General features: G+C 57.5%; 416 protein-coding genes, 7 tRNA genes, 9 rRNA genes, 2 other RNA genes, 2 pseudogenes and 1 riboswitch (1 of these 437 running past the window's edge). Of the genes and pseudogenes, 245 read left to right on the forward strand and 191 right to left on the reverse strand.

Going from position 1 to position 459,692, the window contains the following annotated elements; translation table 11 throughout:
- From dnaA to gyrB, 4 genes are all read left to right on the forward strand, one after another.
- A complete protein-coding gene (gene dnaA / locus GYM47_RS00005; RefSeq protein WP_153843622.1) occupies positions 1-1,470 on the forward strand; it encodes a chromosomal replication initiator protein DnaA in 1,470 nt (489 codons plus the stop codon).
- Positions 1,471-1,530: 60 nt separating this feature from the next.
- The gene (gene dnaN / locus GYM47_RS00010; RefSeq protein WP_153843621.1) at positions 1,531-2,634 is read left to right on the forward strand and encodes a DNA polymerase III subunit beta; all 1,104 of its coding nucleotides are present in this window, start codon (positions 1,531-1,533) and stop codon (positions 2,632-2,634) included.
- 102 nt (positions 2,635-2,736) lie between these two features.
- Positions 2,737-3,840 (forward strand): DNA replication/repair protein RecF, encoded by a 1,104-nt coding sequence (recF, locus tag GYM47_RS00015; protein ID WP_153843620.1) that lies wholly within the window; start codon positions 2,737-2,739, stop codon positions 3,838-3,840.
- 39 nt (positions 3,841-3,879) lie between these two features.
- Positions 3,880-6,300 carry a DNA topoisomerase (ATP-hydrolyzing) subunit B gene (gene gyrB / locus GYM47_RS00020; RefSeq protein ID WP_139526174.1) on the forward strand — a complete coding sequence of 807 codons (2,421 nt, stop codon included), beginning with the start codon at positions 3,880-3,882 and terminating at the stop codon, positions 6,298-6,300.
- Positions 6,301-6,414: 114 nt separating this feature from the next.
- Here the strand turns inward: gyrB and gmhB are convergent, their stop codons facing one another.
- From gmhB to glyQ, 3 genes are all read right to left on the reverse strand, one after another.
- Positions 6,415-6,975 (reverse strand): D-glycero-beta-D-manno-heptose 1,7-bisphosphate 7-phosphatase, encoded by a 561-nt coding sequence (gene gmhB, locus GYM47_RS00025; RefSeq protein ID WP_139526175.1) that lies wholly within the window; start codon positions 6,973-6,975, stop codon positions 6,415-6,417.
- Between the two features lie 166 nt (positions 6,976-7,141).
- Positions 7,142-9,208: a glycine--tRNA ligase subunit beta gene (gene glyS, locus GYM47_RS00030; RefSeq protein ID WP_153843619.1), complete on the reverse strand. Its 2,067-nt coding sequence runs from the start codon at positions 9,206-9,208 to the stop codon at positions 7,142-7,144.
- On the reverse strand, positions 9,208-10,179 hold the full coding sequence (glyQ, locus tag GYM47_RS00035; protein WP_153843618.1) for a glycine--tRNA ligase subunit alpha: 972 nt from the start codon (positions 10,177-10,179) through the stop codon (positions 9,208-9,210). Before glyQ ends, glyS begins: the two co-directional genes overlap by 1 nt.
- Positions 10,180-10,288: 109 nt before the next feature.
- On the opposite strand from glyQ, the gene rfaD reads away from it, so the two are divergent.
- Both rfaD and waaF read left to right on the forward strand, forming a co-directional pair.
- Complete coding sequence (gene rfaD, locus GYM47_RS00040; protein WP_139526178.1) at positions 10,289-11,245, forward strand: ADP-glyceromanno-heptose 6-epimerase; 957 nt, start codon at positions 10,289-10,291, stop codon at positions 11,243-11,245.
- The gene (gene waaF / locus GYM47_RS00045) at positions 11,238-12,248 is read left to right on the forward strand and encodes a lipopolysaccharide heptosyltransferase II (RefSeq protein WP_139526179.1); all 1,011 of its coding nucleotides are present in this window, start codon (positions 11,238-11,240) and stop codon (positions 12,246-12,248) included. The genes rfaD and waaF overlap by 8 nt, the downstream gene beginning before the upstream one ends.
- Here waaF and GYM47_RS00050 read toward each other — a convergent pair.
- Positions 12,245-13,897, reverse strand: coding sequence for a sulfatase-like hydrolase/transferase (locus GYM47_RS00050; RefSeq protein ID WP_139526180.1), 1,653 nt, complete (start codon positions 13,895-13,897; stop codon positions 12,245-12,247). The genes waaF and GYM47_RS00050 overlap by 4 nt on opposite strands.
- Positions 13,898-14,039: 142 nt before the next feature.
- Between GYM47_RS00050 and GYM47_RS00055 the strand changes: the two genes are divergently transcribed.
- A complete protein-coding gene (locus GYM47_RS00055) occupies positions 14,040-14,801 on the forward strand; it encodes a glycosyltransferase family 2 protein (protein ID WP_139526181.1) in 762 nt (253 codons plus the stop codon).
- Here the strand turns inward: GYM47_RS00055 and GYM47_RS00060 are convergent.
- Positions 14,712-15,806 (reverse strand): glycosyltransferase family 9 protein, encoded by a 1,095-nt coding sequence (locus GYM47_RS00060; RefSeq protein WP_153843617.1) that lies wholly within the window; start codon positions 15,804-15,806, stop codon positions 14,712-14,714. The two genes, GYM47_RS00055 and GYM47_RS00060, sit on opposite strands and share 90 nt — an antisense overlap.
- Positions 15,807-15,890: 84 nt before the next feature.
- On the opposite strand from GYM47_RS00060, the gene GYM47_RS00065 reads away from it, so the two are divergent.
- Complete coding sequence (locus GYM47_RS00065; protein ID WP_153843616.1) at positions 15,891-17,009, forward strand: glycosyltransferase family 4 protein; 1,119 nt, start codon at positions 15,891-15,893, stop codon at positions 17,007-17,009.
- On the opposite strand, the gene GYM47_RS00070 is transcribed toward GYM47_RS00065, so the two are convergent.
- Positions 16,991-17,734, reverse strand: a complete 744-nt coding sequence (locus GYM47_RS00070) for a 3-deoxy-D-manno-octulosonic acid kinase (protein ID WP_153843615.1) — start codon at positions 17,732-17,734, stop codon at positions 16,991-16,993. The two genes, GYM47_RS00065 and GYM47_RS00070, sit on opposite strands and share 19 nt — an antisense overlap.
- On the opposite strand from GYM47_RS00070, the gene GYM47_RS00075 reads away from it, so the two are divergent.
- The 3 genes from GYM47_RS00075 to waaA are packed head-to-tail and all read left to right on the forward strand — an operon-like array spanning position 17,733 to position 21,542.
- On the forward strand, positions 17,733-18,830 hold the full coding sequence (locus tag GYM47_RS00075) for a glycosyltransferase family 9 protein (RefSeq protein ID WP_153843614.1): 1,098 nt from the start codon (positions 17,733-17,735) through the stop codon (positions 18,828-18,830). The two genes, GYM47_RS00070 and GYM47_RS00075, sit on opposite strands and share 2 nt — an antisense overlap.
- On the forward strand, positions 18,820-20,250 hold the full coding sequence (hldE, locus tag GYM47_RS00080) for a bifunctional D-glycero-beta-D-manno-heptose-7-phosphate kinase/D-glycero-beta-D-manno-heptose 1-phosphate adenylyltransferase HldE (protein ID WP_153843613.1): 1,431 nt from the start codon (positions 18,820-18,822) through the stop codon (positions 20,248-20,250). The genes GYM47_RS00075 and hldE overlap by 11 nt, the downstream gene beginning before the upstream one ends.
- Positions 20,250-21,542 carry a lipid IV(A) 3-deoxy-D-manno-octulosonic acid transferase gene (gene waaA / locus GYM47_RS00085; protein WP_153843612.1) on the forward strand — a complete coding sequence of 431 codons (1,293 nt, stop codon included), beginning with the start codon at positions 20,250-20,252 and terminating at the stop codon, positions 21,540-21,542. Before hldE ends, waaA begins: the two co-directional genes overlap by 1 nt.
- 34 nt (positions 21,543-21,576) lie before the next feature.
- Here waaA and pelG read toward each other — a convergent pair whose 3' ends face one another.
- From pelG to rpiA, 9 genes are all read right to left on the reverse strand, one after another.
- Positions 21,577-22,959 carry an exopolysaccharide Pel transporter PelG gene (gene pelG, locus GYM47_RS00090; protein ID WP_153843611.1) on the reverse strand — a complete coding sequence of 461 codons (1,383 nt, stop codon included), beginning with the start codon at positions 22,957-22,959 and terminating at the stop codon, positions 21,577-21,579.
- 21 nt (positions 22,960-22,980) lie between these two features.
- Positions 22,981-24,555: a GT4 family glycosyltransferase PelF gene (gene pelF / locus GYM47_RS00095; RefSeq protein ID WP_153843610.1), complete on the reverse strand. Its 1,575-nt coding sequence runs from the start codon at positions 24,553-24,555 to the stop codon at positions 22,981-22,983.
- Positions 24,552-25,607, reverse strand: coding sequence for a HEAT repeat domain-containing protein (locus GYM47_RS00100; protein WP_139526190.1), 1,056 nt, complete (start codon positions 25,605-25,607; stop codon positions 24,552-24,554). The genes pelF and GYM47_RS00100 overlap by 4 nt, the downstream gene beginning before the upstream one ends.
- Positions 25,594-26,955: a PelD GGDEF domain-containing protein gene (locus tag GYM47_RS00105; protein WP_153843609.1), complete on the reverse strand. Its 1,362-nt coding sequence runs from the start codon at positions 26,953-26,955 to the stop codon at positions 25,594-25,596. Before GYM47_RS00105 ends, GYM47_RS00100 begins: the two co-directional genes overlap by 14 nt.
- An 11-nt stretch (positions 26,956-26,966) precedes the next feature.
- Positions 26,967-27,578: a hypothetical protein gene (locus GYM47_RS00110; RefSeq protein ID WP_231125629.1), complete on the reverse strand. Its 612-nt coding sequence runs from the start codon at positions 27,576-27,578 to the stop codon at positions 26,967-26,969.
- A 2-nt stretch (positions 27,579-27,580) separates the two neighbouring features.
- Positions 27,581-31,270 carry a tetratricopeptide repeat protein gene (locus GYM47_RS00115; RefSeq protein ID WP_168444416.1) on the reverse strand — a complete coding sequence of 1,230 codons (3,690 nt, stop codon included), beginning with the start codon at positions 31,268-31,270 and terminating at the stop codon, positions 27,581-27,583.
- Positions 31,257-34,067: a bifunctional glycoside hydrolase/polysaccharide deacetylase family protein gene (locus GYM47_RS00120; protein WP_231125628.1), complete on the reverse strand. Its 2,811-nt coding sequence runs from the start codon at positions 34,065-34,067 to the stop codon at positions 31,257-31,259. Before GYM47_RS00120 ends, GYM47_RS00115 begins: the two co-directional genes overlap by 14 nt.
- A gap of 39 nt (positions 34,068-34,106) precedes the next feature.
- Complete coding sequence (locus tag GYM47_RS00125; protein WP_153843607.1) at positions 34,107-35,078, reverse strand: NAD-dependent epimerase/dehydratase family protein; 972 nt, start codon at positions 35,076-35,078, stop codon at positions 34,107-34,109.
- 239 nt (positions 35,079-35,317) lie between these two features.
- Positions 35,318-35,992: a ribose-5-phosphate isomerase RpiA gene (gene rpiA / locus GYM47_RS00130; RefSeq protein WP_153843606.1), complete on the reverse strand. Its 675-nt coding sequence runs from the start codon at positions 35,990-35,992 to the stop codon at positions 35,318-35,320.
- Positions 35,993-36,150: 158 nt separating this feature from the next.
- On the opposite strand from rpiA, the gene ilvA reads away from it, so the two are divergent.
- Positions 36,151-37,665 (forward strand): threonine ammonia-lyase, biosynthetic, encoded by a 1,515-nt coding sequence (ilvA, locus tag GYM47_RS00135; protein WP_139526195.1) that lies wholly within the window; start codon positions 36,151-36,153, stop codon positions 37,663-37,665.
- 410 nt (positions 37,666-38,075) lie between these two features.
- Here ilvA and GYM47_RS00140 read toward each other — a convergent pair whose 3' ends face one another.
- The 3 genes from GYM47_RS00140 to GYM47_RS00150 form a co-directional block, all read right to left on the reverse strand.
- Positions 38,076-38,711: a 5-formyltetrahydrofolate cyclo-ligase gene (locus tag GYM47_RS00140; RefSeq protein WP_231125627.1), complete on the reverse strand. Its 636-nt coding sequence runs from the start codon at positions 38,709-38,711 to the stop codon at positions 38,076-38,078.
- 6 nt (positions 38,712-38,717) lie between these two features.
- Positions 38,718-38,900: non-coding RNA, 6S RNA (gene ssrS, locus GYM47_RS00145), on the reverse strand.
- A 58-nt stretch (positions 38,901-38,958) separates the two neighbouring features.
- Positions 38,959-39,264 carry a cell division protein ZapA gene (locus tag GYM47_RS00150; protein WP_139526197.1) on the reverse strand — a complete coding sequence of 102 codons (306 nt, stop codon included), beginning with the start codon at positions 39,262-39,264 and terminating at the stop codon, positions 38,959-38,961.
- A 167-nt stretch (positions 39,265-39,431) separates the two neighbouring features.
- Here GYM47_RS00150 and GYM47_RS00155 point away from each other — a divergent pair, with 167 nt between their 5' ends.
- The 4 genes from GYM47_RS00155 (at position 39,432) to GYM47_RS00170 (ending at position 44,020) form a co-directional block, all read left to right on the forward strand.
- Positions 39,432-40,010 (forward strand): UPF0149 family protein, encoded by a 579-nt coding sequence (locus tag GYM47_RS00155; protein ID WP_139526198.1) that lies wholly within the window; start codon positions 39,432-39,434, stop codon positions 40,008-40,010.
- Between the two features lie 23 nt (positions 40,011-40,033).
- The gene (gene pepP / locus GYM47_RS00160; protein WP_153843605.1) at positions 40,034-41,371 is read left to right on the forward strand and encodes a Xaa-Pro aminopeptidase; all 1,338 of its coding nucleotides are present in this window, start codon (positions 40,034-40,036) and stop codon (positions 41,369-41,371) included.
- A 90-nt stretch (positions 41,372-41,461) separates the two neighbouring features.
- Positions 41,462-42,700, forward strand: coding sequence for a 2-octaprenyl-6-methoxyphenyl hydroxylase (gene ubiH, locus GYM47_RS00165; RefSeq protein ID WP_153843604.1), 1,239 nt, complete (start codon positions 41,462-41,464; stop codon positions 42,698-42,700).
- A gap of 63 nt (positions 42,701-42,763) precedes the next feature.
- Positions 42,764-44,020 (forward strand): UbiH/UbiF/VisC/COQ6 family ubiquinone biosynthesis hydroxylase, encoded by a 1,257-nt coding sequence (locus GYM47_RS00170; protein WP_153843603.1) that lies wholly within the window; start codon positions 42,764-42,766, stop codon positions 44,018-44,020.
- Here GYM47_RS00170 and GYM47_RS00175 read toward each other — a convergent pair.
- From GYM47_RS00175 to gpmI, 3 genes are all read right to left on the reverse strand, one after another.
- On the reverse strand, positions 44,017-45,318 hold the full coding sequence (locus GYM47_RS00175) for a S41 family peptidase (protein WP_139526202.1): 1,302 nt from the start codon (positions 45,316-45,318) through the stop codon (positions 44,017-44,019). The genes GYM47_RS00170 and GYM47_RS00175 overlap by 4 nt on opposite strands.
- Positions 45,319-45,435: 117 nt before the next feature.
- Positions 45,436-46,578 (reverse strand): murein hydrolase activator EnvC family protein, encoded by a 1,143-nt coding sequence (locus GYM47_RS00180; protein WP_139526203.1) that lies wholly within the window; start codon positions 46,576-46,578, stop codon positions 45,436-45,438.
- Entirely contained in the window at positions 46,578-48,140 is a 1,563-nt protein-coding gene (gene gpmI / locus GYM47_RS00185; RefSeq protein ID WP_153843602.1) for a 2,3-bisphosphoglycerate-independent phosphoglycerate mutase, read from the reverse strand. The genes GYM47_RS00180 and gpmI overlap by 1 nt, the downstream gene beginning before the upstream one ends.
- Positions 48,141-48,394: 254 nt before the next feature.
- Between gpmI and GYM47_RS00190 the strand changes: the two genes are divergently transcribed.
- The 7 genes from GYM47_RS00190 to ruvX all read left to right on the forward strand — a co-directional run bounded on the left by GYM47_RS00190 (position 48,395) and on the right by ruvX (position 53,138).
- The gene (locus GYM47_RS00190; RefSeq protein WP_139526205.1) at positions 48,395-48,817 is read left to right on the forward strand and encodes a rhodanese-like domain-containing protein; all 423 of its coding nucleotides are present in this window, start codon (positions 48,395-48,397) and stop codon (positions 48,815-48,817) included.
- A gap of 63 nt (positions 48,818-48,880) precedes the next feature.
- Positions 48,881-49,390, forward strand: a complete 510-nt coding sequence (gene secB / locus GYM47_RS00195) for a protein-export chaperone SecB (protein ID WP_139526206.1) — start codon at positions 48,881-48,883, stop codon at positions 49,388-49,390.
- 3 nt (positions 49,391-49,393) lie between these two features.
- Entirely contained in the window at positions 49,394-50,161 is a 768-nt protein-coding gene (locus GYM47_RS00200) for a 16S rRNA (uracil(1498)-N(3))-methyltransferase (RefSeq protein WP_139526207.1), read from the forward strand.
- 137 nt (positions 50,162-50,298) lie between these two features.
- Positions 50,299-51,003, forward strand: a complete 705-nt coding sequence (locus tag GYM47_RS00205; RefSeq protein ID WP_139526208.1) for a CvfB family protein — start codon at positions 50,299-50,301, stop codon at positions 51,001-51,003.
- A 69-nt stretch (positions 51,004-51,072) separates the two neighbouring features.
- Positions 51,073-52,029 (forward strand): glutathione synthase, encoded by a 957-nt coding sequence (gene gshB / locus GYM47_RS00210; RefSeq protein ID WP_139526209.1) that lies wholly within the window; start codon positions 51,073-51,075, stop codon positions 52,027-52,029.
- Positions 52,030-52,096: 67 nt separating this feature from the next.
- Positions 52,097-52,654 carry a YqgE/AlgH family protein gene (locus GYM47_RS00215; RefSeq protein WP_139526210.1) on the forward strand — a complete coding sequence of 186 codons (558 nt, stop codon included), beginning with the start codon at positions 52,097-52,099 and terminating at the stop codon, positions 52,652-52,654.
- Positions 52,655-52,682: 28 nt separating this feature from the next.
- Positions 52,683-53,138: a Holliday junction resolvase RuvX gene (gene ruvX, locus GYM47_RS00220; protein WP_139526211.1), complete on the forward strand. Its 456-nt coding sequence runs from the start codon at positions 52,683-52,685 to the stop codon at positions 53,136-53,138.
- A gap of 5 nt (positions 53,139-53,143) precedes the next feature.
- Here ruvX and pyrB read toward each other — a convergent pair whose 3' ends face one another.
- A complete protein-coding gene (gene pyrB / locus GYM47_RS00225) occupies positions 53,144-54,169 on the reverse strand; it encodes an aspartate carbamoyltransferase (protein ID WP_139526262.1) in 1,026 nt (341 codons plus the stop codon).
- Between the two features lie 595 nt (positions 54,170-54,764).
- On the opposite strand from pyrB, the gene GYM47_RS00230 reads away from it, so the two are divergent.
- The 4 genes from GYM47_RS00230 to GYM47_RS00245 all read left to right on the forward strand — a co-directional run bounded on the left by GYM47_RS00230 (position 54,765) and on the right by GYM47_RS00245 (position 61,197).
- Positions 54,765-56,297 (forward strand): 16S ribosomal RNA (locus GYM47_RS00230).
- Between the two features lie 294 nt (positions 56,298-56,591).
- Positions 56,592-59,482: ribosomal RNA gene (locus GYM47_RS00235) — 23S ribosomal RNA — on the forward strand.
- 155 nt (positions 59,483-59,637) lie between these two features.
- Positions 59,638-59,753: ribosomal RNA gene (gene rrf / locus GYM47_RS00240) — 5S ribosomal RNA — on the forward strand.
- The 16S, 23S and 5S rRNA genes sit together here, the layout of an rRNA operon.
- A gap of 112 nt (positions 59,754-59,865) precedes the next feature.
- A complete protein-coding gene (locus GYM47_RS00245; protein WP_139528578.1) occupies positions 59,866-61,197 on the forward strand; it encodes a deoxyguanosinetriphosphate triphosphohydrolase in 1,332 nt (443 codons plus the stop codon).
- A gap of 9 nt (positions 61,198-61,206) precedes the next feature.
- On the opposite strand, the gene GYM47_RS00250 is transcribed toward GYM47_RS00245, so the two are convergent.
- From GYM47_RS00250 to GYM47_RS00260, 3 genes are read right to left on the reverse strand one after another with little or no spacing between them, the layout of a single operon-like run.
- The gene (locus GYM47_RS00250; protein ID WP_139528577.1) at positions 61,207-62,115 is read right to left on the reverse strand and encodes a nuclease-related domain-containing protein; all 909 of its coding nucleotides are present in this window, start codon (positions 62,113-62,115) and stop codon (positions 61,207-61,209) included.
- 49 nt (positions 62,116-62,164) lie between these two features.
- Positions 62,165-62,539 carry a translation initiation factor Sui1 gene (locus tag GYM47_RS00255; RefSeq protein WP_139528576.1) on the reverse strand — a complete coding sequence of 125 codons (375 nt, stop codon included), beginning with the start codon at positions 62,537-62,539 and terminating at the stop codon, positions 62,165-62,167.
- Position 62,540: 1 nt separating this feature from the next.
- Positions 62,541-63,239, reverse strand: a complete 699-nt coding sequence (locus GYM47_RS00260; protein WP_139528575.1) for an HAD family hydrolase — start codon at positions 63,237-63,239, stop codon at positions 62,541-62,543.
- Positions 63,240-63,487: 248 nt separating this feature from the next.
- Between GYM47_RS00260 and GYM47_RS00265 the strand changes: the two genes are divergently transcribed.
- Positions 63,488-63,820, forward strand: a complete 333-nt coding sequence (locus tag GYM47_RS00265; protein WP_139528574.1) for a hypothetical protein — start codon at positions 63,488-63,490, stop codon at positions 63,818-63,820.
- 6 nt (positions 63,821-63,826) lie between these two features.
- On the opposite strand, the gene GYM47_RS00270 is transcribed toward GYM47_RS00265, so the two are convergent.
- The 7 genes from GYM47_RS00270 to tkt all read right to left on the reverse strand — a co-directional run bounded on the left by GYM47_RS00270 (position 63,827) and on the right by tkt (position 70,822).
- Positions 63,827-64,168 carry a hypothetical protein gene (locus GYM47_RS00270; protein WP_139528573.1) on the reverse strand — a complete coding sequence of 114 codons (342 nt, stop codon included), beginning with the start codon at positions 64,166-64,168 and terminating at the stop codon, positions 63,827-63,829.
- A 116-nt stretch (positions 64,169-64,284) separates the two neighbouring features.
- Positions 64,285-65,349: a class II fructose-bisphosphate aldolase gene (fba, locus tag GYM47_RS00275; protein WP_139528572.1), complete on the reverse strand. Its 1,065-nt coding sequence runs from the start codon at positions 65,347-65,349 to the stop codon at positions 64,285-64,287.
- Positions 65,350-65,413: 64 nt separating this feature from the next.
- Complete coding sequence (locus GYM47_RS00280; RefSeq protein WP_153844104.1) at positions 65,414-66,583, reverse strand: phosphoglycerate kinase; 1,170 nt, start codon at positions 66,581-66,583, stop codon at positions 65,414-65,416.
- A gap of 57 nt (positions 66,584-66,640) precedes the next feature.
- Positions 66,641-67,669, reverse strand: a complete 1,029-nt coding sequence (locus tag GYM47_RS00285) for a type I glyceraldehyde-3-phosphate dehydrogenase (protein WP_153844103.1) — start codon at positions 67,667-67,669, stop codon at positions 66,641-66,643.
- A gap of 59 nt (positions 67,670-67,728) precedes the next feature.
- Positions 67,729-68,451: an LrgB family protein gene (locus GYM47_RS00290; RefSeq protein ID WP_139528569.1), complete on the reverse strand. Its 723-nt coding sequence runs from the start codon at positions 68,449-68,451 to the stop codon at positions 67,729-67,731.
- Entirely contained in the window at positions 68,441-68,794 is a 354-nt protein-coding gene (locus tag GYM47_RS00295) for a CidA/LrgA family protein (RefSeq protein ID WP_139528568.1), read from the reverse strand. The genes GYM47_RS00290 and GYM47_RS00295 overlap by 11 nt, the downstream gene beginning before the upstream one ends.
- A 36-nt stretch (positions 68,795-68,830) precedes the next feature.
- The gene (tkt, locus tag GYM47_RS00300) at positions 68,831-70,822 is read right to left on the reverse strand and encodes a transketolase (protein WP_153844102.1); all 1,992 of its coding nucleotides are present in this window, start codon (positions 70,820-70,822) and stop codon (positions 68,831-68,833) included.
- 246 nt (positions 70,823-71,068) lie between these two features.
- Between tkt and metK the strand changes: the two genes are divergently transcribed.
- Complete coding sequence (gene metK / locus GYM47_RS00305; protein WP_139528566.1) at positions 71,069-72,289, forward strand: methionine adenosyltransferase; 1,221 nt, start codon at positions 71,069-71,071, stop codon at positions 72,287-72,289.
- 211 nt (positions 72,290-72,500) lie between these two features.
- A complete protein-coding gene (ligB, locus tag GYM47_RS00310) occupies positions 72,501-74,162 on the forward strand; it encodes an NAD-dependent DNA ligase LigB (protein ID WP_231125672.1) in 1,662 nt (553 codons plus the stop codon).
- Here the strand turns inward: ligB and GYM47_RS00315 are convergent.
- A complete protein-coding gene (locus tag GYM47_RS00315; protein ID WP_153844101.1) occupies positions 74,159-75,094 on the reverse strand; it encodes an AEC family transporter in 936 nt (311 codons plus the stop codon). The genes ligB and GYM47_RS00315 overlap by 4 nt on opposite strands.
- A 140-nt stretch (positions 75,095-75,234) precedes the next feature.
- Between GYM47_RS00315 and metF the strand changes: the two genes are divergently transcribed.
- Both metF and GYM47_RS00325 read left to right on the forward strand, forming a co-directional pair.
- Complete coding sequence (gene metF, locus GYM47_RS00320) at positions 75,235-76,074, forward strand: methylenetetrahydrofolate reductase [NAD(P)H] (protein ID WP_153844100.1); 840 nt, start codon at positions 75,235-75,237, stop codon at positions 76,072-76,074.
- A 148-nt stretch (positions 76,075-76,222) separates the two neighbouring features.
- Positions 76,223-77,434: an SLC13 family permease gene (locus GYM47_RS00325; RefSeq protein WP_153844099.1), complete on the forward strand. Its 1,212-nt coding sequence runs from the start codon at positions 76,223-76,225 to the stop codon at positions 77,432-77,434.
- Positions 77,435-77,525: 91 nt separating this feature from the next.
- On the opposite strand, the gene GYM47_RS00330 is transcribed toward GYM47_RS00325, so the two are convergent.
- The 4 genes from GYM47_RS00330 to prlC all read right to left on the reverse strand — a co-directional run bounded on the left by GYM47_RS00330 (position 77,526) and on the right by prlC (position 83,451).
- Positions 77,526-79,727, reverse strand: a complete 2,202-nt coding sequence (locus GYM47_RS00330; protein ID WP_139528561.1) for a TRAP transporter permease — start codon at positions 79,725-79,727, stop codon at positions 77,526-77,528.
- 99 nt (positions 79,728-79,826) lie between these two features.
- Entirely contained in the window at positions 79,827-80,807 is a 981-nt protein-coding gene (locus GYM47_RS00335; protein ID WP_139528560.1) for a TAXI family TRAP transporter solute-binding subunit, read from the reverse strand.
- Positions 80,808-81,096: 289 nt separating this feature from the next.
- Entirely contained in the window at positions 81,097-81,345 is a 249-nt protein-coding gene (locus GYM47_RS00340) for a YheV family putative zinc ribbon protein (protein WP_139528559.1), read from the reverse strand.
- 57 nt (positions 81,346-81,402) lie between these two features.
- Positions 81,403-83,451: an oligopeptidase A gene (gene prlC / locus GYM47_RS00345; protein WP_153844098.1), complete on the reverse strand. Its 2,049-nt coding sequence runs from the start codon at positions 83,449-83,451 to the stop codon at positions 81,403-81,405.
- 202 nt (positions 83,452-83,653) lie between these two features.
- Here prlC and GYM47_RS00350 point away from each other — a divergent pair, with 202 nt between their 5' ends.
- From GYM47_RS00350 to GYM47_RS00360, 3 genes are all read left to right on the forward strand, one after another.
- Entirely contained in the window at positions 83,654-84,994 is a 1,341-nt protein-coding gene (locus tag GYM47_RS00350) for a sodium-dependent transporter (protein WP_153844097.1), read from the forward strand.
- A gap of 52 nt (positions 84,995-85,046) precedes the next feature.
- On the forward strand, positions 85,047-85,598 hold the full coding sequence (locus tag GYM47_RS00355) for a gamma carbonic anhydrase family protein (protein WP_139528556.1): 552 nt from the start codon (positions 85,047-85,049) through the stop codon (positions 85,596-85,598).
- Positions 85,599-85,688: 90 nt separating this feature from the next.
- Positions 85,689-86,360: a metal-dependent hydrolase gene (locus tag GYM47_RS00360; RefSeq protein ID WP_153844096.1), complete on the forward strand. Its 672-nt coding sequence runs from the start codon at positions 85,689-85,691 to the stop codon at positions 86,358-86,360.
- Here GYM47_RS00360 and GYM47_RS00365 read toward each other — a convergent pair.
- The 3 genes from GYM47_RS00365 to GYM47_RS00375 are packed head-to-tail and all read right to left on the reverse strand — an operon-like array spanning position 86,336 to position 90,391.
- Positions 86,336-87,718, reverse strand: coding sequence for a sigma-54-dependent transcriptional regulator (locus GYM47_RS00365; RefSeq protein WP_139528554.1), 1,383 nt, complete (start codon positions 87,716-87,718; stop codon positions 86,336-86,338). The genes GYM47_RS00360 and GYM47_RS00365 overlap by 25 nt on opposite strands.
- On the reverse strand, positions 87,711-89,624 hold the full coding sequence (locus GYM47_RS00370; RefSeq protein WP_153844095.1) for a sensor histidine kinase: 1,914 nt from the start codon (positions 89,622-89,624) through the stop codon (positions 87,711-87,713). Before GYM47_RS00370 ends, GYM47_RS00365 begins: the two co-directional genes overlap by 8 nt.
- Positions 89,621-90,391 carry a GntR family transcriptional regulator gene (locus GYM47_RS00375; RefSeq protein WP_139528552.1) on the reverse strand — a complete coding sequence of 257 codons (771 nt, stop codon included), beginning with the start codon at positions 90,389-90,391 and terminating at the stop codon, positions 89,621-89,623. The genes GYM47_RS00370 and GYM47_RS00375 overlap by 4 nt, the downstream gene beginning before the upstream one ends.
- A gap of 322 nt (positions 90,392-90,713) precedes the next feature.
- Between GYM47_RS00375 and lldD the strand changes: the two genes are divergently transcribed.
- The 4 genes from lldD (at position 90,714) to rrf (GYM47_RS00395) (ending at position 97,370) form a co-directional block, all read left to right on the forward strand.
- Complete coding sequence (gene lldD, locus GYM47_RS00380) at positions 90,714-91,877, forward strand: FMN-dependent L-lactate dehydrogenase LldD (protein WP_153844094.1); 1,164 nt, start codon at positions 90,714-90,716, stop codon at positions 91,875-91,877.
- A 504-nt stretch (positions 91,878-92,381) separates the two neighbouring features.
- Positions 92,382-93,914: ribosomal RNA gene (locus GYM47_RS00385) — 16S ribosomal RNA — on the forward strand.
- 294 nt (positions 93,915-94,208) lie between these two features.
- Positions 94,209-97,099 (forward strand): 23S ribosomal RNA (locus GYM47_RS00390).
- A 155-nt stretch (positions 97,100-97,254) separates the two neighbouring features.
- A 5S ribosomal RNA gene (gene rrf / locus GYM47_RS00395) occupies positions 97,255-97,370 on the forward strand.
- 239 nt (positions 97,371-97,609) lie between these two features.
- Here the strand turns inward: rrf (GYM47_RS00395) and GYM47_RS00400 are convergent.
- The 4 genes from GYM47_RS00400 to flgA all read right to left on the reverse strand — a co-directional run bounded on the left by GYM47_RS00400 (position 97,610) and on the right by flgA (position 99,846).
- Positions 97,610-98,350 carry an SDR family NAD(P)-dependent oxidoreductase gene (locus tag GYM47_RS00400; protein WP_153843278.1) on the reverse strand — a complete coding sequence of 247 codons (741 nt, stop codon included), beginning with the start codon at positions 98,348-98,350 and terminating at the stop codon, positions 97,610-97,612.
- A gap of 71 nt (positions 98,351-98,421) precedes the next feature.
- Complete coding sequence (locus GYM47_RS00405; protein ID WP_139527767.1) at positions 98,422-98,871, reverse strand: flagella synthesis protein FlgN; 450 nt, start codon at positions 98,869-98,871, stop codon at positions 98,422-98,424.
- Positions 98,868-99,134: a flagellar biosynthesis anti-sigma factor FlgM gene (flgM, locus tag GYM47_RS00410; protein ID WP_139527769.1), complete on the reverse strand. Its 267-nt coding sequence runs from the start codon at positions 99,132-99,134 to the stop codon at positions 98,868-98,870. The genes GYM47_RS00405 and flgM overlap by 4 nt, the downstream gene beginning before the upstream one ends.
- 85 nt (positions 99,135-99,219) lie before the next feature.
- The gene (gene flgA / locus GYM47_RS00415) at positions 99,220-99,846 is read right to left on the reverse strand and encodes a flagellar basal body P-ring formation chaperone FlgA (protein ID WP_231125606.1); all 627 of its coding nucleotides are present in this window, start codon (positions 99,844-99,846) and stop codon (positions 99,220-99,222) included.
- A 285-nt stretch (positions 99,847-100,131) separates the two neighbouring features.
- Here flgA and flgB point away from each other — a divergent pair, with 285 nt between their 5' ends.
- From flgB to flgL, 11 genes are all read left to right on the forward strand, one after another.
- The gene (gene flgB, locus GYM47_RS00420; RefSeq protein WP_139527772.1) at positions 100,132-100,560 is read left to right on the forward strand and encodes a flagellar basal body rod protein FlgB; all 429 of its coding nucleotides are present in this window, start codon (positions 100,132-100,134) and stop codon (positions 100,558-100,560) included.
- A gap of 25 nt (positions 100,561-100,585) precedes the next feature.
- Entirely contained in the window at positions 100,586-100,996 is a 411-nt protein-coding gene (gene flgC, locus GYM47_RS00425; protein WP_139527777.1) for a flagellar basal body rod protein FlgC, read from the forward strand.
- A gap of 2 nt (positions 100,997-100,998) precedes the next feature.
- Positions 100,999-101,691, forward strand: a complete 693-nt coding sequence (locus GYM47_RS00430; protein WP_196781571.1) for a flagellar hook assembly protein FlgD — start codon at positions 100,999-101,001, stop codon at positions 101,689-101,691.
- Between the two features lie 36 nt (positions 101,692-101,727).
- On the forward strand, positions 101,728-102,945 hold the full coding sequence (gene flgE, locus GYM47_RS00435; protein ID WP_139527779.1) for a flagellar hook protein FlgE: 1,218 nt from the start codon (positions 101,728-101,730) through the stop codon (positions 102,943-102,945).
- Positions 102,946-102,976: 31 nt separating this feature from the next.
- The gene (locus GYM47_RS00440) at positions 102,977-103,735 is read left to right on the forward strand and encodes a flagellar basal body rod protein FlgF (protein ID WP_139527780.1); all 759 of its coding nucleotides are present in this window, start codon (positions 102,977-102,979) and stop codon (positions 103,733-103,735) included.
- Positions 103,736-103,765: 30 nt separating this feature from the next.
- Positions 103,766-104,548, forward strand: coding sequence for a flagellar basal-body rod protein FlgG (flgG, locus tag GYM47_RS00445; RefSeq protein ID WP_139527781.1), 783 nt, complete (start codon positions 103,766-103,768; stop codon positions 104,546-104,548).
- 37 nt (positions 104,549-104,585) lie between these two features.
- Complete coding sequence (locus GYM47_RS00450; protein ID WP_139527782.1) at positions 104,586-105,275, forward strand: flagellar basal body L-ring protein FlgH; 690 nt, start codon at positions 104,586-104,588, stop codon at positions 105,273-105,275.
- A gap of 114 nt (positions 105,276-105,389) precedes the next feature.
- A complete protein-coding gene (locus tag GYM47_RS00455) occupies positions 105,390-106,445 on the forward strand; it encodes a flagellar basal body P-ring protein FlgI (protein WP_399466109.1) in 1,056 nt (351 codons plus the stop codon).
- Positions 106,445-107,467, forward strand: coding sequence for a flagellar assembly peptidoglycan hydrolase FlgJ (gene flgJ, locus GYM47_RS00460; RefSeq protein ID WP_139527784.1), 1,023 nt, complete (start codon positions 106,445-106,447; stop codon positions 107,465-107,467). The genes GYM47_RS00455 and flgJ overlap by 1 nt, the downstream gene beginning before the upstream one ends.
- 61 nt (positions 107,468-107,528) lie before the next feature.
- Complete coding sequence (gene flgK / locus GYM47_RS00465) at positions 107,529-109,187, forward strand: flagellar hook-associated protein FlgK (protein ID WP_153843277.1); 1,659 nt, start codon at positions 107,529-107,531, stop codon at positions 109,185-109,187.
- A gap of 14 nt (positions 109,188-109,201) precedes the next feature.
- Positions 109,202-110,443, forward strand: a complete 1,242-nt coding sequence (gene flgL, locus GYM47_RS00470; RefSeq protein ID WP_153843276.1) for a flagellar hook-associated protein FlgL — start codon at positions 109,202-109,204, stop codon at positions 110,441-110,443.
- Between the two features lie 52 nt (positions 110,444-110,495).
- Here flgL and fliR read toward each other — a convergent pair whose 3' ends face one another.
- From fliR to fliF, 13 genes are all read right to left on the reverse strand, one after another.
- The gene (gene fliR, locus GYM47_RS00475; RefSeq protein ID WP_139527787.1) at positions 110,496-111,287 is read right to left on the reverse strand and encodes a flagellar biosynthetic protein FliR; all 792 of its coding nucleotides are present in this window, start codon (positions 111,285-111,287) and stop codon (positions 110,496-110,498) included.
- Between the two features lie 2 nt (positions 111,288-111,289).
- Positions 111,290-111,559 carry a flagellar biosynthesis protein FliQ gene (fliQ, locus tag GYM47_RS00480; protein WP_044629584.1) on the reverse strand — a complete coding sequence of 90 codons (270 nt, stop codon included), beginning with the start codon at positions 111,557-111,559 and terminating at the stop codon, positions 111,290-111,292.
- Between the two features lie 30 nt (positions 111,560-111,589).
- On the reverse strand, positions 111,590-112,369 hold the full coding sequence (gene fliP, locus GYM47_RS00485; RefSeq protein ID WP_139527788.1) for a flagellar type III secretion system pore protein FliP: 780 nt from the start codon (positions 112,367-112,369) through the stop codon (positions 111,590-111,592).
- Positions 112,366-112,800, reverse strand: coding sequence for a flagellar biosynthetic protein FliO (gene fliO, locus GYM47_RS00490; RefSeq protein ID WP_139527789.1), 435 nt, complete (start codon positions 112,798-112,800; stop codon positions 112,366-112,368). The genes fliP and fliO overlap by 4 nt, the downstream gene beginning before the upstream one ends.
- Positions 112,797-113,315 (reverse strand): flagellar motor switch protein FliN, encoded by a 519-nt coding sequence (gene fliN / locus GYM47_RS00495; protein ID WP_139527790.1) that lies wholly within the window; start codon positions 113,313-113,315, stop codon positions 112,797-112,799. The genes fliO and fliN overlap by 4 nt, the downstream gene beginning before the upstream one ends.
- Complete coding sequence (gene fliM / locus GYM47_RS00500) at positions 113,312-114,367, reverse strand: flagellar motor switch protein FliM (protein ID WP_139527791.1); 1,056 nt, start codon at positions 114,365-114,367, stop codon at positions 113,312-113,314. The genes fliN and fliM overlap by 4 nt, the downstream gene beginning before the upstream one ends.
- A gap of 20 nt (positions 114,368-114,387) precedes the next feature.
- Complete coding sequence (gene fliL / locus GYM47_RS00505) at positions 114,388-114,864, reverse strand: flagellar basal body-associated protein FliL (RefSeq protein ID WP_139527792.1); 477 nt, start codon at positions 114,862-114,864, stop codon at positions 114,388-114,390.
- Positions 114,865-115,022: 158 nt separating this feature from the next.
- A complete protein-coding gene (locus GYM47_RS00510) occupies positions 115,023-116,306 on the reverse strand; it encodes a flagellar hook-length control protein FliK (protein WP_153843275.1) in 1,284 nt (427 codons plus the stop codon).
- Positions 116,307-116,328: 22 nt separating this feature from the next.
- The gene (fliJ, locus tag GYM47_RS00515; RefSeq protein ID WP_139527794.1) at positions 116,329-116,781 is read right to left on the reverse strand and encodes a flagellar export protein FliJ; all 453 of its coding nucleotides are present in this window, start codon (positions 116,779-116,781) and stop codon (positions 116,329-116,331) included.
- Positions 116,782-118,170: a flagellar protein export ATPase FliI gene (gene fliI / locus GYM47_RS00520; RefSeq protein WP_139527795.1), complete on the reverse strand. Its 1,389-nt coding sequence runs from the start codon at positions 118,168-118,170 to the stop codon at positions 116,782-116,784.
- Positions 118,171-118,174: 4 nt separating this feature from the next.
- Positions 118,175-118,936, reverse strand: a complete 762-nt coding sequence (gene fliH, locus GYM47_RS00525; RefSeq protein WP_153843274.1) for a flagellar assembly protein FliH — start codon at positions 118,934-118,936, stop codon at positions 118,175-118,177.
- On the reverse strand, positions 118,929-119,933 hold the full coding sequence (gene fliG / locus GYM47_RS00530; protein WP_139527797.1) for a flagellar motor switch protein FliG: 1,005 nt from the start codon (positions 119,931-119,933) through the stop codon (positions 118,929-118,931). Before fliG ends, fliH begins: the two co-directional genes overlap by 8 nt.
- The gene (fliF, locus tag GYM47_RS00535; RefSeq protein WP_153843273.1) at positions 119,926-121,683 is read right to left on the reverse strand and encodes a flagellar basal-body MS-ring/collar protein FliF; all 1,758 of its coding nucleotides are present in this window, start codon (positions 121,681-121,683) and stop codon (positions 119,926-119,928) included. Before fliF ends, fliG begins: the two co-directional genes overlap by 8 nt.
- A 256-nt stretch (positions 121,684-121,939) precedes the next feature.
- On the opposite strand from fliF, the gene fliE reads away from it, so the two are divergent.
- Positions 121,940-122,266, forward strand: a complete 327-nt coding sequence (gene fliE, locus GYM47_RS00540) for a flagellar hook-basal body complex protein FliE (protein WP_139527799.1) — start codon at positions 121,940-121,942, stop codon at positions 122,264-122,266.
- Between the two features lie 71 nt (positions 122,267-122,337).
- Here fliE and GYM47_RS00545 read toward each other — a convergent pair whose 3' ends face one another.
- Entirely contained in the window at positions 122,338-122,694 is a 357-nt protein-coding gene (locus GYM47_RS00545; protein WP_153843272.1) for a flagellar protein FlaG, read from the reverse strand.
- Between the two features lie 262 nt (positions 122,695-122,956).
- Here GYM47_RS00545 and GYM47_RS00550 point away from each other — a divergent pair, with 262 nt between their 5' ends.
- The 27 genes from GYM47_RS00550 to GYM47_RS00680 all read left to right on the forward strand — a co-directional run bounded on the left by GYM47_RS00550 (position 122,957) and on the right by GYM47_RS00680 (position 152,407).
- Positions 122,957-124,648, forward strand: coding sequence for an HD domain-containing phosphohydrolase (locus tag GYM47_RS00550; RefSeq protein WP_153843271.1), 1,692 nt, complete (start codon positions 122,957-122,959; stop codon positions 124,646-124,648).
- A gap of 166 nt (positions 124,649-124,814) precedes the next feature.
- Positions 124,815-125,231, forward strand: a complete 417-nt coding sequence (gene fliS / locus GYM47_RS00555) for a flagellar export chaperone FliS (protein WP_139527802.1) — start codon at positions 124,815-124,817, stop codon at positions 125,229-125,231.
- Positions 125,232-125,238: 7 nt separating this feature from the next.
- On the forward strand, positions 125,239-125,646 hold the full coding sequence (gene fliT, locus GYM47_RS00560; RefSeq protein WP_139527803.1) for a flagellar protein FliT: 408 nt from the start codon (positions 125,239-125,241) through the stop codon (positions 125,644-125,646).
- Positions 125,643-126,863, forward strand: a complete 1,221-nt coding sequence (gene fliK / locus GYM47_RS00565; RefSeq protein WP_153843270.1) for a flagellar hook-length control protein FliK — start codon at positions 125,643-125,645, stop codon at positions 126,861-126,863. Before fliT ends, fliK begins: the two co-directional genes overlap by 4 nt.
- Complete coding sequence (locus GYM47_RS00570; protein ID WP_139527805.1) at positions 126,847-127,140, forward strand: EscU/YscU/HrcU family type III secretion system export apparatus switch protein; 294 nt, start codon at positions 126,847-126,849, stop codon at positions 127,138-127,140. The genes fliK and GYM47_RS00570 overlap by 17 nt, the downstream gene beginning before the upstream one ends.
- 103 nt (positions 127,141-127,243) lie before the next feature.
- A complete protein-coding gene (flhD, locus tag GYM47_RS00575) occupies positions 127,244-127,576 on the forward strand; it encodes a flagellar transcriptional regulator FlhD (protein ID WP_139527806.1) in 333 nt (110 codons plus the stop codon).
- On the forward strand, positions 127,573-128,097 hold the full coding sequence (gene flhC / locus GYM47_RS00580) for a flagellar transcriptional regulator FlhC (RefSeq protein WP_153843269.1): 525 nt from the start codon (positions 127,573-127,575) through the stop codon (positions 128,095-128,097). The genes flhD and flhC overlap by 4 nt, the downstream gene beginning before the upstream one ends.
- Positions 128,098-128,319: 222 nt before the next feature.
- Entirely contained in the window at positions 128,320-129,189 is an 870-nt protein-coding gene (motA, locus tag GYM47_RS00585) for a flagellar motor stator protein MotA (protein WP_153843268.1), read from the forward strand.
- Complete coding sequence (gene motB / locus GYM47_RS00590) at positions 129,186-130,166, forward strand: flagellar motor protein MotB (protein ID WP_153843267.1); 981 nt, start codon at positions 129,186-129,188, stop codon at positions 130,164-130,166. Before motA ends, motB begins: the two co-directional genes overlap by 4 nt.
- Before the next feature lie 45 nt (positions 130,167-130,211).
- Positions 130,212-132,299, forward strand: a complete 2,088-nt coding sequence (gene cheA / locus GYM47_RS00595) for a chemotaxis protein CheA (RefSeq protein ID WP_153843266.1) — start codon at positions 130,212-130,214, stop codon at positions 132,297-132,299.
- Positions 132,296-132,796 (forward strand): chemotaxis protein CheW, encoded by a 501-nt coding sequence (cheW, locus tag GYM47_RS00600; RefSeq protein WP_139527811.1) that lies wholly within the window; start codon positions 132,296-132,298, stop codon positions 132,794-132,796. Before cheA ends, cheW begins: the two co-directional genes overlap by 4 nt.
- A gap of 130 nt (positions 132,797-132,926) precedes the next feature.
- Complete coding sequence (locus GYM47_RS00605; RefSeq protein ID WP_168444483.1) at positions 132,927-134,210, forward strand: methyl-accepting chemotaxis protein; 1,284 nt, start codon at positions 132,927-132,929, stop codon at positions 134,208-134,210.
- A 66-nt stretch (positions 134,211-134,276) separates the two neighbouring features.
- Positions 134,277-136,457, forward strand: coding sequence for a methyl-accepting chemotaxis protein (locus GYM47_RS00610; protein WP_153843265.1), 2,181 nt, complete (start codon positions 134,277-134,279; stop codon positions 136,455-136,457).
- The gene (locus GYM47_RS00615; protein WP_139527813.1) at positions 136,454-137,323 is read left to right on the forward strand and encodes a CheR family methyltransferase; all 870 of its coding nucleotides are present in this window, start codon (positions 136,454-136,456) and stop codon (positions 137,321-137,323) included. The genes GYM47_RS00610 and GYM47_RS00615 overlap by 4 nt, the downstream gene beginning before the upstream one ends.
- A gap of 87 nt (positions 137,324-137,410) precedes the next feature.
- Positions 137,411-138,472: a protein-glutamate methylesterase/protein-glutamine glutaminase gene (locus GYM47_RS00620; protein ID WP_139527814.1), complete on the forward strand. Its 1,062-nt coding sequence runs from the start codon at positions 137,411-137,413 to the stop codon at positions 138,470-138,472.
- Between the two features lie 53 nt (positions 138,473-138,525).
- Positions 138,526-140,238 (forward strand): methyl-accepting chemotaxis protein, encoded by a 1,713-nt coding sequence (locus tag GYM47_RS00625; RefSeq protein WP_153843264.1) that lies wholly within the window; start codon positions 138,526-138,528, stop codon positions 140,236-140,238.
- A gap of 53 nt (positions 140,239-140,291) precedes the next feature.
- Positions 140,292-140,681, forward strand: a complete 390-nt coding sequence (gene cheY / locus GYM47_RS00630) for a chemotaxis response regulator CheY (RefSeq protein ID WP_139527816.1) — start codon at positions 140,292-140,294, stop codon at positions 140,679-140,681.
- A gap of 42 nt (positions 140,682-140,723) precedes the next feature.
- Positions 140,724-141,419 (forward strand): protein phosphatase CheZ, encoded by a 696-nt coding sequence (gene cheZ / locus GYM47_RS00635; protein ID WP_139527817.1) that lies wholly within the window; start codon positions 140,724-140,726, stop codon positions 141,417-141,419.
- Positions 141,420-141,552: 133 nt separating this feature from the next.
- On the forward strand, positions 141,553-142,719 hold the full coding sequence (gene flhB / locus GYM47_RS00640) for a flagellar biosynthesis protein FlhB (RefSeq protein ID WP_139527818.1): 1,167 nt from the start codon (positions 141,553-141,555) through the stop codon (positions 142,717-142,719).
- The gene (gene flhA, locus GYM47_RS00645; protein ID WP_139527819.1) at positions 142,716-144,797 is read left to right on the forward strand and encodes a flagellar biosynthesis protein FlhA; all 2,082 of its coding nucleotides are present in this window, start codon (positions 142,716-142,718) and stop codon (positions 144,795-144,797) included. The genes flhB and flhA overlap by 4 nt, the downstream gene beginning before the upstream one ends.
- 18 nt (positions 144,798-144,815) lie before the next feature.
- The gene (gene flhF / locus GYM47_RS00650) at positions 144,816-147,011 is read left to right on the forward strand and encodes a flagellar biosynthesis GTPase FlhF (protein WP_153843263.1); all 2,196 of its coding nucleotides are present in this window, start codon (positions 144,816-144,818) and stop codon (positions 147,009-147,011) included.
- The gene (locus GYM47_RS00655; RefSeq protein WP_139527821.1) at positions 147,008-147,604 is read left to right on the forward strand and encodes a hypothetical protein; all 597 of its coding nucleotides are present in this window, start codon (positions 147,008-147,010) and stop codon (positions 147,602-147,604) included. Before flhF ends, GYM47_RS00655 begins: the two co-directional genes overlap by 4 nt.
- Before the next feature lie 115 nt (positions 147,605-147,719).
- Positions 147,720-148,112, forward strand: coding sequence for a flagellar protein FlhE (locus tag GYM47_RS00660; RefSeq protein ID WP_231125605.1), 393 nt, complete (start codon positions 147,720-147,722; stop codon positions 148,110-148,112).
- 26 nt (positions 148,113-148,138) lie between these two features.
- Positions 148,139-148,846, forward strand: coding sequence for an RNA polymerase sigma factor FliA (locus GYM47_RS00665; protein ID WP_139527823.1), 708 nt, complete (start codon positions 148,139-148,141; stop codon positions 148,844-148,846).
- A 33-nt stretch (positions 148,847-148,879) separates the two neighbouring features.
- Positions 148,880-149,695 (forward strand): motility protein A, encoded by an 816-nt coding sequence (locus GYM47_RS00670; protein WP_139527824.1) that lies wholly within the window; start codon positions 148,880-148,882, stop codon positions 149,693-149,695.
- Positions 149,696-149,699: 4 nt separating this feature from the next.
- Positions 149,700-150,371 carry an OmpA/MotB family protein gene (locus GYM47_RS00675; RefSeq protein WP_153843262.1) on the forward strand — a complete coding sequence of 224 codons (672 nt, stop codon included), beginning with the start codon at positions 149,700-149,702 and terminating at the stop codon, positions 150,369-150,371.
- 23 nt (positions 150,372-150,394) lie between these two features.
- A complete protein-coding gene (locus GYM47_RS00680; protein WP_153843261.1) occupies positions 150,395-152,407 on the forward strand; it encodes a sensor domain-containing diguanylate cyclase in 2,013 nt (670 codons plus the stop codon).
- Here the strand turns inward: GYM47_RS00680 and GYM47_RS00685 are convergent.
- The gene (locus GYM47_RS00685) at positions 152,404-152,967 is read right to left on the reverse strand and encodes a hypothetical protein (RefSeq protein WP_168444417.1); all 564 of its coding nucleotides are present in this window, start codon (positions 152,965-152,967) and stop codon (positions 152,404-152,406) included. The genes GYM47_RS00680 and GYM47_RS00685 overlap by 4 nt on opposite strands.
- 204 nt (positions 152,968-153,171) lie before the next feature.
- On the opposite strand from GYM47_RS00685, the gene GYM47_RS00690 reads away from it, so the two are divergent.
- Together GYM47_RS00690 and GYM47_RS00695 are read left to right on the forward strand one after the other, a co-directional pair.
- A complete protein-coding gene (locus tag GYM47_RS00690) occupies positions 153,172-155,283 on the forward strand; it encodes an adenosylcobalamin-dependent ribonucleoside-diphosphate reductase (protein ID WP_153843260.1) in 2,112 nt (703 codons plus the stop codon).
- Positions 155,284-155,333: 50 nt separating this feature from the next.
- On the forward strand, positions 155,334-156,083 hold the full coding sequence (locus tag GYM47_RS00695) for a ribonucleoside-diphosphate reductase (RefSeq protein WP_139527829.1): 750 nt from the start codon (positions 155,334-155,336) through the stop codon (positions 156,081-156,083).
- Between the two features lie 71 nt (positions 156,084-156,154).
- On the opposite strand, the gene GYM47_RS00700 is transcribed toward GYM47_RS00695, so the two are convergent.
- A complete protein-coding gene (locus GYM47_RS00700) occupies positions 156,155-156,892 on the reverse strand; it encodes a Crp/Fnr family transcriptional regulator (protein WP_153843259.1) in 738 nt (245 codons plus the stop codon).
- Positions 156,893-157,012: 120 nt separating this feature from the next.
- The gene (gene uvrA, locus GYM47_RS00705) at positions 157,013-159,862 is read right to left on the reverse strand and encodes an excinuclease ABC subunit UvrA (RefSeq protein ID WP_153843258.1); all 2,850 of its coding nucleotides are present in this window, start codon (positions 159,860-159,862) and stop codon (positions 157,013-157,015) included.
- A 170-nt stretch (positions 159,863-160,032) separates the two neighbouring features.
- On the opposite strand from uvrA, the gene GYM47_RS00710 reads away from it, so the two are divergent.
- The 4 genes from GYM47_RS00710 (at position 160,033) to GYM47_RS00725 (ending at position 163,775) form a co-directional block, all read left to right on the forward strand.
- Complete coding sequence (locus GYM47_RS00710) at positions 160,033-161,412, forward strand: MFS transporter (protein WP_153843257.1); 1,380 nt, start codon at positions 160,033-160,035, stop codon at positions 161,410-161,412.
- Between the two features lie 76 nt (positions 161,413-161,488).
- Entirely contained in the window at positions 161,489-162,082 is a 594-nt protein-coding gene (gene ssb / locus GYM47_RS00715; RefSeq protein WP_139527833.1) for a single-stranded DNA-binding protein, read from the forward strand.
- Positions 162,083-162,150: 68 nt separating this feature from the next.
- Complete coding sequence (locus tag GYM47_RS00720) at positions 162,151-163,044, forward strand: sugar nucleotide-binding protein (RefSeq protein ID WP_139527834.1); 894 nt, start codon at positions 162,151-162,153, stop codon at positions 163,042-163,044.
- Entirely contained in the window at positions 163,041-163,775 is a 735-nt protein-coding gene (locus GYM47_RS00725; protein WP_153843256.1) for a lysophospholipid acyltransferase family protein, read from the forward strand. The genes GYM47_RS00720 and GYM47_RS00725 overlap by 4 nt, the downstream gene beginning before the upstream one ends.
- Positions 163,776-163,854: 79 nt before the next feature.
- On the opposite strand, the gene fabB is transcribed toward GYM47_RS00725, so the two are convergent.
- Complete coding sequence (gene fabB, locus GYM47_RS00730) at positions 163,855-165,072, reverse strand: beta-ketoacyl-ACP synthase I (protein WP_139527836.1); 1,218 nt, start codon at positions 165,070-165,072, stop codon at positions 163,855-163,857.
- Positions 165,073-165,084: 12 nt separating this feature from the next.
- Positions 165,085-165,600, reverse strand: coding sequence for a 3-hydroxyacyl-[acyl-carrier-protein] dehydratase FabA (gene fabA / locus GYM47_RS00735; protein WP_139527837.1), 516 nt, complete (start codon positions 165,598-165,600; stop codon positions 165,085-165,087).
- Positions 165,601-165,873: 273 nt separating this feature from the next.
- Between fabA and GYM47_RS00740 the strand changes: the two genes are divergently transcribed.
- Entirely contained in the window at positions 165,874-167,712 is a 1,839-nt protein-coding gene (locus GYM47_RS00740) for a putative bifunctional diguanylate cyclase/phosphodiesterase (protein WP_139527838.1), read from the forward strand.
- On the opposite strand, the gene GYM47_RS00745 is transcribed toward GYM47_RS00740, so the two are convergent.
- The 9 genes from GYM47_RS00745 to GYM47_RS00785 all read right to left on the reverse strand — a co-directional run bounded on the left by GYM47_RS00745 (position 167,706) and on the right by GYM47_RS00785 (position 176,658).
- Complete coding sequence (locus GYM47_RS00745; RefSeq protein ID WP_153843255.1) at positions 167,706-168,227, reverse strand: DUF2878 domain-containing protein; 522 nt, start codon at positions 168,225-168,227, stop codon at positions 167,706-167,708. The genes GYM47_RS00740 and GYM47_RS00745 overlap by 7 nt on opposite strands.
- On the reverse strand, positions 168,228-169,496 hold the full coding sequence (locus GYM47_RS00750; protein WP_153843254.1) for an SAM-dependent methyltransferase: 1,269 nt from the start codon (positions 169,494-169,496) through the stop codon (positions 168,228-168,230).
- Positions 169,493-170,257: a DUF1365 domain-containing protein gene (locus tag GYM47_RS00755; RefSeq protein ID WP_153843253.1), complete on the reverse strand. Its 765-nt coding sequence runs from the start codon at positions 170,255-170,257 to the stop codon at positions 169,493-169,495. The genes GYM47_RS00750 and GYM47_RS00755 overlap by 4 nt, the downstream gene beginning before the upstream one ends.
- Positions 170,254-171,603: an NAD(P)/FAD-dependent oxidoreductase gene (locus GYM47_RS00760; RefSeq protein ID WP_153843252.1), complete on the reverse strand. Its 1,350-nt coding sequence runs from the start codon at positions 171,601-171,603 to the stop codon at positions 170,254-170,256. The genes GYM47_RS00755 and GYM47_RS00760 overlap by 4 nt, the downstream gene beginning before the upstream one ends.
- Entirely contained in the window at positions 171,600-172,385 is a 786-nt protein-coding gene (locus GYM47_RS00765) for an SDR family NAD(P)-dependent oxidoreductase (RefSeq protein ID WP_139527843.1), read from the reverse strand. Before GYM47_RS00765 ends, GYM47_RS00760 begins: the two co-directional genes overlap by 4 nt.
- Before the next feature lie 63 nt (positions 172,386-172,448).
- Complete coding sequence (locus tag GYM47_RS00770) at positions 172,449-172,880, reverse strand: nuclear transport factor 2 family protein (protein ID WP_153843251.1); 432 nt, start codon at positions 172,878-172,880, stop codon at positions 172,449-172,451.
- 100 nt (positions 172,881-172,980) lie between these two features.
- Positions 172,981-174,393 carry a deoxyribodipyrimidine photo-lyase gene (gene phrB / locus GYM47_RS00775; RefSeq protein ID WP_153843250.1) on the reverse strand — a complete coding sequence of 471 codons (1,413 nt, stop codon included), beginning with the start codon at positions 174,391-174,393 and terminating at the stop codon, positions 172,981-172,983.
- Positions 174,394-174,426: 33 nt separating this feature from the next.
- Positions 174,427-175,347, reverse strand: coding sequence for a MerR family transcriptional regulator (locus tag GYM47_RS00780; RefSeq protein WP_176558247.1), 921 nt, complete (start codon positions 175,345-175,347; stop codon positions 174,427-174,429).
- Between the two features lie 249 nt (positions 175,348-175,596).
- Positions 175,597-176,658, reverse strand: coding sequence for an NAD(P)/FAD-dependent oxidoreductase (locus GYM47_RS00785; protein WP_153843249.1), 1,062 nt, complete (start codon positions 176,656-176,658; stop codon positions 175,597-175,599).
- A gap of 181 nt (positions 176,659-176,839) precedes the next feature.
- On the opposite strand from GYM47_RS00785, the gene GYM47_RS00790 reads away from it, so the two are divergent.
- Positions 176,840-177,742: a TIGR01777 family oxidoreductase gene (locus tag GYM47_RS00790; RefSeq protein WP_153843248.1), complete on the forward strand. Its 903-nt coding sequence runs from the start codon at positions 176,840-176,842 to the stop codon at positions 177,740-177,742.
- 16 nt (positions 177,743-177,758) lie between these two features.
- On the opposite strand, the gene rapA is transcribed toward GYM47_RS00790, so the two are convergent.
- Both rapA and GYM47_RS00800 read right to left on the reverse strand, forming a co-directional pair.
- A complete protein-coding gene (rapA, locus tag GYM47_RS00795; protein ID WP_153843247.1) occupies positions 177,759-180,707 on the reverse strand; it encodes an RNA polymerase-associated protein RapA in 2,949 nt (982 codons plus the stop codon).
- 115 nt (positions 180,708-180,822) lie between these two features.
- Positions 180,823-181,626 (reverse strand): TlpA family protein disulfide reductase, encoded by an 804-nt coding sequence (locus tag GYM47_RS00800; RefSeq protein WP_153843246.1) that lies wholly within the window; start codon positions 181,624-181,626, stop codon positions 180,823-180,825.
- A gap of 66 nt (positions 181,627-181,692) precedes the next feature.
- Here GYM47_RS00800 and GYM47_RS00805 point away from each other — a divergent pair, with 66 nt between their 5' ends.
- Complete coding sequence (locus GYM47_RS00805) at positions 181,693-181,941, forward strand: hypothetical protein (protein WP_153843245.1); 249 nt, start codon at positions 181,693-181,695, stop codon at positions 181,939-181,941.
- A gap of 97 nt (positions 181,942-182,038) precedes the next feature.
- Positions 182,039-183,247, forward strand: a complete 1,209-nt coding sequence (locus tag GYM47_RS00810) for an ABC transporter substrate-binding protein (RefSeq protein ID WP_139527852.1) — start codon at positions 182,039-182,041, stop codon at positions 183,245-183,247.
- A gap of 75 nt (positions 183,248-183,322) precedes the next feature.
- Here the strand turns inward: GYM47_RS00810 and GYM47_RS00815 are convergent, their stop codons facing one another.
- From GYM47_RS00815 to typA, 6 genes are all read right to left on the reverse strand, one after another.
- Positions 183,323-184,648 carry a branched-chain amino acid ABC transporter permease gene (locus GYM47_RS00815; protein ID WP_153843244.1) on the reverse strand — a complete coding sequence of 442 codons (1,326 nt, stop codon included), beginning with the start codon at positions 184,646-184,648 and terminating at the stop codon, positions 183,323-183,325.
- Entirely contained in the window at positions 184,648-185,652 is a 1,005-nt protein-coding gene (locus tag GYM47_RS00820) for a branched-chain amino acid ABC transporter permease (protein WP_139527854.1), read from the reverse strand. The genes GYM47_RS00815 and GYM47_RS00820 overlap by 1 nt, the downstream gene beginning before the upstream one ends.
- 16 nt (positions 185,653-185,668) lie before the next feature.
- On the reverse strand, positions 185,669-186,397 hold the full coding sequence (locus tag GYM47_RS00825) for an ABC transporter ATP-binding protein (protein ID WP_153843243.1): 729 nt from the start codon (positions 186,395-186,397) through the stop codon (positions 185,669-185,671).
- Positions 186,398-186,501: 104 nt separating this feature from the next.
- Positions 186,502-187,272: an ABC transporter ATP-binding protein gene (locus tag GYM47_RS00830; protein ID WP_153843242.1), complete on the reverse strand. Its 771-nt coding sequence runs from the start codon at positions 187,270-187,272 to the stop codon at positions 186,502-186,504.
- Positions 187,273-187,326: 54 nt separating this feature from the next.
- The gene (locus GYM47_RS00835) at positions 187,327-188,763 is read right to left on the reverse strand and encodes a sodium-dependent transporter (protein ID WP_153843241.1); all 1,437 of its coding nucleotides are present in this window, start codon (positions 188,761-188,763) and stop codon (positions 187,327-187,329) included.
- Between the two features lie 285 nt (positions 188,764-189,048).
- A complete protein-coding gene (typA, locus tag GYM47_RS00840; RefSeq protein ID WP_139527858.1) occupies positions 189,049-190,875 on the reverse strand; it encodes a translational GTPase TypA in 1,827 nt (608 codons plus the stop codon).
- A 163-nt stretch (positions 190,876-191,038) separates the two neighbouring features.
- Between typA and GYM47_RS00845 the strand changes: the two genes are divergently transcribed.
- The 48 genes from GYM47_RS00845 to GYM47_RS01080 all read left to right on the forward strand — a co-directional run bounded on the left by GYM47_RS00845 (position 191,039) and on the right by GYM47_RS01080 (position 226,960).
- Positions 191,039-192,022, forward strand: a complete 984-nt coding sequence (locus GYM47_RS00845) for a biotin--[acetyl-CoA-carboxylase] ligase (protein WP_153843240.1) — start codon at positions 191,039-191,041, stop codon at positions 192,020-192,022.
- Positions 192,019-192,858 carry a type III pantothenate kinase gene (locus GYM47_RS00850; protein WP_139527860.1) on the forward strand — a complete coding sequence of 280 codons (840 nt, stop codon included), beginning with the start codon at positions 192,019-192,021 and terminating at the stop codon, positions 192,856-192,858. Before GYM47_RS00845 ends, GYM47_RS00850 begins: the two co-directional genes overlap by 4 nt.
- Before the next feature lie 125 nt (positions 192,859-192,983).
- Positions 192,984-193,067: transfer RNA gene (locus tag GYM47_RS00855), tRNA-Tyr, on the forward strand.
- A 106-nt stretch (positions 193,068-193,173) separates the two neighbouring features.
- A tRNA-Gly gene (locus tag GYM47_RS00860) sits at positions 193,174-193,247 on the forward strand.
- Positions 193,248-193,261: 14 nt separating this feature from the next.
- Positions 193,262-193,336, forward strand: a tRNA-Thr gene (locus GYM47_RS00865).
- A 148-nt stretch (positions 193,337-193,484) separates the two neighbouring features.
- Positions 193,485-193,560 (forward strand) — tRNA-Trp (locus GYM47_RS00870).
- A 72-nt stretch (positions 193,561-193,632) separates the two neighbouring features.
- On the forward strand, positions 193,633-194,016 hold the full coding sequence (gene secE / locus GYM47_RS00875; protein WP_139527861.1) for a preprotein translocase subunit SecE: 384 nt from the start codon (positions 193,633-193,635) through the stop codon (positions 194,014-194,016).
- Between the two features lie 8 nt (positions 194,017-194,024).
- Positions 194,025-194,558, forward strand: a complete 534-nt coding sequence (nusG, locus tag GYM47_RS00880; protein ID WP_139527862.1) for a transcription termination/antitermination protein NusG — start codon at positions 194,025-194,027, stop codon at positions 194,556-194,558.
- A 122-nt stretch (positions 194,559-194,680) separates the two neighbouring features.
- Positions 194,681-195,112, forward strand: coding sequence for a 50S ribosomal protein L11 (gene rplK, locus GYM47_RS00885; protein WP_139527863.1), 432 nt, complete (start codon positions 194,681-194,683; stop codon positions 195,110-195,112).
- A 2-nt stretch (positions 195,113-195,114) separates the two neighbouring features.
- Positions 195,115-195,807 carry a 50S ribosomal protein L1 gene (rplA, locus tag GYM47_RS00890; protein ID WP_139527864.1) on the forward strand — a complete coding sequence of 231 codons (693 nt, stop codon included), beginning with the start codon at positions 195,115-195,117 and terminating at the stop codon, positions 195,805-195,807.
- 298 nt (positions 195,808-196,105) lie between these two features.
- The gene (gene rplJ, locus GYM47_RS00895; protein WP_139527865.1) at positions 196,106-196,612 is read left to right on the forward strand and encodes a 50S ribosomal protein L10; all 507 of its coding nucleotides are present in this window, start codon (positions 196,106-196,108) and stop codon (positions 196,610-196,612) included.
- Positions 196,613-196,724: 112 nt separating this feature from the next.
- Positions 196,725-197,096: a 50S ribosomal protein L7/L12 gene (gene rplL, locus GYM47_RS00900; protein WP_139527866.1), complete on the forward strand. Its 372-nt coding sequence runs from the start codon at positions 196,725-196,727 to the stop codon at positions 197,094-197,096.
- A 361-nt stretch (positions 197,097-197,457) separates the two neighbouring features.
- Positions 197,458-201,534: a DNA-directed RNA polymerase subunit beta gene (gene rpoB / locus GYM47_RS00905; protein ID WP_153843239.1), complete on the forward strand. Its 4,077-nt coding sequence runs from the start codon at positions 197,458-197,460 to the stop codon at positions 201,532-201,534.
- Between the two features lie 10 nt (positions 201,535-201,544).
- Complete coding sequence (rpoC, locus tag GYM47_RS00910) at positions 201,545-205,759, forward strand: DNA-directed RNA polymerase subunit beta' (protein ID WP_153843238.1); 4,215 nt, start codon at positions 201,545-201,547, stop codon at positions 205,757-205,759.
- Positions 205,760-205,954: 195 nt separating this feature from the next.
- The gene (rpsL, locus tag GYM47_RS00915; protein ID WP_009098973.1) at positions 205,955-206,329 is read left to right on the forward strand and encodes a 30S ribosomal protein S12; all 375 of its coding nucleotides are present in this window, start codon (positions 205,955-205,957) and stop codon (positions 206,327-206,329) included.
- 138 nt (positions 206,330-206,467) lie between these two features.
- Positions 206,468-206,938 (forward strand): 30S ribosomal protein S7, encoded by a 471-nt coding sequence (gene rpsG / locus GYM47_RS00920; protein WP_016915771.1) that lies wholly within the window; start codon positions 206,468-206,470, stop codon positions 206,936-206,938.
- A gap of 167 nt (positions 206,939-207,105) precedes the next feature.
- Complete coding sequence (gene fusA / locus GYM47_RS00925; protein WP_139527869.1) at positions 207,106-209,229, forward strand: elongation factor G; 2,124 nt, start codon at positions 207,106-207,108, stop codon at positions 209,227-209,229.
- A 29-nt stretch (positions 209,230-209,258) separates the two neighbouring features.
- Complete coding sequence (gene tuf / locus GYM47_RS00930; protein ID WP_139527870.1) at positions 209,259-210,452, forward strand: elongation factor Tu; 1,194 nt, start codon at positions 209,259-209,261, stop codon at positions 210,450-210,452.
- Positions 210,453-210,611: 159 nt separating this feature from the next.
- Entirely contained in the window at positions 210,612-210,923 is a 312-nt protein-coding gene (rpsJ, locus tag GYM47_RS00935; protein WP_009098983.1) for a 30S ribosomal protein S10, read from the forward strand.
- 148 nt (positions 210,924-211,071) lie between these two features.
- Positions 211,072-211,710 (forward strand): 50S ribosomal protein L3, encoded by a 639-nt coding sequence (gene rplC / locus GYM47_RS00940; protein ID WP_044628835.1) that lies wholly within the window; start codon positions 211,072-211,074, stop codon positions 211,708-211,710.
- A 15-nt stretch (positions 211,711-211,725) separates the two neighbouring features.
- Positions 211,726-212,331, forward strand: coding sequence for a 50S ribosomal protein L4 (gene rplD / locus GYM47_RS00945; protein WP_139527871.1), 606 nt, complete (start codon positions 211,726-211,728; stop codon positions 212,329-212,331).
- Entirely contained in the window at positions 212,328-212,624 is a 297-nt protein-coding gene (gene rplW / locus GYM47_RS00950; RefSeq protein WP_009723902.1) for a 50S ribosomal protein L23, read from the forward strand. The genes rplD and rplW overlap by 4 nt, the downstream gene beginning before the upstream one ends.
- Positions 212,625-212,641: 17 nt before the next feature.
- The gene (rplB, locus tag GYM47_RS00955) at positions 212,642-213,472 is read left to right on the forward strand and encodes a 50S ribosomal protein L2 (protein WP_044628832.1); all 831 of its coding nucleotides are present in this window, start codon (positions 212,642-212,644) and stop codon (positions 213,470-213,472) included.
- A gap of 33 nt (positions 213,473-213,505) precedes the next feature.
- Entirely contained in the window at positions 213,506-213,781 is a 276-nt protein-coding gene (gene rpsS, locus GYM47_RS00960) for a 30S ribosomal protein S19 (protein ID WP_009098993.1), read from the forward strand.
- An 18-nt stretch (positions 213,782-213,799) separates the two neighbouring features.
- Positions 213,800-214,132 (forward strand): 50S ribosomal protein L22, encoded by a 333-nt coding sequence (gene rplV, locus GYM47_RS00965; protein ID WP_044628831.1) that lies wholly within the window; start codon positions 213,800-213,802, stop codon positions 214,130-214,132.
- An 11-nt stretch (positions 214,133-214,143) separates the two neighbouring features.
- Positions 214,144-214,848 carry a 30S ribosomal protein S3 gene (gene rpsC, locus GYM47_RS00970; protein ID WP_018917731.1) on the forward strand — a complete coding sequence of 235 codons (705 nt, stop codon included), beginning with the start codon at positions 214,144-214,146 and terminating at the stop codon, positions 214,846-214,848.
- Positions 214,849-214,863: 15 nt separating this feature from the next.
- Positions 214,864-215,277, forward strand: coding sequence for a 50S ribosomal protein L16 (rplP, locus tag GYM47_RS00975; RefSeq protein ID WP_007112000.1), 414 nt, complete (start codon positions 214,864-214,866; stop codon positions 215,275-215,277).
- Complete coding sequence (gene rpmC, locus GYM47_RS00980; RefSeq protein ID WP_027337514.1) at positions 215,277-215,468, forward strand: 50S ribosomal protein L29; 192 nt, start codon at positions 215,277-215,279, stop codon at positions 215,466-215,468. Before rplP ends, rpmC begins: the two co-directional genes overlap by 1 nt.
- A 1-nt stretch (position 215,469) precedes the next feature.
- Positions 215,470-215,730, forward strand: coding sequence for a 30S ribosomal protein S17 (gene rpsQ / locus GYM47_RS00985; RefSeq protein WP_009723897.1), 261 nt, complete (start codon positions 215,470-215,472; stop codon positions 215,728-215,730).
- Between the two features lie 50 nt (positions 215,731-215,780).
- Positions 215,781-216,152, forward strand: coding sequence for a 50S ribosomal protein L14 (gene rplN, locus GYM47_RS00990; RefSeq protein WP_009723896.1), 372 nt, complete (start codon positions 215,781-215,783; stop codon positions 216,150-216,152).
- 14 nt (positions 216,153-216,166) lie between these two features.
- Entirely contained in the window at positions 216,167-216,481 is a 315-nt protein-coding gene (gene rplX, locus GYM47_RS00995; RefSeq protein WP_009723895.1) for a 50S ribosomal protein L24, read from the forward strand.
- Between the two features lie 18 nt (positions 216,482-216,499).
- Positions 216,500-217,039: a 50S ribosomal protein L5 gene (gene rplE / locus GYM47_RS01000; protein ID WP_139527872.1), complete on the forward strand. Its 540-nt coding sequence runs from the start codon at positions 216,500-216,502 to the stop codon at positions 217,037-217,039.
- 10 nt (positions 217,040-217,049) lie between these two features.
- Complete coding sequence (rpsN, locus tag GYM47_RS01005; RefSeq protein ID WP_044628827.1) at positions 217,050-217,355, forward strand: 30S ribosomal protein S14; 306 nt, start codon at positions 217,050-217,052, stop codon at positions 217,353-217,355.
- Positions 217,356-217,387: 32 nt separating this feature from the next.
- Complete coding sequence (rpsH, locus tag GYM47_RS01010) at positions 217,388-217,780, forward strand: 30S ribosomal protein S8 (protein ID WP_009723892.1); 393 nt, start codon at positions 217,388-217,390, stop codon at positions 217,778-217,780.
- 9 nt (positions 217,781-217,789) lie between these two features.
- Entirely contained in the window at positions 217,790-218,320 is a 531-nt protein-coding gene (gene rplF / locus GYM47_RS01015) for a 50S ribosomal protein L6 (protein WP_139527873.1), read from the forward strand.
- A 9-nt stretch (positions 218,321-218,329) separates the two neighbouring features.
- A complete protein-coding gene (gene rplR, locus GYM47_RS01020; RefSeq protein ID WP_139527874.1) occupies positions 218,330-218,680 on the forward strand; it encodes a 50S ribosomal protein L18 in 351 nt (116 codons plus the stop codon).
- 11 nt (positions 218,681-218,691) lie between these two features.
- The gene (rpsE, locus tag GYM47_RS01025) at positions 218,692-219,192 is read left to right on the forward strand and encodes a 30S ribosomal protein S5 (protein ID WP_044628824.1); all 501 of its coding nucleotides are present in this window, start codon (positions 218,692-218,694) and stop codon (positions 219,190-219,192) included.
- A 6-nt stretch (positions 219,193-219,198) separates the two neighbouring features.
- The gene (gene rpmD, locus GYM47_RS01030) at positions 219,199-219,381 is read left to right on the forward strand and encodes a 50S ribosomal protein L30 (RefSeq protein ID WP_139527875.1); all 183 of its coding nucleotides are present in this window, start codon (positions 219,199-219,201) and stop codon (positions 219,379-219,381) included.
- A 3-nt stretch (positions 219,382-219,384) separates the two neighbouring features.
- The gene (gene rplO / locus GYM47_RS01035) at positions 219,385-219,819 is read left to right on the forward strand and encodes a 50S ribosomal protein L15 (protein WP_089674586.1); all 435 of its coding nucleotides are present in this window, start codon (positions 219,385-219,387) and stop codon (positions 219,817-219,819) included.
- Complete coding sequence (secY, locus tag GYM47_RS01040) at positions 219,820-221,151, forward strand: preprotein translocase subunit SecY (protein WP_054640906.1); 1,332 nt, start codon at positions 219,820-219,822, stop codon at positions 221,149-221,151. It abuts the gene before it with no gap.
- A gap of 28 nt (positions 221,152-221,179) precedes the next feature.
- Positions 221,180-221,293: a 50S ribosomal protein L36 gene (rpmJ, locus tag GYM47_RS01045; RefSeq protein WP_009099023.1), complete on the forward strand. Its 114-nt coding sequence runs from the start codon at positions 221,180-221,182 to the stop codon at positions 221,291-221,293.
- 121 nt (positions 221,294-221,414) lie between these two features.
- Positions 221,415-221,771 (forward strand): 30S ribosomal protein S13, encoded by a 357-nt coding sequence (gene rpsM / locus GYM47_RS01050; protein ID WP_062363022.1) that lies wholly within the window; start codon positions 221,415-221,417, stop codon positions 221,769-221,771.
- 52 nt (positions 221,772-221,823) lie between these two features.
- On the forward strand, positions 221,824-222,210 hold the full coding sequence (rpsK, locus tag GYM47_RS01055; RefSeq protein WP_009099028.1) for a 30S ribosomal protein S11: 387 nt from the start codon (positions 221,824-221,826) through the stop codon (positions 222,208-222,210).
- 12 nt (positions 222,211-222,222) lie between these two features.
- Positions 222,223-222,843 (forward strand): 30S ribosomal protein S4, encoded by a 621-nt coding sequence (gene rpsD / locus GYM47_RS01060; RefSeq protein ID WP_044628820.1) that lies wholly within the window; start codon positions 222,223-222,225, stop codon positions 222,841-222,843.
- A gap of 125 nt (positions 222,844-222,968) precedes the next feature.
- Positions 222,969-223,964, forward strand: a complete 996-nt coding sequence (locus GYM47_RS01065; protein WP_016915790.1) for a DNA-directed RNA polymerase subunit alpha — start codon at positions 222,969-222,971, stop codon at positions 223,962-223,964.
- Between the two features lie 39 nt (positions 223,965-224,003).
- Positions 224,004-224,390, forward strand: coding sequence for a 50S ribosomal protein L17 (gene rplQ, locus GYM47_RS01070; RefSeq protein WP_044628819.1), 387 nt, complete (start codon positions 224,004-224,006; stop codon positions 224,388-224,390).
- Positions 224,391-224,587: 197 nt separating this feature from the next.
- Positions 224,588-225,979 (forward strand): serine hydrolase, encoded by a 1,392-nt coding sequence (locus tag GYM47_RS01075; protein ID WP_231125604.1) that lies wholly within the window; start codon positions 224,588-224,590, stop codon positions 225,977-225,979.
- 105 nt (positions 225,980-226,084) lie between these two features.
- A complete protein-coding gene (locus GYM47_RS01080; protein ID WP_153843237.1) occupies positions 226,085-226,960 on the forward strand; it encodes a DMT family transporter in 876 nt (291 codons plus the stop codon).
- 3 nt (positions 226,961-226,963) lie between these two features.
- Here GYM47_RS01080 and GYM47_RS01085 read toward each other — a convergent pair whose 3' ends face one another.
- From GYM47_RS01085 to GYM47_RS01115, 7 genes are all read right to left on the reverse strand, one after another.
- The gene (locus GYM47_RS01085; RefSeq protein ID WP_153843236.1) at positions 226,964-227,701 is read right to left on the reverse strand and encodes a dioxygenase family protein; all 738 of its coding nucleotides are present in this window, start codon (positions 227,699-227,701) and stop codon (positions 226,964-226,966) included.
- A gap of 56 nt (positions 227,702-227,757) precedes the next feature.
- Entirely contained in the window at positions 227,758-228,165 is a 408-nt protein-coding gene (locus tag GYM47_RS01090) for a DoxX family protein (protein WP_153843235.1), read from the reverse strand.
- Between the two features lie 90 nt (positions 228,166-228,255).
- Positions 228,256-229,176 (reverse strand): LysR family transcriptional regulator, encoded by a 921-nt coding sequence (locus GYM47_RS01095; protein WP_153843234.1) that lies wholly within the window; start codon positions 229,174-229,176, stop codon positions 228,256-228,258.
- Complete coding sequence (gene thiE, locus GYM47_RS01100; RefSeq protein ID WP_153843233.1) at positions 229,173-229,787, reverse strand: thiamine phosphate synthase; 615 nt, start codon at positions 229,785-229,787, stop codon at positions 229,173-229,175. Before thiE ends, GYM47_RS01095 begins: the two co-directional genes overlap by 4 nt.
- Positions 229,777-230,586 carry a hydroxyethylthiazole kinase gene (gene thiM, locus GYM47_RS01105; protein ID WP_153843232.1) on the reverse strand — a complete coding sequence of 270 codons (810 nt, stop codon included), beginning with the start codon at positions 230,584-230,586 and terminating at the stop codon, positions 229,777-229,779. Before thiM ends, thiE begins: the two co-directional genes overlap by 11 nt.
- Before the next feature lie 24 nt (positions 230,587-230,610).
- Positions 230,611-230,702, reverse strand: a riboswitch (TPP riboswitch).
- 49 nt (positions 230,703-230,751) lie between these two features.
- Positions 230,752-231,096 (reverse strand): hypothetical protein, encoded by a 345-nt coding sequence (locus GYM47_RS01110; protein WP_139527882.1) that lies wholly within the window; start codon positions 231,094-231,096, stop codon positions 230,752-230,754.
- Between the two features lie 124 nt (positions 231,097-231,220).
- The gene (locus tag GYM47_RS01115; protein WP_153843231.1) at positions 231,221-231,595 is read right to left on the reverse strand and encodes a DUF2237 family protein; all 375 of its coding nucleotides are present in this window, start codon (positions 231,593-231,595) and stop codon (positions 231,221-231,223) included.
- 189 nt (positions 231,596-231,784) lie between these two features.
- Between GYM47_RS01115 and gloA the strand changes: the two genes are divergently transcribed.
- Both gloA and GYM47_RS01125 read left to right on the forward strand, forming a co-directional pair.
- Complete coding sequence (gene gloA, locus GYM47_RS01120) at positions 231,785-232,318, forward strand: lactoylglutathione lyase (protein ID WP_153843230.1); 534 nt, start codon at positions 231,785-231,787, stop codon at positions 232,316-232,318.
- 2 nt (positions 232,319-232,320) lie between these two features.
- Positions 232,321-232,686: a DUF6164 family protein gene (locus GYM47_RS01125; protein WP_153843229.1), complete on the forward strand. Its 366-nt coding sequence runs from the start codon at positions 232,321-232,323 to the stop codon at positions 232,684-232,686.
- Here the strand turns inward: GYM47_RS01125 and GYM47_RS01130 are convergent.
- The 6 genes from GYM47_RS01130 to GYM47_RS01155 form a co-directional block, all read right to left on the reverse strand.
- Positions 232,683-233,360, reverse strand: a complete 678-nt coding sequence (locus GYM47_RS01130) for a cupin domain-containing protein (RefSeq protein WP_153843228.1) — start codon at positions 233,358-233,360, stop codon at positions 232,683-232,685. The genes GYM47_RS01125 and GYM47_RS01130 overlap by 4 nt on opposite strands.
- Positions 233,361-233,492: 132 nt before the next feature.
- On the reverse strand, positions 233,493-234,602 hold the full coding sequence (locus tag GYM47_RS01135) for a metal ABC transporter solute-binding protein, Zn/Mn family (RefSeq protein ID WP_153843227.1): 1,110 nt from the start codon (positions 234,600-234,602) through the stop codon (positions 233,493-233,495).
- 43 nt (positions 234,603-234,645) lie between these two features.
- Entirely contained in the window at positions 234,646-235,536 is an 891-nt protein-coding gene (locus tag GYM47_RS01140) for a metal ABC transporter permease (protein WP_139527888.1), read from the reverse strand.
- The gene (locus GYM47_RS01145) at positions 235,520-236,254 is read right to left on the reverse strand and encodes a metal ABC transporter ATP-binding protein (protein ID WP_139527889.1); all 735 of its coding nucleotides are present in this window, start codon (positions 236,252-236,254) and stop codon (positions 235,520-235,522) included. Before GYM47_RS01145 ends, GYM47_RS01140 begins: the two co-directional genes overlap by 17 nt.
- Before the next feature lie 283 nt (positions 236,255-236,537).
- Positions 236,538-237,155 carry a hypothetical protein gene (locus GYM47_RS01150; RefSeq protein WP_153843291.1) on the reverse strand — a complete coding sequence of 206 codons (618 nt, stop codon included), beginning with the start codon at positions 237,153-237,155 and terminating at the stop codon, positions 236,538-236,540.
- Positions 237,156-237,492: 337 nt separating this feature from the next.
- Complete coding sequence (locus GYM47_RS01155) at positions 237,493-237,804, reverse strand: hypothetical protein (RefSeq protein WP_153843226.1); 312 nt, start codon at positions 237,802-237,804, stop codon at positions 237,493-237,495.
- 146 nt (positions 237,805-237,950) lie between these two features.
- On the opposite strand from GYM47_RS01155, the gene GYM47_RS01160 reads away from it, so the two are divergent.
- Positions 237,951-239,585, forward strand: coding sequence for a sensor domain-containing diguanylate cyclase (locus tag GYM47_RS01160; protein WP_153843225.1), 1,635 nt, complete (start codon positions 237,951-237,953; stop codon positions 239,583-239,585).
- Here the strand turns inward: GYM47_RS01160 and GYM47_RS01165 are convergent.
- Positions 239,534-240,433 (reverse strand): alpha/beta hydrolase, encoded by a 900-nt coding sequence (locus tag GYM47_RS01165; RefSeq protein WP_231125603.1) that lies wholly within the window; start codon positions 240,431-240,433, stop codon positions 239,534-239,536. The genes GYM47_RS01160 and GYM47_RS01165 overlap by 52 nt on opposite strands.
- A gap of 199 nt (positions 240,434-240,632) precedes the next feature.
- On the opposite strand from GYM47_RS01165, the gene GYM47_RS01170 reads away from it, so the two are divergent.
- Positions 240,633-241,658, forward strand: a complete 1,026-nt coding sequence (locus GYM47_RS01170) for an acyltransferase family protein (RefSeq protein ID WP_153843224.1) — start codon at positions 240,633-240,635, stop codon at positions 241,656-241,658.
- 59 nt (positions 241,659-241,717) lie between these two features.
- On the opposite strand, the gene GYM47_RS01175 is transcribed toward GYM47_RS01170, so the two are convergent.
- Together GYM47_RS01175 and GYM47_RS01180 are read right to left on the reverse strand one after the other, a co-directional pair.
- Positions 241,718-242,311 (reverse strand): glycosyltransferase family protein, encoded by a 594-nt coding sequence (locus GYM47_RS01175; RefSeq protein WP_153843223.1) that lies wholly within the window; start codon positions 242,309-242,311, stop codon positions 241,718-241,720.
- A 234-nt stretch (positions 242,312-242,545) separates the two neighbouring features.
- The gene (locus GYM47_RS01180) at positions 242,546-242,731 is read right to left on the reverse strand and encodes a hypothetical protein (protein ID WP_153843222.1); all 186 of its coding nucleotides are present in this window, start codon (positions 242,729-242,731) and stop codon (positions 242,546-242,548) included.
- 135 nt (positions 242,732-242,866) lie between these two features.
- On the opposite strand from GYM47_RS01180, the gene glnA reads away from it, so the two are divergent.
- The 4 genes from glnA (at position 242,867) to ntrC (ending at position 247,597) form a co-directional block, all read left to right on the forward strand.
- Positions 242,867-244,273: a glutamate--ammonia ligase gene (gene glnA / locus GYM47_RS01185; protein WP_139527893.1), complete on the forward strand. Its 1,407-nt coding sequence runs from the start codon at positions 242,867-242,869 to the stop codon at positions 244,271-244,273.
- 89 nt (positions 244,274-244,362) lie between these two features.
- Positions 244,363-244,905 (forward strand): DUF4124 domain-containing protein, encoded by a 543-nt coding sequence (locus GYM47_RS01190; RefSeq protein ID WP_153843221.1) that lies wholly within the window; start codon positions 244,363-244,365, stop codon positions 244,903-244,905.
- A 206-nt stretch (positions 244,906-245,111) separates the two neighbouring features.
- Complete coding sequence (gene glnL, locus GYM47_RS01195; RefSeq protein WP_153843289.1) at positions 245,112-246,170, forward strand: nitrogen regulation protein NR(II); 1,059 nt, start codon at positions 245,112-245,114, stop codon at positions 246,168-246,170.
- Positions 246,167-247,597 (forward strand): nitrogen regulation protein NR(I), encoded by a 1,431-nt coding sequence (gene ntrC, locus GYM47_RS01200; RefSeq protein ID WP_139527895.1) that lies wholly within the window; start codon positions 246,167-246,169, stop codon positions 247,595-247,597. The genes glnL and ntrC overlap by 4 nt, the downstream gene beginning before the upstream one ends.
- Here ntrC and GYM47_RS01205 read toward each other — a convergent pair.
- The 4 genes from GYM47_RS01205 to GYM47_RS01220 all read right to left on the reverse strand — a co-directional run bounded on the left by GYM47_RS01205 (position 247,594) and on the right by GYM47_RS01220 (position 249,386).
- A complete protein-coding gene (locus GYM47_RS01205) occupies positions 247,594-248,463 on the reverse strand; it encodes a ChaN family lipoprotein (RefSeq protein WP_168444418.1) in 870 nt (289 codons plus the stop codon). The genes ntrC and GYM47_RS01205 overlap by 4 nt on opposite strands.
- Before the next feature lie 4 nt (positions 248,464-248,467).
- Positions 248,468-248,644 carry a DUF6435 family protein gene (locus tag GYM47_RS01210; RefSeq protein WP_139527896.1) on the reverse strand — a complete coding sequence of 59 codons (177 nt, stop codon included), beginning with the start codon at positions 248,642-248,644 and terminating at the stop codon, positions 248,468-248,470.
- 74 nt (positions 248,645-248,718) lie between these two features.
- Complete coding sequence (locus tag GYM47_RS01215; RefSeq protein ID WP_139528004.1) at positions 248,719-249,249, reverse strand: YqiA/YcfP family alpha/beta fold hydrolase; 531 nt, start codon at positions 249,247-249,249, stop codon at positions 248,719-248,721.
- A gap of 5 nt (positions 249,250-249,254) precedes the next feature.
- Complete coding sequence (locus GYM47_RS01220) at positions 249,255-249,386, reverse strand: entericidin A/B family lipoprotein (RefSeq protein WP_139527897.1); 132 nt, start codon at positions 249,384-249,386, stop codon at positions 249,255-249,257.
- Between the two features lie 692 nt (positions 249,387-250,078).
- On the opposite strand from GYM47_RS01220, the gene GYM47_RS18440 reads away from it, so the two are divergent.
- A complete protein-coding gene (locus GYM47_RS18440) occupies positions 250,079-250,210 on the forward strand; it encodes a hypothetical protein (RefSeq protein ID WP_255303963.1) in 132 nt (43 codons plus the stop codon).
- 131 nt (positions 250,211-250,341) lie between these two features.
- On the opposite strand, the gene GYM47_RS01225 is transcribed toward GYM47_RS18440, so the two are convergent.
- Both GYM47_RS01225 and GYM47_RS01230 read right to left on the reverse strand, forming a co-directional pair.
- Positions 250,342-250,881 carry a phosphatase PAP2 family protein gene (locus tag GYM47_RS01225; RefSeq protein ID WP_153843220.1) on the reverse strand — a complete coding sequence of 180 codons (540 nt, stop codon included), beginning with the start codon at positions 250,879-250,881 and terminating at the stop codon, positions 250,342-250,344.
- Positions 250,844-252,007 carry a glycosyltransferase family 4 protein gene (locus GYM47_RS01230; protein ID WP_153843219.1) on the reverse strand — a complete coding sequence of 388 codons (1,164 nt, stop codon included), beginning with the start codon at positions 252,005-252,007 and terminating at the stop codon, positions 250,844-250,846. Before GYM47_RS01230 ends, GYM47_RS01225 begins: the two co-directional genes overlap by 38 nt.
- A 405-nt stretch (positions 252,008-252,412) precedes the next feature.
- On the opposite strand from GYM47_RS01230, the gene GYM47_RS01235 reads away from it, so the two are divergent.
- Positions 252,413-253,420, forward strand: a complete 1,008-nt coding sequence (locus GYM47_RS01235; protein WP_153843218.1) for a porin — start codon at positions 252,413-252,415, stop codon at positions 253,418-253,420.
- Positions 253,421-253,561: 141 nt separating this feature from the next.
- Entirely contained in the window at positions 253,562-254,227 is a 666-nt protein-coding gene (locus tag GYM47_RS01240; RefSeq protein WP_153843217.1) for an SDR family oxidoreductase, read from the forward strand.
- Positions 254,228-254,344: 117 nt separating this feature from the next.
- On the opposite strand, the gene GYM47_RS01245 is transcribed toward GYM47_RS01240, so the two are convergent.
- The 4 genes from GYM47_RS01245 to ugpB form a co-directional block, all read right to left on the reverse strand.
- The gene (locus GYM47_RS01245; protein WP_139527906.1) at positions 254,345-255,400 is read right to left on the reverse strand and encodes a sn-glycerol-3-phosphate import ATP-binding protein UgpC; all 1,056 of its coding nucleotides are present in this window, start codon (positions 255,398-255,400) and stop codon (positions 254,345-254,347) included.
- 2 nt (positions 255,401-255,402) lie between these two features.
- Complete coding sequence (gene ugpE / locus GYM47_RS01250; RefSeq protein ID WP_153843216.1) at positions 255,403-256,245, reverse strand: sn-glycerol-3-phosphate ABC transporter permease UgpE; 843 nt, start codon at positions 256,243-256,245, stop codon at positions 255,403-255,405.
- Between the two features lie 27 nt (positions 256,246-256,272).
- The gene (gene ugpA / locus GYM47_RS01255; protein WP_139527908.1) at positions 256,273-257,157 is read right to left on the reverse strand and encodes a sn-glycerol-3-phosphate ABC transporter permease UgpA; all 885 of its coding nucleotides are present in this window, start codon (positions 257,155-257,157) and stop codon (positions 256,273-256,275) included.
- An 84-nt stretch (positions 257,158-257,241) separates the two neighbouring features.
- Positions 257,242-258,567, reverse strand: coding sequence for a sn-glycerol-3-phosphate ABC transporter substrate-binding protein UgpB (gene ugpB, locus GYM47_RS01260; protein WP_153843215.1), 1,326 nt, complete (start codon positions 258,565-258,567; stop codon positions 257,242-257,244).
- A gap of 201 nt (positions 258,568-258,768) precedes the next feature.
- Here ugpB and argE point away from each other — a divergent pair, with 201 nt between their 5' ends.
- A complete protein-coding gene (gene argE / locus GYM47_RS01265; protein ID WP_153843214.1) occupies positions 258,769-259,938 on the forward strand; it encodes an acetylornithine deacetylase in 1,170 nt (389 codons plus the stop codon).
- An 82-nt stretch (positions 259,939-260,020) separates the two neighbouring features.
- Here the strand turns inward: argE and GYM47_RS01270 are convergent, their stop codons facing one another.
- Entirely contained in the window at positions 260,021-260,332 is a 312-nt protein-coding gene (locus tag GYM47_RS01270) for a hypothetical protein (RefSeq protein ID WP_139527911.1), read from the reverse strand.
- Between the two features lie 156 nt (positions 260,333-260,488).
- On the opposite strand from GYM47_RS01270, the gene GYM47_RS01275 reads away from it, so the two are divergent.
- From GYM47_RS01275 to GYM47_RS18445, 9 genes are all read left to right on the forward strand, one after another.
- Positions 260,489-260,950, forward strand: coding sequence for a YchJ family protein (locus GYM47_RS01275; protein ID WP_153843213.1), 462 nt, complete (start codon positions 260,489-260,491; stop codon positions 260,948-260,950).
- A 37-nt stretch (positions 260,951-260,987) separates the two neighbouring features.
- Positions 260,988-262,019 carry a Bug family tripartite tricarboxylate transporter substrate binding protein gene (locus GYM47_RS01280; RefSeq protein WP_231128597.1) on the forward strand — a complete coding sequence of 344 codons (1,032 nt, stop codon included), beginning with the start codon at positions 260,988-260,990 and terminating at the stop codon, positions 262,017-262,019.
- A gap of 33 nt (positions 262,020-262,052) precedes the next feature.
- On the forward strand, positions 262,053-265,544 hold the full coding sequence (locus GYM47_RS01285; RefSeq protein ID WP_153843212.1) for a putative bifunctional diguanylate cyclase/phosphodiesterase: 3,492 nt from the start codon (positions 262,053-262,055) through the stop codon (positions 265,542-265,544).
- A gap of 6 nt (positions 265,545-265,550) precedes the next feature.
- The gene (locus tag GYM47_RS01290) at positions 265,551-265,829 is read left to right on the forward strand and encodes a GIY-YIG nuclease family protein (protein WP_139527915.1); all 279 of its coding nucleotides are present in this window, start codon (positions 265,551-265,553) and stop codon (positions 265,827-265,829) included.
- Between the two features lie 9 nt (positions 265,830-265,838).
- Positions 265,839-266,882, forward strand: coding sequence for a histone deacetylase family protein (locus GYM47_RS01295; protein ID WP_153843211.1), 1,044 nt, complete (start codon positions 265,839-265,841; stop codon positions 266,880-266,882).
- Positions 266,883-266,992: 110 nt separating this feature from the next.
- A complete protein-coding gene (locus GYM47_RS01300; RefSeq protein ID WP_153843210.1) occupies positions 266,993-267,349 on the forward strand; it encodes a hypothetical protein in 357 nt (118 codons plus the stop codon).
- Positions 267,350-267,381: 32 nt separating this feature from the next.
- Entirely contained in the window at positions 267,382-269,061 is a 1,680-nt protein-coding gene (locus GYM47_RS01305) for a VRR-NUC domain-containing protein (RefSeq protein ID WP_153843209.1), read from the forward strand.
- Entirely contained in the window at positions 269,058-271,319 is a 2,262-nt protein-coding gene (locus GYM47_RS01310) for an ATP-dependent DNA helicase (protein ID WP_153843208.1), read from the forward strand. The genes GYM47_RS01305 and GYM47_RS01310 overlap by 4 nt, the downstream gene beginning before the upstream one ends.
- A 298-nt stretch (positions 271,320-271,617) precedes the next feature.
- Complete coding sequence (locus GYM47_RS18445) at positions 271,618-273,291, forward strand: methyl-accepting chemotaxis protein (RefSeq protein WP_269202174.1); 1,674 nt, start codon at positions 271,618-271,620, stop codon at positions 273,289-273,291.
- 99 nt (positions 273,292-273,390) lie between these two features.
- Here GYM47_RS18445 and GYM47_RS01320 read toward each other — a convergent pair.
- Together GYM47_RS01320 and ispB are read right to left on the reverse strand one after the other, a co-directional pair.
- A tRNA-Pro gene (locus GYM47_RS01320) sits at positions 273,391-273,467 on the reverse strand.
- 104 nt (positions 273,468-273,571) lie between these two features.
- Positions 273,572-274,576: an octaprenyl diphosphate synthase gene (ispB, locus tag GYM47_RS01325; RefSeq protein WP_153843207.1), complete on the reverse strand. Its 1,005-nt coding sequence runs from the start codon at positions 274,574-274,576 to the stop codon at positions 273,572-273,574.
- A gap of 284 nt (positions 274,577-274,860) precedes the next feature.
- Between ispB and rplU the strand changes: the two genes are divergently transcribed.
- From rplU to proB, 4 genes are all read left to right on the forward strand, one after another.
- Entirely contained in the window at positions 274,861-275,172 is a 312-nt protein-coding gene (gene rplU, locus GYM47_RS01330) for a 50S ribosomal protein L21 (protein WP_139527921.1), read from the forward strand.
- A gap of 30 nt (positions 275,173-275,202) precedes the next feature.
- Complete coding sequence (rpmA, locus tag GYM47_RS01335; RefSeq protein ID WP_139527922.1) at positions 275,203-275,460, forward strand: 50S ribosomal protein L27; 258 nt, start codon at positions 275,203-275,205, stop codon at positions 275,458-275,460.
- A 174-nt stretch (positions 275,461-275,634) separates the two neighbouring features.
- Positions 275,635-276,825, forward strand: coding sequence for an Obg family GTPase CgtA (gene cgtA / locus GYM47_RS01340; protein ID WP_139527923.1), 1,191 nt, complete (start codon positions 275,635-275,637; stop codon positions 276,823-276,825).
- Positions 276,826-276,864: 39 nt separating this feature from the next.
- Entirely contained in the window at positions 276,865-278,025 is a 1,161-nt protein-coding gene (proB, locus tag GYM47_RS01345; RefSeq protein ID WP_231125607.1) for a glutamate 5-kinase, read from the forward strand.
- 8 nt (positions 278,026-278,033) lie between these two features.
- Here proB and GYM47_RS01350 read toward each other — a convergent pair whose 3' ends face one another.
- Positions 278,034-279,029: a DUF1853 family protein gene (locus GYM47_RS01350; protein ID WP_331250797.1), complete on the reverse strand. Its 996-nt coding sequence runs from the start codon at positions 279,027-279,029 to the stop codon at positions 278,034-278,036.
- A 113-nt stretch (positions 279,030-279,142) separates the two neighbouring features.
- Here GYM47_RS01350 and GYM47_RS01355 point away from each other — a divergent pair, with 113 nt between their 5' ends.
- Positions 279,143-280,492 carry a Glu/Leu/Phe/Val family dehydrogenase gene (locus GYM47_RS01355; RefSeq protein WP_153843206.1) on the forward strand — a complete coding sequence of 450 codons (1,350 nt, stop codon included), beginning with the start codon at positions 279,143-279,145 and terminating at the stop codon, positions 280,490-280,492.
- A gap of 103 nt (positions 280,493-280,595) precedes the next feature.
- On the opposite strand, the gene GYM47_RS01360 is transcribed toward GYM47_RS01355, so the two are convergent.
- The 3 genes from GYM47_RS01360 to GYM47_RS01370 form a co-directional block, all read right to left on the reverse strand.
- Entirely contained in the window at positions 280,596-280,853 is a 258-nt protein-coding gene (locus GYM47_RS01360; protein ID WP_153843205.1) for a PepSY domain-containing protein, read from the reverse strand.
- A 576-nt stretch (positions 280,854-281,429) separates the two neighbouring features.
- Entirely contained in the window at positions 281,430-282,809 is a 1,380-nt protein-coding gene (locus GYM47_RS01365; protein WP_153843204.1) for a DEAD/DEAH box helicase, read from the reverse strand.
- On the reverse strand, positions 282,806-283,417 hold the full coding sequence (locus tag GYM47_RS01370) for a hypothetical protein (protein ID WP_153843203.1): 612 nt from the start codon (positions 283,415-283,417) through the stop codon (positions 282,806-282,808). Before GYM47_RS01370 ends, GYM47_RS01365 begins: the two co-directional genes overlap by 4 nt.
- Positions 283,418-283,515: 98 nt before the next feature.
- On the opposite strand from GYM47_RS01370, the gene GYM47_RS01375 reads away from it, so the two are divergent.
- Positions 283,516-283,788 carry a helix-turn-helix domain-containing protein gene (locus GYM47_RS01375; protein ID WP_153843202.1) on the forward strand — a complete coding sequence of 91 codons (273 nt, stop codon included), beginning with the start codon at positions 283,516-283,518 and terminating at the stop codon, positions 283,786-283,788.
- 1,013 nt (positions 283,789-284,801) lie between these two features.
- The gene (locus GYM47_RS18545) at positions 284,802-284,954 is read left to right on the forward strand and encodes an antitoxin Xre/MbcA/ParS toxin-binding domain-containing protein (RefSeq protein ID WP_422822689.1); all 153 of its coding nucleotides are present in this window, start codon (positions 284,802-284,804) and stop codon (positions 284,952-284,954) included.
- A gap of 182 nt (positions 284,955-285,136) precedes the next feature.
- Here the strand turns inward: GYM47_RS18545 and GYM47_RS01385 are convergent, their stop codons facing one another.
- The 6 genes from GYM47_RS01385 to GYM47_RS01410 form a co-directional block, all read right to left on the reverse strand.
- The gene (locus tag GYM47_RS01385) at positions 285,137-286,093 is read right to left on the reverse strand and encodes a hypothetical protein (protein WP_153843201.1); all 957 of its coding nucleotides are present in this window, start codon (positions 286,091-286,093) and stop codon (positions 285,137-285,139) included.
- Positions 286,094-286,336: 243 nt separating this feature from the next.
- Positions 286,337-291,949 carry an ATP-binding protein gene (locus tag GYM47_RS01390; protein ID WP_168444419.1) on the reverse strand — a complete coding sequence of 1,871 codons (5,613 nt, stop codon included), beginning with the start codon at positions 291,947-291,949 and terminating at the stop codon, positions 286,337-286,339.
- A 239-nt stretch (positions 291,950-292,188) separates the two neighbouring features.
- Positions 292,189-292,827: a hypothetical protein gene (locus GYM47_RS18265; RefSeq protein WP_194928579.1), complete on the reverse strand. Its 639-nt coding sequence runs from the start codon at positions 292,825-292,827 to the stop codon at positions 292,189-292,191.
- Positions 292,828-292,932: 105 nt separating this feature from the next.
- Positions 292,933-294,213: a Y-family DNA polymerase gene (locus GYM47_RS01400; RefSeq protein ID WP_153843199.1), complete on the reverse strand. Its 1,281-nt coding sequence runs from the start codon at positions 294,211-294,213 to the stop codon at positions 292,933-292,935.
- The gene (locus tag GYM47_RS01405) at positions 294,210-294,659 is read right to left on the reverse strand and encodes a LexA family protein (protein ID WP_136938100.1); all 450 of its coding nucleotides are present in this window, start codon (positions 294,657-294,659) and stop codon (positions 294,210-294,212) included. Before GYM47_RS01405 ends, GYM47_RS01400 begins: the two co-directional genes overlap by 4 nt.
- Before the next feature lie 77 nt (positions 294,660-294,736).
- Entirely contained in the window at positions 294,737-294,958 is a 222-nt protein-coding gene (locus tag GYM47_RS01410) for a hypothetical protein (protein WP_153843198.1), read from the reverse strand.
- A gap of 106 nt (positions 294,959-295,064) precedes the next feature.
- Here GYM47_RS01410 and GYM47_RS01415 point away from each other — a divergent pair, with 106 nt between their 5' ends.
- From GYM47_RS01415 to GYM47_RS01435, 5 genes are all read left to right on the forward strand, one after another.
- On the forward strand, positions 295,065-295,688 hold the full coding sequence (locus tag GYM47_RS01415) for a restriction endonuclease subunit S (RefSeq protein ID WP_153843197.1): 624 nt from the start codon (positions 295,065-295,067) through the stop codon (positions 295,686-295,688).
- A gap of 1 nt (position 295,689) precedes the next feature.
- Positions 295,690-297,207: a type I restriction-modification system subunit M gene (locus GYM47_RS01420; protein ID WP_153843196.1), complete on the forward strand. Its 1,518-nt coding sequence runs from the start codon at positions 295,690-295,692 to the stop codon at positions 297,205-297,207.
- A gap of 82 nt (positions 297,208-297,289) precedes the next feature.
- On the forward strand, positions 297,290-298,423 hold the full coding sequence (locus tag GYM47_RS01425; RefSeq protein ID WP_168444420.1) for a restriction endonuclease subunit S: 1,134 nt from the start codon (positions 297,290-297,292) through the stop codon (positions 298,421-298,423).
- Positions 298,420-301,698 carry a type I restriction endonuclease subunit R gene (locus GYM47_RS01430; protein WP_153843194.1) on the forward strand — a complete coding sequence of 1,093 codons (3,279 nt, stop codon included), beginning with the start codon at positions 298,420-298,422 and terminating at the stop codon, positions 301,696-301,698. Before GYM47_RS01425 ends, GYM47_RS01430 begins: the two co-directional genes overlap by 4 nt.
- Entirely contained in the window at positions 301,698-302,468 is a 771-nt protein-coding gene (locus tag GYM47_RS01435) for a M48 family metallopeptidase (RefSeq protein WP_153843193.1), read from the forward strand. The genes GYM47_RS01430 and GYM47_RS01435 overlap by 1 nt, the downstream gene beginning before the upstream one ends.
- 84 nt (positions 302,469-302,552) lie before the next feature.
- Here GYM47_RS01435 and GYM47_RS01440 read toward each other — a convergent pair whose 3' ends face one another.
- From GYM47_RS01440 to GYM47_RS01470, 7 genes are all read right to left on the reverse strand, one after another.
- A complete protein-coding gene (locus GYM47_RS01440; protein ID WP_153843192.1) occupies positions 302,553-303,029 on the reverse strand; it encodes a PepSY domain-containing protein in 477 nt (158 codons plus the stop codon).
- Positions 303,030-303,220: 191 nt separating this feature from the next.
- Complete coding sequence (locus tag GYM47_RS01445) at positions 303,221-305,452, reverse strand: AAA family ATPase (protein ID WP_153843191.1); 2,232 nt, start codon at positions 305,450-305,452, stop codon at positions 303,221-303,223.
- Positions 305,453-305,893: 441 nt separating this feature from the next.
- Positions 305,894-306,310: a hypothetical protein gene (locus GYM47_RS01450; RefSeq protein ID WP_153843190.1), complete on the reverse strand. Its 417-nt coding sequence runs from the start codon at positions 306,308-306,310 to the stop codon at positions 305,894-305,896.
- Positions 306,303-308,276 (reverse strand): hypothetical protein, encoded by a 1,974-nt coding sequence (locus tag GYM47_RS01455; protein ID WP_153843189.1) that lies wholly within the window; start codon positions 308,274-308,276, stop codon positions 306,303-306,305. Before GYM47_RS01455 ends, GYM47_RS01450 begins: the two co-directional genes overlap by 8 nt.
- Positions 308,277-308,458: 182 nt before the next feature.
- Positions 308,459-310,021, reverse strand: coding sequence for a site-specific integrase (locus tag GYM47_RS01460; RefSeq protein ID WP_153843188.1), 1,563 nt, complete (start codon positions 310,019-310,021; stop codon positions 308,459-308,461).
- Positions 309,987-311,273 carry a tyrosine-type recombinase/integrase gene (locus GYM47_RS01465; protein ID WP_153843187.1) on the reverse strand — a complete coding sequence of 429 codons (1,287 nt, stop codon included), beginning with the start codon at positions 311,271-311,273 and terminating at the stop codon, positions 309,987-309,989. The genes GYM47_RS01460 and GYM47_RS01465 overlap by 35 nt, the downstream gene beginning before the upstream one ends.
- 149 nt (positions 311,274-311,422) lie before the next feature.
- Complete coding sequence (locus tag GYM47_RS01470; protein WP_231125602.1) at positions 311,423-311,644, reverse strand: hypothetical protein; 222 nt, start codon at positions 311,642-311,644, stop codon at positions 311,423-311,425.
- A gap of 195 nt (positions 311,645-311,839) precedes the next feature.
- Between GYM47_RS01470 and GYM47_RS01475 the strand changes: the two genes are divergently transcribed.
- The 13 genes from GYM47_RS01475 (at position 311,840) to GYM47_RS01535 (ending at position 325,614) form a co-directional block, all read left to right on the forward strand.
- Positions 311,840-312,166, forward strand: a complete 327-nt coding sequence (locus GYM47_RS01475) for a PepSY domain-containing protein (protein ID WP_231125601.1) — start codon at positions 311,840-311,842, stop codon at positions 312,164-312,166.
- Between the two features lie 26 nt (positions 312,167-312,192).
- Positions 312,193-312,867, forward strand: a complete 675-nt coding sequence (locus GYM47_RS01480; protein ID WP_139527927.1) for a winged helix-turn-helix domain-containing protein — start codon at positions 312,193-312,195, stop codon at positions 312,865-312,867.
- The gene (locus GYM47_RS01485) at positions 312,864-314,228 is read left to right on the forward strand and encodes a sensor histidine kinase (protein WP_153843185.1); all 1,365 of its coding nucleotides are present in this window, start codon (positions 312,864-312,866) and stop codon (positions 314,226-314,228) included. The genes GYM47_RS01480 and GYM47_RS01485 overlap by 4 nt, the downstream gene beginning before the upstream one ends.
- A 47-nt stretch (positions 314,229-314,275) precedes the next feature.
- Complete coding sequence (locus tag GYM47_RS01490) at positions 314,276-316,198, forward strand: alkaline phosphatase D family protein (RefSeq protein WP_153843184.1); 1,923 nt, start codon at positions 314,276-314,278, stop codon at positions 316,196-316,198.
- A gap of 119 nt (positions 316,199-316,317) precedes the next feature.
- Positions 316,318-318,072: a bifunctional diguanylate cyclase/phosphodiesterase gene (locus GYM47_RS01495; protein WP_153843183.1), complete on the forward strand. Its 1,755-nt coding sequence runs from the start codon at positions 316,318-316,320 to the stop codon at positions 318,070-318,072.
- 109 nt (positions 318,073-318,181) lie between these two features.
- On the forward strand, positions 318,182-319,147 hold the full coding sequence (gene phnD / locus GYM47_RS01500) for a phosphate/phosphite/phosphonate ABC transporter substrate-binding protein (protein ID WP_153843283.1): 966 nt from the start codon (positions 318,182-318,184) through the stop codon (positions 319,145-319,147).
- A gap of 125 nt (positions 319,148-319,272) precedes the next feature.
- The gene (phnC, locus tag GYM47_RS01505; RefSeq protein ID WP_231125600.1) at positions 319,273-320,148 is read left to right on the forward strand and encodes a phosphonate ABC transporter ATP-binding protein; all 876 of its coding nucleotides are present in this window, start codon (positions 319,273-319,275) and stop codon (positions 320,146-320,148) included.
- Complete coding sequence (gene phnE / locus GYM47_RS01510) at positions 320,145-320,972, forward strand: phosphonate ABC transporter, permease protein PhnE (RefSeq protein ID WP_153843182.1); 828 nt, start codon at positions 320,145-320,147, stop codon at positions 320,970-320,972. The genes phnC and phnE (GYM47_RS01510) overlap by 4 nt, the downstream gene beginning before the upstream one ends.
- Positions 320,973-321,032: 60 nt before the next feature.
- The gene (gene phnE / locus GYM47_RS01515) at positions 321,033-321,848 is read left to right on the forward strand and encodes a phosphonate ABC transporter, permease protein PhnE (protein WP_153843181.1); all 816 of its coding nucleotides are present in this window, start codon (positions 321,033-321,035) and stop codon (positions 321,846-321,848) included.
- 24 nt (positions 321,849-321,872) lie between these two features.
- Positions 321,873-322,502, forward strand: coding sequence for a histidine phosphatase family protein (locus GYM47_RS01520; protein ID WP_153843180.1), 630 nt, complete (start codon positions 321,873-321,875; stop codon positions 322,500-322,502).
- Between the two features lie 74 nt (positions 322,503-322,576).
- Complete coding sequence (locus GYM47_RS01525; protein ID WP_153843179.1) at positions 322,577-323,056, forward strand: C40 family peptidase; 480 nt, start codon at positions 322,577-322,579, stop codon at positions 323,054-323,056.
- A 111-nt stretch (positions 323,057-323,167) separates the two neighbouring features.
- Positions 323,168-323,620, forward strand: coding sequence for a methyl-accepting chemotaxis protein (locus GYM47_RS01530; protein WP_231125599.1), 453 nt, complete (start codon positions 323,168-323,170; stop codon positions 323,618-323,620).
- 191 nt (positions 323,621-323,811) lie between these two features.
- Entirely contained in the window at positions 323,812-325,614 is a 1,803-nt protein-coding gene (locus GYM47_RS01535) for a putative bifunctional diguanylate cyclase/phosphodiesterase (RefSeq protein ID WP_153843178.1), read from the forward strand.
- A 12-nt stretch (positions 325,615-325,626) separates the two neighbouring features.
- Here the strand turns inward: GYM47_RS01535 and GYM47_RS01540 are convergent, their stop codons facing one another.
- Positions 325,627-326,262, reverse strand: a complete 636-nt coding sequence (locus GYM47_RS01540) for a putative metalloprotease CJM1_0395 family protein (RefSeq protein WP_153843177.1) — start codon at positions 326,260-326,262, stop codon at positions 325,627-325,629.
- 73 nt (positions 326,263-326,335) lie between these two features.
- On the opposite strand from GYM47_RS01540, the gene GYM47_RS01545 reads away from it, so the two are divergent.
- The 5 genes from GYM47_RS01545 (at position 326,336) to GYM47_RS01565 (ending at position 331,173) form a co-directional block, all read left to right on the forward strand.
- On the forward strand, positions 326,336-326,563 hold the full coding sequence (locus tag GYM47_RS01545) for a DUF2835 family protein (protein WP_139527937.1): 228 nt from the start codon (positions 326,336-326,338) through the stop codon (positions 326,561-326,563).
- A gap of 9 nt (positions 326,564-326,572) precedes the next feature.
- Positions 326,573-326,956, forward strand: a complete 384-nt coding sequence (locus GYM47_RS01550; protein ID WP_153843176.1) for a hypothetical protein — start codon at positions 326,573-326,575, stop codon at positions 326,954-326,956.
- Positions 326,957-327,070: 114 nt separating this feature from the next.
- Complete coding sequence (locus GYM47_RS01555) at positions 327,071-327,649, forward strand: antibiotic biosynthesis monooxygenase (protein ID WP_153843175.1); 579 nt, start codon at positions 327,071-327,073, stop codon at positions 327,647-327,649.
- A gap of 240 nt (positions 327,650-327,889) precedes the next feature.
- Entirely contained in the window at positions 327,890-328,561 is a 672-nt protein-coding gene (locus GYM47_RS01560; RefSeq protein WP_153843174.1) for a glutathione S-transferase, read from the forward strand.
- Between the two features lie 41 nt (positions 328,562-328,602).
- On the forward strand, positions 328,603-331,173 hold the full coding sequence (locus GYM47_RS01565; RefSeq protein WP_422822488.1) for an EAL domain-containing protein: 2,571 nt from the start codon (positions 328,603-328,605) through the stop codon (positions 331,171-331,173).
- Positions 331,174-331,263: 90 nt separating this feature from the next.
- Here the strand turns inward: GYM47_RS01565 and nhaD are convergent, their stop codons facing one another.
- From nhaD to GYM47_RS01595, 6 genes are all read right to left on the reverse strand, one after another.
- Complete coding sequence (gene nhaD, locus GYM47_RS01570) at positions 331,264-332,742, reverse strand: sodium:proton antiporter NhaD (RefSeq protein WP_139527941.1); 1,479 nt, start codon at positions 332,740-332,742, stop codon at positions 331,264-331,266.
- 284 nt (positions 332,743-333,026) lie between these two features.
- Entirely contained in the window at positions 333,027-334,646 is a 1,620-nt protein-coding gene (locus GYM47_RS01575) for an ABC transporter ATP-binding protein (RefSeq protein WP_153843173.1), read from the reverse strand.
- The gene (locus GYM47_RS01580) at positions 334,639-335,478 is read right to left on the reverse strand and encodes an ABC transporter permease (protein WP_153843172.1); all 840 of its coding nucleotides are present in this window, start codon (positions 335,476-335,478) and stop codon (positions 334,639-334,641) included. The genes GYM47_RS01575 and GYM47_RS01580 overlap by 8 nt, the downstream gene beginning before the upstream one ends.
- Before the next feature lie 37 nt (positions 335,479-335,515).
- Positions 335,516-336,475 carry an ABC transporter permease gene (locus GYM47_RS01585; RefSeq protein WP_139527944.1) on the reverse strand — a complete coding sequence of 320 codons (960 nt, stop codon included), beginning with the start codon at positions 336,473-336,475 and terminating at the stop codon, positions 335,516-335,518.
- A 13-nt stretch (positions 336,476-336,488) separates the two neighbouring features.
- A complete protein-coding gene (locus GYM47_RS01590) occupies positions 336,489-338,117 on the reverse strand; it encodes an ABC transporter substrate-binding protein (protein ID WP_231125598.1) in 1,629 nt (542 codons plus the stop codon).
- 21 nt (positions 338,118-338,138) lie between these two features.
- A complete protein-coding gene (locus GYM47_RS01595; protein WP_168444421.1) occupies positions 338,139-338,918 on the reverse strand; it encodes an HAD family hydrolase in 780 nt (259 codons plus the stop codon).
- A gap of 303 nt (positions 338,919-339,221) precedes the next feature.
- Between GYM47_RS01595 and GYM47_RS01600 the strand changes: the two genes are divergently transcribed.
- Complete coding sequence (locus tag GYM47_RS01600; RefSeq protein WP_153843170.1) at positions 339,222-340,199, forward strand: TAXI family TRAP transporter solute-binding subunit; 978 nt, start codon at positions 339,222-339,224, stop codon at positions 340,197-340,199.
- Here GYM47_RS01600 and GYM47_RS01605 read toward each other — a convergent pair.
- Entirely contained in the window at positions 340,196-341,152 is a 957-nt protein-coding gene (locus GYM47_RS01605) for a calcium/sodium antiporter (RefSeq protein ID WP_153843169.1), read from the reverse strand. The two genes, GYM47_RS01600 and GYM47_RS01605, sit on opposite strands and share 4 nt — an antisense overlap.
- A 316-nt stretch (positions 341,153-341,468) precedes the next feature.
- On the opposite strand from GYM47_RS01605, the gene GYM47_RS01610 reads away from it, so the two are divergent.
- A complete protein-coding gene (locus GYM47_RS01610; protein WP_153843168.1) occupies positions 341,469-342,410 on the forward strand; it encodes a sodium-dependent bicarbonate transport family permease in 942 nt (313 codons plus the stop codon).
- A gap of 82 nt (positions 342,411-342,492) precedes the next feature.
- Here GYM47_RS01610 and ssrA read toward each other — a convergent pair.
- Positions 342,493-342,872: a transfer-messenger RNA gene (gene ssrA / locus GYM47_RS01615) on the reverse strand.
- Positions 342,873-342,916: 44 nt separating this feature from the next.
- Positions 342,917-343,408: an SsrA-binding protein SmpB gene (smpB, locus tag GYM47_RS01620; RefSeq protein WP_062360527.1), complete on the reverse strand. Its 492-nt coding sequence runs from the start codon at positions 343,406-343,408 to the stop codon at positions 342,917-342,919.
- Positions 343,409-343,533: 125 nt separating this feature from the next.
- On the opposite strand from smpB, the gene GYM47_RS01625 reads away from it, so the two are divergent.
- On the forward strand, positions 343,534-343,968 hold the full coding sequence (locus GYM47_RS01625; protein ID WP_139527950.1) for a type II toxin-antitoxin system RatA family toxin: 435 nt from the start codon (positions 343,534-343,536) through the stop codon (positions 343,966-343,968).
- The gene (locus GYM47_RS01630; protein WP_139527951.1) at positions 343,958-344,269 is read left to right on the forward strand and encodes an RnfH family protein; all 312 of its coding nucleotides are present in this window, start codon (positions 343,958-343,960) and stop codon (positions 344,267-344,269) included. Before GYM47_RS01625 ends, GYM47_RS01630 begins: the two co-directional genes overlap by 11 nt.
- A gap of 7 nt (positions 344,270-344,276) precedes the next feature.
- Here GYM47_RS01630 and bamE read toward each other — a convergent pair whose 3' ends face one another.
- The gene (gene bamE / locus GYM47_RS01635) at positions 344,277-344,741 is read right to left on the reverse strand and encodes an outer membrane protein assembly factor BamE (protein WP_153843167.1); all 465 of its coding nucleotides are present in this window, start codon (positions 344,739-344,741) and stop codon (positions 344,277-344,279) included.
- A gap of 72 nt (positions 344,742-344,813) precedes the next feature.
- Here bamE and fur point away from each other — a divergent pair, with 72 nt between their 5' ends.
- Positions 344,814-345,266, forward strand: coding sequence for a ferric iron uptake transcriptional regulator (gene fur, locus GYM47_RS01640; protein WP_016915905.1), 453 nt, complete (start codon positions 344,814-344,816; stop codon positions 345,264-345,266).
- A gap of 130 nt (positions 345,267-345,396) precedes the next feature.
- Here fur and recN read toward each other — a convergent pair whose 3' ends face one another.
- Positions 345,397-347,070 carry a DNA repair protein RecN gene (recN, locus tag GYM47_RS01645; RefSeq protein WP_153843166.1) on the reverse strand — a complete coding sequence of 558 codons (1,674 nt, stop codon included), beginning with the start codon at positions 347,068-347,070 and terminating at the stop codon, positions 345,397-345,399.
- A 199-nt stretch (positions 347,071-347,269) separates the two neighbouring features.
- On the opposite strand from recN, the gene grpE reads away from it, so the two are divergent.
- The 4 genes from grpE (at position 347,270) to GYM47_RS01665 (ending at position 352,367) form a co-directional block, all read left to right on the forward strand.
- On the forward strand, positions 347,270-347,899 hold the full coding sequence (grpE, locus tag GYM47_RS01650; RefSeq protein ID WP_139527954.1) for a nucleotide exchange factor GrpE: 630 nt from the start codon (positions 347,270-347,272) through the stop codon (positions 347,897-347,899).
- A gap of 152 nt (positions 347,900-348,051) precedes the next feature.
- Positions 348,052-349,983 carry a molecular chaperone DnaK gene (dnaK, locus tag GYM47_RS01655; RefSeq protein WP_139527955.1) on the forward strand — a complete coding sequence of 644 codons (1,932 nt, stop codon included), beginning with the start codon at positions 348,052-348,054 and terminating at the stop codon, positions 349,981-349,983.
- 109 nt (positions 349,984-350,092) lie between these two features.
- Positions 350,093-351,247, forward strand: a complete 1,155-nt coding sequence (gene dnaJ, locus GYM47_RS01660) for a molecular chaperone DnaJ (protein ID WP_139527956.1) — start codon at positions 350,093-350,095, stop codon at positions 351,245-351,247.
- 217 nt (positions 351,248-351,464) lie between these two features.
- Positions 351,465-352,367 (forward strand): DMT family transporter, encoded by a 903-nt coding sequence (locus GYM47_RS01665; protein ID WP_139527957.1) that lies wholly within the window; start codon positions 351,465-351,467, stop codon positions 352,365-352,367.
- Here the strand turns inward: GYM47_RS01665 and GYM47_RS01670 are convergent.
- From GYM47_RS01670 to GYM47_RS01680, 3 genes are read right to left on the reverse strand one after another with little or no spacing between them, the layout of a single operon-like run.
- Positions 352,345-353,094, reverse strand: coding sequence for an ABC transporter ATP-binding protein (locus GYM47_RS01670; RefSeq protein ID WP_153843165.1), 750 nt, complete (start codon positions 353,092-353,094; stop codon positions 352,345-352,347). The genes GYM47_RS01665 and GYM47_RS01670 overlap by 23 nt on opposite strands.
- On the reverse strand, positions 353,088-354,155 hold the full coding sequence (locus tag GYM47_RS01675) for a FecCD family ABC transporter permease (RefSeq protein ID WP_153843164.1): 1,068 nt from the start codon (positions 354,153-354,155) through the stop codon (positions 353,088-353,090). Before GYM47_RS01675 ends, GYM47_RS01670 begins: the two co-directional genes overlap by 7 nt.
- Positions 354,145-355,272 carry an ABC transporter substrate-binding protein gene (locus GYM47_RS01680; protein WP_153843163.1) on the reverse strand — a complete coding sequence of 376 codons (1,128 nt, stop codon included), beginning with the start codon at positions 355,270-355,272 and terminating at the stop codon, positions 354,145-354,147. The genes GYM47_RS01675 and GYM47_RS01680 overlap by 11 nt, the downstream gene beginning before the upstream one ends.
- Positions 355,273-355,524: 252 nt before the next feature.
- Here GYM47_RS01680 and GYM47_RS01685 point away from each other — a divergent pair, with 252 nt between their 5' ends.
- The 5 genes from GYM47_RS01685 to greA all read left to right on the forward strand — a co-directional run bounded on the left by GYM47_RS01685 (position 355,525) and on the right by greA (position 362,067).
- Positions 355,525-355,806: a DUF2218 domain-containing protein gene (locus GYM47_RS01685; RefSeq protein WP_153843162.1), complete on the forward strand. Its 282-nt coding sequence runs from the start codon at positions 355,525-355,527 to the stop codon at positions 355,804-355,806.
- 114 nt (positions 355,807-355,920) lie between these two features.
- A complete protein-coding gene (gene dapB, locus GYM47_RS01690) occupies positions 355,921-356,727 on the forward strand; it encodes a 4-hydroxy-tetrahydrodipicolinate reductase (RefSeq protein ID WP_153843161.1) in 807 nt (268 codons plus the stop codon).
- Positions 356,728-357,142: 415 nt separating this feature from the next.
- On the forward strand, positions 357,143-358,288 hold the full coding sequence (gene carA / locus GYM47_RS01695) for a glutamine-hydrolyzing carbamoyl-phosphate synthase small subunit (RefSeq protein ID WP_194928580.1): 1,146 nt from the start codon (positions 357,143-357,145) through the stop codon (positions 358,286-358,288).
- 75 nt (positions 358,289-358,363) lie between these two features.
- On the forward strand, positions 358,364-361,594 hold the full coding sequence (gene carB / locus GYM47_RS01700) for a carbamoyl-phosphate synthase large subunit (protein ID WP_153843159.1): 3,231 nt from the start codon (positions 358,364-358,366) through the stop codon (positions 361,592-361,594).
- Positions 361,591-362,067 (forward strand): transcription elongation factor GreA, encoded by a 477-nt coding sequence (gene greA, locus GYM47_RS01705; RefSeq protein WP_139527965.1) that lies wholly within the window; start codon positions 361,591-361,593, stop codon positions 362,065-362,067. The genes carB and greA overlap by 4 nt, the downstream gene beginning before the upstream one ends.
- Before the next feature lie 99 nt (positions 362,068-362,166).
- Here the strand turns inward: greA and yhbY are convergent, their stop codons facing one another.
- On the reverse strand, positions 362,167-362,493 hold the full coding sequence (gene yhbY, locus GYM47_RS01710; RefSeq protein WP_153843158.1) for a ribosome assembly RNA-binding protein YhbY: 327 nt from the start codon (positions 362,491-362,493) through the stop codon (positions 362,167-362,169).
- Positions 362,494-362,607: 114 nt separating this feature from the next.
- Here yhbY and rlmE point away from each other — a divergent pair, with 114 nt between their 5' ends.
- The 16 genes from rlmE (at position 362,608) to GYM47_RS01790 (ending at position 379,647) form a co-directional block, all read left to right on the forward strand.
- Complete coding sequence (rlmE, locus tag GYM47_RS01715) at positions 362,608-363,255, forward strand: 23S rRNA (uridine(2552)-2'-O)-methyltransferase RlmE (protein WP_153843157.1); 648 nt, start codon at positions 362,608-362,610, stop codon at positions 363,253-363,255.
- Positions 363,256-363,469: 214 nt separating this feature from the next.
- Positions 363,470-365,467: an ATP-dependent zinc metalloprotease FtsH gene (ftsH, locus tag GYM47_RS01720; RefSeq protein ID WP_139527968.1), complete on the forward strand. Its 1,998-nt coding sequence runs from the start codon at positions 363,470-363,472 to the stop codon at positions 365,465-365,467.
- A 103-nt stretch (positions 365,468-365,570) separates the two neighbouring features.
- Positions 365,571-366,482 (forward strand): dihydropteroate synthase, encoded by a 912-nt coding sequence (gene folP, locus GYM47_RS01725; RefSeq protein ID WP_196781573.1) that lies wholly within the window; start codon positions 365,571-365,573, stop codon positions 366,480-366,482.
- A 2-nt stretch (positions 366,483-366,484) separates the two neighbouring features.
- Positions 366,485-367,834, forward strand: a complete 1,350-nt coding sequence (gene glmM, locus GYM47_RS01730; protein ID WP_139527969.1) for a phosphoglucosamine mutase — start codon at positions 366,485-366,487, stop codon at positions 367,832-367,834.
- A gap of 128 nt (positions 367,835-367,962) precedes the next feature.
- Positions 367,963-368,712: a triose-phosphate isomerase gene (tpiA, locus tag GYM47_RS01735; RefSeq protein ID WP_153843156.1), complete on the forward strand. Its 750-nt coding sequence runs from the start codon at positions 367,963-367,965 to the stop codon at positions 368,710-368,712.
- A gap of 4 nt (positions 368,713-368,716) precedes the next feature.
- Positions 368,717-369,076: a preprotein translocase subunit SecG gene (secG, locus tag GYM47_RS01740; protein WP_153843155.1), complete on the forward strand. Its 360-nt coding sequence runs from the start codon at positions 368,717-368,719 to the stop codon at positions 369,074-369,076.
- 34 nt (positions 369,077-369,110) lie between these two features.
- Positions 369,111-369,197, forward strand: a tRNA-Leu gene (locus tag GYM47_RS01745).
- A 134-nt stretch (positions 369,198-369,331) separates the two neighbouring features.
- Positions 369,332-369,408, forward strand: a tRNA-Met gene (locus tag GYM47_RS01750).
- A gap of 325 nt (positions 369,409-369,733) precedes the next feature.
- Positions 369,734-370,195, forward strand: coding sequence for a ribosome maturation factor RimP (gene rimP, locus GYM47_RS01755; RefSeq protein WP_139527972.1), 462 nt, complete (start codon positions 369,734-369,736; stop codon positions 370,193-370,195).
- A gap of 70 nt (positions 370,196-370,265) precedes the next feature.
- Positions 370,266-371,780: a transcription termination factor NusA gene (gene nusA / locus GYM47_RS01760; RefSeq protein ID WP_153843154.1), complete on the forward strand. Its 1,515-nt coding sequence runs from the start codon at positions 370,266-370,268 to the stop codon at positions 371,778-371,780.
- 27 nt (positions 371,781-371,807) lie between these two features.
- Positions 371,808-374,348: a translation initiation factor IF-2 gene (infB, locus tag GYM47_RS01765; protein WP_153843153.1), complete on the forward strand. Its 2,541-nt coding sequence runs from the start codon at positions 371,808-371,810 to the stop codon at positions 374,346-374,348.
- A gap of 19 nt (positions 374,349-374,367) precedes the next feature.
- Positions 374,368-374,778: a 30S ribosome-binding factor RbfA gene (gene rbfA / locus GYM47_RS01770; RefSeq protein ID WP_139527975.1), complete on the forward strand. Its 411-nt coding sequence runs from the start codon at positions 374,368-374,370 to the stop codon at positions 374,776-374,778.
- Positions 374,778-375,698 (forward strand): tRNA pseudouridine(55) synthase TruB, encoded by a 921-nt coding sequence (gene truB, locus GYM47_RS01775; protein WP_139527976.1) that lies wholly within the window; start codon positions 374,778-374,780, stop codon positions 375,696-375,698. Before rbfA ends, truB begins: the two co-directional genes overlap by 1 nt.
- Positions 375,699-375,815: 117 nt before the next feature.
- On the forward strand, positions 375,816-376,085 hold the full coding sequence (rpsO, locus tag GYM47_RS01780; RefSeq protein ID WP_009723734.1) for a 30S ribosomal protein S15: 270 nt from the start codon (positions 375,816-375,818) through the stop codon (positions 376,083-376,085).
- A 137-nt stretch (positions 376,086-376,222) separates the two neighbouring features.
- On the forward strand, positions 376,223-378,388 hold the full coding sequence (gene pnp / locus GYM47_RS01785; RefSeq protein WP_139527977.1) for a polyribonucleotide nucleotidyltransferase: 2,166 nt from the start codon (positions 376,223-376,225) through the stop codon (positions 378,386-378,388).
- Between the two features lie 89 nt (positions 378,389-378,477).
- Entirely contained in the window at positions 378,478-379,647 is a 1,170-nt protein-coding gene (locus GYM47_RS01790) for an MFS transporter (RefSeq protein ID WP_139527978.1), read from the forward strand.
- Positions 379,648-379,708: 61 nt separating this feature from the next.
- Here the strand turns inward: GYM47_RS01790 and GYM47_RS01795 are convergent, their stop codons facing one another.
- The 11 genes from GYM47_RS01795 to dksA form a co-directional block, all read right to left on the reverse strand.
- Positions 379,709-380,887, reverse strand: coding sequence for an acetyl-CoA C-acetyltransferase (locus GYM47_RS01795; RefSeq protein WP_139527979.1), 1,179 nt, complete (start codon positions 380,885-380,887; stop codon positions 379,709-379,711).
- 201 nt (positions 380,888-381,088) lie between these two features.
- The gene (gene panD / locus GYM47_RS01800; RefSeq protein WP_027337660.1) at positions 381,089-381,469 is read right to left on the reverse strand and encodes an aspartate 1-decarboxylase; all 381 of its coding nucleotides are present in this window, start codon (positions 381,467-381,469) and stop codon (positions 381,089-381,091) included.
- A 33-nt stretch (positions 381,470-381,502) separates the two neighbouring features.
- Positions 381,503-382,363, reverse strand: coding sequence for a pantoate--beta-alanine ligase (gene panC, locus GYM47_RS01805; RefSeq protein WP_153843152.1), 861 nt, complete (start codon positions 382,361-382,363; stop codon positions 381,503-381,505).
- Positions 382,364-382,398: 35 nt separating this feature from the next.
- Positions 382,399-383,190, reverse strand: coding sequence for a 3-methyl-2-oxobutanoate hydroxymethyltransferase (gene panB / locus GYM47_RS01810; protein WP_139527981.1), 792 nt, complete (start codon positions 383,188-383,190; stop codon positions 382,399-382,401).
- A gap of 156 nt (positions 383,191-383,346) precedes the next feature.
- Positions 383,347-383,874: a 2-amino-4-hydroxy-6-hydroxymethyldihydropteridine diphosphokinase gene (gene folK, locus GYM47_RS01815; protein WP_153843151.1), complete on the reverse strand. Its 528-nt coding sequence runs from the start codon at positions 383,872-383,874 to the stop codon at positions 383,347-383,349.
- Complete coding sequence (gene pcnB, locus GYM47_RS01820; protein WP_153843150.1) at positions 383,867-385,255, reverse strand: polynucleotide adenylyltransferase PcnB; 1,389 nt, start codon at positions 385,253-385,255, stop codon at positions 383,867-383,869. Before pcnB ends, folK begins: the two co-directional genes overlap by 8 nt.
- An 865-nt stretch (positions 385,256-386,120) precedes the next feature.
- Positions 386,121-387,491, reverse strand: a complete 1,371-nt coding sequence (locus tag GYM47_RS01825) for a sigma-54-dependent transcriptional regulator (RefSeq protein WP_153843149.1) — start codon at positions 387,489-387,491, stop codon at positions 386,121-386,123.
- The gene (locus GYM47_RS01830) at positions 387,469-390,414 is read right to left on the reverse strand and encodes an ATP-binding protein (protein WP_153843148.1); all 2,946 of its coding nucleotides are present in this window, start codon (positions 390,412-390,414) and stop codon (positions 387,469-387,471) included. Before GYM47_RS01830 ends, GYM47_RS01825 begins: the two co-directional genes overlap by 23 nt.
- Positions 390,404-390,580 carry a hypothetical protein gene (locus GYM47_RS01835; protein WP_167520868.1) on the reverse strand — a complete coding sequence of 59 codons (177 nt, stop codon included), beginning with the start codon at positions 390,578-390,580 and terminating at the stop codon, positions 390,404-390,406. Before GYM47_RS01835 ends, GYM47_RS01830 begins: the two co-directional genes overlap by 11 nt.
- 1 nt (position 390,581) lies before the next feature.
- Positions 390,582-391,481, reverse strand: a complete 900-nt coding sequence (gene gluQRS, locus GYM47_RS01840; protein ID WP_153843147.1) for a tRNA glutamyl-Q(34) synthetase GluQRS — start codon at positions 391,479-391,481, stop codon at positions 390,582-390,584.
- 112 nt (positions 391,482-391,593) lie between these two features.
- The gene (gene dksA / locus GYM47_RS01845) at positions 391,594-392,031 is read right to left on the reverse strand and encodes an RNA polymerase-binding protein DksA (protein WP_139527987.1); all 438 of its coding nucleotides are present in this window, start codon (positions 392,029-392,031) and stop codon (positions 391,594-391,596) included.
- Between the two features lie 186 nt (positions 392,032-392,217).
- Here dksA and GYM47_RS01850 point away from each other — a divergent pair, with 186 nt between their 5' ends.
- A complete protein-coding gene (locus GYM47_RS01850) occupies positions 392,218-393,378 on the forward strand; it encodes an aminotransferase class I/II-fold pyridoxal phosphate-dependent enzyme (RefSeq protein ID WP_153843146.1) in 1,161 nt (386 codons plus the stop codon).
- Entirely contained in the window at positions 393,375-394,103 is a 729-nt protein-coding gene (sfsA, locus tag GYM47_RS01855; RefSeq protein ID WP_153843145.1) for a DNA/RNA nuclease SfsA, read from the forward strand. Before GYM47_RS01850 ends, sfsA begins: the two co-directional genes overlap by 4 nt.
- Here the strand turns inward: sfsA and GYM47_RS01860 are convergent.
- The 6 genes from GYM47_RS01860 to GYM47_RS01885 all read right to left on the reverse strand — a co-directional run bounded on the left by GYM47_RS01860 (position 394,100) and on the right by GYM47_RS01885 (position 398,717).
- Positions 394,100-394,561, reverse strand: a complete 462-nt coding sequence (locus GYM47_RS01860; protein WP_153843144.1) for a DUF4426 domain-containing protein — start codon at positions 394,559-394,561, stop codon at positions 394,100-394,102. The genes sfsA and GYM47_RS01860 overlap by 4 nt on opposite strands.
- Before the next feature lie 36 nt (positions 394,562-394,597).
- The gene (gene metW / locus GYM47_RS01865; RefSeq protein ID WP_139527991.1) at positions 394,598-395,194 is read right to left on the reverse strand and encodes a methionine biosynthesis protein MetW; all 597 of its coding nucleotides are present in this window, start codon (positions 395,192-395,194) and stop codon (positions 394,598-394,600) included.
- Positions 395,194-396,390 carry a homoserine O-succinyltransferase MetX gene (gene metX, locus GYM47_RS01870; protein WP_139527992.1) on the reverse strand — a complete coding sequence of 399 codons (1,197 nt, stop codon included), beginning with the start codon at positions 396,388-396,390 and terminating at the stop codon, positions 395,194-395,196. The genes metW and metX overlap by 1 nt, the downstream gene beginning before the upstream one ends.
- Before the next feature lie 74 nt (positions 396,391-396,464).
- Complete coding sequence (locus GYM47_RS01875; protein ID WP_153843143.1) at positions 396,465-397,058, reverse strand: YggT family protein; 594 nt, start codon at positions 397,056-397,058, stop codon at positions 396,465-396,467.
- Between the two features lie 60 nt (positions 397,059-397,118).
- Positions 397,119-397,946: a pyrroline-5-carboxylate reductase gene (gene proC / locus GYM47_RS01880; protein ID WP_153843142.1), complete on the reverse strand. Its 828-nt coding sequence runs from the start codon at positions 397,944-397,946 to the stop codon at positions 397,119-397,121.
- Positions 397,947-398,018: 72 nt separating this feature from the next.
- Positions 398,019-398,717: a YggS family pyridoxal phosphate-dependent enzyme gene (locus GYM47_RS01885; protein ID WP_153843141.1), complete on the reverse strand. Its 699-nt coding sequence runs from the start codon at positions 398,715-398,717 to the stop codon at positions 398,019-398,021.
- Positions 398,718-398,750: 33 nt separating this feature from the next.
- Between GYM47_RS01885 and GYM47_RS01890 the strand changes: the two genes are divergently transcribed.
- On the forward strand, positions 398,751-399,794 hold the full coding sequence (locus tag GYM47_RS01890; RefSeq protein ID WP_153843140.1) for a type IV pilus twitching motility protein PilT: 1,044 nt from the start codon (positions 398,751-398,753) through the stop codon (positions 399,792-399,794).
- A 66-nt stretch (positions 399,795-399,860) separates the two neighbouring features.
- Here GYM47_RS01890 and GYM47_RS01895 read toward each other — a convergent pair whose 3' ends face one another.
- Positions 399,861-401,003: an anhydro-N-acetylmuramic acid kinase gene (locus GYM47_RS01895; protein WP_153843279.1), complete on the reverse strand. Its 1,143-nt coding sequence runs from the start codon at positions 401,001-401,003 to the stop codon at positions 399,861-399,863.
- A gap of 116 nt (positions 401,004-401,119) precedes the next feature.
- On the opposite strand from GYM47_RS01895, the gene tyrS reads away from it, so the two are divergent.
- From tyrS to GYM47_RS01920, 5 genes are all read left to right on the forward strand, one after another.
- Positions 401,120-402,319, forward strand: a complete 1,200-nt coding sequence (tyrS, locus tag GYM47_RS01900) for a tyrosine--tRNA ligase (RefSeq protein WP_153843139.1) — start codon at positions 401,120-401,122, stop codon at positions 402,317-402,319.
- Positions 402,320-402,785: 466 nt separating this feature from the next.
- Positions 402,786-404,318: ribosomal RNA gene (locus GYM47_RS01905) — 16S ribosomal RNA — on the forward strand.
- Positions 404,319-404,612: 294 nt separating this feature from the next.
- Positions 404,613-407,503, forward strand: a 23S ribosomal RNA gene (locus GYM47_RS01910).
- A gap of 155 nt (positions 407,504-407,658) precedes the next feature.
- Positions 407,659-407,774: ribosomal RNA gene (gene rrf, locus GYM47_RS01915) — 5S ribosomal RNA — on the forward strand.
- A 469-nt stretch (positions 407,775-408,243) separates the two neighbouring features.
- The gene (locus GYM47_RS01920) at positions 408,244-408,432 is read left to right on the forward strand and encodes a YybS family protein (protein ID WP_139528229.1); all 189 of its coding nucleotides are present in this window, start codon (positions 408,244-408,246) and stop codon (positions 408,430-408,432) included.
- A gap of 121 nt (positions 408,433-408,553) precedes the next feature.
- Here the strand turns inward: GYM47_RS01920 and GYM47_RS01925 are convergent, their stop codons facing one another.
- Positions 408,554-409,402, reverse strand: a complete 849-nt coding sequence (locus GYM47_RS01925; protein WP_139528230.1) for a Tim44 domain-containing protein — start codon at positions 409,400-409,402, stop codon at positions 408,554-408,556.
- A 142-nt stretch (positions 409,403-409,544) separates the two neighbouring features.
- Here GYM47_RS01925 and GYM47_RS01930 point away from each other — a divergent pair, with 142 nt between their 5' ends.
- The gene (locus GYM47_RS01930) at positions 409,545-410,120 is read left to right on the forward strand and encodes an isochorismatase family protein (protein ID WP_153844033.1); all 576 of its coding nucleotides are present in this window, start codon (positions 409,545-409,547) and stop codon (positions 410,118-410,120) included.
- Between the two features lie 2 nt (positions 410,121-410,122).
- On the opposite strand, the gene yaaA is transcribed toward GYM47_RS01930, so the two are convergent.
- Positions 410,123-410,902, reverse strand: coding sequence for a peroxide stress protein YaaA (gene yaaA, locus GYM47_RS01935; protein WP_153844034.1), 780 nt, complete (start codon positions 410,900-410,902; stop codon positions 410,123-410,125).
- Positions 410,903-411,015: 113 nt separating this feature from the next.
- Positions 411,016-412,047: an NADP(H)-dependent aldo-keto reductase gene (locus GYM47_RS01940; protein ID WP_139528233.1), complete on the reverse strand. Its 1,032-nt coding sequence runs from the start codon at positions 412,045-412,047 to the stop codon at positions 411,016-411,018.
- A gap of 249 nt (positions 412,048-412,296) precedes the next feature.
- Here GYM47_RS01940 and GYM47_RS01945 point away from each other — a divergent pair, with 249 nt between their 5' ends.
- Both GYM47_RS01945 and GYM47_RS01950 read left to right on the forward strand, forming a co-directional pair.
- A complete protein-coding gene (locus GYM47_RS01945) occupies positions 412,297-412,791 on the forward strand; it encodes a tetratricopeptide repeat protein (RefSeq protein ID WP_139528234.1) in 495 nt (164 codons plus the stop codon).
- A 38-nt stretch (positions 412,792-412,829) separates the two neighbouring features.
- Positions 412,830-413,336, forward strand: coding sequence for a hypothetical protein (locus GYM47_RS01950; RefSeq protein WP_139528235.1), 507 nt, complete (start codon positions 412,830-412,832; stop codon positions 413,334-413,336).
- Positions 413,337-413,349: 13 nt separating this feature from the next.
- On the opposite strand, the gene GYM47_RS01955 is transcribed toward GYM47_RS01950, so the two are convergent.
- The 5 genes from GYM47_RS01955 to GYM47_RS01975 all read right to left on the reverse strand — a co-directional run bounded on the left by GYM47_RS01955 (position 413,350) and on the right by GYM47_RS01975 (position 416,112).
- Positions 413,350-413,895, reverse strand: coding sequence for an LOG family protein (locus GYM47_RS01955; protein ID WP_153844035.1), 546 nt, complete (start codon positions 413,893-413,895; stop codon positions 413,350-413,352).
- Positions 413,896-413,954: 59 nt separating this feature from the next.
- A complete protein-coding gene (locus tag GYM47_RS01960; protein ID WP_139528237.1) occupies positions 413,955-414,476 on the reverse strand; it encodes a DUF501 domain-containing protein in 522 nt (173 codons plus the stop codon).
- Between the two features lie 12 nt (positions 414,477-414,488).
- Positions 414,489-414,791: a hypothetical protein gene (locus tag GYM47_RS01965; protein WP_139528238.1), complete on the reverse strand. Its 303-nt coding sequence runs from the start codon at positions 414,789-414,791 to the stop codon at positions 414,489-414,491.
- 40 nt (positions 414,792-414,831) lie between these two features.
- A complete protein-coding gene (locus GYM47_RS01970; RefSeq protein WP_139528239.1) occupies positions 414,832-415,239 on the reverse strand; it encodes an acyl-CoA thioesterase in 408 nt (135 codons plus the stop codon).
- A gap of 66 nt (positions 415,240-415,305) precedes the next feature.
- Positions 415,306-416,112, reverse strand: coding sequence for a hypothetical protein (locus GYM47_RS01975; protein ID WP_153844036.1), 807 nt, complete (start codon positions 416,110-416,112; stop codon positions 415,306-415,308).
- A gap of 106 nt (positions 416,113-416,218) precedes the next feature.
- Between GYM47_RS01975 and GYM47_RS01980 the strand changes: the two genes are divergently transcribed.
- Positions 416,219-416,578 (forward strand): hypothetical protein, encoded by a 360-nt coding sequence (locus GYM47_RS01980; RefSeq protein WP_139528241.1) that lies wholly within the window; start codon positions 416,219-416,221, stop codon positions 416,576-416,578.
- A gap of 1 nt (position 416,579) precedes the next feature.
- On the opposite strand, the gene GYM47_RS01985 is transcribed toward GYM47_RS01980, so the two are convergent.
- Entirely contained in the window at positions 416,580-417,011 is a 432-nt protein-coding gene (locus GYM47_RS01985; RefSeq protein ID WP_153844037.1) for a hypothetical protein, read from the reverse strand.
- A gap of 39 nt (positions 417,012-417,050) precedes the next feature.
- On the opposite strand from GYM47_RS01985, the gene GYM47_RS01990 reads away from it, so the two are divergent.
- Positions 417,051-418,214 carry a MalY/PatB family protein gene (locus tag GYM47_RS01990; protein WP_153844038.1) on the forward strand — a complete coding sequence of 388 codons (1,164 nt, stop codon included), beginning with the start codon at positions 417,051-417,053 and terminating at the stop codon, positions 418,212-418,214.
- Positions 418,215-418,235: 21 nt separating this feature from the next.
- Here GYM47_RS01990 and GYM47_RS01995 read toward each other — a convergent pair whose 3' ends face one another.
- Positions 418,236-419,180, reverse strand: coding sequence for a thioredoxin family protein (locus GYM47_RS01995; protein WP_153844039.1), 945 nt, complete (start codon positions 419,178-419,180; stop codon positions 418,236-418,238).
- Positions 419,181-419,774: 594 nt separating this feature from the next.
- On the opposite strand from GYM47_RS01995, the gene GYM47_RS02000 reads away from it, so the two are divergent.
- On the forward strand, positions 419,775-425,174 hold the full coding sequence (locus tag GYM47_RS02000; protein ID WP_153844040.1) for a hypothetical protein: 5,400 nt from the start codon (positions 419,775-419,777) through the stop codon (positions 425,172-425,174).
- 499 nt (positions 425,175-425,673) lie between these two features.
- Positions 425,674-426,806, forward strand: a protein-coding gene (locus tag GYM47_RS02005) for an IS3 family transposase (protein WP_153844041.1) whose coding sequence is annotated in 2 segments (ribosomal slippage) — positions 425,674-425,944 and positions 425,944-426,806 — 1,134 coding nt in all. Because the reading frame shifts where the segments join, the coding sequence is not laid out codon by codon here.
- Positions 426,807-426,978: 172 nt separating this feature from the next.
- On the opposite strand, the gene GYM47_RS02010 is transcribed toward GYM47_RS02005, so the two are convergent.
- Positions 426,979-427,356: a YegP family protein gene (locus GYM47_RS02010; RefSeq protein WP_479694270.1), complete on the reverse strand. Its 378-nt coding sequence runs from the start codon at positions 427,354-427,356 to the stop codon at positions 426,979-426,981.
- A 425-nt stretch (positions 427,357-427,781) separates the two neighbouring features.
- Between GYM47_RS02010 and GYM47_RS02015 the strand changes: the two genes are divergently transcribed.
- Positions 427,782-428,666, forward strand: a complete 885-nt coding sequence (locus GYM47_RS02015) for a helix-turn-helix transcriptional regulator (protein ID WP_153844043.1) — start codon at positions 427,782-427,784, stop codon at positions 428,664-428,666.
- A gap of 497 nt (positions 428,667-429,163) precedes the next feature.
- Here GYM47_RS02015 and GYM47_RS02020 read toward each other — a convergent pair whose 3' ends face one another.
- The 3 genes from GYM47_RS02020 to GYM47_RS18275 form a co-directional block, all read right to left on the reverse strand.
- Positions 429,164-430,003 (reverse strand): hypothetical protein, encoded by an 840-nt coding sequence (locus GYM47_RS02020; RefSeq protein WP_153844044.1) that lies wholly within the window; start codon positions 430,001-430,003, stop codon positions 429,164-429,166.
- 471 nt (positions 430,004-430,474) lie between these two features.
- Positions 430,475-430,798, reverse strand: coding sequence for a hypothetical protein (locus tag GYM47_RS18270; protein ID WP_196781574.1), 324 nt, complete (start codon positions 430,796-430,798; stop codon positions 430,475-430,477).
- A 415-nt stretch (positions 430,799-431,213) separates the two neighbouring features.
- The gene (locus GYM47_RS18275) at positions 431,214-431,708 is read right to left on the reverse strand and encodes a hypothetical protein (protein WP_194928591.1); all 495 of its coding nucleotides are present in this window, start codon (positions 431,706-431,708) and stop codon (positions 431,214-431,216) included.
- 643 nt (positions 431,709-432,351) lie between these two features.
- Between GYM47_RS18275 and GYM47_RS02035 the strand changes: the two genes are divergently transcribed.
- Positions 432,352-432,732: a histone-like nucleoid-structuring protein, MvaT/MvaU family gene (locus tag GYM47_RS02035; RefSeq protein WP_153844045.1), complete on the forward strand. Its 381-nt coding sequence runs from the start codon at positions 432,352-432,354 to the stop codon at positions 432,730-432,732.
- Positions 432,733-433,446: 714 nt separating this feature from the next.
- A complete protein-coding gene (locus GYM47_RS02045) occupies positions 433,447-433,677 on the forward strand; it encodes a hypothetical protein (protein ID WP_153844046.1) in 231 nt (76 codons plus the stop codon).
- Positions 433,678-433,685: 8 nt separating this feature from the next.
- On the opposite strand, the pseudogene GYM47_RS02050 reads toward GYM47_RS02045, so the two are convergent.
- The 4 genes and pseudogenes from GYM47_RS02050 to GYM47_RS02065 form a co-directional block, all read right to left on the reverse strand.
- A pseudogene (locus GYM47_RS02050) lies at positions 433,686-434,026 on the reverse strand (IS30 family transposase); the annotation flags it as partial.
- A gap of 796 nt (positions 434,027-434,822) precedes the next feature.
- Positions 434,823-434,966 (reverse strand): hypothetical protein, encoded by a 144-nt coding sequence (locus GYM47_RS02055; protein WP_153844047.1) that lies wholly within the window; start codon positions 434,964-434,966, stop codon positions 434,823-434,825.
- A gap of 610 nt (positions 434,967-435,576) precedes the next feature.
- Positions 435,577-436,038, reverse strand: a complete 462-nt coding sequence (locus GYM47_RS02060; protein ID WP_153844048.1) for a hypothetical protein — start codon at positions 436,036-436,038, stop codon at positions 435,577-435,579.
- Between the two features lie 219 nt (positions 436,039-436,257).
- Positions 436,258-437,220, reverse strand: a complete 963-nt coding sequence (locus GYM47_RS02065; RefSeq protein WP_153844049.1) for a L,D-transpeptidase family protein — start codon at positions 437,218-437,220, stop codon at positions 436,258-436,260.
- A gap of 225 nt (positions 437,221-437,445) precedes the next feature.
- On the opposite strand from GYM47_RS02065, the gene GYM47_RS02070 reads away from it, so the two are divergent.
- Both GYM47_RS02070 and GYM47_RS02075 read left to right on the forward strand, forming a co-directional pair.
- Entirely contained in the window at positions 437,446-438,123 is a 678-nt protein-coding gene (locus tag GYM47_RS02070; RefSeq protein ID WP_153844050.1) for a response regulator, read from the forward strand.
- Positions 438,120-439,427 carry an ATP-binding protein gene (locus GYM47_RS02075; RefSeq protein WP_153844051.1) on the forward strand — a complete coding sequence of 436 codons (1,308 nt, stop codon included), beginning with the start codon at positions 438,120-438,122 and terminating at the stop codon, positions 439,425-439,427. Before GYM47_RS02070 ends, GYM47_RS02075 begins: the two co-directional genes overlap by 4 nt.
- 10 nt (positions 439,428-439,437) lie before the next feature.
- Here the strand turns inward: GYM47_RS02075 and dsbG are convergent, their stop codons facing one another.
- The 9 genes from dsbG to GYM47_RS02120 form a co-directional block, all read right to left on the reverse strand.
- Positions 439,438-440,220 (reverse strand): thiol:disulfide interchange protein DsbG, encoded by a 783-nt coding sequence (dsbG, locus tag GYM47_RS02080; RefSeq protein ID WP_231125669.1) that lies wholly within the window; start codon positions 440,218-440,220, stop codon positions 439,438-439,440.
- A 25-nt stretch (positions 440,221-440,245) separates the two neighbouring features.
- Positions 440,246-441,070, reverse strand: coding sequence for a TlpA disulfide reductase family protein (locus tag GYM47_RS02085; protein WP_153844052.1), 825 nt, complete (start codon positions 441,068-441,070; stop codon positions 440,246-440,248).
- Positions 441,067-442,908 carry a protein-disulfide reductase DsbD gene (dsbD, locus tag GYM47_RS02090; protein WP_231125670.1) on the reverse strand — a complete coding sequence of 614 codons (1,842 nt, stop codon included), beginning with the start codon at positions 442,906-442,908 and terminating at the stop codon, positions 441,067-441,069. The genes GYM47_RS02085 and dsbD overlap by 4 nt, the downstream gene beginning before the upstream one ends.
- 193 nt (positions 442,909-443,101) lie before the next feature.
- Positions 443,102-443,518 (reverse strand): DUF6691 family protein, encoded by a 417-nt coding sequence (locus tag GYM47_RS02095; RefSeq protein WP_153844053.1) that lies wholly within the window; start codon positions 443,516-443,518, stop codon positions 443,102-443,104.
- Positions 443,515-443,973 (reverse strand): YeeE/YedE family protein, encoded by a 459-nt coding sequence (locus GYM47_RS02100; RefSeq protein ID WP_153844054.1) that lies wholly within the window; start codon positions 443,971-443,973, stop codon positions 443,515-443,517. Before GYM47_RS02100 ends, GYM47_RS02095 begins: the two co-directional genes overlap by 4 nt.
- Before the next feature lie 134 nt (positions 443,974-444,107).
- Entirely contained in the window at positions 444,108-445,880 is a 1,773-nt protein-coding gene (locus tag GYM47_RS02105; protein ID WP_153844055.1) for a SulP family inorganic anion transporter, read from the reverse strand.
- A gap of 2 nt (positions 445,881-445,882) precedes the next feature.
- Positions 445,883-447,163: an NAD(P)/FAD-dependent oxidoreductase gene (locus GYM47_RS02110; protein ID WP_231125671.1), complete on the reverse strand. Its 1,281-nt coding sequence runs from the start codon at positions 447,161-447,163 to the stop codon at positions 445,883-445,885.
- A gap of 38 nt (positions 447,164-447,201) precedes the next feature.
- The gene (locus GYM47_RS02115; protein ID WP_153844056.1) at positions 447,202-447,630 is read right to left on the reverse strand and encodes a protein tyrosine phosphatase family protein; all 429 of its coding nucleotides are present in this window, start codon (positions 447,628-447,630) and stop codon (positions 447,202-447,204) included.
- A 33-nt stretch (positions 447,631-447,663) separates the two neighbouring features.
- On the reverse strand, positions 447,664-448,572 hold the full coding sequence (locus GYM47_RS02120; protein ID WP_153844057.1) for an MBL fold metallo-hydrolase: 909 nt from the start codon (positions 448,570-448,572) through the stop codon (positions 447,664-447,666).
- A 506-nt stretch (positions 448,573-449,078) separates the two neighbouring features.
- On the opposite strand from GYM47_RS02120, the gene GYM47_RS02125 reads away from it, so the two are divergent.
- On the forward strand, positions 449,079-449,423 hold the full coding sequence (locus GYM47_RS02125) for a phosphatase PAP2 family protein (RefSeq protein WP_153844058.1): 345 nt from the start codon (positions 449,079-449,081) through the stop codon (positions 449,421-449,423).
- On the opposite strand, the gene GYM47_RS02130 is transcribed toward GYM47_RS02125, so the two are convergent.
- Positions 449,418-451,595 carry a heavy metal translocating P-type ATPase gene (locus tag GYM47_RS02130; RefSeq protein ID WP_153844059.1) on the reverse strand — a complete coding sequence of 726 codons (2,178 nt, stop codon included), beginning with the start codon at positions 451,593-451,595 and terminating at the stop codon, positions 449,418-449,420. The two genes, GYM47_RS02125 and GYM47_RS02130, sit on opposite strands and share 6 nt — an antisense overlap.
- 87 nt (positions 451,596-451,682) lie before the next feature.
- Here GYM47_RS02130 and GYM47_RS02135 point away from each other — a divergent pair, with 87 nt between their 5' ends.
- Positions 451,683-452,141: a MerR family transcriptional regulator gene (locus tag GYM47_RS02135; protein ID WP_153844060.1), complete on the forward strand. Its 459-nt coding sequence runs from the start codon at positions 451,683-451,685 to the stop codon at positions 452,139-452,141.
- A gap of 37 nt (positions 452,142-452,178) precedes the next feature.
- Here GYM47_RS02135 and GYM47_RS02140 read toward each other — a convergent pair whose 3' ends face one another.
- Both GYM47_RS02140 and GYM47_RS02145 read right to left on the reverse strand, forming a co-directional pair.
- The gene (locus GYM47_RS02140; protein WP_153844061.1) at positions 452,179-453,402 is read right to left on the reverse strand and encodes an MFS transporter; all 1,224 of its coding nucleotides are present in this window, start codon (positions 453,400-453,402) and stop codon (positions 452,179-452,181) included.
- A 53-nt stretch (positions 453,403-453,455) separates the two neighbouring features.
- Positions 453,456-453,731 carry a metal-sensing transcriptional repressor gene (locus tag GYM47_RS02145; protein WP_153844062.1) on the reverse strand — a complete coding sequence of 92 codons (276 nt, stop codon included), beginning with the start codon at positions 453,729-453,731 and terminating at the stop codon, positions 453,456-453,458.
- 87 nt (positions 453,732-453,818) lie between these two features.
- Between GYM47_RS02145 and GYM47_RS02150 the strand changes: the two genes are divergently transcribed.
- From GYM47_RS02150 to GYM47_RS02160, 3 genes are read left to right on the forward strand one after another with little or no spacing between them, the layout of a single operon-like run.
- A complete protein-coding gene (locus GYM47_RS02150; RefSeq protein WP_153844063.1) occupies positions 453,819-454,196 on the forward strand; it encodes a hypothetical protein in 378 nt (125 codons plus the stop codon).
- 60 nt (positions 454,197-454,256) lie between these two features.
- Positions 454,257-454,991 carry a HupE/UreJ family protein gene (locus GYM47_RS02155; protein ID WP_153844064.1) on the forward strand — a complete coding sequence of 245 codons (735 nt, stop codon included), beginning with the start codon at positions 454,257-454,259 and terminating at the stop codon, positions 454,989-454,991.
- Between the two features lie 15 nt (positions 454,992-455,006).
- Complete coding sequence (locus tag GYM47_RS02160; RefSeq protein ID WP_153844065.1) at positions 455,007-455,705, forward strand: hypothetical protein; 699 nt, start codon at positions 455,007-455,009, stop codon at positions 455,703-455,705.
- A 94-nt stretch (positions 455,706-455,799) separates the two neighbouring features.
- Here the strand turns inward: GYM47_RS02160 and GYM47_RS02165 are convergent.
- Positions 455,800-456,359, reverse strand: a pseudogene (locus tag GYM47_RS02165) (manganese efflux pump MntP).
- Positions 456,360-456,509: 150 nt separating this feature from the next.
- Between GYM47_RS02165 and GYM47_RS02170 the strand changes: the two are divergent.
- The 3 genes from GYM47_RS02170 to GYM47_RS02180 form a co-directional block, all read left to right on the forward strand.
- The gene (locus GYM47_RS02170; RefSeq protein WP_168444423.1) at positions 456,510-457,766 is read left to right on the forward strand and encodes an ISL3 family transposase; all 1,257 of its coding nucleotides are present in this window, start codon (positions 456,510-456,512) and stop codon (positions 457,764-457,766) included.
- A gap of 270 nt (positions 457,767-458,036) precedes the next feature.
- Positions 458,037-459,202, forward strand: a protein-coding gene (locus tag GYM47_RS02175; protein WP_101146503.1) for an IS3 family transposase whose coding sequence is annotated in 2 segments (ribosomal slippage) — positions 458,037-458,298 and positions 458,298-459,202 — 1,167 coding nt in all. Because the reading frame shifts where the segments join, the coding sequence is not laid out codon by codon here.
- A gap of 195 nt (positions 459,203-459,397) precedes the next feature.
- Positions 459,398-459,692 carry the 5' portion of a type II toxin-antitoxin system RelE/ParE family toxin gene (locus GYM47_RS02180; RefSeq protein WP_044629647.1) on the forward strand. It continues 29 nt past the right edge of the window, so the window shows 295 of its 324 coding nt (coding positions 1-295); the start codon lies at positions 459,398-459,400; its stop codon lies beyond the right edge, outside the window.

Consider the following 459,692-nt stretch of genomic DNA (forward strand, 5'->3'; position numbering starts at 1 on the left):
GTGTCACTCGCGCTTTGGCAACAGTGCCTGGACTACCTGCAGGACGAACTGAATTCACAGCAGTTCAATACCTGGATACGTCCGCTGCAGGCAGAAGAAGGAGACACCAATGAGCTGCGCTTGTTGGCGCCGAATCGCTTTGTGCGCGACTGGGTGAGTGATAAGTACGCCAAGCGTATTAGTGAATTAATGCGCGAGCTTGCACCCTCCAAGCCCCCTAAGGTCAGTTTGACGGTAGGTAGCCGCCGGACCGCTGCTCCAGCTCCCCAGCCTCGCGATCTGGGTAATCCGGTGTCAGCCGCCCCGGCTCAGCCGACGTCGCCCGCCGTACATACCCCGCCCCGGGGTGATATTGCCGACGAGCGTGAAATCGATCAGCTGCGTGAAGAGAGTGCCTCTCATCGTCGTGGCAACGAGCGTCAGGTGCAGGTAGAAGGCAGCTTGAAACACAATAGCGGCCTAAACCCTAATTTCACGTTCGATACCTTTGTGGAAGGTAAATCTAACCAGTTGGCACGTGCGGCGTCTCGCCAAGTGTCTGAAAATCCTGGCGGTGCTTATAATCCACTGTTCTTATACGGTGGCGTGGGCTTGGGTAAAACCCACTTGATGCATGCCGTAGGCAATGCGTTGGCAGGTCGTCGGGAAAATGCCCGCGTGGTTTATCTTCACTCTGAGCGCTTCGTGGCTGACATGGTGAAGGCGCTGCAGCTCAATGCGATCAACGATTTCAAACGTTTCTACCGCAGTGTCGATGCCCTCCTGATCGATGACATTCAGTTCTTTGCCGGTAAAGAGCGCTCCCAAGAAGAGTTCTTCCATACGTTCAATGCCTTGCTAGAGGGCGGTCAGCAGATGATCTTGACCTCTGATCGCTATCCAAAAGAGATCAGTGGTGTCGAAGAGCGGCTGAAGTCGCGCTTTGGCTGGGGTCTCACCGTCGCCATCGAACCGCCAGAGCTCGAGACGCGCGTGGCGATTCTGATGAAGAAAGCCGATCAGGCCAAGGTGGACCTGCCCCACGATGCGGCTTTCTTTATCGCCCAAAAGATTCGTTCTAATGTGCGTGAATTGGAAGGTGCGCTTAAGAAAGTCATTGCTGATTCACATTTCATGGGCAAGACCATCACCCAAGAGTTCATCCGTGAATCGTTGAAAGATCTTTTGGCGCTGCAGGACAAGCAGGTCGGGGTGGATAATATTCAGCGCACGGTGGCTGAATATTACAAAATCAAAGTGGCGGATCTGCTTTCCAAGCGACGCTCGCGCTCGGTGGCGCGCCCCCGGCAGGTGGCGATGGCACTGGCAAAAGAGCTCACCAATCATAGCTTGCCGGAAATTGGCGATGCGTTTGGTGGCCGTGATCACACCACCGTGCTGCATGCCTGCCGAAAAGTAAAAGCGCTGCAAGAAGAGAATGCGGATATTCGCGAGGATTACAAAAATCTTCTTCGCCTGCTAACAAGTTAACCTTTTTTCGTTTACGCCTGCCAAGCGGCAGGCCTTTCAGGATAGAAAACCGGAGTTTCGATGAAATTTACCATTTCCCGAGAGGCGCTGCTTCGCCCGCTGACTCTGGTGGCGGGCGTAGTGGAACGGCGCCAAACGCTGCCTGTGCTCTCTAACGTCTTGATTCAAGTGGAAGGTGACCAGGTCGCGCTGACCGGCACCGACTTGGAAGTCGAGCTGGTAGGCCGCACGGTGGCCAGCCAAGTGGACCAAGCAGGGGCGGCAACCGTACCGGCTAGAAAGCTGATGGATATTTGTAAGTCGCTGCCCGAACAGTCCGACATTCAATTAGCCGTCGAAGAGGGACGCGCCGTATTACGTAGTGGTCGTTCGCGCTTTACACTTTCTACACTACCTGTGGCAGAGTTTCCTAATATCGAAGATGCCGATGGAAGTCAGGAGCTTAGCGTTCCCCGTGGCACGCTCAAGCATCTGATCGAATCCACTTCCTTCGCCATGGCTCAGCAGGACGTACGCTATTACCTCAACGGTATGCTGTTAGAGATTCAGAGCAATCTGCTACGCACGGTCGCTACTGACGGACACCGATTGGCGATGTGCTCGCGTCCTATCGAGGTCGCGGTGAGCCAAGCCCAAAAACTCATCGTGCCTCGCAAAGGTATCTTGGAGCTGTCCCGTCTTCTGGATGACAGCGACGAGCCGGTTAGCCTGACGCTTGGTTCGACCCATGTGCGTGCCCACACGGGTGACTTCACGTTTACGTCGAAGCTGATCGACGGCAAGTTTCCGGACTACGAACGCGTGGTGCCGCGTAACGGCGATAAAGTGCTCATCGCCGAGCGTGCCGAGCTTCGTCAAGTGCTGTCACGTACCGCCATTCTCTCCAACGAAAAGTATCGCGGGGTGCGCCTCTATTTGGAGGAGGGCAACCTCAAAGTCATGGCGAACAACCCTGAACAGGAAGAGGCCGAGGAGAATGTCGCCGTCGAATACAATGGCAGCGCCATGGAGGTCGGTTTCAACGTGGGTTATCTGGTAGACGTGCTTTCCGTATTGGATGAAGACCGCGTACAGATGACGTTAGCCGACCCCAATAGCAGCGCACTGCTGGAAGAGCCGGGCGGCGGCGATGCGCTTTACGTCGTGATGCCGATGCGCTTATAACGCAAGGAATGGGATGAAGAACGGCGCTTCTGGTTGCAGAAGCGCCGTTTTCGCATAGGGCACGTCTGGCGATTGGAACGGTCTTACAAGGTGCATTGACGGATGAGCGTGACACAACTCACTTTTCAGGGACTGCGCAATTTAGCGCCAGTCACGCTTCATCCCTCATCGCGCATCAACGTGATCCATGGCGTGAACGGTAGCGGAAAGACTAGCTTGCTAGAGGGGATTCACATCCTCGGCATGGGACGCTCTTTTCGCACGCGTCAGCTCAAGAATGCTATTCAAATGGACGCCCCTTATATGACGCTATATGGACGTTTAGCGGGGGATCCTGAGGTGACGCTTGGTGTCAGGCGTATGCGTGCTCAGCGTGAGCTGGAGCTACGTCTGAGGGGAGAGAAAGGCGTAAGGTTAGCCGAGCTCGTCGAAGCCATGCCGCTACAGCTCATCAACCCGGATGCGTTTCGTTTGCTGGAAGGTTCACCCGCCGGCCGTCGCGAGTTTTTGGATTGGGGAGTGTTTCACGTGAAACACCACTTTCTGGATGCTTGGCGTCGGACCCGGCGTGCGGTGAAACATCGGAATGCGCTTCTCAGGCGTGGTAGAATAGTGCCCAATGAAATAGCGGTTTGGGAGCAAGAGTTAGCACTCTGGGGCGAACAAATGGATGCGCTTCGCCAAGCATGGTTTAACGAATTTCTTCCCGTATTCAATGAGACCCTGAAGACACTATTGCCGCTACCGGGTTTAACGTTGCGCTATGCGCGCGGTTGGGATAGACAGCGCTCGTTGGCAGAAGTGCTGCACGATAGCCGTAACACGGACCAGCAGATGGGCTTTACCCAGCAAGGCCCTCAGCGTGCGGATTTGCGCATCCGGCTGAATAAACAGCCTGCCATTGAGGTGCTTTCCAGAGGCCAGCAGAAGCTCGTGGTGAGTGCATTGAAGCTTGCTCAAGGTAGGCTTCTGGAAAGTACCGCACAGCGGCACTGTATCTATTTGATTGACGATTTACCGGCAGAGCTAGATGAGCATAACCGCCGCCAGTTCTGCACGTTACTCGAAGAGATGCAGTGCCAAGCATTTATTACCAGCGTCGAACCCACCGCGCTGAGCGACGTCTGGCAGCCTTCTACAGCCGTGGAGTTGTTTCACGTGAAACACTCCACGCAAGGGCTTAGCCAATGTCAGCCAGATGGGTAGACGACACGGAACGAGACAGACTTCACGACGGAGTGGTCAATGAGCGAGCAGGCTTACGATTCATCAAGCATCAAGGTGCTCAAAGGGCTAGACGCAGTACGTAAGCGTCCAGGCATGTATATCGGTGACACCGACGACGGCACCGGGCTGCACCACATGGTTTTCGAGCTGGTGGATAACTCCATCGATGAAGCCCTGGCCGGCCACTGTAGCGAAATTCGTGTGGTGATCCACCCGGATGAATCGGTAACCGTAAGCGATAATGGTCGAGGGATTCCGACCGAGCTACACGAGGGCGAGGGTGTCTCTGCGGCGGAAGTCATCATGACGGTGCTCCACGCGGGTGGCAAGTTCGACGATAACTCTTATAAAGTATCGGGCGGCTTGCACGGTGTGGGTGTATCGGTGGTGAACGCACTCTCCGAAGAGCTGCGCCTGACGATTTGGCGCCAAGGGGAGGTGTTTGAGCAAATTTATCATCACGGCGTGCCGCAAGCGCCGCTAGGCGTCGTAGGCAAAACGGAAAAAAGCGGTACCCGCGTGCATTTTCGCCCGTCTCCGGCGACGTTTGCCAACATCGAATTCCACTACGATATTCTGGCGAAACGCCTGCGTGAGCTCTCCTTCCTCAACTCGGGTGTAGCCATTCGCCTGATGGATGAGCGTAGCGGCAAAGAGGAGCTGTTCCATTACGAAGGTGGTTTGAAAGCCTTCGTTGACCACTTGAACAAAAACAAAACCGTTCTGAACCCGGTATTCCACTTCAACGCTGGGCGTGATGATGGCGTGGAAGTCGAAGTGGCCATGCAGTGGAGCGATGCCTTCACAGAGAACATCTTCTGTTACACCAACAACATTCCTCAGCGGGATGGCGGTACCCACTTGGCAGGGTTCCGCGCTGCGCTAACGCGTACGCTAAACCACTATATCGAAGCGGAAGGCCTGCTGAAAAAAGCCAAAGTGAACACGTCGGGCGACGACGCCCGTGAAGGCCTGACGGCGATCATCTCCGTCAAAGTGCCCGATCCGAAGTTCTCATCGCAAACCAAGGACAAGCTCGTCTCGTCCGAGGTGAAGACGGCGGTGGAGCAGGAGATGGGTCGCTTGTTTGCCGACTACCTGATCGAAAAACCTAACGAAGCCAAAGCCATCGTCAACAAGATGCTGGACGCGGCACGTGCCCGCGAGGCGGCGCGAAAAGCTAGAGACATGACCCGCCGCAAAGGCGCTCTGGATATCGCGGGTTTGCCGGGCAAACTAGCCGATTGCCAGGAGAAAGACCCCAGCCAGTCGGAGCTTTACCTGGTGGAGGGTGACTCGGCGGGGGGGAGTGCCAAACAGGGGCGTGATCGTCGTACCCAGGCCATTCTGCCGTTGAAAGGTAAAATCCTGAACGTCGAAAAAGCGCGGTTCGATAAGATGCTCTCTTCCGCTGAAGTAGGGACGCTGATTACGGCGCTGGGGTGCGGCATTGGACGCGAAGAGTTCAACCCTGACAAGCTGCGCTACCACTCGGTCATCATCATGACCGACGCCGATGTCGATGGTTCCCACATTCGCACGCTGCTGCTGACGTTCTTCTTCCGTCAGATGCCCGAGCTTATCGAACGTGGCCACATTTTTATCGCGCAGCCGCCGCTTTACAAAATCAAGCGCGGTAAGCAAGAGCTCTATCTGAAAGATGAGCAGGCGATGATCGATTACCTGACCACCACCGCACTGGATGGAGCAGGGCTGCACGTCAATGCAGACGCGCCTGGCATTACCGGGTCGCAGTTGGAAGCACTGGTCAATCAGTACCGCAACGTGATGAAACGTATCGATCGCTTGGCACGGGTGTACCCCATCGAAGTGCTCAAGCAAGCCGTCAATGCGACAGCGTTGCAGGGTGAGACCAGCTTGAAAGATCGCGTCACCATGGAGAACTGGATCGCCGAGCTGCAAAAAGCCATGGACGACAGGGTGGCTTATGAGGGCGGCCCGCGCTATCAGTTCTACCTGCAAGAAGACACCGAGCGTGGCCTGCATCTACCGGCGGTATCGCTGATTGCCCACGGCGTCACCACGGAATACGTGTGGGGCCTGGACTTCTTCGAAAGCGCCGATTACCGCGCCATGGCAGGGTTAGGGGACACCCTCAACGGCTTGCTGGACGAAGGCGCCTACATCGCCCGTGGTGAGCGCCAGAAGCCCGTTGGACACTTCTCTGAAGTGCTGACGTGGCTGATGCAGGAAGGCCAGCGTGGTCTCTCTGTGCAGCGCTATAAAGGGCTAGGTGAGATGAACCCGGACCAGCTATGGGAAACCACCATGGACCCGGATAGCCGTCGTATGTTGCGGGTTACCATCGAAGATGCGGTAGCAGCAGATATGATGTTCAACACCCTTATGGGTGACGAAGTGGAGCCGCGTCGCGACTTTATCGAGACCAACGCGCTCGTTGCTAACCTCGACATCTAAGTGGCTTCTTCACTGTGTTTCACGTGAAACATTGAAAAGCAAAAACCGCAGGCAAAGTGCCTGCGGTTTTTTTATGGGTAGTATCAAGGCCAGCGTGAAAACCGTATCGAAAGATTAATCCAAGGCCTCTGCTAATAAGTCGTCAACAAATGCAGCCAAGTCAGCGTAGACCAAGGCGTGCTCCAGCCCGTTCCCATTTGCGAGGGTCTTTTCGCCTTTACCTGTCTTCACGAGAACGCTACGGCAGCCCATCACTTCACCCGCTTGCAGGTCGCGAAGGCTGTCACCCACCATCCAACTGCCTGTCAGGCTGGGAAGCGTCAGCTTGTCACGTATGTCGGTCAACAGCCCGGGCAGTGGTTTACGGCAGCCGCACTGATCATCTGGCCCATGAGGGCAGTAAGCGATATGCGCTATATGACCACCTTCCGCCTGCACCAGAGTATGCAAACGCTCGTGCATGGCACTGAGCGTGGCGTCATCGTAGTAACCACGAGCGATGCCGGATTGATTGGTGGCCACTGCCACGGTAAAGCCTGCCTGGGTTAACCGCGCAATCGCGCGAATGGCAGACGGGTAGGGGATCCACTCGTCCAAAGATTTGATATAGGCATCCGAGTCGTGATTAATCACGCCATCGCGGTCCAGTATCACGAGTTGCTGAGCGGTGATCATAAGGCTCCCTTCAAGAAAACGTCTCTGCTTAGCGTAAGCGCTGACGAGGCAATGAACGAGTGTTTCACGTGAAACACTCCATTACTCAATAGAAAGCCCGGCTTGTCAAAAGCCGGGCTGTCGGTTGTGCCTCTAGAGCAGTCGATGCGCTCAATCCTTCACCGTCTTACTGGGGTAGCTGAGAGATATCGGCTACTTCCAGGAACAGCGCTTGCAGGCTGGCCAGCAAGGCAAGGCGGTTACGGCGAATGGCATCGTCGTCCGCCATGACCATGACTTGATCGAAGAATGCATCGACCGGCTCGCGGAGGGTGGCGAGCGCGTCCAGTGCCTGCTGGTAATTGCCTGCGGCAAACAGCGGCGACACCTGCTGTTGGCTGGCCGTGACCGCTTCGAAAAGCGATTTTTCCGCCGCTTCTTGAAGTAGCGAGGCGTCGACCTGGGTGCTGCCGTCGTGCTCCTGCTTGCTCAAGATATTGGAAACACGCTTGTTGGCAGCGGCCAATGCCGCGGCTTCTTCACGCTGGGCGAAGGCTTTCACGGCACGTAAGCGGCGCGCAAAATCCAGCGGTTTGGTCACCGGGCGAGCACGAACGGCGAGATACATCTCAGCAGAGATACCCTCCTCCTGGCCCCAGGCGCGGAAGCGGTCGAGCATATAGGTCAACACGTCTTCTACGAGGCCCTCGGCTTTCGGGAGATTCTGGTGCTGGTCAGCAGTGATCTGCAGCAGCTCGCGCAGGTCGAGGTTCAACTCGCCTTTGACCAGGATGTTCAATACGCCAATGGACGCGCGGCGCAGGGCGAAGGGGTCCTTGGCGCCGGTGGGGCGTTGACCAATACCGAAAATGCCTACCAGCGTATCCAGGCGGTCGGCCAGAGCCAGCGCTTGGCCGGTCAAACTGTGCGGAATCGCGTCGCTGGCAAAGCGAGGTAGATACTGCTCCTCCAGCGCCTGGGCAACCTCCGCCGGTTCGCCATCCTGCTCGGCGTAGTAGCGGCCCATAATGCCCTGCAGCTCGGGGAATTCGAGCACCATTTCGGTAACGAGATCACATTTGGCCAGGGCCACAGCGCGTTGCGCATGAGCCACGTCACCCTGGATGCGCTCAGCGATGAAAGTGGCGATGGCCGTGCTGCGGCGGGCCTTGTCCGCCAACGTGCCCAACTGCTGCTGGAAGACTACGCTTTCCAGTTGCGGTATGCGTGAGCCCAGCGTTTGCTTCCGGTCGGTATCGTAGAAGAAGGCGGCATCCGCCAAGCGCGGACGAATGACCTTTTCATTACCGGAGATCACCTGGTCGGGATCCTGGCTCTCGATGTTCGAGATGGTGATGAACAGCGGCTTCAACTTGCCCTGATCATCCAGCAGGTGGAAGTATTTTTGATTGGCCTTCATCGAGGAAATCAGGCACTCGGCAGGTACTTCCAGGAAGCGCTCGTCGAAGCTGCCGGTGAGCGCCACGGGCCACTCCACCAAACCGCTCACCTCGACCAGCAGGTCTTCATCGATGACGGCGTTGGCTTCCTGAACCTCGGCCTCGGCGAGCACCTGCTCACGAATACGCTCGCGGCGCTGCTGGCGGTCGGCCAGAACGTAGGCATTCTCGAGTGCCGCTAGATAGTCATCGGCGTGCTCGAGCTGGATGGCATCCGGCGCGTGGAAACGGTGGCCGTAGGTGGTACGGCTGGCTTCCAGCCCCAGCGCTTCTGCTGCAATGACGTCTTTGCCATACAGGGCCACGAGCCAGTGCACGGGGCGCGAGAACTCGACGCGGGACGCGCCCCAGCGCATATTCTTGGGCACTGGAAGCGAGTGTAGCGTCTTGCGCACCATCTCCGGTAGCAGCGCTTGAACGCTGTCACCTTGCTGCTGCTCGCGGTAGCCAAGCCAGGTGCCTTTATCGGTGTCCAGATGGATCAGATCCTCCACGCTGACACCGCAGGAGCGAGCAAAGCCTTCCGCCGCCTTTGTGGGGACGCCGTCTTTGAAAGCGGCGGCCAGCGCGGGTCCGCGACGCTCTACTTCGCGATCCGGCTGTTTGTCGGCGAGTCCGGTAACCTTCACGGCTAGGCGCCGCGGGGTGGCGTAGGCGGTCACCGCCTCGAAGGGAATCTCGGCGTCCTGTAAGCCTTTTTCGATACCCGAGGCAAAGGCGTCTGAGAGCGTGTCTAGCGCGGTCGGCGGAAGCTCTTCTGCGCCAAGTTCTAATAAAAGCGTATCAACGGCCATTATGCGTCTCCCTGCTCGGCGAGCTCATCTTGTAACAGTTCACGGCGCAATTCCTCCGAGGCCATGGGGAATCCTGCTGCTTTACGAGACTCGAAGTAGGCAGTGGCAACATCACGCGCCATGGTGCGCACGCGTAAAATGAAGCGCTGACGCTCGGTCACGGAAATGGCGTGGCGCGCATCCAGCAGGTTGAAGGTATGCGACGCTTTGAGCACCTGCTCGTAGGCGGGCAGCGGGAGGCTCGCGGCCAGCAGCTTGCTGCACTCTTTTTCCTGATGGTCGAAGGCAGCAAAGAGCTGGTCGACGTCGGCGTGCTCGAAGTTATACGCCGACTGCTCGCGCTCGTTTTGCAGGTAGACATCGCCGTAGCTGACTTTGCTGCCGTCCGGCGCGATGGCCCATACCAGGTCGTAAACGCTCTCCACGTTTTGCAGGTACATGGCGATACGCTCGAGTCCGTAGGTCAACTCGCCGGTGACGGGGTAGCACTCGATACCGCCCGCCTGCTGGAAGTAGGTGAACTGGGTTACTTCCATGCCGTTGAGCCATACTTCCCAGCCCAATCCCCAAGCGCCGAGCGTCGGGGATTCCCAGTTATCTTCTACGAAGCGCACGTCGTGAATCAGCGGATCAAGTCCTAAACGCTTCAGCGAACCCAGATACAGATCCTGCAAGTTGCTGGGCGAAGGCTTCATTACCACCTGAAACTGGTAGTAGTGCTGCAGGCGATTGGGGTTCTCGCCATAGCGGCCGTCGGTTGGGCGGCGGGAAGGCTGAACGTAGGCAGCATTCCAGGTTTCTGGACCAATCGCCCGCAGGAACGTGGCGGGGTGGAAGGTGCCCGCGCCGACTTCCATATCGAGGGGCTGAAGGATGACGCAGCCCTGTTCTGCCCAATACTGTTGCAGAGCAAGGATCAAGCCTTGAAAGGTCGACACATCGGGTGTCGATTGGTTTGTCGAAACACTCATCGCGGAAAGCACCGTTGGCCATGAATTCATAAGCCGTCAAGTATACAATCACAGGCAGATGGGTTATAGGCACGTTAGCCAAAGAGCCGCTTTTGGTAAGGAGAACGAGATGATCGTGGTAACAGGCGGGGCCGGGTTCATCGGCGCCAATATTGTCAAAGCGCTAAATGCTCGCGGCCGTGACGATGTGATGGTGGTCGACGACCTGCGCGATGGCACCAAATTCGTCAATTTGGCGGACTGCACGCTGGCTGACTACTTGGATAAAGACGATTTCATCGCCCGCGTGAAAGCCGCGCTACGTGGTGAAACGGTGGACTTGCCCACCATCGATGCGATTTTCCATGAAGGGGCCTGTTCGGACACCACCGAGTGGGACGGGCACTATATGATGGAGAATAACTTCGAGTACTCCAAAGTGCTGCTCAACTACTGTGAAAAACTGGGCATCCCTTTTCTGTACGCATCGTCGGCGGCGACCTACGGTGGCAGCGAGGTGTTCAAGGAAGCGCCGGAGCATGAGAAGCCGCTCAACGTCTACGGCTACTCCAAGCTACTGTTCGATCAGCACGTTCGCTCGCGCTGGAACGAGTTGACGACTCAAGTGGTAGGTTTCCGCTACTTCAACGTTTACGGGCCGCGAGAGCAGCACAAAGGCAAGATGGCCAGCGTTGCCTATCACAACCATCTGCAGATCCGTAACGGCGAAACGCTGAAGCTGTTCGGTGCTTACGGTGGCTATGAGGCGGGCATGCAGAGCCGCGACTTCGTCTACGTGGGCGATGTGGTCGATGTGAATCTCTGGTTTTTGGATAACCCTCACGCATCAGGCATCTTCAATTTGGGCACCGGGCGTGCCGAGCCGTTCAAGGCGATTGGCGAAGCGGTCATCGATTTTTACGGTCAGGGCGAGATCGATTACATTCCCTTCCCCCAAGAGTTGAAAGGGCGCTACCAAAGCTACACGCGTGCTGATATTAGCCAACTGCGTGCGGCAGGTTGTGACGTGGAATTCAAAACCGTCGCCCAGGGCGTCAAGGCGTACTTGGAGTGGTTGAATGGCTAACTCGGCCAAGCGGCTGCTGGTCGTCGGTCCTTCCTGGGTCGGCGATATGGTCATGGCGCAGAGTCTGTTCATGACGTTGAAGGCGCGCTATCCAGGCGCCACGCTAGGTGTGGTCGCCCCGGGATGGTCCCAGCCGATCTTAGAGCGCATGCCTCAAGTGGACGAAGTGCTACCGCTGGCGGTAGGCCACGGAGAGTTTGGCCTTGCCAGCCGTCGCGAGCTGGCGGCACGGCTACGCGGTCGCTTCGATCGCGCCATCGTTCTGCCGCGCTCTTGGAAGGCCGCCTTGGTGCCCTTCATGGCCCGCATTCCTGAGCGCGTGGGTTTTTTGGGAGAGCACCGCTACGGCTTGCTAAAAGAGCGTCGCAAGCTCGACAAGCAGGTGCTGGATCAAACCGTCAAACGGTTCGTCTCGCTGGGGCTGCCATTGGAAGAGGCACAAAGCGGGCAGTTCTCGATTCCCAAGCCACGGCTCACCATTGACCGTGATAACTTGGTGAATTTGCGCCTGAGCCATACGCTGTCCTCTCGTCCCGCCATCGGCATGATGCCCGGCGCGGAGTATGGTCCTGCCAAGCAGTGGCCGTTGGCGTATTTTCATCAATTGGCTGCGAGACTGATCGACGACGGTTTCGAGATTCGCGTGCTAGGCGGAGCGAAAGATCACCCTGCAGGGCAGAGCATCGTGAATGGCTTGCCGCATGCGCATAATTTATGCGGAAAAACACAGCTGGCCGATGCCGTGGACCTTTTGGCCGACTGTCGCCAGGTCGTTACCAACGATTCAGGGCTCATGCATGTCGCGGCGGCGGTAGGGGTACGCATCCAAGCGCTATATGGCTCGTCATCGCCCGCCTATACGCCACCGCTAACGGATAACGCGGACATCCACTACCTTGGGCTCTCCTGTTCGCCGTGCTTTCAGCGTACCTGCCCGTTAGGCCATACGAACTGCTTGAACGAGCTAGGCGTAGAACGGGTGTATCAGGCCATGCGCACCTAGCGCATGATCTCCATTTCGTCAGCTTGATCGGCGGGTGTTTCGATGATCTGATCGGTGGCGCTCTCTTCAGGCGCACGCCGCTGAGGGGTTAGCCCGTCCCAAAGGCGATGCTGCAGCGCGGTCTCCTCCCGTAGACGTTCATTCAGCGCCTCCAGCCCATGAATCTCGACCAGCGTGGGTTGGCTGCCAAGTAGTGAAGCGCCAAGGCCCGCGCGGTGATCGTTCAATGTGAGGCCCATAGCGTCGAGGATCGTGGGGAAAACGTCTAGCATGGTGGCGCCTCGCCTTACTCGCTGCGGACGGATATCCTCGCCCAGCATGATGAGCGTATTGTCGCGATCCAAGGTGGTGAGCTGATCCCACACCGACACGCGCATGGTGAGATGATCACTGAGTACCACCACTAGCGTGTTTTCCAGCAGTCCTTCTTGCTCTAACCGTTCAACGAGGTCTCGGGCTTGGCGCGCAGAGCACTCTACCGAGTAGAGAATATCCTGACCATCGAATTCGCCCTGGCGGTCCAGACAGGTTTGCGAGGGAAAACCGCTGGGCGCATGGCCCGCAATGCTCAGGTTCACCACGGCCCAAGGACCGTCGTCCTCCTCGCTCAGTCGACGTATTTCGTCGACGGTCACATCGTATAGTGTATCGTCATAAAGACCCCAACTGTTCACATACTCAGGATCCTCGAGATCCGGTAGCAGTTCTTCTTTACCTTTGACGGTATCGAACTGGTGACCACGATAGAAAAGCCCTTTACCAGCAAACTGCGTGCTGGCGCCTCCCAAAAAACTGAGCCGGTAGCCCTGACCGGCCAGCACGTCTCCCAGACACTCAACGCCGGGTACGACTTGGCTGAGCGGTTCGAACTGACTATCGTGCAGCAGGCCGGCGGGCATGAGGGGGACGCCGCACTGGCTGGCGATCATCCCAGCCATGGTCCAGCCCGTATTCTCCATCTGCTGAATGCCCTCGAACACCAACCCGCGCTCGCCCAGTGCCGCTAAATCTGCGTAGGCGTCGCCAAATAGCTCGTTGCTATAGGTGCGCTCCATGCTCTCCAGGTACATCAGCAGTAGGTTGGGTGCATTGGGTTGGTCGCCGGTGGGTGGCGCAACATAGCGTCGATCTAGCCAAGCGCCATCGTCCGTCACTATCGCGGCGCTGCGTTGACCAATGCCGTAGAGCAGTGGGTTGGCCGCCAATAGCGCGATGGCAAAGAAGCGCTCGGTCAAACGCCAGCGCTGATCGTGGCGCGACAACCACGTCACCGATACCAGCACCGCCAACACGGTGAGCGTGTAGGTCAGTGCCAGCAGCATTTTACCTGCCCCGCCATGCTCCGCCATGCCCGCCTGTAAATGAAAAAACACCGCCCCGAGGTCGACGTTTCCGAAGCTGTCGGCCAAATAAACATAGACGCTGAATAGGCTAAGTGGCAGCAGCGACCATGGCCACATTGGACGGTAGCGTGCGTTGATCGGCGCGCCCCAGCGCAGCTTGAGCCCCACCCCAATCCATGCCGCTGCTATCAAAAAGAGCGTCCACCAGGGCAGACGCGTGAGTACGGTGACGGCATAGCCAAGGCTAAGACCCATGACGACGAGCGGTAGCCAAGGGGTGAGTTTGAGTGACCGTGAAGCGAACATCCTGTATCCCTTTTCAGAACGTGCTAAATGAAGCGTCAGCTTATCAAAAGTCGCGCCCCGTGGCCGTGTTAGCATGTCACTAAAATGGGCAGGATCACGGACGAGCCGTGTATGCCTCAAACTGAGTGGGTAAAGGTGAGACGTGTCTATTTCCGCTGTGTTGATTGTCAAAAACGAAGCGCACCACTTACGTGAGTGTCTGGAAACGCTGACGTGGGCTGATGAAATCGTCGTGCTGGATGCGGGCAGCCAGGATGCCACGTGCGAGATTGCGCGAGAGTTCACCCAGAATGTGAACGTCAACGCCGACTGGCAGGGGTTTGGCATTCAGCGCCAGCGGGCAGAAGCCCTGGCAAACGGTGAGTGGATTTTGATGGTCGATGCCGACGAGCGCGTGACGCCTGAATTGCGTGACAGCATTGAGGCGGCCATTCAGCAGCCTCCCGCTGCCTATAGCGTGAGCCGCCTATCGTGGTGCTTCGGCCGCTTCATCCGCCACTCGGGCTGGTACCCAGACCGCGTGCTGCGTCTCTACCCAAGAGGTCAGGCGGGCTATAACGCCGCGCTGGTGCATGAAAAGCTAGTACTCAACGAAGGCTTGGCCGAAAAGCCGCTATCCGGTGACCTGCTGCACTACACCTATCGCGACCTGCGCCACTATCTGGAGAAATCCGCCCACTATGCCCAGGCTTGGGCAGAGCAGCGCGCCGCCCAGGGGAAAACGGCCACGCTAGGGCAGGGCATGGGTCACGGGTTGGCTTGCTTCCTCAAGATGTACGTGCTGAAAGCAGGCTTTAAAGATGGCAAGCAGGGGCTATTGCTGGCGCTGCTCTCCGCACATTCCACTTTCGCCAAGTACGCCGATCTCTGGGTGCGTACCCGCACTGCCGACAAGCAGCGCTGAAATCCGTTCGGCGGCGTTGCCGAGGTCGATCGTGGTCATATCCTGTTGGTCGGCATCAGCAGGGGGGCTAAACGCCAGACGCTTTTCCGCTCGGTTGCAGGTTTGCCAGCGCAGCGGCGTAGCGGAGCGTTTGGCGGGATAAAAACCCGCCGTGGCGATATCGAGACAGCCTGCAATATGCAGCGGCCCGGTCGAGCCGGCAATCAGCATATCCGCTCCGCCAAGCTGCAGTGCAAAGGCATCCACGCTGGGAGTTGCTGGAAAGTGGTCTGCCTCGACGCCTTTTTCGGCTAGTTGTTTCCTCAAGTCTTGTGCCTGTGGCTGTTCACTGGGGCCAGCGCTGATGAGCCAGCGTAGTGGCAGAGGCTGGCACTGTCGGTGAACGTGAGCGATCAGCTCGGCGTACTGCGCAACCGATAGATTGACCGCCGAGCCGCCGCTGCCAGGATGAACCACCACCACGCGTTCTGAGGTGTCGTTGGCCAACGTTTGGCGTTGGACAAGACGCTGCGCGCCATCCATCGGCCAGAACGGGGGCGAAGGCAGGGTGGTCAGCGTTAACGACAGTCGAGCCAACAGTTCACAGGCCAAGTCGACGTTGTACTGGTACTCGGGTTTGGCGGAATGGGAGCGGCGTTGGCGTATTCGCACGTTATAAAACACCTGTGCCCACTTGGTTGCAGGGGCAACGCGCAGCGGAATGCCTGCTTTCATGCCTAGCCAACCGATACGCGGTGTCGAAAACAGCGTTAGCAGTGCATCGAATTTCGATTGTTTCACGTGAAACAATAGCGCCTGCTGCGTCGCTTTATCAGCCTGGCTACCGGGGTCGATGATGACGTCATCGACCCATGGGCACGCCTTGGCTAAGGGGGCTGTATAGGCAGGCACCAGCACGGTCACGTGGGGCATAGGCGAGGCCTGTTTCAAGCACGCTAGCGCTGGCCACGCCAGCATAAAATCGCCGATTTTGTCGTTACGGACGACAAGCAGTTTCTGCGCCATGATTTAGGCCCCGTTAAAAGCAGCCTGTATACTACAAGAGATTGTAAGGATTGTTTAACGGTGCGCGGCTAGGTAGGGCATGCGATGGCGAAGAAGGTACTGCAACTGTGTCTTTCTGATGGCAAAGGCGGAATGGAGCTGTATGTCGATCGGGTGATTGAAGACCTAGTGTCTGAAGGCTGGGAGGTCAGGGGCATCTGCCTGAAAGATACCAAGGTAGAGAGCTATATGCAGCGTAACGAAGTGCCCTATAAAGCCTTTTCGAGCAACGGCCAGGCGCTGTCCCAGCTATTCTCGATCCGCCGCTGGCTCATCAAGGAGGGCATTTCCGTCATTCACTGCCATAAATCGAGTGATCTGCGCCTCACCACCTTGTTGAAAGCACTGCTGCCGACACTAAGGATCATCTACACGGACCACGTGGGCGGGCAGCGGCCGAAAAAAAGCCCCTATCATCGCATGGCTTATGGCTGCGTGGACCGCGTGCTGTCTATCAGCCAGGCAACATACCAGCGCAATATCCGTAATTTGCCGCTTCCCCAGGAGCGGGTGGTGTGTTTGCCCCACGGCGTCGATATCGATAAGTACCAGCCCAATCGTGACCCCGCAGCCATCACGGCTAAGCGCGAAGCACTGAATGTTCCGGCCGATGCTGTATTGATCGGTCTGCCTGGCCGCGTGACGCCGGGTAAAGGCCAAGACATATGGGTAAAAGCGCTGCTGGAATTAGACCCCTCGCTCCATTTCTATGCGCTCTCGATCGGAGGCACGGACTATGCCTCGGGGGGTGTGGAGACATTTTATGCCGAGTTGCAGCGCACCATCGCGGGCACGCCGCTGGCGGATAAGATCGCCTTTCTAGGGCATCGCAGTGACCTGACGGAGATTCTACCCGTGCTGGACGTGGTGTGTATTCCTTCGGAAAACGAAGCGTTCGGTCTGACGATCATCGAGTCCATGGCCTGCGGTATGCCGATCATAGGCTCGAATACCGGGTCGTTGCCGGAGCTAGTAGATGCTGATTCCGGGGTGTTGGTAGGCCCGTTTGACGTGCCCGCCTGGCGCGATGCCATGACCACGTTGATTCGCGATGCCGACACACGCAAGGCCATGGGACTGGCCGCTCGGCGACGAGTCGAAGAGCGCTTCAGCAACAAGCAGCACGTAAAGCGCTTGATCGAGATCTACTCGGCGTCGGCATAGCCTGAGTAAAGCGGCGCCATCAGACGCTTCTCTTGGCCAGGGGCAAACTTCGCCACCGAGCGCTCCAGCCGCTGTAGGTTACGTGCCTGCCACTTGCCAGGCGGGCGCAGTCGGCAGCGGTCGAGATCGATCAGCCAGGGCTTGCCAGCCTCATCCATCAGAATGTTGCGGGCGTTGAGGTCGACATGGTCCAAGCCCGCTTGATGAAATCGCTTGATCATTGCGCCAACGCGCTTTAATAGCGCCTCGTCAGCCTCTTCATTGGTGAGGAGTGAGGCGAGCGCCCGAGCGCCGGGGATGCGCACGGTCAGCAGTGCCGCCTCATAAGTCAGCCCAAACCGGGTGACACAGCAGGCCACCGGACGCGGGACGGGCAGGCCTTGCTCATACAGTGCGGCGGTCAAACGCATTTCACGAAACGCCCGGGTTCGCTCGGCCCCCAGCCACACATAGCGCTGCTGGCTGAGCTTGGCGATGAGCCCGCCGCGCTGGTAAGGGCGCAGCACCCACTGCTCGTCGTCGCGCGCCTTCAGGAACAGGCTGCTACCTCGGCCCGGCGCTTCGCCGACCACCAGACCCCGCGTTCGCCAGTACGCTGCCTCGAACAGCGCCGCGCTTAGGGGGTGAACCGGGGAGGAGAGTTGGTGTGTTGCGCAGGCGTCACTTAAACTGTCTGCATCGTGTAGAATCAGCCCATTTTTCTGCCGGAGTGCCGCTAAGCGCATGAAGCCCTCTCTGCCTGTTCAACCAAACCATATTGCCATTTTGCGCCTCTCCGCGTTGGGAGACGTGTGCAATCTCGTGCCAACGGTGCGAGCGTTGCAGCGCCAGTGGCCGCATGCGCGCATTACCTGGATTATCGGCAAGGGGGAGCACAGTTTACTGGCCGGGCTTTCCGGGGTCGAGTTCGTCGTGTACGACAAAGCGACCGGGCTTACCGGCATGCGGGCCATCTGGCGTGAGCTGGCCGATACCCGCTTCGACGTACTGCTGCATATGCAACAGGCCATTCGCGCCAGCGTGCTCTCGCTTGGTCTCAAAGCCAACGTCCGGGTAGGGTATGACAAGGCCCGTGCCAAGGACGCTCAGCACTGGTTCACCCAGCACCAGTTGGCTCCCCATGCGAATGCCCATGTGCTGGAGTCGTTCATGGATTTTGCCCGTCTGCTGGGCGTCGAAGACGACCGCTTGGAGTGGAATCTTGCGGTGCCTGCCATCGCCTACGAAGAAGCCAGAGGGATCAGTGGTGACACGCCTTACTTGGTGATCAACCCCTGTAGTAATGCGCGGCTACGTAATTTTCGCAACTGGTCGGTGGAAGGGTATGCGAGCGTGATTGAACACGCCTGGGTACAGCACGGTCTGAAGAGCGTACTCACGGGGGGCGGCAGCCCCTTGGAGCGCGAAATGGGCGACCAGATCGAAGCGCTCTGCCAGTCGGGTAGCGTCATCAACGCCATCGGCGGCACCTCATTGAAAGGTGTCCTGGCGCTGATCGATAACGCCCGCGCAGTGATTGCTCCGGATACCGGCCCTGCCCATATGGGTAATGCCATGGGCACGCCGACGCTTGGCCTCTATGCCACCACTAACCCTCAACGGGCTGCGCCCTATCTGTGGCGCGATTTTGCCGTCGATGCCTACCCCGATGCGGTACGCACTTATCTGCATAAATCGGTGGACGAAGTGAGCTGGGGGCAGCGGGTGCGCCATGCCGATGCGATGGACTTGATCAAAGCGGACGACGTCATTGCCAAGTTAGACGCGCTGCTGGCGCACAGCGCAGCACACACCACAACAGGACTCTCGGATGAAAGTTGATCTAACCGCCCTGGAACATGCCCGCGTACTGGTGGTCGGGGATGTCATGCTCGACCGCTACTGGCACGGCGGCACCTCGCGGATCTCCCCGGAAGCGCCGGTGCCCGTGGTACGCGTGGAAGATGCCGATGACCGGCCCGGCGGCGCCGCCAACGTGGCGCTCAACGTGGCGTCCTTGGGCGGGCACGCCGCGCTGGCGGGTCTGGTGGGCGAGGATGACAATGCCGAGCTGCTCTCAAAGCGCTTGGCGGCAGCCAATGTAAGCACTTACTTCCAACGCAGCCCTGATATACCCACGATTACCAAGCTACGCGTGATGAGCCGTAACCAGCAGCTGCTGCGCCTGGATTTCGAGCAGCGTCTCGACAGCGTGGATACCAGCGCCCTGCTGGCACAAGTGGAACAGGCACTGCCCGAATGCGACGTGGTGATCCTGTCCGATTACGGTAAGGGCACGCTCAATCAAGTGGAGCATTTAATCGACATGGCGCGTCAGCACGGCAAGCGGGTGCTGATCGATCCCAAGGGGCAGGATTTCACCAAGTACCGAGGGGCTAGCCTGATTACCCCCAACCTCACCGAATTCGAGGCCGTGGTGGGGCCTTGCGCCACGGACGCCATTCTTGCCGAGCGTGGCGAAGCGCTGCGTGCCGAACTCGAACTCGAAGCGCTGTTGATTACCCGCAGCGAAAAAGGGATGACGCTGATCCGTGAAGGCCATGCGCCGCTGCATCTGCCCACCCGTGCTCAAGAGGTCTTCGATGTGACCGGCGCAGGCGATACCGTGATTGGTCTGATGGGCCTGGCCTTGGCCGCTCACCATGCGCTGCCGGAAGCGATGATGTTGGCGAACCTGGGGGCGGGCCTAGTGGTGGCGAAGCCGGGTACCGCCACGCTCTCGATTGCCGAGCTTTACACGGCGCTGCATGGTGACAAACTGGCCGAGTTCGGCGTGATCGAACCAGCGCCGCTGGTCGATGCCGTTCGCGCTGCGCAGCTGCGTGGCGAGCGGGTGGTGATGACCAACGGGTGCTTCGACATTCTCCACGCTGGCCATGTGGCCTACTTGGAACAGGCCAAACGCCTGGGCGACCGGCTGATCGTCGCGGTGAACGACGATGCCTCCATCGGCCGGTTGAAAGGGCCGAAGCGCCCTATCAACCCGTTGAACCGGCGAATGCAGGTGCTGGCCGGGCTTGGCGCGGTGGATTGGGTGGTGCCGTTCAGTGACGACACGCCTGCCGCCCTGATCGAGCAGGTACTGCCGGATATCCTGGTCAAAGGCGGTGACTACCGCCCCGAGGACATTGCTGGCGGCAGCGCCGTGATCGCCAACGGTGGCGAGGTCAAGGTGCTGGGCTTCGAAGATGGCGTGTCCACCACGGCAATGATCAGCTCGATCCTGGATCGCGAAAGCTAATGGCCCGCTGGCCACGGCTGGCCTACTCAGCGGCGCTGTATGGCTTAGCGCCGCTGATTGGCTGGCGCATCTGGCGTGAGCAAGTGCCCACTTACTCACGGCTCCAGCGGTTGGGGCTGCGCCTTGAACCACTGCCACCCGAACCGCGCCTTTGGCTGCACTGTGCCTCGGTAGGCGAGGTACGCGCTGCCCGCCCGCTGATCGAAGGGCTACTGGCGCGCTTTACTCACCACAGCCTGCTACTGACCACCATGACGGCTACCGGCGCCAGACAGGCACAGGCGTTGATAGCAGAGCAGGGTACTGCCGACCAGACGCGTCTTGCCCACCGTTTTCTGCCGTTGGATTTTCCCGGCGCGGCCAGGCGTTTTGTGGCTTGCGTACAGCCGGACCTTGCCATCCTGTTTGAAACCGAGCTGTGGCCGAACCTGCTTCACGCTTGCCATCGGCAGGCGGTGCCCGTTGTCGTAGTGAACGGCCGACTATCACCCCGCGCGTTTGGCCGCTACCAGCGTTTGCGCCCGCTGATGCAGGGGGCCTTGGCCAACGTGACGTGGCTGGCCGCTAAATCACCAGAAGACGCCGAGCGTTTTCAAGCGCTGGGCTGTGCCGCTGAATCGATCTCCGTGGTGGGATCGCTGAAATTCGAGCAAGCCTTACCTGAAAGGGCGCTGGAAGAGAGTGAGCGCTTACTTCATGCGTGGGGTCAGCGTCCCGTCTGGGTCGCGGGCTCAACACGCGATGGTGAAGAAGCGCTGCTGCTCACGGCCCACCGCCAACTGCTTGAACGCTTTCCAGACGCACTGCTGGTGCTGGTGCCTCGCCATCCTCAGCGCTTTGACGAGGTGGCGGCCCTGTGTGAGCGTGAAGAGTTCAAGGTGAGTCGTCGAAGCCAGCAACAGCCCGTCACGCCCACCACCCAGGTCTACCTGGGAGATACGCTGGGCGAGCTGGCGATGCTGTACGGCGCGGGGAGCGTGGCTTACGTAGGCGGAAGCTTGGTGCCACTGGGCGGGCATAACGTATTGGAGCCTGCCGCACTGGGTAAGCCCGTACTGTGCGGGCCGTCGCTGGAGAACTTCAGTGATGTTGCCGAGCCGCTCTTGGCGGCCAAGGCACTGACGGTGGTAGCTTCCCACGATGCGCTCGCCAGTGCGCTGGTAGATGCCTTTGCCCACCCGGCCCGCGCCCTGCAGGCGGGCCAAGCGGGTAAGGCGGTCATTAAAGCCCAGCGCGGGGCGCTCGCGCGTACCTTAACGGGTATTGAGCAGATGATCTCGATGCCGTCTTGATAGTAAGCATTCACTCCCTTCTTGCCCTGGCGGCCTACTTATGGGGCTGCAGCATGAACGTTTGGAACGTGAGCTGCTCAAACTCATGATTGAGTACCGCAAGCCCCACCAGCGACGTAAACAGCAGTGACAGCGCATAGCCATAGCCGTAAAACACTGGCCCTAGCATCTGGCTGAGCAGGGTGAGAAGCACATTGGCGATGAAAAATAGCAGGCATAGCCACAGCGCGGGTTTTAGGCGGTCGAGATAAAATAGCACGTTGAGGATTGCCATAAACAGTACTTGTATGGCGACTGCCACGATGTCGATATTAAATAGCGGCAGATACCAGTGGGAAAAACCGAGCCAGGAAAAAAGCATCGGTCCGCTGAGCAGTAAGGCCACGACCGTTATGCCCTGCACTTTAAAGATGTCATAAATGCCGTGCCGCACGCTGGCCATCATCTCACCGCGCAGGTCCTCAATATGCAGCAGCGTATCGCCTTGGCGTATGGCGTCGTAATACGCTTGGCAGCGCTCTGCGAAATCCGTCTCCATACGCATGATGAATACGGCCATGCCCGGTACGATGGAGAGGTACGCCAAGAAGATCGGCAGGTCGTAAATGGGTGAGGCGCGCAGCGGGCCAATAATGGTCTCCGAGGTGCCAGGGTGAAACCAAAAGACGAGCTTGTCTGCCCAGATACCGAGCTGATAAAACAAGCCAATGGCCATCAGCGCCCGCTGACACTGCCCTGCGCGGTGCAGGTCAAAGGCCCATAGCCGATCGCTTGGGTAGTGGCGAATCACCATCGCCAGCAGCGTAAAGAGCAGCAGGCTCTGGCCCAGCACAAAGCCCCCCAGTAACCCTATCAATCCGTAGCTGCTCAGCAGCATGCCACCCACGAAGGTGGCGCCATAGCCAAACGCAAAGGCCCACAGGACTTGGCGATAGGCCTTAACACCGGCAACGAACACCGTGACGCACCAGATCATGCTCAGCACGATAAAGCTCATCAGCATTTCAAGCTGATAAAGCCATGACGTGCCTTGAAAGGTAAACCATAGAAGGCTCACGCCGACGCTGGCCGCGACGAGCACCACCAGCGTGAGCAGACCAAACAGGTTCGGCAGAATCGCACTGTCGCGCTTTTCAAACAGGCGGTCGGCCACAAATCGGGTAAACAGCAGCTGCACCAGTGACGTTAGCAGCAGTGAACTAGCCACCAGCCAAGTCACCGAGACCAAAAACTCCGTTACATGGGCACTGCCACTGGGGCTTGCCGCTGCCGACAACACCCCAAGCGCCATGACTGCCAGTATCGACAGCACCCAGGGCCCGGAACTGATCAAGCCTGCGTAGCCATAGGCACGCAGCAGGCTGACGTAGCTGTCCTGGCGCAGTAATCGCCGAAGCTCAAAACCAATGCCTGCCATAACCCCCTCCTCAACTAGGTATTAGCGCCTGCCAAGCGCGGTGAACAGGCGAGCTGCTGCCGTCATCGGGAGGGCGTCGGGGTACATGACCTCGTCATACAGCTGCAGATAGCGCGCCATCATTAAGGCCTCGGTATAGTCGGCCTCTACGCGGGCGATGCCTGCTGCGCGAGCGTCCAGCCATCTAGCGGGCTGCGTTAGCAGCTGCTCCATGGCATGGGCAGTGGCCATGGGGTTGGCGATGGGCACGATCTGACCCGCGGCCTGTTGGCGTGTCGCGTCGCCGGTCACTAGCTCGCGGCAGGCACCGACATCGCTGCACACCACCGGTATACCCGCCGCCATGGCTTCCAGTACCACCAGCGGCTGAGCCTCGCTAATAGAGGTCAGCACCACTAAGCGCACCTGGGCCAGTATCTCCTCGGTACGTTGGAAGCCGAGAAACCGCACCTGCTTTTCAACGCCTAGCTGCTGGACTAAATCGCGGCACTCTTGGGCGTAGGCAGGATCTTCACTGTCGGGTCCGACAATCCAGCCCTGAGCGTCAGGGACTTGGCTGATAAGCTGGCGCATCGCGCGAATGAAGGTCTTGATATCTTTGATGGGGGTCACGCGGCCCAGCAGCGCCACGATCGGTTGCTGGTTGTGGGCGGTCGCGCTGCGCAACGGGGCAAAGCGCTCGATCTGAATCCCGTTGGGAATAATCCGCGTGCGCGCCTTCTCGGCACCGTCTTGTATCTGCCGTAGGCGGTTGCCTTCGTGTAGCGTGGTAATGTGCGAAGCGCTGGCATAGGTCATGCGGCCAAGGCCCTGGAAAAAGCGAATCCACATCTGGCGCAGGTAGCCCGTATGGATCTGAAAACCGTGGGATAGCGCATCGGTGGAGGTTTTGATCCACTTTGCCTCTAACAGGTCAATCTGCCGCTCCTTGGTATAAATGCCATGTTCGGTAATCGCGAAGGGGAGGTGGTGAATATGGTGCGCCAGCGCACCGAGAAATCCCGCGTAACCGGTGGAAATGGCATGTAGGCAGCGCCCTTTAGGCAGTTTTTGCGCAATGCTGGCCAGCAAAAAGAGCGGCGCATGAATATTGCGCACCGACCAAAAGTAGTCGATGAACGAGGGCTCGGTGACGTGGGTGAGGTAGTGGTCAACGATTTGCTTCCAAGCCGCCTGGCTATGTAGAAAATCCTCGCGGCTCAAGCCGCCCCGTTGGCCAATCATTCGCGCCACATCACACAGGGCGCGTAGCGGGTCCTGCTGCTCAGGGTTGCGCAGGTTTTCGTGCAGCTCCTGCACGGTGTCGAACGTACTGAGATTGCCTCGACGCGCTTTGATGGCCGATAACGAGGGCAGGTCGTCCATTAGATAGTGGCACTCCAGATGCACCACGTTCGCGGGCCGCTCGAACAAAATACCCTGGTAGTGATCCGGTCGACCGCCCAAGAAAACCAATGCAAAGCGCAGTTGGGGCAGCCCTCGAATGAGCTGATCCACCCAAGCGCTCACGCCGCCTCGTACCATGGGGTAGGTGCCCTCGAGCAGTAAAATGACATCTGCCGGTGTATCGCGTTTACCCAGGGTGGGCCATGTCATCGCCAATACTCCATCAAGGGGTGTAGTACAGGGTGCTGCGCGGCGCTGGGGCTCAGCCGGGCAAGCTGCTCTTGCATGGCGTGGTAACGCCGGGTTTGGAAGGCCAGCTCCGCGCGGTAAGCGGCTAGGTCATCGTCCTCCATGCCTAGCAATGCGCACTGTGTAAACGCGGCGTCTGCGTCATCGAACGCTTTCAGTGCCAAGCACAAGCGACCGCGTAACAGCTGGCGATGGGCGGAGTTGGCAAGCCGAATGGCGGTATCGATCTCACTCAGTGCTTGGGTCAAATAAAAGTGTGCGGTGCTGCCTTGGGCGAGATGCAGATAGTCGTACTCCCAGTTCAGCATGGCGAGCGCTTCGGCATGATGGCCGTGAGGGTCACCATGTTGGTCACGGGTGGCCGTCAGCCGCTGAATACGCTCGTCTAAATCGCGCTCAATGTTGCTTAGCATGGAGTAAGCCAGCAAACGCACATCATCGGTTGGGTCTGCCAGCCCTAAGCGCAGTAGGCCAATGGCCTGCCTGGGTGGTAAATGGCGGCAAGCTAGAATTGCTTCTTGGCGTGCCACCGGGCTATCGGAGACGTTCAGGACGCTAGTGAGCCCTTCGCGCATAGCCATCGAATCAGCATTCGGGGGTGTCAGCGGCCGATAGGGAAGGGAGGGTAAATCTAGCGGTTGCCAAGCGCTAGGGCGTGCCGGGGCGGATAAATAGAGCGCGGGCACGACGGCTAGCAGTAAGCCGATAAAGGCAATGCCAGGCAGCAGAAACAGCAGCAAGAACAGCACCACTAGAGCGCCCAGTACGGGTTGCTGATAGTTGAGGGGGAGCGCCCGCCGAAGGCCTTCGGCCAGTAACACGCTTCCCGCCGCGTGCCCGGCCAGATGCGTTAGCGAGGGTGCCCCAACGCTTGCGCCCCAGCTATCCACTATCCCGTTATCCATTACCCAGCGATTGACTACCCACCCTTCTACCCCCAAGCCCGCTAACAGCCAGCACAGGCTTGTCAGCACGCGCCAACCGATATGGGGGCGCGCATTAGGACGGTACATGGGACACCTCGGCGTGATCGTGACGCGAGAGAAGCTTTTTGGCCGATAGTCGTCCGTCAATCACTTGGTAGCTGAGGCGAATGGCCTGACAGGCTTCGCCAAGACCAGGTTCAGAGGCCAAGCGTTCCTGCAGGCGCTCTGCGTATATGGTAAATGCGCGTGGCTGGGTTAAGGGGAGCAGCACATACAGGCGCCTTGGGAGACCTGCCTGACACACCATCCAGCTGCGATCCAGACCGCGCTGCTGCTGAGCGACGTTATCAACGGCCTGGTGCAGCTGGGCGTCGCTTAATGACTCCGCAAAATCGATGGCTACGAGCAGTGAGGTGAGCTGATGCTCTCGGGCATGCCGCACCCACTGCGCCACCAGCGAGCGCTGATGGCCCCCGCTGCCTTGGCTAGAGCGCTGGGTGTGTCGAAGCATGTCACCTAGCTGGGCACCTAATACCGCCAGGAGGTGTAAATGACCGCGATGAAAATCAATGAACGGCATCGCCGTCACCGCCACCACGGCGTGAATTTGCTCTTCAACGTCCATGAGCGGTACGACGGCAAGCAGGGGAGCGTTATCAATATTGATGCCCTGGGCCATGGCGCTTTTCAGGCAGATCATACGGCGCTGTTCAAGGCAGGCCATTAGCATGGGGTCATGCCAATCCAGGGCTGTTTCCCCTCCGAACCACATTGCGGCCTGAGGCATAAGCCGTTGCTGCTGATCCACGGGCAACAGCACGGCTTGCTGAATGCGCGCGTGAAGCGCTAAAAAACCCAGCAGTTCATCACCATGCTGAGCCAGTGGATCCTGGTGTGAGGCAAGTGATAGGAACTTCTCTTCCAGTGCTCGCAGCGCATCACGCAAGGTAAACGGGTTGGCAGCCAGTCGCTCTGCCAGCTGATCGTGGGAGACACGCAGCAGCTGATAGTGGCGCACGAACTCCTCCAGGCGTGTTGATTGCGCACGGTGCAGAATGGCCATTTGCTGAAGACGCCGCCGCCACACATCCGCCATTTCACCTGCCACCATGCCCACCAAAATGAGCGCGATGGCAATCGGCAGCCGCTGGGCACGCTCGACGAACAAGTCGCCGTGATACCAAACACCTTCCAACCCCATGATGGTGACGCTGAGCAAGGCACTGACAAAGCCCAGGGCGAAACCGTAGCGCATCCCGACGAGCAGGGGGGCAATGGCCAGCAGCCACGTCAGGCCACTACCCAAAAGCAGCGGATCGTTTGGATTAATGATCCAGCCAATCACTGGCAGCGCTAGGGTGATGATGAGGGTTTCCAGATAGCGCAGCCAGCGGGGAGCAAGCGCGGGTTGCAGTTCGTCTATATGGGTGGCCATGGCAGACCCCTCTATTGCAAAGGCAGCGTGTCTAGGAGATCCGCCATGAGTTTCTGCGCGACGCCGCTAGTGGTACTAAACCCCCAGCCAGTGCGCGCGCCGCTGGCGCTCCACACGATGTCGCCGCTATTCACATCCACCACTCGCAGGCTCATACCAATCGCCGGTTCGCCATCTAATCCTGCTTTGTATTGCCACTCATCCACCGAGCCGGTGACGCCGTAGCGCACGCCTTGCTGCTGCGCCCAGGCAAGCGCTGCCTGGTAATCCTGGTCGCTGGGCAGGCTGAGTAAGTCCATGGCGTCTGGCCGTGGCGCTTGGCGGAGCGAGTGAATGCCGCGTTGCTGTAACAGGGTCATCAGGCTAGCTTCCGCTTTGTGTCCCGCAAGCGGTGTTTCAGAGTGATTGGCGAGGGGCAGCAGGGCCCAGCTGGCTTGTCGGCTGACGGGGTCAGAGCGATGCACATCGGTAACAGCGCAGCCGCTCAACCAAAGGCTCAGCAGCACAAGCCACAAAAGAGGCTTTGATAGGTAGGTATGCATAGCGGTATCTCCGAGGGCGCTCGAGCGGCGCTGCAAGCAGTGGGTGGAGTAACGGCATGGCCGCTGGTTTACCTGTGACATGGTTAGTGCCCCAGAAAGTAGTGATAGGTCAGTGACACGCCCAGGCTAGTGTCACCCTCGCTGCCAGACCCTTGATCCGCTTCTAACTGCAGGCTGAGCGCGTCGTTGCCAAATAGGCGACTACCGACAGCCAGGCGAGCGTTTAGCCCAATATCGTTATCGGGCAGCCGGTAGCCGGCCTCTAACCCGACTTCCAGCATGGGGGAGGCCAGCGTTGGCGATGTGGCGTACGGGTTGCCGCGGCGCAGTGTGACGCCCACCCCCATAAAGCTGCTGGTGTCGGTGAGTAAATCGGTGGCTTGGGTGTCTGCTGCGAGCCGCCGCTGAATATCGTCAGGCAGAGCGTCGTTGACACGGTAGTCGGCGTGGTTAGCGAGCAGGCTTATCTCTAGCTGCCGCGTTGCCCCTTTGATCAGCGCATGTCGCCAGGCGGCATCGACGCGGTAACCCTCTCCCAGGCTTGCGCGGGTTTCCCGGCTACGCAGGTCGATATGACTGGCGTTGAGGGTCAGGGTATCGCGGGCGGTGGGTGTCCACTCCAGCTGGGCTCCCACGCGATCCTCAATGGCCAGCAACCGTAGGCGCTCATTGATCTCTGAGGTTTGGCTAATCTCGCCATAGAGCGTACCGGCAAGGCGTGACGTAGCTTGCCAGCGCTGCGTCGCGCTGCCATAGGTGCGATTGACCCGGTCCGTTTGTAGTTGGCCAACGTTGAGCTGGGTATCGAGCCTGGGGCCATTCCAGCCCAGGGTTAATTCGCCTCCGCGCTCATCGGTGATACCGCTGCTATCAACGTCATTAGAAGGAGCATCCAACTGGCGTTGTACCAGCGTTAGCTGGCCCCAGAAGCGTTCGCCGCTGAGTTGGTAAACGGCTTCTTGTTCGGCAATCTCCAGCTCTCCCAGGCGTTGATAGGAAGCGCTGCTGGATAGCCGATGGGGCATGTCCTGGGCGAGCTCCACAAGGTCTTGGCGATGGTCTTCCCCTGCCTGGGTCAGCGTTTCTGCCAGTGCACGGGCATCCTGGCGGCGGTCAAGCTGGCGCATGATGGCCAGCCGGTCGGTGGCAGAAAGCGTGCGGCCTAGATCACTCTCCAGCAGCTGTTTTAGCGTATCGCGATCATTTTTTTCCATCGCCACGGCGAGCACTTGCCATGGCGGGCTGGGGAAGCCCAGAGCCTGGGAGCGCAGCAGCACATAGCGGGCATGGAGTGGACGCTGCAGGGCGATGTTGGCGTCGAATAACCACTCGCTCTCACGGGCTTGGGCGGGGGTGGTCGCAAACGCGTCGGCCACGATATGACGATACCAGCCGTGTACGCTGTCTGGCCCCTGGCGCTGGGCGACCAGTGCCATCACTTGTATCTGTTCACGGCGTTGCTCACTGCTCAGCGGTGCGTCGAGATCTTTCATCAGCCCAGGGGAGAGTTGGTTAAGGGCGGCGATACGGCGGGTAAAGGCAACGTTATGCTGGCCGCTTTGGTCTAGCGCGTCGGCGTAATAAAGCTGCTGCCAGTCATCCAGCACGCGGGCATCGCTGGCCATGGCGTACCACGTCAATGCGTGGTCCAAATTGCCTAAATAGCGATGGCCCTCCGCCATGGCGCTCATCATGGCGGGCGTATTGGCAGCGGTGGGCTGCCACTCTACGAGGCGTTGGCGCAGCACGTCCGACTCGCCTGCTGCGGCCAGGGCGTAAAGCATGCCCGCTTGTAGGCTTGGGTTATCGGTTGAGAGCTCCAAGGCGCGTTGATAAGCCGCCATGGCCTCGCCTGGAGCTCGCTGCAACAAGGCTTGCTGCGCGACGGCTCCCCAGTAATCGGGCGACTGCGCAAACTGTTCTGGGGCTTGATCGGCCATGGCCAATAGCGTTTGTGTCAGCGCAGGCTGGCGCTCACGCTGGGCGAGGTACAGCATTTGGATTAAGGCATCGCCATCTTTCGCTTGTGTCCAGCGCTTTTCCGATACGCGCATGGCGAGGTCTAACTGTTGCTGATCGGCGGCGGTCTGGATAAGGCGTGAGGTGCCGTCTGCATCAAGGGCACCTTGCTCAAACAGGGCGGTATAGGCTTCTAAGCTGGCCGCACTGTCACCTAACTGCCACGCCAAGGCGGCCCGCTGTTGCCAGTAGCCGGTGGCGGCGTCTTGGGGAGTGGATGGCGCGTTGGCAAGCACGTCGAATGCGCTATCCAGCTGCCAGTTTTGTGCCAATACGTTGCTTTGTGCTTGAACAAACGCAGGCTGAGCGCCGTATTGCGCAGTGATGGCGGTCCAGGCCTCGTCTGCTTCGTCCAAGCGTCCAGTTTGCTCTAGCCAGGTAGCGGCGCGGATGGCCAGCGCCTGGTCGCGAATGCCGGCGGCTTGCCAGGATTGAATGCGGGCGATAGCGGTATCTGGATCGCCCAGCTGTTCCAGCAGGTCTGCCCAGAGACGGCGATCCTTTAGCGTGATGGTGCCATTGCTCTCCAGGCGGGTGAGCGCCTGCAGGGCGGCGTTGCGATCACGCACGCTGAGAGCCAGCGCCACGACCCATCGATCATGCCGCTCTTCACCTGTCAGTCTCGCTAATGTTTGTGCACTCTGCATGGCCCCCGCCGCATCGCCCGCCCACTGCTGCGTTTGCGCAAACTGCTCTAAATAGCGCGGCTGCTCTGGGTGGCGTTGGCGGAGAAAAGTCAGCGCTTCAAGCGCAACGGCGAGCTCGTTAAGCCCCAGCGCGATGGTGACATGACGCTCCAGCGTTGCAGTGCCGGGCCGTACGTCGATGAGCCGCTGCGACCACGCTAGCGCCTGTTGAGGCTGGCCGTGGGCAAGGGCCAAACGAATGCCCAGGTCCAGCAGCTCAGGATCGTTGGGAAACACACTAAGGTATTCGCGGGCGTAACCAACGCCGTCGTCGTCCTGGCTTTGCTGTGCTGAGCGCAGCGCTTCAAGCGCAGCGGCCCGTCTCGGTGACTCGGGCGATGCTTCGCCAGCTTGAGCGTAGGCAGGGCTCACCAGCCAGCCTAGCCAGCCGAGTGTCATCACGGATGTTTCCGCCACTTGGTAAGCGCGGTGCCAAGCCGCAGCGGAACGATCAGGGTGTCCCGCACGCAGCCACCAGTGGCCTGCCAGTGAAAGCCAGTGGTATTGACGTTCCCGGTCCTGTTCTCCTAGCCGCTCATACAGGGCCGCTGCATGGGCTGGATGCTCCGTGGCCAACCAGTACGTAGCCATGGTTTCCAAATAATCCGAGGACAGAGCCGCATGACGTTGAAAGGCCAGCAGCAAGTGCTGAAAGTGCTGAACGGCGTTCAACCGGTCTGGATGGTCGGGAGCAATAGCCGCCAACAACTGCCACTCGATGCTGAGTCGCAACCACTGCACTGCTGTATCAGGGCTCTCATGCAGCGGTTCTAGGGTTGCGTTTGCGAGCGCAAACTCGCCCACCTGAAACAGTTTGTTGGCGAGGCTGATACGCAGCTCGCTATTGCCAGGGTTAGCGTTGAGCAGCGCCTGGGCGTAAAGGATTGATATCCGGCTTGGCATACTGTCGTTATTTTCCAGCGTGAGCAGATGATGCGCCGGAAAAAGCAGTACCAGTATCAAGGCCACGACGGCAGCAATGAGCCGTAGCGTGAGCGGTCGAATGAGCCGCCGCGAGGGTAGCGCCACCCCCTTACGCGCGGTGGTAGCAGGCTTATCGGTCAGCACAGCGCACCTCGATACGCTCACCCCGAGCGCTGCCATAGTGTAAGACGGTACTGGTACCACGCTGTTCTAGGCGCGCATTCGGTGCTGAGACCTGGCAGCCCTGGGTGGCCGCAAGCTCCACCTGCAGAGGCACTTGCTCAGCTGCCAAGGAGAGGGTGATGTTGCCTGGAGAGAAGCGCTGCCATGTATCAATACGGCCGTTGGCATAGCGCAAGTGCGGTGTTTGCGGGGCATGAGGGGTGAGATATAGCTGGGCGTCGTTTGTACCTGAGAGTGCCACATAGCGACCTGACTCAATCTCGCGAACACCCGCCACATTCGTTGAGCGCTGCAGATCGGGCCAGCCAAGCGATGTCGGCAGGCGCAGGGTACGCATGTGTTGGGTACCCTGAATCACCCAGCCGCCGTCCAGGTGGCGTGCAACACCCGTGTGGTACCACTGGGAGGCCACATCGCTCCAGGTGCTGGTGTAGACCGGCAGTGTCTCTTGGGTGAGCACGTACTCGTACACTTGGTGCAGTGCCCGTAGCGCGCCGGGACTGGCGGCCGAATAAAAGTGGTAATAGATATCGATGGGCTTTAAGCGGCGAGGCTGATCGGTGATCTGGTAGGTTTCAATGGCGCGCCGATAGCCCCAGAGCGGGCCAAGCATATTGTTGGTGTAGACGTTTTCATTGATTTGCGGCGCGTAGACCTGCAGGTAGTGGCCCACGGGGCGCAGCATCGGAGACACCCGGGTCATAGTGGGGTTGCTATGGGTAACACTGGTGTTGCCGCCATTGATATTGCGAAGCCCCAGCTCATCGGCAATGGCCAAGGCTTCTTCCGGCGGCAGCGCGTTGCCTGTCCAGAGCACGACGCTGACCGGCTTGTCAGTGGGTGCGAGCGCGCGGTTGATGTAGCGGGCAGAACCTTCAATTTCTCGACGTAATGAAAACCGGTAGTTGGGTATCGGCAGGTTGTAGTTGAAGCCTGCGGTGGTGGTTCCCTGACCCGCTAAATCATTTTCGTTGAGGCTTTCCCATTCGAAGGGGTGGCTGAAGGTATGGGTCGCCACCTCTACCCAAGGCAGCGCGAAGATACGACGTGCCAAGGGCTCGAGTACCGAGCGGTACTGCGGGTACAGGCCGTCTGGGCCTATTTCACCCTCAATGATCGATACCGTCGTAGGGACTTGGTAGCGCATCAGAATATCGGACAGCATCAATTCGCCGGTAAAGGGCGTGCCCGGCAGATCGGCTCGGCTGACAAAGGCGTCGCCATCGATCTGGGTCATCCAATAACGTGCGCCGTTCTCTGTGGTGGCGTCGGGCACTGGCATATCGGGAAGTGCCAGGGCGCGCTGCAAAAATTTGAATGGGTTGATGTTCCAGCGTTTTTGGTACTCGTTCGCCTCTTCGACCACCCATGGGTGGCTGGCCAAGCCTCCCCAGGCGCCGGTCACAATGGGCGAAAATTGGCGGCCCGTGCTGTCGCGAATGGTGAGGTGGGCGGTGAGCCCACTGCCCACAATTTCGTAGCTGGTTTGTGGCACGGGCGGCGGCAATGGCATGCCCTCGAAATTGGCGACGTCATCATGACTGGCCAGGGTGAGGCCTTGAGGGTTGATGCCGTACACCTCACGCAGCCCCATCAAGCGGCCTAGCGTACCGGAAATCGGGATCCCCGGTATACCCACTATCGCGGCTCGCAAGCCGTGCTCCATCTGGTGCTGTAACCAGGCGCTGTAGCGGGGAGCGTTCGCAATAGGTTCGTTGAACCAAGTCACGACACCGGCGTAACGGCCATGTAGCAGATCGCTGGGTAGTGGCCCATTGACGTCCAGATACTCTGCTCCATAACCCAGGTATTCCAGTGGCATCGCCAAGTAGCGATGCGCGTTGGTGTAGGCCAGCTCCCCAGCTTCCGTTTTAGCCTTATCGAAAAAGATCAGCACTCTGCGTGGGATGGGCTCAATGAGTCCCACACCCATTTGATTGAGCTGCGGCACGCTGACCCAGGGAATAAACCCTTCAACATGAATCCGTTGGGCGGTTTCTCGGGCAAGCGTACGGTTATTGGCGGGAACATAATCAATGGCAATGGCCGGTAGGCCATAGTGGTCGCGCACGCGGGCGAGCTGCGTGTACAGCCAGGCTTGATCGTTGTCGGGGACGGCACCATACACTTGGGTGGCCGGGTTCCAGCCGCGATAAAGCGATTCCGCCGCGACGCCAACGATCTGCCCTTGCACCTGGTTCAGCACTTCAAACCCACGGTTGAGGAGCAGCTGCATGTCGGGAAACTGCTGCTTGATGGAATGAATGATGTCCACCAGTGCGGCCTGCTGACGCTCGGCGGCCGGACCATCAGGTGCAAATAAGCGATAGCTGTCTAAGGTATCTAGAAACAGGCCGCGATAGCCTGACTCCCAGAGCGGACGAATGTGCTCCTCAATTAGGTAAGTACGCCACGCCGAGTGGGTGAGATCGGCCACTTGGCTATTCCAGGCGGTGTTAGAGGTGACGAGTGCATCAGCGGGCAGCGAGGTGGCAGCCCCCCGCCAGGCGTCGAGCTCACCGATGCTGACATAGGCAAACGGCTGGCCTCCATGCTGGGCCAGCAGGCGCTGCTCGGCGCTGTCGACATTGGCGGCCTCCACCACGATCCAGTCAAACTGAGAGAGCAGTTCAACCGGGGGCTCGTTACCGTAGTAAAACGCAACGCTAGGCTGTTGGACGGGGGAGTTTGCGTAAACAGCAGAGCCGACAAGCCCGAGAAGCAGCCATGTCAGCGTGCGCATAAAAAGCTTCGCCATCGGTGCCACCTGTCGTGTCAAAAGTCGGTGAAGAAGGGGCTAAGCGTTTATGCGCGAGGGCTCATCAAGATAGCCGTGCGCAGGGCTTACATAACTAATCAGCTCGCTTAAGCCTTCTGTCAAGGTCCACGTTGGCTCGATCATTAACCACTCGGATAAACGTCGGTTGTTGCCGCACGAGTCCCGAATATCCTCGGCTTTGGCGGGCAGGTGCTGCGGGGTCAAATGGCAGTGGGTCAGTTGTCCCAACAGATCAATTAACGTAAGCAAATCAATCTGCTGACCAGTGGCTACGTTGCAGATGCCGCACTGGGGGCTAAATAAGGCGGCCACGTTTGCCCGGGCAATATCGCCCACATAAATAAAATCTCGCGACTGCAAGCCATCCCCGAACACTAGGGGGGGCTGATGGCTGAGAAGACGGTCGAGGAAGCGTGCAATGACGCCCGCATACGGGGAGTTAGGGTCTTGGCGGGGACCATACACATTGAAATAGCGAAGCCCTAGGCTGGGTAGGCCATGCAGACTACCTAATAGGGCCGCATAGCGCTCATCGACCCACTTCTCTAGTCCATACGGTGATAAGGGCTGCAGTTCGGCCTCTTCTGGCAATGGCAGTTGTGCAGGAATACCGTACACCGCAGCCGAGGAGGCGTAGACGAGTTTACTCACATGGGCCATAGACGCCGCATGCATGACGTTGAGGGCACCTAAAATATTATGGGTGGCAGAGCCCACGGGATCGGCAACGGAGCTTGCCACGGAGACTTGGGCAGCTAGATGCAAACAATGTGTCACCCCCTTCATGGCGGTTTGAACATCCTCTACGCTGCGAATATCGCCGACGACGACGTCTAGTAAAGGGTGTGTAGGGAGGTTGCTTAAACGCCCTGTGGAGAAGTTATCTAATACCCTGACGCGATGGTTGTCTTGCAACAGTCGCTCGACGGTATGGGAGCCGATGAATCCTGCGCCGCCAGTCACCAATACATGATGTGGGTACGTTAGCATGGTCTTTCTCCCGTGAGGCCCAAAACACCCGATAGTGTGACACTAAGGATTCGTGCTTTGAAACAGAATGTATCTTAATGTTTAATTGATTTACATTGAGATACAAGGAGAGAAAGGCTGATATTTCTCCTCAATAAAAGAGGCTTCTTCTAAGTCTCATTGAATGAGTGGCAAGCCCCTTTGAATAAAAGAAAGGGCCAGCACTGGGCTGGCCCCTTAATGAGATGGGTGACTCAAGGTTAGCGTAACGCCTTGCGCTCTACGCCATACGTCTTACCCAGTAGCAGCACATCGGCGCCACGCGCGGCAAATAGACCGTTGGTCACGACACCGACGATAGCGTTGATACGCGCTTCCATTGCCACCGGGTCCTCAATCATAAAGTTGAAGCAGTCAATAATATGGTTACCGTTATCCGTCACCACGCCTTGGCGATACACCGGCTCTGCCCCTAGCTTGACCAGCTCACGGGCGACGTAGGAGCGCGCCATGGGAATGACTTCCACCGGCAGCGGAAACTGGCCTAGCTGTGCCACGTATTTCGAACCATCGGCAATACAGATGAAACGCTTGGCGCAGGCAGCGACGATTTTTTCTCTCGTGAGCGCTGCACCACCGCCTTTGATCATATGTAAGTGTGCATTTACTTCGTCTGCGCCATCGATATAAAAAGGCACGTCGCCCACATGATTGAGCTCGAACACCTCGATGCCGAGACCTTTTAGTCGTTCGGCGCTGGCTTCTGAGCTGGCCACGGCGCCTTTGAAACGGTCGCGTAAGGGGCCTAGGCGGTCGATAAACAGGTTGGCCGTCGAGCCGGTACCAATACCCAGTACGGTCTCTTTTTCCAAGTGAGGCGTAATCTCGTCGATAGCAGCGTCGGCTACCGCCGCTTTCAATTCATCTTGTGTCATGATGGGTCCAATAGTCGGAGAGGCAGTCGCCCTTAGTATAACGGGCCAAGCGTCCAGTGCCGATGGAAACGCCGCTGGACGTTGCCCATTGTCATCTGCTACCAATAAAGGCTTTTCTCGCGCCCGCCAGGGGCACGTCATTTTTCTGGGATGTCAGCATGCTCGAAGCCACCGTCAAAAAGATCCTCCAAGCCCGCGTTTATGAAGCCGCTTGTGAGACGCCCATTTCGCCCGCTCCCTTTTTGTCGCGTCGCTTCAATAACCAGATTTTGATCAAACGCGAGGATTTACAGCCGGTCTTTTCGTTCAAAATTCGTGGAGCCTACAACAAAATGGCCCAGTTGACCGATGAGCAGAAGGCCAAAGGGGTCATCGCGGCGTCGGCGGGCAACCACGCTCAGGGGTTGGCTATGGCCGCCAAGCTGATGGGCGTGAAAGCAGTCATCGTCATGCCGCGTATCACGCCGGATATCAAGGTTCAAGCGGTGCGTGCTCGTGGCGCCAAGGTAGTCCTCAAAGGCGATGCCTTCGCGGCGGCTGCCGAGCATGCTCAGGAACTGATCAACGAGCACGGTTACACCTATATTCCACCGTTTGACGACATCGACGTGGTGGCCGGGCAAGGCACCATTGGTGTCGAAATTCTGCGCCAGCACGGGGGGCGTTTGGACGCGATTTTCATCCCCGTCGGCGGCGGTGGCCTGATTGCTGGCGTGGCAGCCTACGTAAAGTACCTGCGTCCAGACATCAAAATCATCGGCGTGGAAGCCGAGGATAGCGCCTGTCTCAAAGCCGCTATGGAGGCCGGCGAGCGCGTGGTGTTGGATCAGGTCGGTGTCTTTGCCGAAGGCGTTGCGGTAGCGCAAATTGGTGAAGTGCCGTTCTCGCTGGTGCGCGACCTCGTCGACGACGTGATTACCGTGAATACCGATGAGATGTGTGCCGCGGTAAAGGATATTTTCGAAGATACTCGCGCCGTTGCTGAAACCTCTGGCGCACTCTCGTTGGCAGGTCTCAAAAAGTACGTTCAGCAGACGGGGGCTGAAGGCGAGACGCTGCTGTGTATCAATTCGGGGGCCAATACCAACTTCGACCGCCTGCAGCACATTGCCGAACGTACCGAGCTAGGCGAGCAGCGCGAAGCCATCTTGGCCGTCACCATCGCCGAAAAACCCGGCAGCTTCAAGAAGTTCTGCCGCACGCTGGGGAAACGGATGGTGACCGAATTCAGCTACCGCTACGCCGATGATAGCGACGCGCATATCTTCGTGGGCGTTCAAATCAAGCCGGGCGGGGAGGATCGACAGGCGGTGATCGATAAATTGCGCGAAGGTGGTTATCAGGTGGAAGATTTAACCGATAATGAATTAGCAAAGCTGCATATTCGCCATTTAAGTGGCGGACGCCCCAGCGAGCGTTTTGAAGAGGAACTTTATCGCTTTGAGTTTCCAGAGCGTCCTGGTGCACTGATGAATTTTTTAACTCAACTGCCACACGATTGGAATATCTCTCTATTTCACTATCGTAATCACGGTGCTGCTTATGGGCGTGTATTAGTGGGTATGCAAGTGCCGAGCGAGGATCGCACGCACGTCACCGAGTACTTGGATGCCATTGGCTACCGCTATTGGCAAGAGAGCGATAACCCCGCCTATCGACTCTTTATGGCGTAACCTAATGTAAGTAAGCGCTAACAGTATGGGCTAGAGCTGCTAGGCAGGTGAGAGTGACTGAAACGTTTAATTGAGGGCTTAAAATAGTGCTTTTAGCAGTTGTCATCGAGCCCCTTATGGCCCTATAGTCGTGAACGAAATTAATGAGGTGTGTCATCTTCTCGACATGAAAAGTTTGGTGGCGCACTTAAGGGTATTTGGCAACTGCGAAAGACGTTGGAGAAGAGGCATGCGGCGTAGAAAGCCTGATATGGTGATGGCGTTAACAGTGGTGTTTTTACTCGGCGTATTAGCCACTGGATATGCACAGGCGCTATCAGGAAGTTAACCAACGGTTAATGTGAGCGTCCTTGGCAACCATGCTGCACCTACTGGGTGAATAGACAATAAAAACGGGCTGATCCTTGTGATCAGCCCGTTTTTATTGGGCGTACCACGCCGGTATCGCTGGCGACCGCAGTGAGAGGAATATCCCAAGGTTCAACGGGCAGCGATGCTACTTGCTGACAGGCATGAGCCACGCCAATCAGCGCAGGGGCTGGCCCGGGATGACGCATGAACGACAAGCTGCGGTCGTAAAATCCACCGCCCATGCCCATTCGATTCGCCTGACGATCGAAACCCACTAGCGGCACGATGAGCGTGTCCAGTGCCCAGGCGGGCAGTCGATGGCGGCGCTGAACGGCAAATCGCGGACAAGGTTCGGCAATACCGAAGCGATTGTGGATCATGGGGGTGTTGGCGTCGTACGCCACGAACCAAAGGCTGTTGGCGCTAAACGGGCGAAGCACGGGCAAGTAGATGGCCACACGCCGTTTGCGTAGCCAAGGAATGAGTGGCGTAGGGTCAATCTCGCTATTGACCGGCAGGTAGAGGCTGATGCGCTTGGCGCGACGGATTTCAGGGAGCTGCTTCAAGCGCTGGCATAGCGCCAAGGCGGCTTGCCGCTGCTGTTCGGCGGAGAGCGCGCGACGACGACGTTTCAGCTCGCGCCGGAGGGCTGGCTTGTCATTAGGTGAGGTAAGGCTCATCTCATAAGACGTCATGGCAAAGTGTTCCCCAGAATGCCGCTGTCGTTCTGGCCCTGAACCTACTGGTTCAGGTGGGTGGCCGCAGCCAAACCGTCAGGCTTTCCGACGCACGGACATGCACACGGGTCTGGCTAGCATTTGGCCCCCTGGGTACTGCGCATAGGCTCGAGGGACTATAACGACTGGCGTACATCCCAGAGAACACCGCTATCCTAACAGAGCCGCAGCTAATGCCAAAGTCTCGGTTGCAAGAAGGCGTGGTTCAAGGCGCATTGCGCCGAGTGCCCGCTAGAGCACGCTCGAGCCGCTCGCTCAAACGATTCAGATTGGCTTCACCGGCCCGGTGCTCATCCAGCGCTTCTAGCAATTCATGGGTAATATTGAGCGCGGCCATGATGGCGATGCGCTCACTTCCCAGGACGCTGCTTTGGGCGTGTATGCCGTGCATCGCGCGGTCCAAATAGCGAGCAGCACGTTCGAGCTGGGCTTCTTCGCCGGTGTCGCAAGCAATCATATAGCTGCGACCCAGTAGGGTAATCTCTTTCGTTGGCCGCTTTGCGTGACTCATCAAAGACTCCAGCACGGGCCAGCAAGGGTCCCGATGCGTTAACATCACTACATAGGAAGGATAGACGGCGTTCACTATAAGAGAGCCGCTTGTGCGGGGTCAACGCGAAGGCTTCCCGCCCTATCCCTTTGGTCATACCCTTATCTTTGGTAAAGCGAGCAAGAATCATGTCATTGATTGACGAACGGCAGGATTTTTCTGACGTAGCGGATGTATTTTTACTCCACGGCAGTATGCAGTCTCCTGCCTTTCTGGACGGACGGCTGTGCGGCTTGTTGGCACTGCGGGATGTCACTGCCGACGCATGGCTGGAAGAAGTGTGTCTAAGCCTGGGGGTCGAGCAACCCCGTGATCAGGCTAGCGCCGAGCGCCTGTTGGGCTGGCGCCGCCAGACGTTGGAAGCGCTGAGCGCGAGCGACATGAATTACGCACCGCTGCTGCCCGACGAGCTGTTCTCTCTTGCCGAGCAGGCGCAAGGGCTGAAAGAGTGGACGTTGGGCTTCATGGAAGTCATCGAGGACGTCGTCGACGACGCGCTTCGGGAGCGCTGGTCGCAGACCTTGAAAGAAGCGATCGATGATCTGGAAGGCCTCGGCCAGATCGAGACCGACATCGACGATAGCCCGGAGAACGAGAACGACCTGTTTGCGCTGACGGAACACGCGCGAATGGCGGCCATGTTGCTCTACACCGAACAGCATCCCGGTCAGCCCCAAGTAGAGCAAACCGACGCCCCCGTTCATTGAGCCACCACGCGATAGGAGCCGTTATGCCCACGCCATTGCCTCGCCCTGCTGCCATTTCGCCTGAAGAGTACCGTCAGCGCCGAGCGTCGCTGCTGGCCAAGCTGCCAAGCCATGCGGCGCTGCTGGTGCCTGGGGCGTCCTTGGTGACTCGCTCCCACGACAGCGAGTACCCGTTCCGCCAGCAGAGCGACTTTTACTATTTGACCGGCTTTCAGGAGCCGGACGCGCTACTGGTGCTGTTGCCGGGCCGTGGCGAAGGGCAAAGCGTGGTGTTCTGCCAAGATCGCGACCCCCATCTGGAAGCTTGGACCGGCCGTCGGCTAGGGGCTCAGGGCGTTGTCAGCCAGCATGGTCTCGACCAGGCATTCGAAAATGCCGAGCGCGACGCACGGCTACCCTCGCTGCTCGAAGGTCGTGAGCTGCTCTATGCGCCGCTGGATAACCCCGACGCGCTGGGCATTGCCAAAGAAGCGCTGGCTCAGGCTCAGTCGGGTATGCGTCGGGGCAAACCGCCGTTGAAGGGTTGGTTGGATAGCCGCCCGCTGATTCACGAAATGCGCCTGATCAAAAGCCCCGCCGAAATTGCGCTTTTGCGCCATGCGGCGGCGATTTCCGCTCAGGCCCATGTTCGCGCCATGCGCACCTGTCAGGCAGGAGTGTATGAGTATCAGCTCCAGGCCGAGCTGGAACACACCTTTGTTTGGCACGGGGCTAGCGGGCCAGCCTACAGCACTATCGTGGGCGGCGGGGCCAATGCCTGCGTGCTGCACTATATTGAAAACAGCGATGTGCTGGAAGAGAACACGCTCGTACTGATCGATGCTGGGGCGGAATTCGATCTCTACGCAGGCGACATCACACGCACCTTTCCGGTCGGTGGGCGCTTCAACGACGCCCAGCGGGAACTCTACCAAGTGGTGTTAGGCGCACAGGAGCGGGCGGTGAAAGCCATTGCTCCAGGCGCTACGCTAGCAGATATCCACCAAGGCGTTGTGGAGGATCTGACCGCTGGCCTCATCGAGGTAGGCCTGCTGACGGGGGAGGTGCAAGCTCGCATCGATGACGAGAGCTATCGGCGCTTCTACCTTCACTCCACGTCTCACTGGTTAGGACTGGATGTGCACGACGTAGGTACCTATCGCCTCGACGAAACCACGCCACGCCCGCTGGCACCGGGCATGGTGCTGACCGTCGAACCCGGTCTTTACATTCCCTGCGACGACGATATTCCAGAAGCTTATCGCGGTATCGGCATTCGTATCGAGGATAACGTAGTGGTCACCGAACGGGGCCATGACATTTTGACCGCCGACGTACCGAAGCAGGTGGAAGATATCGAGAAACTAATGGCTAATAAATAACCAGCTTCGTTAGACGCCTGGACGTTTATGTAATCTACATTACGGAATTACGAATCGCTGTGGTCGCGCTGTATGAAGGAGGAGAGGCCAATGTATGGGGCTGAGCAGGAATCACGTCCACAAGCGCCGTCGCCCACCCATGACGTCGTGATCGTGGGCGGTGGGTTGGTGGGGGCCAGTTTGGGCTGTGCATTGGCACCGCTCATCGAGCGCTATGGCTGGCGGGTCGCCATCATCGAAGCCAATGCGCTATCGCAAAGTACGGAAGGCGCGACGTGGCAACCGAGCTTCGATGCCCGGGCGAGTGCCATCGCCGAAGGCTCGGCCCAGCGCTTTCGTCAGCTAGGGGTGTGGGAAGCGATGCAGGCCGAGGCCACGCCGATTCAGCGTATCCATATCAGCGAGCGGGGCCGGTTGGGTGCGACGCGCCTCAATGCACAAGAGCTAGGCGTTGCTGCCTTGGGGCACGTGATTCCCAATGCCTGGATGGGGCGAGTGCTGCATCAGAAGCTGCAGCAACTGCCTATCGAGTGGCACTGTCCGGCCACGGTGGCACGGTTAACGCCCACGGCCAGCGGCCACCATTTACGGCTTTCCGATGGCAGTGAGCTGACGGCGGCGTTGACCATTTTGGCCGATGGCGGCCGTTCTGGGTTGAAAGAGCAGCTCGGTATCGCCAGTCGCCGCCACTCTTATGAACAAACCGCCGTGATTGCCCATGTGGGCATTAGTCAGCCCCACCAGGGCATTGCCTACGAGCGCTTTACCTCGGAAGGACCCATTGCACTACTGCCGTTGCCAGGTCAAGCCATGGAGCTGGTCTGGACGCACGCCAGCGGTAGCGAAACCGCTCGAATGGCGCTGGCTGACGCGGCGTTCTTGAGAGCGCTTCAGCGGGCGTTCGGCGACCGGGTCGGCCGATTTACCAAGGTGGGTCAGCGGTTTAGCTATCCGCTCTCGCTAGTGACCGCGGAGGAGCCCGTGCGGCCCGGCTTGGCTGTGTTAGGCAATGCCGCCCATGCGCTGCATCCTGTGGCTGGCCAAGGCTTCAACCTGGCGCTGCGCTCGGTGATGGATTTGGTCGAAGCCCTTGCCCAAGGTGCCGAGCAGCAGCGCGCCCTGGGAGATATGGCGACGCTGCAGGCGTTCGAGCGACGCCGAGCTCAAGACCGCGTCAACGTGATTCGTTTTAGCGATGGCTTGGTGCGCCTGTTTGGCTACTCGCTGCCGCTGCTCCCGCACGCGCGGGGAGCAGGGCTGATAGGCCTCAATTTGATCGGCCCGCTGCGCCGCCGTTTGGCACGCCGAGCTATGGGGCTAGAACGCTGATGCGCGGCGACAGCGCACGAATCCCTCAACGATGGCTCTCATCTACCCAAGCCAAGGAGTGTTATGACTACGTCAGCAGACGCGGCTAAGCCTTCCATCATCCCTTTCGATGCCGTGATCGTAGGAGCGGGCATGGTGGGCACGGCGCTGGCCGGGCTATTGGCCGAGGCGGGTATGCAGGTGGCGCTAGTAGAAGCCAAGCCGTCACCGCTGCGCTTGCAGGATGTGGCCGACGGAGTTCCCGCCCCACGCGTTAGCGCACTGACGCCGGTGTCACAGCGGCTGCTCACCCATTTGGGGGCTTGGCCCGCCATGGAGGCGGCGCGCGTCACGCCTTACCGGTACATGGAGGTGTGGGATGCCGAGGGCAGCGGTCGTATTCGTTTTTCGGCCGACGAGGCAGGCACCGCCACGCTGGGGCACATCGTCGAGAACGAGGTGACGCTGGCGGCGCTTAACGAGCAAGTGGCCAAGCAGCCGACGTTGACGCGGTTGGATGGTGTGCGGGTGGAGGCGCTGCAAACCACGGCGCGTGGCCGCTGGCTGGTGCTCGACGATGGCAGGCAGCTACAGACGCCGCTGCTTGTCGCCGCCGATGGCGCGCGCTCTGCGCTACGAGCGCTAGCGGGCATCCCGGTGGCCGAGGAGTCGATGGCGCAAGAGGCGGTGGTCACCACGGTGCGCTGTACTCATCCCCACGGCGGCACCGCACGACAATCTTTCCTGGGCGGTCGTCCGCTGGCGTTCTTACCGCTCACCGTGCGCGGAGACGACCGCTACTGTTCCATTGTCTGGTCCACCACGCTCGAGCATGCCCAAGGGCTGACCGAGCACTCGCCAGAAGGGCTGGGGAAGGCGCTCGGCGAGGCGTTCGAGCATCGTTTGGGGGAGGTCGTGCCTGTGGATCGTGCCTACCGTTTCCCGCTGGTCCAGCGCCACGCCCAGCATTATGTGCAGCCCAACTTCGCGTTGGTAGGTGATGCCGCCCACAGTCTGCATCCGCTGGCCGGGCAGGGCGTTAATTTGGGCTTGATGGACGCTGCGGTATTGGCGGAAGAAGTGGTCGGAGCGTGGCGGCGCGGCGCGCCCTGGGGCAGCGTGACGACACTCAGCCGTTTCGAGCGTCGAAGGCGTTTGGATAACGCCACCATGCTGGGGCTGATGAAAGGCTTCAAGCAGCTGTTTGGTAGCCAGCAGCCGGTGCTGACGCTGGCGCGCAATGTCGGGATGAGCGGCATGAACAAGTTCGTACCGCTTAAGCGCTTGGTGATGCGGCAGGCGACCGGAGAGCGGGGTCGCCTGCCGATCTCCTGCCGTTAGCCGCGGCGGCGATCCACGACGTTCAGCGCTTTCAGCAAATTAAGCGCCTCGCTAAGCTGGTAGTCGTCGCGTAACCGCTGAGACATGGCGGCACGCTCGGGAGGCATGTCGCTTTGGCTACCGAGGTGTCCGTCCAAGTCCGCCTCACGAATGGCGCGTCGCGCCTCCGCCACTTCCAGGCGGCCACGCACCACTTCTACGTCGGGTTCGATACCTTGCGCCTGGATCGAGCGGCCATTGGGGGTGTAGTACAGCGCGGTCGTCAGCTTTAAGCCTTCGCCATTGCCCAGCGGCATGATCTGCTGCACGGAGCCTTTACCGAAGCTTTCTGTTCCCATGATGACACCCCGGCGCTGGTCTTGCAGGGCGCCCGCGACGATTTCCGCAGCCGATGCGCTACCGCTGTTGATGAGGACCACGAGCGGCACATCACCGGCGGGGGTGTCGGGAGACGCCGAAAACGACATCTCGGTGTCCGAAAGACGTCCTTCGGTATAGACGATGAGCCCGTCATCGAGGAACAGATCGGCCACGCCGACCGCGGCCTGCAAGACGCCGCCAGGATTATTGCGCAAATCGAGAATCAACCCTTCCAGAGGCTGCTCTCGCGCCATGCGCTCCAAGGCTCGGCGAGCCTGCTCGGGCGTGCGGGACTGGAATTGGCTAATGCGTAAATAGCCGTAGCCGGGTTCCAGCGTCTCCTGTTTGACGCTCTCACTGCGGATCACTTCACGGGTGAGGGTAAACTCCCGTGGTGCCTCTTCGCCAGAACGCAAAATCGTCAGGCGCAGCGTGGTGCCTGGCTCACCGCGCATCAGGTTGACGGCTTCCTGAAGTGAGAGGCTGTCGGTGGGGGTGCCATCGATGGCCACGATGATGTCCTGAGACAGCAGGCCTGCCCGGGAGGCGGGCGTGTCATCGATGGGCGTGACGACCATCAGTTGGCCATTTTGGGTGCCGACTTCGATACCGATGCCGCCAAACTCGCCTTGGGTAGACTCCCGCAGGCTTTGGTACTCCTCTTCATCCAAGTAGGCCGAATGAGGGTCGAGCTCGCTGAGCATGCCCCGCATGGCGTTACGCAGCAGCGTACGGTCGTCGACCTCTTCGACGTAGCCGCGCTTGATACGCTCGAAGACCTCGGCGAACGTTTGAATCTCTTCCAACGGCAGATCATCAGCGGCGCTGTTCGACGGCTGGGCTGCCAGAGGGAGCGGGGCCGCCAGCAGCGCGAGCGGTAGCAGGGTGGCCAATAAGCGCTTGGCAGGGGCCGATACCTCGGTAACAGATAGCGTCATGCGGACTCCGCTAGGCGAAAGGCAGTGCCAGTGGCACTGCACGGGTTGTGAGGTTCATGGTAAAGAGAGCGACAATAAAGAACGTGACTATAAAGAGAGTAGCACCAGCTTATCCCGTCAACGGCGCGCAATCCAACGTTGCGGATTAATAGGTTCTCCGCCTCGTCGCACTTCGAAATAGAGGGCGGGTCGGGATTGTCCTCCACTATTGCCCACTCGGCCTATGGCATCGCCACGACTCACCTGTTGACCGGGACGGGCGCTGAACTGTTGCAGGTGCGCATACAGCGTCATGATCTGATCGCCGTGGTCGATGATCAATAAGTTACCGAACCCTCGCATCCAGTCGGCAAACACCACACGGCCCGAATGAACCGCCGTGACCGCCGTGCCTTCGCTGGCCTGAATCACGATGCCGTTGTAGTGAACCCCGTTCCGCCGCTGAAAGCTGGCGGTGATGCTGCCTTGCACGGGCCAAGGCAAATCCCCTTGCGTGCGGGTGATGTGCGTGGTGGGCGTGGGCTCTGCCATGCGGGCCAGTTCGGCCTGAATCGCGCGGAGCTGTTGCTCGGCCTGTTCGCGACTCTGGTTCAGGTCGGCCAGTCGGTCCGCCTCGCTCCCGTAGCGGTCATCCAGCGTCTCCACCACGCCACGGCGCGCTTCGGTGCGCTCGGCGAGCAGAGCGCTTTGGGTTTCCAGCTCGTTCGCCAACGTATCCAAACGCGCTTGGCGCTCCGCCAGTGCCCGTTCGGTATCGGCAAGCGCCGTGTCCAGCCGCGCAATATCGGTGAGACGCTGCTGGCGCGCCTGCGTCAGCCGATTCAAGTAGGCCTGCATGCGGTCCAGTTCGGCAGGGTCGCTTTGATTGAGCAGCAGCTTGAGTTGGGGCGTCGGCCCTAACCGGTAGAGCGCGGCGAGCTGCTGACCGAGCGCCTGATACTGAGACTCCCGTTCGCTCTGCAAGCGTTCGCGATGTTGGCGTAATTGAGTAGTTTCATCGTTGAGTTGACGCCGCTCGGCCTGAAGTTGATCCAGCCGCTGGTGCGTCTCGGCGAGCTCGGTTTCCACGGCCTGCAGCTCGCGTTGAGCGCTATCGCGGGCTTGACCGGTCGCGCTGAGCCGCTCGGCCATGGCGTCGATCTCCTGCCCGAGCGCGTCGAGTTGCTCCCGGGCGGCGCGTTCGTTCTGCTGCGCCAAGGCGGGCTGCTGGCTCAAGGCCAGCAGCAGAGCGGCGAGGGCGAGTGGTCGCCACATGGGCATTAGGTAAAACGCAGCAGCGGCTTGCCCGTCATCGCCTCAGGCTGCGGCTGGTCCATCATGGTCAGCAGCGTGGGGGCCAGGTCGCACAGGCGGCCGTCGTCGAGCTCTGCCGCCCGCTCACCCACGTATACCAGAGGCACCACGAAGGTGGTGTGTGCGGTTTGTGGGGCGCCGGTGTCCGGGTGGACCATCTGTTCGGCATTGCCGTGATCGGCGGTAATCAGGCAGGCACCGCCTGCGCGCTCGATGGCCTCCACCACGCGACCAACGCAAATGTCGACGGTCTCGATCGCTTTCACGGCGGCATCGAAATCCCCGGTGTGGCCGACCATGTCGCCGTTGGCGTAGTTACACACCATGAGATCGAAACGGCCGCTATCGATCGCTTCAACGAGCTTGTCGGTGATCTCGAACGCACTCATTTCGGGCTTTTCGTCGTAGGTTTTGACGTCGCGAGGGGAGGGCACCAAAATGCGCTCTTCCCCTTCGTACTCGGCCTCGTTACCGCCAGAGAAGAAGAACGTTACGTGGGGGTACTTCTCCGTTTCCGCAATGCGTAACTGAGTGAGGCCGCGCTTGGCCACTACCTCACCCAGCGTATCGGTGAGATCGGTGGGCGGAAACGCGGCAGGCGCATCGATGTCGGCGGCATACTGGGTCATCATCACCAAACCATCGCCTGCCAGCGTTGGGCGTGCCTGACGTTCGAAGCCGGTAAACCCCGATTCGGTAAAGGCGCGCGTGAGTTCGCGGGCGCGGTCGGAGCGAAAATTCATAAAGATCGCCGCGTCGCCATCGTGTAACGTCACGGCATGACCGTTGACCGGCACGCTGGTTGCGGCCACGAATTCGTCGGTTTCACCGCGCTCGTAAGCATCACGCAAGCCGCTTTCCGCGCTGGTGGCCGTGTACTCCGCGTGGCCGTCGGTGAGCAACCGGTAGGCTTGCTCGACGCGCTCCCAGCGGTTGTCGCGGTCCATGGCGAAGAAGCGTCCAATGATGGAGGCGACAAAACCGTTATCGGCGCCGACGAGTTCGGATAACCGTGCGTTGGCGCGCTCGATGGACGCCAACGCGCTCTGTGGGGGCATGTCGCGACCGTCTAGAAAGGCGTGCACGTAGATGCGCTGGGCACCGCGCCGCGCTGCCAGCTCGGCCAGGGCGATGAAGTGATCTTCGTGGCTGTGCACGCCGCCTGGTGAGAGCAAGCCGAGCAGATGCACGGCGCGGCCATTGGCAACGGCGTCGTCGATCGGCTTGGTGAGCACCTCGTTGGTGTCCAGGTCGCCCTCTTCGATGGCTTTGGTGATGCGGGTGAAGTCCTGGTAAACGATGCGTCCGGCCCCCAAGTTCATATGGCCGACTTCGGAATTACCCATCTGCCCGTCGGGGAGCCCGACATGGCGGCCATCGGTATGCACGAAGGCGTGGGGACGGTTGGCCCACAGTGCGTCCATCACCGGTGTGTTGGCCGCTGCCACGGCGTTATGAGCGCTATCGGGGTTGTGGCCGTAGCCGTCTAGGATGATCAGCGCCACGGGGCGCGGTGCAGATGATGCCATGAAAGAATCCCTCTTTTGTGGGTCAGCCAAGCGACGTGAGGTACGGTTTGAAAGCCTGGCGAGGGCGGCTCTACCAGTTTTCAGACAGCACCTGATAATCGGGGTCGCGACAGGCGCGCGCTTGGGGCATCATAACGCAGGCAGCCGTCGGGCGTCATGGCCTGCGCGGTATGCCCTGTGACGTGTATACTCGTCGTGTTTCTGAGGGCGGCTAGGCCGCTTTTTTCTGCATAGACCAAGAGATTGTGTTCGCGATGATCGATCAGCTGTTCGAATTCGTAATGAACCACCCCCTCCTCGTGGGGGCATTTTTGCTGGTGCTCATAGCGTGGATCGTTTATGAAACGCGCAGCGCCGCTTCGAATGCGGTGTCCTCCACGCAGGCCACTCAGCTCATCAACCGTGAAGATGCGGTAGTGCTGGACATTCGTGAGAGCAAAGACTTCAAAGCCGGGCATATCGCTGGCGCTCGCAATATTCCCCAAAGCAGCCTCGACAGCCGCATGAGCGAGCTGGATAAAGTGAAAAGCCAGCCAATCATCGTGGTGTGCAAGCATGGCCAAAGCTCTGGCGCTGCCCAAGCGAAGCTCGCCAAAGCCGGATTCGAGCGGGCGATGAAGCTGCGTGGTGGCATGGCGCAGTGGCAGGCGGATGGCCTCCCGGTGGTCAAGAAGTAAACGAGAGCATACGTCGCGGTAACGCCGCACCTTTTTTAATGGAAGAACGATTAGGAGTATCCCATGGCGGAAGATAACAACACCCCGCAGGCAGGCGCCGCAGAAGGCGAAAAACCTCAGCTGAAATTCTCGTTACAGCGTATCTATGTGAAAGACATCTCTTTCGAAGCGCCGAACTCTCCCTCCGTGTTCAAGCAAGCGTTCAAGCCCAAGGTCAACCTGGACCTCAACACCACCAGCCAGAAAGTGGCCGACGACCAGTACGAAGTCGTGGTGAAAGTGACCGCGCAGGTCAACGACAGCGAAACCGGCACGACCTCGTTCTTGGCGGAAGTCGAGCAGGCGGGCCTGTTCCGTATTGCGGGTATCGAAGGCGCGCAGCTCGATCAGACATTGGGTGCGTTCTGCCCCAATCTGCTGTTCCCGTATGCCCGTGAGTGCGTCGATAACCTGGTCAACCGTGGCGGTTTCCCGCCGCTGATGCTGGCACCGGTCAACTTCGAAGCCATGTATGCCCAGCGCAAGCAGCGCGAAGCGCAGCAGGCTAGCCAAGCGGCTGAGAACACGCACTAAGCCATGTCGGACACGCTGACCGCCGCCGACTGGCAGGCCCGACACGGTAAAATGCCCCGTCTCTATGTGCCTGCCGAGCTGTTGGCGGGCACGACGCTAGCGCTGCCCGACGGCCCGGCCAAGCACGTGACTCGCGTGCTGCGTATGGGCGAAGGCGCGCCGCTGATCGTATTCGACGGCCGTGGCCAAGAAGCAGGCGTGCGGTTAGCCGAGGTGAGCCGCAAGCAGACGACCGTGACCGTGGAAGCGGTATGGGCGGGTAGCGGCGAGTCACCGCTGGCGGTGCATCTTGGGCAAGCGATTTCCAAGGGCGATCGCATGGATTACGCCATTCAAAAAGCCGTCGAACTCGGCGTGGCGGCGATTACCCCGCTCTATACCGAGCGGGGCGATGTACGTTTGAAAGGCGACCGTGAAGAAAAGAAGCTGGCGCATTGGCAGGCCGTGGCGGCCAGCGCCTGCGAGCAGAGCGGCCGGGCGGTAGTGCCACCCGTGCACCCCCCGCAGACGTTAGGCGAGTGGCTGGCCGAGCGCCAGGAGCCCCTGCGCTTGATGCTGCACCTAGCGACGGGTAATGGCTTTGCTCAGTCAGAGTGCCCGGCGTCTGCCGCGCTGCTGATCGGCCCGGAGGGCGGCTTGAGCGAGGCAGATATTCAGGCCGCGACCGCCAGCCACTTTATGCCTCTGACGCTGGGCCCGCGTGTGCTGCGTACGGAAACGGCCCCTGTCGTTGCGCTAACGCTTCTACAGCATCACTTCGGCGATATGTAAGCGCTTACTATCAAGCCGCTGCCGTGTTTGCTTCGGCAGCGGTTTTTTGTACCTGGCGCTCTCTTCATCCGACGCCGCTTTGCCTAGCTTTGGCAAGGTACCATAATGACGTTCTACTTCCTGTAAGGACAGCACCCATGGTCCGTGAATCACACGCCACCCCTCGATCTGTCAGCGATGCGTCGGCCCAGCTGGGCGATGTGGCCTATTTAACCGTGACGGCGGTGAATAGTACCGGAGCCTTTTTGCGCTGGGGGCAGCCCAAAGACGTGCTGCTGCCTTACAGCGAACAGCGTTTTCGCCCCGACCCTGGCAAGCGGGTGTTGGTGATGCTGTACAGTGACGATCAGGGGCGCCCGGTCGCTACCATGCGCCTCGATCGTTTTCTGACGGATGACGCCTGGGCGTTAGAGAAGGGCGACGAAGTCGATTTGGTAGTGGCCGACCGCACGGACCTAGGCATGAAAGTGGTGGTCAATCACCGCTATTGGGGTTTGATCTATCAGGACGACATTACCCAGCCGCTGCGTCGTGGGCAGTCGCTAAAAGGCTTTGTGAAACAGCGCCGCGAGGATGGTCGCGTGGATATCTCGCTGCTACCGCCCGGCGCGGCACGCCTGGACGTCGTGGGGGATAAAGTGCTGAAGGCGCTGCGCGAAAGCGGCGGCTATTTACCGTTAGGTGATAAAAGTTCGGCGCACGATATCAAAACGCGACTGGGCGTGAGCAAAAGCGCGTATAAACAGGCGATTGGCCGACTCTATAAACAGCAGTTGATCACCCTGGCGCCGGATGCGATCCGCCTGGTACCCGGTGCGCTCTCCGATACGTCGGATCAATAGCCGCGGTTGGAGCCGTGCCTGCAGTGCGGCATACTGATGACTTATTGATCCTGCATGGACTGTATTTCGATGAGCCAATCAACGTTGCACCTCGGTGTGGTGATGGATCCCATCAGCGACATCGCGTACAAGAAAGACACTACCTTGGCCATGCTGTGGGCTGCCCAAGAGCGTGGCTACACGCTTCACTATATGGAGCAGGAGGATCTTTTCTTGCAAGCGGGCCAGGCCTATGCGCGGATGCGCCCTCTCACAGTGCACCGAAACCCCGAACACTGGTACGACCTAGGCGAGGCGACTCAACGCCCGCTGGCCGAACTGGACGTAGTGCTGATGCGGAAAGACCCGCCGGTGGATGCCGAATTCATCAACGCGGTGCATCTGCTGGGCTTTGCCGAGCGTGAGGGCGTGTTGATCGTCAATCCCACGGCAGCCCTGCTACAGTGTAACGAGAAGCTCTTTGCCCAGCAGTTTCCCCAGTGCTGCGCGCCGACGGTCGTCGCCAGCCGCGATGACGTGCTGCGCGCTTTCCATGCCGAGCATGGCGATGTGATCTTCAAGCCGCTCGATGGCATGGGGGGTACAGGAATTTTTCATATCGGCCCCGAGGGCCGCAACATTGGCGCGGTGATCGAGCAGCTGACGCTGCGCGGTCAGCGTCAAATCATGGCCCAGCGCTATCTGCCGGCCATAAAGGATGGCGATACGCGGATTCTCTTGGTCGATGGGGAACCGGTGCCGTTTGGCCTTGCGCGCATTCCCTCGGCGGGCGAAACCCGCGGCAACCTGGCTGCCGGCGGGCGCGGCGTGAGTCGCGAACTGACCGAACGCGACCACTGGTTGATTCAGCAGGTGCAGCCGATGATTCGCGAGAAAGGACTGATGTTCGTCGGTTTGGACGTGATTGGCGACTATATCACCGAAATCAACGTGACGAGCCCTACCTGTGTTCGTGAAATCGACGACCAGCGCGGCACCGACATTGCCGGAATGCTGCTGGACGCGATCGAGCGTCGCTTGGCTTAACCGGTGACGGCTCAACCCGCCCTATGACGCAAGGCTTGCCGAGCGATTGGCAAGCCGCAGGAGACGCATGCAAAGTTTAAAACACCACTTTTTGATGGCGATGCCCCACTTGGAAGACCCCAACTTCGCGGGCAGCCTGATTTATCTATGTGATCACGACCACAACGGCTGCATGGGCGTGATCGTCAATCGCCCGATGGAAATCACCCTGGATGCGCTGTTCGAGCAGCTTTCATTGGGAGGCGACGACAGCCCCTACCGCAATGCGCCGGTCTACTACGGTGGCCCGATGCATAAAGATCGCGGCTTCATTCTCCATGTTGGCGACAGTCAGGCGTGGGACTCCAGCGTTCAGGTGGAAGACGGCATTGCCCTGACGACCTCCATGGATATCCTCCAAGCGCTTGCCGATGGTAACGGACCTGAGCACTTCTTAGTATGCTTGGGCTGTGCCGGTTGGGATGTGGGTCAATTAGAGGATGAGTTGAAAGAGAACGCCTGGCTCACCGTAGAGGGCCACAGCAACGTGCTTTTTGATACGCCACCGGCTGAACGTCTTGCGGCCGCTGCAGGTATCCTTGGGGTCGACCTAAACCTCATGACACGCAATGCAGGGCACGCGTGAGCGTGTGGCTGGATGAGGCGTAAGACGCATGGCAAGTAACGGGCAGCGTCTGATCTTGGCATTTGATTTTGGAACGCGGCGCATCGGCGTGGCCGTGGGCAACGAGCTGCTTCACAGTGCGCGGGAGCTGGCGCCGCTGCCTGCGCGTGACGGTATACCCGACTGGAACGTGGTCACGCGCCTCATCGACGAGTGGCAGCCCGATCTGTTCGTCGTCGGCTTGCCGCTCAATATGGATGGCAGCGAGTCGCTCATGAGCACGCGGGCGCGCAAGTTCGGCAACCGTTTGCATGGTCGCTACGGCAAACCATGCGAAATGGTCGATGAGCGTGGTTCCACCCAAGAAGCCAAGCGAATTGCCCACGGGGCGGGGCACCGAGGGAATTACCGAGAAGAGAGCGTGGATGGCATTGCGGCGGTGCTGATTTTGGAAGGCTGGTTCGCCCACCAGGAAGGCCTTCCCGGCGGGCGCACGACACATTAACGCGATTAGCGGTCCAGCGTGCCGGTTTGTGATGGCACAAACCAACGCACGGGCCGCAGATCCTTTTCAATCAACTCGTCTACTTTTAGCAGCGTGGCAAAGATCGCCATCCGCATGGGAATACCGTTATCGGTTTGGCGGAAAATCGCCAGCCGAGGGTCGCCGTTCAAATCGACGTTCAAGTCGTTGGCGCCCGGGCGGCTATCACGGGGCAACGGGTGCATCACGATCGTGCTTTGGCTGCAACGCTGGTCAAGAAAATCACGATTGACCATGAAGTCATCGGAGAGCCCCTGGAAGCTCTCGTTCATCTCATCGGTAAAACGCTCCTTCTGAATACGTGTGGTGTACACCACGTCCAGGTCGCTGAAATCGCTGGCCAGCGAGTCCCGCTGTTCGACGCGGTGACCGCGCGACGTCACTAGATCGATCAGATGGGTGGGCATCTCCAACCCCGGTGGGGACACCAGCGTTATGCGCAGCGGGTCATAGAGCGACAGCAGCTTGATGAGCGAATGCACCGTACGCCCGTACTTCAAATCACCGGTCAACAGAATGTGTGCCCCGCTCAAGCGCTTGCCCAACCGCTGAAACTCCTTATCGATCGTATAGAGATCCAACAGTGCCTGACTGGGATGTTCGCCTGGGCCGTCGCCACCGTTGATGACCGGAACGTGAGTTGCCGCAGCAAATTCGGCGACCGACCCTTGGTCAGGGTGACGCATGACGATGGCATCGCAGTAACCGCTCATGACGCGGCTGGTGTCGTACAGCGACTCGCCTTTCGCCATGGACGAGAAGGTAAAGCCCGTGGTGTCGCATACGCTTCCCCCCAGTCGGCAGAAGGCGGCATTGAAGCTCACCCGCGTACGGGTGCTCGCCTCGAAAAACAAATTGCCCAGAACCGCTCCTTCCAGCACCCGCGTCACCTGACGGCGACTCGCAATCGGCTCCATGCGAGCTGCTACGCGCAATAGGTGATCGACGCTATCGCGGTTTAATGAATCGACAGTTAATAGGTGCTGGCTCATCATGGACCTCATCATTATTGGGCGTGGGTGAAGGTGGCCGCATTATAAAGCGCTAAGTGTAACCGCCAAACCAGACGTGCCGAAGCGGTTTCCGCCCCCTGATATGAGAGAACAGATGATCTAGCCGAGACTTTTTTCGACTATTAGATAATTAGCCCTTGCCAACCCGGCATTGAATCCGTAAAGTACGCATCCGCTGCCGGGGACGCCCAGCGTTACCAGCGGTGATGAGATTGAAAAACCTCTTGTTTGTCAGGAAGTTAGAGCTCTGTAGTAGGTTGATCAGATCGCTCGCTTCGCCCGCTGAAAACAGCGGTTGACAAACACCACGGAATGCGTAGAATACGCCTTCCTCGCTGAGGCAACACGGGTCAGGTCATCGAGCCCGCCGCAGCGGCATTGAGAAAGTTGCTCTTTAACAATTCGATCAGGTAATTCATGTGGGCGCTTGCCGATGAGGGTGATAAATCACCTATTATCAAGGCAAGCGACTCGTCAAACAGGCTTCGGCCTAATGAATGAATTCGTTTGACCCTTGAGCCAAGTTTGGTTCGCTTCTGTTGCTTCGGTGACAGGTAAGAACCGCATTGATCTTAAACTGAAGAGTTTGATCATGGCTCAGATTGAACGCTGGCGGCAGGCCTAACACATGCAAGTCGAGCGGTAACAGATCCAGCTTGCTGGATGCTGACGAGCGGCGGACGGGTGAGTAATGCATAGGAATCTGCCCGATAGTGGGGGATAACCTGGGGAAACCCAGGCTAATACCGCATACGTCCTACGGGAGAAAGGGGGCTTCGGCTCCCGCTATCGGATGAGCCTATGTCGGATTAGCTAGTTGGTGAGGTAACGGCTCACCAAGGCCACGATCCGTAGCTGGTCTGAGAGGATGATCAGCCACATCGGGACTGAGACACGGCCCGAACTCCTACGGGAGGCAGCAGTGGGGAATATTGGACAATGGGGGGAACCCTGATCCAGCCATGCCGCGTGTGTGAAGAAGGCCCTCGGGTTGTAAAGCACTTTCAGCGAGGAAGAACGCCTAGCGGTTAATACCCGCTAGGAAAGACATCACTCGCAGAAGAAGCACCGGCTAACTCCGTGCCAGCAGCCGCGGTAATACGGAGGGTGCAAGCGTTAATCGGAATTACTGGGCGTAAAGCGCGCGTAGGTGGCTTGATAAGCCGGTTGTGAAAGCCCCGGGCTCAACCTGGGAACGGCATCCGGAACTGTCAAGCTAGAGTGCAGGAGAGGAAGGTAGAATTCCCGGTGTAGCGGTGAAATGCGTAGAGATCGGGAGGAATACCAGTGGCGAAGGCGGCCTTCTGGACTGACACTGACACTGAGGTGCGAAAGCGTGGGTAGCAAACAGGATTAGATACCCTGGTAGTCCACGCCGTAAACGATGTCGACCAGCCGTTGGGTGCCTAGCGCACTTTGTGGCGAAGTTAACGCGATAAGTCGACCGCCTGGGGAGTACGGCCGCAAGGTTAAAACTCAAATGAATTGACGGGGGCCCGCACAAGCGGTGGAGCATGTGGTTTAATTCGATGCAACGCGAAGAACCTTACCTACTCTTGACATCCTGCGAATTCGGTAGAGATACCTTAGTGCCTTCGGGAACGCAGAGACAGGTGCTGCATGGCTGTCGTCAGCTCGTGTTGTGAAATGTTGGGTTAAGTCCCGTAACGAGCGCAACCCTTGTCCTTATTTGCCAGCGCGTAATGGCGGGAACTCTAAGGAGACTGCCGGTGACAAACCGGAGGAAGGTGGGGACGACGTCAAGTCATCATGGCCCTTACGAGTAGGGCTACACACGTGCTACAATGGTCGGTACAAAGGGTTGCCAACTCGCGAGAGTGAGCCAATCCCGAAAAGCCGATCTCAGTCCGGATCGGAGTCTGCAACTCGACTCCGTGAAGTCGGAATCGCTAGTAATCGTAGATCAGAATGCTACGGTGAATACGTTCCCGGGCCTTGTACACACCGCCCGTCACACCATGGGAGTGGACTGCACCAGAAGTGGTTAGCCTAACGCAAGAGGGCGATCACCACGGTGTGGTTCATGACTGGGGTGAAGTCGTAACAAGGTAGCCGTAGGGGAACCTGCGGCTGGATCACCTCCTTAACCGATGACTCATCCTCGCGGTAAGCGCTCACAATGAATTACCTGATCAGAATACTGTTGTTACGCAGTGATAAGCGTTTTCTTCACATTAAAAAAAGAAAAAAGGTCTTTCTTTTTCTTTTGAAGTGAAAAAAAGCATCCGCTTATCACTGCGCATAGCAGTCGCTCTTTAACAATGTATATCATGCTGACATGAACGTTTTATAACGTTCATACGTAATTGTTAAGTGATACGTCTCAAGCGTATCCGGCAATCGTTATCATTGCGAGACACCAGACCCCTTCGGGTTATAGGGTCAAGCAATGAAGCGCACACGGTGGATGCCTAGGCAGCCAGAGGCGATGAAAGACGTGGTAGCCTGCGATAAGGTTCGGTGAGGTGGCAAACGACCTGTGACCCGGACATCTCTGAATGGGGAAACCCACTCATCACAAGATGAGTATCTTGCGCTGAATCCATAGGCGTAAGAGGCGAACCAGGGGAACTGAAACATCTAAGTACCCTGAGGAAAAGAAATCAACCGAGATTCCCCTAGTAGCGGCGAGCGAACGGGGACCAGCCCTTAAGCGTGTGAATGATTAGGCGAACAGACTGGGAAGTCTGGCCATAGCGGGTGATAGCCCCGTAGTCGAAAATCTGATCACGTGAAATCGAGTAGGTCGGGGCACGAGAAACCTTGACTGAAGACGGGGGGACCATCCTCCAAGGCTAAATACTCCTGGCTGACCGATAGTGAACCAGTACCGTGAGGGAAAGGCGAAAAGAACCCCGGAGAGGGGAGTGAAATAGATCCTGAAACCGTGTGCGTACAAGCAGTAGGAGCGGACTTGTTCCGTGACTGCGTACCTTTTGTATAATGGGTCAGCGACTTATATTCAGTGGCGAGGTTAACCGTATAGGGGAGCCGTAGGGAAACCGAGTCTTAACTGGGCGACACAGTCGCTGGATATAGACCCGAAACCGAGCGATCTATCCATGAGCAGGGTGAAGGTTGAGTAACATCAACTGGAGGCCCGAACCAGGATCTGTTGAAAAAGATTTGGATGACTTGTGGATCGGAGTGAAAGGCTAATCAAGCTCGGAGATAGCTGGTTCTCCTCGAAAGCTATTTAGGTAGCGCCTCACGTATCACCGCCGGGGGTAGAGCACTGTTTCGGCTAGGGGGTCATCCCGACTTACCAACCCGAGGCAAACTCCGAATACCGGTGAGTGCCAGCGTGGGAGACACACGGCGGGTGCTAACGTCCGTCGTGAAAAGGGAAACAACCCAGACCGTCAGCTAAGGTCCCCAAATCCTGGTTAAGTGGGAAACGATGTGGGAAGGCTCAGACAGCTAGGAGGTTGGCTTAGAAGCAGCCATCCTTTAAAGAAAGCGTAATAGCTCACTAGTCGAGTCGGCCTGCGCGGAAGATGTAACGGGGCTAAACCAGGTACCGAAGCTACGGGTTCACACGATGTGTGAGCGGTAGAGGAGCGTCGTGTAAGCCGATGAAGGTGTGTTGAGAAGCATGCTGGAGGTATCACGAGTGCGAATGCTGACATGAGTAACGATAAAGGGAGTGAAAAACTCCCTCGCCGGAAGACCAAGGGTTTCTGTTCGACGCTAATCGGAGCAGAGTGAGTCGGCCCCTAAGGCGAGGCCGAAAGGCGTAGTCGATGGGAAACGGGTCAATATTCCCGTACCGGACATGATTGCGATGGGGGGACGGAGAAGGCTAGGTGAGCCAGGCGTTGGTTGTCCTGGTGAAAGTGAGTAGGCTGAGCGCTTAGGTAAATCCGGGCGCTCAAGGCCGAGACACGAAACGAAGACACTACGGTGTCGAAGTCATTGATGCCACGCTTCCAGGAAAAGCCTCTAAGCTTCAGATCATGTGCGACCGTACCCCAAACCGACACAGGTGGTCAGGGTGAGAATCCCAAGGCGCTTGAGAGAACTCGGGTGAAGGAACTAGGCAAAATGGTGCCGTAACTTCGGGAGAAGGCACGCCGGCGTAGGGTGAGAGGACTTGCTCCTTCAGCCCGAACCGGTCGAAGATACCAGGTGGCTGCAACTGTTTAGTAAAAACACAGCACTCTGCTAACGCGCAAGCGGACGTATAGGGTGTGACGCCTGCCCGGTGCCGGAAGGTTAAGTGATGGTGTTAGGCCTCGGCCGACGCTCTTGATCGAAGCCCCGGTAAACGGCGGCCGTAACTATAACGGTCCTAAGGTAGCGAAATTCCTTGTCGGGTAAGTTCCGACCTGCACGAATGGCGTAATGATGGCCACGCTGTCTCCACCCGAGACTCAGTGAAATTGAAATCGCCGTGAAGATGCGGTGTACCCGCGGCTAGACGGAAAGACCCCGTGAACCTTTACTATAGCTTCACACTGGACGCTGATGTTGCCTGTGTAGGATAGCTGGGAGGCTTTGAAACCCGGACGCCAGTTCGGGTGGAGCCAACCTTGAAATACCAGCCTGGCATCATTGGCGTTCTCACTCAGGTCCGTGATCCGGATCGAGGACAGTGTGTGGTGGGTAGTTTGACTGGGGCGGTCTCCTCCCAAAGCGTAACGGAGGAGCACGAAGGTACCCTCAGCACGGTCGGACATCGTGCAATGAGTGCAAGAGCATAAGGGTGCTTGACTGCGAGACAGACACGTCGAGCAGGTGCGAAAGCAGGTTCTAGTGATCCGGTGGTTCTGTATGGAAGGGCCATCGCTCAACGGATAAAAGGTACTCCGGGGATAACAGGCTGATACCGCCCAAGAGTTCACATCGACGGCGGTGTTTGGCACCTCGATGTCGGCTCATCACATCCTGGGGCTGAAGTCGGTCCCAAGGGTATGGCTGTTCGCCATTTAAAGTGGTACGCGAGCTGGGTTTAGAACGTCGTGAGACAGTTCGGTCCCTATCTGCCGTGGGCGTTGGATGTTTGAGAAGAGCTGCTCCTAGTACGAGAGGACCGGAGTGGACGACCCTCTGGTGTTCCGGTTGTCACGCCAGTGGCATTGCCGGGTAGCTATGGTCGGACGGGATAACCGCTGAAAGCATCTAAGCGGGAAGCCCCCTTCAAGATGAGACATCCCCGAGGCCTAGAGCCTCCTAAAGGGCCCAGCGAGACCAGCTGGTGGATAGGCACGGTGTGGAAGCGCTGCAAGGCGTTGAGCTAACGTGTACTAATGGCCCGTGAGGCTTGACCCTATAACACCCAAGGGGTCTGGTCGCCGTGATAACGACCGAGTGGACAGCCACTCGAAAAACCGGATACGCATCCGCCCGCCAAGACGCTGGCGGACAAGAGACGATCACTTACCGCGTCAACGACGCACTCAGCATGATATGCATGACCCGTTACGCCTGACGACCATAGCACGCGTGAACCACCTGATCCCATGCCGAACTCAGAAGTGAAACCGCTTAGCGCCGATGGTAGTGTGGGGTCTCCCCATGCGAGAGTAGGTCATCGTCAGGCACTTATACCGCAAAGAACCCAGCCAACCGGCTGGGTTTTTTGTTTGTCCATCGATCCCGTCGTTTTATGTCAGCCTTTTTATGTCAGAATGTGCACTCCAAGGAGGAGCGCTATGACACAAATGCAATGGGATCAATTACTTTCCCCTCGACGCCTTCACGATAAACGAACAGACAGCACCCGAGAAATTGGGCGCAGCCCCTTTCATAAAGATCATGATCGCATTGTTTTTTCCGGCTCTTTCCGACGCTTGGGCCGTAAAACCCAGGTTCATCCTCTGACGGAAAATGATCATATCCACACGCGTTTGACTCACTCCCTCGAAGTTGGCTGCGTTGGCCGTTCGCTGGGGATGATCGTCGGTGAACTACTGCGTGACCGTCTCCCCGACTGGATAACGCCTGCCGATCTTGGTGTCATCGTGCAAACCGCGTGCCTTGGGCACGACATTGGTAACCCGCCCTTTGGTCACGCCGGTGAGTACGCTATCCGCGACTGGTTCCGTCGCGCCCAAGGAAGCGGGCTTCTGGATGGTCTGTCCGAGGCCGAGCGTGAAGACCTGTTGACCTATGAAGGCAATGCACAAGGCTTTCGGGTGATTACCCAGATCGAGTACAACCAGTTCAACGGTGGCATGCGCCTATCGGCCGCCACCTTGGGCACACTGCTGAAGTATCCATGGACGGTGCGCTATGGCGGGCGAGCGGGTAAGTTTGGCTGCTATCAGTCCGAACAGGCGCTGTTAACCGAGGTAGCAGATGCGGTTGGGTTACTTCCTCAAGGGGAGCAGCGCTGGTGTCGCCACCCGTTGGCTTGGCTTGTCGAAGCGGCAGATGATATTTGCTACGCCTTGCTAGACCTGGAAGACGGTCTGGAGATGGGCATTTTGCGTTACGAGGAAGTGGTCGAGATTCTGCGCCAAATTGCCGGTGAGTTCCCGCCGGAGTATGCCGAGATGCAGCGTAAAAATGTCTCGCAACGCCGCCGTATTGCCTTGCTCAGGGGCGCTGCCATGGAGCGGGCTGTGAATGATGTAGGTGCGGTATTCGTGCAGCATGAGCAGGCGCTACTCAGCGGTACCCTCAGCGAAGATCTGTTAGAGCTGTGTCACCCGGATTTGGGCTGGGGGGTGCAGTCGGCCAAGCAGCTGGCTCGTGAGCGGATATTTCAAAATGAGCGTAAGGCAAAGCTGGAAATTGGTGCCTACACCACGCTGGGAATTTTGTTGGAAGCCTTTATCGGCGCGGCTCATGAGTTGCATCACACGGGCCACAGCTCTTTCAAACACCAGCGGGTACTGGCACTGATCGGTGAGAACACGCCACTGCCGTCATGGACGCTCTATGACAGCTACCGTCGCATGCTGGACTTCATTGGGGGGATGACCGACCACTATGCAGTCGATCTTGCTCAGGAGATGGGCGGGCGGCTGCGCGGCGATTGAGCCCGGCCCTCACACGGATGGCTGGCGAAGGTGTTTGAGTTCCATCAGCCGTGCCCGCTCTAGCAAAATATGGATAACCTTGTCATGAATGGCATCGCTCATTTGCCCAGGCGTGAGCTCCGTCAGCTGGCGTGCCAGCTGTTCTCCGCTAACGACCAGAATGTCCGGTGAGGCCTCGCTGGTGTCGATCTCCCAGCCCGGCAGCACCAGAACGCCTTTTACCGGTACGGGCACGCCGCAACGCCGTTCGAGCCACTGGCTGAGCCAGCTAACGCCCTGGCGCGTTTTATGTAGGGGTCGCCGCTCCTGCCAATGGGGGAAGCGCAGTCGCTCACGCTCGACTGCGACGCAGTTCAGCTCTTTGCCATCGCTGCCAATGGCCAGTGCCCTTGCGCGAGTTTCCACGACGAACACGCCATGGGGCGTGACCACGACATGGTCGATGGTAAAGCTATCCGTGGGAACGTCGTGAAAGACGTAATAGGGATGCGCCTCGGGACGTACTAAACGCTCCAGCTCTTGACCCACGGCAAGTTCGCAGGCAAGACCGAGCTTCAAGCGGCGAATGCGCTGATAGTCACGCACTAGCAGCAGTGAAAATGCCAGCACCAAGAGCGTGCTCAGCAGCCCATATAGCGCCCATTCGACCCAGTCCTGTTTATCGACGAAGAGCATCCGTCCCATACCATAGACGAGCGGTGCAAGGCTGACCAAGGGCCCCAATGTACCGTTAAGAAACAAGCTGGAAAAGGCTTGATCGAGCCTGTGACGCAGCGCTTGGCCCGGTTCGCGCAGCGGTGCATCGAAAGGGGAGTGAACGCGGGCATCGTGAAGGCTACGCAGGGCTAATACGATGCCGCCCATGGCTGCCATGGGAAACAAAAAGATCAGCGGTAGCAGGTATTCCAACCAAACCATTGTCGTGCCTTGCCCTTTCGCCAGGAGCTGAGAGTATGCGTTGGACGCGTCAACCGCCAGCCAATTTCACTTGATAACCCATTGAGGTTAAGGCATCGCGCAGAGTTTCGCGATGGTCACCCTGGATTTCTATGACGCCCTCTTTGACAGCTCCACCGGTACCGCAGCGCTGCTTGAGGGTTTTGGCGAGTACTTTGAGTTCTGCCTGAGTCAGAGGCACGCCGCGGATGGTCGTGACGCCCTTGCCTTTTCGGCCGCTGGTTTCACGGCGGATGCGCACGATACCGTCCAGTTCGGCCAGGCGCGCTTGTTCGCTGGTGTCTTCACAGCGACAGTCATCGATCGGGGCCCGGCAGTCGGGACACGTCTTGCCATGCTCAGTGGAGTAAACGAGGCCACCGAGCTGATCACGTAATGAGGCCATACTATTTCTCTGTTGAGTGATGGGGCATTGCCGCCTGCCATCGCTCGTGAGTCAGTTGTTCAACGACCGCAGGTAGCTGATACATGTTGCTAATCATAATAGCGCCTTCCGGCGTTGCCTCGGCATCGGGAAAGCGATTCAGATGAATGACGGTCATACCTGCCTGCAGGGCTGCCTGTACGCCAACGAGCGCATCATCAATGGCAATGCAGTCGTGTGCCGCAAAGCCCATGATACTGGCTGCGTGAAGATGTAAACAGGGCTCTGGCTTCCAACAGTTGGCGGTGTAGCCGCTAAACAGCCTGTGACCGAAATACGCGCTGAGGCCGGTGGCGTTCAACGCAGTGCGGATCTTGGTTTCAGGTCCGTTGGAGACGACGGCGCTGGGGTAATGTGCCAAGGCGTCGAGCGACTCCCGGGCGCCGGGTATGGTGGTGAGTTCGCGGGCAAGACGCTCAGCCAAGTTGGCGCGCATGGTTCGCTCCATGCGGTCCAAGCGTTCGCCATCGACTTCGCCATGACGCGTTTGCAGTTCTGCCACGATGCGTCGGAAGCGGGCACCTCGAAACTCCCCTAAATAATCGGAAGAGGCAAATGGCAGGCCCACCGTGTTGAGGCCACGAGCCATCTCTTCGGCCAACAAGGGTTCGCTATCGACGAGAGTGCCATCACAATCAAACAGCAGAAGTGGAAGCGGCATGAGAGTTCCTTGCAGCGTGACAAGCGCTACTCACGTTAGTTTAAGCCGACTAGGCCACTATTGAACGAGATTTTTCGAGCTTTGTGAACACTGTTTTATAATTTTTTACAGTGTGTCTGCTCAAGGGAAGCGCTGCCCGCTACGGATATGATGGCAACGCTTCAGTTTTCAGGCACTCCATGTGAATCGCTATGAGACCGGCTATAGTAGGTAGGCGACGCCGCAATAACCATAAAATGGAGATATATATGCGACTTACCCCTTGGTTCCTATCATTAGTGGTGGGCACTGTGCTCATGACCTCTGCGGGCAGCGTATTGGCAGAGCCGGAAACCGACGCCAGTAGCGAGCAGCACCAGGCGCTGGATGATGCGGCTCTGGAAGAGAAATACGGTATCAAGGCCGGTGCCGTTCAGCGTGATGAAGCCACCGAAACGGCGGCAACGGAAGAGTCGGAAGACACTGCTGACAACGGTAGTGAAGAGCGTGACAACACCGAGGGTGGTACCGGCGGTACCGGAAGCGCCGAGGATGCCATCGAGAACGGCGAGGATGAGCAGAGTAACGACGATAACGAGTGACCGCGCTTAGCGAGAAAGGCGTCGTGAGTTGGCGCTGCTGCGTCGATGGTAAGGTTGCATGGCTTTTTGGCTGGTAATCCACCAGGGCGCATAGCGCCCGCTCATGGCGTTGAGCAACGCTTTTTGCACCACAAGGCCAGCTTCCATGCTGGCCTCCATTTTTTCAGTCACCATGCGCTGATTTTCTCGCATCATGGAAGGGCTAAAAAAGGGCTGTGTTTGCCAAAGCTGTTGGCGTCTGGCGATGGTGGACAATGACGAGCTCCACAGCTCCATCCCCATCATGCTGGCTTTCCACAGGTCGAATAGGGCTGTCGTAGTGTAAAAAGAGGGTGGAGAGTGCTTCATGGTGAGACCTATCTGATGAGAAATGATGGCTGACTGTCTTTAGTCATAGTCTATTTTTGCTGCATTGCAATAAAAAAGGCGGCCTGCAGGCCGCCTTTATATAAAGGGTGTACCGTTTATTTGATTTTGGGTGCCAACTCGCCGCGCTCGTAGCGCTGGAACATTGCTTCCAGGCTGATCGGTTTGATTTTGCTTGCGTTGCCCGCCGTGCCAAACGCTTCGTAGCGGGCGATACAAAGATCGCGCATGGCGCTGACGGTCTCTTTCAAGAATTTGCGCGGATCGAATTCCGACGGATTCTCCGCCATGAAGCGACGCACGGCACCGGTGGAGGCTAAGCGCAGGTCGGTATCGATGTTGACCTTGCGAACGCCGTGCTTGATGCCTTCGACGATTTCCTCGACCGGGACGCCGTAAGTTTCTGGGATCTGGCCGCCGTAGCGGTTGATCACTTCCAGCCACTCTTGCGGAACGGAGGAGGAGCCATGCATGACCAGGTGGGTATCCGGAATGCGCGCATGGATCTCTTTGATACGCTGGATGGAGAGGGTGTCGCCGGTCGGCGGCTTGGTGAATTTGTAAGCGCCGTGGCTGGTACCAATGGCAATCGCCAGCGCGTCGACCTGAGTCGCCTTGACGAAGGCGGCGGCTTCTTCGGGGTCGGTCAGTAGCTGTTCCATGTCCAGCTTACCTTCGGCACCAATGCCGTCCTCTTCACCGGCCATGCCGGTTTCCAGGCTACCCAAGCAGCCCAGCTCGCCCTCGACCGATACGCCACAGGCGTGGGCCATCTCGACCGCGCGACGGGTAACATCGACGTTGTAGTCGTAATCCATCGGCGTCTTGCCATCTTCGCCTAGCGAACCGTCCATCATCACGGAGGAGAAGCCCAGCTGGATCGAGCGCTGGCAGACAGCGGGGCTGGTGCCGTGATCCTGGTGCATGACCACCGGGATGTGCGGAAACTCTTCCACCGCCGCCAGAATCAGGTGGCGCAGGAAAGGCGCACCTGCATATTTGCGTGCGCCAGCGGAAGCCTGCACGATCACCGGAGAGTCGGTGGCATCGGCGGCTTCCATGATCGCCCGCATCTGTTCGAGGTTGTTGACGTTGAATGCAGGGATGCCGTAGCCGTATTCGGCGGCGTGGTCGAGCATCTGGCGCATGCTAATTAAAGCCATGGGGTCACCTTGTCGGTTGTCGGTGTGAACGGGTGCAGTGAGCGTGTAGTGTTATCGTGTCGCTTCAGCCGCGCTTTGCTGCGGCTTCTAATGCGGCTACCGCCGGTAGCTGTTTGCCTTCGACGTACTCTAGGAACGCGCCGCCGCCGGTGGAGATATAGGAAACACGTTCGGCAATAGCGTACTTGTCGATAGCGGCCAGGGTGTCGCCACCGCCGGCAATCGAAAACGCGCTGCTCTCGGCAATGGCATGCGAGAGCACCTCGGTGCCTTTGCCAAATTGATCGATTTCGAAAACGCCCACGGGGCCGTTCCACAAGATCGTGCCGGCGTCTTTCAGCAGGCTGGCCAAGTGGGCGGCGGTGTCTGGGCCGATATCCAGAATCATCTCGTTATCGGCCACTTGGTCCACCGGCTTGACCACTGCATCGGCGGATTCCGAGAACTCCGTTGCCACGACGACGTCCGTGGGCAGCGGAATGGAGACTTTCTCCATCAGCGCTTTGGCTTGACCGATCAGGTCGGCTTCGTAGAGCGATTTGCCCACATTATAGCCCGCCGCTGCGATAAAGGTGTTGGCGATCCCGCCGCCGACGATGAGCTGGTCGCACTTGTCAGAGAGGGCGGTCAGCACGTCGAGCTTGGTGGAGACCTTGGAGCCGCCCACGATAGCCGCCATTGGGCGTGCTGGGGTTGCCAGTGCTTTCTCCAGCGCGTCCAGCTCTTGGGCCAGTAGCGGTCCTGCACAGGCGGTGGGTGCAAAGCGGGCGACGCCGTGGGTGGAGGCTTGCGCACGGTGGGCGGTGCCGAAGGCATCCATCACGAATATGTCGCAGAGCGCGGCGTACTGCTTGGCGAGAGATTCGTCGTCTTTCTTTTCACCGCTGTTGAAGCGTACGTTCTCGAGCAGTACGACATCGCCGTTGTCGAGCGTAGGGGCGGTGTCGAGGTAGTCGGTGATCAGTTTGACGGGGCTGCCCAGCAGCTCGCTCAGATGCTCGGCCACAGGGGCGAGCGAAAACTCATCGGCGGGTTCGCCTTCCGTGGGGCGGCCGAGATGGCTCATGAGCAGCACTTTGGCGCTGGCTCTGGCCGCTGCTTGAATGGTCGGCAGCGCGGCGCGAAGGCGGGCATCGCTGGAAACACGGCCGTTTTTGATTGGCACGTTCAGGTCTTCACGAATCAGCACACGCTGCCCTTCCAGGGGCAGGTCGGTCATTTTTTGCACGTTCATGTGAGCGGTTTCCTCGTGTTCAAGCGAATGTCAGTGCGCTAATGGGGGGACCCATTCTTAGCGAAACGTTGCCAAGCGCTGGCTGATGTCCAGCATGCGGTTGGCAAAGCCCCACTCGTTATCGAACCAGCACAGCAGTTTGATCAGGCGCATGCCGGCCACGCGGGTTTGGGTGGCGTCTAGGATGCCAGAGCGGGGATCATGATTGAAATCGATCGATGCCATGGGCGCTTCGGTATAGCCTAGCACGCCATGCAAGCGCTGCTGACTAGCGCGTTGCAGCAGCGCGTTGACTTGCGCGGCGCTGGTATCGCGTCGCACGGTCAGCGCGGCATCCATGGCCGAGACGTTGATGGTAGGCACCCGCACGTGCAGGCACTCGAAACGTCCAGTCAGGCTGGGCATCAGGCGACTGATGCCGACCGCCAAGCCGGTATCCACCGGTACGATCGACTGCATGGCGGAGCGCGTCAGGCGCAGATCGGTGCGATGGTACGCATCGATCACCGGCTGGTCGTTCATGGCCGAGTGAATCGTGGTGGTAACACCATGCTCCAAGCCGAGCGCTTCATCCAGTACGGTGAGCAGCGGCACCAAGCAATTAGTGGTGCAGGACGCCGCAGAGACGATGCGCTGCGTGGGAGCGAGCTCATGCTCGTTGATGCCCCATACGATGGTGGCATCCACATCGTTTTCCGCGGGCTGGGAGAACAGCAGCCGCTTGGCCCCTGCCGCCAAGTGCTGCTCAGCGGTAGCGCGGTCCTTGAAGCTGCCCGAGCACTCGAGCACTAGGTCGATCCCTAGTGCTTCCCAGGGCAGTGCGCGAGGGTCGCGTTCGCACAATACCTGGATGCGCTGGCCGTTGACGAACAGGGCGCTACCATCGTTGTCCACCTCCCCCGGGAAACGACCATGAGTCGTGTCGTAACGGGTGAGATAGGTGATGGTGGCAAGGTCGGACAGCTCGTTGATCGCGACGACTTCAAGCGCCGGGTGCTGGCGCTCCACCAAGGCTCTCAGCACGCATTGGCCAATGCGCCCATAACCATTGATGGCAATGCGATATTTAGCGGAAGCGTTCGCCATGATGCGATGCAGCTCTTGAACAAAGTGGCCCGATGATAACGCATTTCATCGGGGGTTGCTTATCCCGCCCCTAGCCCCACCAGTTGCCAAGCAAGCGGTAGCAGCAGAGCGGTAAAAATCCCGGTGAGGCTCATTCCGAGCGAGGCGAACGCTCCGGCGGTCGGACTGATATCGAACGCGCGCACGGTGCCGATGGCGTGACCATTGAGCCCCAGCGCAAAGCCGATGATACGTTCGTCATGAATGTGCAGTAGCCTCGCCAATAGACTCACGAAAGGAATGGTCAGCACCCCCGTCACCAGAAGCGCGCCCATGAGGAGTGCCACGCTGCCGCCAAGTTGTTCCGTGATGCCGATGGCGATGGGCGCCGTCACCGATTTGGCCGCGATCGAGGCCAAGATCTCCGGACCCGCGCCGAGAAGCCAAGCAATGCCAAGAGCGTAACAAGCGGCCAGAGTGGCAGCGATAGGCAGGCAAGCCGCCAACGGCTGCCACAGCGCACGAATGCGCGGTAGCTGTTGGTAAAGCGGCATGCCCAACGCCACGGTGGCTGGACCTAGCAGGACCGTCAGCCAGGTTGCGCCTTGCTGATAGGTGGCATACGACAAGCCCAACAAGGCCAGCGTCGCGGCCAGCAGCAGAGCAGCGATCAAAATCGCCGGGAGCCAGGAAGGTTTACCCAAGCGCGTGAAAAGGGCGCTGCCCACAAGGTATGCGGCCAAGGTAAGCCCAACGGCCAATAACGGCGTGGCGGTCAAAGTGGGCAGCAAGCTAGTCGGCATGGCGGTGCCCCATCAATCGCTTGAGCAGCCACAGTGTCGTGAGCACACTCAGCAGCGTCCCCAGCAGCAGGGCCGCCACGATGGCTAGCCACTGGCTGGCCAGTTCATCGAGAATGAAGAACACGCCTACCACGCCTGGCATGATCAGCATGGCCAAAAGTGCAATCAGCGGTTGGGCGGCGGCGGCAAGGCTAGCAGGTACTCTACCGATAACGGCAAGAGTGATGCACAGCAATAGCATGCCCACCACTCCAGAAGAAATAGGTAAACCGGAGAAGTGGATCACGACTTCTCCGATTAACCAGTAGCTAATTAGCCATAAAAGGCCGTTTAGCGCGGGCATCGTAATGCCCGCACCAGGCGCCGTTTGAGCGAGGAGTTAACCCAGCAGCTCATTGGCTTGTTTGACGATGTTCTCAACGGTAAAGCCGAAGTGCTTGAACAGCTCGCCCGCGGGTGCCGACTCACCGTAGGTGGTCATGCCAATCACGCGGCCGTCGAGGCCCACGTACTTGTACCAGTAGTCGGCGTGGCCCGCTTCGATGGCGATACGCTTGGTCACGGCTTTGGGCAACACGCTTTCACGGTAGTCGGCATCTTGGCCGTTGAAGCGGTAAGCGGACGGCATGGAGACCACGCGCACGGCTTTACCTTGCTGCTCCAGCTCGGCCGCGGCATCCATCGCCAAGGCGACTTCGGAGCCGGTCGCGATCAGGATGAGGTCCGGCGTGCCGTTGCACTCTTTGAGTACGTAAGCGCCGCGCTGAATGGACGCCAACTGCGCCTTGGTGCGCGCCTGATGCGGTAGGTTCTGACGTGAGAGCACCAGCGCCGTCGGGCCGGAGTGGCGCTTGATTGCGGCATCCCAGGCGGCAGCGGTTTCCACTGCGTCACAGGGGCGCCAGGTATTCAAATTCGGCGTAGTACGAAGGCTGGTGAGCTGCTCGATCGGTTGGTGGGTCGGGCCATCTTCACCCAGGCCGATGGAGTCGTGGGTAAATACGTAGATAGCCTGCTTGCCCATCAATGCCGCCATGCGCACGGCATTGCGCATGTACTCCATGAAAATCAAGAAGGTTGCGCCATAAGGCACGAAACCGCCGTGTAGAGCGATACCGTTCATCACTGCGCCCATGCCGAATTCACGCACGCCGTAGTGGAGATAGTTGCCGCTGGCATCGTCTGGAGTGATTGCTTTGGCGCCCTTCCAGAACGTCAGGTTGGAGGGCGCCAAGTCAGCGCTGCCACCGAGCAGTTCCGGCATTTGCGGGCCAATCACGTTCAGTGCTTCGAACGATGCTTTACGCGAGGCAATGCTGTCCCCTTTTTCTTGCGCCTGCTCGATCAATGCCGTCGAGGAGAGCTCGGCGGGCAGCTGTGCCTTCATGCGGCGCTCGAACTCTCGCGCCTCGGTCGGGAAGGCTTCCGCATAGCGAGCAAAGCGGGCGTCCCACTCTTGCTGACGCTGTTTGCCAGCGTCGCGAGCATCCCAGGCAGAGTAGATCGGCTCGGGGATATGGAACGGCGCGTGCTCCCAGCCCAGCTGTTGGCGCGCCAGGGCTACTTCGTCATCACCCAGCGGTGCGCCGTGGGCTTCTTCTTTGCCTTGCTTGTTGGGCGCCCCAAAACCAATGATGGTTTTACAGATGATCAGAGTCGGCTTGTCGTCGTGGCTCTTCGCCAGTTCGATGGCTGCTTTGATCTCGTCAGGCTTGTGGCCATCGACGTTGGGCACCACGTGCCAGCCATAGGACTCGAAGCGCTTGGCAGTATCGTCGGTGAACCAGCCGTCGACTTCGCCATCGATGGAGATGCCGTTGTCGTCGTATAGCGCAATGAGCTTGCCTAGCTGCTGAGTGCCCGCAAGAGACGCCGCTTCGTGGGAGATACCCTCCATCAAGCAGCCATCACCCAGGAAACACCAGGTGTGGTGGTCGACGATGGTGTGGCCGGGGCGATTGAACTGCGCGGCCAGCGTTTTCTCGGCAATGGCGAAACCGACCGCGTTGGCAAAGCCTTGGCCCAGCGGGCCAGTGGTGGTTTCGATGCCAGGAGCGTAGCCGAACTCCGGGTGGCCAGCGGTGGGCGAGTGCAGCTGGCGGAAGTTTTGCAGCTGTTCCAGGCTGAGTTCGTAGCCGCTCAAGTGCAGCAGCGAGTAGAGCAGCATGGAGCCGTGGCCATTCGACAGCACGAACCGGTCGCGATCGGCCCACTTGGGGTCTTCGGGGTTGTGCTTGAGGTAGTCATTCCACAGCACCTCGGCAATATCAGCCATACCCATGGGGGCGCCAGGGTGGCCGGATTTGGCCTTCTGAACGGCATCCATGGAAAGGGCGCGAATGGCATTGGCCAGCTCAAAACGGGACGGCATGGGGGTGCTCCTCGCCTGAAAACGGAAAGAATAAAGGCGCTATTGTCGCTGACTTCCCCGGCGGCGGCAAATTCTCAGGGGTACGTTGTGGGAAGAACCCCCAACAGCGTGTAGACTCTGCCTCCCGAAGTGGTGGTGAACGTCACGGTGCCGCTTCTTTATACGGGCAGGGAACCTCCTGCCATGATTTCCTGCTGATGCTGCGGTCATAACGAAGCAGCCGTCATACAGAGGGTCGAGTGCGCGATGAGCGAATATTCCCTGTTTACCTCCGAGTCCGTTTCCGAGGGCCATCCCGATAAGATTGCCGACCAGATTTCAGACGCGGTGCTAGATGCCATTATCGCCCGGGATAAACAGGCCCGTGTTGCCTGTGAAACGATGGTGAAAACCGGTGTAGCCATTATTGCCGGTGAGATCACCACGTCCGCGTGGGTGGATCTCGAGACGCTGGTGCGTGATGTGATTACCGATATTGGCTACACCTCGTCTCAAGTGGGCTTCGACGGTGCCACATGCGGCGTCATCAACCTGATTGGCAAGCAGAGTGTCGATATTGCGCAGGGTGTCGATCGTACCAAGCCGGAAGATCAAGGCGCGGGCGACCAGGGCCTGATGTTCGGCTACGCCACCAACGAAACCGACTCGTTCATGCCGGCCCCGATCCACTACTCGCACCGCTTGGTCGAGCGTCAGGCGGAGCTGCGTAAAAACGGCCTGCTGCCGTGGTTGCGCCCGGATGCCAAGAGCCAGGTGACGTTCCGCTACAATGCAGACGGGCAGCCTTGTGGCGTCGATGCGGTAGTGCTGTCGACTCAGCACGATCCGGAGATCGATCAAGAAGACCTGCGTAAGATGGTCAAGCGCGAGATCATCGAACAAGTGATTCCTGCGGAGTGGTTGGACGCCGATACCCAATATCACATCAACCCGACCGGCAAGTTCGTGATTGGTGGCCCGGTGGGCGACTGCGGCCTGACCGGCCGTAAGATCATCGTCGATACCTATGGTGGTATGGCGCGCCACGGTGGCGGCGCGTTCTCGGGCAAGGATCCGTCGAAAGTAGACCGTAGCGCCGCATACGCTGGCCGTTATGTGGCGAAAAACGTCGTGGCCGCGGGCCTGGCAGACAAGTGTGAGATTCAGGTCTCCTATGCCATTGGCGTGGCAGAGCCGACCTCTGTGTCCATCGACACCTTCGGTACCGGCAAAATCGACGACGCCAAGATCGTCGAGTTGGTGCGCGAGCATTTCGATCTGCGCCCCTACGCGATCACCACCATGCTCGACCTGCTGCATCCGATGTATCGCCTCACGTCTGCGTATGGCCACTTCGGCCGCGCGCCGTTCGAACACAGCTACACTTGGGTGGACGACAAAGGCGAAGAGCATAAAGAGACCTTCACTGCGTTTCCATGGGAAAAAACCGATAAAGCGGACGCGCTGCGTCAGGCCGCCGGTCTATAAGCTTTTCGCGAGCGCGACGAGCGCCACGGGTTAGCCAAAAGCGCCTCCTGGTTTATGCCAGGGGGCGCTTTTTTATGTATCGAAACACTGTGCGAGTGGCTAGATGCGCATTGCATCTCTATCTGTTTGCTATAAGTTAACTTTAATAAGGATTGAAAGATCTTCCGTTCCCCACGAGAGGATGCGTATGCCGGGTTGCCGAACGATCACAATGGCGGGTTTAGTGGCCGCTTGGTGTATGGGTGTCACCTTTTCTGCACAGGCGGATAGCTGCCCCGACTGGCCTGCTGAGCGGCTGGCGCTGGAAACCCAGGCGCTAGCCGAACACATCGAGGTCTGGGACCGCGCTTACCATGATGGCGGCGAATCGCTGATTGCTGATGAGCTGTACGATCAGGCGCTGGCACGCCTGGCAAGTTGGCAAGCCTGCCAGGGTGATACGACACCCCACCGGCCGCTTACCCGAGTGACCCGTAGCGATGGCACCCGCATGCATCCGGCCGTTCAAACCGGGCTCAATAAAGTCGACGACGAAGGCGTTCGACGCTTTACCAGCCGCCGTGACGATCTGTGGATTCAACCCAAGGTAGATGGTGTGGCGGTGACGCTGCGTTATCGGAATGGGGAGCTAGTAGAAGCCGTCAGTCGAGGAGACGGCGAGCGTGGGCAGGATTGGACGACGCGCGTTCAGCAGTTGCCCGGTGTGCCCGACTCGCTTCCTGACGCTGTCTCTGCAGTGCTGCAAGGCGAGCTCTATTGGCAGTTGGATAACCACGTACAGGCGCGCCAGCCGGATTCAGGCGCTCGTGGCGCCGTGGCCGGCGCCATGGCACAGCGCGAACCGAGCCAAGAGACGCTGAGTCGCATTGGTTTATTCGTGTGGGACTGGCCGGATGGCCCGACACAGATGACCGAACGGCTGGCGCAACTGACGGCGCTGGGGTTCGATACGGCCGACTACACCCATCCGATCAGCGGGCGAGAGGCGGCCGCCGAGTGGCGTGAGCGGTGGTTCAACGGCCCGCTGCCGTTTGCTACCGACGGCGTGGTGTTGAAGCAAGCAGAGCGCCCCGGCCTGCGGCGCTGGTCGTCATCACCCCCTGAGTGGGCGGTGGCCTGGAAGTATCCTGCCCAGCAGGTGCTGGCCCAGGTCCGCGGGGTCGAGTTCCGCGTGGGGCGCACCGGGCGCGTAACGCCGCTGTTGTGGCTCTATCCGGTTACCTTGGAAGGACGACGCATCAGCCGCGTGTCGTTGGGCTCGCTGGAACGCTGGGAAGCGTGGGACGTGCGCCCAGGCGACCAGGTGGCGGTGACGCTGGCAGGTCTGACGATTCCCCAGGTAGCCAGCGTGGTGTGGCACACGCGCGAAAGAGCCGCGCTTAGCGCTCCGCCGCCCGAGCGCTATCATCTATTGAGCTGTTTTACACTAACGTCAGAATGCAGCGCCCAGCTGCTGGCGCGATTAACCTACCTTGGCGAACAGCTGGGCATGCGAGGGGTCGGCGAAGGCACGTGGCAGGCGCTAATGGATGCCGGGGTGGTCACGGAATTACTGGGTTGGCTAGCGCTGACGCCAGAGCAACTGCAGCAGGCCCACGGTATTGGCGCGACCACCGCCGACTCGCTGGCGGCACAGTTCGATGCAGCGCGACAAGCGCCCTATGCGGCTTGGCTGTCGGCGCTGGGCATGCCGCCTGGGGGCGACGCACGACTGGGTGATTGGTACACCCTAGCGAGTTACTCTCGAGCGGATTGGCAAGCCGTTCCCAGCGTAGGCCCGGTACGCGGCGAAGCGCTCGTCGCCTTCTTCCACCATCCAGACGTAGCGCGCATGGCCCGCCAGCTACAGCAGGCTGGCGTCGACGGGTTCTAACCCAGGCCAGTGAGCCGCAGCATCAGGCCCAAATAGAGAGGGATCAGCAGCGGTGCCAGCAGTGTGGTGGTGAGCACTGCCAGCGCGCCTTTCTGTGGCTGAATGCCCAACTCCATGGCCACCACGACAACGTTCGAGGCCATGGGCACCACGCCCAGTAGCAGCAGCGCCATCGCCAGCTCCGGGGCGAGCGGCGTGAACTGCTGGAGTATCAGCACCGCCCCCAGCATCGCCAGCGGCCAGAGTACATAGCGCAGCCCCACGCAGGTGGCGACAAAGCGCGTATCCCACGCGGCGAGCGTGACTTGGCTCAACGTCATACCGATGATCATCATACCCAGCAGCGTATAAGTGGCTGGAAAGACCGCTAATGAACTCATCAGTGACGCCGGAAGGGTGGCGTTGAGCGCGTTTAATAGCAGTGCCGATAAAAAGGCATACACCAGCGGCAGGCGGGCAATTTTGGCGAGGCTCTGGCGCACCGAGAAGTGGCCGCGGGCACTTAAGTAAAACCCCACCGTAAACTCGTATAAATTGATGCCTAGCATACAAAACAGGTACAGCGTCACACCTTCGGGGGGCAGCAAGATCAGCGCCACCGGCAGGCCGAAGTAGCCGGTGTTGCCGGTGCCGGAGGAGAACGCCAGCAGCGCTCCCTCTTGGGGGCCAAAGCGGTGCTGTGTTGCCCAGCGTACGGCCAGCGCCATACTACTGACTAACAGGAACATCGCGAAGGTCAGCACCAAATACTCAGCGGTGGGGCCCCCGTTCATGAGTGCACGAAATATCGTGAGCGGTGCAATCAAGTAGACCAATAGGGTGGCGATGGGGCGCGGGTCTATTTGCAACCGTTGAGCGGCAATAAAGCCTAGTCCCACATACGCCAACAGCATGAGCAGCGGGCCCATTAAAGCACTGGGTGCTAAGTCCATTTCTCCTCCTTGATAGACGCGGTAGAGCTAACATGAGCCGAATTGAAGGTCGACCGTGAAATCTTTCATTAGCCGCTGCGCGGTGAAGCAGCGAGAATACCTCAAATAATGATCACGTTACCGTCCTGCGAGGATAAACCATGAGCAGCCAAGAGCATCCGCTAGGTATTAGCTTCGAATTCTTTCCGCCCAACACCGATGCTGGCCGGGAGAAGCTAATTCATGTACGCGATGAGTTGGCCGCACGTCATCCGCGTTTCTTCTCGGTGACCTACGGTGCAGGGGGCTCCACCCAGGCGCGCACGAGAGATATCGTCCGGACCGTCAGCCAAAGCGGCATTACCACGGCTCCGCATCTCTCCTGTATTGGCAGCGAGAAAGCCCAGCTTCGTGATTTGCTTGCCAAGTACCGCGAAGAAGGGGTCGATAGCCTCGTAGCGCTGCGCGGTGACATGCCTTCTGGTATGGGCAGTATCGGCGAGCTGCGCTACGCCAACGAGCTAGTGGAATTCATTCGTGAGGAGACGGGGGATCACTTCGATATCGCCGTCGCAGCCTATCCGGAATCTCATCCACAGGCGCCTAACCTCGACAAGGATGTGGAAAACTTCGCCCGTAAAATGAAGGCGGGCGCCAATATGGCGATCACCCAGTACTTCTTTACCGCCGATGCTTACTTCCACTTCGTCGATAAAGCGCGGGCGCTGGGCGTCGAGCAGCCGATCATTCCCGGCATCATGCCGATTACTAATTACACCAAGTTGGCGCGCTTCTCCGACGCTTGCGGTGCCGAAATCCCTCGCTGGATCCGTAAGCAGTTGGAAGCCTATGGCGATGACAGCGATGCGATTGCCGCCTTCGGCACCGATGTGGTGACGCGCCTGTGCGAACGCCTGCTTGACGGCGGTGCGCCAGGCCTACACTTCTACACGCTGAACCAAGCGGCACCGGTGCTTAAAGTGGTGGACAATCTGCGCTAGCGCGCCCGTATGCCTCCAAAGCCGGCCTGCATCGTTGGATGCAGGCCGGTTTTTTTTGGCTTGCTGACCGAGGGTAGGCGCTATGGGTCGATGGGCAGGCCCCGTATGATGGCGGCTCGTTCGGTACATTGAATAGGAGCACCACACGATGTGGCTGATCACGGTCATGTTTGCCTTCACTTACCTGGGTATGGCGGTCGGTCGGCTGCCGGGCGTTCAGGTCGACCGCTCATGGATGGCGCTCACGGCGGCGTGTGTCTTGCTGGTGTCCGGCACGGTCCGGTTGGAAGACATCGCCGAGCATATCGATATCGGCGCCCTGGTCCTGTTGATGGCGCTTATGCTGGTCTCGGCTCAGTTCGGTTTTTCAGGGGTGTACCACCGCCTATCCGAACGGATGGCGGGGCATGCCGAGCAACCGAGCAAGCTACTATTGGGGGTGGTGCTGTTAGGCGGCGTGCTATCGGCGTTGTTGGTCAATGATATCGTCGCCTTCGCGCTGACGCCGCTGCTATGCCAGGCGCTGCTGGCTCGAGGGCTGGACCCTCGGCCGTTCCTGCTGGCCCTGGCGATGTCCTGCAATGCAGGCTCGGCGGCGAGCCTAATTGGCAACCCGCAAAATATTCTGATTGGTCAGGCGGGCGACTTAGCGTTTTGGGATTACAGCCTGCAAGCCGCCGTCCCTGCGCTGGTCGCGCTGATGGCTACCTACAGCGTCATCTGGCTCGTCTGGCGGCGGTGCTGGTGGCTCAGTGGCCCCGCTTCGGCGCCATTGGCAACGGCGCCTATGACAGAAAGCCTTCGCTATAAGCCGCTGTTGGCTGCCGTTGCCTTGTTGGTACTGTTCTCGACGCCGCTCCCCCGCGAGTGGTCGGCGCTGGCCGTGGCCCTGGTGCTGATGATGTCGCGCCGGGTGGCCAGCCACCGTTATACCCAAGCCGTCGATTGGAACCTGCTACTGCTGTTCGTGGGCCTCTTCATCGTTACGGGGAGCGTGGCATCGCTGCCCGAGGCCAGCGCGGTGGTGAATCGTCTGTTAGGCGAAGACGGGCTGCCTAGCGGTGCGTGGAGTATGACGGGCATCGCGTTGATGGCCAGTAACGTGATTGGCAACGTGCCCTTTGTAGTGCTGCTGTTGGGGCTGTTTCCTGGGTTGCCGGAGTCCACCCTCGTCATGTTGGCGGTGATGTCGACCTTGGCGGGGAACCTGCTGCTGATCGGCAGCGTGGTGAACTTAATCGTGGCAGAGGGCGCGAAACGCCATGGGGTTCATCTAGGATTCGTGGCGTTTGCTAAAGTTGGCGTGCCGGTAACGTTGCTATCGATGCTGGCGGCGGCGCTTTGGTTCACGCTGCGCTGACCGGCATTGCGCAGCGAGGTACGCTACGCTGGAGACAAAACAGCCGGAACCCAAGGGTTCCGGCTGTTGCTCGAGGAGGAGTCGTTATTGCTTAGGTTGCGTTGGCAATCTTGCCTTTGCCACCGTGCTGCTTGCGCTGCATGACAAATAGCACTGTACCAATGGCGAGGCCTGCAATATCGGTATAGATACCGCCGTAGATCAAGAAAAGTGCGCCCACCAGCATGACCACACGCTGGATGACGTTCACCGGGCCGAAGAACCACTTCTGCACCATGCCTGAGAGCAGCACGATACCCAGCGTAGCGGTGAGGCCAACGCGCAGGATTTGCATGGCAGAGCCTTCCATCAGCATCGCCGGGCTGTAGAAGAACATGAACGGCACGATAAATGCGGCCAAGCCAATCTTGAACGACGCCACCGACGTGCCCATGGGGTTGTCCCCAGAGATACCCGCCGCCGCGTAAGAGGCCAGCGCCACCGGCGGCGTTATGGCCGAGACCACGGCGAAGTAGAACACGAAGAAGTGAGCAATCAGCGGCTCGATGCCGATGTTGATCAACCCCGGTGCCACGACCGAGGCCGCCACCGCGTAAGCCGCCGTGGTCGGCATGCCCATGCCTAGCAGAATGCTGATCAGCATGGCGAAGAACAGCGCCAGCAGCTGGCTAACGCCCGCCAAGCCCAGCAGCAGAGAAGAGAAGCGCGCACCCACACCGGTCAGCGAGATGACGCCAACGATCAAACCCGCGCAGGCACACACGGCAATGATCTGAATCGACATGGTGCCCGCTAGCTGCAGCGCTCTCAAAATGGCGCGCAGGCCCATCTTGTTGGGCGAAATCCAGCTCACCACGGCCGCAGAGGCGGTGGCCAGCGTACCTGCACGAATCACCGAGTAGCCCATGAATAGCGCTACGATCAAAATGATGATCGGCGCGAACAGATAGACCTGTTTTACCAGCTTGGAGAACAGCGGAATCTCGTCTTTGCGCATGCCGCGCATGCCTTTACGGGCGGCTTCGAAATCCACCATGAAGTAGATCGAGGCAAAGTAGAGAATGGCCGGGATGACAGCGGCAATGGCGATTTCGGTATAAGGGATACCGGTCACTTCCGCCATGATGAACGCACCTGCACCCATGATGGGCGGCATGATCTGACCACCGGTAGACGCGGCGGCCTCGATGGCCCCTGCACTACGTGCGGGGTAGCCCACTTTTTTCATGAGCGGAATGGTTAGAGAACCCGTGGAGACCACGTTACCGGCCGACGTGCCGTTGATCATGCCCATCAAGCCAGAGGCAAAGATGGCGACTTTCGCCGGGCCGCCGCGGGCACGGCCTGCCGCGGCAAAGGCGAAGTTGACGAAGTAATCACCTACTTTGGAGGCCTGTAGGAAGGCGGCAAAAATGATGAAGAGAATGATATAGGTAGAAGAGACAGCCGTGGTCGGGCCGAGAATGCCCGCATCGGTGTAGACCTGGCTAAAGAAACGCTGAATCGACAGCCCCGGGTAGCCTAGGAAACCCGGCAGATAAGGGCCAGCAAACACGTAGGTCAGGAAGACGGCGGAAATGACGACCAGCGCCAAGCCAGCGACGCGGCGGGTCAGTTCGAGAATCAGTAGCGAACCTGCAATGGCCGCCCACGAAATGCCGGGAGGCGCAAACGAGGTGCCGGTAGACATCCGCATGGTGGTGTTGAACGCCATCAGCAGGTAGCCTGCGCTGGCCAGTGCACACACCATGAGCACGAGATCAGCGGCGTTGAAGCGGTGGCGCTCCTGACGATAGAACCAGGAGAGTACGATCGCGACGGCGGTAGTCGCCATCAGCGGGTAGCCAAAGTGCAGCGTCTCGATGGTCGGGTCGATGCGCATGGCACCGCCGTTAATGGTCTGCTGCATCAAAAAGACCTGCACCAGAGCGTAAACCGCAGGCACCAGCAGCGCGTAGCTCACCCATTTCAACCAAGCAGGTGACGCTTGCTGCGCATCTTCGGCAAAGCGGGCGCCGGCAAACAGGCCGTAACCCAAAATCAACGCACCGGCGATGTGAACGATGCGAAACGACCAGGTCTCCATGGGATACACGTTGAGTGAAAACAGGTGGAAACCCGAGTAGGCAATCGCCAGTGCTGCAAATAGTAGAAACTGCCAGCCGACGAATAGGCGGCGGTTGGGCTCAACGACTTCCTCATCGACGCCATCGGCAATCGATTCGGGTGTTGATGAACCAGCTAGGGCGTCATCCTTGAGGCCGTTGGGGTCTTGGTCGGTATTGTGACTCATCAGAGGTCACCCTCACAGCAAAAGCAGAGAAAGGGGCAGTAGCGAACGCTGCCCCGCCCGACAGGGTCGGTGACGGGGCAGCGCGATGGTGCGGCGTACTTACTTGATCATATCGTCAGAGATGTCGTAACCGTTCTCTTCGTACCAACGTGCTGCACCCGGGTGGAAGGGCAGTACGTTGTTATGAACGATGTTCTCCGGGATGCTGGTTTCAGCGCTGCGGTGAACGTCACGCATCCGATCGTTGTTTTCCATGGTCGCCTTGGTGACTTCGTAGATGAAGTCTTCCGGCAGGTCACAACCGGCAATGGCGAAGTTCCACATGGAGACAGCGCGCGCATCTTCTTCCAGTGTGGTGTAGGTGCTTGCCGGAATGGTGAATTCAGCAACCGGATAGTTTTCCAGCACGGTGGCCAGCTCTTCTTCGGTAAATTCGATGATGTTCACGTCGGTTTGTACTTCTAACTGGCTAACCGCCGGAATCGGGATACCTGCAGCAAACGCGACGACGTCCAGCAAGCCATCCTGAAGCTGACCGCCCAGATCCGACCAGCCGCCGTTACGGCGCTCGAAGTTGACGCCCAGTGTTTCCAGCATGGCTGGGAAGTAGGTGTCAGACGTCGATGCCGCCGGGCCGAAGCCGATGCGCGCACCGTCAGGAATCTCAGAGATGGAAGTTATGCCAGAGCTCGAGAGCGCTGCGATGGAGAACGGAGTCTCGTACATCGGGAACAGCGCGCACACGTTGTCCATTACTAGGCCTGGGGCCAGCGGGCTTTCGCCTTTCATGGCATCGGAAGCCGGTCCCATGGTGGTTAGGCCGAACGCCATATCGCCGCTATGTACTAGCGCCAGGTTTTGGGTAGGGCCACCAGTCACTTCGCCGCCGCCTGAAACACCGAGCTCATCGGCGATGAAGTTTGCCCAGCCAGAGCCGTAAACGAAGTAGGTGCCGCCTTGACTGGCCGTACCCACCGTGAAGTTGGTTGGCCACTCGGAGCGGTCCGCGTGGGCAGTACCGGCGGCGAGTAGCGCGCCACCAGCGAGCAGGGCAATCGTTTTGGGCATCGTATTGCGCATGGCGAGTTTTCCTAAGCTGTTATTGGGATTATCGTCTGGCGCGTGTGGGACACCGCCAGTGCTTCATCATTAAGCAGCTTATACAGAGCGATACTCGTGCCATGTATGTATTTTTATTTTTAAATCAATAGATTGAGAAAATGGTCTTCAACTTTGGTTGAAATGCAAAACGCGGTAAGTGTCTGGCTTTTCGCACGGGGTAAGCGGGGTGATGTGCGGAATTCCGCACACCTTGAGTGGGCAGCGCCTTAGTCGCTACCCGGGGTTGCTCGATGGGTCGGTGAGGGCGTTACTTCTTTTTGCCAGGATCCAGAATACGCACAGGCTGTACGTCCTGGACTTTTTGCTCATCGCGCACTTGATTCACACGAGTGGTGAGTTCAGGGGCTGCGTCGTCCTCAATGGGCAACTGTTCGAAAAAATCGCAGCTGACGCACTCCCGGTAGCGAATACCGTTTTGCTCCCAAGCGCGAATACGGTCCATGGCGGCGCAGCGTGGGCAAGTCACCCCCGCGATAAAACGTTTAACACTCGACATCGGTTTGGCTCCCAAGGTGCGACGGCTGAGCCGCCGCACCGTATCGAAACGGTCGGTTTAGGCCGCGCGGATACCGCTATGGCGTAGCAGCGGCTCGACGCTGGGTTCACGGCCCCGGAAAGCACGGAATAGCTCGGCGGCATCCCGAGCGCCGCCTTGCTCAAGAATTTCCTCGCGGAAGCGCTGGCCAGTGGTGGGATCAAAGATACCCACCTCTTCAAAGGCACTCCAGGCGTCGGCAGAGAGGACTTCCGCCCACTTATAGCTGTAGTAGCCAGCGGCGTAGCCGCCTGCAAAGATGTGGCTGAAGCTATTTTGGAAGCGGTTGAAGTCGACTACCGGCACGACGGAGGTTTGGCGACGCACGTCGTCGAGCAGCGCTTGTACATCGCTGGCCGAAGGTGCTTCCAGCTCATGGTGGAGGCGCAGGTCGAACAGTGAAAACTCGATCTGTCGCACCATGCCCATGGCAGACTGGAAGTTTTTGGCCGCTTGCAGACGCTCGAACAGAACGTCTGGCAGCGGTTCGCCGGTGTCTACGTGTTTGGCTAGCAGGTCGAGGCCTTCTCGCTCCCAGCAGTAGTTCTCCATGAACTGGCTGGGCAGTTCTACCGCATCCCAGGCGACGCCATTGATGCCTGAGACGTCGGCCACCTCCTGCTTGGTCAGCATGTGATGCAGGCCATGGCCGAATTCGTGGAACAGCGTGGTCACTTCGTCATGGGTGAGGAGCGCAGGTTTGCCGCCCACCGGCGCGGTGAAGTTGCAGGTCAAAAAGGCCACGGGGAGCTGCACGCCGTTATCGGTTTTGCGGCGTACCCGGCAGTCGGCCATCCACGCGCCGCCACGTTTCCCTTCACGGGCGTAGAGATCTAGATAGAAACCGGCAATCGGCTTGCCGTGCTCGCTGATGCGGTAAAAGCGGACATCGTCGTGGTAGCTCGGGGCGCTGTCATACGCTTCGATATGCACGTTATAAAGACGCTCGACGACCTGGAACAAGCCATCGACGACCCGTGGCGCGGGGAAGTAGGGACGCAGCTGCTCTTGGGAGATAGCGTAACGCGCTTCGCGAAGCTTTTCACTGACGTAGGCGACATCCCAGGGTTTGAGCGTCTCGATGCCGAGCTCGTCGCGGGCGTAAGCGCTGAGCTCGGCAAACTCCTCTTGCGCTTGAGGCTTGGCGCGACGGGCGAGATCTTCCAGAAAGTCCAACACCTGCGTGGGGGAGTCCGCCATTTTGGTGGTCAGCGAGTAGTCGGCGTAGGTCGCGAAGCCCAGCAGCTGCGCCAACTCCTGACGCAGGGCTAGAATCTCTTCCAAAATGGGCGCGTTGTCGAACTTACCCGCGTTGGGACCCTGGTCGGAGGCTCGGGTCACGAAGGCGGTATACACCTCCTCGCGCAGTTCACGGCTGTCGGCGTAGCTGACGATGGGGAAGAAACTCGGGAAATCCAGCGTAATACGGTAGCCCTCCACGCCTTTGGCATCTGCCAGGGCTTTGAGGGTTTCCAGGGCGCTCTCAGGAACGCCAGCCAACGACGCACGATCCTGAATGTCTTTGTGCCACGCCTGAGTGGCATCCAGCACGTTGTTGGAGAACTGATTAGACAGCGTCGAGAGGCGGGATTGAATCTCGCCGTAGCGAACCTTCTTATCCGCAGGGAGATCGACCCCGGCCAGGCGAAAATCGCGCAGGGCGTTATCCACCGTACGCTGTTGGGCGGCCGTCAGCGTTGACCAACTCTCGCTCTCTTTTAGCGCCTGCCAGCCTTTGAACAGCCCTTCGTGCTGGCCAACCCAGGTGCCAAACGCAGAGAGTTTTTCCAGACAGGCTTGGTACGCGTCGCGCAGCTCTGGCGTGTTCATGGTGCCGTTGAGGTGCGATACCGGCGACCAGGCTTGGGAAAGACGGTCATTCACGCCTTCCAGTGGGGCGGCAAAATTCTCCCATGTGGGTGGCGTCGTAGCGGCCTGTTGGGCGAGTCGATCAATCGCCTCGCGGCTTTCATCGAGCAGCGTTTCTACGGCGGGCACTACGTGGTTGGCACGAATGTCGGCGAAAGGGGGAAGCTCGTGACTCTCTAGCAACGGGTTGCGGGACATAAGTACCTCGGCAGTCATCAAGTGAAGGTGCACACAATGCATGCACTGATGATGACACAGTGCGGGCAGTAGGGCGCTGTTTCAATGCTCGGCCCGCTGCAAGCGTTTGGCCTGGGGGCGGGTGCCTGCTAGTCTTGCCGCCTTTCCATATCCTTAATTTGCAAGTGTCACCAAACAATGCCACCCATGGCAGGAGCAAGTAATGAGTGAAACGCTAGAGCGCTGGGGGTCGAAGCGGGCCTTTATCTTGGCGGTAACAGGTGCTGCGGTTGGGCTGGGTAATATTTGGCGCTTCCCCTATGTGGCGGGAGAGAACGGCGGCGCTGCTTTTTTGCTGATTTATGTGGCGTTCGTGTTGCTACTTGGGATTCCCGTGATGATGGCGGAAATTCTCATCGGGCGTGCCGGGCGGCGCGGGCCGATGCAGGCGCTCGGCGTGTTGGCATCCGAAGCCGGGGCGTCACGGTACTGGCGTTGGCTGGGGCTGTTTGGTGCGTTCACCGTGTTCTGTATTTTGTCGTTTTATTCGGTGGTGTCCGGCTGGTCGATCGAGTTTCTGGTCGCCTCGGTGAACGGCAATTTCCACGGCGCCAGCGCTGCCGAGATCGGCGCGGGGTTCGAAGCCTTTCTAGCGAATCCAGGGCTGCTGATCTTCAATCACTCGCTGTTTCTGTTCATGACCATGACGGTGGTGGCCGCGGGCGTCGCCAAGGGACTCGAGCGTCTCAACAACCTGCTGATGCCGCTGCTTTACGGCTTGCTGCTGCTATTGGCCGTTTACGCCACTACCACCACAGGTTTTGGCACGGCGCTGTCCTGGCTCTTTCTACCCTCCTTTACCGACGTGACGCCCGCGGTTGTATTGCACGCCATGGGTCACGCGTTCTTTACCCTGGCTGTCGGGGCCTGCGCGTTGATGGCATACGGTGCTTATATGCCCGATGAGCAGAGCCTGCCCAAAGCGGCTTTCGCTGTGGCAGTGCTGGATATCAGTGTGGCGCTGTTGGCGGGCATCGCGATTTTCTCGGTGGTGTTTGCGCAAGGCATGGACCCTGCCGATGGCCCAGGACTGATGTTCGTGACGCTGCCGATCGCGTTTTCCGAGCTGCCGTGGGGCTCGCTCTGGCTCAGCGTTTTTTTCTTACTGCTGCTGCTCGCCACGTGGACCTCGGCGATCAACTTGGCCGAGCCAATGGTGGCAACGCTGCAAGGGCTGGGTTGGCGACGCAGTGTTTCCACCGCCGTGGTGGCCATCAGCGTTTGGCTTCTCGGCCTGCTGTCGGCGTTTTCATTTTCCACGCTGGCCGAGTTCCGGCCACTGCTTGGCCGTAACGTGTTCGAGCTAGTGAGCAGTATTCCGCCTGACATCTTTCTACCCTTGGGCGGTTTGCTGATTGCCACCTTTGCCGCCTGGGTGATGCCGCAAGCGCTGGTCGTGAAAGCGCTGGGCGTGGGCGATGGTGGTTATGTCCTGTGGCGCACTATCGTCCGCTGGGTATCGATTCCACTGACGTTTATCGTTCTACTGGGTGGGTTGTTATAGTTCCCTCATCATGTGTCGTTACGAAACGCGAAATGCTTCAGAGGAGTGTGCCATGAGCAGTGCCTTAAGGACCTATCAAGGCGTCTCGCCGCAGTTGGGTGAGCGTGTCTATATCGACCCCGCTAGCGTGGTGATCGGCAATGTCACGCTAGGCGACGACTGTTCTGTATGGCCGATGACCGTGATTCGTGGTGATATGCACCGTATCACCATTGGCGCGCGGACCAGCGTTCAGGATGGCAGCGTGCTGCACATCACCCATGCGAGCGACTTCAATCCGGAGGGTTTTCCGCTGACCATTGGTGACGACGTGACCATCGGCCATAAAGCCATTCTGCATGGCTGCACGCTGGGTAACCGTATCCTGGTGGGAATGGGGGCAATCGTCATGGATGGGGCCGTCGTCGAAGATGAGGTCATCATAGCCGCTGGCGCCGTGGTGACACCCGGGAAACGGCTGGAGAGCGGCTTCGTTTATGCAGGCAACCCGGCAAAAGCGCTGCGCCCGCTGAAAGAGAAAGAGCGCGCCTTCTTTCCTTACACGGCGGGTAATTATGTCAAGTTAAAAGACCGGTTTCTCAGTGATACCGACAGCGGACGCTAAGCGCTTGCCTAACCACTCTTTTTTCTAAAATAGCCATGTTGCGCTCTCTAAAAATCTGGTAATTTATCCAGTTTTCTAGGGTGCCGCGACATGGCTAATTTTCGCACGCATATTACGGTAGCAGCAGCGGGCGGCACGCTAATGACTTACGTTGGCTGGCAAGCCCAGTGGTGGGGAGCGCCTCAAGCACTGCTGGTCATTGCGCTGGTGGCGTTTGGCGGGATCCTGCCTGACATCGATGCCGACCGCTCTCGCTCTATTCGACTGATTTTCAATCTATTATCCGTTCCTTCGCTGGTGTTGGGCGTGCTGCTGCTGCAGCCCTGGCTGACGCCTGGGTTGCTGCTGGTGGCCTGCGGGGGCATCTATTTTTCGGTGCGCTATTTAGCGGCGGTGCTATTTTCGCGCCTGACCGTGCATCGTGGTATCTGGCACTCGCTGATGGCGGCAGGGCTCTGTGCGCTGGCCACCGCCGCTATCAGTTACCACGTATTGGCGCAGCCTGCCTGGCTGGCGTGGTCCCATGGAGCGGCGGTGTTGTTGGGTTTTATCATCCACTTGGGCCTGGACGAGCTGTTTAGTGTCGATTTGGAAGGTGCACGGCTCAAGCGCTCGTTCGGGACAGCGCTGAAGCTGGGGGATAGCCGCCGTCCGCTATCCAACCTATTGATGCTGATCGCCCTGTTGGTGCTGATGCCTTGGGTACCCCCCTGGAGCGTGCTGCTGGAGTTATTTCATCAAGGCTCGCTGCTGTGGCGATAGTCATCGGCGCTGAGGCCATGTTTCTTTAGCTTGTCGTAAAACGTTTTACGCGGAATCCCTAAATGACGACACACATCGGTCACTCGGCCATGATGACGTGCCAGGGATTGGCTGATCAGACTTTTTTCGAACAACTCTACTTGGCGTGGCAGCGTGGGCTCTTGCGTATCGGCGGTGACCCCCTCGAGCAAGACATCCAGACGGTAGTCGAACGCCGCGCCTAACAGCACGTAACGCTCTGCTAAATTGCGCAGCTCGCGAACGTTGCCAGGCCAATCGTGGGCCAACAGGGCCGCAACCGCATGGCTATCCAGGGTAGGCGCTTCCAAGCCGCTGCGGTTGGCGGCGACGACGGCAAAGTGCTGGAACAGCAGGGGAATATCTTCGCGCCGCTCACGCAGAGCGGGAAGGGGTAGCGTGACCACGTTGAGTCGGTAGTAGAGGTCTTCACGAAAGCGTCCTTCCTCCGCGGCCATTTTTAGATCCACTTTGGTGGCAGCGATCACACGAATATCGAGCGGCACTGCTTCGTTGGCGCCGAGGCGCTCTACGCTACGCTCTTGCAATACGCGTAGCAGTTTCACCTGCAGCGCCAGCGGCATCGATTCGATCTCATCCAAAAAGACCGTGCCACCGTTGGCATGCTCGAATTTGCCAATGCGCCGTTCCACTGCGCCAGTAAATGCCCCTTTCTCATGACCAAACAGTTCGGATTCGATCGTGTTTTCTGGCACCGCGCCGCAGTTGATGGCCATGAAGGGGCTGTTACGCCGGGCGCTACGCTCATGAATCGCCCGGGCAACCAAGTCTTTGCCGGTGCCGGTCTCGCCAAACAACAGCACGTCGGCCTCCACTTGGCTGATGCGCTGAATCATCGCGGCGAGACGTGAGATTACTGGCGTTCTCCCGACCAGACGTGGCCCTAGAGCGGCTTGCTGTACCTCTAGCTCGGCTTTCAAACGCAGGTTTTCGAGGCTGAGCTGGCGTTTTTCGATGCCACGCCTCACCACATCCAGCAGCTGGTCGCCTGCGAAAGGCTTTTCCAGGAAGTCCCAAGCGCCTGCCCGCATTGCCTCCACGGCGGTGGAGATATCGCCGTGGCCGGTAATCAGAATGATCGGCAGCGTGGCGTCGCGGCTATGCAGTTCATGCAACAGGGACATGCCGTCCATGCCTGGCATTCGAATATCGCTGACGATGACGCCGGGGAAATTGGCTGGCAGTGCGGCCAGTGCCTGCTCGGCCGACTCGAAGCAGTGGGGCGTATAGCCGGCGAGTTCTAAGGTTTGACTAGCGGTGATACGAAGATGCGGCTCGTCGTCGATCACCATGACCGGCAGTGTCGACGGCTCATGCATGGGAAGGGTTCTCCTGTTCATGGCGGGAGGCGGAAGGCGCTGGCGAACGTGGCAGAGTTACCGTAAAGCAGGCGCCGCCATCGACAAGATTGCGGGCCTGTAGCTTGCCTCCCAGGTCCTCCATAATACGCGAGGAGATCGAGAGTCCTAGCCCTAGTCCGCTGCCCGGCGCTTTGGTGGTAAAAAAGGGCTCGAAAATATGGCCTAGATGATCCGTCGCAATGCCTGGGCCATTATCTGCCACGCTGATGACGATGTGCGCGTCGTCTATTTGGGCACTCAGCGTTAGCACAGGCGCCTCGACCTCCTTCATTGCCTGAACCGCGTTGCCAATCAGGTTCACCAGTACCTGCTCAAGGCGCACTAAGTCGCCCTCTACCCAGAGGGTCTCTTCGGGCCACTGGTGAACTACGTGGATAGCGTCATCGCGCAGGCGACTATGAAACAGGCGCAGGGCGTACTCGATGCATGCTTGAACCGAAATCGTTTCTTGACGATCGCTGCTTTTTCGAGAGAATTGGCGCAGTTGAGCGCTAATGTCGGCCATACGTTCAGTGAGTTCGACGATATGCGCCAAGTTGGCGTCGGCGCGCTCGATGCGTGCCAGCTCGATAAAGCGCCGGGCGTTTTCGGCGTAGGCGCGAATGGCGGCGAGGGGTTGGTTGAGCTCATGGTTGATGCCCGCCGCCAGTTGACCTAGCACGGCGAGCTTGGCGGCTTGGATCAGTTCATCCTGGGTTTGACGCAAGTTGGCCTCTGCTCGCCGCCGCTCTTCGATTTCATCCGAAAGACGCTGATTACTGGCGACCAGATCCCGGGTGCGACGCTCGACGCTGACTTCAAGCTCATCGCGCACCCGGGCCAACGTTTGACGCTCTCGCTCGGCAAACGCTTCACGCTCTCGACGTAATCTTAGGCGCTGCCAGCCAATGCCGCCTGCCAGGGCGATAACGCTATAGAGCCCCCCTGCCATAAAGGCGGCAATCCACTGAGCATTGATGACCGGCGTCAGCGGTTTGAGAATATGCATTTGCCAGCCAAACTCAGGAATTGGCCGGGTGAGGCTTAAATAGCGACCCCCGCTCAGCGGGCCATGCGCGAAGCTCACCAAATAGCTGCCGGGCCCGTAAGGAGTATCCAGCTGAATGCCGGAGGGCGATAGCGGCTCCATGGCGTAACGGCGAGTAGCGCGCAGTGCGTTGCGCTGGACGTCGCTCAATGGGTAGAGGGCATTCATGCGCAGTTCGGGGTGGCTGGCCATGAAGATGATGTTGTCGCTATCGGTGACGAACAGTTCGGCGTCCTGCTCGGCCCAACTCTCCTCGACGTCATCGAGCAGCACTTTTACCACGATCACACCATCGGGCTTGGCATCGGGAGAGGTGTCGTCCAGCCACACCGGAGAGGAAAAGTAGTAGCCGCGCTCTAACGACTGGATCCCAAGCCCAAAAAAGCGTCCCTGGCCACCCGCGATGGCATCGGAGTAGTAGCTGCGAAACGCGTAGTTCTGACCAATGAACGTGTTGGGCCGATGCCAGTTGCTGGCCGCGATGGTGTCGGCATCGCGATCAAGCAGGTAAACGTCCGATACGCCTGAAGTGAATCGAAAACGATCCAGCAGCAGGTTGAGTGGCATGGGGTCCTGGCTCTCGGGGGAGTCCAAGAAGCGTTGGATGCCTTCCCGCGTGGCCAGCATTTGTGGCAGGTAGTCGTAGCGCAGCAGATAGCCGTTCAAGTTGGCTGCAGAAAGGCGCAGCTCGTTTTCGGCATCATCTTGAAGATTCGAGAGTGCCTGCTCACGAGCGAGCTGGGACGCTTGCCACATACATAGCAGTAGCCCTAGGGGAATGACGATCAGCCATAGCAGCCGCCAGCGCCGCGCGGTAGGACTGACATGACTGTTCATGCCGGGCTGCTGGTGCCCTGGGCACGGCGTAACGCGCGCTGGGCGCGAGTCTCGGCTCTGGCCATCTCCAGCAAGCCCTCCTCTACGTACACCAAGTGTTCATGGGCGCGGGCGCGGGCGTCTTCGGCACGGCCTTCTAAGATGGCGTCCAGTAAAGCACGGTGCTGTTTCATGAGTTGCGTGCGCGAGTCGGGCTTGGCAAACAGATGGGCCAGATTATCCACGATGCTCTGCTCGAGCAGGTGGAAAATGCCGCGGATGGTGTGCAGCAGCAGCACGTTGTGCGCTGCTTCCGCAATGGCAAGATGAAACGCGGCGTCTAGTTTGGCTTCCTGCGCAGGATCGGCACCGACGAAGCCACCGTCCAGTTCCTCGAAGCGCTGAATGAGCACGGCTTTGTCGGCAGGCGTGGAGCGAAGGGCCGCATAATAGGCGGAAATGCCCTCCATGGCGTCACGAAATTCCAGCAGGTCCAAATGGAATTCGTTATGGCGCGAGAGCATTTCCAGCAGCGGATCAGTGTAACCACTATTCAGCGTTTCATTGACGAAGGTGCCGCCTCCCTGGCGGCTGATGAGCAGGCCGCGAGCCGCTAGCTTCTGAATGGCTTCGCGCAGCGAAGGGCGCGATACGCCGAAACGCTCGGCAAGCTCCCTTTCTGGCGGTAAACGTTGGCCGGGCTTGAGGCTGCCTTCCAAGATCATGGCTTCCAGGCGTTCCGTTATCACGTCGGCAAGGCGCTGTTGACGGAGCGGAGGGTAGGTCATTGGTGGGGCTCCCTTAATTGGTAAGACCAATAGTAAGGTGTTTTAGAGCGCTACTCAAGCAGCGAATACCCACCGTGTTAGCGACTGCGAGTAAACTAAAGTATAAAGTTGGTTTGCACGTAAGAAGGGATCTTCGTTTGACATACCATCAGCTTGTCATTAACGTTATTGATCATTATTTGTCAATTGGTATTACCAATATTGGCTTGATGACAGGCGTGTCGCTGTTTGCGGTCGGTCGGAGTGTAACGCCATCATCAGCGAATTCGCGCCTACTTTTAATGGCTACTTACAATAACGTCTTCCGTGCATAGGGCCCGTCATGATCATCTCTGCTTCTACGGACTATCGGCAGGCTGCCAAGCGCCGCCTTCCCCCCTTCCTCTTTCACTATGCCGATGGTGGGTCGTATGCCGAGCATACATTGCGGCGAAATGTCGACGATCTGCGTGACGTCGCGCTACGCCAGCGTGTGCTCAAAGACATGTCGTCGCTGTCACTGGAAACCGAGCTGCTGGGTGAGAAGCTAGCGATGCCGCTGGCGCTGGCGCCCGTCGGGTTGGCGGGTATGTATGCTCGACGGGGAGAAGTCCAGGCGGCGCGTGCCGCGACCAAGAAAGGGATTCCTTTTACACTCTCTACCGTATCGGTTTGCCCCATCGCAGAAGTGGCCGCTGCCGTCGATCGCCCCATTTGGTTCCAGCTCTACGTGCTAAAAGACCGGGGCTTCATGAAACATGTTCTTGAGCGCGCCAAGGCGGCAGGTGTGAAAACGCTGATTTTTACCGTCGATATGCCGGTGCCCGGCGCGCGCTACCGCGATGCGCACTCCGGCATGAGCGGCAAGCACGGTCCGACACGACGTATACTTCAAGCAGCGCTGCATCCTCTATGGGCTTGGGATGTCGGTGTCAAAGGTCGGCCCCATGATCTGGGCAACGTGTCCGACTACCGGGGTAAGCCCACCGAGCTGGAGGATTATATCGCTTGGCTGGGTGATAACTTCGATCCGTCCATCTCTTGGAAAGATTTGGAGTGGATACGCGAGCAGTGGGATGGTCCCATGATCATTAAGGGGATTCTGGATCCGGAAGATGCGCGGGATGCCGTGCGCTTTGGTGCCGATGGGATCGTGGTGTCCAATCACGGCGGCCGGCAGTTAGATGGCGTGCCTTCAACCGCGCGTGCGCTCCCTGCCATTGCGGATGCGGTGAAAGGTGATCTGGCGATTTTGGCCGATTCTGGCGTGCGCAGTGGTCTCGATGTCGTGCGCATGATTGCCATGGGGGCGGATACTGCGCTCATTGGTCGTGCCTTCATCTATGCGCTGGCAACGGCAGGCGAAGCAGGCGTTGCTCACCTGCTCGATCTGTTCGAGAAAGAGATGAAGGTAGCCATGACCCTGACAGGGGCTCGTACGATTGCCGATTTGAGTTCTGAGTCGCTAGTAGCTGGGGCGATGGGCGCGATGACTCCTCCAGCCTAAGGAGGTAAGTGACATACAGCATTTCAGCTTGGCAGAAAGATGTTGGAGTTTTTTTACAAAACCCTCTTGCCAACCCGGCATCGAATCCGTAAAGTACGGCATCCGCTGCCGGGGACGCCCAGCGTTACCAGCGGTGATGAGGTTGAAAAACCTCTTGTTTGTCAGGAAGTTAGGGCTCTGTGGTAGGTTGGTCAGATCGCTCGCTTCGCCCGCTGAAAACAGCGGTTGACAAACACCACGGAATGCGTAGAATACGCCTTCCTCGCTGAGGCAACACGGGTCAGGTCATCGAGCCCGCCGCAGCGGCATTGAGAAAGTTGCTCTTTAACAATTCGATCAGGTAATTCATGTGGGCGCTTGCCGATGAGGGTGATAAATCACCTATTATCAAGGCAAGCGACTCGTCAAACAGGCTTCGGCCTAATGAATGAATTCGTTTGACCCTTGAGCCAAGTTTGGTTCGCTTCTGTTGCTTCGGTGACAGGTAAGAACCGCATTGATCTTAAACTGAAGAGTTTGATCATGGCTCAGATTGAACGCTGGCGGCAGGCCTAACACATGCAAGTCGAGCGGTAACAGATCCAGCTTGCTGGATGCTGACGAGCGGCGGACGGGTGAGTAATGCATAGGAATCTGCCCGATAGTGGGGGATAACCTGGGGAAACCCAGGCTAATACCGCATACGTCCTACGGGAGAAAGGGGGCTTCGGCTCCCGCTATCGGATGAGCCTATGTCGGATTAGCTAGTTGGTGAGGTAACGGCTCACCAAGGCCACGATCCGTAGCTGGTCTGAGAGGATGATCAGCCACATCGGGACTGAGACACGGCCCGAACTCCTACGGGAGGCAGCAGTGGGGAATATTGGACAATGGGGGGAACCCTGATCCAGCCATGCCGCGTGTGTGAAGAAGGCCCTCGGGTTGTAAAGCACTTTCAGCGAGGAAGAACGCCTAGCGGTTAATACCCGCTAGGAAAGACATCACTCGCAGAAGAAGCACCGGCTAACTCCGTGCCAGCAGCCGCGGTAATACGGAGGGTGCAAGCGTTAATCGGAATTACTGGGCGTAAAGCGCGCGTAGGTGGCTTGATAAGCCGGTTGTGAAAGCCCCGGGCTCAACCTGGGAACGGCATCCGGAACTGTCAAGCTAGAGTGCAGGAGAGGAAGGTAGAATTCCCGGTGTAGCGGTGAAATGCGTAGAGATCGGGAGGAATACCAGTGGCGAAGGCGGCCTTCTGGACTGACACTGACACTGAGGTGCGAAAGCGTGGGTAGCAAACAGGATTAGATACCCTGGTAGTCCACGCCGTAAACGATGTCGACCAGCCGTTGGGTGCCTAGCGCACTTTGTGGCGAAGTTAACGCGATAAGTCGACCGCCTGGGGAGTACGGCCGCAAGGTTAAAACTCAAATGAATTGACGGGGGCCCGCACAAGCGGTGGAGCATGTGGTTTAATTCGATGCAACGCGAAGAACCTTACCTACTCTTGACATCCTGCGAATTCGGTAGAGATACCTTAGTGCCTTCGGGAACGCAGAGACAGGTGCTGCATGGCTGTCGTCAGCTCGTGTTGTGAAATGTTGGGTTAAGTCCCGTAACGAGCGCAACCCTTGTCCTTATTTGCCAGCGCGTAATGGCGGGAACTCTAAGGAGACTGCCGGTGACAAACCGGAGGAAGGTGGGGACGACGTCAAGTCATCATGGCCCTTACGAGTAGGGCTACACACGTGCTACAATGGTCGGTACAAAGGGTTGCCAACTCGCGAGAGTGAGCCAATCCCGAAAAGCCGATCTCAGTCCGGATCGGAGTCTGCAACTCGACTCCGTGAAGTCGGAATCGCTAGTAATCGTAGATCAGAATGCTACGGTGAATACGTTCCCGGGCCTTGTACACACCGCCCGTCACACCATGGGAGTGGACTGCACCAGAAGTGGTTAGCCTAACGCAAGAGGGCGATCACCACGGTGTGGTTCATGACTGGGGTGAAGTCGTAACAAGGTAGCCGTAGGGGAACCTGCGGCTGGATCACCTCCTTAACCGATGACTCATCCTCGCGGTAAGCGCTCACAATGAATTACCTGATCAGAATACTGTTGTTACGCAGTGATAAGCGTTTTCTTCACATTAAAAAAAGAAAAAAGGTCTTTCTTTTTCTTTTGAAGTGAAAAAAAGCATCCGCTTATCACTGCGCATAGCAGTCGCTCTTTAACAATGTATATCATGCTGACATGAACGTTTTATAACGTTCATACGTAATTGTTAAGTGATACGTCTCAAGCGTATCCGGCAATCGTTATCATTGCGAGACACCAGACCCCTTCGGGTTATAGGGTCAAGCAATGAAGCGCACACGGTGGATGCCTAGGCAGCCAGAGGCGATGAAAGACGTGGTAGCCTGCGATAAGGTTCGGTGAGGTGGCAAACGACCTGTGACCCGGACATCTCTGAATGGGGAAACCCACTCATCACAAGATGAGTATCTTGCGCTGAATCCATAGGCGTAAGAGGCGAACCAGGGGAACTGAAACATCTAAGTACCCTGAGGAAAAGAAATCAACCGAGATTCCCCTAGTAGCGGCGAGCGAACGGGGACCAGCCCTTAAGCGTGTGAATGATTAGGCGAACAGACTGGGAAGTCTGGCCATAGCGGGTGATAGCCCCGTAGTCGAAAATCTGATCACGTGAAATCGAGTAGGTCGGGGCACGAGAAACCTTGACTGAAGACGGGGGGACCATCCTCCAAGGCTAAATACTCCTGGCTGACCGATAGTGAACCAGTACCGTGAGGGAAAGGCGAAAAGAACCCCGGAGAGGGGAGTGAAATAGATCCTGAAACCGTGTGCGTACAAGCAGTAGGAGCGGACTTGTTCCGTGACTGCGTACCTTTTGTATAATGGGTCAGCGACTTATATTCAGTGGCGAGGTTAACCGTATAGGGGAGCCGTAGGGAAACCGAGTCTTAACTGGGCGACACAGTCGCTGGATATAGACCCGAAACCGAGCGATCTATCCATGAGCAGGGTGAAGGTTGAGTAACATCAACTGGAGGCCCGAACCAGGATCTGTTGAAAAAGATTTGGATGACTTGTGGATCGGAGTGAAAGGCTAATCAAGCTCGGAGATAGCTGGTTCTCCTCGAAAGCTATTTAGGTAGCGCCTCACGTATCACCGCCGGGGGTAGAGCACTGTTTCGGCTAGGGGGTCATCCCGACTTACCAACCCGAGGCAAACTCCGAATACCGGTGAGTGCCAGCGTGGGAGACACACGGCGGGTGCTAACGTCCGTCGTGAAAAGGGAAACAACCCAGACCGTCAGCTAAGGTCCCCAAATCCTGGTTAAGTGGGAAACGATGTGGGAAGGCTCAGACAGCTAGGAGGTTGGCTTAGAAGCAGCCATCCTTTAAAGAAAGCGTAATAGCTCACTAGTCGAGTCGGCCTGCGCGGAAGATGTAACGGGGCTAAACCAGGTACCGAAGCTACGGGTTCACACGATGTGTGAGCGGTAGAGGAGCGTCGTGTAAGCCGATGAAGGTGTGTTGAGAAGCATGCTGGAGGTATCACGAGTGCGAATGCTGACATGAGTAACGATAAAGGGAGTGAAAAACTCCCTCGCCGGAAGACCAAGGGTTTCTGTTCGACGCTAATCGGAGCAGAGTGAGTCGGCCCCTAAGGCGAGGCCGAAAGGCGTAGTCGATGGGAAACGGGTCAATATTCCCGTACCGGACATGATTGCGATGGGGGGACGGAGAAGGCTAGGTGAGCCAGGCGTTGGTTGTCCTGGTGAAAGTGAGTAGGCTGAGCGCTTAGGTAAATCCGGGCGCTCAAGGCCGAGACACGAAACGAAGACACTACGGTGTCGAAGTCATTGATGCCACGCTTCCAGGAAAAGCCTCTAAGCTTCAGATCATGTGCGACCGTACCCCAAACCGACACAGGTGGTCAGGGTGAGAATCCCAAGGCGCTTGAGAGAACTCGGGTGAAGGAACTAGGCAAAATGGTGCCGTAACTTCGGGAGAAGGCACGCCGGCGTAGGGTGAGAGGACTTGCTCCTTCAGCCCGAACCGGTCGAAGATACCAGGTGGCTGCAACTGTTTAGTAAAAACACAGCACTCTGCTAACGCGCAAGCGGACGTATAGGGTGTGACGCCTGCCCGGTGCCGGAAGGTTAAGTGATGGTGTTAGGCCTCGGCCGACGCTCTTGATCGAAGCCCCGGTAAACGGCGGCCGTAACTATAACGGTCCTAAGGTAGCGAAATTCCTTGTCGGGTAAGTTCCGACCTGCACGAATGGCGTAATGATGGCCACGCTGTCTCCACCCGAGACTCAGTGAAATTGAAATCGCCGTGAAGATGCGGTGTACCCGCGGCTAGACGGAAAGACCCCGTGAACCTTTACTATAGCTTCACACTGGACGCTGATGTTGCCTGTGTAGGATAGCTGGGAGGCTTTGAAACCCGGACGCCAGTTCGGGTGGAGCCAACCTTGAAATACCAGCCTGGCATCATTGGCGTTCTCACTCAGGTCCGTGATCCGGATCGAGGACAGTGTGTGGTGGGTAGTTTGACTGGGGCGGTCTCCTCCCAAAGCGTAACGGAGGAGCACGAAGGTACCCTCAGCACGGTCGGACATCGTGCAATGAGTGCAAGAGCATAAGGGTGCTTGACTGCGAGACAGACACGTCGAGCAGGTGCGAAAGCAGGTTCTAGTGATCCGGTGGTTCTGTATGGAAGGGCCATCGCTCAACGGATAAAAGGTACTCCGGGGATAACAGGCTGATACCGCCCAAGAGTTCACATCGACGGCGGTGTTTGGCACCTCGATGTCGGCTCATCACATCCTGGGGCTGAAGTCGGTCCCAAGGGTATGGCTGTTCGCCATTTAAAGTGGTACGCGAGCTGGGTTTAGAACGTCGTGAGACAGTTCGGTCCCTATCTGCCGTGGGCGTTGGATGTTTGAGAAGAGCTGCTCCTAGTACGAGAGGACCGGAGTGGACGACCCTCTGGTGTTCCGGTTGTCACGCCAGTGGCATTGCCGGGTAGCTATGGTCGGACGGGATAACCGCTGAAAGCATCTAAGCGGGAAGCCCCCTTCAAGATGAGACATCCCCGAGGCCTAGAGCCTCCTAAAGGGCCCAGCGAGACCAGCTGGTGGATAGGCACGGTGTGGAAGCGCTGCAAGGCGTTGAGCTAACGTGTACTAATGGCCCGTGAGGCTTGACCCTATAACACCCAAGGGGTCTGGTCGCCGTGATAACGACCGAGTGGACAGCCACTCGAAAAACCGGATACGCATCCGCCCGCCAAGACGCTGGCGGACAAGAGACGATCACTTACCGCGTCAACGACGCACTCAGCATGATATGCATGACCCGTTACGCCTGACGACCATAGCACGCGTGAACCACCTGATCCCATGCCGAACTCAGAAGTGAAACCGCTTAGCGCCGATGGTAGTGTGGGGTCTCCCCATGCGAGAGTAGGTCATCGTCAGGCACTTATTACGAAACCCCGGCCATCTGGTCGGGGTTTTGCTTTTTAGGGGTCTCCCCCTGAAGAGTAGCGGAGCGCCGCCCGCCGGGTGGCCGGCCCGAACATAATCAGGCACTTATACCGCAAAGAACCCAGCCAACCGGCTGGGTTTTTTGTTGTGCGCTCGATAAGCCCCGTACACACCTTGTGCGGGGCTTTTTGCTGTAAGAACTTCTAATAATTAAGCGAAAATACCAAGGTCGTTACCACTCGATCGACTCACCCGCCCAGTCCCAAAAGCTGCCGGTTTCCTCGGGGGATCGCTTGTTTATGACCTCGATTAGCCGTGTTGACACGAACTCTGGGCTGAACAACTTTTCGGCAGGGACGCGTGCTTGAAACGGCTTCGACAGAGAGGTGTCCGTCGTGCCTGGGTGAAGACAAAGAACGATCGACTGTTTATTAAGCCTGCTCAGCTCGATGGCCGCTGTCTTCATCAACATGTTGTGCGCAGCTTTACTGGCACGGTAGCTATACCAGCCGCCGTACCCATTGTCGGTAATGGAGCCGACTCGAGCAGAGAGGCTGGCGATGATCGTGGGGTGCTGGCCTTGCAGTGAGGGCTTGAGGGCACCAATGAGTAGCGCAGGCGTTGCCGCATTGACGTGCATGACGTGGGCAAAGGCTGCCTCATCCAACTGCTCTAGTCGTTTTTCGGGTTGTATGTGCTTGGACGTATCGTGAAGAACGCCCACGGCATTGAAGAGTAAGTGAACGGGCTGCCCATCCAATGCGTTACACAGCGCATCGCGACCTGTCGACGTGGTGATGTCCGCGGAAAGCGCCTCGAGTTTTGGATGCTGCATCGCTATCGTTGAACGGCTAGCCGCAATGACGCGCCCTGTTTGAGGTGCAGCCAAAAGGGTGTGCAACATGGCACGACCAATGCCGCCATTGGCACCTGCAATAACGGCGGTAAAATCTTCGGGGAGATAGGGAAACATGACACGCTCCAATAGTGAACAGTGTTGTTCTCATTGAAGCGTTTTGTATAGGGTTTGTCTATGCTTGTCGTTCAAGCCGACGCATTGATACGTCCTGGCTGAGCGCTGTTACGACCATTCGGTTTATACAGGGTTTTCTCGGCAATTTGCCGGATATAGTCGAGCATTTCTTGATTGTGCTTCATGCGCACGGACAGCATTTGGCCGGTCAGCGCGTTCATGCGTGATACGCGTTCACTCTTTTCGAGCAGGCTTTCCCAAGTGGCTAAGCAATCTGCATCGGTGGCAGCTTGTTTGGCGCCAGGAGCGCCTTCTGGATAGCCAAGCTTGGTTTGAACGCCGCGGCGTAAAACTTCCATACGCTCAAGCTCTGCAAGCAGTGCCTGTTTCTTGGCAGCGATGTCTGTTAACACTTCACCATCGATACTGCCTTTGGTCAGCTGCTCTTGCTCATCGGTAAGTAGCTCGATAAGTGCTTCAAGACGCTGCAACTGACTGGAAAGAAGGCGTGATAGGCTCATAGGTCTTTCAAGTTGGCAAGCAGGCCATCAGCGATTCGGTCGGCACGTACTTCAAGCCGACCTTCGCGAATGGCATCGCGAATTTCTTGGACTTTAGTCATGTCGATATCTTGACTATCATCGATCCTAGACTGGCTAAGCTGAGTGGCTTCACGGGTCGTGTTACCCGTTTCCGATGGCTTGGTGCCACTGATTTTTTGAGCATCGTCACGCTGCTGCGCTGGTGTATTACGAAGCAGCGGATTAAGGTTATCAATTTTCACGTTGTTGGCCTCATCGTCAACGTTGGGGCGCCGTGCGCTATATGATCCTTTATCGGCTTCCTAAAAAGAAACTTTAGATGATCGGCTAAAAATCCACCATCAAAGTCCCTTGGCCAATCACTCGCGCATTCATGATGTCTCGAGGGCCAAAACGCACACGAATGGTCTCGCCCTCTGCGCCATCCGTTAGCGCTTCTCCTTCCCTTGAGACGCGAAAGCCAGAACCTTCTGCTATGACCGTGACGCGCTGGCCGCGTTCAACGAGGCTGGGAGCTTGTAAGAAATGTGCTTGGAAGGTGCTACCGCTGCGAATGGGACGCTGAGCAACTTTGCCAACGACATCCTCCTCACTGGTTAGCGATTGAGATGACAGATCACTCAGATTGCCTTCACGCTGAGCCAGCATGGACGATGTGATGAGTGTGCCGCGCGCAATGTCTTGGCCAGCCACGATGTAGCGACCTATCACATCTACTTGGGCTTGCAGATAGCGAGTTTGGCGTCCGTCTTCTCCGCAGCGAACGCCCACCGACACACGACCGATTGGCGCTTGGTTTGCATTAGGGAGAAAGGGGGTGGGTTGAAGGCAGGGTGGCAGGTGCGGCGATGGTGGTGCGATATCGATGACGACCTCCTGCCCCAGTGTTTGAGTTTCTTGGTACAGAAACTGCTGCACTGTGTCGAGCAGCGTTTGATCCGTAGCTTGCGCCAAGACGGGCTGAGGAGCGCCGACATAAAGAAGTAATAACAAAACGTTAAGAACTATTGAGCAGCGTGCAGCAAAATGCAGCAAGTAGCGCATGAGAAGATCGCTCAGTTTAGAAAGACAGATGGCAAGCATCAGCCCGGCAGTGTAATGCAAAAGTACCCCACGCATCATGGGAAATGCTGGTGTAAACGGTAGCTGTTCCATGCTTTAAGGTGAAAGCCGCACGCCTATTATTCATCATCAACAATTTCCGATTTATTTTTTGCCTCTCAGCGAGCGAGGGTCGGCATGATCGATCAGCTGGAATCTGCCTTTAACTTTCACCAGCAGGCGCTAGGGTTGCGGCAGCAACGACACCAAGTACTTGCCGCCAATATTGCCAATGCCGATACCCCCAACTACAAAGCGCGAGACATCGATTTTGCCAGCGAGTTGAAGAAAGCCGTCGATGGTGGCCAAGCTCAGCAGCAGCGCGGTGGCTTGGCGTTGGCGCGTACGTCAGACCGGCATCTGGCAGGTGAAGGGCCAGCTTGGCGAGGCGCAGGAAGTGCAGATTTACTGTATCGGATTCCAGACCAGCCCAGTTTGGATGGTAACACTGTCGATATGGATCGCGAGCGAACACAGTTTGCCGACAATGCGGTGCGCTATCAGGCCGCGCTCACCATTATGAACCGTCGTATTCAAGGCCTGAAAAATGCGATGCAGCCTGAATAACCTAGTAATAGGAGAAGAATAAGCTATGTCGATGTTTTCAGCGTTTGAGATCGCCGGTTCCGCCATGAGCGCCCAAGCCCAGCGAATGAACGTCACCGCCAGCAACATGGCGAATGCCGATAGCATTGCGGGCCCAGATGGTGAGACGTATCGCTCCAAGCAGGTCATGTTTGAGACCCAGTCCCAGAATAATCGTTTTGGCGTGGGTGGGGTGCGGGTTACTGAAGTCGTGGAAGACGACTCTCCGCTACGTATGGAGTACATGCCGAATCACCCCGCCGCCGATGAAGAAGGCTATGTGGCTAAGCCTAACGTGGATCCGGTGCATGAGATGGTCAACATGATTTCTGCGTCACGCTCTTATCAAGCCAACGTGGAAGTCTTCAACACAACCAAGCAAATGATGGTTCAAACGCTGTCGCTCGGTGAGGGCTAATAATGAATATTGACACGAGTGTCGTTAATAGTATCAACAGCAGTGGTTCGACCGCTGGCCTCTCCACGCGGCAGTCCGCTGAGCTGCGCGATAGCTTCATGACCCTGCTAATTACACAGCTCCAGAATCAAGATCCGCTCAATCCGATGGATAATTCGGAAATGACGTCTCAGCTTGCTCAGATCAATACCGTCAGCGGTATTGAAGAGCTGAACGCTACTTTGAATGGCATTACCCAACAGATGGATGCGGCACAAACGCTGCAGGCCGCAGGCCTGATCGATAAGGCCGTGCTGGTTCCTGGTAATAACGTAATGGTGAGCGTGGATCCTGAGAATGGTTCCTACGCTACGCCGTTCGGCATCGAGTTGGATACCCCTGCCGAGAAAGTTGAAGTCACCGTGACGAGCCAATCAGGGGAAGTGGTTTACACCAATAACTTAGGCCGTGTGGCTGCAGGCGTAGAATCGTTTAGTTGGGGTGGGATGACCAATGGCGGCGAAGCGGTTCCTGAAGGCGCTTACCGGGTCAATTTTAAAGCAACCAATGCCGAGGGCGAGTTGCTAGAGTCACGTGCCTTGAATTATGCCCTTGTTCAAGGCGTTTCGCCTGGAGCGGGGGGCAGTGATGTACGCCTTGACCTTGGCGCGATCTATGGCCAAGTGACACTCGATCAAATCAAACAAATTCTTTGATGATTCGCTAGCCGACACTTTTTCCAGGGGAATATCATGAGTTTTACGCAAGCACTCAGTGGTTTGAACGCTCAGCAGCAAAAACTAGGCGTGGTGGGTAACAACATCGCTAACTCGCAGACTGTTGGCTTTAAAAGCTCCAATATTCAGTTTGCGGATGTATTTGCAAACTCGCGCGTTGGTTTGGGGGTGCGAACATCTGCTGTATTGCAGAATTTCAGCCAGGGTAACATCGAATCCACCAGCCGTAACATGGACTTAGCCATTGCAGGTGAAGGCTTCTTTCGCTATCAGCAGCCGAATGGCGAGATCGGGTATTCTCGTAACGGCCAGTTAACCATGACCGCTGATGGCCGTCTTGTGAATGCTCAAGGCGCGCAGATTATGGGTTACCCTGCCGATGCCGAAGGTAACGTACAAGAAGGGGGTAATGTCGTCCCGATGGAAATTCCGCCGGGTGACTTACCTGCAAACGCTACGACAGAGTTAGGTGTCTCGTTGAACTTGAACTCTGGACAGCCAGTCATTGCTGCTGCGTTTAACGCCGATAATGCGAATACCTACAATTACTCCACTAACGCGACTGTCTTTGATTCGCAAGGTAACGCACGTAACTTAACCCTCTACTTTACAAAGACAGCGGCTAACCAGTGGAACGTGAATGGTCGCCTCTCGGGTGGGCCTGCTGATGGCGGCACCTACGACGTCGCGTTAGGTAATCTCACCTTTACCCAAAACGGTACTCTGCAGGCGGAGAACACCAATAATGCCACGTTCAATAATAATGAGTTCGGGGCAGGCAATCCGTTAGCGGCTTTGGATATTGAGCTGAGTTTCGAGGGAACGACACAGTTTGCCAGTGAGTCCACGGTCAATGACACTATTCAAGACGGCTATACCGCAGGTGCTCTCGTGGGTATCACCATTGAGGAAGATGGCACCATCATGCGTAACTACTCCAATGAGGAGTCGCGTGCCGCGGGGCAAGTGACACTGGTGACGTTCCGTAATCCTGAGGGCCTGCGTCCTGAAGGGGATAACCTATGGGCCGCTACCGGCACCTCAGGCCAGGAACTTCTAGGTGCCCCAGGGGCTGGTTTGCGTGGTTTGATCCAACCAAATGCGATCGAAACATCCAACGTTGATATGGCGCGTGAATTGGTCGATATGATCGTGGCTCAGCGTGCGTACCAAGCAAACTCCCAGACCATTAGCACCCAGGACGAGCTGCTGCAAACCATCATTAACATTTAATGACTGGGCGAACGGGTAAGGAGTAAACGTCTTGGATCGCATGCTTTATACCGCCATGAGTGGCGCAAAACACACGATGGATCAGCAGTCGGTAGTGAGTAATAACCTATCGAATGTGTCGACCGCTGGGTTCCGCGCTCAGCTTCAGGCCGTGCGCTCTGTGCCCGTGCAAGGCGATGGTGCATTGCCTACCCGGGTATCTGCCGTTGCCACGACGCCGGGAACCGATTTCTCGCAAGGCCCCATCGAGCGTACTGGGCGTACGTTGGACGTGGCCATGCAGGGGAATGCTTGGATGGCGGTGTTAGCAGACGATGGGACCGAAACCTATACCCGACGTGGTGACTTGCAGCTCGACAGCGATGGTGTGCTGTTGAGTGTCGGCCGTCCCGTCATGGGTGACGCTGGCCCCATTGCGGTGCCACAGGGGGCGCAAATCTCTCTAGGTGCCGACGGCACGATTAGTGCGATTCCTCAGGGAGAAGGTCCCGCGGCAATGGTGGATGTTGGTCGTATCAAGCTCGTGACGCCAGATGAGCTGGGTCTGGAGCGCGGGGATGATGGTTTGTTCAGAGCGCCCCCTGGTGCAGATGGGGCGCCTGGTGTGCTTCAAGCTGACGAAGATGCACGGTTGGTTAGCGGTGCGCTGGAGGGCAGTAACGTGAGTGCCGTCGATGCCATGGTGTCGATGATCGACGTAGCGCGCCGTTACGACATGCAAATGAAAATGCTCAGCTCGGCGGATGAAAATGCTCAGCGAGCCAACAGTATTCTCTCTATTCAAGGCTAATTGCAGCCACTCAGCCAAGGGAACCTACGTATGATCAAGTCTTTGTGGACTGCTAAAACCGGGCTCGAGTCCCAGCAAACCAAACTCGATGTCATTTCGAATAACCTTGCGAACGTGAGTACCAATGGTTTCAAGCGTTCTCGGCCTGTTTTTGAAGACCTGCTTTATCAAAACATGCGTCAGCCGGGTGCCCAGAACAACATTCAGGACCGCCTGCCTTCTGGTATGCAGATTGGCACCGGGGTGCGTGCCGTGGCCACGGAGCGTCTGCACACGCAAGGGGGCTTGGAAGAAACGGGCAATTCCCGAGATCTTGCGATCAATGGGGAAGGCTTTTTCCAGGTGTTGTTACCTGACGGCACAATTGGCTACACCCGTGACGGCAGTTTTCAGCTAAACGAAAATGGTCAGATGGTCACCGCCAATGGCTACCCGATTGAGCCAGCGATCTTCATTCCCGCCAATGCGTTATCGGTCACCATTGGGGAAGATGGAACCGTAAGTGTTCGGCAGCCTGGTATCGCTCAAGATGCCGATATTGGGCAGATCAACGTTGCCTCCTTTATCAATCCAGCAGGCTTGGAAAGCATCGGTGGCAATCTTTACCTGGAAACCGGTGCCTCGGGCGCCCCAAACCAAAATGCGCCGGGTAACAACGGTGCCGGACGACTGTTCCAAGGATATGTGGAGACATCGAACGTGAACGTCGTCGAAGAAATGGTCAATATGATCCAAACGCAGCGTGCCTATGAGATCAATAGTCGTGCTATCTCTACCAGCGATGAAATGCTAGCGCGTCTAAGCCAGCTCTAATGTCAAAGTTCGTCAGGGCTTCTTAACAGGTCGCGCTATGCTGAAATCAAACTTTAAGTTACGCCGCATCGTGATGGCGAGCTTGGCACTACTGGTGTTATTGACGGCAGGGTGCGCGCAGATACCTCGGGCATCGGTCGTCGGTGAGCAAGAGCAAATCACCATTGTCGATCGGCCGCCACCGATACCCAATGGCTCCATCTACCAGGCACGTCGTGGCTATCAGCCGCTGTTCGAGGACCGCCGTCCCCGTACCATCGGCGATATTCTGACCATCGTGCTCGATGAAGAGGTGAGCGCGAGTAAGAATGCCCAATCCAATGCCAACCGCTCGGGCAGTGCAAGCCTTAACCTGGCCCAGCTACCCGACGTGTTGGATACGCTGGCGGAGTACGGTTTCGATATCGAAGGCGCCAGTGACTTTGCAGGCGGTGGCGGCTCACAAGCCAACAATACGTTTACCGGTACGATTACAGTGTCCGTGTTGGAAGTCATGAATAACGGGAACCTGCGCGTGCGCGGTGAAAAGCAGATTGCGATCAATCAGGGCACCGAGTTCATTCGTTTCTCGGGTGTCGTGAATCCTCGCACGATTACCGCGCAAAACACCGTGCCGTCGACTCAAGTCGCCGATGCGCGTATCGAGTACGTGGGCGATGGCTATATCAACGAAGCGCAGCATATGGGGTGGCTGCAGCGCTTTTTCCTGAATGTGTCGCCGTTCTAGGCGTGTCAACAAGCTCGACAACAGAGACCTGGTGAAATGGCTATGCAGTGGAAAGCGTATCGATATCTAACAGCAACCTTGCGTATCGTGACGCTGTTGGCGCTTTGTTTGGTAATGCTGCCAGCCCACGCTGAACGCGTGCGCGAACTGGCGAGCTTTGCAGGCGTGCGAGATAACCAGTTAGTTGGCTATGGCTTGGTGGTGGGGTTAGACGGTAGCGGTGATCAGACCACCCAAGCGCCATTTACTAGCCAGAGCTTGACCAACATGCTGTCGCAGTTAGGCGTGACGGTGCCGCCAGGCACCAACCTACAACTGCGTAATGTGGCCGCCGTCATGGTGACGGCAGACCTTCCTCCGTTCTCTCGTCCCGGGCAGCGTTTGGACATCGTCGTTTCTTCGATTGCCAACGCCAGCAGTTTGCGGGGCGGTACGCTACTCATGACGCCGCTCAAAGGCGCCGATGGTGATACGTACGCGATTGCCCAAGGCAACATGCTGGTAGGTGGTGCGGGAGCACAAGCAGGCGGCAGTAGTGTGCAGATCAATCAGCAGGCGTCAGGCAGGATTCCTAACGGCGCCCTGGTCGAGCGGGAAGTGCCGCTCAACTTGGGGGGCAACGGCGGGGTGTTGGAGCTGCAGCTCAATGACGCCGATTTTGGTACCGTGCAGCGCATGGTCTCTGCCATCAACAGTGAATTCGGGCAGTCCGTTGCCTACGCGCGAAATGGACGGGTCATCGCCCTCGATGGTCCTATGGATGCCAATGACCGCGTCAATTTCATGGCGCGAGTCGAGAACGTGCAGGTGACGCCCACCGAAGCGCCCGCTAAAGTCGTGCTGAACGCACGAACCGGTTCCGTGGTGATGAATAGTGCGGTGACGCTACGTCGTGCGGCCGTCGCGCATGGCAATCTTTCGATCATGATCGACACCCAGTTTGGCGTGAGCCAACCCAACCCCTTGGGGCAAGGCGACACCGTGGTCGTGCCGGATGCAGATATCAATATCGAACAGCAAGAGGCGTACCTACAGATCGTCGAAGGGGCTGACTTGGCGGAAGTGGTGAACGCGCTCAATGCGTTAGGCGCCACCCCTCAAGATTTAATGTCAATTCTGGAAGCATTGAGAGCTTCGGGCTCTTTGCGTGCTGAGCTGGAGATCATTTAATGAGTATGGGGGATATGACCAGTCAGTTCGCGCTGGATATGAGCGGTTTTCAGCGGCTACAGCACAATGCCCGCCTCGACCCGGAGGCTGGGGTGCAAGGCGCAGCGCAACAGTTTGAAGCCCTTTTTATCCAAATGATGGTCAAAAGCATGCGGGATGCCACGCCAACCTCAGGGTTGCTAGAGAGCCGCGACACGACCTTCTATCAATCCATGCTCGACCAGCAGTGGTCACAGGTCATGGCTTCCCGAGGCATTGGCTTGGCCGATGCATTGGTGGAACAGTTACAGCGTCAAGGGGCGGTTGGTCAAGTTAGCAACCCTGATCAAGAACTTCAGGCACTGATTGCAGGTATTCCTCGTGGGACGCCGCGCGTGCTAGACAATCCACTACAGCCGAACAGTGCTCAGGCGCCTGCCAATACGACGGGTAGCGGCCGCTTTTATGACGAGCTGGACGCCGTCCAGCAATTGGAATCCAGCAGCGCACCCGCCATGTTGGCGGAGCCCCGGCGTCCGGTGACGTCTTCCCATGACCATGTCGAGCGTTTCTTAAACACGCTGGCCACGCCTGCCCAGGCGGCGAGTGCTGCCACGGGGGTACCTGCTGAACTCATTTTAGCGCAGGCAGCCCTGGAGACGGGCTGGGGGCGTCACGAAATAGCCACTCGGCAGGGGCATAACAGCTACAACGTATTTGGTATCAAAGCCGGTAGCCATTGGCAGGGCAAGACCACCGACATCGTGACCCATGAGTACGTGAACGGTCGCCGTACGCAGGTCGTCGATACGTTTCGTGTCTATGACTCGTTCGAGCATGCCTTTACCGATTATGCCAATTTGATTGGCAACAACCCTCGCTATGCCGGTGTTCTACAAGCGGCCAATGCGGAGCAGGCTGCCCGTGAGTTGCAGCGCGGCGGCTATGCGACCGACCCGCGTTACGCCGACAAGCTGGTCTCGGTCATGAACACGATGGGGCCCTTAAATACAGCGGAGAGTTTGCTGGCGGATTCTCGCTAGCGATGCCTCAAGTTTGCCTGCGCATTGCCGATAAATAGATACCGGCCTAAGGAATTGAACCATGAGCATGTTTTCGATCGGCTTAAGCGGCCTCAATGCGGCGCAGAATGCCCTCAATACGACAAGCAACAACATTAGTAACGTCTATACGCCCAGTTATAATCGCGAGCTTACCCAGCTCGGTGAGGGACGTGTAGGGGGCGGCGTACGTGTCGATGATATCGAGCGCCAGTTCAATACTTACGTGGCCAATCAGCTCAATAATGCTAAGACGCAGTCCAGCGCTTTAGAAACGTATTACAACCAAGTCTCACAAATTGATAACTTGTTGGCCGATCGAGACGCAGGTCTTTCCCCGCTCATGCAGACGTTTTTCTCGTCTTTGGAAGACTTGGCAAGCTCGCCCTCTGACCCAGCAGCACGCCAAGGGGTGCTGGGAACGGCAAACACGCTGAGCGCACAGTTTCGTTCGTTCGATGGTTATTTGCAGGACATGCAGAGCAATATCAATAACCAGATCAAAGACGAAATCACTCAAGTCAACAATACGGTGGAGCAGATTGCCGGCCTTAACAAAGAGATTTCGCTGGCACGCGCACGAACTGGTGAAGCTCCGAACAGCTTGCTGAATCAGCGAGATTTTTTGGTTTCTCAGCTCAACGAGCGCATGGATTTGCGGCTCAACGTGCAGGATGGCAAGACGTACAACATTAGCTTGCCCAACGGTCAGCCGCTCGTCACGGGAACTAGCTCGTTCAAATTAGAACCCGTGCAGGCCGACTACGATCCACAGCGGACGATCGTGGGATATCGTGATGGAGGCGGTAACCTGATTCAGTTGGACGAGTCTACGGTCAAAGGAGGCGCGTTAGGTGGCTTGATGACCTTCCGTTCTGAGACGCTCGATAAAACTCAGAACCAAGTCGGACAGCTCGCCGTGTCGTTATCCGTGGCGTTTAACGAACAGCATAAACAGGGCGTTGACTTGGACGGCGTTCAGGGCGATGACTTCTTTAATGTCAGGACACCCCAGGCCTACAGTTATGAGGGCAATAGTGCCGTCACGATCGATGCAATCGCGTTTGACACAGACAACATCGCTCAACTTCGTGCAACAGATTACACCGTCAGTTTTGCTGGCGGCACTCCTACCGTGACGCGTAACGATAGCGGTGCAAATGTCGATATCGGGACAGAGTGGGACGCTGCCAACAATACGCTGTCGTTTGGCGGCATCTCCATGACGTTCAGCAATACACCGGCCAATGGGGACCAGTTCGAGGTTCAACCCGTGCGTCGAGCGGCCAATGGGATGGAAGTCAATCTCATCGATGCCGATAAAATTGCGGCGGGTTTGCCCATCAATCCCAACGATGATCCGGCCGATTGGATCGCTGCAGGCGCAGGCGATAATAGCAACGCCTTGCTGCTCCAAGATCTTCAAAGTAAAAACATCGTAGGGGGGAGTGCCTCGGTCAGCGGTGCCTATGGTGCGCTCGTTAGTGACGTGGGTAATCGCACCAACATTACCCAAGTCAACCTGGATGCGCGTCAGGGGCTAACGGATCAGCTCCGGGCCGTACAGCAGTCCGAGTCAGGCGTTAACTTGGATGAAGAAGCGGCTAACCTGATTCGATACCAGCAATTTTATCAAGCGAATGCCCGCGTGATCGATACGGCAGGTACGATCATGGATACCATTTTGAATCTGCGGAACTAATAGGAGCTTAGGCGATGCGTGTCAGTACGGTCACTATGTATGAGCAGAGTACGGCTTCCATTAACCGTCAGCAAAATGACTTTCTAAAGATTGGTCAGCAAATTGCCAGCGGCCGCCGGGTCGTCAACCCGTCCGATGATCCGCAAGCGGCATCACGTGCGGTAGGGGTGGACCAGTCGAAAGCCATCACACAGCAGTATGAAGATGCTCGGGTATCGGCACGTAATTCACTGGCACAGACAGAAAGTATTCTGAATAGTATTAGTGATGCGGTGACCAGTGCCAAAACACTATTGATCCAAGCATCCAGTGATACCTTGAGTGATGTCGATCGGGAGTCCATCGCCAGTGAGTTGAAAGGCGTTTACGAGACGATGATTGGGCAGGCGAATGCCACCGATGGTAACGGCCGCTATATTTTTGGTGGTTATAAAGATAACGCGCCGCCTTTCGTTAAATCTGCGACAGGCAGTATTGAATACAATGGTGATGTTAACGCGCGTTCTCAGCGTGTCGACTCGTCTCGCCTCATGCCTGTCACAGAAAATGGAGCAACGATTTTCCAAGGTGTGCCTAGCGGAGCAGGCTACATCGCAAACGCTGACGTAGCCAATCAGGGAAGCGTGACGTTTAGTGGACCTCAAGTGACCAGCGTCAACGACCCGAATTATGGTGAAAGCTTTCGCGTCCTTTTCGACGATGATGGGGCTGGTAACCCAACTTATACCGTTGAGCAGTTCGATGGTGCTGCTTGGCAGCCAGTAGCGGGCCTTGAAGACCAAGCTTATGACCCTGCCGGCGAGCAAATAAGTTTTGGTGGCGTCAGTTTGACCTTGAAAGGAGCTCCTCAGGTCGGTGATGAGATCTCAGTAGCGCGGCCTGGCAGCGACCAGCTTCCCGCTGACCTGTTCCGCACCATGGAAGCAGCGATTCGTGTGCTAGAGACCCCAGCAGAGAACGATACGCAAAAGGCTGCCCTTCGCAATACGCTGAATACGTCCATGCGTGAATTAGATAATTCACTAGACAATGTGTTGACGGTACGCGCTTCTGCTGGCGCAAGGCTCAATGAGCTGGATGTCATCGACGCGGTAGGCAATAACCGTATGCTCAACTATGAGCAGACGCTATCGGATCTGGTCGATCTCGACTATGCCGATGCGATTTCGGAGTATAGCCTGCGTCAAGTAGGCCTGCAGGCGGCTCAAAAAGCGTTCGTGGATATCAAAGGCATGTCGTTGTTCGACTTCATGTAGCGTCTCAGCGCCTAACGTCTACTGAAAGCCTCAGCCAGGATGCTGAGGCTTTTTAGTTCAAGGGGGCCATGGTCTCGATGAGGCTCTGGGTAAAATTGACCCCTTGGCTAAACAGCTGTTGGAGAAAGCGGCCGATATCGCTCATCAACACCATGAGCAGCACAATGCCAACGGTCAACGACGTGGGAAAGCCGATATTGAAGACGGTCAGCTGTGGCGCTGAGCGGTTGAGGATGCCTAGCGATAGGCTAATGATCAGCAGCGATGCCACCAGAGGAAGAGCCAGCAGCATGCCTGAGGCAAAAATCGTTCCTGCATACCGCGCCAGTAATTCGAAGGCATTCGGGTTCAAGGTACCGATCCCGATAGGCAGCGTTTGAAAGCTCATCACCAACGCCTCCAACACCATCAAATGGCCGTTAAACGCGAGAAACATCAGTAGCGTGACCATGTAGAGAATGCGTGAGAGCACCATGATGTTCGTGCCGCTCGACATGTCGAAAAAGCTCGCAAAGGCCAAGCCCATCTGTAAGCCGATGAACTCACCGGCGGCCTGAACGACCGCGAAGACGATATGCATCACGAGTCCAATCGCGATACCGATCAGCATTTGTTCGACGATGATGCCAAGCCCCGCCCAAGACATGAGCGGGACGTCTGGCATGGGAGGCAAAACAGGAGTAATGACGACGGCAATGACCGCTGCCAGAGACACTTTCGCTGGCGTTGGGATGCTAGAGTGGCCCCAGAGAGGCGTCGCCGTCATAAACGCCGTAATGCGTACGAAAGGCCAAAAGAAAGCGACTAGCCACCCCTGTAGCTGCGCAAAGGTGACGTCGACCATGGTTACATCACCATGGCGGGAATATTGGTGAATAGGCGCGTTGTAAAGTCGGTAATCAAACCGATGAGCCAAGGGCCTGCTAGTACTAGAACGGCAAAAACGGCCAGAATCTTTGGAATGAAGGTAAGCGTCATTTCATTGATCTGAGTGGCCGCCTGAAACAGGCTGATAATCAGACCTGTAAAGAGGGCCGCCAACAGCATGGGTCCCGCCAGAAAAAGCGTTACGCGCATGCCTTGATAAGCAACGCTCATCACCATTTCAGGTGTCATGGATAGAGGCTCCCTGCCGCGCATGCGACGTTAAATCATATAAAAACTTTCAGCCAGCGAGCCAATGATGAGCTGCCAGCCATCGACTAGTACGAAGAGCATGAGCTTGAAAGGCAGTGAGATGGTCACAGGAGGCACCATCATCATCCCTAGTGCCATCAAGGTGCTCGCCACCACTAAATCAATGATCAAGAATGGAATGAAGATGGTGAAGCCGATTTGAAAGGCTGTCTTGAGTTCGCTGGTGACAAAAGCGGGAAGCAGCACCCGCATGGGGAGCTCCTCGGGGCCTTGCAGCGGACCGACATCGGCCAGACGAACGAAGAGAGCGAGGTCGGGTTCCCGCGTCTGTGCCAACATGAACTCACGAAAGGGGAGTTGAGCACGCAGTAAGAACTCTTCGAAATTGATCACTTCGTCCGTCAAAGGCACCCAGGCGGTATCGTAGACCTGACTCAAGACGGGCGACATAATGAAAAACGTCAGAAACAGCGCAATGCCCAGTAGTACCTGATTGGGCGGCGTCGCCTGCGTTCCCATGGCGGTGCGCAGCAAGCTCAATACGATGATGATGCGTGTGAAGCTGGTCATCATCAACAGCATCGCAGGTAAAAAGGCCAGCGAGCTTAAAAATAGCAGCGTTTGTAGCGAGAGCGACCACTGCTGGCCGCCATCTTCCATTGGCTGTGATACAAGGCCGGGTAGCTGCTGAGCGGCGGCGGGTAAGGCTATCAGGCTGCCAACCAGAAACAGCGCCAACAGCCACCAGCGACGTAGAAAGGGCCAAGCAACGGGCGAAACGTGAGTCATGATGAGTGCTGAGAGTCTGAAGAGGGTGAGGCGCTTTTACCACGATTCTTGGCCAGCGCATTGGCTAGGCGCTGCGAGAAACGAGAGGGCGGCGATTCAGGCGTCGGGGGGCGGTCTAGTGGAGCGGGCCGCTCATGCAGTTTGCTGATACGGCCACTACTGACCCCCAACACTAGCCACGTATCTTCCACTTCGACGACCACCACGCGCTCACGATTGCCAACGGCAGTGGTTCCGACGATCCGAAGCCGCGCCCCCTGGTCGAACCGGTGTTGTTGCCAGCGCTTGAGCAGCGACGTACAGACCAAAATGATCGCTATGACGAGTGCGAGCGCCGCGGCCGTTTTACCCAACGCGGCCATGCCCACCAGGGCGTCACCGCCGCTTAGCGCATCGACCGAGGGCTGAGCGCTGGAAGTCGCCACGCTCATCGGTTGAGTTTATGAATCCGTTCGGACGGCGTGATAATTTCCGTAATACGGATACCGTACTTATCTTCGATGACGACCACTTCGCCCTGGGCAATCAAATAGCCGTTGATCAGGATATCCATAGGCTCCCCAGCAAGGCCCTCTAGCTCGATAACGGAGCCTTGCGCCAGCTCCAGGAGCTGTTTGATCGTGAGCTTCGTGCGGCCGAGTTCTACGGTCAGCTTGACCGGAATGTCCATGATCATCTCTAGATCACGGGAGGGGGCATTTCCTTGCTCACCGCTCAGTGGGCGAAACACCTCTTCGCTTGCAGACTTGGCTTGAGGCGCCTCTGGGGCGGGCTCATCCTCTGCATGAGACTGCTCGGCTGCTTCCTGCTCAGCCATGGCAGCTGCCCAGGGGTCCTCGTCTTCGCTGGCGGCATCCGCGTCAGACGACGGCTCTTCTTGCTCAGACATGGCTTCCGCCCAATCGTCATCAGAGACTTTTTGATCGGGTTTATTAGGATCAGTCATGCTTTGGATTCCTTGGCTTTCTGTCGCGTTGAACCTTTAATAAAGTCCTTGGACGATACGTTATTCATAGCAGCATGGTCGATCATGCGCAGTACCCGTAACGCGCGTTGCTGGCGCTGGCTACCGTACTCGCACTCCATGACGGGAACCCCATCGACACGTGCGGTAATCGTGTTAGGGATATCCACCGGCAAGACATCCCCTTTTTTCAGTCCCATGACCTGCGCAATACGGCTGGGAATTTGTGCAAACTCGGCCACCAGCTCTACTTCCGATTGGCGGAGTTCGCTTGCCATACGACGTGACCAGGAGCCGTCACTGTCATGATTACTATCGTTGATCGGGTTCACCAACAGGTCACGCAGCGGCTCGATCATGGCGTAGGGCATACAGATTTGAAAACTGCTCGAGAGGTTGCCAACTTCGATGTTGAATTTGGTATTCACCACGATCTCGTTGGGAGAGTTAGTGATGTTGGCAAACTTCGACTGCACTTCTGAGCGTAAAAAGTGGACATCGATGGGGTATACCACTTTCCAGGCTTCTTGATACGCATCGATCGCCAGATTCAATAATCGCTGAATGATGCGCTGCTCGGTGTTGGTGAACTCACGCCCATCCGACTTGGTGACGAAACGTCCGTCGCCCCCAAATAGGTTGTCCACCACCATGAAAACCAAATTCGGTGGGAAAACCACCAGTCCAGAGCCTCGCAGCGGTTTCATCGATACGATATTGAGGTTGGTGGGTACCGGTACGTTGCGTGAAAAGTTGCTGAAGCTCTGATAGCTAACAGACTCTACCGTGATGTCTGAGCTGCGCCGAATCAGGTTGAACAAGCCGTTGCGGAAATAACGCGCAAAACGCTCGTTGATAAAATCGAGCGCGTGAAGACGTTCACGAATGACCCGGTGCTGTGTCGACGGGTCATAAGGACGTATACGCGACTCATCCTGCGTTTGAGAAGACGCTACCGAGGGCTCGTCATCTCCGCTGACGCCTTTGAGTAAGGCATCGATCTCTTCCTGGGACAGTAGATCGTCCTGCGACATGAACGGCTCCGTTCCCTAGGTTATTGCACAATGAATTCGGTAAACAGCACTTCCCGAAGGTCTAGCGGGGGCTGGTTTTCCGTCAGTGGAACGCTCAAGCGGTTAATGATTTCTTGGGCGAGCGTCTCTTTGCCTTCTGTCGAGGTCAGCTGGTTGGCTTGCTTGCCTGAGAGCAGAATGAGCAGACGGCTGCGAACTTGCGGCATGTGCTCTTCGATGAGTGCTTTACTTTGTTCGTTACCCACACGCAGGGTAATACCCGCGTAAAGTAGGCGCGATCCAAAGCGGTCATCCGCAAGATTGACGGTAAAGGGTTCGATCTGCGTAAACACCGGAGGCGTGTGTGCGACCGTTTGCTGTTGGGTTTCTCCATCGGTGCTGCCGTCACGCTGGTCGAGCACGAGGTAGATCGCCGCCGCTGCACCTGCTGACGAGAGCAAGACAAGAATGATCATTACCCAAAGCAGTTTTTTTGATCCGCCGCTTGATTCTGCCATTGTTGTTCCCATGATGTTCACGCATGACGCTAGCCAAGCATTATGCCTAACGCGGGTGATGGTGAAGAAACGAACAGGCTTCCTTGGGGAGCCTATCTTTTGGTTTAGTTAATTAACCCGATCATGACGACATAGGTCATGCCAAACGCCGAGGCGACTTAAGCATAGAGATCGACGCGTCCATCCAGGGTTACCGGCGTGCTGTCCAACGTGGCTGTTGGCCCATTACTTTCGACGTCGTTGCCGTCAATCAGCCCGCCGCCGCCATTACCCTGCTGGGCAAAGGCTTGTTCATTGGAAGCGTTTTGCTCACCCACTGACGTTTCACCCAGTGAAATGCCTTGTTCGGCCAGCGCGTCGCGTAGTTGCGGAATCGCCTGCTCCAATACCTGACGAACCTGCGCATGAGCCGATAAGAAGTGCGCCTGGGCACCGTGTTCGGTCATTTTCAATGAAATGGAGAGCGGGCCAAGTTCGGCGGGGTGCAGTTTCATCTGAATGTGTTGCTCCCCCCCTCGCTGAGCAAATTGAACGAGTTGCTGACCGAGCTGGGATGGCCACGCCGGATGCGATACGGGAGTACCGATCGAGGAGGGGAGCGAGGTGCCCGATGGAACGGCAGCAGGGGCAGGAGTGCCATGAACATTAGGCACGTTGAGTGCTAGTTCGCTGGCGCTACCCAGCCGCGCAGCTGTGTCATTAGCGCCATTGCTGACCGCCAAGGCACTCGTCATTGCCTCACTACTGACGCGAAGTTGAGATGCATTCATTTGCGCAGCCGATGCCGTCAGCGTGCTGTATGTGGCAGGCTGACTGCTCGAGGATGCATGAGCCGTAGAGTTGGCGGCGAGCAGTGAGACGATGTGCTGGTTGCGGGACTCAAGTGTAGAGTCACCGGCCGAGCCTGTGCCGGCAGCGAGTTGCTGATAAGCAGCGACTAACGCGGCAGCATCTTGTTGGCTTATCGCTAACTGTTCGGCAATATCAGCAATCGACACGGTCTCAGCCGTGACGTCGCGGGATTGAGTCGTTGCATCACTGAAGGCTGCGACCAGCGCAAGACGACTGGAAATTTCGTCAAGCGATGATGGTGAGGTCTCTCCGGTGCTGCTGAGCATGCCGGGCAGAGCGGCTAGCTGGTCGGCGCTGGGTTGCTCTGCGTTGTGTAGCTGCGCGAGCAGCGTCGCGAGCTCTTCTTGGTCGAGCTCAATGCCTAGTGACTCCAATAGCGAGGCGAACTCCTTCAGAGCAGCCGATGCCTGTGAGGCGGATGTCGCACCGGTAGCGAGTTCTTGCGGCAGGCGTGGCTGTCCTTCATTCGCCTGAAGCATGGCTTGGCGGAAAAGACCGTTGCTGGAGAGGCTTTGAGCCCCGGTTGCCTGTGAAGCCGACATGCCATTGCCTTGGCTAGGACTCGCAGAAAGTAACAGTTGAATATTCATGAATAGGCTTCCTGACGCGACGCTAAAGGGGTTTGTCAGACTGTTGGCGAGCCAGACGATTAGTGACCATGTCGTCGCTCGCTTTCTGCTCGTGACGCGCTTGTCGGCGGTGCTCTTCTAATAACCGGCGCGAGGCCAGTGTATCGTAAGAGGAGAGTTTGCGCTGCTCCTGTTGCCAGTGCTGTTGGCTTTGTTGCACGCGCTTTTGCTGCGCCGCTAGCGCCTGTCGGGCACGGCTAAGAGCAGCATCCAGTGACGCCAAGAACTGTTGATAATTGTACATGGTAGCGGGGTCGATGCCGTCACGCATGGCTTGCTGTAAACGCTCGGCGTACTCCGCCCGATAGCGATTGAGCGACTGTAGCTGCGCTTCGGTTTGCTGCTGAGTTTGGCGCTCTTGCGCCAGCAGTTTGCCGGCTTGGTCGCGTGCATCGCGGGCAAGGTCTGTCAGCATATCGAGCTGTTGATGACTCATTTAGCCTCCCACTACCGTGTGCAGGGCTTGGCGGGACTCCTCAAGCGGCGCACACTCCTCGATATTTTGTTGAAGAAATCGCTCTAAATCAGGAAAGCGATTGACGGCTTCGTCTAGCCGAGGGTCATGCCCAGGGCTGTAGGCTCCCACGCTGATCAAATCGCGGTTGCGTTGATAGCGTGAAAAGAGTTGTTTGAACGTTCGCGCTTTCTGCTGCTGTTCTTGCGTCACGATGGCAGTCATCGCACGACTGATAGACGCTTCTATGTCGATGGCAGGGTAGTGGCCTGCTTCGGCCAGTGTGCGTGATAACACGATATGGCCATCCAAGATCGCCCTGGCCGAATCGGCGATAGGGTCCTGCTGGTCATCTCCCTCGGTGAGTACGGTATAGAACGCCGTAATCGAGCCGCCGCCTCGCTCCGCATTTCCCGCCCGCTCGACCAAGCCAGGCAATTTGGCGAACACCGATGGCGGATACCCTTTCGTGGCGGGCGGTTCGCCGATGGCGAGCGCGATTTCCCGCTGGGCCATGGCATAGCGCGTTAGCGAGTCCATGATCAGCAACACGTTGCGCCCAGCGTCGCGGAACCCTTCGGCAATGCGCGTGGCGTAAGCGGCCCCCTGCAATCGTTGGAGGGGCGACGTGTCGGCAGGGGCGGCGACGACCACGGCGCGTCGACGGCCCTCTGGACCCAAAATATTGTCGATGAAATCCTGCACTTCGCGGCCACGCTCGCCGATCAAGCCAACCACGATCACATCGGCTTGGGTATAGCGTGCCATCATACCCAGCAGTACCGATTTACCGACGCCAGAGCCAGCGAATAGCCCCATGCGTTGGCCTCGGCCTACGCTAAGCAGTGCGTTGATGGCGCGGATACCAACATCGATCTGTGACTCTATGGGCGCTCGAGACAGTGGGTTGAGCGGTCGAGACTGCAGGGTCGTGCGGGGTGCCTCTTCGACGCTTTCACGGTCGTCGAGCGGGTTACCGTTACCATCGAGCACGCGCCCCAGCAGTTCGTCGCCGACTGGGAAGCGACGAGCACTATGCCCGTTGCCATCGACCAAGGGCGTCACCCGTGCGCCTGGCATCAAGCCAGAAATTTCTTCCAGCGGCATCAGGTAAAGCTTATCGCCCGAGAAGCCAACGACTTCGGCTTCGGCATGCTTATCACTGTCGTTCAGGCGGCCATCGGCGCCCGGAAGTTCGATTTGGCAGGCGCTGCCAACCGCCACACGTAACCCGACTACTTCGATCACCATGCCCGTTGCGCGCACCACGCGACCGCTGGTGCGGTAATACGGTAGCCTTCCCACGCGCTGAGTCGTGCGTTGGAGAGCTTTTTGCCATCGGTGCTGATGCGGGCAACGTAAATGGTTCATGGCATTATGCTCCCGATGATGGCGCGCTGTGGCGCTTACGGAGCTGAGCTTGGACGCTCTGCCAACGGCTTTCGAACGTGGCATCCAATTCGCCCTGGGCGCTGGTCAAGCGACAGCCGCCACGTGCCAGCTGGTCATCCGGCTGCAGCGTCCAACTGGCCGCTTCTAGCTCGCTGCCTAAGTGCTCAGCGACGAGTTCATGGTCAGCGGGGTTGAGCCATAGCCGTTGGCTGCCAACGAGCGGAGGCTCGGTGTGCAGCAGCTCTCGCACGATGGCGAGAATATGGTCGGGATGGTCTGCCAATGCCTCGCCTGCCAACTGCTTGCCGGTGATCAAAGCAAGCTCTACCAGGTCGTGAGCAATGGTGTCGTCAAGGCGCTCAAGAGCATCGGAGAACTGTTTAGCTAACGCCGCCAGAGGTGTCACGCTCTGGCGGATTTGTTCGTTGAGCTCTTGCACGGCATGCTCGCGGCCTTCGCTAAGGCCTTGGGCATACCCCTCTTCATGTCCGCGCGCCAGCCCTGCCTGGTACCCCTCTTCTTCGGCGGCTTTGCGCAGTCGTTCGTAAATGTCTTTGCGCTCTTGCTCTTCACGTACCCGCGCTTCCTCTGCTGCGCGCCGTGCCGCCTCGACTTTTCGCTGGTGTTCGTTAGGCACTTTGCCATGGCTGTCGAATTGTGAGCGGCGGGTCGAGGTCAGCTCGTCCATTTGCCAACGTCGCCAATCTCCGTGACGGTCAAACTCGGGAGCATGCGTATTAGACATACTCGTCGTCTCCACCTGCTAGGACGATTTCACCTGAATCAGCCAGGCGGCGAACGATTTGTAGAATCGCTTTCTGCTCGGTTTCTACCTGGGAAACGCGAATGGGGCCACGGGCTTCCATGTCTTCGCGAACCAAGTCGGCAGCACGCTGGGACATGTTGCGCAGGAATTTGTCCACCAGCGCGTCTTGGGCTCCCTTGAGTGCCACCACCAAGGAGTTCGTCTCGACTTCTTGCAGCACCATCTGAATGGCACGGTTGTCCAGGTCCAGCAAGTTCTCGAACAGGAACATCTCGTCGATGATTTTCTGGGCAAGATCTTCGCTGTGCGAACGAACGGTCTCGATGGCCACTTCTTCCTGAGACGAATTCATCAGGTTGAGGATCTCGGCCGCCGTTCTTACGCCGCCCATTTTGCTACGCTTGAGGTTCTGGCCATCGAGCATACTGCTGAGCACCTCGGTGAGCTCCTGCAGAGCGGCAGGCTGAACGCCGCTGAACGTGGCAATCCGCAGGACGACATCGTTACGCAACTTCTCTTCGAACAGCTCGAGAATATCGGCCGCCTGATGACGATCCAGGTGTACCAGGATGGTCGCAATGATCTGCGGGTGCTCGTCGCGGATAAGCTCCGATACCATGGATGCTTCCATCAGGTTCAGGGCATCGATACCCGAGTTTTCGCCCGTAGATTCGAGAATGTCCTCGATGAGGCTGGTGGCTCGCTCACTGCCCAGCGCCTTGGTCAGCACCGACCGAATGTGTTCGCTTGAGTTGAGGTTCAGGGCCACGAACTCTTCGGTCTCGCGATGGAAGGCTTCTAGCACGGCTTTCATGTCTTCATGGGAGACTTGGTGAAGCCGCGCCATTTCGGTACTGATCTCTTGCACTTCGCTGGCGCTGAGGAATTTGAACACCTCTGCGGCGCTGTCTTCATCCAGCGCCAGCAGGAGAATGGCGCTTTTACGAGCGCCGCTCATTTCGGCAATGCTAGTCATTGGCGTTCATCCAACTGCGAATGATCATCGCGACCATACGGGGGTCTTCCTGAGCCATCTCTCGCAGATCGTTAAGGTTGTGTTCGTAGAGCGACGTTTTGCGACGGCGCTTGGGCTTGCTGCTGTAGGTGTCTTCCTCGTCGCCATCACTCTCACTCTCCTGCTCGTCCTCTTCATCTCCTATGCGTGTACTCAGCGTTCCTCCAGGCATGGCAGCCGCCATCACCGGAGGTTGCGTGTAGCGCTTGATCAGCGGGCGCAAAATCAGCCAATAGAGTAGCAAGGCGGCAATAGCGACAAGAAGGTAGCGGCCCAGCGTCGTCGCCATGGCGATGTTGTCGGGGTGCTGCCACCACACCGGTTCGATGCGAGTCTCGTCATCGGCGGCAAAGGGCGTATTCACGACTTCGACTTGGTCGCCTCGTAGCTCAGAGAATCCCATGGCCTGCTGAACAAGGCGTTCGATCTGGGCGATCTCCTCGGCGCTGAGAGCCACCTGTTCTACCTCGCCCTCTTCATTGGTCACGCGTCGGAAATTGACAACGACCGCTGCAGAGAGCCTTTGGACTTGGCCCAGGCGATGCTGAACGTGCTCGATGCTGCGGTCGACTTCGTAATTCACCACGTCTTCTTGACGCAGGTTGCGCAGCGCACCGGGCTCGGCATCGTCGTTCCCATCGCCCTCTTCTGCATCTGGCTGATTGATGGGGGAGGGAGCGACACCTGGCGGAGTATTGCTGAGCGCGCCAGGAATGCCGGTCGCTAACGGGTCTTCGCCATCGTACGACAGGCTCAGCTGGCGACTGCGTACGGCGGACTCGTTAGGTGCTTGGTTGGGGCTATAGCGCTCGGAGGTTTGCTCACGACGCGAAAAATCGATTTGAGCCGCTACCTGGGCGCGTACATTGTCGCTGCCCATGATAGGCGACAGGATGTTTTCGATCCGCTGCTGGTAAGAGCGTTCGACTTCCGTGATATAGGCCAGCTGAGTGCCGTCTAGATCGTTGCCTTGGGCGCTGTTGGCTGTCAGTAGACGCCCGTTTTGATCGACGACGGTGACGTCCTCAATGGCGAGTTCGGGCACGCTGCTGGACACCATGTGGACGATGGCGCTCACCTGACCCTCACCCAGTACCCGCCCAGGTAACAGAGTGAGCACGACGGATGCCTTGGCAGGCTCCCGGTCGCGGATGAAGACCGACGGCTTCGCCATGGAAAGATGCACTCGGACGCGTTCGACGGGCCCCAGCGACTCGATGGACCGGGCAAGCTCACCTTCCAGTCCACGTTGGAAGTTGACCTGCTCAGCAAACTGGCTAATACCGAACGCCTGCGTTTCCATGAGCTCTAGACCCAGGTTACCCCCTTGCGGTAGACCCTGTTCGGCCAGTTGAAGGCGCAGGGTGTGCACTTGGTCGCTGGGTACCAGCAGGGCTTGGCCACCCTGGCTGAACTGATAGGGAACGCCACGGGTATCTAGCTCTGTAATGATTCGGCCGCCGTCAGCTTCGCTGAGGTTGCTATAAAGCACCCGGTAGTCGGGACTGCTGGCCCACATGAAGAGGGCGGCCACAATCGCGATAGACGCAGCAGCGGCCACCAAAACGACCACAAGCGGATTGCCGCGCAACTGCTTCATAGTGCGCTCAAAAACCGATGGGCTGTTGGTGTCGTTCTCTGCAGCTCCGCTACGCGGAGGGCTTTGTGTCGTGCTGTTTTGACGGCCTGCCGTCGCACCCGTTTCGCTCATGCGTCCCTCCAGATGGGAAGGCAAAACGGGGGTCGACCAAGGCGCATCACCAAAGAAGGCATAGGCTATATCCGTCAATCGCGGTTATCCGCTGAAAGAATGAAGCGGAATTGTGATGGACGCCATTATCCTGGGGGGCGTCAACCATAAATGAACGAAAAGCTTGGCTTTTCACACGCATTTGTACGTATGAGGCTTTTCGTACCGATGGTAGGCTTGCGGCATTAAATGGCCACCCGCAAATTGAGGCAAGTGTATGAGTTCACCTTCCATACAGTCTGCGCTGCAGCAGATGCAAGGGCTCGCCGCCCAGGCGGCTCAGCCGATCAAGGGCGAGCAGCTAACGACGTCGGTTGGGCAGTCGGGCTTTGGTAGTGAGCTGCAGGCTTCTATTCAGCGTATCAATCGTTTACAGCAGTCGGCCAACGCGAAAGCGATGGCGTTTCAGGCTGGTGAGCCGAACGTCGAACTGAACGATGTCATGGTCGATATGCAGAAAGCGAGCGTGGCCTTTCAAATGGGTATGCAGGTACGCAATCGTTTAGTGACCGCATACCGCGACGTTATGAATATGCAGGTGTAAGGCGTTTAGCTTAAGCCGAGAGGGTGGTCGGCTGACACGATGCCGACGCTCTTGGCCGTGCGCTGCTACCGTTACGCTTGTGAAGAGATAAGCTTGCCTTGCAGTTCCTCCAGGCGTTCGGCCATTTGTAATATCTCTTCTGCGGGGATTTGGCGTATCACATCGCCCGTTTCTCGATCGATCACTCGGGTGATGATGCGCGATGAATCCTCACTGATGTCGAATTCAAGCCCACGAGGGCGCATGACATCGTTGATGCGCTGGATAGGTTCCACCAGCTCTTCTCTGGTCGCGGGTTGAGTGTCTGAGGGTGCTGGCTGGAGGGGGGTAGGCGTGATCGCAATGAGGCTGGAATCATGGCGTGAGCGCTCCTGCGGCAGTGCGGCGACGAGTGATGAGGCGATTGAATCAACGATGAATGGGCCCATATACAACGTTCCTCCCTAAGCGAAGCCAGTCATGGCTAGGTAGCGTAACCGAGTAAAGGCGTGAGGCCGTTTACCGTTCGGTGATGAGCCTCTTCACAAGTCTATCGGCATGTTTGCCATCAACTTTATAGTTTTTACTATAGACGAAAAGAAAGTGTTATTAGCCCTATGGCGGGCATACGGCTCAATGAAAGCTTCTGTTATGCTTTGTTACTTTGTGATGGGTGTTAATACATAACGCGTTGGGGAAAGTGAGGCACGCATGGAAGTCCAGCAAGATGAGTACGAGAGCGTCACTAGCGCGTCGGCCATAAGCTCTCTATTAAACACCATGATCGAGAGTGGCGGCGTGTCTCTTTGCTTGGCAGCCCCTGATGCGAGTCCAGAGCCTATTGTGTTGATGGAGCAGCATGAGGGCGACACGCTCGTCATGGATCTCTCCTCCGTCGACTACTTGCTGGGCCGCTTGCAGCAAGGAGAGCAGTTTTTCTTGCGTGGTCAATCCCAGGGTAAAGTAGTGAGAACGCCGCTTCTCTCGTTGACCGAAACCCGCCGTTCTGGCGGTCGTTTTTTATGTTGCAGTGATTATCCTGCCTCAGTCGACGTTTTGCAGCGTCGTGAGTCCTATCGTGCCGAACTGCGCATGGGTATGGTGGTGGCGGCGACCGTCTTTGGGGATGGGGGTGAAAGTGTGCTGGGCGAGCTGCGCGACCTGTCGCAAGACGGATGCCAGCTTGAGTTGCCGTTGGCCGCTAGTGGCGTGCTGGCAGAGACCGATGCGCCGCTGAAGATTGCGTTGACTTTCCCTAATGGCACTTACTTCGAGGTTCACGCGGTTTCGCGGCACCAAAAAACCGACCCTGAGCGTCACTTATTGCGCGTTGGCTTCCGTTTTACAGGCTGCACGTCCGAACAAGAGCGCCAGATTTGGTACTTCGTCTGCGAGATCGAGCGCGAAGCGTCGCGTTATAAAAAAGAAGCCCAAGAAGAGCGTCAGCCGTCGCCCCTTTTCGAGCAGCCTAGTCGTCGTGCGCCGGATACCGAGCACGTGGGAAGACGAGATATTCGTCGCTACGCGACACCAATGGCGCGGCGCTTGGTCAAAGTGGCGGCGTTTTTGGATGCCCAGTTGCTGCTGCTTCAGCAGGGGAGCGACATCGATTCACGCCAGCTTTCACGCAATGCCGACCGTTTGTTGATGCTGCACGAAGAGGATCGTGAAGGGCTATTGTTTGCTTCTCGCTGTCTTTCATTGGAGCCGCTGCTGGTGCGCCACGGTATCGCCGTGGCGGTGCATCTACTGGACTTGGTAGGCAATAACATGCCCCGGGAAGTGCGTAAGGCCATCGTGGCAAGTGGATTGGTTCACGACCTGGGTAAAGCGTTGATACCGCAGGTAGTGTTCAAGGCGCCTAGCTTTGAGGCGACCCATCGTCGCGCGCTCAGTGAGCACGTGTCGCTACTATTGGCGCGTCTACATACCTGCCAGTGGCTCTCTGCCACCGTGGCGCAAGCCGTCATTGGTGGTATCAATGAGCGGCTTGATGGTAGCGGTTATCCAGAAGGGTTGACCGGTGAGGACATCAACGAGTTGGCAAAAGCGAGTGCGGTCGTCGATGTGGTAGAAGCCATGCGGCGCGACCGTGCGGATCGCCCAGGGCGCACCGCTCAGCAGATCTACCGACACCTCCTTGCGCATCCGCATCAGTTCGACCCGCGCTGGATCAAGCGTTACATCGAGCATTTCAAAACGCTACCGGTGGGTTCTTTGGCGCTCTTTTCGAGCGAACAGTTGGCCTGGGTACTACGTCTCGATGACAGTGGTTCGCCGCTAGAGGTCGTGTTGACGCAGCAGTCAGAGCCACCCATGCGTGACAATTTGGGTGCGGTCATTCGAGGCGACGTCTTGGAACGACTGGGTAAACCCATCCGTGAAGTAGCCGTCTCGACATAGGTGGCCCGCGCAGGGTGGCAAAATTAAAACGCCATTATGCTTAAAGTCCGCGACGCCCGCGCCGATATATTGAATAGCTGAGCAAGCATGCTCAACCACTCAGTTGAAACAGCCGTTCGCTGCGAAGTAACGGCTGTCGTTTTACCTCATACAGGAGTGCCCGCCAATGACTTACACTCGCGGTGGCGCCGCTAATGGACGTGGTGCAAGTGCGTATGCCCGTGTCGGCGTTGAAAGTGGTGTGATGTCTGCTGACCCGCATCAACTGATCGTGATGCTTTTTGACGGTGCTCAGGCAGCCATCCGTGCAGCACGTATTCATATGCAAGCTGGTAATCGGGCCGAAAAAGGGCGCTCGATTTCCAAGGCTCTCGACATTATCAATAACGGCCTGGCGGCGGCCCTTGATCAAGAGAAAGGTGGCGTTATTGCCGAGCGGCTTGCGTCACTGTACGACTATATCGCTCGCTTGCTGTTGGCGGCTAACTTACGCAACGACGAAGAAAGCCTCAATCAAGCCGAGCGTTTACTTGAAGATATCGCTTCCGCATGGCGTGAAATCGGTCAACAGCAGAGTGCATGAGGCAAGCATGGCAGCTTCCGAAACAGCCCATCGTCATTCGCAACAGGCACTCTTGGATGCTTATTCAAAGCTGCTGGTGCGCGTTCACCATATGCATGAGCTGGCGAACGCAGAGCAGTGGGCAGAACTGATCGAACAGCGCAGTAATTACGTGGTGCTGGTTGAAGAGCTGCGTGAATTAGATGTCACGGTCGTGCTCGATGCGCAGGGTAAGCAGCGCAAGTCTGAACTGCTAGAGCAAATTCTGGAGCATGACGTTGAGATTCGTCGCCGCTTGGTTGCCCGGCGTGATGAGCTTGGCAAGTTGATCGGTGTCACCCAGCGTCAGCGGGATTTGCACCGCGCTTATGCGCCCCAGCAGGGGGCCTACGACGCTTACGAGAGCGATCCCTCTCGCGATAAGGGGGCGTCGTGAGTGGCATTACGCCGCTTATCGACACCCTGTTGCATCAGGTGCTTGGCCGCCAAGCCGAGGTGTCCACACAGCGTGCTTTGAATGCGCCCGTTCAACCGGTATATGCCGGTGACGGACCAAGAGCGTTACAGGGTGATGCTGGGCTGGATGGCCGCCCACTCGCACCGCTATTGGGTGATCTAAAGCGCTTGCCAGGCTCGCCCGATGGGTTTCGACAAGCGCCACCGGGCGCGCTGCCCACGGGGGCTCCTAGCTCCACGCAAACGCATTTCAGTCCGGCGGCGCGCACTATCGCCGATGTGTTGCTGCGTTTTCCTGCTCCTCCCACCGTGCTACGTCCACAAGCGCCGCTAATGACAACGCAGGAGACGCCCTCGGCAACGGTATTGGCTAACCGATTAGAGGCGAGTATTCGAGACAGCGGTCTCTTTTACGAATCCCACCTTAAGCGCTGGTTTCAAGGGGAGGCTCCCCGTCAACAGCTGATGCGTGAACCACAAATGCAGCCTGGTCCTCGCCCTGCCGCCATCTTCGTGCCTAACGCTACATCGGCAGTGCTGAATACCACCTCCACGGCTCCTGCGTCGGCGCTATTGGCGAGCTCGGCGCCGTTAGCCATTTTGCCTAATACATCGCTGACCCCGGCAGCGGGCGGTCAGCTACTGCTAGAGCGTCCCGCCCTGTTGCCGCCCAGCCCCAGCGCTACGCCACCTCCCTTGACGGTCAGTCGAGAGCTGCCTCAGGTGCCCGTGGCCTTGCCAGTGAGCAGCGAATGGGACGTGTCGAGTCGAGGAGGGCCCAAGGAGATCGTTCACGAGAGCTTGCAAGGGCTCGTGCGTCAGCAATTGGAGATGATGGTAACGCCGACGCTGCGCTGGGAAGGTGATGTCTGGGCGGGGATTTTTATGGCGCTCGTGATCCATCTGCCCGGTCGCGACGGGCAAAAAGGCGCGGGGGGGGACGAGGGTGAGGCAGACGAGGGGTGGCGGTCGGAAATGCAGCTCGATGTCCCTAATCTCGGACGCTTTAGCATTGCGCTGTCACTTTATCAGGGAACTCTAACGATCGATTTGACGGCCGATAATGTGACGACTCAACAGCGCCTAGAAGAGGGCGTTGGCGCGTTGGAGCAGCGGTTAAGTGCCTTCGATTTCCGTAAAGTTCGTGTCATGGTGAGACATGTAACATTGGAGAGCGATGATGGCGATCGCGGATGATCGACGCCGCCAAGCCGTCGCGCTGGCCTATCAAGAGGGAGAGCGGGCTCCACGTGTCGTGGCAAAAGGATACGGGGAGCTTGCAGAGCGGATTATGGCGGAAGCGCAGCGCCAGGGTATCTACGTACACGATGCCCCAGAATTGGTAGCGCTATTAATGCAGTTAGACTTAGATGCAGAGATACCTGCCAGCTTGTATCAGGTCGTCGCTGAGCTGCTCGTCTGGGTCTTTGAGCTATCGGACAGTGGGCTGACTCAGCGTGAAAGGCTCAAGTAGCCAATGCAAGCGTTGTATGCAACCATGATACTGGGAACAAAAGTCATCAATGGCGCCAGTATAACGGTCACAATGTAGCGCCTGTGTCGTTCGATGGGACACTATGAGTCAAACAAGCTTTCTCGATGAAATTCAAGAGATCAACTTAGCGTATCTATTACTTGCGCAGCGGCTGTTGAGCGAAGATCGTGAGGCAGCGATGTTTCGCCTAAAAATCGATGGTGAGCTCGCCGACCTTTTGATATCGCTCAATGCGTGGCAATTGACCAAGCTGGCGCGGAGCAACCAGTTGGTCTGCCGGTTCAGCCACTCGAGTGGACAGCGGCTGCGCGACATTCTTGAAAACCCTAGGGATCAAGGGCTGTCGGGGCTGCATGCGTCACTGCTATCTGCCTGTGAGCCGATGAGATCGCTGACGTCAGGAGAGTCGAAGTGAGCCAGAAAAGCTTGGTTGATGAAATGCACCAAGTACAGCTGGCCATTGAGCTGATCGAATTAGGTGCACGTTTGCAGGTGTTGGAGACGGAGACGGAGCTGAGCCGTACCCGCTTGATCAAACTTTACAAAGAAGTGCGCGGAATGTCGCCGCCTAAGGGGATGCTGCCATTCTCTGCGGATTGGTTCGTCACTTGGCTGCCCAACGTGCACTCCTCGTTCTTCTACAACATTTATGTCGGGCTGCTGAAAGGCGCGGGCTGTGAGCGCATCGACGCCTTCGTTAAGGCTTATCGACTGTACGAAGAGCAGATTTCTTTGGAAGGTGTGGAGCCTGTGCTTGGGCTGACACGTGCTTGGACACTGGTGCGCTTTTTCGAAAGCGACCTTTTGCAGCTAACCACCTGCACGCGTTGTGAAGGCCGCTTCGTGGCGCACGCCCATAGCCCCGTCCACGACTACGTGTGCGGTATTTGTCAGCCCCCATCCCGAGCTGGCAAGACCCGTAAGGCGTCGCGCTAAACGTATAAAATTGTCACGCCCCTGGCGGCATGGCAGAGAGGCAATAAACTGGCCCTTTAACGCTTAGATAGCGGTAAAAGGCGGTGGTACTTTTTCATTAAGCAGCGCATTCGTCTGAGTATGATGTTGCTAAGTAGTACTAGGGATGGAGCGGTGCCTGCGCGGTCGAGCTCGTGACGCTGTTCCGTTTGATAAAAAACCGATATCGCAAGGACTCTGCTTGTGCTGATTCTTTTAGGTTATGTGGTCGTACTGGTATGTGTGTTCGGCGGTTATGTACTGGCAGGTGGAAGCCTAGGGCCACTATATCAGCCGACGGAGCTGCTGATGATTGGCGGGGCGGGGGTGGGAGCCTTCATTGCTGCCAACAACGGCAAAGCCATCAAGGCGACGTTCAAGATCCTGCCGCGGCTAAAGCGTACCAAGAAGTATAACAAAGCGCTCTATATGGAGCTGATGGCACTACAGTACAAGATCCTCTCCAAGGTGCGCCGCGAGGGCATGCTCGGCATCGAGCGCGATATCGACAATCCCCAAGAGAGCCCGCTTTTTCAAGAGCACCCTTCGGTGCTGGCAGACCCCCATATCATGAACTTCCTGACCGATTATCTTCGCCTGATGGTCAGCGGCGGCATGGAGCCCATGGAGATCGATGAGCTGATGCTCCATGAAATCGAGGTCTTCGAACAAGAAGCGCACGTGCCCATTGACGCCATTTCCAAGGTGGGTGACGCCATGCCGGCTTTCGGGATCGTGGCGGCGGTCATGGGGGTCATCAAGGCGTTGACGTATGCAGACGCTTCCGCTGCGCAAATGGGGGAGATGATCGCGCTGGCGCTGGTCGGTACTTTTCTAGGGATTCTGCTGGGCTACGGCTTCATTAGCCCAATCGCCAGTTACGCTGACCGCCAGGCCAAAGAAGCGGAAAAAATGTTGCAGTGCATTCGCGTAACGCTGCTGGCGAGCCTGCACGGCTACGCCCCGCAGCTCGCCGTCGAATTTGGTCGTAAAGCTTTACATACCGCTGAACGACCCAGCTTTACCGAACTGGAAGAGTATGTGCGCGACGCCAAAAAGGGCGGTAATGCATGAGTAAAGGCGGCGATAAACGCCCGATCGTCATCCGGCGTAAGAAAGTGGTTCATGCCCACCATGGGGGGGCGTGGAAAATTGCGCTGGCGGACTTCATGACCGCGCTGATGGCGCTCTTCTTGGTAATGTGGATTTTGAGTGTCTCCAGTGAAGAGACTCGGCGTGGCGTCGCGGAGTACTTCAGTACCCCGCTCGTGACGGCCATTACCGGAGGAGACATGTCGGGCAGTACCAGCGTGATTCCCGGCGGCGGCCCTGATCCGACGCATAGTGACGGTGAGCGGGCACGCATCGACGTACTGCAGCAAACGCGGCCAAGCGCCCAGGAAAGGCGTTTTTTCGATGAGCTGCAGGAGCGCATCGAGCGTGCCATCGAGCGGGATCCGGAACTGCGTGAGCTGCGCAACCAGATGCGCTTCGATTTGACTCGGGAAGGGCTGCGTATTCAGCTGCTGGATACCGAACAGCGTCCGATGTTCGAGCTGGGCAGCGACCAGGTGGCGCCGTATATGCGCAGTCTACTGCGCACCATGGCGCCGCTGCTGAACGAACTGCCGAATGACTTGAGCATCAGTGGCCATACCGACAGCGTGCCCTATGCCGGTGGTTACCGGGGTTACAGCAACTGGGAGCTCTCCAATGATCGTGCCAATGCGTCGCGTCGCGAGTTAGTGGCCGGGGGGCTTGATCCAGATCAACTATTACGCGTATCGGGCTTTGCGGATCGCGTGCTGTTGTCTGACACTGCGCCCACGGATCCTGTCAATCGTCGTATCGAGCTCGTGGTGCTGCTGCCGGAGATCGCCGAAGCCATTCGCAACCCAGGCATTCTGTCGGCAGATGACACGCTGCCGGAGGGCAATGTGCCTGAGGCACTGCTCCCCGACCAAGCGTTGCCCGGCGACACGGCGCTCGATGAGCCAGTGCCAGCAGAACAAGTGCCACCCAATATGCCGCAGGTCGACGATGCACAGTAATCTCGGCTTGTCACAAAAAAATATGACGTTCACGTGGAGCGGTGCATGGATATAGCGGATTTTTTTGACACCTTTTTTGAAGAAGCGGAAGAGCTGCTGGCCGATATGGAGCAGCACTTACTGGAACTGGATGTCGATGATCCGGATAGCGAGCAGCTAAACGCTATCTTCCGAGCCGCCCACTCGATCAAAGGTGGCGCAGGGACCTTCGGTTTTAGCGTGCTCCAGAAAACCACGCATATTTTCGAAAACCTGCTGGATCATGCTCGCAAAGGCGAATTGACCCTGCGTGCCGAGCACGTGGATACCTTTTTAGAGGCCAAAGACATCATGCACGAGCAGCTCGATGCCTACCGCAACGAGGAAGAGCCTAACCAAGAAGCGTACGAGCGTATCTGCCAGACGTTACAGCAAATTGCCCTCGAAGAGATTGGCAAGACGCTCGATGCGCCCGCTGCGGCTCCGGCTCCGGCCCCCAAGAAAGAGGCACCTCAAGAGGAGAAAGAGACGGCGGCTGGCAGTGAGCAGTTACTCAAAGTGGCGCTTCTCAACGTTGGCGACAAAGACCGTGGGCTACTCGTCGAAGAGCTAGAGCAGTTAGGCGACATTCAATCACAGTCGGGCGATGAAAAACGCTACGAAGTCACCCTGAGCGGTGGTGTCAGTGCCGATGATATCGAAGCCGTCATGTGCTTCATTATCGAGCCTGACCAAATTGAAATCACGGCGTTGGGCGCAGCAGCCCCCGCTGCGGCGCCCGACGCGAAAGCGAAAGACGTCACGCCTGCCGCAGAAGCACCGGCCGTTGAAGCGAAGCCGGCTGCACCTGCGCTGAAAGAGCCTGCCAAAGCAACCGCCAGTAAATCGGCGAAGGCAGCGCCCAAAAAAGCGGCCGCAGAGTCATCCTCGATTCGTGTGTCGGTGGATAAGGTCGATCAGATCATCAACTTGGTAGGCGAGCTGATCATTACACAGTCGATGCTCGATCAAACGGTCAGTGACCTTGGCGACCAGTCGGTGGGCAATAGTTCCCTGCAAAATGGCATGAGCTTGTTGCAGCGTAACGCCCGCGACCTTCAAGAAGCGGTCATGTCGATTCGTATGATCCCCATGGAGTTCGTGTTCAGCCGCTTCCCACGAGTCGTGCGTGACACCGCAGGCAAGCTCGGTAAAGAGATCGAGCTGGTGACGGAAGGCAAATCCACCGAGTTGGATAAGAGCTTGGTCGAGCGCATCACCGACCCGCTGACGCACTTGGTGCGTAACAGCTTGGATCACGGTATCGAGATGCCCGACGAGCGCGAGGCGTTGGGTAAGCCGCGTACCGGCAAACTGGTGCTTTCCGCCCGTCACCAGGGTGGCAATATTCTGATCGAAGTTCGCGACGACGGGGCCGGAATGGACCGGGATCGCCTGCTGGCCAAAGCTCGTGAAAACGGCCTCAACGTCTCGGACACCATGTCGGACGAGGACGTCTATCAACTGATCTTTGCGCCCGGTTTCTCCACGGCGAAAGAGGTGACCGATGTCTCCGGTCGTGGCGTGGGGATGGACGTGGTCAAGCGAAACATCCAAGGCATGGGTGGGCGCGTTGAAATTCAGTCCAAAAAAGGCGAAGGCACCAATACGCGGATCGTACTGCCACTAACGCTGGCCATTCTGGACGGTATGTCGATCAAAGTCGGCAACGAAACCTTTATTCTGCCCCTGTCTACCGTGCTGGAGTCGCTACAGCCTGCCAAGGGAGACATGTACGCCATGGCAGGGGACGATGTGGTGCTCAAAGTGCGCGATGAGTACCTCCCAGTCATTGCCATTCACGAAGTGCTGGATGTCGAAAACGCCATTACCGACCCGACCAAGAGTATTGCTGTCATCGTTCAGGGGGAAGGGCGTCGCTACGCCATGTTGGTGGATGAGCTCATCGGCCAGCAGCAGGTCGTGGTGAAGAACCTCGAAGACAATTATCGCAAAGTGCCCGGCGTATCGGCCGCTACCATCTTGGGAGATGGTAGCGTTGCGCTAATTCTCGATATCACTGGCTTACACCGTTTAAGCCGTGCCAAAAAAGAAGCAGGGAAAGTCGCTAACCAACCCCATCTCTCTTATTACAAGGAGGCTGAGCCGTCATGAGTCAAGCATCTAATGAGGCGGTGCTAGCCGCCGCCGAAGCGGAAAACCGTGAGTTTCTCGTATTCTCGCTGGGCGATGAAGAGTACGCCATCGATATTTTGAAGGTGCAGGAGATCCGCGGTTACGAAAACGTGACCCGTATCGCCAATGCACCCGACTTTATTAAAGGGGTGACGAATCTGCGCGGCGTCATCGTGCCGATCGTGGACCTACGTATCAAGTTTCATCTGGATAACGTCGAGTACGGTGGCCAGACGGTCGTCATCGTCGTCAACGTCGCGGATCGTATCGTCGGCATCGTGGTCGACGGCGTATCCGACGTCATGACCCTGACGCCGGATCAAATCAAACCCGCGCCCGAATTTGGCGTTACGCTCTCCTCCGATTTCCTGAGCGGTCTCGGCAGCCTAGACGATCGGATGCTCGTCCTGGTCGATATCGACAAGCTGCTCACCAGCGAGGAAATGGCGCTGGTCGACAGCACCAGCCACCACTAAAGACCTACCGCAGGGCACAGGGAGTGTGCCCGCCTTAAGTCAATGAATACCCACTCTGGCGCCATGGATAGCGCTGGCCAGTATGGTTGTGTTTGGAGAAAAGCGTGTGACACAGCTAGTACGTCAACTGATGAGCAACATGACCGTTCGTCTAAGCTGGGGGCTCGTGTTGGCCACCTTCTCAGTATGGGTACTCATCGCCTGCGGTATTGGGCTTTATGCGTTGCATCATGGCGCGAACATCGTCCAAAGTGCCAGTGATCCACAAGCTCAGCAGTTGGCGTTCCAAGCCTTTGCCTCCCAGATTCGCTGGGTATTGATTGGTGTGGTCGTGATGACGTTACTCACGGTCGCGGTGGTGATATGGGGCGTGAGTGCCAACGTGCTGCGCCCCTTGGAGCGGTTGGTAGGCTATTTCGAGCGGATGGCGCAAGGCGATCTCAGCCAGCAGATCCGCTCTCCCGGCAACAACGAGATTGGCAAGCTCTATACCGCCATGGCCCATATGCAGGGCTCCCTCTCTGAGACCGTTGGCGTCGTCAGGCGCAGTGGGACGACCATCTTCGAGCGCTCCCAGCACATTGCCAGTGGGAACAACGACCTCTCTTCGCGCACCGAGCAGCAGGCTTCGTCCCTTGAAGAGACGGCATCGAGCATGGAGCAACTCGCGTCGACCGTTAGCCACAATGCCGACAATGCTCGGCAGGCAAGCCAGTTGGCAGGAGACGCGACGCTGACGGCACGGCGCAGCGGCGAAGAAGTGAGCCATATCGTCGACACCATGCAAGAGATCAGCGCCAGCTCCCATCAGGTCGCTGATATCATCACGTTGATCGATAACATCGCTTTTCAAACCAATATTTTGGCGCTGAACGCGTCGGTCGAGGCGGCCCGTGCCGGCGAGCATGGCAAAGGGTTTGCCGTCGTGGCTCAGGAGGTTCGTAGCCTGGCCAGCCGCAGTGCAAGTGCCGCCAAAGAGATTCGCACCTTGATCGATGCATCACTGGGTAAAGTGGATGCGGGCACTCAGCGTGTCAATCAGGCAGGTCAGACCATGCAGGATTTGGTGGCCGCCGTCCAACGCGTCAGCGACATCATGGATGAGATTGCCTCTGCATCGGAAGAGCAGAGTAACGGTATCGGCCAAGTGAATCAGGCCGTTGCGCAAATGGACCAAGTCGTTCAGCAAAATGCGCAGTTGGTGCAGCAAGCCGCGCGGAGCGCCAACGAACTCGAGAGCGAGGCGGCGCGCCTGCGTGAGGCCGTCGAGCGTTTCCAAGTGGCGGGCGAGAGCCCAGCCCAGGCACCAACGCGAATGACCACCACGGCGACCATCGCCTCGGTGCCGACCCGCTCTGCCCAGCCGGTGGCGAAACCTCTTACCACCAGCCAAGACGAGTGGGAAGCCTTTTGACGCGACGGCATTTTCGCTAATCGCAAGGCTCCACACGCGCTACAACATCAATAACAAGGCAGCAAGATGCGTAATAACCAGCCAGTGACTCAACGGGAAGTTGAACTCAAACAAGACGATTTTTTGGTCTCGCGTACGGATTTGAAAGGGCGCATTACCTACGCCAACCCGGCGTTCATCGAGATCAGTGGCTATCGACACGACGAGCTAATTGGCGCGCCGCATAACCTGATTCGCCATCCGGACATGCCGCCACCCGCGTTTCATAATCTTTGGCAAACCGTCCAGGCGGGAGACACCTGGCGGGGGCTCGTGAAAAACCGCTGTAAAAACGGCGACCACTATTGGGTCGACGCTAGCGTGACCCCGATCGTAGAAAATGACCAAGTGATTGGTTACACCTCGGTACGCGTGCAAGCAACCCGAGACGCCATTGCGCAAGCCGAGCAGCGCTACGCGGAAATGCGCGAAGGGCGCAATAAACGTCTCTACCTCGATAAAGGTCGCTTACGTCAAAAAGGGGGTTGGCAGCGTCTCAAACGCATCCGGCTCGACACCATTCGTGCCAAGCTGATCGGCATGGTCGTCGTCGCAGGGGCGCTGCTCATGGCTAGCGGCGGCTTAGGCCTTTATGGTTTGAACGTAGCGGGTGAGCGGCTAGGCGAGCTAAACGACGACGGACTCAGGGACGTCATTCGTTTGCAGCAGATCGACCAAACCATTGCCCAGACGCGTCAGTCGATGATCGAACCCGAGCGGATGGAACTGATCAATCAACGTTTTGAGATGGGCGAGGCCGTTGCCGACAACGCGGCTGAAGTGGCCAGCGTGTGGGAGGCGTTCTATGGTCGAGAGGTGAACGCAACTCCTCTGGCCGAGTCGTTCAACGAACAGCTTCAGGCCTTCCTGACGAATGGGATGAATCAAGCGGCGAGCGTGCTTCAGGCTGAAGAGACCTATCAAGCCTTTACCGGCTTGGATGCCGTGATCAGTGTGATGAACGAGGATGGGCGGGCCTTGTCGGGCATGGTCAATGAGCTGATTGCACAGAAGCAGGCAGCCGCCGAAGCCATGGCGGCAGATGCCGAGCGTGGCCAAGCGACCATGTTGACGGCTCAGGCAGCGATGCTGGGTGTTGGGCTGTTGCTGCTGGTGCTCATCAGCGTCGTAACGCTGCGCTCGATTATTACGCCGCTAAAGCGTGCCTCGCGTTTCACGCTGCAAATTGCCGGTGGCAACCTAGCGGCTCGCGTACCGCCCAAGCGGCGTGATGAGATAGGTCAATTAATGGACTCGCTGAACACCATGCGCAAAAGCTTGAGCAGCATCATCCGCGATGTGAAAGATGGCATCGACGTGGTGACGCCTGCCGCCAAGAATATCGCCAGTGGCAACGAGGCGCTCTCATCGCGCACCGAACAGCAGGCCGCGTCGCTACAGCAAACCGCCTCGAGCATGGAGGAGATGACCACGACGGTGCGTCAAAACAGTGATAATGCTCAAGAAGCGCGTCGTCTGGCCGATAATAATGCAACAAGAGTGACACAAACCGGTGAATTGATGACGCAACTGGTCGCCAATATGCAGCGGATTACCCAAAGCTCCCAAAAAATGACCGAGATCATCAACGTCATCGACTCGATCGCATTTCAGACCAATATCTTGGCGCTGAATGCGTCGGTCGAGGCTGCTCGGGCAGGTGAGCATGGCCGTGGGTTCGCCGTGGTGGCCGAAGAGGTGCGCAAGTTGGCCGGGCGCAGTGCTGGCGCATCGCAAGAGATTCGTGCGTTGATCGATACCTCCAGTCAGCAGGTCAGTGCGGGAGCTGGGCTCGTCGAGAAAGCCGAGGCGGCGATTAGCGAAGTTGCCGAAGCGGCGCGTAGCGTGACCCATATCATGCACGATATCTCGTCCGCCTCGGAGGAGCAGAGCAGCGGTATTGCGGAGGTCAATCAGGCCGTCGCAGAAATGGATCAAGCCACACAGCAAAACGCCGTGCGCGTGCAAGAAACGGCGCAAGCGGCCATGGCATTAGAGCAGCAGGCAAGTCTGCTGGCGCTATCGGTAGAAGCATTCCGGCTAACCAGTCAGGGACCATTGACGCCGCCAGCCGTTTCCACGGGCGCCACCGTTTTACCGAACGTCAAGGCATCACCTGCAACAGCGCAGATCAGCAGTGCCACAGCGCCGGTGCCGAGTCACAAGAAGCGGCAGATGGCCACTGTAGAGGAGTGGGAAGAGTTTTGACAGACCAACGCGAACGGGGTAGCGACGCAGGCCAATGGGCGTCCAGTGGACAGATCGAACGCGATCTGGTGCTGACCGATGCGGATTTTGCGCGTATTCGAGAGCTGATCTATCAGCGCGCAGGCATCGTTTTGGCCGAGCATAAGCGTGAAATGGTCTATAGCCGCTTGGCCAAGCGGCTGCGTCATCACGGCATGACGCGCTTTACCGACTACCTGTCGCGGCTGGAGCGTCAGCCCGACGCAAAAGAGTGGGAGGCGTTCACCAATGCACTGACGACCAATCTCACGGCATTTTTTCGTGAAGCCCACCACTTTCCACTGCTCGCCGAGCATATCAAGCACAAGCCTGATCCCGTCACCATCTGGTGTTCAGCGGCATCGACGGGAGAAGAGCCTTACTCCATCGCCATGACACTGTTGGAAACGTTGGGGCCCAAGGCGTCGCAAGCCAAGGTCATCGCCACGGACATCGACACAGAAGCGTTGGCCAAAGCACGTAAGGGCATTTATCCCCAGGAGCAGGTGCGCAAACTCGATGAGTCGCGCGTCAAGCGGTTCTTTCAAAAGGGCACAGGCAACCATGTGGGGCTCGCCAGGGTGCGGCCGGAGGTCTCGGCGCTGGTCGAGTTCATGCCGCTCAACCTACTGGCGCCACAGTGGCCAGTAAAGGGGCCATTCGATGCGGTCTTTTGTCGTAATATTATGATTTATTTCGATAAAGATACGCAGGCTAAGATATTGAAGCGGTTCGCGCCGCTGATGAAGCCTGATGGCCTGCTCTTTGCCGGTCACTCCGAAAACTTCTCGTATATCAGCGATGCGTTTAAGTTGCGCGGGCAAACAGTCTACACCCTCGCGAAATAAGCGAATAAAAAATGCGCGTTGTGCTCGACCTTGGGATAGGGCTCGGACGAGCAACGCGGCAATGGCTATCGTAAGAGGAGGCGTGCTTTGAGCGCAGCCAAGATTAAAGTGTTGTGCGTCGATGACTCGGCGTTGATCCGTGATTTGCTGACAGAAATCATCAACTCTCAGCCCGACATGGAAGTCGTCGCCGTTGCGCCTGACCCCATCGCTGCCCGGGATCTGATCAAGCAGCATAACCCTGACGTGCTGACGTTGGATGTCGAGATGCCGCGCATGGACGGTCTCGACTTTCTCGAACGGCTGATGCGTTTGCGTCCCATGCCGGTTCTGATGGTGTCATCGTTGACGCAAAGTGGCTCTGAAATCACGTTACGAGCACTGGAGCTGGGCGCGTTGGATTTTGTCGCCAAGCCGAGCCTGGGTATTCGCAGCGGCATGATGGAGTACGCCAACGAGATTGCCGATAAACTCCGCGCTGCCGCACGCTCTCGACCGCGCCAAGCGCGTCACAAAAACACGCCGCCTCCGAGTCAGCTCAAAGCCCCCATGATGACCAGTGAAAAGCTGATCATCATTGGCGCCTCCACCGGCGGCACCGAAGCCATTCGTGCGGTGCTGGAGCCGCTGCCTGCCAATGCGCCAGCGATTCTGATCACTCAGCACATGCCAGGCGGCTTTACACGCTCTTTTGCCGAGCGTCTGGATCGTTTGTGCCGTATTACCGTTAAAGAGGCCACGGACGGTGAGCGCGTGCTGCCAGGGCACGCCTATATCGCGCCCGGCGACCAGCACCTGGAGCTGGCCCGCAGCGGCGCTAACTACGTCGCACGGCTCAACGATGGGCCACCGGTCAACCGTCATCGCCCCTCCGTCGATGTGCTGTTTCACTCGGCGTCGAAGCACGCCGGTAAAAACGCCATTGGTGTGATTCTTACTGGGATGGGCAAGGACGGCGCGGCCGGTTTATTAGAGATGCGCCAGGCTGGCGCGCCCACCATCGCTCAGAACGAAGAGTCTTGCGTGGTCTTCGGCATGCCGCGTGAGGCGATTGCCGTTGGCGGAGCGGTCGAAGTGGTGGCGCTCGACGACATCCCGTCTCGACTGATGGCGCTAATCGCCGCTTCCGGTCGCGCGCAGCGGGTTTGACACCACGATATCGAACATCACCTGTATAGCTATTGACAAGGGAAACGACAACAATGAACCGCTTGCTGCGCAATCTCCGTATCCATACCGCCGTCGTCACGGCACTTGCCTGTTTGGTCACCCTTATTTTGGTGGTGGCCGGACTTGGTGTCATGGCCGATCGCAGTGCGCAGAGTAATCTTGCCACGCTCAATCAGATCGGCAACGAGCAGCTCAACGAGTTGAACCGCGCCGACTCGCTGCTCAATCAGGCCATGCTGGCGATGGAAACGGCGTCCAATCTATTGATGGTGGGTCGTACGCAGCAGTCCAATGAGCAGGTAGAGGTGGCAGCCAATCGGATCGAGCGGGCAGAGGCGCGCTTCAATAACTTTGCAGCGACGCCTCGTACGCCCCAAGGGCGAGCGCTAGGGGAGGCCGTGGAGGACAATTTCCACACGGTGCTCGCGCTCGTCAAGCAGCAGCACGAAAGCTTCGCGTTCATGGATATCAATACCTTCAATCAGTTGCGGGGGGAGTTAGCCCAGCCGCTGGAAGCACTGGCAGCGAGTATTACGGCGTTCGTAGAGTACGGCTTCGAGCGTGTGGCGACGACCCGTGCCGACGCGGAGGCCCAGGGGGATACCTTCACGTTGATCAATGCGCTCGCCGTCGGGATGGCGCTGTTGGTTTCCTTAGCGATCTATATGGGTTTGCGCCGTACGGTCATTGCACCGCTGAACGATGCCGTTCAGCGGCTGGACCGTATCGCTCAGGCAGATTTGACTCAGCCGTTGCCTGAAGCAGGCAAGAACGAAATTGGGCGCCTTTTCGCGGCCATGGCGACCATGCAGCAGAATCTCAGCACGACCGTGACGAGGGTACGTGAGGGCAGCCGAGAGATTCACCACGGTACGCGAGAAATCGCCAGCGGTAACGCCGATCTGTCGTCTCGCACCGAGCAGCAGGCCGCCTCGATCGAGCAAACGGCCGCCAGCATGGAGCAGATGACGGCCACGGTGAAACAGAATGCCGACAATGCTCGTCAGGCCAGCACGCTCGCAGCGGACGCCTCGACCACGGCAGAGCAGGGGGGCGAAGTGGTGCAGCAAGTGGTCGATACCATGCAGGGCATCTCGTCCAGCTCACAAAAGGTGGCCGATATTACCAGTGTGATCGATTCGATTGCTTTTCAGACCAATATCTTAGCGCTCAATGCGTCGGTCGAGGCGGCGCGTGCCGGTGAGCAGGGGCGCGGCTTTGCCGTCGTGGCAGGCGAAGTGCGCAACCTCGCTAGCCGCAGTGCCGATGCGGCAAAAGAGATTAAAACGCTGATCGAGGCGTCTGTTAGTCAAATCAACCAGGGCTCTTCTCTGGTAGAAAAGGCAGGACAAACGATGACCGATGTCGTCACGGCGGTGCGTCGTGTGACCGATATCATGGATGAGATCTCCGCCGCCTCTCAGGAGCAGAGTGACGGGATCGAGCAGGTGAGTCAGGCCGTTGGGCAGATGGATCAAGTGACACAGCAAAACGCGGCGCTAGTGCAACAAGCGTCTGCCGCTGCGGCGTCGCTGGAAGAGCAGGCGAATCGCTTGGAAGAAGCGGTGGCCATCTTTCAGGTGCTGAGCGACTCGTCCGCGCGTAGCGCCCTGCCGGCACAGCATGCCGCTACCCAACGTGCACCGCACAAGCTGGCTCAGAACACATCGGCGGCTGCGGCTCCTGTTGCACCGCCGCGGCATCAAACGACGACCCAGGCCCACGATGAGTGGGAAGAGTTTTAACCCTGACTGAATTCACAGTCACCCAATACATGATGTTAGTGAGAGGATGACCCATGGCCGATAAGAACATGAGCTTCTTGGTAGTAGACGACTTTCCCACCATGCGCCGGATCGTCCGCAGCCTGTTGAAAGAGCTCGGGTTTACCAATGTAGATGAAGCCGAAGACGGCCAGGATGCGTTGAACAAGCTGCGCGCTGGCAACTTCGAATTCGTCGTGTCGGATTGGAACATGCCGAATCTCGATGGTTTGGAGATGCTCAAAGAGATCCGTCAGGATGATGCGTTGAAAGATCTGCCGGTTCTAATGGTGACGGCAGAGGCCAAAAAAGAGAACATCATTGCCGCCGCACAAGCGGGTGCCAATGGTTACGTCGTCAAGCCGTTCACAGCCGCCACCCTAGAAGAGAAGCTGAATAAAATCTTCGAGAAAATGGGTAAATGACGCGGCGGAGCCAAGGTGCTCGGTTAACGAGGAGACAACACAATGAGCCAGAATGAGCAGGGTGGTTCTGCCCAACTGTCCGAAGAAGCCGCTGAAGACCTGATCTTTCGTATTGGTAAGCTCACCCGCATGCTGCGCGACAACATGCGCGAGCTTGGCTTGGACAAGGAGATCGAGAAGGCCGCCGAAGCGATTCCCGATGCCCGTGACCGACTGCACTATGTGGCAACGATGACCGAGCAGGCGGCGGACAAGGCGCTCAACGCCATCGATCGGGCGCAGCCGCTGCAAGACCAGCTCTCTGAGCGTGCCGAAGCTTTGGATAAACGCTGGGGTGAGTGGTTCGAAGCGCCCAAGGAACTGGATGACGCCAAGGCGCTAGTCAAAGAAACGCGGACCTACCTGAGCGATGTGCCGCAGATCACCGCAGCGACCAATAAAGAGCTGCTGGACATCATGATGGCTCAGGATTTCCAGGATCTCACGGGCCAAGTCATCAAAAAGATGATGGACGTGATTCGTGAGATCGAGCACCAGCTGGTTCAGGTACTGATCGACAACGTGCCGGGCGCAGAAGCGCGCGAAACGATGCAGCGCAAGGCGGAAGATCAGTGGAAAAACGAGAACGCGCGTCGCAATGAAGACCTTCTCAATGGGCCGCAGGTGAAAGCGAACGCCCCTGATATCGTCACCGGACAGGATCAGGTAGACGACTTATTGGACGAATTAGGCTTTTAATGCCGGGTTATTAGCATATTGTAAGCCTCTGCCTCTGGCAAAATAAAAACCCAGCTCAGCCGTCCTCAAGGGCGGCTGAGCTTATGGTGTGCCTTATTTTGGTCGACCGACCACTCGTCAGCCGGATGACAGCATGGCAGATAACGACAGCGATCAGGAAAAAACCGAAGAGGCCACGCCTCGACGCTTGGACAAAGCGCGGGAAGAGGGCCAGGTGCCTCGGTCCCGAGAGCTGACGACCTTCCTGATGCTGCTCGGGGGCGTGATAGGTCTATGGAGCATGGGGCAGATGCTCTATGACCAGCTTGGCATGGTGATGGAGCAGGCGTTCTTGTTCGAACGTCGCCAAGCCATGGAAACGACCTCGATGCTGGTCAACGCGCTGGACTTGGGGCAGCGAACGCTCATCGCGATGCTACCGCTCTTTCTGCTGCTCACGGTCATTGCGCTGGTAGCGCCCGCACTGTTGGGCGGCTGGCTCATTTCCTCCAAATCTCTCCAGCCCAAGTTCTCGAAGCTGAACCCGATCAAAGGGATCAAACGACTTTTTTCCACCCAAGCACTGGCCGAATTGGCAAAGGCTATCGCCAAGTCGGTACTGGTGGGAAGTGTGGCGTTCAGCTTTTTATATTTTAATATGGGGCGGTTTTTGGGACTGATGGATCAGCCCATTCAGCAGGCGCTGGTGAGCGCACTGAACATGGCCGCTCTGGCGGCTGGTCTCATCGTGTTGTCGCTGATCGTAGTGATTTTGATCGATGTGCCGTTCCAGCTATGGAACAACGCCAAGCAACTGCGTATGACCAAAGAAGAGGTCAAACAGGAGCACAAAGACTCCGAAGGCGACCCCCATGTCAAAGGGCGTATTCGCCAGCAGCAGCAAGCCATGGCGCGAGGTCGCATGATGAGTAAAGTCCCCGACGCCGATGTCATCATCACCAACCCAACGCATTACGCGGTGGCACTGGTATACCAGGAGGGGCGTATGGGGGCCCCTCGGCTGGTGGCCAAAGGCGCGGACGCCGTGGCCGCACGTATCCGTGAAATAGGTGAAGAGTCTGGCGTTCCGAGATTGGAAGCAGCGCCATTGGCGCGTGCCCTGTATCATCATGTCGACTTAGAGGCCGAAGTGCCTGCCGAACTGTATACCGCCGTGGCCGAGGTCATGGCCTGGGCCTATCGCCTGAAGCACGTTGCACAGCAAGGAGGCGAGGTGCCCCCCACTCCCGATAATTTACCGGTTCCCCCGGAAATGGACAGTCCCGGCCGTCGTGCCGGTGGCAATGAGGCGCAAACATGAAAGGCTTAAGCCAGTTGATCAATCAGCGACCCTGGATGAACGACGTGAGCATGAAGCTGCTTGCGGGCCCGCTGCTGATTTTAATGATTCTGGGCATGATGATTCTGCCCCTCCCGCCGTTCGCGCTGGATCTGCTGTTCACGTTCAACATTGCGTTGTCCATCATGGTGTTGCTGGTCAGCATGTTTGCCGAAAAGCCGCTGGACTTCGCCGCTTTTCCGGCCGTCCTGCTGTTCACGACGCTGCTTCGCCTCTCGCTCAACGTGGCCTCCACCCGCGTGGTATTGATGGAAGGCCACGAAGGCGGTGATGCGGCGGGCAAGGTCATTGAGGCGTTCGGCACCTTCCTCGTCGGCGGTAATTTTGCAGTGGGGCTAGTCGTCTTCCTCATCTTGGTCATCATCAACTTCATGGTCATCACCAAAGGTGCGGGGCGTATCGCCGAAGTGGGCGCTCGCTTCGTGCTCGACGCCATGCCTGGCAAGCAGATGGCCATCGACGCCGACTTGAATGCTGGGTTAATTGGCGAAGATGAAGCGAAAAAGCGTCGCGCCGAGGTAGCCCAGGAAGCCGACTTCTACGGCTCCATGGACGGTGCCAGTAAATTCGTTCGTGGTGACGCGGTGGCGGGTCTGGTCATTATGGTGGTCAACATTATTGGTGGCCTGCTGATTGGCATGATGCAGCACGATCTGGGCTTTGCCGATGCCGCGCGTACCTATACGCTGCTGACGATTGGCGATGGCTTGGTGGCTCAGATCCCGGCCCTGGTCATCTCGACGGCTGCAGGCGTCACCGTGTCTCGGGTAAATACCGAGCAGGACGTTGGTCAGCAGATGATCAGCCAGCTGTTCGTCAATCCTCAGGTCATGATTCTAGCGGCGATGGTCATGGGGTTGCTCGGCCTGGTGCCCGGCATGCCCAATTTCGTATTCTTGGTCTTCACCGCGCTGCTGGGCGGCTTGGCGTGGTATCTGATGCGTCGCAAAGAGCAGACCTTGGTCAAAGAGGAGATCGCCACGGCGCCACCGCCTCTTCAAGAGACGCCAGAAGCCAGTTGGGAAGACGTACAGCTGGTGGACACGCTGGGTCTGGAAGTGGGCCACCGTTTGATCCCGCTGGTAGATTCGCGGCAAAAAGGGGAGTTGCTGGGGCGCATTAAAAGCGTCCGAAAGAAATTCGCCCAGGAGGTGGGCTTTTTGCCCCCGGTGGTACACATTCGCGATAACTTAGAACTGCCGCCCAATACCTACGTGCTTTCCATGAAAGGCGCCGAAATCGGCCGTGCCGACGCGCAGCCCGGCAAATGGCTGGCCATCGACCCCGGCCAAGTGTCCGGTGAGCTACAAGGCACGCCAACGCAAGACCCAGCCTTTGGACTGCCTGCGGTATGGATCGATGGCAACCAGCGTGAGCACGCTCAGGTCTACGGCTATACGGTCGTGGATGCCAGCACGGTGATCGCCACCCATCTGAACCATCTGCTGCACCGTCACTCTCCCGAGATGCTGGGGCGGCAAGAAGTGCAAAAGCTGCTGGACAAACTGGGCGAAGACCAAAAATCGCTGGTCGAAGAGGTGGTGCCCAAAGCGATCTCTCTGACCGTGTTGCAGCGAATTTTGCAGAACCTGCTGGATGAAGACGTCTCGATTCGCGATATGCGCACGGTGTTGGACACCTTGGCCGAGTATGCGGGACAACAGAAAGACCCCAATGAGCTGACCGCTCTGGTGCGTATCGCGCTGGGTCGCGCGATTACACAACAGTGGTTTGCTGGCCAGGAGACCCTGCACGTCATGGGACTGGACGCGCAGCTCGAACAAGTATTGATGCAGGCCATGAACGGTAACGGGGCCATGGAGCCGGGGCTGGCGGATACGTTGATGCATCAGGCACAGCAGGCGCTCGAGAAGCACGAAGGCAGTGGTGAAGCGCCCGTGCTGGTCGTTCAACACTCGTTGCGCGCGGTGCTATCGCGCTTCCTACGCCGCCGGATGCGCCACTTGGTGGTGATGTCCCAGGCAGAAATTCCCGACGACCGCACCCTGCGCGTGACCACCCTGGTCGGTGGCCGCTAAATTGGTAACAGGTGAACCATGAGCGTGAGACGTTTTGTCGGAGCCAATAGTCGCGATGTCATGCGCCAAGTGCGCGAAATACTGGGTGACGATGCCTTGATCGTTGCTAATCGCCGCACCGAAGGCGGCGTTGAAATTCTGGCCATGGCCGACGACGCGGTCGACCAGTTCGATCCGTCACCCGCAGAGCCTTCAGAAGTATCGCGAGACGCCCCGGCGCCCGCTGCGGCTTTCTCACTGCCGACACAGCCAGATCCGCTGGAGGCAATGAGCGAGCGCCTGCTCCGAGAAATGCAGGACATGCGCGAGCTGCTCTCTCGCCGTCAGCCGATGGTGGAGTCGCCGCGCGGCACTCAAACGACGTATGAATATCTGCTAGCCATGCTGGTGCGGGTGGGCTTTAGCGCCGAACTCAGCCATGAGGTGCTCGAAGCGCTGCCCGAGGAGTTATTGACCCAGGAAGGCGGCCATGACGCTGCCAGCGCTTGGCTGCGCGAACAGCTCATAGCGCGGCTGAAGGTGCTGGCGCACGAAGATCGCTTTTTCGATCAAACCGGCATCGTGGCGCTGGTAGGGCCTACTGGGGTCGGTAAAACCACGACCACGGCCAAACTGGCGGCGCGTTTCGTCATGCGCCATGGCACTCGTCCGGTGGCGCTCGTGACCACTGATAGCTTCCGCATCGGTGCCCACGAGCAGCTACGCATCTACGCCCGACTGTTGGATACGCCGATGTACGCGCTCGACGCAGAACAGCCTATCGACGAGCTGGTCGGCCGACTGCAAGGCAAGCAATGGGTCATCATCGATACCGTTGGGATGAGCCAACGAGATCAGCGCGTGATCGAGCAGATTGCGCACTTGCAGGGCGGACAGTCGACAGTACGACTGGTGCTATTGCTCAATGCGGCCAGCCAGCCAGAGACCCTGGAAGAGGTGGTGTTGCGCTACCGTCAGGCAGCGCGGGCCGCAGGGGCCGAGCTCGACGACTGCATCATCACCAAGCAGGACGAGGCCGGGCGACTGGCGCCCGTTCTGGATATCGTAATGCGCCACGGCATGCGCGTACTGTTTGGATCACACGGCCAGCAGGTGCCGGAAGACATGGCCGTGGCCACGCCCTCTGGCCTGATCGACCAAGCGCTCTCGGCCAGTTCGAGTACTTCGATGGATCAATGCGGCCCGGCCAGCGCGCCGAGCCTGCCGCGCTGGTCGCGAGATGTGCTAGGCCAGGGGCGCCGGCTGACGTCGGTACTGACTCGGCTGCGCCAACGGGTCGCCGATTTTCACCGTTTGGAGGCCGCCTGGGACATCGCTGCGCTGCCCAGCGTGGTGCAGGATCAGCGTTTAGACACGCTGCTGGCTGGCGCGGAAGCGACCCACGATGCCATGGGCGTCGTGTGGTCGCCCAGGCGCAACGAGCGCAACTGTGACTGGTCGATGCCGGACGTGGCGCTCGACGATCAAGGGGCATGGTTGGCACTGACGCGTTTGCAGCATCGCCAACCTGCTGGGTGGCAACCACGATTGGCGGGCTGCGCGGCAGACATCGCCGTTCATCTGCTGCCTACCCTGCCGGAGTCCGACGCGCTGGCATGGCTTAACGACCAGCGCTTGACCTGGGTCAGCGCCGTCAACGCCAGTCAGCGTGTACACTGCCAGGGCGAGCGTCCTACCCTGCGCACGCTGTTTCAAGAGAGTACGCTCACCCATCGTGTTGCCATTCGTTTTCGTGGTCAACGCATGCAGCTATCGACAGCCTACGTGGAGGCCCACGATGCCACCGGCAACGCGGTGCTGGCTTGGGTGGGCGACGTGTGCGATCCAGAAAGCAGCAAGCGTGTCGTGCGCCGCTACTGGCTAACTCCCGCGCGTCTAGGCAGCGACGTTGTATCGCTGCTGTTCATTCAGTTACAGAGTGATGGGCTATCCGCGTTGACCAAGCGTGCCTGGCAGCAGCTAAAAGAGGCGGATGGCGGCGAGGTGAGCAGCGAGCTACGCCTGCTCATGGCCAGCGGCGCCGCCGCTGTAGCCAGTCACTTGGATCTGGCCGATGACGACGCGGTGCAAGCGTTGCGAGCCGACCTGTTGCGCCTGCTGGGCAGTCAGCGTAAACGCCGCGATACGGCGCTACTCGACGCCTTGGTGCACGTGTTGATGGCACGCGATGCCATTCGCCAGCTCGGTAGCGTCAGTCGCGAGGACCTGATATGAGCGGCCAGGATCAAGCGGCGGGCCTGCGCAAATGGGCCGATCTACAGCGTCAGCAGCGAGCCGCACAGGACGAACCACAAGATACCCATGCGTCCGCCGCTCCTGCCTCGCCGGTCAGTACTGAAGAGGCGGCGGTGCATACCCAAGACGCTCTGGCGCCCACTGTCGCTGCCGCCACTGAACCGGCGACGGTGACGCCACCGCGCCCTCAAAAGCCGCTGGTGGTGATAGGGCTACCGCATACTGGCGCCGCACAAGTCGATAAAGTGCGTGGACGTTTGGGGCAGTGGTCGGCGTTGGGGCGTCAGTGGGCGGGCGACCCGCAGGATTGGCAGATTCAGGTCGTCATGGCCGATACGCCGTCGCTGGCCATGCTGGCGAAGGAGCATGCACGATGGGCGCTATGGGTCACTAGCGATGCCGATGGCTTTGCCAGCATGTACCGTGTGCTTCGAAAAGTGCGAGAGCATGGCGGTCCGCGACGCCTGCTGGCACTCCATGAACCGCACCTGCCGCGTCAGGGGCTGCTGGAGAACTTGCGTGACGCCGCCGCTTACTATTTGGATATCGAGCTTTTGTTGCTTGCACGTTGAGACAGATGATCGGCTTGCTGTCGTTAGCGACCTACGCCGAATAGAGGGCCCGCGTATGAGGCTATTTGCCCGACAGACGTTGATAAAAGCCGTAAAGTTGTTAACAGTGAAAAGGGTGAGCCCCCGCGCAGCGATGCTGGCAACCATCATGTGGGTCGTTAGCGCCGAGGCGGCAACGGGTAGCTGGAGCCGAGACGTGCCTGGCGTGTTGGTCGCCATGAGCGACCGCACCAGTCAGAGCCAGGCCATTTCGCCACCAGCAGGCATCCCGCTGGGAGGAGCGACGCTAACGCGCGTGCAGTGGCGGTTCGACACCCCACCGAGTCACCCCGTCAACGCTTGGTTGTGTCACCCTGAGCGCTGCGTGGCACTGTCGGGCATGCGCGGCAGTACCACTGCGCTGGAAGGCATGTTGGCAAATGCGCCGCTGCACTTTCGGTTTGCACTGTCGCCGGGCCAGCGGCCAGTGAGGGTGCAGGGGCTACAGGTGATAGTGAATTATCGGTAAAGGCCGTTCAGCCGCGAGGCACGAGGATGTATACAGCACAAGGCAGGATCAAACAAAGTGAGCTGTTGACCCAATACATGCCACTGGTGCGACGTCAGGCCTTAACGCTGCAGGTAAGATTGCCCGCAAGTATTGAGCTAGATGATCTGATCCAGGCAGGCATGGTGGGGCTATTAGAGGCGCTGGGACGCTTCGATGCTGCCCAGGGTGCCACGTTCGCGACGTTCGCCAGCCAGCGGATTCGCGGTGCCATGATGGACGAGCTGCGCACTCGCGACTGGCTGCCGCGCAGCGTACGTCGTTCGGCGCGGGCAGTGGACGATGCGGTACGCCGCTTGGAGCAGCAATTGGGCCGCCCCCCTGAAGAGGGTGAAATTGCCCGCGAGCTGGAGATGCCCCTGAGCGAGTACCAGCAGCTGTTGAATGACACCAACAGTGGTCAACTGCTGCCGTTCGAAGAGCTGGTCGCCGATGGCGGTGAGCCGGCGGGTGACGATGCCCAGCATCGGCCGTTTGACCAATTGCTTGATGAGCAGCAGCGACACACCTTGATCGAGGCCATCGAGGCATTACCCGAGCGTGAAAAGCTGCTGATGGCGCTCTATTACCAAGAAGAGATGAACCTTAAAGAGGTCGGCGCGGTGCTGGGCGTCACCGAATCGCGGGTCTCCCAGCTACACAGTCAGGCGGTGAGCCGTCTGCGCGCGCGTTTACGCGATCACGATGAATCCTAATACCCACTCACCCTACTCGGCGAGGAGCCGTTGATGAACCCATCTACGTTGATCGGTATCTTTGCCAGCATGTTGCTGCTGGTAAGCGTGCTGTTCTTTACTGCAGAGTCGCCCGAAAGTTTTATCAATGTGCCGGGACTGGCCATCGTCATCACCGGTACGCTGGCGGCGACCTTCATCAGCTATCCGTTGAAAGAAGTGCTGCGAGTGGTGCGTTTGGTGGGCTTGGTGTTCCGCCGTGAGAATACCTATGTGCGGGACGACATCAACGAGCTGGTGTCCATGTCGCGGCTCTGGTTCAAAGGTGACGTGCGGGCCGTCGAACGGGAGCTCGAGCACACCCGCAACCCGTTTCTACGAACCGGTATTCAACTTGTGATCGCCAATACCAAAGAGGATGAGATTTTCGACATGCTGCGCTGGCGTATCGCCCGCTTGAAAGCCCGCGAACACGCCGAAGCGCAAATTTTTCGCACCATGGCGACCTACGCGCCCGCTTTCGGCATGATCGGCACGTTAGTGGGGCTGGTCAACATGCTCGAAGTCATGGATGCCGGAGACCTTCAGGTCATCGGCCCCCGCATGGCGGTAGCACTGCTGACCACCTTCTACGGTATCTTGCTGGCCAACCTCGTGTTCAAGCCCATCGCCGTCAAGCTGGAGCGGCGCACCGAGGAGCGGTTGATTACCATGAACATGGTGCTCGAAGGGATTTCATTGATCACCAAGCGCCGCTTGCCATCGTTCATTGAAGAGACGCTCAACTCCTTCGTAGCGAACTACCATGATGAGATCCGGGACGCCAACGTCAAACCCCGCCCCGACGTTGGCTCCGCATTGAAAGGGTAGCGCCATGCTTGACCGCGACTCACGGCATGCCCTGGAGCTGCCCGCTGCAGTGGGTGAGAGTGACGAGAGCTGGCTAACCAGCTACTTGGACGTACTCACACTGCTCATCACGCTGTTCGTTCTGCTGCTAGCCTTGGCGCCGCCGAGCGGCGGCGAAGGGCAGAGCCGCGAGGCCCTGAGCGTCGCCAGCGCCGTGACCTCACTGCCGCTCGCTAGCTTGGCCACGGGTATTCAGCCACGCCATGAAGGGTTGCAACCTCATATGGCGGGACTCGACATTCCTGGTGTAAGCGTCTCGCAAGGTCAAGAGGGCGTGACGCTGCGCATCGACGACAGCCTTTTGTTTCCCAGCGGCAACGATGTGCTAACGCCCCAAGGGCAAGATGTGTTAGAACGACTCTCTTCCGTGCTGGCGACTTTCGATGGGCAAATCTCCGTTGAAGGTCATACCGATAACGTGCCTATCTCGACGCCGAGGTTTCCATCGAACTGGGAGCTCTCAGTAGGCCGTGCCATTGCGGTCGTGCGCCAATTAGAGCGGCAAGGCATTGCCATTTCACGTATGCGGGCGGTCGGTTATGCCGACACCCAACCCATGGAAAGTAACGCTACCTCGGAAGGGCGAGCAGCCAACCGGCGCGTTGAACTGCTGCTAAGGCAGCAGGTCGAGGGGTAAAGCACTATCTCGAGGCTATCTGCGTGTCGAAGCATCACTCGCTACTACAATCGTTTGGCGCCGTCATGGTGCTCGACGGTGAGAGTCGGCGCATTCAGGCGGTCAGTCGCAACCTAAACAAACTGCTGGGATTGGCAGACACCGAGCTCCGTGCGATTTCCCCCGCCACCGTGCTGGGCAAGCGGTTGAGCCAACGATTGCGCCAAGAGCTGCATGGACGCCAGCGGTTAGCGAGCCCGCTAGCCTTCCGTCGGCTACATGACACCACGCGCCTGCAGGTTCACGCTTATCGCACGCATCGCCACGTGGTGGTCGAAATCGAGCCCCTCAGCCCGCTGGGCAAACGACGCCTGCTGGGGACCGTCAACGAGCGCTTGATGCGTCTAGCCGAAGCGACCCATCAAGAAGAACTGCTGGATTATTTAGTGACCGCCGTGCAACAGCTCACCGGTCATGATCGCGTCTCGGTCTGTCATTTCGACAGCGATTGGCACGGGCTGATCGTCGCCGAAGCGCAAGGCGGGCACCTGCCTGCGCTGCTGGGCCAACGCTTTCCTGCCAGTGACTTTCCGATCACGCTGCGCCGCACCTACGAGCGCCATCCGATCCGTTTGATTCATGACGCCAGCGCCCATGCAGAACCGCCGCTGCCGTGTACGCCAGAGGGCGAGAGCGTCGATTTGCGCCACTGCTTTTTACGTGCCCCCGCGCCGGAGCGTCAGCGCTACTTGCAACGGTTGGGCGTACGCGGTGCGATGAGCCTGGCCATGCAGGGTGACACCGGGCTGTGGGGCTTGCTGTTCTGCCACTCGGCAGCGCCTCATCCGGTGTCGCCGCCAGTCCGCGATGCCGTTCGCACCCTCGTCCAGATGGCGACCCAGCGGCTTTTGCTACTCAGGGCTCGACAAGAGGCCCGCTATCTTCAGCGCGTACAAGATAGTTTGGTGCTCTCGACGAATGCCCGTGTCGAGCCGCAAAGCCCCGTCGAGTTGTTGTCAGCCCAAGCGGAGACATGGTGCTCGCTGTTTCGCGCCCACGGTGTTGCACTGTGGCTGAAAGGCAGCGTTTACGCGGACGGTCATACGCCCGACGCCGCAGTCGTCGCTCAGTTCGTCAAACGGCTCGACAAAGCGCATCGACACAGCGGGCCTTGGTGTACCCGTGGCGTGGCCAGCGAGCCCTTGACCGAATCCCTGAACATGCCAGACCAATGTGGCATTCTGGCCGTGCCGCTGCCCATGAGCGTGGCTCAGCGCGGCTGGCTGATCTTCTTTCGCCCCGAGCAGGTAGAAACGCTTTACTGGGCGATGCAACCGACCTCGGCACCGCTACCCCCGGTGATGGTGGCGCCGTCGGCGGCCTGGTGCGAAGAGGTAGTGGGCAAAAGCGAGGCGTGGCAGCGCGTCGAGCGCCTGGCGGTGATGGACCTGGGAGAAGACCTGACGCTGGCGATCTCCGCTTACGAGATCAGCACGCTGAACATGCATTTAGAGCGTGAGCGTAAGGCGCTTGCCGCTGCTAATCAGCGCTTGGAGCAGCTCGCCCACTTCGATCCGCTCACCCAGGTGTGGAACCGCTACCGTATCGAACAGGCCATCGATGCCGAACTGGTCGCGGCCAAACGGTACGGCGCTGCCTTTGCGCTGCTGCTATTCGATGTGGATCACTTCAAGCAGATCAACGATACCCACGGACACAGCGTGGGCGACGACGTGCTGGTGTCGCTGGCGCGCCTGGTGGAAACCTCGCTACGTGGCTGTGACCACCTGGGCCGCTGGGGCGGCGAAGAGTTCGTGGTGCTCGCCACGCACTCGGACATGGACGCCGCGGTCGGCTTGGCTGAGCGGCTGCGTAGCCTGGTGGCGACACTGCACGTCAGCGGTCTGGATCAGCCCATCACGGTGAGCATCGGTGTCGCCATTTGGCAGCCCGGCGATAGCTGTAAAACGTTGATGGCCCGGGCCGACGCTGCCATGTATCGAGCCAAGCGTAGCGGCCGTAACCGCGTAGAACTCGCCGAAGAGCGCGTGACTTAAGGCGTGCGGGCCGTCTCGGCGGCCGCACTGCACAACGCTTGCATGCGCGAGATGGCCGCATCTGCACCCGCCAGGCTAAAGGTCATGTACCAAGGCTCCCGCTCGTTCTGATCGAAGCCAAGAAAGAGCTGTTCCCCCGACTGCATTTCCTCGATCAGCGTCTCCATATCTTGCAAATAGAAATGGGCATAAAAGCCGTCATCGCCGCGCTCGGTAATGAACTCCGCCATGGTGTCGATGATCGGCTGGTCGTCGATGCGTAGCCGCGTCGGCACGAGGTTCACCGCACGGCTTTCGCCTTGCTGTTGCGCCAGCGTCACTCGCATCTCGAGCCAAGGCAGGTCGCAGACACCCTGGGTCGTGTTCACGCTGAGCGTAGCGTCTGAGTAGCTGTGGGTCTCCACGGCGCGGAAGTGGCGTTCGTCGCCAAGGCTAAGGGCCATCGACTGCCAGTGCCCGTGGGGTTCGGTAGAACTCACGTTGAACGTGGCCGCCAGCGCCGGGTTCGCCAGCAGGAGCGTGGACAACGCGTAGGAAGAGAGTGCGCGAGTGGGGCTCATAGATCGTATCGTCATCGAAAACCCTAAGCCTATAGCGTGTTGAGAATAATCAAAAGGGTAAGGTGCTGTTTTTTCTATATCTAGTGGGTTTGTCTCAAAAAAGCAGCCGATATAGTAGAAAGTCGGGGCTATACTCTCTGGCGATGCCTTGTATCATCGGGCCGTTTTAGCCGCTATTGATCCCTCGTGAAGGAGTTTCGTGACATGAACACCGCAACCAAGGCGATGAAGACATCCAGTGAGGTCCCTCTGCAGGCCCCCTCAAGAGAGATCTGGGATGCCAAATATCGGTTGAAAGATCGCCATGGCCAGCCGGTAGATCAGGATGTCTCGGCGACGTTCGAACGCGTGGCGCGCGCGCTAGCGGCCGTCGAGGGCGAGCACGCTGACGAGTGGCTGCCCAAGTTCCGTTGGGCGTTGGAGAACGGCGCGATTCCCGCCGGCCGTATTCTCTCCAATGCCGGTGCCGACGCCTACAAACCCGCCGTCAGTCTGATCAATTGCACCGTCTCGCGTACCATCCATGACTCCATGCGCGATATTCTCGATTCCGTGGTCGATGCTGGGATGACCTTGAAATCGGGCGCGGGCATTGGCTACGACTTTTCGACGCTGCGACACAAAGGCGCTTTCGTGTTTGGCGCAGGCGCGGGCACCAATGGCCCGCTGGCCTTCATGGATATCTATGACAAGATGTGTTTCACCGTGGCATCCGCCGGGGGACGTCGCGGTGCCCAGATGGGGACCTTCGATGTCGGTCACCCCGACGTGCGGGACTTCATCCAGGCCAAGCGTGAAGCCGGGCGGCTGCGCCAGTTTAACCTTAGCCTGCTGATCACCGACGAGTTCATGGAAGCAGTGAAGCACAACGCCGACTGGCCGCTGGCTTTTCCGCTGCACCCAGGTGAAAAAGAGGACGTTAGTGCTGACGACATCATTTACCGCGACTGGCCGGTGATCGAAGAGGGCTACACGGTGGATGATCAGGGGCGCGTGGCCTGCCGCATTGTCGAAGTGATCAAGGCCCGCGAGCTGTGGGACACGATCATGGCCTCCACCTACGACTACGCCGAGCCAGGCTTCATCTTGATCGATCAGGTCAACCGTATGAACAACAACTGGTTCTGTGAAGATATTCGCGCGACCAACCCCTGTGGTGAACAACCGCTCCCACCAGAAGGGGCCTGTCTACTGGGATCGGTCAACTTGACCAAGTTCGTGATCGAACCGTTTAGCGCCGAGCCGCGCTTCGACTGGGAGCGCTATCGTAACGTCGTGGCGATCTTTACCCGAATGCTCGATAACGTAGTGGAAATCGCCGGACTGCCGCTTCCCCAACAGCAGCGCGAAATCGAAGCCAAGCGCCGCCACGGCATGGGCTTTTTAGGGCTCGGTTCGACACTGACCATGTTGAAGATACCCTACGGTTCTCAGGCATCGCTGACGTTCACTGAGGAAGTGAGTCGTCACCTCGCGTTGGAAGGGTGGAAGCAAGCGCTGGAACTCTCTAAAGAGAAGGGCATGGCGCCGGTGCTCGAAGAGGAGCACACCATCACGCCAAAAATGATGCGCGAGCGCCCACAGCTGGCCAGCGACGGTTACGAGGTCGGTGACAAAGTGCCGGGCCGCATTCTGCATGCCCGCTATAGCCAATACATGGCCAAAGTGGCCGAGCTGGAGCCGGACTTGGTGGCGCAGCTCGCCGAGCACGGCGCGCGGTTCACTCATCACAGCTCGATTGCCCCGACGGGCACCATTTCGCTCTCCATGGGCAACAACGCCTCGAATGGTATCGAGCCGTCGTTCTCACATCGCTATTTCCGCAACATCATTCAGTCCGGCAAAAAGACCAAGGAGCAGGTGGAAGTGGTCTCCTTCGAGCTGGCCGCCTATCGCCACTTCATCGCTGCCGATGCGGTAGAAAGCGATCTGCCGGATTACTTCATCACCGCCGACTCGGTGTCGCCCGAACAGCACGTCGCCGTGCAGGCCGCCGCGCAGCAGTGGGTAGATTCTGCCATTTCTAAAACGGTCAACGTGCCGACCGAGTTCCCGTTCGAGCAGTTCCAAGACCTCTATTTGCAGGCGTATGAGAGCCGTTTGAAAGGCTGCACGACCTTCCGCTTCAATCCAGAAGCGTTTCAAGGGGTGCTGGTGCGGGAAGACGATCTCAAGAACACCACCTACGTCTTCGAACTAGAGAGTGGCGAAACGCTGGAACTGACGGGCGATGAAAAAGTGCTCTATGACGGTGAGGAGCACAACGCGGCCAACCTGTTCGATGCCTTGAAAGAGGGCACTTACGGTAAGTGGTAACCAGCGCACGCGTAGGCTTGAGCAACGGTCAAACATTGGGAGAGAGCGTTATGGCGGTCGAAATCACGTCGAAAATTGTCGGTTACCGAATCAAACAGCCGGAACGGCCTACCCCCGAGCCCGTGTTGGCCGAGGAGGACCCGCTGACGGTCCGTATCCCCTCGCGTCCGGAGGGGACGCTGGAGGCGGTGTCGGAGAAGATCTCCTACGTGGGGGCCGAAGGGCGTAAGAAGGTCTATTTGCTGGTGTCGTTCATGCCGGTGGAGGGGGTGGTCGGTGGTCAGCGCGTGGTGATCGAGCGCCCGGTGGAGTTTTTCTTTCCGTCGGGCCAGCTCTCCAGCGAGCATCAGTGGATCACTGCCACGATGCGTAGCCTGTCGCTAGCGGCGCGGGGCGGCTATGTCACGCAGGCCGTGGCGGATCTTCGCAAGGTGGCCTGGGATAAGGGGTTGGTGCGCTGTGGCATGAATCGCTGGAATAAGCCCATGTTTCACGATTCTGAAGTGGCGGCGATTGCTTGGTCGATTCAGCAGATTCTCTATCGGCGTGGCTTTCTGGATCAGGACGGCCACCAAGTGCCGGTCGAGACGCTGGTTGCCCGCTACGCCCACCGAATGCAGCATGGCCATGCTTGGCAGCCCGAGGAGCGTCCAACTGTCGATGAGGCCTCAGGCGCGCCTGTATCCGCTAGCGGCGCGCCGGCCACCGTGGGCACCTGCCCCGAGTGCCGAGGGGACTTGATCATGATGGATGGCTGTCCTACCTGCTACGCCGGATGCGGCTGGTCCAAGTGTGGCTGACGCGCCCCTTTGCTAAGTGCTGCGCGCTGGGCCAGCGGGCGGCACACGTCGCATCAGCCGTCATCGGAGGATCAACCGTCGAGCAGGGGGCGGACGTTATCGGTCAGGTAGCAGTCATCGAACTCTCCTTCCGTGGCCAGCGCATCCAGGTCGGGAATCGACACGTGGTGGCGGTCGCGGAAGACCAAACCATCCTCGCTGAGCGCGCTGAACGTGCGGCTGACATGCACCGGGCTCAGCCCCAGAATATCGGCCAGCTGCTCTTGGGAGAGCGGGAGACGGAACTGCCCACTAATATCGTCATTGGTTTGGCGTAGGCGCAGGTACATTTCATGGAGGAAGTGGGCCATCTTTTGGCGCGCGCTGCGCCGTGCGAGGTTCACCAACCGTTCGGTGAGCAGCGCCTGCTGACGGCTGCCGATGGCGAACATCACCGAGGTGAGCGGCAGCGACTCACGAAAGAGATCGAGCATCCGTTTATGGGGGAAATGGCAGACCACTCCGTCCGTAATCATGCGCACGTTCTCGAGACGCTGAGAAAACGCAAACTCCCGCAGGCCGATGATGTCCCCAGGGAGGAAAACTTCGAGAATCTGCCGATCACCATTTTCTAGGTGACGGTAAGAGTAAGCCCAGCCGCTGCGCAGCGTGCAAAACTCGTTGGCAGGGGCGCCCATCTCCCATAGTAGCGAACCAGCCTTGATGTCGTCAGGGCTCTCTTCGAGTGAATTGAGCAACTGCTTTTCGTCGTCTGTCAGCGTACAGTAGTGGCTAAAGTGGCGAATAATGCAGCTCTTATCCTGTTCCACGCGTGCTTCTCCTCGTGCAAACCACCTTTGTTAAACGGCGTCGTTACTTACTATAAGCAGTCGTCACGCGGCATGCTCGCTCTTTTGCGTCTCCCGGCGCGTTTGCGCCGGGACGGCCGCTTAAGAGGTGGTTGACGCGCGGTGACCCCGCTCGAGAAGCGGGGCCAAAAAGCGCCCTGTATGCGAGACGTGCTGCTTGGCAAGCTGCTCCGGGGTGCCTTCGGCAATGATTTGTCCGCCACCCGAGCCGCCTTCCGGGCCCAGGTCGATTAGCCAGTCAGCGGTCTTGATCACATCCAGATTGTGCTCGATCACCACGATGGTATTGCCGTGATCGCGCAGGCGATGCAAGACCGTGAGCAGTTGGCGAATATCCTCGAAATGCAGTCCCGTGGTGGGCTCATCCAGAATATAGAGCGTTTTCCCGGTGTCGCGCTTGGCGAGTTCGCGGGCGAGCTTCACTCGCTGGGCTTCACCGCCAGAGAGGGTGGTCGCGCTCTGGCCCAAGCGAATGTACGAAAGCCCAACGTCCATCAGCGTTTGTAGGCGGCGGGCGATGGCAGGCACTGGGCTGAAAAATGCCAGGGCGTCCTCCACGGTCATCTCCAGCACTTCGTGGATGGTTTTACCCTTGTAATGAATATCCAGCGTTTCGCGATTATAGCGCTTCCCTTTGCACACGTCGCAAGGCACGTAGATATCCGGCAGAAAGTGCATCTCGACCTTGATCATGCCTTCGCCCTGGCACGCCTCGCAGCGCCCACCTTTGACGTTGAAGCTGAAGCGGCCCGGTTTGTAGCCCCGTGAACGTGCCTCTTGGGTGCCCGCAAACAGCTCACGAATGGGCGTGAAAATGCCGGTGTAGGTGGCCGGATTAGAGCGCGGCGTGCGACCAATCGGACTCTGGTCGATATCGATCACTTTATCGAGCTGATCGAGGCCCTCGACCTTCTCATATGGCGCGGGAGTGAGCGTGGTGGCACGGTTGAGCTCGCGGGCCGCAATCGGCATCAGGGTGCCGTTGATCAGCGTCGACTTGCCCGAACCGGATACTCCGGTGACGGCAATGAAGAGCCCGAGCGGCAGGCTGAGGGTGACGTTTTGCAGATTATTGCCAGTCGCGCCGTGTACCACTAGCTGCTTATCGGGATTGCCGGGAATGCGATAGGGCGGCACGGCAATTTCGCGGGTGCCAGAGAGATATTGACCGGTCAGTGAGTGAGGGTTGTCCATCACCTGCTGAGGCGTGCCTTGGGCGACGATTTCACCGCCGTGCACCCCGGCACCGGGGCCAATGTCCAGCACATGGTCCGCCGCGCGAATGGCGTCCTCGTCGTGTTCGACCACGATCACGGTGTTGCCCAGGTCGCGCAGCCGCTCCAGGGTTTTCAACAGGCGATCGTTATCCCGCTGGTGCAGGCCGATGGAGGGCTCGTCCAGGATGTACATGACGCCTACCAGCCCCGCGCCGATCTGGCTGGCCAGACGAATGCGCTGGGCTTCGCCGCCCGAGAGGGTGTCGGCGCTGCGCTCCAGGTTCAGGTAGTCCAGGCCCACGTTGACCAAGAACTCCAGGCGCGCGTGGATCTCGTTGACGATCTTGGCGGCGATCTCGCCTTTACGACCGGGTAAGTCGAGCTCGGCAAAGTAGTTCCACGCCTCGCCAATCGGCAGGTGGACGATATCGGCAATGTTGTGTTCGTCCACGTAGACATGACGCGACTCTTTGCGTAGCCGCGAGCCGCCGCAGGTCGTACACGGCTGGACGGCGATATACTTGGCGAGATCGTCGCGCACCATGTTGGACTCGGTTTCGCGATAGCGGCGCTGCATATTGGGCAAGACACCCTCGAACGCATGTTCCCGAGTGACTTTGCGGCCGCGATCCCCCACGTACACGAACGGAATTTGCTCATTACCGCTGCCGTTGAGAATGATGTCGCGCTCGTGTCGCGCTAAGTCCTGCCAGGGCGTTTCCAGCTCGAAGCGGTAGTGCTTGGCCAGTGCTTGTAACTGGGTGAAGTAATAAATGTTGCGCCGATCCCACCCTTTAATGACGCCTTCCGCCAGAGAGAGCTCCGGGTGGCTGATGAGCTTGTCGGGGTCGAAGTATTGTTGAACGCCCAAGCCATCGCAGGTCGGGCAGGCCCCCGCCGGGTTGTTGAAAGAGAACATGCGCGGCTCGAGTTCGGAGAGCGAGTAGCCACACACCGGACAGGCAAAGCGCGATGAAAAGGCGAGATCCTCCTGCTCGCCATCCATGAAGTGAATCATCGCCGTGCCGTCGGCCAGGTTCAGCGCCGTCTCGAACGACTCTGCCAGCCGCTGGGCAATGTCGTCGCGTACTTTGAAGCGGTCGACCACCACGCTGATATCGTGTTTTTTACGCTTATCCAACGGTGCGATGTCGTCGAGTTCGAGCACTTGACCGTCGATCTGCACCCGCACGAACCCCTGGGCACGCAGCTCGCTGAGCAATTGTAAATGCTCGCCTTTGCGACCCTTCACCACTGGGGCCAGCAGCATTAGCTTGGTGCCTTCGGCGAGATTCATGACTTGGTCGACCATTTGCGAGATGGTCTGGGCTTCTAGGTCTTCCCCGTGCTCGGGGCAGCGCGGTGTGCCGGCGCGGGCAAACAGCAGGCGCAGGTAGTCGTAAATTTCGGTGATCGTACCGACCGTCGAGCGAGGGTTATGCGAGGTGGACTTCTGCTCGATGGAAATGGCCGGAGAGAGTCCCTCGATGTGATCCACATCGGGTTTTTCCATCATCGACAGGAACTGTCGCGCGTAGGTGGAAAGCGACTCCACGTAGCGACGCTGCCCCTCCGCGTAGAGCGTATCGAACGCCAGCGATGACTTGCCGGAGCCGGAGAGCCCGGTAATGACAATCAGTTTGTCACGGGGCAGCTCCACATCGATCTGCTTGAGGTTGTGGGTGCGGGCACCCCTGACCAGAATGCTGTCCATCAACACCTCGAATCGCGTGGCAAAAGCGTAATTATACGTTTGCTGTACCCTTCCCGGCAAAACTGTCTCTGCTGTCGCCACCGCGCTGGCGTTTCCAGCGTGGTGACAAAGCGCTAGAATGGTCGGTTATCTCAGGCCGTTCTGGCCCATCCACCATACACAAGGGCACTATGCGCAAGGTTTCCGCACTGCTGCTGGCCGCTGAACGCCGTGCAATCAGCGGCTTGGCTGGCCTTTACGCGTCTCGTATGCTGGGACTCTTCATGGTTCTGCCGGTACTCGCGCTCTATGCTGATACGTTGGCAGGTGCAACGCCGCTGCTCGTGGGGGTCGCGTTAGGCATCTATGGCCTTACCCAGGCGTCGCTGCAAATTCCGTTTGGCCTGCTCTCTGATCGTATCGGGCGCAAGCGAGTGATTGCCATGGGGCTTGTGATTTTCGCCGTCGGTAGTGTGATCGCTGCAATGGCGGATACGATTGTCGGCGTGATCGCCGGGCGCGCGCTGCAGGGCGGTGGCGCCGTGGCGGCGGCCATCATGGCGCTACTGGCCGATCAAACCCGCGAGCAGGTTCGCACTGCCGCCATGGCCACCATCGGTCTTTCGATCGGCGTGTCGTTTGCCATTGCCATGGTGCTTGGTCCCTGGCTGGCCGCCTGGGCCGGTCTCTCCGGCGTGTTTTGGTTTACCGCCCTGTTGACGCTGGTGGGACTGGTGGTGCTATGGCGCTGGGTGCCGCCCGCTCCGCGCCGGTTGCGCCACCGCGACGTTGGGCTGGATCGCAAACAGTTCAAGAGCGTGATGACTCGACCCGATTTGTGGCGACTGGATCTATCGATTTTTGCGCTGCATTTGGTACTGATGGCCATTTTCGTCGCCATTCCGTTTCGCTTGCTCAATGCAGGCGTAGCAGCGGAGTACCATGGGCTTGCCTATCTCGGCATCATGGCACTGTCATTCGTCGCCATGGTGCCGCTGGTCATCGTCGCGGAAAAACGTCAGCGGATGAAGCTGATGTGCCTGCTGGCCATTGGGGCCATTGCCTTGAGCCTGGCGAGCCTGGGGATGCCGCTCTCGCAAGGACGTTGGCTGTTCGTTTGGTTGTTCGTGTTTTTCACCGGATTTAATTTGCTGGAGGCGACGCTGCCCTCCATGCTCAGTAAGCTGGCCCCAGCGGGTGCCAAGGGGACGGCCATGGGGGTGTACTCCACCAGCCAGTTTTTAGGCGCCTTTTTAGGCGGCACGCTGGGCGGCTTGTTAGCCAACGTTTGGGGGTTGAACGCCGTCTTCATAGGCTGTGCCTTGTTGGCGCTAGGGTGGTGGACGGCCATGTGGCGTATGCCGTCGCCGCCGCCGCTCTCGAGTGAAGTGATGGCGCTGCACGAAACGCAGCCCGATGCGATGAACCTGTTGATGGAGCATCTTGCCGACGTGGTCGGCGTAGAAGATGTGATGGTCGTGCCAGAAGAGCGTTTGGTCTACTTGAAGGTCAATCGCGACGCATTGGACCAGGCGGCGTTGTCGAGACTGATGTCGCCGCCACGAACCTAATGACTCACCGCTGGCTTAGCTGTGACCAGCTGTCAGTGACCGCTAATGTACACGATGAATGATGAGGAGCGACCTTATGGCGCGCGGGATTAATAAAGTTATTTTGATTGGCAACTTAGGCCAGGATCCGGAAGTCCGTTTCACTCCCTCCGGTACCGCGGTGGCGAACCTGAACCTGGCCACCTCTGATACCTGGATGGATCGTCAAAGCGGCCAGCGTCAGGAGCGCACCGAATGGCATCGCGTGGTGCTGTTCAACAAAACGGCCGAAATTGCCCAGCAGTACCTGAAAAAGGGCTCGAAAGTCTATATCGAAGGCCGCCTGCAAACGCGCAAATGGCAGGATCAAAATGGCCAGGACCGCTACAGTACGGAGATCGTCGCCAACGACATGCAGATGCTCGATGGCCGCAGCGGTGACTACCAGGGCGGCGGTGCGCCGCAAGGTGGCTATGCCCAGCAGGCACCTGCTCAGCAGGCCCCGCCGCAGCAGAACTATGGCCAAAACTATGGTCAGCAGCAGCCACCCCAACAAGGCGGTTACCCCAATCAAGGCGCTCCGCAGCGCTCTGCGCCGCCCCAGCAGCCTGCGCCTAACCAGCAGAACAACAGCTACGGTGCGCCTGATCCGGGCAATTTCGACGACTTCGACGACGAAATTCCGTTCTAACGCTGGCAGGCGTTCGTCACCGCATGACGCACGAGTTTACGTTCTTGGGTTGAGGAAGAGGGTCTGTCTTGAAGCTGCTGATACTGGATGCCGGGCACTGCTTGAGTTTAGCATTGGCTCGGGAAGCGAGCCGGCGCACCGATACCGAGCTGGTAATCGAACAGGGCCTCGCCGTTTCGGCGAGCCAGCTGCAGGCCATCGCGCCCGATGCGGTGATCATTCCGCCGCTGGCGCATCCGCTGAGCATGACCCCTGCCGAGGTAAAAGCCCATGCGGACGCCGTGGAGCGCTGCGTGGATGCGTGTCAAACCCAAGGAGTGGCGCTGGTCTGGTGCGTGTCCGATCAGCTTTACGAAGAGGGATTCGATATCCCCATCGATGAGCACGTCGTGCCCGCCCCACGCGACGAGTGTTTGCGCCGCCTCGTCCAGACCGGCGACCGCATTCGCGCCGACTACCACCGACACCTGATCGTGCGCTTGGGGCCCCTGTTCGCGCTGGAAGGCAGTCACGCTTGGCTGAATGAAATCATTGATAGCTTGGTGACCGGGCAGGCGGTTCGGGCCGCCGAGGATGTCGTCTGTTGCCCAACATCGGCCGATGCAGTGGCGATGGCGCTCATCGGCATGCTGCAGCAGCAGGCCTGCGGGGCCGACGCTTGGGGGGCCTACCATTTGGCAGGGACGGAGCCGGTCAGTGCGTTCACCTTTACCTCGATGGTGCGCACGCAATTGGCGACGCACCTGGAGGGCCGAGGTGAGACGGTCGCGCTAGGTGAGGTGCAAGCACTGAACCATCACCACGATGCTAAATTACGCCGCGTATTGAACTGTCGCCGCGTGCTGGATGTGTTTGGCGTTCATCAAAAGCCATGGCGGCTGGAAGTTGGACGCATGCTGGATGCTTGGTGTCTCACCCGCGACCAGCAGCCCGATGACGTTGGGACAGGAGAGTCAGTTTGATCAATGTGGGTCGCAGCCTGCTGTTTTATGTAGGTTATTTCACTGCCATGCTGCTCATTGGGGTGCTTTTTTTACCCATCGCACCGTTTCTGCCACTGGCGGCTCGCTATCGGCTGTTGAATCTCTACAACTACTTCTTGATGGTGTGGTTCCGCATTGCCTGCGGTGTGCACTATGAGATTCAGGGGCGGGAGAATATCCCGTCAGGGCCCTGCGTCATTCAAGCCAATCACCAGTGTGAGTGGGAGACGGTCTTTCTGCAGGTGATGAAGCCGCCGGTGTGCACCGTGCTCAAGCGCGAGCTGCTGCGCATTCCCGTTTTTGGGTGGGGGCTGCGCTTGCTACGCCCGATCAGTTTGGATCGCTCCAAGCCCGCGCGAGCCATGAAACAGGTGCTGACGCAGGGCGTCGAACGCCTGGGCACTGGCCTGTCTGTCCTGATTTTCCCAGAGGGCACGCGGGTGGATCCTGGCGTGCGCAAGCGCTATAACAAAAGCGGTAGCGTCGTTGCTTGCCGAGCCGGTGTGCCGGTGCTTCCCGTCGCTCACAATGCCGGTGAGCGCTGGCCTGGTCGTCACTGGGTCAAGCGCCCAGGGGTGCTTCGCGTGCGCATTGGACCGCCCATCGCGACCGAAGGGCGCACGCCCGACGAGGTGTTGGTGGATGTCGAAGCCTGGATCGAGGGGCAGCTGCAGGAGATTTCCGAGGTCCCAAGGCCCGTGGCTCGCTAAGCGACGCTGAGCAACTATCCACACATATTCACGCAAAAACGGCGCCCGAAGGCGCCGTTTTTGATGCCGTACATGGATATCAGCCGTCGTAGCGCTGGAACACCAAGCAGGCGTTGGTGCCGCCAAAGCCAAAGCTGTTGGAGAGCACGCGCTCGAGGGTGACGCCGTCGCGACGCTCGGTCACGATATCGAAACCGTCGGCCTGCTCGTCGAGCTGCTCGACGTTGGCAGAAGCGGCCACGAAGTCGTGCTGCATCATCAGCAGCGAGTAGATCGCTTCCTGTACGCCAGTGGCACCCAGCGAGTGGCCGGTGAGCGACTTGGTCGAGCTCATGGCGGGCGTTGAGTTGCCGAACACGCTGCGAATCGCTTTCAGTTCAGCGACATCGCCAACCGGCGTCGAGGTGCCATGGGTATTGATGTAGTCGATATCGCCCTGCACCGTGGCCATGGCCTGATGCATGCAGCGCATCGCGCCCTCACCAGAGGGGGCCACCATGTCATGGCCATCCGAGGTCGCGCCATAGCCGACGAGCTCGCCATAGATCTTGGCGCCGCGCGCTTTTGCATGTTCGAGCTCTTCCAGCACCAGCATGCCGCCACCACCGGCGATGACGAAACCATCGCGGGCCTGATCGTAAGGGCGAGAAGCTTTGTCCGGGGTGTCGTTATAGTGCGTAGAGAGAGCACCCATGGCGTCGAACAGACATGACAGCGTCCAGTGCTCCTCTTCGCCACCGCCAGCAAAGACTACGTCCTGCTTGCCGAGCTGGATCTGCTCCATGGCGCTACCAATGCAGTGGGCCGAGGTCGCACAGGCAGAAGAGATGGAGTAGTTCACGCCTTTGATCTTGAACGGCGTGGCCAAGCAGGCGGATACCGTGCTACCCATGGTGCGGGTCACGCGGTAAGGGCCAACGCGGCGCAGGCCTTTCTCGCGCATGAGATCGGCGGCTTCGACCTGATTGGCGCTAGACGCGCCGCCCGAACCGGCAATCAGGCCGGTGCGCTCGTTCGACACTTGCGCTTCGGTCAGACCAGCGTCTTCGATGGCTTGAGCCATGGAGACGTAGGCGTAAGCCGCTGCATCGCCCATGAAGCGGCGCAGCTTGCGGTCGATCAGCGTATCGAGATCGATATCGACACTGCCCGCCACATGGCTGCGGAAGCCGCGCTCGGCGTACTCTTCCTTGAAACGAATACCGCTGCGCCCGCTTTTGAGCGCGTCTAGGACCTGTTGCTGGTCGTTGCCTAAGCACGACACGATGCCAAGGCCGGTGACTACCACTCGTCGCATGGGAGCCTCCTGTTAGAAATTCGCAGTGGAGGTGAATAGGCCAACGCGCAGGTCATTAGCCTGGTAGATATCGCGCCCGTCGACGGACACGGTGCCGTCGGCGATGCCTAAAATGAGCCGACGGGTAATGACGCGCTTCATGTTGATGCGATACGTCACTTTTTGAGCGTCGGGCAAAATTTGGCCGCTGAATTTCACTTCGCCGCAGCCTAGCGCACGGCCTCGGCCAGGATGGCCAAGCCAGCCCAGATAAAAACCTACCAGCTGCCACATCGCGTCGAGACCCAAGCAGCCAGGCATCACCGGGTCGCCGGGGAAGTGGCAGTCGAAGAACCACAGATCCGGAGTGATATCCAGCTCGGCGATCAGTTCGCCTTTGCCGTGTTCACCGCCCTCTTCATGGATATGCGTGATACGGTCGAGCATCAGCATGTTGGGGGCTGGCAGCTGTGCATTGCCTGGGCCAAAAAGCTCGCCACGCGAGCAGGCCAGCAGTTCTTCGCGATCAAAGGAGTGTTGCTTGGTCACTGAATCGTTCCGAGTATGAAGATGGTTGTTGCGCCTAGTCTACTTCCCGAGACCACCGAATGCACGTCACGGGCGCCTTATCGTCACTTTCTAATGCTTTTTAATGATTTGCCAATACGGCAATCGTCATGAGTGTAACGTTTCACTTAGCGAATTCGCACAATAAACGGCCTATTGACGTAATATGCTCTATCCAAGTTTTGGGTTAGACGGCATGATGTCGTCGACCCTTGTTTTTAGTTAGTGACTGCTGATAGGACAACAAGACCCGCCATGTGGCTGCCTGTTTCTCTTAATCGTCCGCTGGTTTGGGTAGCGCTCATGGCGCTGCCTGCGTGTGTATGGATTCCTGATACCGCGCTGCGCATGGTGGCCGCCAGCTTGGTTACGTTGGGTTTATGGGATGCTTGGCACCAAGTTCGTCAGCAGCGGTTGCGCCTGCGGCTTGCCCAAGATGCCATGGGGTTAGCGGGGGATGCCATGGTCATCAGCGACGTGCAAAATCGCGTTCTGGCCGTCAACCCGGCCTTTACCGACATTACCGGCTACGAGAGTCAGGAGATGGTCGGCCGCAAGCTTGAAACCCTCGCGGCGCAGCGCCACGACAAAGCCTTCTATGAAAGCTTTTGGAGCACCCTCAAAGCCACGGGCCGTTGGGAAGGGGAAATGTGGAACCGCCGCAAACATGGCGATGAGTACCCCGAGTGGCTCAAGGTTCGTGCCGTGACCGACAAACGCGGCAAGATTACCCATTTCATCAGTCTGTTTACCGATATTTCGGCGCAAAAGGCTCGCGAGCGTGACCTGCGCCGCATCGGCTACGAGGACCCGCTGACCGGGCTACCTAATCGTCGCCGCCTGCATGACCTAATGGCCTCAAGGCTGCGCCACCTGCGCGCGGGTGAGAGTTTGGACATGGCGCTGATCGATATCGATGGTTTGAAGTCGGTCAATGACAGTCTGGGCGTCGAGCAGGGGGATCGGTTGCTTGCGCGGTTTGCTCAGCGGCTCACCAGCTACATGGCGGGCAGCGTCGTCGGCCGCCTGGGGGGTGATGAGTTTTTGGTGATTCGCACCACCACCTTCGATGATCACGATAAATGGATCATGACCCTGCGCGATCATATGTGCAGCCCTTTCGAGATCAATGAGCAGTCGCTGCGCCTAGGGCTGACCATTGGCAGCTGCCGCGCGCCCGAAGATGGCCGCGACTCCGGCGTGCTGTTTCAGCGTTTGGAGTCCGCCCTGTATAGCGCCAAGCGATTGGGGCGTAACCATAGCCAGCGCTTTCGCCCAGCCTTGGACAAGCAGGATAATCCCCAGCTGGCGCTGGTCAGCGATCTGCGCGCCGCGCTGGTGTCCGGTGACCAGTTAGAGCTTCACTACCAAACTCAGCACCACCCAGGCAGCGGTGAGCTGATGGGCATGGAGGCATTGCTACGCTGGCGCCATCCACAGGATGGCATGATCTCGCCGGGCGAGTTCATTCCTCTGGCCGAGCGTCATGGTCTGATGGCCGAGCTAGGTAGCTGGGTGATCGAGAAAGCGTGTGCGCAGCAAGCACACTGGCAAAACAGCGGTATGCCCAAAGTGACCGTGTGGATCAACATCTCGGCGCTGCAGCTCTTTCAGGGCGATCTGGAAACCCAATTGGCGACCTGCTTGGAGCGCTATCAGCTCAAACCGTCGCAAATTGGTCTGGAGCTCACCGAGTCGGTGCTGCTGGACGAGCGTGCCGGCGACATGGGCCCCCGCCTACAGGCGCTTCGGGCGCTTGGCTACGCCATTGCCATCGACGACTTCGGTACCGGCTATTCATCGTTAGGCTATTTGAAACGACTGCCGGTGGATAAGATCAAACTGGACCGTGCGTTCATCCGCGAGCTTCCCAATGACCAAGCCGATGCGGCCATCGTCACGGCGGTGTTGGCCATGGCCGATGGGATGGGACTGGAAGTCGTGGCGGAGGGCGTTGAAACTCAAGCCCAGTGTCAGTTTTTGATCAAAGCGGGCTGTACGCTGGTGCAGGGATTTTACTTCGCCAAACCACTGCCTGCCTCCGAGCTAGAGCAGCGCTGGTCGCCGGTGGCGCTTGCCGAGGGTGTTCATTGAGTCGTTGCAGCGACCCGCCGTGCGTAGTAGCTAATGCCTAGGCAAAGCGCGGCCCAGATGACCGCTTGCACCGGCAAAAGCCACGCTGCCAAACTTACGTTGGCCAGCGCCGCGCCTCCCAAATAAGAGAGTGGGCCGCTGATCGCCCCGCACGCGGCGGCAATCAAAGGGTAGCGCCATAGCCAAGCAAGCGAGTGAAATACCAGCGTGGCGAACAGCGGCCAGAGCATCCATAGCCATACGGGCAGCAGTCCCGCAACGAGCGCTTGGTCGCCAAAATCGAAGCCGCCTGCCACATGTAGTCCGCCATCCAGCGCCAGCCCCAATAGAGCGAATAGCCCGATGAAACGCCATTCGCCGGGTTTGGCCCAGTGCCAAAAGTGCCAGCCCAGCAGTGCCGCCCCGCTGATCGCGGCGATCCATGAGCCGCCCAGCACACATAGCAGCCAGCCCGCCTCGAAGCGCAGCGCATTGAATAACATCGCGCGTACTGGCATGGGGGAGGGCGACGCCATTTACAGCGCTCCGGTGAGCGGGGCCGGTTTGGCCGCCGGCTTGGCCAGCAACAGGTGGCAGGTGCCGATGGAGCGCTCGATAAAGCCGCCTTCGCAGTAACACAGGTAGTAGCGCCACATACGAATGAAGCGCTCGTCATAGCCTTGGCTACGTACCTGGTCGAGACTCGCCTCGAAACGGTGGCGCCACTCCCGCAGCGTCCGTGCGTAGTGCTGGCCAATCTCATCGAGCGCCACGACGTTGAGAGACGTTTTACGCATTACGCTCGAGAGCATGGCGTGATGGGAGGGCAAAAAACCACCGGGGAAAATGTAGCGCTTGATGAAGTCCATGTCGCGTTTGGCCTCTTCGAAGCGCTGGTCGCGAATGGTGATCGCTTGCAGCATCACTTGACCATCATCGGTCAGCAGGCTGTCGATCTTTTCGAGATACGTATTGAGATACTGATGTCCCACCGCCTCGATCATTTCTACCGAGATCAGCCGATCGAAACGTCCGGTCAGCTCGCGATAATCCTGCTTCAGCAGCGTGATTTTATCTTCCAGCCCTTCTTCTTTGATGCGCAGGGCGGTATGTGCGTACTGCTCCTCGGAAATCGTCGTGGTGGTCACCCGGCAGCCGCGTGTCTTGGCAGCGTGAATGGCCAAGCCGCCCCAGCCCGTGCCAATTTCCAACAAGTGGTGCTCGGGGCGAACGTCCAGCTTCTCGAGCATGATGTCGAGCTTATAGGTCGAGGCCTCTTCCAAACTGGCTTCCGGGTAGGGGAAGACGGCGCTGGAGTACATCCAGTGGCGTGTATCCAGGAATGTCGCAAACAGATCGTTACCGATGTCATAGTGCGCGGCGATATTGCGCTTGGAACCGGACAGACTGTTGCGTTGGAAGCGGTAAGCCAGTCCCAGCAGCCAGCGGGTGAGGCGAGCGCTACCGTTCTCCATCTGGCCATTGACATGATCCAGATTGGCCGCGAACAGGCGGACCAACGCCACCAAGTCATCGGCGTCCCAATCGCCGTCCATATAGGATTCTGCGGCACCGACGGTGCCGCCAAAGGCGAGCCGCTTCCAGGCGCGTGAGTGACGGATCACCACGGTGACTTGTAGCGGGCCCTCCTGACCCAGGTGATGGCACTGGTTGCCCTCGATCAGCGTAATGCGCCCGCCGCGAAAGGCATCCAACTGAGCCAGCAAACGGGGTTTTAGCCAGCGAGTGAAGCGGTCTTGGCGCGCTGGCTGGCTATTGGGAGGCGTGGTACGCAGGGTGGTCATTTTGAAGTCTCCTTGCGCTTAGGGTGGTTATAAACGGGGATGCGCTTGAGCCACAGGCGAAGCGCTTCAAAATGGATTCCCGCGACCGTTTTCAGACTCATCCAAGGGTGCTTGGCGAGGGTGGCCAGCAGCACGCCGCGCGTGGCGGGCGCTGCATCGAGCGTGAGCGTAGCGTCGAAATGGCGTTGTTCGTGCTGCCAGTTCTCCATATGCAGATAGAGCTGGTCGCCGGGCGAATTGAATTTCCAGCGATAGGTCATCTCCATGGGGTTGAAGGGCGACACGTGCATGGCTTTAGCAAAGCGTGCCTGATGCGCGTGGCGGTCGGTCTCGACATGGCAGGCGTAGCAAGTACGCTCGCGCCAGGGCATATTGGTGACTTCACCCAGCACGGCGGCCAGGCGTCCCAGCTCATCGTAGGCGTAGTACACGGTGATAGGGTTGAACATCGTGCCGAGGGTGCGCAGTTGGGTCAGCATGCAGATACGACCGTTAGGGGCGCTGCCTAGCTGGCGGGCCAACTCTTCCCGCACGGCGGTGCGCAGCGGGCGGTCCGTCGGGGCCAGATAATCTTCGCGACGAAAGCGCGCCAGCGCCGGGCGTCGCGCGCTGAATCCCGGCACGCCGTCGAAGAGCGTGGGGAGCTCATCGAGATCGAGCCACGCCATCCACATCTGATAGCTAAACGTGTGAACCTTGGGCGTAAAGCGGCGGTGGCGAAGCGTACCGCGATAGATGCGCGAGCGCGGCGCAGCGATCATCCCAGCCCCTCCCCAACGCTGTTGGGCATCAACTCATGCGCGGGCAGCGCCGTCGGCGTGGTGGGCGGCTCAGCGGCTTCGTCACAGCCCAGTGCCTGCGCCACACGTAGCGCGCTCCAAACGCCGTCCTCATGAAAACCGTTGCGCCAGTAGGCGCCGCAGAAGTGGGTGCGCCGTGCCACCGACGAGATCTCGTCGTGGCGCATTTGAGCGGCCTGACCTGCCAGCGTGAACTGGGGATGGGCATAGGTGTAGCGGCCAAGCACCTTGGTCGGATCGATACTGTCGGAATCGTTCAGCGTGACGCAAAACGTGGTGTCTGCTGCTAAACGCTGCAGGATGTTCATGTTGTAAGTGACCGATACTCGCTCGTCGGCGCCGCGGCCATCCAACCGGTAGTTCCAGCTTGCCCAGGCGCGCTGGCGGCGGGGCAGCAGCGAGGTGTCGGTGTGCAGCACGACCTCGTTGTCCTGGTAAGGCATTGCTCCCAGGATCTCGCGCTCGGCGGCAGAGGCATCTCCTAGCATGGCGAGCGCTTGGTCAGCGTGACAGGCCAGTACGACCTGGTCGAAGCGTTCGCTGCCCTGGGCCGTGGTCACCACGACACCCGTGTCGCTGCGAGTGATGTGGGTCACCGGGGTGTTGAGACGGATGCGCGACGCATAGGGCGCGGTCAAGCTGGGGATATAGCGCTTGGAGCCGCCCACGAGGGTATACCATTGGGGGCGGTGGTTGACCGATAGCAGTCCATGGTTGCGGAAAAAGCGAACGAAAAACGTCAGTGGGAAAGCGCGTAGATCACCAATGCTCGCCGACCAGATGGCGGCCCCCATGGGCAGCAGGTAACGACGCTGGAACGCGTCGCCGTAGCCGTGTCTATCGAGGTACTCACCCAGCGTCATGTCCGCCGGTAGCCGTTTGCTCTCTAGGTCGGCGGTGGCCTGCTTGTTAAAGCGTAAAATATCGCGTAGCAGACGATAGAACGAGGGATTGAGCAGATTGCGGCGCTGGGCGAAGAGCGACGTGAGCGTATGGCCGTTGTACTCGAAGTCGACGTCCGTCTCATGCACCGAAAAACTCATCTCGGTGGCTTGGCTGGGCACGCCGAGGGTCGCTAACAAGCGTTGAAAATGGGGGTAGGTCCAGTCATTGAAAACGATGAAGCCGGTATCGATGGCGTAGGGCTCGCCATTGACCTCGACGTCCATGGTGGCCGTATGGCCGCCTAGTCGACGATCGGCTTCGAACAGCGTCACCTCATGCTGTGAGGATAGGTACCATCCGGCGGCCATCCCGCTGATGCCGCTTCCAATAACCGCAATGCGCTGTGACGCTGTGACGCTCATGGTGACTCCTTGGTTTGCCGCGTCATGCGCAGGCCAATCCATCGCCGCAGGGCGGGGGGTAAAATGCCCAAACATTTGACGATATAGGTAAACCGCCGTGGGAAATGGATATCCAGGCGACCTTTGGCAAGCCCTGCAATGATCGCCTTGGCGGCTTCGTCGGCCGTGACCTGCATGGGCATAGGAAAGTCGTTGCGGTCGGTGAGCGGTGTTTTCACGAAGCCCGGGTGGATCAAGCTGACGTCGATGCCTTCCTGGTGCAGATCAAGACGCAGAGATTCAAGAAAGTAACTCACGGCGGCCTTCGACGCGCCGTAAGCCTCCGCGCGAGGCAGCGGCAAGTAGGCCGAGGCGCTCGATGTCGCGGCCAAGCGTGCTGGTTTGCCTTCCTGACGAGCAGCACGCAGCAGCGGAAGGGCGGCGTCGACGCCATACAGCGTGCCAAACAGGTTTGGAGTGAAAACACGTTCGACGAGCGCCATATCAAAGTGTCGCGCGTCGAGATACTCGCAGGTGCCCGCGTTGAATAGTGCAACGTCTAATGCGCCCAGCCATTCGCGAATCTGCTCACCGGCGGCTAATACGGCCTGATGGTCGCTGACGTCCAGGGGCAACGGATAAGCGTTGTCATGGCCATTGCAAAGCGCATGCAATGCCTCTTCGTTGCGGGCGCTCAATACCACGCGGTGTCCCTGTTCGATTAACTGTTTGGCCAGCGCTTCACCAATGCCGGAGGTCGCGCCGGTCAGCCAGATACGTTGGGACGTATTCCATGTGCTCATCCTGCTCTCCTGTAGCGGCCTGTTAGCACGCAGCCTGCGTGCGTATCAACGAGGTCACACGACTCAACCCAGGCGCTGCTTTAACCAGCGTATGACACGTCCCATGATGGGAAGGTGCTCGTACAGCATGGCCCCAGCATCGAAATAGTCGCGGTGACGCGACACTTTTCCGTCCTCGGTAAACGTCAGCGCACTGCAACCCTCCACACTCACTGGCCTTCCCCGGGCCAAGCGAGGGTGAACGAACTCCATGGTCCACGTCACGAACGCTTGATACCCCTGCATCTGCTGGGTATGGAACGTGAAGCGGCAGCGCTCAACGTTATCGTACATCGTGGCGAAGTAGCGCTCTAGCGCCTCGCGACCCTCAATGTGATGTAGCGGATCGTTGAAAACAACTTCCTCAGTATATACCTCGTATAGTTTTTCTGTACAGGTGTTGTCTAGTTTGTTGAAGAAAGCACAAAACTTGGCCAAAGCGCGGTCGTCGGTCATCGCACACTCCTTGCAAGTGACAGGGCGTCATGATGAGAGAATGGTAGGTAGATAGGCAGCATAGCGGCACATGGCCGCCATGAAGAGGCGTATGTGGCGGCTACTTCGAGAGCGCTTTGAAGGCGTCGAGTGCCCGCTGGCGCGCCGCTTTGTGATCGACGATGGGCGCTGGGTAATCGATGGGATCGAGCATGTCTTTTGGTGGGGCGTGTCGCGCTTTGGCTGGCAGCGATGCAAGCTCGGGCAGCCATTGGGCGATGAACTCGCCGTCGGGGTCGAAGCGAGTCGATTGGGTGGTGGGGTTGAAAATGCGGAAATAGGGTGCCGCATCGGTTCCCGTCGAAGCGGCCCACTGCCAGCCGCCATTGTTGGCGCAGAACTCGCCATCCACCAAGTGGCGCATGAAAAAAGCCTCACCACGTCGCCAGTCGATCAGCAGGTGTTTGCTCAAGAACATGGCCGTGATCATGCGCAGACGGTTGTGCATCCAGCCGGTCGACACGAGTTGGTGCATGGCAGCGTCCACGATGGGGTAGCCGGTGCGGCCCTCGCACCAAGCGGCAAAGCCGTCGTCGTCATCGCGCCAGTCGAGCTGCTTGGTGTGTTCTTGAAACGGCTGGTAGCGGCACACCTGGGGGAAGCCGACCGCCACATGCTGATAAAACTCCCGCCACACCAGCTCGTTCACCCAGGCCGTCAAGCCCGCGTCGCCGTCGGCGAGGCTCCCGCCGTTTTCGCTCATCACGGCTTGTAGGCACTGGCGATACGAGATCATCCCCAGGGCTAAATAGGGTGACAGCTCGCTGGTTCCCCGCACCTTGGGAAAATCGCGCTGATCCTTGTAATGCCGCCCGCGAAAACGCAAGAAGCGCTCCAAGTTGTCGCTAGCGGCGTTTTCGCCTGCGGGCCACTGGCGGCCATCCAGCGGCTCGTCGTCGAGCGCGGGCAGAGACGGAAGCGAGTCGCTTTGGATCTCGAGGGGCGACTGGGCTTCTGGCGTGTCGCGCAGAGCAAGCTGATCCGCCGTTACCTGTTTGTGCCACGCTTTCGCAAAGGGTGTAAACACGCCGTAGTAATCGCCTTTGCCGGTCAGCAAACTGCCTGGGGCAAAGGCAACGGCGTCATGGTGACCATGAGCAGTTATCTCTGCCTGTTGAAAGGCCTTCAGTACTGCCTGATCGCGGCGCTGCTCGTTGAGCGGATACTCGTAATTGAAGTGTAGCCGCTCGACGCCGTACTTCTGGGCAATCTCCAACAGCGCTTGAGGGGCGTCGTCGTAGCGTTCGATATCGCGGTGCAAAAGCGGGATGTTCAGACCGTTGAGCGACGTCTTCAGTGCACTGACGCCGCGCGCCCAAAAATCGAGCTTGTTCGCACCGTGACCGTGGTCACGCCACTGCTCGATGCTGCGTAAAAAAACCGCTACGACCGGCCCTTTGGCGGCAGCGGCGGCGAGTGCGGAATTGTCATGAATACGTAAATCGCTGCGAAACCAAACAAGCTGCAGGTTCATGCAAAATCCTTAGGTTAGCCGATGCCACCGCGTTTACAGGATACCGGATTCACGTAGCAGCGGGCGCAAACGAGCAATCGCTTGGGGAAGGTCGTCCCCCAGCATGTGAACGGCGCCGTCACGGAGGTCGTTCTCGCGCAGCCGCGCCACTTCGCCGCAAACGCCGAGGGGCACGCCGAGGGCTTCGGCGGCTTTGGGTAAATCGTCGCGAATATAGCGATCGTTTTCCCGCTGACCGCTGGAAAGCAGCACCATCGATGAATGTAGGCGAGACACCGCTTGCGGCAAATCGTCGAGTGGCAGCGAGTGATCGAAGAGTTGCACGCGGTAGCCTTGTTCGCTGGCCATGAGCGCGCACATCAACACCCAAAGCGGGCCGGGGTCGTCAGGCATAGCGCTGAGTAGGATCAGCGGTCCCCGTGTCGCTTGGTTGGCGTAGTGCAAGCGAATACCTACTTGGCTGCGGAAAAACGCTTCGAACGTGCGGCGTACCAAGTCGTCGGGCTCGGCGGCCCACTTGGCTTCTAGGGTCAGAATGACCGGCTGCCAAAGCTCGTTGATCGCCACGCTCAGCGGATAAAGCGCCAGGCTCTGGTGATACAGGGCTTCTAACTTCGGCAAGTCGACCGCTTCGATGACCGCCTGAAGCTGCTGGCGTTGGCTGGCCCAGTCACCGGCATTCGGCGTTGGTGCCTCGACCGTTTCAGGTTGGTCGAGCAGGTCCGCCACTTGGCTGACCGGTACGCCGCGGTTGAGCCATTGAAGAATGCGCTCGATGCGGCTGATGTCGTCCTGGGCGTAGAGCCTGTGTCCCTTGGGCGTGCGCTGTGGACGAATCAAACCGTAGCGTCGCTCCCAGGCGCGTAGAGTGACCGAGTTCACACCCGTCAAACGGGAAACTTCCCGAATCGGATAGAGGGGAGTATCGGGTGGGTGGGTCGCCTTGTTGCTCATGGGCGCCATTGCCTCTTGGTTGCCTGCAGTCAGCGCTGCAGGGGTCTGTCAATAATTGCGATAGCTATGTTGCCGCGCCAGCTCGGCGCAGGGCCATCTAGCCGTATAGCGATGTCGTATAGCGATTCGTTGAATAACACCTAATCGATGGAATAGGATCACGCTATTATAGGCACCTTTGTACAATTTGTGGCGACTGGGTACAACCTTTGCGGTGTCCATCTTGGTGCGCTGTTAGTCGGAGTATTATTAGACCGACCGGCCTAATAATGCTGCCCCCAGCTCGTTTCCAGAGAGCCAAGCATCCTCGACACGGCTACCGCGGAAGCTGTCACCGCACAGTGCTAAACCGCTCTCACTGTACAAGAACGACTGCCTGCCTGGCGAGGCAGGCTGGGCATAGCGCCAGCGGTGCGCCCCTACGTCAATAGGAGAGGGGAGCGATGTGTCGCTGGGCAGTGTGGTGACGAATGCCTCCCATAGCTGCTGCGCCGCGGATGCTGGTGTCGCGTCGATATGTGCATCGCTCCAGTCGAGTTGGGCCAGCAGGCTCAGGCTTTCCGGCTGGTGCTTTCGCCCTGGTTTGGTGTGGTTGCGAGAGACCAAGCGTAGAGCAGGATGCTCAAGATGCAGGCTCTGCCACTGGTCGCCGACGGGAAGTCTTGGAAGCGATTCGTCAAATATGGCCCATGCCGCCCAGCAGCTCCGCTGCGGTCTTTCTTCACAGGCGTCGGACAGCATCGGTTCCCAATCTGCCAGCAGCGCTTTCGCCTGGGGCGGCGGGGCGCTGATCACCACGTAATCGAAAAGACCGTACCGGTTGTCGTGAGCATCGCGAAGCTGCCAGCCTTTGGGCTGGCGCTCTAAAGCCGTGATGGTCGTTTCGAGCAAGAGCGTGGCATCAGCGAACGCGCTCAGCCCGTCGGCCAGGTAGCGAGTAATGGCGCTCATGCGCGGCGCTCCACAATAGCGTATCTGCCCATCGTCGTGTGTTTGCCAGCCGGATGCACTAGCCTGATAGCGATGTGTTGGCCAGATGTCCACACAACCGGCGTGTCGCCACTCGTCGACCTGACGCGCAAAACGCTCATCACGCACGGTAAAGGCTTGGGCGCCGAGGTCGAGCGTGGCGGCAGGGCGCTGTTTACTGGACATTCGCCCGCCGGGACCGCGTGCCTTATCGAATAGCCGAACCTGGGTACCCTGCTGCGCCAGTCGATGGGCGCAGGCCAGCCCAGACAGCCCGGCGCCCACGATGGCCACGCGAAGCGCAAAGGGTGATGGATAGCTCTCGTTTGCCGTTGCGGCCATACGTCCTCGCGGTATCAGTAGGCGGGTTCCATTTTATCGTAGCAGTTATGTATAAATATCGTACAATTAAATAAGTTGCAATGTGTATGAGTGACCGAACCTCGCCCACCGAGACCGCTCATCCGGCGGTGGCAGGCAACACTCTCCTGCACACCACGTTTAACGGCAAAGGAGTGACACCATGCGGGTATTAATCACCGGGGGCAGCGGCTTCGTGGGCCAACGACTCAGCCAAGTGCTGATCGACCAAGGGCACGAGGTGCAGGTGGTGTCCCGAACGCCCCACAACGTGCGCGGTAAACTGCCCAAGACCTGCGATATCCGCGATAGCGCGCAAGCCTTCGTGGACACACCGCCAGACGCGCTGGTGAATTTGGCGGGGGAGCCCATTGCGGCAAAACGCTGGAGCACCGAACAGAAAGAGCGACTCATCCGCTCCCGGGTCGAGAGTACCCAGCAGCTCATTGCCCTCTGCGAGCAGCTGACGGCCAACGGCCAACCTTTACCGAGCGTCATGGTGAGTGGTTCGGCGATGGGCTATTACGGCGATCAGGGGGACAAGGTGGTGGACGAGACCACCACGCCCCACGACGAGTTCGCGCATCGGCTGTGCGCTCAGTGGGAAGCGGCGGCCAAGCCCGTGGAGACGATGGGCATCCGGCTGGCGATTCTGCGTATTGGGCTGGTGCTCGAAGCGGGGGGCGGGACGCTGCAAAAAATGCTGCCGCCGTTCAAACTCGGCCTAGGCGGGCGGTTTGGTGATGGTCAGCAGTTCATGCCCTGGATTCATCGAGATGACCTGGTGGCCGCGATCATCTATTTGATCACCCAGCCAGCCCTCTCTGGTGCGTTCAACGGCAGCGCACCGCATCCGGTGACCAACGCCGAATTCACCCAAACGCTGGCCAAGCAGCTGCATCGTCCGGCCATGTTTCCGGTGCCCGCGTTCGTGCTGAAAGCGGGCTTTGGGGAGATGTCGCGGCTGCTGTTGACCGGGGCAGACATGCGTCCCGAGCGGCTACGCGAAGCGGGCTTCGAGTTTCAGTACCCGACGCTCGACCAAGCACTGGCAGCCATCCTATAGCCGCCCGTCGCGAGCCTCAGTTCGCGTTGGGGTCGACGGTGATGATCACCCGTACCGAGTCGAGTCGTAGGCGAGTGTTTTCGATAGCGCTGCTCAGCGCCTGACGCTCCTGCTGCAGCGCTTCCAGCTCTTCACTGCGCACCGCCGGATTGTGCTCCGCCAGCGCCGTCAGGCGGGCCAGCTCGGCGTCCAGCTGGGCGCGCATGCGGATTTCTGCGGCCTCTACGATACTCGGCAGTTCACGCTCGGCTTCGCTTTCTCCTTGGGTGAGCAGCTCGCGAAGCTGATCATGGCGGCTCTTGATCAAATCCCGCGCCAGCGACTTGTTCACCTTCTGCAGGTTTTTGCCCAGCCCGGTGAACGAGATCTTGCTGGTCAGGTTGGCGCCTGACTCATCCAGCAGTACGCGTACGGCGGTGGGCGGCAAGAAGCGGTTCAGGTGCAGCGATTTGGGCGCCGGGCAGTGGGTGCGAAACACCAGTTCGGCCATCAAACGCCCGCTGGGAATCGCTGGGTGGCGTAGCAGCGCCAGCGCGGTATTGCCCATGGTGCCATCGAGAACCCGGCCGATCATTTCGCGCACCAGCGGATGCTCCCAAGAGAGCCGCTGCACGTCATCCCGCGCCAGTGCCTGGGCGCGACTGTAAGTGGCAGAGAAGCCCTCTTCGCCTTTGACCAGCCCCGGCAGGCCATCCAGCATGTGCTGGCTGGGTTGCAGATGCAGCAGGCCGTTGCCGATCTCCTGGCTGTCGACGCCGAAGATATCCAGCGCACGCTCCACGTAGCGAGGCAGCGCCGGATCCTCGTCCAGCTCGCGCACGGCATCGATCACCTGCCGTGCCCGCGTGGGGCGGCAGGCGTTGAGTTCCAGCAGGCGGTTGCGACCCGCATCCCGTTCGGCGAGCTTGGCGATGAACATCTCTCGGGTCTCGTCGATGATCTCGTCGAGCATCTCGTCGTCGAGCAGCGCATCGGCCAGAGCATCGCCAAAGGCATCGAACAGGTCGCTGCCCACTCCATGGGGCGCGCTGAACGCGTCCATGCCTTCGTGGTACCAGCGCAGCAGGCGCTCGCCGGGACTGCCGGTAAACGTAGGCACGTGCAGTTCGATGGCGTGGCGCTGGCCGATCCGGTCAAGGCGGCCAATACGCTGCTCTAGCTGGTCGGGGTGCTGCGGCATGTCGAACATGACCAAGTGGCGGCAGAACTGGAAGTTGCGCCCCTCGGAGCCGATCTCGGAACACACCAACACCTGGCAGCCATCCTCTTCATCGGCAAACGCGGCGGCGGCCCGGTCGCGCTCGACCAGCGACAGGCCTTCGTGGAAGACCGGCGCATGGTAGCCGCCCAAGACCCGCAGGCCCTCCGCGAGCCCTTCTGCGGTTTCCCGGTGGTGGGCAATGACCAGTACTTTGTCGTTGGCGAAGCCCGTCTCGCTGTCGTCGCTGAGTTTTTCGAGCAGCCAGTTGACGCGAGGGTCGATGTGCCACCAGGCCTCGGTGTTCAGCGGGTCGTTGCTGAGCTCGCGGTACATGGCGTCCGGGTAGATCAGTACGCCCGGATGGTCCATGCCGGTTTCGATCAGCAGCTCGTCCAAATAGTCGTCGTCGCGCTCCAGGCGGCGCAGCACGCGGCGGTAGGCCGACGGCAGTTCGAGCGGAGCTAAATGCAGGCGTCGCTCGGGGAAGCCACCTACGTGACGGCGGCTGTTGCGGAACATCACGCGGCCGGTGCCGTGGCGGTCGAGCAGTGCATCGCGCAGCTGGGCGCGTGCGGCGTCCTGCTGCTCCGGGCTGGCCTCTGGGTGGCACAGCGTGGCGAGCAGCGCCTGGCTGTCGCGGTCGTCGGCCACGGCGGCGACGCGTTCGCGGGCGCTCGCGGTGTGCGGCAGCTCCTCCAGGGCATCGATGGCGCCTGCCACCGCGACGTAGTGCTGCTCCTCCTCTTTGAAGCGCTCGATGTCGTGGTAACGCTCGGCGTCTAGTAGCCGCAGGCGGGCGAAGTGGCTTTCCAGACCCATCTGCTCCGGCGTGGCGGTAAGCAGCAGCAGGCCGGGAATCTCGGCGGCGAGCTGTTCCACGCACTGGTAGCCGGGGCCGCTCTTCTCCGGGCTCCAATCCAGGTGGTGGGCCTCATCGACGATCAGCAGGTCGAAGCGGCTGGCCAGGGCTTGGTCCTGGCGATGAATGTTGGCGAACAGCCTGCCTTGGCTGGCCAGCACGAGCTGGGCGCTCTCGAACGGGTTGACGCTGCCGTGGGCCTGGCTCTGGTGCTCGTCCAGCAGAGTGACGTTCAGCGAGAAGCGGCGCAGCAGTTCGACCAACCACTGGTGGGTCAGGCTGTCGGGCACCAATATCAGCGCGCGCTCTACCCGGCCAGCCAGCAGCAGGCGGTGAAGAATCAGGCCGGCTTCGATGGTTTTGCCCAGGCCCACTTCGTCGGCCAACAGAACCCGCGGCGCATGGCGTCCGGCGACTTCGTCGGCAATATAAAGCTGATGGGGTATGAGGTCGATGCGCGGCCCGGCAAAACCGAGGGCCCCGTGCTGCTCGATGCGCTGGAAGTGGTGAAGAGTGCGAAAGCGAAGATCAAACCAGTCGTTGCGGTCGACTTGACCGGTGAGCAAGCGGTCGCGGGCCTGATCGAACTGCATGGTATCGGCCAGCTTGGCCTCGGGCAGCTCGCGCAGAGTGCCGTCGCTGTCTTCACCGATGTAGGTGATCAGGCCGCGACTCTCTTTGCTGTCATCGACGATCATCTGCCAGCCATCGGCAGAGAGAACGCGGTCGCCGCTGCCGAACATCACGCGGGTAAGCGGCGCCTGGCGAGTGTTGTAGGTGCGGGTTTCCTGGCTGGCACTGAACAAAATGGTAACGCTACGGGCGTCGCAGTTAAGCACGGTGCCGAGTCCAAGCTCGGCTTCGCCGTCGCTAATCCAGCGCTGGCCGGGAGAAAAATCGCTCATGATGCCTCGAGGAAGTCGTCAAAATCGGGTCGTACGCCGCCGGGGCAGGTGACCGGCGGCTAACAGGGCGGGGGATTCTAACGCAAAGCAGCGGGGGGATTAAGGTCTATCGTGGTCAATCGCTCAACCAGCGCTCCAACTGCGCGCGGGTCAGTTCACCGACGTGCACGTCGAGGGTTCTGCCCGTCGTATCGAAGAGCACCGTCGTCGGAAGCCCCGGCGCTTGGAAGCGCGCCATCAGCGTCTGCTCGGGGTCGCGCAGCGGGTAACGGAAGCTGAGCGACTGCTCGTCCAAATAGCGGGCAATGGGCAGCAAGTCCTCGCCCTGATTCACCACGACGACGGTAATGTCGTCGCGCTGGTCCGCCTCTTCTAACAGCGGCATCTCGCGCAGGCAGGGCGGGCACCAGGTGGCCCACAGATTGACGATGATGCGTTCGCCTTGATGGGTCAGCGACGGCAGCGACACCGCGTTGCCGTCGAGATCGTCTAGCGTGACATCGGGTAGCGACGTGACGGCAAATGATTGACCCAGCGGTGATAGCGTGACCAGCACCAGCCAAAGGCTGGCGGCGCCTACCGTCATGGCCAGGCCGCCGATCATCGCCAATAGCCGCGCGCGCAGTGCCCAGACGGTCCAAAGCAAGCCAGCAAGCAGGCCGCCGAGGGCGTGATAGCCCGGCTGCCATACTTTCAGCGCGTCCAGCGGGGACGGAGCGTAGCTCTCCCAATGGAGGACGACGAACGTCACCCGCGCGCCGACGAGCCAGGCGAGCAACAAGCCGTTGAACCAGCGGCCATGGGGTCTGGCGGATAGCCCCAGCAGGTAGCGGCTGCTCAGCAGCAGCAGCAGCGCGCAGGCCAGCGCGTAAAGCCGTGGCGTCGAAATCAGCAGGGGGCCGAGGGCTATGGCATTCATCGTCATTCCGGTAAGCAGGTACACTAGGGCACCATACCACGCACGCTACTCACGATGGAGATGTCGATGCCGCAATCCTCTTTTGACACCCTGCGCGCTCTGGCCATAGGCAGTCAGGCGCTAGGCCTCGCGCTGATCATTACTCTCGAAACCGTGCTCGGTGACGGTGCCCGCCCCTGGCAGGGCGCGGTACTGGCCGTCATGGTGGCGTGTGCGCTGCTCATTGCACTGGTGCGCATGTACCGCAACAAGCGCCGACAGAAGCGACTGGCTGAGCGTTTAGAGGCATCAGAGCCGAAAAACCACGAGCGTTAGAAACCGTTGCTTGTGTTTTTGACGGGACGGTTCCAGATTATGGGTAGCCCTGCGCTGGACGGTCAGGGCACTCAATCTACTGGGAGCGACAAATAATATGATCAATAAGCGCGCACTAGCCATTGCCGTAGCGGCCTCATCACTTGCTTTAACCGGGATGGCCCAAGCGGAGGTCAAAGTTGGCTTCTTGGGCGGCTTTACGGGGGGGATCGAGAGTCTGACACCGCCGATCTTTGCTGGGGCCCAGCTGGCGGTCGAACAGGTCAACGCGCAGGGCGGTATCTTGGGGGGGCAAACCCTGGCCATGCCTTCGGGCGATACCACCTGTTCCGATGCGTCGGCCGCCTCCAACGCCGCCGACCGCATGGTGAACTCCGAGAACGTCACGGCCATCGTTGGGGCGTTATGCACCGGTGCCACGATTGCCGCCGCCAACAACGCCGCGATCCCTGGCGGTGTGCTGATGGTGTCGCCAGCATCGACCGCGCCTGCGGTATCGGAGCTGGACGACAACGATCTGGTCTTCCGTACCGTGCCGTCGGACGCCTTCCAGGGGGAAATGCTGGCCAAGCTGCTGCTGGATAAAGGCATCGACTATGTGGCCGTTACCTTCGTCAACAACGACTATGGACGTGGTCTGTCGGACGCCTTTAGCGCCGCGTTTACCGCCGGTGGCGGCGAAGTGGCCGAGAACCTCGCCCACGAAGATAACCGGGCCGATTACCGCTCCGAGCTGGGCTCACTCTCCGCCAGCGGTGCCGATACCCTGGTCGTCTTGGCCTACGCTGACACGTCTGGCCAAACGGTACTGCGTCAAGCCTATGAGAGTGGCATGTTCACCCAGTACGTGGGCGCTGACGGGATGGTGGGCGACAGCCTAGTCGAAGCGATCGGTGCCGACGTATTGGATGGCATGATTGCCACTCGCCCCGGCAGCCCAGAGCTACCCGGCACCGAAATATTTAACAACGCAGCGACTGAGGCGGATATCGACCCCAGCGCCGTGTTTGCGGCTCAGGCATACGATGCGGCCTTCCTGATTGCGCTAGCCATCGAGCAGAACGGCAGCGCAGACCGTGAAGGGCTCTCGGAAGCACTGCGCAGCGTATCGAGTGCGCCCGGTGAAGTGATCCTGCCCGGTGAGTGGGAGAAAGCCGTCGAGCTGATCGCTGCGGGTACGGACATCAACTACGAAGGCGCCTCCGGCTCCCACGAGTTCGATGACAACGGTGATGTACCGGGCGTGGTCGTCGAGATGGCCGTAGAAAACGGCACCTTTACCAGCAAAGGGCAAGTGGACCTGTAAGCCGTTACCATCGCTAGATAGCAATGCGCCCCGCTCATTGAGCGGGGCGCTTTTCGTTGGGCGATGCCTGTGTCATTAGCCGTGGCTTTTGATCTTTTCAGGCAGCAGCCCTTTGGGGGCAAAGCGCAGTACCAGGGTGATCAGCATGCCGATCACCAGAACTCGTGCTTGAAGCGCTCGACTGTCCATATTGCTGGGTGCCTCCCAGCCAAAGGCGTTCTCTCCGAGTGCGACGAACAGCTCCATCAAAAACAGCGCCAGCGGCTCGGACATGATCCAGATGATGTAGACGGCCACCGCACCAAAAATGGTGCCCAGGTTATTGCCGGGGCCGCCCAGGATGACCATCACCAGCACCAGAAAGGTGTGGTTCAGCGGTAGGTAGCCCTGCGGATCGAACAGGCTGTTGAACGTGCCCAACATGCCGCCCCCCAGGCCCATCAAAATGCAGCCCAGCACGAAAATCTCCAGGCGACGCTTGTTGATGTCCTTACCCATGGCCGCCGATGAGACTTCGTTGTCGCGGATCGCGCGAATCATTCGCCCCCAAGGGGCGTGATAAGCACGGTGCAGCAGGAAGAAAATCACCGCAATGACCACCGCCGTCACCGATAGATAGATGGCGCGGGAGAGGGTAAAGCCGAGTTCGGCAGGGCCAGGCGTGGGCCAAGGCAGCGGCGAGACCGTGGCCGTGCCGCGGGTCAGCCAGTCGGAGTTTTTCAAAAACGCCTTGATGATCTCGGCAATACCCAGGGTGGCAATCGCCAAGTAGTCGCTGCGCAGCCCAAGACACACATGGCCGATGAAGTAGCCCACGCCACCGGCCAGCGCGCCCCCGACGATCCAGCCCACCCAAGGCGGTAGGCCAAATCCGCCCACAAAGCCCGCCTGGGACTGAATTTGGCTGGTGACATCGCGCAACAGACTGATCACGACGAGGTAAAGTACCACCGCCAGCACTACGGCGATCACGGTGCGCAGCGTTTTGGGCACACCCAAGCGGTCGAGTTTGGTGGCACCGATGACCACGACCGTGGCCGCAAGGCCATAGAGCAGCACTTGGCCGAGCTCACCCGGCAGCTCGGTACCCCAAAAGGCGTCGTTGACCGGTACGCTAAACAGCATGGCGCAGAAGCCGCCGAGGGCGACGAAGCCCATCACCCCGGCATTGAACTGCCCGGCGTAGCCCCACTGAATCGTCAGGCCCAAAGCGAGAATGGCGTAACAGGCGGCTTCGACCAGCATGCGGGTGCTGTAGGCCGCACCCATCAGGGCATACACCGCCAAAACGGCGAGGAGCAGCGCACCAAACAGCACCAGCTCGCGCAGCGGGAAGCGGCGCTGCGGGGTGGCGTCTTTCGGCGTGTAGGCCGGGTTGCGAGTATTGGTTGGATGGCTCATTAGATCACCTTGCCTTTGAACAGGCCGGTCGGGCGCCACACCAGGATGGCCACCAGAATGAAGAACGGCACCACGATTTTGTATTCAGTGCCCACGAAGGCAAGATTCGACGGCAGCGCCAGCCACTCGGGAAAACTGTCTTGGAAAGGGCGTATCAACACGTTCCAGTTGAAGACGGCCAAGGTTTCGGCAAAGCCCACCACGAACCCACCGGCAATCGCGCCGTAAGGATGGCCCACTCCGCCGACGATGGCCGCCGCAAAGATCGGCAGCAGCAGGAAGAAGCTCAGGTCCGGTTTGAAGGTCACGTCCAACGAGAGCAGCGTGCCCGCAATCGCTGCGAGGCCGCCCGCAATCACCCAGGTGACCGCCACGATGGTATTGGTATTAATGCCCGATGCCTGGGCCAGCTCCGGATTATCCGACATGGCGCGCATGGCTTTGCCTAACCGTGAACGGTTGAGGAACAGGTGGAGCGCCATCACCGCAACGATGGTGATCACGAACAGATAGATCTGCGGTTCGGTGATCACGATCGGTGCCCGCGCGCCTTCGAACGGTAGCGCTAAACGAAAGATCTCTTTGCGGTCATCGACATACAGACTCTGTCCGCCGGTACCCGAGAACAAGCGAATCAAGCCCTGTAGCATCAGTGTGACCCCCAGCGAGCCAATCACCATGACGATGGGCTTTACGCCATGGGCGCGTAGCGGCTTATAGAAGGCCTTATCGATGCCGACGGCGAGTAGGGCGGTGAGTAGCATCGCCAGGGGCAGCATGATCAGCGCCGTGGGGACGCCAATGCTGGCGCCGACGGCAGGGAAAGCGGTGGTGAGCAGCAGCACCATGAAGGCACCGAAGGTCATCATGTCGGCATGGGCAAAGTGGGCAAAACGCATGATGCTGAAAATCAGCGTCACGCCAATCGCGCCAATGGCATAAATCGAGCCGGTGACGCTACCCGCAATCACCACGTTATTAATGAAAAAAGCCAGTTCGTTCACGCGTTTCTCCCCCGGGCTAGCCGCCCAAAAAGCTTTTGGCGACATCGGGGTCGGCCAGCAGAGCCGCCCCGGTATCCGTAAAGCGGTTCTGGCCTGCTGCCAGGACAAAGCCTTTATCGGCAATCGCCAAGGCCTGCTTGGCGTTCTGCTCGACCATCAAGATGCCCACACCTGCGGCGTTGATCTTCTTCACGCGATCAAAGATCTCATTCATATAGAGTGGCGATAATCCGGCCGTGGGCTCGTCTAGCAGCAGCAGGCTGGGCTCTGCCATCAGTGCACGACCCATGGCCACCATCTGGCGCTGGCCGCCGGAGAGCTCGCCCGCCGGCTGGTGGCGCTTCTCGACCAGCGGCGGGAAGAAGTCGTACACCTGTTCCAGCATGCGCTTGACGTTCTGCGGCTTCAGGTAGGCGCCCATCTCCAGGTTCTCTTTCACCGAGAGGCTGGGGAAGACGTTTTTCTCCTGGGGGACGAAGCCCATGCCTCGCTCCACGAGTTGGTTGGGCGGTAAATTGTGGATGGGTTGGCCGTTGAGCAGGATTTCGCCCTGGTTGACGTTCAGAAGCCCAAATACGGCTTTGAGCATGGTGGATTTTCCCGCGCCGTTGGGGCCGACGATGACGCCGACCTCGTCGGCATACAGGGTCATATCGACCCCGTTCAAAATATTCATACTGCCATAACCGCCGTGCACGTCGCGTGCTTCAAGCAGTGGCTGGGGTGATGCCTGTGTCGATGACATAAACGCGTCTCAGCAAGCGTCGCGCTGGGGTCTCCAGACGCGATCATGTTGTTGTAGCCGTGGGTGGGCTATTGGTCGTGACTGTGTGAAGCGTATTGCCGGGGTTAGGCGGCATCCGAGCCGAAGTAGGCCTCGATGACTGCCGGGTCGTTCTGTATCGCTTCGATGTGTCCTTCCACCATGACGCTGCCCTGGGCCAGTACGATGACCGGATCGCAGAGCCGCGAAATCATGTCCATGTCGTGCTCGATGACCAGGAAGGTGTAGCCCATCTCACGGTTGAGCCGCTCGATATTGCCCATTAAATCTCCCAGAAGCGTACGGTTCACCCCCGCGGCGATTTCATCGAGCAGGACGATCTTGGCATCGGTCATCATGGTGCGGCCAAGCTCCAGAAGCTTCTTCTGTCCGCCGGAGAGATTGCCCGCAAGTTCGTTGCGCACATGGTGCAGGCCGACGAAGTCGATGACCTCCAGCGCGCGGCGGCGCACCTCGGCCTCTTGCTCGCGCACCAGCGATGGCTTGAACCAAGTATTGAACAGATTTTCACCGGCCTGTCGGGGGGGCACCATCATCAAATTTTCCAGCGCGCTCATCTGGCTGAACTCGTGGGCAATTTGAAAGGTGCGTAGCAGTCCTTTGTGGAAACGCTGGTCGGCGCTCAAGGTGGTGATGTCTTCGCCATCGAGCAGGATCTGCCCGCTGTCCGGCGTCAGCGCCCCGGCGATCAGGTTGAAGAGCGTCGATTTACCGGCTCCGTTAGGGCCGATCATGCCGGTGATCGACCCTTTCTCGACTTGGATCGAACAGTCGTTGATGACGTGTAGCCCACCGAACGCTTTATTGACGTGTTGTACTTCGATAAGCGGTTGCATGGTGTCCTCGTAAGGCAGGCGGCCTCGTCACCGCCTGCAGCAGGGATATTGTTATCAAGGTTTAGAGTGGCGCAGACGCTGGGCAAGCGCAAAAGCCGCCACGATGAGCAGTGCGCCGAGCGTTGGAATCAGATACCCCTCGATGTGGGGTATCGTACGTAAAAAGACGAACGATACTGCCGCCGGCCCGACGAAACGCACTAAAAAGCGCCAGAAAGCGAACCAGGTGGCATTGGTGCCGAGCTCTTTCATGACTTCGCTCTGGGTCAGCGCCCAGCCGGCAAACAGGGCGATCAACAGGCCACCCAGCGGCATGAAGATATTGGTCAGCAGCTCGATGACATCGAAGGCGCTGCGTCCAAACAGCGTATGGAAAATCGTGCCTTCTGCCCAGACGTTGAAGCTGACCACCGTGAGTAGCCCCATGGCCCAAGCCGCAACGACCATGATGGTGACCGCCTGGGGACGCGTCATGTCGAAGCGCTCGACCAGGAACGCCGCGACCGGCTCGATCAGCGAAATGGAGGAGCTAATGGCGGCCCCCAATACTAGAATGAAGAACACACCACCGACCAAGGCGCCAAACGGCATCTCGGCAAAGGCCAGCGGCAGCGTCACGAACATCAGCCCGGGGCCCTGGCCGGTTTCCAGGCCCGCGCCGAACACCAGCGAGAAAATGGCCAGGCCCGCGACCATGGCAACGGCGGTATCGACGAACGCGACGGCAATGGCCGTCCGTGTGAGCGACGCGTCGCTGGACATATAAGCGCCGTAAGCCATGATCGCGCCCATACCGAGGCTTAGGGTAAAGAACGATTGACCCATGGCCTGCAGCCAGCCTTCCAGGCTGAGATCGCCAATGTTGAAGGTGAACAGGAAGCTCGCTGCCGCGCCCACATCGCCATTGATGATGCCGTAAATCAGCACCACGATCAGAATGACGAACAGCGCAGGCATCATGATGCGCAGGCCCGACTCTATGCCTTTATGAATACCCATCCCGACGATCAGCGAGGAACCCACGATGAATAGCGTGTGGTACAGCGTCATTAATCCGGGCGAGGCGAGCAGCGCATTGAAGCCCTCGCTGATGGTTTGAGCGTCTGCGCCAACCAGCGAACCGGTGAGCATCAGCCAGGTGTAGTGCAGCGCCCAGCCCGCGATCACCGAATAAAAGCTCAAAATCAAAAAAGCGGAGGCGGCGCCCAGCCAGCCTATCGACTCCCACGCCCGTGATGTGCGATGCGTTTTAGTCAAATGCCGCATACCCATGATGGGGCTTTGACGGCTGGTGCGCCCCAGCATGGTCTCGGCGATGAGGATAGGAATGCCCACGGCAAAAATGGTCAGCGCGTAAATCAGGATGAACGCGCCGCCCCCATTTTCACCGGTGAGGTAGGGAAAGCGCCAGAGGTTGCCGAGACCGACGGCAGAGCCCACCGCCGCCAATAAAAACGTGCCTTTGTGTGTCCAGACGTTATGACCGCTCATGTGAAGGAGTGTCCGTATAGGGGTGCCAGGATGGGGGTAAGTATCCAAACACTTGTATGAATTATGGCATGTCAGCACCCCGAGGGCGTGCTGAGAATAGCGCTACTTTGCGATAGAACGTCAGCGCTTTCCAGCGTACTAGCGTTTAGGGTGCGTTAACGAGCACGCTTGGCGATGAACCAAAACGCGCGGCTAGAGGGGCTGTCGTACGAAAAAGGTTGCTACGCTGAGAACTTACATAAAAAAGCCCGCGCGGTGGCGGGCTTTGTGTCGGCAGCGGTCAGCTTACTTTTTGCTGGAGCGCTTGCGCTCGTTCTCTTTGAGCAGTTTCTTACGTAGGCGGATAAAGCTCGGCGTTACTTCGACCAGTTCATCGGAATCGAGGAATTCGATGGCTTGCTCCAGAGTGAACTTCACTGGCGGGGTCAGTACGATGTTCTCGTCGTTGCCCGAGGCGCGCATGTTATCCAGCTTCTTACCTTTGGTGGGGTTGACCACCAGGTCGTTGGCACGGCTATGGATACCGATCAGCATACCTTCGTACACCTCGGTGCCGTGGTCGACGATCAGCTTGCCACGCTCTTGCAGCGTGTAAAGCGCGTAGGCCAGCGCTTTGCCGTCGACCATGGAGACCATGACGCCATTACGACGCTCGATGGCGGCGTCGGGCTTTAGCGGGCCGTAGTGGTCAAAGCGGCTGGTTAGAATGCCGGTACCAGACGTCAGGGTCAGGAACTGGCCGCGGAAACCGATCAAACCACGGGCGGGAATGATGAAGTCCAGACGAACACGGCCTTTACCATCCGGGTTCATGTTGGTCATTTCGCCCTTGCGGTAGCCGAGCTCTTCCATGATCGAGCCTTGGTGCTGCTCTTCACAGTCGATGATGACTTCTTCGTAGGGCTCCTGCTTGACGCCGTCGATCTCTTTGATGATGACCTCCGGACGGCCAACGGCCAGCTCGAAGCCTTCACGGCGCATGGTTTCGATCAACACCGACAGGTGCAACTCGCCACGGCCAGAGACTTTGAACTTCTCGGGGGTTTCGCCCTGCTCGACGCGCAGTGCCACGTTGTGGATCAGTTCTTGATCCAGACGATCCTTGATATTGCGGCTGGTAACGAACTTGCCGTCTTTACCGGCAAACGGCGAGTCGTTGACCTGGAACGTCATGGAGACGGTCGGCTCATCGACGGTCAGCGGCGGCAGCGCTTCGACATTATTCACGTCGCACAGCGTGTCGGAGATCGCTAGATCTTCGATGCCGGTGATGCAGACGATATCGCCAGCGGTGGCTTCATCGGTCTGCACTCGCTCGAGGCCCATATGGGTCATCACCTGGCCGACCTTACCCTTACGGGTCTTGCCTTCTTTAGTGATCACGCTGATTTGCTGGTTCGGCTTGACGCTGCCGCGAGTGATGCGGCCCAGGCCGATGACGCCGACGTAGCTGTTGTAGTCCAGCGCTGAGATCTGCATCTGGAAGGGGCCGTCGACTTCGACCTTCGGCGGCTCGACGATGTCCACGATGGCTTGGAACATCGGGTCCATGTTGTCGGCCAGCTCTTCCGGATCCATGCCGGCAATACCGTTCAACGCCGAGCAGTAGATGATCGGGAAGTCGAGCTGCTCGTCGGTGGCGCCGAGGTTGTCGAATAGATCGAAAATTTGATCGATGACCCAGTCGGGGCGCGCGCCAGGACGGTCAATCTTGTTAACGACGACGATCGGCTTCAGGCCCTGGGAGAACGCTTTTTGGGTCACGAAGCGGGTCTGCGGCATCGGACCGTCAACGGCGTCGACCAGTAGCAGTACCGAGTCCACCATGGACATGACGCGCTCGACTTCACCACCGAAGTCGGCGTGCCCAGGCGTGTCGACGATATTGATGTGGTAACCCTTGCCATTACCATCCTGCCACTGAATAGCGGTGTTTTTGGCCAGGATGGTAATACCGCGCTCCTTTTCCTGGTCATTCGAGTCCATGATGCGCTCTTGGCCTTCGGCCTTACGGTCGAGCGTTCCGGACTGGCTTAACAGTTTGTCTACCAAGGTAGTTTTACCGTGGTCTACGTGGGCGATGATGGCAATGTTGCGAAGATTCTCGATCACGACGCGATCCTGCTGGAAAAATAGGGCGGCATTATAGGGTCTGGGGATGGTCTACTACCAGCGCTGTCTTAAACAAAGCAGCAAGTCAATAACCTAAACGCGGCAGTTTTCGCTGTTGTGACGCTTCCGTTAAGATAGGCGTTTTCCCAGTTGGGGCAAGCACATGACCATCGGTAACCTGATGCGTTTGTTAAGCGATGGCGAGGTTCATTCCGGTGAACAATTAGGCGAAGCGCTGGGCGTTTCCCGAGCCGCCGTGTGGAAACAACTAAAAAAATTAGAGGCGCTGGGTGTCGAGCTGGTGGCCGTCAAAGGGCGCGGCTACCGGCTCGCCTACCCGTTAGAACCGCTGGAGGGCGCCAAGATCGTCGAACGGCTGCCCGCCGATGCCCGCCATTTACTGACACGGCTATTCGTCGAGGATCAGCTGCCGTCCAGTAACGAATATCTGCGCGAACGCTTTTCGCAAGGGGCGGGGCATGGCGAGGTCTGCTTCGTCGAGCTGCAAACGGCTGGGCGTGGTCGCAGGGGGCGAGTGTGGTCGACTCCCTGGGGGCAGAGCCTAATGGTGTCGATGGGGTGGCGCTTCGAGTCCGGCATCAATGCGCTGGAGGGGCTTAGTCTGGCCGTCGGTGTGGTGGTCTCCCAAGTGCTCGAACGTTATGGTGTGTCGCCCAAGTTGAAGTGGCCCAACGATGTGCTGCTGGCCGAGCAGGGTGGTGAACTCGGTAAGCTGGCCGGTATTTTGATCGAGGTGACCGGCGACGCGGCTGGCCCCTGCGAAGTGGTCATCGGCATGGGCATGAATCTGTCATTGCCAGATAGCTTGCGCGCCACGATCGACCAGCCGGTGGCGGCGCTGTTCGATGCGCAGCCGGGCATTTCGCGTAATCAGCTAGCGGCAGACATGGTAGCAGGGCTTTTGAACATGCTGGCGGGGTTCGAAACCCGCGGGTTTGCTCCCTGGTTGAATGCCTGGAATCAGCGGCATGCCTACGCAGGCCTGCCCATCCGTGTGATTCAAGGCGAGCGTTCCAGCGATGCCGTCGCCGGGGATGTCGATGAAAGTGGTAACCTATGGGTTACTGAAAATGGTTACTCGCGACGCCTGGTCGGCGGTGAGATTAGCGTACGTAGGCGCCTATGATTTTGGATTTGGATATCGGCAACACGCTGTCGAAGTGGCGGCTCAAGGATGCCGAGAGCAGCGAGATCCGTTCGCGAGGCGCCGTGTGGACGCGAGAGGAGTGGCGTCCCGGGGCAGACATTCCCGATTTGGACGTCGTGGAAGCGGTACGTATCTCCAGCGTGGCCAGGACGGCCGTGCTTGAAGAGACCGTCGCGCTGCTGCGGCGCCAGGTGCGCCATGTGTACGTGGCTCGCTCGACGTCAGAGGCGCTCGGTGTCGTCAACGGCTACGAGGAGCCGGGGCGACTCGGCGTCGACCGCTGGATGGGGGCGCTGGCAGGCTACCAGCTGGCGGGGGGGTGCTGCGCGGTGGATTGCGGGAGTGCCATTACCATCGACTTCGTCTTACCGGGTGGTATGCATCTGGGTGGTTTTATCATCCCAGGACTGCGGCTGATGAAAGAGAGCCTGAAGCTGGGAACACGCAATGTCGCCATCGATCCGGAAAGCGAAGCCGATGCGCTACTAGAGCCGGGAAGGCGCACGGTGGATGCGGTGAACCATGGTATTTACATGGCCGCCGTTAGCGCCATCAACCGCATTTACAGTGAAGTATGCGATCAGCAGGGGGTGACACTACCGGTGCTGCTGACCGGCGGCGATGCCCGTGTGGTATCCCGCGGCGTGCAAGTGCCTCACGCGGTGTGGCCCGACATGGTCTATGGTGGGTTGGAGGCCTGCTATCCGCTCACGTTTGCCGAGCGTGCTGGAAAGATGTCGGGTGCGCCGCGAGTACCAGAGCCGGTATCATTAGAAAAAATTCGTGCAGGCCTTGCATTCTCGATGCTGCTTTGACAGAATGCAGCGCGTTCCAGAGCGGATGCCGTGCTTTGAAGTGCTGCTTCCAGCAAGCTTTGATAAATAAAGAGTTTGCAGGCTTGACACCGTTTTGGAGGCTGGCATAATGTGCCGCCACAGCTGGAGAGGTTCCCGAGTGGCCAAAGGGAGCAGACTGTAAATCTGCCGCGAAAGCTTCGAAGGTTCGAATCCTTCCCTCTCCACCAGATTGATCGAGCGCTGAGTTAGTCAGCGCTTGGGAATGAAACGCCGGTAAGCGGGCATTAGCTACTGTTTCTCGTGCAACGGATTGTCATTCTGCAGGCAAGTTCGGCGGGCGTAGTTCAATGGTAGAACCTCAGCCTTCCAAGCTGATGGTGCGGGTTCGATTCCCGCCGCCCGCTCCAGTTTGATGTGTTTGGCTCATGTAGCTCAGGGGTAGAGCACACCCTTGGTAAGGGTGAGGTCGACGGTTCAATTCCGTCCATGAGCTCCATATTGCAAAAAAAGCGAGCGAAGCTCGCTTTTTTTGTCTTTGCTCTCCCATTGGGTGGAGGGTAAAAGTAAGGGTTGTCAGGTGGGGGTTTCTCCGCTATCATGGCGCCCGCTGTTGCGTAGGCGTTTGCTTGCGCACGTGACGATACAGGCCAGTAGCTCAATTGGCAGAGCAGCGGTCTCCAAAACCGCAGGTTGGGGGTTCGATTCCCTCCTGGCCTGCCAACCTTCCCCAGGTTGGTATGTCTTTTCTAGAATTCCTTTGTCGCTCGCTGCACCCTTGGGAGTCTCGTTTTTATGAAGCCTAGTTCCGTAAAACATGGCGAAGAGGTGCAACAGACGCGCCATGACGGGCTCAAGTGGGCGGCGGTTGTGGCGCTGCTTGTCGTTGCAGTCGTTGGTAATACCTATTTCACCGATGTTGGCCTGCTCTACCGCGTCTTAGGTGTGGTGGTGTTGTGTGCGCTTGCGGGTTTGATCGCCTTAACAACCACCAAAGGCCGTGACTTGGTTGAGCTTGCCATCAGCGCCAAGAAAGAGATTCAGCGCGTTGTATGGCCGACCCGTCCTGAAACCATCCAAACCACGGCGATCGTGCTAGTGGCTGTGCTGGTGGTGGGTCTGATGCTGTGGTTGATCGATACTCTTCTTGGCTGGGCGATGTCCGGCGTCATTGGTTAGGAGTTTTCATGTCCAAACGTTGGTACGTCGTCCACGCTTATTCCGGCTTCGAAAAGCATGTCATGCGCTCGCTTATCGAGCGTGTGAAGATGTACGGCATGGAAGATCGCTTTGGCGAGATCCTGGTGCCGACGGAAGAAGTGGTTGAGATGCGTGACGGTAAGCGCCGCAAGAGTGAGCGCAAGTTCTATCCGGGCTACGTGTTAGTCGAGATGGAAATGGTGGATGAAACTTGGCACCTGGTGAATGAAACGCCGCGTGTCATGGGGTTCATTGGCGGCACCAAAGAGAAGCCCGCCGCGATTACCAGTCGCGAGGCGGAAGCCATTCTGCGTCGTGTGAAAGACGGCACCGACAAGCCGCGACCCAAAACCATGTTCGAGCCGGGTCAGTCCGTTCGTGTCATCGATGGTCCGTTTGCTGACTTCAACGGTGTCGTTGAAGAGGTGAACTACGACAAGAGCCGCCTGCAGGTCAGCGTGCTGATCTTTGGGCGTGCAACGCCTGTTGAGCTCGAGTTCTCGCAGGTAGAAAAAGAGTAATCTCAAAATGTTGCAGGCTGGTGTCCTATGCGCGCCAGTCTGGATTCATGTAAAGCAGCCCAGCGCTGCTTTACGCGTACCGGGGAGCCGTCAGGCGCTATCACCCAACTGGAGTATTTACCATGGCCAAGAAAGTACAGGCTTATATCAAACTGCAGGTTGCTGCAGGTAAAGCCAACCCGAGTCCGCCCGTAGGCCCCGCGCTGGGTCAGCATGGCGTGAACATCATGGAATTCTGTAAGGCGTTCAACGCTGCGACTCAAGAAATTGAGCCGGGCCTGCCGACGCCTGTCGTGATTACTGTCTACTCTGACCGTAGCTTCACGTTCGTCACCAAAACACCGCCGGCCGCCGTTCTGCTCAAGAAAGCGGCTGGCATCAAGTCCGGTTCTGGTGAGCCGAACAAGAAGAAAGTCGGTACCGTGACTCGCGAGCAGCTCGAAGAGATCGCCAAGACCAAAGAGCCGGATATGACGGCTGCTGATCTCGACGCCGCGGTGCGCACCATCGCTGGTAGCGCTCGTAGCATGGGCTTAAACGTGGAGGGTCTCTGATCATGGCTAAATTGTCTAAGCGCGCGAAAGTCATTCGCGAGAAAGTAGACCCGAACAAAGCGTACTCTCTGGAAGAAGCCGTTGCGCTACTTTCCGAGCTGTCGACTGTCAAGTTCAAAGAGTCTCTGGATGTGGCGATCAACCTGGGTGTTGATCCGCGTAAATCCGATCAGGTCGTACGTGGCGCTACCGTCATGCCTAACGGTACTGGTAAAGACGTTCGCGTAGCCGTCTTCACCCAAGGTGCCAATGCTGATGCGGCTAAAGAAGCCGGTGCTGACATCGTGGGTATGGACGATCTGGCTGAGCAAGTCAAAAAAGGCCAAATGGACTTCGACGTGGTCATCGCCTCTCCGGATGCGATGCGCGTTGTCGGTCAGTTGGGCCAAATTCTTGGTCCGCGTGGCCTGATGCCGAACCCGAAAGTAGGCACCGTGACGCCTGACGTGGCGACGGCGGTCAAAAATGCCAAAGCGGGTCAGGTGCGTTTCCGTACCGATAAGAACGGCATCATCCACACGACCCTAGGTAAAGTGGATTTTGACGCGGCGTCCGTTCAGGGCAACTTGGAAGCACTGGTAGCTGACCTGAAGAAGCTCAAGCCGAGCTCCTCCAAAGGCATCTACTTTAAGAAAATTACCCTGTCCACTACCATGGGCCCGGGTTTGACCATCGACCACTCTGCGCTGGTATAAGCGAGTCGTCGGCAGGTTTTAGTAAGTACCGAGCAAGAACTTTGCGGTCCCTCGCTAGGCAGTCAGTCGAGCGAGGCGCCGTCAAAGACCGCAGGTGCCGCCTCGTCTTTTGAGACGGGGCGGCTTAATCGCCCTAGAGCGCCTGCGCAGATGGTGTGGCCGCCAGTTGGTTAACGCTTTTCGCAAGCCGCTTTCTGGTGAGCACCATCCCCCAAGGCTTCCAAGGCCAGCAGTATGCCTTGGAAGAGATGGTAACCACCGGAGCCTTGATGGGTTCCGGCACGAAGGAGTGATCACTGTGCCACTAGCACTTGAAGGCAAGAAAGCGATTGTTGCCGAGGTCAGTGAAGCGGCCAAGGGCGCACTCTCCGTCGTAGTTGCCGATTCTCGTGGCGTTACGGTCAGCAAAATGACCGATCTGCGTAAGCAGGCCCGCGAGAACGGTGTAGAGCTTCGCGTTGTTCGTAACACGCTGGCTCGCCGCGCACTCGAAGGCACTCAGTGGGAGTGCCTGAACGAGAGCTTTGTTGGTCCTACTCTGCTGGCTTTCTCTACTGAGCATCCGGGCGCTGCCGCTCGTCTGTTCAAGGATTTCGCCAAAGATGAGAAGAACTTCGAAGTCAAAGCGTTGGCCTACGAAGGTGAGCTGATTCCGGCTGCTGACATCGATCGTCTAGCAACCCTGCCGACCTACGACGAGGCGATTGCCAAGTTGATGTCGGTCATGAAAGAAGCCTCCGCTGGCAAGCTGGTTCGTACTCTGGCCGCACTGCGCGACCAAAAGCAAGAAGCCGAAGCTGCCTAAGCAGCGTTTCTTGCAGGCGGCGTGAACGATCGAGTCGTAGCGTTGCCTGAACCAAGCAATGAACCCTGAGTTCTCGGTCGACCGAGACTCCCGCAAAGTTAGGAATGAAACAATGGCACTGACCAAAGACGATATCATCAATGCTGTAGCCGACATGTCCGTCATGGAAGTTGTCGAGCTGATCGAAGCGATGGAAGAGAAGTTCGGCGTTTCTGCAGCGGCGGCCGTGATGGCTGGTCCGGCTGCTGGCGGCGAAGCAGCTGCTGAAGAGCAGACTGAATTTGACCTGGTACTGGCATCTGCTGGTGACAAGAAAGTTAACGTCATCAAAGCCGTTCGTGAAATCACCGGTCTTGGCCTGAAAGAAGCCAAGGGTGCCGTTGACGGCGCGCCGGCGACCATCAAAGAAGCCATGTCTAAAGAAGACGCTGAAGCCGCTAAGAAGAAGCTGGAAGAAGCGGGCGCAACCGTCGAGCTCAAGTAATCCTTGTGCTGATGGCTTTACGCGCTGCGTAAGCTTCCACGGCTGGCGGCGGGCTATCCCGCTGCCGGCCTTTTTCTGTTGTAATATGCTGCAAGGCAACAGCAGAAGCGCTGCGGTAAAAAGCAGCAAAACAGTAAGACCGTTGTTGTGAAGCGTACGTTGTTGTGACGCGTCAGTTGTGAAGCGCGAGTGATGTTGGCAAGCGACAGCAAAGCGCGAACAGCACTACTGTAACACTGTTATCTATCAAGATTTTTGACGGCGAGCTACCGATTTAGGAGCTTGCTGTCTGCGTCTGAAACGCCCGCGGGGCAGATGACCACGCATCGGTCACCCATGGTGAACAAGCTGGGGAATACAGATGGCTTACTCATATACTGAGAAAAAACGCATCCGCAAGGATTTCGGCAAACTGCCCCAAGTGATGGATGTGCCTTACTTGCTGGCCATCCAGCTTGATTCCTACTACGACTTTCTCCAGCAGGATCGTTCGCCCGACGAGCGCCACGAGGTTGGCCTGCACGCGGCGTTCAAGTCCGTGTTCCCGATCGAGAGCTTCTCAGGCAATGCGGCCCTGGAGTACGTGAGCTACCGTTTCGGTACGCCAGCGTTCGATGTCAAAGAGTGTCAGCTGCGTGGCGTGACCTATTCCGCTCCGCTGCGTGTCAAGGTTCGCTTGATCATCTACGATCGCGACTCTTCGAACAAGGCCATCAAAGACATCAAAGAGCAGGAAGTCTACATGGGGGAGATCCCCCTGATGACCGAGAACGGTACCTTCGTCATCAACGGTACTGAGCGGGTTATCGTTTCTCAGCTCCACCGTTCGCCCGGTGTGTTCTTCGATCACGACAAAGGCAAGAGCCACTCCTCAGGGAAGTTGCTCTACTCTGCTCGCGTGATTCCTTACCGTGGCTCTTGGCTCGACTTCGAGTTCGACCCGAAAGACAACGTCTTCGTGCGTATCGACCGCCGCCGCAAACTGCCGGCTTCGGTATTGATGCGTGCGCTGGGCATGAGCACCGAAGAGATCCTCGACGAATTCTTCGAAACCAGCAAGTTCCACATCGAGAAGAGCGGTTTCTCGGTGGAGCTGGTACCGTCACGTCTGCGCGGTGAAACGGCCACGTTCGACATCAAAGATGGCGAAGGCGGCGTCATCGTCGAAGAGGGCCGTCGGATCACTCAGAAGCACATTCGTCAGCTTGAAAAAGCCGGCCTTGAGCGTCTGGAAGTGCCGATGGAGTACCTGTTCGGCAAAACGCTGGCCAAAGACCAAATCGATACCAAAACCGGTGAGCTGATCTGCCCGTGTAACACGGAAATCACTCCGGAAGTCCTCGAGCGTATGGCGCAGGGCGGTATCACGCATATCGAAACCCTCTACACCAACGACCTCGACTGCGGTTCGTTCATTTCCGACACTCTGAAGCTGGATACCACCGGCTCTCAGTTGGAAGCGCTGGTCGAGATTTACCGCATGATGCGCCCCGGCGAGCCGCCCACCAAAGAGGCTGCCGAGACGCTGTTCCACAACCTGTTCTTCACCGAAGACCGCTACGACCTGTCGGGCGTTGGCCGGATGAAGTTCAACCGTCGCCTGCGCCGTGAATCCGACACGGGCTCTGGCGTATTGGATCGTAAAGACATCCTCGATGTCCTGCGTGAGCTGATCAATATCCGTAACGGCTTCGGCGACGTGGACGATATCGATCATCTGGGTAACCGTCGTATTCGCTGCGTGGGCGAAATGGCCGAGAACCAGTTCCGCGTCGGTCTGGTGCGCGTCGAGCGTGCGGTGAAAGAGCGCCTTTCCATGGCGGAAAGCGAAGGCCTGATGCCGCAAGACCTGATCAACGCCAAGCCGGTTGCGGCGGCGGTGAAAGAGTTCTTCGGCTCCAGTCAGCTGTCTCAGTTCATGGACCAGAACAACCCGCTCTCCGAGGTGACCCACAAGCGTCGTGTGTCGGCACTCGGCCCAGGTGGTCTAACCCGTGAGCGTGCAGGCTTCGAAGTGCGCGACGTACACGCCACGCACTATGGCCGTCTGTGCCCGATCGAGACGCCGGAAGGCCCGAACATTGGTCTGATCAACTCGCTGGCGACGTACAGCCACACCAATAGCTACGGCTTCCTGGAGACGCCTTACCGTAAGGTCGTCAATAGCCAGGTGACCGATGACGTGGTGCATCTCTCTGCCATCGAGGAGGGCGATTTCGTTATCGCCCAGGCCTCTGCTGCCGTAGATGAGTCTGGCAAGTTGAGCGATGACTTGGTGCAGGTGCGTCACCGTGGCGAGACGACCTTCATGCGTCCCGAACAGGTGACGCTGATGGACGTGTCTCCGCGTCAGGTCGTCTCCGTAGCCGCCGCGCTGATTCCGTTCCTCGAGCACGACGATGCCAACCGCGCCTTGATGGGTGCGAACATGCAGCGTCAGGCCGTTCCGACCCTGCGCGCCGACAAGCCGCTGGTCGGTACCGGCATGGAGCGTTTCGTGGCCCGTGACTCCGGCGTGTGTGCCGTGGCGCGCCGCGGCGGCGTCATTGACTCCGTCGACGCGCGTCGTGTGGTGGTGCGGGTCAACGAAGATGAAATCATCGGCGGTGAAGCCGGTGTCGACATCTACAACCTGACCAAGTACACCCGTTCCAACCAGAACACCTGCATGAACCAGCGCCCCATCGTGCGCCCTGGTGACAACGTGGCGCGTGGTGACATCCTCGCCGACGGTCCGTCCGTCGACATGGGTGACCTCGCGCTTGGCCAGAACATGCGTATCGCGTTCATGCCCTGGAACGGCTACAACTTCGAGGACTCCATCCTGCTCTCCGAGCGTGTGGTTCAAGAAGACCGTTTCACCACGATCCACATCCAGGAGCTGACCTGTGTGTCCCGCGACACCAAGTTGGGGCCGGAAGAGATCACCTCCGATATTCCCAACGTCGGTGAATCGGCGCTGGGCAAATTGGACGAAGCGGGCGTTGTTTACATTGGTGCCGAAGTCGGCCCCGGCGATATTCTGGTCGGTAAGGTCACGCCCAAAGGCGAAACCCAGCTGACGCCCGAAGAGAAGCTGCTGCGCGCCATCTTCGGTGAGAAAGCGTCTGACGTAAAAGATACCTCTCTGCGTGCTCCCACCGGCATGAAAGGGACGGTCATCGACGTTCAGGTCTTCACCCGTGACGGCGTCGAAAAAGACTCCCGTGCACTCTCCATCGAGCAGATGCAGCTGGACGAAGTGCGTAAGGATCTTCAAGAGACCTACCGCATCGCCGAAGATGCCACCTTTGAGCGTCTGAAGCGTACGCTGGCAGGTCAGGCCGTCAACGGCGGTCCGCAGCTGAAGAAAGGCGACGTGCTGGACGACGCGTATCTGGACGAACTGCCCCGTCAGCAGTGGTTCAAGCTGCGTATGCAGGACGAGTCCTACAACGAACTGCTGGCCCAGGCCGACGAGCAGCTCGAAAACCGTCGGAAAGAGATGGACGAGCGTTTCGAAGACAAGAAGCGCAAGTTGACCCAGGGCGATGACCTCGCGCCGGGCGTGCTGAAGATCGTCAAGGTCTATATGGCGGTCAAGCGTCGTATTCAGCCCGGTGACAAGATGGCCGGTCGTCACGGTAACAAAGGTGTTATCTCTGCGATCATGCCCATCGAAGACATGCCGTTCGACGAGAAGGGCGAGCCGGTGGACGTGGTACTGAACCCGCTGGGTGTACCGTCGCGTATGAACGTCGGTCAGATTCTGGAAACCCACCTGGGTATGGCGGCACGCGGCTTGGGTGTCAAAATCGACGCCATGCTGCGCGACGCCCGCGGTCAGCAAGTCGCTGAAATTCGTGACTTCCTGGGTCAGGTGTATAACACGCCGGGTACCCGCGTCGAGGATATCGACTCCTTGACCGATGACGAAGTCATCGCGCTGGCGAAGAACCTAAAGGGCGGTGTGCCCATGGCCACGCCGGTGTTCGACGGTGCCAAAGAGCACGAAATCAAGCACCTGCTGAAGCTGGCGGACATTCCGGAGTCGGGCCAAATGACGCTGTACGATGGCCGTACCGGCGATGCGTTTGACCGTCCGGTGACCGTTGGCTACATGTACATGCTGAAGCTCAACCACCTGGTAGACGACAAGATGCACGCGCGTTCTACCGGTTCTTACTCGCTTGTTACGCAGCAGCCGCTGGGTGGTAAGGCGCAGTTCGGTGGTCAGCGCTTTGGTGAGATGGAAGTGTGGGCGCTGGAAGCCTATGGCGCCGCGTACACGCTGCAAGAGATGCTCACCGTCAAGTCGGACGACGTCGAAGGCCGCACCAAGATGTACAAGAACATCGTGGATGGCGACCACACCATGCAGGCAGGCATGCCGGAATCCTTCAACGTACTCGTGAAGGAAATCCGCTCGCTGGGCATCGATATCGAGTTAGAGAGCTAGGAGCCGTCCCATGAAAGATTTGGTGAAAGTACTCAAATCGCAATCTCAGTCCGAAGAGTTTGACGCGATCAAGATTACCCTGGCGTCGCCGGACATGATTCGCTCCTGGTCCTTCGGCGAGGTGAAGAAGCCTGAGACCATCAACTACCGTACCTTTAAGCCGGAACGGGATGGTCTGTTCTGTGCCAAGATTTTCGGCCCGGTCAAAGACTACGAGTGCTTGTGCGGCAAATATAAGCGCATGAAGCACCGCGGCATCATCTGTGAGAAGTGTGGTGTCGAAGTCACCAAGGCGGCCGTGCGCCGTGAGCGCATGGGTCACATCGAACTGGCATCGCCGGTGGCTCACATTTGGTTTTTGAAATCCCTGCCGTCGCGTATCGGCATGTTCCTCGATATGACGCTGCGTGATATCGAGCGCGTGCTCTATTTCGAAAGCTTCGTGGTCATCGACCCCGGCATGACCACGCTGGAGCGTGGTCAGCTGCTCAACGACGAGCAGTACTTCGAAGCCTTGGAAGAGTTCGGCGACGACTTCGACGCCCGTATGGGGGCCGAAGCCGTTCAGGAGCTGCTCAAAGACATCGATCTGGAAGAAGAGATCAACACGCTGCGTGAAGAGATTCCGCAGACCAACTCTGAAACCAAGATCAAGAAGCTCTCCAAGCGCTTGAAGCTGCTGGAAGCGTTCTACCACTCCGGCAATGCGCCGGCGTGGATGGTCATGGAAGTGCTGCCCGTACTACCGCCGGACCTGCGTCCGTTGGTGCCGCTAGACGGTGGCCGTTTCGCGACCTCGGATCTCAACGACCTCTACCGTCGTGTGATCAACCGTAACAACCGTTTGAAGCGTCTGCTCGACCTCAATGCGCCCGACATCATCGTGCGTAACGAGAAGCGTATGCTGCAGGAAGCGGTCGACGCACTGCTGGATAACGGCCGCCGCGGCCGTGCCATCACGGGCTCTAACAAACGCCCGCTGAAATCCTTGGCCGACATGATCAAGGGTAAGCAGGGGCGTTTCCGTCAGAACCTGCTGGGTAAGCGCGTCGACTACTCCGGCCGTTCGGTGATCACCGTGGGCCCGACCCTGCGTCTGCACCAGTGCGGTCTGCCGAAGAAAATGGCGCTCGAGCTGTTCAAGCCGTTCATCTACTCCAAGCTGCAGTCGCTGGGCCATGCGTCCACGATCAAAGCCGCGAAGAAGATGGTCGAGCGCGAGCTGCCGGAAGTATGGGACATCCTGGCCGACGTCATTCGCGAACACCCGGTACTGCTCAACCGCGCGCCGACGCTGCACCGTCTGGGTATCCAGGCGTTCGAGCCGCTGCTGATCGAAGGTAAGGCGATTCAGCTGCACCCGCTCGTCTGTGCGGCCTACAACGCTGACTTCGACGGTGACCAGATGGCGGTTCACGTACCGCTGACGCTGGAAGCCCAGCTCGAAGCCCGCGCGCTGATGATGGCGACCAACAACGTGCTGTCGCCGGCCAACGGCGAGCCGATCATCGTACCGTCGCAGGACGTTGTTCTGGGTCTGTATTACATGACCCGTGAAAAGATCAACGCCAAGGGCGAAGGCATGGTGTTCTCCGACCTCAATGAGGTAGAGCGCGCCTTCGGCACACAGTCCGTGTCGCTGCATGCCCGCGTCAAGGTGCGTCTGGACGAAGTGGACGTCGACGAAGAGACTGGCGAGCGCTCCGAGCACCGCCGTCTTTACGACACCACCGTCGGTCGTGCGCTGCTGTTCCGCATTCTGCCGGAAGGCGTTCCGTTCGCGCTGATCGATCAGCCGATGAAGAAGAAGGCGATTTCCAGCCTGATCAACGAGGTATACCGTCGTGCGGGGCTGAAGCCCACTGTCATCTTCGCTGACCAGCTGATGTACACCGGCTTCCGTCTGGCGACCTGGTCCGGTGCCTCGATCGGTGTTAACGACTTCGTTATCCCCGATGCCAAGACCGAGATCGTTGATGCCGCTGAAGCAGAAGTCAAAGAGATCGAAGACCAGTTCTCCTCTGGCCTGGTAACCGCAGGCGAGAAGTACAACAAAGTTATCGATATCTGGTCCAAGGCGAACGATAAAGTTGCCAAGGCGATGATGGTGGGTATCTCGAAAGAGACGGTCGTTGATCGTGATGGTAACGACGTCGAGCAAGACTCGTTCAACAGCGTCTTCATCATGGCCGACTCCGGTGCTCGTGGTAGTGCCGCTCAGATCCGTCAGTTGGCGGGTATGCGTGGCCTGATGGCCAAGCCGGATGGCTCGATCATCGAAACGCCGATCGTGGCCAACTTCCGTGAAGGTCTGAACGTACTTCAGTACTTCATCTCGACCCACGGCGCACGTAAAGGTCTGGCGGATACGGCACTGAAAACGGCCAACTCCGGTTATCTGACTCGTCGTCTGGTAGACGTTGCTCAGGACTTGGTGATTACCGAGACTGACTGTGGCACCGAAAACGGCCTGACGCTGCACCCGATCATCGAGGGTGGCGATATCATCGTACCGCTGTCTCAGCGCGTACTGGGTCGTGTCGTCGCGCAGGACGTGGTCGATCCGAGTACCGAAGAAGTACTGATTCCGCGTAATACGCTGCTCGACGAGAAGTGGTGTGCCTCGCTGGACACCATGGGCGTTGACGAAATCGTCGTACGCTCCACGATTACCTGTGATACCGCTCACGGCGTGTGTTCCGCCTGTTACGGACGTGACCTTGCCCGTGGCCACCAGGTCAACATCGGTGAGTCCGTCGGTGTCATCGCCGCACAGTCGATCGGTGAGCCGGGTACCCAGCTGACCATGCGTACGTTCCACATCGGTGGTGCAGCATCGCGTTCGTCTGCGGTCGACAGCGTTCAGGTCAAGCACGGCGGTAAAGTGCGCCTGCATAACATCAAGCACGTTGAGCGTGCCGACGGCAAACTGGTCGTGGTCTCTCGTTCGAGCGCCTTGGCGGTTGCCGACGATCACGGTCGTGAGCGTGAGTACTACAAGCTGCCCTATGGTGCCGAGCTCTCCGTGCGCGATGGCGACGTGGTCGATGCCGGTGCTGTCGTAGCCAAGTGGGATCCGCACACCCACCCGATCATTGCGGAAGTGGAAGGTAAGGCGCAATTCATCGACCTCGATGAAGGTGTCACCATGCACCGCAGTGTCGATGAGATGACCGGTCTGTCGTCCATCGAAGTGATCGAGTCGGCCGCACGCCCAATGGCGGGTCGTGACAAGCGCCCGATGGTGATGCTGAAAGATGCCGCTGGTGAGTACGTATCCGTGTCCGGTTCCAATACGCCGGTTCAATACCTGCTACCGGGTAACTCCATCATCTCGGTGGACGACGGTGCGACCATCGGTGTAGGTGAGGTCGTTGCGCGTATCCCTGTCGAGGCGTCGGGTAACAAGGACATCACCGGTGGTCTGCCCCGCGTGGCTGACTTGTTCGAAGCGCGTAAACCCAAAGAGTCCGCTATTTTGGCGGAAATCAGCGGTGTGGTGAGCTTCGGTAAAGAGACCAAAGGTAAGCGTCGTTTGACGATTACGCCTGAGTCTGGCGATCCGTTTGAGGCGCTGATCCCGAAATGGCGTCAAATCGCCGTGTTCGAAGGCGAGACGGTCGAGAAGGGGGAGGTGATCTCCGATGGCCCAAGCAACCCGCACGATATCCTGCGTCTGCTGGGTGTCGCGGAGCTGGCCAAGTACATCACCGCCGAAGTACAGGACGTTTATCGTCTGCAGGGCGTAGGCATCAACGACAAGCACATCGAAGTCATCGTGCGTCAGATGCTGCGCAAGGTGGAGATCACCGATTCCGGCGACTCTGACTTCATTACCGGCGACCAGGCAGAACTGGTGCGCGTACTGGAGCAGAACGAGCGTCTGGAGAAAGAAGGCAAGTTCCCGGCCAAGTATCAGCGCTTGCTGCTGGGTATCACCAAGGCCAGCTTGGCCACTGAGTCGTTCATCTCCGCCGCGTCGTTCCAGGAAACGACCCGCGTACTGACCGAAGCAGCGGTAACCGGCAAGCGCGACTACCTGCGCGGCCTGAAAGAAAACGTGGTGGTTGGACGTCTGATTCCGGCAGGTACCGGTCTGACCCATCACGCAGAGCGTCGTCGCAAGCGCGAAGACGTAGAGCGTCTGTTCAATCCCTCGGCCACCGAGGTAGAGCAGGAGCTTGGCGCTCAGTTGACCGCCCTGGATTCAGACGACGATCTGTAACCAACGGTAGACAACGAGCAACACGAGTAGCTGGCCCAAAGAGCAGGGTCTTGTCGGCGAATACATCGGCAAGACTTGACGCCACCTGGGGTCAGCCTTTAGAATGCGCAGCCTTTAACAGTGGGGCGGGTGCGCCCGCATCCGCTGAAGGTACTTGTTAAAGGCTAAGGCAACCATTGGAGTCAGCTAAACACCATGGCAACGATTAATCAGCTAGTGCGCAAGCCGCGCAAGCGCCCCGTCACTAAAAGTGACGTGCCTGCGCTTCAGGCATGCCCGCAAAAGCGCGGCGTTTGTACGCGCGTTTACACCACCACCCCGAAGAAACCGAACTCGGCGCTGCGTAAGGTTTGCCGTGTGCGCCTGACCAACGGTTTTGAAGTCTCTTCTTACATCGGTGGTGAAGGTCACAACCTGCAAGAACACTCTGTTGTTCTGATCCGCGGCGGTCGTGTAAAGGATTTGCCCGGTGTGCGTTATCACACCGTTCGTGGCGCCCTGGACACCTCTGGCGTTCAGAACCGTAAGCAGGGTCGTTCTAAGTACGGTACTAAGCGTCCGAAGTCCTAAGACGTCTTATCGCAGCATCAAGGGCTGCGGCGTTACCTTTCACACGAATATATCGGTCTGATAAGAGTAAGGTCGGGCGGCGCAACGAGCGACGTGAGTCCCGGGTTTACCTGAAGGATCCTTAATTGAGGGCTTATCATGCCTAGAAGAAGAGTTGTAGCTAAACGCGAAATCCTGCCGGATCCCAAGTTCGGAAGTGAGCGTCTGGCGAAGTTCATGAACCACCTGATGGTCAGCGGCAAGAAGTCCGTAGCTGAGCGCATCGTATACGGTGCGTTGGACAAGGTTGCCGAGCGTAGTAAAGAAGAGCCGCTGGAAATCTTCGACAAAGCGCTGGAAACCATCCAGCCGATGGTCGAAGTTAAGTCTCGCCGCGTAGGTGGTGCGACCTATCAGGTGCCGGTTGAAGTTCGTCCGTCACGCCGTCAAGCGCTGGCAATGCGCTGGCTGGTAGACGCTGCGCGTCGTCGCGGTGAAAAAACGATGGTTCAGCGTCTGGCAGGTGAAATGCTGGATGCCGCTGAAGGTAAAGGTTCTGCCGTTAAGAAGCGTGAAGACGTACACCGCATGGCAGAAGCCAACAAGGCCTTCTCTCACTATCGTTTCTAAGCTCGGCGCTTCTAAGTTTGTGTCGCTTTTTGCCAGTTGCAGTGTGATTGAAAAGATGTTCGTCATGTTGCAACACGCCGCCGCTATCGTTGTCGATGGCGGCGGTGGCATAAGCAAAAAGTACACCGCTGGATTAACGAGCATCGCCAACTAACGGGAGTTTCACCGTGGCACGCAAGACTCCACTTAAGCGTTATCGCAACATCGGTATCGTGGCACACGTCGATGCGGGTAAAACCACAACGACCGAGCGCGTACTGTTCTACACCGGCCTTTCCCACAAAGTGGGTGAAGTGCATGACGGTGCGGCGACCATGGACTGGATGGAGCAGGAGCAGGAGCGTGGTATCACTATCACCTCGGCTGCAACGACCTGTTTCTGGCAGGGCATGAGTAAGCAGTTCGATGAGCACCGCATCAACATCATCGATACGCCTGGGCACGTTGACTTCACCATCGAAGTCGAGCGTTCTCTGCGCGTTCTCGATGGCGCGGTCGTCGTACTGTGCGGTTCCTCCGGCGTTCAGCCGCAGACCGAGACCGTATGGCGTCAGGCCAACAAATACGAAGTTCCGCGTATGGTATTCGTCAATAAGATGGACCGTACCGGCGCTGACTTCTTCATGGTTGTCAACCAGCTGAAAGAGCGTCTGGGTGCCAACGCTGTGCCGATCCAGATCAACTGGGGTACGGAAGAAGACTTCAAAGGCGTTATCGACCTGATCGAGATGAAAGCCATCTTGTGGGACGAAGAGAGCCTGGGCATGAACTTCGACCTCGTGGACATTCCGGCGGAGCTGCAAGAGACCGCTGAAGAGTACCGCGAGCAGATGGTCGAAGCGGCTGCCGAAGCCTCTGAAGAGCTGATGGACAAGTACCTTGAAGAAGGCGAGCTAACCGTCGCTGAAATCAAGGCAGGTCTGCGCGCTCGCACGCTGGCTAACGAGATCGTTCTGGTTACCTGTGGTTCTGCTTTCAAGAACAAAGGTGTTCAGGCGGTACTGGACGGCGTTATCGAGTACATGCCTTCGCCGACAGAAGTCAAGGCGATCGAAGGTGAGCTGGACGACAAAGACGGCACCGTCGCGACTCGTGAAGCAGACGATAGCGCTCCGTTCGCTGCACTAGCGTTCAAGATCGCCACCGACCCCTTCGTTGGTACGCTGACCTTCATTCGCGTCTACTCAGGCGTTCTGAAATCTGGTGACGGTGTCTACAACTCCGTGAAGCAGAAGAAAGAGCGCGTTGGTCGTATCGTTCAGATGCACGCCAACTCTCGCGAAGAGATCAAAGAAGTACTCGCAGGCGACATCGCTGCTTGTATCGGTCTGAAGGACGTCACTACAGGTGACACTCTGTGCGACATCGATAACAAAATCGTTCTCGAGCGCATGGAGTTCCCGGATCCGGTCATCTCGGTTGCCGTTGAGCCGAAATCCAAGGCCGACCAAGAGAAGATGGGCGTTGCGCTGGGTAAACTGGCTCAGGAAGACCCCTCTTTCCAGGTCAAGACCGACGAAGAGACCGGCCAAACCATCATCTCGGGTATGGGCGAGCTGCACCTGGACATCATCGTTGACCGTATGCGTCGCGAGTTCAAGGTAGAAGCGAACATCGGTAAGCCGCAGGTTGCCTACCGTGAAACGATTCGTGGCAGCGTCGAGCAGGAAGGTAAATTCGTACGTCAGTCCGGTGGTCGTGGTCAGTACGGTCACGTGTGGCTGCGTATCGAGCCGCTGACTGCAGAAGAGAAGGGTGAAGGCGAAGAAGAGATCTTCTTCAAGTTCAACTCTGAGATCGTAGGTGGTGTGGTTCCGAAGGAATACGTACCTGCGGTTGAGAAAGGTGCTTTCGAGCAGCTGCAAAATGGTGTCATCGCGGGTTACCCGATGATCGACGTCAAAGTATCGCTGTTCGATGGTTCCTACCATGACGTGGACTCTAACGAGACTGCGTTCAAGATTGCTTCTTCTATGGCAGTGAAAGAAGGTGCCAGGAAGGCCAAGGCCGTGCTGCTGGAGCCGGTGATGAAGGTCGAAGTCGTGACCCCCGAAGAGTTTATGGGTGACGTCATGGGCGACCTGAACCGTCGTCGCGGCCTGGTGCAGGGCATGGATGACTCTTCCTCTGGTAAAGTCATTCGTGCAACGGTGCCACTGGGTGAGATGTTCGGTTACGCAACCGATCTGCGCTCACAGACCCAGGGCCGTGCGAGCTACTCTATGGAGTTCGCGAAGTACGAGGAGGCGCCCTCCAGCGTCGTTGAAGCCGTCATCAACCAAAACGGTTAACCGTTAGCTAACGTAAAGAGGTTATAGCAGTGGCTAAGGAAAAATTTGAACGTTCCAAACCGCACGTCAACGTCGGCACCATCGGTCACGTCGACCACGGTAAAACGACTCTGACAGCGGCCCTGACCCGCGTGTCTGCTGAGGTTTTCGGCGGCGACTGGCGTGAATTCGATACCATCGATAACGCTCCGGAAGAGCGTGAGCGTGGTATCACCATCGCGACATCTCACGTTGAATACCAGTCTGAAGTGCGTCACTACGCACACGTTGACTGCCCTGGACACGCTGACTACGTCAAGAACATGATCACCGGTGCTGCCCAGATGGACGGCGCGATCCTGGTATGTTCTGCCGCTGACGGCCCCATGCCGCAGACGCGTGAGCACATCCTGCTGTCTCGTCAGGTTGGCGTTCCGTTCATCGTCGTGTTCCTGAACAAAGCGGACATGGTCGATGACGAAGAGCTGCTCGAGCTGGTCGAAATGGAAGTTCGTGAACTTCTGTCCGAGTACGACTTCCCGGGTGACGACACGCCGATCATCACTGGTTCTGCCCTGATGGCACTGAACGGTGAAGACGAGAACGGCATGGGTACTACTGCGGTAGCTAACCTGATCAAAGCTCTGGATGACTACATCCCTGAGCCGGAGCGTGCGATCGACCAGCCGTTCCTGATGCCGATCGAAGACGTATTCTCTATCTCTGGCCGTGGTACCGTTGTTACCGGTCGTGTAGAGCGCGGTATCGTTAAAGCTGGTGAAGAAGTGGAAATCGTGGGTATCCGCGACACCACCAAAACCACCGTTACTGGCGTAGAAATGTTCCGTAAGCTGCTCGACGAAGGTCGTGCAGGTGAGAACGTTGGTGCGCTGCTACGTGGTACTAAGCGTGATGACGTTGAGCGTGGTCAGGTACTGGCGAAGCCGGGCACCATCAACCCGCACACTGTTTTCGAAGCCGAAGTCTACGTACTGTCCAAAGAAGAAGGTGGTCGTCACACCCCGTTCTTCAAAGGCTACCGTCCGCAGTTCTACTTCCGTACCACTGACGTTACCGGTACTTGTGAACTGCCGGAAGGCGTTGAAATGGTCATGCCGGGCGACAACGTGAAAATGGTTGTTACCCTGATCGCTCCGATCGCTATGGACGACGGTCTGCGCTTCGCGATTCGCGAAGGTGGTCGTACCGTTGGTGCTGGCGTTGTGGCCAAAATCGTTAAGTAATCTGATTACTTGATGATAAGAGGGGGCTCTAGTGAGCCCCCTTTTCTGCGCACCAATCGCAAATGTTTGACATGTGCTGTTGGCGTGCCTATAATGCGCATCCTTTGAATGCGTGGGTAGACGGCTCGCGCCGTCGACATCCATTGGAGTTTAGGGCAAATGCAGAACCAAAAGATTCGCATTCGGTTGAAAGCGTTCGACCATCGCCTGATCGATCAGTCCACAGCGGAGATCGTTGAAACCGCTAAGCGTACTGGTGCTCAGGTTCGTGGTCCGATTCCGCTGCCGACCAACCGCGAGCGCTACACCATCCTGATTTCACCGCACGTCAACAAAGATGCGCGTGATCAGTATGAGATTCGTACTCACAAGCGTGTGCTCGATATCGTCGAGCCGACCGAGAAAACCGTTGATGCGCTGATGAAGCTCGATCTCGCCGCTGGCGTAGACGTGCAAATCAAGCTCGACTAATACACTAGACACTTTGCGGCCCAGCGCTCATCGATCATGTTTGAGCAGCAGCCGCCGCGCCGTGAGGCGCCACACAATGTGCTAGTGGAATGCTCTGGAAAGGGCAGCCATAGCGGGTGATAGCCCCGTACACTATAGGAGACTGAGTATGACTATCGGTTTAGTCGGTAAAAAGGCCGGGATGACCCGTGTCTTTACCGAAGATGGCGCATCCGTGCCCGTGACCGTTATTGAAGTTGATCCTAACCGTGTAACACGCGTCAAGACCATTGAGTCCGACGGTTACGCAGCGGTTCAGGTGACTACAGGTTCTCGTAAAGCCAAGCACCTCACCAAAGCGCAAGCGGGTCAGTTTGCCAAGGCGGGTGTTGAGGCTGGTCGTTCACTGATGGAATTCCGCCTTGCAGAAGGCGAAGAAGCTCCTGAAGTGGGTGGCGAACTCACCGTATCCCTCTTCGAAGCTGGTCAAATGATCGATGTGACCGGCACCTCTAAGGGTAAAGGCTTCCAGGGTGCTGTTAAGCGCTGGAACTTCCGTACCCAAGACAACAGCCATGGTAACTCCCTGTCGCACCGCGCGCCGGGTTCTATCGGCATGTGTCAGACACCGGGTCGTGTATTCAAAGGCAAGAAAATGGCCGGTCAAATGGGTAACACCCGTTGCACCGTACAGAGCCTTGAGATCGTCCGTGTCGACGCCGAGCGTAACCTGCTGCTGATCAAGGGCGCAGTACCGGGTGCTACCGGTAGCGACGTTATCGTTCGCAGCGCCGTGAAAGCTGGCTGAAGGGGATAATTACCAATGAATCTGAATCTTGCTGCAGGCACGGGTACCGTTGAAGTAGCCGACGCCACTTTTGGCAAAGAATTCAACGAGGCGCTGGTGCACCAGGTCGTTACCGCCTATTTGGCTGGTGGCCGTCAGGGCACGCGCGCTCAAAAGAACCGTTCCGACGTACGTGGTGGTGGTAAGAAGCCGTGGCGTCAGAAAGGTACCGGTCGTGCACGTGCCGGTACTATCCGCTCTCCGCTGTGGCGCAGCGGCGGTGTCACTTTCGCGGCGCGTCCACAGGACTACACCCAGAAAGTTAACCGCAAAATGTACCGCGCGGCGATGCGTTCCATCCTGTCTGAGCTGGTACGTCAAGAGCGCTTGGTCGCTGTTGAAGAGTTCAGCGTAGAAGCGCCGAAGACCAAGCAGGTCGCTGCCAAGCTGAAAGAGCTCAACCTTGAGAAAGTGTTGATCGTCACTGAAGAAGTCGATGAAACGCTCTATCTGGCCGCACGCAACCTTCCCCACGTTGACGTGGTGGATGTCGCTGCAGCTGATCCGGTGAGCCTGGTTGCCTTTGATAAGGTCCTGGTCACCGTCTCCGCCCTGCGTAAATTCGAGGAGAAGCTGGCATGAACCAGGAACGCGTATTCAAGGTTCTGCTTGGACCGCACGTGACCGAAAAGGCCGCGATGGCAGCCGAGCGCAACCAGTACGTTTTCAAGGTGGCAAGCGATGCTACCAAGCCCGAGATCAAAAAAGCCGTTGAAGCACTGTTCGGCAAGAAGGTCGGCAGCGTTCAGGTGCTGAACGTCAAGGGTAAAACTAAGCGTACTGCTCACGGCGTTGGCCTGCGTAAGGGTTACCGCAAAGCGTATGTGACCCTGGCTGCGGGTGAAACGCTCGAAGACTTCTCTGGCGCCGAATAAGGGCAGGAGTACGGATAATGGCAATCGTCAAGACCAAACCCACATCCGCCGGTCGTCGCCACGTCGTCAAGATCGTTGGTGAGGAACTGTATAAAGGCCGTGCCTATGCACCGCTTTTGGAAAAGCAGTCCAAGTCCGGTGGCCGTAACAACTACGGTCGCATCACCACCCGCCACGTGGGCGGTGGGCACCGTCATCACTATCGGTTGATCGACTTCAAGCGCACCAAAGATGGCATTCCGGCCACCGTTGAGCGTTTGGAGCACGACCCGAACCGCAGTGCGCACATTGCACTGCTGAAGTATGCCGATGGCGAGCGTCGTTACATCATTGCACCGAAAGGTGTCAGCGCGGGTGACGTGCTGGAGTCTGGTGTCAACGCGCCCATCAAGAAAGGCAATGCCTTGCCGCTGCGCAACATCCCGTTGGGTTCTACCGTTCACGGTATCGAACTGAAGCCGGGTAAAGGCGCGCAGATTGCTCGCAGTGCCGGTACTAGCGCTCAGCTGGTTGCTCGTGAAGGTAACTACGCCACCCTGCGTCTTCGCTCTGGCGAAATGCGCAAAGTGTTGGCAGAGTGCCGCGCAACCTTGGGTGAAGTGAGCAACTCCGAGCACAGCCTGCGTCAACTTGGCAAGGCCGGTGCGAAGCGCTGGAGAGGTGTGCGTCCGACTGTTCGCGGTGTCGCGATGAACCCGGTGGATCACCCGCACGGTGGTGGTGAAGGCCGCACCAGTGGTGGTCGTCACCCGGTATCCCCGTGGGGCGTACCGACTAAGGGTCATAAGACGCGTAAGAACAAGCGCACCGACAAGCTGATCGTTCGTCGTCGTAATAAGACACGTTGATCTAAATTGCCAAGACATTAAGAGGTAACGGCTGTGCCACGTTCACTTAAGAAAGGTCCCTTCATTGACCTTCATCTTTTGAAGAAGGTAGAGGCTGCAGTGGAGAAGAACGACCGCAAACCGATCAAGACTTGGTCGCGTCGTTCGATGATCCTGCCAAACATGGTAGGCCTCACCATTGCTGTCCATAACGGTCGCCAGCACGTCCCGGTGCATGTTTCCGAGGAAATGGTTGGCCACAAACTGGGCGAATTCGCTGCCACTCGCACGTATCGCGGGCATGCGGCGGACAAGAAAGCCAAACGGTAAGCCAGAGAGGATTAAGAGATGGAAGTCACAGCTAAGCTGAGTGGCGCTGCTTTATCCGCACAGAAGGCCCGTTTGGTGGCTGACCAGGTGCGCGGTAAACCGGTCGCCGAAGCGCTTGATCTGCTGACCTTCTCACCGAAGAAGGCTGCCAAACTGGTCAAGAAAGTGCTTCAGTCCGCCATCGCGAATGCGGAAGAAAACAACGGCATGGACATCGACGAGCTGCGTGTCTCGACCATCTGCGTCGATGAGGGCATGACGCTCAAGCGTATCAAGCCGCGCGCCAAAGGCCGTGCGGACCGTATCTTGAAGCGCACCTGCCACATCACCGTCAAGGTAGCCGAGAAGTAGGAGTCGACCAGATGGGTCAGAAAGTCAATCCAACAGGCATTCGACTGGGCATCGTCAAAGACCATGCTTCTGTCTGGTATGCCGAGCGCGGCGCCTATGCCGATAAGCTCAACAACGATCTCGAAGTGCGCAGCTTCCTGGAAGAGCGTCTGAAAAACGCTTCCGTAAGCCGCATCCACATCGAGCGTCCGGCTAACAACGCCCGCATCACCATTCACACTGCCCGCCCGGGTATCGTGATTGGTAAAAAAGGTGAAGATGTCGACCGTCTGCGTCGCGATCTGACCGAGATGATGGGTGTTCCGGTTCATGTGAACATCGAAGAAGTTCGCAAGCCGGAGCTGGATGCCAAGCTGGTCGCTGCCAACGTAGCGGGTCAGCTGGAGCGTCGCGTCATGTTCCGTCGTGCCATGAAGCGCGCGGTACAGAACGCAATGCGTCTTGGCGCTGGCGGCATCAAGATTCAGCTGTCAGGTCGTCTGGGTGGTGCCGAAATCGCACGTACCGAATGGTACCGCGAAGGTCGCGTTCCGCTGCACACTCTGCGTGCGGACATCGACTACGCCACTTACGAAGCTCACACCACCTACGGCGTCATCGGCGTCAAAGTGTGGATCTTCAAGGGTGAAATCCTCGGCGGTATCGAGGAAGTACGTGCCAAGGCGAAGCAACAGCAGCCTGCCGGCAACGCGCCCAAGAAGAAAGGTTCCAGGTAAGGGGAGAGCGAGTCGATGTTACAGCCCAAGCGTATGAAATTCCGCAAGATGATGAAAGGCCGCAACCGTGGCCTGGCGCATCGCGGAAGCAAGATCAGCTTCGGGGAGTACGGTCTCAAAGCAACCGGTCGTGGCCGCATCACTGCGCGTCAGATCGAAGCTGGCCGTCGTGCGATCACACGTCACGTCAAACGTGGCGGTAAGATTTGGATCCGCGTATTCCCGGACAAGCCGATCTCCAAGAAGCCGCTCGAAGTTCGTATGGGTAAGGGTAAAGGTTCAGTTGAGTACTGGGTAGCCCAGATCCAGCCGGGTCGGGTCCTGTACGAAATTGAAGGTGTGTCCGAAGAGCTGGCCCGTGAAGCATTTGAGCTGGCCGCCCAGAAGATGCCCCTGTCCACCACCTTTGCGAAACGGACGGTGATGTGATGAAAGCCCAGGAAATTCGTGAAAAGTCCGCAGGAGAGCTCAAAGAGCAGCTCCTCGAGCTCCTCCGCGAGCAGTTTAACCTGCGCATGCAGAAGGCCACTGGCCAACTGAGCCAGACTCATCTGCTCAAGCAGGTCCGTCGGGACATCGCCCGCGTTAAGACTGTGCTCAACGAGAAGGCAGGTGATTGAGATGGCCGAAGAGAAAAAAACACGTACGCTGACCGGCAAGGTGGTCAGCGACAAGATGGACAAGTCCATCGTCGTTATGATCGAGCGTCGTGAGCGTCACCCGATCTACGGAAAATACGTTAAGCGCTCCACCAAGCTGCACGCCCATGATGAGGCGAACCAGGCAAAGGCAGGCGATACGGTTTCCATTCAGGAGTGCCGTCCGCTTTCCAAGAAGAAAGCCTGGACGCTGGTCGAGGTGGTCGAGCAGGCCAAAGGTTAACCCCTGCGTCTGTCCAACCAGTGCAGTCAGATTAGGTTTGGAGAAAACCGATGATTCAGACTCAGACAATGCTGGATGTCGCCGACAACAGCGGAGCGCGCCGGGTGCAATGCATCAAGGTGCTAGGCGGTTCTCACCGTCGTTACGCCCGCGTTGGTGACGTCATTAAGGTAACGGTGAAAGAAGCGATTCCGCGCGGTAAGGTCAAAAAAGGCCAAGTGCTGAAAGCGGTGGTCGTTCGCACCCGTAGTGGCGTCCGTCGTAGTGACGGTTCGCTGATCCGTTTCGATGGAAATGCGGCAGTTTTGTTGAACAACACCAACGAACAGCCGATCGGCACGCGTATCTTCGGGCCGGTAACTCGTGAACTTCGTAACGAGAAGTTCATGAAGATCATTTCCCTAGCGCCTGAAGTGCTGTAAGGAGCGAGGCGGATATGCAAAAGATCAAACGTGACGATGAAGTCATCGTCATCGCCGGGAAGGATAAGGGCAAGCGCGGCACCGTTAAGCGGGTACTAGAAAACCGCTTTGTGGTGTCTGGTGTGAACATGATCAAACGTCACACCAAGCCCAATCCCATGGCGGGTAATCAGGGCGGTATCGTCGAGCGTGAGGCTCCGATTCACGCGTCCAACGTAGCCATCTTCAATTCGGAGACCGGTAAGGCGGATCGCGTCGGCTTCCAAGTTAAGGAAGACGGTACCAAGGTACGTATCTACAAGTCGACGCAGACGCAGATCGACGCCTAACGCGAGTCGGGTAGCAAAATGGCGAACTTGAAAGAACGTTATCAAAACGAGGTGGTAGCTCAACTCAAAGAGCAGTTCAGCTACGCCAACGTAATGCAGGTACCCCGGATCACGAAAGTGACTCTGAACATGGGTATCGGCGAAGCGGTCAGTGATAAAAAGCTGATCGACAACGCCATCGGCGACCTGGAGAAGCTCTCTGGTCAGAAGCCGCTGGTGACCAAGGCACGCAAGTCCATCGCGGGCTTCAAGGTGCGCGAAGGTTGGCCGATCGGTATCAAAGTGACACTGCGCGCAGAGCGTATGTGGGACTTCCTGGACCGCCTGGTAAACATTGCGATTCCCCGCGTGCGTGACTTCCGTGGTCTTAACCCGAAGTCTTTTGACGGTCGCGGCAATTACTCTATGGGTGTGCGTGAGCAGATCATCTTCCCGGAGATCGAGTATGATAAGATCGATCGCGTTCGGGGGCTGGACGTCACTATCACTACTACCGCCAACACCGACGAGGAAGGCCGTGCGCTGCTAGCTGCACTGAACTTCCCGTTCAAGAAATAAGGGTTGGATCATGGCTAAGAAAAGTATGGTAGAGCGTGAGCTCAAGCGTACTCAGCTAGTCGAGAAGTATGCGGCTAAGCGCGCAGAGCTCAAGAAAATCATCTCGGACGTGAACGCTTCTGAAGAAGATCGTTTCGAGGCGACGCTGAAGCTGCAGCAACTGCCGCGCGACTCAAGCCCGGTGCGTCAGCGTAACCGCTGCCGCGTGACTGGCCGTCCGCACGGTTTTTACAACAAGTTCGGTCTCGGCCGTAACAAGCTGCGTGAAGCCGCCATGCGTGGCGACGTCCCTGGTCTGAAGAAGTCCAGCTGGTAACGCCACGTAGAATCATCAGGAGCGCACATTAAATGAGCATGCAAGACACTCTGGCGGATATGTTCACCCGTATCCGCAATGCGCAGATGGCCACCAAGGAGACGGCTACCATGCCGTCCTCCAAGCTGAAAGTCGAAGTGGCCCGCGTGCTAAAGGAAGAAGGCTACATTACCGACTTTACGGTGGCTGAAGGCGTTAAACCCGAGCTGACCGTTACTCTCAAGTACTTTGAGGGTAAGCCGGTTATCGAGCACATTCAGCGGGTTTCCAAGCCGTCTCTGCGCCAGTATAAAGGCAAAGACAACCTGCCTAAGGTCGCCGATGGTCTGGGTATCGCGATTGTCACCACCTCTAATGGTGTCATGACCGATCGTGCCGCGCGCCAAGCAGGCGTCGGTGGCGAAGTCATCTGCACCGTATTCTAGGAGGCTGGAATGTCCCGCATAGCGAAATATCCGGTTAAAGTGCCTGCTGGTGTCGACATCAAAATCGACGCTGGCCAGCTGACCGCCAAAGGCGGCCAGGGCACGCTGTCTATGACCGTTCACCAAGACGTGGTGATCGCTCAAGAAGACGGCCAGCTGACCTTCGCCCCGAGTGAGTCTGCCAAGAGCTGGGCAATGGCCGGTACTACCCGCGCCTTGGTTCAGAACCTGGTCACGGGCGTATCTGAGGGTTTCACAAAAACTCTCGAAATTGTTGGCGTCGGTTATCGTGCCCAAGCTAAGGGCCAGACGCTCAATCTTTCACTGGGCTTCTCGCACCCGGTCGACTACGAACTGCCTAAGGGTGTTACGGCGGAAACGCCGAAAAATACCGTGATCGTGCTGAAAAGCGCGGACAAGCAGATGCTCGGTCAGTGCGCCGCGGAAATCCGCGCCTTCCGTCCGCCTGAGCCGTATAAAGGCAAGGGTGTACGGTACGCCGACGAGCAGGTGCGTCGCAAAGAAGCCAAGAAGAAGTAAGGCAGGGTTATGAACGCGAAGAAAGAATCTCGTCTCCGTCGTGCCCGCCGCGCTCGCGCCAAGATCCGCGAGCTGGGCGTGTATCGCCTGTGCGTCAACCGTACCCCGCGTCACATCTACGCGCAGATTATCTCGCCGGATGGTGGCAAAGTGCTGGCCAGTGCTTCTACGCTGGACAAGGCACTGCGCGAGGGTGCGACCGGCAACACAGACGCGGCTACTAAGGTCGGTGCTCTGATTGCCGAGCGCGCTAAAGAAGCAGGCATCACCCAGGTGGCCTTCGACCGTGCTGGCTTTAAGTATCACGGTCGCGTCAAGGCTCTGGCCGACGCCGCTCGTGAAGGCGGCCTGGAATTCTAAAGGGTTTTACGATGGCGAAGAACGAACAGCAAAGCGGCGATCTGCAAGAGAAGTTAGTGCAGGTCAACCGCGTCGCCAAGGTGGTCAAGGGTGGTCGTATTTTCGGCTTCACCGCACTGACCGTCGTTGGTGATGGTAAAGGTCGTGTCGGTTTCGGTCGTGGCAAGGCGCGTGAAGTGCCGGTCGCAATCCAGAAAGCGATGGATCAAGCTCGTCGCAACATGGTCAAGGTCAACCTTGCAGGCAACACGCTGCAGTACCCCGTCAAAGCCCGTCACGGCGCTTCCAAGGTGTACATGCAGCCAGCCTCCGAAGGTACCGGTATCATCGCCGGTGGCGCCATGCGCTCTGTACTAGAGCTGGCCGGTGTCCACGATGTACTGGCCAAGTGCTACGGTTCCACCAACCCGGTTAACGTGGTGCGGGCGACTGTCAAAGGTCTCTCCTCCATGCAAGCACCGGAAGACGTGGCCGCCAAACGCGGTCTGTCTGTCGAAGCGATCACGGGGTAAGGCACCATGGCAGCAACGATCAAGGTTACCCAGATCCGCAGCACCATCGGCGTTTTGCCCAAGCACAAGGCTACTATGAAGGGCCTGGGCCTGCGTCGCATCGGTCATACGGTTGAGCTGGAAGACACCCCTGCCGTACGCGGCATGATCCACAAGGTGACCTACCTTGTGCGCGTTGAGGGAGAGTAATCCATGAAACTCAATACCCTGAGCCCGGCACCGGGCTCCAAGCACGCTGAAAAGCGCGTTGGTCGTGGTATCGGTTCCGGTCTTGGTAAGACCGGTGGCCGTGGCCACAAAGGTCAGAAATCTCGCAGCGGCGGTAGCGTCAAGCCAGGTTTCGAAGGCGGTCAGATGCCGCTGCAGCGTCGTCTGCCGAAGTTCGGCTTCACGTCCGCTAAATCGCTGGTATCTGAAGAAGTCCGCCTGGCCGAGCTTGCCAAGGTTGCCGGTGACGAGGTCACCATGGAAACCTTAAAGCAAGCCAACGTGCTGAAGGATGCAACGCAACACGCGAAGATCATCCTTTCTGGCGAACTGAACAAGGCGGTTACCGTTCGTGGTATCAAGGTCACCAAAGGTGCCCGTGAAGCGATCGAAGCCGCTGGCGGCAAGGTAGAGGACTAAATGGCCAAGTCAGGAAATATGCCGGCGATGGGCAGCGGTCTGAGTGAACTGTGGGCGCGTTTGCGCTTCGTGCTCCTCGCCATCGTGGTGTACCGTATCGGTGCCCACATTCCCGTTCCCGGTATCAATCCTGACCAGCTTGCTGCCTTGTTTAGGGAGCAACAGGGCACCATCCTAGGCATGTTCAACATGTTCTCGGGTGGCGCCCTGGAGCGCATGAGCGTCCTCGCCTTGGGCATTATGCCCTACATATCGGCGTCGATTATCATGCAGCTCATGACTGCGGTCTCCCCTCATCTTGAACAGCTCAAGAAAGAGGGCGAGGCTGGCCGCCGCAAGATCAGCCAGTACACCCGCTACGGCACGGTGATACTGGCACTTGTCCAGGCTACCGGCATGTCCGTGGGTCTGGCTAGCCAAGGCATCGCTTACAGCGCTGACTTCAGCTTCTATTTCACTGCGATCATCACGTTCGTGTCGGGCGCGGTGTTTATGATGTGGCTAGGTGAGCAGATCACCGAGAAGGGGATTGGCAACGGTATTTCGCTGCTGATCTTCGCGGGGATCGTCGCTGGGCTGCCCAGTGCCGTGGGGCAAGCGTTCGAGCTTGCTCGCAATGAAGGGGCCTGGAATGTTCTTCCGCTGTTAGCGCTGTCAGTGCTAGGTATTGCCACCGTTGCGTTCGTGGTGTTCATCGAGCGCGGTCAACGCCGCCTCAAAGTGAACTATCCGCGACGCCAAGTCGGCAATAAGATGTATGCAGGCCAAAGCAGCTACTTGCCTTTGAAGGTGAACATGGCCGGTGTTATTCCAGCCATCTTTGCTTCTAGCATCCTTCTCTTTCCGGCTTCGATCGGTCAGTGGGTAGGGGCTGGCGAAGGGATGGAGTGGTTGCAGCGTGCATCACAAGCGTTAGGCCCTGGCCAACCGCTTTACATCTTGCTTTTCGCGGCGGCAGTGGTATTCTTCTGCTTCTTTTACACAGCGCTGGTCTTCAATCCCAAGGATGTGGCTGACAATTTGAAAAAGTCAGGCGCCTTCCTGCCGGGCATTCGCCCCGGCGAGCAGACCGCTCGCTATATCGACAAAGTGATGACGCGTCTCACTCTGTTCGGTGCCTTGTATATCACTGCGGTTTCCCTGATGCCCCAGTTCCTGATCGTAGCGTGGAACGTCCCGTTCTTCTTTGGCGGTACGTCGCTGCTGATCGTGGTAGTGGTCATCATGGACTTCATGGCCCAGGTGCAGTCGCATCTCATGTCGCATCAATATGACTCAGTGATGAAGAAGTCCAACCTGAAAGGCTACGGTAGCGGCGGCATCATGCGCTGAGGCGCGCCGTTGCGAATTGGAGAGAACGATGAAAGTTCGAGCTTCCGTAAAGAAGATGTGCCGTAACTGCAAGATCATTCGTCGCAATGGCGCTGTTCGCGTCATTTGCATCGAACCGCGGCACAAACAGCGTCAGGGCTAAACCTGGGCTGTATTAAGCGGGTGCCGGCATACCCCTTGCCTTAGGGCTTATAAAGGGGTATGCTGTTGCGCCTTTTGTAGATGATTAAACGAGCAAGCCGCTCAAATTTCGGAGTAAGCTGATGGCCCGTATTGCAGGCGTCAATATCCCGGACAACAAGCATGCGGCGATCTCGCTGACCTATATCTTCGGGATTGGCCGTACTCGCGCTAAGCACATTTGTGCTGCTGCCGGTATCGCGCCGACTGCCAAGATCGTAGACCTGTCCAGCGATGAGCTGGATACCCTGCGTTCTGAAGTTGGTAAGTTCACCGTAGAAGGCGACCTTCGTCGTGATGTCACGCTTAACATCAAGCGTCTCATGGACTTAGGCTGCTACCGTGGTCTGCGTCATCGTCGTAGTCTTCCGCTGCGTGGTCAGCGGACCAAGACTAACGCGCGTACCCGTAAGGGCCCGCGTAAGCCGATCCGCAAATAACACGCAGGCTCTTTCATAGAGAGCCAGCGTATAGACAGGAATAGACATCAACATGGCTAACCCGCGTAGTAACCGTAAAAAGGTTAAAAAGCAGGTAGTGGATGCCGTTGCGCATATCCATGCCTCTTTTAACAACACGATCGTGACGATCACAGACCGCCAGGGCAATGCTCTCTCTTGGGCAACTGCCGGTGGTTCGGGTTTTCGTGGTTCTCGTAAGAGCACCCCGTTCGCTGCGCAAGTGGCAAGCGAACGTGCAGCGACTGCTGCAGCCGAGTATGGTGTGAAAAACGTAGACGTGCTGGTCAAAGGCCCCGGTCCCGGCCGTGAATCCGCCGTGCGCGCACTGAATGCCGCCGGCTTCCGCGTGCAAAGCATCGTAGACGCGACGCCCATTCCCCACAATGGCTGCCGTCCGCCTAAGAAACGCCGCGTTTAAGGAGACAGATTCATGGCTCGTTATATTGGACCTAAGTGCAAATTGTCTCGTCGTGAAGGCACCGATCTCTTCCTGAAGAGTGGCGTGACTCCCTTCGAGAAGAAGTGTAAATCCGAGCAGATCCCGGGTGTACACGGCCAGCGTCGTCAGCGTCTTTCCGACTACGGCTTGCAGCTTCGTGAGAAGCAGAAAGTACGCCGTATGTATGGCGTACTCGAAAAGCAGTTCCGCAACTACTACAAAGAAGCCGCTCGCCTCAAAGGTGCGACCGGTGAAGTATTGTTGCAGCTGCTCGAATCCCGACTGGACAACGTCGTCTACCGCATGGGCTTCGGCTCGACTCGCTCTGAAGCGCGTCAGCTGGTCAGCCACAAGGCGATTTCCGTGAATGGCCGCACCGTTAACGTTGCTTCCTACCAAGTGAAGCCTGGTGACGTGGTCGCTATCCGTGAAAAGGCGAAGAACCAAGCCCGTATTCAAAACGCGTTGACCATTGCGGCCAACCGTGGCGACATCGCTTGGATCGACATCGACGCCAAGAAGATGGAAGGCACTTTCAAGGCTCTGCCTGAACGCGGTGACCTGACTGCCGACATCAACGAAAACCTGATCGTCGAGCTGTACTCCAAGTAAGCAGTTTGATGTACGTTTCTGCTTCTTGAGGCCTGGGCGGGATAGCAAAGCTAACCGCCCAGATGCTCTTGAGTATTGTGCTTTAGAGTACTCAGTATCCGTTTGGCAGCCTGAAAGGTGTTCATATGCAGCGTTCAGTGACAGAGTTTCTTCGTCCTCGCGACATCAAGGTCGAAGAAATCAGCGCACATCATGCCAAAATCGTCCTCGAACCATTCGAGCGCGGCTTTGGTCACACCCTGGGGAATGCACTTCGTCGCATTCTGCTTTCATCCATGCCCGGCGCCGCTGTGGTAGAGGCTGAAATTGCCGGTGTAGAGCACGAATACAGTGCGCTCGAAGGGGTGCAGGAAGATGTCATCGAAATCCTCCTGAACTTGAAAGATGTTGCGATCAAGATGCACAGCCGCGATGAGGCGGTGCTCTCGCTGAACAAGCAGGGCCCAGCCGTCGTCACCGCTGGCGACATTGCGCTTGATCATAGCGTCGAAATCGTCAACCCGGACCATGTCATTGCACACGTCAATGAAGGTGCCGAGCTGAAAATTCAGCTTAAGGTCGCGCTGGGTCGTGGTTACGAACCGGCTGACGCTCGTGGCTCTGATGAAGAGACCCGTGCGATTGGACGCCTGCAGCTGGATGCCACCTTCAGCCCTGTTCGCCGTGTTTCCTACTCGGTCGAAGCCGCTCGTGTCGAGCAGCGTACCGACCTCGATAAGCTGATTATCGACCTGGAAACCGACGGTACCCTGGATCCGGAAGAGGCTATCCGTCGCAGTGCGACCATTCTGCAAGAGCAGCTGGCCGCCTTCGTCGACCTGGAAGCTGATAAAGAGCAGGAAGTCGAAGAGGAAGAGGATCACGTCGATCCGATCCTATTGCGCCCCGTAGACGATCTCGAGTTGACCGTACGCAGCGCTAACTGCCTCAAAGCCGAGAATATCTACTACATCGGTGATCTGATTCAGCGCACGGAAGTGGAGCTGCTGAAGACCCCGAACCTCGGTAAGAAGTCCTTGAATGAAATCAAGGATGTATTGGCAGCGCGCGGCTTGTCCCTCGGCATGCGGCTGGAAAATTGGCCACCCGCTAGCCTGAAGGACGACAAGGCCTCCGCGTAAGCGTCGACTTGAGTCCCAGTTTGGTAAGGAATCACAACCATGCGTCATCGTAAGAGTGGTCGTCATCTGAATCGTACCAGCTCGCACCGTCAGGCCATGTTCAAGAACATGTCTGTCTCGCTGGTCGAACATGAAGTCATCAAGACAACCCTGCCCAAGGCCAAGGAACTGCGTCGCGTTATCGAGCCGCTGATCACCCTGGCAAAGCAGGATAGCGTTGCAAACCGCCGTTTGGCGTTTGCTCGTACGCGCTCCAAAGAAGCCGTCGGCAAACTGTTCAACGAGCTGGGTCCGCGTTACGCCGAGCGTCCGGGTGGTTACATCCGTATTCTCAAGTGCGGTTACCGCACCGGCGACAACGCGCCCATGGCGTACGTTGAGCTCGTAGACCGCCCGGTGGCTGAAGAAGAAGCCGTCGCTGAATAAGCGCTGCTCCTTCTGGTAGGCACAATGAAAACCGACCCTTTTGGGTCGGTTTTTTTATATCTGCGCTTTTTCCGCTGCTTTATCGAGATGAATGCTCTAAGGGAAGATCAATTTAACGATAAGGCATGCTAGGCTAATGCAGCAGCCGTATGAACGGCCAAGCGTCGGGCAGTGTGATCAATCAGTAAGAGGTCGGTATGGCAACAACACGAGGAGTGAGCACAGCGGTTTGGGCGGCGCAGTGGCTACTGGTCATGCTGATGATGATGCTGATGGGTAGCGCCAACGCCCAGGCGAATCCTCGTTATGCAGGCATCGTTGTGGATCTCGAAAACGGCGAAGTGCTATACGCTGAAAATGCTGACGAGCCACGCTATCCTGCGTCGCTCACGAAAATGATGACACTCTACCTAACATTCGAAGCGCTGGAGGAGGGAAGGCTAAGCCTCGATCAGCCGTTGCCCGTTTCTGCTCAGGCGGCTGCCATGCCGGCGACCAAACTATGGCTGTCGGCCGGTAGCTCCATTCCTGTGGATACGGCGATTCGTGCGCTAGCCGTGCGCTCTGCCAACGATGTGGCCGTGGTCGTGGCGGAAGCATTAGGTGGCAGCGAGCAGCGCTTTGCTAACCTGATGACAGTGAAAGCCCGTGAACTGGGGATGAACGCCACCACCTTCCGCAACGCCTCTGGGCTGCCCGATGACCAGCAAAGGACGACCGCGCGTGACATGCTGACGCTCTCGGTACGAGTCATGCAGGACTTTCCTCAATACTATCACTACTTCGGGTTGCAGGAGTTCACCTATCGTGGCACGCGCCATACCAGCCACAATCGCTTGGTGCGCGACTACCCGGGGGCCGACGGTTTGAAAACCGGCTTTATTCGTGCTTCGGGCTTTAACGTAGCCACCACCGCCGTTCACAACGGTCGGCGGATGGTGGCCGTGGTGATGGGCGGATTTAGCTCCTCCTCGCGGGATACCCACATGGCGGATCTGCTGGACCGTAGCTTTATGCGCGCCTCGCTCAGAGATCAGCGCACTTGGTTGGCGAACACGAGCTTTTCCAGTGAGTTCATGGGCTTTGCCGGGCCTGCGCAACCGCTGCGACAGTCAACGCCTGTTCGTCCCTCTACCCAGCCGATGGTAGCCAATGTCTCGGCAACGTCCCTCTCCCCGACACCGAGCGCTACACGAACAACGCCCGCGCAGGCCGTCGAATCTCAACTCATCGATGCTGCTGAGGCAGACCGTACGCCGCCCTCCGCGTCTCCAGATCCGCTGCAGGCCTTTATCGAGCGGGAGCAGGTACTGGCCAGTGCGTCGCCTGAGGGGCAAGCAGCCTCGGCGAGTTGGGGCATACAAGTCGGAGCATTTAGCCAAGCGGCACAGGCAGAGCAGTTTGCTCGCCAAGCCGCACAGCGGTTGCCAACGAGCGTGGGAGGCCGCGTTGCCATCGATCCGCTTCAGGGGCCCACGACAGTGTTTCGCGCCCGTGTCGTCTCATTGAACGAATCGCAGGCACGCCAAGCGTGCCAAGCGCTACAGGCGCAGGGCATGGACTGCATGGTGGTCAACGCGAGTCTTTGAGCCGCATGATATCGCTGCCCCGCCAATCCCCGGTTGGCGGGGCTTTTTTATGCTGTGCGTCTGGGTGCGCAGCCACAATAATAAACGTAGAAGAGGAGACAACGGATGACGCCCTCGCTAAAAGGCATTTTATTCATGTGCTTAGGCGTGCTGTTTTTGGCGCTTGGCGATGCGGTCTCTAAATGGCTGGGAGCCGTCCACTCGCCCTTACAGATCATCTTTTTCCGCACATTGGTATCGCTGCCGCTGATTGCCCTGTTGGCTTACGTAAGCGGCGGATTACGCAAGCTGCGTACTCGGCGTCCAGGCGTGCATCTGCTGCGCGGTTTGATTTACACCGCCACGATGGTCTGCTTCGTGTGGGGCTTGACCCTGCTGCCCTTGGCCGAGGCCACGGCGATTGCCTTCGTGGCACCCCTATTCGTGACGCTACTCTCCGTACCGCTGCTGGGTGAGCGTATCGACCCGCCGGTGCTGGTGGCGTCGCTGCTAGGCTTCTTAGGAGTGCTGATCGTCGTGCGCCCTGGCGGTGATGCTTTCCAGCTGGGCGCAATGATCGTTCTTGCGGCGGCGGTGTTCTATGCGCTCATGATGGTGACGGCGCGGCGCTATGGCGCCAACGAGCACCTATGGGCGATGGTGTTCTATATGACCATGGTGCCGCTGGTCGTGACGGCCGTGAGTTTGCCCTGGGTATGGCAAACCCCACAGCCGTGGCATTGGCTTGGATTTTTGGTATCTGGGGTGTTGGGTGTTGGTGCCACGGCATTCATTACTCTGGCCTTTCGCTATGCGCCTGCGGCCATTGCAGCCCCTTTCGATTATACGGCCATGCTCTGGGCGGTGCTGTTGGGTTGGTGGTTCTGGGGAGAGCTGCCGGACCTTTGGGTATGGGTCGGCAGCGCGCTGATCATGTTGAGCGGCTTAGCTATCGCTTACCACGATCGACGCACTACCTTGAAACGCCGCCCAACGGCGTAGACGTTAGGCAAACTGATAGACATCCATGGCCAGCACGCCGTGTTCGACGCTGTGATGACGCAGTGTTGCCTGTCCGCCCGCCCCCATGGCTACCAGAAGCGGCTGAAAGTGCTCGGGTGTGGGGTGATTACGTTCAGCATCGGGGCCGCGTTGCCAGTGGATGAGTGCATCGCGGTCATCTTCTCGCAGCCTTGCATGCACCCACTCGGCGAAACGCTCGACCCAAGCCGGCACTTGACTGCCCTGAGCCTGCAGCTCGTAGAGATTGTGGGTCAAGCTGCCCGAACCGATCACCAGGATACCCTCCTGACGCAGCGGTGCGAGCTGCTCGCCCAGGGCGATCAACTCGCTAGCACCCCAGCGGCTGGGCAGTGATAGCGACACCACCGGTATATCGGCATCCGGATGCATCAGTGACAGTGGCACCCACGCGCCGTGATCCAGTCCGCGCTCCGTCTCCGTGGCGCCTAGCTGTTGGGCCAAACGTTTGGCCAAGACGGGTTCCCCAGGCGCTGGGTACTGCACGGCAAACAGGGCGTCGGGAAAACCGCCAAAATCGTGGATAGTCGTAGGTGTCGCGCTACGGCTCACCTGCAACCGTTCGGTCTCCCAGTGTGCTGAAACCACCACGACGGCCTTGGGTCGCAGAGTGCGGCCCAGCTTCCTCAAGAAGTGATGGGCTGGCGTGGGGGTGAGCGCCAGCATGGGAGAGCCGTGGGAGATGAAGAGACTCGGTAACATAGGATGCGCTCCAGTCAATGGGCCTGCCAACGTGTGATTCTCGGCAGGCCATTGGATTATGCCAGTCGGCGGCTGATGACGAAGCTACCGCTGCCCAGGCCGGCTTGCACCAGGAGGGCCACGGCCCAGAACACTGGGAACTCCCAGCCGCCGCCGGGATTGGAGAAGACCCAGCCGTTACCGAGGTGTACCCAGGCGGCGCCGAGCAGCACCGGTACTAGCGCCAGACTCACCCAGCGGGTGTATAGGCCCAGCATCAGGGCCAAGCCTCCGCCGACTTCGGCGGCAATGGTCAAGTAAGCCATGAAACCGGGCAGGCCAAGCGATTCGAAGTAGCCCACCGTGCCAGGAAGCGTAAACACGAACACTTTCATCAGGCCGTGAGCCAGGGCCATCACACCTAGGCTAACGCGCAGTAGGGCGGTTGCATGAAGGGTTGTCGTCGGGGTAGGTAACGTCGTCATAGCACTCTCTCGCGTTTTGGGCATCACCATGGATGCGATGATGCTACTGTAGGCTAGCGAGAGGAGAAGATAATCTAACCGATGAGCACTTTACTGTTGCGATATACGCGATAATCCAAGCCCCTGTTCCCATATGGGTGGGTCGCCCCAGGCATCGGCCAACTGATCGATGAAGTGCGCTACCTTGGCGGGTAGAAAACGCCGTGCGGGGTAGAGGGCGTGTATGTCTAGGTAGGTCGGCGGTAGGTCTAATAGAAGCGGCACCAAGTGCCCCCGCTGGACGCTCTCATGAATCAGAAAGCTGGGTTGTTGGGCGATGCCTAATCCCGCTTTTGCGGCATGGGTCAACATATCCCCATTATTGCTCTCCAGCGGCCCCGTGACGCTAACGTACTGCTGGCCGAAGCGCCAGTCGCCGCTGTTCTGCCCGCTGCGGTAGCGTAGGCAGTGGTGCTGCGCCAGGTCCCCGATGCGCAAAGGCGTACCGTACTGCGCTAAATAGCCGGGTGACGCGCACAGCACGAGCTGGCAGCGGGCTAGCCGTCTGGCGATCAGGCTGGAGTCGGGCAGGCTGCCGATGCGGATGGCGACATCATAGCCCTCCTCCAACAAATCTACGCGGCGGTCGTTGAGATCGAGGCGTACATCGAGTGCGGGGTGCGCCTGCATGAACTGCGCTACCTGAGGCGCGAGATAGCGCGTGCCGAAACTCATGGGACCATTGATACGCAGCCGCCCGCTCACAGTGTGAGTGCCACTGCCGACATCGGCAGCGGCCTCCTCCAACGCCAGCAAAATGGCCTGGGCATGGGCTAAATAGCGCTCTCCCGCATCGGTAAGATGCAGCCGCCGCGTCGTGCGCTGGATCAATCGCGCGCCCAGCGTCTCCTCTAGCGCCATGACCTGCCGCGACACCCGCGTACGTGAAAGATCCAGTGCCTCGGCAGCGCGGGTATAGCTGCCAAGCTCCGCCACTTTGACGAAAGTGGTCAGCTGGTCGAGTCGACTCATGGGGCGCGAAACGCCAGCGCCGCCCGGTAAGGGTCGGGCTGGCCGCAGATCGCAGAAATCACCGCCATCCCTTGGGCACCGGCGGCACTCACTTGGGCGGCGTGCTGCGCCTTTAAGCCGCCAATCGCCACGCTGGGCAACGGGCAGGCGCGCACCAGCTCGGCCAGGCCCTCGAAGCCGATGGGCCGAGCATGATCCTGCTTGCTGGCAGTGGCGAAAATGGGGCCTAACCCGACGTAGTCCAACAGCGCGATGGGCGCGTCACGAAGCTGCGCGAGAGTGTTGATCGACAGTCCTAGAATGGCCTGCGGCCCCAGCGCCTCCCGCGCCTCTAGAACCGCGGTATCGCTCTGGCCAACATGCAGGCCGTCGGCGCCGCTGGCGACGGCCACGGCGAGTCGGTCGTTGATGATCAGCGGCACGTGGGTGCCCGCCAGCAGCCTTTTGAGGCGCTTGGCTTGTTCGATCATCGCCTCGTCGCTGGCATGCTTGTCGCGTAGCTGCACCACGGTCACGCCCCCTTTGACGGCGGCTTCCACCGTCGCTTCGAGGCCCGCTTCCGCGCACAGAGCGGCATCGGTCACCAAATAGAGCGAAAGATCACACGGCATGCAGCGTCTCCACTTGGCTTTGCGACGAAAGATCCTCTGGAGTGAGCTGGTAAAGTGCATCCAGAAACGCGACCTGAAAGCTGCCCGGCCCCTTGGCCTGCTGACCCGCACGATGCCCGGCGATGCCAAAGCACGCCAAGGCGGCCAGCGTCGCGGCCAGCGGGTGCTCGCGGTTGGCGGCAACGAACCCAGCCACCAAGGCGCTCAAGCCACAGCCCAGCGTCGTAACGCGGGGCATCAGCGGATGGCCCCCGGTTAGCCGGACGTGGTGGCTACCATCGGTGATGACATCGGTCTCGCCGGTCATGGCGACGATGCAGCGTTGCCGCTGGGCGAGCGTCATGGCGGCGTGAGTGGCGTCATCGACGGAGGCCGTGGCATCGACCCCACGCCCTTGGCTGGCCAAGCCGGCCAGCGCCATCACTTCCGAGGCATTGGCGCGAATGACGCTGGGGCGATGGGACAGCAGCGCCTGGCACACCCGCTGGCGGAACTCGGTGGCCCCGACGGCGACGGGGTCCAGCACCCAGGGGGTGTCGGTCGTATCGGCCGTGCGCGCCGCCAGCTGCATCGACTCGGCCCAGGGAGCAGAGAGCGTGCCAATATTGATGGAGAGCGCGTTTGCCATCGCGGTAAATTCAGCGACTTCTTCGGCGGCGTGCAGCATGGCAGGCGATGCGCCCGTGGCCAGCAGCAGGTTGGCGGTACTGTTCATGGCCACGTAATTGGTCATGCAGTGAACGAGCGGCGTGGACTCGCGCAGGGCAGCGAGCATATCGCCAAGTGGGTGGTAAGTCATGGTTTCCTCCCGGGTAAGGAGGTGGTGGTAAGCACCACGACTCCCTACGCCGGCGTTATCCGGTTCAGGTTCAAAGGGTGCTTCTCAGCCGCTGAACGGCGCCCCTGTCGTTGGTGGGTACTATCCTAGCCTTGGACGGCGCTGTAAAGCCCGGTCAAAAACGCGTCAGCGAAACGCGATGCGGGTGCCGTACGTGAGCATTTCGTCAGGGGTGATGGCTCGGCCCTGTACGCCAATCATTTCGTCGCCGCACTGATCGGCAAAGGTCAGCACGCCATGGGTTAAGCCGAGTTGGCCCAGGGCATCGCGAATTTCACCGGTTCCCAGAAAGGTGCTGACGCGACCTTGAGCGTCACATAGGTCCGAGACGCCATTAGCATGGTGAAAACGCACTTTGTAGATGCCATCCATGGACTCGACTTCGACGATGGGGGAGAAGCCATTCTGAATCGCATTGCTCAACTGCTTCAATGTCAGGCGATCGCCAAGGGTCATATCGATAGCTGTCATGACGTGCTCCTATCGGACGCCATTCTCGGGGCATCACGGGTCACTATGTAAAATTGTCGAAATAGAATTGTAGAAGATTTGCATCGTTTTTCCAGGGGCATTCGGGGGCGCCTTGGCTTAGGTATTAATGTACGGCATCTAGCGCATGCTGCTGGAGTTTGACCAGTGGAATGATCTCTAGCGTTCGCTCGTTAGTACCGGACAAAACGACCGGCGGTGCGAGTCCTACCTGTGCCGCTTCGGCCCAGCGGTGCGCGCAAAGACACCAGCGATCCCCGGGTTTCAAACCGGGAAAGCCAAACTCCGGCCGCGGTGTCACCAAGTCGTTGCCTTGCGCCTTGGAGAAGGCCAAAAACTCCTCGGTCACCATGGCGCACACCGAATGGATGCCGACATCGTCTGGCCCTACCCGACAAAAACCATCGCGATAGAAACCGGTTTTCGGAGAGTGGCAGCAGGGCGTTAGAGGTTCACCTAGCACGTTTAAATCACGGGACATAAAGACTCCTCGGGGGCAGGCTGGAATTCTGCGTTCCTCGCCCTCATAACAGGGAATAACGCCTTCAAAGGCAGTGATGCACAGGCAGCGGGAAGCACGACGCTGTCGCCTAAGCCTTGTACAAAGTCATACGTCCGTCAAAGATTTTGCATCGCGTAAACACACGCATCACCCAACTAGGAGAGTCTCATGTCGTATCAAGGTGAACAGCATCCGGGGGTGGCCCCGGCCGCTTCGCAAACCCAGGGCTTCCGCTTGAACCACACCATGCTGCGGGTCAAAGACCCTGAGCGGGCGCTGGCGTTTTACTCCAAGGTGTTTGGCATGCGGGTGCTCCGCCGTCTGGACTTCGAGGAGATGCAGTTTTCGCTCTACTTTCTGGCCAATGTCGAGGAGAGCGATCATGTGCCGGAAGAGACCCAAGCACGCACCGCCTGGACCTTCAGCCAGAAAGGCCTGCTAGAGCTGACCCACAACTGGGGCACCGAAAACGAGCAGGACTTTGCCTACCATGATGGCAATGCGGAGCCGCAGGGCTTCGGGCACATCTGTTTTAGCGTGCCGGATTTGGAAGCGGCCCAAGCGTGGTTCGATGAGCATGACGTTACCTTCGTGAAGCGCGCCGACCAGGGCAAAATGAAGGATGTGGTCTTCGTCAAAGATGCCGATGGCTACTGGATCGAAGTGATTCAAGCCGACCGTATGGCAGGCATGGGCGACTAACGATGGCTCATCTGCTGTTTCGGTTGCGCCATGTGACCGATGAAGAGGCCATGGAAGTCCGCCAACTGCTGGAAGAACATGGTTTCGACGTGTACGAAACCCAGGCGGGCTTTTTCCGCCTGGGAGTTGATGCCATCTGGCTGCGCGACCCAGCACAGCAAGACGATGCCGAGGCGGTGCTGGCGCGTTACCAGGCCGAGCGATTAGCCAAGGTGCGCCGTGAACACGAAGAGGCGCTGGCGCGTGATGATGCCCCTACGCTGTGGCGACGCTTCATGGCCCATCCGCTTCAAGTCACGCTAGTGATCGTGGCGGTGCTTATGATCGCTCTGCTGACCTTACTGCCGTTCGTAGGACTCGCCCGCTAAACGTCGCACAGCGCGTTAGATAGGTGTCCGCGTTTGACGTACATCATGACCCCTGAGGGTCCAGCGCTAAGCCGCGGGGCAGCCCCCGGGGGATAGCGGCACCAGCTACCTGCCGGGTACTCGGTGTCTGCGTCACGTAGCGAGCCCTCCAGTACGAACAGCTCCAAGCCGCCCGGCAGTGCCGGATAGTCGATAATGACCTCGCCTTCCCAACGCTCTAGGCTGACGCGTTCATGTTGATAGGTGTGCAGCATTTTGTAGGTGATGCCTGGCCGACGGTCGGGCTGCCAGGGCAGGCGGTGGGCGGGAATGGCGAGTTGGAGCAGGTCGTTTTCATCGAACTGATGAAGTTTCACCAGGATCAGCGCACCCTCGTCGCCAATGCGCGGCGTGTGTCCCGTGCCGATGGGGTTGCGTAGATAGCTGCCCGCTGGGTAACGGCCATGCTCATCGGCAAACACGCCTTCGAGCACCAAAATTTCCTCACCGCCTTCGTGGGTATGGCGGCTGAACTGGCTGTTGGGCGCGTAGCGCACCAGGCTCGTGGCGCGGGCCACCTCATCGCCAATGCGATCCAGCATCATACGTTCGACACCTGCGCTAGGCGAGGCCACCCAGTGATACTGTTCCGGCGTGACACAGGCAAAGTGGCTAAAGTCGGCGTTTAGGCGCATGGTCGTGGCTCTTTGCGGTGAAGTAAACAGTGGCAGCGGCGTTGTGGGTGTCAGTCTCCCCATCCCGCCAGCAAAATGCAATGCAAAAAAATACCGCCCTGATGGGGCGGTATAGGGCCTTGCCGGCCTAGTCTAGTGGCGATGACCATGATCGTCGTGGTCGTGGTCGTGGTCGTGGTCGTGGTCGTGGTCGTCATGCCCATGAGCTTCATTGTCTGGAGTAGCTAGGGCATCGTGCAGCACCCGGGCGTTATGGCGCATCATGCCAAGGTAGGTGCTGGCATCGCCTTCACTGGCCAGCGCATCGGCGTATAGCGTGCCAGCGATAGGCAGGCCGGTCTCTTCCGCTAGCTGCGTAATGATCGCTTGGTTGGTCATGTTCTCGTGGAACAACGCCTGTACGTTCTCCTGCTCGATCACATCGATCAGTGCGGCCATGCTGGCACCGCTGGGATCGGCTTCGGTCGACAGACCGACCGGTGAAAGAAAATTCACGCCGTAGGCGCTGGAGAAGTAGCCAAAGGAGTCATGGCCAGTGATGACGCTGGCCGACGCAGGAATCTCGCTTAGCAGTTCACGAATCTCGGCATCAACGTTATCCAGCTCTGCCAGATAACGCTCGGCGTTGGCTTGGTAGCTCTGCGCATTGGCGCTATCCGCCTCGATCAAGCCATCGCGAATATTGGTGACGTAGACCTTCGCCTGCTGCAGATCTTGCCAAGCGTGAGGGTCGTCATCACCATGCTCGTGACCGCTATGGTCATCATGCGCATGATCGTCGTGACCGTGTTCATGATGGCTGTGCTTTTCATGTTCATGCTCTTCATGAGCGTGTTCTTCATGCGCATGGTCGTGCTCGTCATGATGCGCGTGGTCATCGTGGTCGTGCGACGCAAAAGCGCGGGGTGCGATGCCGTCGGTGGCGGTGACCAATGGGCCGTCGTAGTCGCTGGAGTCAATCAAGCGCTCCATCCAGCCTTCGAACAGCAAACCGTTGAAGACCACTAGGTCTGCCCCTGCCAGTGCGCGGGCATCGCCGGGGCTTGGGGAGTAAACGTGAGCATCGCCATCCGGGCCAACCAGGGCGCTGACCTCCACATGCTCTCCGCCGACGTTCTCGACCATATCCGCCAAGATGGAGAAACTGGTGACGACTTGAACCCGCTCGTTCGCCATGGCCGCAGGCAACGCCAACATGGCCGACACGCCCACTAACCAACGCGATGAAGAGAAAAGCGACATAACATGCTCCTGATGATGTAAGAAAACGGAAAACGACGACTCGCTAGTGAGAATGCTCCATCGCCAGCGGCGTGGTTTTACGGCGAAGCTTGGCGGCCAAACTGTGGTAACGGCCAAACAGCGCCGAAAATAAATACGCCGCCCCGGCCAGCAAGATAATGCTCGGGCCTGATGGCGTGTCCAAATGGAACGACAGCAGCAGCCCGCCGGTGCTGGCCAGCATCGCCAACACCACGGCAATCCCCATCAATCCTTCCAAGCGCTTGCTCCAAAACCGTGCCGCCGTGGCGGGTAGCATCATCAAGCCAACGGCCATCAGCGTGCCCAGTGTTTGGAAGCCAGCGGTCAAGTTGAGCACTAGCAGCCCTAAAAAGACGCTATGTACCCAGCTACTGCGACGGTGCTGACCGCGCAAAAATAGCGGGTCCAAACACTCCACCACCAAGGCGCGGAAAATGATCGCCAGGGTGATGACGATCAGTGTGCTGATCGACGCAATCAACAGCAGCGCCGTGGAGTTGATCGCCAAAATGGAGCCAAACAGTACGTGGGTTAAATCCACGCTGCTGCCCCCCATGGAGATCAGCATGACCCCAGCGGCCAGGGAAATGATGAAAAAGCTCGCCATGGCGGCATCTTCCCGCTGGCCACCCATTTTCGAGACCGCTCCCGCCAGCAAGGCCACCATCACCCCAAATAGCACGCCACCCACGCTCATCACCGGTAGCGAAAAGCCCGCCAGCAAAAAGCCCAGCGCCACGCCGGGCAGAATTGCATGGGCCATGGCATCGCCAATCAGACTCATGCCACGCAGCACCAAAAACACCCCCAGCGGCGGGGCGGCCAGGGAGAGCGCGAGCCCGCCGACCACGGCGCGGCGCATGAAACCGTAATCGAACGGGCTGACGAACCAGGTATTAAGCAGTTCCAGCATGACGCCCTCCCAGCGTAAACGGCACCACTTGGGCGGGTGCATGCTGCTGATTGAGCGCGCTGGGGGCGACCCAGCGGCCGTGGCCAGCGCTCAGCATCAATACCTCATCGGCCAGGCGACGCAGGTGATCCATATCGTGCAGTACGATGATGATCGTGACGCCGTCGTCGGCCATTTGGCGCAGAATGCGAATCAAGATATCCACCGTGTCGCTGTCCACGTTGGCAAACGGCTCATCCAATAGCAGCAGTTCTGCCTCTTGCATCAGCGTTCGCCCGATCAGCGCCCGCTGGCGCTGGCCACCGGACAGCTCGCCCAGGGGGCGGTGCGCCAAGTGAGAAATGCCCAAGCGCGCCATGATCTCACGGCCCTTGCGGTAATGGGCGGCACAGTACCCTTTCAGCGCCCCGTGGCTTGGCCAACTGCCAGTCATCACCAGCTCTTCCACGCTCATCGGAAAGGTCAGATCCAGCGCTAACTGCTGGGGTAGCCAAGCGCGGCGAGCGTTATCCACCGTACACACCACCTTGCCACTAATGGGGCGCAGTTCGCCCATGATGGCCTGGATCAGCGTGCTTTTACCGGCCCCGTTCGCGCCGATGAGCGCGGTAATCGCACCGGGTTTGATATCGCCATCCACATGTTCGAGCACCGTACGGCGACCCTGAGCCAAATGCAGATCGTGAAGCTGCAAGCGCGATGAAGAACGCTCGCTCATAGCGGCCACCCGCTTGCCCATACCACTAGCCCCCACAGGGCCATCAGCGGCAGCGCCATCAGCCCAAGCCGCTTCGTGGCCGACAAGGACATCAGCGAAAAATGACAAGGACCTTCCTTATTGTGGCGATGCATGTGCTCACTCATCGAGCGACCTCACTTACCAATAAATAAGTTATAACATAACGTTTGGCGGAACTAAAAAAAGTGGCAGATATTTTACGCGCTCATCGCGTGCTGACAACGATGAGCGCGCTCATCTTTGAGACGCAGAAAAAGTGCCCTTAGTAACGCCAAACGGCGCCAATCTGCTCAGGGGATACCACCAGCGCGTACTCGCCTTCCAGCGTGAGTGGGCCAAGCGATACGCGAGCGGGTTGGAAGCGATTGATAGCGCGGGTCGCCTGGTGGGGCTGCGTCCAAATTTGTAGCTCATTGATCAGCATGCCCGTCGCAAAGTTCATCGCGCCATCGCGCTCACGACCGTCGGCGGCAATGACCGCGCCCGCTACGGTATTCACCACCAACGAGCCAACCCGCGCCTCGAGCCCGCGGCGCTCCCGTTCCGCCTGGGCAAGCGACAGCCCTAGCGCCTGTACGCCGCTCAGATCGCCCTGCGCTTTCAAGCGTTCGTACTCCGCCAGCGCCGCCGGATGCGGTTGTCGGTCGGTCAGCATACCCCCTAGCGCTAACGCGGATTTCACCACGCCAACGCGGGCATCGAAACGGTCGTCCGGATCACTGGCCTCGCTCGATTGGTAGGCGTTATAGGCCAGGCTCGTGGCATAAACACCCGTCCATCCCCACTGCCAAACGTTGGCCTGCTGGGCACCGCTTTCGAATACTTCATCGTAAGCCGCCCAGTCATCCGCTGGCTGCGCCTGGGCGGGCAGTGCCAGCATCAGCGGAACTGCTGCGAAAAGCACGCGCAAATAAAGGGGTAATTGCATGGGGAACCGCCTGAAAGACTGAGAAATGAGTGTTAAGCGTAGCATGGGGAGAGTACGCGTTTGTAAAAAGAGCGGGAGCAGGCAGCGTCCTGGCTAACGCTCGTTGACTTGAAACCTCATGGTTCCTTCAAAGCCGTATAGGCACTGCTCAGGAGACTCCCGGGGTTCTCGGCCGGTTTCGATTGTCGTAGGGCTACTAGCATCATCGTGAGCCTCGCTCATGCTCTGGCAGCTTTAGTTGAAAGGCAAGGGCGGGGCCAGTGAACCCCTACCCCGATGCTTTTTTTACTTACTCCTTCTCCTCATCCTCTTCCCAGCGCTCCATGGCGCGTTTGTCGTCGGGTAGGCGGACCATGTCACCGATGTTGAGCTTTTTGTGCGACTGAAAGCGGTGGCCGTGCTGGTCGAGAATGGCGGCGACGCTGCCGATGCTGACGGCGTCTTCTTCCCGGTAGGCTTCGACTTTGACTCGGACGATGCGGCCCTGATAGCGAGCGGAGAGAATCGCGCCGGGGTATGGGAGCGTGTGGTCGGGGTCGTTTTTGAAAAAGGCGGCGACGCTTGCGCTACCGGGTTCATCCCATTCGACATGTTGATGCATGGTCAGTGTCCTTACAGGAGTCGTTAGAAAATAAGCCAGCACATTCAGTGTAGTGTGCGTTAGCAGCACTCGGCCAATGTGCGTGGACACGCCTAGTCGATGCGCTTAACTTACCCCTCTAGGGGAACGTGGGAGGAGAAGGCGCCATGCATCCGTACCGTGCGCTATTTGAGCAGTCGAGCACGCCGCTGTTCGTGGTGGAGCGTTCAGCGCACGAGGCGATGAACGTGTATGCAAACGCGGCCTTTCGGCACGCGGTGGGCTGGGTTGACGATAATAGCGACATGGCGCTGGCCAGCTGTTTTCCATTGGACGTGAATAACGTGCTGGCCGCCGTATATGCCTGCGATCAGCAACAGACCGTGCAGGAGCTGATGGTGACTTGGGCAGATGCCTCAAGGCGTTGGCAACTGCAGCTTTCTCCCGTGGTAGAGGGCGAGTATCGCGCAGTGTATGGGGCACTTCATGAGCTGGTTCTGCCATTTGGCGAATCTTTGGATGCGCTGCTGTCTCAGTTGCCGGGCTTCATCTACCAGTTGCACTACTCGCTGTCGGGTCACTGGCGTTACACCTACGTTGGCCAGCGGGTAGAAGAAATGTTTGGGGTGAGCGTCGAAGAGGCGCTGGCCGATGCGCAAACATTGCTGGCCAACATTCATCCTGGCGACCGCGATACCGTCATCGCAAGCTCGCTGGAAAGCGCTCGCACGCTGACGCCAGGGAAACAGGAGTTTCGGATGTTTCATCGTCACGGCGAGATGCTGTGGGTGGAAGCCAGTGACCAACCCCGCCGCGAGCCCGATGGCAGCGTGCTGTGGACGGGGTATGCCAACGATATTACTCAGCGTAAAGCGCTCGAAGCGGCGCTGAAATCCAGCGAGCAGCGCTTTCGCCAACTGGTGGAGCAGGCGAACGACATCATTTACACCCTCGATGCCGATGGCATGCTGACCTATATCTCGCCTAACTGGCCGCGCATATTGGGGCACGAGGTGAACGAGGTGCTCGGGCGGCATATGAGCTTCGTTCTGCATCCGGAGGACTTAGAGGCGTGCCGTCGTTATATCGAAAACGTGTTTGTGACGGCCGAGCCGCAAGGGCTGATCGAGTACCGTGTGCAGCATGCCAACGGCGAGTGGCGCTGGCACTTTACCAACGGTGCGCCGTTGTTGGATGAGCAGGGCAACGTGATCAGTTTTATGGGCATCTCTCACGATATTACGCCACGACACGAAATGGAGCAGCGGGTGCTGCATTTGGCACAGCACGATACGCTGACCGACCTGCCCAATCGAGCGATGTTTTTTGGCGAGCTGACCAAGGCGCTGCGCTCGGGGGGCCAGTTGGCCTTCTTGTTCATTGACCTGGACAACTTCAAGCCGGTGAACGATCGCTGGGGCCACGCCGTTGGCGACCAGTTGTTAAAAGCGGCGGCACAACGCATGCGCGCCCGGCTGCGGGGCACCGATATGGTAGGACGAATCGGCGGCGATGAGTTCGTGGCGCTGCTGGGTGGTTCGGTCATGAAAGAGGACGCGTTAGCGGTCGCGCATCAACTCTGTTCAGCGCTGGCCGAGCCGTTTGCGCTGTTGGTGGGCGAGGTATGCGTCTCCGCCAGTATTGGCGTGGCGCTCTTTCCACTACACGCAAAGGATGAGGCCACCCTGATTCACTGCGCGGATCAGGCGATGTATCGCGCCAAAGCGGAAGGGCGTAATCGCGCTATCCTTTACTCTGCTTGTGAGTCAGGCAAGACTGCGGGCGTTGCATCGACAGACTGAAACATGAAGTTTAGCGCCGCGGGTAGGCTGGCTCTCCAGACGCGCCAAGTATGGCCACCAGGGTAGAGGTCGAGCCGTACGTCACCAGGTTGAATACGTTCTATGGCTTGGCGCAGCTGGCGTGCATGGAACTCGGCGTCATAGACATCACGGCGTCCGGCGCTGATATAGAACGGGACAGGGGGCGTGTCGCCTTGCTCTGCCTCTGGGCGCGGCGTGACGCGTAGGCGGTAGCTTTCTAAATGGGCTGTGTAGTTGAGCTGCTCCCAAAGCGCTTGATCGAACTCGCCCTGCGCATTCAAAAACGCTGGATGTCGGTGAGCGGAAGAGTTTTTGGGTGGCGCAGGGATATAGCTGGCGGGGCTGAGGGCAGCGGCAGCGGCAAACAGCTCTGGACGTTCGAGGGCGAAATTCACCGCGCCATAGCCACCAGCAGAGAGCCCCGCTACGCCACGTTGCTCGCGCGTCGTTCCCACATGATAGGTCGCTTCGATATGCGGCAGCAGGTCGTTGAAAAAAGCGCTACGGGCAGCTTCGTTATGCCCATCGACCCACCAACTGCGGCTGCCGGGCATGACGAATACCGCTGGAGGTAGATGCCCAGCCTCGATCAAACGATCAGCCGTTTGTGGCAAGTTGCCTTTGGTTGCCCAGTCAAACTCGTTACCAAATGACCCGTGTAGCAGGTATACCACTGGGTGAGGCGCCGAGGCCTGAGGGTCATAAGCATCCGGTAAATAGATCGTATACGGGTAGTCATAACCCAGGGTGGGTGAAAAGAACTGTGCCCGCGAGACATCGCCCGCCAGGGCAACGCTACTCAGTGCCAACCCACCCAAAACGACCATGATCGCGCGCATCCAGCCGGTGAGGCATTCAGAGACAGTGCGTCCGAGAGCGTGTAAAAGCGGGAATCTGAGCGACTGTTCGAACACGAGGCCTCCAGGAATTTACCGTCGTTTAAAAGGTCGGACAACGCTGTAAGCCAGCCTGTTCATTGTCGTAAGCCCCTACATCAGCTTAGCAGCGGGGCTTGGTGGAGGTTCGATGCAGAAAATCGAGGAAATTTACTGGCTGCGCGCGTACGGCTGTGTCGCTGTGTTTCTCTTTCATTGGCTAGATCACCTGAATCAGCGCGTGGACAACGTCGTTACCGATCTCATGCGCATACCGCTGGTGCTGGGCACGCCTGTATTCCTGTTCATTTCGGTCTTTGTGTTTGCCGTCCGCTATGACAAGCAAGTACCGCCAGGTTTTCTATGGCAGCGAGTGAAGTACGTCATGCTGCCCTATTTAACGTACGGGTTCATCTATTCCACTGCCCAGTGGTGGCAACTGGCGGGCAGCGACAGCTCCGTGAATGTTTGGGAGAACGCAAAAGCCTACTTTATTTATGCGGGCTGGCATGGCTATTTTTTGATCATCGCCATGCAGTTCTATGCCGCTTATTGGGCCTTTACTCGTTGGCAGCTATGGCGCTTGCATCCGGTTCCTTGGCTATGGGGAGCTTGCTTGGTGAGTATGGCATATTGGGGGTTGGCGTATGCGTTGGCTATTGAGCCGCCGGGTTATTTGCTTTGGGTGGCTCCGTTGGGTTGGATCTATCTGTTCTTCTTGGCGCTAGTGCTGGTGCGCTATTACCCCTTAACGCCTTCTAGCCAGTTGATCGAACGGCCCGTTTGGCTACAAACCCTCTCGCAACCACGTTGGCTCTTGTTGTTCGTTGGCTTGATCGTGCTGGCCACGTTCGAGTATCGGCTGTCGTTCTCCTCGAAAGAGGTGTGGGTCATTCCCTTTTTTGTGCTGTTCACGCTGGCATTGATGCGTGGCTTAAAAGGGCGTAAAGCACCTGGATGGGTGCGCTATATCAATGCTTACTCGTTTGGTATTTATCTAGCGCATCCTATGTTTTTTACGCTCACCGATACGCTAGTGGGCATTTCTACGTTGCCCCTGGCGGTTTATGCGCTGTTGCTCATCATGGTGGGTAGTGTGGGATCGATTCTGCTCAACAAAGTAGCCAATACCACCACATTGGGTGCCATGTTGCTGGGTAAGCGTTTAAAAATATGAACGGTTCGACGGGTTGGTGAGCTGGCAGGTTGGCGTTAAGAGTCAAAGAGGGGCAGGCGCTAAGAGGAGGTGGGTGAGCGGCTTTGTGGCGAGCCTCGAGCAAGCCCAAGCGACTCGCCGCTTAGCGTTTTTAAACGCGTAGGGCAGGCGTATAGGCGCTGTAAAAAGTCGAGCAGTGCTGGCTCATCGAGCTCTGGATCGAAGCCTCCGATTCGCTCCAACCACGCACGGCGAATGGCAATGTAGGGGGGAACGGTCACCGCCGAGCTGAGAAAGTGCAGCAACAGACGTTCCGAAAAGCGGGGAGTGGCGGCGTTGATGAGCAGCGCATCCGTCGCCGTGTCTAGCTGTGGATAGAGTAGGTACCAAAGCTGCGCCGCCATGGGTTCTTTATGCAGCGCAATCAGCAGCCAGTCTGCCTGGCTAATATACGCCGCTTGGTTGAGGCGTGCACCTAGGGTATGGGCAGGTGTCACCAAGCCGTGCGCGTGGTAACGCTTTTCGAGATCGGTGAGCCGTTCATCCGAGTGAGCACAGGTCACGATAATGGGTAGGGCATGGTCAGCAAGACCGGATTGGCGAATCGAGCGCAGGTGGCGGGGTAGCAAAGCTCCTGTCACTGAAGCATCAACGATAAAGCAGACCGTACCCATGCACGCGGCTTCCTTTTGTTATGAAAGCATCTCTGTTTGTAATTGATTGTAGATGTGGGTTTCTTTACGTAGCAAGAGAAAGTTTTTTAACGAAAAAAACAGTGAGGCTGGCGAGTTATTCATTTTGGTGCGTCTTGAGTGTTATTTGCACCAAATGCGTGCAAGGAAATGACGGTCTAGGCGTTTGAAAAAGCAATTGCCACTCCCTTGCTGCATTAAGACGCATGGGATGAGTCATTTTTCATATTTTAAAACAAAGAGTTGTTGATATTTTTTTCCATTATGGTGCAGAGTTGGCATGCTCTGTGCTTGTAAGCCATAGGTAGTTTCATCAGCGGCTATTGAAGCGTAGGCAGACGCCTCCAGGCGTGCTACAACGATAGCCGGTCTGAAATGATCGCTGGGCGGTTTGTTATCCATCGTCGAACAAACGTTGAGCGAACAAAAAAGACAAACGCGCCACATGCAGCCGCGTGTTGAACGATTTGTTGAATAACACCTTTATCGATCGCTTACAGTTACACGCTTTAAGCCACGCTCATACCGGAGGACACTATGTCAGCCAAGACTCTCGCGCTAATCGAAGAACATGATGTTAAGTGGGTAGATCTGCGTTTCACCGACACGCGCGGTAAAGAGCAGCACGTCACCGTACCGGCACGCGACGTGAACGAAGAGTTTTTTGAAAACGGCCAGATGTTCGATGGTTCTTCCATCAACGGCTGGAAGGGCATCAACGAGTCTGACATGATCCTGCGTCCGGAAGACGGTACCGCCTTCCTCGACCCCTTCACCGAAGATGCCACACTGATTCTGCGTTGCGACATCATCGAGCCTGCCACTATGCAGGGCTACGATCGCGACCCGCGCTCCATCGCCAAGCGCGCCGAAGCCTACTTGCAGTCGACTGGCCTGGGTGACACTGCCTTCTTCGGTCCGGAGCCGGAATTCTTCATCTTCGATGAGGTGCACTGGAAAGCCGACATTCAAGGCGCCATGTACAAAATCACCTCTGACGAAGGCGCATGGGCGACCAGCAACCAGGTAGAAGGCGGCAACTTGGGCCACCGTCCGCGCGTGAAAGGCGGCTACTTCCCGGTACCCCCGGTCGACAGCTTCCACGATATCCGTGGTGCGATGTGTAACACCCTGGAAGCGATCGGTCAGACCGTCGAAGTTCACCACCACGAAGTGGCGAACGCCGGTCAGAACGAAATCGGCGTGAAGTTCAACACGCTGGTGAAGAAAGCCGACGAAGTTCAGGAAATGAAGTACGTGATCCACAACGTGGCGCACGCTTATGGCAAGACCGCGACCTTCATGCCGAAGCCGCTGGTGGGCGACAACGGCTCGGGCATGCACGTCCACCAGTCGTTCTGGAAAGATGGCCAGAACCAGTTCGCTGGCGACGAGTACGCGGGTCTGTCCGAAATGGCGCTGTACTACATTGGCGGTATCATCAAGCACGCTCGCGCGCTGAACGCCTTCACCAACGCCTCTACCAACTCGTACAAGCGTCTGGTGCCGGGTTTCGAAGCGCCGGTCATGCTGGCCTACAGCGCCCGTAACCGTTCTGCGTCCATCCGTATTCCGTACACCGCTAGCCCGAAAGGCAAGCGTGTCGAGACGCGCTTCCCCGACCCGACCGCCAACCCCTACCTGGCGTTCGCGGCGATGCTGATGGCGGGTATCGATGGTATCAAGAACAAGATCCATCCTGGCGATGCCATGGACAAGAACCTGTACGACCTGCCGCCCGAGGAAGGCAAGTCCGTCCCGACCGTGGCCAACAGCCTGGATCAAGCCCTGGAAGCGCTCGACGCTGACCGTGCGTTCCTGACCGAAGGCGGCGTGTTCACCGACGACATGATCGATGCCTACATCGAACTGAAGATGGAAGACGTCGAGCGTATTCGCATGACGACTCACCCGATCGAGTTCGACATGTACTACAGCTGCTAAGATCACCCTTGAGGTGTCGTTAGCCTGAAAACCCCGCCTCGGCGGGGTTTTTTCGTTGAGGCGAGGTAAGGAAAAGGGAGGAAGACGTCATGATCCGTCGCTGGCACGTGCGCTATGCAAGAGGATTATCCACAGGTGCTGCACTGCTATTGGGGATGTGGGTAAGCGCGGCGCTGGGGCAAACGGTGTATCGCGTGGTGGACGCCCAGGGCAAGGTGACGTTTACCGACAACCCAGAACGTGGCGGTGAAGCCGTCACGTTGGCACCGCTGCCCAGCGTGACGACGGTGCGCTCTGCCCCACCTGACAGCCGAACCCCGGGCCGCACTCAGAGCCATCCCGGGCAACCGTTTATGCCTTATGACCGCTTTACCATCGTCAACCCGGCAAACAGCAGCGCCGTTCGGGGCGGCATGACGCCCGTGGAAGTGCAGGTGGTGCCGCCACTGCGGGACGACCACCAAATTCAACTGAGGGTGAATGGCGAACTGAGCCAATCCGCTCTGCATAGCGACGCCTTCTGGCTGGCGGGGTTACCTGTGGGAGCGCACCATATTCATGCGGAGTTGTTGGATAGCCAGGGCCGTGTGCAGCACCGCACCGATCCGGTGACTATTTTTATCACTGACTAATCGAGTGCACTATAATGGTGCAATGAGGCGGTGGGCTAGGCGGCTCATTGCGCTATTAAGGCTCGTCATCTCCCCGCTATCTGCCCACAAGCCGTGCATGCCGCCGCTTGCGCCGAATTGGCGCGCTTTTTGCAGATCCTCTCGCATACCTCTTTTGATGGATCAGTGCCATGTGTATTGATCGAAGCGACGTTTCAGGACACGCCATGTATCAGCGCTTGCTCGAACACCTCACCACAGCAGTCCTGTTGCTCGACGGTGAACTCCGCGTTCGCTGGATGAACCCGGCGGCGGAAGCGCTGCTGGCCGTGAGCTTTAGCCGCGTGCAGGGGATCAGCCTCGATACGCTGTTGGGCGGAGACGAGAGCATCGACGACGTACTGGCCAAAGCACGCGATGCGTTTCATCCCTATACACAGCGTGAAGCGCGTATCACGCCGCTCAATAGCGAGCCGCTGACCGTCGATTATACCGTGACACCGCTGTCGGCCGACGAGCTGCTGTTGGAAGTCGAGCCGCGGGATCGGTTGATGCAAATCTCCCGAGAGGAGGCCCTTACCACCCGCCAAGAAACCATCAAAGTGCTGGCGCGGGGGTTGGCCCACGAGGTGAAAAATCCGCTAGGGGGCATTCGCGGTGCCGCGCAGCTGTTAGAGCGAGACCTGGATGACCCGGCCCTGCGCGAGTTTACCCATATCATCGTGGAAGAGGTTGACCGCTTGCGTGACTTGGTCGACTCCATGCTAGGGCCGAACCGTATCGTCAAGCATGAGCCGGTCAACATTCATAAAGTGTTGGAGCGCGTAAGGGCGCTGCTGATCGCCGAGCATCCTCAGGTGGTCGTCAGCCGCGACTATGACCCGAGCCTACCGGACCTGTCCGGTGATGAGGCGCAGATGATCCAAGCAGTGCTCAACGTGGCCCGCAACGCGGTGCAAGCCATGAGCGATGCAGGTACGCCCGCGCCCGAACTGACACTGCGTACCCGTGCGCGCCGCCAATTCACTTTGGGAGCCGAGCGGCACCGCCTGGTGAGCGAAGTCGGCATCATCGATAACGGTCCTGGCATCCCCGAGTCGCTACGCGACACCCTTTTTTATCCGATGGTCTCCGGCCGCGCAGAAGGGAGCGGTCTGGGGCTATCGATTGCCCAGTCAATACTGCACCAACATCAAGGATTGATCGAATGCGACTCTCGTCCCGGACACACCGAATTTCGTTTACTGATTCCATTGGTCATTAATTGCACCGGAGAAGCGTCATGACTGAGGCGACACGTACCGATGTTGCACGAGTGGTTATTGTCGATGATGACCGCGCTATCCGCTGGGTATTGGAGCGCGCTCTGGCGCAACCCGATCTGGAGGTCGAGTGTATCGAGCGTGCCGATACGGCGCTCGCACGCTTGCTGGAGAGCCCGCCGGATGTGCTGGTCACCGATATCCGTATGCCGGGCATCGACGGGTTGGATTTAATGGCACGGGTGCGTGATGCCCATCCGGATTTGCCTGTGATCGTCATGACCGCGCACTCCGATCTCGACAGCGCTGTCGCCTCCTATCAAGGCGGGGCATTCGAGTACTTGCCCAAGCCGTTCGATGTGGATGAAGCGCTCGCGCTGGTGCGCCGGGCCGTTGCCCATGCGCGTGAACGGCAGCGGCCGGTGAGTGTGCCGGAAGGTCTTAGCGCCGAGATCATAGGTGAAGCGCCGGCTATGCAAGAGGTCTTCCGGGCGATTGGACGGCTCTCCCATTCGCATATCACAGTACTGATCAACGGTGAGTCGGGTACGGGCAAGGAGCGCGTGGCCCAGGCGCTGCATCAGCATAGTCCGCGCTCGGGAAAGCCGTTCATTGCCTTGAATATGGCGGCGATTCCGCGCGATTTGATCGAATCAGAACTGTTCGGCCACGAGAAAGGCGCGTTTACTGGTGCTGCGCAGCAGCGCCAGGGGCGTTTCGAGCAGGCCAATGGCGGCACGCTGTTTCTCGATGAGATCGGCGACATGCCCGCCGAAACGCAAACCCGCCTGCTGCGCGTGCTGGCCGATGGCGAGTTTTATCGGGTGGGCGGGCATACGCCGGTGAACGTCGATGTACGGATCATCGCGGCAACGCACCAGAACCTTGAATCACTCGTTGACGATGGGCGCTTTCGTGAAGACTTGTTTCACCGCCTGAACGTGATTCGTGTCCATCTTCCGCGTTTGGCCGAGCGGCGCGAGGATATTCCACGCCTCACCCGGCACTTTTTGGCCGAAGCCGCCAAGGAGTTGTCCACCGACATTAAAGTATTGACCCCCGAAGCAGAAGCGCATCTGACCCGCCTGCCGTGGCCCGGTAACGTCCGTCAGCTCGAGAACATTTGCCGATGGCTAACGGTGATGGCTTCCGGTCGGGAGATTCTGGTCGAAGATTTGCCTCCGGAGCTACGCACCGTCGGCACGTCAGAGAGCAGCGTCCATGGCGACTGGCGCTCGGCGTTCCGTGATTGGGCCGATCATGCGCTGGCCGAAGGGCATACCCATTTGCTAGAAGAGGCCGTTCCTGACTTCGAGCGCATTTTGATCGAGACGGCGCTCAAGCACACCGGCGGGCGTAAAGGCGAAGCCGCCGAGCTGCTGGGCTGGGGGCGCAACACCTTGACACGCAAGCTTAAAACGCTGCTGCCTGCGTTGGCGGATGACGCCTAATTCGTGGGCTCGTGGGTAAGGGCTGGAGGTAGAACAAAGACGGCATCGGCAAGCGCGGGGTCTGGGAGGCGGCACTCTGCCTGATCCCACGGCAGTAGGCTGAGGGTGTGTCGAATCCCCATCCCTTCGAGTTGGTGCTCTACGCCGTGGCCATAGGTGACGTGACCAAGGCCCATTAAGCCAACGGCTAACGCACCCTCTTTGACGGCGCCTGCAAGCCCGTGGGCCATGGCGGTATCCCAGGTGAGCTGCGCTTGGGTGAAGCGGGCTAGCATGGCAGGGTCCCCTTGCCCCATGCCATGCTGCTCGAATACCTCGGTCAAACGCTGCTGATAGACTGAACTGGCGGGTAGTGGGGTAGGAATCCCGTAGCGCTGGTCAGCGGGGACACGATCAAAGCCTTCTTGAACGAGCCGTTGGCGCAATTCTGGCGTGATGTTGAGAGCCACCAGCGGAATCGCTTGCAGTCGCGCGAAGTGAAGAATGGGCAAGTAGAGCTCGTCATCGACTCCCCACGCGTCATCCCAGCGGCTTTCGGCCAGCAGCTCTGTCTCGGTCAGCTCGCCCGCTACCCAGCGGTCTAACACCGGCTGAGCGCTTCTTGGCAGCATCTCCAAGCCAACCACCATATCTTCGCGGAGAGCATGCAGCCCTGCGAGCGTGTGCAGCTGCCAGCGGTGATGATCCTCGACGTCGTGCTGTTCGCCCAGTAGTACGACCTGCTGTCGAGCGGCCTGGGCAAGCAGCGTTGGTGCGCCCACGGCACCGTCTGCTTGCCACCACTGCCCTGGTGACGGGCAATCGCCATAGGCGTGTCCCGTGGCAAGTGCCATCGTCAGCAGAATCCATGGCCACGTGGGGCGCATTGTGTTAGCCCTTCTGAGCTTTGAGCCGGTTGATCTCGGCCAAAAGTGCTTCTGCTTCTTCGGTCAGCGTGGCGTTGGCTCGCATATCACCGTTGCGGGACGCCTCCATCGCCGCTTGAAGCTTACGCTCATAGGCTTGCTGAAGCTTTTTTTGAGGGTCGCGATTAAATAGACCGAACATGATCACTCTCCTTTTGTGTGTACACTATTTGTATAGCCATGAGGTGACAATGTCGACTCTTAATCGTTCTTATTTTATGTAGCGCCGCGCTCACTCGTCGCGCATAGCGTTAAAAAACGACGAAAATCAACCAAGATCGTCTCCAAACTGTTATGCAGACGATGATCGTCGTCGATCATCCTGAGTGACAATCGCTGTGCCTGGGCGCGTTCAATAACGGGGCCAGGAGGTACCACATCATCCTGCCAACCGTGAATGATATGCGTGTGCCGCGCTTGAATGGTGGGGGATGTTTCGGGGTATTTGGGTAAGCCAAGCGCAGGGGCAAGCAAAAAACAGCCCAGGACTGGTGTCCGAGCACTGACGGCGGCGCTTAACCAGCCACCAAGGCTAGACCCTGCCATGACGCAACGTGAGGGATCATCGCCGCGCTTCTGAAGTGCCTGCTGTAGATGAGCCAGCCGCTGGGCTGGCTCGTCCATGCCCCGGTAATCCATGACGACTGGCTCACAGTCATCTAGCTGTTCGGCAATGCCCTTGAGCGCTTGCATCTTTAGTGCGCCCGGGCCACTTTCCAAGCCATGTGAAAGGTAGACAGTCATCATCATGGTCAATCCGCCGACCGCTGAATGGCTTCACCGCCTTGTTCGATATCTTGCCCCATTCCGCGAACGGTATTGCAGCCACCCAGCACCAACAGCGTTGCCAGCAGCAAAATGCCCAGTGCGACGGTACGTTTCATCGGCCTTTCCTCATGCCTAAGTATGCCCATGCGAGCGTGAGAGTGTGATAAGTAACATAAGCGTTGTTGTCATCGACCGCTACCGTGAAACGAGGGATTTTGTCACGATGAGCTAACGTCTCATGTGCCAAAGGACGGGGGCAGCTCGTGCGAATTTGTCGCATGTGTCAGTTCGATACATAAAAATTCGCCCTCGTGGGCGCTTCTGTGCTTAACTTGGCAGTGAGTGTTTTCTCTAAGTGATTGTTTTTTATGTTTTTATTTTTGTTTTTTCGAACGATGGCCTAGTGTCTGCAACACATTAAGTGTTATGAAGAGTATGACGTCAGTATCACCCTTTAACAGCGTGAGCAGGCTGACAAGCAATCAAGGAGGGCAGGACGCCCAATCAGCACCAGGGAAGTGAAAGGACACTCAGCCTGCTCACTCTTATCAACACAGGATGTGTTGGTCATCGACGCCAGGGAGTGGCAGCGGTGCAAAACAGCCATCTCGCTTCGGCGGGATGGTTTTTTTGCGTCAATTTTTAACGAGTAACTCTCTGATTTGTCTATTTTTTAATATTTACAGCGTTATTTGAACAGCACTTGTACAGATGAAGAAGGGGTTTTGGTCTATCCTTTCGGTTAAACCAAAATTCAGCGGTTAGAAGACGTCAACGTAGCAACCGCGTACTTTCAGGGACAAGCGCTATGGCGATGGTACTGATGTTGGGCATGTTCGTCCTGTTTCTGGGATTTTCCGGGGTCGGCGTATACATGATGTTCAAGACATCCTTGATGGCGGCGACCGAAGAACGTGACGATATTCCGCCCGATAGGTAGTACCGCCACGTTGACCGTTCGCATCACAAAGCCGCGCGCTCCATCGCTATTTCATGAGCGATAGAGCGCGCGGCTTTTTTTGTGCGTAGCCCCAGAGCGGTGATGGCGTCTTGTCGTAGTACCGGCCGAGGCTAGCCAATCCAGTAAAGGCTCAACAGTGCAAAGCCATAGCCCATGACACCGCCGACCAGAACGTCACTGACGTAGTGCAGCCCAAGTCCTACGCGAGAAATGGCAATCAGCAGGCTGAGTGGTAAAACGATGGGCAGTAACCAGGGCGTATGGGCAGCCACCAAGACGCTAAACATGACGGCATGCATGGTGTGGCCGCTAGGAAAACTGTAGCGGTCTCGGGCAGGCTCACCGCAGTGCACGCCGCCCAAATACGTAATGAAAGGACGTTCGCGGCACAGTTTCGTTTTGACCAGTTTGTAGACTGTAATGGCTATGAGCGCGATCAGCGTGTACTGCAAAATGCGCCCCCATCCATCGGGTTGTAGCCAGGGCTGCGCTGTAATCAGTAGCACCCAAACGGGCCAGTCGCCCAGTTTACTGGCCGCTTGCAGGGTCAGCCGCCAGGGGCGATAGAGCGAGAGGTGAGTGACTCGTTGGCAAAACCGCCACTCCCATAGATCAAGACGATCGAATACGACAAGCGGACGAGCTCGCATGATTAGCCTCCTGGGCCTCGTTGAGGTAGCGCAGAAATTGCTCCGCGATGCCCGACCAGCTCTGTTCTAGGGCGCGTAAACGGGCAATCCTTCCTAGTCGTGCGTATTCGGCGGGATGCTGGCAAAGCGCGACGGCCGCCTGTTGAAACGCCACGGCATCGTTGGGTTCGACCGTAATACCGTTGTGCCCGCTCTGGATCAGTTCGGCGCTGGCGGCATGACGGTATGCCACCACCGCTAACCCGCTGGCCATGGCTTCGGTGATCACATTTCCCCAGGTTTCCGACAGTGATGGAAACACGAACATATCCGCACTGGCATAGTGCCGAGCCAATGCCTGCTTATCGATGAAGCCTGTGAAATACGCGTCAGGTAGTGCTTTTTCTAACTGTGATCTCCCTGGACCATCGCCGACCACCACAAGCGCCATGTCGGGGCGCACATCGCGCATGGCTTGCAGTGTTTCCTGAAGTAAGGTGAGATTTTTTTCTGGTGCAATGCGCCCTACGTAGAGGGCCACTGGCTGGTGTTCACTAACGCCCCACTGCAGCCGGAGTGCGTCATCACGAGAGGCGGGCGAGAAGTGTTCGCCATCGATACCCCGAGACAGCACCTGCACGTCGCGGATGCCCTGCTGGCGCAGTAACGTTGCCTGCTGCTGGGTGGGGACTAGCGTCAGCGCGCAGCCGTTATGAAAGTAACGCAAATAGCGGCGTGTGGCGGACGACAGCCAAGAAACCCCGTAATCGTAGCAATAGTGGTCGAAATTGGTGTGCCATCCCGCGACTAACGGAAGCTGGAGTTGCAAGGCGGCCTGCCGTGCTGCCCAGCCAAGCGGGCCTTGGGTGGCCAGGTAGATCACGTCGGGTCGATGCTGTTGCCAAAAGCGACGCACCGTGGCGGGGCGAGCAAAGCCCACCTGCACGTCACGGTAGCCGGGAATCGAACAGCGATTCACCTGTAGCTCATGCCCGGCGTCTTGGGCAGTGCCAGCGGTTTTAGGCGTCGGTCGAATCACATCCACTGTGACCCCCAGGCGCTGTAATTCACGGCACAACCGGCTGAGCGTGTGGGCAACGCCGTTGATTTCTGGTGACCATGTTTCGCTAACGATACAGAGCCGCATGTGCGATTCATCCCTTTATCACGTTTGCGAACATAGTGCGCAGCCACAATGACATTGACGAGTCAGGTAGGTGAACAAGCGATGACAGCGCGGCTGGGCGCAGCGTGTTCGACGTTTTAATTGTAGGTCTCACTATAAGTTGAAACGTTTATTTCGGATAACAGATAAATGTTAATTTTTGAGGACATTTTTATTCAAGTTTTTATTGATGAAATAGACATAAATAAAATAAAACTTTAAGAAGAATGACATATACCTTCTCTAAGGTAGCCGATGACGAAGCAGTCAATGCTTCGGTCGTGACTTTACAATGTATAGTCTTAATGACTTAAATGGCGAATTAACGCTTTACTCTGGCTCAATAAGTGCTGATAACAAGCACGGGCGAATCTAAAGGGATCCATCATGTTTAAGAAAACGACACTTGCTCTGGCCGTTAGCGGTTTACTGGGTGCCTCTGCTGCCCAAGCGGCGATGGTGTATGATCAAGACGGCACTACGCTGGATATCTATGGCCGTATTGCCATGGGGTTCGAAGGTGGCGGCGCAGAAGAAAACAACGTTGATAATAGTGAAGAGTTTCGCAACTTTGGCTCTCGTTTACGCATTACTGCTGGCCATCAAATCACCTCTGATCTGCGCGCGTTTGCCCGCGTAGAGTGGCGTTTCACGGGCGATGAGCGGAATCAAGCGTCTGGCTTTGACGAAGTGCGTAACAGCTACATTGGGCTGGATAGTGAGCAGTACGGTACTTTTACTGCAGGTAACTTCGATAGCTTCTACGACAGCGAAGTGATGGGTGTATTCGACGTGTATGTCGAGCGCGGCTACGAGTTTGCAGGTGGTGGCCTGCAAGCACGGGGTGACTCTCTGGCGTATATGACGCCGGACCTGAATGGGTTCCAAGCATTCATTGCCGCTAAGCATTTTTCAGAGCGTGGTTTGGAGCCGTCTGATCAAACCAGCGAAGGGAACGTGATCGCTACTCAAGGGGGCGTAACTTATGCCACTGGCCCGCTGCGCCTGGCGCTGGGTTACGTCGAAGATACCGTTCGTGGCGGTGGCAATGGTGAAACACGCGTGGGTACGACCGCTGAATACGCCATCAATGACGCTTTCTCGGCACGCCTGGGTTACGAAACCCGCGGTGACAGTGACACTCAGGGCGGCGGCTTTGACACCGTTGGTCTGGGTGGCACCTTCGCTACTGGCGCATGGACGTTCTACCTCGATTACTACAACATCGAGCTGGACAACGTTTCCGACAGCCGCGATGCCTGGGCCGCTGCCGCGCATTACGATCTGTCCAACAACTTCGATGTCTTCGTGGAGTTGAACGATGCCAACGAAGATGCGGTGAATAGCTACGAAGATGACCTGTATTACGCGGTAGGTGCGCGTTATCACTTCTAAGTGAGCGTCTGGGTTTAATTCATGCCCTAGGTTCCTTAATGTTTTAAGCTTTGAAAGATCGTTTTTGCCGATGTGTTCATGACACATCGGCTTTTTGCGTTATGCTGTTTTATTATTTAATCGTGTGTTTAAGGAGAGAGTATGTCGTCCATCGTTGTGATTACAGGCGCAAATCGGGGCGTAGGGTTAGCCCTGGCTGAGCATTATCAACAGGAGGGATGGAATGTTATCGGCGTGTGTCGCCAAACGTCTGATGAGTTAGATCGTGTCGCCGTCAACGTGATAGAAGACATTGATGTGACCCAGGACGACGATATCGCGCGCCTTTCTGCGGCGTTAGCCGGGCACACCATTGATCTGTTGATCAACAACGCGGGTCTGCTGCGCGATGATGTGCTGGGAGATATCGAGATCGACAGCCTACGCCAGCAAATGGAAATCAATGCCTATGCACCGCTGCGAGTATCCGAAGCGCTGCTGCCGCTGATGAAAAAGGGCAGTAAAATCGCCAATATTACCAGCCGGATGGGCTCTTTAGCCGACAACGACTCAGGCGGCCGCTACGGCTATCGCGCGTCAAAAGCGGCGCTGAACGCCTTTGGTAAATCGCTGGCCATCGATCTCAAGCCTCGCGGCATCGCCGTGGCACAGCTGCATCCGGGCTATGTGAAAACCCGGATGGTCAACTTTGGCGGCCACATCAGCCCCCAGGAAGCCGCAACGGGCATTGCCGCCTGCATCACAGCGCTCAACTTAGAGAATAGCGGCGGCTTCTGGCACTCCAATGGCGAACAGTTGCCTTGGTAATGTAGGGTAGGCAACCCAGTGGGGCGCCACTACAAGGAAATCGATAATGGGTGCATTACCGATCTTGCCCAGGGCGAGTAGCTTGGCCACCCGCCGAAGGCGCTAGTTACTTACGTACTAATGAAAGGTGCGCTTGCCAGTGGTGCTGTTGAACGGATGCAGCGCATCACCGGTGACATATACCTGCAGCGTTTCGCCTTCACGCACCGGCGGCTGGCCTGCCGTGCGAATCACCGTAGGCTGTTCGCTGCCCGCCAAGTTAACGTAGAGATGGCTCTCTGCGCCAGCAGCCTCGAACAGCATCAAGGTCGTGTCTAGTGTGACGTAAGGCACTGTTGGTAGGGTGAGCTGCATATCGTCTGGGCGTATGCCGACGGTATCGGTCTCTTTTGGCAACTGGCTTAGCACGCCTTGGGTGTCCTGCTGCTGCAGGTAGGCCAGCGGCAGCATGTTCATGGCGGGGGAGCCGATGAACTCCGCCACGAACATGGTGGCCGGTCGGGCGTAGATCTCCATCGGGGTGCCTACCTGCTCGATCTGTCCGGCATTGAGCACCACGAGCCGGTCCCCCAGCGTCATTGCTTCGAGCTGGTCGTGGGTCACGTAGAGGCTGGTGGTTTTCAAGCGACGCTGCAGCTGCTTGATCTCGACGCGCATCTGCACGCGCAGCTTGGCATCCAGGTTAGAGAGCGGCTCGTCAAACAGAAACGCTGCGGGCTCGCGCACTAAGGCGCGGCCCATGGCCACCCGCTGGCGCTGGCCACCGGAGAGTTTGCGCGGCTTGCGCTCCAGGAAGTCCTCGATCTCCAGCATCTTGGCCGCTGCGCGCACCCGCTGTTCAATAGCGTCTTTCTTGAAGCCGCGATTTTTCAGGCCATAGGCCAAGTTGTTGTACACCGTCATGTGGGGGTAGAGGGCATAGTTTTGGAACACCATGGCGATGTCCCGGTCGGCGGGCTCAAGTTGGTTCACCACTCGCTCGCCGATCTTTAACGTGCCTTCAGTGATGCTCTCCAGGCCTGCCACCATGCGCAGCAGCGTGGATTTACCGCAGCCAGAAGGCCCCACCAGCACCACGAACTCGCCATCTTGGATATGTAAATCGACGCCTTTGACCGCTGCCACGTTGCCCGCGTAGGTTTTTTTCAGCCCTTCCAAGGTAATGCTGGCCATGGTTATTTCTCCGTCTCGGTCAGGCCTTTCACAAACAGGCGTTGCATGAACAAAATCACTAATACCGGTGGCAGAGCCGCCATCACCACGGCGGCCATGATGAGATGCCACTGCGGGTTCTCTTCCGATGTCATGCGCTGAATACCCATGACGATGGTGTAGTAGTCCGGATCGGTGGTAATCAGCAGCGGCCATAGATATTGGTTCCAGCCGTAAATGAACATGATCACGAACAGTGCGGCGATATTGGTGATCGAGAGCGGCATCAGAATGTCTTTAAAGAATTTCAGTGGGCCTGCGCCATCGACCCGCGCGGCTTCCAACATCTCCTCGGGGATCGTCATAAAGAACTGCCGAAACAGAAACGTCGCGGTGGCGGAAGCAATCAGCGGTATCGACAGCCCGGCAAAGCTATTGAGCATGTTGAGATCCGCGACCACCTGAAAGGTAGGTATGATGCGCACCTCCACCGGTAGCATCAGCGTCAGAAAGATCAGCCAGAAGAAAAACAGTCGAAAGCGGAAGCGGAAGTAAACGATTGCAAAGGCGGAGAGCAGCGAGATCGACAGCTTACCCACGGTAATCGCCATGGCCATGATGAAGCTGTTCCATAGCATGGTGCCGGCCGGCGGTGCGCCCGCGTTCGACACGCCGGATTGCCACATGCGGGTAAAGTTTTCGATGCCGTGGGCACCGGGCAGCATCGGCAGCGTGCCGCGCAGCAGGTCGCCCGGCGCTTGGGTCGAGGCCACCAGCGCCACGTAGACGGGAAAGACTACCACCGCGACGCCGAGCATCAGCGTTAAGTGGGCAAAAAAGTTTGCCCAGGGACGATTTTCAACCATGACAAGACTCCAACAGTCAGCCTGCGGCTAGTAGTTCACCCGGCGCTCGATAAAGCGGAACTGTACTACCGTGAGTGCTACCACGATCGCCATCAAAATCACCGACTGCGCGGCGGATGACCCCAGGTTGAGGCCCACGAAACCATCGGCGTACACCTTGTACACCAGCGTATTCGTCGCTTGGGCAGGGCCGCCTTGGGTGGTGGCATGAATGATCCCGAAAGTATCGAACATCGCGTACACCACGTTCACCACCATCAGGAAGAAGGTGGTGGGCGACAGCAGAGGAAACACGATGGTCCAGAAGCGCTTCATGGGGCTGGCGCCATCGATGGCGGCGGCTTCGATGAGCGATTGGGGAATCGACTGCAGCCCGGCCAGGAAAAACAGGAAGTTATAGGAGATCTGTTTCCAGGCAGCGGCAAAAATTACCAGCAGCATGGCGTCTGCCCCTGAGGTGCGGTGATTCCACTGGTAGCCCACCATATCCAGCATGTAGGGCACGATGCCGATGGAGGGATTGAAGATGAACCACCACAGTACCCCGGCAATGGCGGGGGCAATGGCATAGGGCCATACCAGCAGTGTGGTGTAGGTGCTGCGCGAGCGAATCATGCGATTCACCGTGCAGGCCAGCAGCAGCGCCGCCGCCATGGACAGCAGCGTGGTGCCAATGGCAAAAATGGCCGTCACCGAGAGCGAATTGAGATAGTTGCCGTCACGAAACAGGCGGGCAAAATTCTCCAGCCCCACGAAGGTCGTGCGTAGCCCAAAAGCATCTTCACGAAGTAGCGACTGATAGAGCGCTTGTCCGGCCGGCCAGATAAAGAAAATCAGTGTAACAATGACCTGTGGAGCGAGTAGCGCGTAGGGCAAAACGCGCCCTGGGAAGGTCATGCGTTTGGTTTGCATAGGCGGTGTATCCTGCGATCAACAAAGGGCACGCGTAATGACGTCGCCGCCTGTCCGGGGACAGGCGGCGAAGCGGGCACTTACTTACTGATTCGCAGATTCGAAGTCGCGCAGTAGCTGGTTTCCGCGCTCTACGGCGGCATCGGCTGCTTCCTGGCCCGATTTGTTACCGGTCATCACCGCTTCCATCTCTTCGGAGATGATGTCGCGGATCTGGACGAAGTTGCCAAAGCGCAGGCCTTTGGAGTTCTCGGTGGGCTCGTTCAGCGTCATCTGCTTGAGCGAAATATCCGCACCGGGGTTCTCATCGTAGTAACCCTGCTCTTGGCTCAGATCCCAAGCGGCTTGCGTGATCGGCAGATAGCCGGTCTGCTGGTGCCACTCGGCCTGAACTTCCGGCTGGGAGAGATACTCGAAAAACGCTGCTACGGCGGCGTACTCCTCATCGGTGTGGCCTTGCAACGCCCACAAGGTAGCCCCGCCAATGATGGAGTTTTGCGGCGCACCTTCTACGTCGTCGTAGTAGGGCTGCATGCCAAAGCCCACTTCGAAGTCGGCATTGGCGGCGACGTCGGCACGGGAAGCAGAGGAGCCAAAGAAGATCGCGCACTCCTGGGAGTAGAACAGCGGTTCGGCATCCGGGCCAGAACCCGGGCCGCCCCATTTGAACGCCCCTGCGTCTTGCCAGGTTTTCAGGTTATCCCAGTGACGGGCGACCAGCTCGTTGTTGAAGTTCAGCTCGGTGTCCAGGCCGCCAAAGCCGTTTTCCAGCGTGCCCAGCGGGGAGTTGTGCATGGCGGAGAAGTTCTCCAGCATCACCCAGCTTGGCCACGAGGTGGTAAAGCCACAGTTGGCCGCACCCGATTCGGTAATTTGAGTGGCGTATTCTGCGACTTCTTCCCAGGTTTGCGGTGGCTGCTCCGGGTCTAACCCCGCTTCCTCGAACACATCACGGTTGTAGTACATGATGGGCGTGGAAGAGTTGAACGGAAACGACAGCATGTTGCCGTTGGTGTCGGTGTAGTAGCCCACCACGGCGGGCAGGAAGGCCTCGCGGTCGAACGCGCGGCCGTGGTCTTCCATCAGTTCGAACACCGGATAGATCGCCCCATCGGCGTTCATCATGGTGCCAGTGCCGACCTCGAACACCTGCAGAATGTGCGGCTGCTCGCCTGCGCGGAACGCTGCAATGGCGCCGGTCATGGTTTCGGTGTAGTTGCCGCGGTAGCTGGGCGTCACGCGGTACTCGTCTTGAGAGGCGTTGAACTCCTCGGTCATGCCTTCCAGAATTTCACCGAGTTGACCGCCCATGGCGTGCCACCAGGTCACTTCGGTAGCGGCATTGGCGGAAACACTGAACGTGGCGGTCGCCACACCGAGGGCAAGCGCGTGCAACGTGAAACGAGACATAACGGCTCCTTGTAGGTCGTGCGCAGTACGTTTATTAAGGTTTTTGGGTGCACTGAACAGTAGAAAGTGTAGATGACGCTTTCATGAATGCACGGTGAACTTGTCGTGACGGACAACATTCGGCGAGACGCTGGTAGCGCTCAGTAGGCAAAGCGCAAACGGGGTGCTAGGGTGGCAAAAAGCTTAATCAATGAGACTCACATGACCAACGCAACTGCGCTGCTGGGCCAACTGGTGGCGTTCGATACCACCTCCAGCGAGTCGAACCTGGCGCTCATCGAATTCGTCGAGGGCTACTTGGCCGACTACGGTATCAGCGCCGAACGGGTGATGAGCCCCTGCGGCACCAAAGCCAACCTGATTGCGCGCATTGGGCCTGATGCCCCTGGCGGCGTGTTGCTGTCAGGCCATACCGATGTGGTACCCGTGGACGGCCAGCCCTGGAGCAGCGACCCGTTCACTCTGCGCGATGGTGGCGACGGGCGTTTGTATGGGCGTGGCACCTGCGATATGAAAGGTTTCATTGCCTGCGCGCTCGCCAGGGTGCCCGCCTGGGCGAAGGCACCGCTGAAGCAGCCGATCTACTTCGGTTTCTCTTATGACGAAGAGATCGGCTGCGTGGGCGCCCCCAGCTTGATCAAGCGCTTTTATGAGCACTACTCCACCACGGCGCATGTGATCGTCGGCGAGCCCACCAGCATGCAGCCGGTGGTAGCGCAAAAGGGCGCGACCAACCTGCGTACTACCGTGATTGGCCGTGAAGCGCACAGCAGCCAGGTGAACCAAGGCACCTCCGCGATTCACGTCGCCGCCAGGTTGGTGACCTTCATCGAGGACACCATGGCCGCGCTGGTGGACGAGGGACGCGTGGATGAGGCGTTCAACGTGCCGCATACCAGCTTGCACGTCGGCAAGATCAAAGGCGGCACGGCGATCAACATCATGGCGCGGGAGTGCCAGTTCGAGTGGGAGGTTCGCCACCTTCCCACGGAGACCTTTGACGAGATTTACGCAAGGTTCAGCGACTATTGCGCCACGCTCAGTGAATCGCTCGGCGCTCAAGGCAAAACCGTCGAGATCACCACCGAGCCGCTGAACGTGACGGTACCGGGGCTGGCCGACCGAGACAATCAGCAGGTGCTGCGGTTAGCGCAGGACCATTTGCCGGACGGCTGCTGCCAGCACGCGGTGGCCTATGCCACGGAAGCCGGTCAGTTCCAGGGGCAGGGGCTGCAAACCATCATTTTAGGGCCGGGCAGTATTGCCCAGGCCCACCAGCCGGATGAGTACATCGACGCGGCGCAGCTAGATGCGTGCAGTCGCTTCATGCAGCGCTTGGGCCGCGCCATGGAAGCGCCTTTCACGGGCTAGCGATGGGTGATCTACGCCCCATAAAAAACACCCGCCGGTGTCATCGAGCGGGTGTTTTTTTGAGACGCTTACGGTCTGGCTGTCAGTGCTGATGCTGCTCTTCGTAAAGCTCGGCTTTCGCATGGCGCATCACATCTTCGCACGCCTGCTGCTGGGCAAGCTGGGTTAGCAGTCGTTGGGTAACTTCGAACCCTTTGCCCAAGCAGGTATCTACCTCGTCACGGCTCACCTTTGGCGAGACGCTGCAGTCGATTTTTAACGTACGGCCGCCGCCTTCGAGCCGGTCGGCAAGTTCTCTAAGCCGCCACGCGATTCGCTCTTTCCAGTTTGCTGATTCTTCCGCGCCTTCGTTTACGCTAAACGTGCACTGCCATTCCGGTTTGTAAACCTTCATAGGAGAACCTCCACTGCGTTTGGAAAGAATGATCGATCGTGTTGTCGTACTCCGTCTGTCTAGGGATCTTGCTCTGCTACTATACCCAACTCGGATGGATACCGAAACAAACCATCTACAGCGCCCGCGACATGCATAATCCAGAGCGACCCTTCTATGACGCACCTAGTACCTAAACGTTGCCCATGCGGCAGTGGGTTGTCGTTCGACGCCTGCTGCCGGCCCTACCATCAAGGGGAACGCCCACCCTCGCCCGAAGCGCTAATGCGCTCACGCTACTCGGCATTCGCGTTGAGTCAGCGTGATTACCTGCTGGCGACATGGCACGCGACGACCCGGCCGCCACAGCTACCGCTCGACCCAGAGACGCAGTGGATGTCCCTGGACATTGTCGACGCGCCCGTCGCGCAAAACGAGCAGGGAACGGTGCACTTTCGTGCCACGTTTCGCGAGCCGGGCGGTTGGCATGTGTTAGAGGAAGTCTCGCGCTTTGTTTGGGAAGAGGGCCGCTGGTGGTACGTCGATGGCACGCCTAGCGTGAAGCGTTTAAAACCGAGGCGTAATGAGCTTTGCCCTTGTGGTAGCAAACGTAAATTAAAGGTATGTTGCAAAGCGTAAGCACATCATTGCTAAGTCGCGTGAGGCATGAAGCGCCATGATCGTTTGGGTGAACAACGCTTTGAGAAGCGAGCAGTGGCAGACGATGAGGTCGTTAGCCATCTTGAGTGCGTTCTTGTTGGCTGCCATTGGTGCGTCCACCCAGGCCAGTGCCGAGGATGCGCCACACGCCCATGCCTTTCCGTCATCGGACATCGCTTTGGTGGTGCCTTTTGGGCGGGGCGGCGCCACCGATACGCTATTTCGTGTGATTGCCGAGCAAGCGCAACGCCATTTGAACACGTCCATCATAACGATGAATATGGCAGGTAACGGTGCCACCCTAGGTTCGCAGTTCGTGAAGCAGGCCGACCCCGATGGCTATACGCTGCTGGGCAGTCATCAAACCATTGATCTTGCCTATATCGCCGGGCTGTCCGATTACTCACACGATGCATTCGCGCCCATCGCTCTGTTGACCCGTACCGTCAACATTCCGGCCACCACGCCTGGCCATACGCTGACCCAGGCCAGTGACATCGCGGCGTACGTCGAGCAGCATCCCGGTGAATTGCTGGTGGGCATTATCCCCAGCTCGACGGATCACTTTTTCTGGCTGCACTTTTTTGAACAGGCGGGTATTGCGCCTGCCAACATACAGTTCGTGCGCTACCCCGATACCGGCGCCCAAGTCGTTGCACTCCTGGGCGGCGAATTGGATCTTGCGATGCTGAATTTACCCTCTGCTGGGGCGCTGTTCGAGCGTGGAGCACTGGTGCCCCTTGGCGTCGCCAACGATACGCGGCTATCGGCGTTGCCGGAAGTGCCGACACTAACCGAGCAGGGTATCGCGCTCATCAATACGACGGATCGAGGCCTCTTTGCGCCGCGAGATACACCTCCCGAGCGGCTGGAGCGATTGGCCCAGGCATTCGAGCAGGCGCTCCAGCAGCCTGCGCTGGTGGAGACGCTGCAGCATGCCCATGGTTCCTACGTCGATTTCATGCCCCGCGAAGCGTATGGCCGCTATCTCGATGATCGGTACGACCAGCTACAGCGGCTGGCTGACACCATGGGGTTTGAGCGGTAGGCCAGGGGGCATAGGACGCAAAGGAGAGAGCGTGTGCCGTTAAATACTCGTGATCTTGCAGCCGAAACGCTGCTATTAATTGCCTCGGCCACGCTGCTGCTGATGGGAGGCGCTGGCCTGCTGGTAGGTCTTTGGCTGCCCGAAACACTGTTTGGTCCCATGCTGGTGCCTGATGCATCGCTAGCGACACTGTTGATTGGCATCAGCTTGCTGGCCACGCTCTGCCAGGTGCACTGGCTGCGGCGGCTGAGTGCCGCCGGGCTGGGTGCGCTGCTGCTCTACACGCTGGTGCATAACGCAGTGGATGGCGGCGTGGCGCCATCTTGGGTAACACACGAAGAGCGCATGACGAGTGTGGCGTCGTGGATGCTCGTCTGGATGACTCTCTGCCTGTGGATGGGCGTCGGTAGCAGGTGGCGCCGCTTGTTCTGGCGCGTCGCTGGCGTTGGCCTGCTACTGTTTGGTGGATTGGTGGTGGCCCGTTTATGGTCGAGCGATGTCGGTGGTCGAGCGCTCTTCAGCTCGTCGCCCATTGCCGTGCTGGCTTTTATCGTGCTACTTGGGATCGCGCTGCTGGTTGCGGGCTGGCGGCATCGTGCCGAGCGCTTGAGCCCGGGTAAGCTGACGGTCGCAGTAGGGCTGGCAGGGGTGCTGGTGAGCAGTCTCGCTTGGTTGTTACTAAGCATGAATCAGCGCGCCACCATCGAGCAGCAGGCCAGTTATCTGTTGGATAACGTGCAACTCAACGCAGAGCAGGCCATGGCGGCACGCCTGCAGCTCATGCAACGCATGGCAGAGCGCCTCGGTACCTTGCCCGACGACCAGCGCCCGGCGCTACTGCAACAAGATACGCTGAGCTATTTCCGCGATACCTTGAGCTTGAATGCCATCGCCCTCGTCGATGCTCAAGAGGGCGTGGTATGGAGCCAGGGGCGTCAGTTGGGGCGGGATAGCTGGCTAGAAGAGCAGTTGGATAAACCCAGTGTTCGGGCATGGCTAGCGGTGCCCTTTGGTCGCCCGCGGCTGCTGCTGCCCGACAGCGATCAGCGCAGCATGATGGTGATGGCGCTGCCCGTTCCCAATCGTACTCAGCAGCTCTTGGCAGCCGTCGATTTGGGGACGCTGCTCAATCATGAACTAAGCTTGGCGCTGGGGCCTTTTCAGGTAGGGGTGAGCCGGGGTGAGCAACGGCTGATGATGCTGCACCCCTCAGGGTTCGCTGCGGAGAACGTAGAGTCACTCAGCAACGCCCTGGCAGCACGGCTTACCGGGCTACCGGGTGGTGTGAATTTAATGCTGCGTGCTTACCCAGGGCAGCACTACAACTGGTATCTGCTAGGGCTCATGCCTATCAGTGTCGCGATGGGCGGGTTGGTCATGAGTTGGCTGCTGGCCTTTAGTGTGGGTGTCGTAGGCGCCACCATTGCGCGCACGCGAGAACTGGCGGCGGCCCGCCATTCGCTGGAAGAGAACGAGCAGCGCTACCGCTCGCTATTCGTGCATCACCCAGACGCCGTTTTTTCTCTGGACCAACACGGCTATTTTCAAACGGCCAATACGACCTGTGCCGATGTCACTGGCTATCCGCTAGACGAGGTCGTGGGGCGACACTTCAGCGATTTTATTGCGCCGCCTGAGCGAGAGCGTATCAAAGCGCACTTCAAGCATGTGCTGCAGGGGGGCATCAGTCGTTACGAAGTGACCATGACCGACCGAGAGGCACAATACCGTATTCTCGACTTGATTAGCCTGCCCGTCTCGGTTAACGATAGTATCGAAGGGGTCTACTGCATTGCGCAAGACGTCACCGACAAGCGGCGTCAGCAGACGCGGCTGCGCACTCTAGAGCGCAGCGTAGAGGCGAGCGTCAACGGCGTGCTAATTGCAGACGCGCGCCAGCCTGACCTACCCATCATCTATGCCAACCAGGCGTTCAGCACGATGACGGGCTATACGCAGAGCGACGTGATTGGGCAGAACTGCCGTTTCCTACAAGGGCCCGAGAGCGATCCTGCCATGATTGCCAAACTACGGCGCGGTATTCAGGCGCAGCGCGAAACCCACGTTACGCTGTGCAATTACCGTAAAGATGGTACGCCGTTCTGGAACGATCTCCATATCGCCCCCGTGCGCGATAGCGAAGGACTCGTGACGCATTTCGTGGGGGTTCAGCACGATATCTCGCAACATAAAGCCTATGAAGCGCGGCTCGCCTATCACGCGACCCACGACGACCTCACCCGCCTGCCCAATCGCATGATGTTCGAAGAGACGCTGCACAAGCAGTTTGCAGCGGCCCAGGGCAGCGGTGAACGAATCAGTGTACTGTTCGTCGACTTGGACGACTTCAAGCCCATCAATGATACGTTAGGGCACGCCATAGGCGATCAGGTACTGATCGAAGTGGCGTCGCGGCTGCGCGCCGGGCTGCGCCAGGAAGATACGGTCGCCCGTCTAGGGGGCGATGAGTTCGTGCTGTTGATTACCGATATCGAGCAGGGCCAACAGGTCATCGACGTGGTCGAGCGGCTGCTCCCTGCGCTGGCAAAGCCGTACTGTCTAGAAGGGCACGAGCTGTACTTGACCGCCAGTGTGGGCATTGCCATGAGCCAACCCGATACGCTGCTGCCACAAACGCTGATTCAGCAGGCCGATATGGCCATGTACAAGGCCAAGCAGCAGGGGCGCAATGCCTACGCTTGGTTCAGTAGCGACATCAATGACCTAGCCAGCGAAAGGGTAAGCCTGCGTAACGATCTGCAAGAAGCGATTGACCACCAAGGCTTCGAGCTTCACTACCAGCCGCTGATGGACCGGCATGGCAAGATTGCCAGTGTGGAGGCGCTGCTACGCTGGCCGCACCCCAGCAAAGGTTATATTTCGCCAGCACGTTTCATTCCCCTGGCGGAAGCCACTGGGCAAATCATGCCGATCAGCGAATGGGTGCTGCAGCGTGCTTGCCAAGACATGCTGGCGCTACAGCGCGGCGGCCTTGGTACGCTGCGTGTGGCGGTCAACCTCTCGCCGTTACAGTTCCACCGAGACAACTTTTTGGCCACGCTTCGCCAAACACTCGCCGAGACTGGTCTACCCGCCGAGCAGTTGTCACTGGAGCTGACCGAGGGCATTTTGATGGATAACACAGCGTCCGCCATCGAGATATTACATGCCCTGCGCAACATGCGGGTCAGTGTCTCCATCGATGACTTTGGCACTGGCTACTCGAGCTTGAGTTACCTTAAACATCTACCTATCAGTACGGTAAAAATCGACCGCAGTTTCATTCACGAACTGACCAACAGCAGTGACGATGCCGCCATCGTGCAAGGGATCATCTCCATGGCCCACCACCTGGGGCTAAGCGTCGTGGCCGAGGGCGTCGAGACCCACGAGCAGCACCAGCGGCTGTTAAGCTATCACTGCGATGGTTTCCAAGGCTTTGGGTTGGCCAGGCCCATGCCACTTGCCGAGCTCGAACGCTTGCTGGCTGCCCAGGAAAGGGCCACCACGCCCGTCAACCAATGAGTCGCCATGGATAAGAGTTCATCGCCGCAGTGGTATCTCTACTTGCTAGAGTGTCAGCGTGGTACCTACGTAGGCATCACTAACGACCTCGCCAAGCGCTACCGCGCCCATGCCACGGGTAAGGGAGCGCGCTATACCCGAGCGAATCCGCCGCTGGCGCTGCTTGGCGCGCAGCCGTTTGCCGATCGGGCAGCGGCAAGCCAGGCAGAGTACCGGTTGAAGCAGCAGTCGCCGGACCAAAAACGCCGCTGGGCGGCGAAGTGGCCAGTGACGTATGAAGAGTAAGGAGCCCTGATGCTGACGTTTTTCTCCGAAGGTAGCCGCCTGCGCCAAGCGCAAAGCGAGCTGCACGATGGTGCCTTGGTCACCCCCTTTGAGTGCCCGGAACGCATCGACTTGGTGCTGGCCGCCCTGCGCCAAGCCGCGTTCGATGTCCGCGCGCCTAGCAATTACGGCTTGGCGCCCGTGCTGGCGGTGCACGATGCCGACTACGTCGCGTTCTTGGAACGCTGCTGGCCGGCGTGGCAAGCGGCGGGCCACGCTGGCGAGGCGATTCCCAACATTTGGCCCGCCCGAACGATGCGCGGCGACCGTATTCCCCAGTCGGTGAGCGGCCAGTTGGGCTACTACGCTCTGGCCGCCGAAACATCGATTACGGCAGGCACCTTTGCCGCGGCTCTGGCGAGTAAGGATACGGCCCTGGCAGCGGTCGATCACACCCTGGCGTCGGGCGATCCGACCTTTGGACTGTGCCGCCCGCCAGGCCACCACGCGGCGATAGATCAGTTTGGCGGCTACTGCTTTTTCAACAATGCCGGCATCGCCGCCCAACGTGCGCTGGACGCTGGCAAGCGCCGCGTGGCAATTCTGGATGTGGACTTTCACCACGGTAACGGCACCCAACAGATCTTCTATCGCCGTGACGATGTGCTGTTCGCTTCCCTGCACGGCGATCCTGACGTGACCTTCCCCTACTTCTCTGGCTACGCCGATGAAACCGGTGAGGGAGCAGGCGACGGCTTCACGATCAATTACCCGTTGCCGCCGGGCACTTCCGTTGCCACCTGGATGGCCGCGTTGGATGAAGCTTTGGCGCGCATCCATCAAGCGGAGTGCGAGCTGCTGGTGGTGTCGCTGGGCGTGGACATTTTCGAAGGTGACCCGATCAGTGCCTTTACCTTTCAGCACGCCGACTTCATTGCCCTCGGTCAACGTCTCGCGGCCGCTGGGCTACCCTGCGTATTTCTAATGGAAGGGGGGTATGCCGTCGAAGATATCGGGATTAACGTGGTGAACGTATTGCAGGGTTTTGAAGAGGTCGCCCAGAGAGTGAAATGAGGCAGTAAAGTGACAGTTGCACGAAATTCGGGCAGTCTTATGCCTTTTTGGCCTATGCTATAGGTCGACATCTATTTTGTTAATTTGATCGTTCAAAGTGGGAGCGGCACGTGGCAGTTTACGGCGGTATTCAGGCACATGAAGTGGAGCGTTGGCTCAATGCCCTCACCAACGCGGCCTACGACCGACGCTGCCCGCTCTCCAAGGTGCACGGCGGTAATGCCCGTGCACGGACTGCCCGTCAGGATTTACTGCACCTTGCGACCGTGTTTCGCGGCGGCGAGTGTCCCCGGGAAGCCGTGGCCGATGGCCTCAGCCGCTGGTGCCAGCACTATCTCACGGAAGCGGAGTGGTACGTGTTGGTCGGCGGGCGCAGGCCGCCAGTGCCGCCCAATGAGACGGCATCCATCGATGAACAAGCCGCTGACGAGGCATTAGCAGTGCTTTACCAGCATCGCGTGGGTTAACCCACGACCGCTTGCACTGTTACAATGGATGAATGAACAGTGCTTCTGCCGCCCCGGCGACCGCCTCTCTCGATGATCCCTTCTACTACTTAGCGAATTTTCGCTTCGTGGTCGCGTGGGTGCAGGCGCGCCACGGTGATCTACTCAGCGCCGATGAGCACCACGCGCTCGAGCAGTGGTCGCAGTTGCCACGCGCTTCTCAAGCGCTGCTGGTACGCATGGTGATGCGTAAAGGCGAGCTGTTTCGCTTGGATAAGCTCAGCTATCCTGAAATTGGCGATACGCATCAGGCGTTGGCGCCACTGTTAGCCCTTGGCTGGGTGAGTGACGCACCGCTGTTAACCATTGAGGAGTTGTTTCGGCTGCTGCGCTTGAGCGAGCTACGCGACGCCTTGAGAGCCTCTATTCGTTCCGCCGGTCTGGCGTCTAATGCCACTAAAACCGCACTTCAGACGGCGTTAACGCCGGTACTCACCGATGCACTGCCGCTGCGCCAGTGGTGGCCAGAAGCGTCGACGCGTATCGTGCGACTCAACGTCATGGCGCTATGCGACCGCCTGCGGCTGATGTTCTTTGGCAACGTGCGCCAAGATTGGGCTGAGTTCGTGCTCACTGAGCTGGGCCTACAGCGTTTTGAACAGGTTCCGCTGACCGCAGAGTCTCGCGCGTTTCAGCGCCGGGAAGAGGTGGACACCTACCTCACGCTGCACCGCCTGCGCGAGCGTCTGGAAAATGGCGAATCTCCCGAGCAGCTGGCTGCAGAGGTGCCCGCCGCCTTTGGTAACCGCTGGCTAGACGCCCGCCGTTCGCGGCTGCTGTTGACCCTGGGCCGCACGGCAGAGCGCAGTGGCAACGTTGAGCAGGCGTTGTCGCTTTACGCCGAAGCGAATAACAGCGAGGCGCGTATACGTAGGCTGCGCGTACTGGAGCGCATTGGCCGTTACTCGGAAGCTTATGAACTCGCCCAGGTCGCGCTGGAGCAGGCAGGGGAGGGTGAGGCCCAAGCGCTGAGTCGCTTGCTACCGCGCTTGGCACGCAAGCTGGCGTTGCCCTCCCCACAGGCCGTCAAGGCGGCCGAGGCGCCGACCTATGTGTTGGAGCTTGCTGGTCCGCAACCAGTAGAACGCGCCGTTGCCGAGCACTTATCCACCGCCACTGCCCCGGTGTTCTATGTGGAAAATGGACTAATCACCGGGCTGTTTGGTCTGCTGCTCTGGCCTGTGATGTTCAAACCGCTACCGGGCGCGTTTTTTCATCCGTTCCACAGCGGCCCTGCGGATTTATACCGCGAGGATTTCGTCGTCCAGCGCCAAGCCGAGATCGACGCCTGCTTGGCGCAGTTAGACGACGGGCGTTACCGCGAGACGATTCGGGCCACCTGGCACGCCAAACAGGGCATTACCTCGCCCTTCGTGCACTGGGGACTCCTGAACGAGCCGCTGCTAACGGCGGCACTTGACTGTCTGCCCGCTGAACACCTGCGGGCCTGCTTTATCCGCTTGTTGAGTGATCTAAAGCACAACCGAGCGGGCCTGCCCGATCTCATTCAACTGATACCCGATGCGCCCGATGGGGAGCTTCGCTATCGCATGATCGAAGTGAAAGGCCCCGGCGACCGGCTACAGGATAACCAGCGCCGCTGGATCGACTTCTTCTGCCGCCACGACATACCCGTCGAAGTGTGCCACGTGCGCTGGCAGCCCGTGCCATGAGCCGCTATCGGGTGGCGGTGCGCACGCTGTGCGACTTCACCGCGCGCGAAGGTGATCTCGACCACCGCTTCACTCCCTCGCCCAGCGCCCAAGCGGGTATCGAGGGGCACGCTCTGGTGGCCAAACGGCGGGAAAACATAGCGGGTTACGAGGCCGAACTTCCTCTCTCCGGTGAGTATCAGGGGCTACACGTGTCTGGCCGCGCCGATGGTTTCGATGTGGCGGCCAACTGTGTCGAAGAGGTCAAGACCCATCGCGGTAGCCTAACGCGCATGGCCGATAACCAGCGGTCGCTCCACTGGGCGCAGGTAAAGATGTACGGGGCGCTGCTTTGCGCGGAGCGGGATTTGCCGCACATTACGTTGGCGCTGGTATACCTGAATATCGACAGTGGCCAGGAAACGCGGCTGACGCTCGAGGCTAGCAACGAGGAATTATCAGCGTTTTTTGTCGACCAGTGCCAACGCTTTTTAGCCTGGGCCGAGCAGGAGGCCGCCCACCGTGAGCGTCGCGATGGGTGGCTCACCACGCTGACCTTTCCTCACGCGGATTTTCGCCCCGGCCAGCGGGCACTGGCCGAGGATGTCTTCAAAGCCGCCAGCACCGGGCGCTGCCTGCTGGCCCAGGCGCCCACTGGTATCGGCAAAACCCTGGGCACGCTGTTCCCTATGCTCTCCGCGATGCCCCGTCAGCGGCTCGACCGCATCGCCTTTCTCACCATGAAAACCCCAGGCCGCCGCTTGGCGTTGGATGCTTTGGCGAGCTTGGATGCTCCCACGCAGCCGCTGCGTGTGCTGGAACTGGTAGCCCGTGAAAAAGCGTGTGAGTACCCGGGTACCGCCTGCCAGGGCGATACCTGCCCGTTGGCCAGGGGGTTTTACGATCGCTTGTCTGCCGCTCGCCAAGTCGCGGTAGAGAAAAGCTGGCTAGACCGCGAAGCACTGCGCGAGGTAGCGCTGGCACATCACGTCTGCCCCTACTATTTGGGCCAGGAGCTGGCCCGCTGGGCCGATGTGGTCGTGGGGGATGTCAATCACTGGTTCGATAGCCATGCGCTTCTGCACGGGCTTGCCCAGGCCAACGACTGGCGGGTGGGCCTACTGGTGGATGAGGCGCATAACCTGGTAGAGCGCGCTCGTGGCATGTACAGCGCCGCCCTCACCCAGCAGCGCTTGAGCTATCTGCGCCGCCAATCCCCACCCGCCTTAGCCAAGCCGTTGGCCCGAGTGGGCAGGCAGTGGCAGGCGCTCAACAAAGAGACGGCCGAGCACGCACCAGAGCGCCGCTACCATGTGTTGGAGGCACTGCCCACCAAGCTGGTGGGGGCGCTGCATGCCCTGGCCGGGGCCATCACGGACTATCTCGTGGAGCATCCCGACGAAGTGAATCAGGCGCTTCAGGAACTGCTGTTCGAAGCACTGGCGTTCTGTCGCTTAGCGGAATCGTTCGGCGACCACTCGCTGTGCGATTTGGAGATTCAAGGTAAGGGACGTGCGGTGCTTGGGCTGCGCAATGTGATACCGGCGGATTTTCTTGCCCCCCGTTTTGAGCGTGCCCACTGTGCGGTGCTGTTTTCGGCCACGCTGACGCCTTTTCACTACTACCGGAACCTGCTGGGTCTTCCCGAACAGAGTGTTTGGCGTGAGGTAGACTCGCCGTTCGTGGCGTGCCAACTAGAGGTGCAGTTACGCACCGACATTTCCACGCGCTATCACCATCGTGTGGCGTCGGTAACGCCCATCGTGGCTACCCTGGCAGCGCAGTACCGGCGCACGCCGGGCCACTATTTGGCCTTTTTAAGCAGTTTTGCATACCTAGAACAGGTGATGCGTGCGTTCGAGTTGGCGCACCCTGAGATTCCGGCTTGGGCGCAAACACGCAGTATGCAGGAACCCGAGCGTGATGCGTTTCTAGCTCGCTTTGCACCGGGTGGGAAAGGGATTGGCTTTGCCGTATTGGGCGGCGCCTTTGCGGAGGGAATCGATTTGCCCGGTGATCGATTGATTGGTGCCTTTGTGGCGACGCTCGGCTTACCCCCCTTCAACGACTTCAACGAAGCGCTCAAGGCACGGCTGCAGGCGCGGTTCGGTCAAGGTGATGACTATACCTATCATATCCCCGGTATGATCAAAGTGGTGCAAGCCGCCGGGCGCGTGATCCGCAGCCCTGAAGATGAGGGGGTTGTGGTGTTAATGGATGATCGCTTCGCTCAGAACAAAGTGCGCGCCTTACTGCCGCGTTGGTGGCAGTTAAGCTGATCGTTACCTAAAGCACCATCAGGTTGCCTGATACGCTAATGAGCTAACCTATCATTAAATCGATAGAATATTGTTATTTATAATAAACGTGTATTGGGGCGTCGTGTGCGCCCGGCAATAAATATTGATCTATATCAATGTTTCGACACTTTCTCTAGCAATCTCTAAACGTCCAAGCGGGAGTGCCGATAAACACGTTAGTCACCCTATCGTCAGAACGCCCTTCTACTGATAGCAAGACATCTATCTAGGTCGCGCTTGTGGCCTGTTGTTCCGTACTCACGTGGAAGACGCTAACGTGCTGAAAAACATATCGATCAAGGCAAGTCTGATCACCATCTTAGGACTCTTCGCGGCTTTTATACTGCTGGTGGCCGGGCTGGGCTACCTCAGTAGTTCTAAAGCGTCCGACGCACTCGAAGAGCTCAATAGAATCAACGTTAAACAGCTGAACGCGCTTAATCGAGCGCAGGTCAACGTGGCCGACACCCAGCTGTTTTTCTTGAATCATCTCGATGCCTTGAGCGAAGGAGAGACCGCGCTTGCCAGCGCCCACCTAGAAAAAGCCAATCAAACGCTTCAGATGGCTAAACAGTATTTCGAAGATTTCTTGGCCGTGCCGAAATCAGCACAGGGCCAACCCTATGCCGATGCTATCGAGGCAGCGTTTACACAGCTCGTTGCCAATGGTTTGGAGCCGCAATATACCGGACTCGACAATCGTAATGAAGCTGCGTTTCGTGCCGCTAAAACGACCGGCGATCAGCTCAACCTAGCGTACATGGCCGCAAATGAAGCCTTTATCGCCTATGCTCGTCAGCGCGGCCAGAGCCTCATGGATGATTATCAACAGAGCAGAACCATCAATACGTATGTGGAGATCGCTGTGCTGCTGTTTGTGGCGCTGTGTATCGCGCTGGTGCTCATGGGCATGATGCGTGTCGTCCTGCGTCCGCTCAAAGAGGCGGGGCAGCATTTCGAGCGCATTGCGCAAGGCGATCTATCGCACAGCATTGCCGACCGTGGCCGTAACGAAATTGGCCAACTCTTTTCGGCGATGCGACACATGCAAACGGGACTGTCGCAAACGGTCTCTTCCGTACGTGATAGCAGTGGCTCGATCCACATTGGCGCACGCGAAATTGCCGGGGGTAACGCTGATCTGTCTTCCCGCACTGAGCAGCAGGCCGCTTCCCTCGAGGAGACCGCTGCCAGCATGGAGCAGCTAACGGCGACGGTGAAGCAAAACTCCGACAATGCGCGTCAAGGCAGTACGTTGGCAAGCGAAGCGTCGGCGACGGCTGCCCAGGGTGGCGAGGCCGTCGAGCAAGTGGTCGTGACCATGCACGGCATTGCCGACAGCTCCCGAAAAATCAGCGATATCATTGGCGTCATTGACTCTATTGCGTTCCAAACCAATATTTTGGCGCTCAATGCGTCGGTGGAAGCGGCGCGCGCAGGGGAGCAAGGCAGGGGGTTCGCGGTGGTCGCGACCGAAGTGCGTAATCTTGCCAGCCGCAGTGCCGATGCTGCCAAAGAGATCAGAGCACTGATCGAAACATCGGTAGGGCAGGTGGAGCAAGGGTCGCAGCTGGTAGAAGGCGCCGGGCAGACCATGGAGGCCATTATGGCGTCCGTGAAGCGCGTCGCCGATATCATGGATGAAATTTCCGCGGCCTCGACCGAACAAAGTGACGGCATCGAGCAGGTGAACCAAGCCATCGCACAAATGGATGAAGTCACCCAGCAAAACGCGGCGTTGGTTCAAGAGTCCGCCTCAGCGGCAGCATCTTTAGAAGAGCAAGCTGCCCATTTGGAGCGCGCAGTCGCTACGTTCAAACTATCGGCCCACGAAGCTCGTCACTCGCTTCCCATCGCGCGCGCGCCAGCGCAGGCTCCGGCAAAGCCCACCGCTTCACCGGCCAAGAAAAACCGTGCCGATGTGGCCGAACCGGAGTGGGAGGCGTTTTAAGCACGCGCCTGCCGTCCCCCCTATCCGCGTGGCTGGGGGGATGCCAACAAAAACGGCCACTTGCTTAGAGAGCGAAGTGGCCGTTTTCATTGAATTCTTTGGTCGGAATAGCAGGATTCGAACCTACGACCTCTGCCTCCCGAAGGCAGCGCTCTACCAAGCTGAGCTATATTCCGAAGGTTGCTAAGACATGCTCAACAACGGGACGAATCATACGCAGGGAAGGGGCTTTTTTCAAGCCCCTTTTGCGTGGTTTGTGCCGCGAGGCCGATCTCGACGGTTAGGCTTGGCGGTCGACGGCCAAGCGGGCAAGCTGCGCCATACTATCGCGGTAGGCGCTGGGGGGTAAGGCGTCGAGCTCTGCTAGCGCTTTGTCCGCCATCTCTTCTGCCCGGGCGCGAGTATATTCGAGGGCGCCGGTGGCGTGAATGATCGCCAGCACCTCGTCCAGTTGCTCCAGGCCGCCTTTACGGATCACCTGGCGAATCATCTTGGCTTGCTCAGGGGTGCCACGCTCCATGGCATGAATGAGGGGCAAGGTAGGTTTACCTTCGGCGAGGTCGTCTCCCACGTTCTTACCCATGGCATCAGCGTCGCCCTGGTAATCCAGCAGGTCGTCGATCAATTGGAAAGCGAGGCCCAGATAGCGGCCGTAGTGCTGCAGGGCGCGCTCTTGCTCGGACGTGGCGTCGGCGAGCACGGCGCCGCTATGAGAAGCGGCTTCAAACAGCATCGCGGTTTTGCCTTGTATCGTCTCGAAGTAGTCCGTCTCGGAAATGCTGGGATTACCGATGTTGGTCAACTGCAGCACCTCGCCTTCCGCGATGACGCAGGTCGCGCCCGATAGAATCGCCATGATGCGCATGGAACCGACGTCGACCATCATTTGAAACGAGCGGGAGTAGAGAAAGTCGCCTACCAGGACCGAGGGCGCATTACCCCAGGCGTCGTTGGCGGTTTTTTTGCCTCGACGCATGTGCGACTCATCCACCACGTCGTCATGCAGTAGCGTCGAGGTATGCATGAACTCGATGAGGGTGGCGAGGGTAATGTGTTTGTCACCCTCATAGCCTAACGCACGTGCCGCCAGCAGGACCAACAGCGGACGCAGGCGCTTGCCGCCGCTGTCGATGATGTATTGGCCGATGGTTTCGACCAGCGGCACTTTAGAGTTGAGCTGCGCCACGATGGTGCGGTTGACGGCATCAAAGTCATCCGCCACCACGGCGTGCAGCGGTGAAGGCGAAGGGCTGGCAGGCGAGGTGGGGGAGACGTTGGCTGTCATGGGTTCCGTTCATTGCGGCGGGTAAAAGGTTGAAGCCATGCTATGGGGCTGCCTGTAAGGCGTCAAGGCATAGCGCGGCGGGGAGGGCGCATGAGCGATTGACAAACCCCAGTGGCCTTGTGGTATGCAGCGATAGTCGTTATAATCCGCGACCCACTCATCATGCTCCCTGTCAGATGGTTGCCAAAAGGGGCGCCACTCGCAGCAGGTCGATAAGAGCGGAAGGCGATGAGCGTTGGTTACGCGGGGCGTAACCGGCATTAACGACAAGTCCGGAGAGCGACATGTACGCAGTTATCAAAAGCGGTGGCAAACAGTACCGCGTTCAAGAAGGTCAGACCCTCAAACTCGAGAAAATCGAAGTCGCTACCGGCGAAACGATTGAGTTTGATGAAGTGCTGCTGGTTGCAGACGGCGACGACGTCAACGTTGGCGCTCCGCTGGTAAGCGGTGCCAAGGTGTCCGCCGAAGTCGTTTCCCACGGCCGTGGCGACAAAGTCACCATCATCAAGTTCCGCCGCCGGAAGCACCACATGAAGCGTCAGGGCCACCGTCAGTGGTTCACTGAAGTCAAAATTACCGGAATTTCTGCGTAAGCAGTCACTTCCCTTTAGGAGGATTTTGCAATGGCACATAAAAAGGCAGCCGGCTCCACGCGTAACGGTCGCGATTCCGAATCCAAACGCCTTGGTGTGAAACTGTACGGTGGCCAAGCGGCAACCGCCGGTAACATCATCGTTCGTCAGCGCGGCACGCGTTTCCATGCTGGCACGGGCGTTGGCGTTGGTCGCGACTACACGCTGTTCGCGCTGAACGATGGCGTCGTGAAGTTCGAGACCAAAGGTCCGAAGAACCGTAAATTCGTCAGCATCGTGTCTGCCTAAGCAGCCACGATCGCGGTGTGTAAGTTATCTTGGGTAATTTACGCAGTGTGAAGATGACGAAAAAAAGCCCCGCCATGGCGGGGCTTTTTTGTCTTTTCGATCCCTTTGGCCCGCATGAAGCGGGAGGGATAGTGTAGTGGTAGTCAGGGCGGCGGAAGCGGCCGGGAGAATCCAATGCAGTTCGTCGATGAAGCCTCGATCATTGTTGAGGCAGGTAAAGGCGGCAATGGCTGTCTGAGCTTTCGCCGCGAGAAATATGTGCCCAAAGGGGGCCCTGATGGTGGCGATGGCGGCCACGGAGGCAGCGTCTATCTGATTGGTGATGATGCGCTCAACACCTTGATTGATTTCAAGTTTCAGCGTTTCTACAAAGCTGAAAACGGTCAGGGCGGTATGGGTCGCCAGATGAGCGGTAAAGCCGGGGAAGATCTGCACGTCAAAGTGCCGGTGGGCACCACGGTGATCGATGAAGATACCCTCGAGGTGATTGCCGACGTGACGGAAATCGGTCAGGTCGTGCTGGTGGCCGAAGGTGGTCGCCGTGGGTTGGGTAACATTCACTTCAAGTCTTCTACCAATCGCGCACCGCGTCGTACCACGCCAGGCACCGAAGGTGATCGCCGCAATTTGCGCCTGGAAATGAAGGTAATGGCGGACGTGGGCCTGCTCGGCATGCCCAACGCCGGTAAGTCGACGCTGATTCGGTCGGTGTCGGCGGCCAAGCCGAAGGTGGCCAACTACCCGTTCACCACGCTGGTGCCAAACCTGGGCGTGGTCAAGCTGGGGATGCACGAGCACTTCGTGATGGCCGACGTTCCGGGACTGATCGAAGGAGCTTCCGATGGCGCGGGTCTGGGGCTGCGCTTCTTGAAGCACCTGACCCGTACGCGGCTGCTGTTCCACGTGGTGGATGTGGCGCCGTTCGACGAGTCCGATCCGGTCGAGGCTGCCCAGGCCATCGTGCACGAGCTGGGCCAGTTCTCCCCGGCGCTCTCCGAGCGGCCGCGCTGGCTGGTGTTGAACAAGTTTGACCTGCTGCCGGAAGAGGAGCGCGAAGCGCGGGCCCAGGCGATCATCGAGGCGTTGAACTGGGACGGTCCGGTGTTCCGTATTTCGGCGATCAGCAGCGAAGGCACTGACAAGCTGGTGCAGGCGGCGTACCGCTGGCTCACCGAGCAGCAGCGTCTGGAAAACGAAGACGAAGAGGCCCATGCCCGCGAGCAGGAGATGCGTCGCCGCATGGAAGAGGAGTCGGTGGCCCGCACCGAAGCTCGCCTTGGCCGTCGCCGCAAGCGCGATGACGACGAAGACGATGACGATTTCGACGACGATGATTACGATGTCGAAGTAGAGTACGCCCCGTAAACGGCAGGCATGCCGACCAGGATGAATCGCGTGAGCGCAATGGCGTGGGAGAGTCGCGACGTGGAACACAACGAGCAGTTGCCGGGCCGTGAGGCGCTGAGTAGTGCCCGCCGGATAGTGGTCAAGATTGGCAGCGCGCTGCTCACCAACGATGGCCGCGGGCTGGACGAAGCGGCCATCGGCGGGTGGGTGGATCAAATTGCTGCCTTGCATCAGCAGGGTATCGATGTGGTGTTGGTCTCTTCGGGAGCCGTGGCGGCAGGCATGGTGCGCCTAGGCTGGCAGGCGCGCCCCAGCGCCGTGCACGAGCTTCAGGCGGCGGCAGCCGTAGGGCAGAACGGGCTCACCCAGTGCTACGAGCAGCACTTTGCTCGCCACGGCATGCTCACTGCGCAAATTCTGCTTACCCACGACGATCTCTCTAACCGTAAGCGCTATCTCAATGCGCTCTCGGCGCTGCGTACCCTGGTGGAGATGCGCGTGGTGCCGGTGATCAACGAAAACGATACCGTCGTCACCGACGAGATCCGCTTCGGCGATAACGACACACTGGGCGCGCTGGTGGCCAACCTCCTGGAAGCCGATGCGCTGCTGCTACTCACTGACCAGGAAGGCCTGTTCGATGCCGACCCGCGTCATGATCCGTCGGCCACGCTGATTGCCGAAGGGCGAGCCGACGACCCGCGTTTGGCCGCCGTCGCGGGCAGCGGTGGCGCGCTGGGGCGCGGGGGCATGAGCACCAAGGTGCGTGCAGCGCAGCTCGCGGCGCGCTCCGGCGCGGTGACCGTGATTGCCAGCGGCCGCCAGCCGGACGTCATCACCCGCCTCATGGGCGGCGAAGCGTTGGGTACGCTGCTGCGCCCGGATCAGGCGCCGATGGCCGCGCGTAAGCGCTGGCTAGCAGGGCAGCTACAGGTGCGCGGTACTCTGGTGCTGGATGCGGGCGCGGTCAACGTGCTGCGCGACAAAGGCTCCAGTCTGCTAGCCGTGGGTGTACGGGACGTTCAGGGCAGTTTCAAGCGTGGCGACATGGTGCTCTGTGTGGATGAACAAGGTGCCCGCGTGGCCAAGGGCTTGATCAACTACGGTGCCGATGAGGCGCGCCAGCTAGCAGGCCAACCCAGCCATCAGATCGAAGCCATTCTCGGCTACGTGGAAGCCCACGAGCTCATCCATCGCGACAATCTCGTGGTGATCTAAACGTTAGGTTAACCGCGCCGTTTGGGCGGCAGCGGTATTTGGTGCGGCCAGTCGTCGGGCACCACCATCAGCCGCGTTAGCGGCCTCTCTTCGTAATGCGCTCCCTCCTGCTCTTTCTGTGGATCGTACAGCATCACTTGCTGCGGTCCGTAGCGGTCGACCTGTGCCATCACGTCTGGCATCCGCTGTTTGGCAGCGCCAAAGGCGTCGAGCGGTGGAGGGGCTAACCAGTGGGGCTTGGTAAGTCTGGCGAGCTGCAGCGCCGTGCTGTAATGCTTGGCGACACTGGGCCAAGCATGCTGATGGCACCACCATCCACGCCGATGCTCGGCCGTGGCGCCCGCGGGGGGCGGCAGCGTTGCGTGCCAGGGGTAAAACAGCACGCCAGGAAGGGCTAGCCGTTGAGTGAGCCGTGCGCTGAGCGTTGTCGGCTCTGCGATGTCACGGGGCGCTAGCCAGTGCGCCATGGCAGTCTTTGCCTGAGGCGTACGGGAGAGCGGTAGCTGATGATGTAAAAGATGGCTGTACTTCAGCGCTAAGCTGTCCAAGCCCCCGGGGCCAATCCAACGACTTTGGCACGCGGCGTCTCCTGGCCCTTCAGGCAGGCCGAGATAGAACTTGATCGCCACTTCCAAATGAACCGGAGCCGGGTTTTCCCGAGTACGGTAGAGCATGTCCAGCTCACCCAGGGTGTTTCGTCGATGGGTAATGCGCAGATTGTGGGCCAGCAGGCGAGTGTTGGGCGCGTTATCCAGCAGCAAATGCCAAAGCCGCTCATGGTAGTGCCCCATGCGGGTGGCGAGCTGGCCATCGAGCGCGGCGACATTGGGCGCTAGTGTTTGCAACCACGCCTGCTGCCCGCCATCGAGACCCAATGTGGCATTGCTGGGGCGGCCGGGGTAGTTGCCCAGCGCCACGAGGTCCGGTGTTGCCAGCAGCCACGCCATATCGCGCAGTACGGCGTGGTGAATCCTATCGCTGACACCTTCGGCAGAGGTCGTCAAACGTCTCTCCTATCAAGGGGGCTCGAGAGGCGACTGAGTCAGCCGCTTGCTGCTACGCTAAACACAATACCTCGTGATGCCAATAAAATCCCTACCGAGCAAAGGAGTGTTGCATGGGCAGTCGCAAGTCGAAAAAGAAAACGTCTAAAACGCACAAGTCCTCGGCGATAACGTCCGCCAATCATGCGCCACAGCAGCTAACCCCTGAGACGGGCGCCGCGCTATTCGAGGATGCTCGCTCGCGGCTTGAAACGGTGTTCAAAGCGCTGGAAATTCATCCCGATGCCCAGGCCCGGCTGATGCAGCCTAGCCTCTCGCTGCAAGTGAGCGTGCCGGTCCGTATGGACGACGGTAGCTTGAAGGCGTTTCCCGCTTGGCGGGTGCAGTACGACACCAGCCTCGGCCCGGCCAAGGGCGGCGTGCGCTTCCACCCGGATGTGAATCAGCATGAGGTGACTACGCTGAGCTTTTGGATGGCCGTCAAGTGCGCCGTAGTGGGGCTGCCCTATGGCGGGGGTAAAGGTGGCGTGCAGGTGGATGCCAAGGCGCTATCGTCATTGGAGCGTGAGCGCTTGGCGCGCGGCTATATCCGCGCTATTGCCGATATCATGGGGCCCGACCGTGACATTCCCGCTCCGGACGTAAACACCGATGCCACCGTCATGGGCTGGATGATCGATGAGTACGAGCAGATTCGACGTGCCCAGGCGCCCGCAGCGATCACCGGAAAACCGCTCTCACTGGGTGGCTCGCCGGGGCGCGTCGAGGCCACGGGGCGCGGAGCGCTCACCGTACTGGACCTATGGGCTGAGCGCGAGGAGCGCACGCCCGAAGAGACCACCCTCGCCGTGCAAGGATTTGGTAATGCGGCTTTCCATTTTGCGCGCCTGGCAAGCCAGCGTGGCTATAAAGTGGTCGCGGTCTCCGATTCGAGTGGCGCGATCTACCATGCCGACGGGCTGGATATCGACGCGGCGAAAGAGGATAAGCAACAGCACGGCAAGCTGTCCAAAAGCCAGCAGGGCAAAGCCATGTCGGGGGATGAGTTACTGGGGCTGGAGGTCGATGTGCTGGTGCTCGCCGCGCTGGAAAATCAGCTGCACCGCGACAATGTCGACGAGGTGAAGGCTGGCGCGGTGCTCGAAATTGCCAACGGGCCGCTCACTAGCGAAGCGGATACCGCACTGGAAAAACGGAACATTCCGGTGCTGCCTGACGTGCTGGCGAATACCGGCGGCGTCATCGTGAGTTACTTCGAGTGGCTGCAAAACCGCGCTGGAGAAAAATGGCACGAGAGCGAGGTCAATCAGCGCTTGGATGACCGACTTGGCGATGAAGCCAAGCGAGTGCTGCTCAGGGCGGAAAAAGAGCAGGTGACGTATCGACAAGCCGCCTATCGCCAGGGCATCGAGCGGATTGCGGAAGCCATCATGGCGCGAGGTAACTGCCAGGACTGCCGCTAGTCAGCGAAGCGATACAGCGCAACGTCAGCGGCGGGCCCGAAGGCCCGCCGCTGATGGAGTGTTAGCCCCGGGGTGCTAACGAGAACGTGTATTACTCGAGCGATCAGTCGCGATCCATCTGGGTCACTTCAAAGGAGCCCTGGCGGAGGCTCAACTCTAGTTCGCGACCGTTCTGCTCTCGGCCTTCGACGTCGATGATGCCGCTTTTATCGATATCGATGCTTTCGAATTCGGTCATGCCTTCTTGGCTCGCGGCATTGAGTGCTTGGCGAACATCCTCTTCGCTCATGCCCCAAGCACCGGTAATCAAGCGCTTACGTTCTTCCTGCAGGGTGTCGCCGTTATCGATGGAGAAATCCACCTCGGCGTACCACTCGTCGTACTGTTCTAGGAGCTAAAAACATAAGGTGCGTGAGTGAGTGATGCTATAAGCTGTTGTTTTATATAGCATAAAATTTATTTCGAGTGTGATTTGATGCACTATTATTCTAATAAAAGTAACTTTAACTGCTGAGCAGAGGTTTTTACTCTTTTTAAGGCACTAAAATTCTTAATGTTAGCAGGAACGTCTATTGAGCCGTTCTTTGACAGGTCCACAACGTATCAGACCACTTTTTGGCTATTTCGTTGTTATATTTCTTCATGCCATAATTAATACTCGGCAATTATGAGCGAGTCATCCTCAAGGGAGGCGAGGCCCTAAAGGTGAGCCTAAGTCATTCCTACTGGTTCTTCTGTCGAGCCACCTAAGATCTATGCGTGATATACGACTTTGTCAGGAATTTCAGATTAGCTACTTTACCCAGCAACCATGTAAATGCCCACTTTCTCCTTTTATCTTAAGTATAAATTAATTCTTTAAAATTAAATCTTTGAAGTTATAGTTATTATAAAGCGACGACGAGTGTCGAGTCTTTAGGATTATCACCTGGAGAGGTTATATCAGCGACAAGAGGTACTGCCGGTAGTATTGAGAAAAGCTCAGCGTCAGTAATGAAGCCTCTTTAACTTGCAGTTCGCTCTTTCTATTCTGGCCTTTTACGGAAAGGGAGTTTTCTTCTCTTTCTTTTGCGCCCTCGGTATTGCCATTGGCGTGCTCAGCGTGGAATTTAGTTAGACGATCATTAAGCGTTTTTGCCTGCAGCGTGGATTGATCCTCGGGAAGATCATTCGCGATTCTTTGTGAGTATTTACGCAAGGTTGGCTCAGCGATCACGTAAAGCCACGCCTCCCGATCCTCAATCCCCATCTTTCTTAAAATACGGCCAAGAACCTGCCTGTAGTGAAGCTCGGTGCGAATGCGACTGAGGTAACAGCACACAGAAAGTCGCTGAATATCAGTGCCTTCAGAAATCATACTAACCGCTACAATCCAGCAGGTGTTGTCATGCCGAAACCGGTCGATTAGTTGCTGAGCCCGAGGTATTTTACTGGTGACCACGACATAGCTTTGATGCTTGGCATGCAGTAGCCCAGCTATTTGGTGGGCATGCTCAATGTCCGTCGCCACCACTAGTCCCCCTGCTTGAGGGGTCTTTTGTCGGGTTTCACTCAGCTGCAGAATACCTATATCCAGTACAGCATTGAGGATGTCGTCATGTCGCAACAGGTCTTCGTAGCTAACAGGTGACTCACTGAGTAGTTGAGAGAAGCATGAAAACCCTCGAACAGACTCGGTGTTTTCTTTTTCCTCGACGAGCCTGATTAGAGGATTATCGATCAGCGTAATCCGCGGGGTTCTGCACACACCCTCGTTCACAGCACTTTGTAGGTCATAACGATAGTCACAGATCAGCTGCCCTTCTGGATTGGAGTAGCGTGCCAACGCAATAGGAAGGTCATCAGAACGCCAAGGGGTTCCAGACAAGCCGAGTGTATAAGTTGCTTGCTCCTGGATATTCCGAATAATCTGCTGCCCCCATGTGTTACTAAGGAGAGGATCATGACCTGCGCAGTGATGAATTTCGTCGAAGATAGCTAAAACACGGAATTTTTTAAAAATATCCCAAAATTCTTCCTGCTGATATTCCATCGACTGGTACGTATAAGCGGCGCCTGCAGATGCAATGACGTTTCCAAAGCGCTGATTTAAAACAGCAGAAAACGTGCGCTGCATACCTGCAACTACCTCCCGTGTAGGGGCAAAGCAGATAACGAAGTCGATAAATTGTTCTTCAAGTAGCCACCTGGCCAATTCGGCAGCAAGACGCGTTTTCCCGCTGCCGGGGGTTGCCTGAACGAAATAATCACGGTGACTCTGATAGTGTGCTTTGGCCTTATCTAAACAATCCACCTGCCACTTCCGCAGTGCAATCATGAGTCACTGAGGCGGCCTATGGCCTTTTCTAAAGCGCTGACATGGCCTAAAAGACGTGAGCTACGCTCGTGTGCACTGCGGTAGTCAATTGAAAGGCTATTATTAAGCTCTGGATGTTCCTTCATAAGCTGCTGGAAGGCCTCCACTTCACCTAAAGATTCCAAAAATCGGCTTTGCGCCTCATTTAACTTTTTTTCCAATACCGTGTAGCTATTAGCAGGCGCCTTCAGTGCTTGCCTGTTTTCTTCGCTACTTGGCTGGCTCGAATCATTGATGACTGGCTCATTCGGTGTTTGAGGGTGTGTGCGCTGAAGCCACTTGGCAAAGTCATCTTCAGGATTGCCAAGATCAGCTTCCAGCAGCGCAGCACCCACATGGTACAGCTGACCGCGCTTACGTCTCTCGCTGTCCTTCTCAACAAAATGAGCCTTAACCAGCTTTTTGATTCGTTCATAAATGAAGCGTCGCAGTGGTGCTTTGTGTACAGGATTAACGCTGTATAGCTCCAGATACTGATCCCGAAGGCTTTGAACACAGAATGTGGAGTTTTCTGGCTTCAGCAAGAGCTGAATGATTCGCCGATCTATGCTCGGGAGGTTACGGGACATGGGTATGGGCATCAAAGGAGTGAAAATACGGATTATAAGCCGTGGCTTGATAGGCCGCAACGCTCGATAGTTCATGCCTCATGACCAATGAGGCAGATATGGAAGAGCTGGCATTCGCTATCGGGAAAAATATTAGAGAAAAGCGCCGAGCGAATGGCCTCCCTCAGGATCGCTTTGCATTAGTAGCAGGCATTGATCGTAGCTATATGGGAAGGATCGAGCGTGGAGAAGTGAGCATCACTATTGAGAAACTGTATAGGATCGCAGCGGCCTTGCAGTGCGAGCCGACAACTCTTCTCCCTAGGATGTCTTCCGTCAGCTTGCCAGCTCCTCAGAAGTCAAATAAAGATGGACGTAACCAAGGCCGATAGCCTTTTCGAGATTAGAATTTATTCGGTAGCCGCTTGATGTGGCGTTGTCACACAAGTCATGCACAACAGTAGCCAAACATATATAAAACTAGCGACTACCACTCTCGCTAACTTTTTTCATTAATTTCAAAATCTTATCACTATCCTAAGCTGCTTCTACAAAGCGCCACTTTGCTAATACTTAGAATTCGTCTTCATTAATTAGCCGAAACACCATTCGCTTAGCATGACTCAGGTCACTCTTAGCCAGGACGTGCCAATCGTATACTTCGCTTCCCGGCACCATTTCCTGCCCCACTGCACTACGGTCTCGCTCGAAACGAAACCTCGTTCCAGCAGGTGACTGCCACTCAACAACGTTGTCACCGCTAAAAACCGGTTTCAAATCACTTATTTTTCGTATGCCCACCGTGGCTGCCTCTTTCCAATATCAGAATTTTTTGTAATCCACTTTCTTGAGAAACACTAACTCGTACTATCCTATGCGGTAGCCTAAATCATATTCACTCATCGCTGAAAAATGATGCGACACGAAAACATTCTTACAGCCTTAGGCGGCCTGGAGCTGAACCAAGCGATACCGTGCACCTGTGATTCGCTCAACCAGCCGTGAGAACCGTCAAAGCTCTGCCAGCGAAGCAATCACTCTGGCACCTGAAGAACGACATTCGATAGGAAAGGTAGTTCCTTAGATACTAGAATCGCGCTTATCGGTTCTAGAAAGCGAACAGCCGAAAGATCATGAGAAAGACTGGAAGTGCTGCATTATTAAGCAAAGAAGGCGCTTGTCAGGGTGGCGATCATTCGTTTGCTGACTGCGTTATGGCGGCCCCGCCGCTCTTTAATCATTAAGGTAGGCTATCGAAGTGGCACCTATTGAACCTAAACAGAAAAGTATCGAAGCTATTCCTGACCCATCAAACACATCAGGTAAAAACGAGCAACCAATCAAGGTGAATCAAGAGCTTGAGCGACTGAGTAGAGTCGCACACACCAGCATACTAGCTCTACATGTGTGGGAGGATGCAGACGCCGCTATTACCTGGCTGTCCCGGCCTAACCAGTCGTTGAACGGCCAAATTCCGTTGGTACTTTGCGAGACTGAATCAGGTAAGAAGCAAGTGCAGCGCGTGTTACATGCTCTGGAGTGGGGCAGCCCTCCATGATTTATTGTTTAGCATGGACATCATGTGTGCGGCAAATAACGGCCAAGAGCGGACGTTGAGGCAATGCTGATTAACGTCTAAGCTAGATTACGGGGCGTTAGCCGCGTCCGGCGGAGCGCAAAGCGCGGAACAAACTTGAGCGCCTAGTTAGCCTCATGACCTGGCTCCTTTGTTCCAGGTCGCTACCACTCTTCCTCTATAAAAACCTGCCGCAAAAGCGTTCTATCAACGGATTGCGGCTTTTCGAACCACTCCCCCTTTGGGTTCGCAAAATCCGAGTATATCGTCGTCATTAACGCATCTGGGCTAGTCTTACGCCCATGAATTTGCTCAAGCGACCGACTTCGCGGCTCCCAAAGGTATAGTTCGCCAGGGAGTTCCCTGAATTGGTCACCATCGTTGCCAAACATCACTACACCACTGGTCTGCATTTCGACCACTCCATTTCGTAACCGCAGATCATTTCGTGTTCGAAACTCGACTGTTTCGCTCACAAACGCACCCCATCCGCTATTTACTTCACTGTATGGCTTGTCTAAAGCCAAGTGCACCCCACCGTTATCAAGCGCATAGACTTTAACTGACTCGCCGAGTGTTCCTGTCCCTGTGATTGATATATATCTCACCATTACCAGAGAATGCGGAGACCCGCCCGTGTCTTCAATGAACTTTATATCACGCACACCTAACGGATATTCCGAGTCTGCTAACACTACCCCGCCGCTCGCTGAATCAATGAAAATCACAAACCCTTCGATATTATACTGGTCGACGGTTGATATAACCGTGATTCCACCGACTGTTTTCGCAAGCAGATTGGCGTCAAAATCCATCGGTCTCAGAATATACTGGAAATCTTCACTCTTATTTCTGAGGTACTCGCGCAATGCCTCATATGCCGCTTTAGATTCACCCGTCTTTTGTTTTGATATCACCTGAACCACTGTAGCGAGGTCACTCCCCCCAAATACTGGCTTGGCGAATGAATAGACAGACTTTCCAAATAGAGTCAATTTCTCAATGGCTTGGGTCACATTAGCTAAGGCAATGATAACCACTCCCACAACAACCACAAACGACAAAGCTTTGTGGTTCTTCAGTTGGCTCAGAATAAAATCTACTTTGCTTTTATCGCTCAAGCTTCGCACCTTTTCTCAATTACAATGCCGCCCACGTGAGATGCTAGCGGCTCATATAGGATGGGCATTCTGGTGTTCTATTCGATGCATGGCTAACGCCGCCAACACGTGAAGCTTTGAAGTGGAGACGAAGCCGCAACGGAAAAGCTGTCGCTGTGCTTGGCTTTGTTAGCGCCAGTATCCGGCTCAAAAAACATTAATAATCAACCTTAAAGAATAAACTATATAAATATTTTCATAAAACTAAACTGGCGAAATAGCAAACGTTTTAATTGGCTCCGAAGCGTGAGCAAAATCACGCCTGTCAACACAAGTCATCTCGGCAATGAGGTAGTAGTTGCCACCAGTCTGTGCCTTGAACTTTTCAAAAAATTCTTTGGAAACTGTGAAATACGTTCCGAAAGAGTTTCCTACACCTCCGTGATGGACTGGATACCATTGGTTTACCCAGTATCTCCAAGCTCCATTACTTATGCTGCCGCCGAAATACTCTACGCTAGATTCGCTTTGGTTTACTGTGTTGATTGGTAAGTCTCCTACGGAATAGGTAGGTCGAAAATAGCCTCTCGATAGCCAATCAGTTTCCCACCTACCAAAGGAGGAAGGCCAGGTCCATTTGGCTAAAGGAAATATGCCTCGCTCAGAATTCCGCGCATGATCTATTGAGTCAAAAATTAACTTAGGGTCGTCAATTTCAGGACTTTGAAGAGCGAACAGAATGACCTTTAGATCAAGACATACGCCAGTGTGGTTTCTTAGTATGGGACCGTTGGCATGAAGCAATATTTCATTAGGATCAGCGGCAAAATCTAATAAATATCGCTCAAGTTCATTCTGTCCAGGCAAAGAATCATCTTTGCTCAAATTGCCAACTACGGGCCAGCTGTAGGGTGGATGGGAAGGAGATAGATTTACAGCAATAGAGCCAAATGGTAGTGCCTCTAGTGCATATGAATAGCAAACCTCGGAAGGGATTGAGTGCTTGTGCATAGCATAAGCTAATGTACGAAGGAATGCAGACACTATGGAGGTCTCTGCACGCCATGAGAAGCTTATTTGGATTTTATCCTGACGGTAAAACTGATCGCCGCAAAAATCATATGGGTCGAACATGTAGCATGGTCTTCTTTCCCATACTTTCTCCCATTCAAGAAGGAAATGCTTCTCAAGCGGTACATTGTGCTCCTTTTCAAGCTCTTGAATAATAGCTATAAATCTCAAGGGAACGCCGTTGGCAAACTTGTCATACTTGGCTTTGTTTGGAGTTAAGTTATCGGAGAACATAGAATAGAGAATTGATAAGTCATCTCGGTCCCCACCCATCAGATCTAATGACGTCAATAGTGTATCGGAAATAGTTGAAGGGTATTGAATTGCTTTTGCAACCTCTTCTTCGGTAAAGGGGGGAGTTTCGACTAGCAACAATACAGATAAAAAATCTACGATATCAGCCTCGTAGGGTTGCTGATTCAAATAATGTAAATATAAGGCGCGAAATTCGATATTTGAGTCATCTTGCAAGAGGGCTGCTATTTGCTTGGCTGTTAGGAGTCGGGCGTATCGATCGGGCCACTTGAAGTGCAATAGAGTTAGATGGAATGGAACATTCTGGATTGGTACAGGGTCGTCATACCAATACAGTTTGGTCAAAGGAAGATGCGCTATATCACCTTCAAGGCTAGTTACCATAGTTTCAGTGATCTCTGCCGCTAGGGCAATCTGTCCTGCTGAGACCAAATAAGTAACAAGCTGAGTAGAAGGAACGATTATATTTTCATCCCTCTGTAGGCTGGAAGAGCCTGGTGCCATCGTGTCGCGAAGGAGGTTTTCCCAATGCCTGCTGTAAGTATTGCCATACTCCCTTAATGCCTCTTCTGATCCAGAAGAAAAATAAGGGCTCCAGCAATTGTTTAGTTTGATATTCCTGACAGCCCACTTATAAGCAGCCTTCTTTCCCTCGGTATTTTTACTTAGCAAGAAAATATGATGTAAGCAGCTATTCAGCTCGTAATCTGATTTTCTTTGGTCATAGTAGTCGCTGAATGTAGTGAGAATGGAACTCGCTTGGCCTTGAACAGCCCAATAGTTAATCCAGTCCGAAACAAACTTTTCACGGATCTGGTATGAAACAGAATGTAAGGCCGCTGCCAAATCAGTGAGGTTGGTGGGGTGTATAGTAGATGCTTCAGGACATTCTGTTTTGACATCTTCGTTAGTGGAAGAGCGCTCTCTTGGCGATGGAGGCATGCCTCCAAGAACGTGGCACTGATCTTCGAAAATACCTCTAAGAATATCATTATCTGTGCTTCTTTCATCTAATGCTTTCATTGCATCAAATGTTGTAATGCATCTTAAAAAAGAGTGCTCTGGCTGCGTAGAAAGTGGAAATGACTTTACGAAACTTTCAAGTATTAGATGTGTTATATGCCAATTTTCTTCTGATAGATGATACTCAAATTCGTCTACCAGGCGTTCTGGGTTGTGCTTTGCCAATAATTTAGTGAACCATCCTGGAATATGTCGAATTTCTCGCTCTGAAAAATCAAAGACATCAGTTGTGAACGTTGTTACTCGTTCTAGCCAATCAGAAACTTGGGGGCAGTTTGAATCAGAGCATTCCTGTATCGCCTCAAACACCTCATGTAATGTAATGTCTTTTCTATGGCCATAACCGACTGTATTGAGCGCGGTACGTTCTAGAAATTTCGCGGCTTCATCGTAAAGGCCAAGGTTGACTGCCAACTTTGCCAGATCAAGACTGTCATTTGCCAATGTTGCAGTATCATCTCTACGGAGTATCTCGGCATCAAACAATTTGGAGAATTCTAGAGATGCAGCTTCTTTAGGGAAATTGAAGATTGAGTTTTGAGTGGCAACATCGAAAAATACGCGAGAATCCCACCAAATACTTTTGGACAGGGCGCCTAGCTGATCTTGATTGAGGTTTCCGAATTCATCAAGAGAGTTGCATAAGATATTTAGATGAATCGAGATTTTGGCTAATACCTTTCTAATACTGAATAGGACTGCGGTGATTTTATAGCCCATTAAAAAATCATCTGGGCGCTCTAGAATGGCAAAAGAATCATACAAATCAGACATCTTTAAATCTTTGCCTTGCTTTAGGGTTTTAGCAGTATTCAATGATGCAAAACGGAACGTTAACCATGCGTTTTTGAGAAACTCCTGAAGATTCGTTGGATTGGTGAACTTCGGAGTTTCAATGTCTGGGCAATTATTGAAGTTTGATACGAGTGTGCTAAAAAAGTATTCATAAAACGGAAGATGGCGGGTGTCTTCATACTCAACAGGGCATTCAATTTCTTCAAGTGCGACTATTTTAGGTTCGTTTCCAGCTAAAAGTTGATAGAGCAAATATATGCTGGACTTCGCGTCTCCAACTTTAGGGTTAGTGGCTTCGAGTGCGGCGCCTTCAACACTTGCCGCTAAAACTATTTCATCGTAGATGATCGGAGCAATATCTTCTGGAATTTCAAAGCGGGATAAATCAAGGAGTAAGTGCCTATGCCCATATTGAACAAGTAGCTCAACGATTTTCAGGAAGGAAGAAGCCTTATCATTCAGCCTGCTATAGAAATCGTTTATGCGCTCTAAATCAGGATTGTTATAGCTAGTCAGCGTATGAAGATAGTCATCGACTAGAGCGTTTAGAGTCTGGTAATGATTTGAGTCTTCTTGGCGGGCATAAAAACGAATTCTTCGATAGATTTCCTGGGCACAGGCATCAACGACCCTTTCGTCTTTGTCTTGGAAATGTTTGGCTACGATTGCGATTTCATTGTCTGAAATAATTCTTAGATTGTCGGCTCGCCAAAGAAGACCGAAATTGTCTCGCGAGATACTAAGTGAGCAATCGAGAAAATCACTGAAGTCCTGAATCTGAAACTGCGGTCCATTCAGCAGTCTCATTTTTAATATCCGTAGTCTTAATAGTTCTGGATATAGACTTCTTTCAAAAGCGATGCGTTCGGCGATGTTAAAAATGTGCTCTATGTGCTCTAAGGGGTAGCCCTTACAAAGCGATTGTACCAGCCAGTCTCTAGTGGTTCCTTGTAATAGCGGGGCTTCATTCCCTAGATTGGCTTCAATAATCCACTCCCAGCCCCACTTCCAATACTCAGGCGCATGCGTATTGATCCACGTTTGAGAGATTCTATTTAGCCTATCTCTTGATTGAGCGAAAACATCCTTACGCTTTAAATATACGAATAGACTGCTATGAAAAGGGTTTATACCACTTAGTCTCTGCTCAACGAGGTGTTGAATTTCAGAAAAGCTGTTTTGAAAAATAAGGCTGTCGTGTAAGCAGTAGCCTAGGTGGGTTTTGTCTGGCCAGGAAAAATCGGCATTCGCTATAAGAAGAAGAATTTCTTTTGCGCTCTCAGAAAGCTTCACCCATAAATGCTCGTAGTACGCATGTATGTCTCCGTCTGGGCAGGTCGGAAGTTTCTCCACATCATATTTGTTTATTTTGTCATTTTTTAGCTGCAGGCTATTCAGGGAATAAAGAATATGGAGAGGGTATCCATGAGAAATGTCCAACAACGCTTGTGATATTTCTACAATTTCACTACGTTGATGCTCATCATCACCAATTATATTAAGTTCTTCGCTAGACACTAGGAAGTCAATTCTTGACTTAATTGCTTCAAGACCCATGGGGGGGATGTCTAGCCAGGATTTATCCCTTGGTGCTGAGCGTAACAGTGAATTGGGAAGATGCGAGTCGCTTATCGGCTGCGTTCCGAATAGCAAAGAAACCTTATCTTTGAAGGGGATAATCCGATTAACTAAGTGTTCGAGTTGGCTTATATCTGATCTTGCACGATAAACATGATCTAGCCCATCAATAATGATAACTAGGGTTTTGTTGTCTTCCGCAGCTGTATCTGCCGCCTTACTTATCCAGGCCTCAAGCTGCTGGGGGTCAAATTTTTCACTATCGAAGTCGTTGGGATAAAGGGTTTTGATCTGACTTTGTAAAGACTGAGCTGCATTATTAAAAGCAACCCTGTCGCCTATAAATTGGGGTGATAAATAGTAGTGGTGTCTAATTACAGGTGTCTTCTTCTCAATTAGTTCGTCAGTTAAGAATGATAAATATGTGCTCTTTCCCATGCCCGGAAGGCCTGAGATAACTGAACTACCTTGCTTGGCTGTTCTATTCAATATTTCGGTATGAAAATCGTCTGTGGGAGGTGTATAACCGCCTGGAATTTCAAAAAACTGGGAAATTGTTTTTCTAGTTCCCAGAGATAAGATTTCGTTTATATGTCTAAGATAAATTTTGCCATCTGGTGATGGTTCGTTTTTTCTTGTAGCCCAGCGTTCAATAGCTTTCAATAATTGAAGCCAGCTTTCATTGCTAGCATGGTCTGGTACAAGTGAATCATGTAGTTTAATTTCTAAGTCATCAATTTTCTTTTGGCTATGTTCAAAAATTAGTGTTGCGAAAAAATCCCTAGCCTTTTGTTCTGTTCCTAGCTGGCCAGATATTTTGGACTTAATATCATCTGGTATGAGTGAGTAATCTACTTTGTCTTCTTTTAGACAATTTGAAACAATCTGGTCAGGTATTCTGTTTGTAATAAGTTTGGCAATAGATATTGTGCTGGAAGTACCAAACTTCTCGATGTCGGCAGACCATTTTTCTATAAGAGATGTGCCATTGCTCTTCTTCTTGAGTAGCCAGTCAAAATCTAAACGCAAATCTTCACGTTCAGAATCAATTGTGAATTTGACTTGGTAGAGCTCATATTCTCCATTGGCTGTACAGCAAATAACATCATCAAGGCTCTTGACATGGCCAAGCCCTTGATTAACCTCTATGCTCATCCATTGATACTTCTCTGGTTCGTGAAACCAATTTATCAGTGTGCGAATACACATAAGGTCTTGGTATGTGTATCCAACGCGAGTTAGTTGTGATGGTTTAATTTTAGAGGATGTGACCAAAAGAAAAATCCTACTTATGACTTCGGCTCGCTAACAGTGTGTTAGACGGCGCGTTTTATGATTGGATGGACGGGCTGGCACTTTTTTGCGGAATGTCCGCTCTGGGTCGATATCAGCCATTAGCTCGCTCCTGTGTTCATCTGCAACACAAGCTCATAAACCCGCGCAGGATCGTCCTCAATGCATAAATTGGGGCTTTTCCCATCCAGCTGCGGATGCGCTGTTTTCATCCAACGCCTTGCCAATACTTCCCCCATTACCTGAACTGCTGCTTCCCAGACATCTTCTCTGCTGGGGGTGTCGATGATTTCTCTGCCGACATCGCGCATATTCTGCCATCCTTGAATGTCGTCAGGTTCCGGGGCATTTGGATCGCATTGATCAAGTAGGATGTTGAGCCGAGCGGGTCTGACTGCTGATGCTTTCTCTAGCAGTGTCGATGTCTTCAGCAACGCGTCTCGTAACCAAGCTTCAACAGCTGCGCAGACATAATCATTTTCTTGCGGTGGAACCACAGCGCTAGTGTTGCCGCTTTGAATGATGAAAAAATATTCTGGGATAGGCAGTGCGCGACCATCACGGAGGTAAGCCACAATCTCACCGCTCATATCGGGCAGGTAAGCATCACCGCTTTGTAAACACTCCAGTGCTTGGCGAAACGTTTCTAGTGGCTGGGGGAATCTGTCCCGTAAATCAAAAGCGCGGAAAGCAAACACACTTTGTAAAGGGTCGTTAGTAGACGGCTTGGCTAGGGGCATCCTGCTCTCCAAATATATTACGCACCGCTAATTTCTAAACCACCTTAGCACCAGATTATTTGATTTGCTCACCATTCTGGCTTTTTTAATTAGCAGCGCTGCCGCTTAAAGCTTAACGTTCACTAGCTCTTCCCAGCGAGTGGTATAGCGCGGCGTGCGGTGTTCAGCGCGTAATGTCCAGGCATTTCCAACCCGAGGCAGCCCTAGTTGTATCGTCCCTCGCCCTAGTTCTCGATTGAGCTTGTCGACAGTAGCCATCAACCGTTCACTACGCCTTGCTTCTTCCTCTGTTTGCGGTGTTTCTGTCAGTGTCAGTTGGCGGTTGGCTTTGGGGGAGAGATCGAGAAGCATGATGCCGGCTTTATGGTAGGCGTAGCCCTTACGCCAGAGCTGCCGGAGCCCTTGAATCGCAGCATGAATCAGCTCGCGACTATCGTCCGTCGGGCGTTCTAGTGTCACTACCACGCGATTACGGTACTGTGGCAAATCTTGTCGAAACGCATTGGTGCGCACAAACACCATCACGGCGCTGGTGACGCTGTGCTGCTTGCGTAGCTTTTCGCCTGCTCGGGCGGCGTGTTGGCGAAGGGCTTCACGCAGGTCATGAGGGCTGGAGGTGAGGCGCCCAAACGAGCGGGATACCATGATCTGTTGTTTGGGTTGGCTCATATCGTCGAGTTGAATCGCAGGCTGTCCGCGTAATTCCCAGACAATGCGTTCCTGCACCACGCTGAAGTGACGCCGAATGTGCTTTGGATCGGCTTCGCGCAGCTGCCAGGCGGTGTCTATCCCCATCACGCGTAACCGTTCGCCGGTACGTCGTGCAATGCCCCATAGTTCGGTCACCGGTAGCTGTTTGAGTAGCGCTTGAGTGGCATGGCTATCCGCCGTTAACAGGCAAACACCTTGTTCTTGGTAGCCTGGGTGTTTCTTTGCGGCGTGGTTGGCTACTTTGGCCAATACCCGTGTCGGCGCAAAACCGACCGAAACCGGAATTCCCGTCCATTGCCGTACTGTCTGGCGTAATTTTTGCCCATAGGCTTCTAGGGTCGCAGGTTCAAAGCCGTGAAACCCCACAAAGCTTTCGTCGATGGAGTACACCTCTACGTCCGGCGAAAACTCTGTTAGTGCCTCTGTCACGCGACGGCTCATATCCCCGTAAAGCGCATAATTACTCGACAAAAGAATAGCTTGGCGGCGGATAAACGGCGGCAGCAAATGCATGGCCGTCCCCATCTCGACACCCAGCGCTTTTAGCTCATTGGAGCGGGCCACCACACAACCGTCGTTGTTAGAGAGCACACCAACAGGTCGCCCTTCTAGCGTGGGATTAAACACCCGCTCACAGCTGACGTAGAAATTATTGCAATCGACCAAGGCTATCATAGCGGTGTAGCACCTGGCAGGCTGTGCAGGACATGTGTTACGACACCCCACACATGCGATTCGCGACCCTCCAATGGGATTGGCTTATAGGCAGGGTTACTTGCTCTCAGGTAGGCACGTTGCCCGACACGCTCTAGCCGTTTAACAGTGAGTTCGCCATCGACCGCAATAACAATCACACGCCCAGGCAGCGGCTCTAGGCTGCGATCCACCACCAGCAGGTCACCATGATGGATGCCATCACCTAACATTGAGTCGCCTTCAGCACGCACAAAGAAAGTGGCCGCAGGTCGCTTAACGACATGGCGATGCAGATCCATCTCCGCATCCAGGTGGTCATCAGCGGGACTTGGAAATCCTGCCCGCACAGCACTGGCGAACATGGGTAACGGTTGGGGTACGGGGCATAGGGCAGCAGTGCCTATGAACGAAGCGGTTGTGGTCATACGCCGAGCCTCTAAAATAACTGTTGTTTCATACAGTATACGGAGAGGCGCCGCATCAACAAGCTCTGAGTAGAGATTTATCGCTTCCTGTCAGGGTCTTCCCCGAGTTCTTTTAAGGATGGTGACGCAAGCTCATCAGCATGTGCAGTCTCAGGCGTTAGCCCATCAAGCAGGGCTGCTTCCCAGTCCTCGACACCAACGGGTTCAAACGGCTGGTCGTAGCGCTGCACGGAGCCTTTGAGCTTTTGCAGTGGGTTATTTTGTGGAGTCTCCACTGGTGTTTGTTCTTCACCTGACATCACAGCCTCCTTGGTTGGCATTGCCCTTATTTTTAAACTGCATCTTGCGCGATGATGCACGCGTGATAAGGTTAATTCATCTTAACCATGACATTGGCATCGCTGCATGAATCATCAACCCAAAAGACGATGTTTGCTACAGAGTATTGCCGCCATTCAGCCTGGCTACCCCTTTCGTGGAAAGCTAGAGCTGGATAGCCAAGGCGATGCTTTTGTTGTGCAGTACCGCCACCTTGTCGTGGGTGAAGCCCTTTATGACCCACAAGGCAAAACGCTGGATCGGGTGACGTTGCCAGGCCGAAAACACCCAGAATATCTCTGTTCAGGCGACATCCTGTTTATGGCCAAGGGCACACGTAACGATGCAGCGGTGGTTCGGGAGCTTCCACGTAATACCGTCTGCACGCCGAATTTCTATCACATCCGGCTTACCTTAAGTGCATGTAACGTCTTGCCTGAATTTTTGGCCTGGCAGCTCAATCATGTGAATGCCCAGCGCTATTTCGCCATGTGCTCTCAAGGGTCAGCAGCACCCAGCATTACCAAATCACAGCTGGGCAACCTGCCTATTGTGGTGCCGCCTATTGAGCAGCAGGCGCTGATGGTCAAACTGGCCGATGCCGCCACCCGCGAACAACAGCTTTTTAACCAGTTAATCGAAAATCGGCAGCGCATGGTTGATGCCGCTGGCCACCAACTACTTCGTCCTGATACGACGACAGGAAAATGATATGAGTAACGATTCCGTTAAGCAGGAACAGATCAACAAGGCGGTTTGGAACGCCTGCGATACCTTCCGGGGCACGGTCGACCCCAGCATCTACAAAGATTACGTGCTGACGATGCTGTTCGTGAAGTACCTGTCCGATGTGTATCAGGATCACTACGACAACTACGTGACCGAATATGGTGACACCCCGGAGCTGATCGAAGAGTTGATGAAGAACGAGCGCTTTGTGCTGCCTCGGGATTCCGGCTTCTACGCCCTGTATGACCAGCGTCATGAGCCGGGCAACGGCGAGCGGATCGACAAGGCTCTGCACGCCATTGAAGAGGCGAACATCGTCAAGCTGGCCGACGTGTTCCAGGACATCAGCTTCAACTCCAACAAGCTGGGCGATGAAAAGCAGAAGAACGACATCCTGCGCCACCTGCTGGAAGACTTCGCCCGGCCGGAGCTGAACCTGCGTCCGAGTCGGATCGGGAAGCTGGATGTCATCGGCAACGCCTACGAATACCTGATCAAGAACTTTGCGGCCACCTCCGGCAAGAAAGCCGGTGAGTTCTATACCCCGCCGGAGGTCTCCGAGCTGATGGCGGAGATCGTCGAGCCGAAGGAAGGTGATGAGATATGTGACCCGGCCTGCGGCTCCGCGTCCCTGTTGCTCAAATGCGCCAACCAGGTCCGCAAGAGCCACGACGGCTCCAAGAACTTCGCCCTGTTCGGTCAGGAAGCCATCGGCAGCACCTGGGCCCTGGCCAAGATGAACATGTTTCTGCACGGGATCGACAACCACAAGCTGGAATGGGGCGACACCATCCGCAACCCCAAGCTGCTCGATGAGAATGGCGGCCTGAAGCACTTCGACATCGTGGTGGCCAATCCTCCGTTCTCACTGGAGAAGTGGGGCTTTGAAGGCGCGGACAGCGATCCGTATAGCCGGTTCCGGCGCGGCGTACCGCCCAAATCCAAGGGCGATTACGCCTTTATCCTGCACATGATCGAGACCCTGAAGCCGAAGACCGGCCGCATGGCGGTGGTTGTTCCTCACGGCGTTCTGTTCCGGGGCTCAGCGGAAGGCAAAATCCGGCAAAAGCTAATCGAAGAAAAACTGCTGGATGCCGTGATCGGCCTGCCCGAGAAACTGTTCTACGGCACCGGCATCCCGGCGGCCGTCTTGGTGTTCCGTAAGGACAAGACCGACAACAACGTGCTGTTCATCGACGCCAGCCGCGAGTTCCAGGCCGGCAAGAACCAGAACCAGTTGTCCGATGAGAACATCGCCAAGGTAGTAGACACCTACAAGCAGCGCGAGAACCTCGACAAGTACGCCTATCTGGCCAGCCTGGAGGAAATCCGGGAGAACGACTTCAACCTCAACATCCCCCGCTACGTGGACACCTTCGAGGAAGAGGAAGAGATCGACCTGATGGCCGTTCAAGCCGAGCGGAAGGACATCGAGGCTGAGATTGCGAAGCTGAACGAGCAGATGGACGGCTATCTGAAGGAGCTGGGTTATGGTGCCTGAGGGGTGGGTTAGAAAACCTATAAAAGAGGCCTGCCAATCAATAATAGATTGCGTAAATAAGACGGCCCCTACAGTCGATTACATGACGCCGTTCAAAATGATCAGAACAACTAACGTCAGAAATGGAAGAATCGATACCAATGACGTGAAGTATGCTGATGAAGAAACGTACCTACAATGGATTCGTCGGGGCGCTCCAAAAAAAGGAGACATAATTTTCACTCGCGAGGCCCCTGTGGGTGAAGCGGGCGTACTTGAACACGAAGAGGGAGTGTTCCTCGGGCAGAGAACTGTCATGTACCGCACGGACTCCCGTAAAGCTGACAATTACTTCGTATTCTATTCCTTGCAGTCCACATTTTGTCAGCGGCAGATCGAGAATTTAAGCAATGGCGGGACGGTTGCCCACGTCAGAGTTCCTGACTGTGGCGAAATAATACTGAATATGCCTCCCCTCCCCGAACAAAAAAAGATCGCCCAGATCCTCTCCACCTGGGATCAGGCCATCACCGCCACCGAGCGCCTGCTTGAGAACAGCCAGCAGCGGAAGAAAGGGTTGATGCAGCAGTTGCTGACCGGGAAGAAGCGGTTGCCGGGGTTTGAGGGGGAGTGGGCTGAAGCACGATTGGATGAACTGTTTGCGTTCAAAAAAGGAAAGGGACTCTCGAAAAGTGCTGTAGTGAAAAATGGAAATTACAAGTGCGTTCTCTATGGTGAGCTTTACACCAAATATGGAGAAGTAATTCGTGAAGTCGTGAGTCGATGTGATGATCAGGATGGGCTTGTCTCTAAGAAGGGCGACATCCTCCTGCCAAGTTCGACAACAACGAGTGGCATTGACCTGGCGAATGCAACAGCCGTTGTTGAAGATGGAATCCTTCTTGGAGGCGACATCATCGTTCTTCGCCCCAAAAGCCAGCACGATCCCATATTTTTTAGTCACCTGCTTACTCACATCAAAAAGTATGAAATCGCATCTAGGGCTCAAGGTATAACGATCATTCACCTGTATGGCAGCGACTTGAAGGATCTTGTTGTAAAAACACCGGTATGCAACGCCGAACAGAAAGCTATAAGCGAGGTCATGACAATAGCTGACAGTGGGATCGAAGCTTTGAGTCGGCGATTGGCTTGCCTTAAACAGGAAAAGAAAGCCCTGATGCAACAACTCCTCACCGGCAAACGCCGGGTACAGGTGGATACGGAGGCCGCATGAACACCACCCCTCAAGGGAATGAGCAGCATTCCAGCCACATCCCGGCCCTGGCCACCCTGATCAACCTTGGCTGGACGTTTTTGCCGGCCACGGAGTGTCAGGCCCTTCGGGGCAGCCAGCGGGATGTGGTGATGAAGCCGGTGCTGGAGCGGGTGTTGCGCCGTCGCAAGTTCGAGTTCAAAGGCGAGTGGTACCCGTTGTCCGAGCAAGCCGTGGATCAGGTGATCCGGGAGATCACCACGCCTTCCATGGCCCAGGGCCTGATGGACGCCAACCAGTCCGTGTACGACATGCTGACCCTCGGCATCACCGTGACGGAGTTCATCGGTGGCAAGAAGGCACAGCCCACGATCCATCTGATCGACTGGGAGAACCCGGACAACAACGAGTTCCATGTCACCGAAGAGATGGAAGTGCTGTCCACCCAGGGCACCCACACCCGCCGGCCGGATGTGGTGGCGTTCGTGAACGGCATTCCCCTGGCGGTGATCGAAGCCAAGAAAGCGGCCTCCGGCAACCCCAACAAGAACATGGTGGAGGAAGGCATCAGCCAGCACCTCCGCAACCAGAAGAACGACGAAGTACCGTACCTCTACGCCTTCGCCCAGCTGCTGTTTGCGATCAGTCGTAACGACGGGCGCTACGGCACCACGCACACCCCGCTGAAGTTCTGGTCGAAGTGGACGGACGAGGAGTTCGACGATCGGTACGTGCAGGACATCAAGAATCACTCATTGTCCGTGTCCGACAAGGACGCCCTGTTCAAGTACAAACCCGCGAAGATCCGGGCCTACTTCGAGCAACTCTGGTCACAGTCGGTCATGCCCACAGAACAGGATCGGCTCCTGGTCGGCCTGCTCGACCGGTACCGATTTCTGGAGTTTCTGCGCCTGTTCATCCTGTTTGACCGGAAGATCGGCAAAATCGCGGCCCGGTACCCGCAGGCCTTCGGCATCAAGGCCCTGCTGGAGCGAATCTCGGAGTTTAAGCCCAGTGGCGAGCGCAGAGGCGGCGTACTCTGGCATACCACCGGCTCCGGCAAGTCCTTCACCATGGTGTACCTGTGCCGGGCCCTGCTGCTCAGCGACGCCCTGAAGAACTGCCGGATCATCGTGGTCACCGACCGGGTGGATCTGGAGAAACAGCTGTCCAAGACCTTCCTAACCGGTGGGGCGTTTGGCAGCGACATCGCCGGTAAGAAAAGCGGTGACGCTCTCGCCAAAACACGCTCGGGCAAGGACCTGGCCAAACGTATTGGCCAAGGTAATGAGCGGATTATCTTCACCATCATTAACAAATTCGCTTCCGCCGCTAAGCAACCAGAGTGCTATAACCCCTCGGAAAATATCATTGTCGTTGTGGATGAAGGCCACCGTAGCCAGGGGGGTGAAAACCACCAGCGGATGCGCCAAGCCCTACCCAATGCATCGTTCATTGCGTTTACCGGCACGCCGCTACTGAAAAACGAGAAAAGCGAAACTGCCGAGAAATTCGGGTCCATCATTCACGCCTACACCATGAAGCGGGCGGTGGAAGACGGCACCGTGACGCCGCTGCTGTACGAAGAGCGAAAACCCCAGCTAGATGTCAATCAGAAGGCGGTCGACAGCTGGTTTGATAAGGTGACCGCCGCCCTGTCAGACGACCAGAAAGCCGACCTCAAACGCAAGTACGCCAAGCAAGGCCAGATTTATACCGCGCAGGATCGCATTAAGCTCAACGCGTTTGATATCAGCGTGCATTTCAGCGAGAACTTCAAAAAGGCGGGGCTGGAGCTCAAAGGCCAATTGGCCACGGACAGCAAGCTCAGCGCGATTCGCTATAAACAGGAACTCGATAGCGCAGGCATGGTGACCAGTGCCATTGTGATTTCCCCGCCGGATACCCGCGAAGGCCATACCGATGTAGATGAAACCAACCTGCCGTTAGTGCAAGCGTGGTGGAAGCAGAACGTTACGGGCGACCCCCAGGACTACGAGAAAGCCACGATAGAGGATTTCGGCACCGATGGCCCACCGGATATCCTGATTGTTGTTGATAAGCTCCTAACGGGCTTTGATGAGCCTCGTAACACCGTTCTCTACATCGACAAGCAGCTGAAAGGCCACAACCTGATCCAGGCCATCGCTCGCGTTAATCGGCTGCACCCCCAGAAGCCCTTTGGTTACCTGATCGATTACCGAGGCATCCTCAGAGAGCTGGATACCGCCATTAAGGATTACCAGAACTTTGAGGAACAGACTCAGGGGGGCTTTGCCATTGAGGATATTGAAGGCCTGTATGCCAACGTCGACACGGAATACAAGAAGCTGCCAAGGTTGCACGACCGGCTTCTGAGCTTCTTCGGGCATATTGATAATCGCCTAGACCCTGAACCCTATCGTCAGGTGTTCATGCCTCACTATGAAGCCGATGAGGACGGTGTCGAGGTGGATGTTCGTCAGGCACTGCGGGAGGATTTCTATGAGGCCGTCACTCACTTCGGGATGTGTTTAAAAACGGCGCTTTCCACGCAGAGCTTCTTTGATGATAAGGCGTTCACCGAGGCGGATATCCGCCGGTACAAATCCGACTTGAAGTGGTTTTCAGACCTGCGTAAGACCGTGCGGATGGATGCCCAGGAAACCGTCGATTATTCCGCCTACGAAGGCCAGATTCGAGACCTGATTGATCGTTATGTCACCGGTGTCCATGTTGCCCCCGGCGATGAGCCCGTGCTTATCGACCCCGTAGAGAGCAACCCGGATAACTGGAGCGACGAGAAGACCAAAAACGAAACCGACAAGATCAAGACGCGTACCAAGAAGACCATTGAGGAGAAGCTAGGCGACGACCCCTACGCCAAGAAGGTGTTCTCAGCGCTGCTGAAAGAAGCCATCGAAAAAGCTGAATCCATGTTCGACTACAAGGCGCAGTTCAAGCTGTTCAGCGACTTGGAAGCCAAGGTTGAAGAGCGAGAGGTGCCTGACCTGCCACTAGAGGCGTTTAGCGGAAACAAGCATGCCCAGGCCTACTACGGCACGTTTAAACTCGTGCTGGGTGACGACTTCGCTGTGTTGGAAAAAGACAAAGGCGAGCAATTGATCGACGAGGCCTTTGAGATCGATACGGTGGTGAACCGCGCCGTGGCAGAAAACTCACTGAATCCCGTGGGCATCGAGCAAGATGTACGGAAACACTTGCTCCCGAAGTTGTTCTCACTGGTAGGCTTGGATAAAGCCAAAGCGATTCTGGATGAGGTGGTGCAGATTCTGCGTAACGGAGTAACAAAGTGATGACCGCTGTGGATGCCACGCAGGACGAACCACCACGCGTGTATCAAACGCGTTACGGTGAGCGAACGTTCAGCTACCACCTGTGCTATCTGCCCGAGCATAAAAAAGCCACGATACGGGTGCATGTTCACCCCAACGGCATGGTGCAGGTGGATGCACCCGAATCGGCACCGCTGCCCGAGATCAAAGCAGCGGTGCAGCGTCGGGCGAGATGGATACTCAAGCACCTGGATGACATTGAAGAACGCAACCGCTACGTGCAACCAAGAGCGTGGGTCAGCGGCGAGAGCATGCTCTACCTGGGGCGTAGATACGTACTCAAGGTAATCGACGATCCCAGCCAGCGGAAGGTCACCTGCAAGCTCATTGGTGGCCAGCTGCGGGTGCAAGGCAAAGAGCTGACCACTGAGCGCACTCAAAAGGCAGTACGCCAGTGGTACCGCGACAGAGCGATAGACGTGTTTCAACGCCGCCTAACGATGCTGGTCGAGACGTTGCCATGGACAAAAACCGTACCCGATTGGCGCATGATCGACATGCAAACCCAATGGGGCAGCTGCTCTCCCGAAGGTGCCGTGCTACTCAACCCACACCTGATTAAAGCCAACACGCGAGCCATCGACTACGTGCTGCTTCATGAACTGTGCCACTTGGTAGAACACAACCACAGCCCGCGCTTCTATGCACTGCTGGATAGGTTTATGCCCGAATGGCGGTCTGTGAAGGAGCGGTTGGATGGGCAGGCGGAGCAGCTTTTAGGTGGTAGGTGATTTTATCTTTGCTGACAAAGTGCTGGAAGTTTTCGAAGCATTGAAAGCAATATAAAACGGGCCTTGTTGGCCCGTTTTCGTTGATTAATCCATGTCTATCTCAGTAATCTGGAGCGAACCTTGTTGCATTTTTAGCTCCATATCACGACCATTCTGGTCACGTCCTTCAATATCGATTATGCCGCTTGTGCTGATTTCAATTTCTTCAAATTCGATCATGCCTTCTTGATTGGCGACGTTGAATGCTTGACGAATATCTTCTTCGCTCATGCCCCATGGGCCCGTAATCAGACGTTTCCTATCTTCTTTTAAAGTGTCGCCATTCTCTAATGAGAATTCAACATCGGCAAACCACTCACCATCCAACCACCCTTCGACTTCTGCGCGTCCGCGGCTTTTAATGCTGACCTCTTTGTAGTGAGTGAATCCGTAATCACTGGTATAGGTGAAAATGTCATCAATAAGGCCTAGAGGCTTGGAGTCTGCTTGCACGCTGCTCGCCGCAGAGGTAAGCAGTAGAGCGGAAGCGGGAATCAACAACATTTTTTTCATGGCGTTCATATCAAATTCCTTCTTTAGGTTCATCAGACAATGTGACAGCATATTTGTACCATGGTGCGTTTTAACTAAAGCTGACAAAGCTGTTCATCTACCGTTCATGTTGCTTTTGGCATGCAATTGGTATAATGGTAAAAACCGCTAGAAGTTCAACCCTTTGAGCACGACTGGCACTGCCTTTAGACTGGGTCGCGTCATCGAGTTTGAGAAAGCTTTGCCAATTTCTTTCCAATGTCCACTTGTCTCCAGTTAGCTGAATTGCCTGCTTTAACGGCATCCTGCAGGCAGTCGAGGTCAGCTACTATTACAAGACAGTCGGTTGGGCGCGTAGAGGCTGTATATATCAACGATGCATCAAGCATCTGCTGAGCTTCTCGTGTTACTACTGAGAATACAGTGTGCCACTGCGTGCCTTGTGCTTCATGAACTGTGATGGAGTAACTTAGATCCAATACTTCCAGCAATGTTTGATTGATACCTTTCATTTCGCCATTAATTTCGGCGACGCCGTACCATCCCTCCGAGCTTATAGTGGGGTACACTTCGGTAATAACACCAAGATCACCATCGCGAACATCTAGACTGTCGTCGTAAATGTCTTCCGTCACCATTATTAAGTCACCCTGCTTCAACCTTTGGTTATAGAGCGTGACCCAGGGTACCCAGCCTTTCGCGGGGTCTAGGTAATGCAGATCAGCACGTTCCGCTCCTTGCACACTTTGGAAGTGATCGTTTAGTGCCGTCACTCCCCAATTTCCTGAGCGGCGTGGGGACAGGATGATGCGATCATTCAGTTTGCCTGCATCACGCCAGAACTCCGTCAGACGATTCAATGAAGGTGGTGACAAGATACAGCAGTCCGATGAAGTGGAAAGCGTTTCTGCGCACAGCTCCGGCATAATGGGTTCACCTTCTCTAACTGCAGTAGCAAAACGATGTACCAGACTCTGGTCTAACTGTCGCTTCACCTGAGTCAATTCAAAGAATGGGATCGGCGACTTATAGAGCATATGGAATACTAAACCACTGCCGATCGGGGGCAGTTTGGCGATATCGCCAAGTAGGATGAAGCGACTTGCTTCAGGTAATATGTCTACTAAACGGTACATCGATAACAGGTCAACCATCGACGCCTCATCAATGATGATTAGCAATTGATCAGGCAATGATGGTTTGCCTTTCCCCTGATGATCAGAGATCAGTTTGGCGATCGTTTGAGCGGGCTTACCAATTCTTTGTTCCATGCGTCGGGCAGCACGGCCAGATAAAGCTACCGGCAGACAGAGCCATTTATCAGAAAGAGCTTCATACAGTCCAATGATAGCCTTTAAAATCGTTGTTTTACCGGTTCCGGCTCCACCAGAGATTCCTACAACGGGAGCTAAGAATACTCCTATTACGGCTTGGCGTTGCTCTTCTGAAAGCGTGAAAGGTAATTTATGCTCAAAGAGGGCCAGAGCGTTATGCAGAGTAGATCTATCAACCTGATTCTCCCAAGCCGCGTGTAAAGAATCATGTCCTCCAGGGCGTCTTAAAGCCAATACCAATTTTCGGGCCACTTCTGCTTCCATGAGAGCCATGCCCCACGATTGATAACCATCCTGAACACGCACAAGCAGGCCTTTTTTAACCGCTGCTAGGCCCGGATCAATGTTAATAAGTGAGCGTAAGGTTTTGTTAACAGATTCACGTAACACTTGCCCGGAGACCACTGTCGAACCACTACTACTGGTTCGTTCGACAAAAGCATGCATAGCCGCACCAGCAATTAGGACTTCATCCGGTAGGTTCAACTGAAGCTGGTCGATGACAGTTAGTACTTTGCTGTAAGAAACATTCAAGCCAAGCAGCAGAAAAGGGTTTGCGGTCAATCGTGCAATGGCATCATCGCCAAACAAGTTCGTTAGCTTGAAGCCTAGAGAAGGGCTTAGATCCAAAGCATTCAGCCAGTCCATGGTTCGGTACAAACCTTCCGCAGGCCATTGCTCTATGAGTCGCTGGGCTAACGTGGCATTCATGCCATGCACAGTACACAGTTTATCGACGTCAGCACTCCTAACCCATTTCTCCAGATTGCGTTGGCGCACTAATCGGTTAGCAATAACCTCTCCAATCCCCTCAACTCGAATCCTGATCCAACGGCTCAACGTGTGCGTGGTAGGCCTAACCAATAAGGCATGATTCGCTTCAAGCACATCTTCATAAATAAGAAAGCCATTCACCATAAACTGGTGAATTGCCTGCTGGCCTGTGACCTTCCACAATGAACCAGTAGGAATTTCACCATAATGATGGGGAAAACGAACAATTAATGATCGGTGGCGTTTTTTGATCGAGCCATCGGTGTTGATAACATTAACGTAGCAATCACTGCCTTTGCGTTGTTTGGCGACTTGAACGAGGCTGTAAAGCCGTGCGCTGGTCATGTTTTAATCTCAAACCCGAGCATGCCTTCGTGGATTACTTCCTCCAATGCTCGGTAGCGAGATAATTGCTTTCTAAGCGCTTTATTTTCTGACTTCAACTCGGCAACGGAAGCGATTAGCTTGTCACTGTCTGAGAAAGTTGCGTGTGCACACTTTTGTGCATTATTTACCAACGCAAAAGATATCGTTTTATCAGTAGGCTCTGTGCCATACCATTCCCGATCGCAACATTCTAGGAGCGCCTTAACTCCTTCATTCTGAACACATACACTACGGGAGAAGCCGCACTCACGGGCCACTTCACTTCGCTTAACACGACCGGCATATGCGTATTTATGAGTTTTCCCAGTGGTCTCAATACAGGCCTTCCAGGCTTGTGCTCGTTGCAGATACTCAGCTCCCATCTGCTTACCGTTTTTGCTTCTAGTCACACAATTCTCGCTAGTTGATGGTGTCAGGCAGTGGGTTGGTCAATAATTCCTGCAGCTTCTTGGTATCCATACCAGGGAATAGATAGGCATTGCGCTGCAAGCGTAGAATCGCTTGTTGGAGGTTATTCACTTTCTGCGTCTGATGTTTCAATGCAGACTGCAGTTTTTCATTTTCTCTTCTGAGTCCCTCAATCGTTGAATCGGTACTCTTTGGGGCAGGAGGTTGCTCCCTAAGTCGAGCTTTTACCTGGTGGTAAACCTCCACTATTTCATCATGCTTATAGAGCGAGCGCTTTGCTATCCGATCTACTTTTAAGCGCTTTGCAAGCTTAGTGGCATATAGCTCCCATGTTAACTTGCCTTGCCAGCTGTGTAGTAAACCAACAGCAATAGGCAAAGACTGCTCGGTAATAATTTTTTTAGGCACCGTCAACTACCCCCAGAAGTTGATTGATTTCTTGTGTAACACGGTCCTGCGACTTTTCTGGCACCTCAATGCCTTTGGCCATAAGGTTGACTTTCAGAGGGCTGGGGTCGAAGTGTTCATCGACGCCAAGCACAGTACCATTAGCGATAGAGGGGTCTTCCATTTGCTGAATAATTGATTCAGCAACGGCATACCGTATCACGTTGTACGTCATCCACTGATCGATTCCCAATTGGTCTCGTTTCTTCTGCCAAGCTTCAAGAGCATCAAATTCTGCTTTGTGATGAGAGGCTGCTTCTCTCAGTCTTTCGAGACAGCCAGATGTCCCCTTTATATATTTTTTTTCAGAACAGGTTAGGCAATCCCCACCTTTGAGGCACGGGGGTTCGGAAATGGAGTGTGTGCAGCCTCCAAACTCACCGACTTGGATAGGCTGAGGCACCTCATGTTCTCTGAGCTCGCGTCGGAGTAGTTCATGGCGATAGATAGGTATGCCAATATTAAGCCGCTTATCGAGCGGTAAGTTGCTGCTTGTTGTTCCAATGAGCTGTCGATATTGCGCTGCTTTTTGCACCGGCGTGTTGAAGTCATAGGTATCGTTTTGGAATATATCTTGTCGACCAGCCAGCATTCGTAATCTATGTTCTGATAATCCCTTAAAGGCTAATGCACGCCCACGGGTTCCATGCCAACGTCGGAAGTCATGAGTGGTCAGTCGGATCGGAGACCCATCATCCATCGTCAGTCCCAATCGGGCAAAAAGGCTCATGACAGTGTTCTCCCCCTTTTCCCACTTTCCACTGAGTTGATTACATAGTTGTGTTGTCGTTATCAAACAGTAACTGTTTGGATAAACGCTACTTTTAGCCCCATCGTGAAACTGGTTCCATTGATGCAGAACGAGCGATTCCCAAACTTCAACGCGTTCGCTGTTGGAAGTATAAGGCCAGTGAGATAATTTATTTTTAAATTTAAGATAATCAGCCTGTGCGATATCTTTGTACGTGGGGTTTCCGTATTGAACGCATGGTAAATGCCAGCTAAAGAATTGGCGAGAAGTGCGGTTATTTGGCCAAAATTGCCTCCCAGTACGGTCTAGATTTGCAGTTCGACACATAGCGTGAGCCGTTTCCATGTCATTAAGCACTCTATCTTGCGGGTAACTCTTCGAAGTAATGCAAAGTTCGTGGATCGGGAAAACTGTGCCATTCGTGTCGTAAGCAAGCTTGGCAGCTTTTCTAGCCGGTTCCGACAACCGCAACAAGTGCATGAATGCACGCGCTACCATATCCATTAGCCGGGATTCCTGAATTTCATTGCCGTTAGAGTTGGGCAGTCGGGGTACCCATTTGATGTTGGCACCGAACCCCTTTGCGGAGAACCAGCGTAGTCCGACTCGTCTCTTTGTACGACCGTATCTATCGGTGTAATGCTCATCAATTAGCGAGTCCACTCTTAGATCTACAAGCTCACCTCCTCGACTAGAGGCAAAAGCAAGCATCAACGACAAGCTCGTCCAGTATTGATCCTTGTCGGTTTCAGCTAGTTCAAATGCAACAAGTACTGCTGCCAGCTTGCGGTCATCAGGAGTTTTATCTTTACGCCAAGCAACGGCTGCGGGATCCATGGATGAGCTTCTGTTTTCACTCTTCCATGGAGATTGCCAATGCGGTAATGCCGGGTGAATTCCGCGCTCTCGCAATTCTGTGTATAGCTTCATTAGTTCGAGCCCTATGTAATGGGTGCTCCTTCTTCTTTTGGAGCCATACCAAGCAATTAGTTTCTCAAACACTAGTTCCTGCACGCTTCCGTCTACTTTGAGGATGTCGGGTGTGCCGTGAAGCTCTTTTAATGCCGCGTGCACAAAACGCAAGGCTAGCAGTAAACTTTTTATTAGGACTCTTTCTTTATTGTATTGGTTGTGGCGAACGTATGCTTTAGCAAACTCAAGAAATGGTTCTTGCATAAGGGCAGAAGTTTTTCTGCCATGAGGCCTTAATTCGCAGAATACTATGGTTATTTGGGTTCTTAGGGTTGTCGTACTCCAGGTGCTAGAGTTCCATCCATCTTCGCCACCATAGATGCTTAGCTTTCGTGCACTTTCGATGTAGGTTTTAAGAGAACCTCTCGATGACTTGTGTAAGTTAATTATGGTTTTTTCCTCGATTTTATCTCTTCACAGAGGCGTATAGTGGCTTTAATCGCAGCGATGGGCAGATCCAGAGAGTCTACTTGTTGCCCACTCAATCCCTGAGAGATGCGCTTTTGGCGCTCCTCTACTATTTGGGCTAGCGCTTTATTATGAGGGGCATCAATAAAGGGGTGAAATTTAGGGCAGGCATAGCAGCTGAAGATGCCACTGCCGCATAGTTGAGCACAATTGCCCACTTGATCATCGCGATTCAAGTTGATTTTTGCTTGCCCGACTATCGGTTCACCAAGTAATCTCTTTTCCTTAAGATCGAGAACAGGCTCCCAAGCCTCCACCATGATGCCATCACAGGCTGCCTGATCTTCGTAGGTATGAGATGTGTAAACCTTGACTGTATCCGTTGTTACGTGTCCCAGAACAGAAGCAATTAATTCATCGCTAGCTCCAGCTTCAGCAAGACGTGTCGCAACTGTGCGCCTAAACCTGTATAAAGAGATTGGTAATATATCTCCAGCAAGCCTGTCCGTCGTAACGGGACATTTCTGAATGCTGCTGATTATATGGCTATGAATATGAACATCGAAGGTTCTGGGGGTCTTAGTGAGGCGATGCTCAAAAGCTTCGATACTTCCGGCAGCAAGCAAGCTTCGCCCTATAAATAGTGGCAATTTTTTGGAAAGTTGAGGGGGAATCGTTTGGCCCCAAGCTTGAGCTACTTTGTTTTGGCCTTCGGCAATCACTTGCTTAAGAAGTGCATACAGATCGGGGGGGAGCTCTAGCTTGCGATTCGCAGCTCGATAGTTGCGGCTACCTTTGGCAGTGGGTATAGCTAATTCATAAATATGTTCAGTTCGATCTTCAATGACATCGCAGGCTCTCATTGCCCCAATCTCCACTGGGCGACAACCAAACTCGACCTGGATTAGAAAAATTGCATAGACCTGTAAAGATAATGTCCCATCAGCGTAGGCAGCGTGAATCCAGCGAAGTAAAGACACTTCCTCTATTTGAGAAAATGGTCCCCGCACGGGGCATTGTTCACGAACAATTTGACCAGTGTTATTTCTTGAGCTTGTTTTGATCTGATGTACGTGGTTCCCCAACTCTCTCTCCAGGCCTGGATAACCACCATCAGACCAAGCAATCAAGGCAGACCGGCATTGTTGTAAGTAATTCATCCGGGTAGGTGTCGAAATCTGTCGAGTCGAAAGGTTAGTGCGCCACAGCTCAAAGGACTTGATCGTTATTTCATCGGTGCAGTAGTGAAGCAATGACAAGATACGATCAAATAGATCTCTAGCATAACGCTCTGAGACCTCTTCAACCAATTCAGACATGGTTTTTCGAAAGGAGTCTAGAACCATAGGGGAAACTCGGTCGGTCAGCCCATTCATATCTAAAGCAGACCAAGGCAATTTTAATGTGCGTCCAATACGCCACTCGTTACTTTCATACACATAAGTTTCACCTGAACGCGCTGTCTTAAGCGTTTGCTTAAGTGTTGTTACTGGAGATTCAGATTGATTAAGTGTTATTGCCGCTGTCTGTTTTTTTGGCATTGTCGTGGCGCTTCTGATTTATTTCACGTAAAGTTTTCTTGGCGAGTTTTTGATTATGTACTTGGGTGTAATCGTCTTGTGATTTCGGGTTTTTGTGACCCAGCAGGTATTGAACAATCGCTGTTTGATCTGCGTTGGGAATACCCTGTTTTGTCAAATCGTCTTTGACCTTCAACGTGAAGCCATGACGAAATTGATGCCGTGTTAATCCTGAAAAAGTGTCAGGGCGTGTGCTGATTACTAGCCCCATCTCTTGCATCACCGCTTTGGATGAGATCGGCCTGCCTTTTCCATTACTTGCATGCGTCACAAAAAGTAATGGATGGCTTTGTGCTTCGGAAATCTTACTTCGCACTTCAATCACGTATTGGTGGATGAGGCGGGCGAGTTCATCCCCGATAGGTATGACTCTTGGCTCAGTCTTGGCTACCAACTGTTTCGAACGTGGATCTCTTGGGTCATGGTGTCTTCGAATCACATGAACGTTATTTTCTATGCCATATTCGATATCTTCCAGCCAAAGCCCTAAAACTTCACCGGATCGTAAACCTGCTTCGTACTGCAGGCGCATTATAATGTAATGCCTCAGTTGTCGAGCTGAATTTCTAAATGGGTTATCAACTGAGCCTGGTTTTGAGACACTTAGGTAGCTTTCGAAGACTGATTTTTTTGGAGTTCGGTATGCACCGCTGTTTTGCAAATAGCTTCGGGTGCGAGGGGTCATTTGCCGTAAACCATCAACCATACGATCAATGTAAGGCTTCATGGTTACAAAGTCGGGGCGCTTCCGCATAACGGTTTCGGCCAGGAACTTTAGGTATTGAGCGACATAGCCCAACCGAATAGCGCGATGATTAGAACTGACCGTCAATACTTGCGGTGTTTTATAACGATTTAGGCTCGCCACATTGATGAGACTGCTCGCTTTAATTTTATTTACTTGAACAACCCAACTTTCAAACGCTTCGCTGTCGAGCTTGCAGTGATCTCTGAGCGAGTATAAATCTTCCTGCTCCAGCAGATGCCCATCGTAGAATTCATCTGCGAGCACTCTCCCATTGAAAATTTCCCAACGCCGCAAATGCTTCAAAGCTGACAACACTTTTTCCAGGGTGCTCGCCTGACTCTTAGGCCTCATAACAACAGTTATAAACAGTGATATGTAAAAATCAGGCATGCCTTTACCATCGACTAGCAATGGATACCTTTCTCCTGAGTCAAAGACTAGAACCTTTGTCAGCAAATTAACCAAGCGGAACCTCCTTATCTGTACTTTTATAGTATCTTGCCATTCTAAATAAAGATACTACGTAAAAGGCACATTAAGGAGTTATTTTTTTGTTAAAAAAATTGCTAATTACTCTATTTGGATCAATAGCTTATGAAAAATTTGAGGCATCTTTATTGTGGGGCTTCTAAGAAGTCCAGCCAGCCCTCCACTTCGACACGGCCGCGGTCGTCGGCGTTGATCTCCTCGATATGGGTGAACCCATAGTCGGCAGCGTAGGTTAGAATGTCATCGATCCGGTCCATCGGCTGCGTGTCTGCTTGGGCGCTACCCGCTGCGGCGGTAAGTAGAAGAGCAGAGGTCGGGATCAGCAGCATTTTTTTCATCGCGTTCATGTCAAATTCCTTCTTTGCTTGGTGAATGCATTGCTGGATGATGCCTAACGAGGTCAGTCAGCGAATGCGACAGGGTAGTTGTATCATCGGGGTTCTTTCCTAAACCTGACAAAGCCGTTCATCTGGCGTTCATGTTGCCTTTGGCATTCTAGCGACATGAAAATGACCCCTCTTTTTTCGCTTAAGCAGTCCCCTATGCGGCGGCTCCCGTTGAAGGGGAGTGCGGCGCTGGTGCTGGTACTCTTGTTGATGAGTAGCGCGACCGGGGACCAGCACTGGAAAGACCTGCATAGCGAAGTGCAGCGAGGCGACGTGGTGCCGCTTGAGACCATTCTCGACTGGCTCGACGCCCATTACATGGGGGACGTGTTGGAGATCGAGGTCGAGCGCGATGATGGGCTGGTCGAGTATGAAATCAAGCTGCTAGGACCCCAAGGCCAAGTCGTGGAGTTCGAGTTCGATGGCCAAAGTGGCCAGCTCATGCAAATCGAGGGTGTGCGCATTCGCGAGATGCAGCGTTAAGTCGTTTTTCCATTAAGGGTGTGTTGATGAAGTGTTTACTGGTAGAGGATGACCAGGCGCTTGCCCGTGAGCTGAGCCAAGCGCTGCAGGATGGCGATTGGATCGTCGAGCGGGCTGAGAACGGCCAGGAAGCGGACTTTTTGGTGCGAACAGAGGCGTACGATACGGTCATTTTGGATATTGGCTTGCCCGATGGCGACGGTACCCGCTGGCTCTCTTCCTGGCGTGAAGACGGTATCGATCTTCCCGTACTGATTTTGACTGCACGAGAACGCTGGGCCGACAAAGCCGCTGGCTTCACCGCCGGTGCCGACGATTATGTCACCAAGCCTTTCGAGCCTGCTGAAGTGCTCTTTCGCCTGCGGGCGCTGGTGCGCCGCACTCACGGTCACGCGCACCCGGTCCTCAAGGTCGGCGAGCTCTGCTTGGATACGCATACCCAGCACGTCACGTTGGTGGGCAGACCGGTGAGCTTGACCGCCCAGGAAACCCGCCTATTGAGTTATTTGATGCACGCCGCTCCCCGAGTCGTTAGCCGCAGTGAGCTCTCAGAGCATGTCTACGACCGCGATCACGAGCCCGATTCCAACGTGATCGACGTGCAGGTGAGTCGTCTGCGTCGCAAGCTGGGCGCATGGCGCATTGCGACGCTGCGTGGCCAAGGCTATCGCTTACTGGCTGACGAACCGAGCGACACATGAGCGCTGGTGTCGTTTCTTGGAGTCAGCGCTGGGCCGGGCGGTCGATCAACTTACGCCTGCTGCTGGCGGTGCTATTGATGGTGCTACTGGCGCTGCCCATCGCTGGATGGCTACTGGCGCATCACTACCGCACCGCGGCCGTCGGCGCCTTCGACGAGCGGCTGGAAGCGACGCTCAACGTGGTGATCGCCGGGGTGACCTACGATCCTTTGAGCGAGCAGCTTAGCTACGAGCGCGCGCTAGGGGACCCTCGCTTCGACCACGTGTACTCCGGCTGGTACTGGCAAATTACCGATGAGGCGAACCACACGGTCACGTCACGGTCGTTATGGGATCAGCGCTTACCGGTGCTGGAAAGCGAGCGATTGACTGCCCGCACTCTGTCGGGCCCACGTGGTCAGCAACTGCGCGTGGTAGAGCGAGATATCTACCTGGGCGCGCTGGAAGCGCCGCTACACGTGAGCGTTGCCGCGCGAGACGATGACTTGCGCGAAGACATCAAGGCCTTCCAGCAGGTGTTATGGCTAGGACTGTTGGGCCTTGGGGTGATGCTGTTGGGCGTGTTGGCGCTGCAGGTGCGGTGGGGGCTCGCGCCCCTGCGGCGTATGAATGCCAACCTGCGCGACGTAGAGCAGGGGCGAGCAGAGCAACTGGATACCCGGCTGCCCGAGGAGTTAGCGACCCTCGCTGCTTCCATGAATGCGGTGCTGGCCCGCGATCAGCGGCTCATCGAGCGCGGCCGCCACACGGCGGGCAATTTGGCCCATGCTCTCAAAACGCCGATCAGCGTCATGCGGCTACTGGCCAAACAGCTCCCTAGCGAGAGCCGCAATGCTTGGGAGGCCGAGCTGGCGCGTATCGATAGCGCCGTGCGTCACCATCTGGCGCGGGCCTCTGCCGCCGGTGAGGGCGTACGCTTTGTTCCTGTGGCGCTACACGAGACGCTCTCGCCGCTCATCACTGGGCTCGCCCGGCTAGCGCAGCGCCGCCATATTACGTTGCGCCAAACCGTCGATAGCGGCGTGGAGGTGCATATGGATAGTCAAGATTTACAAGAGATGGCGGGTAACGTGCTCGACAATGCGCTGCGCTGGGCCAATAGCGATGTGCACATTCGTCTGCAGGCCGACCACAAGACGCTACGGTTGGTGGTGAGCGACGATGGTCCTGGCATGACGGCCCAGGAGTGCCAAGCGGCGGTGCGGCGCGGCAAGCGGCTGGACGAGCAGCGCTCGGGCAGCGGGTTGGGCTTGGCCATCGTGACGGACCTCGTCACGCTTTATCATGGCCAGATGCGCCTACAGCGCGCAGCGTCTGGCGGTTTAGAGGTGGTCATTGAACTGCCTGTGGTCGCTGTTTGAACCAACCCGTCAAGCAGCGATGCAACACACAGCACAGAGGGTGTGAAATGACGCGAATCGCTACGACGTTACCCGACGTTCTGGTTGGGCCTTTGCTGAGGCGGCTGTCGCCGTCCCGGCTTGTTTTATGGCTGGTAGCGACCCGGCCGCTCACCATGCAGCTCGTGTTGAATGCCGGGCAAGACGCCCAGCAGACCTACGCACTCGATAATGCCCATCAATGCGTAGCGATTGGGCGGCATGCCTATATTCATGCGATTGACCTAAGGCTGCCCGTCGCGCTACCCACTGATACCCGTATCGCCTACGATCTCCAGGTGAAAAGCCAGGAAGGGCAGTGGCGGCCTCTGCCGGAATGGGCGCCGTGGCTATGCCACGATGGCTACGACTCTCCGGGCTTTGTGTTGGCCTCTCGCCACCACCGCTTGATGCACGGCTCTTGCCGTAAACCCCACCACGACAGCGCCGACGGCTTAGTAAGGGCCGATAGCTGGCTGGCCGAGCGTCAGGAGACGCCCTCCGAGTGGCCCGCATGGCTGCTGATGACCGGTGATCAGGTGTACGTCGACGACGTGGCGGGCCCTATGCTGCGCGCCGTACATGCGTTGATTGCCCGATTGGAGTTGGTCGATGAGTGGCTGGAAGGTGCGACCGTCGAGGATAGCCAGGCACTCTACAATGCCCCGGAGAGCTACTACCATCGAGAAGCACTGCTGCCGGATGTCACCAGTAATGCTGCCTTGCGTGAGCGCTTTTTTGGGGGCGTGAAAAAACCTGTCTTTACATCGGCCAACGCCCAGAATCATCTCATGACCCTGGCCGAGATGCTCGCCATGTACTGCCTGGTATGGTCGCCGACACCGTGGCAAGTGATCGCCTATGAGCCACCGGCGCTAGGCGAAAAAGAGGCCGCGGCTTATCGCGAAGAGCAGGCCATCATCGAAGCGTTCGTAGAGGGGCTGCCCCAGTGCGCTCGGTTAATGGCCCACGTGCCCAGCCTGATGATTTTCGATGATCATGATGTCACCGATGACTGGAACCTGACCGCCGACTGGGAGCGCTGCGCCTATGGGCATCCGTTCTCCAAGCGCATTATTGGTAACGCGCTGGTGGCGTATTTGCTTTGCCAGGGGTGGGGGAATGCGCCCGATAAACTCAATCCGTTGCTTCACCAAGCGGTCACGCTGTTCGACGATGTCGGCCCGCTGAAGCCTGACCACCAGGACGTGTTTATCGAGCGGTTGCTGCGCTTTCAGGGCTGGGAGTTTCAGGTGCCGGGCACGCCCACGCTCATCGTACTGGATACCCGCACGCGGCGCTGGCGCAGCGAGCGCAGCCCCAACCGCCCGTCTGGCTTGATGGATTGGGAAGCGCTGATGGAGATGCAGCAGGCGCTGCTGGGCACCCAAAGCGCGGTCATCGTTTCGCCTGCGCCGATGTTTGGCGTCAAACTGATCGAAGGCATTCAAAAGCTCTTTACCCTGGCGGGCAAGCCGTTGGTGGTCGATGCCGAGAACTGGATGGCGCACCGCGGCGCGGCTAACGTGCTGCTGCATATCTGGCGGCACTCCAAAACGCCCGGTAACTACGTGATTCTCTCGGGAGATGTGCACTACTCCTTTGCCTACGACATCGTCGTGCGCCGTCAGAAGCGCGCTCCCCAGCTATGGCAGATCACCTCCAGCGGAGTGAAAAATACCTTTCCCAAGCAGCTGCTGAATACCTTTGACCGCTTGAACCGCTGGCTCTACGCACCGCTGTCGCCGCTGAACTGGTTCACCAAGCGGCGTAAGCTTAGCATCTACCCCCGCGACCCTGACCAAGCCAGCGCCGGAGAGCGACTGTGGAACGCCAGTGGCATTGGTTTGGTGAGCCTGGATGAGCAGGGCAAGCCAACGGACATTCGCCAGCTCGATGCCAGCGGTGGCGAGGCAGTGTTTCCACCGCCGGCGATCCCTACCGACACGTAAAGAACCGCTGGTTGTCATACAAATGTCATCACAATGACGCACCCTTGCTGCCCTAGTACCTTCCTCATGGAGCGTTACGAATCATAGGGATAGTCGACGTTTGATAGGGCAGCAGGCATATGACCGCACAAGAAGCGCAGTGGCTAAATCACATTATTGCGGCAGAAGAGCTGCACGTGCTGTTCCAACCGATCGTGGACGCCAATCAGCAGGCTATTTACGGCTATGAAGCGCTGATTCGCGGGCCAAAAACGTCTCCGCTTCACTCTCCGCTGCGGTTATTCGATGTGGCGACCCAGGCGGGATTGCTGGTCGAGCTGGACCTGCTTTGCCGGCGTCTTGCCATACGCCGCTTTGCCGAGCTCGACCTGCCGGGACTGCTGTTTCTCAATGTCATGCCGCTGACCATTGTGGAGCGGGATTTTCGTGAAGGGCTGACGCTCAGTTTTATCCAAGAGAGCGGCTTGCCACCCGAGCGGGTGGTCATCGAGCTGACCGAGCATGTGCCGATTCACGACTACGATCTGATGCGCCAAGCGGTAGATCACTACCGCGACATGGGGTTTCAGGTGGCATTGGACGATTTGGGGGCTGGTCACTCGAGTCTTCGCCACTGGTCGGAGCTACGGCCCGATTTCGTCAAGCTTGACCGTCATTTTATTTCTGGGATCGATCAGGAACCCGCCAAGCGAGAGTTTCTGCGCTCGATTTTGGATGTCGCCCGCAGCCTCGATTGCCTGCTCATTGCCGAGGGGGTCGAAACGGCGGCCGAGCATCTCTGCCTATGGGAACTCGATCGCGGGCTGGCACTGCTGCAAGGGTTCTATTTTGCTCGACCGAGCCCTCAGCCACCCATGCAGCTTAATACGCTATTGCCCGCCACCACCCAGCTCAAAGGCCCGGCGGGACGCACGGCGCACTCCATCTTGCGCCCCATCGAGAGCGTCCCGGCAAGTTGTTTAGTGCCCGCGCTGGCTGAACGCTTTCGCGAAGACCCTAAGCTGCGCTGCGTGGCGGTGGTGGAAGAGAGGGTCCCTGTGGCAGTGGTCCGCCGCAACGCTTTTTTGACGCTGTTTGCCAATCAGTACGGCCACGCGCTGTATGCTAAACGTCGCGTGTTAGATATCGCCGACCCTAAAATGATCGTCGCGGACGCAGAGCTCTCTTTAGAGGCCCTGAGTCAACAGCTCACCGACAGCCGCGATATCGAACAGGAAGATTTCGTCATCGTCGGCGGTGACGGTCACTACCTGGGCATGGGCAATATCGTCGATCTGCTGCGGGAGATTACCGCGATTCAAGTGCGTCAAGCGCGCCATGCCAACCCTCTTACCGGGCTGCCCGGCAATATTTTGATCAACGAAACCCTGGCGGCGTATTTATCCGAAGAGCGTGGGTTCGCGGCGGCATACGTCGACCTGGACAACTTCAAAGCGTTCAACGATGCCTATGGCTATGCTCGCGGTGACCACGTGATCATTTCGCTCTCACGGCTGCTCCAGGCTCAAGTGGAGAGCGCGGGGGGCTTTATTGGGCATATCGGTGGCGACGATTTCATGATGCTGCTGCCGTTAGAGCACTGGCAAAACGTCTGCGAGCAAATTCTCCACTCTTTCGAAGTGCTGGCGCCCGGGTTTTACGAGGAGAGTGATCGGCTGCAGGGGGGGATTTCCATTGAAAGCCGACAAGGGGGCGTGACGTTCTTTCCCTTTGTCAGCGTCTCGATTGCGGTCAAGCCAATTACGGACCCAGCGCCCTGCAAAGCGCTGGATATCGCCGCGCAGCTATCAGAGCTAAAGCATCAGGCCAAAAAAATCGTGGGCAACAGTCTGTTCGTCGAGCGACGGGGCTGCTGCACCGGAGAAGTCCAGTAGGTCGTCATGTCGTCGTCATCCAAGCGTCACGGGAGTGTCCCGCTGCTGTCATATTGGCCCGCCACTATGGCATGAACACTTCATAACTCGCTTAGGTGATGCCATGCACATGCACTCTTTCTCTTTCTCTCGTACGCTGTTGAGCGCCGCTGTCGTAGGCGCTTTTTCACTGGCAGCGGTGTCTGCCTCGGCTGACCTCTCTTCACGCTACACGGACAGCGACGGTGACATGATCGCCGACGTGCCCAGCGACGAGTCGCAGTGGGTCGATCCCGATACGCTGGTCTTTGCTTATACGCCGGTGGAAGATCCCGCCGTTTATGCCGATGTATGGGCCGATTTTCTGGACCATCTGAGCGACGCTACCGGTAAAAACGTCCAGTTCTTCCCCGTGCAGTCCAACGCTGCCCAGCAGGAAGCCCTGCGCGCAGGACGCTTGCACGTGGCGGGCTTCAACACGGGCGGTGTGCCGGTGGCGGTCAACTGCGGTGGCTTCCGCCCCTTTGCCATGATGGCGGCAGAAGACGGTAGCTTCGGCTACGAGATGGAAATCATCACCTACCCCGATAGCGGCATCGAGACGGTGGAAGACTTGGCCGGTCGTCAGCTGGCGTTTACCTCTGAAACGTCCAACTCCGGTTTCCGCGCCCCCTCCGCGCTGCTGCGCTCCGAGTACGGCCTGGAAGCGGATGAAGACTTCGAAACCGCCTTTTCGGGCTCTCACGACAACTCCATCCTAGGCGTCGTGAACAAAGATTACGACGCGGCCGCCATTGCCAACTCCGTCGCCAAACGCATGCTGTCGCGCGACGTGGTGAGCGAAGATGATTACAACGTCATCTACACCTCTGAAACCTTCCCCACGACGGCCTACGGTCTGGCGCACAACCTGAACCCTGAACTTGCCGAGCAGATTCAGGATGCATTCTTTAGCTACGACTGGGAAGGGACACCGCTGGAAGCCGAGTTTGCCAACTCCGGTGAAGCACAGTTCATTCCGATCACCTACCAAGAGAACTGGTCCGTGATCCGTACCATCGCCGATGCCAACGGCGTGACGTACGACTGCGATTGATCGATCCGTCATTCCGTGCGTTTTCTCGGCCAGGAGGGCGACCTTCTGGCCGAGCCGCTATGTAGCTAATGACATAAGCCCTTATTCATATAAGCACTTGAGTATCAGACACTGAGGCACTTCCCATGTTGACACTCACCGGCGTTGGCAAACGCTACCCAACTGGCGATCGCGCGCTGACCGATATTCAGCTGTCGCTGCCCAAAGGGCAGGTCATGGCGCTGATTGGCCCATCTGGCGCAGGAAAGAGCACTCTGATTCGCTGCGTGAACCGACTAGTAGAACCCTCGCAAGGCAGCATTCGATTAGACGATGTGGAGCTGACGACACTCTCGGGTAGCCGTCTGCGCCACGCTCGCCGCGCCATGGGGATGATCTTCCAGGAGTATGCGCTGGTGGACCGCCTGAGCGTGATGGAAAACGTCCTGTCGGGCCAATTGGGGTATGTGGGGTTCTGGCGTAGTTTCTTGCGCCGCTATCCCCAGGAGGCCGTGGCAGAAGCGTTTCGACTGCTGGAGCGCGTTGGCTTGCCCCACGCGATCGATAAACGCGCCGATGCCCTCTCCGGCGGCCAGCGCCAGCGGGTGGGCATCGCCCGGGCGCTGTTGCAAAGCCCCAAACTGCTGTTGGTGGATGAGCCCACGGCCAGTCTAGACCCGAAAACTTCCCGCCAAATCATGCGTTTGATTCGTGAATTGTGCGCCGAGCGCGAGCTGGCCGCTATCATCAACATTCATGACGTAGCGTTGGCCCAGCAGTTTGCCGACCGTATCGTTGGGCTGCGTGCCGGGCAGATCGTCTTCGACGGCAAGCCGAGCGAGCTGACCAGCGAGATGCTGACCACCATTTACGGTGAAGAGGAGTGGGACACCACACCAGAGCCTGCCGATGACGACGAAGAAGAGCACCAGAAGGTGACATCGCGTACCGCGCCGTCACCCTCGGCCAGCGCGCCTCAAACACCGCAACAGGGCCGCTTGGCGAGTGGAGGCGTTCAATGAGCACGATAGACACGCGAGCCCGCCAGCAGGCGGCCCGGCAGGGCCAATGGCGGCGGCTGCCGCTGATCGAGAGCCGCCGCCTGCGTTGGGCGTTGGTGCTGGGGGGAGTGGTCTACCTTGTACTGGCGCTCGCTTCGGTGGAAGTGAATTGGGCGCGGGTGGCGGAAGGGGCCGGGCGCGCGTTGAACTTCCTCGGCGCGTTTTTGCAGCCCGATTTCGTCAGCCGTCAAAGCGACATTCTGGCGGGCCTGCTGGAAAGCCTCACCATGACGCTGACCTCGACGGTGATCGGCGTTCTACTCGCCATTCCCGTCGGCTTAGGCGCGGCAAAAAATATTGCGCCGTTACCTGTGTATGCGGTGTGTCGGGCAATTATCGCGGTCTCGCGCACCTTTCAGGAGGTCATCATTGCCATCCTGTTCGTGGTGATGTTCGGCTTTGGTCCTTTTGCAGGCATGCTCACCTTGGCCTTTGCCACCATCGGCTTCATGGCCAAGCTGCTGGCGGAAGATATCGAAGACCTCGACTGGAAACAGGTAGAAGCCGTGCGCACCACCGGTGCCAGCTGGTGGCAAACCATGAACCACGCCGTACAGCCCCAGGTGATGCCGCGCTTGATCGGGCTCTCGATGTACCGGCTGGATATCAACTTCCGCGAGTCGTCGGTGATCGGCATCGTCGGGGCCGGGGGGATTGGCGCGACACTTAATACGTCGCTTAGCCGCTACGAGTACGGCACCTCGGCCGCCATCCTGCTGATCATCATCGCCATCGTACTCATGAGCGAATATGCCTCCAGCCATGTGCGTCGTTGGACGCAGTAGCATGGCGTTAGGCGTGTGGACTATCCCTTTATCCAATCTGAAAGGCAAGAGGAATCCTCCATGCCGGTAACCACTTCTTCTCAAGGCATGCCGCAGTGGCAGCGGCGCACCAGCCGCGCCCAGTGGCTGCAGTACGTCGCTTGGCTGGCGGGCATTAGCCTGTTCTTACTCTGTTGGAAAGTGATCTCCGATAACACCATGTGGGTGTTCGTAGAGGACGCGGGCCGCCAGGGCAGCGACTTGATCAGTCGTATGGTGCCGCCGCGCTGGGAGTATGCCAGCCAGCTCTGGCAGCCCATGTGGGACACGATCAACATCGCTACCTTGGGCACTGCGCTGGGGATCATGATGGCATTTCCCGTCGCGTTTTTGGCCGCCCGCAATACCACGCCGCATCCTCTCGTACGCAGCGTGGCGCTGACGATCATCGTCTCTTCGCGCTCGATCAACTCGCTGATTTGGGCCATGCTGCTGGTCACCATTCTAGGCCCCGGCGTACTGGCGGGCATCATCGCGATTGCCCTGCGGTCGATTGGCTTTGTGGGCAAGCTGCTCTATGAGGCCATCGAGGAGATTCATCCCACGCCGGTGGAAGCCATCAGTGCCACCGGCGCGAGTCGCTTGCAGGTCATGAGTTATGGCGTACTGCCGCAAATCATGCCCGCCTTTGCAGGCATCAGCGTGTATCGCTGGGACATCAATATCCGCGAATCGACGGTGCTGGGGCTGGTGGGCGCAGGTGGCATAGGCCTGCAGCTGAACGCCTCGATCAACAGTTTGGCGTGGAATCAGGTCAGCGTGATTTTCGTGCTCATCTTTGCCACGGTACTGGTGTCGGAATGGGTCTCGGCTCGCGTACGTCACGCCATCATTTAACCCGTACCCGTTAGGAGAATCGCCATGCGCTTTCCCCATTCCGAGATCACGACGATCGATCTGATGCGCCACGGTGAACCCCAAGGTGGGCGAATGCTACGGGGCAGTACCGACCACCCTCTCAGCGAAACAGGCTGGCAGCAGGTGACCGATGCCGTCATGCGTCACACGATGGAGGGTCGGCCGCCCTATGATGCCATTGTGAGCTCGCCGTTGGCCCGTTGCCGCGAATTTGCGCTCTGGTTAGGGGAGGAGTTCGACCTACCGGTACAGGTGGATGAGGATTTGGCCGAGCTGCACCTGGGCGAGTGGGAAGGTAAAACGTACGCCGAGGTGTACGCCCAAGAGGGCACGGAGCAGATGAACGCTTTCTGGTTCGACCCCGCCCGCGCCGCACCGCCTGGCGGAGAAACCTACGCCGAGCTGGATGCTCGGGTCAGCGAAGCGTGGCGGCGGCTGTTGGCGAATCCGCCCGGCCACCATGTGCTCGTGGTAGCCCATCTGTTCGTCTGCAATGCCCTGTTCCGTCAAGTGTTAGAGCAGCCGCTCAGCAACGGTCTAGTGATGGATCTGCCCTATGCCGCCATGAGCCGCCTACGTCACGAACGCCATGCTATGGGTGAGAGCACGTTTATCGAGTGGGTCGGCCGGTAAGCGCGCGTGAAGCAGTAGCGGGTCAACGGCGCTTAGGCCATGATAAGAGCAACACGTTTTTTTGGAGCGTTGCCATGCCGTTGACTCGCTGTTCATCTCTTTGTGCGCTGCTCATGCTGCTGCTCTTGGCAGGGTGTGCCAGTCACGACGTGGCCATGGCCCCCGCGCCCAGCTCGCCAGCGGGTATGTCGATGGAGCGCGCGTTGATACTCTCCCATGCCCAGCAGGCGATCGGCACGCCTTATCGCTTGGGTGGCAACTCCCCCGACGGTTTGGACTGCTCCGGCCTCGTCGAGATGACCTACCGCGCCGCAGGTATTCGCGTGCCACGCACCGCCGACGGCCAGTTTCGTGCGCTTCCCCAAGTCGACGCTCCCCGCCCTGGCGACCTGCTCTTTTTCGGCGATGGCAATAAAGCCACCCATGTGGGCATCTACGGCGGTAACCGCCAGATGATTCACGCTCCCGGTAGCGGCCGCGCCGTGGTAAGCGTACCGCTGGATATCGACTATTGGCAGCAACGCTTTTTAGGCGCGGCATCGGTGGCGCCCTAAGACGTGAGACAAGCCTGACTTAGGTTAATAACCTTTCGTGAGCACACGATACACTCGCCGTATTTTGCTGGCCGACCCCTTGTCCCTCTGCCGCAAAACGCGGCCAGCTTGATGAATAATGCTCATCAAGCCCAACGGGTGACCGGCGAGGTCGCGGTGCAGGCATGCCAAGACATGCAGCAGATTCATCAGGCCAACGAACTGGTCACATCGATCGTGGCTGCTATCGACAACAACGTGGCACGCATCAGCGAAGGTGAATCACTCGTGTCCACGACGAGCACCACGCTTGCCAATATTGCTGACCGTGTGCAGCAAGTGGCTACGTTGGTCGATGAGATTGCCACGGCGAGCCAAGAGCAGTCTTCCGGGGTCGAGCAAATTAGCCATGCGATGGCTCAGCTAGAGGACGTCACGCAACAGAATGCGTCATTGGTAGAGCAGGTGGCCACGGCCAGTCGTTCGCTGGATGAGCAGGCCGACGAGATGTCGGCACTTGTGAGCCGGTTTCAAGTGACAGAGCCCGTTATGAGCGATCATCGCCAGCTTGCTTATAATCGATAGCGCGACGATGCGCGTACCAGAGGGCCTCCTACTTCCTGGTACGCGCTAGGCAATGGATGCAGACGCGACACGAGGGCAATAAAAGCGCGTTGATTCAGCGCTGTTGAATCTAAAACACGGGGCAAAAGACGGTGTTAATATGAGCAAAAGACCTTAAATCAACAACGCTTATAAAAGGAGAGCAGAGACGCATGAGCCCGCCCTTGAATGACATAAAGGAGCAGTCTTTGCCTCAGCCAAACCCTCGCCCAGCGTCCATCTCTGCCGACGCTGTGGCGATCTCGATCTTCGATTCCCATACATCTCTGACACCCGCCGAGTCGGCCTTTCGCTACGCCAACGAAGCCATCATCATTACCAATGCCGACAACGCCGTCGTCGATGTCAACCCTGCTTTCAGTGAGCTGACGGGGTTGGCGTTGAGCGAGGTAGAAGGAAAAACCCCCGAGGCGTTTAGCATTCTGCCCTTGGATGACAGCCGTACGACGCGTTTGATGCGTGAAGAGCTGCAGCTTCGCGATCGTAGCAAAGGGCAGATTCGCTATCGTAGCCATGACGGCCAGTTTTATCCGGGCATGATGTCGATCAATCGTGTTCGCGATGAGCGGGGGCAGGTGAATCATCACGTGATCGTACTGGCGGACTTATCCGCCATTCCCTCACACGCGCGCCATCTGAATCGTGAAGTCTATTTTGACGCCTTGACCGGCCTGCCCAACTTACAGCTATTGACCCAACTGATTCAGGAGTCGATTCAGCATGCCGAGCAGCGTCAGCTATCGCTGGCCGTGTGCGCGCTGGACATCGACCATTTTCAGCGCATCAATGACCGTTTGGGCCCTCACATAGGAGATGCGCTGCTGGCAGCCTTTGCACAGCGTATCAGCCACCTGCTTTTTGGGGATGACGTGCTGGCCCGAATTGGTGGGGACGAGTTCGTTTTGCTACTGCATCACGGTGTCGAGGAAGCCTTTTTCGAGAAGCTACTCGCCTCATTGCGTCAGCCGCTGCTGATCGAAGGGCAGACGATTTATCTCACCGCCAGCTTGGGCATTACTCGCTACCCTGACGATCACGTCCAGGGCGATGTGTTGCTGCGCCACGCCAATCAGGCGATGTACCGGGCCAAGCAGCGCGGGCGGGATACCTACCACTTTTTCGACTCTCAGCAGGACCGTCGATTGCAGGTGCGTCACGAGCAGCGTCAGCGTTTCATGGATGCGATTCACCATGACGAACTTCGCCTGTTCTATCAACCGCAGGTCGATATGCGCAGCGGCCGCGTGGTAGGTGTCGAGGCGCTTATCCGCTGGCAGCATCCCGAGCTTGGGCTTCTCTCCCCCGGTGACTTTTTACCGATCATCGATGGTACGCCTTTAGAGGTGGACTTGGGGGAGTGGGTGCTGGAGCGCGCGCTGCGTCAGCTCACGCTGTGGCAGAGCGAAGGGATGGCGCTGCCGGTTAACGTCAACATTAGTCCTTCGCATCTGTTGGTGAATACGTTTAGCCAGCGTCTAGCGGAGCTGTTGGCACGTTACCCCAACGTGTCACCGTCGCTGCTCAAGCTCGAAGTGCTCGAAAGTGCGGCGATGCACGACGTGAAGGCGGCACTGAAAAACATGGCGCGCTGTCAGGCATTGGGCGTCGGGTTTGCCATCGATGACTTTGGCACGGGGTTCTCGTCGCTGACGCATCTACGCCAGCTCCCCGTCAATCTGATCAAGATCGACCAGAGTTTCGTGCGTGACATGCTCATCGATCAAGATGATATGGCGATCGTGGAAAGCGTGATTTACATGGCCAATCGGTTTCAGCGGCCCATGCTGGCAGAAGGCGTTGAAACGTTAGACCATGCCAGGGCGCTCATATCGCTGGGTTGCGAGCTAGCTCAAGGCTATGGCATTGCGCGCCCCATGCCACCGGAGGCGATGGCTGAGTGGCTGTCCCACTGGCCCACACGGCAAGATTGGAGAGGGCTGGCAACCTTGCAATGAGGCATCAAGCCGCTAGGCGGCCTGCTCGGGTGGCTGAGGTTCGTCATTGACGGCGACGTCGTCTGGCTCCTCGGAGCGGGCTTGGTTCATTTCGCTCTGCTCACGCGCGGCTTCTAACTTGGCTTCTAGTAGATATTGCCGGGCTTGAGCCGCCACTTGCAGATCTTTCGGTGAAGGGTCAGCAGGGGCGAGCGCTGCTGCAATCACGGTTTGCATCTTCTCTACCGTGGCTTGGGGGTCGCCCGGTACGGGGCCATAATCGATCGATACCTCACCGGCGACGGCGTAGCGTTTACCGTCCGGACCCACTTCGTACTCATAGGTCGCGCCGCCGGTGTAGGGAGCGCCGACGGTTTGGTGGGCCATTTCGTGCTGGCGTACTTCGCGATCGGTTTGCTTGAGCTGTTCGAGCTGCTGAATCTCCTCCGGTGCCAGCGGCGTGCCATCGGGCCGGGTGGGGCCGGTAGGGGTGTCGCTTGCACGGCTCTCTTCACGTTGGCTCACATCGTCCGAGGATTGAGCGCTCTGCGAACGTTCGGCACCAGCGTCACGCTCGATACCACTGCGCGTGACACGTGCCGCAGGCAGCGTCGAGGACGTCAAGCCTGCAGATGAGGCGTGATAGGCGTTGATCGAGGAAAGATCCATGAGCGATTACCGATATTTGCGGCCAATTCAGTTAGTATAGAGTATCCGTGAGCCAGCCGAATTGCGCAACGTTATGCACTCGATCGATGTCATTCTTCATCTAAGTGTCACCGACTGTTTGGCTTACTATGAAGGCCGCTACGACAACGTGCGGGCGCGCAGTGTGGATGGCCGTTGGGTGGTGTTTCCTGCTCATGCCTTACAGCGGGTAGTAGGACAAGAGGGGGTGCATGGTGTGTTTCGGATACTGTTTACCGATCAAGGCCGCTTTCACCATATTGTTCCAATCAACCGCAGTTGAGCCTGCTTTATGCACCAGCATGACGCCACGATGACGCTTTACGAATTGATGTACGCAGTGATTCCCAACTTAAACACTGCTGAGCGTTTAGTGTGCAACACCCTAGATAGTTTGATTAACGCGTCAGAGAACCCGCTCGATATCGTTAAACGTACCGAGCAGCGTCAAGCGTTTAATTTAGAAGTTCACCGCGTTCGTATGAATATCGAGCATCTCCTCTCGCGTTATCGCAACGATGTGGACGAAGTGTTACGTACGCAAGGAGGTGTTAAAGGACCACGGATTCAGCCAGATGCCTTAGAGGCCGATGCCATTCAAAGCGCGATCGATATGTATCAACATGTACGTGCGTTTCAACGTGGAGAGCGTCGTCACCCGGTGCCGCGTCGATAGATCTACCTGGCATTAATATTGCCTGTATAATGGGCACGCGTATCAGGATTACCCGCTTGATCGTCTGCAGCTTGCCTACCCGGCGATGGCTGCTTACCCACTAGGAGATTACCCATGTCTGCCTTACCGGTCACACTGATGGTGGCTCGGCGCGTTGCGAAGGGCCGCTACCAAGATTTCAATCGTTGGCTCAACGAAGGGCGCGAGTTGGCGGCGGACTTTCCTGGCTACCTTGGCTCAGGCGTCCTAGCCCCTCCTCAAGAAGACGATGAGTTTCAGATTATCTTTCGTTTCGAAAACCAAGCCTCGCTGGCCGCTTGGGAGCACTCGGCATCGCGTCATGCGTGGCTAGTGCGTGGCAAAGGGCTATATGATGCACCCCACGAGCACCGCGCGACGGGACTGGACACGTGGTTCAACGTAGGGCCGGGTGTTACGCCGCCCCGCTGGAAGCAAGCCGTGGCCGTATGGCTGGCTTTTTTCCCAATTTCACTGCTGTTTCAGTGGCTCTTTGGCGGCGTACTGGCCGATTGGGCGTTAGTGCCCCGTGTTCTCGTCAGCACGTTAATGCTAACGCCAGTCATGGTGTTCGTATTCATTCCACTCTCGACGCGTTTATTGGCCCCTTGGTTACAGGGTAAATGGTCACCACTGGATCTTTTGGCCCGTTTGAAACAGCAATATAGGGCATAGGTCGCGATCATCGCACTAAGATGCGCTTTTAATATTAAATTATCAATAAAACAAAGGTTTATCATATCTTGCCAACAAGAGGCGAAAAGAGATTTTCGCCTCTTGTTGCATTTGCACAGTGGCTTCGGCTTTCTCCATGAGGTTCGACGCCGTAATAGTGCTAAGCTGAGATGGCTTGCAGTCAATGGATAACTGACATTCACTCATAGTGAGTGTACCAAGTCGCTTTATGGAGCCGTTATGATCCGCGTTCACCATCTTGAAAAGTCTCGCTCGCATCGCATTTTATGGCTTTTGGAGTCATTAAATCTCGATTATGAGTTAGAAGTGTATCAACGGGATAGTAAGACGCAGCAGGCGCCGGAGGCGTTAAAAAAAGTGCATCCTCTGGGAAAGTCGCCGGTCCTTACCGATGGCGAGTTAACGATTGCCGAGTCGGGAGCCATCATCGATTACGTGGTGAACCGTTACGATGACGGCCAGCGTCAGCCGACCGCCGATGCGGGCGAGGAGTGGGTCAACTATCGTTATTGGCTACACTACGCGGAAGGCTCGTTAATGCCGTTATTGGTCATGGGGCTGGTGTTCAGTCAAGTGCCCAAACAGTCACCTTGGTTCGTCAAGCCACTGGCCAAAGGTATTAGCGATACGGTGCGTAAGCGTTTCATTCAGCCTCAGCTAACGCAGCATATGGACATGATTGAGCAGCATCTTAAGACCCGAGGCCATTTTGCAGGCGAGTGGCCCAGTGGGGCCGATATTCAAATGAGTTTTCCGCTGCAGGCGTTAAAAGCGACGCAGTCGCTGTCCGCTTATCCCTCTATCGCGGCGTTCGTGGATCGAGTAGAGAGCGATCCTGCATGGAAGCGCGTGGTGGAGCGTGCGGGACCGTTAACCATGCCGGGTGAGTAACGCCTACTATGCGGCACAAGGGAGTGTTCGCGGTGAGCCGGATGCCAAGCAACCGCTCTGCCAAGCGCTTGATGGGCGCTACCTTCGGGTCTATGGCACTGCTTGTGTGTCTAGGGTGGAGCATTGCGGCGCAGGCAGATAGTCCGTTGCGAGTCGGGGTTTACCATAATCCGCCTAAACTATTTGTGGGTGAGCAGGGCCAACTGCGTGGCGTGTTGGGTGAGCTGTTGGACGCTATGGCCCAGCAGGAGCAATGGCAGCTCGAGAGCCACCTGTGTGATTTTCAGCAATGTTTGACGCTGCTGGAGCAGGGCGAGATCGATCTATTGCCCGACGTGGCCTGGAGCGAAGAGCGAGCAGGGCGTTTTGCGTTTCACCATGAGCCCGTCATGCATAGTTGGTCCCAGCTCTATCAGGCCAATAATCCTCGTGTGGAAGCCATCCTCGATTTAGAGCAGCAGCGCGTCGCCGTGGTGGATGGATCGATCCAGCAGAGCTACCTGGCTGCTGTGACCGAGCGCTTCGGCATTAACGTCATCTGGATGCCGGTGGATAGCTTTGCTGCGGGATTTCAAGCCGTGGCCAACGGCGAGGCGGACTTGGTGGCTTCCAACCACCTTTTTGGCGACTGGCGGGCGAGAGATTATGGTCTGCGCGAAACGCCGATCATTTTCCAGCCTGCTCGGCTATTTTATGCCGCATCGCCCTCCTTTGCCGTTGATAGGTTAGAGCGCATCGATGCCACGTTGCTCGCTTGGAAAGACGATATGAACTCGGTGTATTACGACATCCTGAGTGCTTGGCGCTCGGGCAGTCGAGTCGATACGCTGGTTCCAACGTGGCTTTGGTGGGTCTTGGGTGGGTTACTCATCGTACTCGTGGCCGCAGTGGTGGCGACGTTAACGCTCAAACGACGTGTGACGATCAATCGCGCCAAGCTTTCCACCAACGAACACCTATTGGCGACGATACTCGACAGCGTCGATGCCTACATCTATATCAAAACGCCGTCGCTCGAATATCGTTACGTCAACCGGCAAATCAGTGAGCTGTTCCAACGCTCTCCCCAAGAGATACTCGGTAAGCGTGATGATGCTTTTTTCGATTCTGGCAGCGCGGCTGAAATGGCCGAAAACGATCGACAAGTGCTGTCGTCGGGCAAAAAAATAACGGTCGAAGAGCATAACGTCCTCCAGGGTGAAGAGCGGGTGCGCACCTTCTTATCGATCAAGATGCCTTTGGAGATGTCTCCCGGCGAAGCGCCGTGCCTGTGCGGGATCTCCACCGAGCTGACCGAGTACTTGGAGATGCAGTCGCGCACCCATCACCTAGCGTTTTACGATGCGCTGACGGGGCTCCCCAATCGGCGTTTGTTGATCGAGTCGCTGGCAAAGGCCACCGACCCGGAAGAGGAGGGTGGCGGTTACAGCGCCGTGCTGATCGTAGACCTGGATAACTTCCGTCTGGTCAATGACATCCAAGGCCACGAAAGTGGCGATCAGCTGCTGGTCAATGTGGCGCAGCATCTCAAACAGCGCTTGAGTGACGATGCGACGCTGGCACGTTTTAGTAGCGATGAGTTCGTCGTGCAGGTCAACGGGCTGGGGGAGCGGCAAAGTGAGGCCGCTGCCCACGCCGAGCGACTGGCCCGCCAGCTGCTGGAAACGGTGTCGCAGCTGCGCAACGACCGTTCCCTGCCGATTAGCGCCAGTATTGGTATTACGCTCTTCGACGGCGCAGGACAGGGCGTCAATAGCGTGTTGCAGCAGGCCGACATGGCACTGCAGCAGGCCAAGGCCGCAGGGGGGAATACGCTACGCTTCTTCAATGTCGACATGCAGACCAGCGTGCTGGAGCGGGCAAGTCTCGAAGGTGATTTGCACCAAGCCCTGTCGCGTAACGAGCTGGCGCTGCATTATCAAGTGCAGGTCGACCATCAAGGCGCCACTATCGGTGTAGAGGCGCTGTTGCGCTGGTACCATCCGCAGCGGGGTTGGGTATCGCCAGGTACGTTTATTCCGTTGGCGGAAGAGAACGGGTTGATCGTGCCCATCGGCTATTGGGTGCTGCAGTGCGCCTGTGAGCAACTGGCCAAGTGGTCGCATCAGCCTGCCTATGCAGGATTGACCATTTCGGTGAACGTCAGCTCGGTGCAGTTCCAGCAACCTGAATTCGTGCGTAACCTCGAAGGGTTGCTGGCACAAACCCAAGCACCGCCGGGTCGGCTGGTATTAGAAGTGACCGAAAGCCTATTGATGCGGGAGCCCACGCGCGTGCGCAATACCATGCTCAAACTGCGCGCGCAGGGCATTCGTTTTGCATTGGACGATTTTGGCACTGGCTATTCTTCGTTGAGTTATCTAAAGCGCCTGCCCTTGGACGAGCTGAAGATCGACCAATCCTTCATTCGCGAACTACTCACCGACAAGACCGATGCCGCCATCGTGGACACTACCATCCTATTGGCGGTCAGCCTTGGACTGACGGTGGTCGCAGAAGGCGTCGAGAAAAAAGAGCAGTTAGACTGGCTAAAAGGACACGGCTGCTATCGCTATCAGGGCTACCTGTTTGGTCGCCCTACGCCCATCGAGTACCTGTTCGAGAGCTATTGAGACACACCGCTTGTCGAATCATGATGCCCCTATAACAAAATGCCCACCCAGGTGACCTGGGTGGGCACTACGCGAACACTCAGAAGGACGCTAGCCAAAAACGCCGAAGCTTCCCGCGTTGAGCCACATGTGTACCGCTATACTGGCGATGTAGCCAAGCAAGATCACCGGCGACCAGCGCAGGTGGCCCAAAAAGGTATAGGAGCCGCGCGCTTGCCCCATGACCGCCACCCCGGCGGCGGAACCAATCGACAGCAGGCTACCGCCGACCCCTGCCGTAAGGGTGATCAATAGCCAGTGACCGTGGGACATGTCCGGCTCCATGGTGAGCACCGCAAACATCACTGGGATGTTATCGACCACGGCCGAGACCACCCCTAGGGCAATGTTGGCCCAAGTAGCGTTCCAGCCGGTATAGAGTGCTTCCGAGAGCAGACCCAGGTAGCCCATGAACCCCAGGCCACCGACGCACATCACCACTCCGTAGAAGAACAGCAGCGTGTCCCACTCGGCACGTGCCACACGGCTGAATACATCGAAAGGCACTACGCCGCCAAGCTGCTCCAACTTCTTGTTGTCGCCCAGGCGGCTGTAGCGTTCACGTTTGCGTTCCAACGAGCGGGGCAGACTTTGGCGCAGGTAGTAGCCAAAGAACTGCAAATAGCCCAGCCCTGTCATCATGCCCAAAACCGGCGGCAGGTGGAGCAGCGTATGGCAGAGAACGGCCGTGACGATGGTGAGCAAAAAGAGCGCGATGATACGCCGCGCGCCGCGCTTCAGTTGAACGTCCTCATACACGCTGCTGGGCTTTTGATCCTTGATGAACAGACTCATTACCGCCGCAGGAATCAGGAAGTTCACTAGCGAGGGGATGAACAGTATAAAGAACTCCTGGAACTGGATGATACCGGCCTGCCAGACCATCAGTGTGGTGATATCGCCAAAGGGACTAAAGGCGCCACCCGCATTCGCCGCGACGACGATGTTAATGCACGCCAAGTTGATAAAGCGTTTATCACCTTCGGCCACTTTGGTAATGACCGCGCACATCAAAAGAGCCGTGGTCAAGTTATCGGCGATGGGCGAAAGAATGAACGCCAATCCCCCGGTCAGCCAAAACAGCGTACGATAGTTGAACCCTTTGCGTAGCATCCAAGAGCGCAACGCATCGAAGACACGTCGCTCTTCCATGGCGTTGATATAGGTCATCGCCACCAACAGGAACAGCATTAGCTCGGTAAACTCCAGAAGCGTCACGCGAAACGCGTACTCGGACGTCTCCGACATCCCGTTCTGAACGTATACCCAGCCAATGAGTCCCCAGATGATGCCCGCGGCCACCAACACCGGCTTGGATTTGCGCATGTGAATCTTCTCTTCGGCCATCACGAGCGCATAGGCCAGTACGAAGACCACCACGGCAATATAGCCGACGGCTGATGTGGTCAAATCCACATCACCGGTGACCGCAAAGGCCGCTGGAGTGAACAGTAATAGTAAGGTCGCTAACAAAAAAGGCCAGCAACGAGAGTATCGAGGCTGGCCTGGGTCATGATGTAGCGTCAACATGGCGTGTTTATCCTTATAATGGGTTAAAAGAAGGGGGAATAAGCGCCGCCAGTTTAACAAGCTATATTGCGCCGCAATACGGAATTAAACCGAATGAATACGGCGTATCGCTTAGTGATGACGTCTTTTTTTAGGAAATTAACCGTTCTGCTAATAGTAAATTATGCTCAGTAGTGTAAGAAATTTAGCGGATTAAACCAAAGACGAAGATAGTGCATCGACCGAGTAGACGAAAGCGCGCTGCCTGGGTCGATGCGTGGTTCAATGAGTGGTTCGATGATTGGTTAATCGTGGTGGGTCGTGAGTGCCTCTTCAAGCCACCCTTGCTTCATTTGGGGCACCGACGCCAACAGCTTTTGCGTGTACGCATCGAACGGTGGGCTCAACACGGTGTCACGCTTGCCGTAACGCACCACCTGGCCTTGATGCATGACTGCAATGCTATCGGCAATCGCCTTGACGGTCGCTAGGTCGTGAGTGATGAACAGATAGGCCACGTTCTCCTGCGCCTGCAGCCGTAGCAGCAGCTTGAGAATGCCATCGGCCACTAGCGGGTCGAGCGCGCTGGTGACCTCATCGCAAATGATCAGCTTGGGTTTGGCGGCCAGCGCACGGGCAATGCACACACGCTGCTTCTGCCCGCCCGAGAGCTCGGCCGGATAGCGGTCGATGAACGCTTCTCCTAACTCGATGGCGTCGAGCAACTCGATGACGCGTTCACGGCGTGCTTTGCCTTTCAATCCAAAATAGAACGTGAGCGGGCGGCCAATGATGGTTTCCACCGTGTGGCGCGGGTTCATGGCTACGTCCGCCATTTGGTAGATCATCTGCAGCTCGCGCAGTGTCTCTTTGCTGCGCTCGGCGAGGGTGTGGGGCAGCGGCGTCTCTGCAAAGTGCAGCTGGCCCCGATTGGGGGGCAGCAGCCCGGTGATGACCCGCGCCAAGGTCGATTTACCCGACCCGGACTCGCCCACGATGGCCAGCGTCTGGCCGGCGCTCACCGACAGAGAGATCGTCTCCAACACATTGTGGCCGCTCTGATGATAGGCCGCGCTGACATCCTCGACCGCTAGCAGCGGCGTAGGTGAAGGCGGTTTTGGCGTATGCGCGATGGAACGTACCGCGACCAGCGCTTGTGTATAGGCTTCCTGGGGCGACTCGATGATCTGTGCCGTGCTGCCCATTTCGACTTTCTCGCCCTGGCGCAGCACGAGAATGTCGTCCGCGACTTGTGCGACCACGGCGAGATCGTGAGTAATGTAGAGCGCGCCAACCCCCGTGGTGTGGATGGCCCGCTTGATGGCCGCCAGCACGTCGATTTGCGTGGTGACGTCGAGTGCCGTCGTGGGTTCGTCAAAAATGATCAGGTCGGGTTTTGGGCAGAGCGCCATGGCGGTCATGGCGCGCTGTAGCTGCCCGCCCGATACCTGGTGGGGGTAGCGGCTGCCAAAGTGTTCCGGGTCGGGTAAGCCGAGTTGGCCGAACAGCTCTACGGCGCGCGCTTCGGCCTCTTGGCGTGTCGCCAGGCCATGCAGCAGCGTGGTTTCGATGACCTGCTCCATCAGCGTTTGGGCGGGGTTGAACGCCGCCGCCGCTGACTGCGCCACATAGCACACCGTTTTGCCGCGCAGCTTGCGCAGCGCTTTGGGGGTGTCTTTCAGAATATCCCGGCCGTTGACCCACACTTCGCCGCTCAAGCGAATGCCGCCACGCCCGTAGCCCGCGGGTGACAGGCCAATGGTCGATTTACCCGCACCCGACTCGCCGATCAGGCCCAGCACCTTGCCGCGCTCCAGGGTGAAACTGACGTCGTCGACGATGGTGATCTCCTGCGGCGCCTCACCGGGTGGGTAGGCCGTGGCGTCGATGGTCAAATGGCGAATGTCTAACAGCGTATCAGCCACGGCGGCCTCCTTTTAGATCGGTGGTGTGGCGTAGCACCCAGTCCGCGACCAAATTCACGGAGATGGCCAGCAACGCGATGGCCGCCGCAGGAATCAGCGCGGCGGGTACGCCGAACACGATGCCCTGGCGGTTTTCGCGCACCATGCTGCCCCAATCGGCTTCCGGTGGCTGAACGCCCAGACCCAGAAACGATAGCGAGGAGAGAAACAGCACCGCAAAAATGAACCGCAGTCCCAGCTCGGCCACCAGCGGTGTGAGGGCGTTGGGCAGTATTTCGCGGAAGATGATCCAGCCTTTACCCTCACCGCGCAGGCGCGCGGCTTCTACGAAGTCCATCACGTTGATGTTCACGGCCACCGCCCGGGAAATACGGAACACGCGGGTCGAATCCAGCACGCCCATGATCACGATCAGCATGAGCACGGTGCTAGGCATCACCGACAAAATGACCAGGGCAAAAATGAGCGTCGGTATCGACATGACGATATCGACGCCGCGCGAAATGAGCTGGTCCACCCAGCCCCCGTAGACCGCCGCCAGGATGCCCAGCACCGAGCCAATGGAGAACGCCAGTGCCGTGGCGAGGGCCGCAATGGTCATGGTGGTGCGCGCGCCATGTATGAGGCGTGAGAGCAGGTCGCGGCCCAGATTATCGGTGCCTAGCCAGAACTCGGCCGATGGCCCCATCCACATATCGCCCACGCTTTCGGACATGGGGTAAGGCGCGAGCCAAGGGGCAAAAAGCGCCATCACTAAAAAGCCGAACGTGAGCAGCAGGCCAATCAGCGCGGTCACTGGCATCCGTTTCAGCAGCGTTAAACATATCGACATGGTGTTGCGTTCCTGTCTGGTGACGGTGTTCAGCGGTTTATTTGGGGTGGCGCAGTCGCGGGTTGGTGACGATGGCAATGATGTCCGCCAGCATGTTGAGCCCGATGTAAACCGCCGCGAAGAGGAGCCCGACCGCCTGCACCACCGGCACATCGCGTTTGGACACATGGTCGATCAAATACTGCCCCATGCCCGGGTAAACGAAGATGACCTCGACCACGACGACGCCCACGATCAAGAAGGCGAGGTTCAGCATGACCACGTTGACCACCGGGGCAATGGCGTTGGGAAAAGCGTGTCGCGCGATGATGCGAAACAGCCCCAGGCCTTTGAGCTCCGCCGTTTCGATGTAAGGTGACTGCATCACGCTTAAAATGGCCGCCCGCGTCATCCGCATCATATGGGCGAGAATCACCAGCGTTAACGTCGCAGCAGGTAGGGCGATGGCATGTAGGCGCTCGCCCAGGCTCATGCCGCTATATACGGTGGAGACGCTGGGGAACCAGTTGAACTTCACGGCAAATAGGTAGATCAGCAGGTAACCGATGAAAAACTCCGGCAGCGAAATGGCCGTCAGCGTGGTGCCTGAAATCACCCGATCTGGCCAGCGGTTTTGGTAGCGCACCGCCACGAGCCCTAACAAAATCGCCAGCGGCACGGCGACCACCGCCGTCCAAAAGGCCAGAAATAGCGTATTGCCCGCACGGCCCCAAAGCGACTCGCCAATATCCTGACGATTGGAGAGCGCCGTGCCCAAGTCGCCTTGCAGTATGCCGCCGAGCCAGTCGAGGTAACGTAGCCAAGCGGGCTGGTCGAGACCCAGCTCGCGGCGCAGGTTGTCCACGGCTTCGGGTGTGGCGCTCTGGCCGAGAATGGACTGTGCCACGTCGCCTGGCAGCAGCTGCGTGCCGACGAAGATTAGCACCGATACGGCCAGCAGCAGTAACAGGCCCAGCGCCAAGCGCTGGGCAATCAGTTTGATGACAAAGGTGTTCATAGCAAGGTCCGGTTTAGGAAGCCAACCAGCACTTCGAGAGTGCAAAGCCCGCCATCATCTCGCCCATGGGGTGCGCTGACCAGCCCCCGACGCTATTTAATGTCGCTTCGATGTAGTCGTTGAACATCGGCAATATCAAGCCACCTTCATCGCGCACCATCATCGCCATGTCGTGGTAAAGCTCGGCACGGCGGGTGGTGTCCAGCTCGCCGCGGGCTTCACGCGCCAGGGCATCGAAGTCATCGCGGAAGAAGCGCGTATCGTTCCAGTCGGCGCTGGAGATATACGCCGTCGAGTACATCTGGTCTTGGGTGGGGCGGCCGCTCCAGTAAGAGGCGCAGAAAGGCTGTTTATTCCACACCTCTGACCAGTAACCGTCGCCGGGCTCGCGGCGAATCTCCATATTGATGCCTGCCTGGGCGCAGCTTTGCTGGAACAGCTGTGCCGCATCGACGGCGCCAGGGAAGGCAACGTCCGAGGTGCGCAGGACGATGGGGCTACTGTGGCCCGATTTTTTGTAGTGATAGTTGGCGCGTTCGGGGTCGAATTCGCGCTGAGGAATGCTATCGGGGAAGAGCGGGTAGGCGGCATTGATCGGAAAGTCGTTCCCCACGCTGCCATAGCCGCGCAGAATGCGCTCGACCATGTCGTCACGGTTGATCGCATACTTGAGTGCCAGGCGGAGATCGTTGTTATCGAACGGTGCCGTATCGCAGTGCATCGGAAACACGTACTGCGCGCGTCCCGACGTATTGTTGATGACGATGTTGGGCAGGCGCTGCACCATCTCCACGACGCGGGGCTCGACGCGGTTGATCATGTGAACCTGGCCACTCTGCAGGGCAGAAATGCGCGCGGTGGGGTCGTTGATGACGGTGATCTCGATCTGATCGGCAAAGCCGTACTCGTCGGGGTTCCAGTAGCCCTCGAAGCGCTCGGCGATCTGGCGCACGCCGGGTTGGAACTCCACGACCTTGTAAGGGCCGGTGCCGATACCCGCTGCCGGGTCGTCGATGCCGCCACCGGGCTGGATCATCAGGTGGTAGTCAGACAGCAGAAACGGCAGGTCGGCGTTGGGTTCGAGCGTCACGATCGTGACTTCATAGGTGTCGGTGGCCTGGATCGATTCGATGCCCCGCATGATGCCGAGCGCACCCGATTGCGAGTCCTCGTTCGAGTGGCGCTGCAGCGTGGCGACGACGTCTGCAGAGGTCATCTCCTGGCCGTTGTGGAACTGCACGCCGCGACGCAGTTTGAAGACCCAGGTACGCGCATCCGGCGAGGACTCGACGCTTTCCGCAAGGCGGGGCGTTAGCTCGCCCTCTGGTGAAACGTTGGTCAGGGCCTCGCCCCACGATTGGCCAAACGAGTGCTGCACTTGGCTGGTCCAGCTCGCCGGGTCGAGGCTATCGGTCGATTCGCCGCCCTGCATACCGGCCTTCAAAATGCCGCCGCGCTGAGGCGTACCGGTGTTGGCAAACGCCTGGCCTGACAGCAGCGAGGCGGCAAAGGGGGCGGCCATGCCAAGGGCCATGGCGCGGCGCATGAAGTCACGTCGCGACAGCTGGCCTTGGGTGGCCTGTCGAGCTAAAGCGGCCATCGATGGGTGCATGTGGGTGGGTGCGTTGTGTTCTTTTTTCATGCGTTGATTCCCTAGGTTGGTTTAACGAGGCGAGGTGCCAAAGGCCAGTGTGTCGTAATCGCGAATCACGTGAGCGGCGAGTGTCAGGTGCTCGCCGCTCAAATGGGGCGCCGCACAGATGCCGATACCGGCCCGAAGGCCTGCGGCTTTTCCCATCGCCATATCGCCATTGGAGTCGCCAATGATGAGCGTACGCTCGGGTGTGACGCCAAGCTGCTGACAGGCAGCGAGCGCCATGTCGGGGAAGGGCTTGCCACGTGGCACTTGGTCGTGCCCCAGCACCACGGAAAAGTGGTCCGCAAGCGAAAGAAGGGAGAGATGACGCAGGGCGTTGCGATGATCATCTGATGTCACCACCGCCAATTGAACGCCTGCATGGCGAGCGCGAGCGACGAAGCCGAGAAGTCCCGCCACGGGGGTGACGCAGCGCGACCAATCGAGCGATGCATCGAGCGACTGGAGCGCGTCGTGAGTGATTTCCGTTGCGTCGTTCCACGCCAAGCCGCCCTCGAACAGGCTGAGCGCCACGATGGTGACAATGTCGTCCAGCGAGCCAATGGTGAGCGGCCCGGTCGGATCCCACAACCGGGAGTCGGGGTAGATCCCCACGCGACGATAAAGCTCGGCAAAAGCGAGGGGCGGGGGCGGTGACGAAAACGTAGCGAGGCGGCGGTTGACCGTGGTGATGAGCTGATCGAACCAGCCAATCCAGAGGTCACCAAAATTGAGTAGCGTGCCATCCTTATCGAACAAAATGGCATCGATGGGGTAGGTAACACCTTGTACGTTGAGTTGGGGCATGTGGTTTGATGGCGTTGAAACGCCTTCTCTTTTAGTGGCGGGCGCACTGAGCCATCGCCAAGATTTTTTTTGAACGTTCAATCGAAAAAGTGATTTAGCCTGGGTAATCCCACCGTTGATGTCAAGTTGATGACAGCCGATGCACAGCGCACAAAAGACGCCCATTTGGGCGAGCGCCATCTAGCGCTAAGGGCGACTAACGCAAGGGAGAATATGCCGCTATGCTAACGGTGTTGTGTGTCACGCGAAGGGTGACGAGTCGATCCATCAGGCCGAGAAGGCCATGATTGCAAAGGACGTTGAATGCGTGCCCGTATATGCTCTTTTTTTCGCCTTGGTAGTGTACTGGCGCTCGCGCTGACGATGGCGAGCCTTGGGCCCGTGGCCCAGGCGCAAACACGGATGACTTACAAGTCGGCGCTCGCAGGGACGGCCTACCATCAAATGGGGAGCGAGCTTGCCCAGGCCATTCGACAGGGAAGCGACGAGACGCTCTTGCTGACCAATGAAGAGAGCCAGGGCTCGGTACAAAACATTCAAGAAGTGATGAATCGGCAGGAGCGCTATGTGTTTACCGCGCCCCCTGCGCTCGTCGCTCAAGCACAGGCGGGCGAAGGTGTCTTTGCGAGTCATGATCGCGAACGGTTCGGTGCCATTCGCGGACTGTTTCCCGTGCCATCGTTGACCATGCATTTCGTGATGGCAGGCGATGACGGTACGACCTCGATCGATGCGCTGAGCGGTAAACACGTGCTGATCGGGCGGGGCACCTTCAGCGCAGGTGAAGCCGCACGCTACTTCCGGTTGTTCGGTTTGGAAGACAGCGTGCGCCTAGCGGATGCGTCGATCACCAATGGCCCTGAAGCGCTTCGGGAAGGTCGAATCGATGCGTTCGTCACGGCTAGCTCCTACCCCACGCCGAATGTCATCGAAACGGCCTCGCTCGTGCCCATTACCCTGGTGAGCTTTACCGCTGAACAAATCGCTCAGACGGGCGCCGTGCCTCAGGTGATTCCCGGCGGCACCTACCCCGGCATCGCTCAGCCCACGCGCACGACGTCGATGCCGGTAGTTGCCTACACCACCAAGCAGATGGATGTAGAGACGGCCTACCGCCTCACGAAGTTCTTCTGGGAGCAGCAGCCTTGGCTTGCAGAGCAGTCCGCTTGGTGGGGAAGCGTCACACCGGATCTGCTCACCCACCTGACGACCCCGCTTCACCCAGGCGCGCGACGCTACTACGAAGAAGCGGGTATGGAGCTGCCTGCCCATGTGCGTTAAAAAATCGTAAAGCTCAGCGCAATATAGGCTGCATAGCCGCCCAGCAGCGCTGCGCCTTCCCAGCGTGACAGGCGCATGCCGGTATAAAGAAACAGCAGGAGAAGAGCGGCCGAGCCGAGCATGACCCATTGATCGAACTGGCTGACTCGTTCGACAATGGGCAGTGGCTGCAAACAGGCAGAGATCCCCAATATCCCCAGGACGTTGAAGATATTGCTGCCCAGGATATTCCCGACGGCGACATCGGCATGACGGCGGAGGGCCGCAATCACCGAGACGGCCATCTCCGGCAGCGACGTGCCGACCGCAACGATGGTCAAGCCGATGACCGCCTCGGAAATGCCCATGGCCTGGGCGAGACCAATCGCACCATAGAGCAGTAGCTGCGAACCGCCAATCAACATGCCAAGGCCCACGACCAGCGCGACGCTGATCATGACGGTCGACGTAGGAATGGCCGTGACTTCCTCCGCTTCGGCGGCGTGCATCTCGCCTTCGGGCAGCGGCTGTTGTCGCTCGGTGTGGTAAGCCCATACCAAATAGGCGGCGAGGGCCAGCAGCAGCAGTGCAGCCTCCCAGCGGGCCAGTTCACCGCTCCAGGCAAGTACGATGAATAGCACGCTGGCGCCGACGACCACGACGCCATCTCGCCTTAGCGCCAGAGGTTGAACCGTCATGGGGCAAATGGCGGCACATAGCCCTAAAATCAGTAAAATATTGCCGATATTGCTGCCGACGATATTGCCCACGGCGATATCGGGCTGCTCGCGTATCGCGGCATCGATCGAGACCACCAGTTCCGGGGCCGAAGTACCGAACCCCACGACCACCAGCCCCGTCAGCAACGGCGATACCCCCATACGCTTGGCACCGGCGACGGCGCCGCGTATCAATGCTTCTCCTCCGCCAAACAGCAGCACGATACCGGCCAGTAAGCTCAACCCATACAGCATGTGTCATCTTCCTTTTGATACGCTTGGTCGTTTGCCAAGCTTAGGCTTATGACATTAGCTCAGTTCGTTAGGCCTGCAAGCCCCCGTGGGCAACGCATCATAAAAGAATTAAACGCAGCAGGCACGGTAGGCGGTTGCCAATCAACTCGATAGCATAGTGCGTGACGGGGAGTGACACCGCAGTGAGCGCCGAGCAAACCATGCGAGGGTGGGAATTATGCGTGAGCAGCGTATGATGCGCGCGGTACAGTCGCCAGAGCGCGCCTCGCCCGAAGCTCAGTGAGCTGACTCTTTTACCTATGACGGAGCATGAAAAATGCCAGATATCGTGGTGATGTTTTTCTTACTGGGACTGCTGGCGGGGGCGGTGAAATCGGACCTGCAAGTGCCCAAGGCCACTTACGATACGCTAAGCCTGTTGTTGATGCTGACGATTGGCTTGAAAGGCGGGATGGCGCTCTACGGCAATTTGCACTGGGGGCTAGTGCCCGAGCTGCTGGGCGTCGCGCTGCTCTCTGCGCTGATTCCTTTGATGCTGATGCCTCTGTTGCGCCGTTTCGTGCGCCTCTCCGCCGCCGATAGTGCCAGCATCGCCGCTCACTACGGCTCGGTCAGTGCGGGGACCTTTGCCGTGGCGCTTGCCTACGTCGAAGCGCGCCAGCTAGCGGTGGGCAGTGAAGTCACGCTCTACTTGGTGGCGATGGAGCTACCGGCCATCATGATCGCCATCGCGCTGTTTCGGCGTCATCAGGGCGCGGCGGTCAAAGAGAGCACGAGCAAGCTGTGGCATGAAACGCTGACCAACCGGGGGGTGATTCTCCTCGCCGGTGGCGTGGCCATTGGCGCGCTGTACGGGCCAGTTCAAGGGGCGGAAGTCACCGCGCTCTTTACCGGGGCGTTCAAAGGCGTGCTAGCGCTCTTCCTACTAGAAATGGGGTTGACCGCCGCGCAAACGCTGCGCCCCATGCCTTGGCATCATTGGCGGCTCGTCACCTTCGCTCTCGTGACACCGCTTTGCCTATCGCTGCTGGGGATACTGGTCGGCGCGCTGGTGGGCCTGCCCCTGGGCTCGGTGGTGATTCTCGCAGCGCTCGCGGCCAGTGCCTCCTACATTGCCGCGCCTGCGGCCATGCGCGCGGCCATACCGGAAGCCAACATCGGCCTAGCGATGCTGGCATCCCTGGGGGTGACGTTCCCGCTGAACGTCATGATCGGCATCCCACTGTACCACCAGCTGATCGACTGGCTGCTGGTGTAAGCCAGCGCATGCTAAGTGTTCGTCGTCACTTGACGATGAGCCACAAAAAAAGCACCCGAAGGTGCTTTTTTTGTGGGGTGTCTGGTGGAGGCGGCGGGAATTGAACCCGCGTCCGCCAGCACGCGCCCATTGGCTCTACATGCTTAGATTCCGTCATTTGCTTTAGCGCGACTGACTCCGACGGTCAGGATTCAGCCACGCGAGCCTTCTAAAGTTTAACGGTTGACGAGAAGACACCGCCAACCGCGGTCCTATCAGCTTTAGCTCATATCCCCGCAGTGATGAATAGGCACATCACCTTGGGGCCAGACAAGAAGCTAGCAGGGTTTAAGCTGCCAGCGCGCCTTGAGCGTAGTTTTCGTCGTTTGCGACTATTTTTCGTGATGTGGTATTTACGAGATACATCACGCTCTCGGCATGCACCGCAGGGTTTGTCACCGGCGTCGAAACCATGTCGCCCCCTAAGTCAGAGCCGTAGTCTAACGTGCTCACAACGAATTGACCAGTTATGCCTTGTTATGTTCCCGCATAATCCGACCTTTTTGGCGGTTCCAGTCACGGTCTTTCTCGGTAGCTCGCTTGTCATGGATTTTCTTACCGGTCACCAGCGCTAGCTCGCACTTCACCTTGTTACGCTTCCAGTAGAGCTTGAGCGGCACGCAGGTGTGGCCTTTGTCCTGTGTGACCGAGAAAATCTTGGCAATCTCTTTACGGTGCAGCAGTAGTTTGCGCGTGCGAGTGGGGTCGGCGATTTCATGAGTGCTGGCCGTGTTCAGCGGCATGATATGACTTCCCAGCAGGAAGGCTTCGCCGTTGCGAATCAAAATGTAAGTGTCGGTGAGCTGCGCTTTACCCGCGCGCAGGCTTTTGACTTCCCAGCCTGCCAGCGCCAAGCCCGCTTCGAAGGTTTCGTCGATATGGTACTCAAACCGTGCCTTCTTGTTCTGGGCGATGACACTGCTGCCGGGGCCCTTGCTGTTACCTTTTTTCGTGGCCATGGAACCTCATCGTTGATCTGTCAGTAGCACCCCTTCGTTATGTGGGGAGGCGTGATACCATTCAAGGTCTGAAAAAATGTTTCCCATGATACGCTCTGGGCACTGTGAAGTCAGCGGAGAGGTCAATGCCAACCGTCAATCGTACCGCCTTGGTGCGGCACACCCCCCAGCAAATGTTCGATTTGGTCAATGACTTCGAACGCTACCCCGAGTTCCTGCCGGGGTGCCGTCGAGCGCGTTTGCTCGAGCACGACGCCGATCACCTGATTGGCGAAATGACGCTAGGACGCGCAGGCGTGGAACAAACCATTACCACGCGTAATGACTTGTATGCGCCCGAGCGGATCGAGCTGTCGCTTGTGAAAGGGCCGTTCAAGCAGCTAAAAGGGCGCTGGTTATTCACGCCCATGGGTGCGGACGCCTGCAAGGTGAGTCTGGAGATGGAGTTCGTATTTGCCAACAAGCTACTCAGTATGGCGTTTGGCAAGCTATTCCAACAAATTGCCGGGCAGTTGGTCGACGCGTTCACCAAGCGTGCTGACGAGATGTATGGCCGTTAAACAGCTAAACGTTGAAGTTGCCTTCGCGTTGCCGCACAAGCAGCGTATCGTCGCGCTGACGGTGCCGGAAGGGACCACCGCACGGCAAGCAGTGTCATTGGCCGATTTGCCTAGCCTGTTCCAAGAAGTGCCCAGCGATACCTTTACACAGGCGCCGCTGGGTATTTTTGGTAAGGCGATTCGCCACCCAGAGAAAGAGGCGTTACGCGAGGGCGATCGTGTCGAGGTCTACCGCCCACTGCAGATCGATCCAAAAGCGGCCCGATTAGAGCGGGCCAAACGTCAGGCCAAAGGACAATAGTCCTGCCTCACTCGTCGGTAATGATTGGCTGCGGTTCGGGGGCCGTCTCCGGTGTGGGCGTGCGTTGGATGGGCAGCGCATCCAACGGGTCAGCGCCTTCAACGGCGGGGCCCATACCCCGGTCGGTGCTGATCGGCAGGTCGCGCGAAAAATCACCGTCTCGTTCGATGTTCATCAAGCGGCCTGCATTATCGAACGTCAGCGTCACGCGGCGCTGTTCCACGCCTTCGTACGCTTTATCGATGCGATACACGTAGTCCCACTCGCGAGAATTGAAGGGCGCTTCCAGCAGCGGACGTCCCATGACATAGGTCACCTGCTCTTGGGTCATGCCTGGTTGAAGCTGGCTGACCATCTCTTGAGTAACCAGGTTGCCCTGAGGAATGTCGCGCTTGTAAACGCCAACGTAGCTGCAGCCACTAACGACGGTCAGGGCAACGGAAAGGGTAATGATACGAGTCAATTTTTGCATTTGAGCCTGTTCTTCACTATCGTGGTTTCGGTCGATGATACCCGACCTAACCTGTTACTGCGAAGAGCAACCATGGCCGATCAGAACCATGAACTACGCAAAGCCGGGCTAAAAGTGACCCTGCCGCGCGTCAAGATCCTGCAGATTCTCGAAAATGCTTCGGGCCAACACCACCTTAGCGCAGAAGAAGTGTATAAAACACTGATCGATGCGGGCGAGGATGTTGGCTTGGCGACCGTCTACCGCGTATTGACTCAATTCGAGTCGGCGGGCCTTGTGATTCGTCACAATTTCGACGGTGGTCACGCGGTTTTCGAGATGACCCAAGAGGACCACCATGACCATATGGTGTGTCTGGAAAGCGGTGAGATCATCGAATTCGTCGATGACATCATCGAGCGTCGCCAGCAAGAGATCGCCGAAGAGCACGGCTACGAACTCGTGGACCATGCGTTGGTGCTGTACGTTCGCCCTCGTGGGTCTGACGTAACACGCCAGGATAGCGGCCCAACGAATCGCAAATAGTGGCTCATCAAGCGCGGGTTTGCTAAGTCTCGCGCCGTGAAATAAATGCCCCCAGAGTGCACGTGATGTTTCACCGGTGCTCTGGGGGCGTTTTGTATTCGGTGAGTCGTTGAAGAGAAAACCGTCAGGTTCAGTGCGGCGGGCGCTGGCTGGCGTGGAGCATTTCCCGCGCATGGGCCAGGGTTTGGTCGGACAGCGTCACGCCGCCCAGCATACGCGCCAGCTCGCTGATCCGGCCGCGTTCGTCCAGCAGCGCCATGTGGGTGAGTGTGGTGTCTCGCTTGGCGCGCTTTTCGATGTGCAGGTGCTGGTGCGCCTGGGCGGCCACTTGAGGCAGGTGGGTCACGGTCATCACCTGGCCGTTTTCGCCTAGTTTACGTAGCAGTTGGCCGACGATTTCCGCCGTTGCCCCAGAAATACCCACGTCCACTTCATCGAAGACCAAGCTCGGAATCGTCGAATGCGACGCCGCCACCACCTGAATGGCCAGGCTGATGCGCGACAGCTCGCCGCCGGAAGCGACTTTGGTGAGCGGCCGGGCGGGTTGGCCCGGGTTGGCGCTGATCAGGAATTGCACATGGTCCAAGCCCTCGGGGGAAGGCGTTTCGCGCGGGGTGACGTCCACGTCGAAACGTGCTTTGCCCATGGCCAAGAAGGCCAACTGCTGCTGCACCTCTTTGCCCAGACGCACGGCGGCCTTCTGACGTGCTTCGGTGAGCTGCTTGGCCTCGCTGCGGTAACGCTCGCGGTACTCGGCCACTTGACTGCTGAGGGCTTCTAGATCGTCATCGCTGGCTTCGAGCTGCGCCACCTCTTGTTTGAGTTGGGCATGCAGCGCGCAAATCTCTTCGGGAGCGACGTGGTGCTTACGGGCAATGCGGTGTACGTCGCCCATGCGCTCCTCGACCCACGCCAGTCGCTCTGGGTCCAGTTCGGTGGTGCTGGCCAATCGGTGCAGCTCGCTAGCGGCCTCTTCGACTTGAATTCGGGCATCGCTCAACATGGTGAGCGTATTGGCCAGCGTGCCTTTGTCGCTGCCGGGCAGCGCGCTCAGATGGGCGTAGGCTTGGTTGAGAAGCGACAGCGCGCCTCCTTCATCGCTTTCGCAGCAGTCGGCGGCAAACTGGGTTTCACGCAGGGTCTCTTCGGCGTGGGCCAGGGTGTGCTGCTCCTCTTCCAAGGTTTGCAGCTCGCCTTCGGCAAGGCCCAACTGGTCCAGCTCCTCGACTTGATAGCGCAGCAGTTGGCGTTTGGCCTCGACTTCGCTGCCCTCTTCACTGAGTTTTTTCAGCCGACGGCGGGCACTGCGCCACTCGCGGAACGTCTCGGTGAGCTGCTGGCTGCCTTCGCGAAGCCCGGCGTAGTCATCCAGTAGCGCCAAGTGCGTCTCTTCCCGCATCAAGGCTTGGTGGGCATGCTGGCCATGAATCTGAATTAGCTGTTCACCGAGGGATTTCAAATCGGCAATGGTCGCTGGGTGGCCATTGATCCACGCCTTGGAGCGGCCGTTGGCAGTAACCACGCGACGCAAGAGACACTCATCGGCAGGCAGCTCGCGGGCGTCGAGCCACTCGGCTGCTGCGGGCAGGTGCTGGATATCGAAACGGGCGGAGAGGTCGGTTCGCTCGCAGCCGTGGCGCACGCTACCCGCATCGGCGCGCTCGCCCAGGCAGAGCCCCAGGGCACCCAGCAGAATGGATTTACCCGCCCCGGTTTCCCCCGTAATGGCGGTCATGCCACGGGTGAGGTCGAGTTCGAGACGATCAACGATCGCATAGTCTTGGATCGCTAGCTGCGTAAGCATAAGGCCTCCTGAGGCGGTGCGGCACAGAAGCTGGATACTTATCCAATAATTGTTGTTTTATACAGTAGTCGATAACTCACTTCAATGCCCCTCTTGAGATGGCTTTGATGGCCCCCATATAGGCTGCATACGTGGTTAACACCCGCTACTTACCTCAGGTGGCCGCCAACGGCACCGTTACTTATTTCAGGAGCAAGGCATGGCAAAAGAACCGCAAACCCCGTTGGAAGATGAGCTGGCACGCCAAGAGCAGGAAGCAGAGGTCACCGACCAATCTGCCGAAGAGCGGTTGGTGGAAGGCGAACTGGAAGGGCTGATCGATGACGATGCACCGCTGGAAGATAGCGCTGGCAGCCCCGAAGCCGACGTGCTGGCCGCTCAGGTAGAAGAGCTCGAGCAGAGCCTGGCGGAAGCCAAAGACCAAGCGCTGCGGGCTGCTGCCGAAGCTCAGAACGTTCGCCGCCGGGCGGAGCAAGAAGCCGAAAAGGCGCGCAAGTTTGCCCTGGAGAAGTTCGTCAAAGAGCTGCTGCCCGTGGTGGATAGCTTGGAGAAAGCGCTGGAAAGCATGCAGGACGATGCGTCCGAGGCGCATCGCGAAGGTGTCTCCATGACCCTCAAGATGCAGCTCGACGTGCTGAGCAAGTTTGGCGTCGAAAGCATCGAGCCTCAGGGCGAGCCCTTCGATCCACAGGTGCATGAAGCCATGGCGATGGTGCCGAACCCAGAGCTCGACCCCAACACCGTGATGGATGTGATGCAGAAAGGCTATCTGTTGAACGGCCGCCTCGTGCGTCCTGCCATGGTCGTGGTCAGCCAAAAAGCGAATTAAGCCGCGTTGACGCACTGCCGCAAAAAAAGCCCTTGAAATGCGGCAAGCGGCCCCCAAATAAAGGGCAACCCGCGGGAAAGCCCGCAGACGCCAAGTAAGTAACAGCGGCGTAAAACATCAGTTTTGTTTCAACCGAATTCGAGGTTTTTGCTATGGGACGCATTATTGGTATCGACCTGGGCACCACTAACTCTTGTGTGGCCGTGCTCGATGGTGACAGCGCTAAAGTCATTGAAAACGCCGAAGGCGGTCGTACCACGCCTTCCATCATTGCCTACACCGACGACGGCGAAACCCTGGTAGGTCAGGCCGCCAAGCGCCAGGCCGTGACCAACCCGGAAAACACCCTTTACGCCATCAAGCGTCTGATCGGCCGTCGCTTCAAAGACGACGTCGTTCAAAAAGACATCAAGATGGTGCCCTACAAAATCGCTGAAGCCGATAACGGCGATGCGTGGGTAGAAGTGAAAGGCAAAAAAATGGCACCGCCGCAGGTAAGCGCGGAAGTGCTGAAGAAAATGAAGAAGACCGCCGAAGACTATCTCGGCGAAGCGGTCACCGAAGCGGTCATCACCGTACCGGCCTACTTCAACGACAGCCAGCGTCAGGCTACTAAAGATGCGGGCCGCATTGCCGGTCTGGACGTCAAGCGCATCATCAACGAGCCGACCGCCGCAGCGCTTGCCTACGGCATGGACAAAGCCCGTGGTGATAAAACCATCGCGGTATACGACCTGGGTGGCGGTACCTTCGATATCTCCATCATCGAAGTGGCCGACGTGGATGGCGAAACGCAGTTCGAAGTGTTGGCGACCAACGGCGACACCTTCCTGGGTGGTGAAGATTTTGACCTGGCATTGATCAACTATCTGGTCGACCAGTTCAAGTCGGACAGCGGTATCGATTTGTCTGGTGACAATCTGGCCATGCAGCGTCTGAAAGAAGCCGCCGAGAAAGCTAAGATCGAGCTTTCCAGCGCGCAGCAGACCGACGTGAACCTGCCGTACATCACCGCCGACAACACTGGCCCGAAACACCTCAACGTGAAGGTGACCCGTGCCAAGCTGGAGTCGCTGGTCGAAGACTTGGTACAGCGTTCGCTCGAGCCGTGCAAGATGGCGCTGAAAGATGCAGGCTTGTCCGCGTCTGAAATCGACGAAGTGATCCTGGTCGGCGGTCAGACCCGTATGCCGATGGTTCAGAAGAAAGCGGCAGACTTCTTCGGTAAAGAAGCCCGTAAAGACGTGAACCCGGACGAAGCAGTGGCCGTGGGTGCTGCGATTCAGGGCGGTGTTCTGGGTGGCGACGTTAAAGACGTACTGCTGCTCGACGTGACCCCACTGACCCTGGGTATCGAAACCCTGGGTGGCGTGATGACGCCGCTGATCGACAAGAACACCACCATCCCGACCAAGAAGACGCAAACCTTCTCGACCGCGGATGACAACCAGACCGCCGTGACCATTCACGTCGTTCAGGGTGAGCGTAAGCAAGTGTCGCAGAACAAGTCGCTGGGTCGCTTCGACCTCGCCGACATTCCGCCGGCACCGCGCGGTGTGCCGCAGATCGAAGTGGCGTTCGATCTCGATGCCAACGGCATTCTGAACGTGTCTGCCAAAGACAAGGCGACCGGCAAAGAGCAGTCCATCGTCATCAAGGCGTCTAGCGGCCTCTCCGATGATGAGATCGAGCAAATGGTACGCGACGCTGAAGCTCACGCGGACGAAGACAAGAAGTTCGAAGCGCTGGTACAGCTGCGTAACCAAGCGGACGGCATGATTCACGCCACCCGTAAGACCGTTCAAGAAGCGGGCGATAAGGCCACCGATGACGAGAAACAGGCCATCGAAAACGCCATCGCCGAACTGGAAGAAGCGGTGAAAACCGATGACCAGGACGACATCCAGAAGAAACTGGATGCGCTGACCGAAGTCTCCGGCCAGCTGGCGCAAAAGATGTACGCCGAACAGGCAGAAGCGGCCCAGGCGGGTGGTGAAGGTGCTGAAGAAGCCAACACCAAGCAGGACGATGACGTGGTTGACGCCGAATACGAAGAAGTCAACGACGACAAGAAGAAGCAGTAACCCACCTCTTTCTGCCAAGGAAAGCGGTGACGCGGGAGGCAACTCCCGCGTTGCTGTTTCCGCGGCCGAGACGCCTATAGTGCGTAGCTAACCAGGAGGCGTAGGACCCATGTCCAAACGCGATTATTACGAAGTCCTGGGTGTCGAAAAAGGGGCCGATCAGAAAGAGATCAAAAAGGCCTATCGCCGTCTGGCGCAAAAATTCCACCCTGATCGAAACCCGGACGATACCTCCGCAGCGGAAAAATTCCGCGAAGTGTCGGAAGCTTACGAAGTTCTGAGCGATGGCGAGAAGCGCGCGGCCTACGACCAGTTCGGCCATGCCGGTGTGGATGGCCAGGGCGGCGGCTTTGGCGGCGGTGGCTTCGGTGGCGGCGGCGCTGGCGATTTCAGCGATATCTTCGGCGATGTGTTTGGCGATATCTTCGGTGGCGGCGGTGGTCGTCGTCGTGGGCCCAACGCACCTGCACGGGGCTCCGACCTGCGCTACAACCTAGAGCTGGATCTAGAGAGCGCAGTGGCGGGCACCACGGTGGACATTCGCGTCCCGCGTCATATTGAGTGTGACCGCTGCGACGGTGGCGGCGCCGAGCCGGGCTCCACCAAAGAGACCTGCCCGACCTGCCATGGTCACGGCCAAGTACGCATGCAGCAGGGCTTCTTTGCGGTTCAGCAAACCTGCCCGACCTGTCACGGCAGTGGCCAGCACATCAAAGTGCCGTGCCACAAATGTAACGGCGAAGGCCGCGTGCGTGAAACCCGCACCCTCTCGGTGAAGATTCCGCCGGGTGTGGATACCGGCGACCGTATTCGTCTCAACGGCGAAGGCGAGAGCGGCGTGAACGGAGGCCCGGCGGGCGATCTGTACGTTCAGGTGTCCATCAAGCCGCACCACATCTTCAAGCGTGACGGTAAGCACCTGCAGTGCGACGTGCCGATCAATTTCGTCGATGCAGCCCTCGGTGGCGAGTTGGAAGTGCCCACGCTGGATGGCCGCGTGAAGCTGAAGATTCCGCCGGAAACCCAAACCGGCAAACTCTTCCGCCTACGTGGTAAAGGCGTGAAGCCCGTTCGCGGCGGCGCCCCCGGCGACCTGCTGTGCAAAGTGGTGCTGGAAACGCCCGTCAACCTCAACGACGAGCAGAAAGACCTGCTTCGCCAGCTGCAAGAGAGCTTCGATGGCAGCAACAGCCACAGCCACTCACCGAAGAAGACCGGTTTCTTCGACAGCGTGAAGAAGTTCTTTGAAGAGATGAAGCCGTAAGAGCCCAGAGCGCTCTGAAGTAACAGCCCCAGCACCCCGGTGCTGGGGCTTTTTTATATGTATATGCCATTGCAGACCCATCCGCCGCGCCAAGGCTTGTGGGTCTGGCAGACGATGCTACGTGGGGCTTGAGTGAGACAAGCCAAGGCGACTTACGTCACAATAACAGCATCCGCTTATTAACCTCTGGACGCTGACGAATGAAGGAAACCACCTAATGCCTTTGGATGCTGTTGACCGCCCTTATTTGGGGATTTGGCTGCGTGTGCTGTCGGGGGTGCTGTTTACGGGCATGCTGGTGTGTATCAAAGCCGTGAGCGATGAAGTGCCGGTGGGGCAGTCGGTGTTTTTCCGTTCGCTGTTTGCGCTGTTGCCGATCGTGGTGTTTCTGGCCCTACGCCGGGAGTTTCCTCAGGGATTGGCGACCCGGCGACCGTTGGGGCATGCCTTGCGTTCAGGATTGGGCGCGGCGGCGATGTTTGCCTCGTTTGCCGCCGTGGCGGTGCTGCCGGTGGCCGAGACCACGCTGCTGGCGCAGTTGACGCCTATTTTTATGGCACTAGGCGGTGTCTTGCTGTTGGGCGAGCGCTTTACGTGGGTGCGTGCGCTCGCGATGGGGCTGGCGATGGGGGGAATGGCCGTGCTGGTGTTGCCGAACGTGGGCGGTGCTTCCCAATCGGGCCAGCTGGTGGGCTATCTATTGGCGGTGCTGAGCGCGGTGCTGACGGCGGGGGCGTTACTCACCGTGCGGCGCATTTCGCGCACGGAAACGCCGGGCGCCATCGCGTTTTACTTCATTTTGGTGTCGGCCCTGGCGGGGCTGGCGACGCTGCCGCTAGGCTGGTCAGCGTTACGCCCAGAGGTGTTGAGCCTGCTCGTGCTGGCGGGGCTGTTGGGCGGGGCGGCGCATATCGCGATGACGCTGGCATTTCGCTATGCCGAGGCGTCGCGGTTAGCGCCGTTCGAATACCTCGCCTTGCTCTGGCCGGTGTTGGCAGATTGGTGGTTATTCGATATTCCGGCCTCGTACCACTTCTTCTTGGCGCTGCCTTTGATGCTGGCCGGTGTCGTATTGGCGGCGCTGGAGGGTAAGCGCCTTAAATGGCCTCTTCGACGATAAGCTGAGGCCGCCCCTTCGAGCAGGGCTCGATGCGAGCGTTCACGCGGTAAACGCCGCGCAGTAGCTCCGGGGTGATGACGTCCTCCGTGGCGCCGCAGGCGATCAGTCGACCCTGTTCCAGCACCATGGCGTGATCGGTAAAGCGCAGGGCGTGGCCAATGTCGTGTAGAGCGACCAGAATCAGCATTTGCCGCTCGTCGGCTAGGCGTCTCAGTACGCTCAACAGGCTAATTTGTCGGTTGAGATCGAGCGCGGACGTGGGCTCGTCCAGCATGAGGATGTCAGGCTCCTGCACCAGCGCCTGGGCGGCGCTCACTAGCTGGCGCTGGCCGCCGCTCAAATCGCCGATGTCACGCTCGGCCAGCGCGCTAATGTTCAGCTCGGCAAGCGCTTTGTCCACTTGGGCAAGGTCGTCGGCTTGTACCGTCAGGCTACGCCCTTGCATGCGGGCCAGCAGCACGGACTCATACACCGATAAGACGGCTTTGGCACCGGTGTCCTGGGGCATGTAGGCCACGGGCCGCTCGGCGGTGGTGTGCGAAATGAGCACGTCGCCGCTGCCTTTCAGCAACCCTAGAATGCGACGGAACAGCGTCGATTTGCCTGCCGCGTTGGGGCCAAGCAGCGCCACGACTTGCCCGCCTTGAAAGCAGGGCGTGGAGATGTCGTGAACGATGGTTTTGCGCCCATAGCGGGCGCACACGTTCTTGAGCTGTAGCGTTACCATGCGGCCTTCTTGTGATTGAGCACGAGGAAAAGGAAGAAGGGAATGCCCACGAGCGACGTGATGATGCCGATGGGAATGATGGTGCCGGGAATGATGATCTTCGACAGCACCGACCCCACCGAGAGAATCAGTGCACCGCACAGCGCCGAGCCGGGCAGGAAGAAGCGCTGATCTTCGCCCAGCAGCATACGGGCAATGTGCGGGCCCACCAGGCCAATGAAGCCAATCGTACCGACGAAGGCAACGGCGATGGCGGCCAGCAGCGACACAAGCACCAATACCTCTAGGCGCAGCGCGCGAGGGTTGACGCCCATGCTCTCCGCTTTGGCATCCCCCAGGCGCATGGCGGTGAGCGCCCAACCGTGGCGTGCCAAAAGCGGCATTACCAGGGCGAGCACGCCGAGTGCGATCCAAAACTTTGGCCAAGTGGCTTTGGTAAGGCTGCCCATCGTCCAAAACACGACGGCCGCCACGGCCTCTTGGCTGGCAAAGAACTGAATCAGCGCCATCAGCGAGTTGAAGATGAACACCATCGCGATGCCGAGTAGCACGATGGTTTCCACGGTGACGCCGCGCTTTAGGCTCAGCGCGTGAATCAAAAACGCGGTGAACATGGCCATCAGAAACGCGTTGATGGGCACTACATATTCGATGGCGGTGGGGATGATGGCCACACCAAAGGCCAAGCCAAGGGCAGCACCGAAGCTGGCGCCCGCGGATATCCCCAGCGTGAACGGGCTGGCGAGCGGGTTGCTGAGGATGGTCTGCATCTGCGCGCCCGCCACCGAGAGGCTAGCCCCCACGACGATGGCCATGAGCGCGACCGGCATACGAATGTCCCACAAAATGACCCGCGCCTGCTGGCTGACGGCATCGGGAGTCACCAGCGCAGCGACCACCTCGGCCAAGCTGAAACGGGCGGGGCCGAGTGCCAAATCCACACAGAGACTGAGCAGCAGCGCGAGAGTCAGCCCCACCAGAATCAGCTGTCGACGCCACACTTGAGCGCGATAGAACGTGCGTCCGGCGGTTGGGTGGGCGACGTTGGCATTACTCATCATGAAGCGTTATCCAGTAGCCGGGCTGATAGTCGATCGGCAGAAACCGGTCGTGAAGCTCTTCCAAGGTAGCTTCGGGGTCTAAATCTTCAAACAGCTCGGGATGGAACCACTTGGCCAGCTGCTGTACGGCAACGAAGTAGTAGGGGCTGTTATAGAACTGGTGCCAAATCGCGTGAACGTTCCCTGTCTCGACGGCGTCGATGCCGGTCATGGCGGTGCGGGTCGTTAACGCTTGCAGTTTTTCCCGTGCCTGCGCCTGGTCGGCGCCGGGACCAACACCAACCCAGTCACCGCCTGGCACGTAGGCATCCCAACTGCCGCCCGTGACCACCACGTGCTGCGGGTCGGCGGCGATGATTTGCTCGGGGTTGAGGTTGCCAAAGCTGGCGGGGATGATGCCATCGGCAATATTGATGCCGCCTGCCAACGTCACGTATTCGCCAAAGTTGGCAGGGCCGAAGCTCATGCAGCACTCATCCGAATAGCCGCCTGCACGGTCGACGAAAACGCGTGGCCGTTCGGGGTCGGCTTGCTCGATGACATCCGTTACCCGGGCGAGCTGCGCTTCAGCAAAGGTGATGAACTCCTTGGCAGCGGCCTCGTCGCTCATCAGCTGGCCGATCAGGCGCATCGATGGAATGGTGTTCTCGATGGGGTCTTCGCGGAAGTCCACGTACACGATAGGAATATCCAGTTCCGCGAGCTTGTCATCGTAGGCGGCATCCTCGGTGGCTGCTTTTGCCTCGATGTTCATCAGGATCAGGTCGGGATTCAGTGACGCTGCTTGTTCGACATCGAAGGTACCATCTTTGAAGCCCCCAAAGGTGGGAATCGACGCCATCTCGGGGAAGCGCTCTAAGTAGCGTTGGTAGTTGTCAGGGTCTGCTTGTGAAAAGTCTTCTCGCCAGCCCACCACGTGGGCCAGTGGTGCGTCGGGTTCGAGCATGCCCAGCAGATAGATTTGCCTGCCTTCGCCCAGGATGACGCGTTCGGCAGGGGCGTCTAGGGTGATCTGTCGGCCAGCAATATCAGTGACCGTGATGGGCGCCGCGATGGCCGACGCGCAAACGAAAGACGTCAGCGCACCTACAAAAGGAAGAGATAGGCGTAACAGCATAGTGGCATTGAGTACCTGAGTTCTTTAGCGTCTACGCTAACGATGAGTGTTTAATCAAACATAGATGTTGATGTTAATTGCTATTCTCATGTCCGGCATTATCCCTTAAAGCAGAAAAGGTGTCGAGGTAAGTGCCAAGCATTAGCATGATGGCAACAGGCCGTTGCAAGGAATTCTCATTCGTTGCTTGGTTCTTTTCACAGCGAGGATTACGCTAGTGGGTACTTACTACTATGAAGATGGAGTAAACCCATGCCGTTATCCCGAGCTGAGATTGCCACCCCCTCTGGTGCACGCTTGATCAACCGCTTATGCAAACACTGGGCGCATAAATTGGAGGTCGAGCATACCGAGCAGGACGCCAAAATCGTGTTCTCCAGCGGTACCTGCCTGATGCACGCCGAGCCAGAACGGCTGCTGGTCTCTATCGAAACCCTCGAAGAGGAGTACCTGGACCAGCTCGAAGGCGTGGTCGAAAGCCATTTGGTGCGGATGGCGAAAGACGAACCGCTAGAGATCGTCTGGGAAAATTGAAGTGATCGAGGGGCGGCGGCGTTAGCGCCGCATCGGCCGGGGTGGTCTGTTATAATCGCGGCCATCCTTTTTGTTTCTAGATTGATGCTAAATAGCGCACGCGTAGGAGTTTCCATGACCCGAATTGCCATTGTAGGCGTAGCTGGCCGCATGGGCCGCACGTTAGTCAACGCCGTCGAGCAAGAAGCCGATGCCTCCCTGGCGGGCGGTATCGTGGAGCCGGGCAGCTCCTTGGCCGGTGCCGATATCGGCGAGCTGGCGGGCGTAGGCAAGCGGGGCGTGGTGGCGGTCGATTCGCTCAGCGCCATCGTCGATGACTTCGACGTGCTGATCGACTTCACCGCACCACAGGTGACGCTGGCGAATCTGGCATTCTGTGCCGAGCACGGTAAGCGCATCGTGATCGGCACCACCGGCATGAACGATGACGAACTGGCCGAGCTGGATAGCTACCGCGATAAAGTCGCCATGGTCTTCGCCCCCAACATGAGCGTGGGCGTGAACCTAACGCTGAAACTGCTGGAAACGGCGGCCAAAGCGCTGGGTGATGAAGGGTACGACATTGAAGTGATCGAATCGCACCACCGCCATAAAGTCGATGCGCCTTCCGGTACGGCCATCAAAATGGGGGAAGTGGTCGCGGAAAGCCTAGGCCGCACCCTAAAAGAGCACGGCGTGTTCGAGCGGGTAGGGCAGTGCGGGCCGCGCACCGATAAAGAGATCGGCTTTGCGACCGTGCGTGCAGGCGATATCGTCGGAGAGCATACCGTGATGTTTGCCACCGAAGGCGAGCGGATCGAAATCACCCACAAGGCCTCAAGCCGGATGACCTTTGCCAAAGGCGCCGTGCGCGCCGCACGTTGGGTCGCCAGCCAGCCTCACGGCCGCTACGACATGCAGGATGTCTTGGCGCTTCACTGATCGGCAAAACGAACGTAACGCCACGCTGAAAATAAAGGGCTAGCCTGCGGTCGGTAAATCCTGTAACATTCCAAAAATTTTGGCCGAGTGGCTGTCGAGGCGCTGAAAAAACGCCTGCAGCGAATGCCTGTGGCAGTCAGTGTTAGTGGAAAGAATGTCAGTGGAAAGTGCACCACGCTTGTTGCACTGGCCGTTAGGTGTGAGAAAAAAGTCAGCGAACTGCTGCGCCATGGCACGACCGTTACGGTGGCATGGATGAGAACAACAAGCGGGATGAAACCGATGTTTTTATTGTCGGCTTCGTCCCGCTTTTTTACGACCCGACGTTTGCACGCAAACGCCGACAACCGGATCGCCGAGCCTGCGCCCACAGGCTCCCACCAGCATGGGAGAACGTGTTTTGAATAACCCCGCATTGAGCAAACCCGCGATATTGGCCCTGGAAGATGGCAGTGTGTTTCATGGCACGGCCATTGGCGCGGAGGGAATCACAAGCGGTGAGGTGGTGTTCAATACAGCCATGACCGGCTACCAGGAAATCCTCACCGACCCCTCTTATACCCGCCAAATCGTTACCCTGACCTATCCCCACATCGGCAATACCGGCATCAACAGCGAAGATGTGGAATCTGCTTCCATTGCGGCAGCAGGCCTGGTGATTCGCGATCTTCCCCTGTTGGCCAGCAGCTTTCGTTCCGAACAAACCCTCTCTGATTACCTGAAAAGCCAAAACGTACTGGGCATTGCCGATATCGACACCCGCCGCCTGACGCGTATTTTGCGTGACAAAGGGGCTCAAAACGGCGCGATTCTGGCAGGTGCCGAGGCAAAGGGTGACGATGCCGTCGAACGGGCGCTGGCCGCGGCGAAGGCATTTCCGGGCTTGAAGGGCATGGATTTGGCCAAGGAAGTCTCCTGCAAAGAGGCTTACGAGTGGTTGGAAGGCGAGTGGGCCTTGGGCGAAGGCTATGCGGATGCGAGCCAGGGCGAGCGCCCCTACCACGTGGTGGCGTTCGATTACGGCGTGAAGTTCAACATCCTGCGCATGCTGGCGGCGCGGGGCTGCCGCTTGACCGTGGTGCCGGCGCAAACGCCGGCGGCAGAGGTGCTGGCGATGAACCCGGACGGCGTGTTCCTGGCCAACGGCCCCGGCGACCCCGAGCCCTGTGATTACGCCATCAAGGCGATCCAGGAAGTGCTGGAAACCGACACGCCGGTGTTCGGCATTTGCTTGGGCCACCAGCTGCTGGCGCTGGCCTCCGGTGCCAAAACCGTCAAGATGGGTCACGGTCACCACGGGGCCAACCATCCGGTACAAGACCTGGATACCGGCACGGTGATGATCACCAGTCAGAACCACGGCTTCGCGGCCGATGAAGCAACGCTACCCAGCAACGTACGCGCCACGCACCGCTCGCTGTTCGACGGCACTCTGCAGGGCATCGAGCGTACCGATCGTCCGGCGTTTAGCTTCCAGGGCCACCCGGAAGCGAGCCCAGGTCCGCGCGACGTAGCGCCGCTGTTCGATCGTTTCATCGCCATGATGCAGGCGCGCCGCTAGGTTCGCCGCGCTGCCTCTCAGTGCCTAGTTACGCCGTTTTGATGCTCATCGTCACCACTTTTTGCGGGAACCGTTATGCCTAAGCGTACCGATATCAATAGCATTCTCATCATTGGCGCTGGTCCGATCGTCATCGGTCAGGCCTGCGAATTCGACTACTCCGGCGCCCAGGCCTGTAAAGCGCTGCGCGAGGAGGGCTACCAGGTCATTCTGGTCAACTCTAACCCGGCCACCATCATGACCGATCCCGCCATGGCCGATGCCACCTACATCGAGCCGATCACTTGGCAAGCCGTCGAGAAAATCATCGAAGCCGAGCGCCCGGATGTGATTCTGCCCACCATGGGCGGTCAGACGGCGCTGAACTGCGCGCTGGACCTGGACAAGCACGGCGTGCTGGCCAAATACGGTGTCGAGATGATCGGTGCCAATGCCGATGCCATCAACAAGGCCGAAGACCGCGATCTGTTCGACAAGGCGATGAAGAACATCGGCCTGGAGTGCCCCAAGGCCAAAGTGGCGCACACCATGGACGAGGCGTGGGAGATTCAGGCGGAGCTGGGCTTTCCGACGATCATTCGCCCCTCTTATACCATGGGCGGCTCCGGCGGCGGCGTGGCGTACAACAAGGAAGAGTTCGAAGAGATCTGCACCCGCGGTTTCGAACTGTCCAACAACCACGAGCTGCTCATCGACGAGTCGCTGCTGGGTTGGAAAGAGTACGAAATGGAGGTGGTGCGCGATAAGAACGATAACTGCATCATCGTCTGCGCGATCGAAAACTTCGACCCCATGGGCGTCCACACCGGCGACTCCATCACCGTGGCCCCGGCCCAGACGCTGACCGATAAAGAGTACCAGATCATGCGCGACGCCAGCCTCGCGGTGCTGCGCGAGATTGGCGTAGAAACCGGCGGGTCGAACGTTCAGTTCGGTATGGACCCTAAGACCGGCCGCATGGTCGTCATCGAGATGAATCCCCGTGTCTCTCGCTCGTCGGCGCTGGCCTCCAAAGCCACTGGTTTCCCGATTGCCAAGATCGCCGCGAAGCTGGCGGTGGGTTACACCCTGGACGAGCTGCAAAACGACATTACCGGCGGCCAAACTCCGGCGTCCTTCGAGCCGTCCATCGACTATGTCGTGACCAAAATCCCGCGCTTCACCTTCGAGAAGTTCCCCCAGGCGAACGACCGCCTGACCACCCAGATGAAGTCGGTGGGCGAGGTGATGGCGATTGGCCGTACGTTCCAAGAGTCGCTGCAAAAAGCGCTGCGCGGCATGGAAACCGGTAACGACGGCCTCGACCCGATCATTACCGAGTTTACCGATGACGCGATGGCCCAAATCAAGGGCGAGCTACAGGCAGCGGGTGCCGAGCGCATCTTCTTCGTCGCCGACGCCATGCGCGCGGGCATGAGCGTGGACGACGTGTTCGCGCTGACCAACATCGACCGTTGGTTCCTGGTCCAGCTCGAAGACCTGATTCTGACCGAAGCGGCGGTTTCCAAGCGTGCGCTGGCGGACCTCTCCGCCCGCGAGTTGTTCCAGCTCAAGCGCAAGGGCTTCTCGGATGCTCGTTTAGCGAAGCTGTTGGGCGTGTCCGAAAAAGAGTTCCGCAAGACGCGTCAAGCCGCCAACATCCGCCCGGTCTACAAGCGCGTGGATACCTGCGCGGCCGAATTTGCCTCGGACACGGCCTACATGTACTCCACCTACGAGGAAGAGTGCGAAGCAGACGTCTCGGATCGCCAGAAAATCATGGTGCTGGGCGGTGGCCCGAACCGTATCGGCCAGGGTATCGAGTTCGACTACTGCTGCGTTCACGCCGCCTTCGCCATGCGCGACGACGGCTACGAAACCATCATGGTCAACTGCAACCCGGAAACCGTCTCCACCGACTACGACACCTCGGATCGTCTCTACTTCGAGCCGGTCACGCTGGAAGACGTGCTGGAAATTGCCGATAAAGAGAAGCCGGTGGGCGTCATCGTCCAGTTCGGTGGACAAACGCCGCTGAAGCTTGCCCGCGAACTGGAAGCTGCAGGCGTGCCGATCATTGGCACCACGCCGGACGCCATCGACCGCGCGGAAGACCGCGAGCGCTTCCAGGTGATGATCGACAAGCTCGGCCTGAAACAGCCGCCCAACGCCACGGCCCGCAGCTTCGAAGATGCCTTCGCCAAAGCCGAAAAAATTGGCTACCCCTTGGTCGTGCGTCCGAGTTACGTCCTGGGCGGCCGGGCGATGGAGATCGTCTACGACGCCTCCGAGCTCGAAAACTACATGACCAACGCAGTGAAAGTCTCCAACGACTCGCCGGTACTGCTGGATCACTTCCTGAGTGCCGCGGTGGAAGTCGACATCGATGCGGTCTCCGACGGTCAGCAGGTCGTGATTGGCGGTATCATGCAGCACGTCGAGCAAGCGGGCGTTCACTCCGGCGACTCCGCCTGTGCGTTGCCGCCCTACTCGCTGCCGGCCGACGTGCAGGACGAGATGCGCGATCAGGTCAAGAAAATGGCCGTCGAGCTGGGCGTCAAAGGTCTGATGAACGTGCAGCTGGCCTGGCAGGATGGCGAGATCTACGTGATTGAGGTCAACCCACGCGCCTCACGTACCGTGCCGTTCGTGTCCAAGTGCATCGGTACCTCGCTGGCGCAGGTGGCAGCCCGCTGCATGGCCGGTAAGACTCTGGCCGAACAGGGCTTCGAGCGTGAGATCGTGCCGCACTTCTATAGCGTCAAAGAAGCGGTCTTCCCGTTCAACAAGTTCCAGGGCGTCGACCCGATTCTCTCGCCGGAAATGAAGTCCACCGGCGAAGTCATGGGCTCGGGCGATACCTTCGCAGAAGCGTTCTTCAAGGCGCAACTGGGCGCGGGAGAAGCAATTCCGGCGCTGGAGGGCGATCGTAAAGCCTTCCTGTCGGTACGCGAACCCGACAAGCAGGGGATTATCGAAGTGGCTCGTTCTCTGCTAACATTAGGCTTCACGCTTTGTGCAACGCGTGGTACGGCAGTGGCTATCGAAGCCGCCGGTTTGCCCGTGGAGCACGTCAATAAAGTCTACGAAGGCCGTCCCCATATCGTCGATCTGCTGAAGAACGACGAAATCGCCTACATCGTGAACACTACCGAAGGTCGTCAGGCAATCAACGACTCTTCGATCATTCGCCGTACTGCTCTCGCGCGCAAGGTGCCCTATGCGACCACCTTGGCGGGCGCTAATGCCGTTTGCATGGCGCTAGAGTACGGTAGGGAGATTACGGTGCGGCGCCTTCAGGATCTGCATGCAGGAGCAAGTCAATGAACAAGGTCCCGATGACGGTAGCGGGAGAAAAAAGCCTTCGCGAGGAGCTCAATCACTTGAAGGGCGAAGAGCGCCCTCGGGTGATTGCCGCCATCGCCGAAGCGCGTGAACATGGCGACCTCAAGGAGAACGCCGAGTATCACGCGGCGCGCGAGCAGCAGGGATTCATCGAAGGCCGTATCCAGGAAATCGAAAGCAAGCTTTCTGGTGCGCAGGTGATCGATGTCACCAAGCTGCCGAAGACCGGTAAGGTGATTTTCGGGGTAACCGTATCGCTGCTGAACCTGGATAGCGATGCCAGCGTGACCTATCGCATCGTGGGCGAAGACGAAGCCGACATCAAAGCGGGCAGAATCTCGGTCACTTCACCCATTGCGCGTGCGCTGATCGGTAAGGAAGAGGGCGATGTCGTGGTGGTGAAAACCCCAGGCGGCGACGTGGAGTACGAGATCGAGAGCGTCGAGCACCTCTAACCACGTACCGCTAGCGCAAAAAAAGGCCCGGTGCAGGAGACTGCATCGGGCCTTTTGGTGGTCAGGTGCGTGACATCGAGCCTGAACGCCCTGTACGCGTTAGTGTCGACCGTGGTGATTCTCGAAGCGAGTGACGTTCGACAGCTTGGGATTCGCCTTTGGGTTGCGGCGATACAGCAGTGCCATCTTGCCGATGGTTTGCACCAGCTCGGCGTTGCTGTCAGCCAGCAGCTCGTTGATCATCGCGGCACGGTCGTCCCGCTCTGGCAGGGCGAGCTTGACTTTGATCAGCTCGTGATCGTTGAGCGCGCGGTTGAGTTCTGCGAGCAAATTGTCGGAGACGCCGTTCTCAGAAACGGTGACCACCGGGTTCAAATGGTGGCCAATGCTGCGAAATGCTTTCTTTTGTGCCTGTGACAAGCTCATGGTATCTTGCGGTATCCCGGTTAGCGCTTAACGTTCCATCTTACGGTGAAATGCCGCTGAGTGAAAGCAATCGCGTGAACGCGCCCATCCCTTATCCAAGCGTCAGATTCCCACATGCAGCAAAAGCCTCCAAGCCGAAAACATTCAGTGAGCAAAACCAGCAACAACTGGAAGAAAGAGCACTTCGACGACCAGTATGTGAAGCAGAGCTGGCAGGATGGCTATCGCTCACGGGCGAGTTACAAGCTGCTAGAGCTGGACGAGAAGGATAAGCTGTTTCGCAATGGCATGACGGTCATCGACCTGGGGGCTGCCCCTGGCGGGTGGAGCCAGATCGCCGCCGAAAAAGTCGGGCCGGAAGGGGTGGTCATCGCTTCCGATATCCTGGAGATGGATGCGCTGGCAGGTGTCGATTTCATTCAGGGTGACTTTACCGAGGAGAGCGTGCTCGATGCGATTCTCGACCGGTTGGGAAATCGCCCGGTAGACCTTGTTATGTCCGACATGGCCCCCAATATGAGTGGTATGGCGGCCATCGATCAGCCGCAGGCCATGTATTTAGCCGAGCTGGCGTTGGAGCTGGCTCGAGAAACGCTCTCTCCAAAAGGCCGCTTTTTGGTGAAAGTCTTTCAAGGAGAGGGTTTTGATGCGTACCTTAAAGAACTGCGCGGCAGTTTTGACCGAGTGGTGACCCGCAAACCGGACGCCTCACGAGCGCGCTCGCGGGAAGTCTACTTTTTAGCGGAGGGCTTTCGCGGGTGACCGGCGCGGACATGCCGCTGGCGCAATAGCCAAGATTTATCATCGCGATTGCCAGACAGGCAGGCGCAAGATGTGTCACATTATGCACACTGGACGAGCGTGACACAGATGGCCCAACGCCCAACGGGCTTTGGCAATGGTTGAACGTTAAGCTCTGGTGTAAGGTCAGAGTATTAGCGGTTAACTGACGGATTCTTGTAATGAGGGTAGCCCCTTGAACGATATGGCGAAGAACCTGATTCTGTGGTTGGTCATCGCGGCCGTTCTACTGACAGTGTTCAATAATTTCAGTACGGAAAGCGCACCTCAGACCACGAACTACTCTCAGTTCGTGCAGCAGGTGCAAAATCAACAGGTACGTAGCGTCACCATCGATGGCTACACCATCACCGGTGAGCGCACGGATGGTTCGCAGTTCCAGACCATTCGTCCAGCAGCGGAAGATCCCAAGCTGATGGACGATCTGCTCAGCAATAACGTCACCGTGGTCGGTAAGGAGCCAGAGCAGCAGAGCATCTGGACGCGTCTACTGATCGCCAGCTTTCCGATCCTGCTGATTCTGGCTATCTTCATGTTCTTCATGCGCCAAATGCAGGGCGGCGCTGGGGGCGGTAAAGGCGGCCCAATGAGTTTTGGCAAGTCCAAAGCGAAGCTGCTCTCTCAGGACCAGATCAAAACCACCTTTGCCGACGTGGCAGGCTGTGACGAAGCGAAGGAAGAGGTCGAAGAGCTGGTCGACTTCCTGCGCGACCCGACCAAGTTTCAGCGCCTGGGCGGCACCATTCCCCGCGGCGTGCTGATGGTGGGCCCGCCCGGTACCGGTAAGACGCTACTGGCCAAGTCCATCGCCGGCGAAGCCAAGGTGCCGTTCTTCTCCATCTCGGGTTCCGACTTCGTCGAGATGTTCGTGGGGGTGGGTGCTTCGCGCGTTCGCGATATGTTCGAGCAGGCCAAGAAGCAGGCGCCCTGCATCATCTTCATCGATGAGATCGATGCCGTAGGCCGCTCTCGCGGCACGGGGATGGGTGGTGGTAACGACGAGCGTGAGCAAACGCTGAACCAGCTACTGGTAGAAATGGACGGTTTTGAGGCGAACGAAGGCATCATCGTCATCGCCGCGACTAACCGCCCTGACGTACTTGACCCCGCGCTGCTGCGCCCCGGCCGTTTCGATCGCCAGGTCACCGTTGGCTTGCCAGACATTCGAGGCCGTGAGCACATTCTGGGCGTTCACCTGCGTAAGGTTCCGCTAGCGGACGACGTCAAACCGCAGCTCATCGCGCGCGGTACACCGGGCTTCTCGGGTGCCGACCTCGCAAACCTAGTGAACGAAGCCGCCCTGTTTGCCGCACGTCGTAACAAGCGCTTGGTGGGGATGGACGAGCTTGAGCTTGCCAAAGACAAGATCATGATGGGCGCAGAGCGCAAATCCATGGTCATGACCGACAAAGAGAAGCTCAATACGGCCTACCACGAAGCGGGCCACGCAATTATCGGTTTGGTCATGCCCGAACACGACCCGGTCTACAAGGTGACCATCATCCCGCGTGGCCGCGCGCTCGGTGTGACGATGTTCCTACCCGAGGAGGATCGCTACAGCCTGTCACGTCAGCAAATCATTAGTCAGATCTGCTCGTTGTTTGGTGGTCGCATCGCTGAAGAGATGACATTGGGTGTCAACGGTGTCACGACCGGTGCCTCCAACGATATCAAGCGGGCGACGGAATTGGCCCATAACATGGTCGCCAAGTGGGGGCTCTCGGATGAGATGGGCCCGATCATGTACGACGAGGACGAGTCTCACCAGTTTCTCGGCGGCCCGGGACAAGGTGGTGGCAAGTTGAAGTCGGGCGAAACCACCACGCGACTCGATAAAGAAGTGCGCAAGATCATCGACGAGTGCTACGAGCAGGCGCGCCAAATCCTGCATGACAACCGCGATAAGCTGGATGCCATGGCAGAAGCGCTGATGAAGTTCGAAACCATTGACGCCAACCAGCTCAAAGACATCATGGAAGGCCGTGACCCGCGTCCACCGGAGGGCTGGAGCGACGGTGACTCATCGGGTGGTGGTATGCGCGTGAACGATGACAAGCCTGACACCAAGTCAGAGGATCAAGCGTCGAACGCATCGAGCGACGATGGCGAAGAGGACGACGACGAGCCGCGCCGCCGTCCCTCCGACCCGCTGGGCGGCCCTGCAGGCCCTTGAGCCAGCCAAAGCCATGAGTCGCAGAGGCGTCCCCTATGGGGGCGCCTTTTTTGTTATGCTGTTGGGCAATCGTATTTATGTTTCTTTTGATTTAGGCGGCAGCATGACTTCCAACGTTGACCCTTCATCGCCTTTGCGCTCGACAAAGAGTGCTTTGCAGCTGCGCTGCGGGCGCCATACGCTCGATCTTTCGTTCCCGCGCGTCATGGGGATTTTGAACGTCACGCCAGATTCGTTCTCCGATGGCGGTCAGCATGTTGCCCTAGACGATGCACTTCGCCACGCCGAACGTATGCTGGCGGAAGGCGCCGCGATGATCGACGTGGGGGGGGAGTCCACGCGTCCCGGGGCCACGCCGGTCTCGGAACAGCAGGAGTTGGATCGTGTCGCACCCGTGGTCGAAGCCTTGGTGCGCGAGCTCGATGCGCTGGTCTCGGTGGATACCAGTAGCGCCATGGTCATTCGTGAAGCGAGCGCCTTGGGCGCAGGCATGATCAACGATGTGCGGGCGCTCGAGCGTGAGGGCGCTTTGGCCGCCGCCGCCAGCAGCGGCTTGCCTGTCTGTTTGATGCACCGCCAAGGTGAGCCGCAGAGCATGCAGCACGCGCCTAGCTATCGAGATCCCATCGAGCAAGAAGTGGCTACCTATCTCGCCGAGCGCATCGCCGCTTGTGAAGCAGTTGGGTTGCGCCGTCAGCGCTTGCTCATCGACCCTGGGTTTGGCTTTGGCAAAACCGTCGAGCATAACCTGCGGCTATTGAAGTACATGGACACGCTACATTCGCTGGAGCTGCCTATGCTAGTGGGTATGTCGCGGAAAAGTATGATCGGGAAAGTGCTGGGACGTCCTGTGGAAGAGCGGTTAGCCGGTGGACTGGCGCTGTCGGCCATGTCGGTGGAGCGAGGCGCGAGCATCCTGAGGGTGCATGATGTCGGGCCCACGGTGGATGCCGTTAACATGGCGTGGGCGGTGTTGCAGGAGGGGTGTGAGCCACCCGTGGATAAGGAGCTTTGAGTATGACAAGACGCTATTTTGGTACCGACGGCATTCGCGGTACCGTGGGGCAAGCGCCTATCACGGCCGACTTCATGCTCAAGCTGGGCTGGGCCGCCGGGCAGGTATTACGCCGTGAAAAAGGGCGCACTCGAGTATTGATCGGAAAAGATACACGAATCTCGGGCTATATGTTCGAGTCGGCGTTGGAGGCCGGTCTATCGGCCGCAGGGGTCGACGTGTCGCTGCTTGGGCCGATGCCGACGCCGGGAATCGCCTATCTCACGCGAACCTTCCGCGCCGACGCCGGGATCGTGATCTCGGCGTCTCATAATCCGTTCGACGATAACGGCATCAAGTTCTTCTCTGCTGAAGGTAAGAAGTTACCCGACGCGGTGGAAGACCGTATCGAAGCGATGCTGGAGGCGCCGTTGACCACCGTCGATGCGGCGCAGTTGGGCAAGGCGACGCGCATCGATGACGCGGCGGGCCGCTATATCGAATTCTGCAAATCGACATTGCCCGACCGGCTGAGCTTGCACGGCCTGAAAGTGGTATTGGATTGCGCCCATGGAGCCACTTACCATATCGCCCCCAGCGTGTTCCGTGAGCTGGGCGCGGACGTAAGCGTGATCGGTGCCGCACCGGATGGCTTGAATATCAACCATCAGGTTGGCTCGACACACCCGGCCGCGCTGCGCGCAGCGGTCATTCAGCAAGGGGCCGACCTTGGAGTGGCCTTCGATGGTGATGGTGATCGCGTGCTGCTTGTCGATGCCGATGGTCGAGAAGTCGATGGCGACGATATTCTCTATCTAATAGCCCGCGACCGTCACGAGCGTGGTTTGTTGGAAGGTGGCGTGGTGGGCACGCTGATGAGTAATTTCGGGCTTGCCATGGCGCTGGACCGGCTCGGCATTCCTTTTCAACGCGCTAAGGTTGGTGATCGCTTCGTCATGGAGATGATGGCGGCCAACGGTTGGGAGTTGGGAGGTGAGGCGTCCGGACACATCGTTTGCGGGCACGTACAGAGCACGGGAGACGGCGTCGTATCGGCGTTGCAGGTGCTGGCGCTGATGGTGCGAGAGCAGAAACCCTTGCCCGCACTGCTGAAAGGGCTCGAAAAAGTGCCGCAGTCGCTGGTCAACGTGCGCTTGCCCGCCGGGACGAATGCCAAAGAAGTGATGGCAGCCCAGCCCCTTATGGACGCCGTGGCTGCCCTGGAAACAGAGCTGGGTGATCAGGGCCGAGTGCTGTTGCGGCCGTCGGGTACCGAGCCATTGATTCGTGTCATGGTCGAAGGGCGTGCCCATTTGGATGTCGACCGTTTGGCCAATAAGCTGGCAACCCAAGTCGAGGCGCTGCTCGGTTAGTGGCTTCTAAAAGTGAGAGTCGCTTTTACCCGAAAAGCGCGCCGTGCCTGCGATTGCCCGTGCAACAGCGGTTGTCTTGACAAGGCGGCTCCTATACCATTTCGCTCCACCTTGAGTGAGGATTCTTCATGCGTACGCCATTGATTGCCGGCAACTGGAAAATGAACGGTTCCAAGGCGTTGATCGACGCGTTCGGCCAAGCTTTCGCGTCAGCTTCGCTGCCCACGTCCATTGACGTGGTCGTGATTCCGCCGTTTCCCTACCTAGACGCTGCACGCCAAGCGTTCAACGATACGCCGCTGCAGTTGGGTGCTCAAACGCTCAATCCTCATCACTCCGGGGCGCATACTGGAGAAGTGAGCGGTAGCATGCTCAAAGAGTTGGGCGTGACCTACGTGTTAGTGGGGCACTCTGAGCGTCGCCAGCTCTACCGCGAGAGCGACGAGCAGGTGTTCGATCGGTTGTTGGCAGCGGTGGATGCAGGGCTAACGCCGATTCTATGTGTGGGGGAAACGCTGGAAGAGCGTGATGGGGGACGCACGATGGACGTCGTTCTGCGCCAAGTTGGCTATATCATGGCCCGCTTAGCCCCCGAGCAGCGCTCACAGGTTGTCATTGCTTATGAACCCGTTTGGGCGATCGGTACGGGCCGGACGGCCACGCCAGAGCAGGCCCAAGAGGTCATGGCAGGCATTCGCGCCTATCAGGCAGGGTTTGATGCGTCGCTTGCCGAGCAGTTGAAACTGCTTTACGGCGGTAGCATGAACGCAAGTAACGCGGCTGAGCTACTGGCTCAGCCGGACATCGACGGCGGTTTGGTGGGGGGTGCTTCACTCAAAACCGACGATTTCTACGCCATTTGTCAGTCAGCAGGATAACGCCATGCAAGTTGCAATTCTTATGGTTCACGTGGTGATTGCGGTCGCCTTGGTTGTACTCATCCTGCTCCAGCAGGGAAAAGGTGCCGAAGCAGGCGCAGCCTTTGGTGGCGGTGCGTCGCAAACGGTTTTCGGCTCGCGGGGCAGCGGTAACTTCCTGTCGCGTACCACCGGTGTTTTAGCCGCTGGCTTTTTTGTGACCTCGATGGCTCTAGCATACTTTGCCACTCAGGCAGGCCAAGCGCCGGAAGCCGGTATTCCTGATGCGCGGATGATCGAACAGCAGCAAAACATTCCAACGCTTGACGACTCCCCTGCAAGTATGGATAATACCGCGCCAGTGCTAGAGGAAAGCAGCGAGTAACTTCTTGATGTCGCTTTCTTTAGCCTCCCCTGATGCCGAAGTGGTGGAATTGGTAGACACGCTATCTTGAGGGGGTAGTGACCTTACGGTCGTGCGGGTTCAAGTCCCGCCTTCGGCACCATCTGATTCGCTGATTATTCAGCTTCCCAGACTATCAGGATTGGCACCTGAGACGTAAGATGCACGTGAAGCGAACTATTGAATGAGTTCTTGACGTAAGTCCTTCAAGTGTCTATTATCGTCGACCTAGATTGATGCGGGGTGGAGCAGTCTGGTAGCTCGTCGGGCTCATAACCCGAAGGTCATCGGTTCAAATCCGGTCCCCGCTACCATTTATTTAGTAGCATGGTTTAGGCTCAATAGCATGTATTAAGGTGCTTTTGATCTGCGAAAAATTCGCGACATGTTGCTAAAATGGTACTACAGGTTTCTTTTGAAAAGCCCCTTCCTGTGAAGGGGCTTTTTGTTAGTAGCTTTTTGTAACTGGTTTTTTGTAAACAGCTTTTATGAAGAGCTTTTTGCGAGCCAAGCGTGTCTCAAGAGCGGATGCTGTTCGAGTAGCCAGAGACACATTCCCAGGTAATGCCAATCAGCCACCTAGCTTTTCTTACGACTCCTGGCCAGGTGCCTGATGCAACGGCTATAGGAGCTTTGTCTGTGGCCACAAAACACGCTGCGCTTCACGCGCTGATCGAACCTGTCGTTGCCGCCATGGGCTTCGAGCTATGGGGTATCGACCATATTTCCCAGGGCAAGCATTCGCGGCTGGTGATTTACATCGAGCGCGAGAGCGGTGTCAGCGTGGAAGACTGCGCTGATATTAGCCGCCAAGTCAGTGCCGTGATGGATGTGGAAGACCCAATTCCCGGCGAATACCGCTTGGAAGTCTCGTCGCCCGGCATGGCACGTCCTCTTTACTCCCTGGATCACTTTATCCGCTATCAGGGCCACCATGTCGCTCTGAAGCTACGCGTCGCGTTCGATGGGCGGCGCAAATACCAAGGGCTCCTCGCAGGTGTCGAGGGCGATGAAGTGCTACTGCAACTGGAAGGCGAAGAGTACTGCTTTCCTATCGAAAGCATCGATTCTGCGCACGTTGTCCCGCAGTTCGACGAATAATACGGGTCGCGGCTTCCGGCAGGCGCCGGGATGATGCACAAAAGGACAGGTTTTCTGGCGAGGCAAACGCATGAGTAAAGAAATCTTAATGGTCGTGGACGCGATCTCCAATGAAAAAGGCGTCCCCCGCGATGTTATCTTCGAGGCGGTCGAAGCCGCACTGGCAAGCGCGTCTCGTAAGCGTTTCGAGCATGAAGAAGCGAACGTGCGCGTGCATATCGATCGCCGCACGGGCGACTACGATACGTTCCGCTACTGGACCGTGGTCGAAGACGACGAATTCGAAACGCCAGACTATGAAATCAAAGAGAGCATTGCCGAGCAGCGCGACCCGCCGCTGAAACTGGGCGATGTGGTCGAGCAAAAGATCGAAAACGCCGTGTTCGGGCGTATCGCCGCGCAAACTGCCAAGCAGGTCATCGTGCAGAAAGTGCGCGAAGCCGAGCGTGCCGAAGTCGTGCGTCAGTACGCTGACCGTGAAGGCGAACTCGTCGCGGGTATCGTTAAGAAGACTACCCGTGATGGTCTGATCATCGATCTGGGTGAGAACGCCGAAGCGTTTTTGCCGCGCAACGAGATGATCCAGGGCGAGCGCTACCGGATGAACGAGCGCGTACGTGCGCTGCTGGTCAAGGTCGACCCGGAGGCTCGCGGCGCGCAACTGCAGCTTTCGCGCACCTGTCCTGAGTTCATCATCGAGCTGTTCAAGATCGAGGTGCCGGAAATCGCCGAGCAGCTGATCGAGATCAAGGGGGCCGCTCGCGACCCCGGCTCGCGGGCCAAGATTGCCGTCAAAACCAACGATCGCCGCATCGATCCGGTGGGTGCGTGTGTGGGTATGCGCGGTTCCCGCGTTCAGGCGGTGTCGTCTGAGCTGCAAAACGAGCGTGTGGATATCGTTCTGTGGGACGACAACCCGGCTCAACTGGTGATCAACGCCATGGCGCCGGCCGACGTGGCCTCGATCTTGGTGGACGAGGATGCGCACGCTATGGACGTCGCCGTGGCCCAGGACAACCTGGCACAGGCCATTGGCCGTAGCGGCCAGAACGTGCGTTTGGCGTCTGAATTGACCGGCTGGCGGATCAACGTCATGACCGAAGACGAAGCCGAGTCGAAGCGCGAGCAGGAGATCGACAGCCTGGTGGATTCCTTCGTTCATCATCTGGGGGTCGATGATGAGGTCGCTCGCCTGCTGGTGGAGGAAGGGTTCACCACCCTGGAAGAAGTCGCCTACGTGCCGCTCGAAGAGATGCTCGACATCGAAGAATTCGACGAAGAGTTGGTCGAAGAGCTGCGGGCACGTGCGAAAGACGAGTTGCTGACGATGGCCATTGCCTCGGAAGAAGCGCTAGACGGTGCTCAACCAGCGGACGATCTGCTGGAAATGGACGGCATGGAGCGTCATTTGGCCTTCATTCTGGCCAGTCGCGGCATTGTCACAATGGAAGATCTCGCCGAGCAGTCTGTCGACGATCTGGTCGATATCGAGGAGTTGGACGAAGCGCGCGCAGCGGCACTGATCATGACTGCCCGTGCGCCCTGGTTTGAAGTCGATGACGCATCGGACTCAAACACACAGTAAACAGGTCACGGGCTGAGGAGGGTCACTATGTCAGATATGACAGTTAAAGATTTTGCAGTAAAGGTGGGCCGCGATGTGCCCCGCCTCTTGGAACAGATGAAAGAAGCCGGTTTGAAACACCGCTCGGAAAGTGACGCCGTCTCTGAAGACGACAAACAGACGCTGCTGAGCTTTTTGAAGAAAAGCCACGGCGGTGGTGACAGCGAGCCGAGCAAGAATCGCATCACGCTGACCCGTAAAACCCGTAGCCGTATCAAGACCGGCGAGCGTGGTAAAACGATCGAAGTGCAGGTGCGTAAGAAGAAAACGTACGTCAAGCGTGAGGAAGAAGAGAAGCCGAAGGCGCCCGAACCCAAGCACTCGGGGCCGCGTCAGTTAGTCGGTGACATGGCCGAAGCGGAAGCCGAGCGCAAAGCGCGTGATGCTCGCGCTGCAGAAGAGAAAGCCGCTGCGGCGAAAGCCCAGGCAGCCGAAGATGCCGCTCGTAAAGAGGCGGAAGAGCAAGCCAAGGCCAAAGCCACTGATGTGCCGGACATCGAGGTGCCTGAGCTAGACATCGAAGACACGTCGACAGGTGACGATCTACCGCCTGCGCCGCCTAAGGAGGGTCGTACCGACCGTCGTACTGCACCGCCGAAAAAGGCTGCAGCGAAGAAGAAAGGTCGTGACGACGACGATGATCGCGGTGATCGCGAAGAGCGCAAGCGTGGCGGCGGCAAAAAAGTGAAGCGTGCCGAGCGCCGTGGCGGACGTCGCGGTGGGGCGAGCCAAAATGGCAACGGCAAGCACGGCTTCCAGAAGCCGACGCAGCCGATCGTCCGTGAAGTCTCGATCCCTGAGTCGATCAGCGTTGCTGAGCTGGCCGACAAGATGTCGATCAAGGCCAACGAAGTGATCAAGGCCATGTTCACCATGGGCGCAGCTGTGACCATCAACCAGACCATCGATCAAGATACGGCGGCGATCGTGGTGGAAGAGATGGGCCACAAGGTCAAACTGGTGAAGGATGACGCACTGGAAACGGAAATGCTGGAAGGCATCTCTTACGAAGGTGAAGAGATCACCCGCTCACCGGTCGTCACCGTCATGGGTCACGTCGACCACGGTAAGACCTCACTGCTGGACTACATCCGTCGTGCGAAAGTCGCCACTGGCGAAGCTGGCGGTATTACCCAGCACATCGGTGCCTACCATGTGGAAGATGACCACGGCGGCGTGACCTTCCTGGATACCCCCGGTCACGCGGCGTTTACCGCCATGCGTGCTCGCGGTGCGAAAGCCACCGACGTGGTCATCCTGGTGGTGGCGGCCGACGATGGCGTCATGCCGCAAACCATCGAGGCCGTCGAGCACTCGAAAGCCGCTGGCGTACCGATGGTCGTAGCCGTGAACAAGATCGATAAGCCCCAGGCCGATCCTGATCGTGTCAAGAACGAGCTTTCTCAGCACGGCGTGATCTCGGAAGAGTGGGGGGGCGATACGCAGTTCGTTCACGTCTCGGCGAAAAGTGGTGAAGGCATCGAAGACCTGCTGGAAGCGATTCAGCTCGTGTCCGAGGTTCTCGAACTCAAAGCCGTACCGTCTGCGCCAGGTAAAGGGGTCGTCGTCGAGTCACGCTTGGACAAAGGCCGCGGTCCCGTGGCGACCGTGCTGGTACAAAACGGTACGCTCAAGAAGGGCGACATCGTCCTGGCGGGCCTGCACTACGGTCGCGTTCGCGCGCTGACCAACGAGCTAGGCAAGCAGGTCGATACCGCTGGCCCCGCCATGCCGGTAGAGATCCAAGGTCTCGACGGCACACCAGATGCTGGTGACGACTTCATGGTCGTGGCCGACGAGAAGAAAGCCCGCGAAGTGGCCAACTTCCGTCAGGGTAAATACCGCGAAGTACGCCTGGCGCGTCAGCAGAAGGCCAAGCTGGAGAACATGTTCAGCCAGATGGGCCAAGACGAAGTGGCCAAGGTCAACATCGTCCTCAAAGCCGACGTACAGGGCTCGCTGGAAGCGATCAAAGGCGCCTTGGAAGAGCTCTCCACCGAAGAAGTACAGGTGGCCGTGGTCTCCTCCGGTGTGGGTGGTATCACCGGTACCGACGCCAACTTGGCGCTGGCCTCGGAAGCCATCGTGGTCGGCTTCAACGTCCGTGCTGATGCCGCAGCCCGTGAGATCATCGAGCGTGAAGGTTTGGATCTGCGCTACTACAGCGTCATCTACCACCTGATCGACGAAGTCAAACAGGCCATGAGCGGTATGCTTGCCCCCGAGTGGAAAGAAGAAATCGTGGGTGTGGCCGAAGTACGCGACGTGTTCCGCGCGCCGAAGATCGGTGCGGTGGCTGGCTGTATGGTCGTCGAAGGCACCGTTTCGCGCAGCAAGCGCATCCGCGTTCTGCGTGACAACGTGGTCATCTACGAAGGCGAGCTCGAATCGCTGCGCCGCTTCAAAGACGACGTGCAAGAAGTGCGTAACGGCATGGAGTGTGGCATCGGCGTGAAGAACTACAACGATGTCCAGGTCGGCGACAAGATCGAAGTCTTTGACCAAGTGAAGGTCGAGCGCAGCCTGTAAGGCCGCGCGAGGAGCAATCATGCGCGAATTCAAGCGTACCGACCGAGTAGCCGACCAGCTCCAAAAGGAGCTGGCGGTACTGATCCAACGCGAAGTGAAAGATCCGCGCTTGGGCATGGTCACGGTGAGCGGGGCCACCGTTAGTCGTGACCTTGGCTACGCCGATATCTACGTGACGCTGCTGGGGGAGCAAGATCCCGAGCGTATCAAGGAGAACCTGCAGGTGCTCAAGCGTGCCTCAGGGTTTCTGAGAAGCCAAATCGCCAAGCGTATTCAACTCCGGCACGTGCCGGAGCTGCGTTTTCACTTCGATGAAAGCGTGGTGCGCGGCCAGCACCTCTCGTCGCTAATCGACGAAGCGGTCTCTTCTGACCGCGCACGTCAAGCCGATGACGAAGATGGCAACGAGCCAGGTGAGGGGGCGCGCTAATGGCCCGTCGCCGTCGCGGATTACCGGTCAATGGCGTGGTGCTGCTGGATAAGCCGAAAGGCCTCTCCAGCAACCACGCGCTGCAGCGCGTGCGTCGTCTGTTCGAGGCGCAAAAAGCCGGACATACCGGCACGCTGGACCCCATGGCAACAGGGCTTCTGCCTATCTGCCTGGGGGAGGCCACCAAGTTCTCCGCGCACCTGCTGGAAGCCGACAAGATGTATCGCACCCGGGTAGAGCTGGGGGTGATCACCGACACCGGCGATGCCGAGGGCAACGTCATCGAGCGGCGTGAGGTGCCAAGCCTCACCGGCGAGGATGTGGAGGCCGTGCTGGTCCGCTTTCGTGGCGAGATCGAACAGGTGCCGCCCATGTATTCGGCGTTGAAGCACCAGGGCAAAAAGCTCTACGAGCTGGCGCGTGAGGGCAAACAGGTTGAACGTGCAGCGCGGCGGGTTAGCGTGTATGATGCGCGCCTGCTGGCGTTCGAAGGCACGGCGTTCGAGCTGGAAGTCAGCTGTAGCAAAGGCACGTACATCCGCACGTTGGCGGAAGACATCGGTCACGCCCTGGGCTGTGGTGCCCACATCAGTCAGCTACGGCGGCTCAAAACCGGGCCGTTCGATGGCGACGCGATGTGGACACTGGAGGCGTTGGAAGCACTGGCTAGCCAAGCCGACCGCGAAGCCGAACTCATGCCCGTGGATGTGCTGGTCGATCATCTGCCATCGCTGAGCGTCGATGACACCTCGTTTGGCCGACTGGCCCACGGACAGTCAGCCGAGCTCACCGTCGATGAATTGGCACCCGATGCGTTGGCACGACTTTATCACGCCGAGACGTTTATCGGCCTTGGCGTTGTAAAAGGGCCACAGGAAGTGGCCCCCAAGCGGCTGTTAAGCACGGTCGCTCGTTCGTAATATCGCGGTAAAACGTTGCAAGGATGTGGCGATTTGCGCGAAAATGGTCGCCTGAGACTGCAAATATGCGTGGTCTCACCCATTCATTTTTAGGCATATTGCTTACTGGAGAGACAGATGGCATTAACCGCTGAGAAAAAGGCCGAGATCGTCAACGAATACGGCCGCGGCGATAACGATACCGGTTCCCCTGAAGTTCAGGTTGCACTGCTGAGCGCCAACATCAACGGCCTGCAGGATCACTTCAAGACCAACAAGCAGGATCACCACTCTCGTCGTGGTCTGATCCGCATGGTAAACCAGCGTCGTAAGCTGCTGGACTACCTGAAGCGTAAAGATTTCGAACGCTATCAGTCTCTGATTCAGCGTCTGGGTCTGCGCCGCTAAGTTTTTAACGGCCATGATTCGAAACGGGCAGCTCCTTGTGAGCTGCCCGTTTTTTTGTTTCTGGTAGCCGTACGGCGCCTCAACGCCTAGAATGGTGGCGAGTCAAACGACCCAAGCGAAAAGACAAGTAGCTATTAATGTTAAAGGAAGTAGCCGTGAATCCGGTCAAAAAAACGTTCCAATACGGTCGCAGCACCGTCACCCTCGAAACTGGGCGTATCGCTCGCCAAGCCACTGGTGCCGTGATGGTCACCATGGACGACACCGTCGTCCTGTGTACGGTGGTGGCGAAGAAAGACGTCAACCCAGGCCAGCCCTTCTTTCCGCTCTCGGTACACTACCAAGAGAAAACCTACGCCGTGGGTAAAATCCCCGGTGGCTTCTTCAAGCGTGAAGGCCGCCCGACGGAGAAAGAGACCCTCACGTCGCGTTTGATCGACCGCCCGATTCGCCCGCTGTTTCCGAAAGGCTTCATGAACGAAGTGCAGGTGATCTGTACCGTTCTATCCACCGACCGTAATCACGATCCGGACATCGCGGCCATGCTCGGCACCTCGGCGGCGCTGAGCATCTCAGGCGTTCCGTTCAATGGCCCGATTGGTGCCGCCCGTGTTGGCTTCAACGAAGAGCAAGGCTACTTCCTGAATCCCACCGTCGAAGAGCTGACCACCTCCGAGCTGGACATGGTGGTGGCCGGTACCGAAAACGCCGTGCTGATGGTGGAGTCCGAAGCGCAAGAACTGCTCGAAGACGAAATGCTGGGTGCCGTACTGTTTGGCCACCAGGAGATGCAGGTCGCGATCGACGCCATTAAAGAATTGACTGCCGAGGCCGGTAAGCCGCGCTGGGAGTGGCAGGCGCCGGCAGAAAACGTTGCCTTGAAAACGGCCATGGCCGACGCCTTTGAAGCCAAAGTGGGTGAGGCGTACCGCATCACCGATAAAATGCAGCGCCAAGATGCACTCGCAGCGCTGAAAGACGCGGCCGTCGAACAGTTAGCGGCCGCGGAAGGCGAAGAGGAAGCGGAAGGCAAGTTCAGCAAGGATGACGTGAAAGGCGCGTTCGCAGCGCTTGAGAAGCGTGTGGTGCGCTCCCGCGTGGTCAAGGGCGAGCCGCGCATCGATGGCCGCGACAACGTTACCGTACGTCCGCTGAACATCGACGTCGGCGTGCTGCCGAAAACTCACGGCTCGGCCATCTTCACCCGTGGTGAGACCCAGGCCATTGCGGTCGCAACACTCGGCACGCTGCGTGATTCGCAGCTCATCGAGTCGCTGGAAGGCGAGCGTAAAGACCGCTTCATGCTGCACTACAACTTCCCTCCCTACTCGGTGGGTGAAGCTGGCTTCATGGGTGGCCCAAAGCGCCGTGAAATCGGCCACGGCCGTTTGGCGCGTCGCGGTGTCCAAGCGATGCTGCCGTCTGAAGAAGAGTTCCCCTACACCATCCGTGTGGTGTCGGAAATCACCGAATCCAATGGCTCTAGCTCCATGGCGTCCGTGTGCGGCTCCTCGCTGGCGTTGATGGATGCGGGCGTTCCGTTGAAAGCCCCGGTGGCGGGTATTGCCATGGGCCTCGTCAAAGACGAAGACGGCTACGCGGTGCTGACCGATATCCTGGGTGACGAAGACCACCTGGGTGACATGGACTTCAAAGTGGCCGGTTCTGAAGAGGGCGTCACTGCCCTGCAGATGGACATCAAGATCGAGGGCATCAACGAAGAGATCATGGAGACTGCGCTGCAACAGGCCCACGATGCGCGCATCGGTATCCTGGCGCAGATGAACGCCGTGATCAGCCAGAGCCGTAACGAGGTGTCGGAAAACGCCCCCTCCATGGCGACGATCAAAATCGATCCGGACAAGATTCGCGACGTCATCGGCAAGGGCGGCGCCACCATTCGCAAGATTTGCGAAGACACCGGCGCATCGATCGATCTTGATGACGATGGCACCGTTCGCATCTACGCCGAAGACAAAGCCGCTGCCAAGAAAGCGATCGATACCGTACTGGCGATCACCGCCGAAGCGGAAATCGGCAAGCTGTACAAAGGCAAGGTCGTACGTATCGCCGACTTTGGTGCGTTCGTGAACATCATGCCGGGAACCGATGGCCTGGTGCACATCTCGCAAATCGTCCAGGAGCGCGTCAATAACGTGCGCGACTTCCTGAACGAAGGCGACGATGTCATCGTGAAGGTGTTGGATATCGACAACCGCAACCGCGTGAAGCTCTCGATCAAAGAGATCACCGAAGAAGAGAAAGCAGCGTTTGAAGCTGCCGAGGCGGACGTCGCTAGCTAACGAGCGCTCAGCGTAGGATTTACCGCCCCCGCAGCCCTTGGCTGTGGGGGCGGTGTCGTTTTGATAGGTCAGGAATGTGAGGACATAGCATGGAGCAGCAGGAATCGCCGCGTTGGTGGGCGGTGGTGGCCGTGATGATCGGCATTTTTTTGTTGGTGACCGCAGAGCAACTACCTATCGGTTTGCTCTCTCAGGTGGCAGAGTCGATGGGCGTGACCCCAGGTATGGCAGGGTTGATGGTGACGGTGCCCGGCGTCGTGGCGGCGTTTTCAGCGCCGCTGCTGCCGGTGGCGGTAGGGCGTCTCGATCGCCGTATCATGCTGACGCTGATGATGGCAGTGATGGTGCTGGGCAGCGTGCTCTCCGCCATGGCCAGCAACTTTGCCCTACTGTTGGCGGCGCGAGTGTTGGTGGGTATCAGTATCGGCGGTTTTTGGGCCATTGCGGGCAGTATTGCGCCACGTCTGGTGCCTAGCGATCAGGTATCGCGGGCCATGACCATCATTTTTGGCGGCGTGGCGGCGGCCTCGGTGCTTGGCGTACCGTTGGGCACGCTGCTGGGTGATATCAGTAACTGGCGCGTGGCCTTTGGTGCCTTGGGGGGCTTGAGTTTGCTCACGGCGTTGGCGCTTTGGCGCTGGCTACCGCCACTGCCGCCCCGAGAGCCGGTGCGGCTTCGGGTGCTGGCCCAACAGCTAAAGAACCGTGGCGTGCGGGTAGCCGTGTTGACCACGGGCTTTGTTGTGGTGGGTCACTTTGCGGCCTACACCTTCATTAGTCCCATTTTGCAAGAGATCAGCGGGGTCGCGCAGCGCCATGTCGGAAGCCTGCTGCTGCTGTACGGTGCGTCGGGGATTTTGGGCAATATCGTTGCAGGGATGTTTGCTGGCCGTCACCCGTACCGTGCGGTGCTCGCGATTCCTAGCGTACTGCTGGTGGTCGTGGCGATCTTCCCGGTGGTAGGCGTAGAGCCGACCAGTGGCGTGCTGCTGTTAATGCTGTGGGGTGCTGTATTTGGCAGCGTATCAGTGAGTATTCAGACATGGATTCTACGCACGGCGCCCAATACGGAAGCCGCCACGGCGTTAATGGCGTTCGTCTTCAACATGTCGATTGGCCTGGGGGCCATGGTCGGGGGGCAAGTGGTCGATGGCACCAGCCTACCGGTGGCGATGTGGGTCGCCTCGGGGCTGTTCCTCATGGGCGTACTGTTGGTATGGCGCACGCCGTCGCGCATCGTTGGTGAAAAGCGCCGCTAATACATGATGGGTAAAAGCCCCCGCCATGGCGGGGGCACACTTTAGCGGGGCACAGCGGGCGTTATGGGCGCTCGATGGCCAGTGCAACCCCTTGGCCACCGCCAATACATAGCGTCGCCAAGCCTTTTTTGGCATCGCGAGCGATCATTTCATGGAGCAGTGTCACCAGCACGCGGCAGCCCGACGCACCAATGGGGTGACCTAGCGCGATGGCGCCGCCGTTGACGTTCACCTTCGACGTGTCCCAGCCCAGCTCTTTATTGACCGACAGCGCTTGAGCAGCGAAGGCTTCGTTGGCTTCGACGAGGTCCAGGTCATCCAGGCTCCAGCCCGCTTTTTCCAGGCAGCGACGGGTGGCGGGGGCCGGTCCGATCCCCATGATGGCCGGGTCGACGCCTGCGTTGGAGTAGGCGGCAATGCGGGCTAGGGGCTCCAGGCCAAGCTCTTTGGCTTTTTCCGCCGAGCAGAGCATAACCACGGCCGCGCCGTCGTTCAGCGACGAGGCGTTACCCGCCGTCACGGTGCCCTCTTTCTTGAAGGCAGGACGCATCCCGGCCAGCTTGTCTGCCGTGACTTCACGAGGGTTTTCGTCGGTATCGAAGACCACCGGGTCGCCTTTACGCTGCGGCACCTCGACCGGGACAATCTGGCTTTTGAATTTGCCCTCTTTGATGGCGGCGGCAGCTTTTTGCTGGGAAGCGGCGGCAAATTCGTCCATGGCTTCTCGCGTGATGCCATATTTCTCTGCCAGGTTCTCGGCCGTGATGCCCATGTGGTAGTTATTGAACGCATCCCACAAGCCATCATGCACCATGGAGTCGATAGCCTTCCAGTCGCCCATGCGCTGGCCGTTGCGCGAGTTCGGCAGAATATGGGGAGAGGCGGACATGTTCTCCTGACCACCGGCCAGCACGATCTCGGCATCGCCGCAGCGGATGGCTTGAGTCGCCAGGTGCAGCGCTTTGAGGCCAGAGCCACACACTTTGTTGATCGTCATGGCCGGTACGGTGTCTGGCAGGCCTGCCTTGATGGCTGCTTGGCGCGCCGGGTTTTGGCCAACGCCTGCGGTCAGCACCTGACCCAGCAGCACTTCGTCGATCTGCTCGGGCGCGACGCCGGTGGAAGCGATAATGTCTTTGATGACCAGCGCACCCAAATCGCTGGCGGGAATCCCTGCGAGTGATCCCCCGAAACTACCTACAGCGGTGCGGCGAGCCGCCACAATGACCACGTCTTGCATACAATGACTCCTTGAGTGAGTGTCGCATTGTGCCTATGGCAGATAGGCGTGCCGCCTATCCATAGTTGTTAGTGGTGTGACTTTGTGTCGTGTCAGGCTTGGCTATCAGCATAGGGGAAGGTTGTGCATTGCGGCAATACGCTTTTAGCGCCAATAAAAAAACGGGCCGATCAACGGCCCGTTCTTAGCGCGTCAGTTGGCTTACGCCAGCTGTACCGGAATGGCGTTACTGGTATGGCTGACGTGGTTGCCTTCTTGTAGATACACCAGCGCGGGCTGGTGGTTGTCGAGCTCGGCCTCTGAGTAATGGGCGTAGCTGCAGATGATGATGCGATGTCCCGGCGCGGCCAAGTGGGCCGCGGCGCCGTTGATCGAAATCAAGCGCGAGCCCTCTTCGCCACGAATGGCGTAGGTAGTGAAGCGCTCGCCGTTCTCGACATTGTAAATCTGGATCTGTTCGTTTTCGCGGATACCGGCCATGTCCAGCAGGTCGCCGTCGATGGCGCACGAGCCTTCGTAATTGAGAACGGCGTGGGTAACGCGGGCCATGTGCAGCTTGGCTTTGAGCATGATGGTGTGCATGGGAACTCCTGAGTAACGAGCAAGCCTTGCAGGCTAGCGACGAGCAGCGCTGGGTAGCTGCACGCTGAGATTGTCGATGAGACGCGCAGGGCCAAGCTTGGCAGCGGCCAGTAGCACGGCGTGGCGCGTGGTATCGGTGACAGGGCCGAGGGTGGCATCCCGTAGTTCGAGGTAATCTGGCGTAAAGCCGGCATCATACAGCGCCGCTTTGCCCCGTTGTAGTACCTTTTCGATGGATTCACCTTGCGCCAGTGCGTCGCGCAGTTCGCACAGCGTTTTGTAGAGCGTTGGCGCCGTGGCGCGCTCCTGGGCGCTGAGATAGCCGTTGCGCGACGAGAGCGCCAATCCATCATCGGCGCGTACGATCGGCACGCCAATGATCTCGATGGGCATGTGCAGATCAGCCACCAGCTTACGAATTACCGCAAGCTGCTGATAATCCTTTTCACCAAAGCAGGCAATGTCCGGCTGCACGAGGTTGAACAACATGCTGACCACGGTGGAGACGCCGTCAAAGTGGCCGGGGCGCGAGCCGCCGCAGAGCCCTTCGCCGACCACGGGCACGTGAACGCGGGTCTGGGCCTCCAAGCCGTTGGGATAAAGGGCGCTCACCGTAGGCGCAAACAGCAGGTCACACCCTGCTTCGGTGAGGTGGTGCTGGTCGGCGTCGAACGTCCGTGGATAAGCGTCCAGATCTTCGCCGGGGCCGAACTGCATCGGGTTGACGAACAGGCTAGCGACGACCACGTCGGCGTGCTGGCGGGCGGTGGCGACCAGCGCTAGATGGCCCGCGTGAAGATTGCCCATGGTCGGCACCAGCGCAATACGCTGGCCCTTTTGGCGAGCGTCACGCAGCGTGGCGCGAAGCTCGGATATATCTCGCAAAGTGCGCATAGAGAAGTCGCTGTCGCTCACTGAAAAACGGTTACTTAAAAACAGTGCTCTGGGGCGGGGAAGGCGCGGCGCTTGACGGCGTCATGGTACTGCTCGAAGGCGCCCTGGATGGAGCTGGCCTCCGCCATGAAGTTTTTCACGAAGCGCGGCGTACGGCCGTGCGTGACCCCCAGCACGTCGTGCATGACGAGAATCTGTCCGTCGGTGTCTGGGCCTGCGCCGATCCCAATGACCGGTACGTCTAGCGCTTCGGTCACCGCTTTGCCCAAACTAGCGGGCACGCACTCCAGCAAAATCACCGAGGCGCCGGCGTCCACTAGCACTTTGGCATCGTGAATGATTTGCTCGGCTTGCGCCGCTTCGCGGCCTTGTACCTTATAGCCGCCCAGTTGATAGACGGTTTGCGGCGTCAGACCCAGGTGGGCACACACCGGCACGCCTCGGCGAGTCAGTTCGCGAATGCCATCGGCCATCCATGCTTCGCCCTCTACCTTGACCAATTCCGCACCTGCTCGCATCAGCGCTGCGCCATCTTCCAAGAGGCGCTCCGTGGTGGCATTGCTCATGAACGGTAGGTCGACCATCAGCAGGCTGTGGCCTTTGCCGCGTGCAGCACAGCGGGTGTGGTAACAAATGTCATCGATGGTCACGGGCAAGGTGCTGCTGTGCCCCTGTAACACCATCCCAAGGGAGTCGCCTACCAGTAGGACATCGATACCCGCCGCGCTAGCAGCATGGGCAAAGGAGGCATCGTAAGCAGTCAGGCAGCTGAACGTTTCACCGGCGCGTTTATACGCCTGCAGGGTGCTCAGGGTGACGGTTTTCATGGCGTGCTCTCATTCAAACGTGATGGGGCCGATGCGGCGAGTGCGCTCGAGGCGCCTGCGCTCTGCTCGGCCATTATTATCGCAGCGTCCCTGCCTGCGCGATGTGGCGTAACCGGCAATTGTTACCTGATTGGGGGCGTGGTGTCGAGATTTGTGTCAGATGGTAGCAGTGGCGGTGACATCGGTAGCACTTAAGTGCCGAATATCGCTCGTATTGAGGCGCGATAGCCACGTTTCGAGCGGTTGCTGGTGCAGCGTGATGGGCTGCTGAAGCGCCGTGGCGACCTCTGCCAGCGGTACGAGTACGAAAGCGCGGGCGTGCATCTGCTCATGAGGTACGGTCAAGCGGGGGTGCTGCAGGGTATGTTTTCCGTAAAGCAGCACATCTAGGTCTAGCGTACGTGGCCCCCAGTGGCGTAGCCGCCGACGCCGATGGCGCTGCTCCAGCGCCTGTAGCTGGTCGAGGAGCGCCAGCGGCGACAGGTGGGTCTCTAGGCAGGCGACGGCATTGATGAAGTCCGGCTGATCTTGTGGGCCGATGGGCGCCGTGGCGTAGAGCGATGACTTGGCCACTCGTCGCGATAGTGGCAAGGTGTCCAATTCCTGGAGCGCCCGCTCCACCTGCTCGATGGGGGTCTCTAAATTGCTGCCGAGGCCGATATAGCAACGCACGGCGCTATTCACTGTTGGCCCTCCGCGATTTGCGGCGTTTTTTACGACGGCGGTCGCCTTGGCTGGCCGGATCGCTGCCGACCTTCTGCAGGAGTCGGCGCTGCTCGTGATCGTCGCCTTTCTGGAACGACTCCCACCAGTCACCCAAGCCGCGGGGAATTTCGCCCGCCTGCTCGCGTAGCATCAGTAGATCGAAGGCAGCGCGAAAGCGCGGATGCTCTCGGGTTTGGAACGCGCGCTTGCCCCGTCGCATTGGCAGCCGTGCCTGAAGCTCCCAAATTTCGCGCATGGGAATCCCAAAACGCTTGGGAATGGAGGTGTGCTGGAGCTGGCGCGATACGACCTGCTGAGCCGCGGTTTGCAGGGCGGGCACGGCAGGCATGCCCTCACGCTCGAGCTCGGCCTGGCGGTGAACGACCGGCGCCCATAGAAACGCTGCCAGCAAAAACGCGGGCGTGACGGGGCGGTCTTCGGCGATACGCTTGTCGGTATTGGCGAGTGCCTGCTCAATGAGCTCCTCTGCCCAAGCGGCGTCGGCCATGGCCTCTTCGGCTTCCGGGAAGAGCATGCCAAACAGGTTGTAGTGGCTCAACAGGCGGAAAGTGATCAGCCCGTGGCCCGACATGAAGAGTTTGAGCACCTCATCGAACAGGCGAGCCGGCGGAATTTGCAGCAGCAGAGGCGCAAGATCGTACATGGGCGCTTCGGTGGCGGGCTCGACAGTGAAGTCGAGCTTGGCCGCAAAGCGCACCGCGCGCAGCATCCGTACCGGATCTTCACGGTAGCGGGTGGCGGGGTCGCCGATCAGGCGCAGCGTGCGCGATTCGATATCTCGCGCTCCGTTGGCAAAGTCGTGGATCGTGAAGTCGGCAATATTGTAGTAGAGCGCATTGACGGTGAAGTCGCGGCGCAGTGCGTCCTCTTCGATATTGCCCCATACGTTGTCCCGCAGCAGCAAGCCATCGTCCGATTGGTGGGCGATATGGTCGCCGTGCTCGTCCTGAGGTTTGCCGCGGAACGTCGTTACCTCGATGACTTCGCGGCCAAAGCGTACATGCACGATGCGAAAGCGGCGGCCAATCAGGCGTGAGTTGCGAAATAGATCGCGCACCTGCTCGGGTGTAGCGTTGGTGGCCACATCGAAGTCTTTCGGCATTTTGCCCAGCAGCGCGTCGCGAATGCAGCCACCCACGAGATAGGCATCGAACCCGGCGCCGTTGAGACGATAAAGCACCTTGAGCGCGGCTTCACTGATTTGCTGGCGAGAAACGGGATGCTCGGAGCGCGGAATAATACGAGGGCTGGGCGCATCTGAGGCGCTCTCAGGGGAATCGAGCAGGGATTTCAAGTGCTCTCCCGGACTGTGTAATAAACGGGTAAATCCTTTAAACATGCGGCGATGTCGACTCGCAGTGTATCGAAAACGGTTTCGAAAAACGTGACCGTATGGAGGACGGTAAAGGGTTGAGTGTATCCGACCCCCTGGGGCTTGCAAAGAGCGGTTTGCAATGAGCCGTCGAACCTGACGTCAATGTCACCCGTAAACGCGGAAAGGGGAGGCTACGTGAGCCTCCCCTATAAAGCAGACAATCAGCATCCATGCTGCTGTTTTTATTCATGATGGCACATCGCCCTGAATACGCACCGCAGTCGGCAGGCGTAAAGAACCACTCTGATTCCGACCGCCTCGTATTCAAAACAATAATCCAACCGCGAACTTTTCTCTCCCGGCGAGTTGTTATTGGCTCCGGGGGTGTACACCTATGCTGCTATTGTTGTTGTTCGGGTGCAGACCTTGTGTACGTCGCGTCCTTATTTGGGCACTTGCTGTGTATTGTTATTGTTTGCTGCGCGTTTGCTTGGCTCCGCTAGGTAACCCTGTGCTGCGCGTGCAAGTCATGAGACTCAAGCCAGTTGTTCTTGTTCGTGCCGTTATCTCTACCTGGCCTTGTTGTTTTTGTTTTGGCTCAGGTCGGGGCGGTGTCATGTTGTTTTTATTAGTGACTGACCGCGCTGCCCAGTTTTTTCTTCTTGCCTAGTAATATTGCACTTGCCGTGCCACTCATTTAATACTTTATGAATTTCAGTAGTTTGGCGATTTTCGAGTGGGTCAGGGAACTATTGGGAAGGGAAAGTGTTACCCGTTTTGGCGGCAATTTTGCGCAGCGTTGTGTGGGAAGGTAACAGTGCTCGGGTAACGAATTCCGGATATTTCTTAATCAAATCAATCTATTGGACGTTGGTATTACGCCAAACGTCTACCGGCGTGCGGTCTTTTTCCGAGGGATCCCCAGTCTTTGGCGTCGTTCCCATAAGTTCTTGCGGCTAATGCCGAGTTTTTGCGCCAGTTCGGTTTCGCTCATTTGATCCTGATGTTCCAACACGAAGTGCTGAAAATAGTCTTCCAACGACAGGTCCTCCTCATCGACGGGGGCAACTGCCTGGCTAGGCGAGGAGCTGGTGGCAGGTGGCTGGGAGCGGTGGGTAACTGGACCAAGTCCCAAATCGTCAGGGTGAATCAGGTGGCCTTCGGCAAGAATTACGCCGCGCTCCAGCGCATTTTCCAGCTCGCGCACGTTACCGGGCCAGGGATAGTCGCGTAGGTCTTGGCGGGCCGCTCTGGAGAGCCGTAGCCCTGGGCGTTCGTGGCGTTTGCAGGCCTTTTCCAACAGGATATCGGCGATTTTGAGTACGTCGTCTTCGCGCTCGCGCAGCGGTGGCAGGGCAATCTGCATCACGTTCAATCGATAGTACAAATCAAGCCGGAACTCGCCGCTTTTGGAAAGCGCGCGCAGATCACGATGAGTGGCGGCAATCAAGCGAACGTCCACATGGCGGGTTTCCACGGAGCCAATTTTGCGGATCTCGCCCTCTTGCAGTACGCGTAGCAGCCTCGCTTGGGCATCCAGGGGCAGCTCGCCAATTTCATCGAGAAAGAGCGTACCGCCGTCGGCAGCTTCGACCAAGCCGGTGCGTGCAGCGCTGGCACCGGTAAAGGCACCTTTTTCGTGACCAAACAACTCGGATTCGATCAGCGTTTCGGGGATCGCCGCGCAGTTGACGCAAATCAGCGGCGCTTTGGCACGCTTGCTCTGTTGGTGAATGGCGCGTGCGACTAGCTCTTTGCCGGTGCCAGACTCGCCTTGAATCAGCACGGTGACGTCCGCAGGGGCGGTTTTACGAATACGCGTATACACCTCTTGCATGGCAGTGCAGTCACCGATCATGGTTTGGCGGCCTCCGCCCTCATCGGTGACATCTGGCGGCGTACCCTGCTGCATCGACTGCTTGTGCAAAATTCGCTCGACGGTTTCCAGAAGCTCAGTGTGGTCGAAGGGCTTGGCGACATAGTCGACCGCGCCCTGCTTGAGGGCATCGACCGCCGAACGCATGCTGGCGTAGCTCGTCATGATCAAAACGGGAGCGGGGGCGGCGAGTTCGATGAGCGTTGTACCCGGCTCTCCAGGCAGGCGCAGGTCGCTGATGATGAGATCAAAGTCGCTGAGCGGCTGAGCGCGGGCCTCTTCGGCGCTGGCCGCTTCGCTGACGTGATAGTCATGGCGCTCCAGTAGGCGCTTTAGCGCGCTGCGAATAATCGCTTCATCTTCAACAATCAGTATCCTGGGCATGGGGCAAGTGATCATCCTGTTGGTAAAGCGGTAGCCAAAGCGTGATGGCCGTGCCGCGAGGCTTTCCGGGAGGGGGCGACGCCACCTCTATTTTGCCGTGGTGCTCATTGATGATTTGATACGCCAACGATAGCCCAAGTCCAGTACCTTCACCCGCCGGTTTAGTGGTGGTGAACGGTTCGAACAGGCGGTGTTTGACGCTGGGATCAATTCCATGGCCATCATCGACGACTCGCCACCAGGCGTGGCTGGCCTGGGTGCCTGCCTCTATGTGCACCGTTCCCTCGGGAGAGCAAGCATCTTTGGCATTGCTCAGTAAATTTACCATGACTTGCGTAAGGCGCTGAGCATCGCCGCGCACCACAATGTCATTTTGGCAGCGGTTGGTAAAGGTGACATCCTCCCCTGAGCGGGCTAAATGGATCAAGTGCAGGGCGTCGTCGCTGACCGCGGTGAGCGACACCCGGGCGGCGGGAAGCGGTCGCTCCGGTCGTCCGCCATGGGCAAAACCGACGAGGGAATTGACGATTTTAGTCACCCGCTGAGTGAGCTGCTGGATCTGGTCGGCGGTTTCCAAAAGCGCCGGGTCGTCGGTGTCGTAGCGCAGATTTTGCGCCAGCGATGAAATGCCGGTGATCGGGTTGCCAATCTCGTGGGCGACCCCGGCGGCAAGCTGGCCAATGGAGGCGAGTCGCGCGGCGTGCACCAGCTCCTCCTCCAGCCACTTCATCTCGGTGTGATCCTCCACCAGAATGACGCTGCCGCCGCGACTGTCGTGGCCGCTAAGCACCGCTTTGTGCAGCGTCAAAAAGTAGTCTTTACCGTGCAGCGTGACCGCCTGTTTGTACAGCGGCGTTTGGCTGGCAGTCAGCACGCTGCCCAGCAGCGTGGGCCAGGGCGGCGGCAGGCTGTCTCGCCGAGAGCCGATGACGCTATCGCCGCTGATACCCGAGAGCAGCGAGAGCGCTTGGTTCCACATCAGAAGCTCGTCGTCGTCGCCCAGCACGCACAGTCCCACCGGCAGGTAGGCCAGGGTCTGGCGGTGGTGGCGGCGAAGGCCATCCAGTTCGCGGGCAAGCCCGGTCAGTCGCGAACGGTAGGCTTCCAAGCGGCTTTCGACGAAATGGATGTCGTCAGTCACGGGGGCGTCATCGTGGCGGTAGGGCAGATAGCGGTCGACGATGTCCCGCGCCACCGAGGGGCCCATCAGGCCCGACAGGTTGGCCTGAATGCGGTCGCGTAAACGGCGCAGGGCATAGGGGCGTCGCTCTTGCGAGGTCAGGTTGAGCGCTTTCAACGCGCGGTCCACTTCTCGGCTCGCGGCTTCGTCGCCCAGCGCTTGGGCCAGGTGGGCGGGGAAATCTCCCGCGGTGGCGGCTTCCAGCGGCAGACGTTTGGAGCGGATGACCGCATCCACCGAGCAAGCTTCCGCCGCCGAGCGCTCGCCCTCCGAAATGCGCGTAAATAGCGATACCACGATCAGCAGCACGATATTCACCGCCAGCGAGATGAGGGTGGCGTTGTACCAGGGGGGGGCATCGGCGGGCATCAACAAGCTGAACGGCAGCGCGGGGAGGGCGATATCGAACAGCAGTGGCAGCCACAGCCCCCACAGCCAGACGCCGATACCGCCCATGAGACCGGCAATCATGCCCTTGCGGTTGGCACCGGGCCAATAGAGCAGCGCCAGCAGGCCCGGTAAACACTGCGCCATGCCGACGAACGCGGCCAACCCTAGGTTCGTGAGCGAGTGATAGCGCCCGACGCTTTCGGCAAACAGCCAGCCACCGACAATGACGGCCCCGACCAGTGCCCGGCGTAGCCACAGCAGCCAGCCGTAGAGGTCACTACGCGCCTCTGGCGGACGGGCGACCAGTACGATGTGATTCAACACCATGCCAGAGAGCGCGAGCGCAATCATCATCATCGTGCCGCTGGCGGCCGCCAGGCCCCCTATGAACGCCAGCGCGCCGACCCACCAATGCTCGGTCATTAGGTACGCCGCATAGGCGGCAAGCGGCACGCTCTCGTTGGCCGACTGCGCGGCCCATAAAATGAGCGGCACCGGTAGCGCCATCAGTAGCAAAAAGAGCGGCAAGGTCCAGCTCGCCTGCAGTAAGGTGTGGCGAGAGAGGCTTTCGGCAAAGGTGATTTGGAAGAGGTGCGGCATCATGAAGGCCGCCGCGAAAAACAGCAGCAGAAACGTGCGCCACTGGGGGGCTTCGAGCTGAGGCGTAGCCGCTTGGAGCGCCGCACCGGGGCCTTCCAGCCAGCGCTGTAAATCCTGTGGTCCATCAAACACCCACCAGAGTGCAATGGCACCGAGCCCGAGCATGGCCAGCAGTTTGACCACCGATTCGAAGGCGATCACGCTGAGCAGCGTGTCGTGGCGGTGCCGATGGTGATGGCGCGCGCCAAACAGCACGGCGCAGCCTGCAATGACCCCACAAAACAGCAGCGCGACGGCGGCGCTATAGCGGCTGCCGGTGAGCAGCTGCACGGCATCGCTCAAGGTTTGCACCTGTATGCCCAGCAGCGGCAGTACGGCAAGCAGACTCAATAGCGTCACCAGCGTGCCTGCCCAGCGGGAGCGGTAGCGAAAGGCGAACAGATCTGCCAGCGAGGAGAGTTGGTAGGTGCGGGTGATGCGCTGAATCGGTACCAGCAGCACGGGGGCAAGCAAAAAGGCCCCCGCTGGCCCCAGGTAGTAAGCGAGGTAGCCGAATCCAGCATTCGCGGCTAATTCGATGCTGCCGTAGATGGCCCAGGCACTGGCGTATACGCCAAGCGCCAAGGTGTACACCATCGGGTGGCGAGTAATGCGCACCGGTACCCAGCCCCGCTCGACGGCCAAACCGCAGCCAAACAGCAGCCCGAGATAGCCAAGCCCCAGTAATACGACGCTTATTAACTCAGCGTTCATCCAGTTTCCTTTTCTGCTCGAGCCAGAGCGTCAGAGCTATCAACACTCCCCAGATGGCAAACGGGCGGTACCAGGCAACGCTCGGGTCAGCCCAGCCATCCATGAACAGCGGGGAAAGCAGATACCCGCCAAAGACGAGAAATAGCATGATGCGGTAGACGTACATCTTACGGCTCCGGTGGGGCAGAGCGGTGGGGCTGCGGTGCCAAATGTGCCACTGACCAGTGATCGATGGCCCATCGTAACTGGACCTCGGGGGGCTCCTCGACGAGCGCTGGCGGTGGCGCCTGATCGAGCAGCTGCAGCGCTTGAAACAGCTGGCGACGAATCCCGCGGCTCTCCTCGGCCAGGGCAGGGGCGAGGTTTTGCTTGGAGAGCTTTTGGCCGCCCGCCGTGACCACCAGCGGCAGATGCAGATAGCGCGGCGTAGGCACCTGTAGCGCTGCTTGTAACTGCTGCTGCCAAGGCGTGTTATCCAGCAAGTCGACTCCCCGTACGATGTCGCTGATGCCCTGATGGGCGTCGTCCACGACCACCGCGAGCTGATAGGCCCATAATTGATCTTTGCGCTTCAACACGACATCGCCCAGGTCGGCGGGGTCGAAGTGCTGCTCGCCGAACAGTCGGTCGTTCCAACCGACGGGGCGTTGGGCGAGGTCGCTTCGCAACCGCCAGGCGACTGGCTGGCTGGCATCGCACACGCCGTCTCGGCACCAGCCGGGGTAGATGTCGAAGGCCTGCCACTGCTTGCGTGAGCAGCTGCAGGGGTACGCCAGCCCCCGATCGATGAGCTGCTCAAGCGCGTGTTGATAGGCGTCATGACGCTGGCGTTGCCACATGACGTCCTCATCCCATGTCAGGCCAAAAGCCTCCAGCTGGCGCAAAATGGTGCTGTCCGTGCCCTCGGGGCAGCGCGGCGGGTCGATGTCTTCGATACGTACCAGCCACTGGCCCCCCGCAGCGCGGGCATCCAAATAGCTGCCGAGCGCGGCCACCAGCGAGCCAAGATGCAGGGGCCCGGAGGGGGTAGGGGCGAAGCGTCCTCGGTAGTGAGCGGTGGCAGTCATGGCAATCCGTGCGTGAAAACGGTAAAGCAGTAAGTAGAGAACAAGATGACAAACAAAAACGGGCACCTCAAGGGTGCCCGCTGTCGACCATCTTAGCAGGATGGCAGGGTGCTCAACCGCCCAGCTGTTTCTCTTTTAGCTCGGCCAAGGTTTTGCAGTCGACGCACAGTGTGGCCGTGGGCCGTGCTTCCAGGCGGCGAATACCGATTTCCACGCCGCAGGCTTCGCAAAAACCGTAGTCGTCATCATCGATCTTTTCGATGGTTTCGTTGATTTTCTTCAGCAGCTTGCGCTCGCGGTCCCGGGTACGCAGTTCCAGGCTAAAGCCCTCTTCCTGCGTGGCGCGGTCAGCGGGGTCGGCATAGTTGTTAGCATCTTCCTGCAGGTGGCGTACGGTACGATCCACCTCTTCCATGAGGTCCTGTTTCCAGTCCAGAAGCAGCTGGCGGAAGTGCGCGAGCTGCTTCTCGTTCATATACTCTTCACCCGGTGCCGGCTCATACGGTGTGAAGGACTTGGACGCTTCCGGTTTCTTTTCCGCTACTGGCATGGGAGTGCCCCTTACGTATGTGACTGCTGATCGACCATGAGCGTGTGCCACGATCTCACGCCAAAGGGATGCTTGTTTAGCTGAAAATTGCGCGCGATGCAAGCATAATAGTGCGCTTTCGACCATGGTCCCACATCTTGTACGACCTGCGTCATGGTTTAACTACTGCTAGGTGAAGGAGCCGTTATGGCCTGGAATTCGCGTGTCGATCACGTTGCGCCTTTTCGCGTAATGCACTTATTGGAAATGGCTCAGGCGCGTGAAGCGGCAGGCCATGACGTGATTCACCTGGAAGTGGGCGAACCTGATTTCGCAACGCCCGCCCCGATCGTCGCCGCCGGGCAGCAGGCGCTGGCCAGCGGCAGAACACGCTACACCCCCGCCGCCGGTTTAGCGTCGCTGCGCGAGGCCATTGCCGGGCACTACGCCGAGCACTTCAACGCCACGGTTGACCCCGCCCGTATTCTGGTCACCCCCGGTGCGTCTGGCGCACTGCTGCTGGCCAGCCAGCTGCTTGTCGAAAATGGTGATCGAGTGCTAATGGCTGACCCAAACTATCCGTGTAACCGCCACTTCATGGCGCTGGCAGGGGCCGAGGTCGACGCCGTGTCGGTAGGGCGTGATAGCGGCTGGCAGCTCACCGCACCGCTGATCGAGCAGCACTGGCAGGCCAACACGCGTATAGCCATGCTGGCAAGCCCCTCCAACCCGACCGGGCATACGCTGGATGCCCCGGCGCTCGCCAAGGTGATCGACACCGTGGCTGCCAAGGGTGGCGACGTCATCGTCGACGAGATCTACCAGGGGCTGAATTACGATGACGCGCCGCTGTCGGCCACGTCATTGTCAGATGACGCTTTTGTGGTGAACAGCTTCTCCAAGTACTTCGGCATGACCGGCTGGCGCTTGGGTTGGCTGGTGGCGCCAGAGCAGGCCGTCGAGCCGCTGACCCGGCTGGCGCAAAACGTCTTTCTCGCCGCACCGACGCCCTCCCAGCACGCGGCGCTGGCGGCGTTTACTCCCGAGTGCCGGGATATTCTGGAAACCCGTCGCGCTACTCTCAAACAGCGTCGCCAAGTACTACTGGATGGCTTGGCCGAGCTAGGGTTAGCGCCGGATTTGCCGCCTCAGGGGGCGTTCTATCTCTGGCTGGATATCTCCCGCTACAGCCGTGACAGCCAAGCCTTCTGCGAGCGCCTGCTCGTGGAGGAGAATGTCGCCATCACCCCGGGGATCGATTTTGCCGTACAGGGCGGCGAGCATCATGTGCGCATCGCCTTCACTAACGACGTGGCACGGCTGCAGGAGGCCGTAGTGCGCATTGCGCGCTTCGTGAGCCGCTTATGATGACCTATCCCGCACTGGTGTCCGGCACGCTGCTGCGGCGCCATAAGCGCTTTCTAGCCGATGTACGCCTGGACAGCGGGGAGGACGTGGTGGCCCACTGCCCGAATACGGGCTCGATGAAGGCGGTCAACGTACCCGGCTGCCGGGTATGGCTCTCGTCTAGCGACAACCCCAAACGCAAGCTGGCCTGGACCTGGGAGTGGATTGCACTGCCTCAGCCTGAGGGGGGGACGGCGCTGGCATCGGTGCATACGGGGCGCGCTAACCGCTGGGTTGAAAGTGCCATCACGGCGGGGGATATCCCGCCGCTGTCGGGCTATCAAACGTTAAAGCGTGAAGTGAAGGTCGGCGAAGCGCGGCTCGATTTTCGTTTGGATGACCCTGAGAAGGGCGCCGCCTACGTGGAGGTCAAACAGGTCACGCTGAAAGAGGCGGATGGGCACGGCTACTTTCCCGACTCCGTGAGCGCACGGGGCACCAAACATTTAGCCACGCTGGCGGCGCTTGCCCAGCAGGGCGAGCGGGCGGTGCTGCTATTCTGCGTGGCGCACGAGGGGATTGCGGACGTGGCACCGGCGGCGCATATCGACGCCACCTACGCGGCGGCGCTCAGTGATGCGGTGCAAGCGGGGGTCGAAGTACTGGCGTATGGCGTGACGGTGACGTGGCAGCAAAGCGTACCGATAGCGGCCCGCCTGACGCGGGCACTACCGGTACGGGTTTAGCGCTCGATATAGAAACGCTGAATGAAGCTCACCGGCTCTGGATTCTCATTGCGGTCGTAGCGCACGTCGAGGTTGAATCGCATCGGTTCGTCGTGGCGCAGCGTGAACGTGGCAAGATGGTAGGTGGCATCGCCATCGTGCACGGTGCGAAAGCTGAGCGGTTCGCGGGTGTCGGTCAAGTCGCTCACGTAGCCGCCCACGCTGGCATTTACCGGCCGCGTGGTGCCATCCGGCTGGCGCTCGCGCACGCTGACGTTGACCAGGCCGTGCCCGATACTGCGCTGGATGCTGTTTGCCTGCGCTACTTCCGGAGTAAGAAAGCGCGTTTCGATGGCGTTGTAGTGGATCTCGTAGTCGCCCACTTGTACTATTTGCTCGGCCGCTGCCTGGGTGGCGCCGAGCAGAGTGCCCAGTAGCACCATCAGCAGTGGAAAGCGTCGCAGTGTCGCGATAGCCATAGCGTGTCTCCTCTCATGAGTGAGATAAGTGCGGTATCAGGCGCGTCGGCGCACCCGGAAAATGGCGATTTCACCAAACAGGTTAGGCCACCACTTCGAGGTCCAGTGCCCCTTGTGGTCGCCCACCCCCACGGCGCGGTCGACGATCACCAACCCTTTCTCTTTACATAGGTGCTCGAAGTCGTTGAACGTCGAGAGGTGAATGTTGGGGGTGTCGTACCACGCGTGGGGCAGCGATTTCGATACCGGCATATAGCCGCGCAGCCCCAGGTGAATGCGGTGACGCCAGTAGGCGAAGTTGGGGAAGGTGATGATTCCCTCTTCGGCGACCCGCAGCATTTCATCGAGCATCTTATCCGGGCGGCGCAGCGCCTGCAGCGCCTGGGTCATGATCACCTGATCGTAGCTATTGTCGCAGAAGCTACCCAGGCCGTCGTCCAGGTTATGCTCGATGACGTTGACGCCGCGCGCCACGCACTGGGTGATGCCGTCCGGGTCGATCTCCAACCCGTAACCCGTCACGCCTTTCTCTTTAGCCAACCGCTCTAGCAGAACGCCGTCGCCGCAGGCGAGGTCAAGGACGTGTGCGTCTTGGGGAACCCAGTCGTAAATCAGTTCGAGATCTGTGCGCATTAGCGTGTTTCCTCCGCGTCGGCGGCATCGAGGTGCTGCTCTCGAGCGACGCGGCCCATGAAGGCACTGAACAGCGCTTGATAGCGCGGCTCGGGCAGTAAGAAGGCATCGTGCCCGTGGGGCGACTCGATATTGGCGTAGCTGACTGATTTACCCGCGCGGGTAAGGGCGTCCACTAGCTCTCGAGAGCGCGACGGCGGGAAGCGCCAATCGGTGGTAAAGCTGACGATCAAAAAAGGACACTGCGCCGGAGCCAGGGCGCAGGCGAGATCGCCGTCGCAGCTGGCCGCCGGGTCGAAGTAGTCCAGCGCTTTGGTCATCAGCAGGTAGGTGTTGGCATCGAAGGCGGTCGAGAAAGTGTCGCCCTGGTAGCGCAAGTACGACTCCACCTGAAACTCGACGTCGAAGCCAAAGTTCAAGTCGTCGCTGCGCAGGTCACGGCCAAACTTGCTGCCCATGGCGTCTTCGGAAAGATAGGTGATATGACCTACCATGCGGGCCAGTTTCAGTCCTCGCTTGGGCACGGTGTCGTGCTCGGCGTACCAGCCGTCGAAGAACTCGGGATCCGAGCGAATCGCCTGCCGGGCGACCTCGTTGAAGGCGATGTTTTGCGCCGACAGGCGGGGTGTGGCGGCGATGACGACGGCATTGGCAACGCGTTCGGGGTAAGTGATCGTCCACTGCAGCACCTGCATACCGCCCAAACTGCCCCCCACGGCCGCGGCCCAGCGCTCGATGCCCAAGTGGTCGGCGAGTCGTGCTTGGCTAGTGACCCAGTCACTCACCGTCACTACGGGGAAGTCGGGTCCCCACTGACGGCCGGTATCCGGGTTATGGCTTACCGGGCCGGTACTGCCGTGGCAGCCGCCCAGGTTGTTCAGCGACACCACGAAAAAGCGGTTGGTATCGATGGATTTGCCTGGACCGATATGGGCATCCCACCAGCCGGGTTTGCGGTCTTCGGCGGTGTGGTAGCCTGCCGCGTGGTGGTGCCCCGATAGCGCGTGGCAAATCAGCACCGCATTCGAGCGTTCGGCGTTCAGCGTGCCGTAGGTCTCATAGATCAGTTCGTACTCCGATAGCGTCTTGCCGCAGGCAAGCGGCAGCGGCGTATCGAATTTCACCACCTGGGGCGTTACGAGGCCAACGGAGTCCGCTGGCCGGTCGTCATAAGCAAGAGTGTCTGAATCAGGCATCGAAAGCACTAGTCCTGCAAAAATAGGTCACTGCCAAAAGTGAGCTCGGGGCGTTAGTCGAGTCGATAGGGCCGTTATAGCCCTACGAGGGCACCCGAGATGCCTGCTGCGCGAATCAGCGAACCCACGACGATGCCGTCCACCAGGTTGATGGCGATGAAGACCACGATCGGCGAGAGATCGATCATGCCCAGCGGCGGGATCACCTTCCTCACCGGTGCCATGATCGGCTCGACCAGTTGCATCACCAGCAGCGCGCCGGGGTGGCTCGCGTTCGGGGCGACCCAGCTCAGGATGATCATCACGATCATGGCAAAGAAATAGATCTTCAAAATGGCGTTGGCCAGCGCGGCCACTCCAGCAATCAGTAGCCCTGCAATGGGCGGCATGCCCACGCCAATCACCATGAAGATGGCGACCATGCTGACGACTTTCAGCACGAAACCGGCCGCCAGAGTGGCAAGGTCAAAGCGACCGGCGACTGGCCCTAAAAAGCCTTGGAATAGCCCGACGACAGGCTGAGTGATTTTGACCACCGACTGGCTGAGCGGGTTGTAGTAATCCGCCCGCGATGCTTGCAGCAAAAAACGCAGCATCAACAGAAACAGATAAATATTGATCAGCGAGTTCACCAGCATTAACCCGGCGCTGCCTAATTGACTTCCCATTGCGGCTTCTCCTCGAAAATAGCGTTTGGCATCGTTCACGGCCTATTGGCGGCGTGCGACTCAGGCGTTACCGCTTAACTCTTTGGACATGGCGTCGGCGCGCTCGGCGCAGGCGTTCATAGCGTCGGCGATGATCGTGCGCAGATGCGCCTCTTCCATATGATGAATGGCACGCTCGGTGGTGCCGCCCGGTGACATGACGTTCTGTTTCAGCGTGGCCGGGTCTTTGTCACTGCGCTGGGCCATGGTGGAGGCGCCCAAGGCGGTTTGAATGGCCAAGCGGCGAGCGGTATCGGCAGGCAGACCGAGCTTCACGGCGGCCTCTTCCATGGCTTCGAACATCAAAAAGAAATAGGCCGGTGCGCTGCCGGACACGGCGGTCACGGCATCCAGCAGGCGCTCTTCGTCGACCCATTCGACGATCCCAACGGCTTCCATCAGCTGCGTGGCCAGCGTGCGCTGGGCGTCACTGACCGCCGCGTTGGCGTAGAGGCCGCTGGCGCCGATGCCGACCAGCGACGGGGTGTTGGGCATGCAGCGCACCAGGGCGTTGCCGCCACCCAGCCACTGATCGATGGTGTCTGCATCCAGCCCCGCCGCAATGGACATCACCAGCGGCGCCTGTTGCTGGACGCTGTCACGCAGCGCTTCGCAAACGCCGCGCATGATCTGCGGTTTGACCGCCAGAACGACCACGTCCGCCCCGCTGACGGCGGCGCTATTGTCGGTGTGGGTATGAATGCCCAGGCGCGCTTTCAGCGGAGCCAGTTCGCTGTCGTTGGGGGCCGTGGCGGTGATATCGCTGGGTGAGACACCGCTTTCGATCAGGCCGCCGATAATGGCGCTGGCCATGTTGCCCGCGCCAATGAAGGTGATCTTGCTCGCCATGGGGGTATCCTTTTTCGCAAATGGCTGCGTCGTGCAGCGTGTGTAGTAAGCCGTGTGTGGTTCGAGCCGCCGTTAGCCCCGGGCGCCAAAAATGGCGGTGCCTAAACGTACCAGCGTGGCGCCCTCTAAAACAGCCGCTTCCAAATCGTCACTCATGCCCATCGATAGCGTATCCAGCGGCGCATCGGGCAGTGCCGCTTTGAGCTCATCCAATAGCTGGCGCAGCGCTGCCAGCGGCTGGCGCTGTGCCTCTAGCGTCGCCGCTGGGGCGGGAATCGCCATCAGCCCGCGCAGGGCTAAGCCGGGTAGCGCGGCAATGTCTCGAGCCAAAGCCAAGGCATCTTCCGGCAGCACGCCGGACTTCGTGGCCTCGCGGCTAATGTTGACCTGCAGGCAGACGTTCAGCGGCGGTAGCGCTGCTGGGCGCTGTTCGCTCAAACGTTTGGCAATTTTCAAACGATCCACGCTGTGTACCCAGGCAAACTGCTCGGCCACGGCACGGGTCTTGTTCGATTGCAGCGGGCCGATGAAGTGCCACACGATGCCGTCAAGATCCTTGAGCGCCGCCTGTTTATCCAGCGCTTCTTGCAGGTAGTTTTCACCAAACTCGCGCTGGCCGTGCTGCCACGCTTCGCGCAGCATGTCGGCGGGCTTGGTCTTGCTCACCGCTAACAGAGTAGCGCTGGTGGGCGAGCGCCCTGCTTCTTCAAGCGCTCGTCGCAGGCGTTCACGCGCAGAGGCCAGTGACTCGGAGAGCGCGTTGTCTGTCATACTCAAGCACCTTACCGCAGCTGGGAAAGAGAGATGGATATTACAGAACTGCTGGCATTCTCGGCAAAGCAGAATGCGTCCGACCTGCACCTTTCGGCGGGATTGCCGCCCATGATACGTGTTGATGGCGATATTCGTCGGCTTAATGTACCCGCCATGGAGAACGACGACGTGCGGCGGCTGATCTACGACATCATGAACGATCGGCAGCGCCGTGACTACGAAGAGCACCTAGAAGCGGACTTTTCCTTCGAAGTGCCGGGCGTGGCGCGCTTTAGGGTCAATGCCTTCAACCAGGCACGCGGGGCAGGGGCCGTCTTTCGTACCATTCCCAACAAGGTGCTTTCCATGGACGCCTTGGGCATGGGAGAGGTGTTCCAACGCCTGTCGATGCTGCCCAGGGGCTTGGTGCTAGTGACTGGGCCGACGGGGTCGGGCAAAAGCACGACCCTGGCGGCAATGATCGACTACATCAACGATCACCGCTTCGAGCATATCCTGACCATCGAAGACCCGGTGGAGTTTGTGCACACCAGCAAGCGCTGCCTGATCAACCAGCGGGAGGTTCATCGCGATACCCATAGCTTTTCGGGGGCGTTACGTAGCGCGCTGCGCGAAGATCCGGACGTGATTTTGGTCGGCGAGCTTCGTGATCTCGAAACGATCCGCCTGGCGCTGACCGCGGCTGAAACGGGACACTTGGTATTTGGGACGCTGCACACCACCTCTGCGGCGAAAACCATTGACAGGATCATCGATGTGTTTCCCGGCGATGAGAAATCCATGGTGCGCTCGATGCTCTCCGAATCGCTCCAGGCGGTCGTTTCGCAAACGTTGCTGAAACGCCAGGGTGGCGGACGCGTGGCAGCCCACGAGATCCTGATCGCCACGTCGGCGGTTCGTAATCTGATCCGTGAAGATAAAGTGGCACAGATCTACTCGGCCATTCAGACTGGCGGCGCCCTGGGGATGCAGACACTCAATGCGTCGCTCGCCAAGTTGGTCAAGGAGGGCGTGGTGAGTATGGACGACGCCCAGGCACGCGCAAAAGGCACGCTGACGTTAAAAGACGAGTAACCGCAGCGGGAGGGTAGTGCGATAGGTGAGCTACCCAGCGGTGCACCGATAAATGTGTAGGCGCCGCTAGGGAGCGTAAATGCCGCCGAGCACCCTCGGGCCGCTAGCGCCAGTCACGGAAGGCAAATTGCCGGGTAACCCGTGAAGCCGCTGATGGGCGAGCCAGGCAAAGGCTCCTGCTTCGATCCAATCTTCCGGCCAGCCCAGCGTGGCGGGGGAGAGCAGCGTCACCTTGGGTAGATGCGCTGCTAACCTTTCCATCAAATAGGCATTATGAGCACCGCCGCCACCCACCAGCAGCGTGGCGCTGGACTGGCTTAGCGGCAGTTGGGCCACCCCTTGCGCAACGCTCACCGCCGTCAGTTCGGCCAGCGTTGCCTGGACGTCGCTTGGAGCTTCGTTGCCGGTGAGGTGGTCGTTCAACCACGCTAAGTGAAATAGCTCGCGTCCAGTACTGCGTGGCGGCGGCTGGTGAAAAAAGGGTTCTTTAAGCAGGCGGGCGAGCAGCGATTGGTCGACCTGACCGCTGGCCGCCCACGTGCCGTTCTCATCGAATCGTCCAGTGTGATGCTTGGCAAACCAGGCATCGAGCAGCACGTTAGCCGGTCCAGTATCGAAGCCCACCACGGCGCGCTCTTGATCCTGGGGGAGCCAGGTGAGATTGGCAAAGCCGCCCAGGTTGAGCACGAGCTTTTCGCCTGGCCGCTGCCCAAATAGCGCTTGGTGGAAAGCGGGTGCTAAAGGCGCTGCTTGTCCACCAGCGGCGAGATCCCGTCGGCGAAAGTCGGCGACGACCGTGCATCCCGTCAATTCGGCTAGCAGGCTTGGGTTATCCAGCTGCAGCGTATAGGCCGGGCCGCCCTGATGGCCTTGGGGCGCGTGCTCTATCGTCTGACCGTGGCTGCCAATCGCCGTAATCTGAGCCGCGGCGAGCCCTTGGTTCGTTAATAGTGCCGTGACGGCCTGGGCCTGGAGGCGGCAAAAAGCATCCTCGGCGGCGGCCAGCTCGGCAAAGCTCGCGGAGGGTGTGTGGCATAGGTGCAAGAGCTGCGTATGCAGCCTATCGGGCATGGCAACGGCGGCCGTGGCTATGAGTATAGGCGGCGTGCCGGGAGTGAGTGACACCAAGGCGGCATCGATGCCGTCCAAGCTGGTGCCTGACATGAGCCCGATATAGTAGGCCGTCGATGTGGCGGTAGAGGTTTTCATCATGCGTGTCGTCCAAAACGGGAGGAAGGCTCAACCAAGGCGGTGGAGCGTGATAACATCGCCCACTATCGATCATTTAAACGCCTTTAACGGCACATAGTACATGGAGAGAGGCAATGAGTGAGGTGGATCAGGCGTTAGCGCTGCTGTCGCGGGGGACGCATGAAATCCTGGTAGAAGACGAGCTGCGCAAAAAGCTCGCGTCCGGTCGTAAACTGCGTATCAAGGCAGGGTTCGATCCGACGGCACCTGATCTGCACCTGGGGCACAGCGTACTGCTGACCAAAATGCGCCAGTTCCAAGAGCTTGGCCACACCGTCATCTTTTTGATTGGTGACTTCACTGGCCGCATTGGCGATCCGACCGGTAAAAACGTCACTCGTAAGCCATTGACGGAAGCGGATGTCAAAGCGAACGCGGAAACCTACAAAGAGCAGGTGTTCAAGATCCTCGATCCGGAAAAGACCGAGGTGCGCTTCAACGCCGAATGGTTTGGCGAGCTAAGTGCCGCCAAGATGATCGAGCTGGCCGCGCAAAGCACCGTCGCCCGGATGCTGGAGCGCGACGACTTTGAAAAGCGCTATAAAGCCAACCAATCCATCGCCATTCATGAATTCCTCTATCCGCTCGTACAGGGGTACGACTCGGTCGCACTGGAGGCCGACGTGGAGTTGGGCGGTACCGACCAGAAATTCAATCTGCTCATGGGGCGCGAGATTCAGAAGCACTTCGGGCAAGAGCCCCAGGTGGTCATTACCATGCCGCTGCTGGAAGGTTTGGACGGCGTGCAGAAAATGTCAAAGTCGCTTGGCAACTACGTCGGCGTGGATGAAGCACCGGGCTCCATGTTCAATAAACTGGTCTCCATGCCCGACAGCTTGATGTGGCGTTACTTCGAACTGCTCTCGCTCAAATCGAACGAAGAGCTCGACGCGCTAAAGCAAAGTGTCGAGCAGGGCGCCAACCCGCGCGATGTGAAAATGGAACTGGCCCGCGAGCTGATCGCCCGCTATCACGGCGACGAGGCAGCGGCCAATGCGCACAAGTCGGCGGGTAACCAGCTGGCCGATGGTGAGCTGCCGGAAGATCTGCCGGAAGTGAAGGTAGACTTCGAAGACAGCGAGCAAGCGCCCATCGCCGCTGTTCTGAATCGCTCCGGCCTGACAAAGAACAGTGCCCAGGCCAAGGACATGCTGAAAAATGGCAGCGTCAAGGTCGATGGCGAGGTCGTTGCTCAGGACACCATGCTGGCCACCGGTAAGGTGTACGTCATCCAGGCAGGCAAGAAGCGTTACGCCCGTGTGACGCTGATGTGAACGTTTTGAAAACTTTTTCACATTAGCCCTTGCCAACCCGGCATCGAATCCGTAAAGTACGCATCCGCTGACGGGGACGCTCAGCGTTACCAGCGGTGATGAGGTTGAAAAACCTCTTGTTTGTCAGGAAGTTAGAGCTCTGTGGTAGGTTGGTCAGATCGCTCGCTTCGCCCGCTGAAAACAGCGGTTGACAAACGCCACGGAATGCGTAGAATACGCCTTCCTCGCTGAGGCAACACGGGTCAGGTCATCGAGCCCGCCGCAGCGACATTACGAAAGTTGCTCTTTAACAATTTGATCAGGTAATTCATGTGGGCGCTTGCCGATGAGGGTGACAAATCACCCATTATCAAGGCAAGCGACTCGTCAAACAGGCTTCGGCCTAATGAATGAATTCGTTTGACCCTTGAGCCAAGTTTGGTTCGCTTCTGTTGCTTCGGCGACAGGCAAGAACCGCATCGATCTTAAACTGAAGAGTTTGATCATGGCTCAGATTGAACGCTGGCGGCAGGCCTAACACATGCAAGTCGAGCGGTAACAGATCCAGCTTGCTGGATGCTGACGAGCGGCGGACGGGTGAGTAATGCATAGGAATCTGCCCGATAGTGGGGGATAACCTGGGGAAACCCAGGCTAATACCGCATACGTCCTACGGGAGAAAGGGGGCTTCGGCTCCCGCTATCGGATGAGCCTATGTCGGATTAGCTAGTTGGTGAGGTAACGGCTCACCAAGGCCACGATCCGTAGCTGGTCTGAGAGGATGATCAGCCACATCGGGACTGAGACACGGCCCGAACTCCTACGGGAGGCAGCAGTGGGGAATATTGGACAATGGGGGGAACCCTGATCCAGCCATGCCGCGTGTGTGAAGAAGGCCCTCGGGTTGTAAAGCACTTTCAGCGAGGAAGAACGCCTAGCGGTTAATACCCGCTAGGAAAGACATCACTCGCAGAAGAAGCACCGGCTAACTCCGTGCCAGCAGCCGCGGTAATACGGAGGGTGCAAGCGTTAATCGGAATTACTGGGCGTAAAGCGCGCGTAGGTGGCTTGATAAGCCGGTTGTGAAAGCCCCGGGCTCAACCTGGGAACGGCATCCGGAACTGTCAAGCTAGAGTGCAGGAGAGGAAGGTAGAATTCCCGGTGTAGCGGTGAAATGCGTAGAGATCGGGAGGAATACCAGTGGCGAAGGCGGCCTTCTGGACTGACACTGACACTGAGGTGCGAAAGCGTGGGTAGCAAACAGGATTAGATACCCTGGTAGTCCACGCCGTAAACGATGTCGACCAGCCGTTGGGTGCCTAGCGCACTTTGTGGCGAAGTTAACGCGATAAGTCGACCGCCTGGGGAGTACGGCCGCAAGGTTAAAACTCAAATGAATTGACGGGGGCCCGCACAAGCGGTGGAGCATGTGGTTTAATTCGATGCAACGCGAAGAACCTTACCTACTCTTGACATCCTGCGAATTCGGTAGAGATACCTTAGTGCCTTCGGGAACGCAGAGACAGGTGCTGCATGGCTGTCGTCAGCTCGTGTTGTGAAATGTTGGGTTAAGTCCCGTAACGAGCGCAACCCTTGTCCTTATTTGCCAGCGCGTAATGGCGGGAACTCTAAGGAGACTGCCGGTGACAAACCGGAGGAAGGTGGGGACGACGTCAAGTCATCATGGCCCTTACGAGTAGGGCTACACACGTGCTACAATGGTCGGTACAAAGGGTTGCCAACTCGCGAGAGTGAGCCAATCCCGAAAAGCCGATCTCAGTCCGGATCGGAGTCTGCAACTCGACTCCGTGAAGTCGGAATCGCTAGTAATCGTAGATCAGAATGCTACGGTGAATACGTTCCCGGGCCTTGTACACACCGCCCGTCACACCATGGGAGTGGACTGCACCAGAAGTGGTTAGCCTAACGCAAGAGGGCGATCACCACGGTGTGGTTCATGACTGGGGTGAAGTCGTAACAAGGTAGCCGTAGGGGAACCTGCGGCTGGATCACCTCCTTAACCGATGACTCATCCTCGCGGTAAGCGCTCACAATGAATTACCTGATCAGAATACTGTTGTTACGCAGTGATAAGCGTTTTCTTCACATTAAAAAAAGAAAAAAGGTCTTTCTTTTTCTTTTGAAGTGAAAAAAAGCATCCGCTTATCACTGCGCATAGCAGTCGCTCTTTAACAATGTATATCATGCTGACATGAACGTTTTATAACGTTCATACGTAATTGTTAAGTGATACGTCTCAAGCGTATCCGGCAATCGTTATCATTGCGAGACACCAGACCCCTTCGGGTTATAGGGTCAAGCAATGAAGCGCACACGGTGGATGCCTAGGCAGCCAGAGGCGATGAAAGACGTGGTAGCCTGCGATAAGGTTCGGTGAGGTGGCAAACGACCTGTGACCCGGACATCTCTGAATGGGGAAACCCACTCATCACAAGATGAGTATCTTGCGCTGAATCCATAGGCGTAAGAGGCGAACCAGGGGAACTGAAACATCTAAGTACCCTGAGGAAAAGAAATCAACCGAGATTCCCCTAGTAGCGGCGAGCGAACGGGGACCAGCCCTTAAGCGTGTGAATGATTAGGCGAACAGACTGGGAAGTCTGGCCATAGCGGGTGATAGCCCCGTAGTCGAAAATCTGATCACGTGAAATCGAGTAGGTCGGGGCACGAGAAACCTTGACTGAAGACGGGGGGACCATCCTCCAAGGCTAAATACTCCTGGCTGACCGATAGTGAACCAGTACCGTGAGGGAAAGGCGAAAAGAACCCCGGAGAGGGGAGTGAAATAGATCCTGAAACCGTGTGCGTACAAGCAGTAGGAGCGGACTTGTTCCGTGACTGCGTACCTTTTGTATAATGGGTCAGCGACTTATATTCAGTGGCGAGGTTAACCGTATAGGGGAGCCGTAGGGAAACCGAGTCTTAACTGGGCGACACAGTCGCTGGATATAGACCCGAAACCGAGCGATCTATCCATGAGCAGGGTGAAGGTTGAGTAACATCAACTGGAGGCCCGAACCAGGATCTGTTGAAAAAGATTTGGATGACTTGTGGATCGGAGTGAAAGGCTAATCAAGCTCGGAGATAGCTGGTTCTCCTCGAAAGCTATTTAGGTAGCGCCTCACGTATCACCGCCGGGGGTAGAGCACTGTTTCGGCTAGGGGGTCATCCCGACTTACCAACCCGAGGCAAACTCCGAATACCGGTGAGTGCCAGCGTGGGAGACACACGGCGGGTGCTAACGTCCGTCGTGAAAAGGGAAACAACCCAGACCGTCAGCTAAGGTCCCCAAATCCTGGTTAAGTGGGAAACGATGTGGGAAGGCTCAGACAGCTAGGAGGTTGGCTTAGAAGCAGCCATCCTTTAAAGAAAGCGTAATAGCTCACTAGTCGAGTCGGCCTGCGCGGAAGATGTAACGGGGCTAAACCAGGTACCGAAGCTACGGGTTCACACGATGTGTGAGCGGTAGAGGAGCGTCGTGTAAGCCGATGAAGGTGTGTTGAGAAGCATGCTGGAGGTATCACGAGTGCGAATGCTGACATGAGTAACGATAAAGGGAGTGAAAAACTCCCTCGCCGGAAGACCAAGGGTTTCTGTTCGACGCTAATCGGAGCAGAGTGAGTCGGCCCCTAAGGCGAGGCCGAAAGGCGTAGTCGATGGGAAACGGGTCAATATTCCCGTACCGGACATGATTGCGATGGGGGGACGGAGAAGGCTAGGTGAGCCAGGCGTTGGTTGTCCTGGTGAAAGTGAGTAGGCTGAGCGCTTAGGTAAATCCGGGCGCTCAAGGCCGAGACACGAAACGAAGACACTACGGTGTCGAAGTCATTGATGCCACGCTTCCAGGAAAAGCCTCTAAGCTTCAGATCATGTGCGACCGTACCCCAAACCGACACAGGTGGTCAGGGTGAGAATCCCAAGGCGCTTGAGAGAACTCGGGTGAAGGAACTAGGCAAAATGGTGCCGTAACTTCGGGAGAAGGCACGCCGGCGTAGGGTGAGAGGACTTGCTCCTTCAGCCCGAACCGGTCGAAGATACCAGGTGGCTGCAACTGTTTAGTAAAAACACAGCACTCTGCTAACGCGCAAGCGGACGTATAGGGTGTGACGCCTGCCCGGTGCCGGAAGGTTAAGTGATGGTGTTAGGCCTCGGCCGACGCTCTTGATCGAAGCCCCGGTAAACGGCGGCCGTAACTATAACGGTCCTAAGGTAGCGAAATTCCTTGTCGGGTAAGTTCCGACCTGCACGAATGGCGTAATGATGGCCACGCTGTCTCCACCCGAGACTCAGTGAAATTGAAATCGCCGTGAAGATGCGGTGTACCCGCGGCTAGACGGAAAGACCCCGTGAACCTTTACTATAGCTTCACACTGGACGCTGATGTTGCCTGTGTAGGATAGCTGGGAGGCTTTGAAACCCGGACGCCAGTTCGGGTGGAGCCAACCTTGAAATACCAGCCTGGCATCATTGGCGTTCTCACTCAGGTCCGTGATCCGGATCGAGGACAGTGTGTGGTGGGTAGTTTGACTGGGGCGGTCTCCTCCCAAAGCGTAACGGAGGAGCACGAAGGTACCCTCAGCACGGTCGGACATCGTGCAATGAGTGCAAGAGCATAAGGGTGCTTGACTGCGAGACAGACACGTCGAGCAGGTGCGAAAGCAGGTTCTAGTGATCCGGTGGTTCTGTATGGAAGGGCCATCGCTCAACGGATAAAAGGTACTCCGGGGATAACAGGCTGATACCGCCCAAGAGTTCACATCGACGGCGGTGTTTGGCACCTCGATGTCGGCTCATCACATCCTGGGGCTGAAGTCGGTCCCAAGGGTATGGCTGTTCGCCATTTAAAGTGGTACGCGAGCTGGGTTTAGAACGTCGTGAGACAGTTCGGTCCCTATCTGCCGTGGGCGTTGGATGTTTGAGAAGAGCTGCTCCTAGTACGAGAGGACCGGAGTGGACGACCCTCTGGTGTTCCGGTTGTCACGCCAGTGGCATTGCCGGGTAGCTATGGTCGGACGGGATAACCGCTGAAAGCATCTAAGCGGGAAGCCCCCTTCAAGATGAGACATCCCCGAGGCCTAGAGCCTCCTAAAGGGCCCAGCGAGACCAGCTGGTGGATAGGCACGGTGTGGAAGCGCTGCAAGGCGTTGAGCTAACGTGTACTAATGGCCCGTGAGGCTTGACCCTATAACACCCAAGGGGTCTGGTCGCCGTGATAACGACCGAGTGGACAGCCACTCGAAAAACCGGATACGCATCCGCCCGCCAAGACGCTGGCGGACAAGAGACGATCACTTACCGCGTCAACGACGCACTCAGCATGATATGCATGACCCGTTACGCCTGACGACCATAGCACGCGTGAACCACCTGATCCCATGCCGAACTCAGAAGTGAAACCGCTTAGCGCCGATGGTAGTGTGGGGTCTCCCCATGCGAGAGTAGGTCATCGTCAGGCACTTATTACGAAACCCCGGCCATCTGGTCGGGGTTTTGTCGTTAAGGGGTCTCTCCCTGGACCCGTTTGTCGGGAACGAACGGGAACCGCTTCAGCGGGCCCGAAGGGCGAGTCTCAGGATGAGACGAGTAAAGTCGCGGAGCGCCGCCCGCCGGGTGGCCGGCCCGAACATAATCAGGCACTTATACCGCAAAGAACCCAGCCAATCGGCTGGGTTTTTTGTTGCGCGCTCGATAAGCGCGCCATTATTCAGGCCCTGAGTACGCTGTGCTCGGGGTTTTTTGCTATGCGTTTGAAACACTGCAAACGACTCGATCAACGATAGCCCATGCACAAAGCTTCCTTGAAACGGCTGTTTTAATAAATTAAATAACAAGGAGTTACTGCTTTGTAGTGGCGAGTGTACCGCACGACAACTAGTATGGTGTGGTACCTATCATTAAAGCAGCATCTCAGGAGGAGACGCGATATGAGTACCCCGTTGATGAAGAAGCTAGCGGTTGCCCTACTGATGGCCATGATGGTGGGCGGCTTAGCAGCCTGTGATAACCAGGGCCCTGCAGAAGAAGCAGGTGAGAGCATCGATGAAAGCATGGAAGATGCGGGTGAAAGCCTGGAGGAGATGGGCGAAAATATCGAAGAGTCGGCAGAGGAGTAAGTAAAAGGCTCTTTGCAGTATAGCGATACACCACCGATACAAAAACAGCCGCTGATAAGCGGCTGTTTTAGGTTTTGAGGCTTAAAATTTTAGGCTTGGGAAGTGGTCAGGCGAGTTGTCATTATGCACCTGGGTTTTGCTCGATACCCTGTAAGTACCAAGGCGCTTGGTCGCGCATGCTGCGAGTCAGGTGCCAGGTTTCGTTGAACTCGGTTTGTTCACCGTTTTCGTCCAAGATACCGTGGAAAATCACGGTCGCTTCAGCATACCCCTCATACTCGTTAACATCCCCAAGTTCGGCAAATAGTTTCACCACCTCGGTCTGATTGTTAGCAGGCTGTTCGGCACGCTCTTGACGCAGCAGGTTATAAAGTTCAGGGGTCACATACTCCTGTATTTTACTGAAATCGTTATTATCCCAAGCGCGTTGGAGTGTCATAAAGTGCTCTTTCGCACCTCCTAGGAAGCGCTCTTTATCAAACCAGGCGGGGGTACTCTGCAAACCGCTTGCTAAGCTCCCAGGGGTTGCTTTGAAGTGGCTGGTCGATGCATGCGGCATCTCTTGACGCTCACGCTGATAGCCATGCGTCACGGATGCGGGTCGACGCTGCCGCATGAAGGCTCGGAAGGCGACAATAGCCAGCACGGCAACGCCCGCCATGACAAGCAGGTCCATTAAGCGTAGCTCGTCGAACGCCCCGCCGAAAAACAGCGCCGCCAGCAAGCCGCCCGCCAGCAAACCACCCATCATGCCCCCCATGCCGCCGCGGCGGGCAGCACTCGCGGCGCCTGCCTGTTGCTGGGTGCCTTGAGCCTGTTGTTGTGCGGGCGTGCTGGCTGGACGATCAGCGGAGCGTGACACGCTACCCATACTGCTGCCACCGCCTAGGCGGCGTGCCTCTGCGTGTTCGATGGCGGCGCTAACGCCCATAACGCTCACCAATAGCATCACAAAGAATTGCCTTAACATGTTGATTCTCCAATAAGGATGCAGGGAATGCCAAATGCTTCGGTGCGAAGCAGATAGAAAAGGTTGGGCTGTCAGTTTACCGTGTAATACCTCGCCTAGGTGATGGTAAGCGCTGTTATAAAGACAAAAAAAGGAGCGAAAAGTGCGTTTAGATCAGTCTCGAAGCGTCCTATTGATGATCGATTTTCAAGCCGGTTTGCTGCCCGTCATCGAGGGTGGCGAGGCGGCGATTAAAGAGGCTGCTTGGCTTGCCGGTATTGCCGGTGCTTTGCAGGTGCCGGTATGGCTAACCGAGCAGTATCCTGAGCGGCTGGGTGGCACTACACCGACGCTGTTGGAGGGCTTGGGAACGCACGAGCTGTGGCAAAAGCGGCATTTTAGTGCGACAGAAGAGGAGTCGTTTAGTCAGGCGCTGGCCGCGCTTGGACGCAAGCAGGTGATCGTGTGCGGTACCGAAGCGCACATCTGCGTACTGCAGAGCGCGCTGGGGCTGTTGGAGGCGGGGTATCAAGTATTTTGGCTGAGTGAAGCCACCGCCAGTCGCCGGTCGGATGAGGCGCGCCTTGCTCGTCAGCGTGCGTGTGCCAATGGGGCGGTGGCGGTGTCCGCGGATATGGTGGCCTATGAGTGGCTCCACCGCTGTGATACGGCCACTTTTAAAGAGATTCATCGCCGGTTTTTAAAGCCAAGGTCGGCTCAAGCGGTCACCTTTTATTGATCTTAACGATCCGTTTCGCGACGGGTGAACACGAGCGTATCGCCTTCGGAGGCGGCGGAATCGAAACGGTAGCCTGCCACATCGAAGTCTTTGAGCGCTTCGGGGTCATTGATCTGCTGTCGAATGATCCAAGCGCTCATCAACCCGCGCGCTTTTTTCGCATAGAAACTGATGATTTTGAACGTGCCGTTTTTCTCATCCTTGAAGACGGGAGTGATCACTCGGGCATCCAGCTTCTTAGCTTCGATGGCTTTGAAGTATTCGTTGGAGGCTAGGTTCACAAGCACTTTCGACCCACTCTCGGCAATCGCACTGTTCAGCGCAGGTGTCAGGAGGGGCTTCCAATAAGCGTAAAGATCCTTGCCCGCATCGTTGGGCAGTTTGGTACCCATTTCCAAGCGGTAGGCCTGGATCAAGTCCAGCGGACGCAGCAAACCATAGAGACCCGATAAAATACGCAAATGCTGCTGGGCAAACTGATTGTCCGCATCGCTGAAGGTCTCGGCTTCCAGACCCGCGTAGACGTCTCCCTGAAACGCCTGCACGGCAGGTTTGGCGTTGTCCAGCGAGAAAGGGGGCTGCCACTCGGCAAAGCGAGCCGCGTTCAGGCCTGCTAGCTTGTCACTGATGCCCATTAGGTCGCTGATTTTCTGAGGGGAGTAGCCGCGTAGAATATCGATCAGCGGCTGGCTGTGTTCGAGGAAATCCGGTTGTGTGACGTTTTGGGTCGTCGGAGGTGTTTCAAAATCCAGCGTTTTGGCGGGGGAAATGACGCTCAGCATGGCGTGCTCCTTGTGCCGTGACAAAAGGGGGCCGCGGAACGCGGCCACAATATGGATAGTGAGATTATATCAAGCCTTGGCGGCAGCCGAGGCTATCGACACGATAGGAGCCGTTAGGGGCAGGGGTTCGGCATGCGGCGGTGGATATCGTCGATGGCAGTCAACACATCGTCGTCGAGCTTCAGGCCCTCGCTGGCGAGGTTGCTCTCCAACTGCTCCATGGTCGTGGCACCAATGATGTTGCTGGTCAGGAAGCTGCGCGAATTGACGAATGCCAGCGCCATTTGCGCGGGGTCGAGCCCATGCGCGTTGGCCAGATCGACGTAGGCTTGTGTCGCGGCGTCGGCTTCGGGCGACGTATAGCGTTTGAAGCGCTCATAGAGCGTCAAGCGGCCTTTTGGCGGCTGGGCGCCGTTGAGATACTTACCGGACAGCACGCCAAACCCCAGCGGCGAGTAGGCCAGTAACCCGACGTCTTCGCGATGGGCAATTTCTGCCAAGCCTACTTCGAACGAGCGGTTCAACAGATTGTAAGGGTTTTGTATGGAGGCAACGCGGGGCAGGCCCAGTTGATCAGAGAGCTGAAGCATCCGCATGACGCCCCAGGGCGTTTCATTGGAGAGACCGATGGCGCGAATCTTCCCAGCATCGACCAGCTCTTTCAGAGCGGAAAGCGTCTCTTCCAGCGGGGTGGCGTCTTCCTGCTCCGCGTGGGTGTAGCCGAGTTTGCCAAAAAAGTTGGTGTGACGATCAGGCCAGTGCAATTGGTACAGATCGACATAGTCCGTTTGCAGGCGCTCAAGGCTGGTGTCGATAGCTTGGTGGAGATGGTTGCGGCTCATCTTAGGGCCGCCGCGAATGTGTTCTAAACCTGGGCCTGCCGCTTTGGTGGCAATGATCACATCGTCGCGAGCACCGCGAGCGTTTAGCCAACTGCCGATATAGGCTTCCGTCCGGCCTTGCGTCTCTGCCTTTGGCGGAACCGGGTACATTTCTGCCGTGTCGATAAAGTTGATACCGAACGCGACCGCGCGGTCGAGCTGCTCATGAGCCTCGGCTTCGCTGTTCTGTTCACCAAAGGTCATCGTGCCTAGACAGAGTCGGCTGACCTCCATCCCGGTTCTCCCCAGTGGGCGCGTTTGCATGCTTGTCTCCTCGCTTAGGCAAAAACGTGGCTGGAAAATGAGCGATGCCTATCGACGTTACCAGCCTGTGGGAGGCATGTTAGCGAGGCTCTACAAAAGCAGCAAATCAAGAGGGTTGAGTCAGGACGACGGCAGGCGTATGCTTGCCAGCCCATTGACCGGCCAAGCGCCGGTTTATCGTATGGTTAGCCATCGTGGAAGGTGAGATGGTTAGCCGAAGGTCTCAACAGATAGGCAGGGTGGTTTGCCATGCCGCAGGCATCATCGTTGTTTACCCGGTTGGAGTTTCGTCTCGCCGAGCAGCTGTTTCACACCCGTTGGTTACTTCCGCGTTCACCGCGCACGCAGCGTCTCACCATGCGACTGTTCAAGCGGTGTGCCGAAGCGGGGCACCCGGATGCACAGTCGATCTATGGGCACATGTTGTTCCACCGCAGCTTGTCGCCACAGGATAAAGCGCGTGGCGCGCGCTACGTACTGGAAGCGGCCCAGGCAGGCGATGTAAAGTCACAGTATCAGGTGGCACAAATTCATGAGCACGGCTGTGTGCAGTATCCTCGCCGTGAGGATTATGCGGTGACGTGGTACGCCCGTGCAGCGCAGGCAGGCCACTATCTGGCAGCGGATCGCCTGGCGCGTGCCTACCGCTTGGGCGAGCTAGGCTTAGCCGTGGATCATGAACAAGCCGACTACTGGCAGCGTATGGCCGAGCGGCAGCCTGCGGCGGAAATGGCCGCCGCCTGAGCCCCGTACCCGGTGGCGATATAGAAAAGAGGAAATCAGTGTCCGAGACGCTACCTACAGTGCTAGATATTGAAGCGTCCGGATTCGGGCGCGGCAGCTATCCGATCGAGGTGGGCATCGCCCGCGCCGACGGTAGCTGCTGCGCGTTTCTTATTCAGCCGTTGGATGAGTGGGTGCATTGGGACCCCAAAGCAGAGCTTCTGCATGGCATCTCTCGCGAGCGGCTGATGAAAGAGGGCTACCCAGTGCGCCAAGTGGCCCAGTGGCTCAACGACGAGCTGCGGGAGCTAGGTAAGGCGTACAGCGATAGCTGGGGCTACGATAATACGTGGCTATCGTTGCTGTTCCACCATGCTGGTATGTTGCCCCGTTTTCGCCTGGAAGCGCTACGCATTCTGCTTAGTGAAGAGCAGCAGGCGTTGTGGAGTGATACCAAAGAGGCCGTCGTGGCAGAGCGAGGCATCCACCGCCATCGTGCCGGAGAAGATGCCCGTTTGCTCCAGCTTACCTATCAGCGCACTCGCACGCTGACCCTCAAAGCCTAACCGCGTCTCGACGTTAATCCAACTGGGCTTCAAGGGCATCCAATAGAAGATCGGGCGTCGAAGCATCAAGCAGCATGTCACGGGTCGTTTGGGCCAGAAAGCCGTGGCTAACCGTGCTATCCAAAAAGGCTAGCAGGGGCGCGTAAAAGCCTTCGGTATCTAGCAGCCCCATTGGTTTGTCATGGAGCCCCAAATAGCCCCAGGTCCAGATTTCGAATAGCTCCTCGAACGTACCAATACCGCCCGGTAGAGCAATGAAGGCATCGGCATTCGCTGCCATAGTGGCTTTACGCTCGTGCATATTGGGCACGCGAATCAGTTCCGTTAAGCCAAAGTGCGCCTGTTCACGCTCGACCAAGTGATCCGGCATCACGCCGATCACTTGACCTCCTGCTTCCAGCGCCGCATTGGCCAACTCTCCCATGAGCCCAACGCGTGCGCCGCCATATACCAATGTATGCCCGCGCTGCCCAAGGCTCGTGCCGAGGGTGTGCGCGGCTTGGCGAAAGGCCGGGCTGTTACCTTCCCGAGAACCAAGGTAAACACAAATACGTGACATCGTCAGGGCGTCCTTATCGCAGAGAGATCTGATGACAGCGGTTCAATTCGCACGCGGCGCTAGGCCAAGCAGCGCTGAACGTCATAGTGCTCGTCCATCCACTGGCCGATGACATTGTGGCCGCATAGGTGGTGAGCGTACTGGGTGTGTAGGCAGCGCACCTGCTGCCAATTACTGATACCGCCCACGCCGCGCTCGGTGAGTACATCGGTGTAGCCCAAGCGACCCACCTCTTCGCGCTGAGCCTCGCTCATCGAGCGCCAGCGGGCGTCGACGTAGTCGCGGTGGCTTTGCTGATAAGCGGCGAGAAATGCCGGCTCTTCCTGCAAGCGCTGCTCTAGAGACTTGATCACGCCCACGGCTTCGATGCGCGAGATCTCGATTTTCAGCAGGTCCGAGCAGAGCCAGTAAAGCGTGGGGAAAGGTTTGCCATCCACGATCGGCGCCATACGCAGTACGAGTGGCGTGCCTTGGGCGTCAGTGGCTGCAACGGCTTCGATACCGCGAGGCGCGCGCCCGAGCTGTTGAGTAATGATCGCCAGCTGGCGCTCGTCGGGGGCTTGGTCGGTACGAATTACCATTGTGTAGCAGTCTCACTTTCGGTCGTCTTGAACAAATTTAGTCGAGCGGCCAACGGCGCGGAAAAAGCAGCGGTTGAGCTGTTCAGGAGAGGCGACGTAGCGCCACTTCTCTTCGCAATACTCGGCGGCGCGCGCCATCAGCACGTCGTAGAGTCGATTGAACGGGGCATCATAATCGTAGGGGTCCGCGCCGAACAAGCGGATATGCGGGTAATCGGCGAAGCGCTCCATGAAGTAGCGTTCTAGGTCGGCTTCCACGGCGCGATGCTGCGCCGTGTTATCAGGATCTATCCAGAGATTGTAGCGGATGGCCATGGTGACTCCTGGAAGGCCCCGCCATGTTAGGCGGGCAAAATTAAGCGGAAGCGGGCGCCGTTTCTAAATGCGCCGATAAAGCCTCGCGAAGAGCACCCTCGATGGGAACGGCTCGCTTCTCCTGATGATCGTACTGCACCATCACCGTATGGCCCAGATTGGTTAGCGTACCATGCTGCCGGGCTTCCTGGGTGACGGTAAACGAGCTATTGCCCAGCCGGGTCAAGTAGGTACGAATTTCGATGTCGTGGCCGTAAAACAGTTCAGCGCGATAGTCCACTTCCATACGTGCCATGATCAGTCGCCACTGTTTAGGATTCAGGTCGGGCGTGAACAACTTGAAGAGATCGTTACGCGCCAGCTCGAACCATGCGGGGAGGCGTGTGTTGTTGATATGGCCCAACGCATCGGTATCGTAAAAGGCGGGTTCTATGGTGCGAGTAAACATGACGCGATCCTTGTTATTAGTGTGTAAAGTGAGCCCGACCCAGCATTAACCCAAGCGAGCGCTTGGTCAAGTGTTGCGGCGCTGATACCAAGCCGTCAACTGCATCCAGCCAAGCAGCCATAGCGTGGCGGCGAGAAACCCCGCCAGCGTTCCCCAAAAAAGCCCTAGCGAGCTGTAAGTATACGAAACGCATAGGGTGTAGCTCAGCAGCGAGCCAAGGCCGGCGGGATAGTGCTTGATGACCGTCGCCACGGGCGCGTGGCCGTGCCCCACGTGAAGGATCAGTAAAAACGGCAGCATCGTTACCGGAAACGCCGCCAGCGTGCCGGCCCATTCGGGCGGCAGCCAGTGGGCAGTGCGCGTAATGGCAAACACGATGAGCGTCGCTAGCCCAGCCCGTGCCGCCAAAGCGGGCCACGAAAAGGCGCGTCTAGCGCTACTCTTCACATCCGGTATGGCGCGAAACAGCCAGCTGAAGACGCCAATGGCGCACAGTGTGACCAGCGTGCCGGTAAGGCGTGTGAAGCTGAATTGGGCGAGCAGCGTACTCACCGCAAGCCAAGCCGCAAAGCCTCCTAGCAGACCGCCCATCACCCCTTTGAGGCCGGTCTGGCGGCCTGCGACGAGATAACCCGCGCCCAGCGCCATGGTGGCGGTAAACCCTGCTAAGGTATGCACGGCGCTTTGAGTGGCAAAGGTGGGCGATATCTCCAAGCCGATAAAAAACAGCGCCAGGGCCGTACCGAGCGGATAGCCCGATAGTAGCCCAGCAATGCGAGGGCTAGCCCGTACGGCGATGGTGCCCAACCCCAGCACCATGCTGACGGAGAGGCCAAACTTGGCCAGTTGCCAAGTGAGTGGAACGTCTAACATGCGGCGTTTTCCTTTCGTTATTATATCGATGTGAACATAGCGCTAGCGTGATCGGCGCAGTGGGTATGTACCACCGTGACATTATTTGTCTGGGAGGCTCGTTGCCGTGACCCATTCATCAGATTCAGGCGCCCATGCGCTCTCCCCGCCGCCCAAACCCGATGGCTGTGAACTGTGCCAGCGTGCATCGGCCTTGACCAAACATCATCTCATTCCGCGCACGCTGCACAACAAGCCGCGTTATCAAAAGCGTCATACACGCGAAGAGCGACTCACGGCCATCGTGTGGCTTTGCCACCCTTGCCATAAGCATATCCACCGACTGTATAGCGAGCGTGAGCTAGCCGATCGTTTTGCCAACCTGGAGGCGCTGAAGGGCGATGCCGATATTCGTGCTTTCGTGGAGTGGCTGGCCACCAAGCCTGCTGGCTTCAAGCCCAAATCGCCCGTGCGCAAGCGGCGCTAGGCTAGACCAGTCTAAGCCCCTGCTGGTCGCGCCAAGCGGCTTCTAGTGCCTCCGCAAGCGGTTCGACGAGGTGGCTAGGCAGCGCAGTGCGGGCGGCGTCGAGTGACTCGAACGAGCGGTTGCGCAGCCAACAGTAGGCCCAGGCGCAGGCTTCCTCGTCGCTTTGCGGGGTAGGCCTAGCAGGCATTTGATTGAGCAGAAAGACGGCCGTCCGCGGTGCCCAGAGAGGCATCTCGCCCTGCGTGTCTTGGCTCCACTGCTCCAGCGTGGCCCCGTTTGGCGTGGCATCGGGGGTGCCCAGTTTGGCGACCCGGGCGGTCTCCGCCAGAATCAGCGCGAGCTGGTCGGCGTCTGCCTGACCCAGCGAGCGCCACTGCCGCAACAGCGCCGACAGGCCTGCGCGCATCTTGGTATAAAAGTCATCTTGCGGCATGCTCAGTGTCTACTCCCGTAGAAATAAGTGAGATCTGTTATGGCGTTCGATTTTGCCACGCCCGTGGAAAGGCGCGCTCCCGAAGGACAGTATGCCTCGCAGAAGTGGCACCGCTACGCGGCGGACGTGCTGCCGCTGTGGGTCGCCGATATGGACTTTCACTCGCCGCCCGCGGTGATCGACGCGCTCCAGCGACGGGTCGCTCACGGCGTTTACGGCTACGGCGAAGTGCCCACCACGCTGAGTGAGGCGCTGTGTCAATGGAGCGCTCATCACTATGCGTGGTCCATTGAACCCGAATGGCAGCAGTGGCTGCCGGGCGTGGTGCCTGCACTGCACTTTGCCGCCATGGCCTTGACGCAGCCTGGCGAGGGTGTGCTCACCATCGCGCCGATCTACCCGCCTTTTCTGGCCGTGGCCGAACGCACCGGGCGGCTAGCGCAACGGGCGATGTTAGCGGAGCCTGCTGCCCCTGGCGAGCCTTGGCGGCTGGATATCGAGGCGCTGGAAGCGGCCATCACCCCGCAGACTCGGCTGCTGCTCTGGTGTCATCCGCATAACCCGACCGGGCGCGTATGGACGCTCCAGGAACTCGAACAGCTCGCTGCTCTGGTCGAGCGCCACGATTTATGGGTGGTCTCCGACGAGCTGCACTGTGATTTGCTGCTGGACGAAGGCGCTCGCCACCGCCCCCTGGCGGCGCTATTTCCGGAGCTGGCCAAACGCACGATCACGCTGTGGGCACCTTCGAAAACCTTCAATCTTGCCGGGCTCACCAGCGCCTGCGCGATCATTCCCGATCCGGCACTACGCCGCCGATTTGCCGAGGCTACCAAAGGCTTTTTGCCGGACGGCAACGTGTTGGGCCTGGTTGCAGCCGAGGCGGCCTATCGCGAGGGCGAGCCCTGGCGTCAGGCGCTATTGGACGTGTTGCGTAGCCACCGTGCCACGCTCGAGGCGCGTGTGGCCACGTGGTCCGGCGTATCGATGAGTGCGCCGTCGTCGACCTATTTGGCGTGGCTAGACATGCGTGAGGCAGGCTTGGGTGACTCCCCGGCGCGCACGCTCTTGCAGCAAGCAGGGGTAGCGCTCTCTGAGGGGGCGGCGTTTGGCTGCCCCGGCTTCGTGCGGCTCAATTTCGGCACCACCGCTTCCCAACTGGAAGCGGCGTTATCACGGATGGATACGCTGCTAAAAGCGTAACGTTGCCTTCGTCAGGCGATATCAATAGAGCAGGGCGAACAGCTTGCGGCGGTAAGTGACCGTGAGAGGATGGTCAGCCCCTAGCGCATCGAAGACCTGCAGCAGCGTTTTGCGGGCCGCGTCGTCGTTATAGGCGCGGTCCTGCTTCATCAATGCCAGCAGAGCATCGAGGCCTACATCGTACTGACCATCGGCCACGTGACGCAGCGCCCGCTGGTACTGCGCTTCGCTGTCGGTCCGATCACCCAGCGCGGCGATCTCCTCCGCTGAGAGCGCCTGTTCGCTGAACTCGATGCTGGCGCGCACGCCACGGGCCGGCGCCGCATCGCGCTCCTCTGGCGGCAGGTTATCCAGCACGCTACGCGCTTCGTCGCCGCGCCCCTCCGCCACTAGCGTTTTGGCAAAACCAATGTGGTACGCGTAATGCTCTGGGTATTGCCCCATCAGCGTTTGATAAATTTCCCGCGCGCCTGCTGCATCGCCCGCGCTCAAGGCTTCCTCTGCTTGCTCTTCGGGACTGGGCGGGGCGTCACCGGGGGCAGGGAAGTAGCGGTTGAGCCACTCACGAACTTCTTTCTCTGGCAGGGCACCCTGGAAGCTATCCACCAGGCCGCCCTGGCTCACTAGCTTCACGTCTGGTACCGAACGCACACCCAACTGGCCTGCGATTTCTGGATTCGCCTCGACATCCAGCGTCGCCAGCAAAAACGCGCCGCCATACTCAATGGCCAGCTTTTCGAGTACCGGCATGAGGTTTTTGCACGGCTCGCACCAGGGCGCCCAGCAATCCAGCAGTACCGGCACCTGCATCGAGGCTTCCAACACTTGCTGAATGTTGCCCGCATTGAGTTCAATGATGACCTCCTCGCGCGTTACGCTAGGGCGCTCGCCGCCAGTAGGCGTGCTATTGCTTGCGACAGGATCGGCAGTCAACGGGTTGCCGGTACGGGGATCGATAATCGACATGGGTAAACTCTGCTTCGCATGAAAAAGGTTACCTCATGATATGCAGGCACCCGCCCAGGGATTCAAGGAAATGAAAGGAAATAAAGCGCTGAGTCCGACGCGCTCTACCACCAATGCTAGACGTGACGCACACAAAAAAGCCGACTCTCGAAAGAATCGGCTTTTTCTATGTTGGGTAGCGGGGTCCGGATGTGAACCGATGACCTTCCTGGGGTGATAAAGCGCTGAGCCCGACGCGCTCTACCACCAATGCTAGGCGTGATGCACACAAAAAAGCCGACTCTCGAAAGAATCGGCTTTTTCTATGTTGGGTAGTGGGGTCCGGATGTGAACCGATGACCTTCCTGGGGTGATAAAGCGCTGAGCCCGACGCGCTCTACCACCAATGCTAGGCGTGATGCACACAAAAAAGCCGACTCTCGAAAGAATCGGCTTTTTCTATGTTTGGTAGCGGGGACCGGATTTGAACCGATGACGGTTATGAGACTGATGATATAAGGACATTTATTTTGTCCTTAAATGGCAAAAAATGGCTTTAAACCTTATGATAGAGCGGTTTTCGGCAAATGCCGCTTCTGGACGTGAGGGACATTAATGTCACAAGAGGTCGTAGGAAATTGTCACAATGAGCAGCTTGAGGCAGTGACCGTCAGTCTCGGGAAGCGGTTTCGAAAGCTGGTTGCGTGGTCGAATGATGAGGACTTGCTGGATGTGCTGCAGGTTATTTATCACGCCCTTGGCTTGAGTCCCCGTAATGATGCTATCGCCAATCTAGTTCGAGAGTGCTCACACCCCGAGTCTATCGAGATTCTCGCTTCCTGGGCAGGTGATCCGCTTGTCGATGAGCTGCAACGGTTTGTCGATCGTTTTAATGCTGACCATCAAATCTCACGGGAATATCCTGTAGAGGCGCATGCTGGTGATGTGGAGCAGAATAAACGCCAGTTTCAGGAAGGTGGAGTCACAAACAAAACCTTCTTGATCACGATGACCACCAACCCCCAGGCTCAAGCAAGTAACGACGCGCTCTTGTTTTGGCGTCGCCTGCTGCGTTTGTGGCTGGTCGTTCATGCGCTGCATCGTATTGCGCACCAAAAATGTATCGCGGACCGCCATATAAGCGACGCGGCACGATTTATTACGATCGGGCCCTACGATGAAAAGTGGCAGATGATAGATGCGCTCTTGCGGCGGTGTCGAAGCTTTGTCGGGGAGCACGAGCCGACGTTGGAACGTGTTAACGATGCGCTCATTTTTGCTATCAATGAAATACGCCTGGATTACTCTAATAACCGAGCGGTTAATCGTTTCTTTAATTCCGTTACCCGTATTGCCCGTGGCGAAGTAGCGCCTATAAATAATGAAGCGACGGCACCGTTATTGCGTATTGAGCGGTTTGTGCCGCCTGCCGTCTCGGTGGTCCATCATGTTAATGAAGAGGGAGAAGACACCCAGTACCAGTTTTATGCCTATCGACACGAGGCAAGGGCGGATCTCGATCCAGAAGAAGATGAAGGCACCTATGTTGCCACGGTGGATCCTTCAGAGAGTAATGCTGAGCAGCAGTTGGCGAGCCGTAGCTATTTTGTGCAAACGGCGGAAGCGTCGCATTTTTTGCCGTGGAGTTGGGAAAAGCTGTTACCGCCTGAACAAGAGGTTCTGCTGGACTGGATAGACCAGGGTTTATTCTCTCTTGATTCCGTAGACCAATTGGGTGCCGTAATGGTGTGGCTGTCAGTTCGGTTTTCGCGCACCCTTTATTTCGCCGAGCAATTTCGAATCGATGATACCCCGGGCGACGAATGGACATTGGCACAAGATTTTTCCTCTATCGCTCGAACATCTCCTCGGCGGGCGAATGCGTGGCAGGGCAGAGGGGAATCGCTGGTATATATCTATCCGCTAGAAGAGGTACTCTCCATTGAGTTGCCCACCCAAGTAGCCAGTGTTCTCCAGCAGAGGGCGAGTCAACAAAATACCTCGCCGATTATGCTACGCAACCTATGGGAAGGTGCTATCCCGCTGGAGCGCTGGTTTTACCAGCAGGCACAATCACATTTCCCACGCGTTACGAGTGCTAAGCTGGCACATGTTTGGGGTCAGGTTGTGTTTGATCGCACTCAAGATCCGCATTTGGCGCGACTGCTAAGTGCCCACCCCAATGCAGGGTTGCCTGGGGCTTCCAGCTATGCAACATGGGATATCACTGCGATCGAAAAAGGGTTGTCTCTTGGCCTGGCCGCGTCTGCCCCTTTCCCGCCAAGCGTCAATCTTATCGGTAGCCGACTTTCGCCAATAACGTCGTTATTGCGTGACGAGATAGCGCAAGCGAGGAGCGTGGTTGAAAAGAGCGCCGAAGCAGGGCTCGTCCACTACCATAATGCGCTGGCTCAATACTGTGTAATGGGGCTCTACGCTGCAACAGGCGGTCGGTTTCTTCGGGACCCGTTCGAATCCCTGCAGCATTTTAATCTCTCAGCACGCTGTTTGTACCTGAACGACAAAATGGACCAGGGACGTCGAAGCAGCCGTGTCGTGCCATTACCCCATCAGGCCGTCGAACTCGTGCATTGCTATATTTCGCACTTGCAGTCGCTAGCGATAGCCTTGGATGATGTGAACCCGATGCTGGCCGAGGCAGTATACAAAGTGTTGGCAGGCGACGGCCTATCGACCCTTCCGTTTTTCTTCTTGCTCGATGAGAGCTTGTCATGGCATTCCACGTCGACCATGGATTTACCCAGTGTTCCCTTATTTCAATGGCCACTGCCCAGCAATGTGTTTCGTCATCGCTATGCCCAACAATTACGTTACTTAGGCGTGCCCGCAGAGGTAGTAGATGGTTGGATGGGACATGCGGAGCGAAGCGTGGCTAGCTATGGGGATTTCTCGCCGCGCTGCTGGCAACATGATGCAGACGCCTATGCTCGCGAGGTCGATACTGCTTTTGATGGCCTGGGCTTCTTACCGCCAACTGCGCCGACGATATTACCTGGGGTCTCTGTTCAATGCCTGAGGGGTGTTGGTGAAGCTCAAAAAGCACCAGTGCCGCGGCCCTTCGGGCAACGCCTGCGAGAAAAAGAGCGCCGCCGCACTATCAAGCGAGAACACGAGGGGGCCAGTAAGGATATTGACGTTTACTTGGGGGGTGGACCCCTGTCAGATATCCAACAAGCAGACGTTGATACGTTGGTCCAGCGGATGTTGCATCGAAATAATTCCGTCATCCACCCGTATGCGTCACTTCGTTTATCGGTTTTGTTACGGCGCTTGGAAGAGGAAGGCAGCCGATATCAATATTCGATAAACAAACGCGTCGCTGAAGCCGCTGCAGAGAAATCACTCATCACGGCGCTAGCCGTCAAGGCCGTTTCGTTACTACCGAGCTTTGAGCAGTGGGCAGAGAATCTTCGCAAAACAGGACTTAAAGCACAGTTTTCCAAACTCGGCGCGCTGAGCGTCGGCGCCCTGTTGCTATGCTTGGAAAAACGCATCAGCTACCCACGCATGCTGCTTGATGTGGCTCAAGGGCGTAACTATCGACTCATCCAGCATCAACGGGACTATTTGCTCGAGTATAGTGAAAGCCTGGACATGGCGGACTACCGTGCCCCCGCTCAGCGTCACCGGGTTAGCTATAAAACCGCGTCTTTGTTGGCGGCCGGTCAAGGCCTTCAAAAAGAGGTCGACCTCAGCCAAGTCAAGCTCCCAGGTAATATCACCTCTCCCCCAGAAGCACTGAAAGCACACCAGCCAACGTTACCGGAGGCAAGTGTTCAAACGGTATTGACCACGCTGAGTGAGCTGATGTGCCAAGCTAATTTACTGACGCTGCCCGGTTTGGTCTCAGGTGCGTTAGCAGGCCGCGTCCCTTCTACAAGCCTGCCGCTAGTCGATGAGCTGCGCATTCGTGATGGGAATAGGTTTGCGTTCCCTACCCCCCATGATACCCAACACGATATGGAGGTGAATTTATCGACCGGTGTGACGCCTAGTTGGCGGGATATGAGTAAAGTCGAGCAGCAAAAAAGTGCGAATCGTCTTTATACAGAAGTACTGGAGGTTCTAAAAGGATATACAAAGCGCCAATCGCGGCGGACGGCCTCACAGCTCGATAAGCTAACCAACCGATACGAAGGAGAGGTGAGCGCCTGCGTAATGCTGTTAGTTCGGTGGATAAGCTTTCTAATGCGGCGAGGCAAAGTCGGGAAGCAAAACGACTATGCGCAAAGCTCGTTAACGCGCTATTTCTCGTCATTAAAGACGGCATTTGCCGAGTTCGGCTACCAGACAAACCTAGTCGATCACGACGAAGAGGAGGTGACAGCGCTGTATGCCAAGATGTTGACATTCGTCGAGTTGGCGTCGCAAGACGTGACATATTTTAGCCACCGACTGCGCGATTTTCATGCCTGGGCTGAAACGTTAGGGGTGGCGAGCCCTGACTGGCAGGAGCTATCAGTCTCGGACGATCGGCGCAGCGTGCGCCCAGGCATGCTAGTACAAAGTGAGTATCTTGCGTGCCAGTCAGTGCTACTTGCGAAATGGAGACACCACAGCGATGAAACGTTCCTGCTACTGGGATTTGTGCTGCTGCTCACCTTTCGGTTTGGTCTGCGGGCGCAGGAGGCCATTGGCTTGCAACGCAGTGATTGGTGTGAGCATCAAAACACCCGCTGGGTCCTGATTCGCGACAATGCCCAGCGTAAGCTGAAAAGCGATTCGAGCCGACGTGCCGTGCCTCTGCTTTTTGCGCTGGATGGTAGCGAAGAAAATATCATCGAACAGGTGTTCAGTCGTTTTACCTCATTGGCAGGTAATGACGTAAAACGGCCAATCTTGTGTGAGCTTTATGAAAGCCAGGCACGGCTCATCTCTTGGTCGCGGCAGGTCAGTCCGGTGTTAATACAGTTGCTTCGCCAGGGGACATCAAGTGACGGGCTAACACTGCACCATTGTCGCCACGCCTTTTATAACACCTTGGCACCGGCTCTATTCGGTATTAACACAGCGCTAACCCAATCGATATGTAAGGGTGTCGATGCGCGAGCGATACGCCAACAAGTATTAGGAGCTAATCACACGGTATCGCGTCGCAGCGGCATGGCGTCGGCGAGGCTGATGGGGCATCGGCACCCGCGTATTGGTTTGTTGAATTACAGTCATTGTTTATTCGATTGGGCGGATCAACTAACGCCCGTTTGTCATCAACGGGCAAGGAAAATTGCCGGTGTTCTACACACGGGCAACCTGCGACGACTTAAAGCCCCGGCGCTTGAGCAGGTCGATATCACCGTGCCCTATGCTGAGTTGACCTTCACGGCCTTATGGAAAATGCTGCGGTTTGTCGGGTTGGGCATGAGCTATGAGCGTGCTGGTCAGCGGGTCAATATCAGCCCAGAAAACATTGAGACGATCGCAAAAGGCGTTCGGCAAGCTGAGTCACATATGCGGTTCAAGGTGAAAAACAATAATGATAGGTGGGTCAATGGCGAAACCTATCCATATATCTTCTTGAGAAGCCTGGGCGAAAAAGCATGGCGTCGCTTCTTTGAGCATATTGAGAAGATAAAGGAAAGTGATTTGGCCGTTAAAGGCGAGTGTATGGGCCTCAATGAATTGCCTTTTTTAATTAGCAAAAATCGCCAGCTATTAATGAGCCACGAGACTCACCTGCGGTTCTTTATGAAGGTATTGGCACTTTTTGGGGTGCCAAAGCAAAATGTACAAGTGGTGTCAAGGAATATGCCAGACGAGATGGTTTATGCATTGAAAGATAATGGTTTGCATGCAGACGACGAAATCGATGGCTTCCAGCTCGACCCGTTTCCCATCGTGGTAGAGGGTGTCTTGGACCGTCGTCAACAATACGCCGCCCTTCGCCTCAAAAGGTCGCCGGTTGGCACTGTGCGCAATAGCCATGAACTCGCCGTTGCAGTCTTGGCATGTGGCCTGTTCGGTGGACTATCTTCTCCTGCGCTGGGAGATTGTTAGCGATCCACTGCCTTATTTACTCAAGCCAGTTGGTGCCGATCGCATGAATGAGCATTTTGGTATTAGCGGCCATAAGGCGCTGTTAGCTCAACTTGACTACGAGCTTTTGAAGTTGGCTTTTTAGTGATACGGCTGTGCTGAACATGCCGGAATCGCGCTAGATTGCCGGATTACGAAATGCTTCATCCGTATTGCTTGTGGTACGTATTGATTCTGCTGGCAATATGCCTTCCTCCTACAAAACCAGCGGCATACAGGCAAAGCAAGCTTGTATTGCAGTCCGTTATGTATAGTTCAGCACAATCGCAAAAATGGTTTACGGTTACATTCTCTGTAAGGGCTAGGCCAGCGCAACGATCTAAAGTCTGCTTGAAAGCGACAAGGCCAGTTACCTTCAAGGTGGCTACGCTTGCATCTTGCCACCGAGATACTGAAGTGGACCCCGAAATTTGGACAGGTGCCTAAGCTCTGATTCATCATCTCCACAAGGAGGAGAGTCATGAGCAAGAAACGCAAGCAGTACAGCGCATCATTCAAGTCTAAAGTCGCCCTGGCCGCCCTCAAAGGTGACGAGACCACCTCCGAGATTGCTGCCCGGTTCCAGATCCATCCCACCATGGTCAGCACCTGGAAGCGTGAACTGCTGGAGAACGCTCCTGAGCTCTTCGAGGGCAAGAAGAAGACCGCCAAACAGACCGACGAGCCCAGCGCTGATGAACTCTATCGCGAGATTGGCCGGCTGACGGTGGAACGTGATTTTTTGTCGCGCAAGCTCGATCAGTAAGCCGTCAGCGCCGGTTGGCGATGATCGAGCGAGCGGATCCCCACATCAGCATTTCGCGCCAATGTGAGCTGCTCAAACTGAGCCGCTCATCAGTGTATTACGTCCCTCGTGAGCCACGTCAGGAGGATCTGGAACTAATGTATCTGATTGACCAGCAGCACCTGGAAACGCCGTACTATGGCGCCCGCAAGATGCGGGTTCACTTGCAGCACCAAGGCTACCGGGTCAACCGGAAGCGGGTGCAACGGCTGATGCGCACCATGGGTATCCAGGCCGTGTATTCGCGCCCCAGAACCAGTATTCCCGGCGATGGGCACAAGATTTACCCGTACTTGCTCAAGGGGCTGGCGATCGATCGTCCCAACCAGGCGTGGGCGACTGATATTTCGTATATTCCGCTGGCTCGGGGCTTCATGTACCTGGTCGCCATCATCGACTGGTACAGCCGCAAAGTGCTGTCCTGGCGGGTCTCCAACACCATGGACACGAACTTCTGCATTGATGCCCTGGAGGAGGCTCTACAGCGCCACGGGACGCCGGAGATCTTCAATACCGATCAAGGCGCCCAATTCACTAGCGACGCTTTTACAGCGGTACTGAAGGAGCACAGCATCCGGATCAGCATGGACGGCAAGGGCTGCTACCATGACAACATCTTTGTGGAACGGCTCTGGCGCAGCGTGAAGCACGAGTGCGTCTACCTCACCGCCTTCGAGGACGGACAGCACCTGAAACAGGCGCTCAACCGCTACTTCCGGCATTACAATCAGAACCGATACCACCAAACCCTTGAGTACCAAACACCCGATGAGGTGTACTACGGACACCCCCTATCCTTGGCAGCCTGAGCCAAGGGAAACAACCGGATCAGAGCTTAAGGACACGATCAGGTTGTCCAACGGAATGGGTCCACCTCAATACCGCGAACGTGCATAGGTGGGGATTGGGAATGACGCACAAAAAAATACCGCCTTATGAGCAAGGCGGTATCAACAATCACTCCTTATTGGTTGGAACGGCCTAGGTCAAGTCTTCCTCTGGTGCTGAAGGCCCGTTCGTCTTAACAGACGAGATCCCTGCATCCCTTGCACCCGCAGAGGAGTACATCTGACTTACCCCAATAATTTGGCCATTAGAGGCCTTGAGAGCAAAATAAGGGCTTCCATTAGTCGATGTCTTTCGATCGTAAAACCGGTCATCTGGACTATGCTGTCGAACCGATCCGACACCGTTCTGGGCACCAGTTTTGTTCTGATATCCCTCGCTTTGCAGAATGATTTCCCCGTTTCCCGCTTTAAGGCGGAAATAGTACTCTGCGCTGCGATCACTGCGGAAAATTTGGTACTTAGCTGACATATCAACGAGCCTCCTTTCGAACGCCTTTAAACGGAAGATCATCGGATTTCACATCCATGAAACGTCCTGTCTCTGCATCACGCTTTACCCATCTGCCAGAGCTCATCTGAGTTTGAGATCGTTGGCGCACTGCGCCTACTCGCTTATTGTCGCCATATGGACGATTGACTGCCATGACTGTATACCTCTCTAAACCAGTCGTTTACAAGTTCGCCATGGAGCAGTAGAATTCTCGCCGGTCAAAGCTGCAATCTACTGCCAATGGCGGTGGAAGTGCGCTATCAAACCCGATCAGCACATTGTTGTTCGGGTTTTTTAGTGCACGCCAATTATGGTAATCAAAATGATGCATACAGTCAATGCGACTATCATCATCAAAATGATTTGATGGCTGGCCTTGCGCATCCTATATTCAACCAAGTGGGAAAGCAGGCCGCTCGGCTTTACGTATATCGGGGAGAGAGGATATGAGGAGGACGCCATTTGAAGGAGTCTCAGGTCAACAGCTGGAAAGGTTGGCTCACATCGAATTTCTGGTTTACTTTACTGGAAAGGTCACTCGGAAAGACATTATGTCCAGGTTTGGTGTGAGCTCGGCGGCAGCTACCCGCGACTTGGGCACCTACATCGATGAAGCGCCAGTTAACATAGTGTATGACCCAAGACAGAAGCATTACGTAGCGACCAACCAATTCCAGTGCTTACTGCCTCTCTCTGCAGAGAAGTGCCTCTCCACGCTAACAAGTGGTTTCGGTGACGTTATGGAGAGCCGTGAGGTTTTTCGCTGCGCTTACAGCATAGCCCTTGAAAAACCCGACCTAGATATTACTGCTACATTCTCACGGGCCATTTCGTTGTCTAGGCCAGTTGAAATCGAGTATGTTTCGACATCGAGTGGATCTTCAACCCGAATAATCTGCCCGCATTCGTTAATGAATAATGGGTTGAGATGGCACGTCCGTGCCTATGACAGGAAAAGAAAAAAATTCTCGGATTTTGTGATTAATCGCGTGTTATCCATTGAGCTATTGTACCAAGAAATCTTTGAGAAAAATGAAAGCATTGATGAGGACGCTGAGTGGATGGAACAAGTCGAGTTAATCATCCAGCCTCATCCGCGGTTACCTAGGAATAAACAGAGAGCAGTAGAAGAAGAATTCAGAATGCAGGGTGGCGTCCTCTTAAAAGAGGTTAAAAAAGCCCAAGTAGGTTATCTTCTCAATAGTTGGAATGTTGACTCGACGGTTGATGCGGACCTGAAAGGCCATCACGTTTTACTGCACTTGAAGAATGCTGAAGATATCAAGAAAATGAATATTGAAAGTTTTCTATTGGCGCCAAGCCTGGACTAGGCAGAGGGTGGTCGAGACGTTAGTGACTTACATATCGAATAGTTTCGTATAAAGATATCAGCCTAAGTATTGCTGTTGATAAAGTATTTTTATCGATTGAGGACGCAGCGGGATTCTCTTAACGCTGTCTTTTGGGGCTGGCGTTTGGCCTTTTAGTGCTGCCAGTATTCAGTCTGATCTCAATTTTTAGTCTTTTGAACAAGGTTATATGCCATCATAGTCTTGGCATTGATGCCAGCTCGGTGCTGTGGCCTTATTACAAGCTATTTTTCGCTCCTAAGGTTTTTGCCTCCTTGGCTAATTTATAAGTGGTCGTTTGATGAAACCTTAACCTCTCCTGCCAGTGAATTTATTACCTCTGATTGCCAGCCCCCTATTTTTTGGGCAATGTACATGTTTTTCGGAAAACGGTTGGCTCGTTTGTTGCTAAAAATTGGAAATTCTCAATCTTTTTCTTCGAATTAAAGTGTCTACTGGCAACTAGATCCAGTACGATTTTATTGGATAAGTTTAAACCCTTCAGTATCCAATAACGTTCTATCTATTTCCAGCGTTTTGAGCGTATACGATGATTTTTGACTCTTGGTCTCGGTTGTTTTTCTTGCTGTGAACCGAACAGGTAGGCGTTTAAAAGCTGCTTCGCTAATAGTCGAAAGCAGGTCGGGGTGGGCAACTTTGAATTTTCGGATGCCTCCGGTTTTTGTTGAATTTTCTTGTATTAATAATATGTATATTTCATTCCGGCTATATGAATACCCATCGGCTAAACCAGCTCCGTCAGTTGTAGTCGACGTTGAAGTCTGTTTTTCAGGTTTAATAAACTCATTGTTGACGCATAGTAATGGATCGCTCTCTGGAGTGTCGAGAAGGCTAAATCCATCAGCGATTTTAGAGCTGCTCCATTTGGTTAAAAAGAGCTCTTGTCGTTCTTCTAATTTCTGAGCTGTTTCCCTACCTATCCAAGATACGGCTTGCTGCTCTTGGAAAAGGTCCCCGTCGGGAAGCATCTTTTGAACAATATAAATAGCTAGTGAACGTGCTTTTTGAATTATTTCTAATGCGATTTTTTTATCCAGTGTGGCTTCTAAATAGAAAACTATGCCTGCGTTTTTGGGCGTGTGCTCTTTTGTGAATATGACATAATCATGTTGAATGGATGTGTCATATTCTGTCCCGATTTCGTTGTTGATAGTTGAAGAAATGTAGCTGGCAAGCTTTTTTATAGCAGGGTCATTGATTTTGTCTTCATCATATTCCATGTATTCGTCATACACGTTTTTAATGGCGGCAGAGTTGGCAGCAAGGATGAATATTTGATTGTCTTTTAGTGGTTTCACGACGTCTCCCCGGTTTTGATATATGTATTGCCATTAAATTTATTAAACATTAGATGTATTGTGTAGATATTTTATATTAACTTATCCTAAGATGGCTAGTGTTTTTTTTAAAATTTTTTAGCATTGTTTTAGTAGTAGCGGGGAAGGGTAAGTGAAGTCAATTATTTATCCCTAATGGTAAAGCTGGTTAACCGGAGTAATAAGAGCAGTTTGTTATTGGTCATTTATTTATCGTTGACTAGGGCTAAGAAGAGGTAGGTGACTCAGAGGCGGATTCCAGGTCCCCGATCTGATATTGCCTTGCTGGAAATTTTTTTGATGACACTGGAAATTAGCGTGACGGTCCGGAATGTCGGATTGGCATAGGAAACCCTGTCATGGGTTCTACATAGTGGGCCTATTGTAGAAGTGAGCACCTCCAACCTCTAATCCCGGATGAACCTTCAATATAAGGTGAAAATAAGCGTCAGTTTACGCATACCCGCCCTCGCGAACATGGGCGAGGTAAGCCATCAAATCGTGAGCTCTGCCTTGCATCATCAACTGCTCGGCTGTCAGGCCCCCCAATGCAGGAATCGCATATGTTTGACACCAAGCCCAGGCAGCGGTTCTAGAGCCCGCCCAAGGTTCGATAAGGTCTAATACTTCCCGCGTCAAGTCTTCTTGATTTTGTCTTTCGTTGTGACCATCACGGTAGAGAGCCCAGGCGAGCCCTGATCCAAACAGCAGTAGGGCGGCGATCAGAATGCCGATAGGGAGAAGGATAGCCAAAACATCAGAGGGTAAAGACAGCATATATGGACTCCTCTTCGTTGTTTAGGGAGCGCTTCATGACTCGCATTGCTCATTTGCAAGCCCCATTACCAATGGGGGCATCGAAGTTGTAAGGTCAAAGTTTCCAAGCTGACAACCGCCCTATGCTTGTCGCCGATCGCTTCAGCTATCTATAAATTTATCATATTTCCATAGCAGTGTGGTTGAGACGAGTTTCAATCTAGACGTCTCGCCATCAGCCGGACTGCCCAGATGCTCAAGCTCTTCGGGAGAAGGGGGAGCTAGTGCATCAGCGTGGGCAGTATATGGCGTGAGCCTGGCTACTAGCTCGGCTTCAGAAAAAGGAAGAGTGTGCTTATCCTTACGCTGTTCATGGGGTTGCGTCATGATGTCTAGCCTCTGTTGATGGTTCACACAAGATGAAGAGCGATGGATATCAGGCCCCTTTTTTTGGTGGCTTTTGGGACACAGCATCTGCATCTGTCTGTTCCCTGCCTACTTCGGGGATATTACGCCAAGTGGATATGTCATCTGATTCCTCAACATTTATATCGCACTGATCAAGCAGTAGCTCTAGTCGGTAAGGCCGATTCGTAGATGCTTTTGGGTGAGGTGTATGGTTGTCGGTTACGATCAGCGCCTCTTGAAGCCATGCATCGACTGCATCACAGACGGCATTATTTTCTTCTGGAGCTACGAGGATAACGCTATTTCCGGAACGGTGCAGAAAAAAGTCAACAGGTATATTGAGTGCGACCCCTCCCCTAAGATATGCCACTATCTCCCCACTCATAGCCGCCATATAAGCGTCATCGCTTTGTAAACACTCAAGTGCTTCACGGAACGTTTCCAGTGGCTGAGGAAACCGGTCACGTAGGTCGAAGGCTCGAAACGCGAAAATCTGTTGGCCTAATTCGTCCGGTGTTCTCATTGTTACCTCCGGTTAACATTCGGCACGAGTTTCAACGATGCTAGCACCCTAAATCATGTATAGACTGAAGGTTATTAGCACTGGGTTATAGTACATAAGCCGCCCAACACCAGCTAACCAATATCATATGTTACATGCCGTTGGCGCTGTGCAAGGGTGGTGCATTTCAGGAAGCCACGATGGAAATCGCTGAGAAGGACGGCACTGGTAGTAACGGAATTGTGGCTGAGATCTGCCTACCGCAGGATGTGTAAACCGATCCTGTCGCTTTCATCAGAACTGTCAGGGACGGTTTGCTTGGTCGCGTTATCAAGCAAGTGATCAGTACTCTTTCAACTGACCGAGGCCTATTCATTCGGCTCGTAGAGACAGACTCTGGCAATTTGCATCACTTCTACAAGCTAAAAGCCCTAGGAGGAACGCAGTGAGGCAGTGCTCGATATGAGGAACGCTGGTGTTGTGTGCTAGGTAAGGGGCGTGGCCGACATGTAAATCAATAAAGCGCACATAATGTCGTAAAGCAATTTTTCAGCTTAACTGGTTAGCTAAGAATCTAAAAATAGGCGATTGAAAGAAATTGGGTTGATATCATAAAGATCACCCTTGATAATTAGTAATTAAATTTAAAAGTGGAGTGAATTAAATGGCCTCAGTGCTAAACGATTACATCAAAAAAGAACAGATGCTTAAACAGTTGCAGGAGGAACTGCAAGCTCTGGAGAGCAATAGCGAGCTCAAGAAAGAACTTGAATTCAAAGAAAAATTACAAGCTTTGATGGCTGAGCACGGGAAAAAAGCACGTGATGTGTGTGAGATTCTTGAACCCTCATACCGTAATGCGCCAGCCAAAGGAGCCAGCAGCGGTACAAGTGGTCGTAAAAAGCGTGCGTTAAAGGTCTACAAAAATCCCCATACGGGCGAGGTGGTCGAAACACGAGGGGGAAACCACAAAGTTATTCAAGAATGGAAAGCGAAATATGGCAACGAGGAAGTGGTTAACTGGATCGTAGAAGAGCGCTCATAAGCCAATGTCGGCATACCGTGGGAGTGGCTATCAATGCGCATGCTGCTCCCTTCTAAATCCAGTGAATAGAACGCCGAGCCACGGTTAGGCCGATAGCACCCCTGAGCGGTCATTTGCTGATTTAGCTCTCGATGCAATTTCCTGGCAGGGTTTTTAATAGAAATGCTTGCATTGTCAAATAGGGCTCTTTAATTTGTTGAGAATCAATTGCTTATTAGAATCCTTGCAAATGCTGGTGATAATGGTCTTGCACTTGCGCATCTATCTGGTAAGGCTCATCGCGCAGGCGAGTTTTATTTCCATATCTTACAGGTGTAAGGTCAGGATGGTGGTTCCAGGAAAAACACATGCACACCAATAAGCTGTTATGACGGTGGTATCGTCAGCAACCAGGAGATGAAAATGCCAAAATTCATTATTAACCAGAATCAGCAGGCCAATGGGGATCATGAGGTTCATAATGCGACCACGGGTTGCTCATATATGCCGAATCCTGAGAATCAAATAGATCTGGGTTATCACGGTTCATGTCATGAGGCTGTTGCTGAGGCCAAGCGGCGCTGGCCGAACAATAGAATCAACGGTTGCTACTATTGCGCTAATGCATGTCATACAAGCTAGCACTCGCTATACAAAGCAATTAACGCCGGACGCTTGCCCCTTGCTCTGCTTTTTGTGGACATTTTAGCTCTTAAAAATAAATTGAGAAAGCCCATGAAAAATTCAAATTTGCTAAACGAAGAAAAGAAAGATTGTGTGCCTTATGGCAGTGATGTGTCTGCAGGAACATATCAATGTGCAGACTGCGGGCGCGAATATTCTAATCAATCGAAAACTTCACTACCACCATGCCCCGATTATTCAAGTAAGCCCCATCCTAAAAAATGTTGGAAGATATTGTCAGGACAAGGCGATGCGCCAGAAGATCCTTATCCAAATCAATAGTCCTGAAATCAACTAATAAGTGCAGCACCCGCGGTTTCTAGTGCTCCCAAGTATTCACCTAAGAACACCTGGGCTGGGGTTCGGTATCCCAGCCGTTTTTTGGTCTATCGTTTAGCTTATTGACTACCCTTCGTAGCTCTGTGTCAGACACACTTCTGAAATCAGTCCCTTTCGGGAAATATTGGCGAATCAGGCCATTAGTATTTTCATTGGTGCCACGCTGGCATGAGCGGTACGGCTCACAAAAATAGATCTTGGCCGAGACGGCCTTGGCAACCTGTCGATGTTCGGCGAATTCCGACCCGTTATCCAAGGTGATGGTCTGTGCTGCGCCTCGGCGTGGTTCTACTGCGTGCTGGGTGAACGGGGGGATCGACATGTTAATAAATAAGCGGGGGCCAATTTACGGTTAAACGCCTAAAACACGTTTGCGAAAGTCATCCATGGCGTGTGGCAATATTGCCTGCGACACTAAGCTATCGAGCATGCGAAGAAGGCCTTTATGACGACAGTGCCTATTTTTAAACACGGCAAGCAACAGGCGACCTGCTTACCTAGTGAAATGGCCTATGACGGTATTCGCGAACTCGAAATTTCGCAGATTAGGGACACCATTATGTTGCGTCCCGTCTGTCCGTCGTAGGCGTCATTTCCTGAGCTTTCCAAGGCTGACGCCGATTTTCTTCTAGATCGTCCCGAGGTGTTTGATGTTGAAACATTTAGCCCACGAAAGTAGCCGTCATGTCTAGTGAAATGCCCCCATAGGCAAGCGGGATTTCGCTGTATGGCGCGCTGACGTAAGCGTATGCTGGAAAAACCACGATCAAAATTTGGAAGGGATAGGAGGTAGACAAGGATGAAATTGACCGATATGAAACAGCGCAAGCTGAGGCTTCCTTTTTCTGAGTCCGACCTATTGCGAGGGCTCACGCCACACCGGGCACATGCTGACGAGCTGGCAACCCCATCCAGTAATGAGCTGAATCCGCAGTAACGTTTTGATGTGTGGCTATTTATAGAAACGTTGTGGATAGAGATTCGTGGCAGGGAAGTATGCGATTCCATAGTCGCCACCATGCTACGAAATTCTGCTGCCTAAAATCATAACGAGCAATGGCGGCTACTAACGATGTACTCGCCAATTATCACGAGAGACGATTCAAGAGCCAAGAGAGGGCGAGATCAGAAAGTGACGACTTGCCGTGATGCTCACGATGTTGGCTCCAAATCATGCACAGGGACACGATGGCTAAGCTCATCAGCATGGATGCCAGCATAAATTCATTCATAATCTACCTCGCGGCTTGGAATTGGCGGCTCGGAGCTTTTCAGTTTCTGTTATCGCTCACGCTAACGTTTCCTTTGGCATAGTAACGCTCGCAAGCTCTTGAGTCGGACGAAAACTGCCGCGAAGTAGGCCATAGGTATGCAAGCTTTGTAGTCACTGAGTATCGTTGATATCTGTCTTGCGCCCTAGGACTTTCTTCCCTTCATTGGCGTTGACAACACTTCAGACCCGCGTTCTTCCAAGAACTCGTAAACAAGAATACAGTACACGCCGGTAGATTCCATCGGGATGGTCATTATTCCCGCTTCCGATATCCACTCGGCTAACCAACGCAAATCGCTTGTGAATGTATCAAAACGTCGAACTGGTTGTCGGTTCCGGTCAGCTGGGATCGCCACAACATGGGAACGTGAACCAATGTCTATTGCTGTGGCATCAGGGTGGACGACTTGTCCCGTCCACGAGGAGAACGGAAGGATTGACGACCCATAATGGATCTCCTCAGCAACCGTTAAGTATGGAAGTGCTGGAAGAAAATTAGATGCCGCCAGGTCTTGTCGGCAAAGTCATGGGCCGCACAGGCCTTGCCGCACTCCGACCAGGAGTAAAGACTACCTCTCTCGGTTCTGCTCCAGCAGATTGAGCGATACAGGCAAGCCGTGATTGCTGTCGACGGTGACTTTGAATTTGCGTGCCGCCTTCGGCACCAGAGACTGGCGCTGCATAATAGCTCCAATCGTTTTAACGTCATAACGCTCGCCCTGAGATGCCAGTTCGGCCTGAACGCGACGAACACTATAGCGCTGCTCGCTGAGTTTTAGTTCAGTCGTTGCCGAGACTGAGCGGTAAGGCTGGGGTTGTGGTGCATCTGCTGCCCAGCGGTAAAACCCTCTTCGCGACACGCCGAGCACAATCGCCATCCGCAGGACCGCAAACCGGTGACTTTGCTTATGCATGAAGCGGTAACGCGCTATTTTTAGTCTTCGCGGAGTAGTTGGCCGCTTTTTTAAGATGGCTAGCTCCTCTGTCTGCTCCGGGAGCTGGCGTTTAAGTCGGGCGTTTTCAGTGGCCAACTCGGCTTCAATGCTTGAATAATGGGCTAGAAGTGTCCGGAGAACACAGGGCAGTCCAGTATAAGCCCCGGAGATGCCTACGAAACCCGGGGTGATTCACATAGCATTATTTGCTTGCACCTCTACGATGGCAGGGTCTACGGTTTTGAGAAGTGCTTCGCTCTGCAGTGTTAGCTCCATCAGCATTGAACGGCGGTTCTCTGTTCCCTAATATGTTGATTAGATTAGAGGCTCTATACGGGCGTTGCCCCGTTTAAGCGTGTTCTGCATCAGCTCATAATTAATGCTTGAGCGCTCTTTATCCGTTAGTTTCTCTGTATTACTTATAATATCAAGCAGTGACTTAATTCCCGCATCCTTGTCATCGGGCGAAGTAAATGCCTGCACGTAAGGCAATTGATCGGCGTCCCAGCCAAGCTTAATCGGCTCATCGATTATATTGACCTGAGTACCGGTGGGTATTTGATCAAATACGGCTTTAATATCGTCGGGGTGCATACGTATACAACCTCGACTGGCGCGCATACCAATGCCATCTGGTTGGTTAGTGCCGTGGATTAAATAGCCAGGAATATCCAATAGAATAGCGTGCTGACCGAGCGGATTATCGGGTCCTGGGGGAACGACGTCGGGCGGTGGGTCGCCGCGTTCAGCCGCTTCCTGACGAACGGATTCGGGAGGATACCAGGCGGGATCTTCAAGGCGCATGGTGGTTTTGGTAATCCCCAATGGTGTATCGAAGCCATCGCGGCCGATGCCAATGGGGTAGGTCTCAACGCGAGGTGCCTCTCCATCTTTCACCTCGGGGTAGTAGTAAAGTCGCAGTTCCGCGATATTGATGACCACCCCTGTACGCTCTACATCCGGCAGTATGTGCTGCGCCGGAATCTGAACCGGCGTTCCTTTACCGGGAACCCAAAGACTGGTGTCAGGATTAGCTCGCCGAATTTCCTCGTAGCCGACACCGTGTGCATGAGCAATATCAAGCAGGGTGTCCTCTTCGTCCTCTACGGTGGCGGTATAAGGCTCGCCCACGATGTTGCCGGTTTCAGGCAACAGGTAATGTCCTTGTGGCAGTGATGCCTCGCCAAATACCGAATATGAAATAAGCCACAGTGCAATGATGAGTGCATAGCGAAGCAGAGACTGGCGGCATGGCGGATTAACAAAGCAAGAGTTCATACGAAGCGCTACTCAATATACGACCAAAAACTCATTTGGCACGATGAACATTAACTGCACATGAAGCGTGGATAATGGTGGCTCTGAGCAATGAATTATGCCGCTTAGGCCATAGCTTGAACGGCTTCGTTCTTGCTGCTGAAAGACTGAGCCTGTCTCATATTGCCTTCATCTCAGCATGGCATACTGCTTATAAAGCCCTTTTGATGCCCTTGAGGAGGACGCATGCGGGTATTACTGGTTGAGGATGACGCGCCGGTAGCGGCTGGCGTCGAAGCAGGATTGGCACTGAGCGACTTTGTGGTTGATACCGTTAATTCACTGGGTGCTGCGAAGGGTGCATTGGCCACGATTAACTATGATGCTGTCATTCTCGACCGCCGTTTGCCCGATGGTGATGGGTTAACGTTGTTGCAGCAGTGGCGTCGTGCTCGTGTTGCGACACCCGTACTGATGCTGACGGCGCGAGACGCCGTGGCGAGCCGCGTCGAGGGCCTTCAGAGTGGCGCCGACGACTATTTGATCAAGCCGTTTGATCTTGACGAGTTAACCGCCAGACTTCAGTCGCTCTTGCGCCGGACGGCAGGGCAAGTGGACCACGCCATACGTCACGGTAGCCTGGCATTAGACCCCGTTACACGTAGCGTCACGCTTGAGGGTGAGCCAGTCGCTTTGTTGCGACGTGAGTTGATGCTGCTGGAAGCGCTGATTCGCGCTCGTGGGCGAATTCTGAGCGCCGATCAATTGAAGGACTGCCTTTACGGTATTGATGATGAGATCGAAAGCAATGCGCTTAATGTGCACATCTACCAACTGCGTCGCAAGCTGGGGCGCAACGTGATCGAAACCGTGCGAGGTGTGGGTTATCGACTTGGCAAATACAACAGTGATGCGACCTCATGAATCTGCGCTTACGTCTGGTTGCTACACTTGGAATTACGTTAACGCTGCTGTGGGGTATTACGGCAGCATGGTCAATGCGCGACCTGTCGACCCAGCTTGAGCATTCACTTGACCAGCGTCTGGCGCAATCGGCGCGAATGGTGGCTGGTTTGTTGGATCGCGTGCCTACAACGTCTTGGAACAGTGAAGAAGATGGAACGTCAGCTATTCCCTCACTCGATGGTCTTGCTTGTCGGGTATCGTCACTTCGTGGCCAAGTGGTGGCGGGTACGCACCCTGAGATGAACGATGTACTTGCTGTCGAGGCTGAGGGGTATCGTTATCGCGAGCACAACGGGCAGCGCTGGCGAGTTTACACGTTAGTTGATAACGACAAGCGTATTACGGTGGCAGATCGTCTGAAAGAGAGAGAAGCACTGCTGCAGCAGGTTCGCCGGGCCGCGCTTTACCCATTTCTACTGGCGCTGGTGGGCAGTCTTGTTGCGCTATGGTGGGGGGTAACACGAGGACTTTCGCCGCTTGCCAAGTTACAACAACGACTTATCCTGCGCGAACACAATGACCTTTCGGCACTACCTCTTCATGGGTTGCCTGGTGAAATCCGCCCGCTGATCGATAGTTTCAATACGCTACTGGCACGAACGCGTCGTATGCTCGAATTGGAGCAGCGCTTTACCGACGATGCCGCCCACGAACTTCGAACACCGTTAACTGCCATTCGCACACATCTGCAAATCGCGAGGCGTGTTGACGGTCACCAGCAGTACGAAGCGATGCAGCAAGCTGAAGCTGGGGTAGATCGACTAACGAAAACGCTTGGTCAGTTATTGTTGTTGGCGCGAATGGAAAGCGAAGAAATCATACGGGGCAGTCATTTCGATCTGACTTCTGTTGGAGAAGCGCTGGCGACAGCGATAGCAGAAACCGGTAGCCATGACCATTGCCAGTATGACAAAAACGTGTACTTGGTACGTGTTGCTCTACCGGAGGCGCTTTTGGTGACGGTTCTACGCAACTTGCTCGAAAATGCGATGCGTCACGGAGCGCCCGGCGCGCCGATAGAGATTGCCGTACAGGAATCAGAAGGAATGGCCTTCATCGATATCACCAGCCAAGGTAAAACGATTGCTACCGAACACCTCTCCCGCCTAACGGAGCGCTTTCATCGAGGAGATCATCCTCAAGGTAGTGGCTTGGGTCTTTCGATCGTCGAGGCGATTGTCACCCGGGCAGGAGGCCGGGTGACGTTCGCGTCTGGCAATGATGTTGGGCTAAAGGTGACGCTTCAATTGCCTTCGGGTTGAACCGTTTAGGTCAAGGTGTGTCACTCCCCATAATGGCTCGAAGCTTTTCTGGCGAGGGAGCACCCATCACACTGTGCACGTCACCGTTATCATCCTGATAAAAGGTCGCTGGCGTTGCGAAGAGTTGGCCATCGCGCATTAGCTGGGTGTTTTCACTAACCCACTGCTCGCTTTGGTCATCACCTTGATTTTCGGGCATGGCACCGTTGCGGTAATGCTCAGCCAGCGCTTCGCCAGGATTATCCGCATTGAGTATCGCGGCTGCCTTTTCAGGGCTGTCTGCTTTGAGAATACCTACCATCAAATGACGAATCTGAACTTCGCCACTTTCTACCCAGGGTTGGGCGTCTTCCCACAGTTGTCGGCAGTAAGGACAGTTGGGGTCACTAAATGTATATACGATGCGGGGTGCCTCTTTATCGCCATCGCGCACCCAGTGTTGATCAGCCATTTCTTGCCATAGCTCGGCGTTTCTTGGGCCGTTGACGAGCTGCTCTAGCCGCTCAGCTGATACGTCCTGACCCTCGGCATTAATCAGCGTACCTATTACAGCATGCTCGCCTCCTGAGGTGAGGTATGCTGCGACAGTCTGACCACGAGCACTACCGGCATACCCAGTAAGTCCGTCAGGTGCATCGAATTCACCATGAATCGTAAGGCCTTGCTGTTCGAGCTCTTGAATAGGGGCAGGCCACTCATCCGCAGTCGCATGCAGGCTTGTTGCCAGAGCGACGCTAGCCCCAAGAGTTAGTGTAAGGCGTAGCGTTGTCATACAGGGGTAGAAAGCGAACATGTGTGTCATCTCCGTAGTGAGTCAGTTAGGGGCTGAAACGCTCAAGGCTGCGGTTGAGGGTGGCGCGAGAGAGCTCACCAAAGTGAGTATCTATAAGCGTGCCATCGGCGTTGTAATAAAGCGTTGTGGGCATGGCCATAGCGCCCACTTCGTGGCCGAGCGCATTGTTCCGATCAAGGTAGACATTATCGAGCGCGAGTGACTCTTGCTGTAAAAAGGCGTTAACGGTGCTGAGGTTCTCGCCCTGATTGACGAACACGAACGTCACGTCGTCTCGCTCTTGTTGAGCCTGCTCAAATACAGGCATTTCGCGACGACACGGCGGGCACCAGCTGGCCCAAAGATTGACCACCATGGGGCGATCAGCTTCGCTTAGCATAGTGGGAAGTGTCACTTCGTCATTCTCAAGCGTGGTTAACGGCGTCGGAGGAATGCTAGCACCTTGAGATACCATGAGTGCCAGTGCCCCCGCCGTCAGCGACCAGGTCAGCGCCCCTGATATGACGGCTATCCCGAGCGGTCTACGCTCACGAGGTTGGCGCCATAGCCGCCAGACAAGATAAACCAAGGCGACGACAAGGCCCGCTAGCGGCTCGAAACCGCGATCGCGTATGTCGAGCCACGACCAGAACGTGTCGTAGCTTTCACCATATTGGACGATAAAAACGAGTCGCGCCCCGATTACACCGAAGAACACGGCATTGAAGATGCCATCGCCCACGCTGACATTTCGACGGCGGCCTATCAAACCTCCGACGATCAGTGCGACAACTATCGAAAGCAATAGCAAAAGTTGCCCCACGCTTAGGCCTAACGGGCCGATGGCGAGGCTGCGATCCAGGGGACTCATGAACCACCTCCAGTGGTACTACTGCCGGCTTGTTTGGCTTGATCGAAGCGCTCCAGAAATGTGTCAGCGTCCAGCTCGCCGATAATACGCGCGCTGCGTCGCTCCTGCCCGTCGGGGCCGAACCACATCAGCGTCGGCGGCCCAACGATGCCGAAGTGCTCCATGATCTCCTTGTCAGAGGTATCGTAGTCGGTCACATCGATACTTAACCGCTGTACATCCTGTAGCTCAGATTGAACGGTGGGGTCGGTAAAAACTTCCTGTTCGATTACTTCACAGGAGATGCACCAGTCGGCCGTAAATTCGATGAGTGTCATCTGGCCGCTAACCTCGGTCTGGGCAACACGGGCGTTAAGCGTGGCCAAATCGTCGACCTCATCGAAGGTAAGCGGTTGTTCGGCGTTTGATGACGATGCTTCAGTGGTTAAGCCATCGTTGGTGGATGTATAGACCGCTAGCGGGCGCCAGGGGTCAGAAGCGCCACCGGCAGCGCCGATTAACACTAGTGCACTCCATAATCCGATGATGACTGCGCTTGCTGTTGCTGTTTGAGAGGCCACCGTTGAGGCATTGCCTCCCAGTGCCATGGCCTTTAACGAAACGGCAAAACCCAGCCCCAGTGCGCCCCATAGCGCGAGGATAATGGCATCAGGTGCTACGCGATCCACAAACCAGATCGCCATCCCCAATAATACAAAGCCGAAAATCGCTCTGATGCGAACCATCCAAGCACCGGGCTTAGGCAGCAACTGGCTACCCACCGTGCCGATCAGGATCAGTGGTAGGCCCATTCCTAGGCCAAGCGATAACAGGGCTGCACCGCCCAGCCAGGGGTTACCACTATCAGCAATGAACAATAGCGCTCCCGCTAGCGGTGCGGTCATGCAGGGCCCTACCAGCAGTGCAGAGAGCACCCCCATGATGGCAACCCCTTTCAAGCGCCCGCCGCGTTGACGCGACATGCCGGCATCAAGGCGCTGGCGAAGCGCGCTCGGTAGCTCTAATTCGAACAAGCCGAACATGGCCAGGGCGAGAACGACAAACAGTAGTGAGAACAGGCCGATAAACCAGGTGCTCTGAAACAGCATCTGTAGATTGGCACCTGCCATGGCAGCGGCCACGCCGAGTAGCGCATAGGTGGCCGCCATGGGCAGGACAAAGGCAGTAGACATCACGAAACCTGCCGTCCGGTGGTTCTCGCCTACCTTTCGTCCTCCCGCGATCAGGCTGGACAGAATCGGTATCATCGGCAATACACAGGGCGTGAATGTCAGTAACAGCCCCATGCCGAAAAACGCCGCCAGCGTCCAGAGCCCGTTACCTCCCTCCAGTTGCGCTGCCAGCTGCTGGTCTTCTGCCATCGTATTTTTTAGGTCGGAAGTGGAGCTTTCTTCAGATCCGGGGGCATGCGTGGCAATGGAGGGCTCGTGCGTTTCAGATATGTCCTGGCCAGCAGGTGCTAAATCAAAGGTCTTTTCTTGAGGTGGATAGCACAGGCCCGCATCGGCGCAGCCCTGCCAACGAAGGGTGATTGTGTCGGCGTTACCAGGCTGAGTGGTCATACTCAATGAGTGACGGTAAATCTCAGAGCGGCCAAAATATTCATCCTCAATTACTTCTCCGTCAGGCATATTCAGCGATAGCTCACGTCCTTCGGCTTCGGCGGAAAAAGCATGGCGGTAAAGGTAGTAGTCGGGTTCGATTTGCCAATCGATCTTCAGCGATTCGCCATCATGACCAAGTGTTGGCTTGAAGACTTGCTCTGGAGGAAGAACGCTCTCTTGCTGGCCAAAAAAAGATTGTGCGGTGGCAACTGTGGTAACGCTCAGCAACCCCACTAATAACACCCATTGCACTAGCTTAAAGCACACGACCTCGTGTATCGGCCTGTTCATCGCTCGCATTTCCAGCACTCCTGATTCGATGCTGGTTAGCGTGGCTGATGGGGATTAACTGAACATGAAGCTTTTTCTGCTTAGTGGCTTGGCTGGCGATTTCAAGCTACAGAGGTTGGTTATGCTAACCCAAACGCTATGCAGTTTTGGTGGGGATCGCGCGTGCCAAGAACCAACCCATCACCATGGTCACAAGCATGGCGAACAGCGGTGCAGAAATCCCGATGATGGAGGCGAAGGCTGGGCCGGGGCAATAGCCAGAAAGCCCCCACCCGATGCCAAACAGTGAGGCTCCGCTGATTAAGCGAATATCCAGGTCTTGTCGAGTGGGCAGCTGAAAACGCTCACCAAAGAAGGGGTGCGGGCGACGCAGCACCAACCTATAACCAATAAAATTCGTGACCACAGCGCCACCGAGCACGAACATCAGGGTCGGATCCCAGGCACCGGCGATATCCAGGAAGCCGAGCACCCGTGCCGGATCCGTCATGCCGGAGATGGTCAGTCCAAGGCCAAAGATCAGGCCCGCGATGTATCCCATCAACGTTTTCATACGTTGCCTCCCATGACATGACGAACCACAAAGACGGTAATAATCGCAGCGATTAAAAAGGTAACGGTGGCGACTAGGGAGCGCACCGATAACCTTGCGAGACCGCAAACACCGTGCCCGCTAGTGCAGCCGCTTCCTAGGCCTGTTCCAAACCCCACTAACAAACCGGCTACTAACATCAGCGGCACGCCCCCAGTTGGCTGACCGATGACCTCGCCGGGGGCACCGGCTACGTTGCCGAGCCCGCCAATGAAAAGTGCTAGTACGGGGCCGCTTACCAGCCCTAGAACGAAGGCCAAGCGCCAGGCACTATCTCCCTTCGGCCGTTCGGTAATGAGGGTGCCGATAATGCCGCTGATGCCAGCGATACGGCCCAGAGAGGCCATTAACCAAGTCGCTGAGAGACCAATCAGGACACCGCCGATCAGTCCCTGAAAGCTTGCTGTAAAATCCACGACATACTTCCTCTAATGTTAAGTGATTGGTCATACGCTAGTTCATTTGACAGTGTCAATATCGATAAGCGTGTGGATATAACTTAATCTCCCTCTTCATATCGACATGGTCGTCAATGAAAAGACTGTCTTGGTTACTGCTGGCTAGTGCCCAGCCTAGCACCGCTAGAGACTAAAGCCGGTGAAGAGAGTACGTCGCTTTGATTGTGCAAAACGCGCCAAGCATCATAGGTGGTGAAAAACACTTGCCCGGTCAACTCGTGATAAAACGACGTGTGTTTTAGATGATCCATCACCGGCCCCTTTACTTCAGCTAAATGGAGTGTCGCGCCCGCGTCTTTTAATCGTCCGTTGATGGCTTCCAGGCTTTCCAGCGCTGAAGCATCAATCACGTTCACTGCTTGGCAGGTCAGTACAATATGTTGCAGCGACAATGAACGTGCAGCTAGTTCCATAACAGTGTCTTCCAAGTAACGTGCATTGGCGAAATAAAGGCTTTCATCTATTCGCAGAATGGCGAGCCGCTCGTCGACTTCTACGTTATGCCGCTTCACATTACGAAAGTGCTCGGTGCCAGGCACTCGCCCTACTACCGCGCTGTGGGGCTGACTGGTGCGATAAAGATGCAGGCCCAATGACAGCAATACGCCACTTATAATGCCGATTTCAATGCTGTGCAGCAGGGTAAGTAGAAGCGTGGCTACCATCGCAATGCCATCGCTGCGGGAGTACAGCCAAGTGCGTTTCACTGCAGGAAGATCAATTAATGTACCGACCGCGACAATGATAGTGGCGGCCAGAGTTGCGGTAGGCAAAAATGCCAGCAGGTCGGTCAACAGCAGTGTTGAGAGAACGATTCCCAACGCGGTAAATGCGCCCGCTAGCGGTGTCGCAGCGCCTGCTTCAAAATTAACTACCGAACGAGAAAACCCACCCGAGACAGGTGAGCCCCCGCTTACTCCCGCGCCCACGTTGGCCATCCCCAAGGCAATCAGCTCTTGATTGGGGTCAATACGTTGGCGACGCTTAGCGGCGAGCGTTTGGGCTACGGAAATCGACTCCACAAACCCTACCAAGCTGATCAAGAGCGCGGCGGGGAGCAAACCCAGCCACAATGATTGATCCAGGCTTGGAAACGCAATCGCGGGCATACCGCTGGGCACAAAGCCGACTAAATTCACGCCTTGCTGCTCCAGGTTAAAAAGCCAAGCCAATAGTGTGGTGACAATGACCGCTGAAATTGGCGCTGCTTTGACCAGGTGTGCTGCAATTCCAGCGGAAACACCGGCATTGCTAAGCCACTGTTTCAGCCACTTTCGGCACACCAACAAATACCCCCACACGCCTAAGCCAATAAACAATGTAATGGTGTTCACTTGCTGCCACTGGTTAAAAAGTGCCCCCAACACATCAATAACGTTATGTCCGGAAGCCTCAACACCTAAAATATGTTTGAACTGGCTCACAGCAATCAAAATGCCCGAGGCAGTTACAAAACCCGAGATCACAGGATGACTTAAAAAGTTGGCCAAAAAGCCTAGCCGTAAAACGCCCATGGCGATGAGGATAAGCCCCGAGAGCGCGGCTAGCACTAATGCAGCCCCCACGTACTCGGGGCTTCCTTGGGTAGCAAAACTACTTAATGCTGAGGCCGTCATCAGTGCCGCAACAGCCACCGGCCCAACGGCTAACGTCGCGCTGGTGCCAAAAATGGCGTAAAGCACTAGCGGCAACATGCTGGCGTAAAGCCCCATTTCTGGCGGCAACCCAGACAATAAGGCATAGGCTAACGCCTGAGGCACCAGCATCAGCGTTACGATCACTGACGCCAGAGCATCCTGTGAGAGCAATGTTCGGTTGTAGGACCGCAGCCAGCCAATGAGTGGCACCCAACGTTCTAGCATCATAATTAGCTAAGCCACTCTTTGCCTCGTAACATTAACCGCCAATAAATCCATGGCAGCGCCTTGGCTTTTAGCTGCCAGGCAGCGTGAGTGGGGCGAGTGCCGTCGTTGACCCATTTAGGAAACGTTGGCTGTAATTGACCGTTATAGCCAAACTCCGCCAGCACAATTTTGCCTCTTTCCACAGTGAGTGGGCATGAGCCATAGCCGTAATACGCCGCGCTAAGCGGTTTATCGTGGAGTGAGGCCAACACATTTTGAGCAACGACTGGGGCTTGCTTGCGCACCGCGGCTGCCGTTTTGGCATTGGTAGTGCCGCTAGCATCACCCAGCCCAAAAATATTGGGGTAACGTTCGTGTTGCAGCGTACTCGCATTCAGGTCGAGCCAACCGCCCGCATTAGCGAGGCCAGATTCAGCAATTAAAACCGGGGCTTTTTGAGGAGGTACTACGTGGAGCATATCGAACGGCCGCTCAACTGTTTGCGAGCCGTTTTCACCTGCGACTTCAAATTGCGCTACTTTTGCAGCACCGTCTACCGCGGTTAAGCGGTGTTTATAAGCCGTTTCAATGCCGTAATGCTCGATATACTTCTGAAGGGCAGGAACGTAATCCTTCACACCGAAAAGTACCTCACCGGCGTTGCAGAACGTGGGTTCAATCTGCCCAAGGTTACCTTGTTTACGCCAGTGGTCGCAGGCCAGATACATGGCTTTCTGAGGGGCGCCGGCACACTTGATAGGCATCGGCGGTTGGGTGAACAGCGCCTTACCCTGCTTAAGCGACTTCACCAATGACCACGTATAAGGTGCAAGATCATAGCGGTAGTTTGACGTTACACCGTTGTGACCAAGCGTCTCTTCAAGCCCGCTGATAGCACTCCAATCAACCACAAGCCCTGGTGCGACAATCAGGCGTCGATAGCCCAGGGTGTGGCCGGTTGCCAGCACGACACTCTCGGCATCAGGATTGATACTTTCAGCGGTGGTTTGATGCCAAGTGGCTTTTTCAGGCATCACGTCTGCCATCGGCTTGCGAGTCGATTCCTGAGTAAAAATGCCGCCACCCACCATGGTCCAGCCTGGTTGATAAAAGTGGCTTTCCGCGGGCTCGATAATGGCGATGGTTAAATCTGGCTGGCGGTTGAGCAAGCTAGCAGCGACCGAAATGCCGCCCGCACCACCACCAATAATGACTACGTCGTAGGTTGCCGTTTGTTGAGAGTTCATAAGGGCTCCAGCATGTTTTTTATTGTGATTCATTGGCTTTTTGGGTAAATCATCCACGTTGCTAATCATTTCCTTCGGTCCTGCTTAGCAACCGTTTATGGGGTCTGTCCCTCCAGGGCCTGGCGATGATCCTCAAGATCAAAGCCAGCCTCCTTTGCAGCTGTCAACAAGGTTGCCAACTCACACTGGTCCGATTGCCGTCGAGCATAGGCCCATAAGTGAGTGGCACGCTTGCCTGTGCGGCAGAAAGCCAGAATAGGACGGGGAAGCTGTGCTAACGAGTCGGCGAATGCCTGAATATCTTCCTGACTGTATTCGCCCGGCTTGACGGGGATATGTACCCAGGCAAGGCCAAGCTGCTTGGCCTTATGGCGGTAGCTCGCCTCGTCGGGGAAGTCATAACTTTCTCCCGCCACGCGGTTACATATCACCGCGTTAAAACCGCGCGCTTTTACCTCGTCCAATTCATCGAGTGTTAGCGCTGAGGTTATCTCAACGCCTTGTTCTAACGGCTGAGTTTGCAAGGTTGCACCTCATCTCGTGTGGGGTAGCTGAACTCAATCCCAGGCAGCGCCTTCTAAGGCGTCCAGAGGAATTTTCAGATAGCGTTTACCATTGGCCTCGGGTTCTGGCAGGCGTCCGCCACGCGTGTTGACTTGCAGTGCATGCAAAATCAGCTTGGGCATGGGCAGTTCGCTATCTCGCTGGTGGCGCAGCGCGATGTAGTCCTGCTCGTTTTTGCCCGCCAGGTGAGGGTTGTTGGCACGTTGCTCGGCAACGCTGCTTTGCCAGTTCGGCTCGCGGCCATTCGGCATATAGTCGTGGCCGGTGAATAGCCGTGTATTGTCGGGTAGAGCGAGGATTTGCTGGATAGAGTCCCACAGCGCTTTGGCACTGCCCCCCGGGAAATCCGCCCGCGCGGTGCCGAAATCCGGTTGGAACAGAGTGTCGTGAACAAACGCCGTATCGCCGATGAGATAGGTGATTGAGGCCAGCGTATGGCCGGGTGAATGCAGCACGCCGACTTTTAGCTCACCAATATGGAAGGTATCGCCTTCCGTAAACAGGGTGTCCCATTGACGGCCGTCGGTGGGCATTTCTGGCCAGTGGTAAATCTCTTTCCACAACGCCTGTACTTGAGTGACGTATTGGCCAATAGCCGTTGGTGCACCGGTTTGCTCTTTTAGGTACTGCGCGGCGGAGAAATGATCCGCATGAGGGTGGGTGTCAAGAATCCACTCAACCGTCAGGGCTTGCTTGGCGACGTATTCCAGCAGGGCGTCAGCGTTGAACGTTGCCGTCGCGCCGGATTTCTCGTCGAAATCCAGCACTGGGTCGATAATCGCACACTGCTTGGTAGCGGGGTCGCTGACCACGTACTGCACGCTAAACGTCCGTGGATCAAAAAAACCGGCGACGTCGGGCGTGCCTTCTCCACTACTGCGGGAAAGGGCAAAGGTCTGCATGCGTAATCTCCTCCAAACGTGTTTTCGATCGCTAGCGCTATACGAATTTTTAAAATAATAATTGTTATAAAGATAGCTGATTTTGGAATATAAGCAACAGTCGACCAAAAAAATGCCGCCACCTTGGAAACAGGTGGCGGCTATACTTCCGCAATCGTCGGGGCTCTCGCTGACATCCTTCCAGGTGAAGTGGCTAACCTCGGGCTCGGCCTGGTGGGGCACGCGAGTATGCGGCTGCTGGTGCTTGTCGGCATCATCTTCGCAGCTGTACTTGCTATCGTGTTGCTGATTCGCTTGATGCTGAATAGGTTCGGGGCGGCGTTTGCGGCTCATTAGGCGGTTGCATAAAAGCGGTGCGGGCTGAGCTAGCACTCTGGCATTATCGCTTATCGAGCCCTCGTACGATCTACGACCTATTATCCTGGTCGGTATGTAGCTGACCTTCGTCGCCCCTGCTCTGGTGACTCTGGCCCAAGAGGTGGCCGAGCGGGGCGGGCTGGCTACAGTTGATTGGTCGATCAGTTTGGCGCTTAGCTAACTTCGTACCGAACCGAGTTATCAAGTCGTCCCCCTTTCCCACCGGTTTTGGTGACGCCAAAATCATTATCGCATCTACTGTCGAGGTAGCCTCTTGGCTGCTGCTTAGGCGGTGGCATCTGGCCCTTGGGTTTGTGGTGAGCATCGCCATTGCCTCCGGCATCGCCACGCTGCTCAAGGTCGCAATGTCGATACCGCGCCCGCTTGCGCTTTACGAGGGTGCCCAGGTTTTCGGTTTCCCGAGCGGCCACGCCACCGGTGCCGCGACGCTGATGGGTGGCCCGCCAACAACCGTATCGTCCGTGTGGTTATGATGTGGCTCCGCTTACCCGTTCACGCGGTGACGAAGCACCCGGTGAAAAGCGATAGCCAAGCAGGCGCATGGCGTTTAGCGTGACCAGCACGGTGGCACCAGTGTCGGCCATCACGGCGATCCACATACCGGTGATGCCCAGCGCCGTGGTGACCAGAAAGATGGCTTTAAAGCCCAGCGCCAGCGCGACGTTGGTTTTGACGTTGCGCATGGTCGCCCTGGAAAGATCAATCAGCTCAGCAATGCCGGTCACGCGATTTTTGAGCAGCGCTGCGTCTGCTGTTTCCAGCGCGACATCGGTGCCGCTGCCCATGGCGATGCCGACGTCCGCCGCTGCTAGCGCCGGGGCGTCGTTGATGCCGTCACCCACTTTGCCCACGGGGCCGCGCCCTTGGGCCTGCCAATCGCGTACATAGTTTGCCTTGTCTTCGGGCATCAGCTCGCCGTGTGCCTCAATGCCCAGCCCCGCGCCAATCGCCGACACCGTGCGGGCGTTGTCGCCGCTGAGCATCACAGCTTCCACTTTCAGGCGCGATAAGGCGGCAAGCCCCTCAAGCGCGTCTTCGCGGGGTTCGTCACGGACGGCAATCAGCCCCAACGGGCGGTTGTCCTCGGTCAGTATGGCCAGGCTTTTGCCAGCGTCTTCAAGCGTGGCGATGCGCGCCGCTAGCGCGTCGTCCAGGGGGAACTGCTCGGCCAGATGACGCGGGGTGATCAGGCTTAACGCGCGCCCTTCTACCACCCCGGTAACGCCGCGCCCGGCGAGCGCCCGGCTTTGGCTAGCCGCGGCAATCGTCACACCCTGCTGCTTGGCGTGCGCCATAATGGCCATGGCAATGGGGTGGCTGGCGTCGCGTTCCAGGGCGGCGGCGAGCCTTAAGATCTCGTGGTGTTGCCCTTCATGGCGCCAGTCTTCTACGTCGGTCACCTGGGGGCTACCGGCGGTGAGGGTGCCGGTTTTGTCCAGCGCCACCATCCGCAGCTTGCCAAGCTGCTCAAGCACTGCGCCGCCCTTGATCAAAAGCCCTTGGCGAGCGCCAGAAGAAAGCCCGGCGGCAATGGCGGCCGGGGTCGAAATCACCAGCGCGCAGGGGCAGGCGACCAACAGCAGGGCCAGCGCCCGGTAAACCGACTCCGACCACGCCATGGTGGAAGTCAACGGCGGTACGATGGCTACCAACAGGGCGACCCCTATCACCGCGGGCATGTAGTAGCGCGCAAACTGATCGATAAAGCGTGCCACCGGTGCTTTGGCCGCCTGGGCCTCTTCCACCAAGCGAATAACCCGTGCGATGGTATTGTTCTCGGCGCTACGCGTTACCTCGACTTCCAGCGCGGCATCCAGGTTGACCGTGCCAGCGAACACGTCGTCGCCGAGGGCGCGCAGGCGGGGCACGGATTCGCCGTTCACCGGCGACTCGTCAATATCGGACTCGCCTGCGAGGATACGGCCATCGCAGGGCACCCGGTCGCCGGGCCGCACCAGCACGCGCTGCCCCGGTTGTAGCGTAGCGGCGGATACCTCGTGCAGCTCGTTGCCCTCCATCAGCCGGGCGGAAGACGGGGTCAGCTTGGCAAGCGCCGAAATGCTGCGCCGCGCCCTGGACGCGGCAACCCCTTCGAGCAATTCGCCCACCGCAAACAAGAACACCACCAACGCCGCTTCGGCGGCGGCGTCAATCGCCAAGGCCCCAAGTGCTGCGATGCTCATCAGCATTTCGATGGTGAAAGGGTTACGTACCTTGAGCGCACCCCAGGCAGCCTGCAAAATTGGTACCAGGCCAAACAGGGTTGCGGCGACAAATGGCCAGTTGCCCAGTGCGGGCCATACCAGCCGAAGGCCAAAGGCGGCGACCAATAACCCCCCTGACACCATCACCAGCCGGCCTTTGGTGGTCTGCCACCACGCGGAGGGCGAGGCGTCAGGCTGGGTCTCATCGGCAAGCTGGTAGCCCAAGTCATTGAGTGACTTGGCGATGGTGTCGCGGGAAGCCGTGTTGCCGGGGCCAAGCTGGAGATTGACGGTGCCGGTCACTGAGCTTGCGGTTACCTCGCCAACCCCCGGCAAGCGGCCTAGCGCGGATTCCACCTTGCGCTCGCAGCCACCACAGTCCATGCCCTCCACCCGCAGGGTAAGAGCCGTTGGGGGCGCTTGGTGTGTCGAGGTATCCATGGTGCATCTCCTGCCAATGGGTTACTTTTAACAAGCGTAAACCCTGTAGCCACTATAGGTTCAAGTCATTGGGGGAGATACCTGAAGATGTCAGAGATGCAATCGACCGTCAGCATCGGCGAGCTGGCGCGTAGAGCCAGCTGCAAACCCGAAACCGTGCGCTATTACGAACGTATCGGCCTGCTGCGTGAGGCAGCGCGAACGGAAGGCGGCCAGCGCCGCTACGGCGCGGCAGCGGTCAGGCGGCTGACGTTTATTCGCCATGCGCGCGACTTTGGCTTTTCCGTGGAGGCCGTACGCGAGCTGCTGGCGATGTCCGACCGGCCCGATATGCCGTGCGATGAAGTCGATACGCTGGCCAAGCATCATTTAGAGGAAGTGGAATCACGGCTGCAGCGGCTGTCTGCGCTGCGCGACGAACTCAAGCGCATGGTCAGCCAGTGCGCTGGGGGTAAAGTGCAAAGCTGCCGGATCATTGAGGTGCTAGGCGACCATCAGCTATGCATCAGTGATCAGGCGCACCAAGGCGCGCACGACCTGGGGTAGGGGTTCTCGACCTGAGATAGAGGCGCGCAACGCTGTTTTAAGGCCGCAAAGACGACGCGGCAGGCTGTGTCCTTTCAGGGTCATGAGATGGCCAAGTAATCACGGCGGCCACGCATGCTAATAACGCTACGCTACCCAAAACAGCAAAGGTATAGGCGACACCGATAGTGGCGCCCAGCCAGCCCGCGAGCGGGTAGGTTACAAGCCAGCAGGCATGCGATAACGAGAACTGAGCAGCAAATAACGCCGGACGCTCCTCGGCCAGGCATGACTGTTTCAGCAAATGCCCTGAGGGGGTCAGGATCAGCGCCGCGCCAGCGCCGAGCATCGCCCACAGGCCAAGTAGCTCCAGGTAGGCCGGGGTCAGTAAGCCTAAGTAAAGCCCCAGCGTGAGTAACCCGCCCCCTACCAACATTGTGGCGCGTATGGTCACACGCCCCAGGATTTTGGGTAGCAGCAGTGCCACCAACATGGAGCCTGCGCCTGCCGCCGCGAAGGCAATGGCAACGTCGCGTTCACCCAGCCCAAGCGACGAGCGCACGTATACCACAGTGTTAACGATTTGCATGGCACCAGCAGCAGAAACCGCCAGACTTAATGCTAAAAGCCCTCTCAAACGTGGCGTTTGAAGGTAAACGCGTAGGCCATAAGTGATACGCTTCCAGACTGTGGGAGCATCCGCCTTAAGACAAGCGGCGGGCAATGCCACCGAGGCCACCAGTGCCGCTGAGCCAACAAACGCCAGTGCATTAAGCACAAACAGCACATTAAAACTGAGCAATGTGAGTAACGCGGCGGCAACTACGGGGCTTAGCAGATTCTCTAAATCGTATGCCAAACGAGACAGCGATAGCGCCTGGGTGTAGTCGGCTTCTTTTTTCAAGATATCTGGAATGGTGGCTTGGAACACCGGCGTGAAGCCAGCAGAACAGGCATTGAGTAAAAAAATCAGCAGGTAGATGTGCTCTATGCGGCTAACAAAGGGAAGTGCGCACACTACGGTGCCGCGTATCAGGTCCAGGCTGATCAGCAGAGCGCGGCGCGGCAGCCGCGCCGCATAAGCACCCACCAAGGGCGCAATGATGACATAGGCCACCATTTTGATCGCCAGCGCCGTTCCCAGTACAACCCCAGCTTGGCCAGCGGCAAGTTCGTGCGCCAGCAGGGCGAGAGCCACCGTGGTCAGCCCTGTGCCGATAAGAGCGATAACCTGGGCCATGAAGAGATGTCGGTAAACCCGATGACCAAGCACTTGAAACATGAGGCCTCCATAAGCAAAACAGGCGAAGCGACCCTATGAGGGAGCTACCCAAACTAGAGATAGCGTGCAATCGCTTTAAAGTCTTTGACGTATTCGCGCTGTAACGCCGTCAACGGGCCGATGGCCGCCTCCATGCAGTGGTCGATATGGTCCTGGACCAAGGTTTTTTTGGCTTGCTGAATGGCTTTTTCTACGGCGTGGAGCTGCTGGGCGATCTCTAGGCAGGGCCGCTCGTCTTCTATCATGTTGGTCACGCTTTGCAGGTGGCCGCGTGCCCGGTTAAGCCGCTTGATAATCTCTGGGTGTGTCTGGTGCGTATGCGATGTCATGCTGTGTCCCCTTTTTTTATGTTCCCATCCCCCTGGAGGGGATGTTAGGCTATTCAGCCAGCTTTTACTACCATTGATGAGCCACTCTTGATGCTTGCGCACGGCACGTTACGTCAACGCCTGGGATACGCGATATTACTGCTGATAGTGATGCAGGGACTGCTCGCGTCTGGCATTGGCGAAACGCTGGCCCATGGCACGCAAGGCTCCGCCGTGGCTGCGCATGTGCATGAACACAGCGACTCAGGCGGCCATATCACCCCCTCTTACAATGTTGAGGAGCGAGCTGGTGAATTCAGCTCGCCCCACCATGAAAGTGGCAGCCACTTTCATGAATCGGCGGATCGGCTGGCAACGGAACTGCTACACGAACCGATCCTCATCGACTCCCTGCGCGTCGGCTACCCGGATGGTGTGCCGTTACGCCGCGTCTTTCGCCTTGAGCGACCTCCACGTCCGGCTTAGTGCGGTACCACCAAGGCTGCCTGCTGGCAGCCTAGACCCATTAACACGTTTGGAGGTTTTATGTTGCCATCTCAACAAGGTGGGCGGCTTGGCGTGGGCTTTACGCTGCGCCGAAGCTACCTGCTATTGCTTTCGCTTATGGTGTTGTTACTGACCGCCAGTGGCGATGCCTGGGCTCATGCCGTCGCTGAAGGCGATAAAGGCTATATCCAGGAGATTTACGGCGTGCATTTGATGTCGTTTATCTACCTGGGCGCCAAGCACATGGTCACGGGCTACGACCATATTCTGTTTCTGCTAGGGGTGATTTTCTTTCTCTACCGGATGCAGCACATTGCCATCTACGTCAGCCTGTTTGCCATTGGCCACTCCACGACCATGCTGCTGGGGGTGTACTTCGATATCGGCATCAACAGCTATGTGATTGATGCGATTATCGGCCTTTCTGTCGTCTACAAAGCCCTGGATAACCTCGGTGCTTTTCAGCGCTGGTTTGGCGTTCAGCCCAATACCAAAGCCGCGACGCTGATATTTGGCTTGTTTCATGGCTTTGGGCTGTCGACCAAAATCATCGAATACGAGATTTCCTCAAACGGTTTGTTGGCCAACTTGCTGGCGTTCAACCTGGGCGTGGAGATCGGCCAACTGCTGGCGTTGGGTGCCATCCTTATCGTGATGGGCTTTTGGCGGCGCACCGGCGGGTTTTTGCGCCATGCCTACACGGCCAACGTGGCGATGATGTGTGCGGGTTTTATGTTGGTCGGCTATCAGCTTACCGGTCTGTTTGTTTCTTAAGTGACGGAGTGTTTTATGTATAACACGGATCTTCCTACCCGAGCGGAGCTGCCATCCACGGCAAAACTGCTGCGCTCTACGCTGCTGGCCGCCATCATCGCCAGCGTTTTGTTGGTCACCGTGGTGTTGCCAGCCGAGTACGCCATTGACCCCACCGGCGCGGGCCGCGTGCTCGGCCTTACCCAAATGGGCGAGATTAAAACCCAACTGGCCGATGAGGCCGCCGAAGACCGCGCCAATACCGCAGCGGCTGACACGCAAGCGCCGGAGCCTTCGGCCGTGCCTGATATAACGATTGTGCGCGAAAGCGCCGAGCCCGCGACCGAGCGTGAGGTGGACGCCGAGGCGGCGGAGCAAAGCCAGGCCGAAAGCCAGCCTGATAACCAGGCGTCGTCCGAAACTTGGCGCGATGAAGAGCGTTTCACGCTGGCACCGGGCGAGGGCGTTGAGTACAAGCTGACCATGGACGAAGGCGCGGTGGCGACGTTTGATTGGGTCTCTGAAGGCGGGCCGATCAATTTTGATACCCACGGCGACGGCGGTGGCAATTCGGTGAGCTACGAGCAAGGGCGCGGGGTGCCCGAAGATGATGGCGAGCTGGAAGCGCAGTTCACCGGCAACCATGGTTGGTTTTTCCGCAACCGCAACGACGCGGAGGTAACGGTGACACTGCGCACCGGGGGAGATTACGGTGAGCTTAAGCTAATGCCCTAAAAGCGTTATGTATTACAACACTCCAACTGGGTCATAAAGCAGTTGGAGTGTTGGCAAAGATTTCTCAAAAATTGCGCTAGTTTTAGAGTCATGCTCACAAAAAAGCGGTGTGCTCGGCCAACACGCCCAAGCCAATACCGATCAGCATCATCCCACCGATCAGCTCTGCCCAGTGGCTGATGTATTTACCCAACTGGTGACCTAATAAGGTACCAATGGAGGCCATGAGTGTAGTGGCTAGCCCAATAGCTAGGCTGGTAGCAATAATGTTGGCATCAAGAAAGGCAAGGCTCGCGCCTACAGCCATCGCATCAATACTTGTGGCGACAGCCGTTAACACCATAACCATAGCGTTTGCTGTTTTTGGGCAGCTTTTGCGTCTTTGCTCAGGCCTGAATACACCATATGCAGGCCGATCACCAGCAAGATGGTAAACGCAACCCAGTGGTCCCAGGCTTCGACCAAGCGTTGCGATGCCACCCCGGCTATCCAGCCCAGCAGCGGTGTGATGGTCTCTATCGTACCAAAAATCAGCCCGATACTGATGGCGTGACGAAACGAGGGTTTGTTTAGATCCGCGCCTTTACTAATGGAGGCAGCAAAGGCATCAGCCGACATAGAAAAAGCCAAAATCAGCATGGTGGTAAATGTCATGGGATGAAGTCTCTTGCGGAACCCAAGCGCGTTAGCCCAGTAGCGCCTCGCGCCGCTATACTTGAGTTTTTTGGCTCTTCGACGCTGAGTGTGGAATTCTTACCCTGAGCTAGGCCAGAATATAGTCTCCACAACGGCAGTAGGTATGACATGGACGGCACCCAAATTCTGGCGCTCGGCCTGGGCCTAGAAGCGCCCTGGATCCTCAAGAACCAGCACCTGGATACCTCCGTGTCGCCCCACCGCCTGGATCTCTATGTCGAGGCGGAGCGAGGCAGTCTCTATCCCTGTCCGGAGTGCGGTAAGGCCTGCCAAGCTCACGATTTTGCCGACAAAACCTGGCGACATCTGAACTTCTTTCAGCACCACTGTTACCTGCATGCTCGCGTGCCTCGCACGAAGTGTCCTGAGCATGGCGTCAAACGCATAGAGGTGCCCTGGGCGCGGCCGGGCAGCGACTTCACCCTGCTGTTTGAGCAAGCGGCCATGTCACTGGTCAAGGAGATGCCGGTGCTGGCCGTCTCCCGCCAGTTGGAGATTTCCGACAAACGACTATGGCGCATCGTGCATCACTACGTGGGCCGAATGCTGGGGGAACTGGATCTGTCCGAGGTGGCGACGGTCGGCGTGGACGAAACCGCGTCCCGGCGCGGCCATCACTACGTCACAGTGTTCCTCGACATGCAGCGCAAGCAGGAACCGGTGATCTTCGCTGTTCCAGGCTGCGGCAAGGATGCCATCCAAGCATTTAGTGCCTTCCTGACAGCCCATGGCGGCGATACGGACAATGTGGTCGAGGTAGTCTGCGACATGTCGCCCGCCTTCCTTAGCGGCATCACCGAGCATCTTCCCAAGGCCGAGGTAACGGTCGACTGGTTCCATATCGTGCAGACCTTTACCAAGCGGCTGGACGAGGTACGCAAGAAAGAGCGCCGCGAGCAGGAACACCCTAAATCGCTGCGCTGGGCACTGCTGAAAAATCTGGACAACGAGAATCTGAGACCTCAACAGTTGGCGGCGCTCCAGGAGTTGGTAGCTGATCAGAGCGCCACGGCCGATGCCTGGATAATCAAGGAAAAGCTACGCTGGATCCAGAAGGCCCCAACTCACAGAGCGGCTCAGTGGCGCATCACGAACTACCTCAAGGTCATGCAAGCGGCGGTTTCTGAAAAGCCACTACTGAAGCCGATGGGAAAGGCCTTGGCGACACTTGAGCGGCACGCGGAAGCAGTGGTCAGGCGCTGGCACTCGGGGCTGACGAACGCAAGACTGGAAGGGATGAACGGCCTGTTTCAGGCGGCTCGGTCACGCGCACGTGGCTATCGGAACGAGGCTAACTTCATCGCCATGATCTACCTGATTGGCAGCCCGGCGGGCCGCCTATTCGATCAGGCCAAATCCACATGAAGTGACGAAGAACCTAATAATATCAGTAGAATTTGGCGTCTTTTATATTCCATGAAGCTGAATTAAAGCTTAAAAGCATTAATCTGATAAGAACCTGAAAAAAGTCATAAGCAGGAGAGGGCCCCGCCATGACCACGCAACACCATTGGGAAGCGGTTTATCAGCGCAATGACGCAGATCAGGTCAGCTGGTTTCGCCCTCATTTGGAGATGATCCTGCCCAGTAACGGTGGACACCTCAAGAACGTCATACGTTACGATGAGGTGAACCATGGCAAGATCGACAACATCAATGAAGAAAAAATCATATACCCGTTACTCAGATGCCTACCGGCAAGAAGCCTTAGCGCTTGCGGATCGCATTGGCGTTGCAGCAGCGGCGCGTGAGCTGGGAATACACGCGAGTCAGCTCTATCAGTGGCGATCTAAAGCACAGCTGCAGCAAGACACATCCGAGCGAGAGCGGTCGTTGGCAGAAGAAAACGCCCGCTTGAAGCGCCAACTAGCCGAGGCAAATGAAGAGCTGGCCATCACAAAAAAGGCCGCGGTGTACTGTGCGAAAAGCCTGAAGTGAAGTACGCCTTTATCCACCGTCATCGTCAGGCGTTCAGTATTCAGCGTATGTGCCATGTTGTCGGGGTCGCTCGGAGTGGCTACTACGCTTGGCGGCAACGCGAAGGCGCATCGTCCCCAAAACGCAGCCAGCAAGCCATTATCGATCAGCATGTGGCCAAGGCTTATCACCAACGCAAGGGCCGCTCAGGCGCCCCGAGACTAACGCTAGACCTGCGAGATGATGGGATGCCGATCAACCGTAAGACGGTGGCTGCCAGCTTACAGCGTCAGGGCCTGCGCGCTAAAGCAGCTCGTAAGTTCAAGGCCACCACGAACTCACGGCATTCGCTGCCAGTCGCACCGAATCTACTAGAACAAAACTTCACGGCCTCAGCTCCTAATCAAAAGTGGGTGGGTGACATTACCTACTTGGCGACGGGCGAAGGCTGGCTTTACCTGGCAGTGCTCATTGATCTTTACTCTCGTAAAGTGGTCGGTTGGGCAATGAGTGAGCGTATGACGGCCGATCTTGTCTGTGACGCGCTACAGATGGCGCTATGGAGACGCAAAATGCCCAAAGGCGTGATAGTCCATTCGGATCGAGGTAGTCAGTACTGTTCCACGCGTTACCAATCGCTGCTTACCCGGCATGAGCTTACGTGCAGCATGAGCGCCAAAGGCAACTGCTATGATAATGCCTGTGCCGAAAGCTTCTTCCACAGCCTCAAGGTTGAAGCGATCCATGGGGAGCAATTTACAACGCGAAACGATATGAGGCGCCAGGTGTTTGAGTACGTCGAGCTGGACTACAACAAGCAACGGCGGCACAGTGCTATTGGGATGATCAGCCCAGAGGCCTTTGAAGCCCGAATGATCGCTTAAACCAGTGTCCACTGTTGCTGGGTAAGATCACTGTTGCTGGATAAGACCAATTTGACGATAGATGTGATGCATGGATGAACGGAATCTGATGGAGTTTAGGCACTTCGTGATGTTCGACATAAAGCTTGAGCAATTTAATTGATAAGTCTATTATATCTATATTGATATAATATTTGTGGTAATTGAGGAGTCAGCGTGGCGCGCAAGAAACCTGTTGCTTTCGTCGGAGATTCCAAGGATAGGCTGCGTGACTTCCCACTGGATGCGAAGAGAGAAGCGGGGTTTCAGATAGACAAAATTCAGTCTGGAGGTCAGCCAGACGATTTTCGTCCGATGCCAAGCGTTGGCTCTGGTGTAATGGAAATCCGTGTTCGAGACCATAACGGTGCCTTTCGGGTTTTTTACGTGGCCAGTCGAGGTGACGTGGTATTTATTCTCCACTGCTTCCAGAAGAAAACCCAAAAAACGTCCCAGAAAGACATCAATTTGG

The organism is Vreelandella piezotolerans, assembly GCF_012427705.1.
Taxonomy (GTDB): Bacteria; Pseudomonadota; Gammaproteobacteria; order Pseudomonadales; family Halomonadaceae; genus Vreelandella; species Vreelandella piezotolerans.

Bases quoted from the DNA above. Each gene is read 5' to 3' on its own strand.
- dnaN (WP_153843621.1), top strand. From the start codon at position 1,531: ATGAAATTTACCATTTCCCGAGAGGCGCTGCTTCGCCCGCTGACTCTG.
- recF (WP_153843620.1), top strand. From the start codon at position 2,737: ATGAGCGTGACACAACTCACTTTTCAGGGACTGCGCAATTTAGCGCCA.
- gyrB (WP_139526174.1), top strand. From the start codon at position 3,880: ATGAGCGAGCAGGCTTACGATTCATCAAGCATCAAGGTGCTCAAAGGG.
- gmhB (WP_139526175.1), bottom strand. From the start codon at position 6,975: ATGATCACCGCTCAGCAACTCGTGATACTGGACCGCGATGGCGTGATT.
- glyS (WP_153843619.1), bottom strand. From the start codon at position 9,208: ATGGCCGTTGATACGCTTTTATTAGAACTTGGCGCAGAAGAGCTTCCG.
- glyQ (WP_153843618.1), bottom strand. From the start codon at position 10,179: ATGAGTGTTTCGACAAACCAATCGACACCCGATGTGTCGACCTTTCAA.
- rfaD (WP_139526178.1), top strand. From the start codon at position 10,289: ATGATCGTGGTAACAGGCGGGGCCGGGTTCATCGGCGCCAATATTGTC.
- waaF (WP_139526179.1), top strand. From the start codon at position 11,238: ATGGCTAACTCGGCCAAGCGGCTGCTGGTCGTCGGTCCTTCCTGGGTC.
- GYM47_RS00050 (WP_139526180.1), bottom strand. From the start codon at position 13,897: ATGTTCGCTTCACGGTCACTCAAACTCACCCCTTGGCTACCGCTCGTC.
- GYM47_RS00060 (WP_153843617.1), bottom strand. From the start codon at position 15,806: ATGGCGCAGAAACTGCTTGTCGTCCGTAACGACAAAATCGGCGATTTT.
- GYM47_RS00065 (WP_153843616.1), top strand. From the start codon at position 15,891: ATGGCGAAGAAGGTACTGCAACTGTGTCTTTCTGATGGCAAAGGCGGA.
- GYM47_RS00075 (WP_153843614.1), top strand. From the start codon at position 17,733: ATGAAGCCCTCTCTGCCTGTTCAACCAAACCATATTGCCATTTTGCGC.
- GYM47_RS00070 (WP_153843615.1), bottom strand. From the start codon at position 17,734: ATGCGCTTAGCGGCACTCCGGCAGAAAAATGGGCTGATTCTACACGAT.
- hldE (WP_153843613.1), top strand. From the start codon at position 18,820: ATGAAAGTTGATCTAACCGCCCTGGAACATGCCCGCGTACTGGTGGTC.
- waaA (WP_153843612.1), top strand. From the start codon at position 20,250: ATGGCCCGCTGGCCACGGCTGGCCTACTCAGCGGCGCTGTATGGCTTA.
- pelG (WP_153843611.1), bottom strand. From the start codon at position 22,959: ATGGCAGGCATTGGTTTTGAGCTTCGGCGATTACTGCGCCAGGACAGC.
- pelF (WP_153843610.1), bottom strand. From the start codon at position 24,555: ATGACATGGCCCACCCTGGGTAAACGCGATACACCGGCAGATGTCATT.
- GYM47_RS00100 (WP_139526190.1), bottom strand. From the start codon at position 25,607: ATGTACCGTCCTAATGCGCGCCCCCATATCGGTTGGCGCGTGCTGACA.
- GYM47_RS00105 (WP_153843609.1), bottom strand. From the start codon at position 26,955: ATGGCCACCCATATAGACGAACTGCAACCCGCGCTTGCTCCCCGCTGG.
- GYM47_RS00110 (WP_231125629.1), bottom strand. From the start codon at position 27,578: ATGTCACAGGTAAACCAGCGGCCATGCCGTTACTCCACCCACTGCTTG.
- GYM47_RS00120 (WP_231125628.1), bottom strand. From the start codon at position 34,067: ATGGCGAAGCTTTTTATGCGCACGCTGACATGGCTGCTTCTCGGGCTT.
- GYM47_RS00125 (WP_153843607.1), bottom strand. From the start codon at position 35,078: ATGCTAACGTACCCACATCATGTATTGGTGACTGGCGGCGCAGGATTC.
- rpiA (WP_153843606.1), bottom strand. From the start codon at position 35,992: ATGACACAAGATGAATTGAAAGCGGCGGTAGCCGACGCTGCTATCGAC.
- ilvA (WP_139526195.1), top strand. From the start codon at position 36,151: ATGCTCGAAGCCACCGTCAAAAAGATCCTCCAAGCCCGCGTTTATGAA.
- GYM47_RS00140 (WP_231125627.1), bottom strand. From the start codon at position 38,711: ATGACGTCTTATGAGATGAGCCTTACCTCACCTAATGACAAGCCAGCC.
- GYM47_RS00150 (WP_139526197.1), bottom strand. From the start codon at position 39,264: ATGAGTCACGCAAAGCGGCCAACGAAAGAGATTACCCTACTGGGTCGC.
- GYM47_RS00155 (WP_139526198.1), top strand. From the start codon at position 39,432: ATGTCATTGATTGACGAACGGCAGGATTTTTCTGACGTAGCGGATGTA.
- pepP (WP_153843605.1), top strand. From the start codon at position 40,034: ATGCCCACGCCATTGCCTCGCCCTGCTGCCATTTCGCCTGAAGAGTAC.
- ubiH (WP_153843604.1), top strand. From the start codon at position 41,462: ATGTATGGGGCTGAGCAGGAATCACGTCCACAAGCGCCGTCGCCCACC.
- GYM47_RS00170 (WP_153843603.1), top strand. From the start codon at position 42,764: ATGACTACGTCAGCAGACGCGGCTAAGCCTTCCATCATCCCTTTCGAT.
- GYM47_RS00175 (WP_139526202.1), bottom strand. From the start codon at position 45,318: ATGACGCTATCTGTTACCGAGGTATCGGCCCCTGCCAAGCGCTTATTG.
- GYM47_RS00180 (WP_139526203.1), bottom strand. From the start codon at position 46,578: ATGCCCATGTGGCGACCACTCGCCCTCGCCGCTCTGCTGCTGGCCTTG.
- gpmI (WP_153843602.1), bottom strand. From the start codon at position 48,140: ATGGCATCATCTGCACCGCGCCCCGTGGCGCTGATCATCCTAGACGGC.
- GYM47_RS00190 (WP_139526205.1), top strand. From the start codon at position 48,395: ATGATCGATCAGCTGTTCGAATTCGTAATGAACCACCCCCTCCTCGTG.
- secB (WP_139526206.1), top strand. From the start codon at position 48,881: ATGGCGGAAGATAACAACACCCCGCAGGCAGGCGCCGCAGAAGGCGAA.
- GYM47_RS00200 (WP_139526207.1), top strand. From the start codon at position 49,394: ATGTCGGACACGCTGACCGCCGCCGACTGGCAGGCCCGACACGGTAAA.
- GYM47_RS00205 (WP_139526208.1), top strand. From the start codon at position 50,299: ATGGTCCGTGAATCACACGCCACCCCTCGATCTGTCAGCGATGCGTCG.
- gshB (WP_139526209.1), top strand. From the start codon at position 51,073: ATGAGCCAATCAACGTTGCACCTCGGTGTGGTGATGGATCCCATCAGC.
- GYM47_RS00215 (WP_139526210.1), top strand. From the start codon at position 52,097: ATGCAAAGTTTAAAACACCACTTTTTGATGGCGATGCCCCACTTGGAA.
- ruvX (WP_139526211.1), top strand. From the start codon at position 52,683: ATGGCAAGTAACGGGCAGCGTCTGATCTTGGCATTTGATTTTGGAACG.
- pyrB (WP_139526262.1), bottom strand. From the start codon at position 54,169: ATGAGCCAGCACCTATTAACTGTCGATTCATTAAACCGCGATAGCGTC.
- GYM47_RS00245 (WP_139528578.1), top strand. From the start codon at position 59,866: ATGACACAAATGCAATGGGATCAATTACTTTCCCCTCGACGCCTTCAC.
- GYM47_RS00250 (WP_139528577.1), bottom strand. From the start codon at position 62,115: ATGGTTTGGTTGGAATACCTGCTACCGCTGATCTTTTTGTTTCCCATG.
- GYM47_RS00255 (WP_139528576.1), bottom strand. From the start codon at position 62,539: ATGGCCTCATTACGTGATCAGCTCGGTGGCCTCGTTTACTCCACTGAG.
- GYM47_RS00260 (WP_139528575.1), bottom strand. From the start codon at position 63,239: ATGCCGCTTCCACTTCTGCTGTTTGATTGTGATGGCACTCTCGTCGAT.
- GYM47_RS00265 (WP_139528574.1), top strand. From the start codon at position 63,488: ATGCGACTTACCCCTTGGTTCCTATCATTAGTGGTGGGCACTGTGCTC.
- GYM47_RS00270 (WP_139528573.1), bottom strand. From the start codon at position 64,168: ATGAAGCACTCTCCACCCTCTTTTTACACTACGACAGCCCTATTCGAC.
- fba (WP_139528572.1), bottom strand. From the start codon at position 65,349: ATGGCTTTAATTAGCATGCGCCAGATGCTCGACCACGCCGCCGAATAC.
- GYM47_RS00280 (WP_153844104.1), bottom strand. From the start codon at position 66,583: ATGAACGTGCAAAAAATGACCGACCTGCCCCTGGAAGGGCAGCGTGTG.
- GYM47_RS00285 (WP_153844103.1), bottom strand. From the start codon at position 67,669: ATGGCGAACGCTTCCGCTAAATATCGCATTGCCATCAATGGTTATGGG.
- GYM47_RS00290 (WP_139528569.1), bottom strand. From the start codon at position 68,451: ATGCCGACTAGCTTGCTGCCCACTTTGACCGCCACGCCGTTATTGGCC.
- GYM47_RS00295 (WP_139528568.1), bottom strand. From the start codon at position 68,794: ATGCCCGCGCTAAACGGCCTTTTATGGCTAATTAGCTACTGGTTAATC.
- tkt (WP_153844102.1), bottom strand. From the start codon at position 70,822: ATGCCGTCCCGTTTTGAGCTGGCCAATGCCATTCGCGCCCTTTCCATG.
- metK (WP_139528566.1), top strand. From the start codon at position 71,069: ATGAGCGAATATTCCCTGTTTACCTCCGAGTCCGTTTCCGAGGGCCAT.
- ligB (WP_231125672.1), top strand. From the start codon at position 72,501: ATGGCGGGTTTAGTGGCCGCTTGGTGTATGGGTGTCACCTTTTCTGCA.
- GYM47_RS00315 (WP_153844101.1), bottom strand. From the start codon at position 75,094: ATGGACTTAGCACCCAGTGCTTTAATGGGCCCGCTGCTCATGCTGTTG.
- metF (WP_153844100.1), top strand. From the start codon at position 75,235: ATGAGCAGCCAAGAGCATCCGCTAGGTATTAGCTTCGAATTCTTTCCG.
- GYM47_RS00325 (WP_153844099.1), top strand. From the start codon at position 76,223: ATGTGGCTGATCACGGTCATGTTTGCCTTCACTTACCTGGGTATGGCG.
- GYM47_RS00330 (WP_139528561.1), bottom strand. From the start codon at position 79,727: ATGAGTCACAATACCGACCAAGACCCCAACGGCCTCAAGGATGACGCC.
- GYM47_RS00335 (WP_139528560.1), bottom strand. From the start codon at position 80,807: ATGCGCAATACGATGCCCAAAACGATTGCCCTGCTCGCTGGTGGCGCG.
- GYM47_RS00340 (WP_139528559.1), bottom strand. From the start codon at position 81,345: ATGTCGAGTGTTAAACGTTTTATCGCGGGGGTGACTTGCCCACGCTGC.
- prlC (WP_153844098.1), bottom strand. From the start codon at position 83,451: ATGTCCCGCAACCCGTTGCTAGAGAGTCACGAGCTTCCCCCTTTCGCC.
- GYM47_RS00350 (WP_153844097.1), top strand. From the start codon at position 83,654: ATGAGTGAAACGCTAGAGCGCTGGGGGTCGAAGCGGGCCTTTATCTTG.
- GYM47_RS00355 (WP_139528556.1), top strand. From the start codon at position 85,047: ATGAGCAGTGCCTTAAGGACCTATCAAGGCGTCTCGCCGCAGTTGGGT.
- GYM47_RS00360 (WP_153844096.1), top strand. From the start codon at position 85,689: ATGGCTAATTTTCGCACGCATATTACGGTAGCAGCAGCGGGCGGCACG.
- GYM47_RS00365 (WP_139528554.1), bottom strand. From the start codon at position 87,718: ATGCATGAGCCGTCGACACTGCCGGTCATGGTGATCGACGACGAGCCG.
- GYM47_RS00370 (WP_153844095.1), bottom strand. From the start codon at position 89,624: ATGAACAGTCATGTCAGTCCTACCGCGCGGCGCTGGCGGCTGCTATGG.
- GYM47_RS00375 (WP_139528552.1), bottom strand. From the start codon at position 90,391: ATGACCTACCCTCCGCTCCGTCAACAGCGCCTTGCCGACGTGATAACG.
- lldD (WP_153844094.1), top strand. From the start codon at position 90,714: ATGATCATCTCTGCTTCTACGGACTATCGGCAGGCTGCCAAGCGCCGC.
- GYM47_RS00400 (WP_153843278.1), bottom strand. From the start codon at position 98,350: ATGTTTCCCTATCTCCCCGAAGATTTTACCGCCGTTATTGCAGGTGCC.
- GYM47_RS00405 (WP_139527767.1), bottom strand. From the start codon at position 98,871: ATGAGCCTATCACGCCTTCTTTCCAGTCAGTTGCAGCGTCTTGAAGCA.
- flgB (WP_139527772.1), top strand. From the start codon at position 100,132: ATGATCGATCAGCTGGAATCTGCCTTTAACTTTCACCAGCAGGCGCTA.
- flgC (WP_139527777.1), top strand. From the start codon at position 100,586: ATGTCGATGTTTTCAGCGTTTGAGATCGCCGGTTCCGCCATGAGCGCC.
- GYM47_RS00430 (WP_196781571.1), top strand. From the start codon at position 100,999: ATGAATATTGACACGAGTGTCGTTAATAGTATCAACAGCAGTGGTTCG.
- flgE (WP_139527779.1), top strand. From the start codon at position 101,728: ATGAGTTTTACGCAAGCACTCAGTGGTTTGAACGCTCAGCAGCAAAAA.
- flgG (WP_139527781.1), top strand. From the start codon at position 103,766: ATGATCAAGTCTTTGTGGACTGCTAAAACCGGGCTCGAGTCCCAGCAA.
- GYM47_RS00450 (WP_139527782.1), top strand. From the start codon at position 104,586: ATGCTGAAATCAAACTTTAAGTTACGCCGCATCGTGATGGCGAGCTTG.
- GYM47_RS00455 (WP_399466109.1), top strand. From the start codon at position 105,390: ATGCTGCCAGCCCACGCTGAACGCGTGCGCGAACTGGCGAGCTTTGCA.
- flgJ (WP_139527784.1), top strand. From the start codon at position 106,445: ATGAGTATGGGGGATATGACCAGTCAGTTCGCGCTGGATATGAGCGGT.
- flgK (WP_153843277.1), top strand. From the start codon at position 107,529: ATGAGCATGTTTTCGATCGGCTTAAGCGGCCTCAATGCGGCGCAGAAT.
- flgL (WP_153843276.1), top strand. From the start codon at position 109,202: ATGCGTGTCAGTACGGTCACTATGTATGAGCAGAGTACGGCTTCCATT.
- fliR (WP_139527787.1), bottom strand. From the start codon at position 111,287: ATGGTCGACGTCACCTTTGCGCAGCTACAGGGGTGGCTAGTCGCTTTC.
- fliQ (WP_044629584.1), bottom strand. From the start codon at position 111,559: ATGACACCTGAAATGGTGATGAGCGTTGCTTATCAAGGCATGCGCGTA.
- fliP (WP_139527788.1), bottom strand. From the start codon at position 112,369: ATGACTCACGTTTCGCCCGTTGCTTGGCCCTTTCTACGTCGCTGGTGG.
- fliO (WP_139527789.1), bottom strand. From the start codon at position 112,800: ATGAGCGTGGCGACTTCCAGCGCTCAGCCCTCGGTCGATGCGCTAAGC.
- fliN (WP_139527790.1), bottom strand. From the start codon at position 113,315: ATGACTGATCCTAATAAACCCGATCAAAAAGTCTCTGATGACGATTGG.
- fliM (WP_139527791.1), bottom strand. From the start codon at position 114,367: ATGTCGCAGGACGATCTACTGTCCCAGGAAGAGATCGATGCCTTACTC.
- fliL (WP_139527792.1), bottom strand. From the start codon at position 114,864: ATGGCAGAATCAAGCGGCGGATCAAAAAAACTGCTTTGGGTAATGATC.
- GYM47_RS00510 (WP_153843275.1), bottom strand. From the start codon at position 116,306: ATGAATATTCAACTGTTACTTTCTGCGAGTCCTAGCCAAGGCAATGGC.
- fliJ (WP_139527794.1), bottom strand. From the start codon at position 116,781: ATGAGTCATCAACAGCTCGATATGCTGACAGACCTTGCCCGCGATGCA.
- fliI (WP_139527795.1), bottom strand. From the start codon at position 118,170: ATGAACCATTTACGTTGCCCGCATCAGCACCGATGGCAAAAAGCTCTC.
- fliH (WP_153843274.1), bottom strand. From the start codon at position 118,936: ATGTCTAATACGCATGCTCCCGAGTTTGACCGTCACGGAGATTGGCGA.
- fliG (WP_139527797.1), bottom strand. From the start codon at position 119,933: ATGACTAGCATTGCCGAAATGAGCGGCGCTCGTAAAAGCGCCATTCTC.
- fliF (WP_153843273.1), bottom strand. From the start codon at position 121,683: ATGAGCGAAACGGGTGCGACGGCAGGCCGTCAAAACAGCACGACACAA.
- fliE (WP_139527799.1), top strand. From the start codon at position 121,940: ATGAGTTCACCTTCCATACAGTCTGCGCTGCAGCAGATGCAAGGGCTC.
- GYM47_RS00545 (WP_153843272.1), bottom strand. From the start codon at position 122,694: ATGGGCCCATTCATCGTTGATTCAATCGCCTCATCACTCGTCGCCGCA.
- GYM47_RS00550 (WP_153843271.1), top strand. From the start codon at position 122,957: ATGGAAGTCCAGCAAGATGAGTACGAGAGCGTCACTAGCGCGTCGGCC.
- fliS (WP_139527802.1), top strand. From the start codon at position 124,815: ATGACTTACACTCGCGGTGGCGCCGCTAATGGACGTGGTGCAAGTGCG.
- fliT (WP_139527803.1), top strand. From the start codon at position 125,239: ATGGCAGCTTCCGAAACAGCCCATCGTCATTCGCAACAGGCACTCTTG.
- GYM47_RS00570 (WP_139527805.1), top strand. From the start codon at position 126,847: ATGGCGATCGCGGATGATCGACGCCGCCAAGCCGTCGCGCTGGCCTAT.
- flhD (WP_139527806.1), top strand. From the start codon at position 127,244: ATGAGTCAAACAAGCTTTCTCGATGAAATTCAAGAGATCAACTTAGCG.
- motB (WP_153843267.1), top strand. From the start codon at position 129,186: ATGAGTAAAGGCGGCGATAAACGCCCGATCGTCATCCGGCGTAAGAAA.
- cheA (WP_153843266.1), top strand. From the start codon at position 130,212: ATGGATATAGCGGATTTTTTTGACACCTTTTTTGAAGAAGCGGAAGAG.
- cheW (WP_139527811.1), top strand. From the start codon at position 132,296: ATGAGTCAAGCATCTAATGAGGCGGTGCTAGCCGCCGCCGAAGCGGAA.
- GYM47_RS00605 (WP_168444483.1), top strand. From the start codon at position 132,927: ATGAGCAACATGACCGTTCGTCTAAGCTGGGGGCTCGTGTTGGCCACC.
- GYM47_RS00610 (WP_153843265.1), top strand. From the start codon at position 134,277: ATGCGTAATAACCAGCCAGTGACTCAACGGGAAGTTGAACTCAAACAA.
- GYM47_RS00625 (WP_153843264.1), top strand. From the start codon at position 138,526: ATGAACCGCTTGCTGCGCAATCTCCGTATCCATACCGCCGTCGTCACG.
- cheY (WP_139527816.1), top strand. From the start codon at position 140,292: ATGGCCGATAAGAACATGAGCTTCTTGGTAGTAGACGACTTTCCCACC.
- cheZ (WP_139527817.1), top strand. From the start codon at position 140,724: ATGAGCCAGAATGAGCAGGGTGGTTCTGCCCAACTGTCCGAAGAAGCC.
- flhB (WP_139527818.1), top strand. From the start codon at position 141,553: ATGGCAGATAACGACAGCGATCAGGAAAAAACCGAAGAGGCCACGCCT.
- flhA (WP_139527819.1), top strand. From the start codon at position 142,716: ATGAAAGGCTTAAGCCAGTTGATCAATCAGCGACCCTGGATGAACGAC.
- flhF (WP_153843263.1), top strand. From the start codon at position 144,816: ATGAGCGTGAGACGTTTTGTCGGAGCCAATAGTCGCGATGTCATGCGC.
- GYM47_RS00655 (WP_139527821.1), top strand. From the start codon at position 147,008: ATGAGCGGCCAGGATCAAGCGGCGGGCCTGCGCAAATGGGCCGATCTA.
- GYM47_RS00665 (WP_139527823.1), top strand. From the start codon at position 148,139: ATGTATACAGCACAAGGCAGGATCAAACAAAGTGAGCTGTTGACCCAA.
- GYM47_RS00670 (WP_139527824.1), top strand. From the start codon at position 148,880: ATGAACCCATCTACGTTGATCGGTATCTTTGCCAGCATGTTGCTGCTG.
- GYM47_RS00675 (WP_153843262.1), top strand. From the start codon at position 149,700: ATGCTTGACCGCGACTCACGGCATGCCCTGGAGCTGCCCGCTGCAGTG.
- GYM47_RS00685 (WP_168444417.1), bottom strand. From the start codon at position 152,967: ATGAGCCCCACTCGCGCACTCTCTTCCTACGCGTTGTCCACGCTCCTG.
- GYM47_RS00690 (WP_153843260.1), top strand. From the start codon at position 153,172: ATGAACACCGCAACCAAGGCGATGAAGACATCCAGTGAGGTCCCTCTG.
- GYM47_RS00695 (WP_139527829.1), top strand. From the start codon at position 155,334: ATGGCGGTCGAAATCACGTCGAAAATTGTCGGTTACCGAATCAAACAG.
- uvrA (WP_153843258.1), bottom strand. From the start codon at position 159,862: ATGGACAGCATTCTGGTCAGGGGTGCCCGCACCCACAACCTCAAGCAG.
- GYM47_RS00710 (WP_153843257.1), top strand. From the start codon at position 160,033: ATGCGCAAGGTTTCCGCACTGCTGCTGGCCGCTGAACGCCGTGCAATC.
- ssb (WP_139527833.1), top strand. From the start codon at position 161,489: ATGGCGCGCGGGATTAATAAAGTTATTTTGATTGGCAACTTAGGCCAG.
- fabB (WP_139527836.1), bottom strand. From the start codon at position 165,072: ATGCGACGAGTGGTAGTCACCGGCCTTGGCATCGTGTCGTGCTTAGGC.
- GYM47_RS00740 (WP_139527838.1), top strand. From the start codon at position 165,874: ATGTGGCTGCCTGTTTCTCTTAATCGTCCGCTGGTTTGGGTAGCGCTC.
- GYM47_RS00745 (WP_153843255.1), bottom strand. From the start codon at position 168,227: ATGGCGTCGCCCTCCCCCATGCCAGTACGCGCGATGTTATTCAATGCG.
- GYM47_RS00750 (WP_153843254.1), bottom strand. From the start codon at position 169,496: ATGACCACCCTGCGTACCACGCCTCCCAATAGCCAGCCAGCGCGCCAA.
- GYM47_RS00755 (WP_153843253.1), bottom strand. From the start codon at position 170,257: ATGATCGCTGCGCCGCGCTCGCGCATCTATCGCGGTACGCTTCGCCAC.
- GYM47_RS00760 (WP_153843252.1), bottom strand. From the start codon at position 171,603: ATGAGCGTCACAGCGTCACAGCGCATTGCGGTTATTGGAAGCGGCATC.
- GYM47_RS00765 (WP_139527843.1), bottom strand. From the start codon at position 172,385: ATGAGCACATGGAATACGTCCCAACGTATCTGGCTGACCGGCGCGACC.
- GYM47_RS00770 (WP_153843251.1), bottom strand. From the start codon at position 172,880: ATGACCGACGACCGCGCTTTGGCCAAGTTTTGTGCTTTCTTCAACAAA.
- phrB (WP_153843250.1), bottom strand. From the start codon at position 174,393: ATGAACCTGCAGCTTGTTTGGTTTCGCAGCGATTTACGTATTCATGAC.
- GYM47_RS00780 (WP_176558247.1), bottom strand. From the start codon at position 175,347: ATGAGCAACAAGGCGACCCACCCACCCGATACTCCCCTCTATCCGATT.
- GYM47_RS00785 (WP_153843249.1), bottom strand. From the start codon at position 176,658: ATGGCCGCAACGGCAAACGAGAGCTATCCATCACCCTTTGCGCTTCGC.
- GYM47_RS00790 (WP_153843248.1), top strand. From the start codon at position 176,840: ATGCGGGTATTAATCACCGGGGGCAGCGGCTTCGTGGGCCAACGACTC.
- rapA (WP_153843247.1), bottom strand. From the start codon at position 180,707: ATGAGCGATTTTTCTCCCGGCCAGCGCTGGATTAGCGACGGCGAAGCC.
- GYM47_RS00800 (WP_153843246.1), bottom strand. From the start codon at position 181,626: ATGAATGCCATAGCCCTCGGCCCCCTGCTGATTTCGACGCCACGGCTT.
- GYM47_RS00805 (WP_153843245.1), top strand. From the start codon at position 181,693: ATGCCGCAATCCTCTTTTGACACCCTGCGCGCTCTGGCCATAGGCAGT.
- GYM47_RS00810 (WP_139527852.1), top strand. From the start codon at position 182,039: ATGATCAATAAGCGCGCACTAGCCATTGCCGTAGCGGCCTCATCACTT.
- GYM47_RS00815 (WP_153843244.1), bottom strand. From the start codon at position 184,648: ATGAGCCATCCAACCAATACTCGCAACCCGGCCTACACGCCGAAAGAC.
- GYM47_RS00825 (WP_153843243.1), bottom strand. From the start codon at position 186,397: ATGTCATCGACACAGGCATCACCCCAGCCACTGCTTGAAGCACGCGAC.
- GYM47_RS00830 (WP_153843242.1), bottom strand. From the start codon at position 187,272: ATGCAACCGCTTATCGAAGTACAACACGTCAATAAAGCGTTCGGTGGG.
- GYM47_RS00835 (WP_153843241.1), bottom strand. From the start codon at position 188,763: ATGAGCGGTCATAACGTCTGGACACACAAAGGCACGTTTTTATTGGCG.
- GYM47_RS00845 (WP_153843240.1), top strand. From the start codon at position 191,039: ATGACCATCGGTAACCTGATGCGTTTGTTAAGCGATGGCGAGGTTCAT.
- GYM47_RS00850 (WP_139527860.1), top strand. From the start codon at position 192,019: ATGATTTTGGATTTGGATATCGGCAACACGCTGTCGAAGTGGCGGCTC.
- secE (WP_139527861.1), top strand. From the start codon at position 193,633: ATGAAGCCTAGTTCCGTAAAACATGGCGAAGAGGTGCAACAGACGCGC.
- nusG (WP_139527862.1), top strand. From the start codon at position 194,025: ATGTCCAAACGTTGGTACGTCGTCCACGCTTATTCCGGCTTCGAAAAG.
- rplK (WP_139527863.1), top strand. From the start codon at position 194,681: ATGGCCAAGAAAGTACAGGCTTATATCAAACTGCAGGTTGCTGCAGGT.
- rplA (WP_139527864.1), top strand. From the start codon at position 195,115: ATGGCTAAATTGTCTAAGCGCGCGAAAGTCATTCGCGAGAAAGTAGAC.
- rplL (WP_139527866.1), top strand. From the start codon at position 196,725: ATGGCACTGACCAAAGACGATATCATCAATGCTGTAGCCGACATGTCC.
- rpoB (WP_153843239.1), top strand. From the start codon at position 197,458: ATGGCTTACTCATATACTGAGAAAAAACGCATCCGCAAGGATTTCGGC.
- rpoC (WP_153843238.1), top strand. From the start codon at position 201,545: ATGAAAGATTTGGTGAAAGTACTCAAATCGCAATCTCAGTCCGAAGAG.
- rpsL (WP_009098973.1), top strand. From the start codon at position 205,955: ATGGCAACGATTAATCAGCTAGTGCGCAAGCCGCGCAAGCGCCCCGTC.
- rpsG (WP_016915771.1), top strand. From the start codon at position 206,468: ATGCCTAGAAGAAGAGTTGTAGCTAAACGCGAAATCCTGCCGGATCCC.
- rpsJ (WP_009098983.1), top strand. From the start codon at position 210,612: ATGCAGAACCAAAAGATTCGCATTCGGTTGAAAGCGTTCGACCATCGC.
- rplC (WP_044628835.1), top strand. From the start codon at position 211,072: ATGACTATCGGTTTAGTCGGTAAAAAGGCCGGGATGACCCGTGTCTTT.
- rplD (WP_139527871.1), top strand. From the start codon at position 211,726: ATGAATCTGAATCTTGCTGCAGGCACGGGTACCGTTGAAGTAGCCGAC.
- rplW (WP_009723902.1), top strand. From the start codon at position 212,328: ATGAACCAGGAACGCGTATTCAAGGTTCTGCTTGGACCGCACGTGACC.
- rplB (WP_044628832.1), top strand. From the start codon at position 212,642: ATGGCAATCGTCAAGACCAAACCCACATCCGCCGGTCGTCGCCACGTC.
- rplV (WP_044628831.1), top strand. From the start codon at position 213,800: ATGGAAGTCACAGCTAAGCTGAGTGGCGCTGCTTTATCCGCACAGAAG.
- rpsC (WP_018917731.1), top strand. From the start codon at position 214,144: ATGGGTCAGAAAGTCAATCCAACAGGCATTCGACTGGGCATCGTCAAA.
- rplP (WP_007112000.1), top strand. From the start codon at position 214,864: ATGTTACAGCCCAAGCGTATGAAATTCCGCAAGATGATGAAAGGCCGC.
- rpmC (WP_027337514.1), top strand. From the start codon at position 215,277: ATGAAAGCCCAGGAAATTCGTGAAAAGTCCGCAGGAGAGCTCAAAGAG.
- rpsQ (WP_009723897.1), top strand. From the start codon at position 215,470: ATGGCCGAAGAGAAAAAAACACGTACGCTGACCGGCAAGGTGGTCAGC.
- rplN (WP_009723896.1), top strand. From the start codon at position 215,781: ATGATTCAGACTCAGACAATGCTGGATGTCGCCGACAACAGCGGAGCG.
- rplX (WP_009723895.1), top strand. From the start codon at position 216,167: ATGCAAAAGATCAAACGTGACGATGAAGTCATCGTCATCGCCGGGAAG.
- rplE (WP_139527872.1), top strand. From the start codon at position 216,500: ATGGCGAACTTGAAAGAACGTTATCAAAACGAGGTGGTAGCTCAACTC.
- rpsN (WP_044628827.1), top strand. From the start codon at position 217,050: ATGGCTAAGAAAAGTATGGTAGAGCGTGAGCTCAAGCGTACTCAGCTA.
- rpsH (WP_009723892.1), top strand. From the start codon at position 217,388: ATGAGCATGCAAGACACTCTGGCGGATATGTTCACCCGTATCCGCAAT.
- rplF (WP_139527873.1), top strand. From the start codon at position 217,790: ATGTCCCGCATAGCGAAATATCCGGTTAAAGTGCCTGCTGGTGTCGAC.
- rplR (WP_139527874.1), top strand. From the start codon at position 218,330: ATGAACGCGAAGAAAGAATCTCGTCTCCGTCGTGCCCGCCGCGCTCGC.
- rpsE (WP_044628824.1), top strand. From the start codon at position 218,692: ATGGCGAAGAACGAACAGCAAAGCGGCGATCTGCAAGAGAAGTTAGTG.
- rpmD (WP_139527875.1), top strand. From the start codon at position 219,199: ATGGCAGCAACGATCAAGGTTACCCAGATCCGCAGCACCATCGGCGTT.
- rplO (WP_089674586.1), top strand. From the start codon at position 219,385: ATGAAACTCAATACCCTGAGCCCGGCACCGGGCTCCAAGCACGCTGAA.
- secY (WP_054640906.1), top strand. From the start codon at position 219,820: ATGGCCAAGTCAGGAAATATGCCGGCGATGGGCAGCGGTCTGAGTGAA.
- rpmJ (WP_009099023.1), top strand. From the start codon at position 221,180: ATGAAAGTTCGAGCTTCCGTAAAGAAGATGTGCCGTAACTGCAAGATC.
- rpsM (WP_062363022.1), top strand. From the start codon at position 221,415: ATGGCCCGTATTGCAGGCGTCAATATCCCGGACAACAAGCATGCGGCG.
- rpsK (WP_009099028.1), top strand. From the start codon at position 221,824: ATGGCTAACCCGCGTAGTAACCGTAAAAAGGTTAAAAAGCAGGTAGTG.
- rpsD (WP_044628820.1), top strand. From the start codon at position 222,223: ATGGCTCGTTATATTGGACCTAAGTGCAAATTGTCTCGTCGTGAAGGC.
- GYM47_RS01065 (WP_016915790.1), top strand. From the start codon at position 222,969: ATGCAGCGTTCAGTGACAGAGTTTCTTCGTCCTCGCGACATCAAGGTC.
- rplQ (WP_044628819.1), top strand. From the start codon at position 224,004: ATGCGTCATCGTAAGAGTGGTCGTCATCTGAATCGTACCAGCTCGCAC.
- GYM47_RS01075 (WP_231125604.1), top strand. From the start codon at position 224,588: ATGGCAACAACACGAGGAGTGAGCACAGCGGTTTGGGCGGCGCAGTGG.
- GYM47_RS01080 (WP_153843237.1), top strand. From the start codon at position 226,085: ATGACGCCCTCGCTAAAAGGCATTTTATTCATGTGCTTAGGCGTGCTG.
- GYM47_RS01085 (WP_153843236.1), bottom strand. From the start codon at position 227,701: ATGTTACCGAGTCTCTTCATCTCCCACGGCTCTCCCATGCTGGCGCTC.
- GYM47_RS01090 (WP_153843235.1), bottom strand. From the start codon at position 228,165: ATGACGACGTTACCTACCCCGACGACAACCCTTCATGCAACCGCCCTA.
- GYM47_RS01095 (WP_153843234.1), bottom strand. From the start codon at position 229,176: ATGAGTCGACTCGACCAGCTGACCACTTTCGTCAAAGTGGCGGAGCTT.
- thiE (WP_153843233.1), bottom strand. From the start codon at position 229,787: ATGCCGTGTGATCTTTCGCTCTATTTGGTGACCGATGCCGCTCTGTGC.
- thiM (WP_153843232.1), bottom strand. From the start codon at position 230,586: ATGACTTACCACCCACTTGGCGATATGCTCGCTGCCCTGCGCGAGTCC.
- GYM47_RS01110 (WP_139527882.1), bottom strand. From the start codon at position 231,096: ATGACAGCTATCGATATGACCCTTGGCGATCGCCTGACATTGAAGCAG.
- GYM47_RS01115 (WP_153843231.1), bottom strand. From the start codon at position 231,595: ATGTCCCGTGATTTAAACGTGCTAGGTGAACCTCTAACGCCCTGCTGC.
- gloA (WP_153843230.1), top strand. From the start codon at position 231,785: ATGTCGTATCAAGGTGAACAGCATCCGGGGGTGGCCCCGGCCGCTTCG.
- GYM47_RS01125 (WP_153843229.1), top strand. From the start codon at position 232,321: ATGGCTCATCTGCTGTTTCGGTTGCGCCATGTGACCGATGAAGAGGCC.
- GYM47_RS01130 (WP_153843228.1), bottom strand. From the start codon at position 233,360: ATGCGCCTAAACGCCGACTTTAGCCACTTTGCCTGTGTCACGCCGGAA.
- GYM47_RS01135 (WP_153843227.1), bottom strand. From the start codon at position 234,602: ATGTCGCTTTTCTCTTCATCGCGTTGGTTAGTGGGCGTGTCGGCCATG.
- GYM47_RS01140 (WP_139527888.1), bottom strand. From the start codon at position 235,536: ATGCTGGAACTGCTTAATACCTGGTTCGTCAGCCCGTTCGATTACGGT.
- GYM47_RS01145 (WP_139527889.1), bottom strand. From the start codon at position 236,254: ATGAGCGAGCGTTCTTCATCGCGCTTGCAGCTTCACGATCTGCATTTG.
- GYM47_RS01150 (WP_153843291.1), bottom strand. From the start codon at position 237,155: ATGCTGGCACTGCCCGCCCAGGCGCAGCCAGCGGATGACTGGGCGGCT.
- GYM47_RS01155 (WP_153843226.1), bottom strand. From the start codon at position 237,804: ATGCATCAACATGTCGAATGGGATGAACCCGGTAGCGCAAGCGTCGCC.
- GYM47_RS01160 (WP_153843225.1), top strand. From the start codon at position 237,951: ATGCATCCGTACCGTGCGCTATTTGAGCAGTCGAGCACGCCGCTGTTC.
- GYM47_RS01165 (WP_231125603.1), bottom strand. From the start codon at position 240,433: ATGGTCGTTTTGGGTGGGTTGGCACTGAGTAGCGTTGCCCTGGCGGGC.
- GYM47_RS01170 (WP_153843224.1), top strand. From the start codon at position 240,633: ATGCAGAAAATCGAGGAAATTTACTGGCTGCGCGCGTACGGCTGTGTC.
- GYM47_RS01175 (WP_153843223.1), bottom strand. From the start codon at position 242,311: ATGGGTACGGTCTGCTTTATCGTTGATGCTTCAGTGACAGGAGCTTTG.
- GYM47_RS01180 (WP_153843222.1), bottom strand. From the start codon at position 242,731: ATGGATAACAAACCGCCCAGCGATCATTTCAGACCGGCTATCGTTGTA.
- glnA (WP_139527893.1), top strand. From the start codon at position 242,867: ATGTCAGCCAAGACTCTCGCGCTAATCGAAGAACATGATGTTAAGTGG.
- GYM47_RS01190 (WP_153843221.1), top strand. From the start codon at position 244,363: ATGATCCGTCGCTGGCACGTGCGCTATGCAAGAGGATTATCCACAGGT.
- glnL (WP_153843289.1), top strand. From the start codon at position 245,112: ATGTATCAGCGCTTGCTCGAACACCTCACCACAGCAGTCCTGTTGCTC.
- ntrC (WP_139527895.1), top strand. From the start codon at position 246,167: ATGACTGAGGCGACACGTACCGATGTTGCACGAGTGGTTATTGTCGAT.
- GYM47_RS01205 (WP_168444418.1), bottom strand. From the start codon at position 248,463: ATGCGCCCCACGTGGCCATGGATTCTGCTGACGATGGCACTTGCCACG.
- GYM47_RS01210 (WP_139527896.1), bottom strand. From the start codon at position 248,644: ATGTTCGGTCTATTTAATCGCGACCCTCAAAAAAAGCTTCAGCAAGCC.
- GYM47_RS01215 (WP_139528004.1), bottom strand. From the start codon at position 249,249: ATGATGACTGTCTACCTTTCACATGGCTTGGAAAGTGGCCCGGGCGCA.
- GYM47_RS01220 (WP_139527897.1), bottom strand. From the start codon at position 249,386: ATGAAACGTACCGTCGCACTGGGCATTTTGCTGCTGGCAACGCTGTTG.
- GYM47_RS18440 (WP_255303963.1), top strand. From the start codon at position 250,079: ATGGCGATGGTACTGATGTTGGGCATGTTCGTCCTGTTTCTGGGATTT.
- GYM47_RS01225 (WP_153843220.1), bottom strand. From the start codon at position 250,881: ATGCGAGCTCGTCCGCTTGTCGTATTCGATCGTCTTGATCTATGGGAG.
- GYM47_RS01230 (WP_153843219.1), bottom strand. From the start codon at position 252,007: ATGCGGCTCTGTATCGTTAGCGAAACATGGTCACCAGAAATCAACGGC.
- GYM47_RS01235 (WP_153843218.1), top strand. From the start codon at position 252,413: ATGTTTAAGAAAACGACACTTGCTCTGGCCGTTAGCGGTTTACTGGGT.
- GYM47_RS01240 (WP_153843217.1), top strand. From the start codon at position 253,562: ATGTCGTCCATCGTTGTGATTACAGGCGCAAATCGGGGCGTAGGGTTA.
- GYM47_RS01245 (WP_139527906.1), bottom strand. From the start codon at position 255,400: ATGGCCAGCATTACCTTGGAAGGGCTGAAAAAAACCTACGCGGGCAAC.
- ugpE (WP_153843216.1), bottom strand. From the start codon at position 256,245: ATGGTTGAAAATCGTCCCTGGGCAAACTTTTTTGCCCACTTAACGCTG.
- ugpA (WP_139527908.1), bottom strand. From the start codon at position 257,157: ATGCAAACCAAACGCATGACCTTCCCAGGGCGCGTTTTGCCCTACGCG.
- ugpB (WP_153843215.1), bottom strand. From the start codon at position 258,567: ATGTCTCGTTTCACGTTGCACGCGCTTGCCCTCGGTGTGGCGACCGCC.
- argE (WP_153843214.1), top strand. From the start codon at position 258,769: ATGACCAACGCAACTGCGCTGCTGGGCCAACTGGTGGCGTTCGATACC.
- GYM47_RS01270 (WP_139527911.1), bottom strand. From the start codon at position 260,332: ATGAAGGTTTACAAACCGGAATGGCAGTGCACGTTTAGCGTAAACGAA.
- GYM47_RS01275 (WP_153843213.1), top strand. From the start codon at position 260,489: ATGACGCACCTAGTACCTAAACGTTGCCCATGCGGCAGTGGGTTGTCG.
- GYM47_RS01280 (WP_231128597.1), top strand. From the start codon at position 260,988: ATGATCGTTTGGGTGAACAACGCTTTGAGAAGCGAGCAGTGGCAGACG.
- GYM47_RS01290 (WP_139527915.1), top strand. From the start codon at position 265,551: ATGGATAAGAGTTCATCGCCGCAGTGGTATCTCTACTTGCTAGAGTGT.
- GYM47_RS01295 (WP_153843211.1), top strand. From the start codon at position 265,839: ATGCTGACGTTTTTCTCCGAAGGTAGCCGCCTGCGCCAAGCGCAAAGC.
- GYM47_RS01305 (WP_153843209.1), top strand. From the start codon at position 267,382: ATGAACAGTGCTTCTGCCGCCCCGGCGACCGCCTCTCTCGATGATCCC.
- GYM47_RS01310 (WP_153843208.1), top strand. From the start codon at position 269,058: ATGAGCCGCTATCGGGTGGCGGTGCGCACGCTGTGCGACTTCACCGCG.
- ispB (WP_153843207.1), bottom strand. From the start codon at position 274,576: ATGACAGCCAACGTCTCCCCCACCTCGCCTGCCAGCCCTTCGCCTTCA.
- rplU (WP_139527921.1), top strand. From the start codon at position 274,861: ATGTACGCAGTTATCAAAAGCGGTGGCAAACAGTACCGCGTTCAAGAA.
- rpmA (WP_139527922.1), top strand. From the start codon at position 275,203: ATGGCACATAAAAAGGCAGCCGGCTCCACGCGTAACGGTCGCGATTCC.
- cgtA (WP_139527923.1), top strand. From the start codon at position 275,635: ATGCAGTTCGTCGATGAAGCCTCGATCATTGTTGAGGCAGGTAAAGGC.
- proB (WP_231125607.1), top strand. From the start codon at position 276,865: ATGGCGTGGGAGAGTCGCGACGTGGAACACAACGAGCAGTTGCCGGGC.
- GYM47_RS01355 (WP_153843206.1), top strand. From the start codon at position 279,143: ATGGGCAGTCGCAAGTCGAAAAAGAAAACGTCTAAAACGCACAAGTCC.
- GYM47_RS01365 (WP_153843204.1), bottom strand. From the start codon at position 282,809: ATGATTGCACTGCGGAAGTGGCAGGTGGATTGTTTAGATAAGGCCAAA.
- GYM47_RS01370 (WP_153843203.1), bottom strand. From the start codon at position 283,417: ATGTCCCGTAACCTCCCGAGCATAGATCGGCGAATCATTCAGCTCTTG.
- GYM47_RS01375 (WP_153843202.1), top strand. From the start codon at position 283,516: ATGGAAGAGCTGGCATTCGCTATCGGGAAAAATATTAGAGAAAAGCGC.
- GYM47_RS01390 (WP_168444419.1), bottom strand. From the start codon at position 291,949: ATGAGCATAGAGGTTAATCAAGGGCTTGGCCATGTCAAGAGCCTTGAT.
- GYM47_RS18265 (WP_194928579.1), bottom strand. From the start codon at position 292,827: ATGCCCCTAGCCAAGCCGTCTACTAACGACCCTTTACAAAGTGTGTTT.
- GYM47_RS01400 (WP_153843199.1), bottom strand. From the start codon at position 294,213: ATGATAGCCTTGGTCGATTGCAATAATTTCTACGTCAGCTGTGAGCGG.
- GYM47_RS01405 (WP_136938100.1), bottom strand. From the start codon at position 294,659: ATGACCACAACCGCTTCGTTCATAGGCACTGCTGCCCTATGCCCCGTA.
- GYM47_RS01410 (WP_153843198.1), bottom strand. From the start codon at position 294,958: ATGTCAGGTGAAGAACAAACACCAGTGGAGACTCCACAAAATAACCCA.
- GYM47_RS01415 (WP_153843197.1), top strand. From the start codon at position 295,065: ATGAATCATCAACCCAAAAGACGATGTTTGCTACAGAGTATTGCCGCC.
- GYM47_RS01420 (WP_153843196.1), top strand. From the start codon at position 295,690: ATGAGTAACGATTCCGTTAAGCAGGAACAGATCAACAAGGCGGTTTGG.
- GYM47_RS01425 (WP_168444420.1), top strand. From the start codon at position 297,290: ATGACGCCGTTCAAAATGATCAGAACAACTAACGTCAGAAATGGAAGA.
- GYM47_RS01430 (WP_153843194.1), top strand. From the start codon at position 298,420: ATGAACACCACCCCTCAAGGGAATGAGCAGCATTCCAGCCACATCCCG.
- GYM47_RS01435 (WP_153843193.1), top strand. From the start codon at position 301,698: ATGACCGCTGTGGATGCCACGCAGGACGAACCACCACGCGTGTATCAA.
- GYM47_RS01440 (WP_153843192.1), bottom strand. From the start codon at position 303,029: ATGAACGCCATGAAAAAAATGTTGTTGATTCCCGCTTCCGCTCTACTG.
- GYM47_RS01445 (WP_153843191.1), bottom strand. From the start codon at position 305,452: ATGACCAGCGCACGGCTTTACAGCCTCGTTCAAGTCGCCAAACAACGC.
- GYM47_RS01455 (WP_153843189.1), bottom strand. From the start codon at position 308,276: ATGCAAGAACCATTTCTTGAGTTTGCTAAAGCATACGTTCGCCACAAC.
- GYM47_RS01460 (WP_153843188.1), bottom strand. From the start codon at position 310,021: ATGCCAAAAAAACAGACAGCGGCAATAACACTTAATCAATCTGAATCT.
- GYM47_RS01470 (WP_231125602.1), bottom strand. From the start codon at position 311,644: ATGAACGCGATGAAAAAAATGCTGCTGATCCCGACCTCTGCTCTTCTA.
- GYM47_RS01475 (WP_231125601.1), top strand. From the start codon at position 311,840: ATGCGGCGGCTCCCGTTGAAGGGGAGTGCGGCGCTGGTGCTGGTACTC.
- GYM47_RS01480 (WP_139527927.1), top strand. From the start codon at position 312,193: ATGAAGTGTTTACTGGTAGAGGATGACCAGGCGCTTGCCCGTGAGCTG.
- GYM47_RS01485 (WP_153843185.1), top strand. From the start codon at position 312,864: ATGAGCGCTGGTGTCGTTTCTTGGAGTCAGCGCTGGGCCGGGCGGTCG.
- GYM47_RS01490 (WP_153843184.1), top strand. From the start codon at position 314,276: ATGACGCGAATCGCTACGACGTTACCCGACGTTCTGGTTGGGCCTTTG.
- GYM47_RS01495 (WP_153843183.1), top strand. From the start codon at position 316,318: ATGACCGCACAAGAAGCGCAGTGGCTAAATCACATTATTGCGGCAGAA.
- phnD (WP_153843283.1), top strand. From the start codon at position 318,182: ATGCACTCTTTCTCTTTCTCTCGTACGCTGTTGAGCGCCGCTGTCGTA.
- phnC (WP_231125600.1), top strand. From the start codon at position 319,273: ATGTTGACACTCACCGGCGTTGGCAAACGCTACCCAACTGGCGATCGC.
- phnE (WP_153843182.1), top strand. From the start codon at position 320,145: ATGAGCACGATAGACACGCGAGCCCGCCAGCAGGCGGCCCGGCAGGGC.
- phnE (WP_153843181.1), top strand. From the start codon at position 321,033: ATGCCGGTAACCACTTCTTCTCAAGGCATGCCGCAGTGGCAGCGGCGC.
- GYM47_RS01520 (WP_153843180.1), top strand. From the start codon at position 321,873: ATGCGCTTTCCCCATTCCGAGATCACGACGATCGATCTGATGCGCCAC.
- GYM47_RS01525 (WP_153843179.1), top strand. From the start codon at position 322,577: ATGCCGTTGACTCGCTGTTCATCTCTTTGTGCGCTGCTCATGCTGCTG.
- GYM47_RS01530 (WP_231125599.1), top strand. From the start codon at position 323,168: ATGAATAATGCTCATCAAGCCCAACGGGTGACCGGCGAGGTCGCGGTG.
- GYM47_RS01535 (WP_153843178.1), top strand. From the start codon at position 323,812: ATGAGCCCGCCCTTGAATGACATAAAGGAGCAGTCTTTGCCTCAGCCA.
- GYM47_RS01540 (WP_153843177.1), bottom strand. From the start codon at position 326,262: ATGGATCTTTCCTCGATCAACGCCTATCACGCCTCATCTGCAGGCTTG.
- GYM47_RS01545 (WP_139527937.1), top strand. From the start codon at position 326,336: ATGCACTCGATCGATGTCATTCTTCATCTAAGTGTCACCGACTGTTTG.
- GYM47_RS01550 (WP_153843176.1), top strand. From the start codon at position 326,573: ATGCACCAGCATGACGCCACGATGACGCTTTACGAATTGATGTACGCA.
- GYM47_RS01555 (WP_153843175.1), top strand. From the start codon at position 327,071: ATGTCTGCCTTACCGGTCACACTGATGGTGGCTCGGCGCGTTGCGAAG.
- GYM47_RS01560 (WP_153843174.1), top strand. From the start codon at position 327,890: ATGATCCGCGTTCACCATCTTGAAAAGTCTCGCTCGCATCGCATTTTA.
- GYM47_RS01565 (WP_422822488.1), top strand. From the start codon at position 328,603: ATGCCAAGCAACCGCTCTGCCAAGCGCTTGATGGGCGCTACCTTCGGG.
- nhaD (WP_139527941.1), bottom strand. From the start codon at position 332,742: ATGTTGACGCTACATCATGACCCAGGCCAGCCTCGATACTCTCGTTGC.
- GYM47_RS01580 (WP_153843172.1), bottom strand. From the start codon at position 335,478: ATGTCGATATGTTTAACGCTGCTGAAACGGATGCCAGTGACCGCGCTG.
- GYM47_RS01585 (WP_139527944.1), bottom strand. From the start codon at position 336,475: ATGAACACCTTTGTCATCAAACTGATTGCCCAGCGCTTGGCGCTGGGC.
- GYM47_RS01590 (WP_231125598.1), bottom strand. From the start codon at position 338,117: ATGAAAAAAGAACACAACGCACCCACCCACATGCACCCATCGATGGCC.
- GYM47_RS01595 (WP_168444421.1), bottom strand. From the start codon at position 338,918: ATGCCCCAACTCAACGTACAAGGTGTTACCTACCCCATCGATGCCATT.
- GYM47_RS01600 (WP_153843170.1), top strand. From the start codon at position 339,222: ATGCGTGCCCGTATATGCTCTTTTTTTCGCCTTGGTAGTGTACTGGCG.
- GYM47_RS01605 (WP_153843169.1), bottom strand. From the start codon at position 341,152: ATGCTGTATGGGTTGAGCTTACTGGCCGGTATCGTGCTGCTGTTTGGC.
- GYM47_RS01610 (WP_153843168.1), top strand. From the start codon at position 341,469: ATGCCAGATATCGTGGTGATGTTTTTCTTACTGGGACTGCTGGCGGGG.
- smpB (WP_062360527.1), bottom strand. From the start codon at position 343,408: ATGGCCACGAAAAAAGGTAACAGCAAGGGCCCCGGCAGCAGTGTCATC.
- GYM47_RS01625 (WP_139527950.1), top strand. From the start codon at position 343,534: ATGCCAACCGTCAATCGTACCGCCTTGGTGCGGCACACCCCCCAGCAA.
- GYM47_RS01630 (WP_139527951.1), top strand. From the start codon at position 343,958: ATGGCCGTTAAACAGCTAAACGTTGAAGTTGCCTTCGCGTTGCCGCAC.
- bamE (WP_153843167.1), bottom strand. From the start codon at position 344,741: ATGCAAAAATTGACTCGTATCATTACCCTTTCCGTTGCCCTGACCGTC.
- fur (WP_016915905.1), top strand. From the start codon at position 344,814: ATGGCCGATCAGAACCATGAACTACGCAAAGCCGGGCTAAAAGTGACC.
- recN (WP_153843166.1), bottom strand. From the start codon at position 347,070: ATGCTTACGCAGCTAGCGATCCAAGACTATGCGATCGTTGATCGTCTC.
- grpE (WP_139527954.1), top strand. From the start codon at position 347,270: ATGGCAAAAGAACCGCAAACCCCGTTGGAAGATGAGCTGGCACGCCAA.
- dnaK (WP_139527955.1), top strand. From the start codon at position 348,052: ATGGGACGCATTATTGGTATCGACCTGGGCACCACTAACTCTTGTGTG.
- dnaJ (WP_139527956.1), top strand. From the start codon at position 350,093: ATGTCCAAACGCGATTATTACGAAGTCCTGGGTGTCGAAAAAGGGGCC.
- GYM47_RS01665 (WP_139527957.1), top strand. From the start codon at position 351,465: ATGCCTTTGGATGCTGTTGACCGCCCTTATTTGGGGATTTGGCTGCGT.
- GYM47_RS01670 (WP_153843165.1), bottom strand. From the start codon at position 353,094: ATGGTAACGCTACAGCTCAAGAACGTGTGCGCCCGCTATGGGCGCAAA.
- GYM47_RS01675 (WP_153843164.1), bottom strand. From the start codon at position 354,155: ATGATGAGTAATGCCAACGTCGCCCACCCAACCGCCGGACGCACGTTC.
- GYM47_RS01680 (WP_153843163.1), bottom strand. From the start codon at position 355,272: ATGCTGTTACGCCTATCTCTTCCTTTTGTAGGTGCGCTGACGTCTTTC.
- GYM47_RS01685 (WP_153843162.1), top strand. From the start codon at position 355,525: ATGCCGTTATCCCGAGCTGAGATTGCCACCCCCTCTGGTGCACGCTTG.
- dapB (WP_153843161.1), top strand. From the start codon at position 355,921: ATGACCCGAATTGCCATTGTAGGCGTAGCTGGCCGCATGGGCCGCACG.
- carB (WP_153843159.1), top strand. From the start codon at position 358,364: ATGCCTAAGCGTACCGATATCAATAGCATTCTCATCATTGGCGCTGGT.
- greA (WP_139527965.1), top strand. From the start codon at position 361,591: ATGAACAAGGTCCCGATGACGGTAGCGGGAGAAAAAAGCCTTCGCGAG.
- yhbY (WP_153843158.1), bottom strand. From the start codon at position 362,493: ATGAGCTTGTCACAGGCACAAAAGAAAGCATTTCGCAGCATTGGCCAC.
- rlmE (WP_153843157.1), top strand. From the start codon at position 362,608: ATGCAGCAAAAGCCTCCAAGCCGAAAACATTCAGTGAGCAAAACCAGC.
- folP (WP_196781573.1), top strand. From the start codon at position 365,571: ATGACTTCCAACGTTGACCCTTCATCGCCTTTGCGCTCGACAAAGAGT.
- glmM (WP_139527969.1), top strand. From the start codon at position 366,485: ATGACAAGACGCTATTTTGGTACCGACGGCATTCGCGGTACCGTGGGG.
- tpiA (WP_153843156.1), top strand. From the start codon at position 367,963: ATGCGTACGCCATTGATTGCCGGCAACTGGAAAATGAACGGTTCCAAG.
- secG (WP_153843155.1), top strand. From the start codon at position 368,717: ATGCAAGTTGCAATTCTTATGGTTCACGTGGTGATTGCGGTCGCCTTG.
- nusA (WP_153843154.1), top strand. From the start codon at position 370,266: ATGAGTAAAGAAATCTTAATGGTCGTGGACGCGATCTCCAATGAAAAA.
- infB (WP_153843153.1), top strand. From the start codon at position 371,808: ATGTCAGATATGACAGTTAAAGATTTTGCAGTAAAGGTGGGCCGCGAT.
- rbfA (WP_139527975.1), top strand. From the start codon at position 374,368: ATGCGCGAATTCAAGCGTACCGACCGAGTAGCCGACCAGCTCCAAAAG.
- truB (WP_139527976.1), top strand. From the start codon at position 374,778: ATGGCCCGTCGCCGTCGCGGATTACCGGTCAATGGCGTGGTGCTGCTG.
- rpsO (WP_009723734.1), top strand. From the start codon at position 375,816: ATGGCATTAACCGCTGAGAAAAAGGCCGAGATCGTCAACGAATACGGC.
- pnp (WP_139527977.1), top strand. From the start codon at position 376,223: ATGTTAAAGGAAGTAGCCGTGAATCCGGTCAAAAAAACGTTCCAATAC.
- GYM47_RS01790 (WP_139527978.1), top strand. From the start codon at position 378,478: ATGGAGCAGCAGGAATCGCCGCGTTGGTGGGCGGTGGTGGCCGTGATG.
- GYM47_RS01795 (WP_139527979.1), bottom strand. From the start codon at position 380,887: ATGCAAGACGTGGTCATTGTGGCGGCTCGCCGCACCGCTGTAGGTAGT.
- panD (WP_027337660.1), bottom strand. From the start codon at position 381,469: ATGCACACCATCATGCTCAAAGCCAAGCTGCACATGGCCCGCGTTACC.
- panC (WP_153843152.1), bottom strand. From the start codon at position 382,363: ATGCGCACTTTGCGAGATATATCCGAGCTTCGCGCCACGCTGCGTGAC.
- panB (WP_139527981.1), bottom strand. From the start codon at position 383,190: ATGAAAACCGTCACCCTGAGCACCCTGCAGGCGTATAAACGCGCCGGT.
- pcnB (WP_153843150.1), bottom strand. From the start codon at position 385,255: ATGTTTAAAGGATTTACCCGTTTATTACACAGTCCGGGAGAGCACTTG.
- GYM47_RS01825 (WP_153843149.1), bottom strand. From the start codon at position 387,491: ATGCCCAGGATACTGATTGTTGAAGATGAAGCGATTATTCGCAGCGCG.
- GYM47_RS01830 (WP_153843148.1), bottom strand. From the start codon at position 390,414: ATGAACGCTGAGTTAATAAGCGTCGTATTACTGGGGCTTGGCTATCTC.
- GYM47_RS01835 (WP_167520868.1), bottom strand. From the start codon at position 390,580: ATGTACGTCTACCGCATCATGCTATTTCTCGTCTTTGGCGGGTATCTG.
- gluQRS (WP_153843147.1), bottom strand. From the start codon at position 391,481: ATGACTGCCACCGCTCACTACCGAGGACGCTTCGCCCCTACCCCCTCC.
- dksA (WP_139527987.1), bottom strand. From the start codon at position 392,031: ATGCCAGTAGCGGAAAAGAAACCGGAAGCGTCCAAGTCCTTCACACCG.
- GYM47_RS01850 (WP_153843146.1), top strand. From the start codon at position 392,218: ATGGCCTGGAATTCGCGTGTCGATCACGTTGCGCCTTTTCGCGTAATG.
- sfsA (WP_153843145.1), top strand. From the start codon at position 393,375: ATGATGACCTATCCCGCACTGGTGTCCGGCACGCTGCTGCGGCGCCAT.
- GYM47_RS01860 (WP_153843144.1), bottom strand. From the start codon at position 394,561: ATGGCTATCGCGACACTGCGACGCTTTCCACTGCTGATGGTGCTACTG.
- metW (WP_139527991.1), bottom strand. From the start codon at position 395,194: ATGCGCACAGATCTCGAACTGATTTACGACTGGGTTCCCCAAGACGCA.
- metX (WP_139527992.1), bottom strand. From the start codon at position 396,390: ATGCCTGATTCAGACACTCTTGCTTATGACGACCGGCCAGCGGACTCC.
- GYM47_RS01875 (WP_153843143.1), bottom strand. From the start codon at position 397,058: ATGGGAAGTCAATTAGGCAGCGCCGGGTTAATGCTGGTGAACTCGCTG.
- proC (WP_153843142.1), bottom strand. From the start codon at position 397,946: ATGGCGAGCAAGATCACCTTCATTGGCGCGGGCAACATGGCCAGCGCC.
- GYM47_RS01885 (WP_153843141.1), bottom strand. From the start codon at position 398,717: ATGACAGACAACGCGCTCTCCGAGTCACTGGCCTCTGCGCGTGAACGC.
- GYM47_RS01890 (WP_153843140.1), top strand. From the start codon at position 398,751: ATGGATATTACAGAACTGCTGGCATTCTCGGCAAAGCAGAATGCGTCC.
- GYM47_RS01895 (WP_153843279.1), bottom strand. From the start codon at position 401,003: ATGAAAACCTCTACCGCCACATCGACGGCCTACTATATCGGGCTCATG.
- tyrS (WP_153843139.1), top strand. From the start codon at position 401,120: ATGAGTGAGGTGGATCAGGCGTTAGCGCTGCTGTCGCGGGGGACGCAT.
- GYM47_RS01920 (WP_139528229.1), top strand. From the start codon at position 408,244: ATGAGTACCCCGTTGATGAAGAAGCTAGCGGTTGCCCTACTGATGGCC.
- GYM47_RS01925 (WP_139528230.1), bottom strand. From the start codon at position 409,402: ATGTTAAGGCAATTCTTTGTGATGCTATTGGTGAGCGTTATGGGCGTT.
- yaaA (WP_153844034.1), bottom strand. From the start codon at position 410,902: ATGCTGAGCGTCATTTCCCCCGCCAAAACGCTGGATTTTGAAACACCT.
- GYM47_RS01940 (WP_139528233.1), bottom strand. From the start codon at position 412,047: ATGCAAACGCGCCCACTGGGGAGAACCGGGATGGAGGTCAGCCGACTC.
- GYM47_RS01945 (WP_139528234.1), top strand. From the start codon at position 412,297: ATGCCGCAGGCATCATCGTTGTTTACCCGGTTGGAGTTTCGTCTCGCC.
- GYM47_RS01955 (WP_153844035.1), bottom strand. From the start codon at position 413,895: ATGTCACGTATTTGTGTTTACCTTGGTTCTCGGGAAGGTAACAGCCCG.
- GYM47_RS01960 (WP_139528237.1), bottom strand. From the start codon at position 414,476: ATGGTAATTCGTACCGACCAAGCCCCCGACGAGCGCCAGCTGGCGATC.
- GYM47_RS01965 (WP_139528238.1), bottom strand. From the start codon at position 414,791: ATGGCCATCCGCTACAATCTCTGGATAGATCCTGATAACACGGCGCAG.
- GYM47_RS01970 (WP_139528239.1), bottom strand. From the start codon at position 415,239: ATGTTTACTCGCACCATAGAACCCGCCTTTTACGATACCGATGCGTTG.
- GYM47_RS01975 (WP_153844036.1), bottom strand. From the start codon at position 416,112: ATGTTAGACGTTCCACTCACTTGGCAACTGGCCAAGTTTGGCCTCTCC.
- GYM47_RS01985 (WP_153844037.1), bottom strand. From the start codon at position 417,011: ATGCCGCAAGATGACTTTTATACCAAGATGCGCGCAGGCCTGTCGGCG.
- GYM47_RS01990 (WP_153844038.1), top strand. From the start codon at position 417,051: ATGGCGTTCGATTTTGCCACGCCCGTGGAAAGGCGCGCTCCCGAAGGA.
- GYM47_RS01995 (WP_153844039.1), bottom strand. From the start codon at position 419,180: ATGTCGATTATCGATCCCCGTACCGGCAACCCGTTGACTGCCGATCCT.
- GYM47_RS02000 (WP_153844040.1), top strand. From the start codon at position 419,775: ATGTCACAAGAGGTCGTAGGAAATTGTCACAATGAGCAGCTTGAGGCA.
- GYM47_RS02010 (WP_479694270.1), bottom strand. From the start codon at position 427,356: ATGATCTTCCGTTTAAAGGCGTTCGAAAGGAGGCTCGTTGATATGTCA.
- GYM47_RS02015 (WP_153844043.1), top strand. From the start codon at position 427,782: ATGAGGAGGACGCCATTTGAAGGAGTCTCAGGTCAACAGCTGGAAAGG.
- GYM47_RS18270 (WP_196781574.1), bottom strand. From the start codon at position 430,798: ATGCTGTCTTTACCCTCTGATGTTTTGGCTATCCTTCTCCCTATCGGC.
- GYM47_RS18275 (WP_194928591.1), bottom strand. From the start codon at position 431,708: ATGAGAACACCGGACGAATTAGGCCAACAGATTTTCGCGTTTCGAGCC.
- GYM47_RS02035 (WP_153844045.1), top strand. From the start codon at position 432,352: ATGGCCTCAGTGCTAAACGATTACATCAAAAAAGAACAGATGCTTAAA.
- GYM47_RS02045 (WP_153844046.1), top strand. From the start codon at position 433,447: ATGAAAAATTCAAATTTGCTAAACGAAGAAAAGAAAGATTGTGTGCCT.
- GYM47_RS02055 (WP_153844047.1), bottom strand. From the start codon at position 434,966: ATGAATGAATTTATGCTGGCATCCATGCTGATGAGCTTAGCCATCGTG.
- GYM47_RS02065 (WP_153844049.1), bottom strand. From the start codon at position 437,220: ATGAACTCTTGCTTTGTTAATCCGCCATGCCGCCAGTCTCTGCTTCGC.
- GYM47_RS02070 (WP_153844050.1), top strand. From the start codon at position 437,446: ATGCGGGTATTACTGGTTGAGGATGACGCGCCGGTAGCGGCTGGCGTC.
- GYM47_RS02075 (WP_153844051.1), top strand. From the start codon at position 438,120: ATGAATCTGCGCTTACGTCTGGTTGCTACACTTGGAATTACGTTAACG.
- dsbG (WP_231125669.1), bottom strand. From the start codon at position 440,220: ATGTTCGCTTTCTACCCCTGTATGACAACGCTACGCCTTACACTAACT.
- GYM47_RS02085 (WP_153844052.1), bottom strand. From the start codon at position 441,070: ATGAGTCCCCTGGATCGCAGCCTCGCCATCGGCCCGTTAGGCCTAAGC.
- GYM47_RS02095 (WP_153844053.1), bottom strand. From the start codon at position 443,518: ATGAAAACGTTGATGGGATACATCGCGGGCCTGATCTTTGGCCTTGGA.
- GYM47_RS02105 (WP_153844055.1), bottom strand. From the start codon at position 445,880: ATGATGCTAGAACGTTGGGTGCCACTCATTGGCTGGCTGCGGTCCTAC.
- GYM47_RS02120 (WP_153844057.1), bottom strand. From the start codon at position 448,572: ATGCAGACCTTTGCCCTTTCCCGCAGTAGTGGAGAAGGCACGCCCGAC.
- GYM47_RS02130 (WP_153844059.1), bottom strand. From the start codon at position 451,595: ATGGATACCTCGACACACCAAGCGCCCCCAACGGCTCTTACCCTGCGG.
- GYM47_RS02135 (WP_153844060.1), top strand. From the start codon at position 451,683: ATGTCAGAGATGCAATCGACCGTCAGCATCGGCGAGCTGGCGCGTAGA.
- GYM47_RS02140 (WP_153844061.1), bottom strand. From the start codon at position 453,402: ATGTTTCAAGTGCTTGGTCATCGGGTTTACCGACATCTCTTCATGGCC.
- GYM47_RS02145 (WP_153844062.1), bottom strand. From the start codon at position 453,731: ATGACATCGCATACGCACCAGACACACCCAGAGATTATCAAGCGGCTT.
- GYM47_RS02155 (WP_153844064.1), top strand. From the start codon at position 454,257: ATGTTGCCATCTCAACAAGGTGGGCGGCTTGGCGTGGGCTTTACGCTG.
- GYM47_RS02160 (WP_153844065.1), top strand. From the start codon at position 455,007: ATGTATAACACGGATCTTCCTACCCGAGCGGAGCTGCCATCCACGGCA.
- GYM47_RS02170 (WP_168444423.1), top strand. From the start codon at position 456,510: ATGGACGGCACCCAAATTCTGGCGCTCGGCCTGGGCCTAGAAGCGCCC.